General features: G+C 72.7%; 392 protein-coding genes, 1 tRNA gene, 6 pseudogenes and 3 riboswitches (2 of these 402 cut by a window edge). Of the genes and pseudogenes, 153 read left to right on the plus strand and 246 right to left on the minus strand.

The window, feature by feature from the left end:
- On the plus strand, window positions 1–589 hold the 3' portion of the coding sequence (locus ACWC97_RS00755) for an NmrA family NAD(P)-binding protein (protein WP_450646577.1). Its footprint begins 290 nt before the window's first position; only the last 589 of its 879 coding nucleotides appear in the window; the start codon falls outside the window, past its left edge; it ends in the stop codon at window positions 587–589.
- 23 nt (window positions 590–612) lie between these two features.
- On the opposite strand, the gene ACWC97_RS00760 is transcribed toward ACWC97_RS00755, so the two are convergent.
- The 6 genes from ACWC97_RS00760 to ACWC97_RS00785 form a co-directional block, all read right to left on the minus strand.
- On the minus strand, window positions 613–1767 hold the full coding sequence (locus ACWC97_RS00760; protein ID WP_352276796.1) for a cytochrome P450: 1155 nt from the start codon (window positions 1765–1767) through the stop codon (window positions 613–615).
- Between the two features lie 125 nt (window positions 1768–1892).
- Window positions 1893–2948 carry an MDR family NADP-dependent oxidoreductase gene (locus tag ACWC97_RS00765; protein WP_450646579.1) on the minus strand — a complete coding sequence of 352 codons (1056 nt, stop codon included), beginning with the start codon at window positions 2946–2948 and terminating at the stop codon, window positions 1893–1895.
- Window positions 2945–4693 carry a phytoene desaturase family protein gene (locus ACWC97_RS00770; protein ID WP_352276625.1) on the minus strand — a complete coding sequence of 583 codons (1749 nt, stop codon included), beginning with the start codon at window positions 4691–4693 and terminating at the stop codon, window positions 2945–2947. Before ACWC97_RS00770 ends, ACWC97_RS00765 begins: the two co-directional genes overlap by 4 nt.
- A complete protein-coding gene (locus ACWC97_RS00775; protein ID WP_385215680.1) occupies window positions 4690–6372 on the minus strand; it encodes a phytoene desaturase family protein in 1683 nt (560 codons plus the stop codon). The genes ACWC97_RS00770 and ACWC97_RS00775 overlap by 4 nt, the downstream gene beginning before the upstream one ends.
- Entirely contained in the window at window positions 6362–15739 is a 9378-nt protein-coding gene (locus ACWC97_RS00780) for a non-ribosomal peptide synthetase/type I polyketide synthase (protein WP_450646582.1), read from the minus strand. The genes ACWC97_RS00775 and ACWC97_RS00780 overlap by 11 nt, the downstream gene beginning before the upstream one ends.
- Window positions 15740–15790: 51 nt before the next feature.
- The gene (locus tag ACWC97_RS00785) at window positions 15791–16693 is read right to left on the minus strand and encodes a sterol desaturase family protein (protein ID WP_392278332.1); all 903 of its coding nucleotides are present in this window, start codon (window positions 16691–16693) and stop codon (window positions 15791–15793) included.
- Between the two features lie 947 nt (window positions 16694–17640).
- Here ACWC97_RS00785 and ACWC97_RS00790 point away from each other — a divergent pair.
- A complete protein-coding gene (locus ACWC97_RS00790; RefSeq protein WP_352276619.1) occupies window positions 17641–18231 on the plus strand; it encodes a lytic polysaccharide monooxygenase auxiliary activity family 9 protein in 591 nt (196 codons plus the stop codon).
- A gap of 69 nt (window positions 18232–18300) precedes the next feature.
- Here the strand turns inward: ACWC97_RS00790 and ACWC97_RS00795 are convergent, their stop codons facing one another.
- The 3 genes from ACWC97_RS00795 to ACWC97_RS00805 all read right to left on the minus strand — a co-directional run bounded on the left by ACWC97_RS00795 (window position 18301) and on the right by ACWC97_RS00805 (window position 21972).
- Window positions 18301–19182: a DMT family transporter gene (locus ACWC97_RS00795; protein WP_450646584.1), complete on the minus strand. Its 882-nt coding sequence runs from the start codon at window positions 19180–19182 to the stop codon at window positions 18301–18303.
- Between the two features lie 159 nt (window positions 19183–19341).
- Window positions 19342–20394: an NAD(+)/NADH kinase gene (locus ACWC97_RS00800; RefSeq protein WP_352276616.1), complete on the minus strand. Its 1053-nt coding sequence runs from the start codon at window positions 20392–20394 to the stop codon at window positions 19342–19344.
- A gap of 180 nt (window positions 20395–20574) precedes the next feature.
- A complete protein-coding gene (locus ACWC97_RS00805; RefSeq protein ID WP_352276615.1) occupies window positions 20575–21972 on the minus strand; it encodes an APC family permease in 1398 nt (465 codons plus the stop codon).
- 323 nt (window positions 21973–22295) lie between these two features.
- On the opposite strand from ACWC97_RS00805, the gene ACWC97_RS00810 reads away from it, so the two are divergent.
- The gene (locus tag ACWC97_RS00810; RefSeq protein WP_450646587.1) at window positions 22296–22613 is read left to right on the plus strand and encodes a hypothetical protein; all 318 of its coding nucleotides are present in this window, start codon (window positions 22296–22298) and stop codon (window positions 22611–22613) included.
- Window positions 22614–22617: 4 nt separating this feature from the next.
- Here the strand turns inward: ACWC97_RS00810 and ACWC97_RS00815 are convergent, their stop codons facing one another.
- The gene (locus tag ACWC97_RS00815) at window positions 22618–23100 is read right to left on the minus strand and encodes a transglycosylase SLT domain-containing protein (protein ID WP_352276612.1); all 483 of its coding nucleotides are present in this window, start codon (window positions 23098–23100) and stop codon (window positions 22618–22620) included.
- A gap of 1 nt (window position 23101) precedes the next feature.
- Window positions 23102–23291: riboswitch (cyclic di-AMP (ydaO/yuaA leader) on the minus strand.
- 529 nt (window positions 23292–23820) lie between these two features.
- Between ACWC97_RS00815 and ACWC97_RS00820 the strand changes: the two genes are divergently transcribed.
- Window positions 23821–25485 (plus strand): ABC-F family ATP-binding cassette domain-containing protein, encoded by a 1665-nt coding sequence (locus tag ACWC97_RS00820; RefSeq protein ID WP_352276610.1) that lies wholly within the window; start codon window positions 23821–23823, stop codon window positions 25483–25485.
- 60 nt (window positions 25486–25545) lie between these two features.
- Here ACWC97_RS00820 and ACWC97_RS00825 read toward each other — a convergent pair whose 3' ends face one another.
- Window positions 25546–26208 carry a DUF305 domain-containing protein gene (locus tag ACWC97_RS00825; protein ID WP_450646589.1) on the minus strand — a complete coding sequence of 221 codons (663 nt, stop codon included), beginning with the start codon at window positions 26206–26208 and terminating at the stop codon, window positions 25546–25548.
- Window positions 26209–26311: 103 nt separating this feature from the next.
- Window positions 26312–26728 (minus strand): hypothetical protein, encoded by a 417-nt coding sequence (locus tag ACWC97_RS00830; RefSeq protein ID WP_450646591.1) that lies wholly within the window; start codon window positions 26726–26728, stop codon window positions 26312–26314.
- A 191-nt stretch (window positions 26729–26919) separates the two neighbouring features.
- On the opposite strand from ACWC97_RS00830, the gene ACWC97_RS00835 reads away from it, so the two are divergent.
- Both ACWC97_RS00835 and glpK read left to right on the plus strand, forming a co-directional pair.
- Window positions 26920–27765: an MIP/aquaporin family protein gene (locus ACWC97_RS00835; protein ID WP_352276605.1), complete on the plus strand. Its 846-nt coding sequence runs from the start codon at window positions 26920–26922 to the stop codon at window positions 27763–27765.
- Between the two features lie 46 nt (window positions 27766–27811).
- Complete coding sequence (gene glpK, locus ACWC97_RS00840; RefSeq protein ID WP_450646593.1) at window positions 27812–29329, plus strand: glycerol kinase GlpK; 1518 nt, start codon at window positions 27812–27814, stop codon at window positions 29327–29329.
- Between the two features lie 58 nt (window positions 29330–29387).
- On the opposite strand, the gene ACWC97_RS00845 is transcribed toward glpK, so the two are convergent.
- From ACWC97_RS00845 to ACWC97_RS00875, 7 genes are all read right to left on the minus strand, one after another.
- Window positions 29388–31661 (minus strand): M20/M25/M40 family metallo-hydrolase, encoded by a 2274-nt coding sequence (locus ACWC97_RS00845; protein WP_352276601.1) that lies wholly within the window; start codon window positions 31659–31661, stop codon window positions 29388–29390.
- Window positions 31658–33415 (minus strand): non-ribosomal peptide synthetase, encoded by a 1758-nt coding sequence (locus ACWC97_RS00850; RefSeq protein WP_352276599.1) that lies wholly within the window; start codon window positions 33413–33415, stop codon window positions 31658–31660. Before ACWC97_RS00850 ends, ACWC97_RS00845 begins: the two co-directional genes overlap by 4 nt.
- Complete coding sequence (locus ACWC97_RS00855; protein ID WP_450646595.1) at window positions 33412–36714, minus strand: amino acid adenylation domain-containing protein; 3303 nt, start codon at window positions 36712–36714, stop codon at window positions 33412–33414. Before ACWC97_RS00855 ends, ACWC97_RS00850 begins: the two co-directional genes overlap by 4 nt.
- Window positions 36711–37526 (minus strand): class I SAM-dependent methyltransferase, encoded by an 816-nt coding sequence (locus tag ACWC97_RS00860; RefSeq protein ID WP_352276596.1) that lies wholly within the window; start codon window positions 37524–37526, stop codon window positions 36711–36713. Before ACWC97_RS00860 ends, ACWC97_RS00855 begins: the two co-directional genes overlap by 4 nt.
- Window positions 37527–37537: 11 nt before the next feature.
- Window positions 37538–38611 (minus strand): ornithine cyclodeaminase family protein, encoded by a 1074-nt coding sequence (locus ACWC97_RS00865; protein WP_352276594.1) that lies wholly within the window; start codon window positions 38609–38611, stop codon window positions 37538–37540.
- A gap of 96 nt (window positions 38612–38707) precedes the next feature.
- Window positions 38708–39934 (minus strand): MFS transporter, encoded by a 1227-nt coding sequence (locus ACWC97_RS00870; RefSeq protein ID WP_352276593.1) that lies wholly within the window; start codon window positions 39932–39934, stop codon window positions 38708–38710.
- Window positions 39935–39937: 3 nt separating this feature from the next.
- Entirely contained in the window at window positions 39938–40969 is a 1032-nt protein-coding gene (locus tag ACWC97_RS00875) for a pyridoxal-phosphate dependent enzyme (protein WP_450646598.1), read from the minus strand.
- A 546-nt stretch (window positions 40970–41515) separates the two neighbouring features.
- Between ACWC97_RS00875 and ACWC97_RS00880 the strand changes: the two genes are divergently transcribed.
- Together ACWC97_RS00880 and ACWC97_RS00885 are read left to right on the plus strand one after the other, a co-directional pair.
- The gene (locus tag ACWC97_RS00880; protein WP_352276589.1) at window positions 41516–43543 is read left to right on the plus strand and encodes a transglycosylase domain-containing protein; all 2028 of its coding nucleotides are present in this window, start codon (window positions 41516–41518) and stop codon (window positions 43541–43543) included.
- Window positions 43540–44838, plus strand: a complete 1299-nt coding sequence (locus tag ACWC97_RS00885; protein ID WP_450646600.1) for a hypothetical protein — start codon at window positions 43540–43542, stop codon at window positions 44836–44838. The genes ACWC97_RS00880 and ACWC97_RS00885 overlap by 4 nt, the downstream gene beginning before the upstream one ends.
- A gap of 60 nt (window positions 44839–44898) precedes the next feature.
- Here the strand turns inward: ACWC97_RS00885 and ACWC97_RS00890 are convergent, their stop codons facing one another.
- From ACWC97_RS00890 to ACWC97_RS00900, 3 genes are read right to left on the minus strand one after another with little or no spacing between them, the layout of a single operon-like run.
- Entirely contained in the window at window positions 44899–45933 is a 1035-nt protein-coding gene (locus tag ACWC97_RS00890; protein ID WP_352276585.1) for an ABC transporter substrate-binding protein, read from the minus strand.
- A gap of 58 nt (window positions 45934–45991) precedes the next feature.
- Window positions 45992–46864 carry an ABC transporter permease gene (locus ACWC97_RS00895; RefSeq protein WP_352276583.1) on the minus strand — a complete coding sequence of 291 codons (873 nt, stop codon included), beginning with the start codon at window positions 46862–46864 and terminating at the stop codon, window positions 45992–45994.
- Window positions 46854–47669: an ABC transporter ATP-binding protein gene (locus tag ACWC97_RS00900; protein WP_352276582.1), complete on the minus strand. Its 816-nt coding sequence runs from the start codon at window positions 47667–47669 to the stop codon at window positions 46854–46856. The genes ACWC97_RS00895 and ACWC97_RS00900 overlap by 11 nt, the downstream gene beginning before the upstream one ends.
- Before the next feature lie 219 nt (window positions 47670–47888).
- On the opposite strand from ACWC97_RS00900, the gene ACWC97_RS00905 reads away from it, so the two are divergent.
- Genes ACWC97_RS00905 through ACWC97_RS00915 form a run of 3 tightly spaced genes read left to right on the plus strand, consistent with a single transcriptional unit; the run spans window position 47889 to window position 50565 of the window.
- The gene (locus ACWC97_RS00905) at window positions 47889–49487 is read left to right on the plus strand and encodes an ATP-binding protein (protein WP_450646603.1); all 1599 of its coding nucleotides are present in this window, start codon (window positions 47889–47891) and stop codon (window positions 49485–49487) included.
- Window positions 49484–50197, plus strand: coding sequence for a response regulator (locus tag ACWC97_RS00910; protein WP_450646605.1), 714 nt, complete (start codon window positions 49484–49486; stop codon window positions 50195–50197). The genes ACWC97_RS00905 and ACWC97_RS00910 overlap by 4 nt, the downstream gene beginning before the upstream one ends.
- On the plus strand, window positions 50194–50565 hold the full coding sequence (locus ACWC97_RS00915) for a DUF779 domain-containing protein (RefSeq protein WP_352276579.1): 372 nt from the start codon (window positions 50194–50196) through the stop codon (window positions 50563–50565). Before ACWC97_RS00910 ends, ACWC97_RS00915 begins: the two co-directional genes overlap by 4 nt.
- Before the next feature lie 44 nt (window positions 50566–50609).
- Here ACWC97_RS00915 and ACWC97_RS00920 read toward each other — a convergent pair whose 3' ends face one another.
- The 6 genes from ACWC97_RS00920 to ACWC97_RS00945 all read right to left on the minus strand — a co-directional run bounded on the left by ACWC97_RS00920 (window position 50610) and on the right by ACWC97_RS00945 (window position 58083).
- Window positions 50610–50801, minus strand: a complete 192-nt coding sequence (locus tag ACWC97_RS00920) for a hypothetical protein (protein WP_352276578.1) — start codon at window positions 50799–50801, stop codon at window positions 50610–50612.
- Window positions 50802–50912: 111 nt separating this feature from the next.
- Window positions 50913–51806 carry a phosphatidylinositol-specific phospholipase C/glycerophosphodiester phosphodiesterase family protein gene (locus tag ACWC97_RS00925; RefSeq protein WP_450646607.1) on the minus strand — a complete coding sequence of 298 codons (894 nt, stop codon included), beginning with the start codon at window positions 51804–51806 and terminating at the stop codon, window positions 50913–50915.
- Window positions 51807–51946: 140 nt separating this feature from the next.
- Complete coding sequence (locus ACWC97_RS00930) at window positions 51947–53086, minus strand: acyl-CoA dehydrogenase family protein (RefSeq protein ID WP_450646609.1); 1140 nt, start codon at window positions 53084–53086, stop codon at window positions 51947–51949.
- On the minus strand, window positions 53083–54270 hold the full coding sequence (locus ACWC97_RS00935; protein ID WP_352276573.1) for an acyl-CoA dehydrogenase family protein: 1188 nt from the start codon (window positions 54268–54270) through the stop codon (window positions 53083–53085). The genes ACWC97_RS00930 and ACWC97_RS00935 overlap by 4 nt, the downstream gene beginning before the upstream one ends.
- Complete coding sequence (locus ACWC97_RS00940) at window positions 54267–55235, minus strand: NADPH:quinone oxidoreductase family protein (protein ID WP_352276571.1); 969 nt, start codon at window positions 55233–55235, stop codon at window positions 54267–54269. The genes ACWC97_RS00935 and ACWC97_RS00940 overlap by 4 nt, the downstream gene beginning before the upstream one ends.
- 169 nt (window positions 55236–55404) lie before the next feature.
- Window positions 55405–58083 (minus strand): beta-N-acetylglucosaminidase domain-containing protein, encoded by a 2679-nt coding sequence (locus ACWC97_RS00945; RefSeq protein ID WP_450646612.1) that lies wholly within the window; start codon window positions 58081–58083, stop codon window positions 55405–55407.
- Window positions 58084–58375: 292 nt separating this feature from the next.
- Between ACWC97_RS00945 and ACWC97_RS00950 the strand changes: the two genes are divergently transcribed.
- Window positions 58376–59131: a sulfite exporter TauE/SafE family protein gene (locus ACWC97_RS00950; protein ID WP_352276568.1), complete on the plus strand. Its 756-nt coding sequence runs from the start codon at window positions 58376–58378 to the stop codon at window positions 59129–59131.
- A 62-nt stretch (window positions 59132–59193) separates the two neighbouring features.
- Here ACWC97_RS00950 and ACWC97_RS00955 read toward each other — a convergent pair whose 3' ends face one another.
- On the minus strand, window positions 59194–59472 hold the full coding sequence (locus ACWC97_RS00955) for a metal-sensitive transcriptional regulator (RefSeq protein ID WP_352276566.1): 279 nt from the start codon (window positions 59470–59472) through the stop codon (window positions 59194–59196).
- A gap of 98 nt (window positions 59473–59570) precedes the next feature.
- On the opposite strand from ACWC97_RS00955, the gene ACWC97_RS00960 reads away from it, so the two are divergent.
- The gene (locus tag ACWC97_RS00960; protein ID WP_450646614.1) at window positions 59571–60152 is read left to right on the plus strand and encodes a rhodanese-like domain-containing protein; all 582 of its coding nucleotides are present in this window, start codon (window positions 59571–59573) and stop codon (window positions 60150–60152) included.
- A gap of 72 nt (window positions 60153–60224) precedes the next feature.
- On the opposite strand, the gene ACWC97_RS00965 is transcribed toward ACWC97_RS00960, so the two are convergent.
- Window positions 60225–61520, minus strand: a complete 1296-nt coding sequence (locus tag ACWC97_RS00965; RefSeq protein WP_385215770.1) for an alpha/beta fold hydrolase — start codon at window positions 61518–61520, stop codon at window positions 60225–60227.
- A gap of 106 nt (window positions 61521–61626) precedes the next feature.
- On the opposite strand from ACWC97_RS00965, the gene ACWC97_RS00970 reads away from it, so the two are divergent.
- Window positions 61627–62790 carry an ABC transporter ATP-binding protein gene (locus ACWC97_RS00970; protein WP_352276562.1) on the plus strand — a complete coding sequence of 388 codons (1164 nt, stop codon included), beginning with the start codon at window positions 61627–61629 and terminating at the stop codon, window positions 62788–62790.
- Between the two features lie 76 nt (window positions 62791–62866).
- Window positions 62867–63643: a nucleotidyltransferase domain-containing protein gene (locus tag ACWC97_RS00975; RefSeq protein ID WP_450646616.1), complete on the plus strand. Its 777-nt coding sequence runs from the start codon at window positions 62867–62869 to the stop codon at window positions 63641–63643.
- Between the two features lie 25 nt (window positions 63644–63668).
- On the opposite strand, the gene ACWC97_RS00980 is transcribed toward ACWC97_RS00975, so the two are convergent.
- The 4 genes from ACWC97_RS00980 to ACWC97_RS00995 form a co-directional block, all read right to left on the minus strand.
- The gene (locus ACWC97_RS00980) at window positions 63669–64619 is read right to left on the minus strand and encodes an ABC transporter substrate-binding protein (protein WP_450646618.1); all 951 of its coding nucleotides are present in this window, start codon (window positions 64617–64619) and stop codon (window positions 63669–63671) included.
- Window positions 64616–65293 carry an ABC transporter permease gene (locus ACWC97_RS00985; RefSeq protein ID WP_352276557.1) on the minus strand — a complete coding sequence of 226 codons (678 nt, stop codon included), beginning with the start codon at window positions 65291–65293 and terminating at the stop codon, window positions 64616–64618. Before ACWC97_RS00985 ends, ACWC97_RS00980 begins: the two co-directional genes overlap by 4 nt.
- A complete protein-coding gene (locus tag ACWC97_RS00990) occupies window positions 65290–65967 on the minus strand; it encodes an ABC transporter permease (protein WP_450646620.1) in 678 nt (225 codons plus the stop codon). The genes ACWC97_RS00985 and ACWC97_RS00990 overlap by 4 nt, the downstream gene beginning before the upstream one ends.
- 78 nt (window positions 65968–66045) lie before the next feature.
- Window positions 66046–66492: a nitroreductase family deazaflavin-dependent oxidoreductase gene (locus tag ACWC97_RS00995; RefSeq protein ID WP_352276554.1), complete on the minus strand. Its 447-nt coding sequence runs from the start codon at window positions 66490–66492 to the stop codon at window positions 66046–66048.
- A 165-nt stretch (window positions 66493–66657) separates the two neighbouring features.
- Between ACWC97_RS00995 and ACWC97_RS01000 the strand changes: the two genes are divergently transcribed.
- The gene (locus ACWC97_RS01000; protein ID WP_450646622.1) at window positions 66658–67224 is read left to right on the plus strand and encodes a DUF4291 domain-containing protein; all 567 of its coding nucleotides are present in this window, start codon (window positions 66658–66660) and stop codon (window positions 67222–67224) included.
- 9 nt (window positions 67225–67233) lie between these two features.
- Here ACWC97_RS01000 and ACWC97_RS01005 read toward each other — a convergent pair whose 3' ends face one another.
- On the minus strand, window positions 67234–68250 hold the full coding sequence (locus ACWC97_RS01005; protein WP_352276550.1) for a phosphotransferase: 1017 nt from the start codon (window positions 68248–68250) through the stop codon (window positions 67234–67236).
- Between the two features lie 66 nt (window positions 68251–68316).
- Complete coding sequence (locus ACWC97_RS01010) at window positions 68317–68826, minus strand: mycothiol transferase (protein WP_352276549.1); 510 nt, start codon at window positions 68824–68826, stop codon at window positions 68317–68319.
- Between the two features lie 81 nt (window positions 68827–68907).
- Here ACWC97_RS01010 and ACWC97_RS01015 point away from each other — a divergent pair, with 81 nt between their 5' ends.
- On the plus strand, window positions 68908–69819 hold the full coding sequence (locus tag ACWC97_RS01015) for an aminoglycoside phosphotransferase family protein (protein ID WP_450646625.1): 912 nt from the start codon (window positions 68908–68910) through the stop codon (window positions 69817–69819).
- Here ACWC97_RS01015 and ACWC97_RS01020 read toward each other — a convergent pair.
- The 3 genes from ACWC97_RS01020 to ACWC97_RS01030 all read right to left on the minus strand — a co-directional run bounded on the left by ACWC97_RS01020 (window position 69816) and on the right by ACWC97_RS01030 (window position 71557).
- Window positions 69816–70841 carry an LLM class flavin-dependent oxidoreductase gene (locus tag ACWC97_RS01020; protein ID WP_450646627.1) on the minus strand — a complete coding sequence of 342 codons (1026 nt, stop codon included), beginning with the start codon at window positions 70839–70841 and terminating at the stop codon, window positions 69816–69818. The two genes, ACWC97_RS01015 and ACWC97_RS01020, sit on opposite strands and share 4 nt — an antisense overlap.
- Window positions 70842–70919: 78 nt before the next feature.
- Window positions 70920–71111 carry a DUF6381 family protein gene (locus ACWC97_RS01025; RefSeq protein WP_352276547.1) on the minus strand — a complete coding sequence of 64 codons (192 nt, stop codon included), beginning with the start codon at window positions 71109–71111 and terminating at the stop codon, window positions 70920–70922.
- A complete protein-coding gene (locus ACWC97_RS01030; RefSeq protein WP_352276546.1) occupies window positions 71108–71557 on the minus strand; it encodes a hypothetical protein in 450 nt (149 codons plus the stop codon). The genes ACWC97_RS01025 and ACWC97_RS01030 overlap by 4 nt, the downstream gene beginning before the upstream one ends.
- Window positions 71558–71899: 342 nt before the next feature.
- On the opposite strand from ACWC97_RS01030, the gene ACWC97_RS01035 reads away from it, so the two are divergent.
- The 3 genes from ACWC97_RS01035 (at window position 71900) to ACWC97_RS01045 (ending at window position 75075) form a co-directional block, all read left to right on the plus strand.
- Window positions 71900–72946 carry a tetratricopeptide repeat protein gene (locus tag ACWC97_RS01035; RefSeq protein ID WP_385215797.1) on the plus strand — a complete coding sequence of 349 codons (1047 nt, stop codon included), beginning with the start codon at window positions 71900–71902 and terminating at the stop codon, window positions 72944–72946.
- A gap of 5 nt (window positions 72947–72951) precedes the next feature.
- Window positions 72952–74004 (plus strand): polyprenyl synthetase family protein, encoded by a 1053-nt coding sequence (locus ACWC97_RS01040; RefSeq protein ID WP_450646630.1) that lies wholly within the window; start codon window positions 72952–72954, stop codon window positions 74002–74004.
- Window positions 74005–74079: 75 nt separating this feature from the next.
- On the plus strand, window positions 74080–75075 hold the full coding sequence (locus tag ACWC97_RS01045; protein ID WP_450646632.1) for an Acg family FMN-binding oxidoreductase: 996 nt from the start codon (window positions 74080–74082) through the stop codon (window positions 75073–75075).
- A 31-nt stretch (window positions 75076–75106) separates the two neighbouring features.
- On the opposite strand, the gene ACWC97_RS01050 is transcribed toward ACWC97_RS01045, so the two are convergent.
- The gene (locus tag ACWC97_RS01050; protein ID WP_450646634.1) at window positions 75107–75892 is read right to left on the minus strand and encodes a hypothetical protein; all 786 of its coding nucleotides are present in this window, start codon (window positions 75890–75892) and stop codon (window positions 75107–75109) included.
- Between the two features lie 91 nt (window positions 75893–75983).
- Window positions 75984–77606: an amidohydrolase gene (locus ACWC97_RS01055; RefSeq protein WP_450646636.1), complete on the minus strand. Its 1623-nt coding sequence runs from the start codon at window positions 77604–77606 to the stop codon at window positions 75984–75986.
- Window positions 77607–77849: 243 nt separating this feature from the next.
- Here ACWC97_RS01055 and ACWC97_RS01060 point away from each other — a divergent pair, with 243 nt between their 5' ends.
- Window positions 77850–78011, plus strand: coding sequence for a hypothetical protein (locus ACWC97_RS01060; RefSeq protein WP_450646638.1), 162 nt, complete (start codon window positions 77850–77852; stop codon window positions 78009–78011).
- 70 nt (window positions 78012–78081) lie between these two features.
- On the opposite strand, the gene ACWC97_RS01065 is transcribed toward ACWC97_RS01060, so the two are convergent.
- The 8 genes from ACWC97_RS01065 to ACWC97_RS01100 form a co-directional block, all read right to left on the minus strand.
- The gene (locus ACWC97_RS01065) at window positions 78082–78714 is read right to left on the minus strand and encodes an SGNH/GDSL hydrolase family protein (RefSeq protein WP_450646640.1); all 633 of its coding nucleotides are present in this window, start codon (window positions 78712–78714) and stop codon (window positions 78082–78084) included.
- A 38-nt stretch (window positions 78715–78752) separates the two neighbouring features.
- Window positions 78753–79577 (minus strand): sugar phosphate isomerase/epimerase family protein, encoded by an 825-nt coding sequence (locus ACWC97_RS01070; protein WP_450646642.1) that lies wholly within the window; start codon window positions 79575–79577, stop codon window positions 78753–78755.
- Entirely contained in the window at window positions 79574–81001 is a 1428-nt protein-coding gene (locus ACWC97_RS01075) for a polysaccharide lyase 6 family protein (protein WP_450646644.1), read from the minus strand. Before ACWC97_RS01075 ends, ACWC97_RS01070 begins: the two co-directional genes overlap by 4 nt.
- A 93-nt stretch (window positions 81002–81094) precedes the next feature.
- Window positions 81095–82519, minus strand: a complete 1425-nt coding sequence (locus ACWC97_RS01080; RefSeq protein WP_352276530.1) for a polysaccharide lyase 6 family protein — start codon at window positions 82517–82519, stop codon at window positions 81095–81097.
- Window positions 82520–82562: 43 nt separating this feature from the next.
- Window positions 82563–83867 carry an alpha-L-fucosidase gene (locus ACWC97_RS01085; protein ID WP_352276528.1) on the minus strand — a complete coding sequence of 435 codons (1305 nt, stop codon included), beginning with the start codon at window positions 83865–83867 and terminating at the stop codon, window positions 82563–82565.
- A gap of 93 nt (window positions 83868–83960) precedes the next feature.
- On the minus strand, window positions 83961–84827 hold the full coding sequence (locus ACWC97_RS01090) for a carbohydrate ABC transporter permease (protein ID WP_352276527.1): 867 nt from the start codon (window positions 84825–84827) through the stop codon (window positions 83961–83963).
- Window positions 84824–85795: a carbohydrate ABC transporter permease gene (locus ACWC97_RS01095; RefSeq protein ID WP_450646647.1), complete on the minus strand. Its 972-nt coding sequence runs from the start codon at window positions 85793–85795 to the stop codon at window positions 84824–84826. The genes ACWC97_RS01090 and ACWC97_RS01095 overlap by 4 nt, the downstream gene beginning before the upstream one ends.
- Entirely contained in the window at window positions 85792–87120 is a 1329-nt protein-coding gene (locus tag ACWC97_RS01100) for a sugar ABC transporter substrate-binding protein (RefSeq protein ID WP_450646649.1), read from the minus strand. The genes ACWC97_RS01095 and ACWC97_RS01100 overlap by 4 nt, the downstream gene beginning before the upstream one ends.
- A 479-nt stretch (window positions 87121–87599) precedes the next feature.
- Between ACWC97_RS01100 and ACWC97_RS01105 the strand changes: the two genes are divergently transcribed.
- Complete coding sequence (locus ACWC97_RS01105; RefSeq protein WP_450646651.1) at window positions 87600–88610, plus strand: hydroxyacid dehydrogenase; 1011 nt, start codon at window positions 87600–87602, stop codon at window positions 88608–88610.
- A 155-nt stretch (window positions 88611–88765) separates the two neighbouring features.
- Here ACWC97_RS01105 and ACWC97_RS01110 read toward each other — a convergent pair whose 3' ends face one another.
- Both ACWC97_RS01110 and cobN read right to left on the minus strand, forming a co-directional pair.
- Window positions 88766–89002 (minus strand): hypothetical protein, encoded by a 237-nt coding sequence (locus tag ACWC97_RS01110; RefSeq protein ID WP_352276521.1) that lies wholly within the window; start codon window positions 89000–89002, stop codon window positions 88766–88768.
- Window positions 89003–89114: 112 nt separating this feature from the next.
- On the minus strand, window positions 89115–92711 hold the full coding sequence (gene cobN, locus ACWC97_RS01115) for a cobaltochelatase subunit CobN (RefSeq protein ID WP_352276519.1): 3597 nt from the start codon (window positions 92709–92711) through the stop codon (window positions 89115–89117).
- Window positions 92712–92802: 91 nt separating this feature from the next.
- A riboswitch (cobalamin riboswitch) is annotated at window positions 92803–92898 on the minus strand.
- 91 nt (window positions 92899–92989) lie between these two features.
- Between cobN and cobG the strand changes: the two genes are divergently transcribed.
- From cobG to ACWC97_RS01130, 3 genes are all read left to right on the plus strand, one after another.
- Entirely contained in the window at window positions 92990–94318 is a 1329-nt protein-coding gene (gene cobG / locus ACWC97_RS01120; protein WP_450646653.1) for a precorrin-3B synthase, read from the plus strand.
- Window positions 94319–94380: 62 nt separating this feature from the next.
- Window positions 94381–95007, plus strand: coding sequence for a precorrin-8X methylmutase (locus ACWC97_RS01125; RefSeq protein ID WP_450646655.1), 627 nt, complete (start codon window positions 94381–94383; stop codon window positions 95005–95007).
- Window positions 95008–95009: 2 nt separating this feature from the next.
- Window positions 95010–96515, plus strand: coding sequence for a precorrin-2 C(20)-methyltransferase (locus ACWC97_RS01130; RefSeq protein ID WP_450646657.1), 1506 nt, complete (start codon window positions 95010–95012; stop codon window positions 96513–96515).
- Here the strand turns inward: ACWC97_RS01130 and ACWC97_RS01135 are convergent.
- Window positions 96500–97273 carry a cobalt-precorrin-6A reductase gene (locus tag ACWC97_RS01135; protein ID WP_352276512.1) on the minus strand — a complete coding sequence of 258 codons (774 nt, stop codon included), beginning with the start codon at window positions 97271–97273 and terminating at the stop codon, window positions 96500–96502. The genes ACWC97_RS01130 and ACWC97_RS01135 overlap by 16 nt on opposite strands.
- Before the next feature lie 11 nt (window positions 97274–97284).
- On the opposite strand from ACWC97_RS01135, the gene ACWC97_RS01140 reads away from it, so the two are divergent.
- Window positions 97285–98418, plus strand: a complete 1134-nt coding sequence (locus tag ACWC97_RS01140; RefSeq protein ID WP_450646659.1) for a cobalt-precorrin-5B (C(1))-methyltransferase — start codon at window positions 97285–97287, stop codon at window positions 98416–98418.
- Window positions 98419–98427: 9 nt separating this feature from the next.
- Here the strand turns inward: ACWC97_RS01140 and ACWC97_RS01145 are convergent, their stop codons facing one another.
- From ACWC97_RS01145 to cynR, 9 genes are all read right to left on the minus strand, one after another.
- Complete coding sequence (locus tag ACWC97_RS01145) at window positions 98428–99432, minus strand: MerR family transcriptional regulator (protein WP_450646661.1); 1005 nt, start codon at window positions 99430–99432, stop codon at window positions 98428–98430.
- A 4-nt stretch (window positions 99433–99436) separates the two neighbouring features.
- Window positions 99437–100147 (minus strand): HEAT repeat domain-containing protein, encoded by a 711-nt coding sequence (locus ACWC97_RS01150; RefSeq protein ID WP_450647448.1) that lies wholly within the window; start codon window positions 100145–100147, stop codon window positions 99437–99439.
- 78 nt (window positions 100148–100225) lie between these two features.
- Window positions 100226–100975: a precorrin-4 C(11)-methyltransferase gene (gene cobM, locus ACWC97_RS01155; protein ID WP_352276507.1), complete on the minus strand. Its 750-nt coding sequence runs from the start codon at window positions 100973–100975 to the stop codon at window positions 100226–100228.
- Window positions 100972–102231 carry a precorrin-6y C5,15-methyltransferase (decarboxylating) subunit CbiE gene (cbiE, locus tag ACWC97_RS01160; RefSeq protein ID WP_392278111.1) on the minus strand — a complete coding sequence of 420 codons (1260 nt, stop codon included), beginning with the start codon at window positions 102229–102231 and terminating at the stop codon, window positions 100972–100974. Before cbiE ends, cobM begins: the two co-directional genes overlap by 4 nt.
- A complete protein-coding gene (locus ACWC97_RS01165) occupies window positions 102224–103246 on the minus strand; it encodes an ABC transporter substrate-binding protein (protein WP_352276504.1) in 1023 nt (340 codons plus the stop codon). The genes cbiE and ACWC97_RS01165 overlap by 8 nt, the downstream gene beginning before the upstream one ends.
- Before the next feature lie 15 nt (window positions 103247–103261).
- Entirely contained in the window at window positions 103262–104047 is a 786-nt protein-coding gene (locus tag ACWC97_RS01170; RefSeq protein WP_352276502.1) for an ABC transporter ATP-binding protein, read from the minus strand.
- Complete coding sequence (locus tag ACWC97_RS01175) at window positions 104047–105156, minus strand: FecCD family ABC transporter permease (protein WP_352276500.1); 1110 nt, start codon at window positions 105154–105156, stop codon at window positions 104047–104049. Before ACWC97_RS01175 ends, ACWC97_RS01170 begins: the two co-directional genes overlap by 1 nt.
- A 467-nt stretch (window positions 105157–105623) precedes the next feature.
- Window positions 105624–106268: a GntR family transcriptional regulator gene (locus ACWC97_RS01180; protein ID WP_352276498.1), complete on the minus strand. Its 645-nt coding sequence runs from the start codon at window positions 106266–106268 to the stop codon at window positions 105624–105626.
- 16 nt (window positions 106269–106284) lie between these two features.
- Window positions 106285–107232, minus strand: coding sequence for a transcriptional regulator CynR (cynR, locus tag ACWC97_RS01185; RefSeq protein WP_352276496.1), 948 nt, complete (start codon window positions 107230–107232; stop codon window positions 106285–106287).
- Between the two features lie 123 nt (window positions 107233–107355).
- On the opposite strand from cynR, the gene ACWC97_RS01190 reads away from it, so the two are divergent.
- Both ACWC97_RS01190 and cynS read left to right on the plus strand, forming a co-directional pair.
- Window positions 107356–107955 (plus strand): carbonic anhydrase, encoded by a 600-nt coding sequence (locus tag ACWC97_RS01190; RefSeq protein WP_352276494.1) that lies wholly within the window; start codon window positions 107356–107358, stop codon window positions 107953–107955.
- Window positions 107956–108017: 62 nt separating this feature from the next.
- Entirely contained in the window at window positions 108018–108488 is a 471-nt protein-coding gene (cynS, locus tag ACWC97_RS01195; protein WP_352276492.1) for a cyanase, read from the plus strand.
- Window positions 108489–108653: 165 nt separating this feature from the next.
- Here the strand turns inward: cynS and ACWC97_RS01200 are convergent, their stop codons facing one another.
- Entirely contained in the window at window positions 108654–109616 is a 963-nt protein-coding gene (locus ACWC97_RS01200) for a helix-turn-helix domain-containing protein (protein ID WP_450646665.1), read from the minus strand.
- Between the two features lie 91 nt (window positions 109617–109707).
- Here ACWC97_RS01200 and ACWC97_RS01205 point away from each other — a divergent pair, with 91 nt between their 5' ends.
- Window positions 109708–113940 (plus strand): S8 family serine peptidase, encoded by a 4233-nt coding sequence (locus ACWC97_RS01205; RefSeq protein WP_450646666.1) that lies wholly within the window; start codon window positions 109708–109710, stop codon window positions 113938–113940.
- Between the two features lie 195 nt (window positions 113941–114135).
- On the opposite strand, the gene lysA is transcribed toward ACWC97_RS01205, so the two are convergent.
- Both lysA and ACWC97_RS01215 read right to left on the minus strand, forming a co-directional pair.
- On the minus strand, window positions 114136–115482 hold the full coding sequence (gene lysA / locus ACWC97_RS01210; protein ID WP_450646668.1) for a diaminopimelate decarboxylase: 1347 nt from the start codon (window positions 115480–115482) through the stop codon (window positions 114136–114138).
- 19 nt (window positions 115483–115501) lie between these two features.
- The gene (locus ACWC97_RS01215; RefSeq protein WP_450646670.1) at window positions 115502–115879 is read right to left on the minus strand and encodes an SAV_915 family protein; all 378 of its coding nucleotides are present in this window, start codon (window positions 115877–115879) and stop codon (window positions 115502–115504) included.
- Between the two features lie 311 nt (window positions 115880–116190).
- On the opposite strand from ACWC97_RS01215, the gene ACWC97_RS01220 reads away from it, so the two are divergent.
- The 3 genes from ACWC97_RS01220 to ACWC97_RS01230 all read left to right on the plus strand — a co-directional run bounded on the left by ACWC97_RS01220 (window position 116191) and on the right by ACWC97_RS01230 (window position 119206).
- A complete protein-coding gene (locus ACWC97_RS01220; RefSeq protein ID WP_450646672.1) occupies window positions 116191–116619 on the plus strand; it encodes a hypothetical protein in 429 nt (142 codons plus the stop codon).
- A 185-nt stretch (window positions 116620–116804) separates the two neighbouring features.
- Window positions 116805–117920 (plus strand): PLP-dependent cysteine synthase family protein, encoded by a 1116-nt coding sequence (locus ACWC97_RS01225; protein ID WP_450646673.1) that lies wholly within the window; start codon window positions 116805–116807, stop codon window positions 117918–117920.
- Window positions 117917–119206 (plus strand): MFS transporter, encoded by a 1290-nt coding sequence (locus ACWC97_RS01230; protein ID WP_450646675.1) that lies wholly within the window; start codon window positions 117917–117919, stop codon window positions 119204–119206. The genes ACWC97_RS01225 and ACWC97_RS01230 overlap by 4 nt, the downstream gene beginning before the upstream one ends.
- Before the next feature lie 518 nt (window positions 119207–119724).
- Here ACWC97_RS01230 and ACWC97_RS01235 read toward each other — a convergent pair.
- On the minus strand, window positions 119725–120852 hold the full coding sequence (locus ACWC97_RS01235) for a helix-turn-helix domain-containing protein (RefSeq protein WP_450646677.1): 1128 nt from the start codon (window positions 120850–120852) through the stop codon (window positions 119725–119727).
- Between the two features lie 244 nt (window positions 120853–121096).
- On the opposite strand from ACWC97_RS01235, the gene ACWC97_RS01240 reads away from it, so the two are divergent.
- Entirely contained in the window at window positions 121097–121651 is a 555-nt protein-coding gene (locus tag ACWC97_RS01240; RefSeq protein ID WP_450646679.1) for a hypothetical protein, read from the plus strand.
- A gap of 94 nt (window positions 121652–121745) precedes the next feature.
- Here the strand turns inward: ACWC97_RS01240 and ACWC97_RS01245 are convergent, their stop codons facing one another.
- Window positions 121746–122297 carry a DinB family protein gene (locus ACWC97_RS01245; RefSeq protein ID WP_352280279.1) on the minus strand — a complete coding sequence of 184 codons (552 nt, stop codon included), beginning with the start codon at window positions 122295–122297 and terminating at the stop codon, window positions 121746–121748.
- Between the two features lie 315 nt (window positions 122298–122612).
- Between ACWC97_RS01245 and ACWC97_RS01250 the strand changes: the two genes are divergently transcribed.
- The 3 genes from ACWC97_RS01250 (at window position 122613) to ACWC97_RS01260 (ending at window position 126608) form a co-directional block, all read left to right on the plus strand.
- Entirely contained in the window at window positions 122613–123722 is a 1110-nt protein-coding gene (locus tag ACWC97_RS01250; RefSeq protein WP_450646681.1) for a hypothetical protein, read from the plus strand.
- Between the two features lie 77 nt (window positions 123723–123799).
- Window positions 123800–124666, plus strand: coding sequence for a DUF3592 domain-containing protein (locus tag ACWC97_RS01255; RefSeq protein ID WP_450646683.1), 867 nt, complete (start codon window positions 123800–123802; stop codon window positions 124664–124666).
- A gap of 760 nt (window positions 124667–125426) precedes the next feature.
- On the plus strand, window positions 125427–126608 hold the full coding sequence (locus ACWC97_RS01260; RefSeq protein WP_450646685.1) for a carboxylate-amine ligase: 1182 nt from the start codon (window positions 125427–125429) through the stop codon (window positions 126606–126608).
- A 103-nt stretch (window positions 126609–126711) separates the two neighbouring features.
- Here ACWC97_RS01260 and ACWC97_RS01265 read toward each other — a convergent pair whose 3' ends face one another.
- Window positions 126712–127422 carry an SGNH/GDSL hydrolase family protein gene (locus ACWC97_RS01265; RefSeq protein ID WP_352280275.1) on the minus strand — a complete coding sequence of 237 codons (711 nt, stop codon included), beginning with the start codon at window positions 127420–127422 and terminating at the stop codon, window positions 126712–126714.
- A 195-nt stretch (window positions 127423–127617) separates the two neighbouring features.
- Here ACWC97_RS01265 and ACWC97_RS01270 point away from each other — a divergent pair, with 195 nt between their 5' ends.
- Window positions 127618–128091, plus strand: coding sequence for a hypothetical protein (locus ACWC97_RS01270; protein WP_450646686.1), 474 nt, complete (start codon window positions 127618–127620; stop codon window positions 128089–128091).
- A gap of 395 nt (window positions 128092–128486) precedes the next feature.
- On the opposite strand, the gene ACWC97_RS01275 is transcribed toward ACWC97_RS01270, so the two are convergent.
- The gene (locus ACWC97_RS01275; protein ID WP_450646687.1) at window positions 128487–129452 is read right to left on the minus strand and encodes a pirin family protein; all 966 of its coding nucleotides are present in this window, start codon (window positions 129450–129452) and stop codon (window positions 128487–128489) included.
- 176 nt (window positions 129453–129628) lie between these two features.
- On the opposite strand from ACWC97_RS01275, the gene ACWC97_RS01280 reads away from it, so the two are divergent.
- A complete protein-coding gene (locus tag ACWC97_RS01280; RefSeq protein ID WP_352280272.1) occupies window positions 129629–129973 on the plus strand; it encodes a tetratricopeptide repeat protein in 345 nt (114 codons plus the stop codon).
- Between the two features lie 296 nt (window positions 129974–130269).
- Here ACWC97_RS01280 and ACWC97_RS01285 read toward each other — a convergent pair whose 3' ends face one another.
- Window positions 130270–131031, minus strand: coding sequence for a CbtA family protein (locus ACWC97_RS01285; protein WP_450646689.1), 762 nt, complete (start codon window positions 131029–131031; stop codon window positions 130270–130272).
- 28 nt (window positions 131032–131059) lie between these two features.
- Complete coding sequence (locus ACWC97_RS01290; protein WP_352280270.1) at window positions 131060–131275, minus strand: CbtB domain-containing protein; 216 nt, start codon at window positions 131273–131275, stop codon at window positions 131060–131062.
- Window positions 131276–131547: 272 nt separating this feature from the next.
- Here ACWC97_RS01290 and ACWC97_RS01295 point away from each other — a divergent pair, with 272 nt between their 5' ends.
- Window positions 131548–132147 carry a histidine phosphatase family protein gene (locus tag ACWC97_RS01295; protein ID WP_450646691.1) on the plus strand — a complete coding sequence of 200 codons (600 nt, stop codon included), beginning with the start codon at window positions 131548–131550 and terminating at the stop codon, window positions 132145–132147.
- Between the two features lie 188 nt (window positions 132148–132335).
- The gene (locus ACWC97_RS01300; RefSeq protein WP_450646693.1) at window positions 132336–133223 is read left to right on the plus strand and encodes a glycoside hydrolase family 16 protein; all 888 of its coding nucleotides are present in this window, start codon (window positions 132336–132338) and stop codon (window positions 133221–133223) included.
- A gap of 118 nt (window positions 133224–133341) precedes the next feature.
- Here ACWC97_RS01300 and ACWC97_RS01305 read toward each other — a convergent pair whose 3' ends face one another.
- Entirely contained in the window at window positions 133342–134781 is a 1440-nt protein-coding gene (locus ACWC97_RS01305) for a dihydrolipoyl dehydrogenase family protein (RefSeq protein ID WP_352280267.1), read from the minus strand.
- Window positions 134782–134897: 116 nt separating this feature from the next.
- Between ACWC97_RS01305 and trxA the strand changes: the two genes are divergently transcribed.
- The gene (trxA, locus tag ACWC97_RS01310; RefSeq protein ID WP_352280266.1) at window positions 134898–135275 is read left to right on the plus strand and encodes a thioredoxin; all 378 of its coding nucleotides are present in this window, start codon (window positions 134898–134900) and stop codon (window positions 135273–135275) included.
- Window positions 135276–135308: 33 nt separating this feature from the next.
- On the opposite strand, the gene ACWC97_RS01315 is transcribed toward trxA, so the two are convergent.
- Both ACWC97_RS01315 and ACWC97_RS01320 read right to left on the minus strand, forming a co-directional pair.
- Window positions 135309–135656: a hypothetical protein gene (locus tag ACWC97_RS01315; RefSeq protein ID WP_450646695.1), complete on the minus strand. Its 348-nt coding sequence runs from the start codon at window positions 135654–135656 to the stop codon at window positions 135309–135311.
- A 66-nt stretch (window positions 135657–135722) separates the two neighbouring features.
- Window positions 135723–136745, minus strand: coding sequence for a LacI family DNA-binding transcriptional regulator (locus ACWC97_RS01320; protein WP_352280264.1), 1023 nt, complete (start codon window positions 136743–136745; stop codon window positions 135723–135725).
- Between the two features lie 120 nt (window positions 136746–136865).
- On the opposite strand from ACWC97_RS01320, the gene ACWC97_RS01325 reads away from it, so the two are divergent.
- Entirely contained in the window at window positions 136866–137333 is a 468-nt protein-coding gene (locus ACWC97_RS01325; RefSeq protein ID WP_352280263.1) for a type II toxin-antitoxin system PemK/MazF family toxin, read from the plus strand.
- Window positions 137334–137411: 78 nt separating this feature from the next.
- Here ACWC97_RS01325 and ACWC97_RS01330 read toward each other — a convergent pair whose 3' ends face one another.
- Window positions 137412–138239 carry a TIGR02452 family protein gene (locus tag ACWC97_RS01330; protein WP_450646698.1) on the minus strand — a complete coding sequence of 276 codons (828 nt, stop codon included), beginning with the start codon at window positions 138237–138239 and terminating at the stop codon, window positions 137412–137414.
- Window positions 138240–138385: 146 nt separating this feature from the next.
- On the opposite strand from ACWC97_RS01330, the gene egtA reads away from it, so the two are divergent.
- The 4 genes from egtA to egtD are packed head-to-tail and all read left to right on the plus strand — an operon-like array spanning window position 138386 to window position 142747.
- Window positions 138386–139705, plus strand: a complete 1320-nt coding sequence (egtA, locus tag ACWC97_RS01335) for an ergothioneine biosynthesis glutamate--cysteine ligase EgtA (protein ID WP_450646700.1) — start codon at window positions 138386–138388, stop codon at window positions 139703–139705.
- The gene (gene egtB, locus ACWC97_RS01340) at window positions 139702–141033 is read left to right on the plus strand and encodes an ergothioneine biosynthesis protein EgtB (protein ID WP_450646702.1); all 1332 of its coding nucleotides are present in this window, start codon (window positions 139702–139704) and stop codon (window positions 141031–141033) included. The genes egtA and egtB overlap by 4 nt, the downstream gene beginning before the upstream one ends.
- Window positions 141033–141788 (plus strand): ergothioneine biosynthesis protein EgtC, encoded by a 756-nt coding sequence (egtC, locus tag ACWC97_RS01345; RefSeq protein WP_450646703.1) that lies wholly within the window; start codon window positions 141033–141035, stop codon window positions 141786–141788. The genes egtB and egtC overlap by 1 nt, the downstream gene beginning before the upstream one ends.
- On the plus strand, window positions 141785–142747 hold the full coding sequence (egtD, locus tag ACWC97_RS01350) for an L-histidine N(alpha)-methyltransferase (protein ID WP_450646705.1): 963 nt from the start codon (window positions 141785–141787) through the stop codon (window positions 142745–142747). The genes egtC and egtD overlap by 4 nt, the downstream gene beginning before the upstream one ends.
- On the opposite strand, the gene ACWC97_RS01355 is transcribed toward egtD, so the two are convergent.
- The 3 genes from ACWC97_RS01355 to ACWC97_RS01365 form a co-directional block, all read right to left on the minus strand.
- A complete protein-coding gene (locus tag ACWC97_RS01355; RefSeq protein ID WP_352280257.1) occupies window positions 142690–143550 on the minus strand; it encodes a lysophospholipid acyltransferase family protein in 861 nt (286 codons plus the stop codon). The two genes, egtD and ACWC97_RS01355, sit on opposite strands and share 58 nt — an antisense overlap.
- Window positions 143547–144341, minus strand: coding sequence for a GNAT family N-acetyltransferase (locus ACWC97_RS01360; RefSeq protein ID WP_450646708.1), 795 nt, complete (start codon window positions 144339–144341; stop codon window positions 143547–143549). The genes ACWC97_RS01355 and ACWC97_RS01360 overlap by 4 nt, the downstream gene beginning before the upstream one ends.
- 193 nt (window positions 144342–144534) lie before the next feature.
- Window positions 144535–145791, minus strand: coding sequence for an extracellular solute-binding protein (locus ACWC97_RS01365; protein WP_352280255.1), 1257 nt, complete (start codon window positions 145789–145791; stop codon window positions 144535–144537).
- Window positions 145792–145994: 203 nt separating this feature from the next.
- Between ACWC97_RS01365 and ACWC97_RS01370 the strand changes: the two genes are divergently transcribed.
- Complete coding sequence (locus tag ACWC97_RS01370) at window positions 145995–146210, plus strand: dodecin (RefSeq protein ID WP_352280254.1); 216 nt, start codon at window positions 145995–145997, stop codon at window positions 146208–146210.
- A gap of 30 nt (window positions 146211–146240) precedes the next feature.
- On the opposite strand, the gene ACWC97_RS01375 is transcribed toward ACWC97_RS01370, so the two are convergent.
- The gene (locus tag ACWC97_RS01375) at window positions 146241–146729 is read right to left on the minus strand and encodes a phosphatase domain-containing protein (protein WP_352280253.1); all 489 of its coding nucleotides are present in this window, start codon (window positions 146727–146729) and stop codon (window positions 146241–146243) included.
- A 226-nt stretch (window positions 146730–146955) separates the two neighbouring features.
- Here ACWC97_RS01375 and ACWC97_RS01380 point away from each other — a divergent pair, with 226 nt between their 5' ends.
- From ACWC97_RS01380 to ACWC97_RS01390, 3 genes are all read left to right on the plus strand, one after another.
- The gene (locus tag ACWC97_RS01380) at window positions 146956–148347 is read left to right on the plus strand and encodes a polysaccharide pyruvyl transferase family protein (protein ID WP_352280252.1); all 1392 of its coding nucleotides are present in this window, start codon (window positions 146956–146958) and stop codon (window positions 148345–148347) included.
- A gap of 138 nt (window positions 148348–148485) precedes the next feature.
- Window positions 148486–150912, plus strand: a complete 2427-nt coding sequence (locus ACWC97_RS01385) for an ABC transporter (RefSeq protein WP_450646711.1) — start codon at window positions 148486–148488, stop codon at window positions 150910–150912.
- A 234-nt stretch (window positions 150913–151146) separates the two neighbouring features.
- On the plus strand, window positions 151147–152913 hold the full coding sequence (locus ACWC97_RS01390) for a glycosyl hydrolase family 18 protein (protein WP_352280250.1): 1767 nt from the start codon (window positions 151147–151149) through the stop codon (window positions 152911–152913).
- Window positions 152914–152998: 85 nt separating this feature from the next.
- Here the strand turns inward: ACWC97_RS01390 and ACWC97_RS01395 are convergent, their stop codons facing one another.
- From ACWC97_RS01395 to ACWC97_RS01405, 3 genes are read right to left on the minus strand one after another with little or no spacing between them, the layout of a single operon-like run.
- Window positions 152999–153745: a succinate dehydrogenase/fumarate reductase iron-sulfur subunit gene (locus ACWC97_RS01395; protein WP_352280249.1), complete on the minus strand. Its 747-nt coding sequence runs from the start codon at window positions 153743–153745 to the stop codon at window positions 152999–153001.
- On the minus strand, window positions 153742–155691 hold the full coding sequence (locus ACWC97_RS01400) for a fumarate reductase/succinate dehydrogenase flavoprotein subunit (RefSeq protein ID WP_450646714.1): 1950 nt from the start codon (window positions 155689–155691) through the stop codon (window positions 153742–153744). Before ACWC97_RS01400 ends, ACWC97_RS01395 begins: the two co-directional genes overlap by 4 nt.
- Window position 155692: 1 nt before the next feature.
- Window positions 155693–156400 (minus strand): succinate dehydrogenase, encoded by a 708-nt coding sequence (locus ACWC97_RS01405; protein ID WP_352280247.1) that lies wholly within the window; start codon window positions 156398–156400, stop codon window positions 155693–155695.
- 95 nt (window positions 156401–156495) lie between these two features.
- On the opposite strand from ACWC97_RS01405, the gene ACWC97_RS01410 reads away from it, so the two are divergent.
- On the plus strand, window positions 156496–157380 hold the full coding sequence (locus ACWC97_RS01410; protein ID WP_352280246.1) for a LysR family transcriptional regulator: 885 nt from the start codon (window positions 156496–156498) through the stop codon (window positions 157378–157380).
- Between the two features lie 46 nt (window positions 157381–157426).
- On the opposite strand, the gene ACWC97_RS01415 is transcribed toward ACWC97_RS01410, so the two are convergent.
- A complete protein-coding gene (locus tag ACWC97_RS01415) occupies window positions 157427–159601 on the minus strand; it encodes a putative bifunctional diguanylate cyclase/phosphodiesterase (RefSeq protein WP_450646716.1) in 2175 nt (724 codons plus the stop codon).
- Entirely contained in the window at window positions 159598–160416 is an 819-nt protein-coding gene (locus ACWC97_RS01420; RefSeq protein ID WP_352280244.1) for an SAM-dependent methyltransferase, read from the minus strand. The genes ACWC97_RS01415 and ACWC97_RS01420 overlap by 4 nt, the downstream gene beginning before the upstream one ends.
- A 665-nt stretch (window positions 160417–161081) precedes the next feature.
- Between ACWC97_RS01420 and ACWC97_RS01425 the strand changes: the two genes are divergently transcribed.
- The 6 genes from ACWC97_RS01425 to ACWC97_RS01450 all read left to right on the plus strand — a co-directional run bounded on the left by ACWC97_RS01425 (window position 161082) and on the right by ACWC97_RS01450 (window position 165952).
- Window positions 161082–161591 (plus strand): hypothetical protein, encoded by a 510-nt coding sequence (locus ACWC97_RS01425; RefSeq protein ID WP_352280243.1) that lies wholly within the window; start codon window positions 161082–161084, stop codon window positions 161589–161591.
- Between the two features lie 16 nt (window positions 161592–161607).
- Complete coding sequence (locus tag ACWC97_RS01430; protein ID WP_352280242.1) at window positions 161608–162375, plus strand: bestrophin-like domain; 768 nt, start codon at window positions 161608–161610, stop codon at window positions 162373–162375.
- Between the two features lie 188 nt (window positions 162376–162563).
- Window positions 162564–162959, plus strand: coding sequence for a hypothetical protein (locus ACWC97_RS01435; RefSeq protein ID WP_352280241.1), 396 nt, complete (start codon window positions 162564–162566; stop codon window positions 162957–162959).
- 117 nt (window positions 162960–163076) lie between these two features.
- The gene (locus ACWC97_RS01440; protein ID WP_352280240.1) at window positions 163077–163538 is read left to right on the plus strand and encodes a universal stress protein; all 462 of its coding nucleotides are present in this window, start codon (window positions 163077–163079) and stop codon (window positions 163536–163538) included.
- A 199-nt stretch (window positions 163539–163737) separates the two neighbouring features.
- Window positions 163738–165180, plus strand: a complete 1443-nt coding sequence (locus tag ACWC97_RS01445) for an amino acid permease (protein WP_352280239.1) — start codon at window positions 163738–163740, stop codon at window positions 165178–165180.
- Window positions 165181–165382: 202 nt separating this feature from the next.
- The gene (locus tag ACWC97_RS01450; protein ID WP_352280238.1) at window positions 165383–165952 is read left to right on the plus strand and encodes a sigma-70 family RNA polymerase sigma factor; all 570 of its coding nucleotides are present in this window, start codon (window positions 165383–165385) and stop codon (window positions 165950–165952) included.
- On the opposite strand, the gene ACWC97_RS01455 is transcribed toward ACWC97_RS01450, so the two are convergent.
- Window positions 165886–166083 carry a zf-HC2 domain-containing protein gene (locus ACWC97_RS01455; protein WP_352280237.1) on the minus strand — a complete coding sequence of 66 codons (198 nt, stop codon included), beginning with the start codon at window positions 166081–166083 and terminating at the stop codon, window positions 165886–165888. The two genes, ACWC97_RS01450 and ACWC97_RS01455, sit on opposite strands and share 67 nt — an antisense overlap.
- Window positions 166084–166208: 125 nt before the next feature.
- Between ACWC97_RS01455 and ACWC97_RS01460 the strand changes: the two genes are divergently transcribed.
- Window positions 166209–166730: a hypothetical protein gene (locus tag ACWC97_RS01460; protein ID WP_352280236.1), complete on the plus strand. Its 522-nt coding sequence runs from the start codon at window positions 166209–166211 to the stop codon at window positions 166728–166730.
- A gap of 10 nt (window positions 166731–166740) precedes the next feature.
- Here the strand turns inward: ACWC97_RS01460 and ACWC97_RS01465 are convergent, their stop codons facing one another.
- From ACWC97_RS01465 to ACWC97_RS01510, 10 genes are all read right to left on the minus strand, one after another.
- A complete protein-coding gene (locus ACWC97_RS01465) occupies window positions 166741–167988 on the minus strand; it encodes a sensor histidine kinase (RefSeq protein ID WP_352280235.1) in 1248 nt (415 codons plus the stop codon).
- Window positions 167985–169466, minus strand: a complete 1482-nt coding sequence (locus ACWC97_RS01470) for a sodium/solute symporter (protein ID WP_352280234.1) — start codon at window positions 169464–169466, stop codon at window positions 167985–167987. The genes ACWC97_RS01465 and ACWC97_RS01470 overlap by 4 nt, the downstream gene beginning before the upstream one ends.
- Window positions 169463–169825, minus strand: coding sequence for a hypothetical protein (locus ACWC97_RS01475; protein ID WP_352280233.1), 363 nt, complete (start codon window positions 169823–169825; stop codon window positions 169463–169465). Before ACWC97_RS01475 ends, ACWC97_RS01470 begins: the two co-directional genes overlap by 4 nt.
- Before the next feature lie 61 nt (window positions 169826–169886).
- On the minus strand, window positions 169887–170639 hold the full coding sequence (locus ACWC97_RS01480; RefSeq protein WP_352280232.1) for a LytR/AlgR family response regulator transcription factor: 753 nt from the start codon (window positions 170637–170639) through the stop codon (window positions 169887–169889).
- A 68-nt stretch (window positions 170640–170707) separates the two neighbouring features.
- The gene (locus ACWC97_RS01485) at window positions 170708–171568 is read right to left on the minus strand and encodes an Fpg/Nei family DNA glycosylase (protein ID WP_450646721.1); all 861 of its coding nucleotides are present in this window, start codon (window positions 171566–171568) and stop codon (window positions 170708–170710) included.
- A 36-nt stretch (window positions 171569–171604) separates the two neighbouring features.
- A complete protein-coding gene (locus ACWC97_RS01490; RefSeq protein WP_450646723.1) occupies window positions 171605–172459 on the minus strand; it encodes an amidohydrolase family protein in 855 nt (284 codons plus the stop codon).
- Between the two features lies 1 nt (window position 172460).
- Entirely contained in the window at window positions 172461–172772 is a 312-nt protein-coding gene (locus ACWC97_RS01495) for an L-rhamnose mutarotase (RefSeq protein ID WP_450646725.1), read from the minus strand.
- Window position 172773: 1 nt separating this feature from the next.
- Entirely contained in the window at window positions 172774–173763 is a 990-nt protein-coding gene (locus tag ACWC97_RS01500; protein WP_450647450.1) for an aldo/keto reductase, read from the minus strand.
- 133 nt (window positions 173764–173896) lie between these two features.
- Window positions 173897–175285 carry a wax ester/triacylglycerol synthase family O-acyltransferase gene (locus ACWC97_RS01505; protein WP_352280228.1) on the minus strand — a complete coding sequence of 463 codons (1389 nt, stop codon included), beginning with the start codon at window positions 175283–175285 and terminating at the stop codon, window positions 173897–173899.
- A 174-nt stretch (window positions 175286–175459) separates the two neighbouring features.
- On the minus strand, window positions 175460–177526 hold the full coding sequence (locus ACWC97_RS01510) for a SpoIIE family protein phosphatase (protein ID WP_450646727.1): 2067 nt from the start codon (window positions 177524–177526) through the stop codon (window positions 175460–175462).
- Window positions 177527–177782: 256 nt separating this feature from the next.
- On the opposite strand from ACWC97_RS01510, the gene ACWC97_RS01515 reads away from it, so the two are divergent.
- Window positions 177783–179150, plus strand: coding sequence for an FAD-dependent oxidoreductase (locus ACWC97_RS01515; protein WP_392278064.1), 1368 nt, complete (start codon window positions 177783–177785; stop codon window positions 179148–179150).
- A 103-nt stretch (window positions 179151–179253) separates the two neighbouring features.
- Here ACWC97_RS01515 and ACWC97_RS01520 read toward each other — a convergent pair whose 3' ends face one another.
- Window positions 179254–180306 carry a chitinase gene (locus tag ACWC97_RS01520; RefSeq protein WP_352274555.1) on the minus strand — a complete coding sequence of 351 codons (1053 nt, stop codon included), beginning with the start codon at window positions 180304–180306 and terminating at the stop codon, window positions 179254–179256.
- Between the two features lie 359 nt (window positions 180307–180665).
- Here ACWC97_RS01520 and ACWC97_RS01525 point away from each other — a divergent pair, with 359 nt between their 5' ends.
- From ACWC97_RS01525 to ACWC97_RS01550, 6 genes are all read left to right on the plus strand, one after another.
- Entirely contained in the window at window positions 180666–181712 is a 1047-nt protein-coding gene (locus ACWC97_RS01525) for an iron-siderophore ABC transporter substrate-binding protein (protein WP_450646730.1), read from the plus strand.
- 10 nt (window positions 181713–181722) lie between these two features.
- Window positions 181723–182763 (plus strand): FecCD family ABC transporter permease, encoded by a 1041-nt coding sequence (locus ACWC97_RS01530; RefSeq protein WP_450646731.1) that lies wholly within the window; start codon window positions 181723–181725, stop codon window positions 182761–182763.
- An 11-nt stretch (window positions 182764–182774) separates the two neighbouring features.
- Entirely contained in the window at window positions 182775–183839 is a 1065-nt protein-coding gene (locus ACWC97_RS01535; RefSeq protein ID WP_450646733.1) for a FecCD family ABC transporter permease, read from the plus strand.
- A gap of 153 nt (window positions 183840–183992) precedes the next feature.
- Window positions 183993–184871: a YndJ family protein gene (locus ACWC97_RS01540; protein WP_450646735.1), complete on the plus strand. Its 879-nt coding sequence runs from the start codon at window positions 183993–183995 to the stop codon at window positions 184869–184871.
- Complete coding sequence (locus ACWC97_RS01545) at window positions 184868–185371, plus strand: DUF1990 family protein (protein WP_352274560.1); 504 nt, start codon at window positions 184868–184870, stop codon at window positions 185369–185371. The genes ACWC97_RS01540 and ACWC97_RS01545 overlap by 4 nt, the downstream gene beginning before the upstream one ends.
- A 37-nt stretch (window positions 185372–185408) precedes the next feature.
- On the plus strand, window positions 185409–186830 hold the full coding sequence (locus ACWC97_RS01550) for a lipase maturation factor family protein (RefSeq protein WP_352274561.1): 1422 nt from the start codon (window positions 185409–185411) through the stop codon (window positions 186828–186830).
- 15 nt (window positions 186831–186845) lie between these two features.
- On the opposite strand, the gene ACWC97_RS01555 is transcribed toward ACWC97_RS01550, so the two are convergent.
- The 9 genes from ACWC97_RS01555 to ACWC97_RS01595 are packed head-to-tail and all read right to left on the minus strand — an operon-like array spanning window position 186846 to window position 194962.
- Entirely contained in the window at window positions 186846–188195 is a 1350-nt protein-coding gene (locus ACWC97_RS01555; RefSeq protein WP_352274562.1) for an ammonium transporter, read from the minus strand.
- A gap of 27 nt (window positions 188196–188222) precedes the next feature.
- Window positions 188223–189182 carry an urease accessory protein UreD gene (locus tag ACWC97_RS01560; protein ID WP_352274563.1) on the minus strand — a complete coding sequence of 320 codons (960 nt, stop codon included), beginning with the start codon at window positions 189180–189182 and terminating at the stop codon, window positions 188223–188225.
- Window position 189183: 1 nt separating this feature from the next.
- Window positions 189184–189804: an urease accessory protein UreG gene (gene ureG / locus ACWC97_RS01565; RefSeq protein ID WP_352274564.1), complete on the minus strand. Its 621-nt coding sequence runs from the start codon at window positions 189802–189804 to the stop codon at window positions 189184–189186.
- A gap of 41 nt (window positions 189805–189845) precedes the next feature.
- Window positions 189846–190571, minus strand: a complete 726-nt coding sequence (locus ACWC97_RS01570; RefSeq protein WP_450647452.1) for an urease accessory protein UreF — start codon at window positions 190569–190571, stop codon at window positions 189846–189848.
- Between the two features lie 53 nt (window positions 190572–190624).
- Window positions 190625–192349 carry an urease subunit alpha gene (gene ureC, locus ACWC97_RS01575; RefSeq protein WP_352274565.1) on the minus strand — a complete coding sequence of 575 codons (1725 nt, stop codon included), beginning with the start codon at window positions 192347–192349 and terminating at the stop codon, window positions 190625–190627.
- Entirely contained in the window at window positions 192349–192810 is a 462-nt protein-coding gene (locus ACWC97_RS01580; protein ID WP_450646739.1) for an urease subunit beta, read from the minus strand. The genes ureC and ACWC97_RS01580 overlap by 1 nt, the downstream gene beginning before the upstream one ends.
- The gene (locus ACWC97_RS01585; protein WP_450646741.1) at window positions 192807–193652 is read right to left on the minus strand and encodes a sirohydrochlorin chelatase; all 846 of its coding nucleotides are present in this window, start codon (window positions 193650–193652) and stop codon (window positions 192807–192809) included. The genes ACWC97_RS01580 and ACWC97_RS01585 overlap by 4 nt, the downstream gene beginning before the upstream one ends.
- 5 nt (window positions 193653–193657) lie before the next feature.
- A complete protein-coding gene (locus tag ACWC97_RS01590; protein WP_352274568.1) occupies window positions 193658–193963 on the minus strand; it encodes an urease subunit gamma in 306 nt (101 codons plus the stop codon).
- A 36-nt stretch (window positions 193964–193999) separates the two neighbouring features.
- Window positions 194000–194962, minus strand: coding sequence for an urea transporter (locus tag ACWC97_RS01595; RefSeq protein ID WP_450646743.1), 963 nt, complete (start codon window positions 194960–194962; stop codon window positions 194000–194002).
- Between the two features lie 178 nt (window positions 194963–195140).
- Here ACWC97_RS01595 and ACWC97_RS01600 point away from each other — a divergent pair, with 178 nt between their 5' ends.
- Together ACWC97_RS01600 and ACWC97_RS01605 are read left to right on the plus strand one after the other, a co-directional pair.
- Entirely contained in the window at window positions 195141–195614 is a 474-nt protein-coding gene (locus tag ACWC97_RS01600; RefSeq protein ID WP_352274570.1) for a fluoride efflux transporter FluC, read from the plus strand.
- A complete protein-coding gene (locus ACWC97_RS01605; RefSeq protein WP_366293652.1) occupies window positions 195611–195985 on the plus strand; it encodes a fluoride efflux transporter FluC in 375 nt (124 codons plus the stop codon). The genes ACWC97_RS01600 and ACWC97_RS01605 overlap by 4 nt, the downstream gene beginning before the upstream one ends.
- Before the next feature lie 158 nt (window positions 195986–196143).
- Here the strand turns inward: ACWC97_RS01605 and ACWC97_RS01610 are convergent, their stop codons facing one another.
- Together ACWC97_RS01610 and ACWC97_RS01615 are read right to left on the minus strand one after the other, a co-directional pair.
- Window positions 196144–196320 (minus strand): hypothetical protein, encoded by a 177-nt coding sequence (locus ACWC97_RS01610; RefSeq protein ID WP_352274572.1) that lies wholly within the window; start codon window positions 196318–196320, stop codon window positions 196144–196146.
- Between the two features lie 465 nt (window positions 196321–196785).
- On the minus strand, window positions 196786–198270 hold the full coding sequence (locus tag ACWC97_RS01615) for an SDR family NAD(P)-dependent oxidoreductase (protein ID WP_385209408.1): 1485 nt from the start codon (window positions 198268–198270) through the stop codon (window positions 196786–196788).
- A 289-nt stretch (window positions 198271–198559) separates the two neighbouring features.
- On the opposite strand from ACWC97_RS01615, the gene ACWC97_RS01620 reads away from it, so the two are divergent.
- A complete protein-coding gene (locus ACWC97_RS01620) occupies window positions 198560–199015 on the plus strand; it encodes an ATP-binding protein (RefSeq protein WP_352274574.1) in 456 nt (151 codons plus the stop codon).
- 34 nt (window positions 199016–199049) lie between these two features.
- On the opposite strand, the gene ACWC97_RS01625 is transcribed toward ACWC97_RS01620, so the two are convergent.
- On the minus strand, window positions 199050–199730 hold the full coding sequence (locus ACWC97_RS01625) for a (2Fe-2S)-binding protein (protein ID WP_450646746.1): 681 nt from the start codon (window positions 199728–199730) through the stop codon (window positions 199050–199052).
- Window positions 199731–199940: 210 nt separating this feature from the next.
- Between ACWC97_RS01625 and ACWC97_RS01630 the strand changes: the two genes are divergently transcribed.
- Window positions 199941–200975 carry a DMT family transporter gene (locus tag ACWC97_RS01630; RefSeq protein ID WP_450646748.1) on the plus strand — a complete coding sequence of 345 codons (1035 nt, stop codon included), beginning with the start codon at window positions 199941–199943 and terminating at the stop codon, window positions 200973–200975.
- Here ACWC97_RS01630 and ACWC97_RS01635 read toward each other — a convergent pair.
- The 3 genes from ACWC97_RS01635 to eat all read right to left on the minus strand — a co-directional run bounded on the left by ACWC97_RS01635 (window position 200965) and on the right by eat (window position 204677).
- A complete protein-coding gene (locus ACWC97_RS01635; RefSeq protein ID WP_450646750.1) occupies window positions 200965–202317 on the minus strand; it encodes a transglycosylase family protein in 1353 nt (450 codons plus the stop codon). The two genes, ACWC97_RS01630 and ACWC97_RS01635, sit on opposite strands and share 11 nt — an antisense overlap.
- Window positions 202318–202452: 135 nt before the next feature.
- Complete coding sequence (locus ACWC97_RS01640; protein ID WP_450646752.1) at window positions 202453–203172, minus strand: gamma-glutamyl-gamma-aminobutyrate hydrolase family protein; 720 nt, start codon at window positions 203170–203172, stop codon at window positions 202453–202455.
- 47 nt (window positions 203173–203219) lie between these two features.
- Entirely contained in the window at window positions 203220–204677 is a 1458-nt protein-coding gene (eat, locus tag ACWC97_RS01645; protein WP_450646754.1) for an ethanolamine permease, read from the minus strand.
- Window positions 204678–204998: 321 nt separating this feature from the next.
- Between eat and ACWC97_RS01650 the strand changes: the two genes are divergently transcribed.
- From ACWC97_RS01650 to ACWC97_RS01665, 4 genes are all read left to right on the plus strand, one after another.
- The gene (locus ACWC97_RS01650; protein WP_352274580.1) at window positions 204999–206363 is read left to right on the plus strand and encodes a glutamine synthetase family protein; all 1365 of its coding nucleotides are present in this window, start codon (window positions 204999–205001) and stop codon (window positions 206361–206363) included.
- A gap of 44 nt (window positions 206364–206407) precedes the next feature.
- Entirely contained in the window at window positions 206408–207817 is a 1410-nt protein-coding gene (locus ACWC97_RS01655) for an aldehyde dehydrogenase family protein (protein ID WP_450646756.1), read from the plus strand.
- A 5-nt stretch (window positions 207818–207822) separates the two neighbouring features.
- Window positions 207823–208608, plus strand: coding sequence for a 3-oxoacyl-ACP reductase (locus ACWC97_RS01660; RefSeq protein ID WP_352274582.1), 786 nt, complete (start codon window positions 207823–207825; stop codon window positions 208606–208608).
- Between the two features lie 148 nt (window positions 208609–208756).
- Window positions 208757–209236: a hypothetical protein gene (locus ACWC97_RS01665; protein WP_450646758.1), complete on the plus strand. Its 480-nt coding sequence runs from the start codon at window positions 208757–208759 to the stop codon at window positions 209234–209236.
- 22 nt (window positions 209237–209258) lie between these two features.
- Here ACWC97_RS01665 and ACWC97_RS01670 read toward each other — a convergent pair whose 3' ends face one another.
- Window positions 209259–210269 (minus strand): hypothetical protein, encoded by a 1011-nt coding sequence (locus ACWC97_RS01670; RefSeq protein WP_450647454.1) that lies wholly within the window; start codon window positions 210267–210269, stop codon window positions 209259–209261.
- A gap of 116 nt (window positions 210270–210385) precedes the next feature.
- Here ACWC97_RS01670 and ACWC97_RS01675 point away from each other — a divergent pair, with 116 nt between their 5' ends.
- Window positions 210386–211024, plus strand: a complete 639-nt coding sequence (locus ACWC97_RS01675) for a TetR/AcrR family transcriptional regulator (RefSeq protein WP_450646760.1) — start codon at window positions 210386–210388, stop codon at window positions 211022–211024.
- A gap of 73 nt (window positions 211025–211097) precedes the next feature.
- Here ACWC97_RS01675 and ACWC97_RS01680 read toward each other — a convergent pair whose 3' ends face one another.
- The 5 genes from ACWC97_RS01680 to ACWC97_RS01700 all read right to left on the minus strand — a co-directional run bounded on the left by ACWC97_RS01680 (window position 211098) and on the right by ACWC97_RS01700 (window position 216641).
- Entirely contained in the window at window positions 211098–212243 is a 1146-nt protein-coding gene (locus ACWC97_RS01680; RefSeq protein ID WP_352274585.1) for a glycosyltransferase family 4 protein, read from the minus strand.
- Between the two features lie 203 nt (window positions 212244–212446).
- Entirely contained in the window at window positions 212447–213115 is a 669-nt protein-coding gene (locus tag ACWC97_RS01685) for a response regulator transcription factor (RefSeq protein WP_352274586.1), read from the minus strand.
- Window positions 213112–214494, minus strand: coding sequence for a sensor histidine kinase (locus ACWC97_RS01690; protein ID WP_450646763.1), 1383 nt, complete (start codon window positions 214492–214494; stop codon window positions 213112–213114). Before ACWC97_RS01690 ends, ACWC97_RS01685 begins: the two co-directional genes overlap by 4 nt.
- A 10-nt stretch (window positions 214495–214504) precedes the next feature.
- The gene (locus ACWC97_RS01695; protein ID WP_450646765.1) at window positions 214505–215671 is read right to left on the minus strand and encodes an acyltransferase family protein; all 1167 of its coding nucleotides are present in this window, start codon (window positions 215669–215671) and stop codon (window positions 214505–214507) included.
- The gene (locus tag ACWC97_RS01700) at window positions 215664–216641 is read right to left on the minus strand and encodes an alpha/beta hydrolase (RefSeq protein ID WP_450646767.1); all 978 of its coding nucleotides are present in this window, start codon (window positions 216639–216641) and stop codon (window positions 215664–215666) included. Before ACWC97_RS01700 ends, ACWC97_RS01695 begins: the two co-directional genes overlap by 8 nt.
- A gap of 258 nt (window positions 216642–216899) precedes the next feature.
- On the opposite strand from ACWC97_RS01700, the gene ACWC97_RS01705 reads away from it, so the two are divergent.
- The 4 genes from ACWC97_RS01705 to ACWC97_RS01720 all read left to right on the plus strand — a co-directional run bounded on the left by ACWC97_RS01705 (window position 216900) and on the right by ACWC97_RS01720 (window position 223289).
- Window positions 216900–217385, plus strand: a complete 486-nt coding sequence (locus ACWC97_RS01705) for an Lrp/AsnC family transcriptional regulator (protein ID WP_366293604.1) — start codon at window positions 216900–216902, stop codon at window positions 217383–217385.
- Window positions 217386–217609: 224 nt separating this feature from the next.
- The gene (locus ACWC97_RS01710; RefSeq protein WP_385209616.1) at window positions 217610–218839 is read left to right on the plus strand and encodes a serine/threonine-protein kinase; all 1230 of its coding nucleotides are present in this window, start codon (window positions 217610–217612) and stop codon (window positions 218837–218839) included.
- 177 nt (window positions 218840–219016) lie between these two features.
- Window positions 219017–219562 (plus strand): hypothetical protein, encoded by a 546-nt coding sequence (locus ACWC97_RS01715; RefSeq protein ID WP_450646770.1) that lies wholly within the window; start codon window positions 219017–219019, stop codon window positions 219560–219562.
- Between the two features lie 238 nt (window positions 219563–219800).
- Window positions 219801–223289 carry a M28 family peptidase gene (locus ACWC97_RS01720; RefSeq protein ID WP_450647456.1) on the plus strand — a complete coding sequence of 1163 codons (3489 nt, stop codon included), beginning with the start codon at window positions 219801–219803 and terminating at the stop codon, window positions 223287–223289.
- 65 nt (window positions 223290–223354) lie between these two features.
- Here ACWC97_RS01720 and ACWC97_RS01725 read toward each other — a convergent pair whose 3' ends face one another.
- Window positions 223355–224800 (minus strand): helix-turn-helix domain-containing protein, encoded by a 1446-nt coding sequence (locus ACWC97_RS01725; protein WP_450646772.1) that lies wholly within the window; start codon window positions 224798–224800, stop codon window positions 223355–223357.
- Between the two features lie 542 nt (window positions 224801–225342).
- Here ACWC97_RS01725 and ACWC97_RS01730 point away from each other — a divergent pair.
- Window positions 225343–226296 carry a DUF3048 domain-containing protein gene (locus ACWC97_RS01730; protein WP_450646774.1) on the plus strand — a complete coding sequence of 318 codons (954 nt, stop codon included), beginning with the start codon at window positions 225343–225345 and terminating at the stop codon, window positions 226294–226296.
- A 279-nt stretch (window positions 226297–226575) separates the two neighbouring features.
- Entirely contained in the window at window positions 226576–227907 is a 1332-nt protein-coding gene (locus ACWC97_RS01735) for a geranylgeranyl reductase family protein (RefSeq protein WP_385209354.1), read from the plus strand.
- Window positions 227908–227958: 51 nt separating this feature from the next.
- On the opposite strand, the gene ACWC97_RS01740 is transcribed toward ACWC97_RS01735, so the two are convergent.
- On the minus strand, window positions 227959–228747 hold the full coding sequence (locus tag ACWC97_RS01740; protein ID WP_450646776.1) for a LysR family substrate-binding domain-containing protein: 789 nt from the start codon (window positions 228745–228747) through the stop codon (window positions 227959–227961).
- A gap of 58 nt (window positions 228748–228805) precedes the next feature.
- On the opposite strand from ACWC97_RS01740, the gene ACWC97_RS01745 reads away from it, so the two are divergent.
- On the plus strand, window positions 228806–229210 hold the full coding sequence (locus ACWC97_RS01745; protein ID WP_352274597.1) for a DUF5997 family protein: 405 nt from the start codon (window positions 228806–228808) through the stop codon (window positions 229208–229210).
- A gap of 98 nt (window positions 229211–229308) precedes the next feature.
- Here ACWC97_RS01745 and ACWC97_RS01750 read toward each other — a convergent pair whose 3' ends face one another.
- Window positions 229309–229830 carry a nucleoside deaminase gene (locus ACWC97_RS01750; RefSeq protein ID WP_450646778.1) on the minus strand — a complete coding sequence of 174 codons (522 nt, stop codon included), beginning with the start codon at window positions 229828–229830 and terminating at the stop codon, window positions 229309–229311.
- 139 nt (window positions 229831–229969) lie between these two features.
- Here ACWC97_RS01750 and ACWC97_RS01755 point away from each other — a divergent pair, with 139 nt between their 5' ends.
- A complete protein-coding gene (locus ACWC97_RS01755; protein ID WP_352274599.1) occupies window positions 229970–231166 on the plus strand; it encodes an MFS transporter in 1197 nt (398 codons plus the stop codon).
- 512 nt (window positions 231167–231678) lie between these two features.
- On the plus strand, window positions 231679–232383 hold the full coding sequence (locus ACWC97_RS01760) for an amidohydrolase family protein (protein WP_450646780.1): 705 nt from the start codon (window positions 231679–231681) through the stop codon (window positions 232381–232383).
- Window positions 232384–232618: 235 nt separating this feature from the next.
- On the opposite strand, the gene ACWC97_RS01765 is transcribed toward ACWC97_RS01760, so the two are convergent.
- The 3 genes from ACWC97_RS01765 to ACWC97_RS01775 all read right to left on the minus strand — a co-directional run bounded on the left by ACWC97_RS01765 (window position 232619) and on the right by ACWC97_RS01775 (window position 235378).
- Window positions 232619–233884 carry an MFS transporter gene (locus ACWC97_RS01765; RefSeq protein ID WP_450646782.1) on the minus strand — a complete coding sequence of 422 codons (1266 nt, stop codon included), beginning with the start codon at window positions 233882–233884 and terminating at the stop codon, window positions 232619–232621.
- 189 nt (window positions 233885–234073) lie between these two features.
- Window positions 234074–234694 carry an L-threonylcarbamoyladenylate synthase gene (locus ACWC97_RS01770; RefSeq protein ID WP_450646784.1) on the minus strand — a complete coding sequence of 207 codons (621 nt, stop codon included), beginning with the start codon at window positions 234692–234694 and terminating at the stop codon, window positions 234074–234076.
- Between the two features lie 51 nt (window positions 234695–234745).
- Window positions 234746–235378: a TetR/AcrR family transcriptional regulator gene (locus tag ACWC97_RS01775; protein WP_392278033.1), complete on the minus strand. Its 633-nt coding sequence runs from the start codon at window positions 235376–235378 to the stop codon at window positions 234746–234748.
- An 89-nt stretch (window positions 235379–235467) separates the two neighbouring features.
- On the opposite strand from ACWC97_RS01775, the gene ACWC97_RS01780 reads away from it, so the two are divergent.
- The 3 genes from ACWC97_RS01780 (at window position 235468) to ACWC97_RS01790 (ending at window position 239705) form a co-directional block, all read left to right on the plus strand.
- Window positions 235468–236901, plus strand: a complete 1434-nt coding sequence (locus tag ACWC97_RS01780) for a purine-cytosine permease family protein (protein ID WP_450646787.1) — start codon at window positions 235468–235470, stop codon at window positions 236899–236901.
- A gap of 75 nt (window positions 236902–236976) precedes the next feature.
- Entirely contained in the window at window positions 236977–238608 is a 1632-nt protein-coding gene (locus ACWC97_RS01785; protein ID WP_450646789.1) for an amidohydrolase, read from the plus strand.
- On the plus strand, window positions 238605–239705 hold the full coding sequence (locus ACWC97_RS01790) for a C45 family autoproteolytic acyltransferase/hydolase (RefSeq protein WP_450646791.1): 1101 nt from the start codon (window positions 238605–238607) through the stop codon (window positions 239703–239705). The genes ACWC97_RS01785 and ACWC97_RS01790 overlap by 4 nt, the downstream gene beginning before the upstream one ends.
- Window positions 239706–239765: 60 nt before the next feature.
- Here the strand turns inward: ACWC97_RS01790 and ACWC97_RS01795 are convergent, their stop codons facing one another.
- The 3 genes from ACWC97_RS01795 to ACWC97_RS01805 form a co-directional block, all read right to left on the minus strand.
- Complete coding sequence (locus ACWC97_RS01795) at window positions 239766–240131, minus strand: zf-HC2 domain-containing protein (RefSeq protein WP_352274607.1); 366 nt, start codon at window positions 240129–240131, stop codon at window positions 239766–239768.
- 127 nt (window positions 240132–240258) lie between these two features.
- On the minus strand, window positions 240259–240927 hold the full coding sequence (locus tag ACWC97_RS01800) for a response regulator transcription factor (protein ID WP_352274608.1): 669 nt from the start codon (window positions 240925–240927) through the stop codon (window positions 240259–240261).
- Window positions 240899–242140: a sensor histidine kinase gene (locus tag ACWC97_RS01805; RefSeq protein ID WP_450646794.1), complete on the minus strand. Its 1242-nt coding sequence runs from the start codon at window positions 242138–242140 to the stop codon at window positions 240899–240901. Before ACWC97_RS01805 ends, ACWC97_RS01800 begins: the two co-directional genes overlap by 29 nt.
- Window positions 242141–242538: 398 nt before the next feature.
- On the opposite strand from ACWC97_RS01805, the gene ACWC97_RS01810 reads away from it, so the two are divergent.
- The 5 genes from ACWC97_RS01810 (at window position 242539) to ACWC97_RS01830 (ending at window position 256283) form a co-directional block, all read left to right on the plus strand.
- The gene (locus ACWC97_RS01810) at window positions 242539–249378 is read left to right on the plus strand and encodes an SDR family NAD(P)-dependent oxidoreductase (RefSeq protein WP_450646796.1); all 6840 of its coding nucleotides are present in this window, start codon (window positions 242539–242541) and stop codon (window positions 249376–249378) included.
- On the plus strand, window positions 249375–253883 hold the full coding sequence (locus ACWC97_RS01815; protein ID WP_450646798.1) for a beta-ketoacyl synthase N-terminal-like domain-containing protein: 4509 nt from the start codon (window positions 249375–249377) through the stop codon (window positions 253881–253883). The genes ACWC97_RS01810 and ACWC97_RS01815 overlap by 4 nt, the downstream gene beginning before the upstream one ends.
- The gene (locus ACWC97_RS01820) at window positions 253873–254217 is read left to right on the plus strand and encodes an acyl carrier protein (protein ID WP_385209309.1); all 345 of its coding nucleotides are present in this window, start codon (window positions 253873–253875) and stop codon (window positions 254215–254217) included. The genes ACWC97_RS01815 and ACWC97_RS01820 overlap by 11 nt, the downstream gene beginning before the upstream one ends.
- A gap of 90 nt (window positions 254218–254307) precedes the next feature.
- Window positions 254308–255117, plus strand: coding sequence for an alpha/beta fold hydrolase (locus tag ACWC97_RS01825; RefSeq protein ID WP_352274612.1), 810 nt, complete (start codon window positions 254308–254310; stop codon window positions 255115–255117).
- Window positions 255114–256283: a glycosyltransferase gene (locus ACWC97_RS01830; RefSeq protein WP_450646800.1), complete on the plus strand. Its 1170-nt coding sequence runs from the start codon at window positions 255114–255116 to the stop codon at window positions 256281–256283. The genes ACWC97_RS01825 and ACWC97_RS01830 overlap by 4 nt, the downstream gene beginning before the upstream one ends.
- A 212-nt stretch (window positions 256284–256495) precedes the next feature.
- Here the strand turns inward: ACWC97_RS01830 and ACWC97_RS01835 are convergent, their stop codons facing one another.
- Entirely contained in the window at window positions 256496–257287 is a 792-nt protein-coding gene (locus ACWC97_RS01835) for an SGNH/GDSL hydrolase family protein (RefSeq protein WP_352274614.1), read from the minus strand.
- Between the two features lie 235 nt (window positions 257288–257522).
- On the opposite strand from ACWC97_RS01835, the gene ACWC97_RS01840 reads away from it, so the two are divergent.
- The 3 genes from ACWC97_RS01840 to ACWC97_RS01850 all read left to right on the plus strand — a co-directional run bounded on the left by ACWC97_RS01840 (window position 257523) and on the right by ACWC97_RS01850 (window position 262717).
- A complete protein-coding gene (locus tag ACWC97_RS01840) occupies window positions 257523–259487 on the plus strand; it encodes a DUF4139 domain-containing protein (RefSeq protein WP_450646802.1) in 1965 nt (654 codons plus the stop codon).
- A 7-nt stretch (window positions 259488–259494) separates the two neighbouring features.
- Complete coding sequence (locus ACWC97_RS01845) at window positions 259495–261057, plus strand: mucoidy inhibitor MuiA family protein (RefSeq protein ID WP_450646804.1); 1563 nt, start codon at window positions 259495–259497, stop codon at window positions 261055–261057.
- Window positions 261058–261121: 64 nt separating this feature from the next.
- Window positions 261122–262717 (plus strand): sensor histidine kinase, encoded by a 1596-nt coding sequence (locus ACWC97_RS01850; protein ID WP_450646806.1) that lies wholly within the window; start codon window positions 261122–261124, stop codon window positions 262715–262717.
- A gap of 16 nt (window positions 262718–262733) precedes the next feature.
- Here the strand turns inward: ACWC97_RS01850 and ACWC97_RS01855 are convergent, their stop codons facing one another.
- Both ACWC97_RS01855 and ACWC97_RS01860 read right to left on the minus strand, forming a co-directional pair.
- Entirely contained in the window at window positions 262734–263567 is an 834-nt protein-coding gene (locus tag ACWC97_RS01855; RefSeq protein WP_450646808.1) for an ABC transporter permease, read from the minus strand.
- Window positions 263564–264529 carry an ABC transporter ATP-binding protein gene (locus tag ACWC97_RS01860; protein WP_450646810.1) on the minus strand — a complete coding sequence of 322 codons (966 nt, stop codon included), beginning with the start codon at window positions 264527–264529 and terminating at the stop codon, window positions 263564–263566. Before ACWC97_RS01860 ends, ACWC97_RS01855 begins: the two co-directional genes overlap by 4 nt.
- Window positions 264530–264731: 202 nt before the next feature.
- Here ACWC97_RS01860 and ACWC97_RS01865 point away from each other — a divergent pair, with 202 nt between their 5' ends.
- Entirely contained in the window at window positions 264732–265466 is a 735-nt protein-coding gene (locus tag ACWC97_RS01865) for a response regulator (RefSeq protein WP_450647458.1), read from the plus strand.
- Window positions 265467–265542: 76 nt separating this feature from the next.
- Here the strand turns inward: ACWC97_RS01865 and ACWC97_RS01870 are convergent, their stop codons facing one another.
- Window positions 265543–266271 carry a GNAT family N-acetyltransferase gene (locus tag ACWC97_RS01870; RefSeq protein WP_450646812.1) on the minus strand — a complete coding sequence of 243 codons (729 nt, stop codon included), beginning with the start codon at window positions 266269–266271 and terminating at the stop codon, window positions 265543–265545.
- Window positions 266272–266441: 170 nt separating this feature from the next.
- The gene (locus tag ACWC97_RS01875) at window positions 266442–266789 is read right to left on the minus strand and encodes a DoxX family protein (RefSeq protein WP_450646814.1); all 348 of its coding nucleotides are present in this window, start codon (window positions 266787–266789) and stop codon (window positions 266442–266444) included.
- A gap of 94 nt (window positions 266790–266883) precedes the next feature.
- Between ACWC97_RS01875 and ACWC97_RS01880 the strand changes: the two genes are divergently transcribed.
- Window positions 266884–267327 carry a MarR family winged helix-turn-helix transcriptional regulator gene (locus tag ACWC97_RS01880; protein WP_450646816.1) on the plus strand — a complete coding sequence of 148 codons (444 nt, stop codon included), beginning with the start codon at window positions 266884–266886 and terminating at the stop codon, window positions 267325–267327.
- A gap of 112 nt (window positions 267328–267439) precedes the next feature.
- Here the strand turns inward: ACWC97_RS01880 and ACWC97_RS01885 are convergent, their stop codons facing one another.
- Entirely contained in the window at window positions 267440–269689 is a 2250-nt protein-coding gene (locus tag ACWC97_RS01885) for a protein kinase domain-containing protein (RefSeq protein WP_450646817.1), read from the minus strand.
- Between the two features lie 347 nt (window positions 269690–270036).
- On the opposite strand from ACWC97_RS01885, the gene ACWC97_RS01890 reads away from it, so the two are divergent.
- Window positions 270037–270972, plus strand: coding sequence for a bacteriocin fulvocin C-related protein (locus tag ACWC97_RS01890; RefSeq protein ID WP_450646819.1), 936 nt, complete (start codon window positions 270037–270039; stop codon window positions 270970–270972).
- Between the two features lie 239 nt (window positions 270973–271211).
- Window positions 271212–272147 (plus strand): NAD(P)-dependent oxidoreductase, encoded by a 936-nt coding sequence (locus tag ACWC97_RS01895; RefSeq protein WP_450646821.1) that lies wholly within the window; start codon window positions 271212–271214, stop codon window positions 272145–272147.
- Between the two features lie 64 nt (window positions 272148–272211).
- On the opposite strand, the gene ACWC97_RS01900 is transcribed toward ACWC97_RS01895, so the two are convergent.
- Window positions 272212–273495, minus strand: a complete 1284-nt coding sequence (locus tag ACWC97_RS01900; protein WP_450646823.1) for a glycosyltransferase — start codon at window positions 273493–273495, stop codon at window positions 272212–272214.
- 69 nt (window positions 273496–273564) lie between these two features.
- Between ACWC97_RS01900 and ACWC97_RS01905 the strand changes: the two genes are divergently transcribed.
- Entirely contained in the window at window positions 273565–274203 is a 639-nt protein-coding gene (locus ACWC97_RS01905; protein ID WP_450646825.1) for a TetR/AcrR family transcriptional regulator, read from the plus strand.
- A 142-nt stretch (window positions 274204–274345) separates the two neighbouring features.
- Here the strand turns inward: ACWC97_RS01905 and ACWC97_RS01910 are convergent, their stop codons facing one another.
- Both ACWC97_RS01910 and ACWC97_RS01915 read right to left on the minus strand, forming a co-directional pair.
- Window positions 274346–275782, minus strand: coding sequence for an alpha/beta fold hydrolase (locus ACWC97_RS01910; RefSeq protein WP_450646827.1), 1437 nt, complete (start codon window positions 275780–275782; stop codon window positions 274346–274348).
- A 406-nt stretch (window positions 275783–276188) separates the two neighbouring features.
- Entirely contained in the window at window positions 276189–278417 is a 2229-nt protein-coding gene (locus ACWC97_RS01915; protein ID WP_450647460.1) for a HelD family protein, read from the minus strand.
- Window positions 278418–278593: 176 nt separating this feature from the next.
- Here ACWC97_RS01915 and ACWC97_RS01920 point away from each other — a divergent pair, with 176 nt between their 5' ends.
- Window positions 278594–279145, plus strand: a complete 552-nt coding sequence (locus ACWC97_RS01920) for an HAD domain-containing protein (RefSeq protein WP_352274629.1) — start codon at window positions 278594–278596, stop codon at window positions 279143–279145.
- Window positions 279146–279187: 42 nt separating this feature from the next.
- Here the strand turns inward: ACWC97_RS01920 and ACWC97_RS01925 are convergent, their stop codons facing one another.
- Window positions 279188–280093 (minus strand): alpha/beta hydrolase family protein, encoded by a 906-nt coding sequence (locus ACWC97_RS01925; RefSeq protein WP_450646829.1) that lies wholly within the window; start codon window positions 280091–280093, stop codon window positions 279188–279190.
- Between the two features lie 98 nt (window positions 280094–280191).
- On the opposite strand from ACWC97_RS01925, the gene ACWC97_RS01930 reads away from it, so the two are divergent.
- Complete coding sequence (locus ACWC97_RS01930) at window positions 280192–280758, plus strand: TetR/AcrR family transcriptional regulator (RefSeq protein WP_352274631.1); 567 nt, start codon at window positions 280192–280194, stop codon at window positions 280756–280758.
- Window positions 280759–281085: 327 nt separating this feature from the next.
- Here ACWC97_RS01930 and ACWC97_RS01935 read toward each other — a convergent pair whose 3' ends face one another.
- From ACWC97_RS01935 to ACWC97_RS01945, 3 genes are all read right to left on the minus strand, one after another.
- Window positions 281086–281493: a hypothetical protein gene (locus ACWC97_RS01935; protein WP_450646831.1), complete on the minus strand. Its 408-nt coding sequence runs from the start codon at window positions 281491–281493 to the stop codon at window positions 281086–281088.
- Between the two features lie 146 nt (window positions 281494–281639).
- Window positions 281640–282686: an AraC-like ligand-binding domain-containing protein gene (locus ACWC97_RS01940; protein ID WP_450646833.1), complete on the minus strand. Its 1047-nt coding sequence runs from the start codon at window positions 282684–282686 to the stop codon at window positions 281640–281642.
- Between the two features lie 167 nt (window positions 282687–282853).
- The gene (locus ACWC97_RS01945; RefSeq protein WP_352274634.1) at window positions 282854–283477 is read right to left on the minus strand and encodes a type III effector protein; all 624 of its coding nucleotides are present in this window, start codon (window positions 283475–283477) and stop codon (window positions 282854–282856) included.
- Window positions 283478–283606: 129 nt separating this feature from the next.
- On the opposite strand from ACWC97_RS01945, the gene ACWC97_RS01950 reads away from it, so the two are divergent.
- The 3 genes from ACWC97_RS01950 (at window position 283607) to ACWC97_RS01960 (ending at window position 285040) form a co-directional block, all read left to right on the plus strand.
- The gene (locus ACWC97_RS01950; protein WP_352274635.1) at window positions 283607–284038 is read left to right on the plus strand and encodes an Hsp20/alpha crystallin family protein; all 432 of its coding nucleotides are present in this window, start codon (window positions 283607–283609) and stop codon (window positions 284036–284038) included.
- A 97-nt stretch (window positions 284039–284135) separates the two neighbouring features.
- Complete coding sequence (locus ACWC97_RS01955; protein WP_352274636.1) at window positions 284136–284531, plus strand: DUF2267 domain-containing protein; 396 nt, start codon at window positions 284136–284138, stop codon at window positions 284529–284531.
- Between the two features lie 65 nt (window positions 284532–284596).
- On the plus strand, window positions 284597–285040 hold the full coding sequence (locus tag ACWC97_RS01960; protein ID WP_352274637.1) for a DUF2267 domain-containing protein: 444 nt from the start codon (window positions 284597–284599) through the stop codon (window positions 285038–285040).
- A 178-nt stretch (window positions 285041–285218) separates the two neighbouring features.
- Here the strand turns inward: ACWC97_RS01960 and ACWC97_RS01965 are convergent, their stop codons facing one another.
- Both ACWC97_RS01965 and ACWC97_RS01970 read right to left on the minus strand, forming a co-directional pair.
- Complete coding sequence (locus ACWC97_RS01965; RefSeq protein WP_450646837.1) at window positions 285219–285878, minus strand: DUF2461 family protein; 660 nt, start codon at window positions 285876–285878, stop codon at window positions 285219–285221.
- 103 nt (window positions 285879–285981) lie between these two features.
- On the minus strand, window positions 285982–286410 hold the full coding sequence (locus ACWC97_RS01970; protein ID WP_352274639.1) for a CBS domain-containing protein: 429 nt from the start codon (window positions 286408–286410) through the stop codon (window positions 285982–285984).
- Between the two features lie 229 nt (window positions 286411–286639).
- Here ACWC97_RS01970 and ACWC97_RS01975 point away from each other — a divergent pair, with 229 nt between their 5' ends.
- From ACWC97_RS01975 to ACWC97_RS01990, 4 genes are all read left to right on the plus strand, one after another.
- On the plus strand, window positions 286640–288241 hold the full coding sequence (locus tag ACWC97_RS01975) for a molybdopterin-dependent oxidoreductase (protein ID WP_450646839.1): 1602 nt from the start codon (window positions 286640–286642) through the stop codon (window positions 288239–288241).
- Between the two features lie 69 nt (window positions 288242–288310).
- Window positions 288311–288970: a fasciclin domain-containing protein gene (locus tag ACWC97_RS01980; RefSeq protein ID WP_450646841.1), complete on the plus strand. Its 660-nt coding sequence runs from the start codon at window positions 288311–288313 to the stop codon at window positions 288968–288970.
- A 405-nt stretch (window positions 288971–289375) separates the two neighbouring features.
- Window positions 289376–290614 carry an NAD(P)/FAD-dependent oxidoreductase gene (locus tag ACWC97_RS01985; protein ID WP_450646842.1) on the plus strand — a complete coding sequence of 413 codons (1239 nt, stop codon included), beginning with the start codon at window positions 289376–289378 and terminating at the stop codon, window positions 290612–290614.
- Window positions 290615–290944: 330 nt separating this feature from the next.
- A complete protein-coding gene (locus ACWC97_RS01990; protein WP_450646844.1) occupies window positions 290945–291922 on the plus strand; it encodes an alpha/beta hydrolase in 978 nt (325 codons plus the stop codon).
- 234 nt (window positions 291923–292156) lie between these two features.
- On the opposite strand, the gene ACWC97_RS01995 is transcribed toward ACWC97_RS01990, so the two are convergent.
- From ACWC97_RS01995 to ACWC97_RS02035, 9 genes and pseudogenes are all read right to left on the minus strand, one after another.
- The gene (locus tag ACWC97_RS01995) at window positions 292157–292531 is read right to left on the minus strand and encodes a hypothetical protein (RefSeq protein ID WP_352274644.1); all 375 of its coding nucleotides are present in this window, start codon (window positions 292529–292531) and stop codon (window positions 292157–292159) included.
- Window positions 292532–292625: 94 nt separating this feature from the next.
- Window positions 292626–293090: a roadblock/LC7 domain-containing protein gene (locus tag ACWC97_RS02000; RefSeq protein WP_352274645.1), complete on the minus strand. Its 465-nt coding sequence runs from the start codon at window positions 293088–293090 to the stop codon at window positions 292626–292628.
- Window positions 293091–293128: 38 nt separating this feature from the next.
- Entirely contained in the window at window positions 293129–293872 is a 744-nt protein-coding gene (locus ACWC97_RS02005) for a transcriptional regulator (RefSeq protein ID WP_450646846.1), read from the minus strand.
- 38 nt (window positions 293873–293910) lie between these two features.
- Entirely contained in the window at window positions 293911–294333 is a 423-nt protein-coding gene (locus tag ACWC97_RS02010) for a hypothetical protein (protein ID WP_450646848.1), read from the minus strand.
- Between the two features lie 270 nt (window positions 294334–294603).
- Entirely contained in the window at window positions 294604–295284 is a 681-nt protein-coding gene (locus tag ACWC97_RS02015; RefSeq protein WP_450646850.1) for a response regulator, read from the minus strand.
- Window positions 295281–296606 (minus strand): sensor histidine kinase, encoded by a 1326-nt coding sequence (locus tag ACWC97_RS02020; protein ID WP_450646852.1) that lies wholly within the window; start codon window positions 296604–296606, stop codon window positions 295281–295283. The genes ACWC97_RS02015 and ACWC97_RS02020 overlap by 4 nt, the downstream gene beginning before the upstream one ends.
- The gene (locus ACWC97_RS02025; RefSeq protein ID WP_450646854.1) at window positions 296603–297445 is read right to left on the minus strand and encodes a CPBP family intramembrane glutamic endopeptidase; all 843 of its coding nucleotides are present in this window, start codon (window positions 297443–297445) and stop codon (window positions 296603–296605) included. The genes ACWC97_RS02020 and ACWC97_RS02025 overlap by 4 nt, the downstream gene beginning before the upstream one ends.
- Window positions 297446–297623: 178 nt before the next feature.
- A pseudogene (locus tag ACWC97_RS02030) lies at window positions 297624–297713 on the minus strand (haloacid dehalogenase); the annotation flags it as partial.
- A 2-nt stretch (window positions 297714–297715) separates the two neighbouring features.
- Window positions 297716–297835, minus strand: a pseudogene (locus tag ACWC97_RS02035) (IS701 family transposase); the annotation flags it as partial.
- On the opposite strand from ACWC97_RS02035, the pseudogene ACWC97_RS02040 reads away from it, so the two are divergent.
- Window positions 297829–298106, plus strand: a pseudogene (locus tag ACWC97_RS02040) (IS5/IS1182 family transposase); the annotation flags it as partial. The pseudogenes ACWC97_RS02035 and ACWC97_RS02040 overlap by 7 nt on opposite strands.
- 121 nt (window positions 298107–298227) lie before the next feature.
- On the opposite strand, the gene ACWC97_RS02045 reads toward ACWC97_RS02040, so the two are convergent.
- From ACWC97_RS02045 to ACWC97_RS02075, 7 genes are all read right to left on the minus strand, one after another.
- Complete coding sequence (locus tag ACWC97_RS02045; protein ID WP_450646856.1) at window positions 298228–299610, minus strand: MFS transporter; 1383 nt, start codon at window positions 299608–299610, stop codon at window positions 298228–298230.
- A complete protein-coding gene (locus ACWC97_RS02050; RefSeq protein WP_450646858.1) occupies window positions 299607–300560 on the minus strand; it encodes an ABC transporter ATP-binding protein in 954 nt (317 codons plus the stop codon). The genes ACWC97_RS02045 and ACWC97_RS02050 overlap by 4 nt, the downstream gene beginning before the upstream one ends.
- Window positions 300547–301680, minus strand: coding sequence for a FecCD family ABC transporter permease (locus ACWC97_RS02055; RefSeq protein ID WP_450646860.1), 1134 nt, complete (start codon window positions 301678–301680; stop codon window positions 300547–300549). Before ACWC97_RS02055 ends, ACWC97_RS02050 begins: the two co-directional genes overlap by 14 nt.
- Window positions 301681–301709: 29 nt before the next feature.
- Window positions 301710–302759, minus strand: coding sequence for an ABC transporter substrate-binding protein (locus ACWC97_RS02060; protein WP_450646862.1), 1050 nt, complete (start codon window positions 302757–302759; stop codon window positions 301710–301712).
- Window positions 302760–302968: 209 nt separating this feature from the next.
- The gene (locus ACWC97_RS02065; RefSeq protein WP_450646864.1) at window positions 302969–304012 is read right to left on the minus strand and encodes a helix-turn-helix transcriptional regulator; all 1044 of its coding nucleotides are present in this window, start codon (window positions 304010–304012) and stop codon (window positions 302969–302971) included.
- A gap of 51 nt (window positions 304013–304063) precedes the next feature.
- The gene (locus ACWC97_RS02070; protein ID WP_450646866.1) at window positions 304064–304828 is read right to left on the minus strand and encodes a GntR family transcriptional regulator; all 765 of its coding nucleotides are present in this window, start codon (window positions 304826–304828) and stop codon (window positions 304064–304066) included.
- 89 nt (window positions 304829–304917) lie between these two features.
- Window positions 304918–305388, minus strand: coding sequence for a hypothetical protein (locus ACWC97_RS02075; protein WP_450646867.1), 471 nt, complete (start codon window positions 305386–305388; stop codon window positions 304918–304920).
- Window positions 305389–305542: 154 nt separating this feature from the next.
- Between ACWC97_RS02075 and ACWC97_RS02080 the strand changes: the two are divergent.
- Both ACWC97_RS02080 and ACWC97_RS02085 read left to right on the plus strand, forming a co-directional pair.
- Window positions 305543–306393 (plus strand): annotated as a pseudogene (locus tag ACWC97_RS02080) (IS5 family transposase).
- 778 nt (window positions 306394–307171) lie between these two features.
- Window positions 307172–307618 (plus strand): Lrp/AsnC family transcriptional regulator, encoded by a 447-nt coding sequence (locus ACWC97_RS02085; protein ID WP_381476929.1) that lies wholly within the window; start codon window positions 307172–307174, stop codon window positions 307616–307618.
- 132 nt (window positions 307619–307750) lie between these two features.
- Here ACWC97_RS02085 and ACWC97_RS02090 read toward each other — a convergent pair whose 3' ends face one another.
- The gene (locus ACWC97_RS02090; protein WP_450646869.1) at window positions 307751–308188 is read right to left on the minus strand and encodes a hypothetical protein; all 438 of its coding nucleotides are present in this window, start codon (window positions 308186–308188) and stop codon (window positions 307751–307753) included.
- 368 nt (window positions 308189–308556) lie between these two features.
- Here ACWC97_RS02090 and ACWC97_RS02095 point away from each other — a divergent pair, with 368 nt between their 5' ends.
- Together ACWC97_RS02095 and ACWC97_RS02100 are read left to right on the plus strand one after the other, a co-directional pair.
- Window positions 308557–310713 (plus strand): M4 family metallopeptidase, encoded by a 2157-nt coding sequence (locus ACWC97_RS02095; RefSeq protein ID WP_450646871.1) that lies wholly within the window; start codon window positions 308557–308559, stop codon window positions 310711–310713.
- A gap of 416 nt (window positions 310714–311129) precedes the next feature.
- A complete protein-coding gene (locus ACWC97_RS02100; RefSeq protein WP_450646873.1) occupies window positions 311130–314057 on the plus strand; it encodes a S8 family serine peptidase in 2928 nt (975 codons plus the stop codon).
- A 71-nt stretch (window positions 314058–314128) separates the two neighbouring features.
- Here ACWC97_RS02100 and ACWC97_RS02105 read toward each other — a convergent pair.
- Both ACWC97_RS02105 and ACWC97_RS02110 read right to left on the minus strand, forming a co-directional pair.
- Window positions 314129–314391, minus strand: a pseudogene (locus tag ACWC97_RS02105) (L-threonylcarbamoyladenylate synthase); the annotation flags it as partial.
- Window positions 314392–314708: 317 nt separating this feature from the next.
- Window positions 314709–314782 (minus strand) — tRNA-Pro (locus ACWC97_RS02110).
- 125 nt (window positions 314783–314907) lie between these two features.
- Between ACWC97_RS02110 and ACWC97_RS02115 the strand changes: the two genes are divergently transcribed.
- Both ACWC97_RS02115 and ACWC97_RS02120 read left to right on the plus strand, forming a co-directional pair.
- Window positions 314908–315609 (plus strand): transketolase, encoded by a 702-nt coding sequence (locus tag ACWC97_RS02115; protein ID WP_450646874.1) that lies wholly within the window; start codon window positions 314908–314910, stop codon window positions 315607–315609.
- Between the two features lie 29 nt (window positions 315610–315638).
- Window positions 315639–316550, plus strand: coding sequence for a transketolase family protein (locus ACWC97_RS02120; RefSeq protein WP_352274661.1), 912 nt, complete (start codon window positions 315639–315641; stop codon window positions 316548–316550).
- Between the two features lie 117 nt (window positions 316551–316667).
- On the opposite strand, the gene ACWC97_RS02125 is transcribed toward ACWC97_RS02120, so the two are convergent.
- From ACWC97_RS02125 to ACWC97_RS02150, 6 genes are all read right to left on the minus strand, one after another.
- Window positions 316668–317255, minus strand: a complete 588-nt coding sequence (locus ACWC97_RS02125) for a GAF domain-containing protein (protein ID WP_352274662.1) — start codon at window positions 317253–317255, stop codon at window positions 316668–316670.
- Complete coding sequence (locus ACWC97_RS02130) at window positions 317252–317812, minus strand: GTP-binding protein (RefSeq protein WP_352274826.1); 561 nt, start codon at window positions 317810–317812, stop codon at window positions 317252–317254. Before ACWC97_RS02130 ends, ACWC97_RS02125 begins: the two co-directional genes overlap by 4 nt.
- 424 nt (window positions 317813–318236) lie before the next feature.
- Entirely contained in the window at window positions 318237–318608 is a 372-nt protein-coding gene (locus ACWC97_RS02135; RefSeq protein ID WP_352274663.1) for a DUF742 domain-containing protein, read from the minus strand.
- 2 nt (window positions 318609–318610) lie between these two features.
- The gene (locus ACWC97_RS02140) at window positions 318611–319045 is read right to left on the minus strand and encodes a roadblock/LC7 domain-containing protein (protein ID WP_352274664.1); all 435 of its coding nucleotides are present in this window, start codon (window positions 319043–319045) and stop codon (window positions 318611–318613) included.
- A gap of 7 nt (window positions 319046–319052) precedes the next feature.
- On the minus strand, window positions 319053–321002 hold the full coding sequence (locus tag ACWC97_RS02145) for an ATP-binding protein (RefSeq protein WP_450646878.1): 1950 nt from the start codon (window positions 321000–321002) through the stop codon (window positions 319053–319055).
- Window positions 321003–321749: 747 nt separating this feature from the next.
- Complete coding sequence (locus ACWC97_RS02150) at window positions 321750–322952, minus strand: MBL fold metallo-hydrolase (RefSeq protein ID WP_352274666.1); 1203 nt, start codon at window positions 322950–322952, stop codon at window positions 321750–321752.
- 316 nt (window positions 322953–323268) lie between these two features.
- On the opposite strand from ACWC97_RS02150, the gene ACWC97_RS02155 reads away from it, so the two are divergent.
- Entirely contained in the window at window positions 323269–323832 is a 564-nt protein-coding gene (locus ACWC97_RS02155) for a carboxymuconolactone decarboxylase family protein (protein ID WP_385209136.1), read from the plus strand.
- A gap of 104 nt (window positions 323833–323936) precedes the next feature.
- On the plus strand, window positions 323937–324527 hold the full coding sequence (locus ACWC97_RS02160; protein WP_352274827.1) for a TetR/AcrR family transcriptional regulator: 591 nt from the start codon (window positions 323937–323939) through the stop codon (window positions 324525–324527).
- Window positions 324528–324576: 49 nt separating this feature from the next.
- Here ACWC97_RS02160 and ACWC97_RS02165 read toward each other — a convergent pair whose 3' ends face one another.
- Window positions 324577–325578 carry a DUF6745 domain-containing protein gene (locus tag ACWC97_RS02165; protein ID WP_450646880.1) on the minus strand — a complete coding sequence of 334 codons (1002 nt, stop codon included), beginning with the start codon at window positions 325576–325578 and terminating at the stop codon, window positions 324577–324579.
- Window positions 325579–325672: 94 nt separating this feature from the next.
- Window positions 325673–325999 (minus strand): hypothetical protein, encoded by a 327-nt coding sequence (locus tag ACWC97_RS02170; RefSeq protein WP_352274669.1) that lies wholly within the window; start codon window positions 325997–325999, stop codon window positions 325673–325675.
- A gap of 191 nt (window positions 326000–326190) precedes the next feature.
- On the opposite strand from ACWC97_RS02170, the gene ACWC97_RS02175 reads away from it, so the two are divergent.
- The 6 genes from ACWC97_RS02175 to ACWC97_RS02200 are packed head-to-tail and all read left to right on the plus strand — an operon-like array spanning window position 326191 to window position 332365.
- Window positions 326191–327144, plus strand: coding sequence for an STM4015 family protein (locus ACWC97_RS02175; protein ID WP_450646882.1), 954 nt, complete (start codon window positions 326191–326193; stop codon window positions 327142–327144).
- A gap of 7 nt (window positions 327145–327151) precedes the next feature.
- The gene (locus tag ACWC97_RS02180; RefSeq protein ID WP_392277991.1) at window positions 327152–328120 is read left to right on the plus strand and encodes an STM4015 family protein; all 969 of its coding nucleotides are present in this window, start codon (window positions 327152–327154) and stop codon (window positions 328118–328120) included.
- Complete coding sequence (locus tag ACWC97_RS02185; RefSeq protein WP_450646884.1) at window positions 328101–329255, plus strand: STM4014 family protein; 1155 nt, start codon at window positions 328101–328103, stop codon at window positions 329253–329255. Before ACWC97_RS02180 ends, ACWC97_RS02185 begins: the two co-directional genes overlap by 20 nt.
- Before the next feature lie 37 nt (window positions 329256–329292).
- Complete coding sequence (locus ACWC97_RS02190) at window positions 329293–330108, plus strand: STM4013/SEN3800 family hydrolase (RefSeq protein WP_352274673.1); 816 nt, start codon at window positions 329293–329295, stop codon at window positions 330106–330108.
- The gene (locus ACWC97_RS02195) at window positions 330105–331481 is read left to right on the plus strand and encodes an STM4012 family radical SAM protein (protein WP_450646886.1); all 1377 of its coding nucleotides are present in this window, start codon (window positions 330105–330107) and stop codon (window positions 331479–331481) included. Before ACWC97_RS02190 ends, ACWC97_RS02195 begins: the two co-directional genes overlap by 4 nt.
- Window positions 331482–331489: 8 nt before the next feature.
- Window positions 331490–332365: an STM4011 family radical SAM protein gene (locus tag ACWC97_RS02200; protein WP_352274675.1), complete on the plus strand. Its 876-nt coding sequence runs from the start codon at window positions 331490–331492 to the stop codon at window positions 332363–332365.
- A 54-nt stretch (window positions 332366–332419) separates the two neighbouring features.
- Here the strand turns inward: ACWC97_RS02200 and ACWC97_RS02205 are convergent, their stop codons facing one another.
- The 3 genes from ACWC97_RS02205 to ACWC97_RS02215 form a co-directional block, all read right to left on the minus strand.
- Complete coding sequence (locus ACWC97_RS02205; RefSeq protein ID WP_352274676.1) at window positions 332420–333265, minus strand: SGNH/GDSL hydrolase family protein; 846 nt, start codon at window positions 333263–333265, stop codon at window positions 332420–332422.
- Between the two features lie 164 nt (window positions 333266–333429).
- Window positions 333430–334338 carry a M23 family metallopeptidase gene (locus tag ACWC97_RS02210; RefSeq protein ID WP_450646889.1) on the minus strand — a complete coding sequence of 303 codons (909 nt, stop codon included), beginning with the start codon at window positions 334336–334338 and terminating at the stop codon, window positions 333430–333432.
- Window positions 334339–334341: 3 nt separating this feature from the next.
- Window positions 334342–334498, minus strand: a riboswitch (cyclic di-AMP (ydaO/yuaA leader).
- A 295-nt stretch (window positions 334499–334793) separates the two neighbouring features.
- A complete protein-coding gene (locus ACWC97_RS02215; RefSeq protein ID WP_450646891.1) occupies window positions 334794–336890 on the minus strand; it encodes an alpha-galactosidase in 2097 nt (698 codons plus the stop codon).
- A 225-nt stretch (window positions 336891–337115) separates the two neighbouring features.
- Here ACWC97_RS02215 and ACWC97_RS02220 point away from each other — a divergent pair, with 225 nt between their 5' ends.
- Window positions 337116–337928 carry a tyrosine-protein phosphatase gene (locus ACWC97_RS02220; protein WP_450646893.1) on the plus strand — a complete coding sequence of 271 codons (813 nt, stop codon included), beginning with the start codon at window positions 337116–337118 and terminating at the stop codon, window positions 337926–337928.
- Window positions 337929–337938: 10 nt separating this feature from the next.
- On the opposite strand, the gene ACWC97_RS02225 is transcribed toward ACWC97_RS02220, so the two are convergent.
- The 17 genes from ACWC97_RS02225 to ACWC97_RS02305 all read right to left on the minus strand — a co-directional run bounded on the left by ACWC97_RS02225 (window position 337939) and on the right by ACWC97_RS02305 (window position 356030).
- Window positions 337939–338106 carry a DUF6126 family protein gene (locus ACWC97_RS02225; RefSeq protein WP_352274680.1) on the minus strand — a complete coding sequence of 56 codons (168 nt, stop codon included), beginning with the start codon at window positions 338104–338106 and terminating at the stop codon, window positions 337939–337941.
- Between the two features lie 31 nt (window positions 338107–338137).
- Entirely contained in the window at window positions 338138–338743 is a 606-nt protein-coding gene (locus ACWC97_RS02230) for a helix-turn-helix domain-containing protein (RefSeq protein ID WP_352274681.1), read from the minus strand.
- Between the two features lie 62 nt (window positions 338744–338805).
- Entirely contained in the window at window positions 338806–340203 is a 1398-nt protein-coding gene (locus ACWC97_RS02235) for an aspartate aminotransferase family protein (RefSeq protein WP_450646895.1), read from the minus strand.
- Window positions 340204–340327: 124 nt separating this feature from the next.
- The gene (gene hpnH / locus ACWC97_RS02240) at window positions 340328–341347 is read right to left on the minus strand and encodes an adenosyl-hopene transferase HpnH (protein WP_352274683.1); all 1020 of its coding nucleotides are present in this window, start codon (window positions 341345–341347) and stop codon (window positions 340328–340330) included.
- 5 nt (window positions 341348–341352) lie between these two features.
- Window positions 341353–342012 carry a phosphorylase family protein gene (locus ACWC97_RS02245; protein ID WP_352274684.1) on the minus strand — a complete coding sequence of 220 codons (660 nt, stop codon included), beginning with the start codon at window positions 342010–342012 and terminating at the stop codon, window positions 341353–341355.
- On the minus strand, window positions 342012–344009 hold the full coding sequence (gene shc / locus ACWC97_RS02250; RefSeq protein ID WP_352274685.1) for a squalene--hopene cyclase: 1998 nt from the start codon (window positions 344007–344009) through the stop codon (window positions 342012–342014). Before shc ends, ACWC97_RS02245 begins: the two co-directional genes overlap by 1 nt.
- A gap of 106 nt (window positions 344010–344115) precedes the next feature.
- Window positions 344116–345219, minus strand: a complete 1104-nt coding sequence (locus ACWC97_RS02255) for a polyprenyl synthetase family protein (RefSeq protein WP_352274686.1) — start codon at window positions 345217–345219, stop codon at window positions 344116–344118.
- Window positions 345216–346604, minus strand: coding sequence for a hydroxysqualene dehydroxylase HpnE (gene hpnE, locus ACWC97_RS02260; RefSeq protein ID WP_352274687.1), 1389 nt, complete (start codon window positions 346602–346604; stop codon window positions 345216–345218). The genes ACWC97_RS02255 and hpnE overlap by 4 nt, the downstream gene beginning before the upstream one ends.
- 118 nt (window positions 346605–346722) lie before the next feature.
- Window positions 346723–347643: a presqualene diphosphate synthase HpnD gene (gene hpnD, locus ACWC97_RS02265; protein WP_450646899.1), complete on the minus strand. Its 921-nt coding sequence runs from the start codon at window positions 347641–347643 to the stop codon at window positions 346723–346725.
- 29 nt (window positions 347644–347672) lie between these two features.
- The gene (gene hpnC, locus ACWC97_RS02270) at window positions 347673–348584 is read right to left on the minus strand and encodes a squalene synthase HpnC (RefSeq protein ID WP_450646901.1); all 912 of its coding nucleotides are present in this window, start codon (window positions 348582–348584) and stop codon (window positions 347673–347675) included.
- 459 nt (window positions 348585–349043) lie between these two features.
- Window positions 349044–349829 carry an ABC transporter ATP-binding protein gene (locus tag ACWC97_RS02275; RefSeq protein WP_352274690.1) on the minus strand — a complete coding sequence of 262 codons (786 nt, stop codon included), beginning with the start codon at window positions 349827–349829 and terminating at the stop codon, window positions 349044–349046.
- Window positions 349822–350751: an ABC transporter permease gene (locus ACWC97_RS02280; RefSeq protein ID WP_352274691.1), complete on the minus strand. Its 930-nt coding sequence runs from the start codon at window positions 350749–350751 to the stop codon at window positions 349822–349824. Before ACWC97_RS02280 ends, ACWC97_RS02275 begins: the two co-directional genes overlap by 8 nt.
- 109 nt (window positions 350752–350860) lie before the next feature.
- Window positions 350861–351733 carry a glycosyltransferase family 2 protein gene (locus tag ACWC97_RS02285; RefSeq protein ID WP_450646904.1) on the minus strand — a complete coding sequence of 291 codons (873 nt, stop codon included), beginning with the start codon at window positions 351731–351733 and terminating at the stop codon, window positions 350861–350863.
- An 8-nt stretch (window positions 351734–351741) separates the two neighbouring features.
- Window positions 351742–352521 carry a CDP-alcohol phosphatidyltransferase family protein gene (locus ACWC97_RS02290; protein ID WP_366299378.1) on the minus strand — a complete coding sequence of 260 codons (780 nt, stop codon included), beginning with the start codon at window positions 352519–352521 and terminating at the stop codon, window positions 351742–351744.
- Window positions 352499–353560 carry an iron-containing alcohol dehydrogenase family protein gene (locus ACWC97_RS02295; RefSeq protein WP_352274694.1) on the minus strand — a complete coding sequence of 354 codons (1062 nt, stop codon included), beginning with the start codon at window positions 353558–353560 and terminating at the stop codon, window positions 352499–352501. The genes ACWC97_RS02290 and ACWC97_RS02295 overlap by 23 nt, the downstream gene beginning before the upstream one ends.
- Window positions 353548–354285 (minus strand): phosphocholine cytidylyltransferase family protein, encoded by a 738-nt coding sequence (locus ACWC97_RS02300; RefSeq protein WP_352274695.1) that lies wholly within the window; start codon window positions 354283–354285, stop codon window positions 353548–353550. Before ACWC97_RS02300 ends, ACWC97_RS02295 begins: the two co-directional genes overlap by 13 nt.
- A complete protein-coding gene (locus tag ACWC97_RS02305) occupies window positions 354282–356030 on the minus strand; it encodes a DUF5941 domain-containing protein (RefSeq protein WP_450646907.1) in 1749 nt (582 codons plus the stop codon). The genes ACWC97_RS02300 and ACWC97_RS02305 overlap by 4 nt, the downstream gene beginning before the upstream one ends.
- Window positions 356031–356486: 456 nt before the next feature.
- Here ACWC97_RS02305 and ACWC97_RS02310 point away from each other — a divergent pair, with 456 nt between their 5' ends.
- From ACWC97_RS02310 to idi, 3 genes and pseudogenes are all read left to right on the plus strand, one after another.
- Entirely contained in the window at window positions 356487–357428 is a 942-nt protein-coding gene (locus tag ACWC97_RS02310) for a cation diffusion facilitator family transporter (RefSeq protein WP_352274697.1), read from the plus strand.
- Window positions 357429–357708: 280 nt separating this feature from the next.
- Window positions 357709–358227 (plus strand): annotated as a pseudogene (locus ACWC97_RS02315) (GNAT family N-acetyltransferase); the annotation flags it as partial.
- Window positions 358228–358361: 134 nt separating this feature from the next.
- Window positions 358362–358955, plus strand: coding sequence for an isopentenyl-diphosphate Delta-isomerase (gene idi / locus ACWC97_RS02320; protein ID WP_352274698.1), 594 nt, complete (start codon window positions 358362–358364; stop codon window positions 358953–358955).
- A gap of 49 nt (window positions 358956–359004) precedes the next feature.
- Here idi and ACWC97_RS02325 read toward each other — a convergent pair whose 3' ends face one another.
- Window positions 359005–359460: an ATP-binding protein gene (locus ACWC97_RS02325; protein ID WP_352274699.1), complete on the minus strand. Its 456-nt coding sequence runs from the start codon at window positions 359458–359460 to the stop codon at window positions 359005–359007.
- A gap of 135 nt (window positions 359461–359595) precedes the next feature.
- Window positions 359596–360222: an HdeD family acid-resistance protein gene (locus tag ACWC97_RS02330; RefSeq protein WP_450646910.1), complete on the minus strand. Its 627-nt coding sequence runs from the start codon at window positions 360220–360222 to the stop codon at window positions 359596–359598.
- Between the two features lie 80 nt (window positions 360223–360302).
- On the opposite strand from ACWC97_RS02330, the gene ACWC97_RS02335 reads away from it, so the two are divergent.
- Window positions 360303–361061, plus strand: coding sequence for an enoyl-CoA hydratase/isomerase family protein (locus ACWC97_RS02335; RefSeq protein WP_450646912.1), 759 nt, complete (start codon window positions 360303–360305; stop codon window positions 361059–361061).
- Between the two features lie 32 nt (window positions 361062–361093).
- On the opposite strand, the gene ACWC97_RS02340 is transcribed toward ACWC97_RS02335, so the two are convergent.
- Window positions 361094–361729 (minus strand): DJ-1/PfpI family protein, encoded by a 636-nt coding sequence (locus ACWC97_RS02340; RefSeq protein WP_352274702.1) that lies wholly within the window; start codon window positions 361727–361729, stop codon window positions 361094–361096.
- A gap of 17 nt (window positions 361730–361746) precedes the next feature.
- The gene (locus ACWC97_RS02345; RefSeq protein WP_450646914.1) at window positions 361747–362709 is read right to left on the minus strand and encodes a GlxA family transcriptional regulator; all 963 of its coding nucleotides are present in this window, start codon (window positions 362707–362709) and stop codon (window positions 361747–361749) included.
- A gap of 146 nt (window positions 362710–362855) precedes the next feature.
- On the opposite strand from ACWC97_RS02345, the gene ACWC97_RS02350 reads away from it, so the two are divergent.
- Window positions 362856–363719: an SCO6745 family protein gene (locus ACWC97_RS02350; protein WP_352274704.1), complete on the plus strand. Its 864-nt coding sequence runs from the start codon at window positions 362856–362858 to the stop codon at window positions 363717–363719.
- 224 nt (window positions 363720–363943) lie between these two features.
- Window positions 363944–366367: a Tex family protein gene (locus tag ACWC97_RS02355; protein ID WP_450646916.1), complete on the plus strand. Its 2424-nt coding sequence runs from the start codon at window positions 363944–363946 to the stop codon at window positions 366365–366367.
- A 40-nt stretch (window positions 366368–366407) separates the two neighbouring features.
- Here ACWC97_RS02355 and ACWC97_RS02360 read toward each other — a convergent pair whose 3' ends face one another.
- Window positions 366408–368045 carry an ABC-F family ATP-binding cassette domain-containing protein gene (locus ACWC97_RS02360; protein ID WP_385209053.1) on the minus strand — a complete coding sequence of 546 codons (1638 nt, stop codon included), beginning with the start codon at window positions 368043–368045 and terminating at the stop codon, window positions 366408–366410.
- 51 nt (window positions 368046–368096) lie between these two features.
- Complete coding sequence (locus tag ACWC97_RS02365; RefSeq protein ID WP_450646919.1) at window positions 368097–370091, minus strand: Xaa-Pro dipeptidyl-peptidase; 1995 nt, start codon at window positions 370089–370091, stop codon at window positions 368097–368099.
- A gap of 213 nt (window positions 370092–370304) precedes the next feature.
- Here ACWC97_RS02365 and ACWC97_RS02370 point away from each other — a divergent pair, with 213 nt between their 5' ends.
- The gene (locus ACWC97_RS02370; RefSeq protein WP_450646921.1) at window positions 370305–371798 is read left to right on the plus strand and encodes a M1 family metallopeptidase; all 1494 of its coding nucleotides are present in this window, start codon (window positions 370305–370307) and stop codon (window positions 371796–371798) included.
- Window positions 371799–371932: 134 nt separating this feature from the next.
- Window positions 371933–372982, plus strand: coding sequence for a LacI family DNA-binding transcriptional regulator (locus ACWC97_RS02375; protein ID WP_352274708.1), 1050 nt, complete (start codon window positions 371933–371935; stop codon window positions 372980–372982).
- Between the two features lie 78 nt (window positions 372983–373060).
- Here the strand turns inward: ACWC97_RS02375 and ACWC97_RS02380 are convergent, their stop codons facing one another.
- The 3 genes from ACWC97_RS02380 to ACWC97_RS02390 all read right to left on the minus strand — a co-directional run bounded on the left by ACWC97_RS02380 (window position 373061) and on the right by ACWC97_RS02390 (window position 377593).
- Window positions 373061–375751 (minus strand): M4 family metallopeptidase, encoded by a 2691-nt coding sequence (locus tag ACWC97_RS02380; protein ID WP_450646923.1) that lies wholly within the window; start codon window positions 375749–375751, stop codon window positions 373061–373063.
- Window positions 375752–375884: 133 nt separating this feature from the next.
- On the minus strand, window positions 375885–376895 hold the full coding sequence (locus tag ACWC97_RS02385) for a helix-turn-helix transcriptional regulator (RefSeq protein WP_450646925.1): 1011 nt from the start codon (window positions 376893–376895) through the stop codon (window positions 375885–375887).
- A 221-nt stretch (window positions 376896–377116) separates the two neighbouring features.
- Window positions 377117–377593, minus strand: coding sequence for a macro domain-containing protein (locus ACWC97_RS02390; protein ID WP_352274711.1), 477 nt, complete (start codon window positions 377591–377593; stop codon window positions 377117–377119).
- Between the two features lie 131 nt (window positions 377594–377724).
- Between ACWC97_RS02390 and ACWC97_RS02395 the strand changes: the two genes are divergently transcribed.
- Window positions 377725–378456: a MerR family transcriptional regulator gene (locus ACWC97_RS02395; RefSeq protein WP_352274712.1), complete on the plus strand. Its 732-nt coding sequence runs from the start codon at window positions 377725–377727 to the stop codon at window positions 378454–378456.
- Between the two features lie 28 nt (window positions 378457–378484).
- Here ACWC97_RS02395 and ACWC97_RS02400 read toward each other — a convergent pair whose 3' ends face one another.
- Genes ACWC97_RS02400 through ACWC97_RS02415 form a run of 4 tightly spaced genes read right to left on the minus strand, consistent with a single transcriptional unit; the run spans window position 378485 to window position 384258 of the window.
- Complete coding sequence (locus tag ACWC97_RS02400) at window positions 378485–380656, minus strand: 3-hydroxyacyl-CoA dehydrogenase NAD-binding domain-containing protein (RefSeq protein WP_450646927.1); 2172 nt, start codon at window positions 380654–380656, stop codon at window positions 378485–378487.
- Between the two features lie 30 nt (window positions 380657–380686).
- Window positions 380687–381901 carry an acetyl-CoA C-acetyltransferase gene (locus ACWC97_RS02405; RefSeq protein ID WP_385209030.1) on the minus strand — a complete coding sequence of 405 codons (1215 nt, stop codon included), beginning with the start codon at window positions 381899–381901 and terminating at the stop codon, window positions 380687–380689.
- Window positions 381902–381933: 32 nt separating this feature from the next.
- A complete protein-coding gene (locus ACWC97_RS02410; RefSeq protein WP_352274715.1) occupies window positions 381934–383076 on the minus strand; it encodes an acyl-CoA dehydrogenase family protein in 1143 nt (380 codons plus the stop codon).
- Window positions 383077–383127: 51 nt separating this feature from the next.
- Entirely contained in the window at window positions 383128–384258 is a 1131-nt protein-coding gene (locus ACWC97_RS02415) for a CaiB/BaiF CoA transferase family protein (RefSeq protein ID WP_450646929.1), read from the minus strand.
- 217 nt (window positions 384259–384475) lie between these two features.
- On the opposite strand from ACWC97_RS02415, the gene ACWC97_RS02420 reads away from it, so the two are divergent.
- Entirely contained in the window at window positions 384476–385666 is a 1191-nt protein-coding gene (locus ACWC97_RS02420; protein ID WP_450646931.1) for a saccharopine dehydrogenase family protein, read from the plus strand.
- A 28-nt stretch (window positions 385667–385694) separates the two neighbouring features.
- On the opposite strand, the gene mmpA is transcribed toward ACWC97_RS02420, so the two are convergent.
- Together mmpA and ACWC97_RS02430 are read right to left on the minus strand one after the other, a co-directional pair.
- Complete coding sequence (gene mmpA / locus ACWC97_RS02425) at window positions 385695–385838, minus strand: morphogenic membrane protein MmpA (protein ID WP_352274718.1); 144 nt, start codon at window positions 385836–385838, stop codon at window positions 385695–385697.
- 49 nt (window positions 385839–385887) lie between these two features.
- Window positions 385888–386565 carry an endonuclease V gene (locus tag ACWC97_RS02430; RefSeq protein ID WP_450646933.1) on the minus strand — a complete coding sequence of 226 codons (678 nt, stop codon included), beginning with the start codon at window positions 386563–386565 and terminating at the stop codon, window positions 385888–385890.
- A 146-nt stretch (window positions 386566–386711) separates the two neighbouring features.
- On the opposite strand from ACWC97_RS02430, the gene ACWC97_RS02435 reads away from it, so the two are divergent.
- Window positions 386712–387011 (plus strand): YciI family protein, encoded by a 300-nt coding sequence (locus ACWC97_RS02435; protein ID WP_385209013.1) that lies wholly within the window; start codon window positions 386712–386714, stop codon window positions 387009–387011.
- 57 nt (window positions 387012–387068) lie between these two features.
- Here the strand turns inward: ACWC97_RS02435 and ACWC97_RS02440 are convergent, their stop codons facing one another.
- The gene (locus ACWC97_RS02440; protein ID WP_450646935.1) at window positions 387069–388169 is read right to left on the minus strand and encodes a WD40/YVTN/BNR-like repeat-containing protein; all 1101 of its coding nucleotides are present in this window, start codon (window positions 388167–388169) and stop codon (window positions 387069–387071) included.
- 174 nt (window positions 388170–388343) lie between these two features.
- Between ACWC97_RS02440 and ACWC97_RS02445 the strand changes: the two genes are divergently transcribed.
- Complete coding sequence (locus ACWC97_RS02445) at window positions 388344–388760, plus strand: SsgA family sporulation/cell division regulator (RefSeq protein WP_450646937.1); 417 nt, start codon at window positions 388344–388346, stop codon at window positions 388758–388760.
- 169 nt (window positions 388761–388929) lie between these two features.
- Complete coding sequence (locus ACWC97_RS02450) at window positions 388930–389904, plus strand: acyl-ACP desaturase (protein WP_450646938.1); 975 nt, start codon at window positions 388930–388932, stop codon at window positions 389902–389904.
- Between the two features lie 57 nt (window positions 389905–389961).
- Here the strand turns inward: ACWC97_RS02450 and ACWC97_RS02455 are convergent, their stop codons facing one another.
- From ACWC97_RS02455 to ACWC97_RS02495, 9 genes are all read right to left on the minus strand, one after another.
- Complete coding sequence (locus tag ACWC97_RS02455) at window positions 389962–390462, minus strand: tetratricopeptide repeat protein (protein WP_450646940.1); 501 nt, start codon at window positions 390460–390462, stop codon at window positions 389962–389964.
- Window positions 390463–390524: 62 nt separating this feature from the next.
- Complete coding sequence (locus tag ACWC97_RS02460; protein WP_352274724.1) at window positions 390525–390773, minus strand: WhiB family transcriptional regulator; 249 nt, start codon at window positions 390771–390773, stop codon at window positions 390525–390527.
- 189 nt (window positions 390774–390962) lie between these two features.
- A complete protein-coding gene (locus ACWC97_RS02465) occupies window positions 390963–392036 on the minus strand; it encodes an LLM class flavin-dependent oxidoreductase (protein ID WP_352274725.1) in 1074 nt (357 codons plus the stop codon).
- 4 nt (window positions 392037–392040) lie between these two features.
- A complete protein-coding gene (locus ACWC97_RS02470; protein WP_352274726.1) occupies window positions 392041–392928 on the minus strand; it encodes an ABC transporter substrate-binding protein in 888 nt (295 codons plus the stop codon).
- Window positions 392929–393693, minus strand: coding sequence for an ABC transporter ATP-binding protein (locus ACWC97_RS02475; RefSeq protein ID WP_450646943.1), 765 nt, complete (start codon window positions 393691–393693; stop codon window positions 392929–392931).
- A complete protein-coding gene (locus tag ACWC97_RS02480; RefSeq protein ID WP_392277960.1) occupies window positions 393690–394520 on the minus strand; it encodes an ABC transporter permease in 831 nt (276 codons plus the stop codon). The genes ACWC97_RS02475 and ACWC97_RS02480 overlap by 4 nt, the downstream gene beginning before the upstream one ends.
- On the minus strand, window positions 394517–395530 hold the full coding sequence (locus ACWC97_RS02485; RefSeq protein ID WP_450647462.1) for an NrtA/SsuA/CpmA family ABC transporter substrate-binding protein: 1014 nt from the start codon (window positions 395528–395530) through the stop codon (window positions 394517–394519). Before ACWC97_RS02485 ends, ACWC97_RS02480 begins: the two co-directional genes overlap by 4 nt.
- Window positions 395531–395532: 2 nt before the next feature.
- Window positions 395533–396555 carry an ABC transporter substrate-binding protein gene (locus ACWC97_RS02490; protein WP_352274730.1) on the minus strand — a complete coding sequence of 341 codons (1023 nt, stop codon included), beginning with the start codon at window positions 396553–396555 and terminating at the stop codon, window positions 395533–395535.
- Between the two features lie 167 nt (window positions 396556–396722).
- The gene (locus ACWC97_RS02495) at window positions 396723–396833 is read right to left on the minus strand and encodes a putative leader peptide (protein ID WP_366298210.1); all 111 of its coding nucleotides are present in this window, start codon (window positions 396831–396833) and stop codon (window positions 396723–396725) included.
- Window positions 396834–397049: 216 nt separating this feature from the next.
- Between ACWC97_RS02495 and ACWC97_RS02500 the strand changes: the two genes are divergently transcribed.
- The gene (locus ACWC97_RS02500; protein ID WP_352274732.1) at window positions 397050–397832 is read left to right on the plus strand and encodes an IclR family transcriptional regulator; all 783 of its coding nucleotides are present in this window, start codon (window positions 397050–397052) and stop codon (window positions 397830–397832) included.
- Between the two features lie 102 nt (window positions 397833–397934).
- A complete protein-coding gene (locus tag ACWC97_RS02505; RefSeq protein ID WP_450646946.1) occupies window positions 397935–400223 on the plus strand; it encodes a DEAD/DEAH box helicase in 2289 nt (762 codons plus the stop codon).
- On the opposite strand, the gene ACWC97_RS02510 is transcribed toward ACWC97_RS02505, so the two are convergent.
- Both ACWC97_RS02510 and ligD read right to left on the minus strand, forming a co-directional pair.
- Window positions 400224–401303, minus strand: coding sequence for an ABC transporter permease (locus ACWC97_RS02510; protein WP_450646948.1), 1080 nt, complete (start codon window positions 401301–401303; stop codon window positions 400224–400226).
- Window positions 401300–402310, minus strand: coding sequence for a non-homologous end-joining DNA ligase (ligD, locus tag ACWC97_RS02515; protein ID WP_352274830.1), 1011 nt, complete (start codon window positions 402308–402310; stop codon window positions 401300–401302). Before ligD ends, ACWC97_RS02510 begins: the two co-directional genes overlap by 4 nt.
- A gap of 97 nt (window positions 402311–402407) precedes the next feature.
- Between ligD and ACWC97_RS02520 the strand changes: the two genes are divergently transcribed.
- Window positions 402408–403475, plus strand: a complete 1068-nt coding sequence (locus tag ACWC97_RS02520; protein WP_352274735.1) for an ATP-dependent DNA ligase — start codon at window positions 402408–402410, stop codon at window positions 403473–403475.
- Here the strand turns inward: ACWC97_RS02520 and ACWC97_RS02525 are convergent.
- The 18 genes from ACWC97_RS02525 to ACWC97_RS02610 all read right to left on the minus strand — a co-directional run bounded on the left by ACWC97_RS02525 (window position 403458) and on the right by ACWC97_RS02610 (window position 421415).
- Complete coding sequence (locus ACWC97_RS02525) at window positions 403458–404675, minus strand: lytic transglycosylase domain-containing protein (protein ID WP_352274736.1); 1218 nt, start codon at window positions 404673–404675, stop codon at window positions 403458–403460. The genes ACWC97_RS02520 and ACWC97_RS02525 overlap by 18 nt on opposite strands.
- Before the next feature lie 31 nt (window positions 404676–404706).
- Window positions 404707–405480 (minus strand): hypothetical protein, encoded by a 774-nt coding sequence (locus ACWC97_RS02530; RefSeq protein ID WP_352274737.1) that lies wholly within the window; start codon window positions 405478–405480, stop codon window positions 404707–404709.
- A gap of 40 nt (window positions 405481–405520) precedes the next feature.
- Entirely contained in the window at window positions 405521–406018 is a 498-nt protein-coding gene (locus ACWC97_RS02535) for a hypothetical protein (protein ID WP_366298244.1), read from the minus strand.
- An 88-nt stretch (window positions 406019–406106) separates the two neighbouring features.
- The gene (locus tag ACWC97_RS02540; protein ID WP_450646951.1) at window positions 406107–406784 is read right to left on the minus strand and encodes a hypothetical protein; all 678 of its coding nucleotides are present in this window, start codon (window positions 406782–406784) and stop codon (window positions 406107–406109) included.
- Complete coding sequence (locus tag ACWC97_RS02545) at window positions 406781–407302, minus strand: hypothetical protein (RefSeq protein ID WP_352274739.1); 522 nt, start codon at window positions 407300–407302, stop codon at window positions 406781–406783. The genes ACWC97_RS02540 and ACWC97_RS02545 overlap by 4 nt, the downstream gene beginning before the upstream one ends.
- Entirely contained in the window at window positions 407299–408561 is a 1263-nt protein-coding gene (locus ACWC97_RS02550) for an MlaD family protein (RefSeq protein WP_352274740.1), read from the minus strand. Before ACWC97_RS02550 ends, ACWC97_RS02545 begins: the two co-directional genes overlap by 4 nt.
- Complete coding sequence (locus ACWC97_RS02555) at window positions 408558–409700, minus strand: MCE family protein (RefSeq protein WP_352274741.1); 1143 nt, start codon at window positions 409698–409700, stop codon at window positions 408558–408560. Before ACWC97_RS02555 ends, ACWC97_RS02550 begins: the two co-directional genes overlap by 4 nt.
- Window positions 409697–410806, minus strand: coding sequence for an MCE family protein (locus tag ACWC97_RS02560; protein ID WP_450646954.1), 1110 nt, complete (start codon window positions 410804–410806; stop codon window positions 409697–409699). Before ACWC97_RS02560 ends, ACWC97_RS02555 begins: the two co-directional genes overlap by 4 nt.
- Window position 410807: 1 nt before the next feature.
- The gene (locus tag ACWC97_RS02565; protein WP_385208956.1) at window positions 410808–411827 is read right to left on the minus strand and encodes an MCE family protein; all 1020 of its coding nucleotides are present in this window, start codon (window positions 411825–411827) and stop codon (window positions 410808–410810) included.
- Window positions 411824–412855: an MCE family protein gene (locus ACWC97_RS02570; protein WP_385208953.1), complete on the minus strand. Its 1032-nt coding sequence runs from the start codon at window positions 412853–412855 to the stop codon at window positions 411824–411826. Before ACWC97_RS02570 ends, ACWC97_RS02565 begins: the two co-directional genes overlap by 4 nt.
- A complete protein-coding gene (locus ACWC97_RS02575; RefSeq protein ID WP_450646956.1) occupies window positions 412852–414165 on the minus strand; it encodes an MCE family protein in 1314 nt (437 codons plus the stop codon). The genes ACWC97_RS02570 and ACWC97_RS02575 overlap by 4 nt, the downstream gene beginning before the upstream one ends.
- The gene (locus ACWC97_RS02580) at window positions 414165–414968 is read right to left on the minus strand and encodes an MlaE family ABC transporter permease (RefSeq protein ID WP_352274746.1); all 804 of its coding nucleotides are present in this window, start codon (window positions 414966–414968) and stop codon (window positions 414165–414167) included. Before ACWC97_RS02580 ends, ACWC97_RS02575 begins: the two co-directional genes overlap by 1 nt.
- Window positions 414969–414971: 3 nt before the next feature.
- A complete protein-coding gene (locus ACWC97_RS02585) occupies window positions 414972–415835 on the minus strand; it encodes an MlaE family ABC transporter permease (RefSeq protein ID WP_352274747.1) in 864 nt (287 codons plus the stop codon).
- A complete protein-coding gene (locus tag ACWC97_RS02590) occupies window positions 415832–416827 on the minus strand; it encodes an ABC transporter ATP-binding protein (protein ID WP_352274748.1) in 996 nt (331 codons plus the stop codon). The genes ACWC97_RS02585 and ACWC97_RS02590 overlap by 4 nt, the downstream gene beginning before the upstream one ends.
- 557 nt (window positions 416828–417384) lie before the next feature.
- Entirely contained in the window at window positions 417385–417933 is a 549-nt protein-coding gene (locus ACWC97_RS02595) for a hypothetical protein (RefSeq protein ID WP_450646959.1), read from the minus strand.
- Between the two features lie 21 nt (window positions 417934–417954).
- A complete protein-coding gene (locus ACWC97_RS02600) occupies window positions 417955–418914 on the minus strand; it encodes a hypothetical protein (RefSeq protein WP_450646961.1) in 960 nt (319 codons plus the stop codon).
- A 47-nt stretch (window positions 418915–418961) separates the two neighbouring features.
- The gene (locus tag ACWC97_RS02605) at window positions 418962–420434 is read right to left on the minus strand and encodes a DUF6801 domain-containing protein (RefSeq protein WP_450646963.1); all 1473 of its coding nucleotides are present in this window, start codon (window positions 420432–420434) and stop codon (window positions 418962–418964) included.
- A gap of 330 nt (window positions 420435–420764) precedes the next feature.
- On the minus strand, window positions 420765–421415 hold the full coding sequence (locus ACWC97_RS02610) for a hypothetical protein (RefSeq protein WP_450646965.1): 651 nt from the start codon (window positions 421413–421415) through the stop codon (window positions 420765–420767).
- A gap of 967 nt (window positions 421416–422382) precedes the next feature.
- On the opposite strand from ACWC97_RS02610, the gene ACWC97_RS02615 reads away from it, so the two are divergent.
- From ACWC97_RS02615 to ACWC97_RS02630, 4 genes are all read left to right on the plus strand, one after another.
- Window positions 422383–423597, plus strand: a complete 1215-nt coding sequence (locus ACWC97_RS02615) for a helix-turn-helix domain-containing protein (RefSeq protein ID WP_352274753.1) — start codon at window positions 422383–422385, stop codon at window positions 423595–423597.
- A 213-nt stretch (window positions 423598–423810) separates the two neighbouring features.
- The gene (locus ACWC97_RS02620) at window positions 423811–424074 is read left to right on the plus strand and encodes a hypothetical protein (RefSeq protein ID WP_352274754.1); all 264 of its coding nucleotides are present in this window, start codon (window positions 423811–423813) and stop codon (window positions 424072–424074) included.
- A 67-nt stretch (window positions 424075–424141) separates the two neighbouring features.
- The gene (locus tag ACWC97_RS02625; RefSeq protein ID WP_450646968.1) at window positions 424142–424969 is read left to right on the plus strand and encodes a hypothetical protein; all 828 of its coding nucleotides are present in this window, start codon (window positions 424142–424144) and stop codon (window positions 424967–424969) included.
- Between the two features lie 57 nt (window positions 424970–425026).
- Window positions 425027–427114: an MDR family MFS transporter gene (locus ACWC97_RS02630; RefSeq protein WP_450646969.1), complete on the plus strand. Its 2088-nt coding sequence runs from the start codon at window positions 425027–425029 to the stop codon at window positions 427112–427114.
- 51 nt (window positions 427115–427165) lie between these two features.
- Here ACWC97_RS02630 and ACWC97_RS02635 read toward each other — a convergent pair whose 3' ends face one another.
- The 4 genes from ACWC97_RS02635 to ACWC97_RS02650 form a co-directional block, all read right to left on the minus strand.
- Complete coding sequence (locus ACWC97_RS02635) at window positions 427166–427600, minus strand: YchJ family protein (protein ID WP_352274757.1); 435 nt, start codon at window positions 427598–427600, stop codon at window positions 427166–427168.
- 84 nt (window positions 427601–427684) lie between these two features.
- The gene (locus ACWC97_RS02640) at window positions 427685–428494 is read right to left on the minus strand and encodes an SAM-dependent methyltransferase (RefSeq protein WP_352274758.1); all 810 of its coding nucleotides are present in this window, start codon (window positions 428492–428494) and stop codon (window positions 427685–427687) included.
- A 125-nt stretch (window positions 428495–428619) separates the two neighbouring features.
- Window positions 428620–428856: a DUF397 domain-containing protein gene (locus tag ACWC97_RS02645; protein ID WP_352274759.1), complete on the minus strand. Its 237-nt coding sequence runs from the start codon at window positions 428854–428856 to the stop codon at window positions 428620–428622.
- Entirely contained in the window at window positions 428856–429716 is an 861-nt protein-coding gene (locus tag ACWC97_RS02650) for a helix-turn-helix domain-containing protein (protein ID WP_352274760.1), read from the minus strand. Before ACWC97_RS02650 ends, ACWC97_RS02645 begins: the two co-directional genes overlap by 1 nt.
- Window positions 429717–429922: 206 nt before the next feature.
- Here ACWC97_RS02650 and ACWC97_RS02655 point away from each other — a divergent pair, with 206 nt between their 5' ends.
- The 3 genes from ACWC97_RS02655 (at window position 429923) to ACWC97_RS02665 (ending at window position 434615) form a co-directional block, all read left to right on the plus strand.
- Window positions 429923–430381, plus strand: a complete 459-nt coding sequence (locus ACWC97_RS02655; protein WP_352274761.1) for an ATP-binding protein — start codon at window positions 429923–429925, stop codon at window positions 430379–430381.
- Window positions 430375–430806 (plus strand): hypothetical protein, encoded by a 432-nt coding sequence (locus ACWC97_RS02660; RefSeq protein WP_450646972.1) that lies wholly within the window; start codon window positions 430375–430377, stop codon window positions 430804–430806. Before ACWC97_RS02655 ends, ACWC97_RS02660 begins: the two co-directional genes overlap by 7 nt.
- 224 nt (window positions 430807–431030) lie before the next feature.
- Window positions 431031–434615 (plus strand): WGR and DUF4132 domain-containing protein, encoded by a 3585-nt coding sequence (locus tag ACWC97_RS02665; protein ID WP_450646974.1) that lies wholly within the window; start codon window positions 431031–431033, stop codon window positions 434613–434615.
- Window positions 434616–434688: 73 nt separating this feature from the next.
- On the opposite strand, the gene ACWC97_RS02670 is transcribed toward ACWC97_RS02665, so the two are convergent.
- The 6 genes from ACWC97_RS02670 to ACWC97_RS02695 form a co-directional block, all read right to left on the minus strand.
- Complete coding sequence (locus tag ACWC97_RS02670; RefSeq protein WP_450646976.1) at window positions 434689–436035, minus strand: 6-phospho-beta-glucosidase; 1347 nt, start codon at window positions 436033–436035, stop codon at window positions 434689–434691.
- A 143-nt stretch (window positions 436036–436178) separates the two neighbouring features.
- Window positions 436179–437753, minus strand: coding sequence for a cytochrome P450 (locus tag ACWC97_RS02675; RefSeq protein ID WP_352274765.1), 1575 nt, complete (start codon window positions 437751–437753; stop codon window positions 436179–436181).
- A 63-nt stretch (window positions 437754–437816) separates the two neighbouring features.
- Entirely contained in the window at window positions 437817–438431 is a 615-nt protein-coding gene (locus ACWC97_RS02680) for a GTP-binding protein (RefSeq protein ID WP_352274766.1), read from the minus strand.
- Window positions 438412–438783: a DUF742 domain-containing protein gene (locus tag ACWC97_RS02685; protein WP_385208902.1), complete on the minus strand. Its 372-nt coding sequence runs from the start codon at window positions 438781–438783 to the stop codon at window positions 438412–438414. Before ACWC97_RS02685 ends, ACWC97_RS02680 begins: the two co-directional genes overlap by 20 nt.
- On the minus strand, window positions 438780–439187 hold the full coding sequence (locus ACWC97_RS02690) for a roadblock/LC7 domain-containing protein (RefSeq protein ID WP_352274768.1): 408 nt from the start codon (window positions 439185–439187) through the stop codon (window positions 438780–438782). The genes ACWC97_RS02685 and ACWC97_RS02690 overlap by 4 nt, the downstream gene beginning before the upstream one ends.
- Window positions 439184–440812, minus strand: a complete 1629-nt coding sequence (locus ACWC97_RS02695) for an ATP-binding protein (RefSeq protein ID WP_450646979.1) — start codon at window positions 440810–440812, stop codon at window positions 439184–439186. Before ACWC97_RS02695 ends, ACWC97_RS02690 begins: the two co-directional genes overlap by 4 nt.
- 419 nt (window positions 440813–441231) lie before the next feature.
- Between ACWC97_RS02695 and ACWC97_RS02700 the strand changes: the two genes are divergently transcribed.
- Window positions 441232–442098, plus strand: coding sequence for an IclR family transcriptional regulator (locus ACWC97_RS02700; protein WP_352274770.1), 867 nt, complete (start codon window positions 441232–441234; stop codon window positions 442096–442098).
- Window positions 442099–442283: 185 nt separating this feature from the next.
- Here the strand turns inward: ACWC97_RS02700 and ACWC97_RS02705 are convergent, their stop codons facing one another.
- Both ACWC97_RS02705 and ACWC97_RS02710 read right to left on the minus strand, forming a co-directional pair.
- Window positions 442284–442790 carry a MarR family winged helix-turn-helix transcriptional regulator gene (locus ACWC97_RS02705; RefSeq protein ID WP_450646981.1) on the minus strand — a complete coding sequence of 169 codons (507 nt, stop codon included), beginning with the start codon at window positions 442788–442790 and terminating at the stop codon, window positions 442284–442286.
- Window positions 442787–444478 carry an FUSC family protein gene (locus ACWC97_RS02710; protein ID WP_450646983.1) on the minus strand — a complete coding sequence of 564 codons (1692 nt, stop codon included), beginning with the start codon at window positions 444476–444478 and terminating at the stop codon, window positions 442787–442789. Before ACWC97_RS02710 ends, ACWC97_RS02705 begins: the two co-directional genes overlap by 4 nt.
- Window positions 444479–444616: 138 nt before the next feature.
- On the opposite strand from ACWC97_RS02710, the gene pcaB reads away from it, so the two are divergent.
- Complete coding sequence (gene pcaB / locus ACWC97_RS02715) at window positions 444617–445993, plus strand: 3-carboxy-cis,cis-muconate cycloisomerase (RefSeq protein WP_450646985.1); 1377 nt, start codon at window positions 444617–444619, stop codon at window positions 445991–445993.
- A gap of 134 nt (window positions 445994–446127) precedes the next feature.
- Here pcaB and ACWC97_RS02720 read toward each other — a convergent pair whose 3' ends face one another.
- Both ACWC97_RS02720 and ACWC97_RS02725 read right to left on the minus strand, forming a co-directional pair.
- Window positions 446128–447336: an amidohydrolase gene (locus ACWC97_RS02720; RefSeq protein ID WP_450646987.1), complete on the minus strand. Its 1209-nt coding sequence runs from the start codon at window positions 447334–447336 to the stop codon at window positions 446128–446130.
- A 33-nt stretch (window positions 447337–447369) separates the two neighbouring features.
- On the minus strand, window positions 447370–448092 hold the full coding sequence (locus ACWC97_RS02725; RefSeq protein ID WP_450646989.1) for a GntR family transcriptional regulator: 723 nt from the start codon (window positions 448090–448092) through the stop codon (window positions 447370–447372).
- Between the two features lie 233 nt (window positions 448093–448325).
- Here ACWC97_RS02725 and ACWC97_RS02730 point away from each other — a divergent pair, with 233 nt between their 5' ends.
- The 4 genes from ACWC97_RS02730 to ACWC97_RS02745 all read left to right on the plus strand — a co-directional run.
- A complete protein-coding gene (locus ACWC97_RS02730) occupies window positions 448326–449843 on the plus strand; it encodes an APC family permease (protein ID WP_450646991.1) in 1518 nt (505 codons plus the stop codon).
- A gap of 97 nt (window positions 449844–449940) precedes the next feature.
- Window positions 449941–450363 (plus strand): hypothetical protein, encoded by a 423-nt coding sequence (locus tag ACWC97_RS02735; RefSeq protein ID WP_450646993.1) that lies wholly within the window; start codon window positions 449941–449943, stop codon window positions 450361–450363.
- Between the two features lie 92 nt (window positions 450364–450455).
- Window positions 450456–451100, plus strand: a complete 645-nt coding sequence (locus ACWC97_RS02740) for a DUF3105 domain-containing protein (protein ID WP_450646995.1) — start codon at window positions 450456–450458, stop codon at window positions 451098–451100.
- A 50-nt stretch (window positions 451101–451150) separates the two neighbouring features.
- Window positions 451151–451576, plus strand: partial view of a DUF305 domain-containing protein gene (locus ACWC97_RS02745; RefSeq protein WP_352274832.1) — the 5' portion only. Its footprint extends 189 nt past the window's final position; 426 of the gene's 615 nt are visible here — the first part of the coding sequence; the start codon lies at window positions 451151–451153; the stop codon falls past the right edge of the window.

Here is a 451576-nt window from a genome sequence, read left to right on the forward strand (position 1 = left end):
GGCGATCGTGCGGGCCGCGGCGGAAGCCGCTCTCCCGCACCTGGTGATGGCGTCCGTCGCCAGCGCGGACCGCGACACGGGCGTACCGCACTTCGAGACCAAGGCGAAGACCGAGAAGCTGCTCGCCGCCTCGGGGCTGCCCGCGACGGTGGTCGCGCCCGCCTACTTCTACGACAACGCCCTGGGCGGCAGGGACCAGGTGGCCGCCGGCCTGCTCACCATGCCGCTCCCCGGTGACACCCCGCTCCAGCAGGTGGCCCGGCAGGACCTGGGCCGGGTCGTGGCCACGGTTGTCGCCGATCCGGAGCGCTGGATCGGGGAGCGGATCGAGGTGGCGGGCGACGATCCGACCCCGGTCCGGATGGCCGAGGAGATCGGGCGGGCGGCGGGCGGCACGGTCACCTTCCTCCAGTCGGCGCTGGAGGACCTCCGGGACGTCAACCCCGACATGTTCGCCATGTACCGCTTCTTCGAGAGCGGCGGCTACCGGATCGACATCCCGGCGCTGCGGGAACGTTTCCCGGACGTGCCCTGGACCTCCTACGCCGCGTGGGCGGGCGCCCAGGAGTGGCCGAAGCCCCGTGCCTGACGCCCGCCCCGCGGTCCGTGTCCCTACCAGGTCGCCTTGAGCTGCCGCGGGCTGCGGGAGGTGGAGCCGAGGTGCCATTCGACGGTGTCGGCCGGCTCCGCCAACCGCAGCCCCGGCAACCGGGCGGCGAGCCGGTGCAGGGCGAGCTGGAGCTCCAGCCGGGCCAGCCAGGCCCCCATGCAGTAGTGCACTCCGGCCCCGAACGACAGGGTGGGTGCCGGGAGCGGGGCGAAGAGGTCGTCCAGTTGCCGGGGGGCGAACACCTCGGGGTCGCGGTTGGCCGCCTGGCAGTCGGCGAGCACCACCGACCCGGCCGGAATCACCACCCCGCCCACCTCCGTGTCGACGACGGCATGGCGCGGCGACCCCTGGTCGTCACCGAGCGGGATCAGATGGAGCAGCCGCTCCGCCACGGCCCCGGTGGCCTCCTCGTCCGCTCCCAGCTTGGGCCAGACGTCCTGTCGCTCACCGAGCAGGTAGAGCAGTGAGTTGCTGAGCATCGTCATGGTGCTGTCATGACCGCCCACCACCAACCCGCAGACCAGATCGATGAGTTGTCCTTCCGGAACTCCGCCCTCCTCCTCGTCGGCGGCCATGACCAGCACACTGGTCAGGTCCTCGCCCGGCTCCTTCCGCCGCCGGGCCAGCAGTTCCGCGCCGAAGGCGGAGAACTCGGCGAGCACGGCGGCCGTTTCCTCCTCGGGGTGGGACCCGTCGGAGAAGGCGTACCGGCTCCAGTGGCGCAGCCGGTCCCGGACCTCGTCGTCGAGCCCCATCAGCCTGCTGATCACCGCGACGGGGAGCGGCAGGGTGAAGCCGGACACCAGGTCGGCAGGGCGCTCACCGGCCTCCAGATCGTCCAGGCACTGCTCGACGATCGTCTCGATCCAGGGCCGCCAGCGGGCGACGGCGCGCGGTGTGAAGGCACGGCGCATGGTGCGGCGGAGCCGGAGGTGGTCCTCCCCGTCCTGGTTGAAGATCAGGTCGAGACTGCTCACCAGGCCGGATTCGCCGGAGCGGGACGGGGCGTCCGCCGCGTGCAGCGCGGCGCGGCCGAACCTGCTGTCGGTCAGCACCTTGCGGACGTCGGCGTAGCGGGTCACCAGCCACGCCTCGCCGCCGTCCGGCAGTGCGACGGTCCGGGGCGGTCCGACCGGTGCGAACGTCAGCCGGTGCATCGGCGGGGCGGACGGGCCGGGGCTGACGCGGGCGTCGGCGGGGCAGGACACGGGACCTCCTGGTCTGCACGGATACGGCGGACTGCGGTAGGGGGCGGTTCGGGCGTGGTGGTTCGGTGGCGGGTTCAGAGCTCGACCAGGACTTTGCCCCGGCCGGTGCCCGTGCCCTGGTAGAGGCTCCGGTAGGCGTCCGGGATGTTCTCGAAGCCCTGGTGGAGCGTGTGCTCGCAGCGCACCTCGCCCCGCCTGATCAGGCCGCCCAGCTCGTCGTGGAGCGAGCGCCAGTTCTCCTCGGTGAACCATTCCAGCGAGAAGATTCCCCGCACATGGGCGCGCGGGAACATGATGTACGGCAGCAGCCGTGGGCCGGTGGCCTCGCGGCCCACCTGGGTGGACCACTGCCAGCAGACGGCCACCCGGCTGTCCACGTTGAGCATGGAGAAGACGGTGTCGGTGACGGTGCCGCCCAGATTGTCGAAGTACCTGTCGACGCCGTCCGGTGCGGCCCACTGCAGGGCGTCCCGGACCGCGTCGGGGTGGTCGCCGTGGCGGTAGAGGACGACCGCGTCGAAGCCCAGTTCGTCGAGGTAGTCCGCCTTCGCCGTCGAGGAGGTGGTGCCGACCACCCGGGCGCCGGCCCGCTTGGCCAGTTGGCCGACGAGCGAGCCGACCGGGCCGGAGGCGCCGCTGACCACGACGGTGTTCCCGGGGCTGACGGACAGGAACTTGGTCAGGGTGCCCCACGCGGTCATCCCCGGCCCGCCCATGGAGCTGAGCGCGGTCGGCAGCGGCAGCGCGTCGTCGTACCAGTCCGGGTCCAGACGGCGGAAGGCGGGGAAGACCATCGGGAACGTCCCGGTCTGCCAGGGCGTGGCCGCCCCGTTGCTGACGAGATGGGTGCGCCAGCCGCCGAATCCCTGGACCAGGTCCCCGGGCCGGTGGAGCGCTTCCGGGCCGGCGTCCAGCACTTCCATGATCGAGTCGGCTCCCATGTGCCCACCGAGCGGAGTGTCCAGCGCGATGCCCTGGAGGTAGGGGTCCACGGAAACGTAGCGTGTCCGCAGGAGCATCTCGTCCGGGGCCAGTCCGGTGTCCAGTTCCTCCTCGACCTGTCCGTAGATCCTCGCTACGTCGGGCACGCCCTCGACGTGTTCGCGAACCACCCACTTCTTGGCCTTCATCCCGTTCCCCTTCGCTCGACGAGAGCCGGTCGGCCCTCCGTGACGGGCCGTGGCACCGGCCGGGGACCCACCTCGATGATCCGGTGGGTCGGCGGTGGACCGTTGTCGTCGACGGACGCGGTGAAAGCACGTCCGTCGTCGCGGCAGATGAACTGCATGACGTGCCGGCCGGCCGCCGCCGCGCGGATCAGACCGCCGGTGGTCGCCCAAACGCCGGACTGGTAGAAGTTGCGCAGACCCGGCAGGCCGGGGCCGTGTTTCTTGATGAGGGTCTCCAGCGTTTCCCCGCTCTCGACGAAGGGCTGCCAGCCGAGCACCGTGCCGTCGTAGTTGCCGGTGTAGCGGACCTGGGTGAGCGGGCTGGACACGTCGCGTACGGCGATCGCGTCCGAGATGCCCGGGTGCTGTCGTTCCAGGAAGGCCACGAGCGTCTCGCGGGCCCGGCGCTTGGCCGCGTAGTAGCCCTTGCCGTGGCGAACCGGAAGGGTGTGCAGTTCCTGGCCGCCCCGCTTGCGGGTCACCTGCTCGGGGCCCTCGTCCAGGGCACGCCAGGGGGCGATGTCGCAGAAGTAGGTGACGTAGGCGACGCTCGTCCCGGCCGGGGAGAGTTCCGGATAGTGCCGGTTGCGGAACTGGACGTTGATGCTGGGATGCCGTATGCCGGTGAGTCCCGCCGCCTCCTTCTCGTCGAGGAGGTAGGTGGTGCAGGGGTCGGCGTCGGGGAACTCGCGGCGCAGGCCGAGGAAGAGCGTGAAGTAACCGGGGAACACCATGCCGGGCTGTTCGATGGTGCGGGTGTAGAGGCGGTGGTAGTCCTCGTTGAGGTAACGGCCCTTCAGCAGGTCCATCATCGTGGTGCGCCCGTCGCAGGCCGACACGATGATGTCGGCACGCAGTTCGCGTCCGTCGCTGAGCCGCACCCCGACCGCCCGGTCGTCCTCGACCAGGATCTCCTCGACCTTGACGTTGTACGTCACCTCGCCGCCGAGCCGCCGGTAGCGCTGCTCGATCGACTCGGCCAGTCCCAGCGAGCCCCCTTCGGGGACGCCGGCGGAGAGGTTGGCGTGCGAGGCGAGCTGGAAGTGGAACGGCAGGACGGGAAAGGCCGGGTGCTTCTCGTACAGGATGAAGTTGAACGCCTCACGCAGCAGGGGGTCCTTGAACCGCGCCGAGTAGTCGGTCATCAGGACGCTGATGGATTTGCGTACGACGTTGAAGTACGGGATGAAGGAGGCCAGCATGCGCCAGCGCTCCATCGGGGGCATCAGCCCGACCGGCCTGAGGAACGGATAGACGGCGAGACAGCGCCTGAAGGCCCGCAGCTGCTTGCAGAAGTTCTTGATCAGCGCGGAGTCCGCGGGTGAGAGCTCGGTGAGATGGGCCTGGAGCCGGTCCGGGTCGGAGTAGAAGTACACCGCCCGCCCGCACGTGCCGCGGACGACGTTGAACACGTCGAAGTGCCGGATCTCCTTGCCCTGGAGCGCTCCGAGCTCCAGCCAGATCTGGTGCATCTCGTTGCCGGGGCCGCTGCCCAGCAGCCAGCTGACGCAGGGATCCAGCCGGAAGTCGCCGCGGTCCCAGGCCGTGCAGCAGCCGCCGGGCAGCTCGTGCATCTCCAGCACATGGGTCCGGTACCCGTTCATCCGGGCGTAACAGCCGGTGGAAAGACCGCCCAGACCTGCGCCGATGATGATCATCGACTGTCGTTCGGAACGCGGCACGTTCGTGCTCTCCTCGGTTTTCATGTCCGGGTGTCACCACGCATGGACCATTTGTCGAGCTGGGGCAGTCGGCCCAGCTTTCCGGGGTGCCAGGGCTCGGTGCCCCGGCTCTCGGACGCGGTGAACCCGACCCCGAGTTCGTCGCAGAGGTACTGGACGACGAAGCGTCCGGTGGATGCGGCGCGGATCAGGCCGCCCATGCCGACCCACTGTCCGGCCATCGAGAATCCGCTCAGCCCGGGCAGCCGCATACGGTCCTTGCCGACCAGCTTGGCCGAGATGTCGTCGGCCTCGGAGAACGCCTTCCAGGCCAGGATGGAGCCGTCGTGGTTTCCGGTGTAGCGGCGGGTCGTGGCCGGAGAGGCGACGTCGACCAGGTCGATGCGCTCGCCCATTCCCGGCATCGTGCGTTCGAGGAACTCCTCGACGAACCGCGCGACCTGCTGCTTCTTCGCGCGGTACGCCTTGCGGTCCGCGGCGCGCAGCGCCTTCCAGTAGCCGAAGTCGCTGAAGTAGGTGCAGTGGATCACTGACTTTCCCGGTGGGGCGAAGCCGTCGGAGTAGTGGGAGCGCAGCTGGACGACGATGCTGTTCTGCAGGGCGCCGGGCAGCCGCTCGGCGTCCTCGGGCTGGAGCAGGTAGGTGGTGCTGTGGGCCCGGTCGCCGTCCAGTTCGCCCCGGATGCCGACGAACGCGGAGACCACCGCGGGGAACAGGGTTCCGGGGCGGTCGAGCAGTTCGTCGTAGAGCTTGTCGATCCGGGGACCGGTGAACCGGCCCTCCAGCAGCCCGTGGATCGTGGTGTGGCCGTCGCAGGCGGAGACGACGTGGTCGGCGAAGTAGCGCCGGCCGTTGCGCAGCTCGATCCCGATGGCGCGGCCGTCCTCGACGAGGATGCGCTCGACGCGCGCCCGGTAGTCGATCCGGCCGCCGAGCGAGGTGTAGCGCTCCTCGATGGACCGGGACAGGCCCAGTGAACCCCCTTGGGGGAAACCGGCGTTCCGGTGGTGGGCGCCCGCCATGTTGAACAGGTACGGCAGGAGCGGGAAGCCCTCCGGGTCCTGGAAGAAGATGTTGCGGAACGCCCGGCGGAGCAGCGGATCCTGGAACCGGTCGGCGAAGGTGTGCATCGGGGTCGCCGCCGTGCGCCAGAAGAGCCGGAACGCGGGCAGGACGGTCCGCATCAGCGCCGCCCGCTCCCGTACGGTCCGCAGCGCGGGGGCCGTGAGGAAGGGGTAGAGCTCGATACGGGTGAACCGGCGCAGGTCCCGGCAGAAGGTCCGGATCAGCCGGGCGTCGGCGGGCGAGAGCTCCATCAGATGACGTTCGAGGCGGTCCGGGTCGTTGTAGAACGTCACGGAGCGCCCGGTCTCGTCGACGACCCGGTTGAACATCTCGAAGTTGGTGATGGTCTTGCCGTCGAGGGCCCCCAGTTCGCGCCACACCTGGTTGGCCTCGTTGCCCTCGGCGGTGCCGATCAGCCATTCGATGCAGTAGTCGAAGATGTAGCCCTCGCGCGACCAGGCGGTGCAGCAGCCGCCGGGCAGTACGTGCTTCTCGAAGATGCGGGAGTTCATCCCGTTCATCTGGGCGTAGCACCCGGTGGACATGCCCGCGACGCCGGCGCCGATCACGATGACCCGGGGCCTTCCGTCCGCCGCCCGGTCCCGGGTGCTCCACTCGTCCTCCACCTCAGCGGGCATCCGCGCCGCCCTCCCGGAGGATGTCGCGCACCAGGTCGGCGTTGCGCGCCACGTGCTTGGCGTCGAGCATGTCGGCGTGGACGCCGGAGCCGCGCAGCACGGCCGTGCCCGTGGTGGAGCTGCCGTGCCAGGTGCCGGTCTCGTCCGCCGCGTAGAGCGCCGTCTTCTCCTGGTCGGTGATCACGCTGACCGTCGCGGACACCGTTCCCAGGTTCGGGGTGCGTCCGCAGAAGGCCAGGTACTCGGTGGCGTGGTCCATGGTTTCGCGGGCCACGGCGTCCGATCCGGTGTGCTTGCGCAGGTGCTCGGAGAGTTCCGCCTCGAAGAATTCGAGGTGCTCCGGTCCGGGTTCGTACGCTTCGACGATGCGGTGCGAGTCCAGGACGACCACATGGGCGACCTCGCGGCCCCGGCCTTCCAGCTCCTTGGCCACCTCGAAGGCGAGGTTGCCGCCGAGCGAGTAGCCGAGGAGCAGGCACCTGCCGGTGGGCTGGTCCGCCTCGACCAGGTCGGCGTAGCGGGCGACCTTGTCCGTGCCGGGGACGTAGTTGAACGCGATCATCCGGTACTCCGGCATTCTCGTGGAGAACTCCCGGTAGACGAGGCCGTGGCCGCCGGCCGGCGGGAAGCAGAACACGGTCCGTTCCTGGTCGCTGTTGAAGGCGAGGTAGGGCAGGTCCTCGAAGACCGATCCGGTGGCGAGGCGCTCCACGGAAGCGGCCATGCCGTGCAGGGTCGTCACGCGGTAGAGCAGGCTGACGGGGATGCCGACGCCGTACTCCTTGCGGAGCCGGTGGATCAGTTCGATCAGCTTGATGGAGCTGCCGCCGGCCTCGAAGAACTCATGGGTGAGGCCGACCTGTTCGAGGCCGAGGAGTTCCTTCCAGTGCCGGGCCATGCTCACCTCGAAGGGTGTGCGGGGCTTCTCCTCGGGCTGGTCCTCCAGGTCGAACCGGGGCATCGGCAGGGCGGTGGGGTCGACCTTGCCGTTGGCGGTGAGCGGCAGCCGCGGCACGGTGACGAAGTGTGCCGGGACCATGTAGCCGGGGAGCTGGTCCGCGAGGTGGCGCCGGAGCGCGCGCCGGTCCGGGTTCGCACCCTCGACCGGTACGCAGTAGGCGCAGAGCACGTCCTCGCCCCGGGCGTCCTGGCGTACGGTGACGACCGCGCGGGCCAGCTCGGGCCGCTGCGCGAGGTGCGCCTCGATCTCGCCGAGCTCGATCCGGTGTCCGCGCAGCTTGATCTGGTCGTCGGCCCGGCCGAGCAGGTGGATCCGCCCGTCCGCGTCCCAGCGCGCCGCGTCACCGCTGCGGTAGAGGCGTACGGGGCTCGCGCCCGGTTCCCGGCTGAGGGTGCGGGTGACGAAGCGGCTGTCGGTCAGTTCGGGGTCGCCCGCGTAGCCGAGGGCCACGCCTTCGCCGCCGATCCACAGCTCGCCGGGGACGCCGGGCGGGACCGGTTCGCCGTGCGCGTCGAGCACATGGAGCGTGCTGTTGCTCAGCGGCCGTCCGATCGGCACCATCCGGCCGGGCTCCAGGTCGTCGAGCGGCCCTTCGAAGCAGGCGCTGTCGATGGTCGCCTCGGTGACACCGTAGGAGTTGATCAGGCGGGTGCCGGGACCGCACAGTTCGTGGAGCCTGCGGTACTCCGCCACCTTCCACACGTCGGAGCCGACGATCAGCAGGCGCATGAAGTCCAGCCGCAGCGAACGGCGTTCGCAGTGCTCCATGACGCCGCGCACGACCGCGGGCACGAACTCCGCGCAGTCGACACGCTCCTCGCGCATCGTGGCGTACAGGCGCTCGGTGTCGAAGAGCAGGTCGCGGTCGACGAGGACCAGGTTTCCGCCGGAGCAGAGCGCGCGGACCACGTCCCCGGTGAAGACGTCGAACGACGGGGCGGCCATCTGGAGGTGGACGCGGACGTCGCGGTCCAGCCGGTACTCCTGGAGCCAGGCCCCGTACGCCGAGGCGAGGTTGCGGTGGCTGACCCGCACGGCCTTGGGGAGGCCGGTCGAGCCGGAGGTGTGGATGACGTACGCGGGCGCGTCGGGGTCCACCGGGCCTCCGGGGCCGTCCGCCGGGGCCGCTTCGTGCAGCTCCCGCAGGGTCAGCGTCCGGGCCGGGAGTTCCGCCAGCCGGTCGCGGCCGGCGTCGTCGGCGGTGAGCACCAGGACCGCTTCCGCGGTACGTACCGCGTGGGCGACCCGGTCGGCCGGGTGGTCGGCCGGGATCGGGAGGTAGGCGCCGCCGGCCCTGAGGACCGCGAGGAGCTCGACGAGGAGTTCGGGCGACTTGTCGAGGCAGAGCGCCACCACCGATCCGGCACCGACCCCGAGCCCGCGCAGCCGCCGGGCGGACGCCTCGGACCTGCGGTCCAGTTCCGCGTAGGTCATCCGGCGGGCCGCGCCCCGGGGTGCCGGGGAGGTGATCGCCACGGCGTCGGGGCGGCGGGCGGCGGTCTCGGCGATCAGCTGGTGCACGGGGCGGAATCCGGCCGCACCGTCCTTCCCGGCCGGCGGCAGGGCGAGGTGCCCGGCACCGCTCCATTCGCCGATCAGCCGCTCGCGTTCCTCGCCGCCCAGCATCGACAGCCGGGAGACCGGCAGCCCGGCCGGGGATCCGGTCATGCTGTCGAGCAGCGCGGTGTAGTGGCGCGCCATCCGTCGCATGGTCTCGGGGAGGAACAGGTCGGTGTTGTACTTCAGGACGCAGTGGAAGCGGTGGTCGGCCTCGTCCTCGTACACGGACAGGGTCACATCGAACTGGCCTTCTTCTTCGGGGAGTTCGATGTACTCCAGGCGGTAGCCGTACTTCTCGGTGGCGACCTTGTGGGTGAGCAGGATGAACATGGCCTGGAAGACCGCGGAGCGGCTGGGGTCGTGCTGGAGTCCCAGCTTGTCGACCAGCAGGACGAACGGGTACTCCTGGTTGTCCAGGCCGCCCAGCACGGTCGCCCGGACCTCTTGCAGCAGCCGGCCGACGGAGGGGTCGTCGGACAGGTCGGCGTGGAGCGGCAGGGGGTTGACGAAGTAGCCGTAGACGGAGGCGAACTCCTGCTCGGTGCGGCCCGTCACCGGGCTCCCGACGATCACCTGGTCCTGGCCCGAGTAGCGCTGGAGCAGCACGTAGTAGGCGCTGAGGAGGACCATGAACGGGGTCACGTCGTGCTCACGGGCCAGGGTGTGCACCCGGGCGGTGAGCCCGGTGTCCAGGACGAAGAACTCCGAGGCTCCGTTGTGCGTCTGCACGGCGGGTCGGGGCTTGTCGACGGGGAGTTCCAAGGTGGGGACCTCGGCCGGCAGGTGGGTGCGCCAGTAGTCGAACATGCGCGGTGCGGCGGGTCCGGCCAGGAAGCGGTTCTGCGCGTTGAGGAAGTCCAGGTAGCGGGCGGTGACCGGCGGCAGCGAAGGAGCCTGCCCCTGGCGCAGCCCTTCGTAGACCGCGAGGAGTTCCTCGATGAAGGTGAAGGTGGAGATCGCGTCGGAGACGATGTGGTGCACCGCCTTCATGATCACCCAGCGGTCCTCGCCGCGCTTGAAGAGCCGGAAGCGGAAGAGCGGGTCGCTTTCCAGGTCGTACGGCTTGCGGTACTCGGCGACGATGGTGCGGTGGATCTCCTCCCACTCCTGGCCCTGTACGTCGAAGAAGGCCACGTCGGCGTCGGCCTCCGGCGAGATCTGCTGGAGCGGGACGCCGTCGACCGTGAGGAAGTTGGTCCGCAGCGCGGGGTGCCGTGCCACCATGCAGCGCACGGCCTCGAACATGAGGTCGGGGTCGAGGGCTACCCGGACCTCGACGGCGCCGCCGATGTTGTAGGCGTAGCCCTCCGGGTTGAGCTGCCGGAGGAACCACAGGGCCTTCTGGTTCTGCGTCAGCGGGTGACGGAGCTCGTCCTCGAACACCTCGACGGCGTCCTGGTCGGCGCCTCCGGCCTGGTGGGCGACCAACTCGGCCAGAGCGTCGTGGAGCTGGGTGATCAGTTCGGCCACGGGGGTACCGCTCAGCAGGGCCACCACGGGCGGGGCGACCCCGAGCTCGGAGCTGAGCCGGGCGCGCAGCTCCATGGCCAGGAGCGAGTCCAGTCCGAGTGCGTTCAGCCCGGCCAGCGGGTCGATCCGTTCGGGGCTGGTCCGCAGGACGGCCGCGGTCAGCTCGATGAACCGTCCGGTGACCAGGGTCACCCGTGCGGCGGGGTCGGCGTGGCGGAAGGCGTCGAGGACGCCCTCGCCGGGTCCGCCGGCCGCCCCGGCGGGGGCCGCCTCGGCCAGCTCGGAGACCAGCGCGGGCGGGGTCGCGTACCAGGCGAGGAAGACCGGCCAGTCGACGACCGTGGCGACGAGCAGCTGGGCGCGGTCCTGGCCGATGACGCGTTCCAGTACGGCCATGCCGACGTCGGGTGCGAGCGAGCTCATCCCGCGGTTGTGGAGGTAGTGGTCGACGAGCCCCAGCTCCTCGATCATGCCGGTGGCCCACGGCCCCCAGTCCACGCTCAGCCCCGGCAGTCCGAGGGTCCGGCGGTGCTGTGCCAGCGCGTCCAGGAACGCGTTGCCGGCGGCGTAGTTGGTCTGGCCGGCCGTGGTCAGCAGGGAGGCGATGGAGGCGAACAGGACGAAGTGGTCCAGCGGTTCGTCCCGCAGGTGGCGGTGGAGCAGATAGGCGCCGACGACCTTGGGGTCGTGGGCGGCCGCGAAGGTCCGGTGGTCCATGTCCTCGACGAGGGTGTCGCGGACCTGTCCGGCGAGGTGGAACACCCCGCGTACCGGGAGCGGGTCGGTGCGGCGGTGGGCGTCGAGCCAGGCGGTGAGCGCCGCTTCGTCGGTGATGTCGAGCGGTGCCAGGACGACCCGGGCCCCGAGTGCCTCCAGTTCCTTGACGAAGGCGGTGGCGCGGCCCACGGCGGTGTCCGGTTCCAGGGTCCGCCAGGCGGAGCGCTCGGGCAGCGTGGTGCGCCCGATCAGGATCAGGCTGCGCGCCCCGCGCCGTACGAGGGTGCGGCAGAGCAGTCGGCCGAGAGCGCCGAAGGCGCCGGTGACCAGGTAGTTGGCGTCGGTGCGCAGGCTCAGGGGCAGCGGGCGGGTGAGCTCCTGCGCCTGGCGGATCCGGCTGGTGAGGCGAGCCCCGCCGCGCAGCGCGACTTCCTCCTCGTCGTCGGTGAGGAACTCGCGCAGCAGCGTTCCGGCCTCGGCCAGTCGGCCCTCCTCGCTCCGCGGGGCCGGGCCCAGGTCGATCAGCTTGCCGGGGTGGGAGAGCAGTTCCTGGTGGCGGAGGACCCGTCCCACGCCCCAGGCGGGCGCTCCCAGCGGCTCCACGATGTCGCCCGGCCCGGTGTGCTGGGCGCCCCGGGTGACGATGTGCAGCCGGCCGGTCGCCTCGCGGCGCAGCAGGGCGCGGGCGAGCGCGATCAGCGAGTAGGAGCCGTTGTCGCCGTGGCGAACCAGGTCCTGCGGGGCTGCCTCGGCGAGCGGCGGCAGGTCGAGGCTCCACAGGTGGACGACGGTGCCGACGGGGCCGTCCGCGCCGAGTTCGGTGAAGAGGCGGTCCAGGTCGGCGTCGGCCCCGGGGTCGATGGTGAACGCGCGGCCGTCGTCGCTTCTTCTGTAGCTCTCCCCCGGGTGTACCAGGTGGAAGCGCCGGCCGTGCTCGGTGAGCAGGGTGCCCAGGGCGTCGGCGACACCCTGACGGTCCGCGAACAGCAGCCAGGAGCCGGTGGTGGGCAGGGGGGTGGTGGTGTCGTCGGTGGAGGGGCTGTCGGTCCATACGGTCTCGGCCAGCCAGGCATCGATGGTGCCGAGGCCGACCGCGGTGGACGCCTTCTCCACGTCGGCGGCGCGGAAGCCGTGGATGCCGCCGAGCGGCTCGCCGTCCTCGGTGTAGAGCTCCATGTCCCCGACGAGCTCGTCGCCGTCGTCGCGGGTCACGCGCGCGTGCACCCAGATCGGGCGGTCGCCGACCGGGGCGAGGCACAGCTCCTCGATCGACAGGGGGAGGCGGATTCCGGTGCCCTGGTCCGGACCGGCGGAGGCTCCCGCTTCGGGCAGTTGGGTGGCCAGCAGGGACTGGAAGCAGGCGTCGAGGAGCACCGGGTGGATGTGGTGTCCGGCGGCGTCGTCACCGATCGCGGCGGGCGGCCGGAGCCGGGCGAGGACTTCCCCGTGGCCGATCCACACTTCGTCGATGGCCCGGAACGCCGGGCCGTAGTGGTAGCCCTGCTCGGCGAGGGCCGTGTAGCAGTCCGCGCCGTCGAGCCGGCGCCGGGTGCGTGCCCGGAGCTCCTCGGTGTCGGCGCGGGGGCCGGCCGGGCGGGGCTGTCCGGAGCGGACCACGCCGGTGGCGTGCACCGCGCGGCCGCTCCCCTCCCCGGTGGCCGACGCGATGGTGAAGGCGGCGTTCTGCGAGGAGAGGGTCAGCGTCACGCCCCGGTCCTCGCCCTCGGGCAGGAACAGCGCCTTGCGGAACTCGATGTCCGTCAGGACGGCGTGGGTGCCGCCGGTGAGGGAGCGGACCGCCTGTGTGGCCATCTCCAGGTATCCCGCGGCCGGGAAGACCACGGTGGACTGGATGCGGTGGTCGTCGAGGTACGGCAGCCGTTCGGTGTCCAGCGTGGCGTGCCAGGTCGGTTCGGTGTCCGTGGTGCGACGGCCCAGCAGGGGGTGGTCGACGTGACCGAGGCGGATCTGGGCGACGGGGGCGGGCTCCGTCCAGTAGCGGTCACGCCGCCAGGGGTACCGGGGCAGGACGACCGGGCTGCCCGTGGAGTGCAGGGCGTTCCAGTCGACGGGGACGCCGAGGGTGTGCAGTTCCGCGAGCGAGGTGGCGAAGCGCTCGGCCTCGTTCTCCTGGCGTCGGATCGACGGAAGGGTCCGTGCGGCCGTGGCCCGGTCCTCCAGGCATTCGCGGATGGAGTGGCCGAGCACCGGGTGCGGGCCGATCTCCAGGAAGAGGCCGAACCCGTCGTCGGCGAGCCGGTCGACGGCCGAGCGGAAGCGGACGCGGTCGCGGACGTTCTTCCACCAGTAGTGTCCGTCGAGTTCGGTGCCGTGGGCCGTGCCCTCCTGCCCGGTCAGGTACAGCGGGACCGTGGCCGGGCGGGGGTCGATGCCCTCCAGCGAGGCCAGCAGTTCGTCCTTGATCGCCTCCATCCCGGCGCTGTGGTACGGGACCTGCACCGTGAGGAACTTGGCGAAGACCTGCTCGGCCCGGAGCTGATCGGCCAGTTCGGCCAGCGCGTCCCGGTCTCCGGCCAGGGTGACCGCGGAGGGGCTGTTGACGGCGGCGACCGAGACACGGTCGCCGAAGGGGGCGACCCTGGACTGTGCCTCCGCCTCGGGCAGGCTGACGGCGAGCATGGTGCCGGTGCCGGTCAGCTTCTGCTGGAGCCGGCTGCGGTGGATCACCACCTTGACCGCGTCCTCCAGGGTGTAGACGCCCGCTTCGTAGAAGGCGGCCACTTCCCCGGTGCTGTGGCCGACGACGGCGTCGGGCCGTACGCCGTAGTGGCGCCACATGGCGGCGAGGCCCACCTGGACGGCGAAGTTGGCGGTCTGCGCGAGCCAGGTCTCGGCCATCCGCGATTCCGCCTCGCCGGCCCGCATCTCCTCGATCAGGGACCAGCCCGCGAGCGCCCGGATGGCTTCGTCGCAACGGGTGACGGCCTCGCGGAACACGGCGTCGCCGTCGAGCAGCTGACGGCCCATGCCCCACCACTGCGGCCCCATGCCGGTGAAGACCCAGACCAGGCCGCGCTGGTCGGCCTCCATCTGCCTGCCCTCGACGACGGCGGGGTGCGGCTCGCCCCGGACGTGGGCGGCGAGCGCCTCGTCGAGTCCGGCCCGCGAGGAGTACACGACCGAGAGCCGTGACTCCAGGTGCTGGCGGCGGTGGGCCAGGGTGTGGCCGAGGTCGGACAGTTCGACCGCGGGGCCGTCGGTGCCCGCAAGCTCACGGCGGATGCCGGCCGCCAGCTCGGGCAGGGCCTCCGGGACCCGGGCCGTCAGCGGCAGGATGTTCCAGGCGCGCTCCTCGGGCGCGGGCCCGGCCGTGGTGCGGTCCGGCGCCTGCTCCAGCACGACGTGGGCGTTGGTGCCGCCGAAGCCGAACGAGTTCACCCCGGCCCGGGCCGGTCCCTCGTGCGCGGGCCAGGGGGTCGGCTCGGTCGGGATGCGGAACGGGGAGGCGGCCTGGTCGATGGCGGAGTTGAGCTGTTCCAGGTTGATGTGCGGCGGGATCATGCGGTGCTCGAGGCACAGCACGGCCTTGATCAGTCCGGCGATGCCCGCCGCCGACTCGGTGTGCCCGATGTTCGTCTTGACGGAGCCCACGTAGCAGGGCGCGTCGGGGCGACGGCCGACGGACAGGGCCCGGCTCAGCGCGTTCGCCTCGATCGGGTCGCCGACGGGAGTGGAGGTGCCGTGCGCCTCGACGTACTGGAGGTCGCCGGGGGCGATCCCGGCCTCGCCGCAGACGCGCCGGATGAGGGAGACCTGGGCGTCCGCGTTGGGCACGGTGATGCCGTTGGTCCGGCCGTCCTGGTTGACGCCCGCGCCGAGGACCACGGCGTGGATCGGGTCGCCGTCGCGCAGGGCGTCGTCGAGCCGCTTGAGTGCGACCAGGCCGACCCCCTCGGCCCGGACGTAGCCGTTGGCCCCGGCGTCGAAGGCGCGCGAGCGCCCGTCGGGCGAGAGGAAGCCGCCCTTGGTCTCGGCGATGGTGTACTGCGGGGCCATGTGCAGCAGCACCCCGCCGGCCAGCGCGAGGTCGGTCTCCCGGTTGTTGAGGCTCTGGCACGCGAGGTGCACCGCCACCAGCGAGGAGCTGCACGCGGTGTCGATCGAGAGACTGGGCCCGCGGAAGTCGAAGCAGTACGAGAGGCGGTTCGAGACCATCGTCATCATCGTGCCGGTGGCGGTGTGCGCGGCGAGCGACGAGAAGCCCAGGTCGGAGAATTGCAGGATCTTGTAGTCCAGCGTGAACGCTCCGACGAAGACCGCGGTGTTGCTGCCGGCGAGCTCCGCGGGCCGCTGGCCGCCGTCCTCCAGTGCCTCCCAGGCGACTTCGAGGAGCTTGCGCTGCTGCGGGTCCATGTGGTCGGCCTCGCGCGGGCTGATCCCGAAGAAGGCGGGGTCGAACTCGTCGAAGCCGTCGATGTATCCACCGCGGCCGCCCACCAGTCGGCCCGGCTTGTCCTTTCGTCTGCTGCCGAGGCTGCCGACGTCGTAGCGGTCGGCGGGCGTCGGTGTGATGCAGTCCTTGCCCGCCATGAGGTTCTGCCAGTAAGAGCGATGGTCCGACGCACCGCCGGGCAGTCGGCACCCAATGCCGATGATCGCTACCTTGTCGCTCACAGAGGCGCTGTTCACGTCGGGCAAGGTCGTACTCCTAGGTCGTGACGCCGCGCGGCACGGCGTGGACATGCAAGTTCAGGCGGGGCCGGTTCCGGGCGTCTTCGCACGGCGCAGGGGGTGGAGAAGGCTGGACACGATCTCCCCGGTGGGCGGGAAGGACGCGGGATCACCGAGGCCGACCGCGACCGGCTCACGGCCGGGCCGCCAGGTGTAGCTTCCGAAGAAGTGGTCCCAGATCGACAGGTCCGAGCCGTAGTGGCCGGCTTCGGACAGGTCGGTGCTGTGGTGCAGCCGGTGCTGCTCCGGGCTGGCGAGCACATGGTTCAGCGGGCCGATGCGCACATCGATGTTGGCGTGGACGAAATATCCCTGGGCGGCCACGAACAGGCCCACGACCAACACGGATGCGCGGGAGAACCCGATGAGCGAGAGCGCGAGCTGCACGACGCCCTGGGCGAGGACGATGTCGAGGACGTGGTTGACACCGTTGTTCGCGACGTTCACCTTCTCCGGCACGTGGTGCACACCGTGCAGCCGCCAGAGCGTGGCATTGGTGTGCCCCAGCCGGTGCACCAGGTAGCTGGCCAGCGAGCCGGTCAGCAGCGCCGCCGGGATCTCCGCCCACAGATTGAGTGCGGGCTCGCTGGGCGAGAGCATCGCGACCACCGCGGTGACCAGATACTGCGCGACCGCGCTGGACACCATGGTCAGCAGGAAGTAGGCCCCGTACCAACGCCATTCGCGGGCGTCCGGATGCCAGGACCGCTGGTACGGGATCAGGCGTTCGAGTGCGGTCAGGTAGACGATGACGCCGACCAGGAAGAGTGGGCTCACCAGGCCGGGGTCCCAGTCGAGCTGGAGCGCAGCGGCACCCACCGCGACCGTACTCACCAGGAGGAGCGGATACGCCGACACGCGCAGTACCGCGCGTACGGAGAACTCCGGAGTATCGTGCCCCCGGGCCCGACCGGAAGTCACCTCCGGGCCACCGCCGGGCAGCGGTTCGCGACTTTCCACTCTCAGCACCTTTTCGGAAGGAAGCAGCACGGCGCGGTGCACGGAACAGTGCGCGGGCCATGAATGAAAATCTGATCGGATACCTGCGAATGCACGCGACCGGACGAATGTTCGCCACTTGTCACGCGCAGGAAATGGGTTCGAAATGCGTGAGGAGCGCCTTCATGGGCTCCGCGAGCCTGGGCGTCGTCACCGGGGTTCGCCCTAGTAATTTTTCCCTGATGAGCTGACTCAACCGTCGAATTCAAGCCGCATGGTGCCACTTTGCGACGGGCGCGACAAAATCAAGAGCGCCCCCCAAGCCACCTCAAATTGCCACTCATATTAATTGCTTTTCATATCGGAAATTGCCGCCCCCGCCCCACCGGCCCTTCGCCGGAAGTGGGTTCGCGACCAACCCCGCGGCAGCAAAGGCCGCCTGACGCAGCCTCAGCAGTTCCGGCGGAAGCCGGCACCTGCCTCCCCCGCCTCCACCGCCCACGTCCCCGGCGACCGTGATCACGGATGTCCGGTAGTCGCCCCCACCGACCCGAATGACCAGGGTCGATTAGTCCATTGCCTGGGTAATTCCCCGGAGTTGTCGGCAGGGATTCGCCAACTCCCGGATGCGGAAAGGCCGGACGAGGACGAGAACCGCGATGGGGCACCGCTCGACCCGCCGGCAGCCGGTGGCGCCACTCGTCCGCGTGTCCAGATCCGATCGACGATGACCTGTTCGAGGTCCTTGACATCCGCCGGGCGGGAGAACTCCAGCACCACACGGACCCCCTCGCGCGATCGGGCGCCAATGGTATGGACATGACCAACGCCTCTGACTAGTCTCGGAGTTGGTCTAGACCTAGTGAGGGTGGGATGCCACTCCCCTCACTCGTCTCGCAGCGCCCCCACACCTCCCTCAGGAGCGAAGCATGCGCAGAAAGATCACTTCATTCGTCCTGGGTCTCGGAATCGCCGGAGCTTCCTTGCTCGCCACGACCGGCAGCGCCCAGGCGCACGGCTACACCGACGCCCCCATCAGCCGTCAGCAGCTCTGCGGCCTCGGCACCGTACGCAACTGCGGCCAGGTCCAGTGGGAGCCGCCGAGCGTCGAAGGGCCCAAGGGCTTCCCCGCCCGCGGGCCGGTCGACGGCACCATCTGCGCCGGCGGCATCGGCCGGTTCTCCGAGCTCGACGACCCGCGCGGCGGCAACTGGCCCGCCACGAAGGTCACCGCGGGGCAGAGCTACACGTTCCGCTGGCAGATCGAGGCGCGGCACGCCACGACCGACTTCCGGTACTACATCACCAAGGACGGCTACGACCCCACCAAGCCGCTGACCAGGGCCGACCTGGATCCCCAGCCGTTCCTGACCGTGCCCTTCGGCGGACGTCTGCCCGGATCCACCGTGACCCACTCCGGAGTGCTGCCGCAGAAGTCGGGCAAGCACCTGATCCTCGGCGTCTGGACGATCGCCGACACCGGCAACGCGTTCTACGCCTGCTCGGACGTCACCTTCTGAGTCGGGGCGTACCCGGCCCGCCGCCGGACGGAGGGTCGTCCGGCGACGGGCCGGCTCCTCGGCCCGCCGTCATTCCGCCTCCGCGCCGGCGAGCCGCCGCCGACCGGGTTCCACGGTGACGAGCGCGACGCCGCCGCAGCAGACCGCGAGCAGCAGCAGTTCCGCGGCGGAGGGCGCGGTCCCGGTGCCCAGGGCCCAGTCACCGAGCCGCACCGTGAACGGGACGGCCAGTTGCACGGCCGCCGTGAAGACCGGCCCGCGCAGCAGGATGAGCCGGTGCTGCACGAGGTAGGCGGGGGCGTACACGGCCCCGCCCAGGAGCACGATGCCGCCGATCGCGGCGGGTGTGGGCGGGTGCGAGACCAGCGCGGGCAGGGCCATCGGCAGCAGCAGGCAGGTGGCGGCCGCGAGCAGGACGGGCAGCACGGTGAGCGGCGCCATCCCCGGCATCCGCCTCCGGTAGAGGAAGCCGTACACCGCGAAGGCCACGGTCGCCGCGGTGACCAGGAGCAGTCCGAGCGCGTCCGCGTCGCCCGTCCCGGCGCCGAGCGCCGCGTACCCGACGGCGGCCGCGCAGGCGAGCACCGCTCCGGTCGCCCGACGTGCCCCGGAGCGTTCGCCGAAGAACAGCGCGCCGACCGCCACCGTGGCGCACGGCAGCAGTGCGACGACGACGTTGGCCAGCGAGGTACCGATCCGGGAGATGGCCAGAAGGGTGCCCGCCGCGTATCCGGCGAAGCCGAGCAGGCCCAGCAGCCATACGGTGCCCGGCCGGGCGGCGGCCCTGCGCAGATCGGCCCGGCCGTCCGCGCGCGAGGCGGCGACGGCGGTGAGCACCGCGCAGCACACCGCCGTGCGGCCCACGGCGACGATCAGCGGATCGGTCCCGGTCACCAGGGCCCCGGACAGCAGCCAGGTACCGGAGAGCAGCAGGACGAGGACGGCCGGCATCGCGTGGCCCCTTCCGTGGGTGGCGAGCGGACGGGGCAGTGGGCATCGACGAGGGTCCGGAGCGCGACGCGCCGTTCCTGCCCCGGGGCCGCCCTCCCGCGGCGGCCGACTATATCGGCGTCGGCCGGCCCGGTGGCAGGGGTCGTCGGGCCAGGTGGCTCACGGGGCGAGGTGGAGGTGGGCGAGGTCGTGCGGGACCGGGCCGCCGTGGCGGAAGAGCGGCGCGCTCTCGCCGTCCGCGGCCGTGGCGGGCGCGTCCGTGAGGCGCATCCGGGTGCGCAGCCGCCCGTAGAAGTCGTGCGGGCCGAGCCGGACGATCCGCAGGCGGCGCGGTGCCGCGTAGACGCCGACCCAGTCCCCGGCGTCCAGTACGCCGCGCAGCTGGCCGTCGATGGTCACCGCGGCCTGTCCGGAGTGCGGCAGGACCCGTACGGCGATCGGTTCGTCGGGGGCGGCGACCACGGTGCGGTCGAAGGTCATGTGCGCCGCCACGGGGGTGAAGAGGACCGCGTCCATCCGGGGCGAGACCACCGGCCCGCCGGCGGCGAAACTGTATGCGGTCGAGCCGGTGGGTGTGGCCATGACGACGGCGTCGGCCGAGTACGAGGCGAGGAGCCGGCCGCCGATGTAGACGCCGAGGCTCACCTGGCGGTCGCGGGCGAGCTTCTCCACGACGACGTCGTTGAGGGCGGTGACGTCCAGCGCCACGCCCCAGTCCTCCGCCGCGACCTCCGCGTCCGGGGCGGGCTGGGGCGGCGGCAGCATCGGGCGCCGCCCGTAGCCCATCAGGGCATCGATGTCCGGGGGCACTTCGAGCACCCGGGAGGCCCGCATGGTCAGGGTCATCCGCTCCTCGAACTCCGCCCGGCCCCGGTGGACGGCGTCGAGCGCGCGCACCACGTCATGGGCCGGTACTTCGGTGAGGAAGCCGACGCGGCCCAGGTCGATCCCGAGCACGGCACCGTCGTGCTTGGCGGCGATCCTGGCGCCGCGCAGGAACGTGCCGTCGCCGCCGAGCGTCACGATCAGATCGGGGTGCCCCGCGACGTCGGCCTCCTCGCGCCCGCCGCGTCGGTGCCCGTCGCCCCGCCACACGTCGATGTCCGTGCAGGGGACCCCTTCGCGGGCGCACCAGTCGCGTACGACGCCCGCGGCGGCGACGGCCTCGGGGCGGCCCTGGTGCACGACGACTCCGACCCGTTCGACACCCATCGCGCCACCGCTCCCCGTGCTCCGACGACCTTCCTCGTCCCACTGTGGGCAAGGGGTGGTGGGTCCGCCCGTCGCCGGGACGGCGCTGCGCCCGGTCGGGCGACGGGCGCGGACGGGGCCGGCCCGCCGGTGGAGGATCTCCACCGGCGGGCCGGACACCGCACGGGACGCGCCCCCGGGTCAGGACCGGGCGTCCTCCGGGATGCTGACCAGCCAGCGGGTCTCGCGGCGGGGCCGCAGGTAGAGCGCCCAGTAGAGCGTGGCGACCGCGGTGATGCCGCCGGTCCACAGAAGGTACTCGACCTCCTGCTGGGTCAGGATGTACGCCAGCACGGCGATCAGCAGTACGGGGACGGCGGGCCAGAGCGGCATCCGCCAGGCCTGCGCCTCGCGGTGCGCGCCGCGGCGGCAGAGCAGGGCCGCGACGGCGACCAACAGGTACATGGCGGTGACGGAGACGCCGGTGACGCCGTACAGGGTGTCGAGGTTGACGAAGCAGAGCGCCGCGCCGGGGACGCCGACGAGGAGGGTCGCGACCCACGGCGAGCCGAACCGGCCGAGCCGGGACAGGGCGTTGTTGACCGGTGCCGGCCACGCCTTGTCACGGGCCGAGGCGAAGAGCACCCGGGAGTTCTGGATGACCATGACGATGCCCGCGTTGATGATCGCGAGGGCGACGCAGAGGCTGACGAAGGTGCCGACCGCCGAGTTGGACCAGGCGGTGACCATGGTGCCGAGGTCGCCGGAGGTCAGGGCCGCCAGGTCCGGGGCGCCCATGGTGATGGCGATGACCGGGATCAGGATGACGGCGGTGGAGATGGCGAGGGTGGCGAGCACGGTGCGGGCCACGTTGCGGCGCGGGTTCTCCAGCTCCTCGGAGAGGTAGACCGCGGTGGAGAAGCCCTGCGTGATGAAGAGCGCGATGGCGAGTCCGGAGACGACCATCATCGCGGTGACCGTGGAGTGGGAACCGCCGGCCGAGGCGACCGTGCCGTGCACCAGCGAGGACGCGCCGCGCTCGGTGTGGGCGAAGCCGAGCACGGCGACGACACCCGCCGCGATCACTTCGAGGACCAGGAAGATTCCGGTGATCCATGCGTTGGCGCGCAGGTCCAGCAGGCCGGCGAGGGTGGCCAGCAGCATGACCCCGGCGCCCGCGAGGGGGGCCGGGATGTGCACGATGGGCGCCAGGTAGTCGGCCGTCCCCATGGAGATCACCGGGGGCACGATCATCACGACGAGCAGCGACAGCACGAAGACGAGCCATCCGGCGAGCCGTCCGGCCATGGTCGACACCATGGCGTACTCGCCGCCGGCGCTGGGGATGAGGGTGCCCAGTTCCGAATAGCAGAAGGCGACCGCGATGCAGAGCAGCGAGCCGATGGCGATGGTCAGGGCGGTGTACGTACCGAGGCTGGAGAAGAGGTCCGGCACGACCACGAAGAGGGTCGAGGCGGGGGTCACGCAGGACAGCGTGAGCAGTGTGCCGCCCACGACGCCGATGGAGCGCTTGAGCTTCTGGGGAGTGGGGCCGGTCGCCGGGGCGAGCGCCTGAGGTGCGCTGAGCGTGTCGGTCATCGTGCGGTTCCGATCAAAAAGTGCGGTGTTTGAGCGCGGGAGCGGTATCGCCTCCAGACGAGGACGTGATGAGTGGTTTCGTCGCTCCCAGCGCGTTATGCAATCCCGACGTGTTCCGCAGGTCAAGAGGTGTTCACCTTCGGAATTCGTTGTTCCTGTGATCAGTTTCGACGATTTGGCGCTAACTGAGCAGAGGACGCCGAAGGATCGGGGGGTGCGGGAACCGAAGGCCGGACCCCGGGAATTTTTCCCCCGGTCGGCATCGGGCGCGGGCACGGGGCCCATGGGTCGCGCATTCGGCGCCCCGGTGCCAGCCTGGATGCATGACTTGGGCGTCATGGACTACGTGTGGTGTGTACTCCGGGCACGGCGGCGTGCTGACGGAGGAGGTCGGTCTCCTGTCCGGGGAACTGACGGTGCACACGACCTGGGCCGAGGACACGGCCCAGATCACGGTGCAGTATTCGGGGGCGATCGACTGGTTCACCATGGTGGGCAGCCCCGTGGCGTGCTGTTCGGAGGAGGACAGCCGCCGCCTGCACGACGCGGCCGTGCAGGCGGTACGGAACGGGGCGGCGGCCACGGTGCCCGTTCCGCCCCGCGCGGCTCCGGAACGGGCGGCCGGGTCCGCCCCGGAGTGACGGTTCAGTAGGCCCCGTTGACGTTGTCGATGGAGCCGTACCGGTCGGCGGCGTAGTTGCACGCGGCGGTGATGTTGGCGACGGGGTCGAAGCTGTCCGTAGACGTGCCGGGCACGTGGTAGGCGAGGAACGTCGGATCGATGATCTGGAGCAGGCCCTTGGAAGGGGTCCCCTTGGCGGCGTTGGAGTCCCAGTTGTTGACGGCGAGCGGGTTGCCGGAGGACTCGCGCAGGACGTTGCGGTGGATCCCCTCGTAGCTGCCGGGGATGCCGTGCTCGGCCATGACGGCCAGCGACTCCTTGATCCAGCCGTCCAGGTCGTCGGAGTACGCCGCGGTCCGCGCGGCGGGCGCGGCGGCCGGCGCCGCCGAAGCGGCCTGGGCACCGAGCAGCGGCAGGAGCAGGGCGGCCGCTCCCGTACCCACGGCTATGAATCCCCTGGTCAGCGAGGTGGCGGCGCGACGGTGGCGCGTACCGGTGAAGGACATGGTGGTTCCTCTCCGTCGCCTGCGAGGTGAGCTGTCGGGTTCGGGCTGGAGCTGCCCGGCCGCGCGTCGACGCGGCTTCACCCCGAGCCGTCCGGATGTCCGGACCGGCGATGTACCTGGGTTCCCCGCTCCTGCCGTACACGAGTGGTCGGAATGCTCCGGACAGCGGCAGGATTCGGCGTTCCGTCCGGATTGACGGAGACCGTAGACGAGAGAATCCGAAGGGGACAAGACCCTTTTTCCGCATGTAATCGCCCAACAAGATCAAGTCATTTCATTTCCGGTAATCCACCTCACACCGACCCGGTGACGACCCTTGCGGGCAAAGGGATCCGCGGCATGCGGCACGGCGGTCGGGGGCGGAATGTGACTCGCACCACGGGGAGAGGGAAGCGGCGTTCCGGGCTCCGCCCCGCCGGACCGGCGAGCATTGCCAACCACTCCCCTCTGCCGCTATGGTTTCCGTGTCCTGTTGTCTCCGATAGAGGTGGACGTTGCGCATCTGAGGTCCGCGAACACCACGCCGTACGGCTCTCGCCGTATGACTGTCACGTCGTCGCAGTGTTTCCGCACTGCCCGTGGCCGCCGCGTGGATGCGACCTCGATGCATGAGCCGTCCCTCGTTTCCAGGACAGCCGCATCCTTCTCCGCTGCTCGGTCGCCGCGTGGTGCTCGCATACGAATCCCCCCTTCATTGCGATCACGACTGCGAGGAAATCCATGGCGACACCCACCGCCCCCAGCGCCTCCCTCACCTGCTCGGCACTGACCTTCCGGTGGCCGGACGGCACCACGGTCTTCGACGGGCTCTCGCTGAGCGTCGGCCGCGGCCGGATCGGGCTCGTCGGCAACAACGGCGCGGGCAAGTCCACCCTGATGCGGCTGCTCACCGGCGAACTGCGCCCGTCCGCGGGCACGGTGACCATCGGCGGCAGCCTCGCCCACCTGCCGCAGAACATCACCCTCGACACCACCCTGCGGGTGGACCACGCGCTCGGCATCGCCGAACGGCGCGAGGCGCTGCGCGCCATCGAGTCCGGGGACGTCGACGAGAAGCACTTCGAGACGATCGGCGACGACTGGGACGTGGAGGAACGGGCCCTGGCGACCCTGGGCTCGCTCGGCCTCGGCGACATCGGACTCGACCGCACCGTGGGCGAGTTGTCCGGCGGGGAGACCGTGCTGCTGCGCCTCGCGGCGCTGCTGCTGGAACGCCCCGACGTCCTCCTCCTGGACGAACCCACCAACAACCTGGACCTGTTCGCCCGCCGGCGGCTGTACGAAGCCGTCGACTCCTGGCACTCGGGCGTGCTGATCGTGGTCAGCCACGACCGTGAACTGCTGGAGCGCGTGGACCGCATCGCCGAGCTGCGCGCCGGTTCGGTGAACTGGTACGGCGGCGGCTGGTCCGCGTACCAGGAGGCCGTGGCCACCGAGCAGGAGGCGGCCGGGCGGACACTGCGCGCCGCCGAGGCGGACGTGCGCCGCCAGAAGCGCGAACTGGAGGAGACCCGGACGAAGCTGGCGCGACGTCAACGCACAGGAAAGAAGGCCGAGTTGGATGGTGGCCTGCCGAAGATCCTGGCGGGCCGCCGCAAGCGGTCCGCCCAGGAGTCGGCGGGCAAGCTCCGCGGCCTCCACGAGGACCGGCTCAACGAGGCGCGCGAGCGGCGCGAGGAGGCCGCGGACGCGATCCGCGACGACGCCGAGATCCGGGTGAGGCTGCCGCACACGGCGGTGCCCGCCGGACGGACCGTGCTGACCCTGGACGAACTGCGCCCGCGGTTCGGCCGGTTGCGCGAGGGCACGCTCCAGGTCAACGGCCCGGAGCGGATCGCGCTCGTCGGCCGCAACGGCGCGGGGAAGACGACACTGCTGCGCACGCTCACCGGTGAGCTGGCCCCGTTGTCCGGCGAGGCCAGGACCTTCGTCCCGACGCGGTTCCTCCCGCAGCGGCTCGATGTGCTGGACCCGGAGCTGAGCGTCGCGGCGAACACGGCCCGGCTGGCTCCCGGGGTCACCGACAACCAGATCCGCTCCCAGCTCGCCCGCTTCCTCTTCCAGGGGAAGCGGGCCGAGCAGCCGGCGGGCACCCTCTCGGGCGGTGAGCGGTTCCGCGCCGCGCTCGCGGCCACGATGCTCGCCGCGCCGGCCCCGCAGCTCCTGATGATGGACGAGCCGACCAACAATCTCGACATCGCCAGTGTGCGGCAGCTGACCAGCGCCCTGGAGTCCTACGAGGGAGCGCTGCTCATCGCCAGCCACGATCTGCCGTTCCTCGAAGCGGTCTCCATCACCCGGTGGCTGCTGGTCGACGAGGAGCTGCGGGAGACCACCCCCGAGGAGGTGGCCGAGCTGCTCGCCGCGCCGGCGGACTCCGCCTGAGCGGCAGTGGGCGCGGGTTCCCGTACGAAGGACGTACGGGAACCCGCGCCCCCTGCGGGGTCAGAGCCGGTCGAGGATCTTGTTCATCTGCTCGATCTCGGCGGTCTGGGCCGTGACGACGGCCTCGGCGAGCTTCTTCGCGTCGGCGTTCCCGCCGTCCTTCTGCTCCTTCTCGGCCATGGTGACGGCGCCCTCGTGGTGGCCGATCATGAGCTGGGCGAACTTCCTGTCGAAGTCCTTGCCCCTGGCCGCCTCGAGGCCGTCCATCTCCTTGTCGGACATCATTCCGGGCATGCCCGCGCCGTCCGAGCCGTGGTCCATCCCGGGCATGTCACCCATCGAGGCGTCGGGCAGCGGCTTGCCCCAGGACGTCAGCCATTCCTTCATCGTGTTGATCTCGGGGTCCTGCGCGTCCTCGATCGCGGAGGCCAGCTTCTTGATCTCGGCGTCGGCGGCCCGGCGGTCGGCCAGCCGTGCCATCTCGATGGCCTGCTGGTGGTGCGGGATCATCTGCTGCGCGAACTCCACGTCCGCGTCGTTGAACGTACCGGCGGCGGCCGGGGCGGAGGCGCTGGGCGAGCCGTGGTCCATGCCCGGCATGGACGAACCGTCCGAGGAGTCGTCGGAGGAGCCGCAGGCCGTCAGGGCCAGGGCGAGCACGGCGGCGGTGCCGACCGCCGCGAGCGTACGGCGGCGGGCGGCGAAGGGCGCGAAAGCAGACATCGCGGTTCTCTTTCCAGGTGTGTGGGCGCGCCACGTCCGTGGCGCGGAAGGGCAGGGAGGTCCGGCCGGTCCGGCCCGAAGGCCATGGACCGGCGGATCCCTGTCACGTCCGCGCGACGCACACCTGGAGCAGCAGCCCCCGGCCGGCGAACGGCGGTCCTCGCCGCGCCGGTCCCCGTACGGCGGTGCGGGCAGCGGAGGCCACGCCCGTGACCGGCACCAGCAGCCCCAGCGCCATCAGCAGGGGCAGCACCCGGTCCCGGGACTGGGTGAAGACGCAGGACTCGCCGTCCGCCGCGGGCGCCGCGACGGCCACCCGCTCGGATCCGTGGCCCTCGGCCATGGCGGCGTGGCCACCGGCCGTCGCCGTACCCGGCGCGGCGGCGATCGCCGCCCCGGCGTCGTGGCAGCCCGCCGCCGCGCCGGCCGGTGCTCCGTGCATGAGGAACAGCCCGAACAGGGCGGCGCAGAGCACGAGCAACCGGAACGCTCCCGGTGCGCGGGTCCGTCCGCGATCCACGGCTGCCTCGAATCCTGGGTCGTACGAGTCCTGCGGTACGGGCCCGACGATACCCCCACCGGGTGTCCCGTCCGGTGGCACCCCCGGTCCGGGAGAGCCGTGAACCGCATGCGGAATCACATACCTCCCTTTACGCTCAAATCCGTATCCACGACCCCTATCCCCGCGGACCGACAGGAAGCGAGTTCCCCATGGGGCGACTCAGGAACTCGGGACTCGCCGGGGAGCTCTCCGCGGAGTTCCTCGGCACCCTGATCCTCATCCTCTTCGGCTGCGGGGTCGTGGCCCAGGTCGCGGCGGGCGGCGCGCTCACCGATCCGCCGGGAGGTCTGGGCAACCACGACAGCATCGCCTGGGCCTGGGGGCTCGGGGTCACCCTCGGTGTCTATGTGGCGGGCCGCCTCAGCGGCGCCCACCTCAATCCGGCGGTGACGGTCTCGCTGGCCGCGTTCAAGGGCTTCCCCTGGAGGAAGGTCGCGCCCTACTCGCTCGCCCAACTGGCGGGCGCGTTCGTGGCGGCGCTGCTGGTTCGGTGGAACTACTCGGAGGCGCTGGCCAAGGTCGACCCGGGGCACACGATCAAGACACAGGCGGTGTTCTCCACACTGCCCGCCAACGGGAACCACGCGCTGCCGATCCATGAGTGGGGGGCCTTTCGCGACCAGGTCATCGGCACCGCGATCCTCGTCCTGCTGATCTTCGCGGTGACCGACCTCCTCAACACCCCGCCGGGCGCCAACCTCGGCCCGTTCGTCGTGGGGCTCATCGTGGTGGCCATCGGCATGGCGTTCGGCACCAACGCCGGGTACGCCATCAACCCCGCCCGTGACCTCGGCCCCCGGCTCGCGAGCTTCCTCACCGGATACGGCGGAGCCTGGCGCGACCAGTACGGGGAGCTCTACTTCTGGGTGCCCATCATCGGCCCGCTGGTCGGCGGCCCGATGGGGGCGTTCGTCTACAAGGTCCTCATCAGCACCTTCCTGCCCTCGCCCGAGGAGGAGCCGGAGGGCAGCATCCCCGTACTGCCCGAGAAATGAGCGCCGGTCCGCGCGGCGGACCGGGACCCAGGAGAGGCGGCATGCCATGGCGGACTTCATCGGCGCGGTGGACCAGGGCACCACCAGCAGCCGCTTCATGATCTTCGATCACGGCGGCAACGAGGTGGCCCGGCACCAGCTGGAGCACGAGCAGATCATGCCCCGCCCCGGCTGGGTGGAGCACGATCCGGTGGAGATCTGGGAGCGCACCAACTCGGTGATGCAGACCGCGCTGCGCACCGGCGGGCTGAGCGGCACGGACCTGCACGCCCTCGGGATCACCAACCAGCGCGAGACGACCGTGGTGTGGGATCCGCGCACCGGGCGGCCGTACTGCAACGCCATCGTGTGGCAGGACACCCGCACCGACTCGATCGCCAAGTCGTTGGAGGACGCCGGGCACGGGGAGGTGATCCGGCACAAGACGGGGCTGCCCCCGGCGACGTACTTCTCCGGCGGGAAGATCAAGTGGATCCTTGACCACGTCGACGGCGTCCGGGCGGCCGCGGAGCGGGGGCACGCGGTGTTCGGGAACACCGACTCGTGGGTGCTGTGGAACCTCACCGGCGGCCCCGAGGGCGGTGTCCACGCCACCGATGTGACCAACGCCAGCCGGACGATGCTGATGGACCTGGAGACGCTGGACTGGGACGAAGAACTGCTGGAGATCTTCGGAGTCCCCCGGGCGATGCTCCCGGCCATCCGGCCGTCCTCCGACGCGGAGGCGTACGGACGGACCCGCACGTCCCGCCCGTTGCGGGCCGCGGTCCCGATCGCCGGGGTCCTCGGCGACCAGCAGGCGGCGACGGTGGGGCAGGTGTGCTTCGCGCCCGGCGAGGCGAAGAACACCTACGGCACCGGCAACTTCCTGCTGCTCAACACCGGTACGACGCCGGTCCGCTCGCGGCACGGCCTGCTGACCACGGTCGCCTACCGCTTCGGTACGGCCCCGGCGGTCTACGCCCTGGAGGGCTCCATCGCGGTCACCGGTTCGGCGGTGCAGTGGCTGCGGGACCAGATGAAGGTGATCAGCGAGGCGAGCGAGAGCGAGCGGCTCGCCCGGACGGTGGACGACAACGGCGGGATGTACTTCGTCCCGGCCTTCTCCGGGCTCTTCGCCCCGTACTGGCGCTCGGACGCCCGGGGCGCCATCGTCGGTCTGGCCCGCTACCACACCAACGCCCATCTGGCGCGGGCCACCCTGGAGTCGATCTGCTACCAGAGCCGGGACGTGGTGGAGGCGATGGAGCAGGACTCCGGCGTCCATCTCGATGTGCTCAAGGTCGACGGCGGGGTGACGGCCAACGATCTCTGCATGCAGATCCAGGCGGATGTGCTGGGCGTCCCGGTCAGCCGTCCGATGGTCGCCGAGACGACGGCGCTGGGCGCCGCGTACGCCGCCGGTCTGGCCACCGGGTTCTGGCGGGACCAGGACGAACTGCGGGAGCACTGGCAGGAGTCCAGGCGCTGGGAACCGCAGTGGGACGAGGAGCGTCGGGCGCGGGGGTACGCGGACTGGAAGCGTGCCGTGCGGCGCACCCTGGACTGGGTGAGTGTGGAGTGATCCGGTGGCGCGCCGTACGGGAGAGGCCCGGCCCCGTCCCGTACGGCGCGCCGGTGGCTCAGGTGTCGGTGCGCAGTCCGGCCAGGAGCTGGTAGACGGTCTCGGTGCCCCGGCGCAGGGCCTCGACCCCGATGTGCTCGTCGGTGCCGTGCATACGCTTGAGCATGTCCCGGTTCACGGTGAACGGGTACATGCCGTACACGGGGATGTTCTCCTCCCGGAACGGCACCGCGCTGGTGACCGCCTCGAACTGGCAGGCGGTGGCCCGTACGCCGGGGTGGGTGTGGCGTACGGCGTTCTGCCAGGCGCGGAAGACGTCCGTGTCGTAGCTGGAGTCGGGGGTGGCGAGGTAGCCGCGCAGCCGGTCCAGGGCCTGCTGTTCGGTCTCGCCGGGGTTGCCGACGACGCTCAGTGTCGCCTGGTTGCCGATCAGCGAGCGCAGTTCGGCGACGACGCGTCCGGGGTCCTCCGCCCCGGGCAGGAAGGCGGCCCGGAACTCCGCGGTCGCCGTGCCGGGCACGATGCTCGGGTAGTAGCCGGACCGGGCGGCGGTGAAGGCCAGGGTGGTCCGGAGCATCGCGTTGTGCAGCTCCGGGGTCTCGCTGAGCCGTACCACCTCCTCCCCGGCCCTGTCCCGCTGCCGGTCGGTGCGGGCGTCGAGCAGTTCGCGCAGGGCCCGGGCGAAGGAGCGGTCGGTGGTGGCCTCGGCCAGTTCGGCGAAGTACCGCCGGGACAGGGCGTTGGGGCGGATGTGGGCGCGCCACTGCCCGAGCTGGTCGAGTACCTCACCGAGCCGGATCACCGCCTGCCCGCTGAACGGCTTGGAGGTGTGGGTGGCGTACGACGCGGTCTCCAGGCGCAGCAGCAGGGACCGTTTGTCGTTGCAGGTGAGCGAGGCGATCATGGGTGTGGTGCCGTCGCGCTGGTTGAGCACCCAGCCGCCCTCGGTGATGACCGCTCCGGCCGTGACCCTGCCGGGGTGTTCGGTGAGGAACCAGCGCACGCCGTAGGGGCCCTGTTCCTCGTCGCAGTCGGACCAGAAGACGATGTCGCGGTCGAAGGCGGCTCCTTCGCGGACGTGGCGCAGCAGGGCGGCGACGAAGGCCGCGTTGACGCCCTTCATGTCCAGTGCGCCGCGGCCGTAGAGCTTGCCGTCCTTGATCTCCGCGGCGAAGGGGTCCGTCTCCCAGCGGTCGCCGATGGCGGGCACCACGTCGGAGTGGCCGAGCAGGACCAGGGGCTTGCGGGTGGCCGGTCCGCTGCCCGGGACGCGGGCGAGGAAGTGGACGTTGCCGTCCTTCGGGGTGGGCACGATCTCGGTGGTGACCCCGGCGGAGCGGAAGACGCCCTGGAGCATCCGGGCGAGCGGGAGCGTTTCGGCGCCGTCGCCCGGGTTGCTGGTGTTCTGGCGGATCATGGCGACGGCGAGGGCCACCGGGTCGGTGGGGTCGCCGTCGAAGGAGGCGTCGCCCTTCTCCGTCGCCGCGGGGGCGTCGGCCCGTGCCTCGGGGGCCGCCGAGGCCACCGCGCCGAGGCCGAGCACCGTGGAGGCGACGGCCGTCGCCCCGGCGCCGAGCACGGAGCGCCGCGACGGCCGGGTGCCGGGGAGTCCGTCGAGGCAGGCGGCGATGACGGCGGCGGGGTTCTCCTGGTGGGCGTAGTGCCCGCCCTCGACGGAGGTGAGGGTGCAGGCCCCGCGGGTCCATCCGGTCCAGCGGCGTACGGCGGCCTCGGGTACGTGCGGGTCGTCGGTGGCCCACACGGCGCGCAGTTCGACCTCGGGGACGGTTCCCGGGCGGCCGTCGTACCCGGCGGCCAGCCGGAGATCGGCCAGGACGGGTGGGAGCAGCACCTCCTCGAACTCGGGGTCCGCCAGGAGTTCGGGATCGGTGAGTCCGGTCCCGGTGACGAAGGCGCGGGCGTCCTCGACGGTCACCTCCTCGCCGTGTCCGTGGAAGTCGCCGGGGCACTGTGCGGCCACCGCGCACAGCCGTGCGACGGGCACCCCGGAGTCGAGCAGGCGGCGGCAGGTCTCGTAGGCGAGCAGGGCGCCGAGGCTGACGCCGATCAGCACCAGGCGCCGCCCGTCCCGCAGTTCGCGGATCCCGTCCGCCACCGCGTCGGCGAAGGCGGCCATGTCGGTGACGGGTTCCTCGTCGACACGGGTGCCGCGGCCCGGGGGTACGACGGTGGCGAGGGCGGTGTCCTCGGGGAGCCGGCCGCGCCAGTGTGCGAACGTGGAGCCGTGGGCGCCGGTGGGTGCGAAGCAGACGACGAGGGTGCTGGTGGCGGCCGTGCGGTCGCCGGGCAGGGTGAGCCAGGGGCTGGTCATATCCGCTCCTCCCGCTGGATCTCGCGGCACGTGGCGGCGATCGCGGTGACGGTGGGGGCGCCGAGGATGCGGCGCAGCGGGACCCGGCGGCCCGCCACCGCGGCCAGCCGGTTGGCGAGCCGTACCGCGAGCAGGGAGTGGCCCCCGGCATCGAAGAAGTTCTGGTCGGCCGATGCGGGCGGGGTGCCGAGCAGTTCGCCCCAGAGTGCGGCGACGGCGGCCTCGGTGTCGTCGGACGGGGTGAACGCGGTCTCGCCGGGCCGGCCGATGTCCGCGACGAGGGTGCGCAGGGCGGCGCGGTCCAGTTTGCCGTTGGTGCCGAGGGGGAGGTGCGGGACGCGCTGGACGCGGGCGGGGAGCATGTAGTCGGGCAGCCGGTCGCGGAGGTACGCGCGCAGGGCGGCCTCGGCGGGTTCGTCGCCGGTGGCGGTGACGCAGGCGACGATGCGCGTCTCGCCGTCCTCGGTCTCCGCGTAGGCCCCGGCCTCGGCGATGTCGGGGGCCTTCCGCAGGACGGCCTCGATCTCCTCCAGTTCGACGCGGTAGCCGCGCACCTTGATCTGGTTGTCGGCGCGGCCGGTGATCTCCAGGCCCGAGTCCGGGAGCAGGCGGCCCCGGTCGCCGGTGCGGTAGTGCCGGGTTCCGGTGTCGTCGGTGGTGAAGCGGTCCTCGCCGTCGCCGCCGACGTAGCCGAGGGCGAGGGGCGGGCCGGAGACCCAGACCTCGCCGGTCGTGCCGGGCGGCAGCCGGCGGCCGTGCCGGTCGCGGACGGTGAGCGAGGCGCCCGCCACCGGGGCGCCGACCGGGACGCGTTCGGCGTCGGCGGGCAGCAGGGCGGTGTCGTACGCGGCGACGTTCGAGGCGGTCTCCGTCATGCCGTACAGGTTGAGCAGGGTGGCGTCGGGCCAGACCTCGTGGAAGCGCCGGACGGTCGCCACCGGCAGGGTGTCGGCGCCGCTGGTGACCAGGACCGGCTGGTGGCCGCCGGGGCGGGCGGCGCTCTCCTCCAGCAGTCCGGCGACGAGCTGCGGGGTGAGGAAGAGGTGGGTGACGCGTTCCCGCTCGACGACGGCGGCGAAGAGCGCGGGGTCGAGGAGTTCGTCGGTGGCGAGCACGACGGACGGGACGCCCTGGAGCAGTCCGCCCAGCAGTTCCCAGGGCGAGGCGACCAGGGCCAGGGACTTCTGTATGGCGAGCACCGCGTCGGCGGGGAACGGGTGGTCCCGCCACATCCACTCCAGCCGGCCCCGGACCGAGCGGTGGCCGACGCGTACGCCCTTGGGGTTTCCGGTCGTTCCGGAGGTGTAGACGATGTGGAAGAGCGCGTCCTCGTCCGGCTCCCGCTCGGGCGCCTGGTGGAGCGGGCCCTCGGTGAGCGGCGCCAGGGTGACGCGCGGCGCGTCCAGGGTGGGGAACTGGTCGAGTCCGGGTTCGGCCAGGACGCAGTGCGGTCCGGTCTCCTCCACCATCCGGCGCTGCCGGCGTACGGGGATCGCGGGGTCCAGCCCCAGGTAGGCGGCACCGGTCTTCAGGACGGCGAGGACTCCGGCGACGGCGGCGGGGCCGCGCTGGGCGGCCAGGGCCACCAGGGAGCCGGGGCCGGTGCCCTTGGCGGTGAGCCGGGCGGCCAGCCGGCCGCTCCACTCGTCGAGTTCGCGGTAGCTGACGCTGGTGCCGGTGTGGCGCAGGGCGACGGCCCGGGGGTGGGCCGCCACCTGCTCGGCGAATCGTTCCAGCAGGGTCGGCGTGGTCATCGTTGATCGTCTCCGGGCAGCAGGTCGAGGGAGCGAACGGTGGTGTGCTCGGCGCGCCGCGGGTCGGTGAGGGCCCGCAGCGCGATCAGGGTGGATTCCAGTACGTTCCGGGCGGCCGGGGCGTCGAGCAGTTCTTGCTGGTAGGCGTATTGGAGGAGGAGTCGGCCGGGGCCGTGCGGCTGGACGTAGAGGGCGCAGTCGTACTTGGTGTAGCCGGTGTCCAGTTCGACGAAGCGGAACCGGACGTCGGAGGCGGTGGTGGCCCGTGCCGGGTAGGGCAGCATGTTGAGCATGGTCTGGAAGACCGGGGTGGCGGACGAGCTCCGGGAGGCGGCGGGCAGCCGTCGCAGCGTCCAGCCGAAGGGGTGCTCGGCGGCGGCGTACGCGTCGTACACCGTCTCCCTGACCTGCGCGGTGAACTCGGCGAGGGTGGCGTCCGGTTCGAGGTGCAGGCGCAGCGGCAGCATGGCGAGGGTGAAGGCGGGTACGTCGGCGGTCTCCGGCCGTTCCCGTCCGGCCATCGGGGCGCCGACGACCACCTCGTCGGCGTCACCGTAGTAGCCCAGCGCCAGCGCGTAGGCGGCCAGCAGGGGGACGAAGGCGGTGGCGGACGCGGCCACCGCGGCGTCGCGCAGCCGCCGGGAGAGTTCCTCGTCCAGGACCGTCTCGGTGACGCCGCCCCGGTAGGTGGGGGCGGCGGGGCGTGGTTTCTGGGCGATCTGGAGGGCCGGGAGTTCGCCGGCGAGGCGGCGCTGCCAGTACTCCCCCGCCGCCGCGACCTCGTCGGTGGCCAGCCGTTCGGCCAGGTGGTCGAGGTAGCGGTCGTAGCGGGTGGCCCGTTCGGGGTCGGGGGCGGCGGGCCGGTGTTCGTAGAGTTCGGCCAGCCGTTGGAAGAGCACGGTCGCTCCCCAGCCGTCGAGGAGGAGTTCGTGCATGGTGACCAGGAGCCGGTGCTGTCCGCCCGGCAGGACGAACAGTTCGGTGCGCAGGGCCGGTTCGGCCAGGAGGTCGAAGGGCCTGGCGGCCTCTTCGGCGGCCACCGCGCGGAACTGCTCGGCGGTGGCGTCCCGGACGGCGGTGGGCAGCGGCACCTTCCAGTGCGGGTAGCTGTGGACGACCTCGTCCCCCGATTCCCCGCCGTCGGTCTCCTCGAACCGGGCGAGGAGCAGCGGGTTCTCGGCGAGCAGCAGGTCCCAGGCCCGGGCCAGGCGCTCCACGTCGAGGGGGCCGTCGAGCTCCAGGGAGCCCTGGTAGCTGTAGTAGGGGCTGAGCGGGTCGAGCCGCCAGTGGAAGTAGACGCCGGCCTGCTGCGGGGTGAGCGGCCGGGTGCGCGGTGCGCCGTCCGGCCGTGCGGGCGGGCGGGCGCCGGTGACGGGGAGCCGGTCGCGGCCGAGTGCGGCGAGGGCGGCGGGGCTGCCGTCGCGCAGTACATCGCGCAGTCCGGCCGCCGATCCGGTGCCGCGCAGGGCGGCGACCAGCCGCATGGCGAGCAGCGAGTCGCCGCCCAGTTCCAGGAACCTGTCGTTCCGGCCGACCCGGCCGGTGCCGAGGAGCCCGGCGACGAGTCCGGCGATCGCGGTCTCCGCCTCGCCCTGCGGCGGGGTGTACGCGCGGGTGTCGGGGCGGCTGCGGCGCGGCGGTGCGGGCAGGGCCTTGTAGTCGGTCTTGCCGTTGCGGGTGAGCGGGAGCCGGGGCAGGACGACGAAGGTGCGCGGCACCATGGGGGCGGGCAGCCGGTCGGCCAGGTGGGTACGGAGCTCCGCTTCGGCCGGTTCGTCGCCGGAGGCGGTGAGATAGGCGACGAGGCGGGGCGGTTCCGCGGCCGCCGGGGTGTGGGCGCTCTCCCGGGCGACCAGGGCCCCGGTGTCGTCGGGGGTGTGGACGGTGACGGCGCAGGCGGCGACCGCGGGGTGGCTGCCCAGGACAGCCTCGATCTCGGCGAGTTCCATGCGTACGCCGCCGAGCTTCACCTGCCGGTCCACCCGGCCCAGGTACTCCAGTTGGCCGTCCCGCCCCGCGCGGACGGCGTCCCCGGTGCGGTAGAGGCGTCCGCCGTCGTCGCCGAAGGGGTCGGTGAAGAAGGCGCGCGCGGTGCGCTCCGGGTCACCGAGGTAGCCGCGCCCGACGACGAGTCCGCCGACGAACAGCTCCCCCGCCTCCCCGCGCGCGCAGGCGTGCCAGAGCCCGTCCTCCTCGCGCAGGACGTACAGTTCGGCGTTGCCGACGGGTGAGCCGATCGGGAGGTGGCGCACGCCGGGGGCGGGCGGGCCGAGTTCGGCGTGGGTGACGTCGTCGGAGCACTCGGTGGGTCCGTAGGCGTTGAGCAGCCGGATCCCGGGCAGGGTGTCGTGCCAGCGCCGGGCCAGGGCCGGGGGCAGCTCCTCGCCGGTGGCGATCATCCAGCGCAGCGCGCCGGGGCCGGTCCCCGCACCCTCCTGGGCGTCGAGGAGGAAGCGCATCAGGGTGGGCACGGTCTCCAGCACCGTGGTTCCCCGTTCGCGCAGTTCGGCCAGGAGCAGGGCGCCGTCCTGCGCCTGTTCGTCGGCGAAGACCTGTACCCGGCCGCCGACGAGCAGCGGGGCGAGCATCTGCCAGACGGAGATGTCGAAGCTCAGCGGCGCGGTCTGGGCCAGCCGGTCGTCGGCGGTGAGGCCGAGGTCGTCGACCTTGGCCCAGAGGTGGTTGAGCATCCCCCGGTGCTCGACGACCGCGGCCTTGGGACGGCCGGTCGAGCCCGAGGTGTAGAGGACGTAGCGCACCTCGTCGGGGGCGGGCGGCCGGGTGCCGGGGTACGGGGTGCCGGCCGGTCGCGGGGACGCGGTGGGGACGCCGGCCGCGCGGGCGCCCTTGACCAGTTCGCCGTGGTCCTCCGGTGCGCCGGTGGTCAGCAGCAGGGCGGCGCCGCTGTCGGTGAGCAGGGACTCGACGCGGGCGGCGGGCCAGGCCGCGTCCACCGGCAGATAGACGGCGCCGAGCAGTTCCAGGGCGAGGAAGGCCACGACGACGTCGGCACCGCGCCGGCCGCCGACCGCGACGATCCGCCCCTCCCCGATCCCGGCGGCGGCCAGCTCGGCGGCGGTGCACCGGGTCAGCTCGGCCAGCCGGCCGTATCCGAGTACGGTGCCGCCGTCCTCGATCGCGGTCCGGCCGGGGTCCTGGGCCGCGAACCGCTCGACGTAGGTGTGGACCTTGTCGCCCAGCTCGTACGGTTCGTGCCGGGTGAGGGCCGCGGCGAGGGCCTCTTCCCGCGCCCCCTCGGCCAGCGGGAGCCGCGGGTAGTGCTCGGGTATGCCGGTCACCGCGCCGCCCGCTTCTCCGCGACGACCAGCAGGTACTCGACGGGGACGCCGGTGCCGCGCTCGTCGGTGGTGTGGAACCCCTCGGTCATCTCGACCATCTCGGCGCGCAGTTCCTTCCACCGCGAGGCCGGCGAGATGGTGTTCCTCGCCGCGATGCAGGGGCCGAAGCAGTTCTCGAAGAAGGCCACCAGTTCTTCGGCAGCGTCGAACGGGTAGAAGAGTTCACGGCGTTCGGCGGTGACGGTGAAACCGGGGCCGAGGAGTTCGGCGAGGTAGTCCGGCGATCCCCACAGCATGGGCTGCCCCTGGTGGCCGTTGGGCGAGGGGAAGTAGGAGGAGAGGATCGCCTGGAAGTGCGCGGTCCAGCTCCGGGCCGTCCAGTTGCACATGCCGATCCGGCCGCCCGGCCGGAGTACCCGGTCGATCTCCCCGCCCGCGGCGGCGTGGTCGGGGGCGAACTGGATTCCGTAGGTGGAGGTCACCAGGTCGAACGAGGCGTCCTCGAAGGGGAGTTCCTGGGCGTCGCCCCGGTGCAGTTCGACCTCGACACCGGCCTCGGTGAACCGTTCGCGGGCGTCGGGGAAGAACTCGTCGGTCAGGTCGAGACCGGTGACGCGGCAGCCGCGCAGGGCGGACAGCAGCGCCACGTTGCCGTTGCCGGTGGCCACGTCCAGATGGGCGGTGCCCGGGGCGGGGGCGAGCCGGTCGACCAGGTCGACGGCGCCCGGCCGCAGCAGGTCGGCGACGTGCCGGTACTCGCCGTACGACCACATGGTGCGGTTGATCTCCTGGATGTTCTGATCGATCGACATGCGGATTCCCCTCAGAGCGTGAGCCGGGCGCCGAGACCGGCGGCTTCGGCACGGGCGTGGATGCGGTCGGCCACGGCGACGTCGAGGATCGACATGCCGAACGGGTTGCTGATCACGGTCTCGTCCTGGTCACGGCGGCCGGGGTGCCGCCCTGCGAGGACGTCGCCGAGCGTGCCGTCCACGGGACGCGCCCCGGGCCGGGCGGCCACCCCCTCGCGCGGGGTGCCGTCGGGGCCGAGCAGGGTGCCCGCCCGGTGCATCCGCCCGAGCAGCCGCCGGGGGTCGTCCCGGACCAGGCTCCAGTCGTCGACGATCACCGTGCCCGCCGCGAGCACGGCCGCCTCGGTGAGGTCGTCCAGCGAGACATGGCAGACGAGCGCGCCGGGCCGCAGCCAGTCCGGCTCGATGTACCCCTCCGTCACCGTGGTGACCGGGACGACGAGTTCGGCGCCTTGCACCGCTTCGCGCGGCCCTTCGGCGACGACGATCTCGATGGATTCCGCACCGGGCAGCGAGGCGATGTGCTCGGCGAGGGACTTCGCCCGGTCGGGTGCCACGTCGTACAGGGCGATCCGGCGCAGGGTGGGGACGGTGGGCAGCAGCAGCGCGATGTGTGCCCGGGCGAGGGGGCCGCAGCCGAGGAGGGCCAGTCCGCGCGGTTCCGCCACCGCCAGGTGGCGTACCCCGAGCGCGGTCACCGCGGCGGTGCGCATGGCGCTGATGTAGGCGGCCTCCATCAGGGCGAGGGGCCGGGCGGTCTCCGGGTCGAGGAGCAGGGTGAAGCCCTGGGAGCGGGGTATGCCGCGCCCCGGGTTGCCGATGGAGGCGTTGATGGTCTTCATGCCGACGACCGGGGGCCGCCCCGGCCGGGTCAGGGCGCCGGGCATGGCCAGCAGCCTGGCCGCGTCGCCCTGCGGGGTGGTCCAGCCGAGGTACGCCTCCTCGGGGAGGACGGACTGTCCGGCGGAGTGCAGCGTGAGCGCCTCGGCGACCGTCGCCACGATGTCCAGGCCGCGCGCGGCCTCGACGACGTCCGCGCGGGACAGGTAGCGGAAGTCGCTGTCGGGGTAGTGCTCGAAGTCCATGACGGGAGGGGCTCCTTGACGAGTGGGGCGAGTGGGGCGGGTGAGCGAGTACGGCGGGTGGGGCGGTCGGGACGGGAACGGTACGAAGGGGCGGGTTCAGCCGCCGGTGGCACGCGCCGCACGGAGCATCGCGAAGGGGACGAGCGAGCCGAGCAGCAGGACACCGGCGAGCGCGATCCAGCCGGCCGTGCCGAGGGCGAGGACGACGCCGGTCATCAGCACCGGGCCCGCGACCCGGTTGGCCACCGTGCGGCTGGTGTTGAACAGCACCAGGTAGGCGCTGCGCGCGCCCTCCGGTGCCAGGTCGAAGGAGAGGGTCCACGAGGCGCCGACCTGGAGCAGTTCGGCGAAGGTCAGCAGGACGACGGCCCCGCCGAGCACCAGCAGCGCCTGCCGCGGGCCGAAGCCGGGTGCGGCGGCGAAGGCCAGGGCGCCCCCGGCCAGCAGCAGCGCCGCGGCGGCGTAGGAGAGCCAGGCCCGGCGCGTGGTGCGGTAGCAGGGGTTGAGCGGGTACTGGAGGGCGATGCACAGCACGGTGTTGACCGCGTACAGGATGCCGACGTAGCGCTCGGGGACGTCGGTCCCGGTGACGAGCCAGAGCGGGAAGGCCACGTTGAGCACCGGCATCCAGAGCGACACCAGCGCGTTGTACGCGGTGAAGCCCAGCAGTCGGCGGTCCTTGAGCAGGTCGAGGACGCGGGCGCTTTCGACCGTCGTCGCGGCCTCCTCCTTCCGCGCCGTCGCGTACACCGCGGCGACCACCACGTAGGCGAGCGCGCCGCCGATCAGCAGCGGCCGGAAGGCCTCCGGCGAGCCGGTGCCCAGGGCGACCCCGGCGATCAGCCCGCCGAGGCTGATGCCGAGGTTGACCACGGTGCGCTGGACGGCCATGACCTTCGCGCGCAGGCTGTCCGGGGCGCGGGCACCGACGTACGACTGGACCAGCGGGGGCGAGGACTGTTCGGTGACGGCGATGACGGCGACCACCAGGAGGAAGCTCCACCAGCCGTCCACCCCGAGATAGCCGACGGTGGCCAGGGCACGCAGCAGCATCACACCGATCAGCACGGGCTTCGGTCCGAACCGGGCGGCCAGCCGCGCGATGGGCACGGCGGCGGCGACGGCGACGGCGCCGCCGATGGTCAGACCGGTGCCGACGACCGAGGTGCTGAGGTGCGCGACCTTGACGAAGTAGATCGTCGAGACGGCGAGGAAGAGGCCCGTTCCGGTCCACTCGATCAGCGTGGCGCCCTGCACCAGGGGGAGGAACTCCCGCGGGCCGGGACGCGTCCGCGGCTGGTCGAGGGTGGTGCTGGTGCCCATGGGTCAGTGCTCCTGGTGCTTCCGGTCGAAGAAGAGACCCTCGCCGCGCAGTCGTCGCACGGCCGAGGCTATCTCCCTGACCACGCCCTGCTCGGCTGCCCAGTCGTCGGAGTAGAGGGTGTCGCGGTACTTGGTCCCGCCGTCGGCGGCCAGGCAGACGGCGAGCCGACCGTCCCCGCCCGCCTCCTGGTCGCTGAGCATCGCCCGCACGGCGCAGCCGCTGGAGCCGCCGAGCACGAGGCCGGTGTCCTCGGCGATGATCCGGCAGACGGCGATGGCCTCGATGTCGTCGACGTGGACGGCGCGGTCGTAGCTGTGCGGCGCACCGAGGAAGACGGAGGGCCGGCTGGCCCCGATGCCCGGGACCAGACGCCGTCCGCCGCTGCCCGAGACGGCCAGCGAGCCGCGTACGTCCACGGCGACCGCGGCCACGTCGGGCCGGTGTTCGCGCAGGTGGGCGGCGATGCCCGCGAGGGTGCCGCCGGTGGAGACGGGGACGTACACCGCGCCGAGCGCGGGTCCGGCCTGCTCGGTGAGTTCGGGTCCGGTGGTGCGCCGGTGGATGTCGGGCGCGGCCCAGTTCTCGTACTGGTCGGGCCAGCGGTATCCGGGGTTGTCCGCGCACAGTTCGCGCACCCGGCGCAGCCGGCTCAGCAGGTAGCCGCCCAGGCCGTCGGGCTCGTCGACGACGATGACCCGGGCGCCGCCGTCGGCGAGCCTGCGGCGGGTGGCGTGCGGGGTCTTGGGGTCGACCACGGCGAGGAACGCGCAGTCGATCGCGGGCAGCAGGCGGGCCAGGGCGAGGCCCAGGTTGCCGGAGGTGGACTCCACCACCACCGTCCCCGGGGCGAGCGGCTTCTCGTCGTGCAGCGCCCGCAGCAGGCCGAGGGCGCTGCGGTCCTTCACCGATCCGGTGGGGCCGTGGGATTCGAGCTTGAGGCCCAGCCGCCGCACCTGGCCGTGGTGGACGACGTCCAGGCGATATAAGGGAGTTGTGCCGATCTTTCGGGCCAGAACACTGTTGACACGTGACACTGATTCCCCCTGTGCGGTACGTGTGTGGCCACGGTGGATCGATGGACCGGCCTGGCTGCGCACTTCCAGACCTTAGGCAGGCGGGCCCCGGCGCCACCACGTCACCGCAGCGCGGCGATCAACCACCGTGGCCAAAACGGAACTTGACTCACCGGCGGCTTCATCCGCCCATCCGCTCCAGGGCGGCCCAGGGTGCGAAAACGTTCCTGCACCCGAGCGGACCCGGTTGGGTGCGGGTTGAGGAATTGGCCGGTTCGACGCCCGGCCGCGCACCCCTCACTCCGCCCGCACGCCGCCCCGCGCCGGGAGTCCACCACGGGCGGCGCACCCCCTCCCGGGGCCTGTTATCTTTACGTGACTTCGCACCGCAACTCTCGGTCAAGCTTTGGCCTTTGCTGTGCCGGAGTTGCCCGCGCACGGGCCGCTCTCCGGGCGCCACGGGGGGACCGGTGTGACCACCGGCTGTGGGGCGACGGACGCGCAACGACCACCGCACGGACGCGGCCGCCCTTCGCGGCCGCGTCCGGCCTGGCACGGCTGGACGGGATGACACAACTCGACGTATTCAGCAGATTCCTGCGCTCCGCACGGGCCTTCGCGGGCCGGGGAACCGGACGCCGCAAGCAGCCCAGACGCCCCTTCGCCCGGCCGCGCAGACCGGACTACCCCCGGGCGGGCCGCGACGGCTGGCGGCGGTGGGTGCCCTCGTGGCGACTGGTCCTGGGCTCGGCGCTGATGTTCGCCGCCACCCTGGCGACCGTGGTGGGGATCGCCTACGCGCGCACCGAGATACCCGAGGACCTCAACGCCTTCGCCACGCAGCAGGACACCGTCTACTACTGGGCCGACGGCACACCGATGGCCCGGACCGGCTGGGTGAGCCGCCAGGAGATGCCCCTGTCGAAGATCCCCGAGCACGTCCGGTGGGCCGTGCTCGCGGCGGAGAACGCAGACTTCTACTCCGACCACGGGATCTCGACGCAGGGCATCACCCGGGCCCTGTGGCGCACGGTCGGCGACGGGGACACCCAGGGCGGGTCCACCATCACCCAGCAGTACGTCAAGAACGTGTACCTCTCGCAGGACCAGTCGTTCTCCCGGAAGTTCACCGAGATGCTGCTCGCGGTCAAGCTGGACCAGAAGCTGCCCAAGGACAAGATCCTCCAGGAATACCTCAACACCAGCTGGTTCGGCCGGGGCACCTACGGCCTCCAGCGCGCCTCGCAGGCGTACTACGGCAAGGAGGTCACCCAACTCAACGCCAGCGAGGGCGCGTTCCTCGCCTCGCTGCTCAAGGGCGCCTCGCTGTACGACCCCGCCGTGAACCCCCGCAACCGCGCGCGGGCCGTCGCCCGGTGGTCGTGGACGCTGGACCGCATGGTGGAGATCGGCAGGCTGAGCAAGGCCGAGCGGGCCACGTACACCACCTTCCCCGAGCCGAAGCCGCCGCACCGGCCGAACGACGCGGGCGGCCAGGACGGCTATCTCGTCCAGCTCGCGGAGTCGTACGCCAAACGGGCCGGGCACATCTCGGACGCCCGCTTCGACCTCGGCGGCTACCAGATCTACACGACCTTCGAGAAGTCCCGGATGACCGCCCTCACCAAGTCCGTCCGCGACGCCCGGAAGCTGCTCGACCCGGACCGGCGCAAGGCCGACCGGTCCGTCCGCTTCGGCGCCTCCTCCGTCGCCCCGGACGGCCGCATCCTCGCGGTCTACGGCGGCCCCGACTTCGAACGGCAGGCGTTCAACGAGTCCAACGCCGCCACGGTGCCCGCGGGTTCGGCGTTCACCCCGTTCGTCTACGCCGCCGGCCTCCAGCACGGCGTGGCCAGGAAGCGCGACGCCCCGCGCACCGCCATAGCGCCCTCCACCGTCTACGACGGCGACGACGGGACGCCGGTGATGACGCCCGAGGGGCCCTACTGGGACCGGGGCGGGAAGATGGTCAGGGGCGAGAACGACGGGAACGCCTCCTACGGCTCCATCAGCCTCCACGACGCCATGACGAAGTCCGCGAACGCGCCCTTCCTCCAGCTCGGCATGGACACCGGCCTGAGGAAGGTCCGCGACACGGCGGAGGCGTCCGGACTCCTGCCGTCGAGCTTCGGTCCGCCCGTCCCGGCGTTCGCCCTGGGCAACTCCACCCCCAGCGCGATCCGGATGGCCGGCGCGTACGGGACGTTCGCCGCCCACGGGATGCACACGGACCCGTACTCGGTCCGCAGGATCACCCGCAACGGCGAGCCGGTCCGCCTGGACCTGCCGCGCCCCCGGCGCGCCATGCGGTCCGACGTCGCCGACGAGATCACCTCGGCGCTCGGCCGGCCCTTCGTCCGCGACGGCTCCGCGTCCGCGACCCGGTTCGCCGGGAAGACGGGGACCACCGAGGACGACACCGCGCGCTGGTACGTCGGCTACGGGCCGGCCGTGTCCACCGCCGTCGTGGTCTACCGGATGGACCTGGCGAAGAGCCTCGCACCGCTGCCGCTCAAGGGCCTGGCCGGCGGCGAGGACGACGGGAAGCTCCCGGCCCTGATCTGGAACACCTACACGGAAGCCACGACCACGTGACCGAGACCCGCACCACGTCCGCCGTCCGCCGCCTCCGGAAGCGCCTCACGCCCCGGGTCGCCCTGGGCATCGCCGGGTGCCTCGCGGCGTCGGGCACGGTGGCGCTCGTACCGCTGCTGTCCGCAAGCTCCTCCGACGACCGCACCCCGGCCGGTACCCGTACCGTCGCCGCGCCGACCCCGACCGCCCGGGAGCGTCCCGAGGGCGGCGGCAGCGCGGAGAAGGGCTGGGACGGAAAGACCAGCGTCCTCGGGGACGGCTCCACCTCGTACACCGGTCCGCAGCCGCACCAGCTGAAGGCAAAGCGGCTGAAGCCCGGCGAACGGCCGCCGCAGTTCGTGGTGTTCTCCTGGGACGGTGCGCTGGAGGGCGACGACCGGATGTTCTCCCGCTTCCGCCGCGCCGCGAAGGAGAGCAACGCCCACATGACGTTCTTCCTCACCGGGATCTACCTGCTGCCGCAGGACAAACGGAGCCTGTACCGGCCGCCCCAGCACAAGCCCGGCTCCGCCGCGATCTCGTACCCGACGCGCGAGCACATACGGATGACGCTGGACCAGCTCGGCGGTGCCTGGAAGGAGGGCAACGAGATCGGCTCCCACTTCAACGGCCACTTCTGCGAGAAGAAGGGCGGCGGGGACTGGAGCACGGCCGAGTGGACCAGCGAGATCGACCAGTTCTACTCCTTCGTGCAGAACTGGAAGACCAACACCGGGTACAAGGACCTCGATCCGCTGCCCTTCGACCCCACCCGCGAGGTCGTCGGCGGCCGCGCGCCCTGTCTGGAGGGCCAGAAGACACTGCTGCCGGCCACCAAGCCGTTCCACTGGCGCTACGACGCCAGCTCCCCCGGCGACTTCCAGCTCTGGCCGGCCAAGAAGAACGGCGTCTGGGACTTCCCGTTGCAGATGCTGCCGTTCCCGGGCAAGGAGTTCCAGGTCCTGTCCATGGACTTCAACTTCCTCTACAACCAGTCCGAGGGCAGCACCGAGGGCGACCCCGCCAAGTACCCGGCCTGGCGCAAGGAGACCCGCGCGGCCTACCTCGCGGGCTTCGAGCGGGTCTTCCACGGCAGCCGCGCCCCGCTCTTCATCGGGAACCACTTCGAGGACTGGAACGGCGGGATCTACATGGACGCCGTTGAGGACACCATGCGCGAGGTCTGCCCCCGCGAGGGGGTGCGCTGCGTGTCCTTCCGTGAACTGGCCGACTGGCTCGACGCCCAGGACCCCGAGGTGCTCGCCGAGTGGCGGAACCTCGACCCCGCCCAGCCGCCGAGCTGGAAGCACCAGTAGCCGGACGGCCGGGAAGCCGGTCCGGTCGTCCACGGGGACGGACCGGACCGGCCGGGCGGATCACTTCGCCCGGTCGACGAACTCCGTGGTGTACGTCTTGGCCAGGTCCACCTTGGCGTCCTTCAGGTTCGGGTTGAACGCCTTCAGGACCCGCTCGACGGTCGCGGGCCCGTCCGCCGGCATGACGCCGTCCGTGGTGAACATGGGCAGCGTGCTCTTGATGGCCCGGGCGTACAGGGCCTTGCCGCCGCCCTGGGCGTAGTCCGCGGGCATCTTCTCGGCGATCTCGTCCGCGCTGTGCGTGGACATCCACTTCAGCGTCCGGACGAAGGCGTTGGCGAGCTTCTGGACGGTCTCCTTGTGGCTGTTCACCCAGTCGGTCCGCATGTACAGGCTGGACGAGGGGTAGAGCCCGCCGAGCGCCTCCTTGGAGCCCTCCGGGGTCCGCATGTCGATGAGGACCTTGCCGAGCTTCTTGTCCAGGATGGTGGCGACCGTCGGGTCGGTCGTCATCCCGCCCTGGATGGAGCCCTGCTGGAGGGCGGAGATGAACGTCTGCCCGGCACCGACCGCGACCGGGGAGAACTCGCTGGTCTCCACCCCGTTGCTGACGGCGAGGTACTTGGTGAGGAAGTCGGTGGAGGAGCCGATTCCGGTCACACCGAGCTTCTTGCCCTTGAAGTCCCTCGCCGACTTCAGGCTGTCGGCCGCCTGGTTGGAGACGATCTCGACCTCGCCGGGGGCCTGCGAGAACTGGACGACGGATTCGACCTGCTTGCCCTTCACCTGGAGGTCGAGGGTGTGGTCGTAGAAGCCCACGGTGCCCTGGACGTCGCCGGAGACCAGGGCCGTCTCCGCCTGCACACCGGCGGGTTCGGTGAGGAGCTGTACGGAGACGCCCTCGTCCTCGAAGTAGCCGAGCCGCTCGGTGAGCATCGCGGGGAGGTAGATGACCTTGTCGAGGCCGCCGACCATGATCTTGACCTGGTCGCCCTTGCCCGCGGAGCCGGAGTCCTCGCCGCCGCAGGCGGTGAGGCCGGTCAGGGCGAGCGCACCGGCGACGGCCAGGGCGGGAACGCGGAGGGAGGTACGCATCTGATGCACGTCCTTGTGGAGAGGGGGTCCGGAGTGGTGGGAGAGGTGGCGCGGGGCGTCAGCGGGGGCTGTCGGCATCGGCGGGCTTCCAGCGGAAGAGGCGTTTCTCCAGGAAGGTGAGCAGCCCCTCGGCCAGCAGCGCGACGATCGCGAGGATGACCATCGCGGCGTAGACACCGGCGGCGTTGAACGTGCCCTGGGAGGCGGCGACCAGCAGCCCGAGCCCCTTGGTCGCGCCGATGTACTCGCCGACGATGGCCCCGATGAGCGCGAAGCCGAAGCTGACGTGCAGGCTGGTGAAGATCCACGACGTGGCGGAGGGAATCACCACCTGGAGGGTGACCTGCCGGTTGCCGGCGCCCAGGATGCGGGAGTTGGCGACGAGGTTGCGGTCGACCTCCCGGGCCCCCTGGAAGGCGTTGAAGAAGACGGGGAAGAAGACCAGGACCACCGCGGAGGCCACCTTCGAGGCCGGTCCGAGGCCGAACCAGATGAGGAAGATCGGCGCGAGCACGATCCGGGGCAGCGCGTTGAGCACCTTGATGTACGGGCCGAGGACGTCGGCGGCGAACCGCACCCGGCCCAGCGCGATCCCGAGCAGCACACCGGCGACGACACCGATGACCCAGCCGAGCAGGGCCTCGTAGAGCGTGTACCAGATCTGCTCCCAGAGCGAGCCCTGGGCGGTGCCGTCCACGACCCAGGTACGGATCTGCTCCCAGATCTTCGAGGGCATGGAGAAGTTGAACGGGTCGATGACGGCGGTGCGGGCCAGCCACTCCCACAGCCCGACGACCGCGAGGAGCACCGCGACCCGGCTCCCCGTCACCAGGTACGCGCGGTTCCGGGCGGCCCGCGCCCTGGCCCGCGCCCGGTCGGTCCCGCCGGCGGGGACGGCCCCGGCCTTGGCCGTGATGGTGTCAGGCGACATCGTGGGCACCCCTCTCGCGGGTGATACGGACTTCTTCGCCGAGCGAGGACCAGATCTCCCGGTAGATCTCGATGAACCGGGGCTCCAGCCGCACCTGCTCGACCTTGCGGGGCCGGGGCAGGTCGATCTCGAAGACCTCCTTGACCGTGGCCGGTCCGGCGGTCATGACCACGACCTTGTCGGCCAGCGCGATGGACTCCTCCAGGTCGTGGGTGACGAAGACGACGGAGGCGCCGGTCCCGGCCCACAGCTCCAGCAGCTCGTCCGACATCAGCGCCCTGGTCTGCACGTCCAGCGCCGAGAACGGCTCGTCCATGAGCAGGATCTCGGGGTCGTTGACGAAGGTGGCCGCGAGGGCGACGCGCTTGCGCTGACCGCCGGAGAGCTGGTGCGGGTAGCGGTCCTCGAAGGAGGCGAGGCCGACCCGGGCGAGCCACTCCCGGGCCCGCTCCTTCGCCTCGGCCTTGGGCACCCCCCGGAACCGGGGCCCCGCCATCACATTGGACAGCACGGTCCGCCAGGGGAAGACCGCGTCCTGCTGGAAGACGAAGCCGACCTTGTCGCCGATGCCTCGCACCGGCTCCCCGGCCACCAGCACCTCGCCCTCGGTGGGCTCCTCCAGGCCGCTGACCAGGGTCAGCGTCGTCGACTTGCCGCATCCGGTGGGTCCGACGACGGCAACGAACTCGCCGCGCCCCACGGTCAGGTCCAGATCACGTACGGCGGTGTGGAGCGCCCCCGACGGAGTCCGGAACGCTTTGCTCGCCCCCCGCAGCTCGATGGCGGGGCTCGTTTCGCTGTTCATGGGCCGGGACGCTAGAGGCGGCCCCGGGGGGCCGGGGAGCCTTGCGCCCACAACTCCCGGTTCTGCCCATATCCCGGGGTTCTGCTCGTTCTGCTCGCGGCAGGACAACGAATGCGCCACGAGGACTGGTCATCGGCGACCCCGGCGTTTACGTTGCGTTCACACGAGGGCGAAACGGAGCAACATGTTCCACACGAGCGGAAGGCAGAGGGCGAGCACATGCGCATCCACTGGCCCCGCCGTGTCTTCGCCCAGGTGCTCCTGACCCAGGTGGCCATCACCACCGGGGTGATCATGCTCGTCACGGGCCTCTTCCTCGCCCCGCTCAGCCGCCAGCTCGACAACCAGGCGATGCACCAGGCCCTGTCCATCGCCCAGACCACGGCGGCCGAACCGGGCCTGGTCGACGAACTGCTCACCACCGACCCCACCCCCGGCGGACCGGTGCAGACCGAGGCCGAGCGCATCCGGCGGGCCACCGGGGCGCTGTACATCGTCGTCATGGACACCCGTGGGGTGCGCTGGTCGCACACCGAGACCGGGCAGATCGGCAGGCACGTCTCCACCGACCCCAGCACGGCACTGGGCGGCCGGGAGATCATGCAGATCGACGACGGCACCCTGGGCAGGTCGGCGCGGGCGAAGGTCCCGCTGCGCGACCGGCGGGGAGCCGTCGTGGGCGCCGTCTCGGTGGGCATCGCCTACGACAGCGTCCACGACCGGCTCCTGGGGACCATTCCGGGGCTGCTCCTCTACTCCGGTACGGCCCTCGCCGTGGGCGTCCTGGCCGCGCTGGCCGTCTCACGGCGCCTCCAGCGCAGTACGCACGGGATCGCCTTCGCCGACATCTCGGCGCTGCTGGACGAGCGCGAGGCGATGCTGCACAGCATCCGCGAGGCCGTGCTCGCCCTCGACGCGCGGGGCCGGATCCGGCTGCTCAACGACGAGGCCCAGCGGCTGCTGGAGCTGGACCGGGACGCCGTCGGCCGTCCGCTGGGCGAGGTGCTGCCGCCGGGCCGGATGACCGAGGTGCTGGCGGGCCGGGTGGGCGGCGCCGACCTGATCACGGTGTGCCGGGGCCGGGTGCTGATCGCCAACCGGATGCCCACGGGGGACGGCGGAGCGGTGGTGACCCTGCGCGACCGTACGGAGCTGGAGCTGCTGGGGCGCGAGCTGGACTCCACGCACGGTCTGCTGGACGCGCTGCGGGCCCAGGACCACGAGCACGCCAACCGGCTGCACACCCTGCTGGGGCTGCTGGAGCTGGGCCGGCCCGATGCCGCGCGGGAGTTCGTGGAGGAGGTGACCAGCGGCCACCGGGCGTCGGCGGAGCAGGTCGCCGAGCGGGTCAACGACCCGCTGCTGTCGGCGCTGCTGGTGGGCAAGTCGGCCATCGCGGCGGAGCGGGGCGCGGAGCTGCGCGTCTCGCCGAACACCCTGCTCCCGGACGCGGTGGTGGACCCGCGGGACCTGGTGACGGTGCTCGGCAACCTCATCGACAACGCGCTGGACGTCGCCACGCTCGTCGAGGTGGAGCTGCTGGCCGAGGGCTCCACGGCGGTCCTGCGGGTCAGCGACAACGGCCCCGGGGTGCCGCCCGCGATGCGCGAGCACATCTTCACCGAGGGCTGGTCCACCAAGGAGTCACCCGCGCACCGCGGCCGCGGCCTGGGACTGGCGCTGGTGCGCCGGCTGGCCGAGCGTTACGGTGGCGCGGCCCGTGTCACGGCACGTGCGGGCGGCGGATCGGTCTTCACCGTCGTCCTGCCCGAGGCACTCACCGTCCGGCCCCTGACAGAAGTGGGAGAGTCGCGATGATCGATGTCCTGGTGGTGGACGACGACTTCCGGGTCGCCGAGATCAACGCCGCGTACGTGGCGAAGGTCCCCGGCTTCCGGGTGGTCTCCCGTGCGCACACCGCCGCACAGGCCCTGGCCTTCCTGGAACGCGACCGGGTCGATCTGGTCCTGCTCGACCACTATCTGCCGGACGAGACGGGGCTGACGCTGGTGCGGCGGCTGCGCCAGCTCGGCCATCCGGCCGATGTGATCATGGTGACCGCGGCCCGTGACGTGGCGACCGTACGGACCGCCATGCGGTACGGGGCCCTCCAGTACCTGGTGAAGCCGTTCAGCTTCACCGGTCTGCGGGCCAAGCTGGAGAGTTACGCGGCGCTGCGCCGGACCCTCGACGGGGTGGGCGGCGGCCGGGGCGAGGCCGGGCAGGAGCAGGTCGACCAGATCTTCGGGGCCCTGCGCACCGCCGGGTCCGGTCCGTCGTCCGGGCTGCCCAAGGGGCATTCGGCGCCCACCGCCGAGGCGATCCGCCATGTGCTGTCGGCCGCCGAGGGGCCGCTCTCCGCGCACGAGGTCGCCGCCCGTGCCGGCCTCAGCCGCTCCACGGCGCAGCGCTATCTCAAACACCTGGAGGGGGCGGGCCGGCTGCGGCTCAGTCTCAAGTACGGCGACACCGGCCGTCCCGAGCACCGCTACACCTGGGCGGCCCTCGGCGCGGAGCCGCTGCGATGAGCCCGGCGGGAGAGGCCGCGGTGGAGCTCACCCCGGCCGCCGAGGAGCTGCTGCGGAAACTGCGGGAGCTGCACGGGCCGCTGATGTTCCATCAGTCGGGCGGCTGCTGCGACGGCAGTGCGCCGATGTGCTACCAGGACGGCGAGTTCCGCACCGGCGGCTCCGATGTGCTGGTGGCCTCGCTCGACGTGGCGGGGGTGGCGGAGCCGGTCCCGTTCTGGATGTCGCGGAGCCAGTACGAGCTGTGGTCGCACACGCGGCTGATCGTCGACGTGGTGCCGGGGCGGGGCAGCGGTTTCTCGCTGGAGGCCCCGGAGGGGGTGCGCTTCCTCATCCGCTCCCGGCTGGCGGGCGGGGACGGGGACTGATACGGCGGTGCGGGTCGCGGTGTGCGCCGCGCCCCGCACCGGGGTCAGGGCCGCAGGCTGCCGACGACGTCGGCCGTGGCGGCCAGGCTGTCCTGGATGGTCGGTCCCATGCTCGAACCCGCGAGGAAGAAACCGAGCAGCGCGCAGACCACCGCGTGCGAGAGTTTCAGCCCGTTGCGGAGGAAGACCACCGCCAGGATCAGCAGGAGCACCACCAGTGAGATCGAAATAGCCATGGCCAACCTCCTCCGCCGCGCCGGGTAGGCGGCATACGGCCGCCAGTCTGGCGCAGCGGAGGGGCCGTTCGGTGCCCCGGCGTGTCCGCCGATCGGGTGGGTGACCGTCCGTCACGCCCGGGGGCGGGCATCCTCGCCACGGGTGTTCCGGTCGTGGGTCCGCAGGAAGCGTTCCAGGCCCGCGAGGTCGTCGGTGTTGAGGTGGTCGACCCCGGCGGCCAGCAGCTCGGTCCAGACCGCCTCCCGTTCCGGCCCGGAGGCGTCGGGGGTGGCCCAGAAGCGGATGCGGCGGCCCTCCCGGTGGGCCCGGGCGACCAGGGTGCGCAGCCGTGCCCGCTCGGCGGCGGGGAAGGGGCCGGTGCCCTGCCAGTCGAACACCTCGCTCCAGCTGGTGCTGATGAGCGGGGCGAAGGACGCGGGGGCGGTGGTGCCGAGGTCCTCGGGACGGCCGTCGTAGAAGGCGTGGCGGGTGCGCTGGGCCTCCATCGGGACGCGGGCGGCGCGGTCGCCGGAGACGACGGGCGTGACGGCGCCGGGCCGTACCCGGCCGTCGTGGTACGAGGTCAGCATGGACCGGTAGCGGTGGAGCTGCCGGTCGAGCGCGAGATAGGCCGCGGCGCCGTCCGTCTTGATGTCGATCAGCAGCTGTACGGGGTCGTGGTAGCCCGGGTGGACCCTGCCGTGGTGGGCCCGGACCCTGGCCAGCAGCGGGTCGAGGTAGAGCGAGGCGAGGGTGCGGGCGGGGTCGAGGCCGGTGGCCTCGTGGGCGACGAGCAGTTCGCCGTCCACCAGGAAGACGTCCGCCTCGACGCTGGTGAAGCCGTGGTCGAGCGCGTCGTGCAGCGGGCGCGGGTGCAGGTAGTCGTTGTGGGCGTGGGCCCGGCGCAGCGCCGGGGGACGGGGCGCCGGGCGGGACGCGGCGGCCGTTCTCGGGGGCAGCAGGATGCCTGCGGCCGCGGTGGCGAGCGCGGCGGTGACGACGCTTCGGCGGGTCGGGGGCGCCATGGGTTCTCCCGGGAGCGAGGGCTGGACGGGCGGACGGGACCGAGTATGCGCCGGTCCGCCGCCCAACCGGCATACCGCGCAGAAGAGTTGACTCGTTCGCCGCCCGCCCGCCGGCCGTCGTTCGCCCGGTGGGGGCCGGGTCAGGGCGCGGGCAGCTCCATGAGTTCGGCGACGGTGGCACGGTGCCGTCCGGCGGTGCCGTACGCGATCGCGTCGGCCTTGGCCCGCTTGAGGTACAGGTGCGCCGGGTGCTCCCAGGTCATCCCGATCCCGCCGTGCAGCTGGACGCACTCCTCCGCGGCGTGCACGGCGGCCCCGGAGCAGTACGCCTGTGCCACGGCCACCGCGAGCGGCGCCTCGGGGCTGCCGGTGGCGAGGGCGTCGGCGGCGTTGCGCGCGGCGGCGCGGGCCGACACGACGTCGAGCCAGAGTTGCGCCATGCGGTGCTTGAGCGCCTGGAAGGAGCCGACCGGCCGGTTGAACTGGTGGCGTTGGCGGGTGTGTCGGACCGCCTCGGCCAGGCACCATTCGGCGATGCCGAGCTGTTCGGAGGCGAGCAGTCCGGCGCCCGCCAGCAGGCCCCGGCGTACGGCGTCGACCGCCGCCGCGCCGTCGGCGAGGCGGGTTCCCGGGGCCCCGGTGAGGGTGATGTCGGCGAGCGGGCGGGTCAGGTCGAGCGACACCAGCGGGGTCACGGCGACCCCTTCGGCGTCCGTGTCGACCGCGTACAGGCCGTCCGTCGTCGGCACCAGCAGCACATCGGCGGCCGTGGCGTCGGCGACACCGGTCACGCCGCCCTCCACCCGGCCCGCCACCACCGCAGCGGGCCGGACCGCCTCGGGCGCGTGGACGGCGAACGGTACGGCGAGCACCGCGACCCGGTGCCCGTCGGCGATCCGGCCGAGGAGTGCGGCGACGGCCCCGGCGGGCTCGCCCAGCGCGAGCAGTGTCTGGACGGCGACGACCGCACCGGTCAGATACGGCGCCGGGGTCACCGCCCGGCCCAGCTCCTCCAGGACCACGGCGGCCTCGCGGTGGCCGGCGCCCTGGCCGCCGAACCGCTCCGGCACCAGCAGCCCCGCCGCGCCGATGCCGCCGGACAGGGCCCGCCAGAGCTCCTGGTCGTACGGGGCGCCGGCCTCGGCGCGGGCGAGCAGCGCGGGCACGTCGCCCCGGTCGGCGAGGAGGGAGCGCACCGCGGCCCGCAGGTCCTCCTCGGCCTCCGAGTAGAGCAGGTCGGGCGTGCCGGTCGCGTCGGCGGATACGGTCGGTGCTGTCATCGGGAGAGGTCCTTCCAGGCGACGTCCTTGTCGGTGCGCGGCTCGGCGGGCAGGCCGAGTACGCGCTCGGCGACGATGTTGAGCAGCACCTCGCTGGTGCCGCCCTCGATGGAGTTGCCCTTGGAGCGGAGGTAGCGGTAGCCGGCGTCCCGGCCGGTGAAGTCGACGAGTTCGGGCCTGCGCATGGTCCAGTCGTCGTACAGCAGCCCTTCCTGGCCGAGCAGTTCGACCTCCAGGCCGCTGATCTCCTGGTTGAGCCGGGCGAAGGCCAGCTTCATCCCGGAGCCCTCCGGGCCGGGCTGTCCGGCGACGAGCTGCTGGCGCAGCCGGGCGCCGGTGAGCCGGGCCACCTCGGCTTCGACCCAGAGGGTCAGCAGCCGCTGGTGGAGGTCGTGGGTGCGCAGTTCGGGGCGTTCGCGCCAGGTGCGGGAGACGGGGCCGATCATGCCGCCCTCGCGCGGGACGCGGGCCCCGCCGATGGAGACGCGTTCGTTCATCAGGGTGGTCTGCGCGACCTTCCAGCCCTCGCCGACCGGGCCGAGCCGGTGGTGGTCGGGGATGCGGACGCCGGTGAGGAAGACCTCGTTGAACTCGGCCTCGCCGGTGATCTGGCGCAGTGGCCGGACCTCGACGCCGGGGGCGGTCATGTCGCAGACGAAGTAGCTGATCCCGCGGTGCTTGGGCACGTCCGGGTCGGTGCGCGCGATCAGGATCGCCCAGCGGGCCAGATGGGCGCTGGACGTCCAGACCTTCTGTCCGTCGACCACCCAGTCCTCGCCGTCGCGCACGGCGCGGGTGGCGAGCGCGGCGAGGTCGGAGCCCGCGCCGGGTTCGCTGAAGAGCTGGCACCAGACCTCCTCGCCGACCCAGAGCGGGCGCAGGAAGCGTTCCTTCTGCTCGTCGGTGCCGAAGCCGAGGATGGTGGGGGCGGCCATGCCGAGGCCGATGCCGATCCTGCGCGGGTCGTTGTCGGGGGCGCCCGCGGCGGCGAGTTCGGCGTCGACGACGCCTTGGAGGGAGCGGGGCGCGTCGAGGCCGCCCAGCCCGGCCGGGTAGTGGACCCAGGCCAGCCCGGCGTCGAAGCGGGCCCGGAGGAAGGCGGTGCGGTCGGTGGTGGCCGGGGGGTGCGCGGCCAGCAGTTCCTGGGTCCGGCGGCGGAGTTCCGCCGCGTCGGGTGCGGTCATCGGGCGGCTCCTCGGGGAAGTACGGCGATCCGGCCGGTGCTGGCTCCGTCGGCGACGCGCTGGACGGCGGCGGCCGCCCCGTCGAGTCCGACGCGTTCGCTGACCAGGGGGCGGACGGAGCCCTCGGCGGCGAGCCGGGTGAGTTCGCCGTGGCAGGCGCGGACGGCGGCCGGGTCCTTGGTGTTGTAGAGGCCCCAGTGGAGCCCGAGGATCGAGTAGTTCTTGACCAGCGCGTGGTTCAGCGCCGGGGCGGGGACGGTCCCGCTCGCGAAGCCGACGACGACCACCCGGCCCTCGAAGGCGACGCACTTGACGGACTTGGCGTACGCCTCGCCGCCGACCGGGTCGTACACCACGTCGGCGCCGCGTCCGCCGGTGGCCTCCTTGACGGCGGCGACGATGTCCTCGGTACGGCGGTCGACGACCAGGTCGCAGCCGAGCTCCGCGGCGGTCCTCGCCTTCTCCGGGCCGCCGACGACCCCGATGACGGTGGCACCCGCGGCCTTGCCGAGCTGGACGGCGGCGCTGCCGACGCCCCCGGCCGCCGCGTGCACCAGCAGGGTCTCGCCGGCCTGCAGGCGCGCCCGGCGGTGCAGGCCGAACCAGCCGGTCTGGTAGCCGATGTGCAGGGCGGCCGCCTCGGCGTCGTCGAGGGTGTCGGGGGCGGGCAGCAGGGCGGCCTCGTCGACGAGGGCGTACTCGGCGAACCCGCCGTGCGGCAGGGCCGGGGTGGCGAGCACGCGGCGCCCGTCCGCCGTGCGCCCGCAGATCTCCACGCCGGGGGTGAAGGGCAGCGGCGGCCGCACCTGGTACTGGCCCCGGCAGAGCAGCGCGTCGGGGAAGTTGATGTTCGCGGCGAGCACGTCGACGAGCACCTGCCCCTCGCCGGGCTCGGGCACGCCGGTCTCCTCCAGCCGCATCACCTCGCTCGGTTCGCCGTTCCGGTGCACTCGCCATGCCTGCATCAGGGGCCTCCACAACGCTGTCGGCATTACCACTGCTCCGGCGCATACTAAGCGGTTGCTTGCCTCTCTGGGAACAACTCGCCCGGTCCCGTGGCCGCCCATGCGTCCGGCCCGGGCCGAAGAGGGCTTCGGTCCGGGCCGGACGTGTGGGCCGTGCGGCGCGCGGGGGTCAGCCGGCTTCGGCCGCCACCACTTCGGCGACCTGCGGGGCGGACGTCCCGGAGCGCCAGAGGAGCCGCACCGCGTCGGCCTCCGCCCCGGCCGTGTCCACCCGGGTGTAGGGGCCGTCGACCGCGCCGGCCGTGCGCCAGGTGCCGTCGGCGGAGCGGAGCTGGAGGTCGGCGCGGCCCGTGGCCCCGGCCGCCTGCAGCACGGTGACGAAGGGCACCGCGCGGGCCGGGCCCAGCGCCAGCTCCAGCGCCTCCCCCGCCTCCGGCGCACGGGCCGCCCGGTAGACGGTGCCCGGGTCCCCGTCGGCCGCCGCGCGCAGCGACGACCCCTCGGCGGCGGGCGGTCCGCCGGTCACCGCCGCCTCGTCGGCCGGGACGCCGAACTCCCGTACCACCAGCCAGTTCTCCTGGCCCGCGGTGGCCCGGGCCCGTACGTAGCGCGCCGTCGTCCCGGCGGGTGCGGCGGCGGTGACGTCCGGGGTTCCGGAGAAGGCGGTCAGCTGCCGCCAGTCCCGCCCGTCGGACGAATACTCCAGCACCCCCTGGTGGAGGTAGTCCTCGGTGCTGCCCGGCTTGCCCATCGCCAGGGTGACGGTGCCCAGCTCCCGCACCCGGCCGAGGTCGACGGTGACGCTGTCGCCCGCGGCGGGCGCCCCGTCGCTCCAGAAGTACGTGGTGTCGTCGCCGTCCAGCATCCGGGCGGCGGTGTTGCTCTGGTACGTGCCCAGGCTGGTCGAGGCCGTGGGCCGGCCGCTCACACCGAGGATCCGGTCGTGCTCGGCGGTGGCCGCGTCGACGAACCGGTCGAGGACACCGTCACCGACCAGCACCGGCACCCGGCGCCCGTCGAGTCCGGTGTACGTGAAGGACTTCGCCGCGGCGAGCTGCGCGGGCAGCCGCTGCCGCAGCTCCCAGGCCCGTGCGCCCTCTCCGGCGCGGGCCGCCTCCACCATCCCCAGCGCGGTGCGGGCGGCGGTGGCCCAGGCGGCGGTGGCGTCCAGCCAGGGCGCGGCGTCGGCGACGAAGCCCCGGTCCGGCAGGGCGACGCGCAGCCGGGCGGGCGCCGCGCCGAGCGTGTCGAGCGCCGCACCGAGCCGGGCGGCGTCGCCGTCCGTCCAGTAGCGGGCGAACTCGGCCGCCAGCTCGGGGGCCTGTGCCTTGTCGAGGGCCGAGCTGTAGTTGACGTCGGCGAAGGCCCGCAGCGCCTTCCCGGTGCGCGGGTCGCCGCCCGCGTACTCCTTCAGGCCCGCGCCCCAGGAGGTGCGCGGATCGTACGCCGCGTCGTTCCACGCGTAGTCGGCGACGGTGTACAGCGCGAGTTTGGAGGCGTACGGCTGGATCATCGGGTTCGCCGTGATCCCCGCCAGCCTGCCGGGCAGCCCCTTCTCCCGCCCGGTGAACGGGCCGAGCAGCAGCCGGCTGGTCGTGTAGTCGTTGACCGGGTAGTTGTCCCAGGTGAGGACGGGGTGGCCGAAGACCGTACGGGCGGCCTCCGCCTGTGCCACGGTCATGGTCGGCGCGACGACGCCGATGCCGGTCCACTCGACGAGGACGTCCGGGTCGAGCTGTTCGGACAGTGCCTTCTTGTACGGCGAGCCGGAGACGTCGTAGTACTCGGTCGGGACCATCTGGAGCGGCTGCGCGCCGGGGTGGGTGGCGATGAACTCCCGGTTGACCCGGTTGAGCAGATACGCCTGCGCCGCCCCGGCCGCACCGCCGCCGGTGCCCCACTTCGCCTTGTCCTCGGCGCAGTTCCAGTCGGTGTAGCTGATGTCGTCGAGCGGGACCGCGAAGGTGCGTACGCCGACGTCCCAGATGGTCTGGAACTTGTCGGCCAGCGCCTCGGCGTCGGCGTCCGAGCTGTAGCAGACCGAGAGGCCGGGCGAGAGGGCGTAGGTGAACTCCACGTGCCGCCGTGCCGCCCGGTCGGCGAGTTCCCGGATCTGCGCCAGCCGGTCGGCCGGGTAGGGGTCGCGCCACTTGGCGCGGAGGTAGGGGTCGTCCTTCGGCGAGTAGGCGTAGATGTTCATCTTGTGCTCGCCGTAGTAGTCGAGCTGGTCGAGCCGGGCCTCGTGCGACCAGGGGGTGCCGTAGAAGCCCTCGATGGTGCCGCGCAGCGCGGTGCCGGGCCAGTCGCGTACGGCGAGTCCGGCGACGGTGGTTCCCGGACGGCTCGCACGCGGCAGGACCTGGCGGAGCGTCTGGGCGGCGTAGTAGGTGCCCGTGACGTCCTTGCCCGCCAGCACGATGCGGTCGGCGCCGATGCCGAGCACGTATCCCTCGGCCGGCAGCGCGGACGGGTCGTCGATCCGTTGCGCGGCGAGCGCGGCCGGGTCGCCGACGTGGACGGTGAGTCCGCCGCGCGCGGGGCGGTCGGCGCGTACGACGCGCTGGGCGCCGGCCCGGCGCAGCGCGCTCTCCACGACCTGGAGGGCGGACTCGTCGTAGACCCCGCCCGCCACCACGGTGACGGTCGGGCTGATGGTGATCCGGTCGGTGCGGGCCCGCGCCGACCGCGGGGTCGGGGTGATGGCGGGGACCGGCGCGCTCTCCGCCGCCGGGCCGGCGGGGCGGGGATGGTCGTCCGCCCGGGCGGACGGCGTCGCGGTCAGCAGGCCGCCGACGAGGAGGGCCGCCGCCGCGGAGAGCGCGGTGAGGCGGGAAGGGCGAGGTGTCACTGATTCTCCCTTGATCACTCAAGTCATCAGAGTCGCGCAACACAACTTCACCGAATTCAACATCATGGCAGTTGCATGTCAATGACACGGAACAAGCCGACCTCCGGTGGCGCGCCCCACCCCAGGAAAAATACCCCTAGGGGTATAGGTGTTAGCCTTGTTCCGTAATACCCCCAGGGGTAAAGCATCGCAGAAGGAGCCGCGTCGTGTTCTTCACCCGCACCCCCGGGGGCCCGTGCCCGCTCGGCCGCACACCGGGCCCCACCGGCCCCGTCCCGAGCGGAGGCGCGATATGACCGCGCTGGTCGTGGCGCTCATCGCCGGCGCCGTGGTCGGACTGGCGCTCGGCGGGCTGGGCGGCGGGGGCAGCGTGCTCGCCGTTCCCGCGCTGATCTACCTGCTCGGGTTCACCCCGGCCGCGGCCACCACCGCCGCACTGCTCATCGTCATCGCGACCTCGCTCACCGGGCTGGTCGCCCACGCCCGGGAGGGCCACGTCCGCTGGCGCACCGGAGGGCTCTTCGCGGCGGCGGGACTCGTTCCGGCCGCGGTCGCTGGGGCGCTGTCGGCGCACATCCCGTCCTGGGCGCTGACGGTCGCCTTCGCGGCGCTCGCGGTGGTCGCCGGCGTACGGATGATCCGGCCGCGCGCCGGAGCGGACGCCCCGGACGGCGCGCGCCCCTCGTCCACCGGGCGGGTGGCCGGGACCGGGGCCGGGCTCGGCGCGGTGACCGGCTTCCTCGGGGTGGGCGGCGGTTTCCTGGTGGTGCCCGCGCTGGTCGCCGTCGTCGCCGTGCCGATGACCTCGGCGGTCGGCACCAGCCTGCTCGTCATCATCGTGAACTCCACGGCCGCGCTGGCCACCCGGCTCACCACGCCCACCGTGCTGGACTGGGCGGTGATCGCCCCGTTCACGGCGGCGGCGATCCTCGGCGCCTGGGACGGGAAGCGGCTGGCCGCGAAGGTGTCCACGGCCGCCCTGCAACGGATCTTCGGCGTCGTACTGCTGGCCGTGGCCGTCTTCATGCTCGTCGACGCCGTGGCGTAGGACACGACGAAGGGGAGGCGCGGAACGAACCCGCGCCTCCCCTCGCTCCGCCCCCGGCCGGCTCAGGCCAGCGAGAGGAAGAGCTTCTCCAGCCGGGCCCGCATCTGGTCCCGGTCCGCGGGCTCCTGCCCGCCGTCGGCCATGCAGTGCTGCAGCCCCGTCGCGATGATCGCGAACCCGGCCCGGTCCAGTGCCCGGGAGACGGCCGCCATCTGCGTGATCACGTCCTCGCAGTCGCGCCCCTCCTCGACCATCCTGATGATCCCGGTGAGCTGGCCCTGCGCCCGGCGAAGGCGGTTGAGGACCGACTTCAGTTCGTCGGCCGCCATGTCGAGTTCCACAATTCCTCCTCCTCAATACCCCAAGGGGTATTCTAACCTGACCGGGGAGGGAGGGACCGCATCCCTCCTCTCCCGGTGAACGAAAGGAATCACTGCTCGTGACCAGCCCCGCATCCCTCTCCCCCGCCCAGGCCGCGGCCCGTCTCGCGGAGTTCACCGTGATCGACGTGCGCGCCCCCGGCGAGTACGCCTCCGGCCACGTCCCCGGTGCGCTGAACATCCCGCTGGACCGCCTCTCCGAGGCCGTGCCCGCGCTGAAGTCCGCCGCCGCCCGGGGCCCGCTGCTCCTGGTGTGCGCCTCGGGCGTCCGCTCCACCCGCGCCTGCGACATCCTCGCCGCCGCCGACATCGAGGCCGTGACGCTCACCGGCGGCACCTCCGCCTGGGAGGCCGAGGGCCGTGCCGTCGCGCAGCCCGCCGGGGCGCGCACCACCTGGCCGATGGAACGCCAGGTCCGGCTCGCCGCCGGTTCGCTCGTGGTGGCCGGACTGCTCGCCGGGGTGCGGTTCCCCGCCGCGCGCTGGATCTCCGCCGGGGTCGGCTCCGGCCTGGTGTTCTCGGCCGTCTCCAACACCTGCGGCATGGCGGCCGTCCTGTCGAAGCTCCCGTACAACCGGGCGCCGCGCTCGGCCACCGGGCTCGCCGACACGCTGCACGCCCTGCAGAACCGTCACGCCTGACCCGTTCCGCGGCGTGGGAGCCGGTCGCACCGGACCGTACGGTGCGACCGGCTCCGCGCGTCGTGGGCGCGCTCAGATCTCGTCGCGGACCAGGGCCAGCAGCCGGTCCAGGACCTTCGGGCCGCCCGCGCGGACCCCGTCGTGCTCGTACTCGTCGGTGACCCAGGTGCGCAGGCCCCGGATCGCGGCGGCGGTACTCAGCGCGTGCGCGGTGTCGACGTACATGTCGTCGTGGTATACGGCCGCCGCGACCGGCACCTCGTTGGCCGCCAGGCGCTCGCCGTCGTACAGCGGGGCCCAGTCGGTGCGGGCGGCGAGCAGCTCGGCGGTCTCGCGCAGCGGACGCAGCGCGGGGTCCACCTCGAAGTGCCAGGGGTGGATGCTCTCGCCGGTGAACAGCACCGGGCCGTCGCCCTTCAGCGCCTCGGCGGCGTCGAACCGCGGGAACTCGGCGCGGACCCGCTCGGCGGACCAGGCGGTGGGCCGGGCGTCCTGCCCGTAGATCGCCTCGTGCATCAGCGCGTAGAGCGGGTGCCCGGCGAAGGAGGTGGCGGTCCGCAGCGCCTCCTGGAAGGTGTCGGAGAGTTCGGTGCCGTGCGGGGTGCGGACGAAGGCGTTCTCCAGCAGGTAGTGCAGCTGGTGGCTGCCGCTGCCGCCGCCCAGCATGATGCCGAGCGACTGGAACGACTCGACGGTCAGCCGGTGCCCGGCGCTCTCGACGGGGCGTTCCAGCAGATGGGCGGCGATCTCCCGGGCGCGCTCGACGTCCTGCGGGTAGCGGGCGTAGTGGGCGGCTACCTTGCGTTCGATCCGGGGGTACGCGGCACGGTAGACGTCGTCGGCGTGGGCGTCGAGGGAGGGCAGCCCGCCGGTGATGAGGACGGCCTTGAGCCCCTCGGGCGCGGCCGAAAGATAGCGGACGGCGCAGAAGCCGCCGAAGGACTGGCCCAGGACCGTCCACGGCTCACCGCCGGTGAGCTGCGGGCGGATCAGCTCGCAGTCGCGCACGATGCTGTCGGACCGGAAGTGCGTGAGGTAGTCGGCCTGCTCGCGCGGGCCGCCGCGCAGCGGCAGGGTCTGCCGGTTGGCGGGGGTGGAAAGGCCGGTGCCGCGCTGGTCGAGCAGGAGCACCCGGAATTCCCGGACGGCCCGGCCGAGCCAGGCCTCCGCGCCGACGAAGCGCCGGGCGCCGAAGCCGGGGCCGCCCTCCAGGTAGACCAGCCACGGCAGCTCCTCGCCGGTCCGGCCGCTCGCCACGGCCTCCCTGCCGAAGACCTCGATCTGCTCGCCGCCGGGGTCGCCGTGGTCGAGCGGGACCGTGAAGTAGCGGTCGGTGAAGACGATGCCGGGTTGCCGGTAGCTGCTCACAAGGTGCTCCTGAATCAGTTGTGCCACGGACAGTTCAGCACACGGCCGTGACCCGGACGGCCGCGGCCCGGGTGCCGGGTCCCGCGGTGCCCCCTACCGTGCAGGCATGATCCGGTTCGAGCAGGTCGGGAAGGTGTATCCGGACGGCACCAGCGCGGTCGACGACCTGTCCTTCGAGGTCGCGGAGGGGGAGCTGGTCACCCTGGTGGGTCCGTCCGGCTGTGGCAAGACCACCACGATGATGATGGTGAACCGACTGATCGAGCCGACGTCGGGCCGGATCCTCCTCGACGGCGAGGACATCTCCGGGATCGATCCGGTGCGGCTGCGCCGACGGATCGGCTACGTCATCCAGCAGGTGGGGCTCTTCCCGCACCGCACCGTCCTCGACAACACGGCGACCGTCCCTTCGCTGGTGGGCTGGAAACGGGCGCGGGCCCGGGCGCGGGCGGCCGAACTGCTGGACCTGGTGGGGCTGGACCCCAAGACGTACGGCTCTCGCTATCCCGCGCAGCTCTCCGGCGGGCAGCGCCAGCGGGTGGGGGTGGCGCGGGCGCTGGCCGCGGATCCGCCGGTGCTGCTGATGGACGAGCCGTTCGGCGCGGTCGACCCGGTGGTGCGCGAGCGGCTGCAGAACGAGTTCCTGAGCCTTCAGTCGCGGGTCCGCAAGACGGTCCTGATGGTCACCCACGACATCGAGGAGGCGGTCCGGATGGGCGACCGGATCGCGGTGTACGGGGCCGGGCGCATCGAGCAGTTCGACACTCCGGGCGCCGTGCTCGGGGCCCCCGCGACCCCTTACGTGGCCCGGTTCGTGGGCGCCGACCGGGGGCTGAAGCGGCTCTCGGTCACCGCGATCGAGCCGGCCGACCTGGAGGAGCCGCCGGTCGCCCGGCTGGACGAGCCGGCCGGCGTCGCGGCGGCCCGGCTGGGGGCCGCGGGCGCCCGCTGGGCGGTGGTGCTGAGCGGGGCGGGCGAGCTGCACGGCTGGGTGGCGGCGGACGCGCTGCGGATCGCCGGGGACCACGGCACGGTCGGCGAACTGGCCCGCCGGATGGATGCCTGGGTGCCGGTCGGGGCGCCGCTGAAGCAGGCGTTCAGCGAGATGCTCCAGCACGACGCGGGCTGGGTCGCGGTCCTGGACGGGGCCCGCTTCCTGGGCGTGCTGACCCCGGCCCGGCTGCACGAGGCGCTGCGCCGCTCGGTCGACGCGGACGCCCGGGGCGTGGCCCGGGACGAGGTGCGGTTCGACTCGGTCGCGGACGCCTGAGGGCCCCGGCGCCGGGCCCGGACCCGACCCGGTGCCGGACCCTTGCCGTGTCCCGCCGGACGGCCAGACTGTCCCCATGACCGAAACGGCCGATCGGCCCACCGAACAGCTCCTCGACCGCTTCATCGATGACCTGCGCCCCGTCGTACCGCTGGTCGCGGTGTGGGCCCACGGGTCGCTCGCCGGGGGCGACTACCAGCCGGGCCGCAGCGATCTCGACCTGATCGCGGTCCTGGAGCGGCCCTGCACGGCGACGGAGGAACAGCGCCTGGGCACAATGCACGAGCGCCTGGACGGTGCCGTCCCGCTCGCGTCCGGGCTGCACTGCGCCTATCCGGTCGCCGCCGAACTGGACGACCCCGCTCGTCCGCACCTGGCCTGGGCCCATCAGGAGCTGCTCCACCGTCCGGTCACCCCCGTGACCCGACGCGAGCTGCACGCCTTCGGACGTGTCCTGTACGGCCCGCCGCCCGCCGAAGTCCTGCCGCCGGTGACCGACCGGCAGCTCGCCGACTTCGTCGTCGAGGACCTGCGCACCTTCTGGCGGCCGGCCCTGGACCACCCGGAGCGGTGGACGCGCGACATCTGGGTGGACCTCGGCCTGCTGACCCTGGCCCGGGCGACGGTGACCCTGCGGGACGGCAGGCTGATCACCAAGGGCGAGGCGCTCGACGTGCTCGCCGGACTGGGCGCCCCCGCCGAGGTCGTGGACGACATCCGCCGACGCCGCTACGGCACTCCCCCGCCCGCCGACCACCGGTGGGCCGAGCGGCGGGCCGGGCTGACGATGTCCTTCCTCGGAACCGCGATCGGTGATGTCGTCGGTCCTCCCCGCCCGGACCGCGGAAGGTGACCGGCCCCGACGGCGAGCGGGGGAGTCAGCCGCCCCGGACGAGCCCCTTGGAGCGCAGATACGTACGCGCGACGTCCTTGGGCAGTCGCCGCCAGCTGTCGACCTGTTCGTTGAGCCGGGCCAGGTCGGCGGTGGTCAGAACGGTGTTGAGGCGGTCCAGCGCGGTGCGTACGCCCTCGCTGCCGGCCCGGGAGCGGTTGACGACGGGGACGATGTAGTCGGCGTTCTGGAGGTGCCGGTCGTCGGCGAGCAGGACGAGGCCGAAGCCGCCGAGCGTGGCGTCGGTCGTGGTGGTCAGCACCATCTGGTCCTCGCCGTTGCGGACGGCCTGCTTGGCCTGGGTGGTGCCGACGCCCTTGGGGTCCACGGCGGTGATCCGGATCCCGTACGTCTTCTTCAGCCCGGGTGCGCAGTAGGGCCGCTGCACGCATTCGTCACCGGCCGCCAGACGCACCGGCAGCCCGGAGCGGCCCAGGTCGGTGAGGGTCCGCAGATGGTGGCGGGCCGCGTGGTCGGCGGTGACGGCGAAGGCGTTCTGGTCGACGGCGCGTCCCGGGTCGAGGACGGTGAGGCCGCGGGGGACGGCCAGCGCGCGCAGGGCCTTCATGGTGGCGGCCAGGTCGGGCGAACCGGCCGGGGCGGCGTCCGGGCCGTTGCTCCGGGCGTTCAGCCAGTCGGCGAAGGTGGCGGCGTACTCGGGTACGACGTCGATCCGGCCGCTCTCCAGGGCCGGTTCGTAGATCTCCCGGTTGGTGACGGAGATGATCTTCGTGGTGTACCCGGCGTGGTCCAGCAGGAGCGCGTACAGCTGGGCGAGGAGATCGCTCTCGGTGAATCCCGCGGTGCCGATGGTGAGGTGTCTGCTGTCGCCGGGCGGTGCGGTGACCTCGCCCCGGTCCTCCAGGGCCGGGCCGGTGGCGCAGGCGGCCGCCCAGAGCAGCACCAGCACCACGGAGGCCTTGGTGCGGGCCCTCATCGCGGTCCTTCGCCGCGGAGCCGGGCGGGGGCCAGCAGCCGGCCCGCCTCGAAGAGTCCTTCGACGATCAGCGCGAAGGCCGCGACGAGCACCGCCCCGGCGACCACCTGCGGGGTGGAGGCGAGGTTGAAGCCGGCCGTGATGATCCGGCCGAGCCCGCCGCCGCCCGCCAGGGCCGCGAGGGTGGCGGTCGCGACGAGTTGGACGGCGGCGATCCGTACGCCGGTGAGGATCAGCGGCAGGGCGAGCGGCAGTTCGACGCCCAGCATGAGCTGTCTGCCGGTCATGCCCATGCCCCGGGCGGCCCGGACCACGTCGCGGTCGACCTCCCGCATGCCGACGTAGGCGTTGGTGAGCAGCGGGGGTACGGCGAAGAGCACCAGGGCGACGACGGTCGGCCAGTCGCCGTGGCCGCCGATCGGGGTGAGGAGCAGCAGCACCAGCACGGCGAAGGTGGGCACGGCCCGGCCGATGTTGGAGATGTTCACGGCGAGGGCGCCGCCCCGGCCGAGATGGCCGAGGAGTACGGCGACGGGCAGCGCGATCAGGCTGCTGATCAGCAGGCAGACGACGGTGAGGAAGAGGTGCTGGCCCAGTCGGTGGGTGATGCCGTTCTCGCCGGACCAGTGCGCCGCGGTGGTGAGCCAGGACCAGGCGTCGGCGAGGGTCTTCACGACCGGCCCCGGGTCCAGGGGGTCAGCTGCCGCTGGACGAGCAGGAGCAGCAGGTCGGCGGTGACGGCGATGAGGACGCAGAGGACGGAGGCGGTGAGCACCTGGGCCCTGAAGTAGGTGTTCATCCCGGAGTAGATGAGGTTGCCGAGTCCGCCGTAGCCGACGATCGCGCCGACGGTGACCAGGGAGACGGCGGAGACGGTCGCGATCCGCAGCCCGGCCATGGCGGCGGGCAGGGCGAGGGGCAGTTCCACGGTGAGCAGCAGGCGCAGCGGCCCGTAGCCCATGCCGCGGGCGGCCTGCCGGGTCTCCTCGGGCACGGCGCGCAGCCCGGCGAGGATGTTGCGGACGAGCAGGGTGAGCGAGTACAGCACGAGCCCGGTGACGACGAGCGAGGCGGAGAGCCCGTAGACCGGCAGCAGCAGCGAGAACATGGCGAGCGACGGCACGGTGTACAGGACGGTCGTCAGGCCGAGCACGGGGCCCGTGGCCCAGCGCCACCGCCGGGCCGCGAGGGCGAGCGGCACGGCGACGGCGAGTCCGATGAGGACCGAGACCGCGGTGAGCTGGACGTGCTGCACCACGGCGTCCCGGAGGATCCCGCGGCGGCTGGTGAGATAGGCCCCGCAGATCCACTCGTTGCGCGCGAGGCAGTCGTCCGGGGGTGCGGTCACCCGTTCATTGGAGCGCGCCCGGCCGTGCGGGCGCGCGTCCTGATCGGCCGTCCGGCGGAGGGGCCGGGGCGGGCCGGTTCAGTGGGGCCGGTCGGCCGGTTCGAGGACGAAGACCGGGATCTGCCGGTCCGTCTTGCGCTGGTAGTCGGCGTAGTCCGGGAACGCCTCGACCGCGCGCCGCCACCAGCGGTCCTTCTCCTCGCCGGTGACCTCGCGGGCGTTCATGTCCTGGCGCACCGGGCCGTCCTGGAGCTCGACGCGGGGGTCGGCCACGAGGTTGTGGTACCAGAACGGGTGGGTGGGGGCACCGCCCTGCGAGGCGACCACGGCGTACGTCCCGTCGTGCTCGACCCGCATCAGCGGGGTCTTGCGGATCTTCCCGCTGCGGGCCCCCCGGGTGGTGAGGATGATCACGGGCATGTCCCGCATCGTGGTGCCCTCGGTTCCGCCGGAGCCCTCGTACAGCTCGACCTGGTCGCGGACCCACTGCTGGGGGCTCGGCTCGTACTCTCCCTGGAGAGGCATGAAGGTGTCCCGTCGTCGTTTCGTCGTCGCGCCACGCGGACCGGTGGGGGCGCGTCCTGCCACGTGGACAACTCTCGCACCTCCGCACGGAATCGGCCTCCACGCCCGCTTCCGGCGGTGGAAAAACCGGTCGCCGGGCGGTCAATGGGGTGAAAGCCTCCGGACATGACCTCCCCGTACGTGATACGCGCCGACTACGACCCCCGCACCATCGTGGTGTACCAGGCGTACTCCCCGGCGATCGCCGGTCCGGCCCTGCGGGCGCAGCGGTTCGTGCCGCCGTTCTCGTTCGGCCGGATGACGTGGATCAAGCCGTCGTTCCTCTGGCTGATGCACCGCAGCAACTGGGCGCGCAAGCCCGGTCAGGAACGTGTCCTCGCGGTGCGGATCACCCGGGAGGGCTGGGAGGAGGCGCTGTCGCGGGCGGTGCCGACGACGGCCGGTGCGGCGGCGATCGCCGGGGCCGAGGTGCACGTCCAGTGGGACCCGGAGCGTTCGCTGCGCGGGGCGGCGCTCAATCACTACAGCATCCAGGTCGGGGTGGGGCGCGGGCTGGTCCGCACGTTCGCCGAGGAGTGGGTCACCGGGATCACCGACGTGACACCGACGGTCCGTAGGATCGCCGAGCTGCGGCAGAACGGCCGGGCCGCCCAGGCGCAGCGGCTGCTGCCGCCCGAGCGGGTCTATCCGCTGGCCGGGGCCGTGGCGCGGCGGCTGGGGGCCGGCGTCTGAAGGCGCGGACTACAGCGGCGGTTCGGCGGCGAGTTCGCGCAGCCAGTAGGCGCCCTCCGGGTCACCGGCCCCGCCGAGGTCGTCGGCCGTGCCCGGGAAGAGCCGGCCCCAGGCGCCCGCCCGGCCGATCGCCCCGAGCCGCCAGGCCAGGCTCAGCGCCCGCCGCAGCTCGGCCCGGGTGTGCCCGTCGCCCGTCCACGCCTCCAGGTACGCGTCCCGCAGCCGGGGCAGGGCTTCGGGGCCGAACCGTTCGCGGGCGTCGCGGGCGGGGATGAGGAAGCTGTGGAAGGGGTGGCCGATCAGCGCGTCGCCCCAGTCGAAGAAGGTGTAGCGGCCCTGTTCGGGTGCGAAGAGCTGGCCGTCGTGGAGATCGCTGTGGTCGAGGGTGTCGGCGATGCCCGTCGCGGCGAGCTCCTCGCACCAGCCGACGAGCCGGGGCCGCAGCTCCTCCAGCGTCCGCCGCTCCTCGGGCTCCAGCGCGGTGTTGTGCCGTACGGCGAGGTCGAAGAGGTCCGGGAGCACGGTGGCGGGGGCACGGGGCACTCCGAGCGCCGCGATCTCGCCGGTGTGCGGGACGAGTGCGCGCTGCACCGCCGCGTACTGGCGCAGCGGCTCCTCCCAGGCGCGGGGATCGGCGGCGGCACCGGTGGCCGCGTCGAGCGCGTCCCGGAAGAGCGTGCCGCCCTCCGGGAGGAGCACCCAGCCCCGGTCCGCGTCCACGGCGAGCGGGGTGAGCACCCGCCCCGGCACCCAGCGGGCCAGGGCCTCGGTGAGCCCCGCCTCGAAGGCGCTGCCGGGCGGGTTGGCCTTGAACCAGACGGCGCGGCCGCTCCCGACGGTCATCCGGACCAGTACGGACCACGGCCGCAGCCGTACCGCCCGGGGCCCGGTCTCCCGCAACCCGTGGGCGGCGAGGGCGTGCTCCGCCCAGCCCAGGACGTCCGCCCGCCACTCGTCCCGTTCCCACGGTGTTCTCGCCGCGGGGTAGTCGCCCCGGTCCACGGCTGTCGGCACATCGATTCGCATCGCGCCATCCCATCACCGCCCGGGCCCGGTTCTCATCCGGTTTTCCGGGCCCCGGGGCGGCCGGCGCTATCCGTGTCCCAGCACGCCCCGGACGAAGGCCGCCTGGCCGGCGTGCTGGAGGTCGTCCGAGATGACGCTGATCAGCCGTACGCCGAGGGTCACCGGCGGCGACCAGGATTCGTCGACGACGTCGTTCAGGGTGCGGCCGTCCAGTTCGCTCACGAAGTCGAGGGTCTGTTCGTGGACGGCGTCGTAGTAGCCGAGGAGCAGTTCGCCCGACTCGACCCGGAGCGCGGAGACGTCCGCGCTGGTGTGTCCGTAGCCGGTGGCCTCGCCCGCGAAGGGCAGGCGGAACCGGCCGACCCAGTCGTCCCGGAACCACACCTGTTCGATGCCCGCGGCGTCCGCGACGTGGTCGTCCTGGACCCGGGTGAGATGCCACACCAGCCAGGCGATCGAGTTCGCCCTGCTGCCGATCCGGGCATGGAGGTCGGTGAGGGACAGTCCCTCGACCGCCGAATGCACGGTCTCCTGGACGCGGTTGAACGCGTCGGTCAAAAGGTCAGCGCTCTTCATGCCCTCACCTTGGCGGCCGACGGGCCGCTCCCGGGCCACCGACACGCCTCGGCCACGATGCCAGGCCCTAAGGTGGACCGCATGCCCCTCGACGTGCCCGCCGCCTTCATCGCCTCGTACGGTGCGAGCGGCGGTGAGTCCGGCCGTGCCTGGCTGGCCGCGCTGCCCGCGCTGGGGGCGGAGTTCCTGGACCGCTGGGCCCTGCGGCCGGACGGTGCCCCGGCGCACGGCATGGCCTCGTTGGTGCTGCCGGTGACCCGCGCGGACGGGATGCCCGCCGTGCTGAAGCTCCAGCAGGTCACGGAGGACAACGCCGGGGCCGCCACGGGGCTGCGGGTGTGGAACGGTGACGGAGTGGTGCGGCTGCTCGACCACGACGAGGACAGCGGCACGATGCTGCTGGAACGGCTTGACGCGGAGCGGCCGTTGTCGGTCGTGGCCGACGACGTGGCCGCCGTCCAGATCCTCGCCGAGCTGCTGGCCCGGCTGGTCGCGGTGGCCGCGCCGCCGGGGATCCGCACCCTTGCCGAGGTGGGCGCGGCGCTGGTGGACGGGGCACCGCGCGCCGTACCGATGCTGCACGACCGCGCCGGACAACAGTTGCTGCGCACCTGCGCCTCGGCGGTCTCCGACCTCCTCTCGGAGCCCGGGGACCGGCTGCTGCACTGGGACCTGCACTACGACAACGTCCTTGCGGGCGAACGCGAGCCCTGGCTCGCCATCGACCCCGAACCCCTCTCGGGCGACCCCGGGTTCGATCTGCTCCCGGCCCTGCACAACCGCTGGGCCGAGGCGGAGGCGACCGGCGACGTGACCGGCACCGTGCTCCGCCGCTTCGACCAGCTGACCGAGGTGCTGGGCCTGGACCGGCAGCGGGCGACCGGCTGGACGCTGGGCCGGGTCCTGCAGAACGCGCTGTGGGACGTCGAGGACGGCGAGAGGGCCCTGGACCCGGCCCAGATCACCATCGCCGAGGCGCTGTTGAGCCGTTAGGGGGTGTCCGGGCGGGGGGTGAGCCGCGCGATCCGGGCCAGCCGGCGCAGGGAGTCGATCAGGGCGGCGCGGTCGTACGTGCTGGTCGTGACGAGCACTTCGTCGGCGCCGGTCCGTTCGATGACGGTCTCCAGCTGCTCGGCGACCTCCTCCTCGGTGCCATGGAGGTGGCCGCGCAGGCCCCTTTCGTAAAGGTGGCGCTCCTTGTCCGTCATGGTCCGTGCCTCGATCCGCTCGGCGGGTTCGAGCGGCGGGAAGACGCCGTGGGTCCGTGAGTACGCCATGGACCACGCCTCCGGGATCAGGATGCGCCGGGCCTCCTCGGTGGTCCCGGCGAGCGCCACGGTGCCCGCCACGATCACGTAGGGTTCCGCCGCCCGGGCCGAGGGGCGGAATTCCCGCCGGTAGCGTTCGACGGCGGCGAGCAGCTTCTCCCGGCCCCGGAGGTCGCCGATCACCAGGGGCAGACCCGCCCGGGCCGCGATGCCCGCGCCCTCGCCGGTGGCGAGCACGAACGGGGGGATGCGCAGTCCTTCGGCGGGCAGGGCGTGGACCTGCGGATGGGCCCGCTGGGTACCGTCCAGCCAGCCGAGGAGTTCGTCGAGCTGTCCGGCGAAGCCGTCGGCGGCCGACCGGTCCTGGCCGAGCGCCCGCCGGATGCCGTCGGTGAAGCCCACCGAGCGGCCGACGCCCAGGTCGATCCGGCCGGGGAAGAGCGACTCCAGTACGCCGAACTGCTCGGCCACCACCAGGGGCCGGTGGTTGGGCAGCATCACGCCGCCGGTTCCGACCCGGATGGTGCCGGTGGCGGCCGCCACCGCCGCGGCGAGCACGGTCGGCGCCGATCCCGCGACGCCCGGTACACCGTGGTGCTCGGAGACCCAGAACCGGTGGTAGCCGAGCCTTTCGGCCTCCCGGGCCAGGCGCACCGTGTCGCGCAGCGCCTGGCCGGGGGCGTGGCCCTCGCGGACGCGGGAGCGGTCGAGCACGGAGAACCGGGTGGATGCGATCAGGGAGCTCACACCATGGTCCAACGCGCGCGGGGCGCGGGCATTCCCCGCCCGCGCCCCGGCCACTGTCCCGGCCGCTGCGGGACGGGCCTACTCCATGGGGCGGATGTCCCCGCTCGCCATGCCGCTGACCTGCTCGCTCTCCGACGCGATCCGGTCGGCCTTCTCCTTCAGGCGGCGGCGCTTCTCGGGGTCGGTGGCGCGCTCGGCCTCGGCGTTCAGGTCCTTCGCCTTGGCTCTCAACTGCTGCACTCGGCTGCGGAGTTCGTCGGACTCGTTCATGATCGCTCCTTGGGTGTGCGAACCCCCCTGCGGCGGCAGGACCCGGCGCCCAGGAAACCCAGGCCGATGCCGAGCATCCAGGAGTCCTTGGCCAGCGGGATGCCGTCCTGGGTGGGCCGGAGGCTTCCGGGCTCCCGCATGCCGGGAACCCGTAGATACAGCCCGACCAGGCCACCGGAGAGTCCGGTCAGCGCCAGCCCGGCCAGTCGGGTGGGTACGCACGGGGCGAGCAGCGCCGCGCCGACCGTGATCTCCGACCAGGCGAGCAGCCGGGTGAACCGCTCGGGCCCGATCCGCTCCAGGAACGGGTAGGCGACGCAGGCCATGCCGTGCAGCCCCTGGGCCGTCTCGGCGTCGGCCTTCAGCTTGCCCACGCCCGAGTTCAGGATGAACGCGCCGGTGGCGAGGCGCGGGGGCACGTCACGCGGTTCGTAGAACGTCCTCATCGGAGTCTCCGTCCAGTACCGGGCCCCCCGTCGAGCTTAGCCAGAAGGGGCCGGTGGCGCGCCACCGGACGCTCCTCACCCCCATCGGCACACCGAAGTCGACTTCTGTCGGGCACGGAGCAACCTTCGGGGCGCGGGTGTCGTCTTGATCAACAACAGGGCGGCGCACCACCAGCAATACCAGCAGCATCCGCTCCGCCCGCACCACATGCAGCACAAGCACCACAGTGCGCCCGATCCCCACGAGTCACCAGGCCAGACCACGGGGCAACTATGCGCTTCATGTATACATAGAGTGCATAGTTGCCTTCCGTCATGATCCGGCCGTGCAGGAAGGCCCCCATGCAGAGCAAGGCACTGGCGCCCGAGTACCAGGGCGCCCTCACCAAGATGTCCGTGAACTCCTCCCTCACCGACGTACTCGCCGAAGGCATACGCCACTTGGAGGAGGCCGAGCGCTCCGGATCGCGGCAGGAGGTGGCCCGGTGCGGGCTCGCGGTCGCCGAGGCGCACCGCAGGCTCGGCAACGTGGCCGAGGCCGACCGGGCCTGGAAGGCCAGTTACCGCTCCGCACGTTCGGCCGACGACCTCGGGGCGATGGCCTGGGCGCTGTGGAGCGGCGGCACCCTGGCCCGGCAGCGCGGTGAACTCCGTCTGGCCTTCCGGCTGTTGGGGCTCGCGGCCGACATGGGCAAGCGCGGCGGCGACATCGTCGCCCGGGGCTACTCCCTGGCGGGCCTCGCCGAGACCGGACGCATCCAGGGCGACTACCGGAAGGTCGCGGAGCTGCACGAACAGCTGCTGGCCGAGGCGCGGGCACGCGGCGAGGCGCGCCACACCGTGTGGGCGCTGGAGGGCATAGCCCAGATCCACCGCAACACCGGCTCGCTCGACACCGCCCTGGCCATGTTCGAGGAGGCGGCCGAGCTCGCCGGGAACGCGGACGACCGGCGGGGCCGGGCCTGGGCGCTGCGCGGGATGGCCGACATCGTCTCGCTGCGGGACGACCCGGAGCGGGCCCTGGCCCTCCTCGCGGAGGCGGAGACAACCTGCCGTGAGATGAAGCTGTCCAGCGCGCTCGCCTACAACCACAAGATGCGCGCCAACGTCCTGTTCCGGGCCGGGCGTTACGAGGAGGCGCGGGACGGCTACGCGGGGGCGCTGGAGGAGTTCCGCGCGATGACCGAGCCCAGGGGCGAGGCGCTGGCCCGGCTCGGCCTGGTCAAGGCGCTGGCCCGGCTCGGCCGGGACCGGGCCGAGACCGCGGCGGACCTGGACGGGCTGCGCCGCACCCTCGACCGGATCGGGCTGCTCAACGCCCGCGAGATGGTCGACAAGGCGTACGCCGAACTCGGCGTGGCACCGGCCGGCACCACCCAGGAGGGCTGACGACGATGACCGCATCGCCCACGACCCAGCAGCTCCCCGTGGTGGAGGTCCTCTCCCGCTGCCGCGAGCAGGTCCGCCCGGCGCTGGTGCGGGCCGTGAACCGGCTGCATCCGTGGCACGCGGAGATGGCCGCCTTCTCGCTCGGCTGGGAGCGGGTGGACGGCACCCCGGCCCCGGGTTCGCAGGGCAAGGGCATCCGCCAGGCCCTCACCCTGCTCGGCGCCGGGGCGGCCGGGGCACCGGCGCGGGACGCGGTGCCCGGCGCGGTCGCGGTGGAGCTGGTCCATGTCTTCTCGCTCCTCCACGACGACATCATGGACGGCGACGAGACCCGCAGGCAGCGCGCCACCGTGTGGAAGGAGTACGGCACCGGCCCGGCGATCCTCGCGGGCGACGCGCTCTTCGCCCTGGCCGTGCAGACCCTCGCCGAGGCACCGGCGGAGCACAGCGCACCCGCGGTACGGCTGCTCGCCTCGACCCTGGCCGACCTGGTCCGCGGCCAGGCCGACGACCTGCTCTTCGAGTCCCGGCCGTGGCTCGGCCCCGAGGCGGTCCAGCCGCACGAGTACCGGTGGATGGCGGAGCACAAGACCGGGGCGCTGCTCGGCTGCGCGGCGGGCCTGGGCGCGGTGCTCGCCGGGGCCCCGGCGGCGACGGCGGACGCGCTGTGCCGGGCGGGCCGGCACCTCGGGGTGGCCTTCCAGGTGGTGGACGACCTGCTCGGCGCCTGGGGCGACTCCGAGGTCACGGGCAAGCCGGTGCACAGCGATCTGCGCCGGCTGAAGAAGACGTACCCGGTCCTCGCCGCGCTGGCCTCGGACCACCCCGCCGCCGGCCGGCTGGCCGCGCTGCTCGGCGCCGGGGAGCCGCTCGGCGCCGCCGACGCCCGCCGGGCGGCCGGACTGGCCGAGGAGGCGGGGGGCCGCGCCGCCGCCCTGGCCGAGGCGCACCGGCAGCTGGACGGGGCGCGCCGCGAGCTGGAGAGCGTTCCGCTCGCCCCGGTCGCGCTCGGCGAGATCCTGGCGCTGTTCCCGTACCTCGTCGAGCGCGCGGAGTGAGGGACGCCCGGCCGGGGCGGGCCGGACGTGGGAGGGTGGAGGGACACCCCTGTGCCGTGTCGTGGGAGGTCTCGGATGCCGGTGCGGCCGGTCGACGACGCCATGCTGCGGGAGCTGGTCGGCGATGCCGTCGCGGCCCCGTCGATGCACAACGCCCAGCCCTGGCGGTTCCGGTTCCGGCGCTCCAGCCGGACGCTCGCGCTGCGGGCGGAGTTCGGCCGTGAGATGCCGGAGGCCGATCCGTCCACGCGCGGTCTGCACGTGGGGTGCGGGGCGGCGCTGCTGAACCTCCGGGTCTCGGCGGCCCACCGGGGCCTCACGGCGGTGACCACGCCGTTCCCGCGCCCGGTCGATCCGGAGCTGCTGGCGACGGTCCGCCTGGACCCGGGCCGGGCCGGGGATCCGGGGGACGCGGCGCTCGCCGCGCTGCACCCGGCGATCCGGCTCCGCCGCACCAGCCGCTATCCGTTCGACGACCGGGTGGTCCCCGACGACGTCCGGGACCTCCTCGCCGGGGCGGCCCGCCGGGAGGACGTCTCGTTCGCCTTCCTGCCGCCGGAAGCGCTGGAGGGCGTGCTCGTCCTGATCCGGGACGCCGAGGCGCTCGACCTGTCGGACCCGGCGCGGGAGGCGGAGCAGCGCTACTGGACCCGGAACACCGACGCCCGGGTCCCGGTGGACGGCGTCCCGGACTACGCCTTCGGCCCCACCGACGCGTCGGGCCGGGCGCTGAACCGGGACTTCGCGGGCACCGAGCCCGTCCCGGGCCGGGCCCACGCCCTATTCGAGGACCGGCCGCAGCTCGCCCTGCTGCGCACCTCGCGCGACCGCCCGGCGGACTGGCTGCGGGCCGGTCAGGCACTGGAGCGCGTCCTGCTGACCGCGGTGACGCACGGACTCGTCGCCTCGTTCGCGACCCAGCCCCTCGAATGGCCGGAGCTGCGCCGTCTGCTGCGCGACCCGGTCCTCGGCACGGGGCATCCGCAGATGCTCCTGCGCCTCGGCTACGGCCCCACGGGCCCGCCCACGCCGCGCCGGAGCGTGGACGAGGTGCTGACGATCGAGCCCTGACGGCGGGCCGGTCGCCCGGCCCGCCGCGCGGTCACTTCACCGTGACGGCGTCACCCGTCGAGACGACCTTCATGGTCGTGGCGGTGCCGAGGAAGGCCCAGCGCCAGCTGCCCGGGGCCGTGGCCCGCACCGTCGCGCGGAGGTGGCCCCTGCTGTCGGTGGTCGCGGTCTTCACCGTGCTGTACCTGCCGCCGGGCTTCTTGTACTGGAGCTTGACCACCTGCTTGGTGTACGCGTGGTACTTCAGGTCCGCCCAGTTGGCCCGGGACAGCTTCCCCGTGACGGTGAGCGTGCCTCCCTTGCGCACCGGTTCGGGCGTGGCGTCGGTGGTGAGGGTCGCGGCGCGCTTCATCTTGAACAGGGCGATGCGGTCCGAGATCCAGTAGTCGCGGTCGTTGGCGTGGACCGTCGCGTTCACCTGCCACTCCCCCGCGACGTCGTTGGCGTTCCAGCCCCGGTTGCCGCTGCCGTAGGGGTCGATCCAGGCCGGGTCGATCTCCATCGTCGCCGTGCACACCGAGACCGTCGCACTGGTCTTCCGGCAGGTCGTCCCGAGGTACGACACCGGTCCGTGGGTGTTCTTCGCGTTGAACGCGGACACATCACTGACGTACTTCACCCCCGAGTCGTCCTTGATCGTCATGGTGATCGGGAACCGCTTGATGTTCTTGATCCCGACGATCACGTTGTCGCCGTTGTTGACGACGGTCCGGGTGATCCGGATGTCCCCGCGCCCTTCCGCGTGCGCGGCCGGTGTCACCGCGACGGTGACGCCGACCGCTCCCGCCGCGGCGAGCACGGCGATGCGTCTGTGCATGTCCCACCCCTTTTCCACCCCGCCCCGTGGCGGGGCAGCACAGCGTACCGAGCACCGCGCCGCGCCCCTCGGGCGGTGGCGGCCGTCGTGCTCAGAGGCCGGTGTCGCGGTGGGTGGGGCGTCCGTCGACCACGGTGAGCGGGACGGGCAGGGCCGCCAGGTCCGTCGCGGGGGTGGTGAGGGGGTTCTCGGCGAAGACGGTGAGGTCGGCGCGGTAGCCGGGGGCCAGCCGTCCGGACTCGTGCTCCTCGCCCGCGGCGCGGGCCGGGTTGAGGGTCATGCCCTGGAGTGCCTGGAGGGCGGTGAGGGCCTGCTCCGGGCCGTGCGGGGGGCGGGTGAGGTCGCGGGAGGGGCGGCGGTGGCGGGCCCCGGCCATCACCGTGAGCGGGGGGTAGGGCGCCACGGGCCAGTCGGAGCCGAGGACGACGGTGGCGCCCGACTCCCAGAGGTCGCGGCAGCGCCAGGCGCGGGAGGCGCGCTCCTCGCCGAGCCGCCGGGACCAGTTGTCGGTGTGGTCGGCGCGGGTGAAGTCGCAGCAGTGCGTGGGCTGCATGGACGCGATGACGCCGAGCTCGGCGAAGCGGCGCAGGGTGTCGTCGGGGACCGTCTCGATGTGCTCGATCCGGTGCCGTACGGTACGCGCGTCCGTACCGGCCGCCGCCGCGACCGCGTCCAGGACGTGGCGGACGGCGGCGTCGCCGATGGCGTGGGTGGCGGTGGGCACCCCGGCCCGGTGGAACTGGCCGATGACGGCGGTGAAGGCCTCCGGGTCGGGCCAGAAGGCATGGGTGGACTCGCCGTGGCAGTCGGGCCGCTCCAGCCAGGCGGTGCCGTTGTCGATGGTGCCGTCCATGAAGAGCTTGACGCCCGCCACCCGCCACAGCCGCCCGCCGGCGCCCTGCCGGCCGACGATCCCGGCCACCGCCTCGTGGTCGGCCCCGGGCTGGCACCAGGGGGCGACCCGGAGGCGCAGCGGCAGCTCTCCGGCCTCGTCGAGCGCCGCGTAGAGCGACAGGCTGTCGCCGTTGGCGTCCATGGCGTGGCCGCCGGTGAGCCCGGAGGCGGCCACCTCGCGCAGGGCCTCGGCGACGCGGGCGCGCCGCTCGGCCGGGGAGGGCTGCGGAGCCACCCGTTCGACCGGTTCGAAGGCGGCGTCCTCCAGGAGCAGGCCCGTGGGGCGGCCCGCCTCGTCGCAGACGATCTCGGCGGACTGCTCGAATCGGCGCGGGCCGTCGATGCCCGCCAGTTCCAGCGCACGGGGGCTGGCCAGCATGGAGTGCGCGTCGAAGAGCATCAGGAGGGCCGGGACGCCGTCCAGGACCGGCCCGATGGAGGCGGAGGCCATGGGCAGGTCGCCGAAGACGTTCGGGTCCAGGCCGTGGGCGCGCAGCCACGCACCGGGGGCCAGCGAGCCCACCTCCCGGGCCAGGGCCGCGCGCGCCTCGTCGAGGGTGGTGCAGCCGGAGAGATCCAGGCCCTGGGCGAGTTCGGCGCCCATGACGGGGTGGATGTGCCCGTCGACCAGCCCGGGGGTCACGACGGCGCGCCTCAGGTCGATCACCGTGGTCGCCGGCCCGGCGAGGGCGTGGACGCTCCGGTCGTCGCCGAGTGCGGAGATCCGTCCGCCGGTCGCGGCGAGGGCGGTCTGCGGGAGCGGTTCCCCGGTGACGACATCCAGCAGGCGGGCGTTGAGCAGAACGAGGCCGGGGTACACGTACGGACTCCTAGGGGGTCGGTGGGCGGCGCGGAGGGGCCGGTCCCCCGTCACCGCCGTCCGCCGCCCTGTGGTGGTGCTCGGCGTTCTGGGACATGGTGACCGATCCGGGTGCGGATCCCCGGTCGCCCGGCCCGTCGGCGCGGCACGGACCCGATGCTATTGATCGTGCAACCAATAGACAAGTGCGGGAGAGCCCTTAGGCTGGACGTGTAGGCACGCAGCCCGATCACGGAGGCGGCCATGGACAAGAACATCGAGTACTCGACCCCGTCCCAGGCCGAGGGCGAGCGACTGGACGAGGACCGCGACCCGACCGAGGAGCGGCACCCCGCCACCCGGCGCACCCAGCCGTCGCAGGCCGAGGGCGAGCGCACGGCGGAGGACGAGGAGCCCCGGCACTGATCCCTCCGGACGCGTCCCGGGGCGGCCGGTCGAGGAGTGCGAGACGCTCCCGTCGACCGGCCGCCCCTCGTCAGGAGGCGGCATCGACCTCCGCGAGCCAGGCGTCGGCGATCAGCCGGTGGCCGAGCGGGCTCGGGTGGACGCCGTCCCGGGCGAGTTCCGTCGCCTCCTTGTCCTCGGCGGCGCGGGCCAGCACCAGATCGGCGCGGACCAGCAGGGCGTCATGGGCGCGCGCCGCCCGCAGCACCGCTTCGGTACGGGGCGTCAGGTCCTCGAACCACTCCGCCTGCTCCGGGGTGACCGGCAGCAGGAACGGGGTGACCACGACCAGCCGCGCGGAGGTCTCCTGCCCGGCCCGGGCGAGCAGGCCGTCGAGGCAGCCCTCGAACTCATCGATGGGGCTGGGGAGTTGCTGGTCGTAGCGGCGCCAGGTGTCGTTGATGCCGATCTTGACCGTGACCACGTCGGGCCGGTGCTCGACGACGTCGGTGGTCCAGCGGGGTTCGAGGTCGTAGACCCGGTGGCCGCTGATGCCCCGGTTGATGACGGTGGGGCCCGGCCCGGCGTCCGGGCGCTCGCCCAGGGTGCGGGCGATCTCCTGGACGTATCCGTTGCCGAGCGACGCCGGGTCGGTGCGGTCGCGTCCGGCGTCGGTGATGGAGTCACCGATGAAGAGCAGGGTGTCCGTGTCCTTGATGTGCATGTTCTCGCCGTCCAGGTCGGGGTCGAAGGGGGCGTGGCTCAGCGCCGGTCCGCCGCGCGTCGCAGCGTATCCGCCTCGCGCGCCAGTACGGCGGGGTCGTCGCCGGGCACGAATTCCAGCAGCGCCTCCAGCGGGACGCCCCGCCGGCCGAGCAGGTCGAAGACGCTGGTCCACAGGTTCTGGCGGTCCGCCAGCGGCAGCCGGTGGTTGCCGGGCCACCACGAGAACACATGGATGGCGCCGACCCGGTCGCCCAGGGCGGCGAGCCCGTCCAGCGCCTCCTCGTCGGAGGCGTTCTGCGGCGGCTGCCAGTAGGTGCGGAGGTTGTCGGCGCCCACCTCCTCCAGGAGCCGGAGGGTGGAGGCGGCCGTGTCGGTGAGGGTGTTGCCGTGGAACTCCAGTCCGAGTTCGAGCCCGTGGTCGGCGCCGGTGCGGGCGGCCTCCCGCAGGGCCGCCACCGTCGCGGCCCGCTGCCCCGCGGTGGCCTCCCGCGACCCGGTGGTGCCCGCCCAGACCCGCACCCGGGGTGCGCCGAGCAGCACCGCCGCGCGGGCGACCGGGGCGAAGCCGTCGTCCGGTCCGGCCGGGCCCCCCGGCTCGGCCCGGAAGTAGGAGCCGTAGGAACAGCACCGCAGCCCGTGCCGTTCGGCCGCCTCGCGGGCGGCGCGGACGGCGTCGGGGTCGCCGGGCGGGGCGTGCACGTCGGCCCCCCACTCGACCGCCGCCAGCCCGGCGTCCGCGGCCAGGCGGGCCACGTCGTCGACGGGCAGATGTCGGAAGGTGACCGAGCAGATCCCCGGGGTGATCAGGGGCGCGGGCGGCCCGCCCGGGGTGGGCGGGCCGCTGCGGGCATCACGGTTCACGTCGCGTTCGGCCCGACGTCCGCGCTGGTGAGGGGGTGCCGGAGGGCGACCGCGGTGGAGTACTGGTCCGCGCCGATGTCGCGCTTGCTGCCGCGCGGGTCGCCGTCGAGGTCGTCGGGCACCGACGTCCCGGTCAGGGTGGCCGCGCCGATAGCCGGGCTGCCCGCCGACAGCCGGGCGACCCCGTCCGCGCCCACAACCAGCTTCGGGTCGGCGCGGGTGAAACCGCCGGCCGGGATGTTGCCGTCGGCGGCGGAGCCCCACAGCAGGTTGGTCTGCCAGGTGAAGCCGGTGGTCGCCCCCATCTCGACCAGGCTTCCGGTGTTGCCGACGAGCAGGTTGTCCGCGAGGACGACGTTGCGGGGCTCGTACGTCCGGTTCTCCCCCGAGAGCGAACCCGCGTTGTTGTAGAGGGTGTTGTGGACGATGATCGCGCGGTCGACGGCGTCGTTGCCGCGGCGCTCCTCCTCGGTCTCGCCCGTGTTGTGGTCGCGGGTGCTGCCGCTGCCGACCACCAGGGCCCGCTTGGACAGTCCGGCGAGGTAGTTGTTGACGATCAGGTGGTCGTTGCCGTAGAGCCGGATGCCCTCCAGGCCGCCGATCACGTGGTTGCCCTCGACCCGGGAGCCGTTGCCGTGGCGGAGCACGATCCCGCCGCGGCTGTCGCGGATGGTGTTGTAGCGGATGGTGTTGCCGGAGGACTTCACCGAGATGGCCTCGGGGTCACCGTTGGCGCGCTCGAACAGGTTGTACTCCACGACCGCGTTGGCGGCGGACAGGGCCCGTCCGCTGACGCCGATGCGGATGCACTCGCCGCCGTTGTCCCCGGCGAAGCTGTGGTCGGAGAAGTAGTTGCGGAAGATGTGGGTCCGCTGGGCCATGTCGGTCGAGCCGGGGCCGTCGACGATCAGGAAGATGCCCGTGGTCGTCTTGTTGTGGAAGTGGTTCCGGTCGATCTTCGTGTCGTCGGCCCGTACGACGACCCAGTACTTGTCGCCCGCGTCCGCGTGCTGGAAGTCGTTGCGGGTCAGCCGGATCCCGGAGCAGGTCACCGGGATCTCCAGCGTGGTGCTCTGCCGGAAGGCGAAGCCGCTGATGGTGATGTTGGTCGAGTTGGCGAGGACGAAGCCGCGTTCGCCCTTGAGGACCGCGCCGCCGCGGCTCCTGGAGACGATGGTGATGGGCGCGGCACTGGTGCCGTTCTTCCCGGAGATGTTGATCGCCCCGCCGGCCGGGACGGTGTAGGTGCCGTCGGCGAGGATGATCCGGTCACCGGGGGCGGCGGCGTTGATGGCGCTCTGGAGCTCGGCCAGTGTGCTGACGGGCTTGTCGGCCGCCGAGGCTTCGAGGGACATCGAGGTACCGAGTGGGACGGCGGCGAGCGCCGCCACCGCGGATCCCCTGAGGAACGTGCGTCGTTGCATGGTGTCTCCTGTCGCGACGAGTGGGACGGGGTGCTCCGGGGCGGTCCGCCCGGCCCGGGACGGGCGGACCGGAGGTGCGGTGCCGGGAGGGGGTCAGCGGGCCAGCGGGCCCACGTCGGCCGGGGTGAGCGGCGGAGTGCGGGGCGCGCGCCGGGCGTACTGGTCGGCGCCGACGTCCCGGGAGCGGCCGCGCGGGTCGCCGTCGATGTCGTGGGTGACGGGCGGCTTGCGCAGGGTGGCCGCGCCGATGGCCGGGCTGTCCGGGGCGAGCCGGGCGACCCCGTCCGCTCCCGTCACCAGCTTCGGGTCGACACGGGTGAAGCCGTCGGCCGGGATGTTCCCGTCGCCGGCCGCGCCCCACAGGATGTTGCCGGTCCAGGTGAACCGTACGGTGTTCGCCATCTCGACCAGTGCGCCCGAGTCCGCGACGAACAGGTTGTCCGCGACGGTCACGTCGCGCGGCTCGTGCGGGCGGTGGCTCTCGCCGGAGAGGGTGCCCCCGTTGCCCACCAGGGTGTTGTGCGCGATGAGGATCCGGTCGGGCGCGTCGTTGCCGCGCCGCGCCTCAGGGGTCTCGCCGGGCAGGTGGTCGCGCTCCGAACCGCTGCCGATCACCATCGCCCGCCCGGCCAGGCCGGAGAGGTGGTTGTTGACGATCACGTGGTCGTTGCCGTAGATCCGCACGCCCTCCGTGCCGGAGAGGAAGTGGTTGGCCTCCACCCGGTTGCGGTTGCCGTGGCGCAGCACGATGCCGCCGAAGCTGTCGCGGATGGTGTTGTGCCGGATGATGTTGTCCGAGCTCTTCACCGAGATGGCCTCGGGGTCGCCGTTGGCGCGCTCGAACAGGTTGTACTCCACGACCGCGTGGGCGCTGGACAGGGCGCGGGGGCTGACGCCGAGCCGGATCGGCTCGCCGCCGTTGTCCCCGGGGAAGGTGTGGTCGGAGAAGTGGTTGCGGAAGATGTGGACGCGCTGCGCCATCTCCTCCGTACCGGCTCCCTCGACGCCGAGGTAGATGCCGAGGGTGGACTTTCCGTGGAAGTGGTTGTGGTCGACGGTGCTGTCGTCCGCGCGCACCATCAGCCAGTGGAGGCCCTCGATGTCGGCGAGCTGGAAGTCGTTGCGGCTGAGCCTGATGTGCGAGCAGTTCGGCGGGAGGTCGAAGGTGGTGCTCTGACGGAAGGAGAAGCCGCTGATCGTGATGTGGCTGGAGGCGTCGAGGACGAAGCCCTGTTCGCCGTCGAGGACGGCGCCGCCGGGGGTCCGGGCGGTGATGGTGAGGGGGGCGTGTGCGGTGCCCCGCTTGTTCCGGACGGTGATCGGCCGGTCGGACGGGACGGTGTACCGGCCGTCGGCCAGGACGATGCGGTCGCCCGGCCCCGCCCGGTCGATCGCGGCCTGGAGTTCGTCCAGCGAGGCGACGGTGGCCGGGGCCGGGGACGCGTTCGCGGCGGACAGGCCGGTGGCGGTGACGGCGAGGGCCGCCCCGGTACCCATGAGGAACGTGCGGCGTTGCATGGTGCCTCCGTGAGCGTGGTGGTGTGCGCGGGCCGGTCCGGTGTCAGCCGGCGGCCGGTTCGGCCGGGGCGTTCAGGAACAGCTCGATGACGGGTACGGGGGTGTCGGGACGCTGTACGGGGATTTCGAGCGTGAGCGTGCCGGCGGGCTGGCCGCCCATCTCGGTGTTCTGCGCGGGCCGGTCGGGGTCGATGTGGACCCGGACGATCTCCGAGGCGTCGTTGAGCAGTTGGGCGTAGCGGACCCGGCCGGCCAGTCCGGGCAGGTGCAGATGGCGCAGCGGCCAGGCGAACAGATGGACGTAGAGCCGGTCGCCGCGCTGGGTGTAACGGCACTCCGGGGGCGCGGTGTACGAGGAGGGGCCGCAGCCGCGCACCGCGCGTTCGTGCAGGTCCATCCAGCGGCCGATCGATTCGAGTACGGCGACGGCCCGGGGTTCGAGGTCGCCGCGCCCGGTGGGGCCGACGTTGAGGAGCAGGTTTCCGTCCTTGGAGACGCCGTCGACGAGCATCCGGATCAGCAGGTCGGCGCTCTTGTGGTCGAGGTTGTCGCGGTCGTAGCCCCAGCTGCCGTTGAGGGTCTGGCAGGCCTCCCAGAGGACGGGGCGGCCGTCCTTGGTCATGGGGCCGGAGGGCTGGTACTGCTCGGGGGTGATGAAGTCGCCGGGCAGGCCGGTGCGGTCGTTGACCAGGATGTGCGGCTGGAGTTCGCGGACGGTCCCCAGCAGCCCGGCGGAGTCCCAGTCGGCCGGTCCCTTGCCGCCCCACCAGGTGCGGCCTTCGTAGGAGAAGTCGAAGAAGAGGTAGTCGATCCGTCCGAAGGAGGTCAGCAGTTCGCGGACCTGGCCGTGCAGATAGCGCTGGTAGTCGCGGATGTCGCGGTCGGCGTGGGCCGCCTTGAACTCCTCGTCGTCACGCTGCGGGTGGGTGCCGTCCACGGGGAAGGACGGGTGGTGCCAGTCGATGAGGGAGTAGTAGAAGCCGACCTTGAGCCCCTCGGCGCGGCAGGCCTCGACGAAGGGGCCGACGAGGTCGCGGCCGTGGGGGGTGTTGGTGACCTTGTACTCGGTGAGGGCGCTGTCCCAGAGGCAGAAGCCGTCGTGGTGCTTGGTGGTCAGTACGACGTACCGCATGCCGGCCGCCCTGGCGGTCCTGGCCCACCGGACGGGGTCGTAGCGGTCGGGGTCGAAGTGGTCGAAGTAGACCTGGTACTGCTCGTCGGTCAGCTTCTCCCGGTTCTTGACCCATTCGTGCCGTGCGGGCAGCGCGTACAGGCCCCAGTGGACGAACATGCCGAACCGGTCGGTGGTGAACCAGGTGGTGTCGGGGGTCGCGGCGCTCGGGGTCATGGACATCGTTCCTTCTCGTCGGCGATCGGCGGGGGCCGGTGCGCCGGCAGCGGGGCGGGGGTACGGGGCGGTCGGGGCGGATGGTCCGCCGGGTCAGCCCTTCAGTGCGCCGGAGGCCAGTCCGTGCACGAAGGAGCGCTGGAAGAAGAGGAAGACGATCACGGAGGGCAGCAGGGCCAGCAGGGAGGCGGCCATCACCACGCCGGGGGTGACGGCCGGGTCGATCCGCAGGGTGCGCAGCGCCAGCGGGAGGGTGTACGAGGAGGAGTCGGTGGAGACCAGGAGGGGCAGCAGGTACTGGTCCCAGATCATGGTGAAGCCGAAGACTCCGATGACACCGAGCGCGGGCTTGCACATCGGGAGGATGATCTGCGCGAAGATGCGCAGGTCACCGGCGCCGTCGATCCGGGCGGCCTCTTCCAGCTCCCGGGGTACGTCCTTCATGAACTCGGTCATCACCAGGATGGAGAATCCCCAGGCACCGAGCGGGACAATCATTCCGGCGAGGGTGCCGATGAGGTTGAAGTGGACGACCGGCAGGTCGGCGAGGATCACGGAGAGCGGCAGGGCCAGGATCTCCTCGGGCAGCATCAGCGTGGCCAGGATGCCGACCAGCACCAGGGTCATCCCGGGGAAGACCTTGCGGGCCAGGGCGTATCCGGCGAGGACGGAGACGGCGACCTGGAGCAGCAGCCCGAAGCCGACCACGAAGAAGGAGTTCAGCAGATACCCGAGCACACCCTGGTCGAAGGCGACCTCGAAGTTGTCCAGGGTGGCGCCGGAGGGGACGACGCTCAGCTGGGTCGGGTCCTTGACCTGGCTGAAGGCGCTGACGAGCAGGGCGAGCAGCGGCCCGGCGAAGACGATCAGGACGAGCAGGTAGGTGACGGCCTTCAGGATCCGCCCGCCGGGGCTGCGGCTCTCGGTCAGGCCCAGCGCGGTCTCGGTCGGCCCGTTCATTTGCTCTCTCTCCGTCGCAGCAGGTGGACGACGACTGTGAGGACCAGCGTCGCGAGGAACAGCAGGACGGCTCCCGCCGCGCCGACGCCGAGCCGGTTCTGCTCCAGCCCGAGCTTGTAGATCAGGGTCATCACGACTTCGGTGGATCCGTCGGGTCCGCCGTTGGTGAGCAGGAACACCTCGGTGAAGACCCGCAGTCCGCGGATCGCGGCGAGGATGAACAGGATCGAGAAGACCGAGCGCAGTCCGGGCACCGTGACGTGCCAGACCCGCTGGAGCCGGGAGGCGCCGTCCACCTTCGCGGCCTCGTACAGGCCGCGGTCCACCCCGGTCAGACCGGCGAGGAAGATCATCATGTCGTAGGGGGCGCCCCGCCAGATGCCGGTGACCATGATGGAGGCCATCGACGAGTCCGGGTCGTTGATGAATCCGGAGGGGCCGAGACCCACCAGGCCGAGGACGGAGTTGAGCATCCCGTCCGAGCTGGGGTGGTACATGATCCGCCAGAGTTCGGCGACGACCGCGATGGGCACCACCACCGGGAGGAACGCCGCGGAGCGGATGAATCCGAGCCGCCGTCCCTGGCCCTCCATCAGCAGGGCGAGCACCAGGCCGAGCGCCATCGATCCGGCGGTCTGTCCGGCGGCCAGGACCACGGTGTGCCAGGCGGCCTCGCGGAAGCCATCGGACTGGAGCACGGTGGCGTAGTTGTCGGTGCCGACCCACTTGTTGCCGAGGTAGGGCTGGACGTCCTGGAAGGACATGGTCAGGGCGCTGACCATGGGGATGAACTTGAAGTACAGGAAGAGCAGCAGGGCCGGGGCCAGGAACAGCCACGGGGTCCACCAGCGGCCGGCCCGGCGGCTGGGCCCGCTGCGGCCGTCGGGCCCGCCGGCCGTGCGGCCCGGCTTCCGGGAGGCGGGCCCGGCCTCCGGGAGGGTGGCCGGGCCCGCCTGGTCGAGACTCATGACGCGGCGATTCCCTGTTCCTCGAGGATGTCGGCGAGCTGCTTGTCCAGCGCCTTGAGCTTGGTGGCGGTGTCCAGGCCGCAGTCGGCCATCAGGGCGTTGACGGCGTCGGCCGTGGTCTGCCGCACCGGGGTCCAGTTCGGGATGGACGGCGCGTAGCGGCCGGAGCTCTGGTAGATGTCCGCGTAGGTCTTCCAGCGCGGGTCGGGGCGGACCTGGGCGATGTCGACCGTCTTGTTGACGGGCAGTTGGACGGTGAAGCCGGTCTCGCCCTGCATCCCGGTCTTCTGGCCCTCGGCGGAGAGCGCGAAGTCGGCGAAGGCGTCCTGGCCCGCCGTGTTCCCGGAGCCGGCCATCAGGTAGACGGAGCCGCCCTCGGCGAGCACGGTGGCGTCCTTCGGCCCCTTGGGCATCGGGACGACCTCGTACTTGTCCTTGCCGAGGGTCTCGTCGAAGCGGGGCAGCAGGTACGGGCCGACGACGAACATGCCGGTCCGGCCGGCCTCGAAGGTCTCGTTGGTGGGCGGGGTCTCCATGGTGACGGCGCCGGGCTGGATGGCCTTCTTCCGGCAGCCGAGGTCGCGGAACCACTGCACGGCCCGGACCGATTCCTTCGTGGTCATCGCGGGCTTGTACTTCCCGTCACCGGCGTCGGCGATGAAGTCCCCGCCCGCCGCCCAGAGGAAGTTGGAGAAGTACCAGGAGGCGTATCCGCGCTTGGTGGAGAGCGGGGCGGCGAGGCCGTACGTGTTGTTCTTGCCGTCGCCGTCGGGGTCCTTGGTGGTGAACGCCTCGGCCATGGCGGCGAAGTCGTCCCAGCTCTTCGGGACGTCCAGCTTCAGCTTCTCGCGCCAGTCCTTGCGGATGAGGAGGGCGGACGCCTGGGCCGAGTACGGCAGGCCGAACTGCTTGCCGTCCACGCTCTTGCCGGAGTCCAGCCCCTGGGCGACGACGTCCTTGCCGCTCTTGAGCTTGGCCAGGTCGATCTCCCTGAGCAGGCCCTGGCTGTGCATGGCGCCGAGCTGGGTCACGTCGTTCAGGACGATGTCGGGGAGGTTCTTCTGCGCGGCGCGCTGCTGGAGCTTGGTCTCGAAGTCGTCGAAGATCGCCGTGACCTCGACCTTGAAGCCGGTGGACTTCTCGAAGGCGGCGGCGAGCCGGAGCGCGCCCTGCTCCCCCGGTCCGCCCGGTGTCGTCCGGGTCCACAGTTCGAGCGGTGCCTTCGGGTCCTGCTTGGCGTTCACTCCCGCAGGCCCGGAACTACAGCCGGTGAGGACGAGTGCCGAAGCGAGGACACCCGCACCTATCCACCGCGATCTCTGCATGACAACTCCTGTTTTCGCCGCATCACATCTGGCCTGGAAAGCGCTTGCTCGGACGCTAACGGGGTCCGAATCCCGGGGTCAATAGTCCGATGAATACAAAGTCTCGCGGAGATGAACCCTCGCCCGCCCGGGCGGCCCCACGACCGCCCGGCAGTGACACGAGGTACGCACGGTGGACTGAGCCTTCCGTGAAAGTACCTCATGACGTGGGAATTTAACTGCCCCAGGCAACGATCCCTCGCCGGGATCCGACCGTTCACCGCCGCGAGCAGTGCGACGATCACAGGGATCGGATGTCCCGGCTTCCCCCGAGGACTTTTCAGTCATCCGATGTATCGTGCTGCACACCCATCAGCCATGGCAATAAACAAGCCACGCCAATCTTCCCCATCCGGTCAGACATTTCCCCACGCACCCGATCAGGGTCGCGGACCGGCCGACCGACGGCCCGGCCGCGCAGAGCCGAGGAGCACATCGCCATGAACGAGCCGGTCCACCGACCGACCGCCCTGCTGGTCATGGAGGAGGGACGCAGGGCGGACGTCTATCCGCCCGAGGTCCTGACCGCGATCGGAGCTCTCACCCGGCTGCAGGGCCCACCCCTGACGCGGCAGCAGCTCGACGCCGCGCCGGACGCGTTGCGCGAGGTCGAGATCCTGCTCACCGGCTGGGGCGCGCCCGTGCTCGACGCAGCCCTCCTGTCGCGCGCGCCCCGGCTGCGGGCGGTCCTGGTCGCCGCCGGTTCGGTGAAGCACCTGACCACGCCCGAGTTCTGGGCGCGCGGGATCCCGATCGTCTCCGCCGCCGCGGCCAACGCCGTACCGGTGGCGGAGTTCACCCTCGCCCAGATCCTGCTCGGGCTGAAGCACGCCCACCGCCTCACCCGGGAGATGGCGAGCAGCCGCCGCTTCCCGCCCGATCCCCGGGTCCCGGGCGCCTACCGCTCACGCGTGGGCCTGCTCGGACTCGGGCACATCGGCCGGCTGGTCGCCGCCCATCTGGGCCGGTTCGACGTCGAGGTCCTGGCCACCGACCCGATCGCCTCCCCGGGGGCCGCCCGGGAGGCCGGTGTCCGGCTGGTCGGCGTCGAGGAGCTGTTCGCCACCAGCCATGTCGTCAGCCTGCACGCCCCGTTGCTGCCCGGGACCCGCGGCATGGTCGGGGACCGGCTGCTGGCCTCCATGGCCCCGGGGGCGACCCTGGTCAACACCGCGCGCGGCGCGCTCGTCGACGAGGCCGCCGCGGCGGAGGTCCTGCGCGCCAGGCCCGATCTCACCGCCGTACTCGATGTCACGCACCCGGAGCCTCCCGCCCATGACTCGCCACTGTTCACCCTTCCCAACGTGGTCCTGACACCCCACATCGGCGGTGCCCTGGGGGCCGAACGTCATCGTCTCGGAGAGCTTGTGCTCGACGAACTCCGACGCTTTATACATGACGTGCCTTTCGCGCACGCCATCGATCCGGAGCACGCGGCGTCCCTGGCCTGAGGCCGCCCGGCCGTCGGCCCAGGTACGGCCCCGGTACGGCCGGTACGGCGGCGCCGCACCGGGGCGTCAGCGAAACGTCAGTGAAACGTCAGTACGAGGAAGAAGAGTTCGAAGCGGCAGAGGACCGTCTCCGGCACCGTCCGCCGCGCCGGTGCTCAGTGCGCCCGCCAGGTGAGCTTGTCGCCACCCACCCAGCGCACCACACCGGGATCGTCGAGGTCGTGGACATGGATCCCGTAGGCCGAGGCGAGGGTGAGCACATCCAGCATCGAGGTCGCCTCGCCGGCGACCTCGCCGTCGATCTCCACCAGGCGGAACGGCGGGTCGGTGCGCTGCACCCCCAGGACGACGATCCGGGGCACGGAGATGTGAGGACTGTTGCTTTCGGTCATACCAAGATCGCTTCCACGCGGCGGGCGACACTATGCCCCGGATCGGAAGGGGTGATTCCGTACCGTCCGGGGCAGGTCCGGCCGGGCCGCCGCAGGGCGGCCCGGCGCCCGCTCAGTCCTCGCCCTCCAGGCTGCCCTCCGTCTCCAGGTACGCCTGACGCAGCGCTTCGAGGACCGCCGGGTCGGGCTCGGCCCACATCCCGCGCGACTCCGCCTCCAGCAGGCGTTCCGCGATGCCGTGCAGGGCCCAGGGGTTGGCCTGCTGGAGGAACTCGCGGTTGACCGGGTCCAGGACGTACGTCTCGGTGAGCTTGTCGTACATCCAGTCGGCGACCACGCCGGTCGTGGCGTCGTAGCCGAAGAGGTAGTCGACGGTGGCGGCCAGTTCGAAGGCGCCCTTGTAGCCGTGGCGCCGCATCGCCTCGATCCACTTGGGGTTCACCACCCGGGCCCGGAAGACCCGGGAGGTCTCCTCGACCAGGGTGCGGGTGCGGACCGTCTCGGGGCGGGTGGAGTCGCCGATGTACGCCTCCGGGGCGGTGCCCCGGAGCGCCCGGACGGTGGCCACCATGCCGCCGTGGTACTGGAAGTAGTCGTCGGAGTCGGCGATGTCGTGCTCGCGGGTGTCGGTGTTCTTGGCCGCGACCGCGATCCGCTTGTACGCCGTCTCCATCTCCTCCCGGGCCGGCCGGCCGTCCAGCTCGCGCCCGTAGGCGTAGCCGCCCCACACCGTGTAGACCTCGGCGAGGTCCGCGTCGGTGCGCCAGTCGCGGGAGTCGATGAGCTGGAGCAGACCGGCCCCGTACGTACCGGGGCGGGAGCCGAAGATACGGGTGGTGGCGCGGCGTTCGTCGCCGTGCGCGGCCAGGTCGGCCTGGGTGTGGGCGCGTACGTGGTTCTGCTCGGCGGGCTCGTCGAGCGAGGCCACGAGCCGGACCGCGTCGTCCAGGAGGCCGATGGTGTGCGGGAAGGCGTCGCGGAAGAAGCCGCTGATACGGAGCGTCACGTCGATGCGGGGGCGGCCCAGTTCGGCGGGCGGGATGGCTTCCAGCCCGGTGACCCGGCGCGAGGCGTCGTCCCACACGGGCCGCACGCCGAGCAGGGCGAACGCCTCCGCCACGTCGTCGCCGGCGGTCCGCATGGCGCTGGTGCCCCACAGGGAGAGGCCGACCGAGGTGGGCCAGTCGCCGTTGTCGGTGCGGTAGCGCTCCAGCAGCGAGTCGGCCAGGGCCTGGCCGGTCTCCCAGGCGAGGCGCGAGGGTACGGCCTTGGGGTCGACGGAGTAGAAGTTGCGGCCGGTCGGAAGGACGTTGACCAGGCCGCGGAGCGGGGAGCCGGAGGGGCCGGCCGGCACGAACCCGCCGTTCAGCGCGTGCAGGGCGTGGTCGAGTTCGGCGGTGGTGGCGGCCAGCCTCGGTACGACCTCGCGGGCCGCGAAGGCGAGGATGTCGGCGACGGCCGCCGGGTGCCCGGCCGCCACCGCCTCGACCGCCTCGGGCGACCAGTCGGCGTCCTCCATCGCCTGGACCAGCGCGCGGGCCCGCTCCTCGGCCTCGTCGGCGGTGATCCGGGTCGCGGCCGACTCGTCGAGACCGAGCGCCTCGCGCAGCCCCGGCAGCGAGGCCGTACCGCCCCAGATCTGACGGGCCCGCAGGATCGCGAGGACGAGGTTGACCCGGTCGGGGCCCTGCGGGGCGCCGCCGAGGACGTGGAGGCCGTCGCGGATCTGGACGTCCTTGATCTCGCAGAGCCAGCCGTCCAGATGCATGATGAAGTCGTCGAAGCCCTCGTCCTCCGGCCGGTCCGCCACGCCGAGGTCGTGGTCGAGCTTGGCGGCCTGGATCAGGGTCCAGATCTGGGCGCGGATCGCCGGGAGCTTCGCCGGGTCCATCGCGGCGATCTGGGCGTGCTCGTCCAGGAGCTGTTCGAGCCGGGCGATGTCCCCGTAGCTGTCGGCCCGCGCCATCGGCGGCACCAGGTGGTCGACGAGGGTGGCGTGCACCCGGCGCTTGGCCTGGGTGCCCTCGCCCGGGTCGTTGACCAGGAACGGGTAGACCAGCGGAAGGTCGCCGAGCGCGGCGTCGGGGCCGCAGGCGGCGGAGAGTCCGGCGTTCTTGCCGGGCAGCCACTCCAGGTTGCCGTGCTTGCCGAGGTGGATCATCGCGTCGGCGCCGAAGCCGTTGTCGTCGGCGCGGGCGGCGATCCACCGGTAGGCGGCCAGGTAGTGGTGCGAGGGCGGCAGGTCCGGGTCGTGGTAGATCGCGATCGGGTTCTCGCCGAAGCCGCGCGGCGGCTGGATCAGGATCAGGAGATGGCCGAACCGCAGGGCGGCGAGCACGATGTCGCCCTCCGGGTTGCTCGACCGGTCCACGAACATCTCGCCCGGGGCGGGGCCCCAGTGCTCCTCGACGGCCTCGCGCAGCTCGGCCGGGAGCGTCGCGTACCAGCGCCGGTAGTCGGCGGCCGGGATGCGGACGGGGTTGCGGGCCAGCTGTTCCTCGGTGAGCCACTCCTGGTCGTGGCCGCCCGCCTCGATCAGCGCGCGGATCAGCTCGTCGCCGTCGCCCGAGACCAGGCCGGGGATCTCCTCCGTACCGAAGTCGTAGCCCGCCTCGCGGAGCCGTCGCAGCAGGGCGACGGCGCTGGCCGGGGTGTCGAGCCCGACGGCGTTGCCGATGCGGGAGTGCTTGGTCGGGTACGCGGACAGCACCAGCGCGATCCGCTTCTCGGCGGCCGGGATGTGGCGCAGCCGGGCGTGGCGCACGGCGATCCCGGCGACGCGGGCGGCGCGTTCGGTGTCGGCGACGTACGCGGGCAGTCCGTCCTCGTCGATCTCCTTGAAGGAGAAGGGGACGGTGATCAGGCGGCCGTCGAACTCGGGCACCGCGATCTGGCTGGCGGCGTCGAGCGGGGAGACTCCCTCGTCGTTGTCCTCCCAGTCGGTGCGCGAGCCGGTGAGGCAGAGCGCCTGGAGGATGGGGACGTCGAGGCCGCCGAGGACGCCCGCGTCCCAGGACTCGTCGTCGCCTCCCGCCGATGCCTCGGCCGGGCGGGTGCCGCCCGCGGCGAGGACGGTCGTCACGATCGCGTCGGCGGCGCCGAGCGCCTCGATGAGTTCGGACTCGGGGCTGCGCAGCGAGGCGACGTACAGCGGCAGCGGGCGGCCGCCCGCCTCCTCGACGGCCCGGCAGAGCGCCTCGACGAAGGCGGTGTTGCCGCTCATGTGGTGGGCGCGGTAGTAGAGCACGGCGACGACGGGGCCGTCGGTGCGGTGGGCGGTGCGCTCCAGCGGGCCCCAGGAGGGGGCGGGGGCGGGCGGTTCGAATCCGTGGCCGGTGAGCAGCACGGTGTCGGAGAGGAAGCGGGCGAGCTGGTCCAGGTTGGCGGGGCCTCCGTGGGCCAGGTAGGCGTGGGCCTCGGCGGCGATGCCGACGGGGACGGTGGAGGCGGCCATCAGCTGGGCGTCGGGGGCCTGTTCGCCGGTGAGCACGACGACCGGGCGGCCGGTGGCGAGCACCTGGTCGAGCCCCTCCTGCCAGGCCCGTACGCCGCCGAGGAGGCGGACGACCACCAGGTCGGCGCCGTCCAGGAGCTCCGGGAGGTCCTGGAGGGGGAGGCGGGCGGGGTTGGCGTAGCGGTACGGAACCGGGCCGTCGGAAGCGCGGGCGCTGAGCAGGTCGGTGTCGGACGTCGACAGGAGCAGGATCATGCGGCGTCGGGCCTTCCTCGGGGTGTCCACGCCCCGGGCGGTGTCGGATGGAACGCCCCTGCCCGGAGAGGACCGGGGGTTCCGGTGAGGGGAGTTCCTGACTCACCCGGCCGTGGCCGGGCTCACAGTGGCGGGACCGCGCCGGAATCGCACCGGGCTTCCTCCCCTTGTCGCCGTCTGTGGCGACGACGTGCCGGTTGGCCCGTCGCTAGGCATAGTAAGGGCCGGGCGCCCGGCGGTGGCAGGCGCATCCGTTCGGTTCCGTCCGGATCGTCGGTATGCTCGCCGCCATGCCCCCACCTGCCGTTTCCCCCGCCGATCCGTCGGGAGCTCCGCCGTCCCGGGGCCGTGGTGACGCCTGCCCCGGCGCGCTGCGGCTGCACCGGGCGGACGACGGTGCGCTGGCCCGGGTCCGGGTGCCCGGCGGTCTGCTGACGGCGGACCGGGCGGACACCCTGGGAGCCGCGGCGCAGGCCCTGGGCGACGGTGAGGTGCATCTCACTTCGCGCGGCAACGTCCAGTTGCGCGGGCTGCGTCCGGACTGCGGGGGCGAGCTGGCCGGACGGCTGGGCGCGGCGGGGCTGTTGCCCTCCGTGCGCCACGAACGGGTGCGCAATGTCGTGGCGTCCCCGCTCAGCGGGCTCGACGGCCGCGGCGTACGGGACGTGGGGCCCTGGCTCCTCGAACTGGACGCGCTGCTGTGCGCGGACGAGCGGGCGGCCGGGCTGTCCGGCAGGTTCCTGTTCGTCCTCGACGACGGGCGCGGCGATGTGGACGCGCTGGGCGGCGATGTGTCGCTGCTGGCCCTGGACGGCGCGTGGGCGCTGCTGCGGATCGGTACGGCCGGGTCCGTGCTGCGGGTCCCGGCCGCGCAGGCGCCACGGGCCGCGCTGGTGGCGGCCGGTGCCTTCCTGGAGCGGGCCCCGGACACCGGGGTGTGGCGGGTCTCCGACCTGCCCGGTGGGGGTGACGGGCTCCTCGGCCCGGTCGCGGAACGGCTGCGGGAGGCGGGGGTCGACGTCGCGGCCGCCGGGCACCGGGAGTGTCCGGGCCGCTCGGACGGGCCGGTGCCGGGCATCGTGACCGGTGCGCCGTCCGGGACGGCCGCGCTGTCGGCCGGGCTGCCGCTGGGGCGCGCCACGGCCGCGCAGTGGCGGACGCTGGTGGAGACGGCCCGTCACCACGGCCGTGGCGAGCTGCGTCTGACGCCGTGGCGCGGCGTCGTCGTCCCGGGCGTGGAGGAGCGGGAGGTGGCCGGGGCGCTGGACGCGCTGGCGGCGGCCGGTCTCGTCGTCGCGCCCGACTCCCCCTGGGCCGGGGTGGGTTCCTGCATCGGCCGGCCCGGCTGCGCCAGATCGCTGGCCGACGTGCGGGCCGAGGCGGCGGCCTCGGTGCGGGCCGTGGGACCGCTGCCGGTGTACTGGTCCGGGTGCGAACGCCGGTGCGGTCACCCGCGCGGCACCTGGGTCGATGTCGTGGCCGCTCCCGGCGGGCGGCACCATGTCTCCGTCGTACGGGACGGGGAGCGGGGCACGCACGTGCCGGTCGCCGACGGACCGGACGGGCTCGCCGCCGCGGTGGCCGCGGCCCGCCGCGCCCACGGCTGACCCCCGCCCCACTCCCCCGAACCCGAACCGTTGTCACCTCCGACGAAGAGAGCGAAAGCACTGTGCACCAGTACGAGAAGGACGGACCGGCGATCTACCGCCAGTCGTTCGCCACGATCCGGGCGGAGGCCGATCTGGCCGGTCTGCCCGCCGATGTGAGCCAGGTCGCGGTCCGGATGATCCACGCCTGCGGGATGGTCGATCTCGTCCGGGACCTCGCCTTCTCCCCGGAGGTGGTGGCCCGTGCGCGCGCCGCGCTGCGGGCCGGTGCGCCCATTCTGTGCGATGTGGCGATGGTCGCCAGCGGTGTCACCCGCAAGCGGCTGCCCGCCGACAACGACGTGGTGTGCACCCTGTCCGACCCCTCGGTCCCCGACCTCGCGAAGGAGCTGGGCACCACCCGCAGCGCCGCCGCGCTGGAGCTGTGGCGCGACCGGCTGGAGGGGGCGGTGGTCGCCGTCGGGAACGCGCCGACCGCCCTGTTCCGGCTGCTGGAGATGGTCGAGGAGGGCGCACCGCGTCCGGCCGCCGTCATCGGTGTGCCGGTCGGATTCGTGGGCGCCACCGAGTCGAAGGACGCGCTGGCCGCGCATCCGTCCGGGCTGGAGCACCTCATCGTGCGGGGCCGCCGCGGCGGCAGCGCCATCGCGGCCGCCGCCCTCAACGCCATCGCCAGCGAGGAAGAGTAGACGTGAGCGAGCAGAGCACGGGCCGGCTGTACGGGGTCGGGCTGGGGCCCGGTGATCCGGCCCTGATGACCGTACGCGCGGTGGAGGTCATCGCCGAGGCCGATGTCGTCGCGTACCACAGCGCCCGGCACGGGCGGTCCATAGCCCGCTCCATCGCGGCGAAGCACATCCGCGCCGACCACGTCGAGGAGCAGCTGGTCTACCCCGTCACGACGGAGACCACCGACCATCCGGGCGGCTACCGGGGCGCCATGGAGGAGTTCTACGCCGAGGCGGCGGCCCGCCTGGCGGCACATCTCGACGCCGGGCGCACGGTCGCCGTCCTCGCCGAGGGCGATCCGCTCTTCTACGGCTCGTACATGCACATGCACAAGCGGCTCGCGGACCGCTATCCGACCGAGGTGATCCCCGGGGTCACCTCGGTCAGCGCGGCCGCCGCCCGGCTCGGGACCCCGCTCGTGGAGGGCGAGGAGGTGCTGACGATCCTGCCCGGCACCCTGCCGGAGGAGGAACTGACGGCCCGTCTCGCGGCCACCGACGCCGCCGTGGTGATGAAGCTCGGCCGTACGTTCCCGGCGGTGCGCGGCGCGTTCGAGGCGTCCGGCCGGCTGCCGGAGGCGCGGTACGTCGAGCGCGCCACGATGGCCGGGGAACGGGTGGGCGAACTGGCGGACGTGGAGCCCGGTTCGGTGCCGTACTTCGCGGTCGCCGTCCTGCCCAGCCGGGTCGGGGCCGTGCGCCCGGAGCCTGTCCCGGAGGGCGGCGGGGTGACGGTGGTGGGCACCGGCCCGGCCGGGCCGCTCTGGCTGACCCCGGAGACGCGCGGGGCGCTGGCCGCCGCGGACGACCTGGTCGGCTACACCACCTACCTGGACCGGGTGCCGGTCCGGCCGGGGCAGGTGCGGCACGGCTCGGACAACAAGGTGGAGTCGGAGCGCGCCGAGTTCGCCCTGGACCTGGCCCGGCGCGGGCGGCGGGTGGCCGTGGTCTCCGGCGGTGACCCGGGCGTCTTCGCCATGGCGACGGCCGTCCTGGAGGTCGCCTCGCAGGAGGAGTACGCGGGGGTGCCGGTCCGGGTGCTGCCGGGGGTGACGGCGGCCAACGCGGCCGCGGCCCGCGCGGGCGCCCCGCTGGGCCACGACTACGCGACGATCTCGCTCTCCGACCGGCTCAAGCCGTGGGAGGTCATCGCGGAGCGGCTGCGCGCGGCGGCCGGGGCGGACCTGGTGCTGGCGCTGTACAACCCCGGCTCACGGAGCCGGACGTGGCAGGTCGGCAAGGCCCGTGACCTGCTGCTGGAGCACCGCTCGCCGGACACCCCGGTGGTCCTGGGCCGGGACGTGGGCGGCCCGGCCGAGAGCGTACGGACGGTGCGGCTGGCCGATCTCGACCCGGCCGAGGTGGACATGCGGACGATCCTGATCGTGGGGTCCTCGCAGACCCGCTGGGTGGAACGCGAGGGCGGGCGGCAGATCGTGTGGACGCCGCGCCGCTACCCGGAGGGCTGAGAGGTCGTCCTCCGCAGGGCGTGCCCGCGCAGCCAGGCGACGGCCGACTCCGGCGTCTCCACGACCGGTACGCCCTCGGGGACGGGGGGCCGCCGCACCACCACGACCGGGATCCCCGCCTCGCGGGCCGCGGTCAGCTTGGGGGCGGTGGCGGCGCCCCCGCTGTCCTTGGTGACGAGGACGTCGACGCGGTGGCGGCGGATCAGCTCGCGCTCCCCGTCCAGGGTGAACGGCCCCCGGTCCAGCAGGACCTCCATCCGGGCCGGGTACGGCTGCTCGGGCGCGTCCACCGAGCGCATCAGGAACCACAGCTCGTCCAGCCCGGCGAAGGCGGCCAGGCCCATCCGCCCCGTGGTGAGGAAGACCCGCCGCCCCAGTGCGGGCAGGGCCGCCGCCGCCCCGGCGAGCGAGCCGACCGGGTGCCAGTCGTCGCCGTCCCCGGGCACCCACCCGGGGCGGCGCAGCGCGAGCAGGGGAACATGGGTGGCAGCGGCGGCGGCCGCCGCGTGGAAACTGATCGTCCCGGCGAAAGGGTGGGTGGCGTCGATGAGCACGTCCACCCGGTGCGTCCGCAGCCACCCGGTCAGCCCGTCCACTCCCCCGAACCCGCCGATCCTGACCTCACCGGGCGGCAGCCTCGGGCCCGCCACCCGTCCGGCCAGCGAGCTCGTCAGCCGGTCACCGGCGGGGAGCTCTTCCACCAGTGCCTCGGCGAGGCGGCGGGCCTCCGTCGTGCCGCCGAGTACGAGTACATGCATCGGAACCATCCATGGGTGAGATCGAGGGCGGGCGCGACGCCCAGCTGAAACACACCGGCCTGCGGCCGGGCTGGACCACCGGCGCCTGCGCGACGGCGGCGGCCACCGCCGCGTACACGGCCCTGCTGACGGGCGACTTCCCCGACCCGGTGACGATCACCCTACCCAAGGGGCAGACGCCCGCCTTCGCGCTCGCGGTGGAGGGACTCACCGGGGAGCGGGCGACGGCCGGAGTGGTGAAGGACGCGGGCGACGACCCCGATGTGACGCACGGCGCCCTGGTCCGGGCCTCGGTGCGGCGGCTGCCGCCGGGCTCCGGGGTGGTGTTCCGGGCCGGGCCGGGGGTCGGCACGGTCACCCTGCCCGGGTTGCCGCTCGACGTCGGGGAGCCCGCGATCAACCCGGTGCCGCGCCGGCTGATCCAGGAGCACCTGGCCCGGGTCGCCGCCGGGCACGGGGGGTCGGGGGACGTCGAGGTCACGGTGTCGGTGGACGACGGCGAGGAGATCGCCCGGTCCACCTGGAACCCGCGCCTAGGCATCCTGGGCGGTCTGTCGATCCTCGGCACGACCGGGGTCGTGGTGCCGTACTCCTGCTCCGCGTGGATCGACTCGATCCGCCGCGGGGTGGACGTGGCACTGGCCGCCGGGCTGACCCATGTGGCGGGGTGCACGGGATCCACCTCGGAGCGGACCGTGGTCGCCGAGTACGGGCTGCCGGAGATCGCGCTGCTCGACATGGGGGACTTCGCGGGCGCGGTGCTGAAGTACATCCGCCGCCACCCGGTGGACCGGCTCACGGTCTGCGGGGGGTTCGCGAAGCTGTCGAAGCTCGCCGCCGGCCACCTCGACCTGCACTCCGGCCGGTCCCAGGTCGACAAGCCGTTCCTGGCCCGGCTGGCCCGGCGGGGCGGGGCGGACGAGGCGCTGGCGGCCGAGGTAGCGGTGGCGAACACGGGGCTCGAAGCGCTCCGGTTGTGCCTCGCGCGGGGGGTGCCGCTCGGGGACCTGGTGGCGGTGACGGCACGGGACGAGGCGCTGTCGGTGCTGCGCGGCGCGCCGGTCTCGGTGGACGTCGTCTGCGTCGACCGGGCGGGCACGGTCGTGGGGCGCAGCGGGGTGCGCGGGCCGGTCCGCGGCGGCTGAGCGGTGCCTTCAGGCTCCGTCCCGCAGGCGCAGTACGTGGGCGGCGGTCAGCGCGACGGCCCGGTCCCGGTCCTGCGCCAGGGCGGCGAGGGCTTGCTCGGCCTTCGCGCCCGGGATGTCGGCGAGCGCCTGGGCGAGCCGCAGCCGCTCGGGCGGTGCGGTGCCGTTCCGGGCGAGCCGGCCGACCAGTCCGGTGGCGATCCGGTCGGCCGCGGCCGGGTCCTGCGCGAGGGCGGCGAGCGCGTCGGCGGCATCGGTGTCGCCCCGGCCTTCGACGACCATGGCGAGGAGTTCGGGGACCGCGTCGGCGGCGCCCCGGGCGGCGAGCGCCAGGGCCGCGGGGGCCCGGACCTCGGGGGCCGGGTCGGCGAGAGCGGCGCGCAGCGGTGCGGCCGCGGTGGTGTGCGGCAGGGCGGCCAGGGCCCGCGCGGCGCGTTCCCGTACCGGGGCGGAGGGGGCGCGCAGGGCCTCGGCGAGCAGGGCCTGGCCGTCCTCGCCCGAGCGGGCCAGGGCCCAGCGCAGGGCCCCGGCCACGTGCGGGTCGGATTCGGCCAGGACCGCCTCGACCAGGGCCTCCACCGGTACGGGGCGGTCGTCGGCCGCGCTCAGGGCGGCGCGCTGCCGGTCCGCGGGGCTGGCGGAGCCCAGTTCGCGCAGGAGCGCCACGGTCCGCAGGACACCGGTCCAGTCGGCGGGTCCGGCGGCGTCGATCCGCCGGAGCCGTTCGAGCAGTTCGGTCTCGGCGGCGATGCGTTCCCGTGTGCGGCGGACCAGGTCGTCGACGAGTGCGGCGGGCGCGAATCCTGGGTCGTCGAGCGCCCGTGCCACCTCGCGCAGCGAGAGCCCCAGGGACCGCAGGCTCTCGATGTGGAAGATCCGCCGGATGTTCTCGTCGGAGTACTCGCGGTAGCCGGAATCGTTGCGGCCGTCGGGCCGGACCAGCCCGAGCGACTCGTAGTGCCGGAGCATGCGGGTGCTCACCCCGGACCGCCGCGCCACCTCGCCGATCAGCACCGTTTCACCGCTCCTCACCGGCGTCGGTGCCGAGGGCCACGACGCGTTTCGCCGCCTCGATCGCGGACGCGGACCCGGCGTCCGGGTCGCGCCGGAGCCGTTCCGTGGCGAGCGCGTGCGCGCGCGCCCGGGGGTCGGGGCCGGATCCGGCGGCGGCCAGGGCCGGCAGGGCCGCGTCCCCGAGCGCGATCAGCGCGCGGCTGAGGCTCAGCCGGGTCTCGTGCGGGCCGCGCCCGAGCTGTCCGGCCAACCCTACGGCCAGCCCGGGCTCCGCACCCTCGGGCACCAGCACGACCGCCGCCCGCCAGGCGCTGCGGGCCACCTCGTCGTCGGGATCGGCCAGCAGCTCCGGCGTGATCACCGGCCAGGCCGCCCGGTCCCCGATCTTGGACAGGGTGTGCAGGGCCTGGGCCCGTGCCCGGGCCCCTCCTGAGCGGACCTCGCCGACCAGCAGCGGGACCGTCGCCGCCGGGGCGTGCCGGGTGAGCGCCCAGGTCAGCATCTCGCGCACCTGGAACTCGGGCTCGACCGCGCACCGTTCGACGAGCGCGCCGACGGAGCCGGGGCCCGGGGCGGAGCCGACCGTCAGGGCCGCCCGGAGCCGGACCGACGGGTCGGTGTGCGCGAGCGCCCGCAGCGCGCGTACGGCGTGCGGGTGCCCGGTGTGCTCGGCGGGTGCGTTCCGGGCGTGCGTGTCCTCGGTGGGCAGGTTCATCGGGACCACCTCCTCGCCCCGCAGTGAACCGCTTGTCACCGTGTCAAGGTCAAGCCGGTGCGGGGCGGGCCGGGCGGGTCAGCACGTGTGACGGTCGCGGTGGGGCGAGTAGAGGTGGCTGTCGCGGAACTGCTCGGCGCCCAGGGTCCGGCCGACCATGATGACGGCGGTACGGATCACGCCCGCCGCCTTCACCTGTCCGGCGATGTCGTCGAGGGTGCCGCGCAGGACGATCTCGTCCGGGCGGGAGGCGAGCGCGACGACGGCGGCCGGGCAGTCGGCGCCGTAGTGCGGCAGGAGTTCCGCGACGACGCGGTCCACGTACCGGGCGGCGAGGTGCAGCACGATCAGGGCGCCGCTGCGGCCCAGGGTGTCCAGGTCCTCGCCCGGCGGCATGGCGGTCGCCCGGTGGGCGATCCGGGTGAGGATGACGGTCTGGCCGACGGTCGGCACGGTCAGTTCCCGCTTGAGCGACGCGGCGGCGGCGGCGAACGCGGGTACGCCGGGCACCACGTCGTAGGGCACCCCGGCCTCGTCGAGCCTGCGCATCTGCTCGTTGACCGCGCTGAACACGGCGGGGTCGCCGGAGTGCAGCCGGGCCACGTCGTGACCGGCCTCGTGGGCGGCGAGCAGTTCGGCGGTGATCTGGTCGATGTCGAGCTGCGCCGTGTCCACCAGCCGGGCGTCCGGCGGGCAGGTGTCGAGCAGTTCCCGGGGCACCAGGCTGCCCGCGTACAGGCAGACGGCGCAGGAGGCGAGGAGGCGGGCGCCGCGCACGGTGATCAGGTCGGCCGCGCCGGGGCCGGCGCCGATGAAGTGGACGGTCATCTGTGGGTGTCTCCTGAGTGCGGTGCGGGTTCGGTCGGGGGTTTGCGCACGGACCACTGGGTGACCGGCATGGCCTGGCGCCAGCCGGTGAAGCCGCCGACCGGTACGGCGTGGGCGACGGCGAGCCGGACCAGTTCGCCGCCGTGGCGGCGGTGCGCCTCGGCGAGCAGGGCCTCGGACTCCAGGGTGACGGTGTTGGCGACGAGCCGCCCGCCGGGCCGCAGCGCCTCCCAGCAGGTGTCGAGCAGACCGGGCCCGGTGAGCCCGCCGCCGATGAACACGGCGTCGGGCACGGGCAGTTCGGCCAATGCGCCGGGGGCGCGGCCGGTGACCACGCGGAGGGCGGGCACGCCGAGGCGGTCGGCGTTGCGGGTGATGCGCGCGGCGCGTTCCGGGTCGCGTTCGACGGTGATCGCGCGGCAGGACGGGTGGCTGCGCATCCATTCGACCGCGATCGATCCGGAACCGCCGCCGATGTCCCAGAGGAGTTCGCCGGGGGCGGGGGCGAGGACGCCGAGGGTCGCGGCCCGGACGTGCCGTTTGGTGAGCTGTCCGTCGTGCTCGTACGCGTCGTCGGGCAGGCCCGGTACGGCGCCCAGGCGCAGGGCGCCGGGGGCGCGGCGGCAGTCGACGGCCACGATGTTCAGCGGGTCGGACGGGGGGTGCGGCCAGTCGTCGGCGGTGCCCTCCAGGCAGTTCTCGGCGGGCCCGCCGAGCTGTTCGAGCACCCGGAGCCGACTGGGGCCGAAGCCCTGTTCGCGCAGGAGCCGGGCCACGGCGGCGGGGGCGTCGGCGTCCGCGCCGAGGACCAGGACGCGGCGGCCCTCGTGCAGGTGGGCGGCGAGCCGGGCGGTGGGGCGGCCGACCAGGGTGACGGTCTCGGTGTCCTCGACCGGCCAGCCGATCCGGGCGCAGGCGTAGGAGACGGACGAGGGGTGGGGCAGGACGCGCAGCCGGTCGGCGCCGAGCACCTCGGTGAGGGCCCGGCCGATCCCGTAGAACATGGGGTCGCCGCTGGCCAGGACGGCGATCCGGCTCCCGGCGTGCTCGGCGAGGAGTCCGGGGACGGCGGGGCGCAGCGGCGAGGGCCAGGCGATCCGCCGGCCGGGGCAGGACGGTGGGAGGAGGTCCAGCTGGCGTCCGGCGCCGATGAGGACCTCGGCGCCGGTCAGTGCGGTGCGCGCCGCGTCGGTCAGTCCCGCCCAGCCGTCGGCGCCGATGCCGACGACGGTCACCGGATCCGGCCGGTCAGCCATGGGACACCTCCTTCAGGTAGGTGGCGAGGGAGGCGACGGCGGCGGGGTTGCGGGGGCTCTCCACGAGGTCGACGTAGTCGAGGACGTGGATGCGGTCGTTCTTGATCGCGGAGACGTTGGCCAGCGGCGGGTAGGACTTCAGGAACGCCTTCTTCTGCTCGGCGCTCCGGTCCCCGTAGTTGTTGATCACGATGACCTCGGGGTCGCGGGCGACGACGGTCTCCCAGCCGACCGTCACCCAGGTGTCCTTCAGGTCCTTCATGACGTGGTCGCCGCCGGCCTTGGTGATGATGTCGTGCGGGCCGGCGAAGACCCCGGCGGTCAGCGGTTTGTCCCGGCCGTCGTCGTAGAGGAAGACCCGGGGGCGGTCGGAGCCCTTGGGCGCCGTGTCGCGTGCCCGGGCCACCTGCTCGCGGAAGCCGGTGACGAGGGCTTCGGCGCGGTCCTCGACGTCGAAGATCCTGCCCAGGTTGCGCAGGTCGGTGTAGAGCGCGTCGAGCGGGGCCATCACCCCGCGCGCGTCGCCCCGGCCGTTGCGGCAGGACTCGCTGAGCAGGTACGAGTCGACGCCCACGCGCCGGAGTTCGGCGGGGGTGAAGCCGCCCTCCTCGCTGAATCCGTAGTTCCATCCCGCGAAGACGAGATCGGCGCGGGCGTCGAGGACGAGCTCCTTGTTGATGGTCTTCTTCGAGAGCCATGTGGTCTTCCCGTACCCGTCCTTCCAGGGTACGGAGGTGAGGTCGCCCTTGTCGTCGGGCATCACGTAGCCGGCCATGTGGTCCGCCAGGCCGAGCGCGAACATGATCTCGGTGATGCCGACGTCGTTGGTGACGACGCGTCGGGGGGCCTTGTCGTAGGTCTTCTTCTCGCCGCAGTTCTCGACGGTCACCGGGTAGTGGCCCGACGCGTCGCTGCCGCTCTTCTCCTCCTGGGAGGTGGGCAGTTGGGCGCCGCACCCGGTGAGGACCAGGGCGACGGCGAGGGCGTACGCGGCGGGGCGTGCGGGGCGGGGCATGGCGGTGAGGCGTCCTCAGGAGTCGGTTCGGGCGGGAAGGAGCCGGTCGAAGATCAGCTGCACGGCGCCGGTCTCCGGATGGGCGACGCGGTGGGCGCGTACGCCGAAGACGTCGGCCAGCAGCTCGGGGGTGAGCACGTCGTGGGGGGCTCCGGTCGCGACGATCCGGCCCCCGGAGATGACGTGGAGCAGGTCGCAGTGGAGGGCCGCGAGGTTGAGGTCGTGCAGGGAGGTGAGGACGGTGGGGCCGCTGTCGCGGACCAGGGCCAGGACGTCCAGTTGCTGGGCGATGTCGAGGTGGTTGGTCGGTTCGTCGAGCACCAGGAGCCGGGGCCGCTGGGCCAGGGCGCGGGCGATCAGGACCCGTTGCTTCTCGCCTCCGGAGAGGGTGAGGAAACCCCGGTCGGCGAGGTGGGCGGCACCGACCCCGGCCAGCGCCTCGGCGCAGGCCGTGCGGTCCGCCTCGGTGGCCCGGCCCATCGACGACTGGTGCGGGGTGCGCCCCATGGCCACCACCTCGGCCACCGTGAAGTCGAACTCGGAGACGGCCTCCTGGGGAAGCGCGGCCAGCCGGCGGGCGCTCTCGCGCGGGCTCAGCGCGTACAGGTCCTCGCCGTCGAGCCGTACGGTGCCCGCGGAGGGGCGCAGCGCCCGGTAGACGCAGCGCAGCAGGGTCGACTTGCCGCTGCCGTTGGGGCCGACCAGGCCGACGAGCTGTCCCGAGCCCGCGCCGAGCGTGGCATCGGCCACCAGCCGCGCGCCAGCGATCTCGACGGTCAGGGATTCGATGTCGATCCGCATCAGGCGCCTCCGAAGGTGTAGGTGCGGCGGCGCATCAACAGCACGAAGCACGGCACGCCGATGGCCGCGGTCAGTACGCCCACCGGCAGTTCGGCGGGGGCGAGGACCACCCGGGAGAGGATGTCCACCCAGATCATCAGGACGGCGCCGACCAGTGGGGCGACGGCGAGCAGCCGCCGGTGGTCCGCGCCGACGAGCATCCGTACGCCGTGCGGCACCATCAGTCCGACGAAGCCGATCGCGCCGCTCACCGCGACCACCGCTCCGGTGACGGCCGCGCAGACCACGAAGAGTTCCTTGCGCAGCCGCCCGGCGTCGACGCCCAGGGCGGCCGCCGTCTCGTCGCCCATGGCGAGGGCGTTCAGCCGGCGGGCGGACCAGGCGAGATGGGCGATGCCGCAGAGCACGGCTCCGGCGGCGATCGGCACCGAGGCCCAGTTGGCGCCGCCGAGGCTGCCGAGCATCCACATCATGGCGGAGCGGGCGGCCTCGCCGTGTTCGGCCGCGAAGACCATGAAGGTGGTGACGGCGGAGAAGCCGTAGTACATCGCGGTACCGGTGAGGACGAGCCGCAGCGGGGTGAGACCGCGCGCGGTGCGGGCGATGGCGTACACCAGCACCATGGCGAGGAGCGCGGCGAGGAACGACGCCGTGGACAGCGCCCAGACGCCCAGGGCGCCGAAGGCCCCGAAGATGAGGACGGCGTTGGCGCCGACGGCCGCGCCCGAGGAGATGCCGAGGACGAACGGGTCGGCGAGCGCGTTGCGGACCATGGCCTGCACGGCGATGCCGATGGCCGAGAGCCCGGCGCCGACGACGGCGGCCAGTACGGCGCGCGGGAAGCGCAGCTCCCAGACGATGGTGTACGCCGCGACCTCGTCGGGCGCTATTCGGCCGCCGGTCAGCCCGGCCCACAGGTGGCGCAGCACCTCGCCCCAGGAGAGCCCGGACGCCCCGATGCCCGCCCCGCAGACCAGCGAGAGCAGCAGCGCCACGACGAGGACGGGCACGAGGAGCGCGGGTGACATCCGGCGTGGTGGAGCGGGGCCGGAGGCGGCACGGGCCGCGCGGGACGGCACGGCGGGCCGGCGGTCGAGGGGAGTGGCCACGGGCGGTTCGCTTTCGCCTCGGGCCGTGCATCTACGTCATCAACGGAGCGGCCCGGACGCGGCGCGCCCGTTGCAGCACCCATCGCAGTCCACGGCGAATTGACAGGAGCCTTCACCGCCACGGGTGATCGGGCTCACGGGGCCCATTCGGGCACCGTCTACCGTTGCGGGTCAGCGCCGGACTTCGACCGGACTTCCCCCGTGGGGCAGATGCAGCTTAACGCGAACGGTTTGGCGGGTTTCCACCCCGTCCTGGTCCGGGCGGGGCCGGCCTGTTCCTCCGGTGCGGCCGGCGGAGCCGTGGGCGCATCCCCCGAACGGCCGACACGGAGGTCGTCCCGACGGCCTCGCATCACCGACCGGTCCGGCTACCGCCGGGCCCGAACGCGCGCCGAGCATGGGGGGCGGGCCCGTACCTCCGGGCGCCGTCCACGGATTCGCCCGGCTGCTGGGCGGCCGATTTGCCCTCAGGAGCGGCCGCGACGGGCGGCGGCGGCCCGGCGGCCCGAGATCAGGTGCCGGCCGGCCAGCTCCACCACGGTCTCGGCGTCCCGGTCGGCGATCGCCGCGTAGAGGTCCTCGTGCTCCCGCGCGACGCCCTCCAGGTCGTCGTGCTGCCCCAGCAGCCAGCGCATCCTGCTGCGCAGGGTGGCCTGGAGCTCGTTCAGCAGCTCGTTGTCGGCCAGGGCGGTGACCGTCTCGTGGAAGTCGGCGGCGGCCCGGCGGGCGGCCACGGCGTCGCCCCTGGCCGCCGCGCCCAGCTCGGCGTCCAGGTCCGCGCGGAGCTTTTCGAGCCCCGCGCGGGTGCGCCGCTGGGCGGCCAGCCGGAAGGTCAGGGCCTCCAGCGCCGCGCGCACCTCGTCGAGGTCGTCCACGTCCGCCGGGGTGAATTCCCGTACGACGGCCCAGGTCCGGGGCCTGGGGGTGACCAGGCCCTCGGTGACCAGCGCCTTCAGGGCCTCGCGGACGGGCAGTCTGCTCACCCCGAGCTCCGCGGCGAGTTCGCGCTCGACGAGCTTGCTGCCCGGCTCGCGCACACCGTCGATGATCTCGTCACGCAGCTGGCGCGTGACCCGTTCCGACTCGGGCTCGAAGTCCCCAGACCCTGTCATGTGCCCGATTCTCTCATCACCCGGTGCCCGCTCCGGGCAGGCAGTTCCCCGGTGCGGGCCCACCGGGCGGGGCGTAGCCGCGGGTGCGGACCAGATCGTGGACGAGCCGGGTGAAGGCGCGGGCGGCGGCGCTCTCGTAGCCGCTCTCCCGGCGCAGCAGGGTCGCGACCCGGGTGGGCAGCGGGGGGTCGACGGGGACGTGGCCGAGGTGCGGGTCGTCGTCCGTGACCGCCAGGGGCAGCACGGTGGCGAGGGGGCCGATGCGCCGGACGATCTCGGTGAGGGCCTGGATGGTGTTGGCCTCCACGGCGATCGGGGGGTCGATCCGGTGCCGGGCGAAGTAGTCGTCGACATGGACGCGTGTGACGAAGTCGCCTCTGAGCAGAGCGAGTTGCTGACCGGCGAGCTCCCGTACCGGCAGTGGGCGCTCGCCCCCGGCCCGGTGCGCACCGGTGACCAGGCCGAGGGGTTCGGTGAACAGCGCGGTCGATGCGATGCCCTGGAGGTGGGTTCCCTCGAAGGCGATGCCGAGGTCGAGTTCGTCGGCCAGCAGGCCCGCCTCCATGCGGTCCTGGGGCATCTCCCGGAGGTCCAGGGTGATGCCGGGATGGTGCGCGTGCAGCGCCGCCACGAGCGGGCCGACGAGATAGGCGGTGAAGGTCGGGGTGAGCGCCAGCCGCAGGTGCCCCCGGGCGAGATCGGCGACGTCGAGGACGGCGCGCTCGGCGGCGGCCAGCTCCCGCAGCGCGCGCCGCGCGTAGTGCACGTAGGCGGCGCCCGCGTCGGTGGTGCGGACTCCCCGGCCGCTCCGGTCGAGCAGCCGGGCGCCGACGACCCGTTCCAACTGCTTGATCTGCTGCGACAGCGTGGGCTGCGAGATCCGCAGCTCCTCGGCGGCGCGCGTGAAGTTGCCGTGCTCGGCGACCGCGATCAGATAGCGGAGGTGACGTAGTTCCGGACCCATGAGCGCATTATAGAACCGACCTATAAGGATCATGGATATCAAGTCTTGGACTCTATAGGCCCAGGTCATGCATGGTGGTTTTCGTCAGCCCCTCGGGGGCGGCCCCATCGAAAGGAGTGACCGATGCAGGACCTCACGGACGGCGTCGCACGATTCCGCCGCGACGTCTTCCCCGAGAAGGCGGGGCTCTTCGCCCATCTGGCCACGACCCACCGCCCGAAGACGCTGTTCATCGGCTGCTCCGACGCCCGGGTGGTCCCGGAGCTGATCACCCAGAGCGATCCGGGTGAGCTGTTCGTGATCCGTACGGCGGGCAATCTCGTCCCGGCGTACGGGTCGGGCCGCGACGGCATCGCGGCGAGCGTCGAGTACGCCGTCGCCGTGCTCGGCGTGACCGACATCGTCGTCTGCGGCCACTCCGCCTGCGGGGCGATGACCGCCCTGGCGGAGGGGCACGACCTCGGTTCCGCCCCGGTCGTGGCCGACTGGCTGCACCACGCGGACGCCGCCCTGGCCCGTACCGCCGCCGGTCCGGCCGTGACCGGCCCGGAGCGGGTCGACGCCCTGGTGCGGGCCAACGTGGCCGCGCAGCTGCAGAACCTGAGCACCCACCCCTCCGTGGCCCGCGCCCTGGCCGAGGGCTCGGTCACCCTGCACGGCTGGGTGTTCGACATCGCCACGGGCACCGTCGAGCCTGCCGGGACCGCCCTGGCCGCCGCCTGACCACCCCCACCCCCACCGAACCACCGGCCCCGCCCGGGACCGGCCCCCCGAAAGGAACCCTCGTGCCGCACGCGCAGTTCGACCCCACCGCCCGCCAGACCCTCGCCATCGCCGCCGTCGAGGCCAAGACCCGCAAGGACCTCACCTGGGAGCAGATCGCCGACGCCGCCGGGCTGTCGGTCGCCTTCGTCACCGCCGCGGTCCTCGGCCAGCACGCCCTGCCGGAGGACGCCGCCCGCGCCGTCGCCGAGCTGCTCGGCCTCGACGAGGACGCGGTGCTGCTGCTCCAGACCATCCCGACCCGCGGATCGATCCCCGGCGGCATTCCCACCGACCCGACCATCTACCGCTTCTACGAGATGCTCCAGGTCTACGGGACCACCCTGAAGGCCCTGGTCCACGAGCAGTTCGGCGACGGCATCATCAGCGCCATCAACTTCAAGCTCGACGTGAAGAAGGTCGCCGACCCCGAGGGCGGCGAGCGCGCCGTCATCACCCTGGACGGCAAGTACCTCCCCACCAAGCCCTTCTGACCCACCCCTCCCCCACCGCCGTACGCAACACGACACGGCGGGCCGGAAGACGCCCCCACGGCGGACTCCGGCCCGCCGTGTTCTCGCATTCCGCTCAAGGGCCTGCATCGCCGCGTAAACGGGATACGGAACACTCCGTCGCTTCACGCACCGCTGGCCCCGGTCTCAGAGCAGACCCCGGCGGGCGGCGATCACCCCGGCCTGGAAGCGGTTGGCGGCACCGAGCAGTTCGTGCAGCCGGCTGATCCGGCGGCGCATGGTCCGTACCGACCAGCCGAGCTGGCGGGCTATCGCCTCGTCCTTGAGCCCGCTGACCAGCAGGGTGAGAACGAGCCGGTCCTCCTCGCCGAGCGGGTCCTCGGCGGGGGCCTCCAGCGGCAGCGCCTGCTTCCAGCACAGCTCCCAGTAGTGGGTGAGCGCGTCGAGCAGGGTGGACGGACGGATCACCGCGGCGCGTACGTCGTGGAGGTCGAGGGAGAGCGGCATCAGGGCGAGCTTCCGGTCGGCGACGGCGAGCTTGATACCGAGGCCGGGCAGGACCCTGGCCTGCTCCCCGTGGCGGACCAGCTCGCGGATGTCGTCGAGGACGCCGGGCCACTCCAGCGCCTCGGGGGCGTAGACCGCGCGGTAGCGGACGCCCCGGCCCAGCGCCGTCGCCTCCACCGGATTGGAGGTGGTCAGGGCGTACGGCGGCCGGTCCAGGGTCATCACGTCCTCGCGGGCCTCCTGCTGGAGGCGGACGAACCAGCGGCCGAGGGCCTCGCTCCCGGTGGTGATCTCCACCTCGTCCTCGCCGCCCGCCCCGGCGCACGCCGCGGCGAACAGCCGGGACAGCTCCCCCGCCGCCGACCGGACCTTCTCCAGCTCCTTGCTCCTGGCCCGCACCAGCGCCTCGACGGCGGCCTCCGGCTCGATCGCCGCGTACCGGCGGCGGGCACCGGCGAGCCGGCCGACGAGCCCGTGGTCGCGGAGCCGGTCCAGCGCTCGGGCGACGCGCTCGGCCGAACATCCGAGGTCTGCGGCGAGTTCGGCAGGCGCCGCGGTCCGCCGGGCGAGCACATGACGGTAGACGCTCTCGTCGAACGGATCGATGCCCGCGGCGGTGAGCTGTGAAGTCTCGGGATTCATGGGGGGATCGTGGCCCAGTTGTGCCACCTGCAGCAATGGACCACGGGGATCCGTTGTGCGACAAGTGCCGCGACCAGTAGGACCTTTACGCATGGCAATCAAGTCACGAAGACCACGTCACGCGGCACTCGCCGTCGTCGTGCTCGCCGGTGTCCTGGCGGCGACGCCGGGCGCCGCCGACGCGTCCACCACCCCCGACCCGCCGCGCCGGGTGCTCGTCGAACTCTCCGGCAGCCCCGCCGTGACCGCCGCGCCCGGCGGTTCGCTGCTCGCCGCCGGGGCCGCCCGCGACGTCGGCGCCGCGCGCCGCGCCCTCGCCGCACGGCAGGAGACGTTCCTCGGCTCGGCCCGGGGTGCCGGGCTGCACCCCTCGGCCACCCGTAAACTCGGCCTGCTCGTCGACGCCGTGGCGATGACGGTGCCCGCCTCCGAGGTGGGCCGGCTCTCCTCTCTGCCGGGGGTCGCCGCCGTCCACCCCGACACCCGGATGCTGACGAAGACCGACGCGAGCGTGCCGCTCACCGGCGCCCCCGACGTCTGGCGGCGCGAGGACCGCGCCGGGGCCCGGGTCACCGGCACCGGGACCACCGTGGCGATCCTGGACAGTGGCGTGGACTACACCCACCCCGACCTGGGCGGCGGTATCGGCAAGGGGCACAAGGTCGTCGGCGGGTACGACTTCGCCAACGGCGACGACGACCCGATGGACGACAACGGCCACGGCACCCATGTCGCGGGCATCGTCGCGGGCCGGGCCGCCGGGAAGGAAGGCGTCACCGGCATGGCGCCCGGCGCGAACCTGCTGGCGTACAAGGTGATGGACGCCGACGGCTCCGGCTACACCTCGGACATCATCGCCGGGATCGAGGCGGCCGCCGACCCGGCCAATCCGCACCGCGCCGACGTGATCAACATGAGTCTCGGCGGCCCCGGCGACGGCACCGACCCGCTGGGCCGCGCGGCGACCGCCGCCGTGGCGGCCGGTGTGGTCGTGGTGGCCGCGGCGGGCAACGAGGGACCGGGCACCGGCACGGTCAGCACCCCCGGCATCGCCGAGGGGGTGATCTCGGTGGGCGCCTCGACCAGCGGTCTGCGGCTGCCGAGCGCCTATCTGGCGGGCAGGGAGCCCGAGTTGATCCAGACCTACCGGGGCATCCTGTCCGCGAACCCGCCCGAACGGCCGGTCACGGCACCGCTCGTCGACGTCGGCAGGGGCACCGCGGAGGACTGGGAGCGGGCCGGTGACGTCCGCGGGAAGATCGTCCGCGCCGAGATGCTCATCGCCTCCGAGACCCGGGACGTGAGGGCCGACGCCCTGGAGTGGGCCCAGGAGGCGGAGAGGCGCGGCGCGCTCGCCGTGCTCGGCGGGCTGCCCACCTCCGACGGCCCCGTGTTCCTGGCCGGGGAGCCGGGAGCGGCCCGGCCACCGGTGGCGGCCCCCGGACCGGGCATCGTCCAGGTGCCTTCGTCGTCCGCGCGGATCGACGCCTCCGGCGACTCGCTGCGCATGGACCACCTGGTGGTCATGGGCATCGACCCGACCCAGTACACCGAACTGAGCACCCGGCTCGCCGCCGGGAAGGTGTCGGTGACCCTGCGCGGCACCGACACCACCGACAGGATCGCCTCGTTCTCCTCACGCGGCCCCACCCCGTCCTTCGGCCTCAAGCCCGACCTGGTCGCACCGGGCGTGGAGATCCGCTCCACCATCCCCTCCTCCCTGTACGGGCCCGGCCGGTACCGCATGTCCGGTACGTCGATGGCGGCCCCGCACGTCGCCGGGGCCGCCGCCCTGCTGCGCCAGCTGCACCCCGGCCGGACGCCCGCCGGGATCAAGGCCGAACTCATGGGCACCGCGCAGCCGTTGACTGACACCGGGCCCACCACGCACGGCGCGGGCCGGCTCGACGTGGCCGCGGCCGCCGCCACCGCCCTCGCCGCCTCTCCCCCGTCGGTGTCGTTCGGCCTCGCCGACCTGTCGGGCAACCGGGTCGGCGGCACCACGAAGGTGACGCTGCGCAACACCGGCGACCGCGCCCTGTCGGCCGCGCTGAGCACCGACGGCCCGGCCACCGTCTCGCCGAAGCGGATCACGGTACCGGCCGGACGCACGGCGACCGTCACGCTCTCGCTGCGCACCGCCCGGCCCGGGACCGACACCGAGATCGCCGGCCGGCTCACGGCGACCCCCGACCGCGGCCCCTCGATCGGGGTGCCGTACCTGCTGGTGGTGCGGCACCTCGCCGTCCAGGCGGCCCCCGACCCCAGCGACGGCCGCACCACCGTGCACATCGCCCCGCCGACCCCGCTCGTCGCCCCGCCGACCGTCACCGTCACCCCGCCCCGAGGCCGGTCCGTCGAGGTGCCCGCCACCCTCGACACCCGGACCGGCTACTACCGGGCCCCGGCCGCCGGCGCCGACCCCGGCGTCTACCGGGTCTCGGTCCGCGGCACCGCCCACGGCGGCCGGCTGCTCACCGGAACCGGCTTCTTCGAGGTGACCCCGGTCGACAGCCGCGCGGACCGCTGGCAGCCCACCGGGCCCAACAGCGAGGCGGGCTGGGTCGCGCTCTCGCCGGACCGGCCGCGGCAGGCCGTCCTCACCCAGTACCAGCAGGCGGCCCCCTGGCTCACCACCGACCGCGGCGCCTCCTGGCGCCGCCTGGGCCGCCTCCCCGTCCCCGAGGGCACCGGACCGCTCGTGGTCGACGCGAAGAACGCCGACCGCTGGTGGTACGCGGTGAACAGCGTCCACGACGGCAGCAGGCAGGGCACCGTCCTGCGCACCGACGACAACGGACGCACCTGGCGCACGCTCGACGTCCCCGACACCCGGTTCGTGGCGCTCACCGCCGACGAGCGGACCCGCACCCTGGTCGCGGTCACCTCGGACGCGCTGCTGGTCAGCACGGACGCGGGCGACCACTGGACGACGTACCCGACCGGTGTACCCGGCCAGGTCAGGACCGCCGTCCTCACCGGGGACACCCTCTACCTGTCGACGTTGCACGGCATCTGGTCCCGGTCGGGCATCGGCGCGGGCGAGCCCGGCGAGGCGCGCCGGATCCTCGACCCGGACGGCGCGACCGTCGGCTCGACGGCCGCCGACGCCTCGGTCGTGGCGGCGTACGTCCCGGGCCGGGGCGTGGTCGGCTCCCACGATGCCGGGAAGACGTGGGCCACCCTGTTGCCCCTGGTAGAGCGCGGCGTCACTCTGCTGGCCTCGGGCGGTGACCTGTACCTGACCACGACGCTCGGCACCGGCCGGCTCAGCCGCGACGGCGGGAGGACCTGGACCGAGGTGCCCCAGCCGACCCCGGCGGCGCTGCCGCTGGACTACGACCGGTGGGCCGACGGGTCCGTGACCGTCGCCAGCGAGCAGGACGGCCTCTACCAGGGCTCCGCCCACGGCACCGGGCTCCGGCGGATCGGCGTCCAGGGACTGACCGTCAACGACCTCGCGGTCAGCGACGGCCATCTGCTCGCCGCCACCGACAGCTCGGTCTACCGCACCGCGCTTCCCGTCCAGGGCCCGGAGTGGGGCCGGTCGGGCGGCGAGGGAAGGAGAGGGGTCGCCGTCCCGCAGCTCGCCGTGTCGGCGAAGGACCCGAAGGTGGTCTGGCGGGTCCGGCGCACCGCGTCGGGGACGTTCGACGTCGAACGCAGCGGTGACGCCGGTGCCACCTGGCACCGGCGGGGCACCTCCTCCGAGGTCCCGACGTCCCTGCTGGTCCACCCCGCCGACCCGGACCGGGTGCTGGTCGGCTTCCAGAGCCTGCTCGGCAAGGGGTTGTTCGCCACCGGTGACGCCGGGGCCACGTGGAAGAACCTGTACCACGGCCGTTCCTTCACCACCCTCGTGGGCGACCCGGCCGACCCGCGGCGCCTGTGGCTCGGCAGCCGCGACGGTCTGTTCCGGTCGGACGACGGCGGGGTGACCGTCACCAGGGTGGCGGACGGCCCGGTGACGGCGATCGGACTGGACGGGCGGCGCCTGGTCGTCGGCGGCGAGGACGTCCGGGTCAGCACGGACGGCGGCCGCACCTTCCGCACCTCGGAGACGGGCCCGCTCGCGGTCCACGTCTCCGACCTGCTCCGGGTGAAGGGCACCTGGTACGCGGCCACCACCGCCTCCCGGGCCAGCGGCCTCCCGCAGGGCGGGCGCGGCGTGCTGCGCAGCACCGACGGCGGCCGCAGCTGGCAGAACATCTCGTCCGGTCTGCAGAACACCGACACCACGAAGCTGGCCGCCGCCCCCGACGGCTCCACGCTCTTCGTCGGCACCGTCGACGGCGGCGTCCACCGCCTCGCGCTGCGTCGCTGATCCACCGGCCCCGCGGGGGCGCCGGGACGGGACCGCACCGTCCGGGCACCCCCGCGGGCGCTGACGCCGGAGCCCGGCACCGAGCCCGCCACTCCAGGCCCGTCCGGTGGCGGTGCCCCTGGCCGACCGGGCGGGGGCGGCGATGGCCGGACGACCGGCACGGAGACGCACGGCTGACGGGGCGGGGCGGGCGGCTCACGGCCCGACGTCGCGGCCGACGAGGTCGGCGAGGGACTCCCGGCGGACCAGCAGCCGGGCGCGGCCGTCCGCCACGGCGGCCACCGGCGGGCGGCCCACCAGGTTGTAACCGGACGCCATGGAGAGGTGGTAGGCACCCGCGACCGGTACGGCGATCAGGTCCCCGGGGCGGACGTCACCGGGCAGGTCCACGTCGGCGGCGAGTACGTCGCCCGCCTCGCAGTGGCGTCCGACGACGGTCGCCGTGCGGGGCTCCGCCGTGCTCCGCCGTCCGACGAGCCGGGGTGCGTACCGCGCCCCGTAGAGCGCGGGCCGGGGGTTGTCGCTCATCCCGCCGTCCACTGCCACGAAGACCCGGGTCCCGGTCCGCTTCACCGCGAGGACCCGGTAGAGCGCCACGCCCGCGGGCCCGACCAGCGCCCGGCCCGGCTCGACGGCGAGGCGGGGCACGGGGAGGCCGGCCCCGGCGCAGCTCTCGGCCAGTTCCCCGCGGAGGAGGGCGCCGAGGGCGGGGAGGTCGAGCGCGGTCTCCCCCGGCCGGTGGGCGACCCCGTGGCCGCCGCCGAGGTCCAGCTCCGGCAGGGCGGTGCCGTGCCGGTCGCGGATCCGGGCGAGCAGCGCGACGACCGTGCGCAGGGCGGCGGTGTAGGGCTCGGGCGTGGTGATCTGCGAGCCGATGTGGCAGTGCAGCCCGACGAGTTCGAGTCCGGGCTGGTCGAGGATCCGGGCGACGGCGCGCTCCGCGCCGCCGTCGGTGACCGACAGCCCGAACTTCTGGTCGTCCGTGCCGGTGCGGATCGCCGCGTGACCGCCCGCGCTGACGCCGGGGACCACCCGGACCAGTACCTTCTGGCGGGTGCCCGCCGGTACGAGCGCGGCGATCCGGGCGATCTCCCAGGTGCTGTCGATGACGATCCGGCCGACGCCCAGGCGCAGCGCGGCCTCCAGGTCCTGCGGGCTCTTGGCGTTGCCGTGCAGCACGATCCGTCCGGGCGGGAAGCCCGCGGTGACGGCGTACTCCAGCTCGCCCGCGGAACAGACGTCGAGGCCGAGCCCCTCCTCGCGCACCCAGTGCAGCAGGGCGCGGCAGAGGAACGCCTTGGCCGCGTAGAGGACGTCGGTGTCCGGGAAGGAGCGCAGGTAGGTGCGGCAGCGCTCGCGCACCTCGTGCTCGTCGAGGAGGTAGAGCGGGGTGCCGAACCGTTCGGCCACCTCGGTGAGCGGGACGCCGCCCAGCGCGACGTCCCCGCCGGGAAGGTGACGCGCCGAGGCGGGCCAGACGGACAGACCGGCGGGGGCGGCGGGCGCGACCGTGTCCGGGCCCTCGGGAGCTGCGGTGGTCATGGTGGTCTCCCTCGGCCGGTCAGGAGGCGGATGTGGCGGACAGCGACGGTGTCCTGGCGGTGCACGGTTCCCGCACCGTCCGGCACGCGGGCCGCCGGGGCACGGCGGCGGGGCCCGGTACGACGAGCAGCGGGTCGACGACGAGTCCGGGGACGCCGAGCGGCGCGACCAGGGCGCGGACCGCCGGTTCGGACAGCCGGATCCAGTGCTGCCGGACGCCGAGGGCCCGGACCAGTTGCCGTTCACCGGTGAAGGCGACGGCGGTCCGCTCCCCGAGCGGCGTGCGGAAGAGGCGGGCGCAGCAGCCCGCCGGTCCCGGCCGGACCGGGACGAACAGCGTTCCGGTCCGGCCGGCCCGAAGGGGGTCGGGGTCCTCTGCGCACGGGTGGTCGTTCATGGCACTCCTTGTGGGAACGGGCGGTTCGCCCCGGACCGCCGATGGCCGGGGCACGGTACGACGCCGGGGTGCGTCGCCGGACCGCCGTCGCCGCCCGACGGGGCGGCCGGGCATCCGACGACACACCCTAGGCCCGCTCCCGCCCGCCCGGACCCACCCGTTAGCGCCCCCTTGACCTCGTACGCGCCCCTCTTGACGTCCGTTTGACGACCGGTCACCGGCCGGGCCCGTGCGGGCGGCGGCCGAGTTGGGTGACCACGTACAGAAGCACTGAATGTGACTTCACGCATGCGATTGAGTACGTTGAGTGAGTGATCGCTGCCGCGCCCCTCCCTCCGGCGCATCGCCGGGTGCGCGGCAGCGGTGTGCTCCTCGCGCTGGTCTGGATCGCCTTCCATCTGCTCGGCTGTGTGCACAGCCATGCCTCGGAACTCGGCGCCCACCACATTCCGATGGAGGTGAGCGTCACCGCTCCGGCTTCCCCCGCCCCGCCCGGGACCGGCCCGGTGACGGCGTCGTCCTCCGATTCCGGCTCGTGCTGCCCGGAGTCGGATCACGCGGCGGACTGGCTCCGCACCGACACCCCGTCCGCGCCGGTGCCGGGCGGGGCGTTGACGGCGCAGGTCCGGCCCTGTCCGGCCACCGCCGCGCTCATGGGGTGCGGAGCGGACCGGGCTCCGGTGCGTCGGCCGACCGGTGGGCGGTGCGTTCTCACGGCACTCTGCGTGGCGCGGACCTGACAGGGGTGCGGTGTGTCCGGCGGACCGGATCGCCCCGGTCCGGATCCGCCGGGCATACCCCGGCGCCGCCGCCCGACCGCCCCCGGCGCCTGCCGGGCCGGTCGCGGGCCGCGGTGCCCCGGTCCCCCATTCCCCGATGCCCCGACGGCCGCTTCCGGCCCGGGGCGAGGAGCCGTGACACCCGCATGAACATGTCCTCGTACGCACCTGCCCCGACCTCCGCCCGGGGGCCCTCCGAGCTGGTGGGCCGCACCCCGGTGCTGTGGATCGGCGAACCCTTCGCCGATGCCGGCCGCGGTTTCTGGGCCAAGCTCGAAGGCGCCAACCCCGGCGGCATCAAGGACCGGCCCGGCCTCCACATGGTGGCCCGGGCCCGCGAGCGCGGCGAACTGGCACCCGGCGCCCCGGTCGTGGAGTCCTCCAGCGGCACCCTGGGACTGGGGCTGGCGCTGGCCGGGATCGTCCTGGACCATCCGGTCACCGTCGTCACCGATCCCGGTCTGGAACCGGGCATCCGGCGGGCCCTGACCGCCCACGGCGCCCGGATCGAGACCGTCGACACCCCGCATCCGTCCGGCGGCTGGCAGCAGGCCCGGCGGGAACGGGTGGCGGAACTGCTGGCCGCCCTGCCCGGGGCGTGGTGCCCCGACCAGTACAACAACCCGGACAACGTGGCGGCGTACGCGCCACTGGCCGCCGAACTCGTCGCGCAGCTGGGCCGGATCGACGTGCTGGTCGCCTCCGTCGGGACCGGTGGGCACTCCGCGGGGATCTCGGCCGCGCTGCGGCCCACGTTCCCCGGCCTGGAGCTGATCGGCGTGGACTCCGTGAGCTCGACGATCTTCGGGCAGCCGGCCGGGCCGCGTCTGATGCGGGGGCTGGGCTCCAGCATCCACCCGGGCAATGTCGCCCACTCCGCCTTCTCCGAGGTGCACTGGGTGGCCCCGGCCGAGGCGGTCCGCGCCTGCCGGTCGCTGGCCCGCCACCACTACGCCTCGGGCGGCTGGAGCGTCGGCGCGGTCGCGCTGGTCGCGGGCTGGGCCGCCCGCACCCGTCCGGCCGGTACGCGGATCGCGGCGGTCTTCCCCGACAGCCCGCACCGCTATCTCGACACCGTCTACAACGACGCCTGGTGCCAGGGGCAGGGCCTCGCGCACATCTCCGCGCCGCCGCCGGAGGAACCGGACGAGATCACCGATCCGGGTGAGCGTACGGTGACGTCCTGGACCCGCTGCCGCACGGTCACCGGCCCGGCGGCCGGCACCGCAGCCACCCCCGTCGTCGCGGCGGGTGCGCGGTGAGGGGGCTGCACGCGCGGGTGCGCTCCTTCGATCCGGGCATCCAGCTTCTGATGGTCAATCAGTTCGGCATCAACCTCGGCTTCTACATGCTGATGCCCTATCTCGCCGACCATCTGGCGCACGGCCTGGGGCTGGCGGCCTGGGCGGTCGGCCTCGTCCTGGGCGTACGGAACCTCTCCCAGCAGGGGATGTTCTGGCTCGGCGGGACCCTGGCCGACCGGATCGGCTACAAACCCATGATCCTTGCGGGCTGTGCCCTGCGGACCGGGGCGTTCGCCCTGCTGGCCCTCGCCGGGAGCCTGCCCTCGCTGGTCGTCGCCTCCGCCGCGACGGGGCTGGCCGGCGCCCTGTTCAACCCGGCGGTCCGCGCCTGCATCGCCGAGGGTGCCGGGGAGCGCCGGGTGGAGGCGTTCGCCACCTTCAACGTCTTCTACCAGGCGGGCATCCTCCTCGGCCCGCTCGCCGGACTCGCCCTGCTCACGCTCGACTTCCGGGTGGTGTGCGCCGCCTCCGCGACGGTGTTCGGGGTGCTGGCCGTCGTCCAGGCGCGCCGTCTGCCCGCACGGCGTCCGGTGCCGGACCCGGAACGCGCGGGCGGCTGGCGGGGCGTCGCCACCGACTGGCGGGCGATCCTGGGCAACCGGCCGTTCCTCCTGTTCTCCGCCGCGATGGCCGGTTCGTATCTGCTGGCCTTCCAGACCTATCTCGCCCTGCCACTCCGGGCCCGGGCCGTGCTGGGTGACGGGAACGGTGCCGCGATGGGAGTCGTCTTCGCCGTCTCCGCCCTGGTCGCGGTCGCCGGCCAGCTCCGGCTGACCGACTGGGCCAGGAAGCGCCTGGACCCGGCGCGGGCCATCGCGCTCGGCCTGGTCGTCATGGGCGCGGCCTTCCTCCCGCTGCTGCCCGGCCCGGACCGGGGCGCGGGCCGCGTGGGCGCCGGGCTGGGGCTCGTGGGTCTGGTGGTGTGCGCCGCGCTGCTGGCCACGGGGTCCTCACTCCTGTACCCGTTCGAGATGGACACCCTGGTACGGCTCTCCGGGGAGCGTCTGGTGGCCACCTACTACGGCGCGTACAGCACGGCGGCCGGGATCTCCGTCGCCGTCGGGAACCTGGGGGTGGGAGCTATCTTCGACCTGGCCGCCCGGGTCCAGGCGCCCTGGCTGCCCTGGGCCGCGCTCTCCGCGCTCGGCGCGGCATGCGCGGGCGCCCTGACGGGCCTGCACCGCACCGGCCATTTGCGCCTCCCCTCCGCCGTCCCCCCGGCCGGAGCACCGACCGCGGCCTGAAGCGGGCGCGGCGGCCCGGGTCGGACATGCGGGCGGTGGCCGGTCCCGTTGCAGAGGGCAGGAGCGGGCATCGGGCATCGGGCCTCGACGGATGCGCTGCCATCGGGGCAGCCCTCTACGGCCTGGCCACCAGGGCCGCGCGCGACGTCCGCCCCGCGACATGAGCCTGACGTCCGCCGCTGCCCTGGTTTGCCACCCTGGACCGGGCCGCGGCACCGATCGGCATCAGCACCATGGCGAAGTTCAGGTCCGGCGTGCTGACGAGGAGCCTGCCAGGAGGCGGCGGGCAGGCTCCTCGTCGGCATGGGCGCGCACAGCCCACACCACACGGCACAACCGGGGCCCGGCCCGGACCCGGGGAGCGATGAGCGCCCTTGCTGCCCGACTGAGAGACTTGTCGCTCGGGCCGCGTGTCGGCGTACAGGCGCGGAAGCTCCAACTAACGAGCGCAGCCCCGACCCGTGCCTGGTGTGGCCGAGCCGACCGCCCCGCTGAACGACGTCGAGCACGACAGCCTCCTACGAGGCAGGCGCGATCGTCCCGACGCGCAGATACTGCGCGAACTTGATGTGCGTGAGGGACGCGTAGCCGTCGCCGTTGGTGCCTGGCGGCTTCGATCCGTACTCGGACGTGAAGCTGAACCTCCCGGCGTTCTTGACGTTGAACGCGCCGTACTCCTGCAGCGACTTCGCCACCATCCGCTCGTACGGCCTGAGCGAGGTGTCGGCGTCGATGTTGTACGCGCGGTCCAGCCAGATGAACTGCCCCTCGCGCCAGCGGCCTTGCTCCTGGCCGTCGCTGCCGACCGCCGGAAAGACATACCGACCGTTGTTGTCCGGGGTGCCGAAGCTCAGGGCGTGATCGATGCGGCCGGCCTTCCAGTCCGCGCGGGTGATCACTCCGGCGAGGCGGGACAGGCCGCTGCCGGTGGCCTGGCCCTTGAGGGAGACCGATGAGCCGCGGGTGTCGGACACGGCTCCCCATTCGCAGCTCGGCCTGCCGTCCCGCACCTCGGTCCGCCAGCACTCCACCGACCGGCCGTCCGGTGTGAGCACCACCGTCCATTGGCGATCCGGTGACGGCGCCTTCCACGATGCGTCCCAGGGAACGCCGACGCCTTCGAAGGGGTTGGGCCCCCATGGCCCGATGTGCTTGCGCGGGGTGACTTCGTAGGTCGGGGTGCTCGCGGTGGCTCGGTGGATCGGAGGCGCGGCCTTGCCGGTGTACAACTCCACCCGGCCCAGAGCGAGCAGGTCAGCGGCCATCTGCGCGGAGTCGGACGACAGGTGGGGACGCGGGTGCCGCTGATTGAAGGCGTCATCGTCGGCGAAGAAGCGGGGAGAGTGGTCGGGGCCGCCCGACGGTGGCGGCTCGTGCGCCAGCCGACTCGCGAGAACCGCCGCTGCGGCCACCAGTGCGAGCGTCGTACCCACGCCGACGACGATCGGCCACCGTCGTCCCGGTGCCGGTGCCGGTACTGGCGCCGTGCCTTGCTCGGCCTTCGCCGCCCGCCACCGTCGTTCCCATTCCGTGCGGTCGCCGTGGCAGGCTTCGGCATAGGCCAAGGCGACGTCCAGGGGCGGCAGTTGTCTGCCCTTCGCGGCGTTGGACAGGGCACTGGGCGACTGGCCCGTACGCGCGGCCATCTGCCGGTACGTCGGGCCGCCCGCCGAGTTGCGGAGGGCCCGTAACTCCAAGGCGAACCGCTCTGCCGGATCCTCCGCCGGATCTCCCGATGGGGGCTGTGTTGCTGCGGCCACCCGTCCGCCCTCCAAGCCATCGCCTGTGATCGTCTGTGTGTGACGCCTGGTCAGCTTCCCCGAGTCTAAGAGGCACGCGGATCTGGGGAAAAGGTCTCGCTCGGCGGCGTACCGCAGAAGGATGGACTGCATGGATGAAGGATGGGCTGCCCTGGCAGGAGCCGGAGTAGGTGTCGCCGGCGCTCTGTTCACCTCGTGGCTGACGTACAGGGCCGCGCGGCGGCAGGCGCCCGACCAGGGGGTGGTCGAGCATGGCCGGGCGCTACGGAGTGAACGCCTTCAGGCGTACCTCGCCTTCATGGAGGCGGCGGAGCCGGTCGACAGCGTGCTGCACCGGATCGCGCACCAGGACGGCGCTCTGGCATCCGTCCGGGACGCCCCGCCTCCGACCGATGTGTTGCGTACAGCCGTCGAGGAGCTCGGTACCGCGGTGGACGCGCTCTACAAGGCACAGGCGCGGCTCGATCTGATGGGGCCGGAAGCCGTGGCCGCGGAAGCCGTGAACGTATGGTCGGACGTGCGGTCCCTGCGGACGTACCTCGAAGGTGTGCTCCACGGGACACACGAAGGGGAGTTGTCGGACGGCGGGTACCGCACCGGCCTCGAAGACGCCGTCGACGCGGTGGAAGTGAGCCGGGAGAAGTTCGCCCGGCGTGCTCGCGGGGTGATAGAGACTCCACCGTGAGGCCGCAGGATGATGTCGGGGGCTGGGAGCGGCCGGTGGCCGGCCCAGAGGTCTCCAGGGCAGATGCCATGCCACCAACCGGGCTCCTGTGCCTTCACCTCGGTGGGTCCTCGCCCGTGAGCCCGTCGACGGATTCACGGATGAGGTCGGCGTGACCGGCGTGGCGGGCGTACTCCTCGATGAGGTCGAGGAGGATACGGCGGAGGTTGGGGCGTTCGCCGCTACGGGTGGTGTAGGCGCCGAGTTGGTCCAGTCCGCCCGTGCTGAGCGCCTGGTCGACGACGGCACGTGAGCGGGCGACCGATTCCCGCCAGAGAAAGCGCAGTTGCTCGGGGGTGTCCTCGGCGGCGGAGCGGTAGTCCCAGTCGGGAGTGCTGTCCCAGTCGACGGTGTCCCAGGGAGCACCCACGGGGGACCCGAGCCACAACCGGGCGAAGTGACTGTCTTCTGTGTGCGCCAGATGCTTGAGGAGGCCGCCCAAAGTGATGGCGGACGTGCCGAGCGTGGCGCGAAGACCGGCGGCGTCCAGGCCGGAGCACTTCCAGGCAAGGGTGGCCCGCTGACGTTCGAGGGCGCCGAGGATCGCTGCGGCCTCGTTGCCGGCGAGGGGAGGTTCCGGCCAGGCTTCGACCTTGCTCTCGATCATGGCTGCAGACCTTAGCGAACGGAGCTGACAGCGCGGCTGACGGGTGGACCGCAACGAATCGCTCACTCAAGGTCCGCCGGACAGGCCGTGGTCCGGGACGCTCGATCTCGTTTCGCCGACCCGCTTCATGAACGGGCTCGGCGCGCGAGTGCGGGTGCGGGGCCGCGTACAGAGCCTCTGGCGGAATGGTCGACGTATCGTCGGCTGCCAGGGTTGCCCGGCAGGTGACAACGCCCTTCCCACTAAACGACGTTGAGGGAGAGAAGGGCGCCCGGACGCCTACCGGACCGCGGCCCGGGCCGCCACAATCTCGGTATGACGATCACGCCGGGCCCTCCGAGCGCACCGCCGACGCGCCGCACCCCTCTCGACCTCGCGCGCGGGATCGTCACGGGCGCGGTGATCGGGAGCTCGCTCGCCGCACTCGTCGTCGGCACCGTCCTCGAACATGTTCCCCTGCTGGTCGGCGGCCTGGCCGTCCCCATCGCCTACGGACTCCTGGTCCTCGCCGCCGGGGCGCCCGCGCGCGCACGCGAGGCGGCCGTCGTCCCCCGTACCGCGCTCGCCATGATCGAGAGCCTGCGCGCCACCGGCGGGGAGAGCAGCGACGTGCCCGTCCGCTTCGACCTCACCGTCGCCCCGGACGGCGGACCGGCGTACCGCGTCGAGTCCACCCAGTCCGTCAATCTCGTCGACCTCCCCGACTACAAACCAGGCGGCATCGTCGTCGTCCAGTACCCACCGCACCGGCCGTGGGCGGTGAAGCTGGTGAAGCGCCCGACACCGGAGTGGGAGGACCGCGCGGCCGCGGCCCGCATCGATTCGGCGCCCGGCCCGGTCCTGGCCGACGAGCCGCCCCCGGGCGGCACCGTCGGCGGCTACCTCACGCTCCTCGCCCTGTTGCTCGGCGCGGCCGGCGTGGTCTTCGGCTTCCGGGCCGAACTCTTCGGCCCGGAAGACCCCACCGACCGGCCCCCCTCGGCCGCTGGGCCCGCCGACCCAGGCACCTCGTCCACCACGATCGTCTCGGCCGCGTCCGGCACCGTCGCCCTCGGCCCCGGGCAGTCCCTGTTCGACGAGGGCCGACTGCGTCCGGCGGTCGACTCGCTCACCAAGGGCGACGACAAAAAGCGTCAGGCCCTCACTGTCGTCGTGCAGGACCGCCTCCTCACCGTCGTCTTCACCCCCGCGGGCTCGCAGGCACCCGGCTTCGACCTGGACGCCCTGCCCTACCCACGCATCCCCGCCCTCGTCCGGGAGGCCAGGACCACTCTCGGCGTCCGCTCCCCGCGGACCTGGCAGCTCACCGCCGAGAGCCTGTCCGGCGCCCTCGTCCTCAGGGTCGGGGTGACCGGCACCGACGGCACCGCCTCGTTGGAGGCGAACGGCCACGGCGAGATCGTGCGGCGCGTCCCGGCGCGCTGACGGGACGGACGGGACGGGCACCCGGACGGAACGGGTGAGCCGGGTGGGGCAGGCGGTTCCGACCAGGAGGAGCACGGATGGATCGGCACGGATATCTGGCGTTGTGGTGCGTCGCCCTCGGCGCCGTCGCGCTCGTCGGATACGGACGGTCGCTGGCCGGGGTGACCCGCGGCCAGCGGGCGGTCCGCGTCATCGGCCGGATCGAACGGGTCGCGGAGCCCCGGCACGGGAGCTCGGGACGCGAGGGGATCGCCGTGGTCGTCACCTTCCGCGATCCCGCCACGGGTCAGGAGTTCACCGTCACCAACGACGGCGAGTGCGGCGACCGAATCAGCACGGCCTGGACGGGCCGGGAGATCGGCATCCGCTACCCTCCCGGCCGCCCGCACGCCTACCGCTTCACCACCGACCCGGACGCCGGACGGAGCGGGCTCGGCTGGCCCAACTTCGCGGTCTTCCTCGTCTACGTCGGGCTGGTCGTCGCCGCCTCGATCGACTGGGGCTGGCCGTGGGCCCTCATCGGCTTCGGCGTGCCCTGGACGCTGCTGGGCGCGGCCTACCTGCCCGGGGCCGTACGCGACACACGCCTGCGCATCGAGGGCCTCGCCTCCGGCGGCCCGGTCCCGGGCCGCGTCATCGCCGTACTGAAGGACGTCACGGTCGACGAGGACGGCGACACCGCCACCAGCCACACCCCGGTCGTCACCTTCACCACCCACGACGGCACCGCCGTCACCGCCTACCGCACCGAAGGGCTGCGCGATCCCGCCGGCTCGCGCGGCCGGGACCTCACGATCCACTACCGCCCCGAAAACCCGGCCGTCTTCACCACGGACCTCGCCGCCGAACACCGCTCCCGCGTCGGCGAGATCGCGTTCAGCGTCGTGGCCCTTCTGGTGGGGGTGGCGGCGGCCGTTGCGGGCGGCATCCTGACCGCGGGCTGACGCCCACCGCCCCCCGACGTGTCGGCCCTGCGGTCGGCACGACGTCAGGCGACAGCCGGCGCGGCCCGGGCGCCCGTCGCACGAGGCATGGCGCGGTTGAGGTCCTGGCGGATCTTCCGTAGATCCCGCATCGACCCCCGCCGCATGAGCGTCGCAATCCACACCGAACCGGAAGGCCCTCACCCGTTCAAGATCCCTCAGCCGAGACCTCGCCCCTCACGCGAACCGCCCCCTGCTGGGGTACGTCGAACCGCATCAACGCGTCCGCACGCCCGGGGATGCTCGGCAACCTGCGCCCTCCATCTATCGGCGACAACCTCACGACCGGGCTGACGTCGCCGTTGACGGCCTGCCCATGACAGCTCTCCGCGCACGCTGGTCCACCGCTGCGCAGAAGGTTCGTGATGACGGGCCGGGCGGGCCATCGTCCACGCCGTCTCCGCGTCCATCTCTTTGCCGAATTGGGTAACTGCCGTCGAGCACCCACCCGCGCACCACCGCCCACCTCCGCGGTCCGGCGCCGGAAAGCGGTCACCGCGGCACCTTCGGACACGGTCGTCCATGGCGGGAGGTGGCCTGGTCACCCCGGCCCGAACATGCAACCCTGGCCCGGCCCCCTCGTTCTCCGACGCACCGTCAGGCACATGCGCCCCCATCAATGTGGCCCGGACCCATGGCAGTTCCTCACCCGGACCGGCCCCCACGACAGCAGCCTTCGACGCGGGGAAGCGTCTCCCGCCCCGCAGGAACGGAGTCGCACATGCCACACGGTCGCACCAATCCCCCGCACCACCTCACTTCGCTCGGTCCGCCGACCCCGCCCCCGGGCGGCGACGGTGGACCGCTCACCTTCGGTGTCGAGGAGGAGTTCCTCCTGCTGAACCCGGAGACGGGCCGTCCCGCCGCCCTGGCCCCCCTCGTCATCAGCGATGCCGCTCCCGCTGCCGATGGCACGCTGACCGAGGAGATCACCCGGTTCCAACTGGAGGCGGCCACCCCGGTCTGCCGCTCCGCCGACCAGGCCCACCGCCATCTGGCGGGCGCCCGGCACGCCCTGGCCGACGCGGCGGAACGGCTCGGCCTCGGCCTGGTCGCCGTCGGCTGCGCACCCCACGGTGCCCCTGCGGCCCTCCCGCTGACCGACAGGCCCCGCTACCAGCGCATCGGCAACCGGTTCGGCGCTCTGGTGGAGTCCTACACCGTGTGCGGCTGCCACGTCCATGTCGGGATGCCGGACCTGTCCACCGCCCTCGCCGTCTCCAACCACCTGCGCCCCCACTTACCCACGCTGCTCGCGCTGAGCGCCAACTCCCCGTTCTACCAGGGGCGGGACACCGGTCACGCCAGCTGGCGCAACGTCCTCTGGTCGCGTCTGCCCTCCGCCGGCCCGCCGCCCATGTACCGCACCATCGACGACTACCACCACGCCGTCGACGCACTGCTGAGCGGCGGCGCCGCCCTCGACCAGGGGATGGTCTACTGGTTCATACGCCCTGCCCCACGCCTGCCCACCCTTGAGATCCGCGTCGCCGATGTGGCCGCGACCGCCGAGGAAGCGCTGTTGCTGGCCCTCCTCGTCCGCGGGCTGGCCGCCACCGCCCTGCAGGCCGTCGCAGACGACCGCCCCGCCGCCGAGGTGCCCGACCAGGTGCTCCGCCTCGCCCTGTGGCGCGCCGCCCACGACGGGCTGGAGGGGAACGGTCTGGAGACCGCCACCGGCGCCCTGACCCCCGCCCGCGCCCTGCTCGACAGCACTTTCAAGGCCGCGCAGCCCGGACTGGACGCCACCGGTGACACCGTCGTCGTCGCCGGTCTGATCGACCGCCTGCTCCGCTGCGGCAGCGGGGCCCACCGCCAGCGCGCAGCTCACGCCCGCGACGGCCGGCTCAGCGATGTCACCGCCCTGCTCGTCGAGCAGACCCGCACCCCGCTGCCCGCATAGCCCGGCGCCCCGCTCTGTCACGGGCGCACCGGCCCCCTGGCCATTGGGCATCCGGCCGTGTTCGGCGGGCGCCCGGCACGAGGGGCCCGGTTGTATCGAAGGGTCAGGCGGTCACGAGGTCTTTGACCGCCTTGGCGACCAGGTCGGCCTGGAGGTCACGGCCGGTGCGGTTCGGGTGCACGAACCAGGGCAGCCGGACCAGCCCGAGCCTGGCCTCGGACGTCTCCAGCATCGCGCCGATGCCCCGTTGCTCGCCGTCGCACGCGGTGTGGGTGCCGGACCGGTCGTAGATGTTGACGAAGGTGGCGCGCGCTGCCTGTGCTTCGCGGCTCATCAGGTCGTTGAGGGGCTTTTGGACTTCCTTGTCGAGGAACTTCAGAGCGTCCTGGTTGATGTCGGCGAGCGGCTTCCTGAACCCGCCGGGGATGGCGGTGAGGCACGTGGCGGTGTCCTCGGGAATGATCCTCGGGTAGCCCACCAGCACGGTCTTCGAGCCGGGGGACTGTTCGCGGATCTCGGCGAACATCCGGCGCAGGTCCCGCTTCACTGTCGTGAACCGGCCCTTGAGCCAGGCAGCCCCGTCACCGTTCTCGAAGAAGTCGGCGCAGTCGGCGGCCGGTGAGGTCCGGTCCACCGGGTCGACGGGCAACAGTGCGCCGGCCAGGCCCCGCAGCTGCCTGGAGCACTGCTTCATCATGGGGGCGAAGCCGACCGTGTTTCCGCCGAGGCTGCCCACGACCAGCTGGGTGTCCGGCCGCAGAGCGTCCTCCTGCGGCGCGACAACGGCGTCGCCATCGACGCCGCAGCCAGCCATCTCCGATCCGGCGACGCGGACGCGGCCTTCGACATGGCTGCACGCGCCCTCGCGGAGGGCCTCCGGCTCCGCTCAGGAAAGATCGTCGAACGGGCTCGCCGTCTTCGCTCCACCTACACCGACTCCGGGCGCACCGCTACGGTGCGCGAGTTCGACGCCCAACTCCATGCGACCTATCTCTAGAGAGGCAATCACATGCGTATCGGAATCACCGGGCACCGTGGCCTGCCCGCGGACGTAGCCAAACAGGTTCGCTCCAGCCTTGTCGCCCACATTGAGGCTCTGGACGCCGCCGACCTCGTCGCCATCAGTTGCATTGCCGATGGCCCTGACGCATGGTGGGCACAGATCGCGCTCGACGCAGGTGCCAAGCTCGAAGTGGTCATCCCAGCAGTTCAGTATCGGGACGGCCAGCCCGACTGGTACCACTCCGAGTACGACCAGCTCCTCGGGAGTGCCTCGGACGTTCACCGCACCGGTCTTGTCGAGTCGACTCCAGAAGCCCACCAGGCTGGTAGCGAAATTCTCGTGGGTCTCTCCGACCAGCTTCTCGCCGTTTGGGACGGGAAGCCGGCCCGAGGCTTCGGAGGAACTGCCGACGTCGTCGGCTACGCCCGCGAAACAGGTGTGCCCGTGACCATCATCTGGCCGGACGGGGCCTCGCGGTAGCCCTCGCGACCGCTTGCTCCAGGTCGGGTGACCGCGCGGTGGAGCTTTCACGGCCGACTCGACTCCACTGCGCGTGATCCGGTCGTGGCCCGAATGCTCTGCGGCACCGAGGGTGGGAGCGCGATCCGCGCGCCCACGCCTCCGCGTTGCCCATCGCCGCACAGCGCTCCCCGCCCACCTGACATCTCGACCAGCAGGCTAATGACAGCCCGTCAGCAAAGTCAGCATTGGGTCAGCATCAGGACTGGCACAGGTGGTCACACATGAGCAGACCCGGGAGCGACCAGAGGCCCAAAACTCCGATACGAAACCCAGGCCGGTCCTGGGCGCAAACCCGGGTGCCACTCTCGCCGTCCCTCCGCCGCCTACTGCGCCCCGGATTGTAAACACCCAGGTCAGCGCACTCGCCCCCGCGGCTTCAGCGGAGTCGCGGGCAGCTCGGGGGCAGGGAGCGGCGGGCCGTCGTACCCGTGGACGGTGCCGAACCGGTCCCCCGTCGCCCAATCCGCGCGGGCCTGTGCGATCTCCTCCTGGGACCGTCCGATGAAGTTCCACCACATGATCAGTTCCTCCTCGAACGGCTCGCCGCCCAGGAGCATGAGGCCCGCGTCGCTGTCCGCGCGCAGCGGGAGTTCGGTGCGGCCGCAGCCGAGGTAGAGCATCGAGCCGGGCAGGACGGGCACCCCGTCGACCTCGGCCCGGCCCGACATGGAGAGCACGGCGTACTCGAAGTCCGGTTCGAGCGGCAGCCGGGCCTCCGCTCCGGCGGCCAGGGCGAGGTCGGCGCCGATGAGCGGGGTGTACGTGGTGCCGGGTGAGGCGGTGCCGTCGAGTTCGCCGAGGATCAGGGTGGCGGTGAGGCCGGGGGCCGAGACGGTCGGCAGGTCGGTGTGGTGCTGGAAGTGGGGCTCGACCTGCCGGTGGGCGTCGGGAAGCGCCACCCAGAGCTGGGCGCCGTGCAGGAACCTCGCGTGGGCGCGGGGGCTCTCCTCGGAGTGGCTGATGGCCCGGCCGGAGGTCATCAGCCCGAGTTCGCGCGGGCGGATCGTACGGAGGCTGCCGAGGCTGTCCCGGTGCAGGACCTCGCCCTCGTGCAGCCAGCTGACCGTCTGGAGCCCCATGTGCGGGTGGGGCGGCACCTGCATCCCCGGCTCGTCCGCGATGTCGTCGGGGCCGTAGTGGTCGACGAAGGCCCAGGCACCGACCATCCGGCGGCCGAGGTTGGGCAGCAGCCTGCGGACCTCGGTGGACTCGCCCAGCCGCACATGGCGCGGGGCGAGGAGTTCGCGTACGGGCTCGGCGACGACGAAGCCGCGCCCGCCGCAGACGGCGGGAACGGCCTGGCGATCGAGATTGCTCATGGCGCTCAACCTATTCCCGCGCGGCACCGGGGTGCCGGTACCCACGCCGGAGATTTGGTGGAATATTCAACAACTGCACGGGGTTGGAGCGTGCGGAAGGACCGGGCGGCAGCCGGGTCGGCGGCAGGACCGGGCCGGGGACGTTCCCGATGACGGTCCACGACGGAGGAGACCAAGTGAGCGACACCTACTTCGAGTTCGGCACGGCCGCCGACCGCTGGGACCGGGCCGGGATGTTCTTCGAGGCGAAGGAGTACCTGACGGCGGCGCGGATCCTGGAGGGGCTGGTCGAGGAGGCTCCGGAGCTGGTGGCGCCGCGGCTGCTGCTGGCCCGGTCGTACTACCACTCGGCGCGGCTCGGCAAGGCCGAGACCGAGCTGCGGGCGGTGCTGGACCGCGACCCGGTGGAGCACTACGCGCGGCTGATGCTCGGGCGCACCCTGGAGCGCCAGGGCAGGGGCGCGGAGGCGGCGGGCCACCTGCGGATGGCGGCGGCGCTCGCCGGGGACTTCGACGACTGAACGAGGAAGAGGGAGCGGGCGGAGAGGACGGGGACGAACCGGAGGAAGGGGCGAGGCCCTGCGGGGAGAACCGGCGCTTCGGCGGCCGCTCCGGTGCGGGGCTCGCCCGGGGCGGGCAACCGGGCCGGGCCAGGCCGGACCAACCGCCTCTTCGGCGGACGCCCAGCCCGCTTCGGCGCCCCGGGCGGCCACGACATGGGGATCACGACGCGGCCGTACGCGCTGCCGTAGCGGTCCGCGCCCGTACCGGACCGGCCCGCACCGGCTCCCCGGCCGTGCCGGGGAGCCGGTTCCGGTCAGCCCGCGGTGGCCACGGTGCGGTCCCTCCCGGGGGCGACGGCCGCTCCCGGCACCAGCAGCCGTTCGGTGAGGTGGCCGAAGACCAGGCCGAAGGCCGCCCAGAGCGTGGCCTGCACGGCGAGGGTGCTCAGCCGGAACTCCCACAGCAGGGCGGCCGGGAAGTCCTTGCCGACCTCGTTGTACGAGGGCAGGAAGACGTACGAGACCCCGATGACCACGACGTAGGCGAGGGACGCCACGACCGTGGCGTTCCAGTTGCCCAGGCGCGGGGCGAGCCGCTTGCCGAGGATCACCGCGGCGACGGCCAGCAGCACGCTGAGCGCGACCATCAGGAAGAAGAGCGCGGTGCGCTTCCCGATGGTGTCGGGGTTGCCGACGGCCGGCGGGTTGGCCGGGTACTTCAGGAACGGTACGACGTACACGGCCAGCAGTGCCGCGCCCGCGATCAGAGCGGCCGTGGCACGTGGCCCGAACCGGCCGATCCGGCCGAGGGCGTAGCAGAAGACGAGCGCGGCGATACCGCCGATCGCCACGCCGAAGACGAGCACGCCGGTGGCGAGCCCGGCCGTGGACTGCACGGTGCGGCTGACGAGTTCCTCGCCGCCGTCGTGGGAGTGGCTGTGCGCCTCTTCGAGGGCGATGGCCGCGTCGACGCGCGACTCACCGAGGAAGTAGGCGACGAGCAGGGCGAGCACGCCCGCGACGAGGCCGGCCAGCATGCCGCGGACGAGCAGGGCTCTGACGGATATGGAGTTCATGGGAGTTCCCCTGGATCTGCGCGGTGGGTCAGTGGCAGGGGAAACCGAGAAGGTGGCGGCCGTCGTGGACCCACTCGTGGACGCCTTCGCCGGAGATGACCGCGGTGGCGCCCTGCTCTGCGCCGACGAAGTAGAGCAGGACGAGCATGAGGATGCCGAAGAAGACCGCCCAGGGGGCGATGGCCTTCAGCGAGATGGGGGTGATCGCCGGTGCGGCGGTGGCGGGGGCAGCAGTCTGTGCCATGGCAGAACCTCCTGGGGAACACGCGTCCCGATCGTGGTGCCTGAGACGTGGGTACTGGGTCTGACTTCCCGCACACGTACGGGTTCACAGTGGCGCGACCGTGCCGGATTCCCACCGGACTTCCAGATGCACCCACGTCATGTCCGCCGCGACCATACCGCTCGGGAGGACGCGCCGCCATGGCCCCGACAACAGCTCGGACGCGCTGGTGCGAGGGTGGACCCCTCGGGCGGGCACGGAGCCCGGACACCCCTAGGAGTTGACCGGAGATCATGGCGGTACGCGTGATGTTGATCTCGCCGGCGCTGAACGCCGCGCTGCGCGAGGCCCGTTTCGACGGGGACGCTCCTCTGGACGCCGCCGGGGCCCGCCGGGCCCGGGCCGCCGCTCCGGGTGTGCCGGACGCCGGACGGCGGCTGCGCGGACCGTCCGTGCGGTGTGCCGGGACCGCCGAGGCGCTGGGGTTGCGCGCGGTGCCGGAACCGGCCGTACGCGGCTGGGACCTGGGCCGGTGGAGCGGGCTGCGGCTGGACGAGGTGGGCGCGGCCGAGCCGGCGGCGGTCTCGGCCTGGCTGGCCGATCCCTCGGCGGCTCCGCACGGCGGCGAATCCCTGCTGGAACTGTGCTCCCGGACCGGGCGCTGGCTGGATTCGCTCGGCTCCGGCTCCGACGAGCGCGCCGGGGAGGACCGGGTGCTGGCCGTCGTCGAGCCCTCGGTGGTGCGGGCGGCGGTCGTCGCGGCACTGTCCCTGCCGCCGGAGTCCTTCTGGCGGCTCGACGTCGCCCCGCTCACCCTGACCGCGCTCTCCGGACGGTCCGGCCGGTGGAACCTGCGGTGCGGGCAGCCCCTTTCCCCGGCACCGGCCGACTAATCCCGTCCGGCCCGTTCCGTCCCTCATCCGTGTGCAAGAACTACGGTCCGCACCGCTTCTTGACACGGTATTGCTTCACTTCTTAAATCACGTACAGCACCACGACCTCTCCCTGCTCCCCCACACATGCGGCCCGTCATACGTATGACCGAGCTCCGGCCGCTCCCTTTCGCACGGGAAGGACCCCCATGACTCTTCCGTACCGTCCGCGGCGTCTGCTGACGTCCGCGCTCTGCGCGCTCTCCGCCCTCGCCCTCGTACCGACCCTGTCGGGACCGGCGGCCGGAACCCAGCCCTCCGGGCCGCGCGCGGCCGCTGCGGCGGCGGGCTTCGTCGACGACTTCGACGGTCCCGCGGGCTCCGCCGTGGACGGCGCCAAGTGGCAGACCGAGACCGGCGACAACGTCAACAATCACGAGCGGCAGTACTACACGGCCGGGAACAGCAACGCGGCGCTCGACGGCCAGGGCCACCTGGTCATCACCGCCCGCCGCGAGAACCCGGGCAACTACCAGTGCTGGTACGGCACATGCGAGTACACGTCGGCCCGGCTGAACACCTCGGGCAGGTTCAGCCAGACGTACGGGCACTTCGAGACCCGGATGAAGATCCCGCGCGGCCAGGGCATGTGGCCGGCCTTCTGGATGCTCGGCGACGACATCGGCCAGGTCGGCTGGCCGAACTCGGGCGAGATCGACGTGATGGAGAACGTGGGCTTCGAGCCCTCCACCGTCCACGGCACCCTGCACGGTCCGGGGTACTCGGGCGCGAACGGCATCGGCGCCCCGTACAGCCTCCCCGGCGGCCAGGCGTTCGCGGACGACTTCCACACCTTCGCCGTCGACTGGGCACCGGACTCGGTGAGCTGGTCGGTGGACGGGAACGTCTACCAGCGCCGCACCCCGGCCGATCTGAACGGGAACAACTGGGTGTTCGGCAAGCCCTTCTTCCTGATCCTGAACCTCGCGGTCGGCGGCGACTGGCCCGGCGCCCCCGACGGCAACACCGCCTTCCCGCAGCAGCTCGTCGTCGACTACGTGCACGTCACCACCAGCGGCGTCCGGCCGCCCGCCTGAGCCGCCACGGCCGCCACGGCCGCCACGGGGAGGCGGCGGAGCCGGATCGGCGGCCGGGTGCCGGTGATGAAGGGCGCTCCCCGGTCCCGGCCGCCCGCGCTGCCGGGCCGCCGGTGCTTCAGCCCCGGTACGCCTCCAGCAGACGCAGCCAGACCTCGCTGATCGTGGGGTACGCGGGGACGGCGTGCCACAGCCGGTGGACGGGCACCTCGCCCGCGACGGCGACGGTCGCCGAGTGCAGCAGTTCGCCGATGCCGGGGCCGACGAAGGTGACGCCGAGCAGGATCTCCCGGTCGAGGTCGACGACCATGCGGGCGCGGCCCCGGTAGCCGTCCGCGTAGAGGCCGGAGCCGGCGACGGCGGCGAGGTCGTGGTCGACGGCGCGGACCCGGTGGCCCGCCCGTTCCGCCTCGGCGAGGGTGAGGCCGACCGAGGCGGCCTCCGGGTCGGTGAAGACGACCTGGGGTACGGCGGCGTGGTCGGCGGTGGCGGCGTGGGCGCCCCAGGGACCGGTCTCCAGGGGCGGGGCGCCGGTGGCGCGGGCGGTGATGGCGGCTCCCGCGATGCGTGCCTGGTACTTGCCCTGGTGAGTGAGGAGCGCCCGGTGGTTGACGTCGCCCACCGCGTAGAGCCAGTCGCTGCCCTCGACCCGGCAGCTGTCGTCGACGGTGAGCCAGGAGCCCGGCTCCAGGCCCACCGTCTCCAGCCCGAGGTCGTCGGTGCGCGGGGCCCGGCCGGTGGCGAAGAGGATCTCGTCGGCCTCGATCCGTTCGCCGTCGTCCAGCTCGACGGTGACGGGCCCGTCCGGGGCGGTGCGGTGCACGGCGGTGGCCGAGGTCCCCATACGAATGTCCGCGCCGGCCTCGGTGAGGGCCCGGGCGACCAGCTCACCCGCGAAGGGCTCCATCTTCGGCAGCAGCCCGGTGCCGCGGACCAGCAGTGTCACCCGGGCGCCGAGGGCCTGCCAGACGGTGGCCATCTCAACGCCGACCACACCACCGCCGACGATCACCAGACGGCCGGGCACCTCCTTCGCGCTGGTCGCCTCCCGGCTGGTCCAGGGGCGGGCCGTGTCGACGCCGGGAAGTTCGGGGACGACGGCGCGGCTTCCGGTGCACAGGGCGACGGCATGGCGGGCGGTGAGCCGGTGCTCCGTGCCGTCGGGGGCGGTGACGGAGACCTCCTTCTCGCCGGTCAGCCGGCCGGTGCCCCGGTGGACGTCGGCGCCGATCCCCTCCAGCCAGGCGGCCTGGCCGTCGTCCTTCCAGTACGAGGCGTAGGAGTCGCGGTGGGCGAGGACCGCCCCGGTGTCCAGCGGCCCTTGGACGGCGGCGGCGAGCCCCGGGACGCGGCGGGCGTCGGCGCGGGCGACCACCGGGCGCAGCAGGGCCTTGCTGGGCATGCAGGCCCAGTAGGAGCATTCGCCGCCGATCAGTTCCGACTCGACGACCGCGGCGGTCAGCCCGGCGGCCCGGACCCGGTCGGCGACGTTCTCGCCCACCGGGCCGGCTCCGACGACCACGACGTCGTATTCCGTGTTCAGAGAGGGATCTGTCATGGGGACAGTCTGGTGGCGGGTGTGGACGGCGGCCACATGGGCAGGCGGAATAGCACGGGGTCGGGCACCGTTGTCCGGACAGATTCCGAGCGGGCAGAGAAAGAGGTATCGAGGACATGAGCACCATCGAGCTCACCAAGGAAAACTTCGACGAGGTCGTCAGCGGGAACGACTTCGTCCTGATCGACTTCTGGGCTTCCTGGTGCGGTCCGTGCCGCCAGTTCTCGCCGGTCTACGAGGCCGCCTCCGAGCGCCACGACGACGTGGTCTTCGCGAAGGTCAACACGGAGGAGCAGCAGGAGCTGGCGGCGGCCTTCGAGATCCGCTCCATTCCCACGCTGATGATCGTCCGGGAGAACGTGGCGGTGTTCGCGCAGCCCGGGGCGTTGCCGGAGGCCGCGCTGGAGGACGTCATCGGGCAGGCCCGGAAGCTGGACATGGACGAGGTCCGCAAGTCCATCGAAGAGCAGAAGAACCAGGCGCCGGGGCAGTAGGCCCGGTTCTCGCCGGGACCGGGCCGGGGCGCCTCAGCGCCCGGCGGCGGTCCCGGCGTCCCGCGCCCTGACCCTGACGGTGAGGCCGTAGGTCAGTTCGGCCCCGTCGACCAGCAGGGCCTCGACCGTGCGGGTCGCGGGGTCGATGTCGGCCACGACGCCGTCCCCGGCGTACCGGGGGTATCCGGACGCGCCCGTCTCGCCGGTCGCCGAGACGACCGCCGAGCGGACGGCATCACCGGCGCCGCCGTCCGGTTCGGCGGGGTCGTCGGCCCCGGCGGGCTCGGCCGTTGCGGTGGTGCCGTCGCTCTCCCCGGTCCCGGGGGTCTCCTCCACGAATCCGGGGACGAGGAGGATCTCGTAGCTCTGCGGATGGCTCATGGCCCTCACGTTAAGGGCTCTCCCCCGGTCCGGAACGGATCCGTGCGTGCCGGACCGTCCGGTGTCTCAGGCAGACTCGCGCCGTACCACCGCGACCCGGAGCAGGTCGTGGCGCTCGGGGTCGGCCCCGGGCTCCTTGACCAGCCGGTCCACCAGCTCGGCGAGCGGCTGCGGGGTGGCCAGTTCCATCCGTACGGTGGTGAGCCGGGGCCGCAGGAGCCTGCCCAGCATCAGGTCGTCGGCGCCGATCACCGCGGTCTCGCCGGGTACGTCGATGCCCGCGTCCTGGAGGGCCCGCATCAGGAGCATCGCGTACGCGTCGTCGAAGGCGAAGACGGCGTCGAGGTCCAGGGAGCGCCACCGGGCGGCGAGCCGGGCGGCCGACTCCTCGTCGTACCGCAGGGGCAGCGGTTCCACCCGGGCGGTGTGGCGCCGGGCGGCCCGCCGGGCGCCGGTCAGCCGGGGGCCGGCGAGGCGGTCCGGTCCGCTCTCCTCGGGCATGACCACGCCGATCCGGCGCCGGCCGCCCGCCAGCAGGTGCCCCACCGCACAGTCGCCGACCGCCTGCTGGTCCATGACCAGGGCGTGGGCGCCGGGCACCGGGCGCGGGCCGAGGGTGATGACGGCCCTGGCCCCGGACCGCCGGAGCATCGCTATCCCGGGCGGGGTGAGGTCGACGGCGCCGGGGGCGATCACGGCGACCGGGCGGAGTTCGGCCCAGGCGCGCGGCGCGTCCTGCGGGTCGAGGCCGGTGCTGCCGTACTGGACGACCGTGTAGTCGAGTCGGCGCAACCCCGCCTCCAGTTCGCGGAAGAAGCGGTGGTGGAGCGGGCCGGCCGGGGGATCCACGGTGGGCAGCAGGACCATGCGGGTGTGTCCGGCGCGCAGACTGCGGGCCGCGGCATGGGGCACGTAGCCGAGTTCGGCGGCGGCTTCCCGGACCCGGCGGCGGGTGGTCTCGCTGATCCGCACGGAGGCGCTGTTGTTCAGTACGTACGAGACGGTGGCCCTGGAGACCCCGGCGAGCCGTGCGACGTCGGCGCTGGTGGGGACGGGGCGTTCGGTGGGCTGGTTCGGTAACTGGCTCATGGCTTGCGGCAGTCTTCCAGAGCGCGCCGCCCGAATGCGCCCCGGGGCACGTACCGGTCCGGCGGATGTCCCGTCCGCCCCCGCGCCCCGGCTCCGCTGAGCGGGCCCTACGGTGTGGGGATGATCATCGAACACCGTGACGACAGCTTCGATCCCTCGGCCGACCTCCCGGGCCGCTCCGGCCCGGCCGCCACGACGGAGGTCGACCCGTTCGGGGTGGGGCCGGTCCGCACCTCCTACGCACCGGACCGGGACGGCGACCCGGATCCCGGGGAGATCGTCTGGACGTTCGTCCCCTACGAGGAGAACGACGGGCGGGGCAAGGACCGCCCGGTCCTGGTGGTGGCCCGGGAGGCGGCGGGCACACTGCTCGCGGTGCGGCTCTCCAGCAAGCAGCACGACCGGGACCGCGAGTGGGTGGCGCTCGGCTCCGGCCCCTGGGACGGCTCGGGCCGCCCGTCCTGGGTGGACCTGGACCGGGTGCTGCGGGTGCACGAGGACGGGATGCGGCGGGAGGCGTGCGCCCTGGACCGGGCGCGGTTCGACCAGGTCGTGGGACGGCTGCGGGAGCGTTACGGCTGGGCGTAGGCGCCGGGGCGTGTCCGGCGGATCGGGGACGGGCACCGCGACCCCGGTTCCGGTCCGTCGGACACGCCCCGTACGGCGCTACGCGGCACCGAAGGCGCGGTCGAAGGCGGCCCGGGTGGCGGAGTCCGGGGCCCGGTCGAGGATGCCGAAGACGATCTGTTCGAAGTGCCCGGCGAACCGGCCGCCGTCCAGCAGCAGCGCCCCGAACGCCCCGGCCACCTGCGCCGGATCGTTGCGGAACACCCCGCAGCCCCAGGCCCCCAGCACCAGCCGCCGGTACCCGCGCACCGCCGCCACCTCCAGCACCCGCTCCGCCCGGGTGGCGAGGGCGGCGGGGATGCGGTGGGCCTCTTCGGGGGTGCGGGCGCGGACGACGCCGGCGTTGGGCGCCGGGGAGGTCAGGAAGCCGACGGTGAACGGGGTGTCGAGGAACCGTCCCCGGTCGTCCCGGAAGACCGGTACGCCCGGGGAGTGGATCACCCGGTCGGTGTAGAGGGGGCTGCGTCCGGCGCGGTGGTGGGCGTAGAAGTCGGGGGCGCGCAGCAGGGTGGTGTACAGGCCGGAGGACCGGCACAGCGCCTCCTCCTGGGCCTGGGCGCCGTTGAGGTAGCCGCCGCCGGGGTTGCGGGCGGAGGCGTAGTTGAGCACGGCGACCTTGCCGGGGCCCTCTCGGGTCATCCGGTGGGCGGCGGCCAGGCTGCTCTCGCCGGTGACCTCGACGGACGGGGTGCGGTCGCCGTCCAGGACGACGAGCGGCAGCGGCTCGGGCCCGTACAGCGTGGTCCCGGAGATCGCGCTGCTCAGGGCCCGTTCGATGGACACCTCCCGGCCGTCCGGGGTGCGGTAGTGGCCTGCTGCGACGACGGCCTCGGTCTCGCGCGCGATCCCGCGCAGCCTGGCGCTCATCGGTACTCCCCCGTGTGGTGCATACGGGGCATGCTCGGCGCCCCGACGGCGGCGGCGCAACCCGATTTCTCCCGTCCAGGGGCACTCTTGTGCGATCCACTCGCAGGGGTTTGGGTGGTGGGAGAGACCTGTGGAAGGAGGCCCGCATGTCGTACGACACCTCCGGGGGCCATGGCCCGCCCGGCGGTTCCCCGCCCCTGGACGAGGGCGAGGCCGAGGACTTACTGCGCTGCATCTGTTTCAAGACGGGACCGCCCCGCAAGGTCGGTGTGGAACTCGAATGGCTCATCCACGACCGGGACCGTCCGCGTGTCCCCGTCGAGCACGACCGCCTCGAAGCGGCCACCGCCGTCCTGCGGGCCCTGCCCCTGAGCGCGGCGGTCACCTTCGAACCCGGCGGCCAGCTGGAGCTCAGCTCGCGCCCCGCCGACTCCCTGACGGAGTGCGTCGAGACCACCGCCGCCGACCTGGCCGCGGTGCGCGCGGCCCTGGACCCGCTGGGGCTGGTGCCGGTGGGGCTCGGCGTCGACCCCTGGCACGCCCCCCGCCGGCTGCTGCGCGAACCCCGGTACGACGCCATGGAGATCGCCCTGGACCGGTCGGGTCCGGCCGGTCGGGTGATGATGTGCAACACCGCGTCCGTCCAGGTCTGCCTGGACGCCGGGGAGGAGGAGCCGGGGCCCCTGGGATACGGGCGGCGCTGGCAGTTGTGCCATCTGCTGGGCGCGGTCCTGGTGGCCGTCTTCGCCAATTCGCCCCTCCGGCTGGGCCGCCCCACCTCCTGGCGCTCCACCCGTCAGTCGCTGTGGGCCGCGCTCGACCCGTGGCGGCCGGTGGCTCCGCCGCACGGTCCGCTGCCGCGCGACGCCTGGGCCGGGCATGTGCTGGACACGCCGGTGATGTGCATCCGGGAGGAGAGCGGTCCGTGGTCCGTGCCGAACGGACTGACGTTCCGGGACTGGATCCGCACCGGCGCCCCGAGACCTCCGGTGCGCGCCGATCTCGACTACCACATCAGTACGCTCTTCCCGCCGGTGCGCCCGCGCGGCCATCTGGAGCTGCGCATGATCGACGCCCAGTACGGGGCGGACGGCTGGCTGGTGCCGCTCGCCGTGACCACCGCCCTGTTCGACGATCCGGAGGCCGCCGAGAGGGTGTTCCGTGCCGTGGCGCCCCTGGCCGGGGCGGCCGGGCCGGAGCCCGCGCCGCTCAATGCGCTCTGGACGCGCGCCGCCCGCGACGGGCTGGCCGATCCCGAGCTGCGGGCGGCGGCCACCGCCTGCTTCGGGGCCGCGCTGGAGGCACTGCCACGGCTCGGGGCGTCCGGGCGGGTCCAGGAGGCCGCGGCCGGTTTCCACGACCGGTACGTGGCTCGGGGCCGCTGCCCGGCCGACGACCTCCCCGCACTGCTCGCACCCATCGGGCCCGGCGGTCCGGGCCACCACTTCGAGGGACTCCGCCCATGAACGACTCCCCCGCACCCCACGGGATGGACCCCGAGCCGCTGCGCAGCCGCGCCCTCGCCGCGCTGAGCACCGCCCGGGACCGCACCACCCGGCTCACCGACAGCGTCGACGACCGCGAACTGACCGCCCAGCACTCGCCGTTGATGTCCCCGCTGGTCTGGGACCTCGCGCACATCGGCAACCAGGAGGAGCTGTGGCTGCTGCGCGGGGTGGCCGGGCGCGAGGCGATGCGCCCGGAGATCGACGGCCTGTACGACGCCTTCGAGCACCCCCGGGCGACCCGCCCCTCGCTGCCGCTGCTGCCGCCCGCCGAGGCGCGGGCGTACGCGGCGGAGGTCCGCGGCCGGGCCCTGGACGTCCTCGACACCACCGCCCTGGACGACGACCGGCCGCTGGTGCGGTCCGGATTCGCCTTCGGAATGATCGCCCAACACGAACAGCAGCACGACGAAACGATGCTGATCACCCATCAGCTCCGGTCCGGACCGCCCGTGCTGGCCGCGCCCGTGCCGCCGCGCGCCGAGGACACGGCGGATCTCCCTGCCGAAGTCCTGGTCGGGGGCGGCCCGTTCACCATGGGTACGTCCGCCGACCCCTGGGCCCTGGACAACGAACGCCCGGCGCATGTGCGGGACGTACCGGACTTCTACCTCGACACCGCACCGGTCACCTGCGGCGCGTACCAGGAGTTCGTCGAGGACGGCGGCTACACCGAGCGGCGCTGGTGGGCATCCGAGGGGTGGGAGATGGTCCGCGCGCACGACCTGGCCGCCCCGCTGTTCTGGCACCGGGACGGCGGCCAGTGGCTGCGCCGCCGCTTCGGGGTCACCGAACCCGTCCCCGGGGACGAACCGGTGCTCCACGTCAGCTGGTACGAGGCGGACGCCTACGCCCGCTGGGCCGGGCGCCGGCTGCCCACGGAGGCGGAGTGGGAGAAGGCGGCCCGCCACGACCCGGTGTCCGGGCGGTCGCGCCGCTACCCCTGGGGCGACGAGGACCCGGCGCCCGAGCGGGCCAATCTCGGCCAGCGCCATCTGCGGCCCGCGCCCGCCGGGGCGTACCGGCAGGGCCGGTCCCCGTACGGGGCCGGGCAGTTGATCGGTGACGTGTGGGAGTGGACGGCCAGTGACTTCCTGCCGTACCCGGGATTCCGCGCGTTTCCCTACCGGGAGTACTCGGAGGTGTTCTTCGGGTCCGCCCACAAGGTGCTGCGCGGTGGTTCGTTCGCCGTGGACCAGGTGGCCTGCCGGGGCACCTTCCGCAACTGGGACCTGCCGGTGCGTCGGCAGATCTTCGCCGGTTTCCGTACCGCGCGGGACGTCGGCTGATGTGTCGTCATCTCGCCTATCTGGGGCCGCCGGTGGCGCTCGGCGAACTGCTGTCCCGGCCGCCCCACTCGCTGGTCCGCCAGTCCTGGGCACCGCGCCACCAGCGGTACGGGACGGTCAACGCCGACGGCTTCGGCGTCGGCTGGTACGCGGACGGCGACCCGGTGCCCGGACGGTACCGGCGCCGGGGCCCGGTCTGGGGCGACGAGACCTTCGCCGACCTGGCCCGGGTGGTGCGCAGCCCGGCCCTGCTGGCCGCCGTCCGGGACGCCACGGAGGCGGGCGCCGACGGCGAGGCGGCCGCCGCGCCCTTCACCGCCGGGACGCTGCTCTTCAGCCACAACGGCGCGGTGCGGGGCTGGCCGCACACGGTGGCCCCGCTCGCCGCGGCGCTGCCGCCCGCCGAGCTGCTGTCCCTCACCGCCCGCAGCGACTCGGCGCTGCTCTGGGCCCTGGTGCGACGCCGGCTGGCGGACGGCGACGCGCTGCCCGAGGCCGTCTCCGCCACCGTGCTGGACGTGGCCGCCGCCGCACCGGAATCCCGGCTGAACCTGCTGCTCACCGATGGCGCGTCGATCGTCGCGACGGCCTGGGGCGACACCCTGTGGTGCCTGACCGGGCCGGGCCCGCGCACGGTCGTGGCCTCGGAACCCTACGACGACGATCCGCTCTGGCGCCCGGTCCCCGACCGCACCCTGCTGGTGGCGACCCGCGCCGATGTCTCACTGACCCCGCTCAAGGAGCCCCTTGCGTGAGTCCTTTCCTGCTGACCCGCACCCTGCCGGCCGACGCGACGGACGCGGCGCTGCGCGCCGATGTCCTGCACGGTCTGACCCGGCACCCCAAGTCACTGCCGCCCAAGTGGTTCTACGACGCCCGGGGCAGCGAGCTGTTCGAGGAGATCACCCGGCTGCCCGAGTACTACCCGACCCGCGCCGAGCGGGAGATCCTGATCGAACGGGCCGACGAGATCGCCCGCGCCTCGGGGGCCCGGACCCTGATCGAGCTGGGGTCCGGTTCGTCGGAGAAGACCGGCCATCTGCTGGACTCCCTGCCGGAGCTGCACAGTTACGTACCGGTCGACGTGAGCGAGAGCGCGTTGCGCGGTGCCGGCGAGGCGCTGCTCGCCCGGCGCCCCGGGCTCTCGGTGCACGCCCTGGTCGCCGACTTCACCGGAGGTCTGGCGCTGCCGGGGACGCCAGGGCCCCGGCTGCTGGCCTTCCTGGGCGGCACGATCGGCAACCTGCTGCCCGAGGAGCGGGCGGCGTTCCTGCGGTCGGTGCGGTCGCTGCTCTCCCCGGGCGACGCGCTGCTGCTCGGCACCGACCTGGTGAAGGACGAGAAGGTGCTGGTCGCCGCCTACGACGACGCCACCGGGGTGACCGCGGAGTTCAACCGGAACGTGCTGCGGGTGGTCAACCGGGAGCTGGGCGCGGACTTCGACCCGGAGGGCTTCGACCATGTGGCGCTCTGGGACCCGGGTAACGAATGGATCGAGATGCGGCTGCGGGCCCGGCGGGCGCAGACGGTGAAGGTCCCGGCCCTGGATCTGCTGGTGGGTTTCGAGGCCGGTGAGGAGCTGCGTACGGAGGTGTCGGCCAAGTTCCGCCGGAAACGGGTCCGGGCGGAACTGGAGGCGGCCGGTCTGCGGCTGGATCAGTGGTGGACGGATTCCGGGGAGCGGTTCGCGCTCTCGCTGGCGACGGCCCTCTGAGCGCGGCGGGCCAGGGCCCGCCGGTCCGGCAGGGCGGCCGCCGGGACTGGTGGCAGGACGTGGAGCTCGGCGGTCAGTCCGGCCGCCCGCACCACCCGCCACAGGGAGGCGGGGAGCGGATCGTCGCCGACGAAGGCGGCGGCACCGGCCGGGGCGTGGCGCTCCGCCGGTGCCGCCAGGTGGCCGGTGACGCGGTAGCCGATGCGTACCGGCAGGACGGTGGCGCCGGCGTCGATCGCGGCCTGGAAGGCGGCCGGGCCGAACCGGCCGCCGGGGCCGCGCCCGCACCAGGTGGTGCCCTCGGGGAAGACCACCACCCGTGATCCGCCGCGCATCGCCGTGGCGAGGGCGCGGACGGTCGCCGGCAGCGCGCGCAGCCGGTCGCGGTCGACGAAGAGGGTACCGCCGTGGGCGGCGAGCGGGCCGAGCACCGGCCACCGGCGGATCTCGCGCTTGGCGAGCATCCGGCCGGGGACCACGGCGGCGACGAGCGGGATGTCCAGCCAGGAGATGTGGTTGGCGACGACGAGCGTCCCGGGTGTCCCGGCGGGCGGTACGGGAGCACCGGTGACCCGCACCCGTACGCCGAAGGCGCGTACGGCCCCGTACGACCAGCGGCGGATCAGCCGCTCCCGGCGGGCCGGGCCGAACAGGGGCAGGAACGGCGCCCCCAGCACACCGGCCAGGGCCCAGACGCACCCGGCGAGCAGCAGGGCCGCCGCGACGGGAGGGAGCCGGGTCCGGCCGGTGTGGGCGGCGCAGGTCCCCGGGGCGCAGGGCGCGGTGGGCAGCCAGGGGTTCATCGCAGCGGGGCGAGGGCGAGGAAGTGGCGGAGGTAGCGGGGGTCGGTGCGGCGCAGCGACAGCAGGACGTACAGGTCGGCGACGTCGAAGTCCGGGTCGTGGGCGGGTGCCCCGCACACCTGGGCGCCCAGCCGGAGGTAGCCGCGGAGCAGCGGGGGCAGGGTGGCGAGTCCGGTGCGTACCGGTCCGGCCGTGCCGGAGGGCTGCCAGAGGTGGTGCGGGGTGACCCAGTGGTCCTCGGGGGCGAGGTACTTGGTCCGTACGGTCTCCCAGGCTCCGGCCGCCGCCGTGCCGCCGTCGGAGAGCGGGATGGAGCAGCAGCCGGCCAGCCAGTTGTGTCGGGTGCGTTCCATGTAGCGGGCGAGTCCGGCCCAGATCAGGGCTATGACGGCGCCGTCGCGGTGGGCGGGGTGGACGCAGGACCGTCCGACCTCCACCAGGTCGTCCCGGATCGGGGCGAGCCGGCCGAGGTCGAACTCGCTCTCCGCGTAGAGGCCCCCGGCCGCCTCCGCCCGTTCGGGAGGCAGGACCCGGTAGGTGGCGACGACCTCGCCGGTGGCTTCCTCCCGGACGAGCAGGTGGTCGCAGTACGCGTCGAACGCGTCGCTGTCCAGGCCGGGTTCGGGGCTGTGCAGACGGGCGCCGAGTTCCCCGGCGAAGACGAGGTGGCGCAGGCGCTGGGCGGCGCGGACCTCGTCCGGGCCGGTGGCCAGGGTGACCCGGTAGCGCGGCCGTTCGGGGGCGGTCGGCGGTGAGGTGGCGGGAAGGGAGGCAACGGGCATCGCGTTCATGACAATCTCCCGGACGGATCGGCAAGGACGGCCGCCGGGCCGTCGCACGGGGTGCGAAGGCCCGGCCCCTTACTTCTTCCGCGACCGGCTGGATTCGACATGACGGTCCGGGAGCGCCGACATGTGCGACGGCTGAATCCCGGGGGTGGCCGGTTCGGGCCCCTCCGGACGCCCCCGGCGGAGCCCTGCGGGGTCAGCCCCCGAAGAGCTTCGCGGTGATCTTCCCCGAGGCGGTGCGCGCCTCCCGCAGGGGGTCACCGCCCTCCAGGACCGCTGTCATGTACGGCTTGATCGGGTTGTCGGCCTCGACGTCGGCCCACTGCGGCGAGTTCGGGGTCGCCCGGCCCTGCGTGGCCCCTTCGGCCATCGCGGCCGTACCCGCCTGTCCCACGACGGCCTTCGCGAGGCCCGGCTTGTTGGGCACGTAGCTCATGGTCCGGGCGAGTTCCTCCTGCCACTTCCGGCTCGCCAGCGCCTTGACCACCTCGACGCCCTCGGCGCGCCGGTCCGCCTTCTCCGGGACGATGAGGTCGGAACCGCCGGTGAAGACGGCGCCGGGCTTCTTGGCGGTCTTGCCCGGGATCGGGAAGTAGCCCAGCTTCCCCTTGAGTTCGGGGTTCCGCTTCACGATCTGGGCCACGCTGCCGGGCACCGAAATGATCTGTGCGACATTCCCCCGGGCGAACACGTCGGACTGCGGGGGCTTTTCCTCGTCGGCATCCTTGGGGCCCTCGCCGAGCGCCTGGAGCTCCTTGTAGAAGTTCATGCCGCGGAGGGCCGCGGGGCTGTCCAGGGCGCCTTTCCACGAACCGCCCTCGTCCTCGGCCAGTTCACCGCCCTCGTCCCAGATGAATCCGGCGAGCACGTACCAGTTCTGGCCCGCGAGATAGATCCCCTGATTGCCGTTCTCGTTCAGCAGCCGGGTATCGGCGATCCACTCCTGCCGGGTTTTCGGCGGATTCTTGATTCCGGCGCGCTCGAAGATCTCCTTGTTGTAGATCACCACCCGGTTGGCCGCGTACCAGGGAATGCCGTACTGCATGCCGTCGATGCTGCCCGGGTCGGCGAGGCCCGGAAGCCAGTCCTCGCTGCCCATGTCCCGTACGGCCTCCAGCGTCAGATCGCGCAGGCCGCCGCTGGCCGCGTACTGAGCGACCTGGGTGTTGCCGACCTCGATGACGTCAGGGGTGTCCTTGCCCTTCAGGGCGCTGATGACCTTCGGGCCGATGCCGCCCCAGCCCTGGAACTTGAACTCCAGCTCGATGGAGGGGTGCTCGTCCTCGAAGTCCTTGGTGAACCGCTTGAGGAAATCGGCGGAGACGCTGTCCTTCATCAGCCAGACAGTGACCTTCTTGCTGTCCGAGCCCCCCATGCCGAATACCGTTCCACATCCTGTGAGCGCACAGGCGGAAACGAGCGCGACAGCTCCGACGAGTATGCGGTTCTTCACCAGGTTCACCTTCTGCTGAACAAAAACGGCTTGATTCAGGAACCCGGTGTGGGGGACTGCGGGCGGCGCCCGCACGGGCGTGGCTGGATTTTGGTATGGACCATTGATTTGGTCAAGGGCCGTTCACCGGGCGTTTTCCGCGCCGATCCCTCGCGGAGCGGGGCCGGATGGGGCACCGTGATAGGGACGAGAGGAGACATATCATGTCAAACCACACCTATCGGGTCACCGAAATCGTGGGAACCTCCCATGAAGGGGTCGACGACGCCATCCGGCGGGGCGTCGCAAGAGCTTCGGAAACGTTGCACAATCTCGACTGGTTCGAGATCACCGAGGTGCGCGGGGAGATCAAGGACGGCCGGATCGAGCACTACCAGGTGGGCCTGAAGGTCGGCTTCCGGCTCGACGGGACGAGCTGACCCGGAGGCACTCCGGCGGGGTACGGCCGGTCAGGTACGCCCCTCGCGCTCCTGGGCGTCCTTCAGTGCCGAGGACTCCTCGGCCCAGCGGGCCCGCACCACGGTGAAGCCCGCCCGCTCCGCCGCGTCGCAGACGAGCTCGTCGTCGTCGACCAGCATGCGGACCTCGCGCCCCCGGCCCAGCCGGCGCAGGATCTCCAGCTTGGCGTGCCGGGCCGGCCGGCGGTCGTCGTCACGCCGCATGTGGAGCCGCCCCTCCGGCAGCCCGTGCGCCGCGAGCCAGGCGAGGGTGTCCGCACGGCACCGCTCGGGCCGACCCGTGAGGTATCCGACCTCGCACTCCTCGGCGCTCTCCAGCGCCAGCCGCACCCCTTCGGGCAGGGGCGGGTCGTCGACGGCCGCGGCGAAGAAGCCGTCCCAGTCGCGCCGCGGACCTTCCAGGTAGTGCTGACGGTGGCCGCTGTCCGCGAGCGTGCCGTCCAGGTCGAACACGGCCAGGGGCCGGGGGTCGCTCTTCATGTCCCCATCCCACCAGACCGCCCCGCGGTCGACAGCGCCGAGCGGCCGCTCCGGGCGTCACCGACGCCGGCACTCTTCCCACCGAATCGGCACAAGTGAGCACAGAATCCTCGCGCGCCGACCCTCCACGGAGGTGACATCACCCGCTCACGTTCCGCCAAGATCGCAAAAGGTTGTACAGGATGCACGTGGAACCAAAAACGATCGTAAAGCTATATTCATCTTTGTGGCATCGAACGTGAACGACGTGAAGCGAATACTCCTGCGCTCGGGGAAGAGCCCCTTCGACGTGGTCCCGGTCGAACGCGCCCTCCATGAGGACGTGTTCGCCACCAACTCGGGGAACCTGATCTTCAGCGACGCCGCCCACAAGATCCTCCAGACGCCACACACGGAGGTGGTCTCCAACGGGATCGCCACCCGGATCGCCGACGTGGACCGCATCAACAGCGAGTACGACGTCTTCGTCGTTCCGCTCGCCAACGCCTTCCGGCCCTCCTTCGAGCCGCAGCTGAAGCGGCTGACCAAGCTCATCTCGAAGCTGAAGATCCCGGTGGTCGTTCCGGGCGTCGGCGCCCAGACCGGGGTCAACTACTCCGCGGACCGGCTGAAGCCGATGCAGTCCTCGGTCTACGCCTTCGTCTCCGCCGTGCTCGACCGCAGCGCCTCCATCGGGGTGCGCGGCGAGTTCACCGAGCGCTACCTGCGGGACATGGGCTTCCGGGACGTGGACGTCATCGGCTGCCCGTCGATGTTCCTGCACGGCGACACGCTCACCATCCGGGAGGGCGGCGGGGCGCTCGGCCCCGGGTCGCGGATCGCCGTCAACGGATCGCACGACGCGGTGCGCAAGACCAAGCTCGGGCAGATCATCGACCGCACCCACGCCCGCTACCCGCACCTCCGGTTCATCGGCCAGAACCTCTCCGACGCCCGCCAGCTGCACTGGCGCGACCTCTCGCACCCGAACGCCGCCGTCACCGGCATCCCCACCCACCCCGACCACCCGATGTACGCGGAGGACAAGGTCCGCGTCTACATCGACCCGGTCACCTGGATGGAGGACCTACGGGGCTTCGACTTCTCCTTCGGCTCACGGATCCACGGCAACATCGCCGCGCTGCTGGCCGGGACACCGGCCACCGTGCTCTGCGGCGACTCCCGGACCCTGGAGCTGTGCCGCTACTTCGAGATCCCGCACCGGACGCTCGCCCAGGTCCCGGCCGACCTCGACCCCGCCGAACTCCACGAGTCGGCGGACTTCGGACCGCTGACCCGCGGCCACCGGGAGCGGTTCGACCGGTTCACCAACTTCCTCGACAAGAACGGGCTGCAGAACACCTTCACCCACGGCGACGGCGGCGCGGCCTTCGAGCAGCGGATGAGCAAGCTCTCCTTCCCGCCCGGCGTCCGCCCCTGGACCGGCCCCGAGGCCGCGGAGCTGGCCCCCCGGCTGAACTGGCTGCAGACCCGGCTCACCGAGGTCGAGGCCGAGAACACCCGACTGAAGCGCACGGTCGCGAAGAGCGCGGCGCTGCCCGCCCAGCGCTCCACGTACCAGCGCGCCCGCAGCGTCGTGGGACGGCCGATCAAGCGCGCCCTGCGCCCCTCCCGCTGATCCGTCCGCCCCGTACCGGTCCGGCCGGTACGGGGCGTCCCGGAACCGTACGGCCCCGCCGGGCCTACTATCGGAGTGTTTGCCCCGGTCCGCCCCCGGACCACCGGCCCGCCCCGATCCGTACGGAGTCCCGCGCCCATGCCCACCCCCCACGATCCGTACGTACGGGTGCGCGGCGCCCGTGAGCACAACCTCAGGGACGTCTCCGTCGACATCCCGCGCGACACCCTCACCGTCTTCACCGGGGTCTCCGGCTCCGGGAAGTCCTCGCTGGCCTTCGGGACGATCTACGCGGAGGCCCAGCGCCGCTACTTCGAGTCCGTCGCCCCGTACGCCCGGCGGCTGATCCACCAGGTCGGGGCGCCCGCGGTCGGCGAGGTCACCGGTCTGCCGCCGGCCGTCTCGCTGGAGCAGCGCCGCTCGGCGCCCGGGGCCCGCTCCTCCGTCGGCACGGTCACCACGCTCTCCAACTCGCTGCGGATGCTGTTCTCCCGGGCCGGGGACTACCCGGCCGGGGCCGAGCGGCTGGACTCCGACGCCTTCTCGCCGAACACCGCCGCCGGGGCGTGCCCGGCCTGCCACGGACTCGGCCTCGTCCACCGCACCACCGAGGAACTGCTGGTCCCCGACCCCTCGCTGTCGATCCGCGAGGGCGCCATCGCCGCCTGGCCGGGCGCCTGGCAGGGCAAGAACCTGCGCGACGTGCTGGACGCGCTGGGCCACGACGTCGACCGGCCCTGGCGCGAGCTGCCCGCGAAGGAGCGGGAGTGGATCCTCTTCACCGACGAGCAGCCGGTGGTGACGGTCCACCCGGTCCGGGAGGCGGGCCGCATCCAGCGCCCCTACCAGGGCACCTACACCAGCGCCCGCCGCCACGTGCTGCACACCTTCGCGGATTCCAAGAGCCGCACGCTGCGGGCCAAGGCCGAGCGGTTCCTGACCTCCGAGCCGTGCCCGGAGTGCCACGGCAGCCGGCTGCGCCCGCAGGCGCTGGCCGTCACCTTCGCCGGGCGGACGATCGCGGAGCTGGCGGCGCTGCCGCTGAGTTCGCTCGCGGAGCTGCTGGGCGGGGCGGGCGGCGACGCCACGGCCCGGATGCTGACGGCGGACCTGCTCGCCCGGATCGCCACCGTCACGGAGCTGGGCCTCGGCTATCTCAGCCTGGACCGGACGGCCCCGACGCTCTCATCCGGCGAGTTGCAGCGACTGCGGCTGGCCACCCAGCTCCGTTCGGGCCTCTTCGGTGTCGTCTACGTCCTGGACGAACCGTCGGCCGGGCTCCATCCGGCGGACACCGCGTCGCTGCTCGGGGTGCTGGGGCGGCTCAAGGAGGCCGGGAACACGGTCTTCGTGGTGGAGCACCAGATGGACGTGGTGCGCCGGGCGGACTGGCTGGTGGACGTGGGGCCGCTGGCCGGTGAGCACGGGGGCCGGGTGCTGCACAGCGGTCCCCCGGCCGGTCTCGCGCAGGTGCCGGAGTCGGCCACCCGGCGGTTCCTCTTCGACCAGGGCCCGCCGCCGGAGCGCACGGTGCGCACACCGACCGGGTGGCTGCGGCTGACCGGGGTGGACCGGCACAACGTGCGCGGGGTGGACGCGGCCTTCCCGCTCGGGGTGTTCACCGCCGTGACGGGGGTGTCGGGGTCGGGGAAGTCGACGCTGACCGGTCAGGTGCTGGCCGGGCTGCTCGCCGACCTGCGGCCGTCCGCCGATTCCGGGGAGCCGGGCACGGAACCCGCGCGCCGCTGGTGCGCCTCGGCCGAGGGGCTGGAGGCGGTGGACCGGCTCGTCCAGGTCGACCAGCGGCCGATCGGCCGTACGCCCCGGTCCAACCTGGCCACGTACACCGGGCTCTTCGACGTCGTACGGAAGCTGTTCGCCGCCACGGACACCGCCAAGGAGCGCGGCTACAAGGCCGGGCGGTTCTCCTTCAACGTGGCGGGCGGCCGGTGCGAGACCTGCCAGGGCGAGGGCTTCGTCTCCGTGGAGCTGCTCTTCCTCCCCAGTACGTACGCGCCCTGCCCGGACTGCCACGGGGCCCGGTACAACGCGGAGACCCTGGAGGTGACCCTGCGCGGGCTCGACATCGCCCAGGTGCTGGATCTGACGGTGGAGTCGGCGGCCGGGTTCTTCGCCGGGACCGCGGCCGCGGAGCGCAGTCTGCGGACCCTGCTCGACGTCGGGCTCGGGTATCTGCGGCTGGGGCAGCCCGCCACGGAACTCTCGGGCGGCGAGGCCCAGCGGATCAAGCTGGCGGCCGAGCTCCAGCGCACCCGCCGGGGCCACACGCTGTACCTGCTGGACGAGCCGACGACCGGGCTGCACCCCGCCGATGTCGAGGTGCTGATGCGGCAGTTGCACGGCCTCGTCGACGCGGGCGACACCGTCGTGGTGGTCGAGCACGACATGGCGGTGGTGGCGGGGTCCGACTGGGTGATCGACCTCGGTCCCGGCGGTGGCGACCGGGGCGGGCGGATCGTGGCGGCGGGCACTCCGGCCGAGGTGGCGGCGGCCCCCGGCAGTCGCACGGCTCCGTACCTGGCCGCGGCACTGCACCACCCCTGACGTCAACTCGCCGAGGAACATGGCGAGTTGATGGACGGCAAGCAATGGGGAATGAAACGGCAAAGACTCTTGACCGCGTTCTGGTCCAGACCAATTATGGGCATGCCTCACGGCCGCTCCACACCGTGCGGCGTGTGACCCCCGGCCGGGATTCACAGGAACGGGCCGCGCCCTTCGACGGGCGCGGCCGAGCCGTGCGATCCGCCCGTCGTCTCACCCCCGGGAGCATCCCCCATGCGATGTCCAAGAGCACTCGGCGCAGTCCTGAGCGCCCTGGCCACCACCGTCGCCTCCGCCGGACTGGTCCTCGGTGCCGGTGCCGGTGCCGAGGCCGCCCCCACCGCCGCGACCCCCATGCCGGCCCATGTCTTCGCCCCCTACTTCGAGGCGTGGAACGGCGACAGCCCGGCCGCGCTGTCGCAGGCCTCCGGTGCCAAGTACCTGACCATGGCCTTCATCCAGACCGAGGCCCGCGGTTCCTGCACCCCGTACTGGAACGGCGACACCGGCACCCCCATCGCCCAGTCCGTCTTCGGCTCCGACTTCACCACCATGCGGTCCCGGGGCGGCGACGTGATCCCGTCGTTCGGCGGCTACACCGCCGACAACGAGAGCACCGAGATCGCCGACAGCTGCACCAACGTCGACTCGATCGCCGCCGCGTACGAGAAGGTCATCACGACCTACGACGTGTCCCGCCTCGACATGGACATCGAGGACAACTCGCTGGACAACAACGCCGGGATCGACCGCCGCAACAAGGCGATCAAGAAGGTCCAGGACTGGGCCGCCGCCAACGGGCGCCCGCTGCAGATCTCGTACACCCTGCCCACCACCACGAGCGGTCTCGCCGACAGCGGGCTCGCGGTGCTGGAGAACGCGGTCTCCAACGGCGCCAAGGTCGACGTCGTGAACCTCATGACGTTCGACTACTACGACGGCGCCACGCACAACATGGCGCAGGACACCAAGACGGCGATCACCGGTCTCAAGAACCAGCTCGCCCAGCTCTACCCGTCGAAGACCGAGGCGCAGCTCTGGGGCATGGCGGGCATCATCGAGATGCCCGGCATCGACGACTACGGCCCGGCCGAGACGTTCACCACCGCGGACGCCCCGGTGGTCTACGACTGGGCGGTCTCCAAGGGGCTGAGCACCCTGTCGTTCTGGGCGCTCCAGCGCGACAACGGCGGCTGCCCCGGCACCGGCGGCAGCGACACCTGTTCCGGGATCGCGCAGGACACCTGGTACTTCAGCCACACCTTCGCGCCGTTCACCGGTGGCGGCAGCGGCCCGGTGACGGACGACTACTCGGTCGCCCTCTCCCCCGGTTCGGCCACGGTGGCCCCCGGCGGCTCGGTCTCGACGGCGGTGAAGACCGCGGTCGTCTCGGGCAGCGCCAAGACCGTCGCGCTGACGGCGAGCGGGGCGCCCGCCGGGGTGACGACGACGCTCAGCCCGGCGTCGGTGACCGCGGGCGAGAGCGCGAAGCTGGCGATCGCCGTCCCGGCCGCCACGGCGCCGGGCACGTACCGGATCGACGTGACCGGGGCCTCCGGCACCCTGAGCCACACCGCCACCTTCACGCTGACGGTCCCGGGGCCGGGCGGCGGCACCGGGGTCCTGGTCAACGGCGACTTCGAGTCCGGCTCGCTCAGCCCCTGGACCTGTGGCGCGGGCGGCGCGGTCGTCTCCACCCCGGTGCACGGCGGCACGCACGCGCTCGCCGCGGCGGCCACCGCCTCGCAGACCGGCGAGTGCGCGCAGACCGTCACCCTGTCCCCCAACACCACGTACACGCTGAGCGGTTGGGTGCAGGGGAACTACGGGTACCTCGGGGTGCGCGGTGACGCGACCGCCAGTGTCTGGGGTTCGTCGAGCGGCTACGCGAAGCAGTCGGTGAAGTTCACCACCGGTTCGACCGGCGCGGTCACCGTCTACCTGCACGGCTGGTACGGGCAGGGCACGGTCTACGGCGACGACATCTCCGTGACGTCCTGATCCGCCGCGTCCGGTGAGTCTTCCCGGTCCCGGGGGTGGGCGGCCCCCGGGACCGGGAATCCGTGCGTACCGGCCCCGCGGCCGGTCAGCGGCGCACCTTGCGGGTGGCGCGCAGCCACTCCTTGTTCATGGCCGAGATCGACGGGAGCGGGATGCCCTTGGGGCAGGCGGTGGCGCACTCCCCGGTGAGGGTGCAGCCGCCGAACCCCTCGGTGTCCATCTGGCCGACCATGTCCAGGACCCGGGTCTCGCGCTCCGGGGCACCCTGCGGCAGGACGTTCAGGTGGTTGATCTTCGCCGAGGTGAAGAGCATCGCCGAGCCGTTGGGGCAGGCCGCGACGCAGGCCCCGCAGCCGATGCACTCGGCGTGCTCGAAGGCGGAGTCGGCGTCCGGCTTGGGCACCGGGGTGGCGTGCGCCTCGGGGGCGGTGCCGGTCGGGGCGGAGATGTAGCCGCCGGCCTGGATGATCCGGTCGAAGGCCGAGCGGTCCACGACCAGGTCCTTGACGACCGGGAAGGCCGCGGCGCGCCACGGCTCGATGTCGATGGTGTCGCCGTCCTCGAAGGACCGCATGTGGAGCTGGCAGGTGGTGGTCCGCTCGGGGCCGTGGGCGTCGCCGTTGATGACGAGGCTGCAGGCGCCGCAGATCCCCTCGCGGCAGTCGTGGTCGAAGGCGACCGGGTCGTCGCCGTCCAGGATGAGCCGTTCGTTGAGGGTGTCGAGCATCTCCAGGAACGACATGTCCCGCGAGATGCCGTCCACCTCGTAGGTGGACATCGCTCCGGGGGCGTCGGCGTTCTTCTGGCGCCAGACGCGCAGGGTGAGCTTCATGCGTAGCTCCGCTGGGTGGGGTGGACGTACTCGAAGACGAGTTCTTCCTTGTGCAGGACGGGGGGTTCGCCGGTGCCGGAGAACTCCCAGGCGGCGGCGTAGGAGAACTCCTCGTCGCGGCGGGCGGCCTCGCCGTCGGGGGTCTGCGACTCCTCGCGGAAGTGGCCGCCGCAGGACTCGGCGCGGTGCAGTGCGTCGAGGCACATCAGCTCGGCGAGTTCCAGGTAGTCGACGACGCGGTTGGCCTTCTCCAGCGACTGGTTGAACTCGGTTCCGGTGCCGGGGACCTTGATGCGGCGCCAGAACTCCTCGCGGATCCGGGGGATGCGGGCGAGCGCGGTGCGCAGTCCGGCCTCCGTGCGGGCCATTCCGCAGTGCTCCCACATGAGTTCGCCGATCTCCCGGTGGAAGGAGTCCGGGGTGCGGTCGCCGTTCACCGAGAGCAGCAGGTTGAGCCGGTCCTCGGTGTCGGCGACGGCCTCCTCCACGGCGGGGTGCGAGGCGTCGATCTCGTCGTGGTGCGGGTGGCGCGCCAGGTAGTCGTTGATCGTCGAGGGGAGCACGAAGTACCCGTCGGCGAGGCCCTGCATCAGCGCGGAGGCGCCGAGCCGGTTGGCGCCGTGGTCGGAGAAGTTGGCCTCGCCGATGGCGAAGAGGCCGGGGATCGTGGTCTGGAGGTCGTAGTCGACCCAGAGCCCGCCCATGGTGTAGTGGACGGCCGGGTAGATCCGCATCGGGGTCTCGTACGGGTCCTCGGCGGTGATCCGGGCGTACATGTCGAAGAGGTTGCCGTACTTCTCCTCGACCTTGTCGCGGCCCATCCGGGCGATGGCGTCGGCGAAGTCCAGGTAGACGCCCTGGCCGCCGGGGCCGACGCCGCGTCCCTCGTCGCAGACGTTCTTCGCGGCGCGGGAGGCGATGTCCCGGGGGACGAGGTTGCCGAAGGAGGGGTAGATGCGCTCCAGGTAGTAGTCGCGCTCCTCCTCGGGGATCTCGGCCGCGGGGCGGTCGTCGCCCTTGGCCTTCGGGACCCAGATCCGGCCGTCGTTGCGGAGCGACTCGCTCATCAGCGTCAGCTTGGACTGGTGGTCGCCGGTGCGCGGGATACAGGTGGGGTGGATCTGGGTGAAGCAGGGGTTGGCGAAGTACGCGCCGCGGCGGTGGGCCCGCCAGACCGCGGTGGCGTTGGAGTTCATGGCGTTCGTCGACAGGTAGAAGACGTTGCCGTAGCCGCCGCTGGCCAGGACGACCGCGTCGGCGAAGTAGGTGTCGATCCGCCCGGTGATCAGGTCGCGGGCGACGATGCCGCGGGCCCGGCCGTCGACGACGATCAGGTCGAGCATCTCGGTACGGGCGTGCAGTTCCACGTTGCCCGCGGCGATCTGCCGGGACAGCGCCTGGTACGCGCCGAGCAGCAGTTGCTGTCCGGTCTGGCCGCGGGCGTAGAAGGTGCGGGATACCTGGACGCCGCCGAAGGAGCGGTTGTCGAGGAGGCCGCCGTACTCGCGGGCGAAGGGGACGCCCTGGGCGACGCACTGGTCGATGATCTCCACGGAGATCTGGGCGAGCCGGTGGACGTTGGACTCCCGGGCGCGGAAGTCGCCGCCCTTGACCGTGTCGTAGAAGAGGCGGTGGACGGAGTCGCCGTCGTTGCGGTAGTTCTTCGCGGCGTTGATGCCGCCCTGGGCGGCGACCGAGTGGGCCCGGCGGGGCGAGTCCTGGAAGCAGAACTGGACGACGTGGTAGCCCTGTTCGGCGAGGGTGGCGCCGGCCGAGCCGCCGGCCAGGCCGGTGCCGACGACGATCACGGTGTGCTTGCGGCGGTTGGCGGGGTTGACCAGCTTGGCCCGGAAGCGGCGGGTGTCCCAGCGTTCGGCGACGGGCCCCTCGGGGGCCTTGGTGTCGGCGACGGGGTCGCCGGTCGCGTAGTGCGCGTAGTCGGTCATGTCAGCTCACGACTCCGGTCATGACGGCAACGGGTACGGAGATGAAGCCCAGGGTCAGCACCGCGGCCAGGGCGTTGGCGAGGGCCCGCAGGAGCCGGTCGCGGCTCGCCCGGCCCGCGCCGAGGGTCTGCGCGGCGCTCCACAGCCCGTGCCGGACGTGGAGCCCGAGGGCGAGCACGGCGGCGATGTAGACCGTGTTGCCGTACCAGGTGGAAAAGGTGTCGACGACGTTCTGGTACGGGTGGCCGGGCTGGAAGCCGCCGGGGTGCGCGGTGCCCGTCGTCAGGTCGAGGATGTGCCAGACGATGAACAGGGCGAGGATGATCCCGCCCCAGCGCATGGTGCGGGTGGCGTAGGCGGCGCGCGGTCTGCGGTGCACGTAGCCGGTGGGCCGTGCCCGGATGTCGCGGCGGCTGAGCTGGTACGCGGAGACCGCGTGCAGGACCACGGCGGCCACCAGCACCACCCGGATGATCCACAGGGCCCACTCGTAGTGCAGGAAGGGCTCGCCGAGGGTGCGCAGCCAGTGGGCGTAGTGGTCGAACTCGCCGGGACCGAAGAAGATCTTCAGGTTTCCGATCATGTGGACGACCAGGTAGGCCAGCATGATCAGGCCGCTGACCGCCATGACCGTCTTCTTGCCGACGGACGAGTCCCAGAGCGTACGCGTCATGGACGGCCGTCGGTCCGTCCGGGTTGCCAATGCCATGCGCACGACGCTAGGGCCGAACGACCTCATCAGTCCAAGACATGGAACGGCTGATCTCCATAGGGAATGGCTATCGTGCGGGCTAGAGTGGGTATATGCAGTTCCAGCAGCTGACGTATTTCGTGGCCGTGGCCGAGACCCTGCACTTCACCCGCGCCGCCGAGTCGGTGCACGTCTCGCAGCCCTCGCTCTCCCAGCAGATCCGGGCGCTGGAGAGCGAGCTGGGGGCGGAGCTGTTCAGCCGGGCGCGCGGCCACATCGCGCTGACCGACGCGGGCGAGGCCCTGCTGCCGCTGGCCCGGCGCATCCTCGCGGACGCGGACACCGCGCGCCACGAGGTGCAGGAGCTGGCGCAGCTGCGCCGGGGCCGGGTCCGGCTCGGTGCGACGCCCAGCCTCTGCACCGGCCTGCTCCCCGACGTGCTGCGCGCCTTCCACGACCGGCATCCGGGGATCCGGCTGCTGCTGGAGGAGGGCGGCTCGCTCGATCTGGTGCGGGAGCTGGCGCGCGGCGCGCTGGATCTCGCGCTGGTGGTGCTGCCGCTGCCCGCCGCGTCGCCCGCGCTGACGACGGTCGAGCTGCTCCAGGAGGACCTGGTCGTGGTGTCGTCGGCCGAGGCGCCCCGGCCGGGGCGGGGCGGCCGGGTGCGGATCGCCGATCTGGCGGGCGAGCCGCTGGTGATGTTCCGGCACGGCTACGACCTGCGGGAGCTGACGGTGGCCGCCTGCCGGGCGGAGGGGTTCGAGCCGTCCTTCACGGTGGAGGGCGGCGAGATGGACGCGGTGCTGGGCTTCGTCCGGGCGGGGCTCGGGATCGCGGTGGTGCCGAGCATGGTCGCCGGACGCTCCGGCCACGGGCTGCGGACGACGCCGCTGGCCCGGCCCGGTCTGCGGCGCACCATCGCGCTCGCGCACCGCAGCGACGTGGCCCCGCCGCGTGCGGCGCGCGAGCTCCAGAAGATGCTGCTGGCGGTCGGCTGAGCCGGCCGGACGGGGGTACGGGCGGCTCTCCCGTACCCCCGTCCGGTCACACCGCGTCGGCCAGCAGCAGCGAGTGGATCCGGTCCGGGGCGCCGGGGCGGGCGTAGTACCAGCCCTGGGCCGTGTCACAGCCGAGCTTGCGCAGCTGTTCGGCCTGGGCGCCGGTCTCGACGCCCTCCACCGTGACGGCGAGGTCCAGGCTGTGCGCCAGCGAGACGATGCCCTCGACGATCTTCAGATCGACCGGGTCCGCCGGGTGCTGCTGCATGCCCATGGTGAACGAGCGGTCCAGTTTGAGCACGCTCACCGGCAGCCGGCGCAGGTTGGCCAGGTTCGAGTAGCCGGTGCCGAAGTCGTCGAGCGCGATGTCGACGCCCATCTCGGCGAGTTGCCGAAGCGGCTTGAGCAGGTCGTCGTCGGCGCCGATGAGCGCGGACTCGGTGACCTCCAGGCAGAGCGCCTCGGGTTCGAGCCCGGACCGCTCCAGCACGTCGACCGTCTCGGCGACCAGCCGGGGGTGGTGGAGCTGGGTCGGCGAGAGGTTGACGTTGATCCGGACCCGGCCGTTGTCGCTGTGCCGGTTCTGCCAGAAGTTGGCCTGGCGCACCGACTCCTCCAGCACCCAGCGGCCCAGGGGCACGATCAGTCCGGTGTGCTCGGCGAGCGCGATGAACCGGTCCGGGCCCAGCACCCCGTGCTGCGGGTGGCACCACCGCACCAGCGCCTCCGCGCCGTGCACGGTGCCGTCGCCGAGATGGACCAGCGGCTGGTACTCGATGAAGAACTCGCCGCGCTCCAGGGCGGCGGGCAGCGCGGTGGTCAGCCCGTGCCGGGTGATGGCCCGGGCGTCCGCCTCGGCGTCGGCGAACTCGAAGCGGTTGCCGCCGGCCGACTTGGCCCGGTACATGGTGATGTCGGCGCTGCGCAGCACCTCGGCGGCGTTGCGTTCGCCCGCCGGGCCCTCGACGACCCCGATGGAGCCGCGCACGGTCAGCTCCCGGCCGTCCAGGCGGATCGGGGAGCCCAGCGCGCCGAGGATGCGGCAGGCGAGTTCGTCGACCTCGGTCTCGGTGTCGGGTCCAGTGGTCAGGGCCACGAACTCGTCGCCGCCGAGCCGCGCGACCATCTCGCCGGGCGCGGTGGCACAGCTCTGCAACCGGTCGGCGACCTCGACGAGCAGCCGGTCGCCCGAGGCGTGGCCGAGGCTGTCGTTGATCGCCTTGAAGCCGTCCAGGTCGAGGTAGCACAGGCCGAAGCGGTTGCCGTCGTCGGCGGAGAGCGCTTTCTCCAACCGCTCGAAGAACAGCGTCCGGTTGGGCAGCCCGGTGAGGGCGTCGTGCGTGGCCTCGTACCGCAGCCGCAGGTTGAGCAGGCGGCGCTCGGTGGTGTCCTCCATCAGGGCGAGCTGGTACTGCGGCCGGCCCTCGGTGTCGCGCAGCAGGGAGACCGTCAGGTTGGTCCACAGCACGGTGCCGTCGTTGCGGTAGAACGCCTTCTCGACCCGGTAGTGCTCGCGTTCGCCGCGCACCAGCTCGTCGTAGTACTTCCACACGTACGGCGGGTCCTCGGGGTGGACCCACTCGTTCACCTTGTGGCTGCGCACATGGTGGTCGAGTCCGCCGAACATCCGGGTGAGGGTGTCGTTGATCTCCAGCACGTTGCCGTCCAGGTCGGCGATGCCGATGCCGATGGCCGCGTCCTTGAACACGGCGCGGAACCGCGTCTCGGTGGCGTGCAGGGCGAGTTCGGCCTCCGTCCGGGCGGTGAGGGCGGAGCGGGCGATGGCCTCCTGCTCGGACCGGGTGCGTTCGCGCAGCGCCCGGGTGAAGCCGGCCGCGAGGGCGTGCTGGATGCGGGCGCAGCGGGCCCGGCCGTCCTCGGCGGGCAGGGTGGTGGTGCCGTCGCTGCCGCAGTAGAGCACCAGATACGCGTCGACGACGCCGAGCGTGCTGCTGAGCGCCTCCGGGTCGGTGCAGTGCGCGGCGACGAGCGCTCCGCCGACCTCGGCGGCGGGGGCCGCGTCGAAGGGGTGCGCGTGCAGGACGGAACTGAGCGCGCGGGCCAGCGGCAGCAGATGCTGCTCGAACTCGGCGCGGGTCAGGGAGGTGGCCGTCGAGGGGAAGATGGCCCGGCTCCAGATGGTGGCGAATCTTCGGAGCCGGCCCTCGGGACCGTCGGGCTCCGTGTCCGGTGTGCCCGACGACTGGGCGGGGATGCTCACGCCTTGCGTCCCACTCCCGCGAAGCCCGAGAACGCGTAGGGGTCCTCCTGCTCCGCGACGACCGGGGTGTCCGGGCGCCAGTGCGGCATCTGCACCAGTCCGGGCTCGACCATTTCGTATCCCTCGAAGAAGCGCGCGATCTCGTCATGGGACCGCATGACCAGGGGCTTTCGGATGCTGTTGTAGACCTCGACCGTGCCGCCGGCTTCCTCCCGGCTGAGCGGTATGCCCTCGTACGAGGCGTGGGTGAGGACGACGAGGCTGCCGGGGGCGAGGGCCTCGCGCAGTTCGGCGAGGGAGCCCAGCGGGTCGTCGGCGTCCTCGATGAAGTGGAGCACGGCGACGAGCAGCAGGGCCACCGGGCGGTCCAGATCGAGAAGTCCGGTTATCTCGGGGTTCTTCACGATCTCCTGGGGGCGGCGGAGGTCCTCGGCGGCGATCACCGCGCGGTCGTTGCCCTCCAGCACGGCCCGGCTGTGCGCGACGGCGACCGGGTCGTGGTCCACGTACGCCACCCGGGCCTCCGGGTCGGCCGCCTGGGCCACTTCGTGCACATTGCCGAAGGTCGGTATTCCGGATCCGATGTCCAGGAACTGGGTGATGCCCTCACTCACCGCGTATCGCACGGCTCGGCGCATAAAGGCGCGATTCGCCTGCATGATCTTGGGCAGCCCCGGCATGAACTCCATGGCCCTGCGGGCGGCTTCCCGGTCCACCTCGAAATTGTGCGAGCCGCCCAGATAGAAGTCGTACATGCGGGACACGCTCGGCACCGAAATGTCTATGCCTCGCGGTGCCCAAGCGGGACGCTCCATCAAAGTCTCCAACAAGTCGCTACGGCGATCCGGCCATGTTCATGGTCAGTGTTGACCAGAGGCTACTGATCGTCCGCCAAGAGAGCGAGCGGAAACGGAAATTAGCCGTCCGTTATTGGTCACACACCACTGGCATGTGCAACCGACCCGTCGCTACGTGTGACATTCGGTACCGATCGGGCGGGCGTCGGGCCATCGACCCATCCGCCCCTCCTGGCCCGGCCGTTGTTATATCCGGGCACGGCACCGGTTTTATCGCGCGGGAAATGGGACGGACCGGACGACACGCCTTGTCCGGTCGCACGGGAGTGGCGCTTCGATTGCGTTCGGTAAAACCACGGTCACCGACTTTATTGGCAGCATTCTTTACCAATACGGCATTGGCGGGCGCCACACCCCTCCGCGCCCCGCCCTTCCACGGCCGCTCCCCCGCCCGTTGCCACACCCCGACCGGCCACGGCAGCAACTCCCTTACCAGACAACCGGGTTGGCCACCACTCCGGCCAGGACCCCGGCCAGGGCATGGAAAGCCGCCGCCACCTGCGCCGATACCCTTCCACCCGGCGCGCGGCCACCGAGGAACCGGCTTCTCCAGATCCCCACCATCAGGCGAATCACGCCCCCGCACCGCGTGTCGCGCGACGCGCCGGTCCATGCTCCGGCTCGTGTACGGATCATTCATAGGACGGTTCGGGGCGGCCCTCGCGCTGCTCTGGCTGCTGGGCACCCCGACGCCCGCACGGGCGGACAGTTGCGCGTACGCCTCCGTCGGCGAGGCCGGTGACGGCTCGTCGTGGATCGCCACGGCGGGAATCGGCCCGTGCTTCCCGAGCCCGACGCCCACACCGGCGCCGCCCGCCCCGCCGCCCTCCTCGTCCCCCCCGCCCGCGCCCGTCCCTCCGCCGCCGTCCCGGCCCGCACCACCCCGGCCGACGCCAGGCCCCGTGGTGCCGCCACCCCCCGCGCCACCGTCCCCGCCGGCTCCCTCGCCCGACCCGACCCCCTCGTCCTCGGCGCGCCCCGCGCCACCCTCGCCGCGCCCGGTGGCGCTGCCCCACTACCGCAGGCCGGAGCGGAAGACCGTACGGCACAGCGGCTCCGTGGTCACCACCACGCTGCTGATCACGGCGCCCGCGGTGTTCGCCGTCGCCGTACTGCGCCCCCGCTCCCGCTGACCTCCGGAGAAAACACATGTCGGAATGGCTTGTTCTCACCCTGGCCATGACCGCGGCCTGTGCCGTCGTCCTGACCATCGCCGTCCTCACCAACCGCCGGGTCCGGGCCGATGACGACCCGTCCGAGACCCCCGACGTCATCGAGTACATGACGATGATGATCGGGGTGGTCTACGCGATCGTGCTGGGGCTCGCCATCGCGGGCGTCTGGGAGGGCCGGGGCGAGGCCCAGGAGTACGTACGCCAGGAGGCCCAGGCCCTGCACGAGGTGCAGGCCCGGTCCTCGGCGTACCCGCCGGAGGTGCGCTCGCGCATCCGCGCCGATGTCGACGCCTATGTGCGCCATGTCGTCGACGACGAGTGGCGGGCGATGAGCGAGCACGGTTCCCTCACCGCCGAGGGGACCCGCCTGCTGGACCGGGTACGGGCCGACGTCACCGATTACCACCCGCGCAACGACTACGAGGGGCAGTCGTATCAGCCACTCGTCGACCAGGTCGCCGCGGCCGACGACGCGCGCAGCGCCCGTGGCCAGAGCGCCGGTGCGACCATGCCCGGCGTGGTCTGGTTCGGCCTGATCGCCGGTGCCCTGGTGACGGTCGGTCTGCTGTTCACGCTCCAGATCCGCAGAACCTTCCGCGAACTCCTCCTGGCCGGTCTCTTCAGTGTTCTGATCGCCTTTCTGCTCTTCCTGATCTGGGACTTCGACACCCCGTTCGGCCGGGACATCTCGGCCACCGCCGAGCCGTTCTTCGATCTGTTCCCGCATGCCACCGGCGGCTGAGGCCGATCCGCCGGGACGGTCCCGGCCGCGTCCGATGCTCCGCCCGGGGGACGCCGGTGCCCCGGGCGGAGCACCCGGTTCGCGGCGCCCCCGGGCGACTCCTAGCGTGTGGCCCGTCGAGGTGCATTTCTGACACTCTGTGGAAACTCGTTCCGCAAGTGCTCCTCGGGGACCCGGAGGACTCACCCATGCGCTCGATACGAGTAGCACCCGTCGCCCTGCTCGGCGCCGCCGCTCTCGTCCCGACGAATCCGGCCGCGTACGCGTACGCGGCGGCGTCGGGAGGCGCGTCGCCCGCGACCGGGGTCACCGTCGCTCCGTCGGTGACCCCGCCGGGACGCCAGGCCACCCTGGCCGCCCGGGGGTGCCCCACCACCGCAACCGCCGGTTCCGGCGCCCTCGGCACGGTCACCGTCACACGTGACGGGTCCGTCGCCGCGAGGGTCGACCGGGACGCGAGGCCCGGCGGCGCCGTCGACCGGATGAGCACCGCCACGACGGCGGTCGGCGCGGCGCCGGCAGTGACCGCCGTCGCCGGAGCCGCCGTGATGGCGCGTCACCGCGAGGAGCGCCGCGCGCACTGACAGCAGGGCAGTGCCGGACGGACGGCACGTCGCCCCGGGTCCTTCCCCAGGACCCGGGGCGACGTACGTCGTGACCCCTCTCCGCAGGTGGCGCAGCCTACGGATAGCCTCACTGCCGTGACAGAACGGCAGCCCCATCAGTTCGAACGTGGCACGGACGGCCCGAAAGTGATCGTCGCGGGCCTGGACGGTTCCGATTCCTCCATGCGGGCGGCGGCGTACGCGGCCGGCCTGGCCCGGCGCCAGGGTGCCGTGCTCGCGTTGGTCTACGTACAGCCCGTGCTCTCCGCCGGGGCCGCGCTCGGCGCGCCGATCGCCGACGCCACCGGCGAGGTCGCCCAGGGGCTGGTGGACGAGATCCGCGAGGCGACGCACCGGATCAAGGACACCTGGAACGTGCGCTGGGAGTTCCACACCTTCCGCGGCGATCCGTACAACGGACTGGTGGCCGCGGCGGACGAGCTGAAGGCCGATGCCGTGGTGGTGGGCGCCTCGGAATCGGCCGGTCACCGCTTCATCGGCTCGGTCGCGGTACGGCTGGTCAAGGCGGGTCGTTGGCCCGTCACGGTGGTTCCCTGACGATTCCGGTCCGAACCGGGACCGAGGAACAGACCGGGGAACGGACCGGGGCGCGTACCCGCTCGGACCGGTCCGGACGAACCCGCGGAAAAGATACGGAATCATCCATTCCGTCCGACGGCACGCCTTCTTTCGCACCAGCCCCACCTGAGCCATCATGAGCGCCCGTCAGGGACAGCCGTCGGTGGAGAGGTGACTCATGGCAAGGCTCCGAGTGGGCGAGGGCGTACTGCGCCGCAAGCCGATCGAGCAGATCGACGAGAAGGGCCCCGAGGGCGGGGCAGTCTCCCAGCTCACCAGAACCCTCGGGCTGTGGCAGCTCACCGCCATCGGCGTCGGCGGCATCATCGGCGCCGGCATCTTCACCCTCGCCGGCACGGTGGCCAACGGCACCGCCGGCCCCGCCGTGCTGGTCTCCTTCCTCATCGCGGGTCTGGCGAGCGCGGCGGCCGCCTTCAGCTACGCCGAGTTCGCGGGCCTGATCCCGAAGGCCGGCTCCGCGTACACCTACGGGTACGCGGTCCTCGGCGAGCTGGTGGGCTGGTTCATCGGCTGGGACCTCCTGCTGGAGTACACGGCGATCGTGGCGGTGGTCGCGATCGGCATCTCCGGCTACTTCAGCTTCCTGCTCGGCGAGGTGGGGCTCGACGTGCCGAAGTGGATGCTCGGCGCGCCCGGCACCGGCGACGGCCACAAGGTGGACCTGTTCGCCGCGCTGCTCTGTCTGCTCGTCGCGTACCTGCTGACCCTCGGCATCAAGAACGCCGCCCGGTTCGAGACGGTCGTGGTGGTGCTGAAGGTGCTGGTCGTGCTGCTGGTCATCGGGGTCGGGGTGTTCCACATCAACACCGCCAACTACAACCCGTTCTTCCCGTTCGGGGTGAGCGGGGCCTTCACCGGCGCGGCCACGGTGTTCTTCGCGGTGTTCGGCTACGACGCCATGTCGACGGCCGCCGAGGAGTCCAAGGACGCCCAGCGCCACATGCCGAAGGCGATCGTGTACTCGCTGGCCATCTCGATGGTGCTCTACGTGGCGGCGTGCCTGGTGCTGACGGGGATGCAGAACTACAAGGACATCGACCCGGAGTCCGGTTTCTCCACGGCGTTCAAGTCGGTGGGGCTCAGCAGCCTCGCCGATGTGATCGCGGTCGGCGCGATCATCGGCATCCTCACCGTGATGTTCACCTTCATGCTCGGGGTGACCAGGGTGTGGTTCTCGATGAGCCGCGACGGGCTGCTGCCGAAGTGGTTCGCCAAGACCCACCCGACCCGGCACGTGCCGACCCGGGTGACCTGGATCGTCGGCGCGGCCTCGGCACTGATCGCCGGGTTCCTGCCGATCGGCGAGGCGGCCGAGCTGACGAACATCGGCATCCTGCTGGCCTTCGTGGTGGTGTGCATCGCGGTGATCGTGCTGCGCTACAAGCGGCCGGAGCTGCCGCGCACCTTCCGTACCCCCGGCATGCCGTTCGTCCCGGCCCTCGGGGTGGTGTTCTCCCTCTGGCTGATCACCTTCCTGCAGTGGCAGACCTGGGTGCGGTTCGTGGTGTGGTTCCTGGTCGGCCTGGTCATCTACTTCGGCTACTCGTACCGGAAGTCGGAGATGGCGAAGGCACCGGAAGCCACCCCGGAGCAGCGCTGACCGGGTCACCGGGCGGCCGGTCGGGGGCCGTCGGGCGGCGGCCGCCCGCGCCGCCGCCCGACCGTTCACCGCACCACTCGCCGCACTGTGCGACCGCTCGTCGCAGAGAACCGCCCGTCGCCTGTTCCTCGGCGCCCCGATGCGTTCGGATACGCGAATCGGCAGTGCGGCGGCAGGGGCCTCGGCGGAAAGGGCGTTCACGATGACCACCACGACGACCGACGAGCGGGCCATCGCCGCGCTCCAGCGGGACCACGGGCCCGCCCTGCTCCACTTCCTGCTGGGGCTGACCTTCGGCGACCGGCAGCGGGCCGAGGACCTGCTCCAGGAGACGCTGGTGCGGGCCTGGCAGCACCCGGAGGCGTTCGACGCCCCGTACGAGTCGATGCGGCCCTGGCTCTTCACGGTGGCCCGGCGGCTGGCGATCGACGCGCGCCGGTCCCGGCAGGCCCGGCCGGCCGAGGTCGGCGACGCGGTGCTGGAGACCACCGCGACCGGTACCGACACCGCGGAGGCCACGGTCTGCGCGCTCGACGTGCGCGAGGCGGTGCGCACCCTCAGCCCGGAACACCGCGCGGTCCTCGTCCAGATGTACTTCCGCGGTCTCACCGTCGACGAGACGGCCGAGGTGCTCGGCATCCCGGCCGGCACGGTCAAGTCCCGGTCGTACTACGCGCTGCGCCGGCTCTCCCGCAGCCTGCCCGGCTACTCCAGCAGGTCCTCCTCACGCACCAGGGCGAGCAGCGAGACCGCTTCCGCGGCCGCCACGTAGTCGGCGGCACAGCGGTCGCAGGACTGAAGGTGCCGGGAGACCTCGCGGGTCTCGCCGTCCGTGAGCGCGTCGAGTACATAGGCGCCGAGCACATGCCGCACGTGCGTGCCCTCCCCGGGGTCGGCGGTCATCGCATCCTCGCATCGTGAGCGGATCCGGTCCCGACGGATCCGGTACTTCTGGCCACGCGGGGCGCACTCCCCCGGTTCAATGCTCCCTGAAGCGCGGTATCGAACAGAGAAAGAGGCACGACAGGATGGGCCCGGAGCGTCAGGACGGAACCGGTGGTGGCGGGCTGCTGGTCCCGATGGACTGGATGTACGCGGAGTACGTCGCCGACACCATGCTGCGGACCGGCGATCTGATGGAGCCGGCCACCTTGGAGTACCGGGCCGGGCGGGACGCCCTGGCGCTCACGGTCTTCCTCTCCGGCGGTGCGGTGCCCGAGGCGCTGTCCGCCGCCCGGCTGGACGAGCTGATCCTGCTGACGGCGTACGGGGCGGCCTGGTCCGGCTGGGTCCGGGAGCGGCTGGACGCGCTCGGCGCGCACCCGGCGGCCGGCGGGGACCCGGACCTGCGCCTGGCGCGGGCCGCCTGGCGGTGGCTGGAGGAGACGGAACTGCTGGCGGCCGACCTGGACGCGATCGGCTCGCCGCCCCCGGCCCCGCCGGAGGAGCGGCCGGACCTCTCCGACCCGGCGCAGGACGCGGCCCAGGTCTGGACTCCGGCCTGGCAACTGGGGCTGCCCCTGGGTCATCTGGCGATCCATCTCCACTGAGCGCCGCCGGTCATGAGCCGTGCACCCCGGCGCGGTACTTCGGCAGCCGTACGGTGATCTTCATCCCGGCGCCGATGCCGGTCTCCATGACGAGCCCGTAGTCGTCCCCGTACACCTGGCGGAGCCGTTCGTCGACGTTGAGCAGGCCGATGCCGGTGGAGCGGCCGCCCTCGCCGCGCAGGATCTGGCGGAGCCGTTCCGGGTCCATGCCGGTGCCGTCGTCCTCGATGACGACCTCGGCCTCGGAGCCCGCGTCGAAGGCGCTGATGGTGATCCGGGTCGCGCTCCTGGTCCCCTCGGCGCCGGAGGTGCCGCCGGTGCCGGCCTCGCTCCGGGCCGCGGGGACCGCCCCTTCGAGGCCGTGCTTGACGGCGTTCTCGACCAGGGGCTGGAGGCAGAGGAACGGCAGGGCGACGGGCAGCACCTCGGGGGCGATCTGGAGGGTGACCGCGAGGCGGTCGCCGAACCGGGCCCGGACCAGCGCCAGGTACTGGTCGATGGAGTGGAGTTCGTCGGCGAGCGTGGTGAAGTCGCCGTGGCGGCGGAACGAGTAGCGGGTGAAGTCGGCGAATTCCAGGAGGAGTTCGCGGGCCCGCTCGGGGTCGGTGCGGACGAAGGAGGCGATGGCGGCCAGTGAGTTGAAGATGAAGTGTGGGGAGATCTGCGCCCGCAGGGCCCGGATCTCGGCCTCGATGAGCTGTGTGCGGGAGCGGTCGAGCTCGGCGAGTTCCAGTTGTACGCAGGCCCAGCGGGCGACCTCCCCGGCGGCCCTGGCCAGGACCGCGGATTCGCGGGGCGCGTAGGCGACCAGGCTGCCCAGCACCCGGTTGTCGACGGTGAGCGGTACGGCGACGGCCCAGCGCAGCGGGCAGTCGAGGTCGTCGCAGTCGCTGCGGAAGGCGGTGTCCCGGCCGGTGGCGAGCAGGTCGCGGACCTGGTCCATGACGGGGCGGCCGTGGTGCTCGCCCTCCCCGTCCCAGACGAGGACCCGGTCGCGGTCGGTGAGGCAGAGGGCGTCGGTGCCGAGCAGGGAGCGCAGTCGTCGGGCGGCCTTGCGGGCGCTCTCCTCGGTGAGCCCGGCGCGCAGCGGGGGTGCGGCGAGCGAGGCGGTGTGCAGGGTCTCGAAGGTGGCGTGCTCGACGGGGGTCCCCACGTCGCTGGTGCGCAGCGGGCGGGCGGTGCGGCGGCCGAGCAGAAACCCGGCGCCGAGCAGCAGGAGGGCGAGCAGGACGAGTGCCGCCCAGCCGGCTCCGGTCATCGGTGTCTCCCGGAGGTGAGCGCTTCGGGCAGGTGGAAGCGGGTCATGGCGGCGTTGGTGCCGGGAGGGATCCGGCTCGGGGTGGCGAGGGAGACCAGGACCATCGCGAGGAAGCCGACCGGTACGGACCAGACGGCGGGCCAGGCGAGCAGTGCGTGCGGCCAGCCGGGCGGCTCCACCGCGCCGCTGACGGTGATGGTGACGGCCAGGAACGCGGAGCCGCCGCCGAGGAGCAGTCCGGCGACGGCTCCGGGCGGGGTGAGCCGCCGCCACCAGATCCCGAGGACGAGCAGCGGGCAGAAGGAGGACGCGGAGACCGCGAACGCCATGGCCACCGAGTCGGCCACCGGCACCCGGCTGACCAGCAGCGAACCGGCCAGCGGCACGCACATCGCGAGGAGCGTGGCCAGCCGGAAGTGCCGGACCCCGCGGGAGGGGAGCACGTCCTGGGTGATGACCCCGGCGACGGCCATGGTGAGCCCGGAGGCGGTGGAGAGGAAGGCGGCGAAGGCGCCCCCGGCGATGAGCGCGCCGAGCAGGTCGCCGCCGAGCCCGCCGATGACGCGTGCGGGCAGCAGCAGGACGGCGGCGTCCGCGTCCCCGCCGTGGACCAGCTCGGGGGCGTAGAGGCGGCCGAGTGCCCCGTAGACCGGGGGCAGCAGGTAGAAGACGCCGATGAGGGCGAGGACGGCGACCGTGGTGCGGCGGGCGTCGCGGCCGTTGGGGCTGGTGTAGAAGCGGACGACGACGTGCGGCAGGCCCATGGTGCCGAGGAAGGTGGCGACGATCAGCCCGTAGGTGGCGTACATCGGGTGCTCGGCGCGGAAGACGGGGAGCTGCTCGGTGAAGGTGACCCGGGGGCTGCCGTCGCCCCGCCAGGCGAGGACCAGGAAGATCGCGGGGACCAGGAGCGCGGTCAGCTTGAGCCAGTACTGGAAGACCTGGACGAAGGTGATGGAGCGCATGCCGCCCGCGGCGACGGCCACGACGACGACGGAGGCGACGAGCACGTCGCCGAGCCAGCCGGGCGCCCCGGTGAGGATCTTGAGGGTGAGGCCGGCGCCCTGGAGCTGCGGGACGAGGTAGAGCCAGCCCGCGGCGACGACGAAGACGCTGACCAGTCTGCGCACCGTCCGCGACTCCAGCCGCCCCTCGGCGAAGTCGGGCAGGGTGTACGCCCCCGAGCGGCGCAGCGGAGCGGCCACGAAGACCAGCAGGACGAGGTACCCGGCGGTGTAGCCGACCGGGTACCAGAGCATGTCCGGGCCGTGCACGAGGACCAGTCCGGCGATGCCGAGGAAGGAGGCGGCGGAGAGGTATTCGCCGCTGATGGCAGCGGCGTTGAGCCGGGGGCGCACGGTGCGCGAGGCGACGTAGAAGTCGGAGGTGGTGCGGGAGATGCGCAGTCCGAAACCGCCGACGAGCACGGTCGCGAGGACGACGACGGCGACCGCCGCCACCGCGTACGTACGGCTCACGGGGTGGGGCGGCCTTCCACGAGCCGGGCGAAGTCGCGTTCGTTGCGCTCGGCGCGCCGCACGTACCACCAGGCGATGAGGGTGAGCGGCGGGTAGGCGGCGAAGCCGAGGACCGCCCAGACCAGCGCCGAGCTGTGCAGGGCCTCGAAGACCAGCGGCAGGGTGGCGACGACCACCGCGACGACGGTGAACGCGGTCAGTCCGGCCCGCAGTTGTCCGCGCATCAGCGAGCGGACGTACGCGCCGCCGAGCGCGGTCTGCTCGTCGATCTCCGACTGGGTGCGGTAGCGCGGCAGCGGGCGCACCCGCCGGGGCTCCCCCGTCACCACTTCGCGCCGGGGTGTTGGCTCTGCGGACATGGGGCCGGAGTGTACGCAGCCCCGGACCGCCGTGGGAAGGCCGGATTCCGGCGGGAGGTGGTCAGCGGCCGGTCTGGCGCATCAGCAGGTCGCGCAGGGCGCGGGTGTGGCGGCGGCTGACGGCGAGTTCGGCGGTGCCGATGCGGACGCTCATGCTGCCCGCGTCGAGGCGGAGTTCGTCGATCCGGCCGAGGGCGACCAGGTGGCGGCGGTGGATCCGGACGAAACCCCTCGACCGCCAGCGCTCCTCCAGGGTGGTCAGCGGGACGCGGACGAGGTGGCTGCCGGTGGCGGTGTGCAGCCGGGCGTAGTCCCCCTGGGCCTCGGCGTAGGCGATGTCGTCGACGGGGATGAACCGGATGACTCCGCCGAGTTCGACGGGGATCTGGTCGCCGGGGGTGTCGAGCACGGGGGCGGTGCGGTCGCCGACCTGTTCGGCGACCCGGCGCACGGCTTCGGCCAGCCGCTCGCGGCGTACGGGTTTGAGCACGTAGTCGACGGCCTTGAGGTCGAACGCCTGGACGGCGAAGCCCTCGTGGGCGGTGACGAAGACGATGAGCGGGGGTGCGGCGAATCCGGCCAGCAGTTGGGCGACGTCGAGGCCGGTGAGGCCCGCCATGTGGATGTCGAGGAAGACGACGTCGATGGCGGCCGGGTCGTCCGGGCCCGCCTCGACGGCGCCGCCGATGCGGCGCAGTGCCTCGGTGGCGCCGGTGGCCCCCTCGGCGCTGCGGATGCGGGGGTCGGCGCGCAGGAGGTAGAGGAGTTCCTCCAGGGCGGGTTCTTCGTCGTCGACGGCGAGTACGCGGAGCATGGCCGGAGTGTAGAGCGCACATCGGGCCGCGGGGACCGGTCGAGGCACGGATCCGCTCTCCGTCGCGGTCATTTGAGCAGCCGGGACATCCGGCGGTCGGCCAGCGGCCGGCCGCCGGTCTGGCAGGTCGGGCAGTACTGGAGCGAGGAGTCGCTGAACGACACCTCGCGGATGGTGTCGCCGCAGACCGGGCACGGCTCGCCGGTGCGCCCGTGGACCCGCATCCCGCTCCGCTTCTCCGACTTGAGGTCCTTGGCCGCGAGCCCGGCGGAGCGGGCCACCGCGTCGTCGAGCGTGGTGCGCAGGGCCGTGTGCAGCCGGGTGATCCGGTCCTCGGTGAGGTCGGTGGTGAGGAGGTACGGCGACATCTTCGCGGCGTGCAGGATCTCGTCGCTGTAGGCGTTGCCGATGCCGGCGATGAGCGACTGGTCGCGCAGGGCACCCTTGAGGCGGCGGCGCTCGCGGCCGAGCAGGGCGGCGAACGTGTCGCGGTCGAAGGCGTCGTCGAGCGGGTCGGGGCCCAGCCGGGCGATGCCGGGCACCTCGGCGGGGTCGCGCACCAGGTACACGGCGAGGCGTTTGGTGGTGCCGGCCTCGGTGAGGTCGAAGCCGTCGCCGCCGGTGAGGACGGTGCGCAGGGCCAGGGGGCTCTTGCCGGGGCGCGGCGGGACGGCGGGGAAGGAGTCCCTCCAGCGCAGCCAGCCGGCCCGGGCGAGGTGGGTGATCAGGTGGAGCGGCCCGGCCTCGACGTCCAGGAACTTTCCGTGCCGGGCGAGGCCGGTGACCGTGGCGCCGTGCAGGGCGGTGAGCGGCGGGTCGTAGGTCTTGAGCACGCTGATGTTGAGCGGCAGGACGCGGTCGATCTCCCGGCCGGCCAGATGGTCGTCGAGGAAGATCCGCAGGGCTTCGACCTCCGGCAGTTCGGGCATGGTTCCAGACTGCCAAAGAGCCCGGCGGGGCGCCTGTCAGAGCCGGTAGATCCGTTCGGCGGTGGTGGCGAGGACCTGGGCGCGCTCGTTCTCGCCGAGGGTGTCGGTGAGGCGGTACGCCGTGTCGACGACCTCTCCGTACGTCGCGGCGAGCCGGCAGACGGGCCAGTCGGAGCCGAACATCAGCCGGTCGGGCCCGAAGGCGTCGAGGACGGTGTCGGCGTACGGGCGCAGGTCGTGCACGGTCCAGCCGCGCGGATCGGCCTCGGTGACCAGCCCGGAGAGCTTGCAGACTGTGTTGGGGCGGGCGGCGAGGGCCCGTACGTCGTCGGCCCAGGGCCGCGGTTCGCCGGTGGCTATGGGGGGTTTGCCCGCGTGGTCGAGGACGAAGGTCAGTCCGGGCACCAGTTCGGCGGCCCGGACGGCGGCGGGCAGCTGGTGGGCCCGGACGACGAGGTCGTAGACGAGACCGGCGTCGGCGACGGCGCGCAGTCCGCGCAGTACGTCGGGGCGGAGCAGCCAGCCGGGGTCGGGTTCGCCCTGGACCTGGTGGCGGATGCCGACGAGCCGGTCGCCGCCGGGGAGCGCGCGCAGGGCGGCCAGGGTGTCGGCGACGTCGGGTGCGGTCAGGTCGCACCAGCCGACGACCCCGGCGACCAGGTCGCTGCCGTGGGCGAGGGCCAGGAACTCGGGGGTCTCCTCGGCGACGGTGACGGTCTGGACGAGGACGGTGGCGCGCACCCCGGCGGCACGGGCCTCGGGTTCCAGGTCGGCGAGGGTGAAGTCGCGGCGGAGCGGGGCGAGTTCCTCGCCGGTGATCCAGTCCTGGTCCCGTACCGCGAGCTCCCACACATGGTGGTGGGCGTCGACGATGCCCGGTCCGGTGGTCATGTCACAGCTCCCAGGCGACCGGGAGGCCGGCCCCGGCGCCCTCGGCGGAGTAGTCGTGGGCGACGTCGAGCAGTTCGTCCATCCGGGCCTGCCAGGCCACGTTGACCGGGAGCTGTTCGAGTTCGGCGAGGAGGGCCGCGTAGTCCGCGCACTCGATCACGTGGAAGAGGTCGGTGCCGCTGCGCCAGATCGTCCAGGAGGTGGCGCCCGCGGCGCGGATCGCGGTGGTGAGTTCGGCGGGGACCTCGCGGTGGGCGGCCTCGTACTCCGCTATGCGGTCGGCCCGGACCTTGGTGTGCAGGGCGATTCTCATGTCAGTTTCCGTTCTCGGTGAGCAGGCCCTCGGCGCGCAGCTCCTCCCAGAGCTGGTCCGGGACGGCGCGGCGGAGCAGGTCGGCGGCGTCGCGCACCTCGCCCGGGGAGCGGGTGCCGACGAGGACTCCGGCGACGGCGGGGTGGGCGAGCGGGTAGTGGAGGGCGGCGGCCCGCAGCGGGACGCCGTGGCGTTCGGTGACGGCCTTGATGCGCAGCGCCCGGTCCACGAGGGCGCGCGGGGCGGTGGTGTAGTCGTACGTGGCGCCGGGGCGGGGGTCGGCGAGCAGTCCGGAGTTGAAGACCCCGCCGACGACCACGGAGCGGCCCCGGGCGGCGGCCTCGGGCAGCAGCTCGTCGAGGGCGGACTGGTCGAGGAGGGTGTAGCGCCCGGCGCAGAGGACCACGTCGGCGTCGGTGTCGCGCAGCAGGCGGGTCAGCATCGCGGTCTGGTTCATCCCGGCGCCGATGGCTCCGACGACGCCCTGGGCGCGCAGCCTCTCCAGCTCCGGGTACGCCTCGTCGAAGGCGGCCCCGGCGTGGTCGTCCGGGTCGTGGAGATAGGCGATGTCGATGCGGTCGAGACCGAGCCGTTCCAGGCTCTCCCCGATGCTGCGGCGGACGCCCTCGGCGCTGAAGTCCCAGCGCCGGACGTGGGTGGCGGGGACGGCGAAGCCCTCGCTGAGCCCGTCGGGGCCGGGTCCGGCAGCGGCCCCGGCGGGGAGCGGGTCGAGCACCCGCCCCACCTTCGTGGACAGGACGTACGAGTCGCGGGGGCGGTGGCGCAGGGCCTCGCCGAGCCGCCGTTCGGAGAGGCCGAGCCCGTAGTGCGGCGCGGTGTCGAAGTAGCGGACGCCCTCGTCCCAGGCGGCGTCGACGGCGGCGGTGGCCCTCTCCGGGTCGACGGCGGTGTAGAGGTTGCCGATGGCGGCGGCCCCGAAGGACAGCTCGGTGATCTCCACCGCGCTCTTTCCCAGCGTGTTGCGCCGCATGCTTCCGCCGCCCTCCCCGATGATCGCTTCCTGCACAGAGCGAATATTCATCGGATCACTCGGGCACGTCAACACCCGGGCTGCCATCAGATCCGGCAGTTCTCGGGAAATCTGTCCGATCTCTGGACGGCTCCTATGGTTGTTCGACGGGTCCGGGGCGGGGGGCCGCGACGGACGGCAGCAGCGCGAGCAGCTCCGCCACCTCCTCGTCGGCGCAGCGCGCCAGCCGCTCCAGGTCGGGCAGCGCCTCGCCGTCGGCGACCAGCCCGACCCGCACCCGGCCGCCGTACGTGGCGAGCGCGACGGCGAGCGCCTGGCCCCGGGCGAGGGGCGCCATCGGGTAGACGGCGCGCAGCGGGCAGCCACCCAGCGAGAGCGCCGAGCGCGGCAGGGGAACGCTGGTGACCAGGACGTCGAAGAGCATCCTGGCCGCTCCCTGGGCGAACGGGGCGCCGAAGCGGTGGGCCAGCGAGGGGAGCTGGTCGGCGAGGACGGCGACCGCCCCGGCGCCGCGCAGCGGGCCCGCTGCCTTGTTGCGGTCCATGGCGGAGCGCACGGCGTCCAGCCGCCGCCAGGGGTCGGGGTCGCGGACCGGGAGGTCGAGCAGATAGCCGGAGAGCAGGTTCCCGCTCGTCGCGGACCGGCCGGGCCTGCGCCGGGAGACCGGGACCAGGGCGCGCGGGTCCTGGCCGGGCAGGGGTTCACCGCGCTCGCCCAGCCAGCGGCGCAGCGCCCCGGCGACGACCGCGAGCAGGACGTCGTTGACGGTGCCGCACGCGGCGCGGCGGATGCGGCGGAGGGCGTCGAGGTCCAGGTCGGCGGTGGCCAGCCGCCGAGTGCCGCTGGAGGGCGCGGTGAGCGCGGGGGTGCCGCGCGGGTCCAGCCGGCTGGCCCGCACCATGGAGGCGCCGACGCCGAAGGCGCGCCCGAGGTCCTCGATCCGGCGCAGCGCGAGCGGGCCGGGCGGCCGGGAGCGGGACGGAGCGGGGCGGGACCGGCCGACCGGGGCGTGCCCGGCGGCGATCTCGTCGAAGATCCCGGACCCGATGGTGACCGCGCGCATGCCGTCGGCCAGCGCGTGGTGCAGTTTGACGAGCACCGCGAAGGGGCCGCCGGGGGCGCCGTCGATCAGGTACATCTGCCAGGGCGGCAGCCCTCGTTCGAGGGGCCGTTCCATCAGTTCCCCGGCGAGCCGGGTGGCACCGGCCATGAAAGCGTCGCCGTCCTCCTCCCCCGGGGCGGCCCCGGTCAGCCGTAACCGGTGGACGTGCCGGCGGACGTCGAAGTCCTGGTCCGTGAACCAGGCGGCCCCGCCGACCGGCAGCAGCACGTCCCTGACCCGCATCCGCAGCCGTGGGATGGCCGCGGCCCGGCTGCCCAGCAGGGCCAGCACCGCCTCCGCGTCCGCGGCGGGCGGCGTGGCCGGGTCGAAGACCGCCAGCGCGCCCAGGTGCATCGGATGGGCGGCGGATTCGAGGTGCCAGAAGGCCAGGTCGAGCGGGGCCAGCAGCTCAGTGTCCAACGGGTCCTCATGGGGGCGCGGCGTCGCCGGAAGGCGGCGGAAGACAGAACCGACGGAACCGCAGTCAATCGCTATGGTCGATTACGGTCAAGTACAGACATGTAGCGATCTGTTGCGGTCGGACAGTGCGGCCCTGGCTTCACTCGGGTGCCGGGGCGTCCGCCGCGTACGCGGTCACCCGGGTACCGGGATGACGAACTCGCACCAGACGCACTTGCCGCCGCCCCGGGACTCCACGCCCCACAGGTCGGCCAGCCGGTCCACCAGCATCAGCCCCCGCCCGGAGACCCCGGTGTCCCCCGCGTCACGCCGTCTGGGCAGCGCGCTGGAGCGGTCCTCGACGTCGACCCGCAGGCGCCGTTCGGGGCCGGCGAGCACCCGGACCGTGACGATGGCCCCGCCGTCGGTGTGCATCAGCGCGTTGGTGATCAGTTCGTCGGCGGCCAGCTCGATCTCGTCCGCCCGCTCCTTGGCGCCCCAGGCGCGCACCGCCGCCCGGACCATGTGGCGGGCGGAGCTGAGCGCCTCCGGGTCGTTCTGGGCGACGTGCTGCTGGAGACGGCCACCGGGCTGCGGGGCGTGCGCGGCCTTGCGGCGCAGCAGCAGGACCGCGACGTCGTCCTCGCCCCCGCGTTCGTCGACCGCCGCGCAGAGCCGGTCGGCGAGCCGCTGGAGGTCCTGGGGGCCGTTGCGCACCATGGCGGTCAGCAGGTGCACGCCCTCGTCGAGGTCGGCGCCCGGCAGTTCCACGAGTCCGTCGGTGAAGAGCACCAGGGTCTGGCCGGGGTCCAGCTCCACGGTGCTGACCGGGTACTCCAGCCGCCCGAACTCGGCCGAGAGCCCCAGCGGCAGCCCGCCCTCGACGGAAAGCCTGCGGCAGTCGCCGTCGCTCTCGCGCACCAGCGGGTCGACATGCCCGGCCCGGACGAGCTGCACCACTCCGGTCGTCAGGTCGGCCTCGGCGTAGGTGCAGGTCGCGAAACGGTCCGTGTCCAGCTCGTGCAGGAAGACCGAGGCCCGCGCCATCACCGTGGCGGGGCTGTGCCCCTCCGCCGCGTAGGCCCGCAGCACGATGCGCAGCTGCCCCATGACGGCCGCGGCGTGGGTGTCGTGTCCCTGGACGTCCCCGATGACGGTGCCGACCCGGCCGCCGGGCAGCGGGATCACGTCGTACCAGTCGCCCCCGATGTCCCGGCCGAGCCGGGCCGAGCGGTAGCGGACGGCGATCTGCGCGCCGGGGACGTCCGGGATCCGGCGGGGCAGCATGGCTTGCTGGAGCCCCTCGGCGAGATCGTGCTCCTGCTCGTAGAACATGGCCCGCTGGATACTCTGCGCGATCGAGCTGCCGAGCGCGATCAGCAGGTTCCGTTCGTCCGGGGTGAAGCCGCTCTTGTCGCGGTAGAGCAGGCCGAGCGCGCCGATCGGACGGGCCTGGGCGACCAGCGGCAGATAGGCGGCCGCGGTGATGCCGAGGTGGCTGATGTGCGGCCACAGGATCGGGTACGAGGCGGCGAAGTCGGCGGCGGAGTCGATGAAGCGCGGCACGAGCGTGCGCACCACCTCGCTCATCGGGTACTGCTCGTCCGTCCGGGTGTACCTGGTGCCCGGCACGAACGATCCCTCCGGGCCGTCCGCCACCAGATGGATGCGCCCGGACTCCATCAGCCCCATCACCAGGCTGGTCGCGCCGAGGAGCGCCAGGCCACGGGAGTTCTTCAGCACCTCGATGACGTCGGCGACGGTCCGGGCGTGCGCCAGGGCGGCCGTGGTGGCGTCGACCAGGCTGGTGCGGCGGCGGCGCTCCAGGTCCAGTTCGTGGCGGGCGGTGGAGTCGGCCAGCTCCTGGGTCGCGTCGCGGACGATTCCGATGATCCGGCGGGCGCGGCCCTCGCCGTCGCGCCGGATGAAGCCCTGGGTGTGCGTCCAGCGCAGACCGCCGTCGCGCCGCCTGATCCGGAAGTACGCGCCGTAGTTGGCCTGCCCGCCCCTCAGCGCCCGCGCGACCATGCCGTCGAGCCGTTCGCCCTCCTCCGGCGGCACCCGGACGGCGAGCGATTCCGGCCGGTCGTCGTACTCCTCCGGCCGCAGGTCGAACACGTCGAGCGCGGGCCGGTCCATGTGCATGAGGCCGCTGTCGAGATCCCAGTCGAAGCTGCCCATACGGTTCAGGGCGAGGCTGAGATCCGGGTGGGCGGGCCAGTCGTCCGGGAGTGACAGGGCACCCGCTACCCGATCATCCATGTGGGTCACTCTGCCATCATTTGTCCGTTTCTTCGAGCGAACCCCGCGCGGTCGGGCGAATCACCCGAGCACCACCCGGCCGCCACCGCGGACCGCCCCGCGACGCCGACCGGCGGGACGGGGCGTCTCGCAGGGCGAACCGGACGTGGCACCCGGACGGGCAGCGGATACCGTATCCACGGGCACGGTAAGTCCAGCCTTACCTTTACCCTGAGCTGCACAGACCGCACCAGTTCGTTCTAAGGACCAGCACCTGATGACCCGCCCCGTCCGTGTTGCCATAGTCGGAGCCGGCCCCGCCGGCATCTACGCGGCGGACGCGCTGCTGAAATCCGATGCCGCCCAGGACCCGGGGGTTTCGATCGACCTGTTCGAACGGATGCCCGCCCCCTTCGGTCTGATCCGCTACGGGGTCGCCCCGGACCACCCGCGGATCAAGGGCATCGTCCAGGCGCTCCACCAGGTGCTCGACAAGCCCCAGCTGCGCCTGTTCGGCAACGTCGACTACCCCAACGACATCGGCCTGGACGATCTGCGCTCCTTCTACGACGCGGTGATCTTCTCCACCGGCGCCGACGCCGACCGCGCGCTCGACATCCCGGGCCACGACCTGGACGGTTCGTACGGCGCCGCCGACTTCGTCTCCTGGTACGACGGCCACCCCGACGTCCCGCGCACCTGGCCCCTGGAGGCCGAGAAGGTGGCCGTGCTCGGCGTCGGCAACGTGGCGCTGGACGTGGCCCGCATCCTCGCCAAGACGGCCGACGAGCTGCTGCCGACCGAAATCCCGGCCAACGTCTACGACGGCCTCAAGGCCAACAAGGCGCTGGAGGTGCACGTCTTCGGCCGCCGCGGCCCCGCGCAGGCCAAGTTCAGCCCGATGGAGCTGCGGGAGCTGGACCACTCGCCGAACATCGAGGTCATCGTCAACCCCGAGGACATCGACTACGACGCGGGCTCCATCGAGACCCGGCGGGGCAACAAGCAGGCCAACATGGTCGCCTCCACGCTGGAGAACTGGGCCATCCGGGACGTCGGCGACCGCCCGCACAAGCTGTTCCTGCACTTCTTCGAGTCGCCGGTGGAGGTGCTCGGCGAGGACGGCCGGGTCGTCGGCCTGCGCACCGAGCGGACCGAGCTCGACGGCACCGGCAATGTCAGGGGCACCGGCACCTTCACCGACTGGGACGTGCGGAGCGTCTACCGCGCGGTCGGCTACTACTCCCAGGAGCTGCCGAAGCTCCCGTTCGACGTGGTCTCCGGCACGGTCCCGCACGCCGCGGGCCGGGTCCTGGACGGCGGGGAGCACCTGCCCTCGGTCTACGTCACGGGATGGATCAAGCGCGGCCCGGTCGGGCTGATCGGCCACACCAAGGGCGACGCCAACGAGACGGTGGCCTGCCTGCTGGAGGACCGCGCCGAGGGCCGGCTGGCCGCGCCCGTCCGCCCCGAGCCGGAGGCCGTCACCGCCTTCCTGGAGGACCGCGGCATCCGCTACACCACCAAGGACGGCTGGCACCGCCTGGACGCCCACGAGCAGGCGCTGGGCGCGGAGCAGGGCCGCGAGCGGATCAAGGTCGTGGACCGCGAGGCGATGCTGGACGCCTCCGAGCCGCAGGACTGACCCGTACGGAACCGACCGGCCGGCCGCGTGACGCGGCCGGCCGGTCGGCGTGGGGCGGCCCCGTCCACCTCGGCAGGGCCGCCGGTCCGGTGACTCCGGGGCGTCAGCGCCCCTGGAGCGCCTTGACGTTGTCCCCGAAGGTCCAGCCCTTCGAGCCGTCCCAGTTGAGCGACCAGGTCATCAGGCCCTTGAGCCCGTTGTTGTAGCGGTTCCACGCCTGGGCGACCTGACCGGTCGACATGTACCCGCCACCGGCACCCGGCTGGGCCGGGAGCCCCGGCACCTGCTTGTCGTACGGCACCCTGATCGTGGTGCCCTGGATGACGAGCCCCTTGTCCAGGCAGTCCGTCTGGGCGGTGAACCCCTGGACGGTGCCCGCGGAGTACGAGTCGCCGGAGCAGCCGTACATGCTGCCGTTGTAGTACTGCATGTTCAGCCACCACAGGCGGCCGTTGTCCGCGTACTTCTTGATGATGGGCAGGTACGCGCCCCAGATCGAGCCGTAGGTGATGCTGCCGCCGGTGACGTAGGCCGTCTCCGGCGCCATCGTCAGGCCGAAGTTCGAGGGCATCCGGGCGAGCACGCCGTCGATGATCCGGATCAGGTTGGCCTGCGAGGCCGAGAGCTGGTTGATGTTCCCGCTGCCGGAGAGTCCGGTCTCGATGTCGATGTCGATGCCGTCGAAGTTGTACTTCTTCAGGATCGGCACCACGGTCTCGACGAAGCGGTCGGCGACCGTGCTGGAGCTGAGGTCGATCCCGGCCGTCGCGCCGCCGATCGACATCAGCGTGGTGAGGCCCGCGGCCTTCGCCTGGCACATCTCGGCCGGGGTGGGGACCTTCACCGTCGAGTCCATCCCGTCCTCCCACTTGACGGTGCCGTCGGAGAGGATGACGGGGAAGGCCGCGTTGAGCACGTTGTAGCCGTGCTGGGCGATGCGGCTGTCGGTGACCGGGATCCAGCCGAGCGGCGGGTGCACCCCGTTGGAGGCGCCGTCCCAGTTCTCCCAGTAGCCCTGGAGCACCTTCCCGGCCGGCTTCGACTTGACCGCGCAGGTCTCGTCGGCGGCGGAGCTGGGCGTCGCCGCCACCAGCATCTGTACGGCACAGGCCGCCGCGAGGCCGACCCCCAGCAGGCGCGTTGTCCGACCGAACATGGTTGCTTCCCTTCCTGTCACGGCCGGGCACCACCGGGGTGGCGCACAGGCCCGAATCGGCCCGGTGCGGGGCGAGTTGAGCCGTGGAATGACATGCGCCTGACAACACAGAGACGGAACGCGGTCCCGCATTTCACGGCCCGTCACACGCTAGGGAGGCCCGAACGGCCCGTCAATAGGTCTGGACCAAAGAAGCCTCGCCCCCCGAGGGCATTTGTCGCCGTGAAATGCATTAGCTTAGGCTTACCTAACTCCCTGCGACGCGCATCGGGGCCGTCGTCGTACGCCTTCGGCCACCGCTTCGGCACGCCCTCGTGCGGTCGCCGGGTCCGCTCCGTCCCCCAGCACGAGGAACACCCATGTCCCGCTTCACCCGCGTACGTCGCCGCACCCTCCTCGCGACCGCCGCCGCCACCGCTCTCGCCCTCGCCGTGGGCGGCTGCTCGTCGGGCGGCGACGAGGAGAAGTCCGGCGCGGCCGGAAAGGGCTCCGGGGCGTTCCCGGTCTCCATCAGGAGCGCGCTCGGCACCGCCGAGATCGAGCGGCGGCCCGAACGGGTCGTCACCCTCGGCCAGGGCTCGGCGGAGACCGCCATCGCGCTCGGCCACACCCCGGTCGGCATCGAGAAGTACGAGTGGGGCAGCGACAAGTCGGGCTATCTGCCCTGGGTGCACGAGGCGGTGAAGAAGTCCGGCGACAAGCTGCCGGTCCAGTTCGCCGGGGGCGAGGACATCGACTTCGAGGCGATCACCGAGCTCGAACCGGACGTCATCCTCGCGCCGTGGTCCGGGATCACGCAGAAGGACTACGACATCCTCAAGGACATCGCCCCCACCGTCGCCTACCCGGGCCAGGCGTGGAGCACCGGCTGGGAGGAGCAGATCGACATCATCGCCAAGGCGCTCGGCCGGCCCGAGCAGGCCGAGGTCCTCACCTCGAGGATCGAGAAGCAGTTGGCCGACGCGGCGGCGAGCCGGCCGGAGTACAAGAAGCACACGTTCTCGTACATCTACAACACCGGCCCCGGCACCCTCGGCGTGTTCAAGCCGGAGGAGCAGCGCGTCTCCATGGTCTCCGCGCTCGGGCTGAAGGTCGACCCGGTGGTGGACACCTTCAAGGAGACCAAGGGCACCGCCTCCGCGCTCATCGGCCTGGAGAACGCCGAGAAACTGAAGAACAGCGACCTCGTCTTCACCTTCTACATGAACGACAAGGCCCGCGAGGAGATCGAGGCGCAGCCGCTGTACGCCGCGATCCCGGCGGTGCGGAACGGGGCCGTGGTGGCGGGGACGGACAACTCGTTCGTCACCGCTTCCTCGATCATCAACCCGCTCACCGTGCCGTGGGTCATCGACCGTTATCTGCCGCTGATCGACCGGGCCGTCAAGGCCGCCGACAACGGCTGACACCGGCCCCATGGTCACCACCACGCACGCGCCGCCGGGCGCCGCCGGAACCTCGCGGTCCGGCGCCGTCCGGCGGCTGTCCCTGCTCGTCCTCGCCGTCGCCGTGCTGGCGCTCGCGGTCTGTGCGAGCGTCATGTACGGCAGCCGGACCACCTCCTTCACCGATGTGCTCCACGTCCTGGACGGCACCGCCGACGCGGGCGTCACCACCGTCGTCGAGAGCCGCTACCCGCGCACCGCGCTCGGTCTGCTCGCCGGGCTCTGCCTGGCCGTCGCGGGCACCCTGATGCAGGGGGTGACCCGCAATCCGCTGGCCGACCCGGGGCTGCTCGGGATCAACGCGGGCGCCTCCGCGAGCATCGTCGCCGCCACCGCGTTCCTGGGCGCCTCGGGCGGTACGGCCACGATGTGGTGGGCGCTGCCCGGCGCCCTGGGGGCCGGACTGCTGGTCCATGCCCTCGGCTCGGCGGGATCGGGCGGCGGTCTCGTCCGGCTGGTGCTCGCCGGGGCGGTGCTCTCGGCGGTGCTGACGGCGTTCGTCCAGGCGGTGACCCTGAGCCGGCCGAAGGTGTTCGACAGCTACCGGTACTGGGTCGTCGGCGCGCTCGGCGGGCGGGACTTCGACGTGTTCTGGTCGGTGCTGCCGTTCGCGGGGGCCGGTCTGGTGGTGGCCGCCCTGCTCGGTCCGGGACTCAACGCGCTGGCCCTGGGCGACTCCACCGCGGCCTCCCTGGGCGCCTCCCCCGCGCTGGTGCGCGCGGGCGGGCTGCTGGCGGCCACGCTGCTGAGCGCGGCGGCCACCGCGGCGGTCGGGCCGGTCGCCTTCGTCGGGCTGGCGGTTCCGCATGTGGTGCGGGCGCTGGCCGGGGTCGACTTCCGGGCGCAGCTCCTCTTCTCGGCGCTGGTCGGTCCGGCGCTGCTGCTCCTGGCGGATGTCGTGGGGCGGGTGGTGATGCGCCCGCAGGAGCTGATGGTCGGTGTGGTGACCGCGTTCCTCGGGGCGCCCGCGCTGCTCGTCGCCGTACGCAGGATGAGAGGCGAGGCGGGATGAGGGACACGGCCATGACGGCGCGTCGGGGTGCGGTCCGCACCGCGTCGCCGCGGAAGGTGCTGACGGTCGGCCGGCGGGTGGCGCTGCCGGTCCGGCGGGTGTCGGTGCTGACGGCGGTATCGCTGCTGGTGCTGCTGGCGGCGGGGGCGGTGGCGACGTTGTCGCTGGGGCGGCTCGGCATCGGCCTCGCCGATCTGCCCGGGGCGCTGACCGGCGGGGCGGAGGGCAAGGACGCGTTCGTCCTGGAGCGGCTGCGCGGGCCCCGGCTGACGGTCGCCGCCGGGACCGGCGCGGCGCTCGGGCTCTCCGGGGCGCTGTTCCAGTCCGTGACCCGCAATCCGCTGGGCAGCCCGGATGTGATCGGCCTGGCCTCCGGTGCCGGTGCGGGCGCCGCGATCAGCGCGCTGTTCCTCCCGGACAGCGTGCCGGTGGCGCTCGGCGCGCTGCTCGGTGCCGTCCTCGCCATGACCCTGGTGTACGTGTCGACCGGCACCGGCTTCCGCGACCCGGCCCGGCTGGTGATCGCGGGCATCGGGGTGGCCGCGATCGGTACCGCGATCACCCAGTACGTCGTGTACGCGATGGAGCGGGACCGGGCGGCCGTCCTCACCGCCTATGTCAACGGCAGCCTGTCCGCGCGCTCCTGGACCGACGCCGCGACGATCGGTCTGGTGCTGCTGGCCGTCGCCCCGTGCGCCGCGCTGGTCTCGCGGCGGCTGGACATCGGGGAGATGGGCGACGACATCGCACACGCGCTGGGGGCGCGGCCGCGTACCACGAAGACCGTGGCCGTGGTCCTGGCGATCGTGCTCTCGGCCGGAGCGGTGAGCGTCGCCGGGCCGATCGCGTTCGTCGCGCTGACGGCTCCGCAGATCGCCCGGCGGATCACCCGGCTCCCGGGCCCGCATCTGACGCTGTCGGCGCTGACCGGTGCGGTGCTGCTCGTACTGGCCGACCTGTGCGCCCAGCAGTCGCCGCTCTTCGACAACCTGCCGGTCGGCATCTACACGATGGCCGTCGGCGGGGCGTACCTGGGATGGCTGCTGGTCCGGGAGTGGCGCCGAGGGGTTCTCTGACCCCGCCCGGAACAGCCGGAAGGGGGCGGTCCGGCACGGGACCGCCCCCTTCCGGCTGTTCACCCACCCCCTTCTTGAACGCGTTCAAAAGAAGCCGTAGAGTCACCGCCAGACGGACTTGAACACGTTCAAGTCGAAGGGGGCGGTGCGGCGATGTCGTCGTTGGTCAACGCGATCGTGATGCTGGGCATGCTGGTGGTGGTCCCGATGGGGCTGCGGCTGGTGGGGGCGCCCGAGCTGGACCGGATACGGCGGCTGTGGCCGCTGTTCGCGGTGCCCGGCGCCGTCGCCCTGTGGCTGCCGCGCGGACCCGCGGCCACCGCGCTCGCCGCCTGCTACGCCCTCGGGACCGCACTGCTCGCGCTGCACGCGCCGCAGCGCCTGCTGCGCGAGCCCCGGGCCCACCGGGCACCGGCCGAGATCGCCCTGCTCACCGCCCTGGTCATGCCGTCGATCGCGGCCACCGCGCTGGTCGCCGAGCGCTCGGGCCACCGGCTCTTCGGCTTCGGACTCGGCATCCTCGCGCTGACCGTGCCGCACTTCCACTTCGCGGGCTTCGCCGCGGCGCTGGTCTCCGGGCTCGTCTGCCGGGTCGCCGACACCCCGGCGGGCCGGTTCGCCGCGCTGAGCGTGCCGCTGGGCACCCTGCTCGTCCTGGGCGGCTACTTCGTCGGCGACCGGGCCGAGCTGGCCGGTGCCCTCGTGCTGACCGCGGGGATGTGGGCCGTCGCCCTGCTCACCTGGCGTTCGGTCCGGGGGCCCGACCGGGACCGGACCACCCGGCTGCTGCTCGCGGTCTCCTCCGGCGTGCTCGCCGTCACCATGCTCCTCGCGCTGAGCTGGGCGCTCGGCGAGGCCACCGGAATCCCCCATCCCACCCTGGGCTGGATGGCCGCCACCCACGGCCTCGGCAACGCGCTGGGCTTCGCGCTCTGCTCGCTGCTCGCCTGGCGAAGGCTCCGGGAGGCACCGTCCGGCCACGGCCGGACGGCTCCCCGGCACGACACCCACCACGAAGGACGGACCGCGTGAACGCATTCTCCTACCCGGAGGTCGGGACCACCCGGCTCGGCCCGCTGCCCGACGGGTACCACCACCTCCACCACCGGACCCGGGTCGGCCGCGGCCGGGCCGACCTCGAAACGGTCGGCGCCGCCATCACCGGCTGGGGCATGCACCGCGGCTCCGGGGCCCGGGTCGAGTCCTCGGCGGACCGGGCCGAGGCCGGGACCACCCTGACCGTCTCGCTCGGGATCGGCCCCCTCCGCTTCCACGCCCCCTGCCGGGTCGTCTGGACCGCGTACGAGCCCGACCGGATCGGGTTCGCGTACGGGACGGCCCCCGGCCACCCCGAGTCCGGCGAGGAGTCCTTCGTGGCGGAGCTGGCGGACGACGGGACGGTGTGGTTCACCGTCACGGCGTTCAGCCGGCCGGTCGCCTGGTACGCCCGGCTCGCGGGGCCGGTCGTACCGGTGCTCCAGCGCTGGTACGCCCGCCGTCTCGGAGCCACGCTGCGCCGGATCGCCGCCTGAGAGCCTGTCGGGCGTCCGCTGACCGATACTGGAGGCGATGCAGTGGTTCACCGCGGACGGGTACTGGCTCAGCCGGCTGGTCTTCCAGCGGGCGCTGGCCGCCGTGTACCTCGTCGCCTTCCTCGCCGCCGCGCTCCAGTTCAGGGCGCTGATCGGCGAGCGCGGCATGCTGCCGGTGCCGGCGTTCCTGCGGCGCACCGACTGGCGCGACGGCCCCGGCCTCTTCCGGCTGCACTACAGCGACCGCTTCTTCGCCTCGGTCGCCTGGACCGGCTGCGCGGTCGCCGTGGCGCTGCTCGCCGGGGCCGACGCGTACCTGCCGCTCTGGGCGGGGATGGCGCTCTGGGCGGTGCCCTGGGCGCTGTACCTGTCGATCGTCCAGGTGGGTCAGACCTGGTACGGCTTCGGCTGGGAGTCGCTGCTGCTGGAGACCGGCTTCCTCGCGGTCTTCCTCGGCAACGGGCACACCGCCCCGCCGGTGCTGGTGCTGTGGCTGCTGCGCTGGGTGCTGTTCCGGGTCGAGTTCGGCGCCGGTCTGATCAAGATCCGCGGTGACGACTGCTGGCGGAAGCTGACCTGTCTCTACTTCCACCACGAGACCCAGCCGATGCCGGGGCCGCTGAGCTGGTTCTTCCACCGGCTGCCCCGGCCCCTGCACCGGGCCGAGGTCGCGGTCAACCACGTCACCCAGCTCCTGGTGCCGGTGCTGCTCTTCACACCGCAGCCGGTGGCGAGCGTGGCGGCCGGGCTGATGGTGGTCACCCAGCTCTGGCTGGTCCTCTCGGGCAACTTCGCCTGGCTGAACTGGCTGACGATCACGCTGGCCCTGTCCGTCGTCGACTGGTCGCCCCTGGCCGAGCCGCCCGCCCAGACCGCGCCGCCGCTCTGGTACGAGGTGGTGGTGGCGGCGGTGACCGCGCTGGTGCTGTTCCTCAGCTACCGCCCGGCCCGCAACCTGGTCTCCCGCCGCCAGGTGATGAACCGCTCGTTCGACCCGTTGCACCTGGTCAACACGTACGGCGCGTTCGGCAGCGTCAGCCGGGTCCGGCTGGAGGTGGTGGTGGAGGGCACGGACGAACGGGTCCTCCACGAGGGCACGCGCTGGCAGGAGTACGGCTTCCGCGGCAAACCGGGCGACCCGCGCCGGCTGCCCCGCCAGTTCGCCCCGTACCATCTGCGGCTGGACTGGCTGATGTGGTTCGCGGCGCTCTCCCCCGCGTACGCCCGGCCGTGGTTCGGCCCGTTCATGGAGCGGCTGCTGGAGAACGACCGGGACACCCTGCGGCTGCTGCGGCACAATCCGTTCCCCGACGCCCCGCCCGCGCACGTCCGCGCCCGGGTGTACCACTACCGGTACACCACCTGGCGCGAGCTGCGGGCCACCGGACGCTGGTGGCACCGCACCTACGTGCGCGAGTTCATGCCGCCGGTCTCGCTCGGCCCGGACCGCCGGTCCTGAACCGCCGGGCGCGGGTCACTTGGACTCCTCCCGGGCCCGCAGCAGCCGGGTGATCTGCTTGACGAGCTCGTCGTCGCTGGTGATCCGCTTGCCGGAGACCAGGGCGCCGAGGCGTTCGGCCGTCTGGAAGTCGTAGGCGCGCTCCCGCTCCGTGCCGGGGACCTTCTCGTACTCGTCCTTCGCCCGGAAGCCGACGGCCACATCGACCAGTTTCGCGATGATCCAGGTGAGCAGGAAGGAGAACGCGATCACGCAGACGATGGCGAGGAGCTGTCTGCCCAGCAGTCCCCAGCCGCCGCCGTAGAACAGCCCCTTCTTGCCGCTGATCCGCGCGGTGGCGAACAGGCCGACCATGATCAGCCCGACCAGTCCGCCGACCCCGTGCACCCCCACCACGTCGAGGGTGTCGTCCACGGAGAACCGGTACTTGAGCGTGATGGCGAAGGCGCAGACCGCCCCGACCACCAGTCCGGTGATGACCGCGCCCAGCGCGTTGACCTCGCCACAGGCGGGGGTGATGGCGACCATGCCCGCGACGGCCGAGGAGACCACGCCCATGGTGGTGACGGTGCCGGTGCGCCACTTCTCCACCAGCGGCCAGGTGACCATGGCGCCCGCGGCGCCCAGCTGGGTGTTGAGGAACGCGGCACTGGCGGCGCCCTGGGTGGTGAGCGCCGAGCCGGAGTTGAAGCCGAACCAGCCGAACCACAGCAGCCCGACGCCGATCACCACCAGCGGGATGTTGTTGGGGCGCTCCTCCCGGCGGGCGAAGTCGCGCGGGGCCCGCAGCACCAGTGCGACGGCCAGTCCGGAGACCCCGGAGTTGAGCTCCACCGGCAGCCCGCCCGCGAAGTCCAGCGCCCCCAGGTGCTTGACGATCCACCCGTTCTGGTCGAACACCCAGTGCGCGAGCGGGGCGTAGACGACGAGCAGCCACAGCGGGACGAAGACGAGCCAGCCCCGCATGGTGGCGCGGTCCGCGATCGAGCCGCTGATCAGGGCCACCGTGATGATCGCGAAACCCATCTGGAAGGTGCTGTAGACATAGGTGGGGATGTGCCCGGTGAGGGTGGTCAGCCCGATGTCGTGCATGAACACGTGGTCGAGGTTGCCGATGAGTCCGGCGCCGCCGACGTCCGGCCCGAAGGCCAGCGAGTAGCCGATGATCCACCAGACGAGCGTGCCGAAGGCGAGTGCGGCGAAGCTCATCTTGATCATCATCAGGATGTGCTGGGTGCGCACCATACCGCCGTAGAAGAACGCCAGTCCCGGCGTCATCAGCAGCACCATGGCGGTGGAGGCGAGCAGCCAGGCGGTGTCACCGGAGTCGTACGCCGGCGGCATCGGTGGGGGTGCGAAGTTCATCGGCGGGTCCCTCGTCGTGGTGGGGTGTCAGGGCTTGCGCAGGGCGGGGGCGGGGTGGCCGGTGAGCAGTCGGCGTACGGCGTCCCAGGCGGCGGTGTGCGCGGCGGCGACCCGTACCGGGCTGTCGTCCAGCAGCCGCAGCCAGGCGCCGCAGTCCCGGGGCAGCACGCTGACCCCGTACAGGACACCGAGCCCGGCGAGCGCGGTGTGGAGGGTGTCGGCCAGCTCACCGGCCGGGGCCCGGTCGGTGACGACGAAGAGCGAGGCGACGTGGTCGTGCCCGGCGAACACCCCGGGGCCGAGGACGCCGCCGTCCGCGGCGCCCGGCGTCAGGCGCAGGGTGTCGAGGGCGAGGAGGGTGCCGTCGGGGCGGGTGACGCGCAGATCGGTGGCGAGGGTCCGGTAGGCGTGGCGCTCGCCGCGCGCGAGCCGCCCGGCGGTCACGGTGTCGCCGAGGAGCACGGTGGCGCCGGGGGCGACGGTGGCCTCGGTGCGCTGGTAGAAGCGGGAGTCCGCGAACGGGATCAGCGGGTCGGGCAGGTACTCGACGTAGGCGCCGTCCTCCGCCGTGATGTGAACGCGCTGGCTGGCGTAGTCGTGCTCCATCCGGAAGATCTTGGTCGCCGCCTGGGTGGTCAGATGGACCTGGGTGCCGGGCCCGCAGCGGAAGTCCATGCGGTAGCGGTCGGCCTGGGCGACCCCGCCGCCGGTGGCCATCAGGTAGACGTAGCTCATCCCGGGCATCGCCGGGTCGATCCAGAGCGGCCGCATGATCTGGAGCGGGGTCTTCTGGTAGCGCTCCACGAGTTCGGTGCGCCCACCCCGTACGGCGAAGGCCAGGTCGAGGATGCCGACCTTGGCCGGTGCGCCGGGCCCGAGCGTGTCGGGCACGGACGCCAGGGCCGCCACCTCCGGGGGGAGGCGGTCCACGGTGTAGTGGCCGGGGGCGAGCCGGTCCGGCCGGGGCGGTGACGGGGTGGGCCGCATCTCAGATCAGCGCCTTGCGACGGGATTCCAGGTAACCGGCGACGTCCTCGACCCCGATGCCGGTGAGGCAGTCGGTGAGGACGACCGGTCCTTCCCCGCGCACCCGGTGGGCGTCGGACTCCATGACGCCGATGTCGGTGCGCACGTACTTCGCGATGTCGATCTTGTTGATGACGAGCAGGTCGGAGTCGGTGATGCCGGGGCCCCGTTTGCGCGGCATCTTCTCGCCCTCGGCGGTGTCCAGGACGAAGACGAAGAGGTCGACGAGGGCCGGGCTGAACGTGAGGGTGAGGTTGTCGCCGCCGGACTCGTAGAGCAGGGTGTCGGTGTCCGGGAAGCGTTCCAGCATCTCGGCCCCGGCGGCCAGGTTCATCGTGGGGTCGTCGCGGACGGCGGTGTGCGGGCAGGCCCCCGTCTCCACGCCGACGACGCGCTCCGGTTCGAGGACCCCGGCGAGGGTGCGGCGGATGTGCTGGGCGTCCTCCTGGGTGTAGATGTCGTTGGTGATGACGCTCGGGCGGTGGCCGCGCTCGATGAGCACCGGCACCAGCGCCTCGATGAGCGCGGTCTTGCCGGAACCGACCGGTCCGCCGATGCCGACCCGCAGTACGTTGTCGTCCATGGTGTTCCCTTTTCCTCGCGTCGTTGGGGGTGGGGTGGGGATCAGCTGGCGAACAGCCGGGCCTCGGCGCGTTCGTGACGGCCCGACATGATGTCCGAGGCGAAGACGGTGGCGCCGACGTCGGCCAGTTCGCGCCGGAGCGCCGCCTCGGTGGTCTCCTCGACGACGGGTGCGGCGTTCCGCAGCAGGACCTGGGCCCCGCGGTGGTCGGTGAGCCGCAGCCGCAGCGCGGCGCCGGCGAAGCTCGCGCAGAACGCGAACAGGTCGCAGGCCACCGCCTGGCGGACGGGGACCCCGGCCGCCGCGTGGACCACCCCGGCCGCCACCGCCTGGGTGCCGGGCGACTCGCCGCGTACGACACGGTCGAAGTGCTCGGTGATCTCCGGCCGGTCGAACACCTCGGCGGCGAGGTCGAGGAGCTGCCGCCCGGTCCGGGTGGCGGCCTGGCGCATCTCGCGCCCCAGTTTGGTGGCGAACAGGTGCTCGTCGATCCGGACGACGGCCGCCGCGTCGCCCGCCCGGGTGGCCCGGTGGGCGAGCGCGAGCGCGGTGGCGTCGGCCGGACCGACCCCGTGCCGCAGCAGGTCCGCCAGCAGCGCCGGGAGGCTCTGCCGGTCGACCGCCCCGGCCTGCGCGAACCCCTCCAAGCTGTGGGAGAGCGTGTAGAAGCCGCTGGGGAACGCCGAGTCGGTCAGCTGGAGGCCGACCAGCAACGGCCCGAGCGCCGGCCCGGCCTTCGCCTCCGCGTTCGCCGGAGCGGGCGCCACCCCGCCCCGGATCTCTTCCTCGTCCTGGTACACGGCCGCGTCTTCCTCGCGCCCTAGACCAGGAAGTACAGATGGTTGAGCGGGAGCTCCTCGGCCGGGTCGATGGTGGCGACCTTGCCGTTGAGGGTGACCTTGAACGTCTCGGGGTCGACCTTGATGTCGGGCAGGGCGTCGTTGCGCACCATGTTGTGCTTCCCGATGGTCCGGGTGCGCCGGACCGGCAGCACCTTGCGGTCCAGGCCCAGTTCGGCCGGGACCCCGGCGGCGATCCCGGCCTGGGACATGAAGGTGACATGGGTACTGGCCTGGGCCTTGCCGTACTGCCCGAACATCGGCCGGTAGATCACCGGCTGCGGGGTCGGCAGCGAGGCGTTGGGATCGCCCATCTGCGCCCAGGCGATGATGCCGCCCTTGATGATCATCTTCGGCTTGGCGCCGAAGGAGTGCATGGGCCAGAGCACGATGTCGGCGAGCTTGCCCTTCTCGATGGAGCCCACGTGGTCGGAGATCCCGGTCGCGATGGCCGGGTTGATGGTGACCTTCGCGAGGTAGCGCAGCACCCGCTGGTTGTCGTTGCGGGCGGAGTCGCCCTCCAGGGTGCCGAGCTTGTCCTTGCAGTGGTGGGCGATCTGGAAGCAGCGGGTGACGGACTCGCCGACCCGGCCCATCGCCTGCGAGTCGGACGAGATCATGCTGATCACGCCGAGGTCGTGCAGGACCGACTCGGCGGCGATGGTCTCGGCCCGCACCCGGCTGTCGGCGAAGGACACGTCCTCGGGGATGTCGTGGCTCAGGTGGTGGCAGACCATGACCATGTCGAGGAGCTCGTCCACCGAGTTCCTGGTGTACGGGAGCGTCGGGTTGGTGGAGGACGGCAGGATGTTGGGCTCCCCGGCGACCCGCAGGATGTCCGGGGCATGTCCGCCGCCCGCGCCCTCGCTGTGGAAGGTGTGGATGGTGCGGCCGTCGATCGCGGAGCGGGTGTCCTCGAAGAATCCGCTCTCGTTGAGGCTGTCGGTGTGGATGGCCACCTGGATGTCGTGCCGGTCGGCGACCTTGAGCGCGTTGTCGATGACGGCGGGCGTCGCGCCCCAGTCCTCGTGCACCTTCAGCGCGCAGACCCCGGCCCGGACCTGTTCCTCCAGCGCCTCGGGGAGGCTGCCGTTGCCCTTGCCCATGATGCCGAGGTTGATGGGGACGCCCTCGGCCGCCTGGAGGAAGCGGGCGATGTTGAAGGGGCCGGGTGTGCAGGTGGTGCCATTGGTGCCGTCGGAGGGGCCGGTGCCGCCGCCGATGAGGGTGGTGATGCCGTTGGTGAGCGCCTGTTCGGCCTGTTGGGGTGCGATCAGGTGGACGTGGGTGTCGATGGCGCCAGCGGTGGCGATGAGGTGCTCACCGGCGATGGCCTCGGTGCCGGGGCCGACGACCAGGTCCGGGTGGACGTTGTTCTGGGTCTGCGGGTTGCCGGATTTGCCGATGCCCGCGATGAAACCGTCCTTGATGCCGATGTCGCACTTGACGATGCCGACGACGGGGTCCATGACCACCACGTTGGTGATGACGGTGTCGAGCGCTCCCTGGGCGGCGGTGGCCTGCGGGTCGGCGGCCATGCCGTCGCGCATGGTCTTGCCGCCGCCGTAGACGACCTCGTCGCCGTAGAGGCCCTCGCTGTAGTCCTTCTCGACCTCGACGACGAGGTTGGTGTCGGCGAGGTGGAAGCGGTCGCCGACCGTCGGGCCGAACATGTCGGTGTACTGCTTGCGCGGCAGGATGGGCATCAGCGCGAACCCTTCTTCTTTTCCTTGGCGTCCTTCGCGGCCTTGGCGCTCTTGGCGTCCTTGGTGTTCTTGCCGCCCCCGGCCTTCTTCTGGGCCCCGGCGAAGCCCAGCTCGATCGCCCGGCGGACCGCCTCGATCCGCACCGGCTGCGAGGCGAGGCTGCCGTTGAACAGCCCGCTGAAGCCGACGAGCCGGCCCGTGCCGGCGTACGCGCACAGCTCCACCTCACGCGTGCCGCCGGGCTCGATGCGCACCGAGGTGCCCGCGGGGATGTCGAGGTGCATGCCGAGCGCCTGCTGCCGGTCGAACGAGAGCGCCGAGTTGACCTCGAAGAAGTGGTAGTGCGAACCGACCTGGACGGCCCGGTCCCCGGTGTTGCGCACGGTGAGCTTCACCCGGCGGCGCCCGGCGTTGATCTCGATCGGTTCCTTGCCGTAGATGTACCTCTGGCGGGGTGTCATGCGGTGCTCCTGATGACTCGGCCCGCACCGTGGACATGCGGGTGCGGATGCGGGTGCGTGTGGACGGCCCCGTAGGGGTGGCCGTGCCCGTGGCCGTGGAGGTGGCCCTCGCCCGGGGGGTGGGTGTGGGCGTGGCCGTGGTGGTCGGCGGCGGTCAGCCCGGCCGCGATGCCGTCGTCGCCGTGCTCGGCCCGATGGCGCCGGGCGTCGGCCACCCGCTCGGCGAGCACCCGGGCCAGCGCCGCCGGGGAGAGCAGCGGGCCGCCGTCCGTGATCCGCGCGCCGGGTACGTCCGGCAGCGGCGGCCGGGCGAACGCGGCCGGGAGCAGCACCACCTCGCGGGCGCCGAGCAGTTGACAGCGCCGGACGCCCTCGGCGGGGCTGGGGTCTCCCCCGGTGAACGCGACCTCGACCAGTTCGTGGCCGCCGTAGCGGCGCACCAGGCTGGCGACGCGGTACAGCTCGGCGTCCTCGAAGGGGTCCCCGGCCGGGGCGGTGACCAGCAGGGCGGCGGTTCCGGGGGCCCGGCCGGCCGCCGCGCGCAGCCAGGCGGTCAGGTGCTGCGCGGTGCCGAACGGCTCGGTCAGCAGGGTGCGGGCGCGGGCGGCGGGCGGCAGTGCCCGCAGGGTGCGGGCGGTGTCGGCGACGAGTTCCGGGTCGCGGCCGAGGGTCATCGGTACGACACAGCTCTCCTCGCCGCGGCGGGCGAGGGCGGTGACCGTCCGGAAGAGGGCGCGCCCGTCCCGTACGACGGTGGTCCCGGTCCCCGCGAGATCGTGCAGGGCGGCGCCGTACCCGGCTTCGTGGCCGCAGACGGCGATCACCCGGCGGTTCGCGTCCACCGGGTTCAGCCGCCGATGGGATCGTGGCAGGAGACCAGCTTGGTCCCGTCCACGAAGGACGCCTCGATCTGGAGCAGGCCGAGCATCTCCCGTACGCCGGGCATGGTGTCGTCCTCGCCGACGACATGGCGGCCCAGCTCCATGCAGTCGGCGACGCTCTTGCCGTCGCGGGCCGCTTCCAGGATCGCCTCGCTGATCAGTGCCACGGCCTCGCTGTAGTTGAGCTTGAGGCCGCGGCCCTGGCGCTTGCGGGCCAGGTCGGCCACGACGTAGACCAGCAGTTTGTCGATCTCGCGGGGGGCGAGGTTCATCGTCAGTACCTCTCTGGGGTGAGGGGGAACGGGCGGTCAGCCGCTTTTCCGGAACCGGGGCAGCAGCGGCACCGCCGCCATGAACGCCCAGGTCACGAGGATGAACGGCCAGGTGAAGGTGTGGCCGCCGAAGGGTTTGAAGAACGAGGTCAGGGAGGCCGTGAGGCCCGTGGAGGCGGCGGCGCCGAAGAGCGCGTACGCCCCGTTCCACACCGTCGGGGTCAGGAAGACCGCACCGATGGCGATGGCGACGAGCACGGCGTTGTATCCGTAGATCCCGTTCGCGATCAGCGAGCTGGGGGCGCCCAGCAGCCAGGCGGCGAGGATCCCGACGACGCTGCCCCCGGCCGCGAAGAGCACCACCCGCACCCCGGCGCAGGCCAGGCCGACGAGCATGATGAGCCCGACGTACCAGGCGTCGACCAGGAAGATCTGCGCGACGTTGGTGAAGAAGCCGTGCCACAGATCGCTCCAGGAGAGCCCGGTGGCGCCGCTGGTGGTGCTGGACACCTGCTTCGGGGCGCCGTGCCAGATCCGTGCGAAGGACGGCGCGCCGAGCACCATGACGCCGGAGACCAGGCAGAACGGTGCGGTGAGCGCGGTCAGTCCGTACGGTTTCAGCAGGTTCGTCAGGGCCATCGTCAGCACGGTGCACATGATCGAACCGATCACCGCGAGGACGTACGTGGCGGGGTGGTTGCCCAGCGAGGTGACCAGGGCGATGCCGGTGAGACAGCCGGAGTACCCGTGCAGGCCGAGGGCGATGGAGGGGCGGTCGACGCCGAACGCGTAGGCGGTCAGCGTCGAGAGGGCGGTGCCCAGGGTCGCGAAGAGACCGATCTGCCAGCCGGCCACCCAGAGTCCGGCGAGGATGAACGCCCCGGTCCACAGGCACGGCTGGAGGTCCACCTGCCCGACCCCTCGGATCGTGGCCAGCAGGAACGCGGTCGGCTGCCGCTGCTCCAGCCTGCGGACGGCAGTCGGCTCGGCGAGGGACAAGGGGACTCCAGCGCATAGCGGATCAGGGATGGAACGCTCTTCGCGGTCTGCCACCATCAACGCACAGGTCGGCCCGGTCTTCTCGCGGAGCGCCGTCCGGCTGCGCCGTTGGGGTCGTGAACCGCGCCGTCGAGCGTGGGAGACGGGGATGTCCGGACCGGCTCGTTAGCTTCGGTGGATGTCCCCGCAGATGCGCCTGCACCGTCGCACCCACCCCGATCACCACCCCGGGGCGCAGCCCGCCGTCGTGGCGGCGGTCGCCGTCGGCGGCGCCGTGGGCGCGCTGGCCCGCTACGCCGCCGAGCGGCTGTGGCCCGACGGCCCCGAGGCGTTCCCCTGGACGGTGCTGCTGGTCAACGCCGTGGGCTGTTTCCTCATGGGCATCCTGATGGTGACCCTGAAACTGCGGTTCCCCGGCGCGCCCCGGCTGATCAGCCCGCTGCTCGGCACCGGGGTGCTCGGCGGGTTCACCACGTTCTCGCACTACACGGACGGGGTGCGGCAGCTCTTCACGGAGGGCCGGACCGGTGACGCGGTCGGCTGTCTGCTGCTGACCGTCGTGGCGGCGCTGGCCGCGGTGACGGCGGGTGCCTTCGCCGCGCACCTGGTGCTCGGGCGGGGTTACGCGGAAGAACCGGAGAGTGCCCGATGACCGACTGGCTGCTGGTGCTCGTCGGCGGGATGGTCGGTGCGCCGCTCCGCTACCTGCTCGGGGTGGACGCGAAGTTCCGCCTGCACACCGCCTTCCCGTGGGGCACGTTCGCGGCCAACGCGGGGGCGGCGTTCTTCCTCGGCTACGTCTCCGAGGCGGTGACCGACGGGGAGTTCGGGCCCCGCCTCCAGTTGCTGCTGGCCACCGGATTCTGCGGGGCGCTGTCGACCTGGTCGACGTTCTCGTACGAGCTGCTGACCTTCGCCTCGGCCCGGCGGACGGCGCTGGCCGCCGGATATCTGACGCTCACCGTCGCGGCGGGCATGGGACTGTCCTTCGCCGGGGCGGCTCTGGCGGACGCGGTCCGATGAGCGCGGGGCCCGGGCGGCGACGGTGCGGGCGGCGGGGACGGGTCCGCGCGCGGGGGTGGCGCACGGCCGGGCAACGGGTTTCGGCCCCGGCCCGCGCGGAGCGGACCGAGGCCAAGGCCGAAAAAAGGTGGTTCCCGGGAGCTCGGGGTGGAGCGGGATCAGTCGATGCCGGGCAGGATGTGCGGCTCGGCGAGGTCGTCCTCGTAGCCGGCCAGCCGGATCGGGGCGGACCGGGCCCACACCTCGATGTTGCGGAGCTTCTCGGGCCTGCGGGCCGGGCCCGTGTGCCGATCGGCGGGGCGCTTCTCGTGCTTCGTCAGTTCCGGTGTCGTCACCGCGCACTCCTTTGTGTCGCATAGCCCCGGACGTTGCCGAAGCTCCGGCCTGACTGCCGGAATCGGCCGCCCGTGCGGGGCAGGGGCAGAGAACAGCTCGGTCGCGGTGGCGCCGGGTACAGGGCGGGACGGCGACCTGGTTGACAAGTCTGTCCCGGGACGGTCGAGGAGGGTTTGTGGACTTCTCGATGGCGTCCGTTCACATCAGAGTAACCAAATGAGCGCTTCCGCGCTCGATAGAACGTGTGCAGTAGGTCACTTTCAGCCACTCCGCAGGGAAAAGACCCGTCCGCGATCACGGCCCGGAGAGCGGCCGTGACGGACAGCATGGCACCGCACCCCGCGTGTCCGGGACGGCATGTCGGCAAGCTGCCGGTACCCCGCCGGGCGGAGCGGCATCACACGGTCCGCCCCATGACGACATCCGCCCCGGGGCGACGGGCCCCGGGGCGGTGGTTGGGACGGCTACCAGTTGGCCGGGGCGTAGTCCTTGAGGAAGCAGCCGTAGAGGTCCTCGCCGGCCTCGCCGCGCACGATCGGGTCGTAGACCCGGGCGGCACCGTCGACCAGGTCGAGCGGGGCGTGGAAGCCCTCTTCCGCCAGGCGGATCTTGTCGGGGTGCGGACGCTCGTCGGTGATCCAGCCGGTGTCGACGGCGGTCATCAGGATGCCGTCGTTCTGGAACATCTCCTGCGCGCTGGTGCGGGTGAGCATGTTCAGGGCGGCCTTGGCCATGTTGGTGTGCGGGTGACCGGCGCCCTTGTAGCCGCGGCTGAACACACCCTCCATCGCGGAGACGTTGACGACGTAGGCCCGCTTGGCCGCGGTGGCCGCCATGGCCGGGCGGAGCCGGCTGATGAGGATGAACGGGGCGGTCGAGTTGCAGAGCTGGACCTCCAGCAGCTCGATCGGCCCGACCTCGTCGACGGTCTGCACCCAGCTGTTCGTGTCGTGCAGGTCGGGGACGAGCCCGCCCGCGTCGATCGCGGTCCCGGCGGCGATCCGCTCCAGTGAGGCGGAGCCGGTGACCAGGGCGAGCTCGGTGACGTCCTGGGCGCTCAGCCCCTCCTTGCGGGCGGACGGCAGGGCGGCCACCCGGTCGACGGTGCCGCTGCCGAAGGTGCCGATGACCTCGGCGGCGGGCAGCTCGCCCGCCGGGAGCGGCGCGGACTCGGCGTTGACCAGTTCGCTGTAGGCGTTGGGTGAGCGGCGCACCGTCTGGGCCGCGTTGTTGATCAGGATGTCCAGCGGGCCCTCGGCGGCCACCGAGTCGGCGAGGGCGACGACCTGGGCGGGGTCGCGCAGGTCGATGCCGACGATCTTCAGCCGGTGGATCCACTCACCGCTGTCCGGCATCGCCTTGAAGCGGCGGATCGCGTCGTTGGGGAAGCGGGTGGTGATGGTGGTGTGGGCGCCGTCGCGCAGCAGCCGCAGCGCGATGTACATGCCGATCTTGGCCCGGCCGCCGGTCAGCAGGGCGCGCTTGCCCGTGAGATCCGTCCTGGCGTCGCGGCGGGCGCGGTTCTCCTGCGCGCACGACTGGCAGAGCTGGTGGTAGAACGCGTCCACCTCGACGTACCGGGTCTTGCAGATGTAGCAGGACCGGGGGCGCTGGAGCACGCCCGCGATCTCGCCGCGGGTGGACGACGACGGCAGGACGCCCTGGGTCTCGTCGTCGATCCGGTCGGCCGAGCCGGTCGCGGTGGCCTCGGTGACCGCCTTGTCGTGGGCGGTCTTGGCGGCGCGGCGCTCCTGACGGCGGCGCTGCTTCACCGTCCGGTAGATCCCGGCGGTGGCACGGCGCACGGCGACGGCGTCGGGGTGGTCGACCTCGATACGGTCGAGCTCGTCGAGCACACTGAGGCAGACGGCGAGCCGTTCCGGGTCGATCCCGGGGCCGAACTCCTCCGTACCGGGAGCGAGCTCCTGGCTGTCCTCTGTCACCGTCATCGCCGTTCCTCTGCCGTCCGTCTCTCGTGGCGGCCGACCGCCGTACCTGCTTCTGCCGGGCCGAAACGCCCCGGTCAAGTCTGCCATGCACCTGATGCTGCTCCGTTCGCGTGACGGGGTGGGACCGGCCGTACCCGGGGGCGGTACTCTTCGCTGCGGCGTCGTGGCCGACCGGTGCGGCGGTGGCCGGGAACTGCCGGGTTTCCGCCGGAGTGGGACCGTGCTTCGCGGGTAGGCGGACACCGAGAAGCCGTCACAGAACACCCCTGCGTCGCCCTGGCTGGAGCACATGAACGAACAGGTCACCTCACGACCGGCGGACGGGCCGTGCCCGGACCGGCCCCTGGAGGTTCTGCACAGCGCCGAGGTGTTCGACGGCGAGCCGGGCTGCATCGCACAGGCCCGCGCGCTGGCCGACCGCTTCCTCGTCCGGCTGGCCGCCGAGTGGCTCGCGGTCCTGGGCGAGCGCACCCGCGGCGATCTGCTGCTGGCGGTGAGCGAGCTGGTCACCAACGCCGACCGCTACAGCCAGGGCCCCTACCTGCTGGAGCTTGAGGGCACCGCGGAGCGCGTCAGTGTGACGGTGTACGACTCCAGCACCGCGCTTCCGGTCTTCTACTCCCCCGACCCGGCACGCCCCGGTGGCCACGGCATGGAGATCGTGGTGGCGTTGTGCGACCGGCTGACCGCCGAGCGGGTGCCGGTGGGCAAACGCATCCGGGCCGAGTTCGAGCTGAGCAGCTGAGCCGCCGGACACCCGGACCGCGGGGCGGGCGGGGTCAGCGGCGTTCGAAGACGCAGTCGCCGCACAGTCCGCCCGCCGGGACGCGGTAGTAGAGGCAGCAGCTGCGCCGGCGGAACGCCGTGTCGTGCGGGGCGCCGGTGGTCCGCAGGTCCGGGTGGTCGAGGAGTTCGGCGGTCAGGGCACGGGCCCGGGCCGCCGCGTCGGGGCGGCGGTGCTTCGCCGCCCAGGAGACCAGCTGGCGCAGGGCCCCGGCGAGCGCGGAGCCGGCGTTGCCCCACAGCAGCCGGTCGGAGAGCGGCCCGTCCCGGTGGACCGCCTCGGCGAGCGGTACGAGGTGCCCGTACTGGACGGTCTCGCGGATACGGTCGGCGGTTCCGGGCAGCGATTCGGTGCCGTCCAGCCACAGGTCGTCGGGGGACGACTGCCCCGGGTCCCAGTGGAGGGAACCGGCCGACAGGTCGGGGAAGCGGCCGGTCACCGCCGCCGGTCCGAGCGCGGTCGACCAGAGGCGGGCGGCCAGCCCCAGGTGCGCGATCGAGGCGGCCACCCTGCGCTCGGCGGTGCCCAGCCGGGCGGCGACCGTGTCGATGCGGGCCGTCAGCGGGGCCTGCTCCCCCGCGTACAGCCGTGCCAGGGGGCGGTGTTCGCCACCGGTCGGTGCGACGGTCCGCAGTGCGAAGAACCCCTCCGCCGGACCCTGGGCGGACTCGTCCATGGGCTGTTGCTCCTTCCCGGCGCCCGTCTTCCGTGGACGAAGCGGCCCCGCCCACCGTAGCCCCGTGGGCGGAGCGGGAACGGCCCCCGGGTGGAAGGGCCACCGTCCGGGGGCGGAGAAGCGGGCCACGCCCGTACTACTGGAGCAGTACGTCCGATTGCCCTCTCAGGGACGACGACGTGGCGCCGCCGGAGCGACATGGTGGGGTACATGAGCTCCCTCGCGCTTTCCGTGCTGCTTTCCCTGGTCTCGGCGGTCGCCTACGCGGCCGGGGCGATCGTCCAGGAGCGCGTGGCGGCCACCGGTGGCGGTGGTGCGTTCGCCCCGCTGCGCGACCGGGTCTGGTGGGCCGCCGTGGCCCTGAACGGGGTGGGGGCGCTCCTCCATGTCGTGGCGCTGGCCTGTGGTCCGCTCAGCCTCGTCCAGCCGCTCGGCGCGCTGACCATCGTCTTCGCCCTGCCGATGGCGGCGCTCCTCGTCCGCCGCCGGGCCGGGGCCACCGCGTGGCGGGGCGCGGTGATGGCGGCCGCGGGGCTGTCGGGGCTGCTCGCGCTGACGGGGCATGCCACGTCCCATGCGCTGCGCGGTCCCGAGCAGTTGGTGCTCGCCGGGGTGGCGCTGGGCGCGGTCGCGCTGCTCGCCCTGGTCGCCACTGCGGGGGTGCGCCGACCGGCGGTGCGGAGCGTGGTGCTGGCCGGGGCGGCGGGCATCGCGTTCGGGGTCGCCTCGGTGTTCATAAAGACGGTGGCGGTGGCGTGGACCTCGGGGGCGGTGCTGGTCGGGCTGGTGGCGATCGCCGTGTTCGCGGCCGCCGGAACGCTGCTCTCCCAGGCCGCGTACCGGGGCGCCGGGCTGACCGCGCCGCTGGCGACGGTGACGGTGGCGAATCCGGTGGTGGCGGCGGTCGTCGGCATCACGCTGTTCGGGGAGCGGTTCCGGTACGGCACGGCCGGGACGGTGCTCGCCCTGGGCTGCGCGGTAATCGCCGCGGGCGGTCTGGTCCTGCTCGTGACGGAGCGGCTGGGCGCCGAGCGGAACGGGGCGGCGGACGACGGGCGCCACGGAGCGGACGGCGGTCCGGGAACGGCCGGGGCCCCGGTGCCCGTGACGCGTCCGCTGCCTCCCGTCCTGCCGTTGGAGCGCCTGGACCGGGTGACGTTCGCCACGGGGAACCCCGTCGGGCCCCGGGCGGCCGGGCGGGGTCCGTCGGTCCGCCCGGTCCGTACGCCGCCGTTCAGACCTTGACGCCGCCCGCCCTCAGGTAGGCCAGCGGGTCGATGTCCGATCCGTAGCCGGGGCCGGTACGGATCTCGAAGTGCAGGTGCGGTCCCGTGACGTTGCCCGTCGCTCCGGAACGGGCGATGCGCTGGCCCGCCGTGACATGCCGGCCCTCGCGCACATGGAGCGCGGACAGATGGGCGTACTGGCTGTACTTGCCGTCGCTGTGCCGGATCACGACCTGGTAGCCGTACGCCCCGCCCCAGCCCGCCGAGACGACCGTGCCGGAGGCGATCGCCCGGATCGACGTACCGGTGGGGACCGGGAAGTCGACCCCGGTGTGGTAGCCGCTCGCCCAGGACCCGGGCTTGTGGTACGGCGTCCCCAGGCCGGCCGCCACGGGGGCGACGAGGGCGGGGCGGTGTGCCGTCTCCTTCGGGTGCGGCTTGGCCTGCTCGTGGTGGGGCTTCGGCCGGGTCGTCGGCCTGGTTTTGGCGGGCTCGTGGCGCGTCCCGGGCTTCGCGGACTCCTGGTGGGGCTTGGCGGCCTGCTGCTTGGGGGCGGTGGCCCGGTCGTGCCGGTCGGTGTTCGCGGCCTCGGTCCGGTGCGGCGTCGCGGCCTTCGCGGTCCCGGTCCCGGTTCTCTTCGGTGCGGTGGTCTGCTGGCGCTTCGGTGTGGTCGCGGGGGCGGAGCGCTTCTGCGGACGGGGGGCGCGGGTGGCGTCCAGGCTGAGCCGCTGCCCGGGAAGGATGAGGTCGGGGTCGTCGCCCACCACGTCCCGGTTGCGCTCGTAGAGGTGCTGCCAGCCGCCCTTGAGGCGCTTGTTCGCCGCGATCGCGGAGAGCGAGTCCCCGCGCGCCACGGTGTACGACTCCCGCTTGCCGGGCACGGTGGTCGGGGTGGCGGGAGCGGCGGCGGGGCGCGAAGCCGGCTGCCCGGTCCCCGCCTTCCGGGTGGTCTGCGACTGGGGGGCGACGTCGGGTTCCTGCCCGTCGCGGGTCAGCCCCGCTCGCGTGGAACAGGTCGGCCAGGCACCGGGCCCCTGTGCGTCGAGCACCTTCTCCGCGACGGCGATCTGCTGCTGCTTGGTGGCCAGGTCGGCGCGCGGGGCGTAGGCCGTACCGCCGTAGGCCGACCAGGTGGAGCGGGTGAACTGGAGCCCGCCGAAGTGGCCGTTGCCGTTGTTGATCTGCCAGTTGCCGGTGGACTCGCAGGCGGCGACCTTCTCCCAGACGTCCGTCGGGGCGGCCTCGGCCGGTACCGCGGCGATGAGCGGGAGCGCGATGCCCGCACCGCCGATGGTGACCGTGAGCGAGGCGCGGTTGATCCGGCTGGGCTGGTACTTGCGGTGCCGTCCGTTCGCGGCCATGACTTGGCTCCCCCACTGGCATAGGACACGTCGCAATCGCCCAACTTATGTGCAGGTGAAGGGAGATGACAAGGGAGCGAGGGGGCGCACGGGGCATGGGGGGCGCACCCGCGCCGCCCCGCCGCGGCCCGTGCGTCAGGGTGTCGGCACGCCCGCCCGGGTGACGGAGCGGTCCCGGGCCGCTGCCACGAGCGCGGCCATGACCCGGGTGTCCTCGCCCGCCTCGGGGTGCCACTGGACCCCGAGCACCAGGGTGGTGCGGCCGGTCAGCTCGATCGCCTCCACGGTGCCGTCGGCCGCGTGGGCACTCGCCGCGAGCCCGGCCCCCAGCCGGTCCACGGCCTGGTGGTGGTAGGTCGGCACCGCGACCGGCCCTGCGACGGCCTCGGCGTACCGGGTGCCGGGTACGGGGGTGACGGTGTGTTCGCCGAAGACGCCGGTGCCTCCGGTGTGCCCGTCCAGGTGCTGGTGCAGGGTGCCGCCGAGGGCGACGTTGAGCAGCTGCATGCCCCGGCAGATGCCGAGCAGGGGAACGCCCCGGTCGATCGCCGCCTCGATCAGCGCCAGCTCCCAGGTGTCCCGGGCGCGGCTGGGCGGGCCGGTGCGGGGGTCGGGGCGGGCGCCGTAGCGGGCCGGTTCGACGTCGGCGCCGCCCGCGACGACCAGGCCGTCCAGCGCGTCGACGGCCTCCCGGGCCGCGTCGGTGGTGTCGTCGGGCGGCAGCAGCACCGCCAGCCCGCCCGCCGCCCGCACCAGGCGGGGGTAGCCGGCGGGCAACAGGGCGGCGGGCATCTCCCACACGCCCCACCGGGCCGGTTCCTGGTAGGTGCTGATGCCGATGACGGGCCGGGCCATGGGGCTTCCTCCGGTTTCTCCCCGACTCCCTTGTCGTTCGGGGGTGTTCAGTCGCGTGACAGTTCGGCCTCGGCCACCGCCAGGGCGGCGAACTCCTCCTCCGGGGCGCCCGCGACCAGGCGGTGGCGGCTGTAGAACGCGAAGTAGGCCAGCGCCACCGCGTACACGCCGAGGGCGATGAACGCCGCGTCCCGGTCCACCAGGAAGGTCGCCACCAGCGCCGAGCATGCCAGGACGAACGCCACGGAGGAGGTCAGCGCGCCGCCCGGGGTGCGGTAGGGGCGTTCGAGCGCTGGTTCGCGGCGGCGCAGCACGATGTGGGAGAGCGCCATCAGGGCGTAGCTGATGGTGGCGCCGAAGACGGCGACGTTCAGGATCCGGCCGCCGTTGCCGATCCAGGCGGCCAGGGTGAAGCCGATCGCGCCGGGGATCAACAGGCCGAGGTACGGGGACTTGCGGCGATTGGTCAGCGAGAGGAAGCGCGGCAGGTAGCCGGCCCGGGAGAGCGCGAAGAGCTGACGGGAGCCGGCGTAGATCAGTGAGAAGAAGGACGCCACCAGTCCGGCGAGGCCGGCGTAGTTCACGAAGCGGCTCAGGCCGGTGGGTCCGCCCCCGCCCTCCAGCGCGACCACCAGGGGATTGCCCGCCTCCTGGATGGCGCGGGCGCCCTGGGCCCCGGTGGCGGCGAGGAAGGTGAGCACCGCCAGCCCCACCAGGACGGTCAGCGAGATGGCCAGCGCCCTCGGCATCGACCTGACCGGGTCCCTGGCCTCCTCGGCGGCGAGCGGCACGCCCTCGACGCCGAGGAAGAACCACATGCCGAAGGGGAAGGCGGCCCAGATGCCGAGCAGCCCGAAGGGCAGCCAGCTCGACGCCCCGAAGGCGCCGTGGTCCACCGGTATGTCGTCGAGCCGGTGGACGTCGAAGTCGGTGAGCGCGCCGACGGCGAAGACGAGCAGCGCGGCCACCGCGACGGCGGTCACGACCAGGCTGAACCGCAGCGCCTCGCCGACGCCCCAGAGGTGGATGCCGATGAACAGGGCGAAGCAGACGAGGTAGACGGGCCAGCCCGAGGTGAGCCCGAACAGACCGAGGGATTCGACGTAGTCGCCGATGAACAGCGAGATGGCGGCGGGGGCGAGGATGTACTCGATGAGGATGGCCGTTCCGGTCAGGAAGCCGCCCCAGGTGCCGAGCGCCCGGCGGGCGAAGCCGTAACCGCCGCCCGCGGTGGGCAGGATGGCGGAGAGTTCGGCGAGCGCGAAGACCAGGCAGGCGTACATCAGGCCCATCAGCACCATGGCCGCCGCGAGTCCGCCGAAGCCGCCCTTGGACAGGCCGATGTTCCAGCCCGAGTAGTCGCCGGAGACGACGTACGCGACGCCGAGACCGGTGAGCAGCAGCCATCCCGCGCTGCCCCGGCGCAGGGTGCGGCGGTGCAGGTAGGCGTCGGTGCCGGACGGTTCGCCGGGTGGGCTGGTGGGGGTGTCGGTTCCCTGGGCCATGGGCGCTCCAGACGTGTGGCGACGGCTCCGTGTCGGCACGGAGTCGCTGGGATACGGGGAGACGGGGAGAGCAGACGGACCGGTCGTCGATCAAAGGTTCAACCGCACACCTTTGTGGAACGCCCGGTGAAACACAAGAGGCAGGCATCGAACGGCGACACGGATGACGTGATCTCCCGTCAGCAGCCACCGTCAAGACCTCCGCACCCGCCCGCCACGAGCGGCCGGAACACCGGTCCGGCACCCTCGGCCGGGCCCTCTTCCCAATCAATGGTCTCCTGTCATACCTTACGGATCCCGGTGCACCCAAGGAGGAATCCCGTGGCAGACCGCACACCCCCGCTGACCGTCGAGAAGCTGCGCGCGCTCGTCGCGGACGGGTCCGTCGACACCGTCGTGCTGGCCTTCCCGGACATGCAGGGGCGGCTCCAGGGCAAGCGGTTCGCCGCGGACTTTTTCCTCGCCGAGGTGCTGGAGCACGGCACCGAGGGCTGCAACTACCTGCTCGCGGTGGACACCGAGATGAACACCGTCGACGGGTACGCGATGTCCTCCTGGGAGCGCGGTTACGGCGACTTCGCGATGCTCCCGGACCTGGCGACGCTGCGGCCGGTGCCCTGGCACCAGGGCACCGTGATGCTGCTGGCGGACCTCGCCTGGGACGACGGCAGCCCGGTCGCCGCCGCACCGCGCCAGGTGCTGCGCCGCCAGCTGGACCGGCTGGCCGCCCTCGGGCTCCGTGCCCAGGTGGGGACGGAGCTGGAGTTCATCGTCTTCAAGGACAGCTACGAGCAGGCCTGGGACCGCGGCTACCAGGGGCTGACCCCGGCCAACCAGTACAACATCGACTACTCCATCCTCGGCACCGGCCGCGTCGAACCGCTGCTGCGCCGCATCCGCAACGAGATGCGGGGCGCCGGACTGACCGTCGAGTCCGCCAAGGGCGAGTGCAACCTCGGACAGCACGAGATCGTCTTCCGCTACGACGAGGCGCTGGTCACCTGCGACCAGCACGCCGTCTACAAGACGGGCGCCAAGGAGATCGCCGCGCAGGAGGGCGTCGCGCTCACCTTCATGGCCAAGTACGACGAGCGCGAGGGCAACTCCTGCCACATCCATCTCTCGCTCACCGACGCCGACGGCGTGAACGCCATGGCCGGTGACGGCCCGGACGGCATGTCGGAGCTGATGCGCCACTTCCTCGCCGGGCAGCTCGCCGCGCTGCGCGACTTCTCCCTGCTGTACGCGCCGAACATCAACTCCTACAAGCGGTTCCAGCCCGGCTCCTTCGCGCCGACCGCCGTCGCCTGGGGCCACGACAACCGCACCTGCGCGCTGCGCGTGGTCGGGCACGGCTCCTCCCGCCGCTTCGAGAACCGGCTGCCCGGTGGCGACGTCAACCCGTACCTCGCCACCGCCGGGCTGGTCGCCGCCGGGCTGTACGGCGTCGAGAAGGGGCTGGCGCTCCCGGAGCCCTGCGCGGGCAACGCCTACACCGCCGGGTACGAGCAGGTGCCCACCACCCTGCGCGAGGCCGCCGACCTGTGGGAGGCCAGCCCCATCGCCAAGGAGGTGTTCGGCGAGGAGGTCGTCGCGCACTACCTGAACATGGCCCGTGTCGAACTGGCCGCCTACGACGCCGCCGTCACCGACTGGGAACTCCGGCGCTCCTTCGAACGCCTGTGATCTCCTCCCCCGCCCCGTCCGCCACTCCCGATCGAGGCCCGTACGTGTCCCACCCGAACGCAGCACCCACCACGGACGCACGACCGACCCTGGACGTCCTGAACCCGGCCACCGCCGAGGTGGTCGCCACCGTCCCGGCCGCCACCGCCGCCGATGTCGACGCGGCCGTCGTCCGCGCCGCGGCGGCCCAGCGCGTCTGGGCCGCCGCGGCACCCGCCGACCGCGCCCGGCTGCTCCGCCGGTTCGCCTCCGCGGTCGACGCGCACGTCGAGGAGCTGGCCCTGACCGAGGTCCGCGAAGCCGGTCACACCCTCGGCAACGCCCGCTGGGAGGCGGGCAACGTACGCGACCTCCTCGACTACTGCGCGGGCGGTGTCGAGCGGCTGCTGGGCCGTCAGATCCCGGTCTCCGGGGGCATCGACTTCACCCTGCTGGAGCCGCTGGGCGTCGTCGGCGTCATCGCGCCCTGGAACTTCCCGATGCCGATCGCCGCCTGGGGTGCGGCGCCGGCGCTCGCCGCCGGCAACGCCGTCCTGCTCAAACCCGCCGAGACCACCCCGCTGACCGCACTGCGCCTGGCCGAACTGGCCCTGGAGGCCGGTCTGCCCGACGGACTCCTCCAGGTGCTGCCGGGCGAGGGGCCGGTGGCCGGTGCCGCCCTGGTGGAGCACCCCGGCGTCGCCAAGATCGTCTTCACCGGTTCCACCCGGACCGGAAAGCACATCATGGCCCGCTGCGCCGACCGCGTGAAGCGGCTCACCCTGGAGCTCGGCGGCAAGAGCCCGAACGTGGTCTTCGCCGACGCCGATCTGCCGGCCGCGGCGGCCGCCGCCCCCATGTCCTTCCTGGACAACGCGGGACAGGACTGCTGCGCCCGCACCCGCATCCTGGTCGAACGGTCGGTCCACGACCGCTTCCTGGAGCTGCTGGAACCGGCGGTCGCGGGCGTGGTGGTCGGTGACCCGTCCGACGAGAAGACCGCGATGGGGCCGCTGATCTCGGCCGCCCAGCGGGACCGGGTGCGCTCCTTCGTGGCCGGCGCGCCGTCGGCCGGGACGGGCACGATCCTCGGATCGGCGCCCGACGGCCCGGGGTTCTGGTACCCGCCGACCGTCCTCTTCGGGGTGGATCCCGACGCCCCGGTCGCCGTCGAGGAGGTCTTCGGCCCGGTCGCCGTGGTGCTGCCGTTCGACGACGAGGCGGACGCCGTGCGGCTGGCGAACACGACGGAGTACGGACTGTCCGGGTCCGTGTGGACCCGGGACGTGGGCCGTGCGCTGCGGGTCGGCCAGGGGCTGCGGGCCGGGAACCTCTCGGTCAACTCGCACTCCAGCGTCCGGTACGCCACCCCCTTCGGCGGCTACCGGCAGTCCGGGCTGGGCCGCGAGCTCGGCCCCGACGCCCTCACCGCGTTCACCGAGACCAAGAACATCTTCATCAGCACGGAGGACTGAGCACCATGACCGACACCACCAGTGTCTGCCGCCGCCTGACCGGTCGTACCGCCGTCGTCACCGGGGCCGGAAGCGGCATCGGGCTGGCCACCGCGCGACGGCTGGCCGCCGAGGGCGCGCACGTCGTCTGCGCCGATGTGGACGAGGAGCACGGCAAGGCCGCCGCGGAGGAGGTCGGCGGCCTCTTCGTCCGTACCGACGTGACCGACGCCGAGCAGGTGGAGGCCCTGTTCAGGGCGGCGTTCGACACCTACGGCTCGGTCGACATCGCCTTCAACAACGCGGGGATCTCGCCGCCCGAGGACGACTCCATCCTGGAGACCGGGCTCGACGCCTGGCGCCGGGTGCAGGAGGTCAACCTCACCTCCGTCTACCTGTGCTGCAAGGCGGCCATCCCGTACATGCGCCGCCAGGGCAAGGGCTCCATCATCAACACGGCGTCCTTCGTGGCCAGGATGGGCGCGGCCACCTCGCAGATCTCGTACACCGCGTCCAAGGGCGGGGTGCTGGCGATGTCGCGGGAGCTGGGCGTGCAGTTCGCGCGGGAGGGCATCCGGGTCAACGCGCTCTGCCCCGGGCCGGTCAACACCCCGCTGCTCCAGGAGCTGTTCGCGAAGGACCCGGAGCGGGCCGCCCGCCGGCTGGTGCACATCCCGGTCGGCCGTTTCGCCGAGGCCACCGAGATCGCCGCCGCCGTGGCCTTCCTCGCCAGCGACGACTCCTCCTTCGTCAACGCCACCGACTTCCTGGTGGACGGCGGGATCTCCGGCGCGTACGTCACGCCGCTCTAGAGCATTGCCCCATACCCCTGTTGAACGTGTTCAACAGGGGTATGGGAGTCTGCTTCCCGACGGTCCGGCCGGTACGGACCGCGTACGGGAGGTCCTGATGGCGGGTGGGTACGGGCCGCGCACACGGCGGACCCTCCTCGGAACCCTGATGATCGTCGCGACGGCCGTTCCGGCGACGGCGTGCGCCGGGCCCTATCAGTACTACGACGGAACCGGGCTCCACGACGCCACGTCGGCGGAGCTCGCCGGGAACTGGAAGTGCGTCGAGGGTACCCGCGTCGCCCTCCGCCAGGACGGCACGGCCGTTCTGGAGAAACTCGACGGACAGGACTTCGACTTCGACGACGGCTGGCGCCTCTCCGGCCGGGGGACCTGGCGGCTGGCCGACAGCAGTGGCGGGCAGACCGTCCGGCTCAGGCTGACGGACCGGACACGGGTGGACCGGCGTTCGCCCGGGACGTCCACCGACACCCCGGACCCCGGCACTTCGGACACCGACGCCCCGTCGACGTACTCGTGGAGCTTCCACGTGGACCGCGACAAGCGCGACGCTCCGGTGCTGTTCTTCTTCTACGGCGACCCCGACATCGGGAACACCTACGTGATGGAGCGCGAGCCGGCATCGTAGCCGAAGGCCGCGCGCGGGGGCGTCACCGCCGGTACCGCCGCGCCACCGCCGCGAAGGCCTCCTTGGGCTCCCATTCCATGTCGGGGTAGGTGTGCCCGCGACGGCCTTCGAGGAGTTTGACGATGCCGAGCCCGGCCCGGTCCAGGTCGTCCCGGGGGTCGCCGTCCGGGCGGTGCGGGTAGCCGGACAGGGCGAACAGGAACACGAACGCGCTGTCCACGCCCTCGGTCTCGAAGACCTCCAGCAGTTCGTCCAGGTAGGCGGCCTGACCGGCCTCGTCGCGCTCGTACACGCCGTCGAGCCGCACCGGCGCGCCGGTCTCCGGATCGTGCTCGACCACGTCCAGCACGCGCCCGCCGCGGTCCCCCGCGCCGAGGTAGGCCGCGGTGCCGAACCCGGTCATGGCGAGCGGCTTCGACCCCCGGACCAGGGTGCGCACCGCGTCCCGGAACAGATGGGCGATCTCGGCGGAGCGGATCAGCTCGAACGTGGTGATGTCGAAGGGGTCCCAGTCGATCTGCTCGAACTGGATGGCCGCGTAGGTGAGCCGCCCCCCGAACCGCTCGCGGACGGTGGCCGCGGCGTCGCGGAGGAACGCGTTTATACGGACGCCGAGTTCGCCCATCGCCTCGCCCCGCCGCTCGGGCCGCCCCATCAGCCCCTGGACCCGCTCCTCGGGAGTCCCGCCGGGCAGGAAGCCCCGGTTCATCACGCTCAGCTCGACCCCCGCGACGAAGACGACGTCGGCTCCCCGCCGCCGGATCCGTTCGGCCCGCTCGGCGCAGTCGGCGAAGAGCGCGAGGATCCGCTCCGGCTCCAGCTCCAGGGGGTAGGGCGAGAACCAGACCTCCAGACCGAGCTCCGCGGCGATCCCTGAGGCCAGCTCCAGCCGGTCCGGGTCGCCACCGATGACCTGGACGGCATTGCAGTGCAGGTCGTCGCGGATGACGGCGAGTTCGCGCCGGACCACCTCGGGGTCGAGCCGCTCCCGGGCCGTCCGGCCGTTCCGGACGAATCCGGTGTCGTAGGTCATTCCTCTTGCTCGCACGGTGGCGTCCTTCCTCTCACTCCCGGAGGCACCGAGGCTGACGTAAAAAATGCGTGCACGCAAGTTTGCGTGCACGCATTTTCACGTGGGAGGCTGTCGCCATGACGACACCACCACCGGGTCTGCGGGAACGGAAGAAGCAGGCGACTCGTGCGGCGTTGCGCGAGGCGGCGCTGCGCCTGGCCATGGAGCACGGACCGGACCAGGTACGGGTCGAGGACATCGCCGAGGCGGCCGGGGTCTCGCCGCGCACCTACAACAACTACTTCGCCAGCCGCGAGCAGGCGATCGTCTCCGCCGTCACCGACGACCGGGAGACCCGGATCGCGGCGGCGGTCGCGGCCCGTCCGGCCGGAGTGCGGCTGGCCGACGCCGTCACCGAGGCGGTGGTCGGGCAGTACACCGACACCGGCGAGCAGGCGCCCCGGGCGCTGCTGCTGATCACCACGCGGACCGCGCTGCGCGAGGCGTTCCTCGGGACCACCGCCGCCATCGAACCGCCGCTCGCCGCGGTGATCTCCGAACGGCTGGGCGGCACCGGAGCGCAGACGGCCCGTGTCCTCGCGGCGAGTGTGGCGGCGGCGGTCCGCATCGCGCTGGAGGAGTGGCTGCGGCCCGCCGGGAGCCCCGGGGCCGGAGGGCTGGTCGTGCCCTCGGGCCCCCTGGCCGACCGGCTCCGCGCGGCACTGGCCCCGCTCGCGCCCGCGCTGGACGCCGCCGAACGGGCCGCCCGGCCGTGAACCCGCGCCCGCCGGAGCCGTCCGGCGGGCGCGGCCCCGGGCGCAGCGGTATCGGACTCCCGGGCGGTCCCGCTCACACGGTGCCCGGCGGCTCCTCGTCGACGGGGGTCAGAAGCCGGGTCAGATGGCGGGCCGACGCGTCCCAGGACCAGGACTCCTCGACCCAGGCACGGCCGGCGGCGCCCATCGCGGCACGGTCCGGGTCGAGGAGGACGCCGGTCAGCGCCTCGGCCACGGCCCCGGTGTCGGTGCCGTCCACCACCCGGCCGGTCCGGCCGTCGAGGACGGTGTCCGGGGCGCCGCCCGAGTCGCCGACGACCACAGGCAGTCCGCTCGCCGCCGCCTCCAGGAAGACGATGCCGAGCCCCTCCGCCTCCAGACCGGCCCGCCGGGTGCGGCAGGGCATCGCGAAGACGTCCGCCGCGGCGTAGTAGGACGGTGTGCCGCTGTGCGGGACCCCGCCCACGAAGTGGACGGCCCCCTCGCCGTGCCGGGCCGCCAGCTTGCGCAGCCGCGCCTCGTCGGGCCCCTTCCCCACCACCAGCAGCACCGCGTCGGGCACCCGCCGCCGGATCAACGGCAGCGCCCGGATGAGAGTGTCCTGACCCTTCCGGGGCACCAGTCTGGCCACGCAGAGGATGATGCGCGCGTCTCCCAGCCCGAGCGCGGTGCGCGGGTCCGGTCCGGCGTCGGCGCGGGGGCGGTACGCCTCGGGGTCGACCCCGGGGACCAGCCGGCTCATGCTCGCCCGGGGACCGAGCGCGGGCTCGATCCGGGCGCGGGTGTACTGCCCGAGGTAGGTGACCACGTCGACACCGGTGCCTATTCGGCGCATGAGTTGGCGCGCGCCGGGCGTCCTGGCCCACCAGATCTCGTGGCCGTGGGTGGTGGCCACGATGCGCCGCACCCCGGCGCGTCGCAGGGCCGGCGCCATCAGGGCCAGCGGGGCGGCGGCGCCGAACCAGACCCGGTCGCAGCCGTGCGCCTCGGCGATCTCGACGGCCCTGCGGGTCACCCGCCCGGTCGGCAGCAGCGTCCGGGCCGGGTCGCGCACCACGGGGAACGGCAGGCCGGCGTCGTAGGCGGCGTCACCGGGCTCGTGCGAGGTGTAGACGACCACGTCGTCGTCGGGGACGCGGGTGGCCATCGCGTGCACGAACGTCTCGATACCGCCCTGACGTGGCGGAAAGTCGTTGGTGATGACGAGGGTGGAGCCCATGTGGTTCTCGGTTTCCTTCGGCAGGCGGGGAACGGTCGGATTCGTACGGAAGCGGGCAGCCCGGAGCCCGGTCACGGCATGACGGCTCACCGGGGCGGCCCAGGGGGCGTCCGGTCACCGGTGTGATGAGGGTGCGGGCGGGACGGTACCCGGCAGTACGCTACCTGCAAGAGGCAGCCAACTGCCGTGTGAAAGGTGGTTGTTCAGTATCCGGTGGGGCGCACCAGGCCGGTTTCGAAGGCGTGGACCGCGGCCTGGGTCCGGTCGCGCAGCCCGAGCTTGGCCAGGATCCGGCCCACATGGGTCTTCACGGTCTGCTCCGCCACCACGAGCCGTCCGGCGATCTCGGTGTTGGACAGCCCCTGGGCGATCAGCGCCAGGACCTCGGTCTCGCGCTCCGTCAGCTCCCCCGCCCGCCCGGCCGGGGGGCGCGGGGCGGCGCTCACCCGGGCGAACTCGGCGATCAGCCGCTTGGTGATGTTGGGGGCGAGCAGCGCGTCGCCCTCGGCCACCACCCGTACCGCGTGGGCGAGTTCATCGGCCGAGGCGTCCTTCAGGAGGAATCCGGAGGCCCCGGCGCGCAGCGCCTCGTAGACGTACTCGTCGAGATCGAAGGTGGTCAGGACCAGGACCTTGGTGGTGGCGCCGTCGGCCCCGGTGACGGCGCGGGTCGCCTCGATGCCGCCGAGCCGGGGCATCCGGATGTCCATCAGGACGACGTCCGGGGCGAGTTCGGCCACCTTCTCCACCGCGTCGGCGCCGTCCACCGCCTGGCCGACCACCTCGATTCCGGGTTCGGCGTTCAGCAGCACCGTGAAGCCCTGGCGGACCATCATCTGGTCGTCGGCGATCAGGACGCGGATGTCCGTCATCGGGGATCCTCTGCGGGGTCGGCGGGGCGGACGGGTCGGCGGACGGGCTCCGCCGGGGGCAGTGCGGGAAGTATCGCAGTGACGTCGAATCCCCCGTCGGGGGTGGCTCCGGTGGCGAGTTCGCCGCCCAGCATCGCGGTGCGTTCACGCATGCCGAGCAGGCCGTGGCCCCCGTCGCGGGCGGGTGGGGCGGCCCGGTCCGGTCTGGTGTTGGTGACCCGGACCACGACCGCGTCCGGTTGGTGGCCGATCTCCACCCGGACCCGGGCGCCGGGGGCGTGCCGGATCGCGTTGCTGAGCGCCTCCTGCACGATGCGGAAGGCCGACAGTTCGACGCCGGGCGACAGCGGGCGCCGTTCCCCGGTGACCGTGGCGGTGACGTCGAGTCCGGCCGCGCGCGCGTTGCCGACGAGGTCGTCGAGCCGGTCGAGGGTGGGCTGCGGGGCGTGCCGGTCCGCCTGCGGGAGGGGGTCCTCGGAGCGCAGTACGCCGAGGACGCGGCGGAGTTCGGTGAGGGCGTCGACCGCGTTGCGGCGGATGCCCTCGACGTTCTCCCGGAGTTCGTCGGAGGGGTTGTCGACCAGGTGCGGGACGACCTGGGCCTGGATGGAGATGACGGACATGTGGTGGGCGACCACGTCGTGGAGTTCGCGGGCGATGCGGTTGCGTTCCTCCAGCAGGGTGCGTCGGGCGCGCTCCTCGGCGGTCAGCCCCTCCTGCACGACCAGTCGGGTACGGGCCACGGACAGGCCGCGCAGGGCGGCGCCCAGCATCGTGACGACGACGAGGACGACGAGGGCGAGTCGGGGGCCGGGGCCCCCGCCCCGGGAGACCGCCGCGTCGCAGGCGAGTCCCACCAGTACGGTGATCGCCAGGGCTTCGACGGCGACCCTGGGCCGCACCCTCAGGGCGAGCAGGAAGAGCACCCCGGCCTGCACCGCGACACAGGTCGCGTTCCAGGGGTACACGGAGGGCTCGGGCCCCGCGAAAGGGTTGGCTCCGAAGAGGATTTCCTCCGGCGCGGAGGCGGCGTTGGCGGCGAACGGGGTGACCACCACCGTCACGAGCAGCGATGCCCACCAGGCCGGGACCGGGCGGTACAGGACGGCGAGGAGCGCCACCGTCTGGACCACGGCGAAGGGGAGGCCGAGTTGGATGCCCGCACCGAACTGGAAGGCGTACAGGTTGGTGTTGGCGACGAGCAGGCCCGCCGCGACCATCACCAGCGGCACCATGATGACCGGTCGCCACTCCAGCCAACGCGGCTTCCCGTAGCTCCTGTTCGGGTCCTCCCGCGTCGTCAGAAGGTCCTCGCGCAGCGTACGGGGCAGGGCCCGCAGCCACCGTACCGAACGTTTCACCGTGTATTCCCCGTTCACGGTTGGCACCTTAGACACCTCCGGCCGCCGTCCGTCGGGGGCGTTCCGCTCCGACGACCGGGCTCTCTCCGCGCGGACGCCGCCGCTCGTACCCATGGAAGGCCGCCCGGCAGAGCGCCAGCGCGACGGCGAACACCGGCAGCCAGGCCAGCCGGGCGAGCACCCAGCCGGGGTGGTCGGGCGGGGTGTGCAGGCCCGGCAGGGGGGTTGGGGCCGTCAGGCCGAGCGCGGTGACCGCGATCATCGCGGTCTGGTGCCAGAGGAACACCGTCATGGCGGAGAGGTTGAGTACGGCGACCCCGGCCCGGAGAGCGGGGCGCCGCAGCATCCGGCGCAGCGGGCCGAGCAGGAGCAGCGCCGCGCCGCACTGCGCGAGGCCGAAGGTGACCACCGCGAGGGTCGGCGGGTCGAGGTTGGAGATCTCCGTGCCGGGCACACCGACCATGGACGCGGGGGAGCCGCCCCAGCGGACGAGCGCGGCGGTGGCCGCGGCGCCGCCGAGCAGCAGGGTCCAGCCGGTCCGGCGGCCGCACAGCTCGCCGCGCGCCCAGGCCGCGCCGAGGCAGTACGGCACCAGCCAGCCGGCCGCCACGTTGACCGAGGCGAGCGCGGTGGGGGCGTCCAGTCCGAAGCGGTACAGGTCGACGACGAGCACGACGGCGAACGGCCAGAGCGGATGGAGCCGTGCCACCAGGGGGGTGGCTGCCGTGAGGCCCATGAGGACCACGACGAACCACAGCGGCGACCAGACCAGCTTGCCCAGGGCCCGCACGGTGTCCTGGTCGGTGCCGGAGGCCAGCAGGGCGACCGCCACGGCGGCCCACACGGCCAGGAGCACGGCGGTCGGGCGCAGCAGCCGGACGGTCCGGGCCCGCAGCCAGCGGCCGTAGCTCTCGCCCCGGGCGCGGGCCGTGGCATGGCTGCGCGCCCCGACCACCCCGCCGACCAGGAAGAAGACCGCCAGGGTCTGGAACAGCCAGGTGGCCGGAACGAGTTCGGGGAGTTCGCGCAGCGGGCTGGCGCCGTGCACGGTGCCGCTGTCAGCGACCAGGGCGGTCACCAGCCAGTGGCCGAGGACGACGCCGAGGATGGCGAGGGCGCGCAGGGCGTCGAGGGCGCGGTCGCGGTCGGTGGTGGTGGTTGCGGCGGATTCGATCCGCCGGGTGACGTCATGCATGGCGTTCTCCCCGGGTCGGTTCGGATCCGGCCCGGCCGACCACGATCCGGGCGATGTTCCGCAGTGGTTCGGAGCCGCTCTTCAGGTAGTCGCCGTGGCCCCCGTCGCCCGCCGCGAAGATCCGGGCGCCGAACCGCGGCGAGACGGGGTCGGTGCCGAAACCCAGCTCCAGGAAGGGCAGTCGCAGCCGGACGTGCGGCACGTCGGCGATCCAGTCGCCGCCGGCGCGGCCCGCCCAAACGGTCGCCCCGGTGCGCAGGGCGGCGGCGTCCGGGTAGCCGGTTCCCGGGCTGCCGTACAGGACGATGTCGGCGGCCCGTACTCCGTGCGCGGCCCGCGCGCAGACGACGGTGCCGTAGGAGTGGCAGAGCAGTGCGGTCCGGGCATCGGGCTTGAGCCGTTCCAGCTCATGGGTGAAGTCGACGAGTCCGGGGGCCGCCGCGATGGCTCGGTCCGGGGTGACGGCGCCGGCGCTCACCGTGTCCGGGGTCGGGTATCCGAGCCAGGCGATCACCGCGGAGCGGCCGCCCAGTTCGCGGAGCAGGGCGCGCGATCCGTCGCGCAGCCGCCAGTAGTGGTCGAGGCCGATGCCCGCGCCGGGGACGAGTACGGCGATCCGTTCCGCCCGCGCCAGGTCGCCGAAGACCTCGGCGGAGCGGCCGCCGTCGCGCCCGTCGAAGGTGAGGAAGGTGCGGGCGGGGCCGGCCATCTCGTGGAGTGCGGCGGCCCGGACGCGGTCCCCGTGGCCGGCCGCCGCGCGTTCGGCCGCGACGATGTCGGTCCGGGTGGCCGCGTACCGCTCGGCGAGGGCCGCCGGGGCGGCGGTGCCCAGCGGGTTCCGGGCGGCCGGTGCGGGCGCCGGGACGGCCTCGGGGCGCGCCATGCCGGAGACCGGCACGGCGACCGAGGCGGCCACGAGCCCGGCGAGCAGACCCCGGCGCAGTCGACCGGTGCGGGGTGAGGACGGCATGACGAGGCGGTTCCTTCCGTGCCTGGCGGCTTCGGGGAGGGGCGGGCGGGGAGCGGAGTGGTACAGAAGCTAGGGACCGGGCCGGGTAGTCGGCGTCCCACCGGGGTGTGAACCTGTCCCGTAGCTCCCTGGGACTACGGGTATGACCGGCGGTCAGGGGCGGGAACGGGTGGAACCGGACGGTCGGCAGCACGTCCGAACTGTGCCGTTGGTACAGTCACAGCCCGAATTGCCGGACCAGGAAGAGGCCAGCGGACCATGGCGGTGGACGATCTCGACACCCGAATCCTCCGGTTGTTGATCGAGCAGCCGCGTACCAGCGTCCGCGAGTACGCGCGCATCCTTTCCGTCGCCCGGGGCACCCTCCAGGCGCGGATCGACCGGCTGGAGCGGGACGGTGTGATCACCGGCACGGGTCCGGTGCTGTCCCCGGCGGCGCTGGGCCATCCGGTGCTGGCCTTCGTCCATCTCGAGGTGACCCAGGGGCATCTGGACGAGGTCGGCGAGGCGCTCGCCGAGGTGCCGGAGATCGTGGAGGCGTTCTCGACGACGGGCGGCGGCGATTTGCTGGCCCGGGTGGTGGCCCGTGACAACGGACATCTGGAGGATGTGATCCAGCGGTTGATCCAGCTGCCCGGGGTGGTGCGGACGCGTACGGAGGTGGCGTTGCGCGAGCGGGTCGCGCACCGGCTGCTGCCGCTGGTCGAATCGGTGGGCCGGACAGCGGCGGCCGACCGGAGGTGATCAGGGTCGGGCATGCCGGGCATGCCGGACGGCGATGCCGCTCGGCGGTCTTCGGAGCTCGGCGGACCGATATCCTGATCTTGCCGCGCGCCCCCCACCCTCCCGGTTGCGATCGGGTCGCCGCCGTGGCATCAGATGCAGAAGCGGCCCACGATCCGAGAAATGGTGTACAGGTGCTGGTAGCAGGTCGGTACCGGTTGATATCCCCCATCGGCCGCGGCGGCATGGGCGAGGTGTGGCGTGCCGCCGACGAAGTGCTCGGCAGGGCCGTCGCGGTGAAGCTGCTGCTGGGCGACCACGCGGACGAGTCGGCGACCGCCCGGTTCCGGCTGGAGGCGCAGACCGCGGCCCGGCTGAGCCACCCCCACCTGGTGGCGGTGTTCGACTTCGGCGCCTGGGAGGACCGCTTCTACCTGGTGATGGAGCTCATCGAGGGCCGGAGCCTGGGTGCCGTCCTCGCGGCGGAGGAGCGGCTCGGCGCGGAGTGGGTCGCCCGGATCGCCGGGCAGGCGGCCGCCGGGCTCGCCGCCGCCCACCGCCAGGGCATCGTGCACCGCGACATCAAGCCCGGGAACCTGATGCTGGACGCCGAGGGCGCGGTCAAGATCGGCGACTTCGGGATCGCCCAGTTCGTCGACGACCCGTCCGCGGCACTGACCACCACGGGGCAGATCGTCGGCACCAGCCTCTATCTCGCCCCGGAGCGGGCTCTCGGGCGCACGGCCGGTTCGGCGTCCGACATGTACTCCCTCGGCTGTGTCATCTACCAACTCCTGCTGGGCGAGCCGCCGTTCCGCTCCGACACGGCGACCGCGACGCTCTATCAACATGTCGACACCCCGCCCGTGCCGCTGCGGCAGCGGGGTGTGGACCTGCCCCCGGCCTTCGACTCCTACCTCCTCGGTCTGCTCGCCAAGCAGCCCGAGGACCGGCCGAGCGCCCAGGACGTCGCCGAGTGGTTCCAGAGCGACGCGTGGCGGGGGCAGCCGGAGCCGCTGCCGATGTACGCGCCCGCCCCGCACCCGGCCGCCGGGCCCGCCCCGGCGATGCCGGGGCTCCCGCACGCACCTGCCGGCGTTCCTCCGTACGGCGCGGCCCCGCAGCCCGGCGCGGCCGAGCAGGGCGCGGGCCAGGCGACGTACCGGCTGCCGCAGTCGAGCGGGCACCGACGCCGTCAGCCGGACCGGTCCGCGCCCACCCGGATCACCGGCACCAGCGCCCGGGAAGCGATCCGGCGCCGCCCCCGGGTCGCGAGCGCCATCGCCGGCACGGTCGCCTTCATCGCGGCCGTGTACGTGGGGATGACCCTGTTCTCCCCGGACTCCGACGACTCCGGCACCCCTGACCCCGCCCCGTCCGCGACGGGTGACATGCGGCAGCAGGACGCGTCCACCGCCCCACTGCCCCCCGCGCAGGGTTCGGAGGACGGCGACCAGGGCGATCAGGACGACTAGTACCTGGCTCTGTTGTGGGGCAGGAGGCGGTTTCGGGCGGTACGGGCGCCGGTCCCGCCTCGACAAGGACCTCCGCGCCCCGCCCGGCGTCAAACAACCGTCAGGACCGTGCGCCGCGACGTCAGCGGTCCGTCAACGGCGGCCGGGGGCGCGGCCGGCCCGCCTAGCGTCGCCGTCATGCGACACCATCTCCCCCGTACCGGGCCGCGTCCGGTGCGTTCCGGCACGCTCGCCCATGACCTCGGCTGGGCCGCCGAGCTGCGGTTCGCGGTGCACTGCTCGGTGGTCCTGCTCGTACTGCTGCTGGGGGTCGACGGGGCGGCCGGGCGCCTCACCGGGCCGCGCGCGCTGTTGTGGACCGGGCTGGCGGCCCTGTTGTGCGCGGTGCTGGTGCCGCCCCGGGTCCGGGCGGGTGCCGGGTGGCTGTCCTGCCGGGGGCTGCTGTGCGAGCGGACCGTGCGCACCGACCGGCTCGTCGCGGTGTGCCGGCCGGAGGGTGTCGCCCGGCGGGTGGTGTTCCGGGACGCCGGGGGCGCGCGGGTCGAGGTCGATCCGGAGGTTTTCCTGGCCAATCCGGCGTTGTGGCACCGGGTGGACACGGACGCCCGGGGCAGTGCGGAGCGCGGGACCCTGCGGTGCGGGGTGACGACGCTGCGCCGCCTGTCCGAGCAGGTCGACAGCAGGCACGCGCTGCGGGTGTTCACCCTCTCCGGGCTGGAGTGAACGGCCTCGTAAGCCGGTTGTGCGATCCCACCAGCGCGGCTTGACCAAACTTGCCAACTACCGCCACCAGCACCGCAGTTCATTGACGCGACCATGACCACGTGTGAGTGTTCGGTCGCTCGATCACGGACACCGGGGCGCGGGCGGTCGGCGACGGCCGGGCATGTGCGCCGTGGTACGCGGCTGCCCGTGGTCGAGGCCCCCACCGATTCAAGGAGCCTCGATGAATCTCAGACCGATGACGGCCGGGACGACCCTGGCCGTCCTCGCCGCAATGCTGGTGGCGACGGGTGCCCCCTCGGCGTCCGCCGAACCGTCCCCGCCGGCGCCCGCCCCGAGCGCGCTCACGGCCGCCGTCACGGCCGCCGACCGGGCCGCCGCCAGTGGTCTCGACACCCTGGCGAAGGGCCCCGAGGAGCGGTACGAGCGGCAGATGGTGACCCCGTGGATCAAGGGTCTGTACTCCGTCGCGTACCAGCGCACCTACCGCGGCCTGCCGGTCGTCGGCGGGGACGCCGTCGTGGTGGCCGACTCGAAGGGCCGGGTGCGCGGCACCCAGTCCGCGGTCTCCCGGCGGATCAACGTGCCGACCACACCGACCGTCTCCGCCAAGGCGGCCGAGAAGACCTCCCGCGAGAAGCTGCGTACCGTGCGGCGGGTGGAGTCCCACCGGCTCGTCGTCCGCGCCACCGGGAAGAACTCCCGGCTGGCCTGGGAGACGGTCCTGGCCGGGCGCACCGCGAAGGCGCCCAGCCGGCTCCATGTCTTCGTCGACGCGGGCACCGGCAAGGTGCTCGACAGCTACGACGACGTCAAGGCGGGCACCGGCAACAGCCAGTGGAACGGCCCGTCCCCGCTGGCCATCGACACCACCTCGTCGGGCGGCAGCTTCTCGCTGCGCGACCCGAACCGGCCCGGCCTGAGCTGCGCCGACTACAGCACCGGCGGGGTCTTCACCAAGTCGACGGACTCCTGGGGCACCGGCAACGCCTCCAGCAAGGAGACCGGCTGCGTCGACGTGATGTGGGCGGCGCAGCACGAGTGGAACATGCTCAAGGACTGGCTGGGCCGCAACGGGCACAACGGCAACGGCGGCAGCTGGCCGGTGAAGGTCGGGCTGAACGACGTCAACGCCTACTGGGACGGTTCCTCGGTCTCCATCGGCCACAACAACGCCAACCAGTGGATCGGCGCGATGGACGTCGTCGGCCACGAGTTCGGCCACGGCATCGACCAGTACACCCCGGGCGGCGCCAACAACGAGTCCGGGCTCGGCGAGGCCACCGGCGACATCATGGGTGCCCTGACCGAGGCGTACACCAATGAGCCGGCCCCGTACGACGACCCCGACTACACCGTCGGCGAGAAGATCAACCTGGTCGGCAACGGGCCGATCCGGATCATGTACAACCCGGGCCAGATCGGCGACCCGAACTGCTACAGCTCCTCCATACCCAACACCGAGGAGCACGCCGCGGCCGGGCCGCTCAACCACTGGTTCTACCTGCTGGCCGAGGGCTCGAACCCCGGCGGGGGCAAGCCGACCAGCCCGACCTGCAACAGCTCCTCCGTCACGGGCATCGGCATCCAGAACGCCGGCAAGGTCTTCTACGGCGGCATGCTGCTGAAGACGAGCGGGATGACGTACAAGCGGTACCGCACGGCCACGCTGACCGCCGCGAAGAACCTCGACCCGAGCTGTGTCTTCTTCGACCGGGCCAGGGCCGCCTGGGACGCCATCAGCGTCCCCGCCCAGACCGGCGACCCGACCTGTACGCCGAGCGGCAACAACGACTTCTCGCTGTCCCTGGACCCGTCGTCCGGCACCGTGAAGGCGGGCGCCTCGGTGACGTCCACGGTGCGGACCACGGTCAGCTCCGGGAGCGCGCAGACGGTCACCCTGTCGGCGAGCGGTCTGCCGAGCGGCGTCACCGCGACCTTCAGCCCCGCCTCGGTGCAGGCCGGTGCCACCTCGACGATGACCGTGTCGGCGTCCTCCGCCGCCACGCCCGGCCCGTACACCTTCACGGTGAAGGGTGACGGCACCCAGAGCCACACCGCGCAGTACACCCTGACCGTCACCAGCGGGGGCGGCAACCCGGGCGGCGGCGCGCCCGACATCGACGTCGCCAAGATCCAGGCCCACCTCGCGCAGCTGAACACCCTCGCGACCCAGAACGGCGGCCACCGCCGCGCCGGGAGCGCCGGTTACACGGCGTCCGTCGCCTATGTGAAGGGCAAGCTCCAGGCCGCCGGATACACCGTCAGCGAGCAGCCCTGCACCAGCTGCACCTACGGCGGCAACAACCTGATCGCCGACTGGCCGGGCGGCCCGTCCGACCAGACCGTCATGTTCGGTGCCCACCTGGACGGGGTCTCGGCCGGTCCCGGCATCAACGACAACGGCTCCGGTTCCGCGACGCTGCTGGAGAACGCGCTCGTCCTGGCCCAGCAGAACCCGACCATGACCAAGCACGTGCGCTTCGCCTGGTGGACCGGCGAGGAGCAGGGCATGCAGGGATCCGCCTACTACGTCGGCCAGTTGAGCTCCGCCCAGCGCAGTGCCGTCAAGGCGTACTACAACTTCGACATGGTCGCCTCGACCAACGCCGGTTACTTCATCAACAACGTCAACTCGGCCGCCTCGGCCCCGATGAAGGAGTACTGGGACTCGCTGAACCTGGCGCCGGAGGAGGACGTCGAGGGCCGGGGCCGGTCCGACGACTACTCGTTCCAGCAGGTCGGCATCGCCACCTCCGGATACGCGACCGGCGCCAGCGCCACCAAGACGTCGGCGCAGGCCGCGAAGTGGGGCGGGACCGCGGGCCGTTCCTACGACCCCTGCTACCACTCGTCCTGCGACACCACGTCCAACATCAACGCGACCGCGCTCGACCGCAGCGCGGACGGTGTGGCGTACACCCTGTGGAAGACGGCGGTCGGCACCACCGCGCCCGCCGACGACTTCTCCGTCTCGGTCAGCCCGGTCTCGGGCAGCGTCCAGCCGGGCGCCTCGGTGACCGCCACGGTCTCCACCGCCACGACCGCGGGCTCGGCGCAGTCCGTGCAGCTGACGGCCTCCGGCGCGCCGAGCGGGGTCACCGTCTCCTTCGCCCCGGCGTCCGTGCAGTCGGGCTCCTCCTCGACGATGACCGTCGCCGCCGGGGCCCAGGCCACGGCCGGTACGTACACCCTGACGGTGACCGGGACCGGCAAGGCCACCCACACCACCACGTACTCGCTGGTGGTGGGCGGTGGCGGCAGCTGCCAGCCGAAGCAGGTCGTCGGCAACGGCGGCTTCGAGAGCGGCACCGCCCCGTGGTCCCAGTCGGACGGTGTGATCAACAACCGGACGTCGGAGAAGCCGGCCCACACGGGCGCGTACCAGGCCTGGCTCGGCGGCTGGGGATCGACGCACTCCGACACGCTCTCGCAGTCGGTGACGATCCCCTCGGGCTGCTCGGCGTACAAGCTGTCGTTCTACCTGCGCATCGACACCGGCGAGTCGGCGGGCGACCCGACGGCGTACGACACGCTGACCGTGAAGCTGGGCACCAGGACGCTCGCGACGTACTCCAACGCGGACGCGACGAACTCCTACGTCCAGAAGACCTTCGACGTCGGTGACCTCGCCGGCCAGACGGTCACCCTCGGATTCGCCAGCAAGGAGGACGCCTACCTCCAGACGAGCTTCGTCCTGGACGACGTGGCGCTCGACGCGAGCTGATCCGGGGTCTTTCCGGGCTCCAGCCGGGGCGGGGCGTGTGCGGACACGTCCCGCCTCCGGCGTTCTCAGCGGACGACGGCGGCCAGCCGCCTGATGAAGTCCTCGGTCTCCGGCCGGTCGTCGTGACCGGCCGCCAGCCGGACGTGCAGGCCGCGCAGTTCCTGGCCGAGCAGGGTCGACGCGTTGATCTCGGTGGTGTCGAGCACCGGCCCGGCGATGTCGATCGCCGCCTGCGGGTCGCGGGCGCAGGCGTGGGCGTCCGCCATCCGGGCGAGGAAGAGCATCCGCGCCGAGTGCATCCCGGGCGGGAGCAGCCCCAGCGCGGAGCGGGCCGTCCCGACCGCGCGCAGCGCCAGCCGGCGGTCCCCCGTCGCCGCGGCGAGGTCCCGCAGCGCCCCGGCGGCACCGGACTCCACGCGCAGTCGGACGGAGGCGACGGAGAGCCAGGGCGCCTCCGTCTCGTCCCGCTCGCCGACTCGGTCCAGTTGGGACCAGGCGCGGTCGATGTGGGCGAGGGTCTGGCGGGCGTCGCCCCGGACGGCGTGGCCGCGCGCCAGGTACAGATCGCTCATCGCGCCCGCCCAGTACCGGCCCGCGGCGGCCTGCCGGATCGCTCCCCCGTAGGCAACGGCGGACGGGCCGTCGCCCTCCAGCCGGGCCAGGGTGCTCATGTCGCCGAGCGCGGCCACCTCCGTCCCGATGTGCCCGGCCAGTCCGGCCCAGCCCAGGGAGCGGTCGAGCCAGGCCATCGCGGTGGCGTTGCGGCCCCACAGCAGCCGCAGACAGCCCGCCGACTGGGCGTACTCCGCGGCCAGGGGCGCGAGTTGGCGCTGGTAGGGCGCCGCGGGCAGGGCCATCCAGCGGAGCATCGCGTGCAGGGTGCGCTCGACCACGGCGGTCGCCCCGGGCCAGGCGCGTTCCTCGTCGGCGCGCAGGCAGGCGGCGAGCAGCGCCGTCAGGGCGTGCACCGTGTCGAGGTCCAGCGGCGGGGCGTCGACGGTGGCCGGGCCGAGGGCGCAGAAGGCGGCGTGCAGGGCGACGACGTCGGCGAGGACCGGGACGGTGCAGCCGCCCCGCCCGTGCACCGGGCACATCAGGCCGTAGCTGGGCAGGCGGGTGGGCAGGACGGTGTCCGGCGGCAGCATGGCGAGCAGGCCGGCGCCCGCGGGCTCACCGGGCAGTGGGCCCCGGCGGGCGGGCCCGGGTGGCGGGAGCACGGCCGGAGACTCCTCGCCCGTGCCGCCCGCCCCGGCCGCCTCCGCCTCCTCGCAGGCGGCGAGGAGCGCCCCGTCCGCCGACATCAGCCCGTCCAGTCGGCGGGCCAGCGGCAGCGGGGTGCGGCGGGTGCCGTGCTCCAGCTTGCTGATGGCCGTGTGGTCGTATCCGACGCGGGCCCCCACCTGCACCTGGGTGAGTCCGGCGCGTCTGCGCCACTGGCGCAGCCGGGTGCCGAAGACCCGCCACGCCTCGGCGGTACGGGCGTCCGGCGCGGGGCCGACGCCCTCGGTCACCCGGCGCTCCGCGGAGCCTCGCCGGACCCTCCACCCTTGCCGTGCTCATGACTCATGGCCGGGAGGATAGCGAGCGCGCGGCCACACTGTCCTCCGTGCGCCGGGAAGATGGCGCCTTCCCCTTCCCTGCCGTTCGGCGGCGGTCCGGCCGACCGGACACTCCGTCATATTCCTTCCCTCATATGACTGGTGGGACGATTCGGCCGATCACGGCCGGTGGCCAGGACAATCGGCGGGTGGCCGCATGAACGGTCCGCCCGCCGGGCATATGACGGGTTACCGTCAGGAGGTGATGGCCGTGGGCCGCATCAGGATCGTCCGACGACCACAGACCCCGCACCGACCGCCGCCGCCGCTCGATCTGCGCACCCCGTCCGGCCGTCCCCTGCCCTACTGATCCCGGCACCCGCGCGGCGCGCCGCGCCGTGGCCGGTGGAGCGTCCGGGGCCCCGGTCCGCGTGATGATGAGGGCGGCGAGCCGTCGTGGCGCGCGGTGTCCGGCCCGGGGCGCCCGGCCGGCCGGCTCGGAAGGGACGGCCCCCATGCACGCAATCCGGCCGAGGAGACCGGTCGCCGCGGTGCCGGTCGCGCTGGCACTGCTCGTTGCCGCCCTGGCCGGCTGCCAGGGCGGCAAGGGCGCCCCGTCCAGCAGCACCGCACCGCCCGCATCCACCGGCGGGCGCGGTCATGTCCTCGCCGTGAAGGTCGACAACGTCGCCCCCGCGCGCCCGCAGTCCGGACTGGACGCGGCGGACCTCGTCTACGTGGAGCAGGTCGAGGCCGGTCTCAGCCGCATCATGGCGGTCTACTCCTCCCGGCTGCCGTCCACGGTGGGCCCGGTGCGCAGCGCCCGGGAGACCGATCTGGAGCTGCTCCGCCAGTTCGACCGGCCGACGCTCGCCTTCTCCGGCGCGCAGTCGAAGCTCCTCCCCGTCATCGCGGCGGCGCCGCTGAACCGGCTGACCCCCGATCAGGACCCGGGCGCGTTCTACCGGGCCCAGGGACGGGCGGCTCCGCACGACCTCTACCTGCGCCCCGGGAAGGCCCCGCGGGTCACCTCGGGAGTGAACGCGGCCGAGGACCTCGGACTGCGGTTCGCCGCCGCCGTGCCCGGTGGCCGGGCCGTGACCGGCCGTACGGTCCGCTATCCGGAGGCGAGTCTCGCCTTCACCTGGTCCGCCGGGGAGCGCCGTTGGCTGGTGTCGATGGACGGCGCCCCGGCCCGTACGGCCGACGGGGCCCGGCTGCGCGCGGCCGATGTGGTGGTGCAGTACGTGACGGTGCGCCCGTCCGCGTACCGGGACAAGTGGGGCAGCACCTCCCCGTACACCGAGACCGTGGGTTCCGGGTCCGCGCTGGTGCTGCGGGACGGCAAGGAGTACGAGGCGCGCTGGTCGCGCCCCTCGGCCGGGGACACCACGGAGTTCACCACCCCGGACGGCGAGCGGATGACCTTCGCGGCGGGGCAGGTCTGGTTCGTCCTCGCGCCGAAGTGACCGGGTGCCGGTTCCGGTGGGCGTCGGCGTTCCGCGGCCCGGGAAGCCGTGGCGCCGGGTGGTTCCGCGCCTGCGGTGGGGACCCGTCCGTGGTGCTCGTGCGGCGCTCCTCGCGCGGACGGAAACGTGGACCGTCACCGCTCCGGCCGCTTCGCGTCGTGGCCCGCGCACAGGAGGGTGGAGGTTTCCCGGATCACCCACGGACCGGCCGTCCATGATCGATGATGTGCGGACGACTGCCGTCCCCGGTACGGCACCGGCTCCAGGAAGGGAACCCCGATGCGGGACACGACGCCAGAGCGGTCCACGTCACACGCGCCGTCCGAGCACGGCCCGGCCGAGGAGGCCCAGGTGATCGTGGTGGGGGCGGGGCCCGCGGGCTCGTCCGCCGCCTTCCACCTGGCCAGAGCCGGTGTCGACGTCCTGCTGCTGGAGAAGTCCCGGTTCCCCCGGGAGAAGGTGTGCGGGGACGGCCTGACCCCGCGCGCGGTGCACCAGCTCATCAGGATGGGCGTCGACATCAAGGCGCCGGGCTGGATGCGCTCCCGCGGCATGCGCTGGATCGCCGGGAAGCACCAGGTGCACATCGACTGGCCGGCGCTGGGCCAGTACCCGGACTTCGGCCTCTCCCGCAGCAGGCACGACTTCGACGACATCCTGGCCCGGCACGCGGCCGACGCCGGGGCCCGGCTGCGCACCGGCGTGAAGGTGACCGAGCCGCTGACCGACCGGGTCGGCCGGATCACGGGCGTCGCCGCCGTCACCGAGGAGAAGGAGCCGCTGGCCTTCCACGCACCGGTCGTGATCGCCGCCGACGGCGCCTCGGCCCGGCTCGCCCTCGCCATGGGGGTCGAGCGCGACCCGGCCCGGCAGATCGCGACGGCCGCCCGCCGCTACTACCACAGCCCCGAGCGTTCGACGGAGGAGTACCTGGAGCTCTGGGCCGATCTCACGTTCCCGAACAGCGACCGCTTCCTGCCCGGGTACGGCTGGATCTTCCCGATGGGCGACGGGCGCGTCAACGTCGGCCTCGGCGCGCTGCCGCACCGGCGGCACGGCAAGGCGGACCTGCGTGCCGTACTGGACGGCTGGCTGGCCCGTACGCCGGAGTCCTGGGGACTGCGCGAGGAGAACGCGCAGGGGCCGGTCCGCAGCGCGGCCCTGCCGCTGGGCTTCAACCGCCACCCGCTCTACACCCGCGGGCTGCTGCTCGTCGGCGACTCGGGCGGCATGGTCTCCCCCTGGAACGGGGAGGGCATCGCCCAGGCCATGGAGGCGGGCGAGGTCGCCGCGGACTCCGTCACGCTGGCCCTCGCACTGCCCCGGGGCGCCCGCCGCGAGCGGGTGCTGCGCGGCTACCCGGTCGAGATGAACCGCCGCTGGGGACGCTACTACCGCCTCGGCAACACGGCCGCCGACCTCGTCTTCAGCCGCTCCGGCTTCCAGCCGGTCCTCAACCGGTACGTGATGGGGTCGCCGTTCCTGCTCAACACCATGGCCCGCCTGCTGACCAACCTCACGGACAAGCCCTCGCACGACCTGATCGACCATCTCCTCAACGGCGCCGTGCGGCTCGTACCGGAGCCGAAGGCGCGGCTCCGGCGGCGCTGAGGTCGTGCCCGGCGGACGGGGGCCGGGCGGACCGGGGGCGGGGCCTGCCGGTCAGGACCGGCGGCGGGGCCTGCCCCGCTTGGCGGCCTTGGCCTGCTTGGCCCCGCCGGTGCCGGTCCGCGGCTTCCGGGCGCCGGACGAGCCGCCGCCCTGCTTCCCGGCCGCCCGGCCGGGGGCGGGCTTGCGCCGGGCGTCCTCCTGCTTCTTCTCCGGTTCCACGCGGGAGCGCGGCCGGCCCCGGGTGGAGTTGACGGTCCGCCCCCGGACGATGCCGATGAACTCCTCCACCAGGTCGGTGGTCTCCTCCTCCGGCCAGGACAGCACCACGCTCGACCCGGGGGCGTCCGACACCGGCCGGTAGGTGAGGTCCTTGCGGTGGTGGAGGCGGGCGAGCGACTGCGGGACGACGAGCACCCCGATGCCCGCCGCCACCAGCTCGACGGCGTCCGCCGTGGTGGCCGGGCGCTCGATCGCGGGCCGCCCCGGAAGCCGCTCCCAGCCGAGGATGTCGTCGAGCGGGTGCAGCACGATCTCGTCGGCCAGGTCGGCCACCGTGATCTCCTCGGCCGAGGCGACGGCGTGGTCCTTCGGGACGATCACCACGGTCGTCTCGGTGTAGAGCGGGATGGCGCTCAGGACCGTCCGGTCGACCGGCAGCCGTACCAGCCCGGCGTCGGCGGCACGCCCCCGCAGCGCGTCGGACGCCTCGGCGGCCTCCACGGCCACGAGGGTCAGCGGGACGTCCGGCAGCCGCTCGTTCCAGATGCCCACCCACTTGCCGGGGGTCACCCCGGGAACGTACGCGAGCCGGAACGACGGGGTTTCTTCCGAGCTTGTCACTCCGCCAGGTTACCGGCCCTGGTCAGGGGTGGTGCACATGCTCGATACCCTGGTACGCATGACGTCGCACAAGACCGCCCAGACGATGAAGCCCGCGACCGCGGCGAAGAAGCTGGGTGTGTACCTAGAGGCCACCCCCGCCGAGTTCCAGGAGGGTGTCGTCTCGCGCACCGAGTTCAACGCGCTCCAGGCCGATCCGCCCGAGTGGCTGCGCGAGCTGCGACGCAACGGCCCGCACCCCCGGCCGGTCGTCGCCGCCAAGCTCGGCGTCTCCATCTCGGGCCTCGCCCGCGGCGGGGTCACCGAGGCGCTCACCACCGAGCAGATCGACGCGCTCAAGCAGGAGGACCCCGAGTGGCTCCGCCAGGAGCGCACCACCCAGGCCGAGGTCCGCAAGGAAGCCGTGCGCATCAAGGAGAAGCACGCGGCCCGAGCGGCCCGGGCCGAGGACGCCCGGTCCTGATCCCTTCCGTTTCCGTCGCCGCCCCCAGGACCTTCACGGCTCCCGGGGGCGGCGACGGCGTTTCGGCGGGCCGGGCGGGGATGCTCCGGCGGCGGCCCTCAGGCCACGCCCAGCATCCGGGCGTGCAGGGCGCGGACCTCCTCGGCGAGCACCGGGTCGGGGCCCGAGACCGGTACGCCGGGGGCGACGACGTTCACCGGCAGCGCCGCGACCGGTCCCGCGTCGAAGCCCCAGCCCTGCCGCCAGGCGACCAGCTGCCCGCCGCTCGACGCGTACACGATGCGGCCCAGGCCGACCCAGGCGTGGGCCGCGCTGCACATCGGGCAGTGCTCCCCCGAGGTGTAGACGACGCTCGCCCGCCGCTCCTCGGGCGAGAGGTTCTCGGCCGCCCAGCGGGCGATCTCGAACTCCGGGTGCCGGGTGGCGTCGCCGTCCTTGACCCGGTTGCGGTCCTCGAACCGGACCGTGCCGTGCTCGTCCAGGAGCAGCGAGCCGAACGGCTCGTCACCGGCGTCGAGCGCCTCGCGGGCGAGCTCGACGCAGCGGCGGAGGAAGGTCCGGTCCGTCTCCGTGACCGGCTCCGCGACCCCTTGCGCGCCCGTCCCGTTCTCCGTGCTCATAGCCACTCTCCGTAGTTGTTCTTCCAGGCTCACAGTCCTGCGACATTCGGTATACCATTCGGGGCTCCATAACCGTTCACGCCGCGGCCCCACTTCACCGCATGCCGGTCCGGCGACGGCGACACGGAGGCCCCGGCCAGTGAACAACGCCCCGACGCACAGCATCACGCACACCTCGGTATCGGTGTGGAGGGCGCCGGGCATGCCCGCCCTGCTGCTCCTGACGGCCGCCGGGTTCTCGGGGTTCGCGGCACTGCTGCCCACCGCGCCGCTCTGGGCGGTGCGCGGCGGCGCGGACACCGCCGGGGCCGGTTCGGTCAACGCGGTCCTGATGCTGTGCACCGTGTGCGCGCAGACCCTGGTCCCGGCCACGATCCGGCGCCTGGGCTGGCGGGCCACCCTGGTCGCCGGGGCGGTCCTGCTCGGCGCCCCCTCGCTCGCGCACCCGTGGGCCACCGGACTGGGCTCGGTGCTGGCCCTGGCCGCGGTGCGGGGGCTCGGCTTCGGGGTGCTCACGGTCTGCGGCGCCGGTGCCGTCGCCGAACTCGTCGGGCCGGAGCGGCGCGGGAAGGCGGTCGGGGCGTACGGACTGGCCATCGCGGGGCCGCAGTTCATCCTGGTCTCGACCGCCCCGTGGGCCGCGGAGAACATCGGGTTCACGGCCGTGTTCGTGGTCGGGGCGCTGCCCCTGCTCGGGGTGGTGCCCGCGGTGCGGCTGGCCCGTCGGCTGGACGGGCGCCCGGCCGGGACCGGCGACGCGCAGGACCGGGCCGTCGTCGCGCGCACCGCGTATCTGCCGCTGCTGCGGCCGATGGTGCTCCTGCTCGGGGCCACGACGGCCGGGGGCGCCCTGATCACCTTCGCCCCGCAGATGAGCGACGACCCCGCCGCGACGCTGGCCGCGCTGTTGCTGCTGACCGGGACGGCGGCCGTCGCGCGCTGGCGGTTCGGGGCGGCGGCCGACCGGTACGGCACCCGGCCGTTCCTCTGGCCGCTGGTGGCCGCCACCGCCGCCGGGCTCGCGCTGACCGCCTGGGCGGTGGCCACGCCGGGAGAGACGCGGGTGGTGCCCCTGCTGGCCGGGACGACCCTCGTCGGCGTCTGCTACGGCGGACTCCAGAACCTGACCCTGGTGGACTCCTTCGCCGCCGTCGACCCCCGGTCCAGCGGGGTGGCGAGCGCGGTGTGGAACATCGGCTTCGACGGCGGGACGGGGCTGGGCGCCCTCCTCGTCGGATTCCTGGCGACGGGCACCTCCTTCTCCGTCGCCCTCCTGGTCACCGCCGCGCTCTCACTCGCCACCCTGCCGCTCGCGCTGACCCGCCGGAACGGCTGACAGACGGGGCTTTTGGCATACCATCTGGTCATGGTTGATGTGATTCTGACGAACGTCCGTCCCTGGGGCGGGGCGCCCGCGGACATCGTGGTGTCCGGCGGCGAGATCCGCTCCGTACAGCCCGCGGGCCCGGCCCCGGGCGACGGCGTCCACCTCGACGGCGGCGGTCTCCTGGCCCTGCCCGGCTTCATCAACGCGCACGCCCATGTCGACAAGAGCTGGTGGGGGCAGCCCTGGGTGTCCTACGGCGGCGAGGCCACGACCCAGGGGCGCATCTCCCACGAGCGCGCCGAACGCGACGCCCTCGGTATCCCAAGTGCGGACTCGACCGCGGCGGTCCTGCGCGAGTTCCTCCGGCACGGCACGACGGCGGTGCGCAGCCATGTGGACGTGGACCTGGGCGTCGGGCTGCGCGGGATCGAGGTGGTCCGCGAGGCGGTGGTGGCGCTCGAGGGCGCGGTCGACGTGGAGATCGTGGCCTTCCCGCAGGACGGTGTGGTCGCCGCCCCGGCGTGCTGGATCTTCTGGACCGGGCCGCGGCGGCGGGGGCGACCTCGATCGGCGGGCTCGACCCGGCCTCGATCGACCGCGACCCGGTGGCGCAGCTCGACGGCCTCTTCTCCGTCGCCGAACGGCGCGGGGTGGGGCTCGACATCCATCTGCACGACCGGGGCGAGCTCGGCGCCTTCCAGTTCGAGCTCATCATCGACCGCACGCTGCGCACCGGGCTGCGCGGCAGGGTGACGGTCTCGCACGGTTTCGCGCTGGGCGAGCTCCCGGCCGACCGGCAGCTGCGCCTGGTCGAGGCCTGCGCGGAGGCCGGTGTCTCCTGGGCGACCGTGGCCCCGGTCCGTACCGCGCCGCTGCCCTGGCGGGGGATGCGGGAGCACGGTGTCCCGATCGGCCTCGGCACCGACGGGATCCGGGACCTGTGGTCGCCGTACGGTGACGGCGACATCCTCCGCGTCGCGCTCGGCTTCGCCCGGCTGCACGGCCTGCGCACGGACGGGGAGCTGGCCCACGCGGTGGAGCTGGCCACCACCCGCGCGGCGGGCTTCGTCCACCGCGCGGCCCACGACCTCGTGGTGGGGGCTCGGGCGGACATCGTGCTGCTGGACGCCGAGAACGTCCAGGACGCCCTGGTCCGCGCACCGCGCCGACAACTGGTGCTCGCCGGCGGCCGCGTGGTGGTCCAGGACGGCGAACTGCGGGTCTGACCCTGCCGAGCGACCGCCGGTCCCGCGCTTCGCGGCGCGGAGCACGGGACCGGCGGCCCGGCAAAGGCGCCGGCCCTGCGGCACGTCAGCAGTGGCGCGCCGGTCCGCGTCGTGGGAGCTGTCCGCGAGATGGACCCGCGTGCGACCGGACCGTAACGTCGCCGCTCGCCGCCCGACCCGGTCACGTGGGCGAGCAGGCGGACCGGGCCCGAGGCACAGGCCGCTCAACGACGCGTCAGGGGACGTCCACCCCGCTGTACCGGACCAGTTGCGGGACCCTGGCCGCGAGGGTCAGCAGAACGACGACCAGCAGGAGTCCGCTGAGGAACGCGGTGGCCTGGACCCCGACCAGCTCAGCTGCCGCGCCGAGTCCCAGCGAGGCGACCGGCATGACGCCGATGGCGAGTTCCTGGAGGCCGAGGGCGCGGCCGCGCACCTCGGGCGCGGTCGTCATCAGCAGCAGGGTGGTCTGGAGCACCCCGAACGAGGCGCTCATCAGGCCGATGCAGGCCATCAGGGCGAACGAGAGCGGCACGCTCCGGGACAGCGCGAACAGGGACCACAGGGCGCCCCAGGCCGCGGTGCCGAGCACGAACAGGCCGCCCTTGAAGGTGAAGTCGCCGAGCATGGCGATGACCAGCGAGCCCACCAGGCCGCCCAGGCCGCTACAGGTCAGGAGCCAGCCCAGCCCGGCCGCGTCCAGCCCCAGGGCGTCCTTCGCGAAGACCGGCATGAACCCCTGGTAGACGGGCCACAGCAGAACGTTGGCCGCCAGGGTGACGAACAGGACGGCCGCGGTGAGCCGGCTGGTCAGGACGGTGCGGAACCCGCTGACGAGCATCCCGAGCACCGGCTCCGGACGGCCCCGTCCGGCCTGGCCGGTGCCGCGCAGCGGCCAGAGAGCCAGCAGGGAGACCGCGTACCAGGTCGTGGAGATCCACAGGGCGGCGGGCGCGCCGAAGGCGCTGATCATCGCCCCGCCGATCGCCGGGCCGACGACCTGCGTCATGTTCATCGCCAGTGCGTTGAGGGCGTTGGCGTTGCTGAGGTTCTCCCGTCCGACGAGGTCGAGGACGAGCGAGCCGCGCGCGGGCTGGGACGGGGACTGGGCCAGGCCGATCGCCAGCCCCCCGGCGACCAGCGCCCCGTACGACACCTGGCCCGCGGACGCCATGACCGCCACCACGACGACGGCGCACAGCGCCCACAGGCAGGCGATCATGAGCAGCCGGACCCGGTCGTACCGGTCGGAGAGCACTCCGGCGAAGGGGCCGAGGAGCATGGGGGCGAGGCGTACTGCGGTGAACACGGCGAGCAGGAACTCGGAGTCGGTGGTGTCGAAGACCAGCCAGCCCAGCACCATGGTCTGGGTCCAGGCCCCGCCGTAGAAGAACAGGTTCGAGACCCACAGCAGCCGGAACCCCGGGCTGCCGCGGAGCGAGGCGATCGCCTGGCCGGACCGCGCCGCCTGCGGTTTTCCCGCTTTCGGTGGTGTCTCCACCGGTTCCTCCCGCGACAACGCGCCCCTCCTCATCCGACGACACAGAAATGGTATACCGAATGTGTCGGACGATGGCCGCGCCCCCGGGCGAGGGTTCTCCTCGATGCGTTCCCCGTGGACGGCGGGGAGCGAGCCGGCCGTGCGGGCGGCCGGCACCCCTCGGGGCGACGGCACCCAGGAGCCGCGCCGTTACTCGAAGCGGGTCACGTCACCCGCGCCCCGGCGGACGATCTCCGGCCCGCCGCCGGAGAAGTCGACGACCGTGGTGGGCTCGGTGCCGCAGTCGCCGGAGTCGACCACGGCGTCCACCACATGGTCGAGCCGCTCCTTGATCTCCCAGCCCTGGGTCATCGGCTCGTCCTCGTCGGGCAGGAGCAGCGTGCTGGAGAGCAGCGGCTCGCCGAGCTCGGCGAGGAGGGCCTGGGCCACGACGTGGTCCGGGATCCGCACGCCGACGGTCTTCTTCTTCGGGTGCAGCAACTGGCGCGGCACCTCCTTCGTCGCGGGGAGGATGAAGGTGTAACCGCCCGGGGTCGCCGCCTTGATGGCCCGGAACACGTCGTTGTCGATCTGCACGAACTGGCCGAGCTGCGCGAAGTTCTGACAGACGAGCGTGAAGTGGTGGCGGTCGTCGAGGTGCCGGATCGACCGGATGCGGCCGATGCCGTCCCGGCTGCCGATCCCGCACCCGAGGGCGTAGCAGGAATCCGTCGGGTACGCGACGAGCGCGCCGGAACGGATGCTGTCGGCCACCGTGCTGATGGTGCGCCGCTGGGGGTTCTCGGGGTGCACGTCGAAGTATTTCGCCATTCGCGGAGTCTACGGGCTGCCCCGTCGCCCCCGACGGATCGGCGGGCGGCGTCAGGCGCGGGCGCGGAGGGTGGCGGGGGCGAGGCCGAGGAGGCGTTCGGCCGTCGCGATGGCCATGTCCTCCAGCACCGGGTGATCCAGTTGCGCGTCGTCGTTCGCGTACACGCCGAGGCCGTCGACGGTGACCAGGATGTGCAGGGCCGCGCCGAGCGCGTCGTCGGTGGCGAAGATCCCGGCGCTCCGGCCGTCCTCGATGAGCCCGGCGAGGGCGTCGCGGGTCGCGGACTCCTCGGCGCGTACCGCCTCGCGCAGGCCGGGGCGGAACCTGCTGGCGTGCCGGGCGTTGAGCCAGAGCCGGCTGAGGTCGCGGTAGGCGCCGTCGGCGAGGCGGACGAGGAAGCGCGCGAGCCGTACGTCGGCGGGCAGCCCGCGCTCGGCGAGCGGCAGCAGCCCCTCGCGCTCCTCCGTCGCGGCGTGCGAGAACGCCTCGCTCACCAGCCGGTCCGCGGCCGGGAAGTAGTGGCCGATGAGCCCGGGGCGGACACCCAGGTCGTCCGCGACGCGGCGGAGCGTCACGCGCTCCAGCCCCTCCTCCAGGGCGATGGCCGCCGCGGTCCGCAGAATCTCCGCGCGGCGCTCGCCGGGCTGTTTGCGGACTCTTGCCGACCGGGGTCTTGACGTCATGGGGGACACGCTATTGGATGTGTGACCAACATGCAGTTGGCCAGTTGCCCAATAGCGGACCACGGCCGGCGGAACGCGAGAGGTCCTCGATGACGACGACGCACACCGGCTCCTCCGCGAGCCCCCTGGACGAGCCCGGCTCCGAGCGCGCGGGACACGTCGAGACCAGGGGGATCGACCTGGTCCCGGAGGACGAGCGCGGTGGTCGGCCGCGTCAGCTGTTCGCCGTCTGGGCGGCTCCCAACGTCAGCTATCTGAGCTTCGTCGTCGGCGCGGCGCTGATCCTCATGGGCCTCACCCTCCCCCAGGCCCTCGGTGTGATCGCGGCCGGGAACCTGCTGTGGATCTGTACCGGCGTCCTCGCGGCGAGCGGACCGGTCGCCGGGACGAGCGGATCGGTGATCAGCCGGGCGTTCTACGGGATCGTCGGGAACAAGGTGGTGCTGGTGGTGACCGGCTGGCTGATCGCCGCCGCCTACCTCGCGCTGAACTGGTCGGCCGCCTCGGTCGCCGGGATCGGCCTCGCGGGCCGGTTCGGCCTGCCGGTCAACACCGCCGTCGACGCCACGGTCATCTGCCTGATCGCCGGTGGCACGCTGCTGATCGCGATCTTCGGACACGCCACGATCGTCCGCCTCTACACCGCCCTGAGCGTGCTGCTGACCGTGGTGTTCCTCGTGGTCACGGGGTACGTGCTCGCCCACACCGACTGGTCCTACGCCCCGGCCGAACCGCTGAAGGGCGGTGCGCTCGCCGTGGCGCTGGCCACCGGCTTCACCCTCATCGCCTCCACGCCCCTCTCGTACAGCAACAGCCCGGACCTCGCCCGTTACCTGCCGCGCGACAGCAGCCCGTTCGCCGTCGCCGGGTGGACGGCGCTGGGCGCGTACCTGCCGAGCACCGTCTTCACGATGGTCGGCGCGCTGGCGGCGACCACCCTCGACATGAACGAGCCGGAAGCCGCGCTGGAGAGCATCCTGCCGGGCTGGTTCATCCCGGTCTTCGTCATCGCGGTCGTCGTCAACACCATGACGAACAACGGCATGACGGCCTACAGCGCCAGCCTCTCGATCCAGTCGGTCGGCGTGCGCCTCGCGCGCGTCCCCGCGGTCCTGATCATCGGAATCCTCGGCACCGTCATGACGCTGTACGCCATCCTCGTCTTCGACTTCCTGACCAGCGTCCAGACCATGCTCCAGCTGGTGGTCGTGGTGACCGGCCCGGCCATGGCGGTGGCGGTGTGCGACCTGCTGCTGCGGCGCAACCGCTACAGCGGGACGGACCTCATGGAGCAGCGGCACGGCGGCCCGTTCTGGTACCGCGGCGGCTTCCACCGGGCCGGGTTCCTCGCCCTCGTGACCGGGGGCGTCGTCTCCGCGCTGTGGGTGAACACCAGCTTCTGGACCGGCCCGATCGCCGGGGCGCTGGGCGAGGTCGACCTGGCGATCCCGGCCGGGATGGTCACCGCCGCCGCCGTCTACTGGGCGGCCGCCCGCGCCCTCGGCAGCATCCCGCGCGGCTGACCCGCGCCCGGTCCGCGCGCCGGACCGGGCAGGACGGCCCGCCCCGCACCCTCCGCAAGACCCGAAGGAAAGCCTGTGTACGCCGACGTCATCGTGTACGCCCAGCACATCGAACACCTCGCCGGGGAGGCCGTGGACGCCTCCGCCGACGCCGTCGCCATCACCGACGGCCGGATCGTCGCGGTCGGCACCGCGACGGAGATCGACGGGCTCCGGGGCCCCGGGACGGTCGTCCACGACTTCCCCGGCGCCACCGTCCTGCCGGGCCTCACCGACATCCACGCCCACCCCGTGTGGGGATCGATCTCCATCGGCAGCGGCGTGGACCTCTCCGGCGCCGCCACCCTGGAGGCGGTGTTCGACCGCCTGGCCGGGGCGGTGGGCACCGCACCGGAGGACGAGTGGATCAGCGGGTACGACCTCGATCTGAACGTCTTCGACGGCGACCCGGAGGGCTCCGTGTTCGAGGAGCGCTTCCCCGGCCGGCCGATCTCGCTGATGACCAGCGACGCGCACGCGCTGGTGGTGAGCCCCCGGGCGGTGGAGCTGGCCGGGCTGACCGGCGGGGAGACCTTCACCGACGCCTCCTGTGTCGAGGTCGGCCCGGACGGCCGCCCCAACGGCTACGTGGTCGAGCTCCAGGCGATGGACCTGGTCTTCGCGCACTACCCCGAGGTGCCGGTGGAGACGGCCGCCGGCTACGTCCGCGAGCAGCTCGAACGGCTCGCGCGCGGCGGGCTGACCGGGCTGCACGCGCTCGACTTCTCCGACCCCTCCGAGGAGGTGTACCGGTACCTGGAGGACCACGGCGAGCTGCCGCTGCGCATCCGCTGCTCGCCGCTGGTCCCGGCCGACTCGCCGCCCGAGGTCTGGCAGGAGGTCGCCGGCCTCCAGGGCCTGCGCGGACGGCGCTGGCACGTCGAGGGCGCCAAGTTCATGCTCGACGGCACCGCCGACAACGGAACGGCCTGGTTCGAGGAGCCCGACATCCACGGCGAGAACCGCGAGCCGCTGTGGCGGGACACCGAGGCGTACCGGGCGGCGATGCGCTTCTTCACCGAGCGCGGCATCCCGACCGCCACCCATGCGATCGGTGACCGGGCCGTCCGCTTCGCCCTCGACGTCATCGAGAAGGTCGGCCCGGCGGGTCGCGCCCCGCACCGCATCGAGCACCTGGAGTCCGTTCCGGACGACCTGCTGGACCGGTTCGCCGCACTTGACGTCGTCGCGAGCCTCCAGCCCGTGCACGGCACCCGGCACACCCGCGCGGACGGCAGCGACAACTGGTCGCGGCGGATCGGCCCCGAGCGCGCCGCCCACGGCTGGCGCACCCGCGACCTGCTGGACCACGGCGCCGTCGTCGCGCTCGGCTCCGACTGGCCCATCGGCCCCGGCGATCCGCGCGTCGGCCTGGCCGACTGCCAGCTGCGCCGCCCGGTCGAGGAGTCCGGGGCCGCGCCCGTCCAGCCCGGCCAGGCCGTCACCGCACGCGAGGCGTACACGGCGATGACCGCCGCCGCCGCGTACGCCGCCGGGGCCGGGGACGAGCTGGGGCGGATCGCGCCCGGCTGCCTCGCCGACCTCACCGTCTTCGCGGCCGACCCGCTCCGTCTGGCCCCCGAGGCACAGCCCGGCAACCCCGTCCTCGCGACGGTCGTCGGCGGTGCCGTACAGCTCCACCCGCACCCCGTGAAAGGACAGTCGTGACCACGACGCCGATCCCCCGCCCCGCACACCGCCGCCATGTCGAGGCCGCCGGCGCCGACCCGCGCGCCCGGGGCGTCGTCAGGGGCGAGCAGCTGCGCGACGCCCTGCCCGCCGCGATCGAGACGTACGACCGGCTCTTCGCGCTCGGTGGGATCTCCGCCGCCACGGTGCGCGGGGACGCCGAGCGAGCCCTCGACGACATCGGCCGGTTCCGTCCCGGGGCCCGTGCCGAGATCGAGGGCATCGCCCACGGCTCCGGCACCGACCTCTGGCGCGTCGCCGCCCTCAACGCGCGCACCGAGATCCTGGCGCGCAGCGCGACCGTTCCGCCCGGCGAGTGCACCACGCTCGTCCGCCGGACCACCGGGGCCGACGGCCCGGCGCGCACCTTCGGCGTCCAGACCTGGGACTGGCACGTGGAGCTGAGCGGTGCCTGGCACACCCAGGAGATACGCGGCGGGCGCCACGGCTTCGTGGGCCTCACCGAGGACGGCATCCTCGGCAAGATCGGGGTCAACGGCGCCGGGCTGGCCCTGCACTTCAACATCCTCGGGCATGTCCGCGACGGTGTGGGCGGCGTCCCCGTGCACGTCCTCGCGGCGATCGTGCTGGAGGAGGCGGGCAGCGTCGCCGAGGCGGTCGAGCTGGTGCGCTCCGCCCCGCTGGCGTCCTCGGGGTCGTTCGCCCTGTTCGACGGGGCGGACGCGGTGCTGCTCGATCTCAGCCCGGCCGGAGTGTTCCCGGTGGAGGCCCGGGGCGGCACGCTCGTGCGGACCAACCACTTCCTGACCCCGGCCCCCGCCATGGACGAGAAGACCTGGCTCTACCAGCCGGACTCGGGCGAACGGTACGACTTCGTCCGCGCCCGCCTCGACCGGGCACCGGCCGCGACGCCCGAGGAGCTCGCCGCCGTGCTGGTGACGGGGGAGGGCGAGCCGGCGGTGACCTGCCTGCCGGACCTGGACAAGCCGCTCGGGCAGCGCTGGGCCAGCCTGGCGACGGTCGCCCTCGACCCGGCGACGCGTACCGCCCGGGTCCTCGACGGCACGCCGGCCGACATCGGTTCGCGCGACTGGCGCGTGCTCACCGCCGGCTGACCGCGCCGCGCCCGCCCGACCGGGCCCCCACGGGTCCGCCGGGCGGGCGCGCGGGTCCGCTCAGCCGGCGGACGCGTACGAGGTCTTGCTGACCCACTGGGAGAGCGTGATCTGCCGTGTCGCGGCGCGCTCCGCGCCACGCCGCCCCGAGGGGGCGTCTCCCCGGCCCGGTCCCTGGCCGTGGGCGAGGGCCTCGCGCAGCAGGGCCAGATGGGCCGGGACCTGCGTGGGGCGGCCGTAGGCCCTCCGGCAGGCGGGGCAGGCCGCCAGGTGGGCGGCCACGGCGCGGGCCTCGTCGGGGGTGAGGGTCTCGGGTGCGTTGGCGGCCAGCTGTTCACGGATCGTGCGGCACTTCTCGGCAACGGGCTTCTTGCCGGACGTCTCGGTCAGGCAGCGGGCTCCGGTCATGGCGAAACCTCCGTTCATGGCCCCACCATCCCCCGGCGAGGGGTCCGGGCACATCGTCCGCACACAGTGATTCGCGCCTACCACGGCCGTGGTATCCGGTCCGCCGGTGTACTGCCGGGCCCGCGGCCCGGCGCCCGCCGGGGTCTCAGGCCGCGGGGCTGACCAGCCCGCACTGGTAGGCGACGACCACGAGCTGGGCGCGGTCCCGGGCCGCCAGCTTGGTCATCGCCCGGTTGACGTGCGTCTTCGCGGTCAGCGGGCTGACGAACAGGCGGTCGGCGATCTCCTCGTTGGACAGGCCGAGCGCGGCCAGCGCCGTGACATCGCGTTCCCTCGGCGTCAGGGAGGCCAGTCGCTCGTGCACCCCGGCCGGGCAGGGGTCCGGCTGGGCCAGGAACCGAGTGATCAGGGCCCGGGTCGCGGTCGGCGACAGCAGGGCCTCGCCGCTCGCGACCGTACGGACGGCGTCCAGCAGCTCCTCCGGCCGGGCGCCCTTGCCGAGGAAGCCGCTGGCGCCCGCGCGCAGTGCCTCGGCGACGTGCTCGTCGTCCTCGAAGGTGGTCAGGACGAGCACCTTGACCCCGGCCGTGCCGTCCGCCTCGGTGATCAGCCGGGTGGCCTCCAGACCGTCCATCTCGGGCATGCGGATGTCCATGAGGACGACGTCCGGGCGCTCGGCGGCGGCCAGGTCGACCGCCTCGCGGCCGTCGGACGCCTCGCCCACGGTCTCCATGTCCTCCGTGGCGTCGAACAGCATCCTGAAGGTGCCCCGCAACAGGGCCTGGTCATCGGCAAGCAGTACGCGGATCGTCATGCCCGTCCCTCTGGTCCCGTGCCGGTCCGGGGCGGGAGCGGCCGGGGCGCAGCGGCAGTTCGGCCGTCACCGTGAATCCGCCCTCGGGGCGTGGTCCCGCGCGCAGTCGGCCGCCGATGGCGGCGGCCCGTTCGCGCATGCCGATCAGTCCGTGACCGGCGCCCGGATGCGGACGGCGCGGCCCGTCGGACCCGTCGTCCTCGACGGTGATCGTAAGCCGTTCGCGGTGGTAGTGCAGGCAGAGCCGGGCGCGGTCGGCGCCGGCGTGCTTGCGCACATTGGTCAGGGACTCCTGGACGATGCGGAACGCGGCGAGGTCGACGGCCGGGTCCAGGGGGCCGGCGTCGCCGTGCCGGGTGTGGCTGACGGACAGCCCGGCGCGTTCGAACGAGGCGAGCAGGGCGGGCACCTGGGCCAGGCCCGGCATGGGGGCGCGGGGGGCGACCGGGTCGTCGGACTGCCGCAGCAGCCCCACGGTCACCCGTAGTTCGTCCAGGGCGGAGCGGCTGGTGTCGCGGATGTGCTCCAGTGCGGTGAGGATCTGTTCCGGCCGTTGGTCCACCAGGTGCACGGCGACGCCCGCCTGGGCGTTGATCAGGGCGATGTGGTGCGCGACGATGTCGTGCAGTTCGCGGGCGATGCGGACCCGTTCGGCGGCCACCCGCTGCCGTGCCTCCTGCTCACGGGTGCGTTCCGCGTGTTCCGCCCGTTCCTCGACGGCCAGTACGTAGGCACGGCGCGAACGCACCCCCTCCCCCACGGCGGCCGGCAGCGCGGTCCAGGCCACCGTCGCGAGGGTGTCGGGTTCCAGCCATGATCCCGCGGTGCCCACCGTGGCGCCCACCAGGACGGCGGCCGAGACGGCGGCCGCCGTCCACGCGGTACGCCGGTCGGTGCGCACCGCCACGGTGTAGACGGAGACCAGGACCGGACCGGCCACCAGCGGGCTGTCGCGGACCCCGAGCAACTGGAAGAGCACGCCGCAGCCGGTGGTGACGGCCAGTACGCCGAGCGGGTGACGGCGCCGCCAGACGAGCGCGGCGCAGCCGATCGCCGCCACGACCACCGTGGACCAGCGCATCTCGAAGGTGCGCTGGTGCGGGTTGACCGAAGCCGCCACGACGGACAGCACGAACAGCGCCGCCGCGCGCATCGCGTCCGCCGCGAGGCCCCGGGCCGGTCCGCCCGGCCGCCACACCTGGGTCATGGCCATCCCCCCACCGTAGGGGCGGGGGACGAATCGGGCATCGGCTGCGCCGGGGGGCCCGCGCGGGACGTGCGGGTCCGGCCTCCGCGCCGCGCGTCGGGGGCACCTGGAGACGGAAAGCCCTTTCGGGTTGCTGTGACCTTCGACACACCGCATGTTTCATGCCGGGGACACGCGTGTCCGACACGTGTCATGACCATGACTTGCAGGTGACGGCCGGTGCACACCCGCGCGAGGAAGTCCGCATTGCCGCACCTCGGGGTCTTTGCGGTTCACACCCGCTTAACGCGCGTAGACACCTTGGCCGGGAGAGGACATCACGACCTGTTGACCCCGCTGATCCCTCACCAGTTAACTACCGCAGATCACGCCAACAGACCCTTGAATCGGGGGACTTCATGCCGATGCCGTTACCCGGCGCGCCCGCCCTGCCCTCGGCGCCGGACCTGGTCATCGCGGTCAATCCGCTCCACCGTCCCTCCCCCCGGCTGACCGCCGCGGCGGCCCGGGCGGGCGCTCTCGGTGTACTGGAGCTGCCCACGGGGGACGCGCGCGGGGCCGAGGAGTTACTGGCCCGTACGGACCGGTGGACCCGGGCCCCGTTCGGCGTGAGGATCCGCCCCGGCTGCGTACTGCCGGACGACGACGGCCCCGGGGCGCTCCCCGGGCGCGCCGCGACCGTCCTGCTGGCCGATTCCGCCCGCCGCCCCGCCGACTTCCCCGGCCGCCGGGTCCTGGTGGAGGTCACCTCCCTCACCGAGGCCCGCGCGGCGGCCCGGGACGGGGCGCACGGCCTGGTGGCGCGCGGTCACGAGAGCGGCGGCCGGGTCGGCGAACTGAGCACGTTCATCCTCCTCCAGCAGATCCTGGCCGACGAGGCGCTGACCCTGCCCGTGTGGGCCGCGGGCGGCATCGGCCCGTACAGCGCGGCGGCGGCCGTCGCGGGCGGCGCCGCCGGAGTGGTCCTCGACACCCAGCTGGCCCTGTTCGACGAGGCCCAGCTGCCCGCCGGAACCGCCGAGGCCCTGCGCGGGCTCGACGGCTCCGAGACCGTCGTCCACCACGGCCACCGGGTGCTGCGCCGCCGGGGCCCGGCCGCACCCGCGCTCCCCGGGGACGCCGAGGAGTTCACCGCCCGGATCGGCGGGGACGACCCGGGCACCCAGTTCCTGCCAGCCGGGCAGGACGTCTACCTGGCCGGTTCGTTCGCCCGGCGGTACCCGGACGCCTCCCGGGCGCTGCGCGCGGTACGGGGCGCCGTGGCCGGGGCGCTGACCGACGGCACGGCCGGCGAGGCGCTGGCGGCGGGCTCCCCCGGGGCCCGGACGCTCGGCACCGCCCTGCCCGTGGCCCAGGGACCGATGACCCGGGTCAGCGACCGGCCCGCGTTCGCCGCCGCCGTCGCCGCCGAGGGCGGGCTGCCGTTCCTGGCTCTGGCGCTGGCGGGGCCCGAACGCACCCGCGCGATGCTGGAGGAGACCCGGGCGCTGCTCGGGGAGAGCGCCTGGGGCGTCGGCATCCTGGGCTTCGCGGACGACGCCGTGAAGGAAGCCCAGCTCGAGGTGGTCCGCGAGCTGCGGCCCTCCCACGCGATCATCGCGGGCGGCAGGCCCGCGCAGGCCGCCGCCCTGGAGGCCGAGGGCATCACCACCTTCCTGCACGTGCCGTCACCCGGTCTGCTGCGGCAGTTCCTGGCCGCCGGGGCGCGCCGGTTCGTCTTCGAGGGTTCGGAGTGCGGCGGCCACGTGGGACCGCGCGGCAGCTTCCCGCTCTGGCAGGCGCAGACCGAGGTGCTGCTCGACTTCCTGGCCGAGTCGGGCGGCCGGGGCGCCGACGAGCTGACCGTGCTCCTCGCGGGCGGCGTCCACGACGAGCGGTCGGCCGCGATGGCGGCGGCGCTGGCCGCCCCGCTGACCCGGGCCGGGGTGGGCTTCGGCGTCCTGATGGGCACGGCGTACCTGTTCACCGAGGAGGCCGTGGCCGCCGGGGCGATCCAGCCGCTGTACCAGCGCCAGGTGATCGCGGCGGACCGCACCGATCTGCTGGAGACCGCCCCCGGGCACGCCACCCGGTGCGCGCACTCCGCGATCACCCGCGACTTCGCGGCCCTCCGGGACGAGCTGCGCGAGCGCGGGGTGCCCGACCGGGAGGCGTGGGAGCGACTGGAGCGGTTCAACGTGGGCCGGCTCCGGCTGGCGTCCAAGGGCATCGAGCGGGTCGGCGACGAGCTGCTGGCGGTGGGCGAGGAACGCCAGGCGCACGAGGGCATGTTCATGGCCGGCGAGGTGGTGGTGCTGCGGCACGGCCCGACCGGGGTGGCGGCGCTGCACTCCTCGGTGACCGAGGGCGCCGCCCGGCTGCTGCGGGAGCGCGCCACCGCTCCGGAGACGCCCGCCGAGGAGTCCGCGCCGCTGCGGATCGCGGTGGTCGGGATGGCCGGAATGTTCCCGGGCGCGGCCGACCTCTCCGAGTTCTGGGCCAACGTGCTGTCCGGGAAGGACTGCGTGACGGAGGTTCCGGCGGACCGCTGGGACCCCGGGCTGTACTACGCGCCGGACGGCGACGGTGAGCGCACCCCGTCCCGCTGGGGCGGCTTCCTGCCCGAGATCCCCTTCGACCCGCTGGTGTACGGCATCCCGCCGGCCTCGCTCGCCAGCATCGAGCCGGTGCAGCTCCTGGCACTGGAGGCGGCCCGCCGCACACTGGCGGACGCCGGGTACGACGCGCCGGGCACCGACCACCGGCGCACCTCGGTGATCTTCGGGGCGGAGGCGGGCAGCGACCTGTCCAACGCGACGGCGCTGCGCACGGTGCTGCCCTCGTACATCGGGAGCATCCCGGCCGGTCTCGACGAGCAGCTGCCCCGGCTGACCGAGGACTCCTTCCCGGGGATGCTGGCCAACGTCATCGCGGGCCGGATCGCCAACCGGCTCGACCTGGGCGGCGCCAACTACACGGTGGACGCGGCCTGCGCCTCCTCGCTGACCGCGGTGGACGCGGCCTGCAAGGAGCTGGTCACCGGCACCAGCGACCTGGTGCTGTGCGGCGGCGCCGATCTGCACAACGGCATCAACGACTACCTGCTGTTCTCCTCGGTGCACGCGCTCTCCCCCTCCGGCCGCTCGGCCACCTTCGACAGCGGCGCGGACGGGATCGCGCTCGGCGAGGGCGTGGCGTGCGTGGCGCTGAAGCGGCTCGCCGACGCGGAGCGCGACGGGGACCGGATCTACGCCGTCATCGACGGGGTGGGCGGCGCGAGCGACGGTCGGGCTTTGGGGCTGACCGCGCCCCGGCCCGAGGGCCAGCGCGCCGCGCTGGAGCGGGCGTACGCGGGCGCGGGCGTCTCCCCCGCCGAGGTCGGCCTCGTCGAGGCGCACGGCACCGGGACCGTCGTCGGCGACCGTACCGAACTCGCCACCCTCACCGAGGTGTTCACCGAATCGGGTGCCGAGCCCGGGAGTTGTGCGATCGGGTCGGTAAAATCCCAGATCGGGCACACCAAGTGCGCGGCGGGCATGGCCGGTCTGATCAAGACGGCGCTCGCCCTGCACCACGGGATCAGGCCGCCGACGCTGCACGTCCGCGAACCGAACGCGGCCTGGTCCGAGGAGACCAGCCCGTTCGTCTTCCACACCGAGGCGAGTCCGTGGCCGGTGGAGCCGGACCGGCGGGTCGCCGGAGTCAGCGCCTTCGGCTTCGGCGGCACCAACTTCCATGTGGTGATGCGCGCCCACGAGCAGGCTCCGGCACCGCACGCCCTGGAGCACTGGCCCGCCGAGCTGTTCGTCTTCCGCGGCGCGGACGCGGAGGCGGCCGGCCGCTCCGTACGGCGGCTGCTCGATCTGCTGGGCCGGGGCGGGCCCTGGCGGCTGCGGGACTACGCCCGGCACGCCGCGCACCGCGCCGACCGGGCCGCGCTGAACGGGGAGCCCGTCCACTACGCGGTGGTGGCCGAGTCGCTCGGGGCGCTGCCCGGCCTGCTGGAGCGGGCGGCCGCCGGTGAACACGCCCCCGGTGAGGGCGTGTTCGGCGCCGGACAGGAGCGGGAGGGCCTGTACGGGGAGACCGGGGAGGTTCCCGCCGAGGCGCTGGCCTTCCTCTTCCCGGGGCAGGGCAGCCAGAAGCCGGGCATGCTGGCCGACCTCTTCGTCGCCTTCCCCGAACTCCACCGCCATCTGCATCTCGGCGCACGGTGGGCCGGGGTGCTGCACCCGCCCGCCGCCTTCGACGCGGAGACGAGGGCCGGGCAGCTGGCCCGGCTCACCGACACGGCGGTCGCGCAGCCCGCGCTGGGCATCGTGGAACTGGCCGCGGCCGAGCTGCTCGGCGGGCTGGGAGTGCGGCCCGCGATGGCGGCAGGGCACAGCTACGGCGAGCTGGCCGCACTGGGCGCCGCCGGGGTGTTCGCACCGGAGGACCTGCCGGCGGTCAGCGCCGCCCGCGCCTCGGCGATCCTCGGCGCGGTCGACGGCGGTGACCCGGGGGCGATGGCCGCCGTGAAGGCGTCCGCCGAGCGGGTCGAGGAGGTGCTGCGGCTGACCGGCCACGACGGCGACGTCGTCACCGCCAACCACAACGCGCCGGAACAGACCGTCGTCTCGGGGCCGACCGCGTCGGTGGAGGCGGCCTGCACCGCGTTGCGGGACGCCGGTCTTCCGGTCGTGCGGCTCCAAGTGGCCTGCGCCTTCCACAGTCCGCTGCTGTCCGGCGCGGGCGAGACCTTCGCCGGACGGCTGGCCGGGGTCGAGGTGCGTCCGCCCGCCTTCGACGTGTGGGCGAACCGGACCGCCGACCGCTACCCGGACACGCCCGGGGAGATCCGCGCGTCGCTGGCGGCCCAGATCGAATCGCCGGTCCGGTTCACCGCACAGATCGAGGCCATGTACGCGGCGGGCGCCCGGGTCTTCGCCGAGATCGGCCCCGGCCGCACCATGTCGCGGCTGGTGGGCGCGATCCTCAAGGGCCGCCCGCACCGCACCGTCCCGCTGGCCGCCGACCACCGGGGCGGGCTGCGCGGACTGCTCGACGCCTTGGCCCGGCTCGCCGTCCTCGGCGTCGACGTCCGCCTCGCCCGGCTCGTCCAGGGCCGCGCCACCGTCGACCCGGAGACCGCCACCGCGCCGCGCGCGCCGGGGTGGACGGTCGACGGCCATCTGCTGCGCCGCGCCGACGGCACCATCCCGTCGGGCGCCCTCCATCCCCCCACCCAGATATCGGAGTCGGTCGTGCCGGAGCATCTCCACCCCAGCGGTTCCCCGTCCGGGCCCGACGCCCTGATCGCGGAGTTCCTCCGCAGCAGCCGGGAGATGGTCGCCGCCCAGCGCGACGTACTGCTGCGCTACCTGGGCGGCCCGGAGGGCGGACATCCGGCGCCTCTGTCGGTGCCGGGCACGCCGGTGCACGCCCCGGCGGCGTACGAGCCGCCCGCGCTGCCGGCCGTCCCCGTCCCCGTCACCGTTCCCGGCGTGTCCGAGGGTCCCGGGGCGCCCGCCACCGACCGGGCGGGGGTGCTCGCCGCCGTCCTCGGCGTCGTCGCCGACCGCACCGGCTACCCGGTCGACATGATCGAGCCCGGACTCGACCTGGAGGCCGACCTCAGCGTCGACTCCATCAAGCGCGCCGAGATCGCCGGCGAACTGGCCGGCCGGCTCGGCCTGCCCACCGACACCCCGGAGGGGCTGGACCGGCTCAGTGCGGCCCGCACCGCCGCCGCCCTCACCGACCTCCTCGTCGAGGCGCTCGGCGGCTCCCCGGAGCCCGGGGCCGCCGCACCGGAGGCGCCGGAGGCGGAGCCCGGGGCCGTCGAACCGGAGATCGTCGCCCCCGTCCGGCTGGAGTTCACCGAGGAGGAGCTGCCCGGGGTGGCCGCCGCGCTCCCGGCCGGGACCCGGGTGCTGCTGCTCGGCGGTGGTACGGCCGCCGGGGCGCTGGCGGACCGGTTGCGGGCCGCGGGCGCCGACCCGGTCACCGCCGACGACGTACCGGACGAGCTCCCCGGCACCGTGTTCTACCTGGGCGCCCTGGACGCCGACGCACCGCCGCTGCCCGAGGCGCTGCCGCTGTTCCAGAAGCTGCTGGCGGCGGCCCCGGCCCGGCTGGTCGCGGTGGAGCGGCGGGAGACCGGCGCGGTGACCGGGCTGCGCGGCTTCTTCCGGACGGTCGCCCGCGAGTACCCGGAGTGCGCCGCGACCCTGCTGGAGGTGGCGGCGGACGCCGGTGCCGGGGACGTCGCCGGGGCCCTGCTCACCGAGGCGGCGGCCACCGACCGGGAGCCGGTCGTGCTCACCGACGGCACCGTCCGGCGGGCGCTGCGGCTGACCCCGACCGGGCTGGGCGCGCTCGCCGAGACCGGCGCGGGCCCGGCCGGGGACGGGGTGGCGGAGGCGGAGGCCGTCGGTCTCGACCGGGACGCCGTGGTGCTGCTGGTCGGCGGCGCGCGCGGCATCACCGCCCGGTTCGCCCGGACGCTGGCCACCGCGAGCCGCTGCCGGCTGGTCCTGATGGGCCGCACCCCGGTCCCGGCGGAGACCGAGGACCCCGCGACGGCAGGGGCGCAGGGACGTGACGCGCTGCGCCGGGCGCTGCTGGCGACGGGGTTGACCCGGCCCGCCGAGATCGAGCGCAGGCTCAACGCCCTGCTGGCGGCCCGCGAGGTGCGCGCCACCCTGCGGGAGCTGGCGGAGCTGGGCAGCGAGGCCCGCTACCACTGCGTGGACGTGCTGGACGGCGAGGCCGTGCACACGGCGGTGAAGGAGGTGCACCGGGAGTACGGCCGTCTGGACGGGGTGGTGTACGCGGCCGGGGTCATCGAGGACCGGCTCATCGCGGAGAAGACCGCCGACTCCTTCGCCCGGGTCCTCGCCACCAAGGTCCAGGGGGCACGGGCGGTGCTGGACGCGGTGGACGCGATGCCCTCCGGGCCGCGTTTCGCGGTGCTCTTCGGCAGCATCGCGGCGGCGCTGGGCAACCGCGGCCAGAGCGACTACGCCACCGCCAACGACGCCCTGGAGGAGCTGGGCCGCCGCTGGACCCGGCCCGGACGGCGCGGGCTCACCGTGCACTGGGGGCCCTGGGCGGCGGCGGAGACCGGCGGCGGCATGGTGACCCCCGAGCTGATGCGCTCGTACGCGGCCCGGGGGATCAAGCTGATCGACCCGGAGGAGGGCCCGCTGAGCCTGCTGCGGGAACTGGCCTGGGGACCGGCCGGGACGTACGCCGCGGTCTACACCGCGTCGGGCTGGTGACCGGCGTGACCGCACAGACTCCGGTCGCCGTCGTCGGCATGGGCGTCTTCCTGCCGGGCGCCGGGGACCTGGACACGTACTGGCACAACATCGTCGGCGGGGTGGATGCCATCACCGAGGTGCCGGACGACGGCTGGGACGCCGGGTTCTACGCGCCGGGCGCCACCGGCGGCGACCGGCGCAGCGACCGGATCTACTGCCGACGCGGCGGGTTCGTGGACCGGACGGCCGAGTTCGACGTGGCCCGGTTCGGGATCATGCCGTCGTCGGTGGCGGGGACCGAGCCGGACCAGCTGATCGCGCTGGAGGTGGCGTACCGCTCGCTCCAGGACGCGGGGGGCGACGGTGTGCTGCCGTCCGCGCGGGAGCGGGCCGGGATCGTGCTGGGCCGGGGCGGCTATCTGACGCCCGGCCTGGTCCGGCTGGACCAGCGGGTGCGTACCGCGCACCAGTTGGTGCGGACACTGGGCGAGCTGGCTCCACAGCTCGGCGAGGAGGAGCTGGAGCGGGTCCGGGCGGCGTTCACCGAGCGGCTCGGGCCCGAGCAGCCGGAGTCCGCCATCGGACTGGTGCCCAATCTGGTGGCCTCCCGGGTCGCCAACCGGCTCGACCTGCGCGGACCCGCGTACACGGTCGACGCGGCGTGCGCGTCCTCGCTGATCGCGGTCGACCACGCGGTGCGCGAACTGGCCTCGGGGCGCTGCGACCTGATGCTGGCGGGCGGGGTGCACCACTGTCACGACATCACCCTGTGGAGCGTCTTCAACCAGCTCGGGGCGCTCTCCCCCTCCGAGCGCATCCGCCCCTTCCACCGGGGCGCGGACGGGGTGCTGATCGGCGAGGGCACCGGGGTGGTCGTCCTGAAGCGGCTCGCCGACGCCGAACGGGACGGGGACCGGATCTACGCCGTGGTCACCGGCACCGGAGTGGCCGCGGACGGCCGTTCGGCGAGCCTGCTCGCCCCGGATCCGGGCGGGCAGGTCCGTGCGGTGCGCCAGGCGTGGCAGGCCGCCGGGCTCGACCCCAGGGCCGCCGGGTCGATCGGTCTGCTGGAGGCGCACGGCACCGCCACCCCGGCGGGCGACGGGGCCGAACTCGCCACGCTTGCCGAGGTGTTCGGCCCGGCCGGGGAGGACAACCGGGCGGCGATCGGCTCGGTGAAGTCGATGATCGGGCACACCATGCCGGCCGCCGGGATCGCCGGACTGATCAAGGCGGCGCTGGCGGTGCACCACGGGGTGCTGCCGCCGACGCTGCACTGCGAGGACCCGCATCCGGCGCTCGCGGACACCCGGTTCGCCCCGCTGGCCCGGGCGCGGCCCTGGCCGGATCCGGTGGGCGGTGCGCCGCGCCGGGCGGGGGTGAACGCCTTCGGGTTCGGCGGGATCAACGCCCATGTGGTGCTGGAGCAGCCGCCCACGGCCGCGCCCCGGGCGGTGCCCCGGGTGACGGTGAGCGAGCCGGAGCGGGTGCTGCGGCTGGCCGCCGGCTCAATCGACGCACTGGCCGCGCTGCTGGCCGGTGACGACGCCTCGGTCCTGGCCGCGGGCCGGGACGAGCGGGCGCCGGGTGGCGGTCCGGTGCGCCTCGGCATCGTCGACCCGACCGAACGCCGGCTGAAGCTGGCCCGCAGGGCCGTAACCAAGGGGATGCCGTGGCGGGGCCGCAGCGACGTGTGGTTCACACCTCGCCCGGTCCTGGGGCCGGGCGGCGGGCGGACCGCGTTCGTCTTCCCCGGCCTGGAGGCCGAATTCACGCCGCGTGTCGAGGAGTTGGCCACCCGCTTCGCCCTGCCGTGGTCCCTGGGCTCCGACGCCCGGGTCGGCGACGTGGGCCGGCACGGCGCTGCCGTCTTCCAGCTCGGCCGGCTGCTGGACACCGCGCTGCGCCGGGTGGGCGTGGTGCCGGACGCCGTCGCCGGGCACAGCGTGGGCGAGTGGACGGCGATGGCCTGCGGCGGCATCCACGCGGCCGACGAGGTCGACGCGTTCCTCTCCGCCTTCGACCCGGACGCACTGCGGGTGCCCGGGGTCGCCTTCGGGGTGCTGGGCCTGCCCGCCGAGCGGGTGCTGGCGGAGCTCGGGGACCGTGAGGACGTCGTGCTCTCGCACGACAACGCGCCGCGCCAGTCGATGATCTGTGGCCCCGAGGAGGAGGTGGCCGCGCTGGTGCACCACTTCCGCGCCCAGGGGGTGGTCTGCCAGGTGCTGCCGTTCCGTTCCGGGTTCCACACCCCGCTGCTCGCGCCGTACCTGGGGCCGATCCGGGAGGCCGCCGAGCGCTACTCGCTGCACCCGCAGACCACCCCGGTCTGGTCCGCGACCACCGCCGCGCCCTTCCCGGCCGGGGCGGACGCGGTGCGTGAGCTGTTCGTCCGCCATCTGCTGGAGCCCGTCCGCTTCCGGGAGACGGTCCTCGCGCTCCACGCGGCCGGGTTCCGGGCCTTCGTGCAGCTCGGGGCGGGCCAGCTCGGTTCGTTGATCGACGACACGCTCGCCGGGCAGGACCGGCTGGTGGTCTCCGCGCACTCGTCGGCCCACGACAGCCTGGCGCAACTGCGCCGGGTGGTGACCGCGCTGTGGGTGGAGGGCGCCGCCCCCGACGTGACCCCGCTGCTCACCCCGGGCACGGCCGAACCGGCCGGATCCGCGGCCCGGGAGGCGGAACGCACCGCCCGCCCGGGGGTGCGGCTGGACCTCGGCGGGGCGCTGGTGTCCCTGCCCGCGCGGGAGCACGGGCTGCTGGCCCGGACGGCCGCGCCGGCGGCCCCGGCGCCGGCCCCCGGTGCGGCGCGCGATCCGCTGAGCGCCGAGTTGTCCGCTCTGCTCGACGCCACCGCTTCGGCGGCCAGGGAACTCGTCGGCGCCCGCGCCCTCGCCCGCCGCTCCCCCGCCGCCCGGCCGGTCCGTCCGGTGGGTCCGGCCCGTCCGGTGGGTCCGGTCGCGACGGTCCGGCCGCCCGGGGCGGAGCGGGAGCTGCGGGTGGACGTGGCCACGATGCCCTATTTGCTGGACCACTGCTTCTTCCGGCAGCGCCCCGGCTGGCCCGACGAGGGGGACCGCTGGCCCGTGGTGCCCGCCACCACGGTCGTCACCCACCTCATGGAGTTCGCCGAGCGGGCCCGCCCCGGGACGCGCGCCGTCGCCGTGCACGACGTACGGCTGCTGAAGTGGATCGCCGCGATCCCCTCGGTGCGGGTGCCGGTGGAGGTGCGGGACGTGGCCCCGGACCGGGTGGAGGTCGCCCTGACCGGCTACTCCCGGGCCGTCGTCGAACTGGCGCCGCGCTACCCCGACGCCCCGCCGACGTGGCCCGTCGACCCGGCCTCGGAACGGTGCCCCGAGCTGCGCGCGGAGCAGCTGTACACGGAGCGGTGGATGTTCCACGGCCCCCGCTTCCAGGGGGTGAGCGAGCTGACGGCCGAGGCGGACCACTACGTACGGGGCGTGCTGACCACCCCCGAGGCGCCCGGCGCGCTGCTGGACAACGTCGGCCAGCTGCTCGGCTACTGGATCATGTCGAAGCTCGACGAACGCACCACGGTCTTCCCCGTGGCCATGGAGCGCATCCGCTTCTTCGGCCCGCACCCCGCCCCCGGCACCCGGCTCACCTGCGCGATCCGGATCACCGGAGTGACCGCTTCGACGCTCACCGCCGACATGCGGCTCAGCCACGAGGGGCGGCTGTGGGCCGAGTTCACCGGCTGGCAGGACCGGCGCTTCGACAACGACGCGACGATGCGCGCGGTGGACCGCTTCCCCGGCCGCAACACCCTCTCCGAGCAGTATCCCGGCGGCTGGCTCGCGGTGCGGGAGCGCTGGCCCGATCTGGCCACCCGCGAACTGGTGATGCGCAACATGCTGGGCGGCGCGGAGCGCGAGGTGTACGACGGGCTGAAGCCGATGGTCCGCCGCCGCTGGCTGCTCGGCCGGATCGCCGCCAAGGACGCGGTGCGCACCCTGCTGTGGCGGGAGGGCGCGGGCGACGTGTACCCGGCGGAGGTGGCCGTGCACAACGCCGCGTCCGGCCGGCCGCTGGTGCGCGGGGTGCACGGCCGCGAACTGGGCGAGGACCTGGTCGTCTCGCTCGCGCACTGCGGGGAGACCGGGGTGGCCATCGCCCGCCGGGGCCCCTGCGGGATCGACGTCGAGGAGGTCGCCGACCGCTCGCGGGAGACCATGACGGCCTCCTGCGACCCGGCCGAACTGGCCCTGCTCGACGGGCTCGTGGCGGCGGACGACGAGGGTGCGGCGGTCTGGTTCACCCGGTTCTGGACGGCCAAGGAGGCGGTCTCCAAACGGCTCGGGACCGGACTGCGGGGCCGCCCCGCCGACTTCCGGGTGGTGTCCGCCGCCCCCGACCGGCTGAGCGTCCTGGCCGGGGGCGTGGCGTACGAGGTGAACAGCGCCGAGCTGACCGGCGGCGCACGGGAGCCGGACGGGCGGCGGTACGTCGTCGCCTGGACGGCGGACGACGGAACGACAGGAGCCCAGGATGACCACTGAAGCGACCGAGGCGATCGGGGCCGCCGTGACGGCCACCGTCCCGGCGGACGAACTGCGCGCGAGGACCCTCGACGACATCGCGGGCATGCTCCGCGAGCTGCTGGCCGAGGAGGGGCTGGACGACATCGGGATCGACCGGGACACCCGGTTCCACGACGACCTCGAACTGGAGAGCATCGACCTGGTCACCCTGGCCGGTTCGCTCCGCGAGCACTACGGCGAGAGGGTCAACGTGGCCCTGTTCATCGCCGATCTGGAGCTCGACGAGATCATTGCCCTGACGGTCGGTCAGCTCGTCGACTTCGTGACGGACTCGCTGCGGTCCGCCCCCTGAACCGGGGCGCCCGTCCCGCCGGACGGGGCCCCCGCTCCCGGGCCCGTCCGGCACTCCCGCGCCACCTTCCCACGAAAGGCCCCACCCCCCATGGCCAAGATCCGTACCGGCGAGATCACCACCCACGTACAGCGGCTACCGGCCACCGCCGTGCCCGCCCACGGCGGTGAGCCCCAGGTCGTCGTCCTCGTCCACGGGCTGCTCACCGACAGCCTCGCCAGCTACTACTTCACGCTCGGCCCCGCCTTCGCCGCCGCCGGGCACGACGTCGTCATGTACGACCTGCGCGGGCACGGGCGCAGCGACCGGCCGCCCACCGGCTACCGGCTGGAGGCGTTCGTCGACGATCTGGCGGCGCTGCTGGACGGGCTGGACGTCACCGGCCGGGTGCACCTGGTCGGCAACTCCTTCGGCGGGACGATCGCCGCCGGTTTCGCCGCCTGGTACCCGGACCGGGTCGCCACCATCACCATGATCGAGTCCGAACCGCCGGTCGCCCTGTGGAACGAGCACATGCGGGCGGGGCTCGCGGACGCCAAGGAGCACCTGGTCCTGGAGGAGTCGATCAGCTGGATCGCCGCCCACCACGGCGCGCACACCGCCCGGCTCTCCCGCAACGCGGGCCGCATCCTGCGGGCGACGACGCTCGCCGAGGACGTGCCGCTGAGCCGGACCATCGACGACGACCTGTCCGCGCTGGCCTGTCCCCTGCTCGCCGTCTTCGGCGACGAGTCGGGGCTCAGCGCCCAGGTCCCGGACCTGGAGGAGCGGGTGGCCGGCTGCCGCACGGTGGTCCTGCCGGAGCAGGGCCACTCGGTCCTGGTCGAACAGCCCGCCGTCACCCGTGACCTGATCCTGGGGTGGATCGCCGAGCACACCCCGGCGGGGGTCGCGCGGTGACACGGTTCCTGCTGGTCGTACCGCCGCTCGTCGGCCACACCAACCCGCTGGTCGGGGTGGCCGAGGAGCTGGCCGGGCGCGGCCACACCGTCGCCTGGTGCGGGAACGCCGAGCAGCTCGGGCGGCTCGTGGGCGGGGACGCGCGGATCTACGACTGCCCGATGCCGGTCGACGGGCGGATGGTCCGGCCGCCGGGGCTGACCGGTCCGGCGGCGTTCCGGTTCCTGTGGGAGAACTTCTTCGTCCCGCTGGCCGAGGGCATGGCCCCGGGCGTGGAGGCCGCCGTCGACGACTTCGCGCCCGATGCCGTCCTCACCGACCAGCACACGCTGGCCGGTGCGCTTGTCGCGGAGCGGCACGGCATCGTGTACGTCAGCACGGCCAGCACCTCGGCCGAACTGGTCGATCCGCTCGCCGCGTTCCCCAAGATCGGTGCGTGGCTGGAGGAGCTGCTGGCCGGGTTGCGGAGCCGCATCGGGGACCCCGCCGCCGAGGGCGACCCGCGGTTCTCCCCGTACGGAGTGGTGGCCTTCACCGGGCGCGAGCTGATCGGTGACGCGCCGCTGCCGCACGACCGGGTGCGGTTGGTCGGCCCGGTCATCGCGGAGCGCCCCGGTGACGGCGACTTCCCGTGGGAGGAGCTGGACGGGGACCGCGCGCTGGTGCTGGTCTCACTGGGCACCGCCAACACCGACGCGGGGGGCCGTTTCCTGCGGGAGGCGGTCACCGCCCTGGACGGGCTGCGCGACCGGGTCCAGGGCGTGGTCACCGACCCGGGCGGCCTGCTGGAGGAGGTTCCCGACGGCATTCTGGTCCGCGGCCACGTGCCCCAACTCGACCTGCTGGCACGGGCGTCGGCGGTGGTGTCGCACGGTGGGCACAACACTGTCTGCGAGTCGCTGTGGCACGGGCTGCCGCTGGTCCTGGCGCCGATCCGGGACGACCAGCCGATCGTCACCGGACAGGTCGTCGCGGCGGGCGCCGGGATCCGGGTCCGGTTCGGGCGGGTCGACGCGACCCGGTTGCGGACGGCGCTGGAGACCGTGCTCGACGACACCGGCGGCCACCGCACCGCCGCCCGGGCCATCGGCCGCTCGCTGCGGGCGGCGGGCGGCCGGCGGGCCGCCGCGGATCTGGTGGAGAGCGCCGTGGCCGGCCGGTCCTGAGGCGCGTCCGTTCCACAGGGGCGGGGGCGCCCGGCCGCCCGGCCGGACACCCCCGCCCCGCTCCTCATCCGTTCTCCCGAATTCCCGCCACGGCAGGCGTTTCGAATTCCACCCGCCAGGAGGGCCGGTATTTCAATTCCCGTTCCCGCGGCCACTGAATTTCGCATGCCTTTTTCATGGTCTCACCGCGCCGGAAATCAAGGGAGTCCGGTTCAGCCGGTAATACCGTTGAGCAGCGCGAGATATCCGTCGCGGTGCCCGGCGGTGTTCGGGTGGTAGGACTCGTCCAGCTTGCTCCACTCCAGGCTCGTGACCCATTCGGGACCCTTGGAGCAGATGGTGTGCGGGTCGAACGAGGACCGCGGGTCGAGATAGGTGAACCCGGCGGCGGAGGCGGCCGCCGACTCCACGCCGGCCAGCGTGTCGGCGGCCGAGTTGAGCGCCGTGCGCTCCTTGTCGCTCAGCCCGAGGATGCCGCAGCTGCCACCGATGGTGTACAGGCGCGGGTAGCCCACGACGACGACCCGGGCCTGGGGGGCGCGGGCCCGGATCGCGGCGTACACCTGCTGGAGCCGGCCCGGAAGATAGCCGGTCGCGGCGGCCTTCGCGGCCTCGACGCCCGCGACGCAGTCCTTGTCGTCGATGGTGAGGATGCAGTTCTTCAGCACGTCGACGAAGCCCACGTCGTTGCCGCCGACCTGGACCGTCACCAGGGTGGTGTCCGCCGTCACCTGGGGCACCTGGTTGGCCAGCAGCTCCGTGGTGGTGTCGCCGGAGCAGGATGCCTCGACGAAGGCGTAGCCGGTGTGCTGGGCCGCCCACAGCCTGCTGTACGCCAGCGGTCCCCGGCGGCAGGCGTCGCCGGAGTTGTCGTACGTACGGGTGCCGACGCCCACCGCGTAGGAGTCGCCGAGCGCCACGTACTTTCCGCCCGCCGCATGTGCCGGGGCAGCTGATATCGCACCGACCAATAAGGCGGAAACCATACCGAGAACGATCTTCATGGATCGCATGGGACCCTCTCCGATTGAGGAAATTACCGACCCCCATGAAATACCATCGGTGAATGCGCCGGGAACACCCATTCATCGGAAAAATCAAAAACTCCCGATGACGTCCGTCCGAACGGACGCCTTCTGTTCCCGGCACCGCACGGCGTGTCCGGGGGGTGTCCGGCCGACCGGTGGCCGCGGCGCCTATGCTGCGCTCAACACGGACACGTCAAGGGGGGCTGGACGGATGACGGCTGGTTCGCTCGATTCGCTGCCGGAGTGGGGCTCGGCCCTCGATTCGGTCGTGGTGTACGCGCGGGGCGCCCTCTGCCGCCGCCTGGCCCGGGGCAGTGTGCCGCCGGACGGCCGGATACGGGTGACGGGCCTGCCCCGCTCGCTGGACCCCGGCTCGCTGCGGGTCCGGGTCCTGGGGGACTCCGGGGCGCGGGTCACCGGGGCCCGGGTGGAGGTCGGGGCCGAGCCGTCCGGCACCGAGGTGCCCGAGGGACCCCGGCGCGAGGTCGAGCGGCTGACCGAGGAGTACGCCGCGGCGCGCGGGCGCCGGGACCGGCAACTGGGCCTGATCGAGGAGGTGTCCGCGCTCCGGCCCGTCCCGCCCGCCCGCAGGCGCGAGGACCCGCACCGTCGTACCGCCGCCGATGCCTGGCTGGCCCTCGCCGACTTCGTCGACGGGCGGCTGACGGGACTGCACGCCCGTCTGGTCGAGCTGGAGGAGGCGGTGCGCGAGGCGGAGCACCGGCTCACCGTCGCCGCGGACCGCCTCGAACGTGCCTCCACCGACGCGCCGTCGACCGGTGTGGACACCACGGTGCGCGCGGTCCTGACGCTCGACGGTGCCGGGGACGGCCCCACCGAGGTGGAGGTGGAGTACGGGGTGCCGGGCGCCGTCTGGGTGCCGACGTACCGGCTGGGCCTCCGTCAGGACGACGACGCCGGACGCCTGGTGCTCCGCGCCTCGGTCGCCCAGCGGACCGGCGAGGACTGGACGGGCGTGCGCATCGCCCTGGCCACCGCCGACCTCCGCCGCCGTACCGATCTGCCGAGACTCCGTTCGCTCCGGATCGGGCGCGGGCGGCCCGCCCCCGCGCCCTCCGGCTGGCGCGAACCCCCGGCCGGGCTGGCCGACCTGTTCTCCGGTTACGACGCGGCGGGGCCGGCCCCGGAACCGGCGGGCTTCCTCGCGGTGGCCGTCGGAGCCGGATCCGTACGGCCGTCCTCGCCGCCCCCGCCGCCTCCGCCGCCGACCGGGGCCCCGATGGCCGGCGGGTACGGCGCCGCCCCGGCCGCCGCCCGCTCCGCCGCCCCGGCCGCGCCCGGCGGGGCCGTACCGCCGCCCCCTCCCCCGGTGACGGGGCCACCGTGCCCCGGCGACGCCGAACTCGACTACGCCGGGCTCGTCCTGTGCGGCCCCGACGAACAGGGCGGACGCCGGGGCAGGCTCTTCCCCGGCGCCGCCTTCGACCCGGTGACGGCCGAACACCGCCGCCGCGCCGAGGCCGTGGCCGGGCTGCCGCTGCCCGGTCACGCGGTCAGGCCCCGTGAGTCGGCGGGCTCGTTCGACCACCGCTTCGACGCCGCCGCCCGCGCCGACATCCCGTCCGACGGCACCTGGCACACCGTCACCGTCGGGGAGATCCCGGTCGGTCTGCGGACCGAGTACCTCTGCGTGCCGTCCGTGGAGCGGACCGTGTACGCGACCCTGGTCCTGTCCAACGCCACCGACCAGGCGCTGCTGGCCGGCCCGGTGGAGGTCACCGCCGACGACGAGTTCCTGCTGACGGCCGCACTGCCCACGCTCGCCCCGGGCGGGGTGCGCCGGATGGGTCTCGGACCGGCGGAGGCCGTCCGCGTCACCCGCCGCACGCGGCTGGACGAGTCGACCTCCGGCCTGCGCGGCACGACCACGGTGCTCGACCACCACGTCCACGTGGAACTGGCCAACCGGCTGGCCCGGCCGGTCACGGTGGAGGTGCGCGAGCGGGTGCCGGTCACCTCCGACCCGAACGTCCGGATCGAGGAACGGGGCGACTGGACGGCCCCGGAGGACGGTGCCGGACCCGATCCGCACCCGCCGGGCACCCGCGTCTGGCGGCTGGACCTGCCCCCGGGCACCACCGCCGCCCTCGACGGCGGCTACGAGATCCGCATCCCGGCCGGCAAGTCCCTGGCCGGCGGCAACCGCAGGAGCTGAACACACCATGTCCACGCCCCCGAAGCCGATCGCCCTGCCCGTCACCGCCGTCACCTGCCTGGAGGACCGGGCCCAGGTGGAGCGGACCGCCGTACTGGACCTGGCGGCCGGGGTCCAGCGGCTGCGCCTCGGTCCGGTCGGCGCGGCGGCCGTCGACCGGACCCTCCACGCCGAGCTGGTCTCCGGTCCCCCGGCGACCGTGCTCGACGCCCGGATCGTCCGCACCTGGACCCCGCGCGGGCCCCGGCCGCCCGCCGACGGCGACTCCGCCCTGCGCCACCGCCTCCACGCTCTGAAGACGGAGCAGCGCGAGCTGGAACAGCGGCGCGACCGGCTCCGTACCCGGCTCGACGTCCTCGGCCGTCTCGCCGCCGACCTGCTGCGGGAGATCGGCGAGGGTGCCGGTTCCGGGGAGAGCGAGCTCGCGCGCTGGACGCGTGAGCTCGACCGCGCCGACGAGGAGCGTGACACGTACGCCGAACAACTCCGCTCCTGCGAGGCCCGGTTGACGGCACTCTCCGCCGAACGCGCCGAGACCCGGCACGCGCTGGACCTCGCCGAGGAGGAACCGGCCGAGCTGGTCGGCCACATCGAGCTGACCGTGGCGGCGGAGGCGGCCGGTCCGGTCACCCTGCGGCTGAGCCACCTCACCCCGTGCGCCCTGTGGCGGCCCGCCTACCGCGCGGTGCTCGACGGGGACACGTTGACGCTGGAGACCGAAGCGGTGGTCTGGCAGCACACCGGCGAGGACTGGTCCGACGTACGGCTGACCCTGTCGACGGCCCGTTCGTCCCTGGCCGCCGAGCCGCCCCGGCTGGTCGAGGACCGGCTGGTCCTGACGGACCGACCCCCGCACGAGCGCCGCACGGTCGAGGTGGAGCTGCGCGAGGAGGAGATCGCGGACCTGGGCCCCGCCCCGGTGCTCGGCCTGCCCGGGGTCGACGACGGCGGCGAGACCCGCGTGCTGCGGGCCCCCGCACCGGTCTCGGTGCCGGGCGACGGCCGGGCCCACCGGGTGCCGGTCTCCGTGTTCAGCACGGACGCGCCCACCGAGTATGCCTGCGTCCCCGAGCTCTCACCGTTGGTGACCCGGGTGGTGCGGTTCGACAACCGGTCCGGCCACGCCCTGCTCGCCGGGCCCGTGGACCTGGTCCGGGACAGCGGCTTCGCCGGGCGCGGCACCCTGGAGTTCACCGCCCCCGGCGCCCCGGTGGAACTGGCCTTCGGCAGCTGCGACGACCACCGGGTGGTCCGCCGTACCGAGGAGTCCCGCGACACCACCGGTCTCACCCAGCGCACCGTGGTCACCCGCACCGTCCGACTCGACCTGTCCCGGTTCTCGGCCCCCGGCGAGCGGGACGAACGCACCGTCGCCGTCCGCGAACGGATCCCGGTCGCGGAGGTCTCGGCGGTGGAGGTCCGGCTGCGCGAGAGCTCCTGCTCCCCCGCCCCGGACGAGGTCGACGCCGACGGCATCGTCCACTGGACCGTCCCCCTGCCACCCGGCGGCCGACGCACCGTCACCCTGGTCTACGAACTGGTGGCGAGTGCCAAGGTCACCGGTCTGTGAGCCCGTCGGCGGGCCCGGCCGCCGGGCGGGTGCGGCGGCACCGGCCGGGCGACGGGGCAGGGCGGTGACCGGCGGCACACCCCCCGGGCCACCTCCGAGGACGGGGCGGGCCCGGCTCTTCGACGCGGCTCTGTGGACGGCGCTGGCATGTGCGGTGGTGTGGGACTTCCGGTCCGCGCTCGCCCCCTCGGCGGTACGGGACCTGGTGGCGCCCCTTCTCGTCCTGGCGGTGGTCGTTCCGGCGAGCCGCCGATGGCCGGCCACCGCCGTGGTCGCCGTGAACGGGCTGTGCGCGCTGGGCCTGGCCGACGCCTCGGACCCGGCCAACGCCGCCGCCCTGGGGCTCGGCGCGATGACGTGCCTGCTGGGCGCCCGGGTGCGGGAGGTGCGCGTCCCCCTGGTGGTACTCGCCTCGTGCCTGGCCGTCGACCTCGCGGTGTGCGCGGTGCTCGGACAGGGCGCGATCTGGTGGTTCTACGCGGTCACCGTGCTGCCGGTCGCCCTGCTGGTGCCGTGGCTCGTCGGCCGCTACCAGCAGGCACGGCGCGCCCTGGTGTCGGACGGGTGGCGGCTCGCACGGAACCTGGAGGAGCGGCAGCGGTTCGTCGCCGAGCAGGCCCGACTGCGGGAGCGGACGCGTATCGCGGCCGACATGCACGACTCCCTCGGGCACGTACTGAGCCTGATCGCCCTGCGGGCGGGCGCCCTGGAACTGTCCCCGGACCTGACCGACCGGGACCGTGCCGACGCGGCGGAGCTGCGCGGGACGGTGTCGGAGGCCGTCGACCATCTGCGGGAGACGGTGACGGTGCTGCGCGACGGACCGGACGCGGGCCCCGAGGACTCCTCCGTGGAGTCGGTCGAGGAGCTCCTGGACCGGGCGCGGGCCTCCGGGGTCGCGGTGGAGCTGGTCCGGGAGGGTGACAGCCCGTCCCTCTCCCCGCTGGTCGGACACGCCGTGTACCGGGTGGTGCAGGAGTCCCTGACGAACGCGGCGAAGCACGCCCCCGGCAGTGCGGTACGTGTCCGGATCGCCCATGCGGACGGCCGTACCGAGGTCGCCGTGGTCAACACGGCTCCTCCGGCGGGCCCGCTGCCCGGACAGGTGCCGGGCAACCGGGGTCTGACCGGGCTGCGGGAACGGGTGGGCGCGCTCGGCGGGGTGCTGCGCGCCGGGCCGTTCGAGGACGGGTTCCGGGTCACCGCCGTGATGCCGGACCGGGTGGGCGGTACGCCTCCGGACCGTGCCGTACCGGACGGCCACTACGACGGGGCGGAGTCGGCGCGCCGGATGCGGGACGCGCGGCGCGAGGTCAGGCTGCGGTTCGCGGTGGCGTTCGTCGCCCCGGCGGCCCTCGCCGCGACGGTCCTGCCGGCCGCCGGATACCTCGCCTACCAGTTGTCGACGTGCATACTGCGCCCGGTGGACTACGCCGCCGTCCGGATCGGCCAGGACCGGGCAGAGCTCGTCCGTCTGCTGCCGCCGCGCGGATACCGCTACCCCTCGGACGCGGCACGCACGGTCCCCCGCCCGTACGGCAGCACCTGCGTGTTCTACCGGTCGAACGGCAGCCTTCTCGACCAGGCCGACCTGTACCGGTTGTGCTTCTCCGATGGCCGGCTGGTCGCCAAGGACGTCATACCGGGCGGCCCGCTATGACGTCCCGGGGACCGGGTCAGGCGTCCCGGTGCCGGAGCACGCAGGCACCGGCCAGCTGGGCGGCGGCCGTCCACCCCAGCAGGACCAGGAGGCCCACCGGGGCCGGGTAGGGGGCGCTGCCGTCACCGAGCATGAAGTACCCGCCCGCGGTCTGCGGCAGATAGTCGTTGACGGCCAGCAGCGTCGGGCCGCCCAGCCCGACCAGCATCGCGGGGAGCGCGGTGATCAGGACGAAGAGGGCGGCGACGGCACCCGCCGCGGCCCGCGCGGCGAACGAGACCCCCACCGCCAGCACCCCGATCAGGGCGCAGTAGACGCCCATGGCGAGGATCCGGGAGGCCACTTCGGACACCTCGAACTCGGCGTGCCCCCGGAACGGGCCCCAGGCCACGGCAGTGCCCAGCGCGCCGAACACGGTGCCCGCCACGAAGCCCACCACGGCGCTCAGCAGCGCCTTGGCCCCCTGCACCCGGTGTCTGACCGGCACCCACAGCAGCGAGTTCCGCACACTGCCGGTCGTGTATTCGCTGGTCACCACGGTCACCGCGAGGACCACCAGGACGAACTGGGTGAGGGCCACCGAGGAGACCGGGGCGTTGCCCACCGGCTGGACCGGCTTGTCGTTGATCCGGGCGATCGACCCGTAGTAGAAGGTGAAGACCGCCGTGACGGCCAGACCGGCGACCAGGCAGACGTAGGGCGTGTGGAGGGACCACAGCTTGGTCCACTCCGCGGCGAACGCACCGGTGAACCCGCCGCCACGGCCCTGTTCGGGACGGCCGCGGTCCGAGCGGTCCCGGTCCGGGTGCTCCCGCCGTTCGCGGTCCGCGACGGTCGGTTCCACGCTCATGCGTTTACTCCCCGCTTCTCGCCGCGTCCGGCTTCGCCGGTCCCCGTGCTCCCCGTCCCGTACTCCACGCTCCGCGCGGTCAGTTCCATGTAGACCTGTTCCAACGAGGCCGAATCGGTGCGCAATTCGTGCAGCCGGACGCCGAGCCGGTGGGCCAGGTCGCCGATCTCCCCGGCGGCGCGGCCCTTCACGACGAGCCCGCCGTCGGCCGTGGTCTCCACCTCCGCCCCGCCGTCCTCGCGCAGCCGGCCGGTCAGCAGGCGCAGGCCGTCCGGGTCGGGGACGCGGATCCGCACCGACGCCGGGGAGCCGCCGGCCAGCAGCTCGGCCATCGGGGTGTCGGCCAGGAGCCTGCCCCGGCCGATGATCACCAACTGGTCGGCGGTGAGCTGCATCTCGCTCATCAGGTGGCTGGAGAGGAAGACCGTCCGGCCCTCCGCCGCCAGGGACCGCACCAGCTCGCGCACCCAGCGGACGCCGTCCGGGTCGAGTCCGTTGACCGGCTCGTCGAGGACGAGCACCCCCGGGTCGCCGAGCAGGGCGCCCGCCATCCCCAACCGCTGGTACATGCCGAGGGAGAACGCCCCGGCCCGGCGGTGCGCCACCCCGGCCAGACCGACGGTCTCCAGCACCTCGTCGACCCGGCGCGGCGGGATGCCGTTGCTGCGGGCCTGCGCCACCAGGTGGGCACGGGCGGAGCGGCCCGGGTGCAGCGCCTTGGCGTCCAGCAGCGCGCCGACCTCGCGGACCGGGTGCGGGAAGGAAGAATACGGCTTCCCGCCGATGAGCGCCTCGCCCCCGGACGGGCGGTCCAGGCCGAGGATCATGCGCATGGTGGTCGACTTCCCGGCGCCGTTGGGCCCCAGGAATCCGGTCACCCGGCCCCCTTCGAGGTCCAGGGTCAGACCGTCCACGGCGACGGTTCCGCCGTAACGTTTGGTCAGGCCTCGCAGGCTTATCACTGGTTGTCCCTTCGACTCGCTCGTACTCCCGTCACGCTAGGGAGCGACCGGGTCCGGCACATCGGTCGTTCGCCGGGAGCACCCCCTGCTTTCGTCGGGGGTGGCGTCGGGTACCGGCCCGGAGGGCGCGTCCACCCCGTAGGGTCGTCCTGTGCGGGAGACACGGGCGAGCGGGGAGACCGGGGAGGCGCGACCGCTGCGGATCCTGCTCGCCGACGACGAGGCGATGATCCGTTCCGGAGTGCGCGCGATCCTGGCCCGGCATCCGGGCATGGAGGTGGTCGCGGAGGCCGCCGACGGCCGGGCGGCCGTGGAGCTGGCCCGCCTGCACCGGCCCGACGTGACCCTGCTGGACATCCAGATGCCCCGGCTGGACGGCCTGGACGCGGCGGCGCGGATGTACCGCGACCGCCCCGGCGCGGCGGTGATCATGCTGACCACGTTCGGCGAGGAGGCGTTCATCGTCCGCGCGCTCCACGACGGGGCCAGCGGGTTCCTGCTGAAGGCCGACGACCCCCGCGAGCTGCTCAACGGGGTACGGGCGGTGGCCGCCGGGGGCGCCTACCTCTCACCGAGAGTGGCGGCGCGGGTGATCAACGCGCTGCGTACCGGCCGGGCTGCGCACGGGACGCCGTCGTGGCAGGCCGTGGAGCACCTCACCAAGCGGGAGCGGGACGTACTGGCCCTCCTCGGGGCCGGACTGTCCAACGCCGAGATCGGGGCGGAGCTGTTCCTGGTGGAGAGCACGGTCAAGGCGCACGTGAGCGCGATCCTCGCCAAGCTCGGGGTACGCAACCGGGTCGAGGCCGCCATCACCGCCCACGAGGCGGGCGTGGTCCGCCGCGTCCGGGCTCCGCTCTCCTGCCCGACGCCCCGGACCGGCGGCCAGGGCCCCGCGGCAGTCGCACGACCAGCCGGACGGGGCTCCCCCGCGTGACCGGGTCCGGGCGCCCGGACCCGGTCCGCAGGCGCTCGGCGTGCAACTCGGCGTCCCCGAACGGGGTGGACGCGCGTCAGTGCCCCGGTTCCCCGTCGGCGGCGCAGACGTCGGACAGGGACCGCTTCTGGCGGCCCTCCGCGTCGAAGTTGTCGGGCGAGAGCCACTGCCGCAGCGCCGTGCCGACTCGCGGCCACTCGGCGTCGACGACGGAGTACCAGGCGGTGTCGCGGCTGCGGCCCTTGTAGACCACGGCCTGACGGAAGATCCCTTCGAAGGTGAAGCCCAGCCGCAGGGCCGCCCTGCGCGAGGGCGCGTTGAGGCTGTCGCACTTCCACTCGTAGCGGCGGTGGCCGAGGTCCTCGAAGACGTAGGACATCAGCAGGAACTGGGCCTCGGTGGACACCGGGGTCCGCTTCAGAAGGGGAGAGAAAGTGACGCTGCCGACCTCGACGACGCCGTTGGACGGATCCTGGCGCATCAGGGCCAGGGTGCCCACGGCCCTGCCGGTGCCCAGGTCCACGACCACGTAGGTCAGGGGGTCGTCCGCCCGCGCCGCCTCCTCCAGGTGGGCGCGGTGGTCGGCCGGTCCGTCGAAGGGGCCGACCGTCATGTACGTCCAGTCGCTGCCGTCCTCCGCGAGGGCGAAAGCCGCGTACAGGTCGTCGGCATGGCGGCCCACGTCCAGGGGCTCCACCCGGCAGAAGCGGCCCTCAAGGGTGACCCGGCCGGGCGCGGGAACGCCCGTCCAGCCGGGCAGAGGGGGCCCGACGGGCTGGCCGTATTCGTTCAGACGTGCGGACATGCTGATCTCCTCGCGTGGTCCGGCTCTTCCGGGCCAGGCATCGCGCGGCCCCCGACGGGGACCACAGTAAGGTCATTCCGGGGGGCCAGGACGGGGGGTACGCACCGCGAGGGCGCGAGGACATCGCGCCGTCACGCCGTCGCGTCGCCGTCCGCCGGAACGAGGGCGGATCAGGCTGAGGCCATGCGCAGCACCAGCGCGGCGACCGCGAGCAGGGTGAGCACGACCACCGGCGCCACGGCGTAGTCCTTCACGCGCAGGTGGGCTATGACGGCTCCGGCGAAGTAGAGCACCAGCCCCACGGCCGCGGCGATGCCGAGCGGTGCGACCACCAGGCCCGCGAGCAGGCCGAGCGCGCCCGCCGCCTTCGCCATGGCGAGCCGGGGAAGCCAGGAATCCGGCACGCCCACCTTCGCCATGCTGCCCACGACCTGGGGGTTGCGGGTGAACGTGAGGAAGGCGGAACCGGCGGAGGCGAGCGCGAGCAGCGCGGCGACGACGACATAACCGATGAACACGATGGAACAACTCCAATGATCAATTACGAGCAATCGTTGAACAGTATCAACGATTTGCCGCGATCCACAATGGAGTCACTGTTACGGTGGCGCCATGGCAGCTGCGCGACCGGACGACCGACTCGGCTTTCTCCTCTCCTTCCGCGGAGAGCTCACCGGCGTACGCATCCGCGCCGCCCTGGGCGTCGTCGGGCTTCCCCCACGCCAGGCGATGACCCTGATGCGGCTGGCCCCCGGCGCCACCAGTCAGCGCGAACTGGCGGCCGCGATGGAGATCGACCCGAGTCAACTGGTCGCCATACTCAACGAGTTGGAGTCGTCGGGACTGTGCGAGCGCCGACGGGACCCCGCCGATCGGCGGCGGCACATCGTCGAGATCACCCCGGCGGGCCAGGGGGTCCTGGAGCGCATGGACGAGGCGGTGCGCGAGGCCGAGCGCGAGATCTTCGGTGATCTCACCGAAGCCGAGCAGTCCCTGCTGCGGGAACTGCTCGACCGTGTCGTGGTGGACCCCGCCACCCACGAGTGCGGCGAGTGAAAAGCCGCACCGGCCCGGCCGAGAGTCTCGGCCGGGCCGGTGCTGGTGCCCGCGGTCGGGTATCGGTGCCGGTATCGGCGAAGTACGCGGCGGGCCTACCGCGCCGCCCGGGTCAGCCCGCCTTCGGCGGGTTCTCCGTGTCGAAGGCGAAGATCGTGTTCTGGGCCGCGGTGACGACCACGACCCGCCCCACGACGGTCACGCGCGGGGTCGCGCCCAGCTCGCCCGTCAGACCGTCCGCCTGCGGGTCCGTCGTCCACAAGGTGGTGCCGTCCTTCGGCGACAGTGCGACCACCCGGCCGGTGGCCGAGCTGAAGTACAGCGCGCCGGTGCCCCCGGCGGGGCCGGAAGCGCCCTCCACGCCGGTCTGCCGTACCCACTTCGTCCGGCCGGTCATGGGGTCGAGCGCCGTGATGCGACCGGTCCGGCCGCTGACGTAGAGGGTGCCGTCCACCATGCCCGGCGTCCCCGCGTACGGCTCGGCCAGCCGGGAGTACGCGACCTTCCCCGAGTCCGGGTCGACCCGCACCACCCCGTCGTACCCGGACATGTCCGCCCCCTCCCGGTGTTCCTGGAGGAGTACCAGCCTGTCGTCCGCGACGCCCATCGGCACGGCGGGGCCGTCCACCGCGATGGCCCCGCCCAGCTTCCCCGAGGCGCGGTCGACCGGGTACAGCGTGGCGTGGCGGACCTCCACGGCGTTCGCCTCCTCCGCCGGGGCGCACATCGCGAGCAGCCGCGAGCCCACCGGGACGGGGGCGCACCACGAGTCCGCGGGGAACGGTGCGGTCCAGGCGATCTTGCCGCTGCGCGCGTCCCGGTACTCGAGGCGGGAGTTGGAGACGTCGACCGTCACGACGGAGGAACCGAGCACCAGGGCGTCCGTGGACCGGCCCATGACGGCCTGCGGCTGGGCGCCGGACGGCGTGGACCACAGCTCCCGTCCGCTCCGCGCGTCGACCGCCACCACCTCGATGGGAGAGCCCACCGCTTCGCCCTGGGCGGCGATGCGGTAGCCGAGCACGGTGTCGTCCGTGGCGCCCACCAGGTGTATGCCCTGGACGGGGACGCCGGGGCTCTTCACCGTCCACGCCCGTGAGCCGTCCACGGCGCTGACGCGGGTCGCGACCACGCCGCCGCCCCCGCAGAACACCGCGTCGCCGTGCGCGACGCAGCGCAGCTCGTCGGGGATGTCCTCGCGGGCGCCCAGCGCGACCGTGTGCCACGGCTTGAAACCGTCCGGGAGGGGGGCGACCGGGGCCTCGACCCTGTCGCCCTTGCCGCCGTCCTTCGTGCCGAGACCGGCCACCGTCAGCGCGGCGGCTCCCCCGCCGATCGCCGCCACCGCGACCGCGGCCGCCAGCACGGGGCGCCATCGGCGGTGCGGACGGCGACCGGTGGCGGTCCCCGCCTCGCCGGATCCGGCCGGGGCGGGGGCGGGGGCCGGTTCGGTCGGCGCCGGGGTGTCCCGCGTCGCGAGGTGGTGCTGGGTGCTCACGTCGCGGGTGTGGCCCGCGCCGGGCCCGTTCGCGCCGGTGTCGCCGGCGCCGCCGAGGTCGGCCGGCAGGTCCCGCAGCAGCACGAGGAGTTCGTCCGCCGAGGGACGCTTCTCGGGCTCCTTGTCCAGGCACAGCTCGACGACCGTGCGCAGGGCCGTCGGCACGGCGTCCAGCGACGGCTCCTCGTGCAGCACCTGGTACGCCGTCATGTAGGGGCTGTCCGCGTCGAAGGGGCCGTGGCCCGTCGCCGAGTACACCAGCAGAGTGCCCAGCGAGAAGACGTCGGAGCGCGGTCCCACACCGCGCGGCGCCTGGAGCTGCTCCGGCGACATGAACGGCGGCGTGCCGATGATCCGCCCGGTCATCGTCAGCGTCTGCTGGTCGATGGCGCGCGAGATGCCGAAGTCGATGACCCTCGGGCCCTCGGGCGAGAGCACGACGTTCGAGGGTTTCAGGTCGCGGTGGACCACCCCCACCCGGTGGATGTCGCGCAGCGCCTCCGCCAGCCCGATGGCCAGCCGCCTGAGCTCCGCCCCGTCCAGCGGGCCGTCCGCCGCGATGCGCTGGGTGAGCGTCTGCCCCTCGATGAAGGCCGTAGCCATCCACGGCTGGTCGGCCTCGGGGTCGGCGTCGACCACGGCGGCGGTGAACGCGCCGCTCACCCGCCGTGCCGCCGCCACCTCCTGGCGGAAGCGGATCCGGAACTCGTCGTCCGCCGCGAACTGCTGGTGGATCACCTTGATGGCGACGGGCCGCCCCGAACTCGTACGGGCGAGAAAGACCGTACCCATACCGCCCGAGCCGAGCCGGGCCTCCAGCGGATAACCGCCGACCTCGACCGGATCACCTCCGCGCAGCGACACTCTTCCCGACCTCCCCGTTCCCCGTGCATCTCCGCCGCCACGGGCCCGCTCCATTTGTGCTGCCTACAAAGTAGCCGCAGGCAGGTGGCCCGGAGCAAAGCGGGTGGCGGACGGCCTACCGGCTCCGGGCCGGACGAGGCGGGAACGGACGCCGGGAAGAACGTCTCCCCGCGCCCCGTCCCGTCGCCACGCCCGATTGACGCTCCCGGAGGCCCGGAGAATACTCTCTGCCCGGTCGGACCCGGGCGCGCGCGGAGCACCGGACGGGCGCGCCGCGGACCGGCGTGACAACGCACACCGGACGAGCACCATGAGACGGACCGTCGGACAGACATGGGGTGACGCTTGTGACCGAGTGGATTCTGGCATTCGACGCCGACTGCCCGTTCTGCGAAGAAGTGGTGAAACGGGTGCGTGCGTCCGTCGGCGACACGTTGACCCCTGCGGGCCTCACCGAACCCCGGGTCCGCGAGCTGCGCGCACGGGCCATGGGCGCGAGGGCCGCGTGGGCCCCGACCCTGCTGGCGGTCGACGGTGACCGGGTCCGGGCCTGGACCGGAACCGCGCTCTCCGTCCGCCTGGCCCGGCTGCTGGGACCGGCGGACTCGCTGCGGGTGGTGCGCGCGCTCCGGGGTCTGGACGTGCTGCGGTCGCCGAGCCGTCGGGGGATCCTCAGGGCCGCACCGGGGCTCGCCCTGGGCGCGTTCCTGGTCACCGGCGGGCTGGCGGCCTCCCCCGCACAGGCCATGAACCGGGTGAAGGGCAGCCGGGCATCGCGGTGGGTGAAGGCCAACGCCGGCCGGCTGCCTTCCGATTACGCCGAGTTCGTCTCGTACCCGGCGGACTACCGGCGCGCCGTCTACGGCTCGCTGCCCGCTCCGGCCCGGAGCGATCTGTGGGTGGCGCACTTCGCGGAGTACCGCAGGACGCACCCCGACCTGTCGGCCGGGCAGTCCGCCGTCCTGGACGACGCGGCACGGCTGGCACCGCGGATCATCGCGGGACACCGGCAGGAGGCCGCTCTCGAAGAGCTGGAGAGAGCGACCAGGGAGGCGTTCGGCGACGACGGGGCACGGGCGGTCCTCATGACACTGGGACCTGCCGAAACACGGGCCGCGGCGCCCGGGAACGGCCGGGACACCGTCCAGGTCCTCGACTGCAATTCCCAGTGCGCGGGAAGCGGAAGCTGCGACACGGTCTGCTACGACCAGCCGTACTGCAACTGGACCGACCACGGCTGCGGCCCGCTGTGGCTGGGCCCGTGCAGCGGCTTCTGCATCTGAGAGCGCACCCTCCGGCGCTCCGTGGCCACGGGCCGGGACGGCCGGTGGCCATCGGGCGGGAGCCGTCCGCGTAAGAAGGTGTCCCCCATCCGGGGTGCCCGCGGCCGTGTCCGGGACGGTGCGGGCGGGCGGGGCGGCAGACTCGTGGGTGCGCGTACGCGGCCACGGCCCCGCCCGGCGTCCGCCGCGTTCCCCCGGACCGCGCGCACCCAGCCATCTCCCAGGAACGAGGTACGGCCATGACGGACGCGGCCCGGCAGCGCCCGCGCGTCGGCTGGATCGGCACCGGCCGCATGGGCTTCCAGCTCGCCGCCCGGCTGCTGGACGCGGGATACGACGTGGCGGTGCAGAACCGTACGCGGGCCAAGGCCGAACCGCTGGCCGACCGCGGGGCGGAGGTCGTCGACGTCCCGGCCGACCTGGCCGACCGGGACGTCGTCTTCACCACGGTCTCCGCCTCGCCCGATCTCCAGGCCGTCACCACGGGACCGAACGGCGTGCTGACCTCGTCGGCCGCCGCGCCGGGGGTACTGGTCGACAGTTCCACGGTCTCCACGCGGATGTCGGCACTGGTCCGGGACGAGGCCGCGCGGCGCGGGACGGAGTTCCTCGCCGCCCCGCTGAGCGGGAACCCGAAGGTGATCGCCGCGGGAGGGCTGACCATCGCGGTCTCCGGCCCGCGGGAGGTGTTCACCCGGGTCGAACCGCTGCTCTCCGCGCTGGGCCGCGGGGTGACCCATGTCGGCGAGGGCGAAGCCGCCCGCCTCGTCAAACTCGCGCACAACGTCTTTCTCGGTGTCGTCACCCAGTCGCTCGCCGAGATCACCGTTCTCGCGGAGAAGGGCGGCGTCAGCCGTGCCGCCTTCCTGGAGTTCCTCAACGACTCCGTGATGGGCTCGGCCTTCACGCGCTACAAATCGCCCGCACTGGTGCATCTGGACTTCACTCCGACGTTCACCATGCCGCTGCTGCGCAAGGACCTCGACCTGGGACTCTCCGCGGCCCGCGAGCTGGAGGTCCCGATGCCGCTGGCCGCCGCCACCGCCCAACTGGTCGCCGCCGCCATCGGAGCGGGGCACGCCGAGGAGGACTTCGCGGCCCTGATCGTGGAGCAGGCCAGAAGCTCGGGCCTCACGCTGGAACCCCAGGACGTTCCCGTGGACGACGGGCTGTGACCGGTCGCCGCGTGCTGCCGACGACCGCTCGACGAAGGCGCGCGGGCGGGCCCCGGACGGTGTGTCAGGCCGGATCCCCGGACCCGATCAGGGCGGCGAGGGCGGCCACCCCGCCCGCCGCCGCGATCTGTTCGGCCAGGGCTCCGGCCCGGCGCCGGTAGGCGGGCTCGGCCAGCACCCGGCGGGCCGCCGCGCCCAGGGCCCCGGCCGACGGACTGTTGGTACGCATCCCGATGCCCGCTCCCGACCAGGAGACCCGCGCCGCCACCTCGGCCTTGTCCTCGGTGGCCCCGGCGACCACCAGCGGGACCCCGTGGCGGAGCGCGAAGTGCACGCCGCCGTACCCGCCGTTGGTGATCATCAGGGCGGTGCGCGGCAGCAGTTCGTCGTACGGGAGGAAGGAGGCCGTTCGCACGTTGCCCGGCAGCCCGGCCCGCCAGGCGGGGGTCCCACGGCCGCCGGTGGCGACGACGACGGTCACGTCCTCGCCCGCCAGTGCCGCCACCGCAGGATTGATCAGCTCGTCGAAATCGGTGTTGGCCGCCGTGCCCTGGGTGACCAGGACGACCGGGCGCTCGTGGTCGAGCGCGCTCCACCAGTCGGGCAGCGGATGGTCGCCGCTGGAACTGCGGGCCAATGGGCCGATGAAGTGCACGGGCGTGGCCGTGCCGGGGCGCGGGTACTCGAAGGCCGGAACGGTCAGCTGCACCAGGTCGTCCGCCAGCGCGGGCCAGTCGAGGAACAGTCCGGGCAGGGGTCGGCCGGTGATCCGCCGGCACAGCTCCGACAGGTTCCGTTGCTGCTCCGGGAAGACCACCCGCCGCACCAGCGTGGTCAGCACCCGGTTGCGCAGCCGGCCGAGCGGGCCGCCGCGCGGCGGCAGACCGAGCCCGAACGGAGCGACCTCGGGGCCCGTCAGCGGCAGCGGGACGATGCCCGCCAGCATCAGGCGCGGGCGCCGGTCACGGGGAAGCAGGGCCAGTGGAGCGGCGCCGAGGAACAACGGCTCGGCGAGTACGACGTCGATGTCGTGCGCGTCGATCAGCGCGGTGACGGTCTCGTACTGCGGTTCCGCCGCCCGGAAGAACATGTGGTCCAGGTCGAAGCGCATCGCCGCGAGGCCGCGCTTCCCCGCCCGCTCCGGATGGGTGTCGACCCAGGTGTCGTCGAAATCCACCGCCTGCGGCAGTGGCGCGAAATCGGCCCCGGTGGCCCGGACCCGGTCGGCGAAGCGACGGCCCGTCAGCAGGATCACGCGGTGCCCGGCCCCGACCAGGCCGCGGGCGACCGCGAGCAGCGGGGTGACGTGCCCCTCGGCGGGCGACGAGCAGATGAGAACTCCGGACATGTGTGCCTTCCCCCTCCGTTAGTATTCACTAACGTCAGTGAGTATTGACTACACCCTGAGGAAGGTCAAATGAGTGGGGCGGAACGCCGTGGCTACCGGTCGGCACTGCGCGCGGAGCAGGCCGAGGCGACCCGGCGGCGGGTCCTCGCCGCGGCCGCGGACCGCTTCGCGGAGCACGGGTACGGGCGGACGAAGCTGACCGGGATCGCCGAGGACGCCGGCGTCTCGGTCGAGACCGTCAAGGGGTACGGGCCCAAGCGCGCCCTCCTGCTGGCCGCCTTCGAGCAGACCTTCGCCGGGGCCGAGGGGTCGGTGCCCCTGCTGGAGCGCGAGCCGTTCACCGCCATCGAGCACCTGGAGGGCGAGGCGTACCTCGCCGCCGGGATCGAGCTGATCGCCGCCGCCAACGCCCGCTCGGCACGGCTGTGGCGCGCCTTCCTCGCCGCCGCGGACACGGAGGCCGACGTGCGGGCCGTCCTGGACGAGTTGCTCGACCGCCGCCGCACCGACATCGGTGAGGCCGTCGCCCGGCTGCGCGCCCGTGGCCTGGTGGACGAGTCCGTGGGCGAGGAGGCCGCGGCGGCCCTGCCGTTCGTCCTCTCCCCCGAGGGGTACGAACAACTCGTCCTCCACGCCGGGTTGACCGAGCAGCAGTACCGCGACTGCCTGGTCCGGCTCGTCGCGGCCGTGCTGCGCCCCGGCCCCTGACCGCGCCGCACGTCCCGTACGACGTCGCGGTCGGAGGTGCTCGCGGACAGGCTGCGAAGGCGTGGCGGAGCGGCCCCCTCGCGGTCGGTGCGGGCGGGGGCCCGCCCGCACCGACCGGCGGGAACCGGGCGGTCTCTCCCGGTCAGCCGTTCGGGCTGGTGAGATAGGAGTCGATCACGCGCATCGCTTCCTCCGTCCCGCCCCTGCGGTACAGCCAGTGGCCCACGACGTCCATGGTGTACAGGGACGCCCGCGGGAAGGAGCGGGCCATCCGCCGCGCACCCGGCAGGGGGGTGGCGAGGTCGTGGGTGGCGTTGACCACGAGGACGGGCGGGAGGGAGCCCGGTACGCGGACGGGCCGCGGCTTCGGCGGCAGGGTCCAGCCCTGGCAGCCGAGGACGGTGTCCAGGGACTGGGCGTTGTACCGGACGTGCGGGGCCGCCTTCGCGACCCGCTCCCGGATGGCCCGGTAGTGGGCGTAGTCACGGATCCGGAAGTCGTGGTCCCGGCAGAGCACGAGCCGCGGGAACGACTGGGCACCTGTGGGGATCCATCGGACCTCGCCCTTCCCCGTTTCCAGGGCGGCCAGTTGGCGTGCCGTCTCTTCCCGGCTCCCCTTGCCGAGCGCGAAGGTCAGGAAGTCCGAGAGCCTGTCGGCGTCGACCCTGGTCCGGGTCGGACCGTTCGGACCGGGCTCGCGGAGGGTGCCGGCGTCGGCCCGCGCGAACAGTGTGTCGGTGACGGCTGTGAGGTCCCTGCCGTGCAGCGCGCACGCCGTCTCCGTGGCGCACCAGGCGGCGAGCCGTTTCAGGGTGTTGTCGATGGTGACGCTGCCGTCGGTGAGGTAGCGCTCGGCGTCCGGCCGGTCCGGGTCCATCGCGCTGTCGAGGGCGAGGGCGCGCACCCGGTCCGGGAAGAGCCGGACGTAGCGCTCACCGAGGAAGGTGCCGTAGGAGTGGCCGATGAAGCTGATGCTGCGTTCGCCGAGGGCGGCGCGGATCGCGTCCATGTCGCGGGCGACGCTCTCGCCGTCCACATGGGCGGCGAGCGGGCCCGTCCGCTCCAGGCAGCTCTCCGCGAGCCGGCCGTTGAGGGTGCGCAGCCGTTCGAACTCGGCGGCGTCCCGGGGGCGGGCCGGGATCGCGGCGCTGATCGTCTCGTCGCATTCGGCGTTCCGGCTGCGGCCGATGCCGCGCGGGTCGAAGCCGACGATGTCGAAACGCCGGAGCATCTGCGGGGTGTAGCCCTCGGTCGGGTCGTCCGCGTACAGCGCGTCGTCGGCCCCGGCGGCCCCGGGACCGCCCGGGTTCGACATCAGGACGCCGATCCGCCGCGCCGGGTCGGTGGCCCGGTACCGGGCGACGAAGATGCCGGTCTTCGGGCCGTCCGGCTCCGCCCAGTCCACCGGAACATCGACCGTCGCGCACTGCGCCCTCGGGCTGGGGTCGGGGTAGGGCGGCTCGGCCGACGGGCAGGCGCCCCAGCGGATCGGCGGTACGGAGGCGGTGCCCGTCGGCCGTCCCGGGGCGGCGGCCGCCGCGGGGACGAACAGCGTGCCGACGACGGAGAGCGCCAGCATGACGGAGACGGCGCGCCGCCGCCCGGGGCCCGGGCGGGAAAGCCGCTCCGAGGGGGTGCGGAGCGTGGTCCTCGAGGGGGATTTTGGGCTCCGGTTCCGGCGTGCGGGCGGTCCCGGGGGCGGTGCCCCGTTCATGGTCGTGTTCATGCATGGCACTGTGGAGACGCCGTATGACGGTGGCTCCATGGCCACGTGGTGGGAACGTAACAAGGGTTCCTTCCAGCCCCGCACGGCGCGACCGCCGGAACGTCTCCGGCGGGTCCTTCGGCGGTCCCTCGGTGACTCCCTGGGCGAACGGACTCGGATCGCCTTCCGGTGACCGTGCTCGCCGGTCCGGACGGGGTGGCCGGGGAATGGGCCGGCCCGGGCCTCCGGCCGTGTCGGGGGCACGGGCCGGCAGACGGCCTCAGCGGCGCGCCTCCTCCAGCAGTCCCCCGAGCGCCCCGGGCAGATCGCCGGTGTGCACCACCCCGAGGTGCTGGGTGGCACGGGTCAGCGCGACGTACAGATCACTCACCCCGTACGCGCACGGCTCCACCACCAGCACGGTGTCGAACTCCAGGCCCTTGACCTGTCGCGCGTCCAACAGCACCACGTCCCGGGTGAGGTCGGGCGCCGCCCCGTGCCCCGCGTCCGGCAGCTTCGCCAGCAGCGACGCGTGCAGCGCGGCCGGAGCGACGACGGCGACCCGTCCCCCGCCCTCGGCCGCCGCCGCGGCCTCCCGGGCCACGGCTACGGCGAGCCCGTCCACGGCGACCCGCAGCGCCCAGGGCCGCACCCCGGTCGACCGCACCGAACCGGGCGCCACGAACGACGGGTCGTGCGCCCGCAGGAACCCGGCCGCCACCTCCATGATCTCGGCGGGCGTACGGTAGTTGACCCCCAGCCGTACGTGCTCCCAGCGGTCGCCCACGTACGGTTCCAGAATGCGCTGCCAGGAGCCGAGGCCGGCCGGCTCCGCGGTCTGGGCGGGGTCCCCGACGAGGGTCATGGAGCGGGTCGGGACGCGCCGCATCAGCAGCCGCCAGGCCATCGCCGAGAGCTCCTGCGCCTCGTCGACGACGATGTGGCCGAACGCCCAGGTCCGGTCGGCCGCCGCCCGTTCGGCGGCGGTGCGGTGGTCGGCCTCCTCATGGCGTTCGGCCATCCGCTCGGCGTCGATGATGTCGTGCGCGGCGAGGACTTCGGACTCCTCGTCCTCGAACTCGTACGTCTCCGAACCCGCCGAGAGGTCCAGCACCCCCTGCGCGTAGGCGATCCGCTCCTGCCGCTCGGCCTCGGCGGCGGCACGGGCGGCGCTGTCGTCCTCACCGAGCAGCTCCGCCGCCTCGTCGAGGAGCGGCACATCGGCCGGGGTCCACTCCCCCGCCTGCCGGCGGATCAGTCCGGCCGACTCGTCGTCGAGATGGACCGGCTCCGCGAGGAAGTCCGCGACGAACTCCTCCGGGGTGAGCTGCGGCCACAGTTCGTCGACGGCGGCATGGACCTCCCGGCTCGTCGCGATCTCCTTGCCCATCTGGGCGAGGTCGTCGGGCCCCAGCAGATTGGGGCCGCCGAACGGGTCGGCGCCGATGCGCTCGGCCAGTTGCGCGGTGAGCGCGTCGATGACGTGGAACGCGAAGACGGGGCGGGCCAGGTTGTGGGGCAGCCCGCTCTCGCGCGCCCGGTGGCGCGCGTCCTCAGCCATGGCCCGGTCCAGCAGGAGCGTCCCGTACCCCTCGTGGTCGATCTCGGTCGCCCGCTCGGGCACGGTCTGCCGGTCCCGCAGCGCCTCGGCCAGCACCTCGGCCATCCCGGCCCGGCCCTTGGCCTCGGCGGCCGCCGGGCTGTCGGTGCCGGTGGCGTGCACTCCGGGGAAGAGTTCACCGACGGTGGCCAGGAGCACCCCGGTCTCGCCCAGGGACGGCAGTACGTCGCCGATGTAGCTCAGGAAGGCGGGGTTCGGGCCGACGATCAGCACGGCGCGGCGGGCCAGCAGTTCCCGGTGCTCGTACAGCAGGTACGCCGCGCGGTGCAGCGCGACGACGGTCTTCCCGGTGCCGGGACCGCCCTCGACGACCAGCACACCCTGGTGCGGAGCCCGGATGATGGCGTCCTGTTCGGCCTGGATGGTCCGGACGATGTCGTGCATCCGGCCCGTGCGGGACGCGTCGAGCGCGGCCAGCAGGACCTCGTCGGCGTCGGCGCCCTCGTGTCCGGTGCGGGTCGGGTCGGCGAGATCCATCAACTCGTCGTGGAGCGCGGTGACGGTGCGCCCCTGCGTGGTGATGTGCCGCCGCCGCCGCAGCCCCATCGGGGTGTGGCCGGTCGCCAGATAGAAGGGACGCGCCACATCCGCCCGCCAGTCGACGACCAGCGGTGTGCGGGATTCATCGTCCTGGCGAATTCCGATGCGTCCGATGTGATGGCTGCGGCCGTCCCGGAAATCGATGCGTCCGAAGCACAGCCCGTTCTCCCCCGTCTGGATCGCACTGAGCAGTCCGGACTGTTCCGCCACCAGGACGTCCCGCTCGATCCTCGCCTGGAAACCGTTCCCCACCTGCGCGAGCGCGGCGCGCACCGACTCCTCGGCCTGCTTCCTGAGGAGATCGAGCCGTGCGTAGAGGCCGGTGATGAATTGCTGCTCCTGCCGCATTTCCTCGCTTGACAATTCCGCTCCTGACGCGATATGGTTCTCGTAGAGAGTTTCTCTTCACGACCTTTTCGCCAAAGTCATGAAGAATCAAATATACGCAGGATCGGGCTCCGAGTGTCAATTCACTCGGAGCCCGATCCTTTTGTACAGGAGGCTTGCGTACGGAAAGCTTTGGTATGAGCGGGCGCGAGGATCACCCCTTGCTGTTCCTGGACATTGACGGACCTCTCCTGCCGTTCGGCGACGGCCCGCAGCGCGAGCCGTCGGGCGCCACGACAGACTTGCACCTGACGCGGCTCGACCCGCGCATGGGGCCCCGCCTCGCGGCCCTGCCGTGCGAGCTGGTCTGGGCCACCACATGGGAGGACGAAGCGAACGCCCACATCGCACCGCGGCTCGGACTGTCACCCCTCCCGGTCGTGCACTGGCCCGACCCCTCCGACGCCCATGAACGCGAGGACCAGTGGTACAGGCTCCACTGGAAGACCCGAACCCTGGCGACATGGGCGGACGGACGCCCGTTCGCCTGGGTCGACGACGGGATCACCGGCGCCGATCAGGACTGGGTGAACGCCCGCCACCCCGCCCCGACGCTCCTCCACCCCGTCGCGCCGTCCCTCGGCCTCACTGACGAAGACTTCGCAGCCCTCGACCAGTGGCTACGGGCCCTGCGAGCATTCCCGCGAGACCCGCAGGAACCGGAAACAACTCGGCCGACAACGCGATAGGGCGGACGGTCCGGTGACCCGGAAGGACGAGACTCACGGAAGTCAGTCCTTGCGCTCCAGGGAGGCCCACCGCCCGGCCTCCGCCGCAACGCGGAACTCGGACCAGGCGTCGCCGCGGCCGTCGAGAACATCGAGCAGGTAGGCGCCGACCGCGTCGGCCACGAGGGCAACGCGGGCGGGGTCGGGGTCGGTGGTCTCGGCCACGGCTTCCCCGGCGATCCCGCCCAGGGTGTGCTCGCCGTTCGGTACGGCCATCAACCGCTTCGGCGCGGGGCTCAGGTGATAGGCGTCGAGGAACCAGTCCGGGCCCCGGGTGGACATCTTCGACTGGTCCTTCTCACCGGCGATGACGAGCGCGGGAGCCCTCATGGTGCTGTAGTCCGGCCTCATGAAGGACAGATGCTCGGCGGCGAACGGACTCAGGGAGTCCCCCGTTCCGGTCGCGGCGATCAGGACGCCGGCCCCGATGCCCTCGCGGGAGAAATCCTCCCCGGGGCTGCCCGCACCGTCAACGACGCGGGCGCCGAGGAGCGCACCCACGGTCTGGGCACCCCAGGAGTGCCCCACCAGCGCGACACGTGACGGGTCGACCCGGCCTGCGAGCCCGGCCTGCTCCATGACATGGCCGAAGTGGTCGAGCACACCATGGAGGTCGGCGATCCGAACCCGCCAGATGGCGCCGAAGCGCGGGTCGTCGAACCCGATGCCGAACCGGCGGGAGTCGAGATGCGTGGGCTGGACGACGACGAAGCCCGCAGCGCTCCAGCGGTCGACCAACGGCTCGTAGCCGTCCATCGACCACGCGTTGCCGTGGGAGAACACGATGACAGGCAGGTCGGCGCCCTGGACCGGGGCGGTCACCTTCACCTGCAGCTCGAATTCTCGGCCATCGGTGGGGACGGTGATCGGCTTGACGGCGATCGTCCGGTGCTGTGCGAGAACAGGCATGTGCGCTGGCTTCCTCTTGGAGGGCATGTCCCGCATACTTGGCGGAACAATGTTCCGTCACACTAGCGGAACGATGTTCCGCGAATCAAGGAGAAGTCGTGCCGCAAGAAGGAGGCGTCCGGGAGGCCGGAGCCAAGCGCACCCGTCAAGCGCTCTTGACGGCAGCGGCCCAAGTGTTCGTGGAGCAGGGCGTGAACGCCCCCATCCGCACCATCGCCAGCCGCGCCCAGGTGGGCCTGGGCACCGTCTACCGGCACTTTCCCCAGCGGGCCGAGCTGGTCGTCGCCGTCTACCGGCATCAGATCGACGAGTGCGCCGCCCTCGCGACCGAACTGGCCGACTCGCCCGACCCAGGGGACGCCCTGTCCCGCTGGACCGACGCGTTCGTCGAGTTCCTGGTCACCAAACACGGCCTCGGAGCGGCCCTGCAGTCGGAGGACACCAGCCTCCACACCCTGCACTCCCTGATGCTCGACAAGCTCGTACCGGCGTGCGGGCTGCTCATCGAGGCCGCCGCGGCTCGCGGACAACTGGACCCGGACGTGAGCGCGTACGTGCTGATGCGGGCGATCGGCAACCTCTGCATCCTGGGCCCCGGCTATGAGCGGGAAGACGCGCGCGCCATGGTGGCCCGACTCCTGGCCGGCTGCCGGCCGGATGCGTGACCACCGCCTGGACGACCGTGAGCAAGTACCCCCGCCCGTGCCTGAATCCCATGGGCGCCACGGCGGCGCAGCATCCATGGGATTCAGGCACGGGCCGTCGCGGACGCCGTCGTCACAGTCACCGATCGAGCGGATGGCAGTGGCGACGCGGACCGGTACAGCCTCAGTGGGCGGGCACAACGACTTCACCTGCCCGGCCACGTTCCTCCGGCGCAGCGATGCCCAACGGGTACGCCGAGGACGACGACAGCGGGGTTCGTCGCACCGGCCGATACGCACCGGCCCGGAAACCACGTGCAGGAGACCGGGGGCCCGGCGGTCACAGGTCTAAAGACGTTCCTGCACCCACGAGGAACAGCGGACACGGGTGACGCAGACCTTCCACTCCAGGGTCGCATCGGGCCAGTTGTAAGGGAGGTATTTGTCCTTCCACGTGCCGTTGCCCGTGTCGTTCTCAAACTCGTCCCAGTAGGTGTCCACGTGCCAGCTGATGAATACGGTGTGACCGTCGGGTTCGGTGTCGCCCAGCCCGAACATGAGTCTTCCCGGGTCGAAGTAGCCGTAGGCGCCCGTGATGACCCTGCTCTCGGCAGAGGCCGGCGATGTCACCCCCACGGCCGTCGCCAAGGCGATCACCGGCACGACGAAGAGGCGGGCGAGTCGCCTCGCCGTTAACGCCCGGCGGTTGACGGGCGACGGCTGGACGCCGTCGGTGGTCCGTTCGGTGCGTCGCATGATTCCTCCTGGTGTCCCGTCGGCCGATCCGGCGTACGGCCCGGCTGCGGCCGTCGGTGAGTGTGGGGACGGGTGGGTGTGTCACCCGAAGTGGGCTTCACATCCTCGTGGCAGTGCGAGGAGCGCACTTGGCCCCGTGCGCCGTGCTACTTGGCGGGAGATGCCACGCGAGGAGCTTCGTTGGACGCGGTTCGGTTTCGGAAGGCACGGGGACTCAGCCCGTACGCCGTTCGGAAGGCACGGCTGAACTCGGCGGGTGCCGGGAAGCCCCAGCGGGACGCGAGGACGGCAATCGGGTACGCGGCCAGGCGGGGGTCCGCGAGGTCGGCACGGCAGCGTTCCAGGCGGCGTCGGCGGATCGAGGCCGCCACGGTCTCCTGCTGGTCGTCGTAGAGCCGGTGGAGCGAGCGGACGGATATGTGATGGTGCGCGGCGAGGTGAGTGACGGTCAGGTCCGCACTCCCGAGATTGCTTTCTATGTAGCAGTCGATTCTGGTGCGCAGCGCCTGGCGGCGGGTCTCCGGTGGTTGGAGGTACCGGGTGTCGGAGTGCTCGGCGAGGAATGCGGCGGCGAGATCCACCGCGATCGTTCCGAGTCGGTGGCGCTCGCCCGTACCGAGGTCGGCCGCCCGGTCCCGGATCGTGGTCAAGTACTGGCAGAGCACATGCCCGGTCACCCCGTCCGGGGCGAGTCGCCGGGCCAGGACGCGGTCGACCCGGCCGGCGGGCAGCGGAAGGGCGCTCCTGGGTATCCGTAGCAAGGTGACGCGGCCCTGTCCGCGTTCGTCCGTGACGAGGGTGTCCAGCGGGTGGGAGGTGTCGAAGAACACCAGGCTGCCGGTGGGGATCTCGGCTTCGTTGTCGTGCTGGCGGGTGACCATGGGACTGCCACCGATCAGGGCGAGCTGATACGTCTCCGGGTCACCGCGCCTGATGTGCCGAGGGGTCCGGACGGCGTGAAGCGGCTCGAAGACGAGGTGTGTCAGCTGCGCGGAGCCGAGATCCACTCCGGTCATTCGGGCTTCGAAGTCGTGGGCATGGGCGCTTCCGAGGGAGAAGGCGGCGACGTTCTCCCGCACCAGTTCCGTGAACCAGTCGAACCTGTCGCCGCGCGGCAACGCACCACTCGACAGCGATACCAGAGCGCTGGCACCAGCGCCCCGCCCGTCCGCCGACACCGACTCCTCCGTCATGACCACCATCATGGGCGTGGGACTCACGGCTCGGCAATCACTTCCCGGCGACCGTCCCCGGGCGCTGGTTCCCGCCCCGCCCAGGCACGACCTGCCGTCCCGCCGTCCCGCCGTACGAACGTGCGGGTCGCTCCTGGTCGGCGAACTGCGGGGTCCGGCATCCGGATTCAGGGGAGCGCGAGGGTGTCGAGTTGTGCAGCGAGGTCGGGGTGGTCGGCAGTCAGGTGGGGGCGGCTGGCGTGGAGGGGGCTGATGAGCTCTGCCGGGTCGTCGTGGGCCAGGGCCGCGTGGAGCTGACTGATCGGTAGGCGGGCCACGGTGGGAAGGTCGGTGAGTGCGGTGATCTGGCCGGCGAGGCGGCGCAGGGCGGCCGCGTTGCTACGGGCCCAGGCGGCGGTGCTGCGGTCGGCGGCCCGGGCCTGGCGAGTGGCCAGGACGCGCTGCTCGCCCGTGGTCCCGGCCGGGCCGGGACGGCCGCGCAGGTAGCGGCGTTCGGCAGCCTGGCGGCTGGCGACTCCGAGGGGATGCGCGAGGTCGGCCCAGCTGGCGCCCGCGTCGCGGGCCGTTTCGATCAGGCCGGTCTCCCATCCGGCGAGCTGCTCGCGCACCTGCCGGAGCAGCGACAAGGAGGCCAGGGCCTGCTCCGGCCCCGGGGCGGGGGCCTCCGGGGACTCGCGCCGGGCTTCGCGCAGGGCGGCGTCTATGGCGTGGAGGGCCGCTGCGGCGGCGAGGAACGAGACCGGGCTGTGGGCGTCGGTGTGGGGCAGTGACGGCTGGTCGGCCGGGGGCACGGGCACCCTCCCTCGGTTTGTCATCGCACTGACGACATCGTGTTTGTCATCCATTGGATGACATGTTACAACGGAGTCAGTGAAGCGCATTGGCAGCAACTGCCTGAACCTGCTGGAGGTGTTTTCACGATGTTGATGCGCACTGATCCGTTCCGTGAGCTGGACCGGCTGGCACAGACGCTGATGGGCCCGGGAACCTGGTCGAAGCCGTCGGCGATGCCGATGGACGCCTACCGCGAGGGCGACGCGTACGTGGTCGCCTTCGACCTCCCCGGCGTCGCCGCGGACGCGATCGACATCGACGTCGAGCGCAACATGCTCACCGTCAAGGCCGAGCGGCGCCCGATGGCGAAGTCCGACGACGTGCAGATGGAGCTGTCCGAGCGACCGCTGGGCGTCTTCTCCCGCCAGATCATGCTCGCCGACACCCTCGACACCGAGCACATCCAGGCCGACTACGACGCGGGCGTGCTCACCCTGCGCATCCCGATCGCCGAGCGCGCCAAGCCCCGCAAGATCTCCATCGGCGTCGGCTCCGGCCAGCGGGAGATCTCCGGCTGAGGCCGGCCGGACGGGTGCGGAGGGCATGTGACCTCCCCCTCGGTCCACCCTCCGCACCCGTGGGCAGTCCGAAGGACAGGAAGGGGCGGCAGCCGAGATGACTCTGCGACGCGAGGCGTTCCTCGACCGCGTGAAGGAACGCGGCAAGTACACGACCGAGCAGGAAGCCGAGCGCGCGGCCCGCGTGGTACTGGCCCTGCTCGGCGCGCACCTGGTCGGCGACGTCCGCGCCCAGCTCGCGGCACGCCTGCCGGAGGGCTTCGCCCTGATCCTCCTCAACCCGCTCCAGAGCGCTGAACCGCTCTCGCCGGAGCGGTTCGTGCGGGCGACCGCGGCCTGGATCGAGGGCGCCACCGAGCAGACCGCGACCTGGGACGTCAGCGCAGTACTGTCCACGGTCGCCGATACGGCCGACGACGACCTGCTGGGGCAGATCCTGCTCCAGCTCCCCGCCGGCTACGACCTCCTCTTCGGCCGCCCCCAGCCCATCTGACCACCACATCGGTGCCGCACACCGGGCACCGTTCCACCCTGGCTCCACGAAAGGCATGCACTGCAGTGATCACCGAGGTGCGCGCACCGCTTGAGCACCAGCAGTCCTACGGGACGGCGTACGAGCAGATGCTGGAGAAGGTCCGCTACGAAGGCGCCTATCCCACCCGCGAGAGAGCCGACGAAGCCGTCCGCCTGGTCCTGGCGGGGCTGGGGCGCCAACTGACCGGCGACGAACGCGTCGACCTGGCCGCCCGGCTGCCGCTGGAGGCCGCACGCGTCCTGACGGCGCAGATCCCTGACACGCGGCCGCTGACCGGCTGGGCCTTCGTCAAGGACATCGCCGGCCGCGCCAACGCGTCCCTGGCCACCACCCGTTGGGACACGGGCTCCGTCTTCTCCGTCGTCGGGGCCTGCGCGGGCCCGGACCTCCTGACCCGCATCCTGCAGCAGCTCCCCTCCGGCTACGCGCTCCTGTTCGGCCGCGCCGAACTCGCCCCGGCCTCCTGAACAAGCACCCGGCACCGGGGAGGGCGGCGGGGCTCCCCCAGCTCCTCTCCCGACGGAAAGGCGGAAGTCCCCGATCCGCCGCCGCGATCGGGGACTTCCGTCCTGCGACTCACCACGCCTGGTCGACGCCGCCGACGAAGACGTAACCGCCGTGAATCTGCGATGGCCCTGTGCGGCTTCAGGTGGTCGGTACGTCGGCCGGGGCGGTGGCGGCGTGGTTCACGTAGCGCGCCAGCCACGTCAGCAGAGCGTCCAGATCGGCGGCCGCCGAGAGTACTCGGTCGGCCGCTTCGGGAGTGTGCAGCCACTCCTCGCAGCCCAGGGAACGGGCGGCGATCAGCGAGCGGTGGCGCAGCAGGTCCGCGCGAGGGTGGCTCGCCGGATAACCTCGCGGAGGGCGTTTCATCATGTCACCGGAGATGTCGTAGCCCTTGTGCCGTACGTCGTCGACGATGGCCGCCAGTTCACGACCGCCGCTCTCGGAGGCCACAGCGCTACGGAACGTGTCCACCTGGCCGGGGTCCGGATACCACCAGGCGCCCTGGATCCGCAGGCCGTCGAGGGAGAGCCGGAGCCCGATCTCGACCTTGCGGCCGAGTCGGATCACCGCGCTCTGGTGCTGCCACCACCAAGCCCCGGTACGAAAGTGCCAGACCGAGAAGTCCTCGTACCGGGGATCGGTGTCGGCGATGTCGTTGAGCAGAGCGATCATGGGCCGACGGACCAGGCGCTCGCGGTCCGCCCGGTAGCGCTCCTTGGTCGTTCTGGTCGGTTCACCCTGGAGTTGCCACAACACGTCCATGGCCTGCGGCGGCCAGCCGGTGAACTGTCTGCGCATGCGGGGAGAATAGCCCGGCCCGGGACCCGCCCGCGCACGTGCGCTGCGGACCGGGACGGTGCACCTCGGGCCGTGCGACGCGGAGTTGGAGACGGCCGACCGCCTATGTCTGGGGCGGCGCCGCGTAGACCTGCGCGGCGAACGCGTGTACCTGGTCCTCGGGCAGGCTCCGCGCGACGTCCGCCTCGCTGATCATTCCGACCAGCTTCTTGTCCTCGATCACCGGAAGCCGGCGGATGTGATGGGTGCCCATCTCGGTGATCACGTCTTCCACGCTGGCGTTGCCGTCGATCCAGCGGGGCGTCCCTTCGACGAGGTCCGCAGCGGTGCACTGGCTCGGATCGTGGCCCTCGGCAACGCACTTGACCACAATGTCACGGTCGGTGATGATCCCGCACAACCGCTCGTCCTCGTCGCTGACCGGCAACGCCCCGACATGCAGTTGGCGCATCCGCTGCGCGGCGTGGAGCAGCGTCTCCGTCTCCGGGACCCACTGCGCGCCCTCGTGCATGATGTCCTTGGCCGTGGTCATGAAAATCTCTCCTCACCGGGTGCGGTGACTGCTCTTTTGCCAGGCATCCCCGTCTCTTTGCCAGGCATCCCTGTGCACGTCTCCTTCAATGGTTGCGCCACGGATGGGGTCCGGCGAGCGGGCGCCGCCGCTTACCGCAGTGGATCCGAACCGCTCCCCGCCACCGCGGGAAATTCCCCCGATCGTGGGAGCGACCAATCCGGCGGGGCTTCGGGACCGTATTCCCCACGTGAGCGAGAACGAGAAGAATCCCTGCCGCCGGCCCGGTCCGGTCCGGTTGCTGCTGGGCGCGCTCAGCGGGGCGCTGGCCGGGTGTGCCGCGCTCGCGTTCGCCGAAGCCGTGGCTGCTGCGATCCGTCCGCAGACCGGTCCCGTCGTCGCCGTCGGCGGCGCCGCGATCGACCGCACGCCCACCGCGGTCAAGGACTGGGCGATCCGAAATTTCGGCACCGACGACAAACTGGTTCTCCAATCGGGGATTCTCGCGATCCTCGCGCTGTCCGCGGTGTCCCTGGGAATTCTCGGGCTGCGGTTCCGCCGCCGCGCTGCGGTCGCTGTGTTGCTGTTCGGGGCCGTGGGAGCGCTCACGGCTATCGGGAGGCCCGACTCGACCGGCGTCACGGACGCGCTGCCCTCGGTGGTGGGAGCCGTCGCCGGATCGGTACTCCTGTACGTGCTCACAGGCCGCCTCGAACCCCGGACGGAACCCCACGCGTCCCCGATGGCCCCTTCCGCAAGGGACTGGGACCGGCGCGGCTTCGTGATCGCCGCGAGTACGGCGGCCGTGGCCTCGGCGGGAGCCGGTCTGTTGGGCCGGTCCTTGACCGGGGCGGGCGGCCGGGACGCGATTGCCTCCCGGCGCGACGTGGTGCTGCCCGCGCCCACGTCCCCCGCCCCCGCCGTGCCGAAGGGCGCCGGACCGCGGATCCCGGGCCTCAGCCCGTTCCTCACGCCCAACCCGGACTTCTACCGCGTCGATACCGCGCTGGTGGTCCCCAGGGTGGACGCGACGACCTGGAAGCTGCGGATCCACGGCACGGGCGTCACCCGTCCCCTCACGCTCTCCTACAACGATCTGCTGCGCCACGACCTGGTCGAGCGGGACATCACGCTGGCCTGTGTCTCCAACGAGGTCGGCGGCCCGTATGTCGGCAACGCCCGCTGGATCGGCGTACGCCTGGCCGACCTGCTGGCCGAGTGCGGGGTGAAACCGCCCTCGAAGGGCGGCCCCGCCGACCAACTGGTGGCGCGCTCCGTGGACGGCATGACGATCGGCAGCCCGGTCGAGGACGTGATGGACGGCCGTGACGCTCTCCTCGCCCTGGGCATGAACGGCGAACCGCTGCCCTTCGCGCACGGCTTCCCGGTCCGCATGGTGGTGCCCGGCCTGTACGGCTTCGTCTCCGCCTGCAAGTGGATCGAGGACATCGAACTCACCACGTTCGCCGCGTACGACCCCTACTGGGTCAAGCGCGGCTGGGCACGCAGGGCGCCGATCAAGACGCAGTCGCGCATCGACACGCCCAAGCCGTTCGCACGGCCCAAGGCGGGAACGGTGACGATCGCCGGCGTCGCCTGGGCCCAGCACCGCGGCATCGACAGGGTCGAGGTCCGCGTGGACGACGGCCCCTGGCAGGAAGCCCGGCTCGCCACCGAGGACACGGCCGACACCTGGCGCCAGTGGACCTTCCCCTGGAAGGCCACCAAGGGCGGCCACACCCTCACCGTCCGGGCCACCGACCGCACCGCCGCGGTGCAGACCGAGAAACGCACCCGCACCATCCCCGACGGCGCCGACGGACGGCACTCCGTGGTCGTGACCGTCGACTGACCCCCGAGCCACCTTCCCCATTCCCTGTCAAGGCAGCTCAGGCTGCGCCAACCAAGTAGGAGAACCATCATGAACGCCCGTATCCGCCGCACCGCCGTGATCCTGGCAGCCGCGGCCGTCCTGCCCCTCGCGCTGACCGCCTGCTCCGACAGCGGCTCCGACTCCACCAAGTCGGACTCCGCGGCGGAGTCGTCGGCGTCGGCCCCCGCCCGGGACGACAGCGGGACCGGATCCAACAGCGCCGCCTCGACGGACCAGCCCTTCGGTACGGCCTGTTCGGCGGTGCCCAGGAGCGGTGCCGGTTCCTTCGACGGCATGGCCCAGGACCCGGTCGCCACCGCCGCCTCCAACAACCCCGCCCTGTCCACGCTGGTGACGGCGGTGAAGAAGGCCGGCCTGGTCGACACCCTCAACAACGCGCAGAACATCACCGTGTTCGCGCCGACCAACGACGCCTTCGCGAAGATCCCCAAGGCCACCCTGGACAAGGTACTGGGCGACAAGGCCCAGCTCACCAAGATCCTCACCTACCACGTCGTCGGCCAGAAGCTCGACCCGAAGGACCTGGAGAACGGCTCCTTCGACACCCTGGAGAAGACGAAGCTCACCACCACCGGTTCCGGCACGTCCTACACCGTCAACGACTCCGCCAAGGTGGTCTGCGGCAACGTCCGGACCTCCAACGCCACCGTCTACATCGTCGACAGCGTTCTGATGCCTGCCAACTGATGCCTCGTCGCCTGCGGGGTGCCACACCGGTGGCCCCCGCAGGCGACTTGGAGCCTGACGAAACCGGCCGACCTCCTGGTCGCGGAGGTGCGTGGTCGACGCCATCGGCCACGCACCTCTCTGGGCGAGAGCTTCCGGCGACGCCACAGCGAGAAGGGCGAACCGGCGCTGCTCGACGACATGGACCCCCAGCGCTTGGTCGTGGCGCCTGCGCGACGGGCGGGGAACGTGGTCCGCTTGACCAGTGGTCGCGGCCGGGTCGCTCGCCCATGGGCGAGCATGCCTTCCGCGCCACGTTCCGGCATGGCTCCGTGCGCGTTGGTTCAAAAGGACCGGCCGAGGAAGGAGCCGCGCGGACGGCCCTGATGTGCGGGTGCCGAGAGCAGGCGTCGACCGAGGAGAAGCATGAGCAGGGAACACCGCCGGGCACCGGACGTGATCGTCGTCGGAGCGGGCCTGTCCGGCCTGGTGTGCGCGCTGGACCTTTGCCGTGCCGGGAGGCGGGTGATTCTCCTGGAGGCGTCCGAGGGAGTAGGCGGACGCATGCGCACGGACCGGCGGGACGGGTTCCTGCTGGATCGTGGTTTCCAGGTGTTCAACACTTCGTATCCGCAGGTGAAGCAGCGTATCGATCTGAAGAGTCTGCGGCTGCGGCCGTTCACCGCGGGCCTCGTCGCGCACACGTCGAAGGGGCCTGTCCGCCTCACCGACCCGACGAGAGAACCCAGAGCGGCGGGGCCTCTGCTGATGGGACGGGTCCTCTCGCCGCGCGACCTCGCAGCGCTGGCGGCCCTCACCGTGCGGGACGCCGTTCTGCCCGCTGCCGTCGCCAGGAGACGCGAAGACGGCTCCACCTCGGCGGCCCTGGCCCGAGCGGGAGTGTCGGACGCCGCGGTCGCCGACATTCTGCGGCCGTTCCTGTCCGGCGTCTTCCTGGAGGACCGACTGGAGACCTCCGCACGCTTCTTCCACCTCGTCTGGCGGAGCATGGTCCGAGGGTCTCTGTGCCTGCCTGCGCAGGGCATCGGCGCCGTCCCGGCCCAACTCGCCGACGAGCTGCCCAGCGGCGTACTGCGGACCGGCGCCCCCGTCGCCGCGGTCACCGACACGGGCGTGCTGCTGGAGGACGGGAACGAGGTGCCGGCCCGGACGGTCGTGGTGGCGACGGACCCGGCGACCGCCGCCCGCCTGCTGCCGGGGCTGGCCGTACCGGACACCCGCACCGTCACCACCTACTACCACGCCACCGGCAGGACACCGATGGCCGAACCGATCCTGATGGTGGACAGCACCGGAGCAATCCTGAACACCTGTGTACTCAGCGAGATCGCACCCACCTACGCACCCCGCGGTACCGCGCTGGTCTCCACCTCCGTACTGGGAACCGACCTACCCGGCAGGGCACAGGCGGTGCTGTCCCGTCTGGCCGACCTGTACGGCACCGACACGGGCGACTGGCAGCAGGTCGCCGCCCGCACGGTCGAGGGCGCGCTGCCCGCGATGCTTCCGCCCTGGCCGCTGAGTCGCACCACCCGCCTGCGCCCAGGCAGGTACGTGTGCGGGGACCACCGGGCGACCGGATCGGTGCAGGGTGCCATGGCATCGGGCGCGCGCGCCGCGCGCGAGGTGCTCGTCGACCGGTGACACCGAGGTGGAGCCGGTGGCCGAGCCGTCTCCGGCCGCATCCCCGCTCACTGTGACGGTGACCGGAAAGGTGGGCGGCTCAGCTGCTCCTTCTCGGGCCCGCCCGACCTCCCCGGGTGTGTGCCTTCCCCCTCACCCCCATGCTCACCGTCGGCACCGCACGTAGCCGGGCGGACGGAGCGCGCGAAAGCCGGCAGCCCCCGCGCAGGCCGGTGAAGAGAATGAGAGACACGCCGGTTTGCGCCGTCGCCCCTGTCAGGGAGCATGGTTCACAGAGAGATCCTCAGGGGGGCGCGCCTCGTTCCGAGGCGCCCACACACTGGAGCACACATGACGCAGCTTCCGCCGCCCGTCACGCCCTACCTGGAACCGGCCGCGAAGGAACTCGCCGAGGCCACCGACGCCCACCCACGCATCTACGAGGTCCCGCCGGAACAGGGCCGCGACATCCTCGCAGGGCTGCAGAGCGGCGAGGGAGTGGCGCGGCCGGAGGTCGACGAGGAGTGGGTGGAGGTGGACGCGGGCGAGTGGGGCACGGTCCGCACCCGCATCATCCGGCCGAAGGGCGTCACCGGCCCCCTGCCCGTGATCGTCTACATCCACGGGGCGGGGTGGGTCTTCGGCGACGACAAGACCCACGACCGCCTCTTCCGTGAGCTCGTCGTCGGCGCGGGCGCGGTGGGTGTGTTCCCCGTGTACGACCGTGCGCCGGAGGCGAAGTACCCGACACAGGTCGAGCAGAACTACGCGGTGGGTCAGTGGGTACGCAAGAACGGCTCCGACCACGGCATGGACACCTCCCGCGTGGCGGTCACCGGCGAGTCCGTCGGCGGATGCATGTCCGCCGTCTTCGCACTGATGAACAAGGAGCGTGAGGACGGCCTCGACCTGAAGGCCCAGGTCCTGCTCTACCCGGTGACCGACGCCGACTTCGACACGCCGTCGTACCAGCAGTTCGCCGAGGGCTACTACCTCACCCGCGACGGCATGAAGTGGTTCTGGGACGCCTACACCACCGATCCCGCCGACCGGAAGGATCACTACGCCTCCCCTCTGCAGTCGACCCTCGATCAGCTCCGGGGTCTGCCCACCACCCTGGTCATCACGGACGAGGCCGACGTCCTTCGCGACGAAGGCGAGAAGTACGCCAACAAGCTGCGCGAGGCAGGTGTCGATGTGACCGCCGTCCGTGTCGCCGGCATGGTCCACGACTTCCTGCTCCTCGACAGCCTCCGTGACACCCGCGCCGCGAACGTGGCACGCAAGCTCGCCATCGACGCCCTGCGGACGGCCCTGCACGACAGTTGATCGCGGACACCGGTACCCCACCGGTCCCCAGGAACGACCGAGGGGCGGTTTCGGATGACTCCGAAACCGGCCCTCGGCCGGCGGAGCACGGGCGGCCTGCGGCAAGCAGGTAAAGGGGTACCGGACGACCGGGCCGGCAGCGGGCGACGCCGCGCCCGGTGGGGCACGGCGTCATCGCTGAGGCGTCGTGTCACCGTGGGGGTGCGGCGTCACCGCTGTGGCCCGGCCGTCGGATCAGACCTCCAGGTCGGCCTCGATCCGCTTCAGCTGGTGCCGGGCCATCGCCAGATTGGCGCGGCCGGAGTCCAGTACCAGGTACAGGAACAGGCCGCTGATGCCCCGGGCCTTGAGCAGCCGGATCAGGTGGTACTGGCCGCCGAGCGTGATCAGGATGTCTTCGATCTCGTCCTGGAGGCCGAGGTGCTCCATGGTGCGGAGCTTGGCGCGCACCACGTCGGTGTTGCCCGCTGCCGCGACCTCCAGGTTGAAGTCCTTCCCGCCGCCGAGGGTGCCCAGCGCCATGCCGCTGGTGTAGTCGACGAGGGCGACACCGAGGGTGCCCTCGATGGACGACATCGCTTCCTTCAGTGACGCTTCCGTGTTCGCCATGTGCTCGTTCCCTTTCCTTGGCCGGCCGAGGCGACCGGATCCGTTGATGAGGTGTCTGGGGTCGTTGCTGCCCGGGGCATTTCAGGGGGCGGCGTTACGTGCGGTGCGGCAGTGGGCCGGGATGCGGGGCGCGCGGCCCGGGAGGGCGGGCCGGAGGCGCGGGCTGTGCCGCGCGGTCCAGCGCGGCGTCGACCAGTTCGCCGATGCGGGTACCGGCCCGGCGGCCCTCCAGATGGAGCCTGCCGACATTGATCCGGTCCTCGGCCAGCAGCGTGAGGACGGCACTGGAGCCTGCGGCGTACGTGGCGATGTAGCCGTCTTCGCCGCGTACGAGTTGTTCACGGAATCCGCCCCTGCCGGTGGCCTGCGTCATCCGGATCGCTACCCCGAGGGCGGCGGCGGTCAGTGCGGCGACGCCCTCCGCCTCCACTCCCGGGGTGTCGTGGGCCAGGACGAGACCGTCGGCACTGGCCGCCAGGGCTCCGGAGAGAAGCGGAACCCGGGCCCTCAACCGCTGCAGCTCGGCCAGGACATCCTGCGCTTCGGCCTCGGGCACCATCAGCTGTCTCCTCCCGGCACGCTGTCTGAGTGCACGTATCACAGAGCCTCCAATGCGTCTCGGAGCCGACGCAGTAGGGCGACGTCGGGGTCGGCCGTGACCTCCGGAATCGTGATCCGGCCGGAGGTGGAAGCGGTGGCGCCGGGTGTTTCCCGTAACACGTCCACCAGCCCGGCCGCTGCCAGCCGCCGGAGATCGACCAGGATGTGGAACGCCGACCGGCCCAGCTCCTGGGCGATGTCCGATGCGGTACGTGCCCCGTCCACGAGATCGAGTACGCGGCGTTGGCGGGGCGGAACGGGGGCGTCGACCGGATGCGCGGCCCGTACGAGCGGGGCGCTGTCGGTCACCGCTTTGGGCCAGATCCGGTCCAGTAGTTCCCGGCGCCGGAGCGTTTCGCGGTGCACGGCTTCGACGGGGACGGGGCGGACGGGGCCGATCCAGTGGGAGACCCCGTAGCGGAAGCGGGCCGGAGTACGGGCGGGCGCCAGGGCGAAGAACGCGGCGTCGTACAACGCACCCAGATGGCACAGTTCCAGGGCCCCGCCCGGTATCCATCCGCTGTCCACGAGATATCGGCCGACGCGCTGCCCGGCGCCCGCCCGGGCGACCGCGTCCCACCAGCCGTCGCGGTGCAGAGCGCCGCCCGTGGTGAGCAGGACGTCGATACCGGGTGTCGCCGGGCTCTCGGCGTGCACCACTTGGCCGTCGGCGAGATAGAGGGTGCCGCGGTCGCGTATCAGGGCGCCGGTGGCGCGTTCGGCGGCGAGACGCTGCAGCATCGGGGAGAGAGCCGTGGCTGGTGCGGGGGCGGTAGCTCTCACGCCAGGACCAGCCGCTCCGCCATCTCGCCCAGCCGTATTCGGGCGAGAGCCAGATTGCCTTCCGCACGGTCGAGCCACAGATGCAGGAAGACACTGCTGTCGAAGGCCGTCTCGACGAAACGGAGGATGTGGTACCCGGCGCGGGTGGTGACGATGACATCCTCGACCGGAGGTGCTGTGCCCTTAACATCCCCTTGTTTCGAAGAAGTTGAGGGATCAGAAGCGGGCAGCGCGAAGGCGGGCTGTTCGGCCGCCATTCTCGCCACCTCGGCCGTCTCCGCTGCGGCGGCCTCGTGATCGCCGTTGGGCGAGTCGCCGATGGTGCCGAGGGCGAGACCGCTCGTCCAGTCGACCACCGCGGCGCCGCGGGCACCGGGCAGCCTCATGACTTCGAGTAAGCACTCGTCGATTCCGGGCACGCGGACTCCTCTCCCGACGCGGTGTACGGCTGTGCCCCGAGGCTACGCAAAGTGCTCGCCTCCGGCGGGAGTTCTGGCATTTTCCATAGGTACATGCTCCGAGGCATGTAAAGGGCTTCCCGGCGCGGGGCCGGCGTCCTCCGAGCGCGAGAGGTCTCCGGCACCGGTCGGGCCAAGTGGGGGCGCGTACCCGTTGACTACGGGTATGCGCTGCTTCGTGCTGCGCTTCCCGGCCACGACAACATGATCAAGTTCAAGGCCCCTGGGGGCTCAGCTCGCCAGGCCGTGACGGAACGCGTAGACGACCGCTTGGACGCGGTCGCGCAGGTTCAGCTTGGCGAGTATGCGGGAGACGAACGTCTTCACCGTCTCCTGGCTGATGACGAGGGCGGCGGCTATCTCGCTGTTGGACAGGCCGTTCGCGATCAGCCTCAGCACCTCCAGCTCGCGGGGGGTGAGCGGAATGTCCTCGGGGGCGCCGTTGGTGGGGCGGATGCGGGTCGCGTACCGGCCGACGAGCTGGCGGGTGACCTCGGGGTCGAGGAGCGCCGCGCCCATGGCGACCGTGCGGATGCCGTGCAGCAGGTGGTCGGGCGGGGCGTCCTTGAGGAGGAAGCCGCTTGCTCCGGCGCGCAGCGCCTCGTAGACGTACTCGTCGAGGTTGAACGTGGTGACCACGAGGACCTTGACGGGGTGGGCGACCCCGGCTCCCGCCAGCAGGCGGGTGGCTTCGAGGCCGTCAAGGACCGGCATGCGGATGTCCATGACCACGACGTCCGGGTCGAGCTCGCGGGCGAGGTCGACTCCTTTCCGGCCGTCACCGCACTCGCCCACCACCTCCATGTCGGGCTGGGCGTCGATGATGGTGACCAGGCCCGTGCGGATCAGCGCCTGGTCGTCGCAGACGAGCACCCGGGTCGGCGCGGACCCGGACGGCGGAGGTGTGTTCACGAGCGGCCCCCGGCCGGTATCCGCGCCCGGACGACGAAGTCGCCGCCCGTGACGGCGCCCGCGCTGAAGTCCCCGCCGAGCACGTCGACCCGCTCGCGCAGACCGGCCAGCCCCCGTCCGCTGCCACCGACGGCGGCGGCCCGTGATCCGGTGCCGTCCGTGCTGACCTCCACGGTGATCTCCCTCTCGCCGTGTCGCACGGTGACCGAAGTGCGGCTGCCGTGAGCATACTTGAGGGCGTTGGTGAGTGCTTCCTGCACCACCCGGTAGGCCACGAGGTCGGAACTCCCGGTGGACTCCGGCGGGGTGCCCTCCTCGGTGAACTCCACCGGCTGGCCCGCCCGGCGTGTCTGCTCCACGAGGGTCAGGACGCGGCCGACGGCCGGTGTCCTCGGCTCGGCCGCGGCATCGCCGCCGTTCCCGGTGCCGTGATCCGGGTTGAGCAGGTCCAGCAGGTGCCGCAGATCGGTGATCGCCCGGCGCCCGACGTCGGAGACGGCGCTGAGGGACTGCTCCAGCCGCTCGGGCGCGGCGGTCAGATAGCGGGCGGCCTCCGCCTGCACCACCATCGCCGTCACATGGTGGGTCACAACGTCGTGCAACTCCCTCGCTATCCGGGTGCGTTCGGCGTTCCGTGCCTCCACCGCGACCCGCTTTCGACGTTCGGCCTCCGCCTGCCGGGTGGTGCGCAGCCAGCTTCCGGCGCCCCAGGCCAGGCCCAGCGCCATGTAGAAGGTGGTGAACTCCGTGGCGGTCTCGCCCGTGCCGAGGTGGGACAGGCCCACCGACAGCGCCACGTACGCCACGGTGAGGCCGGCCACAAAGCTCCGGCGGTGCCGTTCCAGGTGCGAGCCGGTGCTCACCAGCACGACGCTCATCGCGGTGGCCGCGAAGGTGTGGTAGCCGAGGAGCTGGTCGACGGCGAACCCGCAGGACACCAGGGCCAGGGAGAGGGCCGGCCACCGCCGGCGCACCGCCAGGGGCAGGGTCTCGAGGATGATCACCACAACGGCCAGCGCGTCATGCGGGCGGTCGGGGACACCCCCGATGACCGTTCCGTTGCTGCGGAGCGCCGGGAGGAAGGAACCGATCAGGAGGAAGAGCCCGAAGGGAAGGTCCCGGACGACAACGTCCAGCCGGTACCAGACTCCACCGAGCCGCTTCCGGGTGCTGTCCAGACGGTGTCGGATGCCGTCCAGGCGGGCCCGGTTCACCAGCGGCCGGAGCCGGAGCCCGGTCGGCCGGTGCCCCGCACCGCTCTCGCGGTGTCCGGCTCCGTCCGTCCAGTGCTCCGGCGAACCGGCGGATCGCTGTTCCGTCATCGGGCGAGCGCCGCGAGGGCGTCGACGCGCTCGACGCGGCGCCGGGGGACGATGTTGCCGCGGCGGTGGGCCACGACCAGGAAGCAGACCGTCAGCAGCGCACCGAAGACCACCGAGTAGATGCTCGCCTCGGGACCGAACTCGCCGCCCGTGATCAGGTGGTTGCCCGACAGGGTGGCGTCCAGCAGACCGTGGGTGTCGCCGTTGCCCGAGACCTGGGTGCTGAACACGCCGGACTCCATGTAGTTCCAGGCGAAGTGCACGCCCATCGGCAGCCACAGGTTGCGGGTGGCGGCGTAACCGGCGGCGAGCATGGCGCCGGCCTCGATGGCGATGGCCAGGGCGCCGGCGACGGTGGCATCGTCGTTGAGGAGGTGCATGGCGCCGAACACGAGGCCGGACAGTACCAGGGCGATGTATGTGCCCGTGCCGCGTTCCAGCAGCCGGAACAGCAGTCCGCGGAAGATGATCTCCTCCGTCGATGCGGCGGCCGCCATGAAGCCGATCAGCCCGATGGCCCCGCTCACCGAGTCGATGCCGTGGACCTCGTAGTCACCGAGGAGGTAGATGTTGCCGATGACGCAGAGGAACATCAGCGTGCCGAAGACCAGGCCCCAGAAGGTCGCGCTCGTCGCTTCCTTCCCCCGCAGTTCGGACACCTCGCGGTTCTCGGTGCGCCGCACGGCCCACCGGTAGACGAAGGTCATCACGGCCACGGTGAGGGCGCCCACCAGGAGCGAGAGCCAGGGGTTGTCCTTCACCCCGTTGGTGAGACCGCCGCACACCGCGTAGACCGCAAAGACGACGACTACCTGCAGGACTATCTTCCAGGCTCTCATCACGTGGACTCCCTTTGCCGGTTCCGACTCCGGTTCCTTCTCCGGTCCGCGGCCCGGCGTTCCGCGGTGATTCGAACACTACGAATTCGATGGTGGGGAATCGTCACCGTGCAGTGGACACTCGCTTGTAGCTCGCACGGGGGACAGAGGGGCGGGACGTCACCCAGAAGAGGCACCCGATCTCGCCGGGCTCGTACGGGACAACTTCGGCGCCTCGGACGGAGAACGCTGGGTCGGGCCTGCTGGCGCCCCAGTCGTCCGACATGCCGGGCATTCCTCGATCGCCCGGCGGCTGCCGGCGACGCGGATCAGCTCGTCCAGGCTGGCGCCGACGAGGCAGTAGGCGATGTAGTAGGAGAGCTCTTCGGGGTGGGCGACGCTTTCTGCGGCGCCAGGGTGCGGATGCCGTTCGCAAGGGCCGGCCGCGGAGTCTTCCGCTGGAGGACCGGGCACTGCCGGTCGCGGCGCGCACGACCCTGACCGCGCGGCAGCTCGGGCCGCTGTGGGGGGCTCGAAGTCGGCGGCGGACCTCATCATCGACCACCTCGGGCCGATGCTCGCTCTCCAGCCCCGCAAGCGGTTCGCCAAGGACACCGTGCTCATCGTGGACGGCATCCTGGTCCCCACCCGGGACCACGCCGTCGCCGAGCGGTCGAAGAACGGCCACTGTCCCGGTTCGAGGCGCACGGCCGGAGGACGTCGCGGTCGAGGCGGTATGGCATACAGCGGTTGCACGCACCGGGGGCGGACGCTGGAAGCCGGGTGAAGGCGCCGTGCCGGCCTCATGCGTCCCCGCCGTCAGCCGTGCGCGCCCGGCCCCGCCGCAGCAGCACGACCGCGAGCGCCGCGCTGGTCAGGCCCACCGACGTCGCGACCGCGGCGACCTCGCCGAACATCCGGGTGTACACGGCCCTGTCCGGGTCCGGCAGCCCGACGAACAGCCCCCCGCACACCGCGACCCCCACGGCCAGACCCACCTGCCGGGCGGTGTTGGACACGGCGGACGCCACCCCCGCCCGGGCCGGGTCGGCGTCCCGCATGGCGGCCGGCGCCAGCACCGGGGAGACCATGCCCGCGCCCACGCCGGTCAGCACCAGCGACGGCACCAGCGCCACCGGCCCGTACACGAGACCGAGCAGCAGGAAACTCAGGCAGCCGACGGCGCAGAGCGCGGTGCCGACGCCGAGCGGCAGCCACAGCGGGGCGCGTTGGAGCGCGGCGCCGCACAGCGCCGAGACAACAAAGAAGACGACGGGCTGCACGGACAGCAGCAGGGACGTCCGCACGGCGTCGAGCCCGGCGGCGTCCTGGAACCAGGACGACAGCACGGTCAGCGGCCCGAACGCGGCGAAGTAGTAGCCGAACGCCACCGCGACCACGGCGAGGAACCGCGGGTGGCGGAAGAGCGCCAGGTCGACGAGCGGGTCGGGGACACGGCGTTCGCACCCGACGAAGGCGACGCCGCACACGCAGGCGACCAGCGCCGCCGCCGTCGGCCCGGGGCCCGCGCCGTGTTCGCCGTACAGCAGCGCGGCAACCACCAGGGCCGCGAGCCCGGCGCCGAGCAGCACGGCGCCCGCGAGATCGACGCGGCGGGCGCCGCGCTCCGGGTCGCGGGGGAGGAAACGCACGGCCAGAACCACGCCCAGCGCGCCCGGCACGACGGCCAGGAGGAAGATCGACCGCCACCCCAGCGCCTCGGCCAGCAGCCCGCCCGACACATTGCCGACGGCCGCCGCGAGCCCGGCCACTGCTCCCCAGACCGCGAAGGCCCGTTGCTGCTCCCGACCGCTGTAGGAGGCCCGGATGAGCGGGAGCGTGGTAGCGAACATCGCCGCCCCGCCGACGCCCTGGACGCCGCGGAACGCGGTCAGGGCGACGACGTCCGGAGCGAGCCCACAGGCCAGCGAGGCGAGCGTGAAAAGGACGAACCCGGTGACGAAGACCCGGCGCCGCCCCAGGACGTCCCCGACCGCGCCGGCCACGACGAGGAGCGCGGCGAGCGCGAGGGTGTACGCGTCGACGACCCATTGCAGGGCGGCGAAGCCGGTGTGCAGCCCGTCGGCGACGGCGGGGATGGCCACCGTCACGATCGTGGCGTACGCCAGCAGCAGGAAGGTGGCGAGACAGGAGACGACGAGGGGCATCCGGTGACGCGTCTTCACGGCCGCCTCCCTTTCCGCGGAATCGCCGTGCCGGTCGGCCCTTCCGACGGGCGCGACGGGCGCGACGGGGACGAGGAGGACGAGGGCGACGACGGAGACGGCGGGTACGACACCCGCGACGGGCGCGGCCGTCGTCGCCGGGGGCCGTCGAGGAAGGCGAGGGCGAGTTCCCCCGTCACCGGGTTCCGGTACGTCTCGCACTCGACCTCGTAGACCGCGCGGACGAGTTCGGGCGTGAGGATCTCCTCGGGCGGCCCGTGGGTCACCACGGAGCCGTCCTTGAGGACGTACAGCTCGTCGCAGTAGCGGGCCGCCATCGTCAGGTCGTGCAGGGCCGCGAGCACCCCGATGCCGAGCTGCCCGACCAGGGAGAGGATCTGCAACTGGTACTTGATGTCGAGGTGGTTGGTCGGCTCGTCGAGGATGAGGAAGCCGGGCTCCTGGGCCAGGGCCCGCGCGAGGACGACGCGCTGCTTCTCGCCGCCGGAGAGCGACTGGTAGGCGCGGTCGGCGTACCCGTCCATCCGGACCCGGCGCAACGCCTCCGCCACGATCGCCCGGTCGTGCGGGCCGGTGGTCTCCAGCAGGCGTTTGTGCGGTGTGCGGCCCATCGCGACAATCTCCGCGACGGTGAAGTCGAAGCTCAGCTCGTTGAACTGGCCGACGACGGCGAGCTCGGTGAAGACGGCGCCCGGCCGACTCGCCAGGACGTCCAGCTCCCCCAGCGTCACCGTTCCGGAGTGCGGCCGGACGGCCTTGTAGACGCTTCTGAGGAACGTGGACTTGCCGCAGCCGTTCGGGCCGACGACCCCCACGAAGGCGCCGGCGGCGACCCGCAGGGTCAGATCGTGGACGACCGGGGTCCCGCCGAGCCGCACCGACACGCGCTCCGCGCGCAGTCCCACGCCCTGCCCCGGGGCCGCGGTCGCCCCCGCGTCACGCGCTGCCAAAGCCGTACTCCTTCCGGATAAGCATGTACATGAACAGGGGGGCGCCGAGGACCGAGGTGACGATGCCGATCGGCAGTTCGGCGTTCGGGACGGCGACCCGGGCGACGACGTCCGCCCAGACGAGGAACAGGGCTCCGCACAGCACGCTGACCGGCAGCAGCCTGCGGTGATCGGGGCCCACGGCGCTGCGCGCGATGTGCGGCACGATCAGGCCCACGAAGCCGATGATTCCGCAGCAGGCGACGAGCACCCCCGTGGCCAGGGCGGCGACGACCAGGTATGCGCGCCGGAACAGCCTGGGGCTGATCCCCAGCGTGACGGCGGCCTCGTCCCCGACCAGCATCGAGTTCATCACCCGGCCCTGGAGGAGGAAGAAGACCGTGGCGACGAGGACGACCCCGGAGACGACCAGCAGGGAGTCCCACGCGGCGGAGGCGAGGCTGCCCATGGTCCAGAAGGTGACCGAGCGGATGCCCTCGGCGCTGTTGGCGAAGTAGACGAGCGCACTGGAGGCGGCGCCGCACAGGGCGTTGACCGCGGTCCCGGCGAGGATGAGCTTGACCGGCGACGTGCGCGAACCGACGCTCCCGGCGCCGAGCACGAGCGCCGCCGCCCCGAGCGCCCCGAGAAATGCCCAGAACGGCACGCCGAACCCGCCGGCCCCGCCGAGCGCCCCGGCCGCCCCGAACCCCACGGGGAGGGAGAAGGTCGCGCCGAATGAGGCGCCGGAGGAGATGCCGAGGACGAACGGGTCCGCGAGCGGGTTCTGCAACGCCGCCTGCATGACTGTCCCGCAGAGCGCGAGCCCGGTCCCGACCACGGCAGCCAGCAGCACCCGCGGGAGACGGATGTTCCAGACCACGTCCACGGCCATCGGATCGCCGCCCGCGCCGTTCCCGGTCAGCCTGCCGGACAGGATCCGGAACGACTCCCCCAGCGGGATGCCGACCTGTCCGATCGAGACCGAGGCCACGACCGAGACCCCCAGCGCGAGCCCCAGGACGACCAGCAGAACGGGAAGCGGCACGCTCCGCAGCCCGCCGCGCCGGAGCTGCCCGCTCCGGAGCCCGCCGCTCCGGGGTTCCCCTGCCGCGTCGGCCCCGGTCGCCGCATCGGACACGCGGCCGGACACCTGCGTACCGGAGGCGCTCATGCGGCGGGGAAGAGGTCGGGACGCACGAACGCCGCGATCTTCTCGCAGAGGTCCGCGAGCGCCAGCGAACCGCGGATCGAGGTCGTGTAGTCGGCGGTCATCACGTCGCCGTTCCTGATCGCGGTGACGTTCCTCAGCCGGGAGTCGCGCAGCAGCCGGTTGCGGGACTTCTCCGCGTCGGACTTCTGGAACTCCGTCACGACGATCTTGTCCGGGTCGGCCGCGATGATCGATTCGAGCGAGAGCTGCGCGTAGGTGTCCCGGGTCAGCTCCAGGTACGTGCCGCCCGCCCCGTTCACCATCTCGTCCACGAGTCCGAGCGAGGGCGAGTAGTAGTCGTACGTGTCCCGCCCGCCGCTGGCGACCAGCAGCACCCTCGGCGAGCCCCCGGACCTCCGCGAGCCCCGGGCCTTTCCCTCCTTCCCCGCCGCCTCCACCGTCTTCGCGATGGCGGCGATCCTGCCCTTCTGCTCGGCGATGCGGGCCCCGGTCCGCTTCGTCACCCCGAAGGCCTCGCCGACGTGGCGCACGTCCTCGAAGTAGCTGTCCAGGTCCCGGCCCACGGTGTAGTTGACGGCGGGCAGCACCGCCACGCCCCGGGCGTTCCAGAACGGGACCTCGCCGATCTTGTCGGGCTTCAGCGCGAACGACATGGTCAGCACGAGGTCGGGCCGGCGTTCGAGGACCGCCTCCTTGGAGGGCATCTGGTCGGAGATCTTCGGCAGCTTCCCGATCCGGTCCGCGTGGGCCGAGTAGGAGTTGTCGAGATAGCCGACGCCCACGATCCGGTCCTCCAGACCGAACTCGATCATCAGCTCGGCGAGCGCCTGCCCGATGACCACCACCCGCTCCGGGCTCTTCTCCACGGTCTGGGTGATCTTCCCGCCCGAGTCGTCGACGACGTCGAGGGCGACGGGGTAGTGACCGGACGGCGCCGCGGCGCCGGTGCGCCCGGCGGCGGGTTCCGCCGGGGCCGCACAGCCGCTGAGCAGCAGGGCCGCACCGGCGGCGAGCGCGGCGCAGACGCGTATCGGGGAGATGTTCACGATGTCCTTTCGAGCCGGGCGTGGCAACGGCCACGGGCCCATGCTGAAACGGACGAAAGCGGAATTCGTACGGAGCGCGGTCCCCCGAAATATGGAGCGAACGCCCCGACGCCCGCACCACCGAAGCCACTCACGACACTCAGGGCACCCGCAGCACCAACGGCGCACTCCCTCCCGCCGCGCCACCGCGTCACCGCACGGCCATGGCGCTACGCCGCGTCCGCGCCCCGGCCACCCGCGCCGCTCCTCCGCCCGACCCGGTACTGCCGCGGGGTCCGCCCGAACCTCTTCTTGAACGCGTAACAGAAGTTGCTGGGGCTGGAGTAGCCGACCCGCAGCGCGATCGCGGCCACGCTGAGATCGGTCTCCACCAGCAGCAGCGAGGCCCGGCGCAGGCACTCGTTGCGGTGATGGCTGAAGATCGTGTCGCCGTAGAGCTGCTTGAACCCGTGGCTGAGCCGCTTGGGGTTCATCCGCAGGGCACGGGCGAGGGATTCGCCGGTGTGCTGTTCATGCAGGTTCTCCATCAGCAGCGCCGGCACCGTCCGGATGCGCTCGATCTCATACTCCGCGAGCGGCGGTTGAGCCGGTCCGCGCGGGACGTCGTCGCGGGAGACGATCCGGGCGAGGACCTCCATGACCTTCGCCTCGTAGTAGAGCGCCCGGAAGCGGACGGGCAGCGTGCACAGGAACAGGTCCCCGAAGGCGGCGGCCAGTTCGGGCGGGGCCTGACGGCCGAGATAGTGCGCGTCCCGCTCGGCGGCCGGCATCCCCTCCACGCTCTCCTCCCAGGCCCCGGCCCCGACGCTCCCGAAGAACGCGGTGGTCGCCGCCCGCTCGGCCGCAACCGACACCCCCCGATAGCGCTGCCCGGCCGGCCGCGTCAGCCGCCCGGCCGACGCCCGGGAGTGCGAGATGGACAGCTGCCCCGCCCCGAAGACCGACGCCCCCGTGCCCGCCTCCTGCAGCAGCATCAGGCCGTCGACGCAGTACTCCAGCTCGAAGTACTCCCCGCCCAGGTCGAAGTCGAGGACGAGTTCGTCGTGGAACTCCACGTCGTACAGGGTGAGCGTGACCCCTTCGAGCAACTCGTACACCGTGATGCGCCCCTCCCCCACCTCGGGCCGCAGCTCGTGCACCACCGCCCCGCCCCCGAGCTCCCGCCGCTCCGCGACGGCCGCGTAGAACGCGCGGTACTGCCGCTCCAGATCCGCGAACCCCCGCGCGGAAGTAACCGAAAACCGGCCTGCCATGCCTCACCCCGGGTCACGAGGAAACGATCACCTACTGAAGTAAGGGTACCCTTACCGGCCTGGGTGGCAGATGGAAGGGACCAGCCCGTTCGAGCCGAGCCGGGTGGGGGCGACACCCGCGTCGGGGGTCGATCGGGCGACCGCCGGCAGGGATGGGCATTGGTACGGGCGCAAGCGACGGGAACCCGGTCGCGCCCGTCTTTGCAGCACCGGGATTGCAGCCGACCCGGACGATACCCGCAGCACCCCGCTGGGCTCACAGCGTGAGGCCAGGCGTGTGGCACTGGACCGGGGGCGGTCACGTCGGCTGGGCGTCGCCTCCGACGGGGAGTTCCTGCTCGATCTCTCCCACGCCGTCCGCATCAGTTCGAGGGCCTCGCGGCGCAGCCGGCCGGCGCGCTCGCGCAGCTGTTTCACCTGCCGCGCTGCTGCTGGGGGCTCAAGGCGTCGACGTACTGCCCCGCGCGGCGCGGTGAGCAGCCCCTCGGCGATTAGCTGGTGTACGGCGGCCGCGGCTTCCTTGCCGCCGATGTCGAGGCGCTGGCCGATGTCGTAACGGGTCATGAACCGTTCGCCGGGCTCGTAGCTGCGGTGGATCGCGGTGCGCAGGAGCCGGTAGGCGCGTTCTGTCGGTGTCGTGGTGCCGACGCTGTAGAGGCGGTAGCCCTCGCAGAGGGTCACCATCCCCTCGGCGGCGAGCCGCTCCAGCGCGGCCCGGACCGTGTCCCTGGACAGCCGGAGGTCGGCGGCGATCTCGGCCAGCACGGGCAGGTGGGTGCCCGGCTCGGTGCGCGAGAGCCGTACCCGCTGGCGCACTGCGCGAATGTCGTCGTCGGCTGTCCAGGCGCGTCGGATCACGCAGCGGACCGTGATGACGGTGCAGGGATCCGGCCAATGGCTTCGGGTCAGGTCCGCTTGCGGCTCGCGATCTCGTCGGAGAGCCGCTGCACGTGGGCGGGGTCCGCGTCTCGGGCAAGGGCGACGTAGTGGTCCCTGACGGCCGGCCGGTAGCGCACGGGCAACGTCTGTCCTGGGGCGAGTCGGGTGAGCTCGGTGATCGTGAGGTCTTCGTCTGCGATACCGCGGAACGAGCGGCCGCCGGCGGTCTCCACGTCGAACATCAAGACCACGCGCGGGTTGCTGTTGACCTCCCGCCAGTCGACGAGAACGCCGAGCGCAAGCGCCCCCGTACGCAGTTCCGCATTGCGCTGCCGTGCATCACCGCTCAGGAGCGGGTTCGGGGCGACGCCCGGGAAATCGGGCCCGACACCGAGCGATTCCCGACTCAGGTCGGGCCTGAGCTGCGCCATCACATCGTTGAGCTTCTTCTGCGAACTGAACATGTTGATGGTGAGCTTCTTCTTCGAACCGAACATCCTGCCCCCTCCCTCACGCCGGTGCCGGAATCTCGGCCGGGTGCTTCGCACTCCGCGCGATTGTACGAGCGTCCGGCAGCAGGTGTTGGCAGCAAGGCAGGCACGGTTCACCCGATCATGGAGTTTTCTACGCTTCATGATCACCGAGGGATCCGTGCCTGCCGTCCCATCATGCGTTCTCGACCCGATCCGCGACCAGTTTCTCGCGCTCCTGCCCGTGCGCGAGAACCGGCACCCGCTGGGCTGTCACAACCCCCGGATCAGCGACGCCGTCGTCTTCGACCGGCTGGTGCAGGTCTTGGTCTTCGGCTGCGGATACGAACGCGCCGCCGACGAACACTGTTCGGCCACCACCTTGCGCCGACGCCGCGACGAGTGGATCTCCGAAGGCGTGATGGAGAGCCTGCGGCTGCTCGCGCTCGCCGCCTACGACCGCATGATCGGCCTCGAACTCGACCGCGTGAGCGCCGACGGCTGCATCACCAAGGCGCTCTCCGGCGGTGAATGCGCCGGGAAGAGCCCGGTCGACCGTGCCAAACTCGGTCTGAAACGCTCGCAGTTGACCAACGGCACCGGCATACCCCTGGTCACCGAGCCGGCACCGGCCAACGTCCGCGACCACACCCTGCTGCCCGCCACCCTCGACCGCTTCACGCCCTCGAACAGGCCCTCGGACCGCTGCCGGAGCATCCACATCTCGCCCTGGACGCCGGCTACGACTACCGGATCGTCCACGACGACCTGGCCGGCCGCGGGATCGATGCCCGTATCGCCCCGCGCGGCGCGAAGACCCCGATCCAGACCGGCGGCCGGTGGGTCGTCGAGCGCACGAACTCCTGGATGAACAACTTCGGCAAGCTCCGACGCTGCACCGAACGCCGGAGAAAGGCCGTTGAATTCTTCCTCGCCCTGGCCGCCACCGTCATCACGGTCCGCTGCCTGATCCGACGCGCCTGGACCCTCTACCGCTGGAACACCCGCCCGCGAAACCCACGCATCCGATGACCTACTGGCGGACGCCCTTACATCATCTGGCGGACGGGCGAGATCCTGCGGGAGAACGGCGAGTCGGTGGAACTGCCGTCGCAGGCAACGCTCTACCGGCTGCTGGGCCTGTGACCACCGCCCTGGTGCAGGCCAAGACCGCCGGCCACAATCCCCGACGTCTCCTGTTACCGAGGTGAGCACCCAGCAGGATCTCGACAGCGCGAGGACCCCGCCGAGGTTCTCAACGGGCGCAGCTCCGCTCAACCGAACCGGCGGAAGCAAATGGCTCACAACCGAAGTGCCCTTGGCAGTAGCTCGGCCCGATCCGCCACGTCGCACCACCCGGCCGCGCCAGTGGTCACGAGGCCCGAAGCGCAGCCGATACCGCTGACACCCCGATCCCATGCTCACCACGCGTCGTGGCGGCGCAACGGATCAGCTACAGCACAGGTTCGTGATCGTGTCGTAGAAGTCAGCTCTTGTGCCCCGCGCGGTGATCGCTGCCGACGGGCCTGGTTCGGTACCCGGCCGGCCCCAGGATGTGGGGCCGGCCGCGGGGTGCTGGGGATGCCCGCGCACCTGTCACCTGGTCGGAGTCCGCACCGTAGGGGTTGGCCGGTGCGGGCCTCCTGCCGGGGATCACCCGGACACCACGACGATGACAGGACGACGGTCTCCAGGTGACAGGCCGCGCATCATCACGCATATGTCGAGCGTGGTTCACTCGACCTGCAAGGAACAGGGGAGCTTTCGGCGCGCGACTCGTGCGTGGCGCGCATGATTCGGGGAGTTGGCCGTGGACGCGATCGACCGTCACATACTGAACATCCTCCGCAAGGACGGGCGAGCGCCCGTGTCGGAGATCGCGCGTGCTGTGGGACTCTCAGCGGCTCCGTGCGCGCGCCGCATCGAGCGCATGGAGAGGGCGGGCGTGATCCGCGGCTACACCGCGGTCATCGAGGACAGTCGGGCGGGCATGCTTCAGGCGTTCATCGAGATCCGCCTGCTCGGCGCGACCGACAGCGACGAGATCCAGGGCATCGCCGAGAGCATCCCGGAGATCGAGGAGAGCCACAGCATCGCCGGCACCTCCGACGCCCTGCTCAAGCTCCGGGTCAGGGACGTGAAGCATCTTCAGCAGGTGATCAACGCCGTACGCCGGACCGGCACAGTGGAGGGCACCAAGACCTTCATCATCATGAACACCTGGACCCGCGCGACCGCGCGTGCCGGCACCCCGTAACCCCGAAACGACCTCGTGCTGCGGCCCGGAGGCCGTCCGTCTGCCGACGGCGGCCTCGATCGGTGGTGCGGGCCCGACGTCGTCGCCCGGTACACGACTGAACCCGGCGGCTTCCGGGGCCGTCGGGGCGGATCACTCACGTGCTGGTGTGACGGTGTGCGCGAGTTGGAAGCGTGAGCGCAGGCCCAGTTTCCGGGTGAGGGTCGCTTCGCCCGTCTTGACGCTGAGGGCGGTTGTGGTGTCGCCGGCGCTCTCGGCAAAGGCGGTGGCCCGACCGGCCAGGGCACACGCCCGGTGAGGGTCCCCCTCGTTGACGTTGGCCCAGACGGACTGGCGGATGAGGATCCGCGCGGTGAGGTCGCATCGTCCGGCCGCCGCGCGGAGTGCGGCGGCGAACAGTTCGTCCGCGCTGTACAGGTGCTGGCCGCTCGCGTCGATCAGGGCGACGAGGGCATCGACGCGCTGGGCGGGGGTGGTGTCCTGGCCCAGGACAAAGCGGGCGGCGGGCCGACCGCGGGTCGTCGGCGTCGGCCGCCGGCACGGTGTGCCGGTCGCGGCGGACGCTGTCACGGCCGGCCTCGGCCCGGCGAGCGTGCAGGAGCCTGCGCGCGTCGCCCGGCAGCCGGGCCACGACTTCCGTGCCGATCGCGGTTCGAGCAGCCCGGTATACGGGATCCCGGTGTCCTGTGGGCCCGGGGCCTGTCGCAGGACGGGACCGGCCTCGTGGGCCGTGCTGATCCACATCTCGGAGTCCGGCATCGGGCCATGGTGCGCCCGCCGGGCCTCCCCGTCCAGGTCAAGGGTTTACCCCGATGTCGGCCGCTCTCTGCATCTCTAGCCTCATGGCCACAACCGAGCCAACTGCCGCCGAACACCCCCCGCACTCCAGGTGACGTCCTGCGGCAACTCCCCGACGAGGCCCGGTGGAAGGATTTGTCATGTACCGCAAAAACGCCTTGGCTGCCGGTGTCGCGGCAGCCCTCGCATTGGGTTCCGTGACCATGGTGGTCACCCAGTCCGCCGCAGCCCCCCGGTCCCACGGGGCAGCCGCCGACTCCGCCGCCGACCCCGGCGCCGGGTTCCGGGCGATGACGCCCGACACGCGCAGCGGGGCGATACGCGCCGCCGAGCGCGGTACGGCCGCCACCGCCCGCGCGCTCGGCCTGGGCCCGGCCGAACGCCTGGTGGTCAAGGACGTGCTGATCGACGCCGACGGCGCCCGGCACGTGCGCTACGACCGCACCTACAGCGGCCTGCCCGTCATCGGCGGCGACCTGGTGGTCCACCTCGCCAAGGACGGAAAGATCACCGGCTCGGACCTCGCGCACCAGGGCGCGGTCAAGGTCGCCGGCACCACGCCGAAGCTGTCGGCGGCCGATGCCTCGGCCAAGGCCGTGAAGCACGCCAGGCACGTGAGGAAGGCGAAGGCCGCCGGCAAGGACAGCACCCTGGTGGTGTACGCGGTCGGCAAGGTCCCCGTACTCGCCTACCGCTCGACCGTCACCGGCGCGGGCGAGGCCGGCCCGGCCTCGCGGGAAGCGGTGATCGTCGACGCGACCAGCGGCACGCTGCTGGACCAGTACGAGCTGCACCAGAGCATCACGGGCACCGGCAACGGCGTCACCTCCGGCCAGGTCTCCATCGAGACCACCCAGACCGGCAGCGGCTACACCTTGACCGACGCGGCGCACGGCGGCACGGTCGTCTACGACTCGTACAACAGCCCGCAGTCGAACCCGAAGCAGAACGCCCGGGCCTTCTCGAAGACCACCAACTCCTGGGGCAACGGCACCACGTCCAGTCGCGAGAGCGCCGCCGTGGACGCCTCCTACGGTCTGGCGAAGACCTGGGACTACTACAAGGAGTCCTTCAACCGTTCCGGCATCCGCAACGACGGCCGCGGCGCCCCCGCCTACGTACACGTCGACAGCGGCCTGCTGAACGCCTTCTACGACGACACCTGCTTCTGCATGTTCTTCGGCGACGGATCCTCGCAGAACGGCAACACCCCGGTCACCGCGCTCGACGTGGCCGGTCACGAGATGAGCCACGGCGTCACCTCCGCGACCGCCAACCTCAACTACTCCGGTGAGTCCGGTGGTCTCAACGAGGCCACCAGCGACATCTTCGGCACCATGGTCGAGTTCTACGCCAACAACGCCGGCGACCCGGGCGACTACTTCATCGGCGAGAAGCTCAACATGTCGGGCGGCTACATGCGCCGGATGGACAACCCCTCCGCCGACGGGAACTCGCTGTCCTGCTGGAGATCCGGCGCCGGCTCCGTGGACGTCCACTACTCCTCCGGCATCGGCAACCACTTCTTCTACCTGGCCGCCGAAGGCACCGGCGCGAAGACCATCGGCGGACGCTCGCACAACGGCACCACCTGCAACAGCGACACGTTCGCGGGCATCGGCAAGGACAAGGCCGCCGCCGTCTGGTACCGGGCGCTCAGCGCCTACATGACCTCCACCACCAACTACGCGGGCGCCCGCACCGCCACACTCCAGGCCGCCGCCGACCTGTACGGCACCAACTCCCAGGAGCGGTACCTCGTCTCCAAAGCGTGGGCGGCCGTCAGCGTCGGCACCGCCCTGCCCGACCCCGGCAACGGCACCCCCACCCCCACCCCCGACCCGACCGATCCCCCCACCGGTAACGCACTGACCAACGGCAGCTTCGAACAGGGCACCAGCGGCTGGACGCAGAGCGACGACATCATCACCAACTCGCCCCTGCAGCCCGCGCACGGCGGGTCCTGGTACGCCTGGATGATGGGCTACGGAACCTCCGCCATCGAGTCCGTGTCCCAGTCGAACATCGCAGTGCCCTCCACCGGCACCCCGAAGCTGACCTTCTGGCTGAAGGTCAGCACCCAGGAGTCCGGCTCCACCGCCTACGACACCCTGAAGGTCAAGGTCAACGGCACCGCACTGGCCACCTACTCCAACGCCAACGCCAGTGCCGGCTACGTCCAGAAGACCATCGACCTGTCCGCCTACAAGGGGCAGACGGTGAAGCTGGAGTTCGCCGGCACCGAGGACGCCTACCTGTCGACCATCTTCCTGCTCGACGACATCGCGATCGGCTGACCGCTCCGGCCCACCACCCGTGCTCCCGCGGCCGAAGCCCCCGCTCAGGTGCTCCGGCCGCGGGAGCCACCGCATACCCGTGGCGGCCCGGTTCCCACTCCGAGGGATTTCCGGTGTATTCAACCGCCCAACCTACCTACCTGTCGCATACATAACAGGCACGATCGCGGGTTTGATCGTGAATGTCTTCCCTGCCAGTCAAATCACTTCATACAGGGAAGAAAGAGCGTCCACTCGTCCCGGACCACCCCTCAGTCACCCCTGGTGTCACGCGGTTCGGAAATACCCGCCCCCAGCGCACACCGCAGGCGAGCAGTCACGCTCGTCCCTCCGGCGTGCGTGGAAATCCATGAGGAGAGTTCGTGTCACGCCTGCCGCGTAGAACATCGCGCAACCGGCGAGCCGCCCTCGCCGGGTTGCTCACCACCGCCCTTGCCTCGCTCAGCCTTCCCCTTGCCACGGCCGCGACCGCCGCCACTCCGATCGCCGAATCCGCCACGGGCACCTACCTGGTCACCCTCGCCGACGAGCCCCTGGTCACCTACGACGGCGGGGTGGGCGACCTCTCCGCGACGAAGCCCGTCGAGGGCGGCAAGCTCGATGTCGCATCGGCCGCCGCCAAGCGGTACCGCACCCACCTGACGGACCAGCAGACCCGCGTCGCCAAGAAGGTCGGCGCCACCGTCCGGCAGCACTACGCGGTCACCACCAACACCTTCAGCGCCCGGCTCGACGCCCGCCAACTGGTGCGCCTCGCCCACACCGGGAGCGTCGTGCACATCGCCCCCGACCGCTTCCACCACGCCACCGACGACCGGAACTCCACCGACTTCCTCGGACTCTCCGGCCGCAAGGGGCTGTGGAAGGCCCTCGGCGGGACCGCCGAAGCCGGCAAGGGCATCGTCGTCGGCGACATCGACACGGGCATCTGGCCCGAGAACCCCTCCTTCGACGCCCCGGCCCTGAGCTCCCGCAAACCCGGCGAGAAGGACCGCCACCGCCCCTACCGCGTGGGTACGACCACCGTGATGCACAAGGCGGACGGCGGCACCTTCAAGAGCACCTGCCAGACCGGCGACAGCTTCACCACTGCGGCCTGCAACGAGAAGGTCGTCAGCGCCCGCTACTTCGGCAAGGCCTGGTTCGACGCCGTTCCGGAATCCAACCGGGCCGGATACGTCTCCCCGCGCGACAGCCAGGGCCACGGCACCCACACGGCATCCACCGCGGCCGGCAACGCCGACGTCCGCGCCACGGTCGGCGGTGAGGACCTCGGCACCGTTTCCGGCGTGGCCCCCGCAGCCACCATCGCCGTCTACAAGGCCCTCTGGCAGAGCAAGGACGGCCAGGCGGACGGCGGTCTGACCAGCGACATCGTCGCCGCCATCGACCAGGCCGTCGCAGACGGCGTGGATGTCATCAACTACTCGCTCGGCGGCGCGATCGAAAGCGTGTACAACGACCCGGCGCAGGTCGCGCTCCGCAACGCCGCCGCGGCCGGAGTGTTCGTCGCCACCGCCGCGGGCAACTCCGGCCCGGGCGCGTCCAGCCTCTCCAACACCGCGCCCTGGACCACCACGGTCGCCGCCGGCACCATCAAGTCGCACACCGGCACGGTGACCCTCGGCAACGGCTCCGGCCACACCGGCATCAGCACCACCGTGCACCGGCAGATCGGCCCCGCCCCGCTCGTCCTGGGCTCAGCGGTCCGGGTCTCGGACACCGTGGACGTCTACGCGGACTACTGCATGCCGGGCTCCCTCGACCCCGCCCGCACGGCCGGGAAGATCGTCGTCTGCGAACGGGGCTTCAACGGCCGCGCCGACAAGTCCGCCGAGGTCAAACGGGCCGGCGGCATCGGCCTCGTCCTGGTGAATCCCGGCGACGAGAGCACGGACGGCGACCTGCACAGCGTGCCGGCCGTCCACCTCGACAACGCGGACGCGGCCCCCGTGCGCACCTACGCCGCCACGGACGGAGCCACCGCCACCCTCACCGAGGGAGGCGCCTCGGACGTCTACCCGCAGGTGGCCGGCTTCTCCTCGCGCGGCCCCTCTCTCGTCGGCAACGGCGACCTGCTCAAGCCCGACATCACCGCGCCCGGCGCCACGATCCTCGCGGCCGTGTCGCCCGACGGCAACCACGGCCACGACTTCGACTACTACTCCGGTACCTCCATGGCCACCCCGCACATCAGCGGCCTGGCGGCGCTCTACCTCACGGAGCACCCCACCTGGTCCCCGATGAGCGTCAAGTCGGCCATGATGACCACCGCCACGCAGACGAAGACCGCGGACGGCAAGAACGGCGGCGACGTGTTCGCCCAGGGCGCCGGCGAGGTGGACGCACGGGCCATGCTGCGGCCCGGACTCGTCTACGACTCGGGTGAGCGGGACTGGCTCGCGTACCTCGAGGGCTCCGGTGTGGACACCGGAACCGGAACGAGGGCCATCGACCCGAGCGACCTCAACTACCCGTCCATAGCCATCGGCGACCTCTTCGGCAAGCAGACCGTCACCCGCACCGTCACCGCGACCACGGCCGGCACCTACCGCGCCCGGGTGGACCTCCCCGGCATCAAGGCCACGGTGAGCCCGTCCGTGCTGCACTTCAGCCACCCCGGCCAGAAGCGCACCTTCACCGTCACCCTGGACGTGGCCACCGCGCCCGCGGGACGCACCGCCACCGGGGCCCTCACCTGGCTCTCCGGCCGCACCACCGTCCGCAGCCCGATCGTCGTCACCCCGCAGACCGTCCGCGCCCCCGCCGAGATCAAGGGCTCCGGGTCCAGCGGCTCGACCGAATTCTCGGTCACCCCGGCCACCAGCACCCTGACGGCCACCCCCTACGGACCGGTCACCTCGCCCGTCACCAAGGGCACCCTGACCCAGATGCAGGAGATCTCCTACGACGCCGAGATCCCCTCCGGCACCAAGGCGTCACAGATCACGGTCCGCTTCGACGCGGCGGAGGACACGATCACGGGCGTCCTCTGGGGCAACAAGGTCGGCGGGGTCCTCCAGGACGTCCACATCGCCGTCCCTGACAGCGGCGGAACGGTCACCATCACCGTGCCGCATCCCACGGCCGACGCCCTCTTCGTGTCCCTGGTCGCGATGGGGGCCGACGGGGAGACCGTCACCCCGTACACCTACCAGGCGAACCACATCACCGCGGACAGCCCCGTCACCGGCAAGGTCACGGTCACGCCCGACCGGGCCCGCGTCACCCCCGGCGTGCCGACCGACCTGACCGCCGCCTGGTCCGGCGTCCCAGCGAACGCCCGGTCCGGCGCCTGGATCGAGTACGGCAACGAGGCGGGCTCCTTCCTGACCCTCAACTGAATCCCGATACCCACCGGCGGGGCGGCACGCACACACGTGCCGCCCCCACACACGCCCTCCGCACATGCCGGCTACTCGAACCGCGAGGTGTCGCCCGCGCCCCTGCGGACGATCTGCAGCTCGCCGGTGGGGAAGTCAATGACGGTCGTCGGCTCGGTGCCGCAGTCACCGGAGCCGATGACGACGTCCCCCCGTAGTCCAGGCGCTGCTTGATCTCCCAACCCCGGGTCAGCGGCTCATCCTCGTCGGGCAGCAGCGTGCTGGAGAGCAGCGGCTCGCCCAGTTCGACGAGGAGCGCCTGGACGACGGGATGGTCCGGGACACGGACGCCGACGGCGAGTGATTGCGCCGCACACCGGACCGACCTGGTTCGCCGGCGCAGGAGTCCACGTACACGTCCTCCGCAGGATCGCCAGCCACGCCGCAACCCAGCGCCACCTGCACCCAGACGTTCAAAAGATCACGGCTGCCGGAGCGGCGCTCTCCCCACACCTCAGCGGCGGGCTGCGCCCACCGCGCTCGCTGCCGAGCCCGATCGTCATGACCCGCTGACCCCGGTCAAGGACGCCGGTCCCCAACTGGTCCCCGAGAATGATCAAGGGCCGGTTTCGGATTACTCCGAAACCGGCCCTGACCTGCGACTGTCTCCAGTCGGGACGACAGGATTTGAACCTGCGACCCCTTGACCCCCAGTCAAGTGCGCTACCAAGCTGCGCCACGTCCCGATACCCGCTGACCTGGGGTTTCCCCCGGGCCGAACGCGCATGAGAACAATACCGCACTCGGGTGGGTGGTCACGAACGGCTTTGGCGCTTGACCTCAACCGAACTTGATGTTCAACGCTTGTTCCATGACGCACACGACCACCGCGGCGCGGCGCGACCACCGCGAGATGAACCGCCTGATGGGCATGATGACCGGGGACGAGAAGCACGGCCCCGCGGCCACCTCCACCCTGGACGTGCTGTGGGTGCTGTACGACCGGGTGCTGCGGGTGACGCCGGACACCGTGGACGCACCGGACCGCGACCGGTTCCTGCTCTCCAAGGGCCACGGGCCGATGGCGTACTACGCGGTCCTCGCCGCTCACGGGTTCTTCGGCGAGGAGCTGCTGCCGGGCTTCGGGACGTACGACTCGCCGCTCGGGCACCACCCGGACCGGACACTGCTGCCCGGGGTCGAGATCGGCAGCGGCTCACTGGGGCACGGGCTGCCGCTGGCCGTCGGAAGCGTGCTCGGCCTCCGGGCCCAGGGGCTCACCGACCCCCGGGTGTGGGTGCTGGTCGGGGATGCCGAACTGGACGAGGGCAGCAACCACGAGGCGCTCGCCTACGCGGGCCCGGCCGGGCTCGAGCAGCTGCACACCGTGGTGATCGACAACTTTTCGGCGTCCTATGCCCGGCCGGGCGGGATCGCGGCCCGGTTCGAGGCCGCGGGCTGGTCGGTCGACACGGTCGACGGGCGCGACCACGAGGCGCTGTACACGGCCTTCACCGCACCGCACCCCGGACGGCCACGCGCCGTCGTCGCCCGCGTCGAGCCCAAGAACTGAACGCCCCGCAGAACACGGAGGACCCGCACATGGACACGATGCGTGACCGCTTCATCGCCACCACGACCCGGTTGTTGGACGAGGACCCGGCCCTCGCGCTGGTTCTGGCCGAGATCAGCCGGGACGGCTTCGGCCCGGCTCTGGAGGCGCATCCGGACCGGGTGGTCAATGTCGGCATCAGGGAGCAGCTGCTGGTCGGCGCGGCGGCCGGAATGGCGCTCACCGGGATGCGGCCGATCGTCCACACCTTCGCCAGCTTCCTGGTGGAGCGGCCGTTCGAGCAGGTCAAGCTGGACTTCGGCCATCAGGGGGTGAGCGGAGTACTGGTGAGCGCGGGTGCTTCGTACGACTGGCCGGCCGGCGGGTTCACCCATATGGCGCCGGGTGATGTGGCGCTGCTGGACACCCTCGACGGCTGGACGGTGCATGTGCCGGGCCACCCGGACGAGGCGGAGGCGCTGCTGCGCCAGGCCGCGGCCGACGACGGCCGGGTGTACGTACGGCTGTCGCTGCAGTCCAACGAGCGGGCCCGGGCGGTCGGCGCGGGGACCGGGTTCGCGCCGGTGCGGGAGGGCGGGGGCGGCGTGGTGATCGCCGTCGGGCCGATGCTCGACAACGTACTCGCCGCGACCGAGGGGCTCGATGTGACGGTGCTGTACGCGACGACGGTGCGCCCGTTCGACGGCGCCGGGCTGCGACGGGCGGTCGGGGCCGGAGCCGGAGCCGATGTGGTGATCGTCGAGCCGTATCTGGCGGGCACCTCCACCGCGGCCGCCAATGACGCGCTGGTCGCGCTGCCGCACCGTGTGCTGGGCCTCGGTGTGGGACGGGCCGAGCTGCGCAAGTACGGGGAGATGGACGAGCACCTCGCCGCGCACGGGCTGGACGCGCGAGGGCTGCGGGAGCGGATCGGGGGCTTCCTCGGTCGGCCCCGGCCCTGACGGTCGCCGTCTGCCCGGACGGGCGGTGTCTGTCCGGGCGCGGCCGGACCGGTCGAGAGCGGTGCGGGGCTGCGCGACCGCGCTGCTCGACCGAGCCGGTCCCCGGAGCGGGCCGGGTCAGGTCCGGAAGCCGTGTCCCTCCCGTTGGTCGATGTGCACCACGAGCTCCAGGGCCAGTGACTTGATCGTGTCGAGCCCCGCCCTGCCCCACGAACGGGGCACGGTGTCGACCGCGCAGACGGCGCCCAGGGCGATGCCGGTGCGGTCGATGAGCGGAGCACCGAGGTAGGAGCGGATGCCTATCTCGTCGACGACCGGGTTGCCCGCGAACCTCGGGTAGTCGCAGACGTCCTCCAGCACCAGCGCCTTGCGCCGGACGACGACATGGGGGCAGTAGCCGCGGTCGATGGCGACATAGCGGCCGCTGCGGCTGCTGCACGCGGCCGCGATGCCCAGGTCGGTGCCCTTGCGCGTACCGGCCGGGGTGTGCAGACCGGCGAAGAACTGCCGGTTCCCGTCGATGAAGTTGACCATGGAGAAGGGGACCTCGGTCAGCTCCGCCACCCGGTCGGCGAAGGCGTCGAAGTTGTCGAACGACGCGTCGGCGCGCTCCCCGAGTCCGAGCGTCCGCAGCCGCCGGGTACGGGCGACGGCATCGCGGTCGACCGGTGTGAGCAGCAGCCGGCCGGACGCGTTCCGCGTCACGGACGGACCCCGAAGCCGGTCAGCGGCGCCGGGGCCGAGGTCGCGTTGATCAGGTGCTGGACGAGGGTGACCAGGGCGCCCGTGCCCGAACTGGCGATCCGGGCGTCGCAGAGCACCACCGGGACGTCCGGACCGAGATCGAGCGCGGCCCGGATCTCCTCCGGTGCGTAGCGGTAGGCACCGTCGAACTCGTTGACCGCGATGATGAATCCGATGCCACGCCGTTCGAAGAAGTCGACGGCGGCGAAGCACTCCGCGAGCCTCCGGGTGTCGGCGATGACGACCGCGCCGAGCGCCCCCTGGGAGAGCTCGTCCCACATGAACCAGAAGCGTTCCTGGCCCGGGGTGCCGAACAGGTAGAGCACATGCTGCTCGTCGAGCGTGATGCGGCCGAAGTCCATCGCCACGGTGGTGGCGGTCTTGGACTCGATGCCGTCGAGATGGTCGGTCCCGACGCTCACCTGGGTCAGCAGTTCCTCCGTGCTCAGCGGCGCGATCTCGCTGACGGCGCCGACGAACGTCGTCTTGCCGACGCCGAATCCGCCCGCCACCAGCACCTTGAGCGCGACGGGGAAGCCCTCCGTCCCGCCCGGTCCCTCGGCCCCGGAGACGTCCGGGTCGGCCGACGGGTGCGAGGTGTGCGGGGCGTCGTCCGGTACGTGCGGGGCGGGGCCGGGGTCGGCGTAGCCCTGCGGTGCCTGCCCGTAGCCCTGCGGCTCCCCGTAACCCTGCGCGTAGCCGTAGTCCGGTGTCCCCCCGTAGTTCCGCGTCTCCTCGTACCCCTCGTACCCCTGGGCCTCCCCATGGGTGGGCGGGTGCCCGTAGTCCTGCGTGCCCGGGTGGTTCGGGGTGCCCCCGTGGCTCTCCGGACGTCCGTAGCTCTCCGGACTCCCGTGGTCGCCGGAACGGGCATGGCTTCCCCGGCCTGCGAAACCTTCGGGGTCCGAGCCGTTCCGGTACGCGGCGGAGCTGCCGAATCCGTCAGAGCTGTCGTCGTAAGCCATCGAGCACTGCCTCCAGCAGAGATCGGTCGGTGGGCATGTCGTGGAAGGCGGGCGGGTGCGCGGTCACCGCCCCGCAGTCGACCAGGTCGGAGACGAGCACCTTGGTGACGACCGCGGGCAACCGCAGATGGGCGGCGATCTCGGCCACGGAGGTGGGACCGTCGCACAGCCCCAGCGCGACGGAGTGCTCGGGACCGAGATGGGTCTGCGGCTCGCTCCCCGTGGCCATGATCAGCGAGAGCAGGTCGAGCACGGCCGAAGGACGGGTCCGGCCGTTGCTCACGGTGTAGGGACGGATGAGCCGCCCGGCCGCGTCGTCGAGCAGCGGCCCGTCCTGCGGCACCGACACCCTCACAGTCCCGTGCTGCCGGGGGCGCCGGCCGCTTGTCTCACGGGCGTCATCAGGTACGGGCGGACGCTCTTGACCAGCATCGTCATCTCGTAGCCGAGCACCGCCGCGTCCGCCTCCCGACCGGCGAGGACGGCGAGACAGGTGCCCGATCCGGCCGTGGAGACGAACAGCAGGGTCGAGTCGAGCTCGACCACCACCTGCCGGACCTCGCCGCTGTCGCCGAAGCGCGCGCCGGCGCTGCGCCCCAGCGAGTACAGACCGGCGGCCAGCGCCGCCATGTGGTCGGCGCTGTCGGCATCCATGCCGTGCAGGGATTTCACCAGCCCGTCGGCAGAGAGCAGCACCGCGCTGCGCGTGTACGGGACACGCTGGACCAGGCCGCTCAGCAGCCAGTCGAGGTCCGAGACCTGACCGGACGGCATGTCGGTCGCCATGAAGCATCTACTCCTTCGGGGGGTGCGTTTCGAGGGGATCGACCGCCGGGGTCCCCTCCGGGCCCGGTGCCGGGCTCGCGGGGTAGGGGGCAGCGGTCGGGGTGCGGCCGCGTACGGGCAGCGGTTCGAGCGGGGCCGGCGGCTGCCAGGGCTGCCGGGCCGCCGCTTCGGGGCCGTGGGCCGGCTCCGGGGAGCCTGTGGTGTCGGACTCGGTGCGGGCCTCGGCGAGTTCGATGCCCCGGCGGAAGGCCGCCATGAGCCCCGGGTCGTGGAGGGCCTGCTCGTCCTGGGTGCGCGGGACCGGGGCCTGCCTCAGCTGCGGGACGAGGTGCTCCTGGTTGCTGCGCCGGGGCAGTTGGGGGCGGCCCGCGGCTCCGCCCGTACCGCCGGGCTCGGGGCGGGGTGCGTCGCCGGTCCGCTCCGGGGGCCGGGGGCCGGGGACGTTCTCGGCCGGTTCGGGGTGGGCGGGGTGTTCGGTCCGCTGCGGGAGCGGCGGGGCGTCGCCCGGTCCGGGTGCCTGCTGCGGTGCCGGGTGCGGCCCCGGGGACTGGCTGGGGACATACGGCTGAGGGCCGGTCTCCGACTGCGGGGCGGCACCGGGGCCGGGAGTGAGGCTCGGCAGGGAGCGGCCGTGGTGCCCGGCCCTCTCGTCCTCGGCCGGCGGACGGTGCACGGGGCCCGGGGGCGGGACCGGCGCGGCGCCGCGCTCGGCCGCGGCGTCCCCGTCCACTCCCAACAGGCCCTGGGGCAGGACGAGTACGGCCTGGGTGCCCCCGTAGATGTTGCTCTGCAGCCGGACGGCGATGCCGTGCCGCCGGGCCAGTGACGCGACGACGAACAGGCCGATCCGGCCGTCCTGCAGCAGGTGGGCCACGTTGACCTGGTCGGGCGCGGCGAGCAGGGCGTTCATCCGCTTCTGCTCGTTGACCGGCATGCCGAGCCCCCGGTCCTCGACCTCCAGGGCCAGTCCGGCGGTGACCTGCTGGGCGCGCATCAGCACCTGGGTGTGCGGTGCGGAGAACACCGTGGCGTTCTCCACCAGTTCGGCGAGCAGGTGGATCACGTCCGCCACCGCGTGGCCGCGCAGCGTGCCGTCGATCGGCGGCACGAGCTTGACCCGCGGGTACTGCTCGACCTCGGCGATCGCGGAACGCAGGACCTCGGTCATGGTGACGGGGTTGCTCCACTGGCGCCGGGAGACGGCGCCGCCGAGCACCGCGAGGTTCTCGGCGTGCCTGCGGATCCGGGTGGCGAGATGGTCGACGTGGAAGAGGCCCTTGAGCAGATCGGGGTCCTCGACCTCGTGCTCCAGCTCGTCGAGGATCTGGATCTCGCGGTGCACGAGCGACTGCAGGCGCCGGGCGAGGTTGACGAAGACCTCGACCTTCTGGTCCTCGCCGGAGCGGTCGGCGAGCCGGGCCGCCTGGACGACCGCGGCCACGGCGGCGGTCTGGTGGCGGCCGAGCTCCTGCGCGAGCAGTTCGAAGGCGTCGCTGCCCGGGGTGCCGGGGCCGGCGGGCCGGCGGACGGCCACCGGCTCACCGTTGCGGAGCTGCTCCATCACCCGCTGCAGCTCTGCCTGGCCCTGGGCACTGGCACGGCGCAGGGCCAGGCAGCGGCCGAACACGGTGGTGGCGAGCCGGTTGGCGGCCAGGAAGGCGGCCAGCACCGCGGCGAGCGCCAGCGCACCGGCCGCGCCGAGCGCGATCCAGAGCTCGGTGGAGAGCCGGGCTCCGGTGGAGCGGATGGTGAAGACGACCGCCGCGGCACCGCTCAGTACCGCCGCCGTGGTCGGCAGCACCGCGGCGCGCAGGATCTGGGGGCGTATGCGCGTCTCGGCGGTCGGCTGGGCGGCGCGCGGTCTGGCCGCGGCCGAGTGGGAACGGGCGCCCGGTCGGCCGTGCCGCCCGCCCTCACGGCGCTCCGGTCGCGCTTCGGGTGCGCGAAGTTGAGACATCGGTGTCCTTGGTACGTGGGGCACCCGGAAACGGTGTTCCTGCGGTGGCACCTACGGTGGTCGGTCAGGCCCGGTGCATCGGTCGGGCAGGCTCGAAACTTATGAGCCCACCGTTGATCACCGGCCACACACGGTAGTCGTCCCGCACCGGGGTGCGGCGGCGAGTTGTCGAACTTGCCCGCCATCCGTCCCGCTCTGGTATGAGCTCTCGCACAACCGACCGATCACGTTGTTTTGACACCCGGTCGGCCGACGCCCGAACGATCTACCGGTACGAACCCGTGAACGCGCGGCACCCGCGTCCCGCCCACTCCGCGCGGACCGCACGAGCACTCCGTACCGACCTACCGGTTTGCTACGCGGCGTAACCATCATGGCCATGGGGCCGATCGGGTGAATGGCTCGATCCGAGGGGGATCGACGGACGGGGAATCCGGACGCGTGCGACGGGACTGCCCCTCGTGCGTCTCATCCGTCACAGGGGTCTCAGCGTCAGTGATCCGGCCATCGTCGGCCACGGATCATGGGGCTGCTGCGGGGGCTCGCGTTGGTCGGTTCCAGGCGGCGGTTGGAGGCGGGCGCCGTGCGGAATCGGGCGTTGCGGGCCCTACGGCCTCGGCAACGGCTCAGGGGACGGGGGCAGGGGCTCGGTTCGGGGCCCGACCGGCCGGGGCAGCCGGGCGGCGGCGCGGGCCACCGCCACGCCCCGGCCACCGCCCGCGCGGCCCCGGCCGTCGCCCGCCGGGCTCAGCGACCGCTGGTGAGATCGAGATTCTGCTCGTCGGTCTCCGGGGCGGCGAGCGGGGTCCCCCGATCGCTGCGCCAGGGGTGCGCGATCGGGTGGGAGACGGGCCGCCACCACGGCTCGGTGGGCAGCGCCCCGGCGGGCTCGAACGGCAGCCCCGGGGTCGGGAACGCGACGTCCTGCCCGGCTTCCTCCGCCACGTCCATGGTCCACTCGGCGGGCTCGGCCCACGGGTGCGGTGCGAGATTGAAGGTGCCCCAGTGGATCGGCAGCATCACGCCGTACGGTCTGCCGCCCTGGAGATCGAGGTGGGCCCGCATCCCCTCGGCCGGAGTCATGTGGATGTCGGGCCAGTACTCCGCATAGGCGCCGATCTGGATCATCGTCGCGTCGAACGGGCCGTGTGCGGCGCCGATGTCCCGGAAACCGGAGAAGTAGCCGGTGTCGCCGCTGTGGTAGATCCGGTGCTCGGGACCGGTGACGGCCCAGGACGCCCACAGGGTGTGCTGCTGATTGCGCAGGCCACGGCCGCAGAAGTGCCGTGCGGGAGTGGCGGTCAGGTCGATCCCGGCGATGCGTGTCGTCTCGTTCCAGTCCAGCTCGCGCAGCCGGTCGGCCGGGACCCCCCAGTGCTCCAGATGGGCGCCGACACCGAGCGGGACGGCGAACACCGTTCCGGTGCCCGCGAGGGCGCGGATGGTCGGCAGGTCGAGGTGGTCGTAGTGGTCGTGCGAGATCACCACCGCGTCCACCGGGCCGAGCGCGGCGAGCGGCAGCGGCACGGGGTGCAGACGCCTGGGGCCGGCGAAGGCGAAGGGCGAGCAGCGCTCCCCCCAGACCGGATCGAAGAGCACCCGCCGCCCGTCGATCTCGGCGAGCACCCCGGAATGGCCCATCCAGGTGAGCCGCAGCCCCGTGGCCGGCGGCTCGGCCAGGTCCGCGTACGTGGTGGGGTGGACGGGCAGGGTGCCCGACGGGGCCCGGCGGACCCGCTCCTCCCTGCGGAAGTAGACCTTCGCGAACTCCAGCGTGGATCCCGAGGGTCTGGTCCGTGCTCCCACCGGGTTCTGGAAAACGCCGTCGGCGAAGTTGGGCGAGCGCCGGATGCGCTCCATGCGGGCGCCCTCCGGATCCGCGCCGAAGGCGGCGGGGCGCAGCGCACGCAGCCGGGTGCGGAGCGGGGGCAGGACATCGGCGCCGGTCACAGCATCTCCTGGGGGAGTCGGTGTCGTTTCATTATGGGCAGGCGGCACGACGGTGCGAGCGCGAAGGACCCGGTCCGGACAGCGCCCGCACACGTCTCCGCCGCCCGGCGGGCGCGCTCCCGGGCGGCGCGTTCCACCCCGTGCCGCGTCCCCTCACGCCGACTCCAACGTGCGGGCCGGTGCCAGGATTCCGGGTCCGGCGGTCCGGCATGTCACATCCGCGGGTGTCCCGTCCGTCGCATCGGTGCAAACAGCCGTCGGCACGGTCCCCGCGACCTCACCGGCGGTGTCCGAGCCGTACCGAAGGAGACCGGTCATGACCGCCCGTATCCCGCTCGACCCGCCCCGTACGCTCCTCTTCCGCGCCGTGTCGTGGTACTCGAGGCGCGCGTACGGCAAGGTTCTCGACCCGCTGCGGGCCGCCGCCCACCACACCGGGGTGCTGTGGGCCCAGTCGCGTCTCGAACTGTCGGCCGGCCGCTGGAAGAAGCTGGATCCGCAGCTCAAGGCGCTCGCGGTGATGGCGTCCGCGGCCACCATCGGCTGTGGCTGGTGCATGGACTTCGGGTACTGGGAGAACCACCGCCACGGCATGGACCCGGCCAAGCTGCGCGATGTCCCGGCGTGGCGGGAGAGCGAGGTGTTCGCCCCGCTGGAGCGCGACGTCATGGCGTACGCGGAGGCGATGAGCCTCACCCCGCCGGAGGTCGCGGACGATCTCGCCGAGCGGCTGCGGGGCGCGCTCGGCGAGGCGGCGTTCATCGAACTCACGACCATGGTCGCGGTGGAGAACATGCGCTCCCGGACGAACTCCGCCCTGGGCCTGACCAGCCAGGGCTTCAAGGACAGCTGCGAGGTGGGCCGGCCCGCGAACCGGTGAGCCGGCCGGGCGGACCGGTGACGGGGCGTGCGCCGCTCCGCCCCCGGTCTTCCCGCTCCTGGCATATTCGTTAGGGTGACGGCGTGGCAAGAGTGCGCTTGAGTGTGGCGGAACGGCGTGAGGAACTTCTGCGCGCCGCCGTCGAGCAGATCGAGGTGCGGGGGGTCGCCGCCGTCCGGATCGCCGACGTGGCCTCCGTCCTCGGTGTGAGCAACGCGCTTGTGCTCTACCACTTCTCGACCAAGGAGAAGCTCGTGGCGGCGGCCTTCGCGCATGCCGCCGAGGCCGACCTCGCCCAGTTGCGCAAGCTGCTCGGCCGGCGCACCAGCGCGGTCCGGCGGCTGCGCGCCGCCGTCCGCTGGTACGCGCCGACCGGTCGTGCCAAGGGCTGGCGGCTGTGGATCGAGGGCTGGGCCGCCTCGCTGCGTGATCCGGCGCTGCGCAATGTGGCCGGCGATCTCGACCAGCAGTGGAAGGCCGAACTCGCCGAGGTCATCGAGGAGGGCGCCGCCGCCGGGGAGTTCCACTGCGACGACCCGATGTCCGCGGCCTGGCGGCTGACCGCCCTGCTGGACGGCCTGGCCGTGCAGACGACCGCGTACGCCGGCCCCCTCTCCCGGGCCACGATGCTGGCCTGGACCGACGAGGCACTCGCCCGCGAACTCGGCATCGACCGCGCGGCCCTGACGGCCTGACCCTCCCGGGCCCGCGCCGGACAGCTGTGCCGCTCCCGGACCGTTCCGGTCAGGTCTGGCGCACCGGGGCGTAGGCCTCGCCCGCCAGCCCGAAGGTCCACGCCACACCGTCCTTCGCCGTCCTGGTGCCGGGCGGCACCCGCAGCCAGTAGACCCGGTGCGTACCGTCCGGCTCCGGGGTGGAGTTGACCACCTCGACCATCACCACGTCCTCGTCGCCGTTCATCGCGATCCGCCACAGGACGCCCGTCTCGTCGCGGTGGACCGGCTCCGCGCCGGACTCGGTGAGGTAGCGGTCGTAGCCGTAGAACTCCAGCATCACGCGGCGCAGTTCCGCGTTCTCCTCCTCGCGTATCCGCTTCGGGGTGAGGGAGTTCAGCTCCTCCAGGAACTCGGCGGGCACCGGCATGCCGCGCCAGGCGTACAGGGCGAAGCCGTCCCGGTAGGCGAGCGCCGGGCCGTCTCCCCGGTCGAGCCGGCCCGCCTCGTCCCGGTGCAGCTCCTGCGGCCGCTCGCTGATCACCACGGCGCGCTCGTACGGCCACCACCAGCCCGCGTGCCGAGCCACCGCCGCCAGGCCGTCGAGCCGGCCGCCCCTCCCGTCGAAGGCGGCGAGCCAGGCCGCGTCGTGCTGGCCCAGGACCGCGTCGAGCAGGACCAGCCGGACACCGGTCTCGTCCTCGGGGCGCCGGGCCAGGTCCGCGACGATCCCCGACCTGATCCGGTCGGCGAGGGCGGCGGTGGTCTCCCAGAGCTGGGCGCCGGTGGCGGACCACAGCGCGGACCAGCCCGCCGGGCCCAGTTCGTCGTACATCCGGCGGCGCTCCCGCGCCCAGGGGTGGGTGCGCACCTCGTCGCGGACCGAACGTCCGGCGTCGACGAGCTTTCCGACGGCCTCCACGGCGGCCCTGGGCGAGTCGGCCCAGACGATCCGCTCCGGTTCGGCCAGCCCCGCGCTCCGGTAGGCGAGCCGGATCCCGTCCTCCGCGGCGGCCCGGTCCGCCGCGCCGGTCGCCGCTGCCACGGTCCGCCATGAGTCCACGTACTGCATCGGTCTTTCCCGTCCCCTGTGTTCGGTGTGGTGTCTTCGGTGTTCGGTGTGGTGACTTCGGCCCGGCCGGTGGTGCCGCGGGCCGTGCGCGCGGTCAGTCCGCGACGATGCGGACCGCCCCGGGCGCGTACTCCCGCTGGCGCACCACGCGGTACCAGCCCTTGGAGAGGGGGATCGTCGCGTGCTCCTCGTGGACCACCCGGCCGCCCTCGGGGAGGTGGAGCAGCATGGGGCCGAACGGGCCCGCCTCCCGCATCAGGCGGCCCGGTCCCTGCACCGCGTGGGCGTGGCCGGTGACCTCGCCGAGCGCGAGGACCATGCGGCCGCGGCCGTCCCTCGGCTCGCCCGGCGCCTCCACCAGGTGCGCGGGCACCGCCGACTCCTCCACCGACACGATCAGTACGTCGCCCTGCCTGTACACAGACCTCTCCCCTCGACGGGCCGCACCCGCTGTGCCGGCCACGCAGAAGACGCTACGGCGGGGGTCTGACAATCGTCGGCGGCCGGTCCGCCCCGGACGGGCGCTCGTGCCGTCCCGGTCGCGGCGTTGTCAGTGGGGCTTGATAAACCTTGTGCACATCAGTCGTCCTCCAGTACCAGGAGTTCAGCGTCATGTCCGGTGTGGACCATCTGCAGGAATTGCTCGGCCTTCCCGTTGTCGATTTCCCGCACACGTCGGGGGCGGCGCCCGAGCAGGCCGCCGGGGCGGCCGCCTGGCGGATCTCCGTCGATCCGTACGAGGACGACGAGGTGACCTGGGACGACGCCTTCAAGGCGTTCCTGGAGAAGGTCGATCCGGCCGGGGTGCGGGCGCTGGTCGTCGGTCAGTGGGGCGAGGCGTACGACAACAGTTCGTCGTACGTGGTCGAGCGGCTCGTCGCCGCCGCCGACCGGTTCACGTCGCTGGAGGCGATCTTCCTCGGTGACATGACGATGGAGGAGAGCGAGATCTCCTGGATCGAGCACGACGACGTCACGCCGCTGCTGACCGCCTTCCCCGCCCTGGTCGAGCTGGGGGTGCGCGGCGGGACGGGGCTGCTGTTCCCGGCCGTGAAGCACGAGCGGCTGCGGTCGCTGACCATCGAGAGCGGTGGTCTGCCGGTCGGTGTGGTCCGGGGCGTGCTGGACAGTGAACTGCCCGCGCTGGAGCGGCTGGACCTCTGGCTGGGGGTCTCCGCCTACGGGGGCGACGCCGACGTGGCCGACCTGGCGCCGCTCCTCTCCGGCACCCGTTTCCCCCTCCTCACCCATCTCGGGCTGCGCAACAGCGAGTTGCAGAACGAGATCGCCTCGGCGGTGGCGAGCGCCCCGGTGGTCGCCCGGCTGCGCGTGCTCGGCCTGTCGGACGGCACCCTGGGCGACGAGGGCGCGGCGGCGCTGCTGGAGGGCCAGCCGCTGACCCACCTCGAACAGCTCGATCTGCACCATCACTTCATGACCGAGCCGGTGGAGCGCCGGATCGTGGCGGCGCTGGAGCCGCACGGGGTGCGGGTCGACGTGTCGGAGCGCGAGACACCCTGGGGTGACGGGGGCGTCGAGGGCCGCTACACCTCGGTCGCGGAGTGAGGCGGCGATGACCGGTATCGATCACCCCGAGACGTTCCACGGCCTGCCCGTCCACACCTTTCCCCGCCCCGGTGAGTCCTCCGGCGGCGTGCTCCCGGAGGCCGCTGCGGTCGCCTGGCGGCTGGAGAGCGCCTGGCAGGGCGACCTGACCTTCGAAGCGCTGTGGCGGCACTTCACCGGCACGGTCGACACGACGCGGGTGCGGGCCCTGGTCATCGGCGCCTGGTGGCAGGAGGAGTACGCGTCCTTCACACCGGTCGTCGAGCTGCTGGCCGCCGACGCCGACCGCTTCCCGGCCCTGCGGGCGCTCTTCCTCGCCGACGTCGTCAGCGAGGAGTGCGAGCTGTCGTGGCTGGAGATGTGCGACATCACGCCGGTGGTCGAGGCGTTCGGGCAGTTGGAGGAGCTCGTGGTGCGCGGCTGCGGGCAGCAGTACGGCGAGCGGACGTCCCTGGCGCTGCGGCCGGTGCGGCACAAGGCGCTCAAGACGCTCCGGTTCGAGTCGGGCGGGCTTCCCGCCCCGGTCGTACGGGCGGTCGGCGCCTCCGAGCTCCCGGCGCTGGAGCGGCTCGAACTCTGGCTCGGCGTCGAGGAGTACGGCGGGGACGCCGGGGTGGCGGACCTGGCCCCGTTCCTGTCCGGCGCCGGTTTTCCCGCCCTGCGCCACCTGGGGCTGCAGAACAGCGAGATCCAGGACGAGATCGCGGCGGCCGTGGCCTCCGCGCCGGTGGTCGCCCAGCTGGAGTCGCTCGCCCTCTCGATGGGCACGCTGGGCGACGAGGGCGCCGAGGCGCTGCTGCGGGGACAGCCGCTCACCCATCTGGCCTCGCTGGACCTGCACCACCACTACATGAGCGAGCCGCTGGTGGAGCGGCTGAGGGAGCTGCTCGGTCCCGACCGGCTGAACGACGACATCGACGACGCCGACTGGGACGACGACGAGGACGGCCACCGCTATGTCGCCATCGACGAGTAGCACGGCCGGTCCGTCACCCCGTTTCGCCGTCGTGGGGGTGCCCGGCAACCGCCGGGTCACGCTCTTCCAGGACGCCGTGCGCGCCGCCGGGCTGCCGGCGGCGCGGGTGGTGCCCTGGTCCTCGGTGCTGCGGGGCGAGGCGGTCTTCCTGCCCGGGGAGACCGTGCGGCTGGACTCCCCCGGTGAGGACGCCGAGGTGGAGCGGCTGCTCCGGAAGGTCGACGACCCGACCAGGGTCGAGGGCGGCGCCGCCTGGTACGCCGGTTTCACCCGGGCGGTACGGGAGGTGGCGCGGGCCGCGGCGGATGCCGGGGCCACCCTTCTCGACGGCCCCGGCGAGGTGGCGGTGCTGTTCGACAAGCGGCTCTGCCACGCGGTGCTGGCCGGGGCCGGGGTGCCGGTCCCGGCCTCGCCGACCTCGGGGGCCGCGGCCCCCGTGGTGCGGGGCTGGGCGGACATCCGCGGCCGGATGGCGGAGCACGGCATGCCCAGGGTCTTCGTGAAGCCGGCGCACGGCTCGTCCGCCTCCGGGGTACTGGCCGTGGAAACGGCCGGGCCCGGCCGGATCAGGGCGACCACCTCGGTGGAGCGCGACGCCTCCGGCCGGCTCTTCAACTCGCTCCGGCTCCGCCGTCTGACGACGGAGCCGGAGGTCGCGGCGGTCGTCGACGCCCTCGCGCCGGAGGGGCTGCACGTCGAGCGCTGGCTGCCCAAGGCCACCCTCGGCGGCCGGGCCACGGACCTGCGGGTCGTGGTGGTGGCGGGCCGGGCCACGCATGCCGTCGCGCGTACCAGCCGCTCCCCCCTGACCAACCTCCACCTCGGCGGTGAGCGCGGCGACCTCGGCCGGGTCCGCGCCGCCGTAGAAGCGGCGGGAAGCAGGTGGAGCGAGGCCCTGGCCGTGTGCGAGCGGGCCGCCGCCTGCTTCCCGGACACCCTGTGCGTGGGCGTCGATCTGCTGCCCTCGGCCGGCTGGCGGCGCTTCGCCGTCGGTGAGGTCAACGCCTTCGGTGATCTGCTGCCCCGGCTGACCGGCCTCGACGGCAGCGGTGCCGAGGGCCTGGACACCTACGCGGCGCAGGTCGCCGCCGTCATGAACAGAGCAAGGAACCACCGTGCAACCGCCACCGTCTGACACCGCGCGCTCCCCCGAATCCGCCGGAAATCCCGACATGAGCCGGATCGTGGGCAGCCACGACCTGCTGTTCGTCACCCTCGACACCCTGCGCCACGACGTGGCGGCGGAGCTCGCCGCCGCCGGCCGCATCCCGAATCTGGCCCGCCATCTGCCGGGCGGTGCCTGGGAGGAGCGGCATGCGCCGGGAAGCTTCACGTACGCCTCCCACCAGGCGATGTTCGCCGGTTTCCTGCCGACGCCGACGGGTCAGGGGCCGCATCCCCGGCTCTTCGCGGCGCGGTTCGCGGGCAGCGAGTCGACGGCCTCGGACACCTTCGTGTTCGACACGCCGGACCTGGTCTCCGGACTGGCGGGCGTCGGCTACCGCACGGTGTGCATCGGCGGGGTCGGTTTCTTCAACAAGCAGGCGGCGCTCGGTTCCGTGCTGCCCGGGATGTTCCAGGAGAGCCACTGGGAGCCGGAGTTCGGTGTGGCCTCGCCCACCTCGTTCGAGGCGCAGGTGGCCCGCGCCGAGCAGGTCGTCGCCCGGCTCCCCGCGGAGCAGCGGCTGTTCCTCTTCGTCAATGTGTCCGCGCTGCACCAGCCCAACTGGTTCCACCGGCCGGGGGCCACCCGCGAGGCGGGCGACTCCCGCGCCACGCACGCCGCCGCCCTGGAGTACGTCGACGCCCACATCGGCCGGCTCTTCGCGGCCGCGAGCAGCCGCCGCCGCTGCTTCGCCATCGTCTGCTCGGACCACGGCACGGCCTACGGGGACGACGGCTACACCGGTCACCGCCTCGGCCACCCGTCCGTGTGGACCGTTCCGTACGCGCACTTCTTCCTGGAACCGGGGGCCTCCGCACGATGAGCCGCACCACATCGGCATCGACCACGGCTGCCGCGTCCGCCGTCCGGCCGTACCAGAGCTATGTCTACGCCTACCCGCACAAGACCGCCTACCGGCCGCTGGCCGGGCGGCCCGGGCTGCGCGAGCTGTGGGCCGGTGAGCGCAAGGACGCGCTCTCGCTCTATCTCCACATACCGTTCTGCGAGGTCCGCTGCGGCTTCTGCAACCTCTTCACCCGGATCGGCGCGCCCGACGAGCTGACGACGCGCTATCTCGACGCGCTGGAGCGGCAGGCCCTCGCGGTCCGGGACGCGCTGGGCGACGAGGAGCCCGTGCGGTTCGCCGCCGCCGCTTTCGGCGGTGGTACGCCCACGTTCCTGACGGCGGCCGAGCTGGAGCGGCTCTGCGACATCGCGGAGAAGCGGATGGGCGCCGATCTGCGGTCCGTGCCGCTGTCGGTCGAGACCTCGCCGTCGACCGCGACGGCCGACCGGCTGGCCGTCCTCGCCGACCGCGGTACCACCCGGATCAGCATCGGGGTGCAGAGCTTCGTCGAGTCGGAGGCGCGGGCCGCGGTGCGCCCGCAGCGTCGGGCCGAGGTGGAGTCGGCACTGGGCCGGATACGCGAGACCGCCATCCCGGTCCTCAACATCGACCTGATCTACGGCATCGACGGCCAGACCGAGGAGAGCTGGCGCGCCTCCCTGGACGCGGCGCTGGCCTGGCGGCCGGAGGAGCTGTACCTCTACCCGCTGTACGTGCGCCCGCTGACCGGTCTGGGACGGCTCGGCACCGACGAGGGGGCGGCGGACGCGGCCTGGGACCAGCAGCGGCTGCGGCTCTACCGGGCGGGCCGCGACCACCTCCTGGCGCACGGCTACGAGCAGGTCTCGATGCGGATGTTCCGCCGCGCCGACGCCCCGCGTGCGGAGGGTCCGGACGACTACGCCTGCCAGACCGACGGCATGATCGGCCTGGGCTGCGGCGCCCGCTCGTACACCACGGCCCTGCACTACTCCTTCGACTACGCGGTGGAGATGCGGGAGGTGCGGGCGATCATCGACGGCTACACCGCCACCGAGGACTTCTCCCGCGCCGAGGTCGGGCGGTACGTGGACGGGGACGAGGCGCGCCGCCGCCATCTCCTGCAGTCGGTGCTCCAGGCCGAGGGGCTGGCCCTGGCCGAGTACGAGGAGCGGTTCGGCACCTCGCCCGGCGCGGACTTCCCCGAGGAGCTCGCCGTGTTCGAGGCGCGCGGCTGGCTGGACGCCTCGGCCGGGGCGTCGGGGCTGCTGCGTCTGTCCCCCGAGGGCCTGGCCCACTCCGACGCCCTGGGCCCGGAGCTCTTCTCACCCGCCGTGCGCGCCGCGATGGCCGCGTACGAGCTGAAGTGAGCGCGTCGATGGAGCTGACGATCCTGTACCGGGGCCCGCTGGCCTCGTGCGACTACGACTGCCCGTACTGCCCGTTCGCCAAGCGGCGCGACAGCCGGGAGCAGTTGCGGGCCGACCGGGCGGCGCTGGAGCGGTTCACGGCGTGGGTGGCGGAGCAGACCGGCGACCGGATCTCGGTGCTGTTCACGCCGTGGGGCGAGGGCCTGGTCCGCTCCTGGTACCGCCGGGCACTGGTGGAGCTGGCGGGGCTGCCGCACGTGGCCCGGGTGGCGATCCAGACCAATCTGAGCAGCCGTACGGGCTGGCTGGCCGAGGCCGGAGCGGCGGGGCGGGAGAAGATCGCCCTGTGGTGCACGTACCACCCGGGGCAGACGCCGTACGAGCGGTTCCTCGCCAAGTGCGGGGAGCTCGACGCGCTCGGGATCCGGCACAGCGTCGGGATCGTCGGGCTGGACGCCCACCTGGAGGAGGCGCGGCGGCTGCGGGCCGCGCTGCCCGAGGAGGTCTATCTCTGGGTGAACGCGGCGGAGGGCCACCGCTACACCGACGCGGAGGCGGACCGCTGGACGGCGATCGATCCGCTCTTCCCGTACAGCCGTGATCCGCACCGCTCGGCCGGGCTGCCGTGCCGGACCGGTGAGTCGGTGATCTCGGTGGACGGGGAGGGCACCGTGCGGCGCTGCCATTTCGTCCCGGCGCCGCTCGGCAATCTCTACGACGGGAGCTACCGGCGGGCGCTGCGGCCGCGCGCCTGCCCGCTGGCGGTCTGCGACTGCCACATCGGCTATGTGCACCTGGAGACGCTGCCGCTGTACGACGTCTTCGCGGGCGGTGTGCTGGAGCGGATACCCGCCTCTCCGCGGCTGCCCGGCGGGCGTGGCTGAGCTTCGGCCACGTCCGCCGGGCGGCGGCGGTGCGTCGGGAGCAAGTCCGCGGGGCTACAGCGGCAGCAGGTCGGGGCGCTTGGCCTCGACGTGGTCGCCCGACGACTCGCCGCGCAGCCGCCGCCCGATCCACGGCACCAGGTGCTCGCGCGCCCAGTGGATGTCGTCGCGCCGGACCTCCAGGGTGCCGCGCTGGGCCTGCGGGGGCCATTCCTGGTCGGGGTCGGCCGGTACCTCGATGCCGAGGACCTGGGCGGCGCGCAGCGCGACCCTGGTGTGCCCCTCCGGCGACAGGTGGAGCCGGTCGTCGTCCCAGGCGCGCCGGTCCTGGACGGACCGCAGCGACCACAGGTCCAGCACCGGGCAGTCGTAGCGGTCGGCGATGGCCCGCACATGGGCGGTGTACGTCGCGACCTTGCCACGGAGATGGCGCAGGACCGGGATGCCCCGGGTGTCGAAGCCGGTGGTGACCATGACCGTGCCGACCGCGCCGGTGAGTTCGGCGACGGCGCGCTCGAAGCGTTCGGCCACGTCGTCGGGGTCGGTGCCCGGCCGGATGATGTCGTTGCCTCCCGCGCAGAAGCTCACCAGGTCGGGGGCGAGCTCCTTGGCACGCGGCACCTGCTCCTCGACGATCTGGTCGAGGAGACGTCCGCGTACGGCGAGATTGGCGTATCGGAATTCCGGGTGTGCGGGTCCTTCGGCGTCGTGTGCCGTATCGGGGTCCGGGAGTTGGTCCGCGAGAAGTACCGCGAACCGGTCCGCCCAGCCGACGAATGTTCCGTCCGGGCCGGGGTCACCGACTCCCTCGGTGAAGCTGTCGCCGATCGCCGCGTACGACCCGATGACGCCCTGTCGGTTGTTGACGCCACGCTGCATTTTTCTCGAATCGTCTGCCACAAGCGCTTATCCTGCACCGTCGAATGTGACCTACGCGACCGTAATAAGGGGTTGACGGGTGGTGACATAGGCCACCCGGTCAGTTTTTGGCAAAGGGGGAATAGGCGGAAGGGGCGGTGCGCCACCGCGCACCGCCCCTTCCTTCGTCCTGCTCCGGGTCACGCTCAGACGTAGATGCCGTGCGAGGCCAGGTAGGCGATCGGGTCGATGTCCGAACCGTACTCGGGACCGGTGCGGACCTCGAAGTGGAGGTGCGGGCCGGTGACGTTGCCGGTGGCGCCCGAGAGGCCGACCTGCTGGCCGGCGCTCACGGACTGGCCCGCCGAGACGGAGAGGGAGGACAGGTGGCCGTACTGCGAGTAGTGGCCGTCGACGTGCTTGACGACGACCTGGTTGCCGTAGGCACCGCCCCAGCCGGCGGTGACGACGGTGCCGGAGGTGATGGCCTTGACGCCGGTGCCGGTGGAGACGGGGAAGTCGATGCCGGTGTGGCTGCCGCTGGACCAGTTGGAGCCGGAGGCCCGGTAATTGGTGGTGTGGCTGCCGGGGACCGGGTGGACGTAGCCGGAGCCGGTGTTCTCGGTGGCCGGGGCCTCCTTGGTGGCCGGGGCGGGGGCCGGGGCCTCCTTGGCGGCCGGGGCCGCCGGGGCGGGCTGCTCGGCGGCCGGGGCGGCCTTCGACGGCGTGGCCGCACCGGTGGGAGCGGTCGTACCGACGGCGGCGGCGAGGGTCAGCTTCATCCCGGGGAGGATCAGGCTGGGGTTCTTGCCGACGACCTCGCGGTTGTCCTGGTACAGCTTCTGCCAGCCGCCCGCGACGTGGTGCTCGGCCGCGATCTTCGACAGGTAGTCGCCGGGGACGACGGAGTACGTGGTGGGCGCGGACTGCGGGGCGGCCTTCGGCGCGGTGTGCGCGACGGGGGCCTGCTCCGGCGCGGCGGCCTGGTCGGCGGCGTGGGCGCCGGTGGCACCGAGCAGCGGCAGTGCGATGACGGCGCCACCGGTGCTGACCGCGGCGAAACCGCGAGCGATGGGGCCGATCTTGGGACGGCGGTGCTTACCCGTGATGGGCATGGCGTCTTTCCTCTCCGGCGCCTGCGAGGTGAGCTGTCGGGTTCGGGCTGGAGATGCCCGGCCGCACGGTGTGCGACTTCACCCCGAGCCGTCCGGATCTCTCCGGCCGGCGGCCTACCTGGTTCCCCCGCTCCTGCCACGCGATAAGTGGATGTGAATTCCGGTCGGCGGCAGGATTGGGCGGGCCGTCCGGAATGCGGTGACCGTAAGCGAGTCGGGACGGCGAAAACAAGCACCGGGTTCCCCGCCGGTATTCCTTTTCGGGAATTCGGTAGGGAATTCCGGTCACCCTCCGTGGATTACGGATCTTGTTGTTCCGCGCGGCGAACGGAATTCCCGTCCCGCCCGCCGCCACACACCGTCACGAATATGATCCCGCTCACGGGGCGCCGACCATCCCCCTTATAAGCGGGAGATGTTCGTAAAAAGTGCGCATTACGGACACGGCGGGGCGGTCAGTCCCGTCGCAGGCGCAGCACCTGCGCGTCGAGATCGCCCCGGAGGCCGGTGTGCAGCCCCCGGTGGAGCAGGACCGATCCGTGGTGGACCGCCCCGGTGTCCCGGCAGGTGTACGTGGCCGCGGGGTCGAGCCCGCGCAGCCGCAGGGCCGGCGGGCGCTCCCCGTACCGCTGGGCCTCCAGCCACATCAGCACCACGGTCTCCTCGCCGTGTACGTACTGGACGGCGCTGAGTCCGCCGCGCGGTTCGCGCAGCCGGTACAGCGCGCCCTGCTGCACCACGGGGCGGATCTCCTTGTAGAGATCCACCCAGCCACGCGCCTCGGCCAGCTCCTCCTCGCTCCATTCGGCGAGGTTCCCACCGATGCCGAGCACTCCGGCCATGGCGCTCACGAACCGGAAACGCAGCGAACTGACCCTGCCGTTGAGCTGCCGGTTCGGGCTGTCGGTGACCCAGGCGGCCATCACCCGGGCCGGGTGGAGGTGGCTGAACCCCTCCTGGATGGCGAGCCGGTCGAGCGGATCGGTGTTGTCGGAGGTCCACACCTGGTCGGTGCGGGAGAGGATGCCCAGGTCGATCCGGCCGCCGCCGCCCGAGCAGGACTCGAAGGCGACGTGGGGGTGCGCGGCCCTGAGCCGGTCGATCAGCGCGTACAGAGCGTCCACATGAGCGGTCCAGATCCGCTGCGGGTACTCCTCGCCGGGCCAGCCGGGGTCGGTGAAACAGCGGTTGAAGTCCCATTTCACGTAGTCGACGGGGGTGCCGGAGAGCAGTGCGTCGAGCTGCTCCCAGAGGTGCTCCCGGACATCGGGCCGGGCCAGATTGAGCACCAGCTGGTTGCGGTACTCGGTGCGGGTCCGGCCGGGGACGTGCTGGACCCAGTCGGGGTGCGCCCGGTAGAGGTCGCTGTCGGGGTTGACCATCTCCGGTTCGACCCAGATACCGAACCGCATGCCGAGTGCGTGCACCTCGTCGGCGAGCGGCTTCAGCCCGCCGGGGAACCGGTCCGGGTTCGGGGTCCAGTCGCCGAGCCCGGCCCGGTCGCTGGTCCGCCGCCCGAACCAGGCGTCGTCCACCACGAACAGCTCGACCCCCATGTCCGCGGCGCGCCGGGCCAGGGTCCGCTGCTGGTCCAGCGAGATGTCGAAGCCGGTCGCCTCCCAGGAGTTGTAGAGCACCGGCCGAAGGGTTCCGGCGTCCGGGATCACGTGGGCGAGCTGCCAGGCGTGCCAGGCCCGGCTGGCCCCGCCGAAACCCTGATCGCTCCAGAGCCCGGCGAAGACGGGCGTGGTGTAGGACTCCCCCGGGGCGAGCCGGAGCAGTCCGGACTCGTCGTGCCCCGCGCCGCCGGTGATCTGTACGAGGCCGTCGGGCAGCCGCTGCACGCAGATCCGCCAGGAGCCGGACCAGCCGAGCGCACAGCCGTAGACCTCGCCGCTCTCCTCGGTCGCCGCGCCGTCGGCGTCCAGCGCGGCCCACGGCAGGTACTGGTGGCCGGTGTGGCCGCGTCTGCTGGAGATGACGCTCTCGCCGTGGAGCAGCTCCGCGCGTTCGATCCGGGTCTCGGCCGACCAGCGGCCGTGCAGCCGGCTGATCCGCCAGCCGTCCCGGGCGGGCAGCGACCAGGCGGCCGCGTCGGCGCGCAGCAGTTCCAGCGGCGGGCCGTCCGGGCCGGTGTGGGCGACGGTGGCCCAGCGCTCCACGACGTCGGAGTCGCCCCGCATCCGGTAGTGCAGGGTGAGGCCGAGCCGGTGCACGGCGTCGGTGAAGCCGATCCGCAGTTCGTCGCCGTCGGTCTCGGCACCCCGGAAGGTCCACTCGGTGCCGCGGACGAGCGGGGTGCGGACCGAGAGGGCGGGGCGGACGAACCGGGGGCCGCCCTCGACCGGGTACTCCTCGTGGCCGTCGAGGGGGGATTCGAAGCTCCGGTGGGGGAGGTCGGGTGCGGCCGCCAGGGCCTCGGCGGCGGCGAGGCCGATCCTCGGTCCCCAGTGCAGATGGAGCAGCTCGTCCCGTTCGGTCAGTGCCAGTGCGTAACCGCTGTTCTCGCCGGTGAGCAGCCAGGTGCGGCCGGTACGGCCCGTCTCGATCATCGCGCCCCCATTTTCCGACAGTTCCGCACATCATCGGCTGGCGGGAGGGTGCGGGCAACGGTGCCTCGGGGGACGCGTCGGCTGGGCGGGCCGCCGGGCGGACCCGGGTTCGCCCGGGTATCGACAGCCAGGGCCCGAGATGGTTGCCTGAGGAATCGATGCCGTAGGGTCGCGGCAGTCGTGCCGCCGACGACCACGACGGCGCCGGACATTCCTGGAGTAACCGTGACGCAGCAGCTGCCGCAGACACCGTCGACGGAGCCCGAACTGGCGGGTGTCCGGAACTTCCGCGACGTGGGCGGCCTGCCCACCGTGGACGGCCGGCGGGTGCGGTACGGGCGGCTCTTCCGCAGCGGTCACCTGGCGCACGCCACCGCCGAGGACGCCGCCTTCCTGGGCGGCCTGGGGCTGCACACGGTCTTCGACTTCCGCAACTCCGCCGACCGCCGCCTCGACGGCGCGGACGTGGAGCTGCCGGGCGTGCGGAACGTGAGCATCCCGCTCTCCGACCCGGCCGACGGCGCGGAGTTCTGGCGCATGGTCCGGGACGGCGACATGGACCAGCTGCGGTCCGTCCTCGGCGACGGCAAGGGGGTGGACCGGATGGTCGCCTCGTACCGTTCGATCATCCGGGAGCGCACCGCCGAGCACGGCCGGGTGCTGCACGCCCTGGCCGAGGACAGCGTGCCCGCGCTGATGCACTGCGCGGCGGGCAAGGACCGGGCGGGGCTGTCGATCGCGGTGTCGCTGCTGGCCGTCGGGGTCGAGCGCGAGGCCATCGAGGCCGACTACCTCAAGTCCAACGACGCGCACCGCCGCTACCGGATACGCCGCAGCGACACCTCGCCCGCCGGGATGTCGGCCGAGGTCATGGAGTTGCTGAACCCGCTCTTCGGCGCCCGCGCCGAGTATCTCGCCGCCGCCTTCGACACCATCGAGGAGACCTGGGGCTCCACGGAGCGGTACTTCTCCGAGGGTCTCGGCCTCGCCCCCGAGACCCGTGAGCGGCTGCGCGACCGGCTCCTCGACCGGGCGTGACCGGGGCCGTTCAGCCCTTGCCGGCCACCTCGAACAGCAGGTAGAGGAAGGCGGCGACGACGTGACCGGCGACGAGATAGGCGATGAGCCGGATCACGATGCCGCGCGGGAACCGGGACTCCTGGGCCTCGTAGTGCTTGCTGGAACCGAGCGGGTCGTAGTTCTCGGAATCGGACATGACGGTCCTCTCTGGCGACCGGGAACCGGTCTCAGTGGTGGATGCCGCCGCCGAGGCACAGCTCGGCGGCGGGGCTCTGCAGCAGGGTGTGGACGAAGAGGAGCTCGGCGCCCTCCCGGCCGGTGGCCGTGATCCGGTGCGGGGTGAGGGAGTCGAAGTGCGCGCTGTCGCCGGGGGCGAGGTCGTGCACGGTGTCCCCGAGCCAGACGCGGAGGTGCCCGGACAGCACGTAGAGCCACTCCTCGCCGGGGTGGACCCGGACGAGTTCGCCCTGGGCGCCGGGCGGGACCCGGACGCGGAGGGCCTGCATGGCCCGGCCGGAGCCACCGGCCCGCCGGTACATCCAGCCGTCGGCCTCGGCCCCCTCGTACGCACCGCCCCGGATGACCGCGTCGCGCTCCGGGGGCATCTCGCCGAGGAGCTCGGAGACGGTCGTGCCGTAGATCCGGGCAAGGCCCAGGAGCATCGGCAGCGAGGGCTGACGGCGGCCCGTTTCGAGCCGGGAGAGATGGGCGGGCGAGAGCCCGGCCCGCTGCGCCGCGCTCTCCAGGGTGAGGCCACGACTCCTGCGCAGGTCGCGCAGGCGGGGCGCGACACCGGGCAGCTCCTCGGCCGCCCCTCCTTCGGGAGGATTCATGTACCCATTGGGCCAGGCGACCTGTCTCAGAGGCAAATTTCTTACCTCTGAGGCAAAAACTCTCAGCGGTTGGCCACCGCCTGCTTCACCAGTGTCCTCCCGAAGTCCCACATGAGCCCACCCCCACCGTGTGCGTCGTCCATCACCTCGGTGAAGGCCGCCACGAACCGGTCGACGTCCGCCTCGTCGATCACCAGCGGCGGGATCAGCTTGATCACCTCCAGGTGGTCGCCCGAGACCTGGGTGAGGATGCGGTGCTTCTGGAGCAGCGGCACCACGACCATCTGCGCGAAGAGCCCCTTGCGGGCCGCCTGGAGCATCGTCCAGCGGCTGCGCAGCTTCAGCGAGGACGGCCGGCCGAACTCGATGCCGATCATCAGCCCGCGCCCGCGCACCTCGTGCAGCAGCTCGTACCGGTCGACCAGGGCGGTCAGCCGCTCGCGCAGCAGGTCACCGGTGCGGCGCGCGTGGGCGACGGTCTCCTCGCCCTCCATCACCGCGAGCACCGCGAGCCCGGCGGCCATCGCCTGGGCGTTGGAGCCGAAGCTCGCGGAGTGCACCAGCACCCGGTCCATCGAGGAGTAGACGCGGCGGAAGATCCAGTCCTTGCCCAGGGTCGCGCCGACCGGCACGTAACCGCCGGAGAGCGCCTTGGCCACGCAGACGAGATCGGGCTCGACGCCCTCCTCGTGCTGGTACGCGTAGAAGTCGCCGGTGCGGCCGAGGCCGGTCTGCACCTCGTCGGCGATGAGCAGCGCCTTGTGCCGGTGGAGGAGCTCCTGCGCCTCGCGCAGGAAGCCGGGGGGCGCGGCGTGGACGCCCTTGCCCTGGATCGGCTCCACGACCAGCGCCGCCACGTCGCCACGGGCCAGCTCGCGCCGGAGCGCGTCGAGGTCGCCGAGCGCGATGGCGGTGTCGGGCAGCAGCGGTGCGAAGCCGTCCCGGAAGCCCTTCTCGCCGTTGACCGAGAGGGAGCCCGTCGTGAGCCCGTGGAAGGCGTGGGCGCAGTACAGGACGCGGGGTCTGCCGGTGGCGTAGCGGGCGAACTTCAGCGCCGTCTCGACCGCCTCGGTGCCGCTGTTGCCGAAGAAGACCCGGTCCAGGTGCGGGCTGTGCGTGAGCAGCCGCTCGGCCAGCAGTCCGGGCAGCGGCTGGCAGTCGAAGCGGGTCAGGTCGGCCAGCGAGGCGTCCAGCACGTCGTGCAGTGCCTTGCGGACGACGGGGTGGTGGCGCCCGAGGCCCATCACGCCGAAGCCGGCGAGCATGTCGAGGTAGTCGTTGCCCTCCGCGTCCCAGAAGTGTGCGCCCTCGGCCCGTTCGTAGACCTTGTCGAAGCCGATGGTGTGCAGCATCCGGGGCAGTTGGTGGTTGAGGTGCCGGGTGTGCAGCTCGTAGCGTTCGGCGCCGCGCTCGGCCAGCAGCCGTGTCAGGTCGAAGCCCTGGGGCCGGTCGTCCGTCATCGCCCGTTCTCCTCGTTCCTGGGGTCCTCGGTGGCGTCGTGGGGCCGCGCGGCGGCGAGGGCGGCGCCGGACCGGCGGCCCGGGGTGGTGGTCCCGGGCCGTCGGTCCGTCCACGGCCCCGTCGTCAGCGGTTCCCGGAGACCGTCTCGCGCGCCGCGCGCAGGGACTCCTTCAGCGACCCCATGGTGGCGAGCACCGCGGTGGGCTCGTAGCCGCAGTGCGCCATGCAGTTGTCGCAGCGCGGGTCCTTGCCCCGGCCGTACTTGTCCCAGTCGGTCTCCTCGATGAGCTGACGGTACGTCGGCACGTACCCGTCGCTCATCAGGTAGCAGGGCCGCTGCCAGCCGAACAGCGAGTAGTTCGGAATGGCCCAGGCCGTGCACGGGAAGTCCGCCTTGCCCTCCAGGAAGTCCAGGAAGAGCGGCGAGTGGTTCAGCCGCCAGCGGGACCGGTTGCCGCCCGCGAACGCCTTCCTGAAGAGTTCACGGGTCTGCTCCACGCCCAGGAAGTGGTCCTGGACGGGCGCCTTCTCGTAGGCGTAGGCGGGCGAGATCATCATTTCGTCGACCTTGAGGTCGTCGTTGAGGTAATTGAGGACCTCGATGATGGTCTGCGGGGTGTCGGTGTTGAAGAAGGTGGAGTTCGTGGTGACCCGGAAGCCGCGCCGCTTGGCCTCCTTGATCGCCGCCACCGCCTCGTCGAAAACACCTTCCTTGGCCACGGATTCGTCGTGACGTTCGCGCAGCCCGTCGATGTGCACGGCAAAGGCGAAATACGGCGAGGGAGTGAATTTCTCCATCTTCTTCCGCATCAGCATCGCGTTGGTGCACAGGAAGACGTACTTCCTGCGCGCGACGAGCTGCCGGACGATCTCGTCGATCTGCGGGTGCATCAGCGGTTCGCCACCCGCGATGGAGACCATCGGGGCCCCCGACTCGAGCACCGCGCCCACGGCCTGCGCCACCGGCATGCGCTGTTTGAGCACGCCCGCGGGGTGCTGGATCTTCCCGCAGCCCTCGCAGGCGAGATTGCAGGCGAACAGGGGTTCCAGTTCCACAATGAGCGGGAACTTGTCCCGCTTACGAATCTTCTGTTCGATGAGATACGTAGCAACCTTGATGGACTGACGGAGCGGCATGGCCATCTGGCTCACCTCCTGGGGAGCAGCAAGGATCGGTGCCATTCGTAGAAAGCAGGCAGGACGGCACGGAGGACACGGAAAGCCGATATTCCACCGCGTATCGTCCCGATGCGCACGAGCTCATGCTCCGGAGCATCCACGACCACCCGTACGGCGGCAACCGGGCGTGGCCCGGAGCGCAGGGCGGTGCGCAGGGTGGCGGCGGACTCCATGTCCACCGCGATCGCCCCGGTGGCGCGCAGACCGGCCCGCTCATGTCCGCGTACGACATGGTCGGAGCCGGCCAGCGGACCGGTGTGGACGGTGCGACCGGGCACCGCCCTGGCCAGGGCCTCGACCAGCAGGCCCGTGCCGGTGCAGGCCGTCGGCTGCCCGGCCTCCCGGGTCTCGTCGGCGACCACCAGGTCCCCGGGCCGCATCCCGGGCCGCAGCCCGGCGCAGAACCCGGAGGCCAGGACCGCCGTCCCGGCCGCCCCGGCCCGGCCGAGCGCCCGTGCGACGGCCGCCTCGGCCGCCTCGGGGCCCATGCCGGTACGGAGCACGGTGACCGGGCCGGGGGCGTCGCCCGCCCCGGCCCGGCCGCGGCTCAGGGCGAACCGCTCGATGCCGAGCGCACAGGCGATCAGCAGCGGAGCGGCGGGGGCGAGCACCCTCGGCCCGTCGGCCATCAGGCCCCCTTCGGGACGGCCAGGCGGTCGGCGAAGGGTTCGCCGTGCACGTACCGTCCGAGCGCGGTGAGCGGGAAGACCTGGCGGTAGAGGTGGTAGTTGATGGAGAAGTCCCACGGGAAGCCGGTGCCGGTGAAGTACGGCTCGTCCCAGGACCCGTCCGCCCGCTGGGTCTCACAGAGCCAGCGGACGCCCCGCCGTACGGCCTCGCCGTCGCGCTCCCCCGCCGCCAGCAGCGCCAGCAGCGCCCAGGCCGTCTGGGAGGCGGTCGAGGCGCCGTGGCCGATCCACTTCTCCTCCTGGTAGGAGCGCAGGTCCTCGCCCCAGCCGCCGTCGTCGTTCTGCACGGACTCCAGCCAGCCGACCGCGCGCCGGATCGCCGGGTGCGTTCCCGGGAGTCCGGCGGCCACCAGCGCGGGGACCACCGACCCCGTGCCGTACACGTAGTTGACGCCCCAGCGGCCGAACCAGGCGCCGCTCTCCTCCTGTTCGGACAGGAGCCACCGGATGCCGCGCCGGGTGGCGGGGTGACCGGAGCGCCCCTCGACGGCGAGCATCTCCACCACGTGTCCGGTGACGTCGGCGGACGGCGGGTCGACGACCTCGCCGAAGTCGCAGAACGGCAGGCGGTTGGGGAACGGGCTGGTGTTGTCCGCGTCGAAGGCGCCCCAGGCGCCGTTGCGGGACTGCATGCCGACGCTCCAGCGCACGCCGCGCCGGATCGCGGCCTCGACCCTCGCCGGATCGGGGTGGCGGACCCGGCGCAGCGCGAGGACCACCTCGGCGGTGTCGTCGATGTCCGGGTAGTTGTCGTTGTGGAACTCGAAGGCCCAGCCGCCCGGTTCGAGCCGGGGGCGGCGCACGGTCCAGTCACCGGGCCGGACGATCTCCTCGTCGAGCATCCAGTCCGCGGCCCGCACCAGGGCCGGGTGGTCGGCGCGGACCCCGGCGTCGGCGAGCGCGATGGTGGCGAGGCAGGTGTCCCACACCGGCGACTGGCACGCCTCGATCATCCGGGAGCCGTCCTCGCGCCACACCGCGAACCGGTCGAGCGATTCGAGCCCGGCGCGCATCACCGGGTGGCCGAGGTCGTAGCCCATCAGGTGCAGGGCGATGACGGAGTAGACGGCCGGGGGCTGGATGCCGCCCCAGCAGCCGTCGTTCTCCTGGCGCTCGATGATCCAGCGGACCGCTGTGTTCATCGCGGCCCGGCGCAGTCCGCGCGGGGCGATCCGGCGGTAGAGGTGCAGCGCCTTGTCCAGGCGCTGGAAGACGCCGTCCCAGCTGGTGGCCGGCGCGGGGCGGCGGGGCGGGGCGGGGTTGCGGGCGTCGGTGTGCAGTTCGTCGAGCGGGAAGGGGGCCGGGCGGACCGGCCGCTTCGCCGAGACGATGGTGAGCGGCACGATGGTCTGGCGGGCCCAGCAGCCGAAGTCGTAGATGTTGAGCGGCGCCCACGTCGGGAAGAACATCAGCTCGGGCGGGAGTTCGGGGAGGTCGTCCCATTTCCACCAGCCGAAGAGGGCCAGCCAGATCCGGGTGAAGACCCTGGAGGCGGCGATCCCGCCCTGTTCCCGGATCCAGGCCGAGGCGCGGGACATGTGCGGTTCGTCCGGCCGGTCCCCGGCCAGCCGCAGGGCCACGTACGCCTCGATGGTGGCGGAGAGGTCGCCGGGCCCTTCGTGGAAGGTGGCCCAGGTGCCGTCCCCGAGCTGTTCGCCACGGATGAAGAGGGCGGCGGCCCGTACCGTGTCGGGGTCCTGGATGCCGAGGAACTGGCGGAGCAGCAGGTCCTCCGCGTCCATCGTGACGTTGGTGGCGAGGTCGCCCTTCCACCAGCCCTGCTCGTCCTGCCGGCCGAGGAGGTGCTCCACCGAGCGCTCCGCGGCCTGCCGCGCGGCGTCGAACACGCCGTCCGCGGTGGTTGTGTCGGTCGGTTCACTGGCCGAGGCCGCCCGGGAGTTCACGGCCCCGGTGCTTCCGTCGGTCGTCGCTGTCATGGCTTCCCCTTCGTGCAGTAGGTCCTCTGCTGTGCTGGGGTCTCCGTCGGCCGGTGCCTGTCAGGGCACCGGCCGGCGACTGCGAGTCATATGGACCAGATGGTCATCATCTCTTTCGTACGACGACGAAGTCCGCGAGCGCCGTGAGCTGCGCCCGCACGGTCTGCGGCATGTCGACGCGGTGCAGCGCCTCGATGGCGACCGCATGCTGCCGACGGGCCTCCTGGGCGGTCCAGTCGCGGCCGCCCGCCTCCTCGATGAGCGCCGCGCGGGCGGCGAACTCCTCTTCGGAGAAGCTGTCGAAATCGCTGCTCTTGGCGTCGGCGGCGAGCAGTTCGCCCAGCCGCTCCGACGCCGGACCGCCCGCGGCCAGCGCGGCGACGACCGGCAGCGACTTCTTGCGCTGGCGCAGGTCGCTCCAGGTCTGCTTGCCGGTCGACTCGGGGTCGCCCCAGATGCCGAGCAGGTCGTCGACGGCCTGGAAGGCGAGACCGAGGTGGTAGCCGTACGCCTCCAGGGTGTCGGCGGTGTGGTCGTCGGCGCCGCCGAGCACCGCGCCGATCGAGCAGGCGCAGGCGAGCAGGGCGCCGGTCTTGTTGCCCTCCATCTCCAGGCACTCCTCGACGGTGACCCGCTCGCGGTGCTCGTACGAGATGTCCTGGGCCTGGCCGTCGATGAGCTTGCGGCTGGCCGTGGTCAGCCGGCGGGTGGCGCGGCCCGCCTCCACGGTGCCGAGCTCCAGCAGGACCTCGCTCGCCAGGGCGAAGAGCGCGTCGCCGACCAGGATGGCCTGGGCGGGGCCGTGGACCTTCCAGACCGTGTCGCGGTGGCGGCGCTGTTCGTCGCCGTCCATCAGGTCGTCGTGCAGCAACGAGAAGTTGTGCACCAGTTCGACGGCGACGGCGCCGGGGACGCCCGCCTCGGGGGCGGCACCGGCGGCCTCCGCGGACAGCAGGGCGAGGGCCGGGCGGACGGCCTTTCCGCCGTCGCCGTCCGCGGGCCGCCCGTGGGCGTCGATCCAGCCGAAGTGATAGGCGGCGACGGTGTCCATGGGCGGTGCGAGCCGGTCGACGGCGGCCCGGAGCACCGGAGCGGAAAGGGCTCGTCCACGCTCCAGAAGCGCGGTGACATCCGTGGTGTCGGCCACGGTGTCGGAAGCCGTATTCGCCGGGGTCACTGACTCTCCTCTTGTTCCGGTGGTACTGCTCATGCCGCCTCCTGCAGCGGATGTTCATGGGTGCGGCCGAGCGCCCGGAGCGCGACGTCCGCCGCGCTGGATCCGCTGCGGACGGCGCCCTCCATCGTGGCGGGCCAGCCGGTGGCCGTCCACGCCCCGGCCAGGCCGAGGCCGGGCAGCCGGGTGCGGGCGCCCGGTCGCAGCCGGCCCACGCCCGGGGTGGGGGCGAAGGTCGCCGTACGCTCCCGGGTGACGAAGAAGTCCCGGATGCCGGCCCCGCGGGCGGCGGGCAGCAGCCGCTCCAGCTCGGGCAGGTAGCGGGCGCGCAGCTCGGCGACGGGCAGGTCGATCTCGTCGCCCGCGGCGGACTGGGAGACCGCGAGGTACTGACCGGGGCCGGTGAGCCCGGAGGCGTCCGTACGGTCGAAGACCCACTGGACCGGGGAGCCGAGCGCGGTGAAGAACGGGCGGCGCAGCACCTTGCGGTCGTAGACGACGTGCACGTTGAGGATCGGCGAGGTGCCGATGGCGAGCAGCCGGTCGGGGTCGTCGAGCGCGCCCTCGGGGAGCAGGCCGTGCGCCTCGCGCTGCGGGACGGCGAGGACGACGGTGTCCGCCTCGATGTGTTCGCCACCGATCAGCACCGTCCACCGGCCTTCCGCCGTGCGGGTGAGGCCGGTGGCCCTGGTCCGCAGTTCGGTGCGGACCCCGGCGGCGTCGAGGGCCTTTCGCGCCAGCGTGTCGTGCACCTCGCCCAGCGGTACGCGGGGCAGGCCGATGTCGGCGGCGCCGGGCTCGGAGAGGAGGCCGGTCTTGAAGACCTTCGCGGCGAGCGCCAGCGAGGATTCGGGGGCGGTGGCGTTGAGCGTGGCGACGCCGACCAGGTCCCACAGGGCCTCGACGGTGCGCGGCGACTGGCCGTGCCGGGCGAGCCAGCTGCCGAAGTCGACGGTGTCGAGGGCGGGGTCGTCCAGGTCGAGCCGGCCGAGCGCCAGCGCGGCGCGTCCGACGCTCGCCCGCTCGGCGAGCGAGAGGTGCGGGTAGCCGGCCAGCCCGGCGGCCAGGTGGAAGGGGACCGGCAGGCCGTTGCGGCGCAGCCGGCCGAGCCGGGGGCCCGAGGGGCGGCCGACGTCGAGCACGGGTACGTCCAGCCGGTCCTGGAGCGGCGCGAGGTGGGCGCCGCCGACCCGGTCGAGGAACCAGCGGTAGGCGGTGCAGCAGCGCAGATAGACGTGCTGCCCGTTGTCGATCGTCAGTTCGCCGCGCCGGAAGGAGAAGGCGAGGCCGCCGAGCCGGGGCCGCCCTTCGAGCAGGGTCACGTCAAGCCCGGCGTCAGCGAGGCGCAGGGCCGCGGTGATACCGGCGAGCCCGCCGCCGACCACGACCGCGCGGGCGGTCGCCGGTGCGTCGTGCGTCATGCCTTCTCCTTCCGCCGGGTCACTTCAGTCAGGGACGCGCCGTCGCGGCACGGGGTTGATCGTCGGCACGACCGGTTCTCCGTGATGCACATGGTGCGCGAGATGTCCTCACGGCGCATCAGACGCGCCCCCTGGCGGTGCGCCGGGAGACGTGCCGGGCGTCGAGGCCCGACAGTCCGCGGACGGCGACGTACGCCTTCTCGTGTCCCGGCAGCGAGACCCGACCGCGCAGCACGGCCGCGGGGTCGCGCTCGATCCGGTCCAGCAGCCGCCGGTAGATGCCCGCCATGGCCGCCACGCAGGCCCCGCTGCGCCGGTCCAGCATGGGCAGCAGCCGGTACCCCTCGGCGAACAGGGCGCGGGCCCGGCGCACCTCGAAGTGGACCAGCCCCGCGAAGTCGGAACCGGGCGGGGGCACGGAGCCGTGGAAGCCGGCCGAGCAGCCGAACTTGGCGAGGTCGTCGGCGGGCAGGTAGGTGCGCCCGTTGCCCGCGTCCTCGCGGACGTCGCGCAGGATGTTGGTGAGCTGGAGCGCGAGGCCGAGGGTGTCGGCGTACTCCGCGGCCCGTTCGGCGCCGGGCGCGCCGGGTTCGGTCCCGAAGACGCCCAGGCTGAGGCGGCCGATGGCGCCCGCGACGCAGCGGCAGTAGACCTTGAGGTCGTCCCAGGTCTCGTAGGTCGCTCCGCGCACGTCCATCAGCACGCCGTCGATGAGCTCGTCGAGCCCGCCGAGCGGCAGCGGGAAGCGGCGCGCGGCGTCGGCGAGCGCGACGGCCACCGGGTCGGTGTCGTCCTCGTCGACCGCTCCGTCGCGGATCCGGTCCAGGACCGTGCGGGTGTTCTCCAGCCGGACCCGCTTGGTCTCCGGGTCGAGCGCGCCGTCGCCGATGTCGTCGACCCGGCGGGAGAAGGCGTACAGCGCCGACATGGCCTGCCGCTTCTCGGTCGGCAGCAGCCTGATCCCGTAGGCGAAGTTACGCGCCTGCTGTCCGGTGACCGCCTCGCAGTAACTGTATGCGGCCTGTACCGGTGCCGACATGTACGTCGTCTGTCCCTCCACGGTCCGGCTCACCCCTCTCCACGCGCTTCTCGCAAGACAACTCCCACTTCGCGCAGCCGTCCGGGCTTGCTGGGCTTGGGCGGTCCGGGCAGTACGTCGAACCCGGCGGCCGTGATCGCGGCCAGGGCGGCGGTCCCGCCCGCCACGAATCCGGCGAGCAGGAGCTTGAGCCTGCCGTCGACGCTGGCCACGAGGGGGATGCCCTCGTCCAGCAGGGCGCGGGCGCGTTCGGCTTCGTACGCGATCAGCGAGCGGACCGCCGCCCCCGCCGAGGGGGCGGCGAGGTCGGCCTCGGTGACATGGAACCGCGCCATGTCGTCCGCGGGCAGGTAGATCCGGTCGCGGCCGAGGTCCTCGGCGACGTCCTGGAGGTGTTCGACGATCTGGAGTCCGGTGCAGACGGCGTCGGAGCGGCGGACGCGCTCGGGGCTGGCGGTGCCGGTGATCTGGAGGACGAGCCGGCCCACGGGGTTGGCGGACAGCTCGCAGTAGGCCAGGAGTTCCTCGTAGGTCCCGTAGCGGCGGACCTTCTGGTCCTGCCGGTTCGCCTCCAGGAGGCCGAGGAAGGGCTCCGGGGTGAGGGCGCGGCGCCGCACGGTGGGGAGCAGCCCGCGCAGCAGGGGGTGGCGGGGTGCGTCGCCGGAGGTGTCGAAGACCCTGCGCAGGTCGGTCTCCAGGGCGTCGAGCAGGGCGAGCCGGTCCACGGCCGCCTCCGGATCGAGGCCGAGATGACGGGCGTCCGCGCCGCCGGGCGCCAGGTCGCCGTCGCCGATGTCGTCGACGAGGCGGGCGTAGCCGTAGACGGCCATCAGGTCGTCCCGCCAGGCCCGGGGCAGGAAGAAGGGGGCTACGGGGAAGTTCTCGTGCGCGGCCTTGTCGAGCGTGCCGGCCACCGCTTCGTCGACGTGCGTCGGGGTCACCGGTCGCCGCCCGGTGCTGGGACGGCGTGAGCACCCCGGAGCTGGAGATCTTCCGTCATTGCCGCCACATCTCCCGTTCTACACCGCTGACCCAAAACATCCCATTCCGGACACGCCGCCCGGTCGGCCGAGTGCGGAGCGCTGGTTGCGGGCCGTGCACCAGGGACGATCGCCCCACTTGCCTCGAATCAGCACCGGTACAGCTTACGTTGTACAACGCTCATCCATACGGCGGGGTGCGGGCCGCCCCGCCTCTCCGCCCGACGCCCCGCCAACCCTCTAACGGATCAAGGTATTTGGCGTCATCCGACGGGACGAGATCGGGAACGGCGCATACCGCCGGGCGTGGACACGACCGCCGGGACGGCCTCCCGGGGCGGCGCGACCGCGGTCCGCACAGCGCGACGGTCCCCGCCGGGATGGCCGGCGGGGACCGTCGGGAGGCCGCGGAGCGGCGGGCTACTTGCCGGTCTCGCGCTCGTACGCCTTGAGCACCTCGTCGGTCGGGCCGTCCATCAGCAGCTCGCCCTTCTCCAGCCAGAGCACCCGGTCGCAGGTGTCCCGGATGGACTTGTTGCTGTGGCTGACCAGGAAGACCGTGCCCGCCTCCTTGCGGAGTTCCCGGATGCGCTTCTCGGAGCGGATCTGGAACTTGCGGTCACCGGTCGCCAGCGCCTCGTCGATCATGAGGACGTCGTGGTTCTTCGCGGCGGCGATGGAGAACCGCAGCCGCGCGGCCATGCCGGAGGAGTACGTGCGCATCGGCAGGGTGATGAAGTCGCCCTTCTCGTTGATCCCCGAGAAGTCGACGATGCCCTGGTAGCGCTCGCGGATCTCCTCGCGGGACATGCCCATGGCGAGGCCGCCGAGCACCACGTTGCGCTCACCGGTCAGATCGCTCATCAGTGCCGCGTTGACCCCGAGCAGCGAGGGCTGGCCGTCGGTGTAGACCTTGCCCTTCTCCGTCGGCAGCAGACCGGCGATGGCCCGCAGCAGCGTCGACTTGCCGGAGCCGTTGGTACCGATGAGGCCGATCGCCTCGCCCCGGTAGGCGGTGAAGGTGACGCCGCGCACCGCGTGGACCTTGCGCACCCCGCGGGGCTCGCCCTTGCCCCGGCGCAGTATCCGGCTCAGCGCCGCGGTGGCGCTTCCCTTGCCGCCGCCCGCGCCGTTGACCCGGTACACGATGTGCACATCGTCGGCGATGACGGTGGGGACGCGCCCCTGGGTCTTGTCGTCAGCCACGGCCGTACCGTTCCTCTGCCTTCCAGAAGTACACGAAGCCCACCAGCCCGATCAGGACCGCCCAGGCGAGCGCCACGATCCAGACGTGCGCGGGCAGGTTGCTCGAACCGTAGCCGTCGATCAGCGCGAAGCGGATCAGGTCCATGTAGATGGCCGCCGGGTTGTACTGGAGCAGGTCGGCGATCCAGGCCGGCTTGTCCTTGAGCATCACCGGGATGGAGAACATGACGCCCGAGGCGTACATCCAGGTCCGCATGACGAACGGCATGAGCTGGGCCAGGTCGGGGGTCTTGCTGCCGAGCCGGGCCATGATCAGCGCCAGACCGGTGTTGAAGACGAACTGCATGGCCAGCGCCGGGACGATCAGCAGCCAGGAGAGGCTCGGATAGCTGCCGAAGGCGACGGCCACGACCCCGAGGACGATCATCGAGAACAGCAGCTGCTGGAGCTGCTGGAGCGAGAACGAGACGGGCAGCGAGGCGCGCGGGAAGTGCAGCGCCCGGACCAGCCCCAGGTTGCCGGAGATGGCCCGCACCCCGGCCATCACGGAGCTCTGCGTGAAGGTGAAGACGAACACCCCGGTCACCAGGAACGGGATGAAGACCTCCTGGGTCATCCCCTTCCGGGTGCCCAGGATCAGCCCGAAGATCAAGTAGTAGACCAGGGCGTTGAGCAGCGGCGTGGCCACCTGCCACAGCTGGCCCAGCTTGGCCTGGCTGTACTGGGCGGTCAGCTTCGCCCGGGAGAACGCCATGATGAAGTGGCGCCGGCCCCAGAGCTGCCGGATGTACTCGAAGAGCCCCGGCCGGGCGCCGCTCACCGTCAGGCCGTACTTGGCGGCCAGCTCGGCCGGGCTCAGGCCGTCGTCGGCGGACGGCGGGGTGCCCAGGGCGACCGCACCGTCGTGGGTTGTGTCACTCACCAGATGAAACTCTCGTATTCAAGATGCGCAGCCAGTCGCGGGCGCGGCTCGGAGCGGACAGGTCCCAAAGGGAAAACGTACGTCCCATGCTCTCAGAGGGGGGTCTCTCTCAGATCACGGGCGGTCGGCCGAGGCGGGTCAGCCGCCAGACCGTGCGCCACTTCATCGGGCGCCGGGTTCCGCACGGGGTGGACCAGCCCTCCCGGAAGCCCCCGAACCACGCCTTCAGCGCGGCCCCGGAGGGCTTGCGGAGCAGGGTCAGCAGCATCCACACCCCGAGGTAGACCGGCACCAGGGGGGCGGGCAGGTTGCGGCGCGCCAGCCAGACCCGGTTGCGGGCCACCATCCGGTGGTAGACCGCGTGCCGCGAGGGGGCGGTCGTGGGGTGGCTGAGCACCATGTCCGCGCGGTAGTCGATCATCCAGCCGGCGTCCAGCGCCCGCCAGGCGAGGTCGGTCTCTTCGTGCGCGTAGAAGAACTGCCCGGGCAGCGGGCCGACCTCGGCGATGACCTTGGTGCGTACGGCGTTGGCGCCGCCGAGGAAGGTCGTCACGCGGGAGGAGCGCATCGGGTCGGACGCGCGCAGCCGCGGCACGTGGCGGCGCTGGGTGACGCCGGTGTCCGGGTCGGCGATCCGGAAGCTGACGATGCCCAGCCGGGGGTCTTCCTCGAAGGCCCGGCGGCACAGCTCGGCGGTGTCGGTGCGCGGCAGCAGCCCGTCGTCGTCGAGGAAGAGCAGGGCGTCCACGTCGGCGCCGGACGGGCCGAAGGCCTCGATCCCGACGTTGCGGCCGCCGGGGATGCCCAGGTTCTCCGGCAGTTCGACGGTCCGGACGCCCGCGGGGACGTCGGGCACGGGGGCGCCGTTGCCGACGACCACCACCTCGATCCGGTCGCCCTCCTGCGCGGCGACCGAATCGAGGAGGGCGCGGAGCTCCTCCGGGCGGTTGCCCATGGTGATCACGACCGCGCCGAGTTTCATGGGCGAACTCACTTCAGCCTGCTCGACACCAGGATCGACACCAGGTGCAGCAGGGTCTGCAGCAGCGCGATGCCGGCCAGCACGGCGACCATCAGACGGCTGAAGAAGAGGTCGTCGCGGACCGCGTCGAGGACCGCCGCGACCAGGATGACCAGGGACGCCTCGACGCCGAGGATCAGCCGGTGGAACTTGAGCGCGGCGGCGGCCCGGCGGGCGAGCGCCATGCCGGAGGAGCGCGGTTCCGAGGCGGCCTCCTTGACGGGCGGCAGCCCGCCCTGGTGCCGGGCGACGCCGACCAGGTCCGTCTCGGCCTTGATCAGGATGGCGCCCAGGGCCGCGAGCGTGCCCAGGAAGGCCCAGAGCCAGTCGATCCGGCCGGTGCCCCAGAGGTCGGCGGCGCGCAGGCCGAAACCGACCAGCACAGCCGCGTCGCACAGGTACGCGCCCACCCGGTCGAGGTAGACACCGCCCAGCGAGAACTGCTTCTTCCAGCGGGCCACCTCGCCGTCGACGCAGTCGAGCAGGAGGTAGAGCTGGACCATCAGCACGCCGAGCAGCGCGCCGGGGATGCCCGGCACGAGCAGGGCCGGCGCGGAGAGCACCCCGGCGATGGTCATCAGGTAGGTCAGCTGATTGGGGGTGACCCGGGTGTTCACCAGGTGCCGGTCGATGCGCAGCGAGATCTCGCGCATGTAGAGCCGACCAGCCCAGTGCTCACCGCTGCGCCGGTCCTTCACGCCCGGCGGGTGCACGACCGGACGGAGTTCAGCTATCGATGGCTTTTGCATAGTCGGCGTACGCGTCCCTGATCTGGTCGGTGGAGAGGTTGAGGTGTTCCAGGATGGTGAAGCGCCCCGGGCGGGTCTGCGGGGCGTACTCGACGGCCCGGACGAACTCGTCGGCGGTGAAGCCGATCTCTTCGGGCCGGACCGGCAGGCCGTGCCGGCGCAGGGTGGCCGCCATCAGCCGCGCCTCCTCGCGGGCGCCGCGCAGATGCATGGCGAAGCAGGCGCCGAGGCCGACCTGCTCGCCGTGGCTGGCCGCACGCCGGGGGTAGAGCAGGTCGAAGGCGTGGTTGATCTCGTGGCAGGCGCCCGAGGCCGGCCGGGAGTCCCCGGCGACGGACATCGATATGCCGGTCATCACCAGGCCCTCGGCGAGCACCTTGAGGAAGGCGTCGTCGCCGATCCCGCCGGGGTGGCGCAGCACGGCCTCGCCGGCCTGCCGGGCCATGGCGGCGGCCAGGCCGTCCATCTCCTCGCCGGTGATCTCGTGGGAGAGCTCCCAGTCGGCCACGCAGGAGATGTTCGAGACCGCGTCGCCGATGCCCGACCGTACGAAACGGGCGGGTGCCTGGCGGACTATGCCGAGGTCGATGACGACGGCGATCGGGGTGGGGACCCCGTAGGAGCCGCGCCCGTTGTCGTTGTCGAGCGTGGCGACGGGTGAGCACAGGCCGTCGTGGGCGAGGTTCGTCGCCACCGCGACCATGGGCAGCCCGACCCGCGCCGCCGCGTACTTCGCGACGTCGACGATCTTGCCGCCGCCGAGGCCGACCACGGCGTCGTAGCGGTTGCCCTTGATCTCGTCGGCCAGCTTGACCGCCGAGTCGAGGGTCCCGTCGGTCACCGGGTACCAGTCGGCGCCCGGCAGCGCGGGGGCCAGCCGCTCGCGCAGGGCGCGCCCCGAGCCGTCGCTGATCGCGACGGCGAGCTTGCCGGAGGCGGAGATCCGCTGGTCGGCGAGGAGGCCGGCCAGATCGTCCAGGGCGCCGCGACGGATGTCGACGACGACCGGGGACGGAATGAGCCGGGTCAGTACTGGCACGCGATGCCACGGCCCTTCGCGAGGTCGTCGTGGTTGTCGATCTCCACCCACGCGATGTCGCCGATGGGGGCGACGTCGAGGGTGAAGCCCCGGTTCACCAGCTCCTGGTACCCGTCCTCGTAGTAGAGGTCGGGGTCGCGCTCGAAGGTCGTCCTCAGGGCGTCGGCCAGCTCCGCGGCGGCCTCGGGCTCGATGAGGGTGACGCCGATGTACTCACCGGTCGCGGCGGCGGGGTCCATCAGCTTGGTGATGTGCCGCACGCCCTTGCCGTCCTCGGTGACGACCTTCATCTCCTCGTCGGCGAGCTGCTTGACCGTGTCGAGGGCGAGGATGATCCGGCGGCCCTCGCCGCGGGCGGCGAGCAGGGTCTTCTCGACGGAGACCGGGTGGACGGTGTCGCCGTTGGCCAGGATGACGCCGCGGGCCAGGACATCGCGGGCGCACCACAGGGAGTAGGCGTTGTTCCACTCCTCGGCCTTGTCGTTGTCGATCAGGGTGAGGCGGACGCCGTAGGTGGCCTCCAGCTCGGCCTTGCGGGCGTACACGGCCTCCTTGCGGTAGCCGACGACGACGGCGACCTCGGTGAGGCCGATCTCCGCGAAGTTGGCCAGCGTGAGGTCCAGGACGGTCTTCTCACCGTCGACAGGCACGAGGGCCTTCGGGAGCGTGTCGGTGTAGGGGCGCAGACGCCGTCCTGCACCGGCTGCCAGTACGAGGCCGATCATGCGGGTTCTCCTTCGTCGTGAACGGCGGGTGCTCCGGAGGACACCCAGAAGCGGATGGACTCCACGAGCACCACCAGGGCCACCGCCACGGCGAACACGGTGAGTGCCGTGGCGAACGCCGAATTCCGGGTGAACACGGCGGCGAGTACGGCCACCACCAGGACGCGGCCCTCGTGCCCACCGATCGTGCGGACCAGCCACTGGGGCGGTGCGCCGGTGCCACCGCGGATGCGGTAGACGGTGTCGTAGTGATGGTAGGCGACGGCCGAGACCAGGCCGAAGGCCGCCGGGAGCGCGCCCGGCACGTCACTGCGGGCCGCGAGGACCAGCACCGTGCCGTACTCGGCGGCCCGGAACGCCGGGGGAACCAGCCAGTCGAGGGCGCCCTTGAGGGGGCGGGAGACGGCCATTCCGGAGAAGAGCGCGTAGACCACCGCGGCCAGGATGGTGTGCCAGCTGCCGAAGGGCTGGGTGAGCGCGGAGGCGACCATCAGGACCCCGGCGAGCAGGGCCGTGACCGGGGCGCTCCAGCTGCCGCCGAGCTTGGGTCCGACCGCGGCGACGGCCTCGGCCAGCGGGCCGGAGTCCGCGAGGTCGGCGAGGGCCCGGGCGGCGCGGTCGGTGCGCCGCGCCTTGCGGGTCACCGAGCGCAGCAGCCGGCCGGCGGTGGTGTAGCAGGCGGCGAATCCGCAGCCGATCAGGAGGGCGTAGAAGACGATCCGGGGCGTGGTGACGGCGGTGAGGACCGCGATCATCGCCCAGCGCTCACCGATCGGGAGCACGATCATCCGGCGCAGCCAGACCGTCCAGCCGACGCTGTCGAGCCGGGTGGAGAGGGCGGCCGTGGGGCTCGAGTTGGCCACCGCGTCGTGGTTGGCCTCGTTGAACGAGAAGTCGATCACGTGCCGGCAGGCCTGGAGCACCATCGCACCGAGGGCGAGCGCCCAGACGTCGTCGCCGCCGCGGGCGGCGCCGAGCGCGAGGCCCGCGTAGTAGGCGTACTCCTTGGCGCGGTCGAAGGTCGCGTCCAGCCAGGCGCCCATCGTGGAGTACTGGAGCGAGTAGCGGGCGAGCTGTCCGTCGGTGCAGTCGAGCACGAAGGAGAGGAGCAGCAGCACGCCGGCGGCGACGTAGCCACCGCGGGTGCCGGTGGCGGCGCTGCCGGCCGCTATGAGCGCGGTCAGCAGGGACGCGGTGGTGACCTGGTTGGGTGTGAGGCCCCGGCGGGCGCACCAGCGGGCGATGTAGCGGGAGTACGGGCTGATGAAGAACGTGGTGAAGAAGCCGTCGTGGGCCTTCACCGCGCTGCGCAGCCGTACCGCCTCGTCGTCGACCGCGTCGCGGGCGGCCCGCGCCGTCTCGCGGGCGGGGCCGTCGGCCGGTACGGCGGCGACCAGCGAGCCGAGCTCGGGGCGCTGGACCGTGGTGCCCCCGGCGTCCATGGTCAGGGCGATCCGGCCGGGGACGGTGCGGTCGGTGACCGGTACGTCGGCGGGGCCGGTGGGCAGGCCCGCGCCGACGGCCTCGGCCGTGGTGTCCAGGGCGCGGGCGAGCGCGGGGCGCGCCTCGGGCTGCGCGGTGAGCGCGCCGGGCACGGTGGCGGCGGGGAAGCGGGGGTCGGTCAGCCCGAGCCGGAGGGCGTGGACATGGCCGACGAAGCGGGGGTCCACCAGTGCGACGCGGCGGTCGGCGGGGACGGCCGAGAGCAGCCGGGCGGCCTCGGTCACGTCGGCGGCGATCTGCACGTCGAAGCCGAGTGACCGCAGATCGTCCGTGAGCGACGACCCGGGTACCGGTGCACCGGTGAGGATGGCGGTCGACAGACGAACTCACTCCTTGGTGCTGACGGGGTCGGCGCGCGACAGTGCGGCCCGATGCGGGCCGGCGGCACGTCGGCAGAGGCTATCGGATCAACGGAAGCGCGAGTTCACCGACCGTTCGTGCCCCGTTCGGGGCGGACCGGCGTCCTGCGACACCGTCCGCGATCATCATCGTCGATCGTCCGCCCGGCTGACAAAACGCGGCCACCCCGCTCCGTTCGGCCGCACCGCCCCAAGTCTCTGACCTGCAAGCATTTCCGCAGGTCAGAGACGTTGACAACGGTGTTCAGTACCGTGTTGCCGCATACCCCCCACCCGTAGTTCACTGGCCCTGCCGGGCCGATCGCGTCCGGGGTTCCGAGACGACCGGGAGGCGTCCCCATGGGGGCAGGGCACGACCACGGACACACACACGGCGGGCCGCCGCCCACCGGCACGGCGGCGGCCGCCCACCGGGGGCGGCTGCGGATCGCGCTCGGCATCACACTCACCGTGATGACCGTGGAGATCGTCGGCGGCCTGGTCGCCAACTCCCTCGCGCTGATCGCCGACGCGGCCCACATGGCGACCGACGCCCTGGGGCTGGGCATGGCGCTGCTGGCGATCCACTTCGCCAACCGGCCGGCCGGGCCGAACCGCACCTTCGGCTACGCCCGTGCCGAGATCCTCGCGGCGCTGGCGAACTGCCTGCTGCTGCTCGGGGTGGGCGGCTTCCTGCTGGTCGAGGCCGTCGACCGGTTCATCACCCCGGCGGAGACCAGGGGCGGGGTGGCCATCGCCGTCGCCGCGGTCGGCATGGTCGCCAACATCGTCTCCCTGTCGCTGCTGATGCGCGGGCAGAAGGAGAGCCTCAATGTGCGCGGCGCCTATCTGGAGGTGCTGGCGGACACGCTGGGCTCGGTCGCGGTGCTGGTGTCGGCGGGGATCATCCTGCTCACCGGCTGGCAGGCCGCCGACCCGATCGCCTCGCTGCTCATCGGCCTGATGATCGTCCCGCGTACCGTGAAGCTGCTCCGGGAGACGCTCAACGTACTGCTGGAGTCGGCGCCCAAGGGCGTCGACATGGCGGAGGTCCGGGCCCACATCGTCGCCCTGCCCGGTGTGCTGGACGTCCACGACCTGCACGCCTGGACGATCACCTCGGGCATGCCGGTGCTCTCCGCCCATGTGGTGGTGCGCCAGGACGTGCTGGACTCCATCGGCCACGAGAAGCTCCTCCACGACCTCCAGGGCTGTCTCGGCACCCACTTCGACGTGGAGCACTGCACCTTCCAGCTGGAGCCGATCGGCCACGCCGAGCACGAGTCCCGGCTCTGTCACTGACCCCCGTGCGGCGGGCCGTGTAGTCTCGTCGCAGAGACGTTCGACCTCTGGTGCGCCGATTCCCGGCGCGCGGGGCGAACGGAACGGGAGAGGGGTCGAGGCGCATGACGGTTGCGAAGGCGCCCACCCGGCGCGGCCTCCGGTCCCTCCCCGTCTCCCGGGTTCTCGGCTGACGTTCCCGCCCCACGGCGGGCCACCCGTCGGCCGGACCCCTTCCCGTCCAAGGGTTTCCACGTTGACCGACAACGAGAACGACCACACCACGCCTTCCGCGCCTTCCCCGGCCGGCCCTCACTGGCCGACCCGTCCGGAGACGCCCGCCGACGCGGCGGCCGTACGCGCGGTGAACACCGCAGCGTTCCCGACACCCCACGAGGCGGCGCTCGTCGACGCGCTGCGCACCGACCCGGCGGCCTGGCTGCCCGGTCTCTCCATGGTCGCGACGGACGGCCCGGGCGGCGCCGTCGTGGCGTACGCCCTGCTGACCCGGTGCCGGGTCGGCGCGGCACCGGCGCTCGCGCTGGCCCCGGTGGCCACGGCCCCGGAGTACCAGCGGCGGGGCGCCGGGCAGGCCGTCGTACGGGCGGTGCTCGACGCGGCCCGGCTGCGGGGCGAACCGCTCGTCCTGGTGCTCGGCCACCCCGAGTACTACCCGATGTTCGGTTTCGTGCCGGCGTCGCGGTACGGGATCCGGCCGGGCTTCGAGGTCCCGGACGAGGCGATGATGGCGCTGGTGCTCGACGCGTCCGCGCCGGTCCCCGGGGGCACGATCGTCTACCCGGCCGCCTTCGGCGTCTGACCCGGTCCGCCGGACGCGCCCGAGGCGTGTCCGGCGGACGTGCCCCAGGTACGGACAAGCCCCTTTTGTACGGCAGACTTGGCCGGACTCGACGGGACCGGCGCACCGGGCCGGGACCATAGCGAAGGATGGGTATGCCGACCACACCAGCCACCGCGGCGCACAGCTCGTCGAACGGCGCAGCAGAAGAGATCATGCTCGAACTGGTCGACGAGAACGGCACCACCATCGGTACGGCGGAGAAGCTCGCCGCCCACCAGGCGCCGGGACAGCTGCACCGTGCCTTCTCCGTCTTCCTCTTCGACGAGCAGGGCAGACTGCTGCTCCAGCGCCGCGCGCTCGGCAAGTACCACTCCCCCGGTGTCTGGTCGAACACCTGCTGCGGCCACCCCTACCCGGGCGAGGCGCCGTTCACCGCCGCCGCCCGGCGCACCCATGAGGAGCTGGGGATCTCCCCCTCCCTGCTGGCCGAGGCGGGCACGGTCCGCTACAACCACCCCGACCCGGCCTCCGGCCTGGTGGAGCAGGAGTTCAACCACCTCTTCGTGGGAATGGCGCAGGACCGGCCGGAGCCCGATCCGGAGGAGGTCGGCGAGGTCGCCTTCGTGACGGCGGCGGAGCTCGTCGAGCGGCACGCCGAGGCGCCGTTCTCGGCGTGGTTCATGACGGTGCTGGACGCCGCGCGCCCGGCGATCAGGGAGCTGACCGGGCCGTCCGCCGGCTGGTGACGTCCCGCCCGGCCGCGCCCGGCCCGGTCGGGCGGGGCGCGGCCGGGGTTCAGGGCCGGGGGTTCAGCGGCAGGGCCGCCCAGATGATCTTCCCGCCGCCCGCGGTGTGCTCCACGTCGCAGGCGCCGCCCGCCTCCCGGGTGATCTCCCGGACCAGCAGCAGGCCGCGCCCGCCGGTCTGCCCGTGGTCCGTCTCCAGCGCCGTCGGCCGGTAGGGATGGTTGTCCTCGACGGACACCCGGATCCACGTCTCGTCGACGGCCACCTCGACGGCGAGCTCCGGCGAGAGCAGCGCGGCGTGCTTCACCGCGTTGGTGACGAGTTCGGAGACGATGACCAGCAGCCCTCCGGCCACGTCCTCGTCCAGCGGAACACCCTGGCGTGCGATCAGGTCGCGCACCGCGTGCCGGGCCTGCGGTACGGAGACGTCCACGGCCGGGGCGGTGAACCGCCAGACTCCCTCGTACGACACGGGCCGGGCGGGGACACTCCCGCGGCTCTCCATAGTCCGGTACCCGCTCTCCACTCGATGGTGACTGCACGTCGGGTACAGAGTGCTGGGCGTATCCGGTACGGACGGGGTCACTGAACTGAATTCGACTCCTATCGACGTGTTCTGACCGGACTGGGCGCCGACGGCTCAGCCTTCGGACCGGTTGTGCCCGTCCTTGCCGGGTGACTCGGGGAAGCCTCCGGTCACCCTCTGTTGCTCCGAGACCAGCGAGACGATCCGGCGGCCGCCGATCCCGGTCGCGATCAGGCCGAGCCCGTCGAAGAGCAGCGCCAGCGAGAAGAAGAGGCCGAGGACGTAGCGGCTGCTGTGCGGCCAGTCGAAGAGCACCAGCAGACCCAGCAGCAGGCCGAAGGCGCCCTGCAGCAGCGTCCAGCCGAACTGGGGGCCGCGCACCACGACGCTGCCCACCAGGCGGAACACCCCGCCGGTGAGGAAGAGCAGCGCGGCGAACATGGTCAGCGCCTCCGCGCTGCCCTGCGGGTGGCGGATGACGACGACTCCGGCGGCGATGTTCAGCGCGGCCACCACGACACCCAGCCAGAAGTAGTCGGTGCCTCGCGAGTCGATGGCGTGCAGCAGTCCGACGATCCCGCCGAGCAGCAGCAGCCAGCCGAACAGGAGCATCGACGTCAGCGTCGCGACGCCGGTGTAGACGAGGCCGACCAGTCCGGCCACGACGAGAAGGGTGCCGAGCAGGGCGAGCCAGCCGAAACTGCGGCTCAGCCTCCTGCCCTCGGCTGCGGGATCGGCCATGGGAAGCTCCTCACGGTACGTGCCGGATCGGCGACCCCTTCCTGATCGTAGGTTCGAACGCGCCGGATAGCATCCGGCCCATGGAGCGCACCGAACCCGGGCTGGAGCACGCCGTCGCGGACGGCGTCGCCACCGTCGTCATCCGCAACCCCGCCAAACGCAACGCGATGACCCTCGCGATGTGGTCCGCGCTGCCCGTTCTGCTGGAGCGGCTGGCGAAGGACGAGGCGGTCAGGGTGCTGGTGCTCACCGGTGCCGGGGACACTTTCTGCGCCGGTGCGGACATCGCCTCGCTGCGCGAGCCGGGGAGCGACCCGCAGGGGCTCGCGGTGGCGGCCGAGGAGGCGCTGGCCGCGTTCCCCCGGCCGACGCTCGCGGCGATCCGGGGCTACTGCGTGGGCGGCGGCAGTCAGCTCGCGGCCGCCTGCGATCTGCGGTTCGCCGAGGAGGGCGCGTCCTTCGGCGTCACCCCGGCCAAGCTCGGCGTCGTGTACGCCGCGTCGTCGACCCGTCGGCTGGTGGCGCTGACCGGTCCGGCCACCGCGAAGCACCTGCTCTTCTCCGGTGAGCTGATCGACAGCGCGCGGGCGCTGCGGACCGGCCTGGTCGACGAGGTGCTGCCGGCCGGCGGGCTGGACGGCCGGGTCGCCGCCTACGTACGGACCCTGGTGGCCCGCTCGGGGCTGACGCAGGCGGCGGCGAAGGAATTCGCCGACGGGCGGGAGGGGCGGGAGGCGTACTGGGCTGAGCAGGCCCGCCACAGCGGCGACACCGCCGAGGGGGCCGCCGCCTTCCTGGAGCGGCGCGCGCCGCGCTTCGCCTGGACGGGCGGGGCCTGACGCCGTCCGGGTGTCCGCGCCGCCGGAGCGCGTTACCGCAGGAGGCGGTGGCGTCCGGCGCGGAAGCGTTCGACCATGGCCGCCGGTGCCTTCTCCGGCGAGCCCGCGTCGTAGGGCGGTTGCGGGTCGTACTCGGTCAGCAGCTGGACGGCGCGGGCGTGGTCCTCGCCCGCGATCCGGCCCGCCAGGGTGAGCCCCATGTCGATGCCGGCCGAGACGCCCGCCGCCGTGACGTACTTGCCGTCGACGACGACGCGCTCCCCGGTCGGTTCGGCGCCGAGCTCCGCCAGCACGTCCAGCTGGAGCCAGTGCGAGGTGGCCCGCCGCCCGGTCAGCAGCCCGGCGGCGGCGAGCAGCAGCGAGCCGGTGCACACGGAGGTGGTCCAGGTGCTGGTGGCGTCGGCGGTGCGCAGCCAGCCGAGCAGCTCGGGGTCGGCCATCAGGTCGCGCTGCCCGGGGCCGCCGGGCACGACCAGCACATCGGGAGCGGTCACGTCGGCGAAGGTCCGCTCGGCGAGGAGGGAGAGGCCGCCGGTGTCGTTGCGTACGGGACCGGTTCGCCCGGCGACGAACACGGTCTCGGCGCCGGGGAGGCGGGCGAGCATCTCGTGGGGGCCGACGGCGTCGAGTGCGGTGAAGCGGTCGAAGAGGACGACGGCGATCTGCATGGGCTGGTCCTTCGGGGTCAGTGGGTGTCGGGTCGGGTCCGGAAGTTCCGGCGGTATGCGGTGGGGGTGGTGTCCAGCACCTTCACGAAGGCGCGGCGCATCGCCTCGGGGGTGCCGTATCCGCAGGCGCGCGCGATGCCTTCGACGCCGTCGGTGGTGTCCGTCAGCAGTCGGCGGGCCTGTTCGAGGCGCACCCGGTCCACGTAGCGGCCCGGGGTGAGGCCCGTCTCGTCCCGGAAGGCGCGGGCGAAGTGCCGGGGCGAGAGCCGGGCGCGGGCGGCGAGTGCCTCGACGCGGAGGTCGGCGGCCGGGTTCTCGGTGATCCAGTGCTGGACCTCGCGCAGCGGTTCGCGCCGGGCGGTCTGGACGGCGAGCTGGGCGCTGAACTGGGCCTGGTTGCCGGGTCGGCGCAGGAAGACCACCAGGTGACGGGCGATGTCGTGGGCGATCCGCCGGCCGTGGTCCTCCTCGACGAGCGCCAGGGCCAGGTCGATGCCGGCCGTGACGCCCGCGGAGGTGGCCAGTCTGCCGTCGCGGACGAAGATGGGGTCCGGGTCGACCTCGACGGCGGGGTGGTGGCGGGCGAGGTGGTCGCAGACCGTCCAGTGGGTGGTCACCCGGTGGCCGTCCAGCAGTCCGGCGGCGGCGAGCAGCAGGGCCCCGGTGCAGACGGAGACGAGCCGTTCGGCGCGCGGGGCGTGCTCCCGCAGCCAGCCGACGAGCGCCGGATCCGGGACGCGGGTGCCCTCGCCGCCGGGGACGAGCAGGGTGTGGGGCGTGCCGGTGGCGGTCAGGGCGGTGTCCGGGACGAGGAGGAGCCCGCTGCTGGTGCGGACGGGGGCGCCGTCGAGCGTGGCGGTGCTCAGGGCGTACCCGGCGCCCGGGAAGCGGGAGGCTCCGGCGAAGACCTCAACCGGCCCGGTGACGTCGAGGCTCTGGACCCCTTCGTAGAGCACGACGAGTACGGATCGCTGCGTCATGGCCGCAATCCTGGCGGGCCCCGGTGAGGGCGGCAACGACGAGGAACCCACCTTTCCTGCCATGGGCCACGGGCCGGTCCGGGGTCGGCGGAAGCGGGCCGCCGCACGGGGTATCGGGCGTACCGACCAGTCGGTAGTGTGCCGCCATGAGCACTCTGCCGCCGCGCGCCGGACGCCGCTGCCACAACGCCCTCAACACGCTGCACTCGACGGTCTACTTCTCACCGGATCTCGCCGAGCAGTACGCCGCGCTCGGCGTCGACGACTGGAGCGGCGCCTACTTCGCCTCGCGCGCGGCGGCGATGGGTGCCGTGGGTCCGGGCCCGGTCACCGCGGCCTTCTACAACTTCGACCACCGGCTCATCGCCCGTTACCTGCCCGCCGTGTGGTCCACCGTCTCACCCGGGGAGGCCCTGGCCGCCCGGCTGCGCGCCGCCGACGCCACCCTGCGCCGACTGCTGGGCGAGGCGGCGGTCGCCTCCCCGGAGATGGCCGAGGCGGCGAAGCTCGCGCTGCGCGCGACCGAGGCCTGCACCCGGCACTCCCGTCCGCTCTACGCCGCCCATGCCGACCTCCCGGTGCCCGAGGAGCCGCATCTGGCGTTCTGGCACGCCGCGACGCTGCTGCGCGAGCACCGCGGCGACGGCCACATGGCGGCGCTGCTGACCGCCGGCCTCGACCCCCTGGAGTCGGTGGTCAGCCACACCGCGACCGGCCGGGGGATGTCCCCGCGCTGGGTGATGACCACCCGGGGCTGGGTGGACGCCGACCTGGACGCGGCGCGGGAGCGGCTGCGCCTGCGCGGGGTGCTGGACGCGGACGGTGAGCTGACGGAGGCGGGCACGGCGCTCCGCGCGGAGCTGGAGGAGGCCACGGACCGGATGGACGCGGCGCCGTACGAGCATCTGGGCGCGGCGGGGGTGGAGCGGCTGACGGAGCTGGGGCGCGGTTTCCTGGCCGCGGCGGCCTCGGCGGGCGCCTTCCCCGATGATCTGATCGGCAGGGGCTGAGCCGCCGTCCGGCCGACAACCGGGGGTGGCCGGGCGACACGGCGCCCGGCCACCCGGCACAATGCAGGGCTGGAGCATGTCCGGCCCTGAGCCGCCGGACGCGCGCCCAGGGTGTCTGATCGATGAGTGCGCGACGCCGCAGGCATGCGTCGGACACCCCCTGGGGGCAGTGCCCCGGTATGCACAGCAGTGGAGCCCGTACGAGAAGGCGAGTCGGTAGAACCGTGACGACGTCCATCGAAGGCAGGATCGCCGAGGAGCTCGGCGTACGCGAACGGCAGGTGAAGGCGGCCGTCGAGCTGCTGGACGGCGGGTCGACCGTCCCGTTCATCGCCCGCTACCGCAAGGAAGCGACCGAGATGCTCGACGACGCGCAGCTGCGCACGGTCGAGGAGCGGCTGCGCTATCTGCGGGAGCTGGAGGACCGCCGGTCGGCGATCCTCGACTCGGTGCGTGAGCAGGGCAAGCTGGACGACGCGCTGGAGGCGCGGATCCGGGCCGCCGACACCAAGGCGCGGCTGGAGGACATCTACCTGCCGTTCAAGCCCAAGCGGCGCACGAAGGCGCAGATCGCCCGGGAGGCCGGGCTCGAACCGCTCGCCGACGGGCTGCTCGGCGACCCGTCCGTGGAGCCGCTCGTCGCCGCCGCCGCGTTCGTCGACGCCGACAAGGGCGTCGCGGACCCGGCGGCCGCTCTGGAGGGGGCCCGTGCCATCCTCACCGAGCGGTTCTCCGAGGACGCCGATCTGATCGGCGAGTTGCGCGAGCGGATGTGGACGCGGGGCCGGCTGGTGGCCCGGGTCCGGGAGGGCAAGGAGGAGGCCGGGTCGAAGTTCGCCGACTACTTCGACTTCGCCGAACCCTTCACCGAGCTGCCCTCGCACCGGGTGCTCGCGATGCTGCGCGGCGAGAAGGAGGACGTGCTCGACCTGGTCCTGGAGCCGGAGGAGCCCTCCGACTCCCCCGGCCCCTCGGCGTACGAGAACCTGGTGGCCCGGCGCTTCGGCGTGGCCGACCGGGGCCGGCCCGGCGACAAGTGGCTCGGCGACACGGTGCGCTGGGCCTGGCGGACCCGGATCCTGGTGCACCTCGGCATCGATCTGCGGCTGCGGCTGCGCACCGCGGCGGAGGACGAGGCGGTGCGCGTCTTCGCGTCGAACCTGCGCGATCTGCTGCTCGCCGCCCCGGCCGGGACGCGGGCCACGCTCGGGCTCGACCCCGGTTTCCGTACCGGGGTGAAGGTCGCCGTCGTCGACTCCACCGGGAAGGTCGTCGCGACGGACGTCATCCATCCGCACGTCCCGGCGAACAAGTGGGACCAGGCGCTGGCCTCGCTGGCCCGGCTGGCCAAGGCCCACCAGGTCGACCTGATCGCGATCGGCAACGGCACGGCGTCCCGCGAGACGGACAGGCTCGCCGGTGAACTCATCGACAGGCACCCGGAGTTGAAGCTCACCAAGGTGATGGTCTCGGAGGCGGGCGCCTCCGTGTACTCGGCCTCGGCCTTCGCCTCGCAGGAGCTCCCCGACATGGACGTGTCGTTGCGCGGGGCCGTCTCCATCGCCCGGCGGCTCCAGGACCCGCTCGCCGAGCTGGTGAAGATCGACCCGAAGTCGATCGGCGTCGGCCAGTACCAGCACGACCTGTCCGAGGTGAAGCTCTCCCGCTCCCTGGACGCGGTCGTCGAGGACTGTGTGAACGGGGTCGGGGTCGACGTCAACACCGCCTCCGCGCCGCTGCTCTCGCGGGTCTCCGGGATCGGCGCGGGGCTCGCCGAGAACATCGTGGCGCACCGCGACGCCAACGGCCCCTTCCTCTCCCGCCGGGCGCTGAAGGACGTGGCGCGGCTCGGGCCGAAGGCGTACGAGCAGTGCGCGGGCTTCCTGCGCATCCGGGGCGACGACCCGCTGGACGCCTCCAGCGTGCACCCGGAGGCGTATCCGGTGGTCCGGGCGATGGCGAAGAAGACGGGCGGCGACGTCGCCTCGCTGGTCGGCAACACGGATGTGCTGCGGTCGCTGCGGGCCGACGACTTCGTGGACGCGAAGTTCGGGCTGCCGACGGTCTCCGACATCCTGAAGGAGCTGGAGAAGCCGGGGCGCGACCCCCGGCCCGCCTTCCGGACCGCCACCTTCAAGGAGGGGGTCGAGAAGATCGGCGACCTGGAGTCCGGCATGGTGCTGGAGGGGGTCGTCACCAACGTCGCGGCGTTCGGCGCGTTCGTGGACGTCGGTGTCCACCAGGACGGCCTGGTCCATGTGTCGGCGATGTCGCGGACGTTCGTGAAGGACCCGAGGGACGTCGTGAAGCCGGGCGACATCGTGAAGGTCAAGGTGATGGACGTCGACGTGGCCCGGAAGCGGATCTCGCTGACGCTGCGGCTGGACGACGACGACGCGGCGGCGGGCGCGGGCGCCCAGGGCGGCGGTGCGCGGCGCGAGCGCGGTGAGCGCGGCGGTCAGGGCGGCCGGCCGCCCCGGCAGCGCCAGGGCCATGGACAGGGGCAGCAGGGCGGCGGCCAGAACCGTGAGCGGCGCGGTGGCGGCGCGACCCGGCAGGCCCCCGCACCGGTGAACAGCGCGATGGCGGACGCCCTGCGGCGGGCCGGTCTCACCGGCCCGGAGCGGGACGGCGGCCGGAAGCGGTAGCGCCGGGGGTGGAGGGCGGCACGCCGCCCTCCACCCCGTCTCAGACCTCCGTCACCTGCCCGCCCGCCACCTCGATCCGGCGGGTCGTACGGACCGCCTCCAGCATCCGCCGGTCGTGGGTGACCAACAGCAGCGTCCCGGTGTACGAGTCCAGCGCCGACTCCAGCTGCTCGATCGCGGGCAGGTCGAGGTGGTTGGTCGGCTCGTCGAGCACCAGGAGGTTGACGCCCCTGCCCTGGAGCAGGGCGAGCGCCGCCCGGGTCCGTTCGCCCGGGGAGAGCGTGGTGGCGGGGCGCATCACATGGTCGGCGCGCAGGCCGAACTTGGCGAGCAGGGTGCGCACGTCGGCCGGTTCGGTGTCGGGGACGGCCGCGCAGAACGCCTCCAGCAGCGTCTCCGTACCGTGGAAGAGCCTGCGGGCCTGGTCGACCTCGCCGACCACCACGCCCGAGCCGAGCGTCGCCTGTCCCGAGTCCAGCGGCAGGCGGCCGAGGAGTGCGGCGAGGAGAGTGGACTTGCCCGCGCCGTTGGCGCCGGTGATGGCGACCCGGTCGGCCCAGTCGATCTGGAGCGAGGCCGGGCCGAAGCCGAAGTCGCCGCGCACGGCCCGCGCCTCGCGCAGGGTGGCCACCACGGACCCGGAGCGGGGCGCGGAGGCGATCTCCATCCGCAGCTCCCACTCCTTGCGGGGCTCCTCGACGACGTCGAGCCGTTCGATCATGCGCTGGGTCTGCCGGGCCTTCGCCGCCTGCTTCTCGCTCGACTCGCTGCGGAACTTGCGGCCCTGCTTGTCGGAGTCGGTGGCCTTGCGGCGGGCGTTCTTGACGCCCTTGTCCATCCAGGAGCGCTGCATCTGGGCGCGGCCTTCGAGCGCGGAGCGCTTGTCGGCGTACTCCTCGTACTCCTCGCGGGCGTGCCGGCGGGCGCGGTCGCGTTCCTCCAGGTAGGCGGCGTAGCCGCCGCCGTAGAGGTTGATCTGCTGCTGGGCCAGGTCCAGTTCGAGGACCTTGGTGACCGTGCGCATCAGGAACTCGCGGTCGTGGCTGATGACGACCGTGCCCGCGCGGAGCCCGGAGACATAGCGCTCCAGCCGCTCCAGTCCGTCCAGGTCGAGGTCGTTGGTGGGCTCGTCGAGCAGGAAGACGTCGTACCGGGAGAGCAGCAGGGAGGCCAGTCCGGCGCGGGCGGCCTGGCCGCCGGAGAGCGCGGTCATGGGCAGGTCGAGGCCGACGGTCAGGCCGAGCTCGGCCGCGGTCTCCTCGGCGCGCTCGTCCAGGTCGGCGCCGCCCAGGGCCAGCCAGCGCTCCAGGGTCTCGGCGTAGGCGTCGTCCGCGCCGGGCGCCCCGTCGACGAGCCCCTGCGTCGCCGCGTCCATCGCGGCCTGGGCCTCGGCGACGCCGGTGCGGCGGGCCAGGAACTCCCGCACGGTCTCGCCCGCGCGCCGCTCCGGCTCCTGCGGGAGGTGGCCGACGGTGGCGGTGGGTGGGGAGAGCCGCAGCTCGCCCTCCTCCGGCCGGTCGAGTCCGGCGAGCAGCCGGAGGAGGGACGATTTTCCGGCCCCGTTGACTCCGACGAGACCGATCACGTCGCCGGGCGCGACCACGAGGTCGAGCCCGGCGAAGAGCGTGCGGTCGCCGTGTCCGGCGGCGAGGTCCTTGGCGACGAGAGTGGCAGTCATCAGGGGGCCGATTTTAGGGGACGCCCCCCGATGACCCACCGGCCGGCGGTGTCAGGAGCGGCCGCCTCCCGGAACGTGCCGGGTCCGGTGCGGCGGGGTCACGCCCCGGACCCCGGGCACCGGGTCCGCGGCCGTCGCGGTGGCGGAGCCGGCGGTGGCCCGTACGAAGGCGCCGGCGCCGCCGACCAGGGGCAGCTTCGCGGTGGTGCGGGAGAGGTCGAGGGTGAGGGTGGGGGTGGAGTCGGGCGGGTCGATGAGGTCGCGGTCGGTGCCCGCGACGATCAGGGCGAGGCGGTGGCCGGCCGGGACGACGTGGTCGGTGGCGGCCAGGTCGACGGTGAGGGTGACGGGGCGGCCCGGGGTGAGCGGGCGGCCCCTGCCGGGCGAGGCGTAGGTGCCGAGATCGGCCCAGCCCCGGCTGATCACCGTCCGGTCGACGGGGGTGGTGCGGGCCGCGGTGTTCCGGTAGCAGGAGCTGTCGCCGGGGGTGCTCCCACCCCAGCAGCCGCGGTCGGCGAGGGTGGTGATGCCCTCGCCGGAGGCCCCGTAGTCGCGGATGGTGTCGGGGCCGATGTCCACCAGGACCGCGGAGAGGTGGGCGGTCGAGGTGGTCGGGGTGGCGGTGACGGTGACCTTCGCGGAGCCGGCCAGGCGCAGGTCGGCGGTGAGCGGCGCGGTGCGGAACCCGGCCTTGGCCCCGGTGCTCCGGTCCAGGTCGGCGGCCCAGTCGCTCTCGCTCAGGGCCGGGTCGTCGGTGAACGTCTCGGTGGCGCCGGGGCGGGCGGGCCGCAGGCCCAGGGTGCCGACGCCGGGGGCGGTGCCCGGGGCGGGGCGCACGGTGGTGGGACGGGTGGCGCGGGGCGGCCAGACCCGGTCGGTGGACCACTGGTCGGGGTGGCGTTCGACGTCGGCCATCGGCTCGCGGTCGATGCCGTTGTCGTAGCCGAGGAGGTAGTGGTCGAACCAGCGGTGCAGGGCGTCGACCCACTCGGCGCGCCGGTAGTCGAACGGGTCGACGTGCCCGGTCTGGGAGAGCCAGATCTTGCGTTCCACGCCCTGGGCCGCGAGCGCGTCCCACCACTGGCCGAGGTGCTTGGTGCGGACGTTGAGGTCCTGCATGCCGTGGACGGCGAAGACGCTGGCCCGCACCTTGCGGGCGTCCTTCACGTAGTCCCGCTCGCTCCACAGCGGGGTCCAGTCGCCGCTGCGCGGCGCCCCGTCGGCGAGCCGCTGCCGCACGGCGGCGCAGCGTTCGCCCGCCTCGGGGCTCTCCACGTAGCCGGCGAGCATGTCGGGGCCGCCGTCGTAGAGGGGGGCGCCCTGGGCGAAGTAGTAGTCGTACCAGGAGGAGATGGCGCTGATCGGCACGATGGTGCGCAGTCCCCGGACGCCGGTCGCGGCTACGCCGTTGGCGATGGTGCCGTCCCAGCTCTTGCCGATCATTCCGGTGCGCCCGTTGGACCAGCCCGCCGTGGCGCGTCCGTCGCCGGTGCGGGTGGTGTAGGCGCGGGCGCGGCCGTTCAGCCAGTCGATCACGGCCTTGGCGGACTGCACCTCGGCGCGTCCGCCGACGTCGACACAGCCGTCCGAGCGATTGGTTCCGGCCAGATCGACGGCGACGAAGGCGTAGCCGCGCGGGACGAAGTAGTTGTCGTAGTAGAGCGGGAATCCGACCGGGCGGCCGTCGCTGTCGTAGGTCTTGAGCTGGCTCTCGTTACCGCGTCCGCAGCAGGAGTAGTACGGGCTGGCGTCCATGATGACGGGGATCCTCCGGCCCTGGCGGGCGGGTTCCCGCGGCCGGATGATGTCGGCGGCGACCCGGTCGGAGCGGCCGTCCCCGTCGCTGTCGAGGCCGGTGTCGACCCAGACGGATTCGCGGACCGCGTCCGGGTAGGAGTAGACGGGCCGGCTCTCCGGCGGCCGGGCCTCGCGGGGGCCCGCGCCCTGGGCGCCGGCCGGGGAGAGCAGGACGGCCATCAGGGCGGCCACGGCCGCCGCCACCAGGGATCTGTACCTCGAACGGAGTCCTTGCGCACGTGTCGGCATGGGCGGAAGGTACTCCTGGTCAACTCCCTTACGACAGGGGGCGGTCGGGGGCGAAGGGGGCGTGGTCGCGGTAGAGAGCGGGCGCCCCGCGATGGCGGCCGAATGGCGATCGTGTGACAGGTGTGGCCATGGACACGACCGGGGCGGTGGCCTCTGATTAGGGTCGACGTGACGGTTCAAGAGATCTTCCGCCCCGACCACTTGGAGCATTCCGTGCACCGCAGACTCATCGTCCCGAGCGCGCTCGCGGCCTCCCTGCTGCTGGCGATCCCGGCCTCGGCCGCCGGGGGCACCGCGGGCGCCCCGGGCATCGGCGACCCCTACTACCCGTACAGCGGCAACGGCGGCTACGACGTCTCCCACTACGACCTGCGGCTGAAGTACCAGCCGCGGACCGATCTGCTGGAGGGGACGGCGACGATCCTCGCCACGACCACCCAGGAACTCTCCCGTTTCAACCTGGACTTCGGGCTGGACGTCTCCGAGGTGCGGGTGAACGGCAAGATCGCCGGTCACCAGAAGACCGGCGAGCAGGAGCTGGAGATCACCCCGGCGGCCCCGCTGGCGAAGAACAAGGCCGTCTCGGTGGTCGTGCGGTACGCGGGCAAGCCGTCCGAGGTGAAGATCAACGGCTGGACGTCCTGGGTCCGCACCCCGGACGGCGCGGTGGCCGCGCAGGAGCCGGAGTCGGCCGCCTGGTGGTACCCGAGCAACGACCACCCGCTGGACAAGGCCACGTACGACATCTCCGTCTCGGTGCCGGACGGCCTCCAGGCGATCAGCAACGGCACGCTCCAGTCGCAGAGCTCCAAGCTCGGCTGGACCCGCTTCAACTGGCGCTCCAGCAAGCCGCAGGCGACGTATCTGACGACGCTGGCGGTCGGGAAGTTCGACATCACCACCGACACCACGGCCGACGGGCTGCCGGTGATCAACGCGTACAGCAAGGACCTCGGCGTCAACGCCGGGGCCGCGCGCGCCAGCATCGAGCGGTCCACCGAGGTCGCGGAGTGGCTGTCGGAGGTCTACGGCCCGTACCCCTTCGAGGCGCTCGGCGGCTTCGTCCCCAATGTGACCAGCAGCTTCGCCCTGGAGACGCAGACCCGGCCGTTCTACAGCCCGAAGCAGTTCGCCAGCGGCGCGAACCTCCAGGTCGTCGTCCATGAACTGGCACACCAATGGTACGGCGACAGCGTCTCGGTCAAGGGCTGGAAGGACATCTGGATCAACGAGGGCTTCGCCCGGTACAGCCAGTGGCTGTGGTCGGAGAAGGAGGGCGAGGGAACCGCCCAGGAGCTGGCGGACTACACCTACGCGCAGCACCCGGCCGACGACCCGTTCTGGCAGGTCAAGCCCGGCGACCCGGGCCCGGACAACCAGTTCGACGGGGCGGTCTACGACCGGGGCGCGCTCGCCCTCCAGGCGCTCCGCAACGAGGTGGGCGACGAGAGCTTCTTCGCGCTGCTGAAGGGCTGGCCCGCCGAGCACGCCTACGGCAACGCGAGCGTGAGCGACTTCGTCGCGTACGCGGAGCGGGTCTCGGGCAAGCCGCTGGCCTCGCTGCTGGACACCTGGCTGTTCCAGCCGGTACGGCCCGGGGCTCCGGCGGCCGCCGCTGCGCGGAGCCGGGGCGCCGACGCGAAGCCCGCGCGGCCCGCCTCCTGGAAGCGGATCGCGGCGACGAACTCCGTGCACGACCGCCACTGACCGGCACACCGGCGTCCGGCGCCGCCGCCCTCTTCCACCGGGAGGGGCGGCGGCATCGGTGACGGGACAGCCCTTAGGCTGGCGGCGCCGGTGCGGTAGGACCGGCCCGATGCCGTGTGTACGAGGAGCGCCCCTTGCCCGGTCCGTCCCGCGATTCCGCTTCCGAGGCCCGCCCCACCCTGGAGGCGGTGGCCGCCCGCGCGGGGGTCTCGCGGGCGACCGCGTCCCGGGTGGTGAACGGCGGGGCCGGGGTGCGCAAGCCGCTCGCGGAGCAGGTGCGCCGGGCGGTCGAGGAGCTGGGCTACGTCCCGAACCACGCCGCCCGGACCCTGGTCACCCGGCGCAACGGCGCGGTGGCCGTGATCGTCGACGAACCGGAGTCCCGGCTCTTCTCCGACCCGTTCTTCTCCCGGCAGATCCGCGGCATAAGCCGCGAACTCACCCTCCACGACTCGCAGTTGGTGCTTCTGTTGGTGGAGGGGCGCGGCGATTTCGACCGGGTCGCCCGCTACCTGGCCGGCGGTCATGTGGACGGCGTACTGGCCTTCTCGCTGCACACCGACGGCGGACTCCCCGCGGTCATCCACCGGTTCCGGGTGCCCACGGTCTACGGCGGCCGGCCCGGCCGCCCCGGCGAGGAGCCCGGACCGGGCGCGCCCTATGTCGACTGCGACAACCGGGGCGGCGCGGCGGCGGCCGTGCGCCATCTGGTCTCCCTGGGCCGCCACCGGATCGCGCACATCGCCGGGCCCCGGGACCAGACCTCGGCGCTCGACCGGATCGACGGCTACCGCGACGTGCTGCCGGGCGCGGACCCGGCCCTGGTCGCGGACGGGGACTTCACCGCGGAGGGGGGTGCGCGGGCGATGGCGGAGCTCCTCGACCGCGCCCCGGACCTGGACGCGGTCTTCGCCGCCAACGACCTGATGGCCTCCGGTGCGCTGCGGGTGCTGCGCGAGCGGGGACGGGTGGTGCCGGACGAGGTGGCGCTGGTCGGCTTCGACGACATGGGGTCGATAGCCGAGGCCACCGATCCCCCGCTGACGACGGTCCGTCAGGACGTCGAGGGGATGGGGCGGTTGATGGTGCGGATGCTGATGGAGCGGCTGTCCGGCGACGGCGGCGACGAGGGGTCCCGGTCGGTGGTCACCCCGACCGAGCTGGTGCGCCGGGCCTCCGCCTGAGCCCCCGTCGCACACGTGGCAGGGGCGCCCCCAGGTACCGGTGGACGCCCCTGCCTTCAATGCGGTGGTGCCGGACCGCTACTCGCAGGTTCCGGCGAAGGTCGCGCGGGTCACCACGTCGGTGGCGGCCGCGGTGGTGTCCAGCCAGGCGATGCGCTGGCCGTCACCGAGCGACGGGGCCAGCTGGGCGCCGGAGGAGCAGGAGACCCGGGTGTACGTGTCGAGACCGGCGACCACGTCGGCGGTCCTGGCGACCTTCGCCTTGCCCGGCCCGCTCCAGGAGCCGAGCGCGCCCCACAGGTCGAACGTGGAGTAGGCGAAGTACTCGTCGGTGACGGAGAACTGGGCGAGGTAGACGCTCGACGGGTAGCGCAGCTTGGCGGCCTTGGACAGGTCGTCGAGCGGGGCGGACACGAAGCCGGTGCTCGGGATCAGGAAGCCGCCGGTCTCGCGCCAGAAGACCCGGTCCGAGGTGAGCTGGATGTCCGAGACGTAGTTGAACAGGAAGCCGGCGATCCGCTTGGTCTGCGTGGTACCGGTCTTGATGTCGTGGACGTACACGTACGTGCCGTCGCCGCCGGCCCAGGCGATGCGGCCGTTCTTCATCGCCAGGTGGCTCGCGCGGGTGCCGGCCTCGGGGGTCACGTTGACCGTGGTGCCGTCGGCCTTGCGGAGCATGACGTCCTGCTCGCCGTCGGCGGTGGTGCTGATGTAGGCGAGCGCGCCGTCGTCGGTCACCGGCTCGGTCTCGTCGGCGTCGGGGCGGTCCACGACCTTCTTGATCGCGCCCTGGCCCTTGGGACCGGTCTGGTAGACGCCGATGGAGTCACCGGCGATCCGGGTGAAGACGATGCGGTCGTCGTCGAGCGAGGGGTCGAGCAGGTAGGCGTCCTTCTGGGCCAGCTCGTGCGTGGGCTTCTTGTCGAAGCGGCCCACGGTGATCCCGAAGGCGGCGCTGCCCTGGTCCCAGGCGATGGCGTCGCCGTGGCTGATCGCGTAGACGTCGCCGTTGATCTGGGCGGCCTGCTCGTCGACCCCGCTGTAGACCTCGTACGCGGGCAGGACGTCGGCGCCGATGGTGGTGCCGTCGTGCGTGCCGCCCTTCTGCTCCCAGCCGGTCTCGATGCCGTGCGCGTCGAACGCCTTGTCGATGGCGGCGAGGTCGGCCTGGGAGACGTTCAGCGACTTGGCGGCGAGGGTGACCGCGTTGCGCATGTCGGTGAAGCCGGACAGCGGGGTGAGGTAGTTCTGCGCGGACCGGTAGACGATCCGGTCGGCGAGCTTGCTGTCGATGTTCTTGCGCATGTCCCACAGCGCGCCGCCGACGATGGTGGAGTTGTAGTGCACCCCGCCGTTGTCGATGTCGAGCGGGATGGGCTGGTAGTCCTTCTGCGCGCTGCGGCCGTCGTTCAGGTCGCGCAGGGCGCACTCCTCCAGCGGCTTGGTGCCGTTGCAGAGGTACTCGCCGATGAGGCCGGACGTGGGGTCACTCATCGCGATGCCCTTGTCGGCGGTCTCCATGGCGTTGCCGAAGTAGTCGGATATCGCCTCGTTGAGCGCGCCGGACTGGTTGAGGTAGACGAGACCGGCGGAGTGCTCGGTGACGCCGTGCGTCATCTCGTGGCCGACGACGTCCAGGCCGACGGAGAGCGGAACCCCGTTCATGTGGCCGTAGACCATCTTGGAGCCGTCCCAGAAGGCGTTGGCGTAGTCCTTGCCGTTGGAGGCGACGTTGACGACGGAGTAGATCGTGCCGCCCTTGCCGTCGACGCCGTCGCGGCCGATCTGGTTCTCGTAGTACTCGTAGACCTTCGCCGCGTTCAGATGGGCGTCGACCGCGCCGGAGGTGGTGTGGGCGCCGTCGAAGCGGTCGCCCGCCGAGGTGACCAGCGGGACGTCGTCGCCGACCGGGCCGCCCGCGACGTCCGTGTACTGCTTGCGCTGCGCGTCGTAGGTGCGGATCTGGCCGCCGGTGACCGGGTACATGGTGCGCGTGGAGTCGACGAGGGTGTACGAGCCGTCCGTCTCCTTGTTGACGTCCAGCTTCGCCTCGGTGCCGTCGACGCGGACGCCGGTGCCCTGCGCGGGCGAGGCGTCGGCCGCGTCGATGTTGTTGTACGAGAGCGCGATGCCGCCGACCCGGGCGTCGATGTACACCTCCTGGCGGACCGGGGCGCCGTTCGCCCTGCCGCCGGTGACGGTGAAGTGCCAGGCCAACCGGCCGCCCTTGGCGTCGGGCAGGACGGACAGGCCGTGCGCCTCGGTCTTCGCGCCCCGCACGCCGGACAGGCCGCGGTCCAGGGAGAACATCCGCTGCTTCGCGGTGGCCTCGCTCACCGTCGGCGTGGTGGAGACCGTGAGGTCGGTGTAGAGGGTGCCGGTCGCGGAGGTGACCTGCTGGCCGCCGTCGGCCGCCCGGGTCTGCACCGCGTACTCGGCGCCGAAGACCGGGACCCCGTGGTGCTTCTGCTGGAAGCGCACCGAGGACTGCGCGCCGTCCTTGGTCGTCCTGACCGTGCTCAGCTCGGAGACGGGGACCTTGTACGTGTCCTGGTGCGCCTTGATGTGGGCACGGGCGGCCTGGGCCGGGGTGCCCGCGCGGGCGGCCTCGTCCAGCCCCTGCGTCATCACCGGGGCGACCCCGGCCCGGTCCGGCGCCGGCTCCGGTGCGGTGTCGCCCGCCCAGGCCGGCGCGGCCATCAGGGACGCGCCGGTCGCGGCAGCGACCACCCCGGTCGCCAGCAGGCGCAGCACGTTCGTTCGTCTCACAGGACCTCCCCATCGCACACCTGCGCCCGACCCGTACGGGGCATCGAGCGCTTGACGTGCTGATCGTTCGCCATGCGGGTGCGGGTGAACAAGGGATGACGCTGGCGCGAAAGCGCCGTGGCGTAATTACGCCTCAGCCGCCGCCGGGTGCGCCGGAGTTGCCCGGAACATCCGGCAGCCAGCCCGCCCGCGCCGCGTACCAGCCGAGCTGGAAGCGGGTCGCCGCGCCGACCTCGTCCATCAGCGCGTGCAGCCGCCGCTGGACGGTGCGGTGGCCCATGCCGAGCTGGCGGGCGATGGCGGCGTCGGTCAGGCCGACGTGGAGCAGGGCCACGATCTGCCGGTCGACGGCGGCGATCCGTTCGCCCCGCTCCTCCTCGGAGCCCGTGATGCTCAGCCGCCAGCCCTTCTCGAAGTGCTCCTCGAAGAGCGAGACGAGCGCGGTGAGCAGGCCGGTACGGTGCACCACGAGGGCGACCGGCTCGGACTCGCGCTCCGGGTCCAGCGGCAGCAGGGCGACCCGGCGGTCCACGATGGCGAGCTTGATCGGCAGCTTGTCCGTGACGGAGACGTGCTGGCCCTGGGCGACGCAGGAGGAGAGCAGCGCGGCGGTGTGCGGGTTCTCCAGCCATTCCCGCTCGACCACGCTGCGCACGCTCACGCCCCGGCGGGCCATCTCGGCGTCCACCTCGTGGTGGTTGTCCTCGAAGCTGAGCACGGCGGGCACCCGCCGGGTCGGCACCAGGGTGCACACCTCGCTCCTGGCCCGGCGCTGCATGCTCAGCAGCCGCTGCCGGATGGCGGCCGGGCCGGAGAGCACCTCCACCGGTGCCCCCGAGGCGTGCGTCTGGGCGGAGCGGTGGCGTTCGGCGAGATCACCGACGAGCGATTCGACCCGGAGCAGCGTGGAGCGGCGGGATTCCAGGAGCGGGCCGAGCGCGAGGAGCGGGGAGGCGGCCCGGTAGCGGACCACGCCCCCGTCGTCCGGCCGGGCGGCGCTGGCGAGCCCCCGGTCGACGAGGGAGTCGAGGACCCGGGTGACCGCCCGGACGTCCAGCGGACCGGTGAACATCTCGGGTTCGCTGTCGGGCCGGTCCACCAGACGGCGGTAGACCGCGTCCTCGTCCGGGGCGAGCCCCAGCATGGTGAGCAGGGACGTGTCGACCGGGCCGGGTGGTGGAGCGCCCCCGGGTCCTCCGGACCCCCCGCGCCCCGCGGACACTCCGTCACCCGCACCGGCCCCGGCCCCGTCACCAGCCCCGGCACCCGTCACCGGCCCCACCCCGCTTCCTGCCGCCACGCCAAACGGAAGCAGGCTATCCGGCCGGTTCTCGTCGGCCGGGGCGGGTCGGGGCGGCCGGGGCGTCAGTCGAAGTCGTACACCGTCACCGCTATGCCCCGGCCGGTCAGCCGCTCCTCGATCAGCGGCTCGATCCGGGACCACTTCCCGCCGGCGAGCCCGCAGCCGATCCGCGGCATGTGGACGGAGGCCCCCAGCTCCCGGGCCTTCCCGGCGACCGCGTCGAGCGCCGTGCCGATCGCCTCGTAGCGCACCGGGACGCCGTTGCTTCCCCGGCGCATGCCCCGCTGGCCCACCATGTTGGCCACCCACACGTCCGGGCGCACCTGGACGAACTGCGTCGCGCCGAGGCCGAAGTCGTTCTCCGCGCGCTCGCGGTGCCAGCGGCGGTAGGCCGCCTCGGGCTCGGGCCAGCGGCGGGAGACCGCGAGGACGAACCCCTTGCCCCAGCCGCCGAGGTCGTTGCAGACATGGGCGATCAGCTTGACGCCCTTGGCCTGGGGCGCGGTCGCGTCCCCCTGGATGTATGTGATGCCGGACATGCGGACAGACCCTACGCGGCGCCTCTGACAGTCGGGCACTTTCACATCATTGGTGAGACAGCAATACTGTTGCAGTGGACGGACGCCGCGCGCCGCGGCCCGTCCCCCACGGCCGGACACGAGGAGCAGATATGGCGACCGGGGCCGACGAGCCCGCGCTCACCGTCGACGAGCTGGCGGCACGCGCCGGGGTGACCGTGCGTACGGTGCGTTTCTACAGCACCCGCGGGCTGCTGCCGCCCCCGGTCATCGGCCCGCGCCGGGTGGGCCGTTACGGCCCCGACCACCTCTCCCGGCTGGCGCTCATCGAGGAGCTCCAGCACCAGGGCATGACCCTGGCCGCGATCGAGCGCTACCTGGAGCAGTTGCCGCCCGACCTCAGCGCCCAGGACCTGGCGATCCACCGGGCCCTGGTCGCCTCCTGGGCACCGGACTCACCGGAGGACGCGACCCGGGCGGAGCTGGAGCGGCGGGCGGGCCGGGCCCTGTCCGATCAGGACCTCGCCCGGCTGGCGGCGATGGGGGTGCTGGAGCGCGCGGAGTCGGTCGACGGGAACTACCGGCTGGATCCGGGGCTGCTGCGGCTGGGGGTCGAGCTGCTGGGCGTGCCGATCGCCCACGAGACGATCCTGGCCGCCCGCACGGTGCTGCTGGAGCACTCCCGGTCGGCGGCGCGGGACCTGACCCGGCTGTTCCGGGACGAGGTGTGGGGACCGTACCGGGAACGGGAGTCGGACCCGGAGCACGTGGCGGCGATGAAGTCGCTCTCGGCCCATATGCAGCCGATGGTGCTCCAGGCGCTGGTGACCGCGTTCCAGCGGTCGTTGAAGCAGGAGCTGCGGGCCGCGTTCACCGCGGAGTGAACGCGGCCCGCGGGGGCCGGGGCCGCCGTCAGTCGTGGAAGGTCTCGCCCTTCTCGGCCTTCTCCACCAGCAGCGCGGGCGGCAGGAAGCGGTCGCCGTACCGTTCGGCGAGCTCCCGGGCGCGGGCCACGAAGCCGGGCAGCCCGCCCTCGTAGCCGTTGATGTACTGGAGCACGCCGCCGGTCCACGGCGGGAAGCCGATGCCCATGATGGAGCCGATGTTGGCGTCCGCCACGGTGATCAGGACGTTCTCCTCCAGGCAGCGGACACTGTCCAGCGCCTCGGAGAAGAGCATCCGCTCCTTCATGTCGAGGAACGGGATGTCCGTGTCCGGCTTGGTGAAGTGCTCGCGCAGTCCGGGCCACAGGCGGGTGCGGGCGCCGTTCTCGTCGTACTCGTAGAAGCCCGCGCCGCCGCTGCGTCCCGGGCGGCCGAACTCGTCGACCATCCGGTCGACGACCTCGTCGCCGGGGTGGCCGGGCCAGGTGCCGCCGGCCTCCTCGACGGCCCGCTTCGTCTCGTTCCGGATCCTGCGCGGCAGGGTGAGGGTCAGCTCGTCCATCAGGGAGAGCACCTTGGCCGGGTAGCCGCACTGGGCGGCGGCCTGCTCGACGGAGGCGGGCTCGACGCCCTCGCCGACCATCGCCACGCCCTCGTTGATGAACTGGCCGATGACCCGGGAGGTGAAGAAGCCGCGCGAGTCGTTGACGACGATCGGGGTCTTCCTGATCCGGCGGACCAGGTCGAAGGCGCGGGCCAGGGCCTCGTCGCCGGTCCGCTCGCCCTTGATGATCTCGACCAGCGGCATCTTGTCCACGGGCGAGAAGAAGTGCAGCCCGATGAAGTCGGCCGGGCGCTCGACGCCCTCGGCGAGGACGGTGATGGGCAGGGTGGAGGTGTTGGAGCAGAGCAGCGCGTCCGGGGCGACGACGTGCTGGATCTCCTGGAACACCTTGTGCTTGAGCGCGGTGTCCTCGAAGACGGCCTCGATGACGGCGTCGCAGCCCGCCAGGTCGGCGGGGTCGGCGGTCGGGGTGATCCGGGCCAGCAGCTCGGCGCGCTTGGCCTCGGTGGTGCGGCCCCGGGCGAGCGCCTTGTCGAGCAGCTTCTCGCTGTACGCCTTGCCCTTGGCGGCGGCCTCGGCGGAGACGTCCTTGAGCACGACGTCGATCCCGGCACGGGCGCAGGAGTAGGCGATGCCCGCTCCCATCATCCCGGCGCCGAGCACGGCGACCTTGGTGACCTGACGCTCCTCGATGCCCTTGGGGCGGCTGGCGCCGGAGTTGACGGCCTGGAGGTCGAAGAAGAACGCCTGGATCATGTTCTTCGCGACCTGGCCGGTGACCAGCTCGGTGAAGTAGCGGGCCTCGATGGTCTGCGCGGTCTCGAAGTCGACCTGGGAGCCCTCGACGGCGGCGGCCAGGATGTTGCGGGGCGCGGGCATCGGGGCGCCGCCGAGCTGCTTCTTCAGGTTCGACGGGAAGGCCGGCAGGTTGGCCGCGAACTTCGGGTTCGACGGGGTGCCGCCGGGGATCCGGTAGCCCTTGACGTCCCAGGGCTGCTGGGACTCGGGGTGGGCGTCGATGAAGGCGCGGGCCTTGTCGAGCATCTCCTCGCGGGTCGCGGCGAGTTCGTGGACCAGGCCGTTGTCCAGGGCGCGGCGCGGGGTGTACTGGGTGCCCTGGAGGAGGACCTTCAGCAGGGCGTCGGCGATGCCCATGAGGCGGACGGTGCGGGTGACGCCGCCGCCGGCGGGGAGCAGGCCGAGGGTGACCTCCGGCAGGCCGATCCGGGAGCCGGGGGCATCGAGGGCGACGCGGTGGTGCGCGGCGAGGGCGATCTCGTAGCCGCCGCCGAGCGCCGCGCCGTTGATGGCCGCGACGACGGGCTTGCCGAGGGTCTCGATGCGGCGCAGCGCGCTCTTGATGGCGAGGCCGGTCTCGAAGACCTGCTGGGCGTTGTCGGGGCCGACCTGGATCATGTCCTTGAGGTCGCCGCCGGCGAAGAAGGTCTTCTTGGCGGAGGTGTAGATGATGCCCCGGATGGAGTCCTTCTCGGCCTCGGCGCGCTCGGCGACGGCGGCGATGGACTCCTTGAACGCCTGGTTCATCGTGTTGGCGGACTGGTCCGGGTCGTCGAGTACGAGGGTGACGACGCCTGTCTCGTCCTGTTCCCAGCGGATGGTCGTGCTCTCGGTCATGGTTCTTCTTCTCCGTAGGCGGGGGGACGGTCAGACGCGCTCGACGACGGTGGCGATGCCCATGCCTCCGCCGACGCAGAGGGTGGCGAGGCCGTACCGCTGGTCGCGGCGCTCCAGTTCGTCGATGAGGGTGCCGAGGATCATGGCTCCGGTGGCGCCGAGGGGGTGGCCGAGCGCGATGGCGCCGCCGTTGACGTTGATCTTGTCGAGCGAGAGCCCCATGTCGCGGGCGAAGCGGAGCACGACGCCGGCGAACGCCTCGTTGATCTCGACGAGGTCGATGTCGTCGATGGTCAGCCCGGCCTTGGCGAGGGCCTTGCGGGTGGCGGGCGCGGGGCCGGTCAGCATGATGGTCGGCTCGGAGCCGGAGACGGCTGCGGAGACGATCCGGGCGCGCGGGGTGAGCCCGTAGCGCTCGCCGGTCTCCTTGTTGCCGATCGCGACGAGGGCGGCGCCGTCGACGATGCCGGAGGAGTTGCCCGCGTGGTGGACGTGGTCGATCTTCTCGACCCAGTGATACTTCTGGAGCGCCACGGCGTCGAAGCCGCCCAGCTCGCCGACCGTGGCGAAGGAGGGCTTGAGGGCCGCGAGCGAGTCGGCGGTGGTGCCGGGGCGCATGTGCTCGTCGTGGTCGAGGACGACGAGTCCGTTGCGGTCCTTGACGGGGACGACGGAGCGGGCGAAGCGGCCCTCCTTCCACGCCTCGGCGGCGCGCTCCTGGGAGAGCGCGGCGAATTCGTCGACGTCGCGGCGGGAGAAGCCCTCGATGGTGGCGATGAGGTCGGCGCCGACGCCCTGCGGGGCGAAGCCGACCTGGTAGCTGGTCATCGGGTCCATCGCCCAGGCGCCGCCGTCCGAGCCCATCGGCACCCGGGACATCGACTCGACGCCACCCGCGAGGACCAGGTCCTCCCAGCCGGAGCGGACCTTGGCCGCGGCCAGGTTGACGGCCTCCAGACCGGAGGCGCAGAAGCGGTTCTCCTGGACGCCGGCCACGCTGTCCGGGAGCCCGGCGGCGATGGCGGCGATCCTGGCGATGTCGGAGCCCTGGTCGCCGAGCGGGCTGACCACGCCGAGGACGATGTCGTCGATGGCCGCCGGGTCGAGGCCGGGGAAGCGGTCGCGGATCTCGTGGATGAGGCCGACGACGAGGTCGATCGGCTTGGTGCCGTGCAGGGCCCCATTGGCCTTGCCGCGGCCGCGCGGGGTGCGGATCGCGTCGTAGACAAACGCTTCGGTACTCAAGACAGCAGCCTTTCGGGGTGGTTGTGCGAGGTTCAGGCGAGGAGGGAGCGGCCGATGATCTCCTTCATGATCTCGGTCGTACCTCCGTAGATGGTCTGGATACGGCCGTCTGTGAACGCCCTGGCGACCGGGAATTCCGCCATGTAGCCGTATCCGCCGTGCAGTTGGAGGCAGCGGTCGGCGACGCGCTTCTGCAGTTCGGTGGCCCACCACTTGGCCATCGAGGCGTGCACGGCGTCCAGCGTCCCCTCGGAGTGGTCGACGATGCAGCGGTCCAGGAAGGCGCGGGTGACGGCGCACTCGGTGGCCATCTCGGCGATCTCGAAGCGGATGTGCTGGAGCTTGGCGAGCGGCCGGCCGAACGCCTCGCGCTCCTTGACGTACTTCGTGGTGATCTCCAGCAGGTGCTCGGCGGCGGCGATCCCGGCCACGGCGATGCCCATCCGCTCCTGCGCGAGGTTGGTCATCAGGTGGATGAAGGCGCCGTCCCGCTCACCGAGCAGGTTCTCCTTGGGGACGCGTACGTCGTGGAAGAAGAGCTCGGCGGTGTCCTGGGACTTCTGGCCGATCTTGTCGAGGTTGCGGCCCCGCTCGAAGCCCTCGGCGCCGCGTTCGACGACGATCAGCGAGAGCCCCTTCGCGCCGCCCTCGGGCGTGGTCTTCGCGACGACCACGACCAGGTCGGCGAGGATGCCGTTGGAGATGAAGGTCTTGGAGCCGTTGATCAGCCAGTGGTCGCCCTTGTCCTCGGCGGTGGTGCGGATGCCCTGGAGGTCGGAGCCCGCGCCGGGTTCGGTCATCGCGATGGCGGTGATCGTCTCGCCGGTGCAGAAACCGGGCAGCCAGCGCCGCTTCTGCTCCTCGGTGGCCAGGCCGGTGAGGTAGGGGCCGATGATGTCGTTGTGGAGGCCGAGCGCGAGGCCGGGGGCGCCCGCCCGGGTGAACTCCTCGGCGAGGACGGCGCTGTAGCGGAAGTCGGTGTTCCCGCCGCCTCCGTACTCCTCGGGCACGGCGAGGCCCAGCAGCCCCTGGCGGCCGGCCGCGAGCCATGCCTCGCGCGAGACGATGCCGTCCTTCTCCCACTGCTCGTAGTGCGGGAGCACTTCCTTGGTGAGGAAGGTCCGCACGGTCTCGCGGAACGCGTCGTGCTCCTCGGTGAAGATCTGCCGCTGCACAGCGGTCCTCCTGGAGTCGTGGGTCGGTGGTGGGGGCGCCGCGCCGTCCGGTCAGCCGGTGAGGCCGGGGACGTCCCAGTCGGCGGCGACGGCCTCGGTGTCCGTGCCGGGCCGCGCGGGCCCCCGGCGTACGGAGACGGGGGTGGCGGAGAAGCGCGGCGCGGGGGCGGGCTGGGTGAGGCCCTCGTGCTCGACGAAGGTGGAACGGGCGGCGAGGTGCGGATGGCCGGGCGCCTCACGGAGCGAGAGGACGGGGGCGACACAGGCGTCCGTCCCCTCGAACACCTCGGTCCACTCGGCGCGCGTACGGGTAAGGAACCGTGCGGCGACCGCCGTGCGCAGCTCCTCCCACCGGGCGATGTCGCCCCGGTCCGGCGCGGCGTCGCCGAGACCGAGGAGCCGGACGAACTCCTCGTAGAACCGCTGTTCCAGTGCTCCGACCGCCATGTACTGCCCGTCGGCGGTCTCGTAGGTGCCGTAGAAGGGGCAGCCGCCGTCCAGGAGGTTGGAGCCGCGCCGGTCCTGCCAGCCGCCGGCCCCCAGCATGCCGTGGATCATCATGGCGAGGTGGGCGGAGCCGTCGACGATCGCCGCGTCCACCACCTGGCCCCGGCCGCCGGGGGTGCGGGCGTGCTGGAGGGCGGCGAGGACGCCGACGACGAGGTAGAGCGAGCCGCCCGCGTAGTCGCCGACGAGGTTGGCCGGGACGGTGGGCGGCTCGTCGGGCCGGCCGATCATCGAGAGGGTGCCGGTGAGCGCGATGTACGCGATGTCGTGCCCGGCGCGCTCGGCGAGCGGCCCTTCCTGGCCCCAGCCGGTCATCCGGCCGTACACCAGCCGGGGGTTGCGGGCCAGGGCGGCGTCCGGGCCGACCCCGAGGCGTTCGGCGACGCCCGGCCGGTAGCCCTCGATCAGGACGTCGGCGCGCTCGACCAGGTCGAGCACCGTGGCGGCCCCGCCCTCGGCCTTGAGGTCGACGACGACGGAGCGCTTGTTGCGGTTGGTGAGGTCGTACGCGGGATCGATGCCCAGCCCCGGGCCGCCGGGCCGGTCGACCCGGACGACGTCGGCGCCGAGGTCGGCCAGGAGCATCGCGGCGAACGGACCCGGTCCGATGCCGGCCAGCTCGACCACCCGCACCCCTGCCAGCGGGCCCCGCGGGTCGTGCTCTGTCGTGGTCATCAAGCCCCCAGCGGTATGACACAACTGATGTAACATCGATGATGCTAAGAATGTGCCGCGCTCCGCACAACCCCTGGGCCCGAGCGGGCGCCCCGGACGTCCCCGGTGCCGCGTTCCGGATCCTCCCGCACCCCGGCCGCCCTGCCGGGCAGCGCCACGGCCACCTCCGCTAGCCTCTGGCTGCCACATCGGCACCCGGCCCCCGCGGAGGCAGTCAATGAACAGACGGAACGGGGCACAACGCCCCTACGACGTGGTCCTTTTCGGCGCCACCGGCTTCGTGGGCGCCCTCACCGCCGAGTATCTGGCCGTCCACGGCCCCGCCGGTCTGCGCTGGGCCGTGGCCGGACGGAACCGGGCCGGGCTGGAGCGCCTGCGCGAGCGGCTCACCGCGCTCGCCCCGCACTGCGCGGACCTCCCGCTGCTGCACGCCGACGCGGACGACGAGCCCTCGCTGCGCGCCCTCGCCGAGTCGGCCCGGGTGGTGGCCACCACGGTGGGGCCCTACGTCTGGTACGGGGCGAAGCTCGTCGCGGCCTGCGCCGAGGCGGGGACGGACTACGCGGACCTCACCGGCGAGGCGGAGTTCGTGGACCGGATGTACCTGGAGCACGACGCGCGGGCCCGCGAGACCGGGGCCAGGCTCGTGCACGCCTGCGGCTTCGACTCAGTACCGCACGACCTCGGGGCGTACTTCACCGTGCGGCAACTGCCGCGGGACGTGCCGCTGACCGTCGACGCCTTCGTCAGCAGCGACGCCGTCTTCTCCGGCGGCACGTTCGCCTCGGCGCTCACCGCGATGGGCCGGGGCACCGGGATGCTGCGCGCCGCCCGGGAGCGCCGGCTGCACGAGCCCCGGCTGGTCGCCCGCCGGGCGCGCGCCCCGTTGGGCGTCCCGCACTTCAGCCCGGAGACCGGTGCCTGGGCGCTGCCGCTGCCGACCCTGGACCCCCGGGTCGTCGAGCGTTCGGCGCGGGCGCTGGACCGGTACGGCCCCGACTTCCGGTACCGCCATTTCGCCTCGGTGCGGCGCCTGCCGGTGGCGCTCGGCGGCGCGGCGGCGGCCGGCCTCCTGCTGGGGGCCGCGCAGATCCCGGCGGCCCGGTCCTGGCTGATGGCCCGGTACGAGCCGGGGCAGGGGCCGGACGCGGAGCGGCGGGGGCGCAGTTGGTTCCGGGTGCGGTTCATCGGCGAGGGCGGCGGACGGCGGGTCTTCACCGAGGTCTCGGGCGGTGATCCGGGCTACGACGAGACGGCGAAGATGCTCGCCGAGTCCGCGCTCTGCCTCGCTCTGGACGACCTCCCGCCGGTCTCGGGGCAGCTGACCACGGCCGCCGCGATGGGCGACGCGCTGCTGGAGCGGCTGCGCGCGGCCGGGCTGCGCTTCCGGGTCGCGGCCGTCCGCTGAGCGGCGGCCCGGGGCCGCCCGTACGGCGTCAGAGCGCCCAGGACACCAGCGTGCAGACGATCGACACGGCCCAGACCACGCCCGCCACCATCCCGAGTGTCACCCCCACCGCGAGTCGGCGCTGGGCCAGGTAGACGGTGCCGGGTCGTGTAGACGTTCGATGTTCGTTCATGAACACAAGCTTGCCGGTCATGATCGTCGAGCGGTATCCGCGGGGGTACTCAGGCGGTCGCTTCCTTCAGGACCCGGCGGCAGAGCGCGTCGGCCCTGCGGGTGGTCTCCGGCTGCCGGAAGCCGCGGGCCAGGAGCAGGGTGTGGGCGCAGGCGTTGTCGAGGCCGGTACGGTGGCCCACCGAGACGAAGACGGGCTTGACGCCGTCCTGGGTACGCAGGGCCGCGCCCACCTCCTCCTCGCCGTCGAGCAGCGGTGACCGGTCGCCCCGGCGCGGACCCGGCTGCTCGTAGGTGAAGGTGAACGGGTTCTTGGCGACGCCGATCACCGGGAGGCCGGTGACCACCCCGAGATGACTGGCGAGCCCGAAGCGGCGGGGATGCGCCCGGCCGTACCCGTCGCAGATCACGAGCCCGGGGTCGACCGGCAGCGCTTCGAGGGCGGCCAGCACGGTCGGGATCTCCCGGAAGGCCAGGAGGCCGGGGACGTACGGGAAGGTGACCCGGCCGGTGGCAGTGGCCTCGGCGACCACCTCGGCCGTCGCGGCGTCGAGGACGACCGCCGCGGCGACGACGACATCGTGCTCGTCGTCGTAGGCCACGTCGACGCCGGTGACCCGCCCGGTGCCGGGCGGCGGCCCCGGCTCGTCGAGCACCACCCGGGCGCGCAGCGTCTCCTGGACGGCACGGGCCTCGGTCTCGTCGGCGGGCATCGAGAACTTTGTCATGGTGCGATCGAGTCTAGGAGGTCGCCCCGTTCGATGGGTCCGCGGCAACAGGTGAGCGCGCCTAGGCCGATGGTGGTCGTCCGGGGCGGCGGGACGACCGGCCGGGCGGTGTCCGGGCGCCGCTTTCCGGCCCGTAGCCTGGCGGCATGTTCGTACTGGAATTGACCTACACCGCACCCGTCGAGCGCGTCGACGCGCTGCTCGCGGACCATGTCGCCTGGCTGGACGCGCAGTACGCGGCCGGGGTGTTCATCGCCTCGGGGCGCAAGAATCCGCGTGACGGCGGGATCATCCTGGCCGTCGGCGACGACCGGGCGGCGATCGAGGAGATCGTCGCGGCGGACCCGTTCACGGTGCACGGGGTGTGCGCGTACACGGTGACGGAGTTCATCGCGACGAAGACGGCCGCCGAACTGGCCCCGTACCGGCAGCAGTTGCCGGGGTAGCGGGATACCTCCCCGGGGCGGTCCGGAGCCCGCCGCGGGGAGGTGTGCCGTACGGGGTCAGCGTCCGGCGCGGGCCACACGGCCCTGTTCCCCGGCCGCCCAGCAGCCCCCGTCCCCCGTGCAGTCGACGGTGTCGTACGAGCCGGTGTCGACGGTGCGCCAGGTGCGGCCGCCGTCCGTGGTGAGGTCGGTGCCGGTCGGGCCGACCGCGAGCGCGCCGGACCTGTCGTGCGGCAGCCAGGCGACGCCGGAGCGGTAGGCGGTCGGCGGGGTGGCGGACTGCCGCCAGGTGCGGCCTCCGTCGCCGGTCACCGCGGCGGCCCGGGGCGAGGGCTCGCCGGCCCGGTAGTCGCCGCCGACCGCGATGCCGTGGTGGCGGTCGCGGAAGGCGAGGCCGAAGACGCCCCGGGCCGGGTCCCCGGCCGGGATCGTCGCCCCGGTCGCGGTCCAGGTCAGCCCCCGGTCGGCGGAGTGCAGCACCCGCGCGTTGGCGGCGCCGCCGGTCGCCAGCCAGACGTCCCGGGGGCCCGAGGAGACCAGGCACTGGCCACTGGCGGCGAACGCCGCCTCCCCGGGCTGCGCGGCCGGCATGCCCGCGGCGGGCAGCACCCGCCAGCTGCGGCCGCCGTCCCCGGTCGAGAGGATGCGGTACTTCCCGTCGACCGGATCGCTCATCGCCAGCCCGTTGCGGCTGTCGAAGAAGGTGAGGCAGTCGTAGAAGGCGCGGGCGTCGGTGTTGCGGAACGACTCCGTCCAGGTCGCGCCCCCGTCCTCGGTGCGCAGCACCCGGGACGCCTCCCCCTCGCCGATGGCCAGGGCCACCGCGCGGCGGGCGTCGAACGCCTCGATGTCACGGAACTCCAGTGCCTCCTGGGCGGCCCCGGCCGGTGACACGTCGCGCCAGTGCCGGCCGCCGTCGACGGTGCGCAGCACCGTGCCCTTGGAGCCGGCGACCCAGGCGGTGCGGCGGTCGACGGCGGCCAGGCCGCGGAACCGCGCGTCGGTGCCGGTGTCGGTGAGCGTCCACACCGGGCGCTCACCGGGCCGGCCCCGGTCGTGCGGGGTCGCCGCTCCCGCCGGTGCGGACGCGGCCGCGACCAGCGCCGCCGCGCAGAGCCCCCAGGACATCAGTCGTCTCGTCTTCCCCTTGACCCTCATGGCGGTGGAAGCTAGCCCACGCGTTCGCGCCGCGTCCAGAGGTCGCCGCGCGACGACGCACCGCCGCGACGTGCGGTGACACAGTTCACCTCGCCGCCGGATGCACGGACGGGCGGAAACCGACGTCTCCCTCAGTGGCGGGAACCGTTCGTCCCGCAGAGAGGGGAGCAGGTCGTGTCCACCGTCATCCAGCAGTCCGTGCAGGCCCGCATGGTCGCGTCCGCGCCGCGGATGGAGACCCTTCCCGCCAGGCTCCAGTACGACCCGGCCGACCCGTTCACCGTACGGATGGCGTTCCCCGCCTCCGCGACCCTGGAGGGCACCGAGGTCGTCTGGGAGTTCTCCCGCGAACTCCTGGCCGAGGGGCTGGAGGCGCCGGCCGGCGTCGGGGACGTACGCGTCGCACCGTTCGGCTACGAACGTACGGTCCTGGAGTTCCACGCCGTCGAGGGGGTCGCGATGGTGCACGTCCGCACGGCGGAGCTCCGGCGCTTCCTGACGCGCTCGCAGGAGCGGGTGCCGGCCGGCGACGAGCACCGCTTCCTCGACCTCGACCGGGGGCTGACCGCGCTGCTCGGCGGCGCCTGCTGAACCCCGGCCCCGGCGGGGGTCCGGCACATCCGGAGCATCACATCCCCACATAACGTCAGATAACAGGGCGCGGAACGGGGCAGCTTGGCGGTGGGCTTACCCCCGCCTTAACCTACGGTCTCGTAACCTACGTATCCGTAGGTACTTCTCCCGTCCCCAGGAGTCCCCCGTGACGATCACCGCTCCCCACCTCGGCAGTCCGAAGGCGTGGACCGACGCCCAGCTGCTGTACGCCTTGGAAGAGGTGGTGGAGAAGGAGCTCAACCGCCATCTGAAGGTCGCCCGGGACTGGATGCCCCACGAGTACGTGCCGTTCTCCGACGGGCGGAACTTCCCCGGCGTCTTCGAGGACGGCGAGCCGTGGCGGCCCGACCAGTCCAAGGTCACCGACATCGGCAAGATCGCGCTGGTGGTGAACCTGCTGACCGAGGACAACCTGCCCAGCTACCACCACGAGATCGCCTCGCTCTTCGGCCGCGACGGCGCCTGGGGCACCTGGGTGCACCGCTGGACGGCGGAGGAGGGCAGGCACGGCATCGTGATGCGCGACTACCTGCTCACCTCGCGCGCGGTCGACCCGGACAAGCTGGAGCAGTTCCGGATGGCGCACATGGCGGAGGGCTTCGAGTCGGACAACCGGCACTCGATGCTGCACTCGGTGGCGTACGTCGCATTCCAGGAGCTGGCCACCCGGGTATCGCACCGCAACACCGGCCACCAGTCGGGCGACCCGGTCTGCGACCGGATGCTGGCGCGGATCGCGACCGACGAGAACCTGCACATGGTCTTCTACCGCAACCTGCTCGGCGCGGCCTTCGAGCTGGCCCCGGACCTGACGATGCAGGCCGTGCGCGACGTCGTCGTGAACTTCCGGATGCCCGGCCACGGCATGCCCGGCTTCGAGCGGGCCGCCGCGCAGATGGCGATCGGCGAGATCTACAACATGCGCATCCACCACGACGACGTGATCCAGCCGGTGCTGCGCTACCTGAAGGTCCTCTCCATCGACGGCCTGGGCCCGGAGGGGCTCAAGGCGCAGGAGGAGCTGGGGCTGTTCATGGGCGGCCTGGACCACGAGGCGTCGAAGTTCGACGAGAAGCTGGCGGCCCGCAAGGCCCGGATGGCGGCGCGCGGCCGCGCCTGACGGCGGACGGCCCGGGGCGGCGGGGCGGGCGACCGGCCCCGCCCCGCCGCCCGGCGTTCACACCGTCGCGCACAGGTCCTGGGCGTAGTACGTGATCGCCTCGTGGTACTCGCGCACCGACGGGTCCGTGCTGCCGGACGCGAGCAGTTCCAGCAGCAGCCGCATCGCCTCGTGGTGCTCGCCGGTGTTGAAGAGCGCCATGGCGAGGAAGGTGCGCAGCGCCCCGTCCCCGGGGAACTCCTCCGCGCCCTCGCGCAGGGTCCCGACCGCTTTCCCGTACTGCCCGAGCACCCGGTAGGTGCTGCCCAGTCCGAGCAGCGCGCCCCGGCGGTCCTCCTCGGTCAGTCCGGGCACGGCCAGGGCACGTTCGTAGAAGGGCACGGCCTCGGCCTCCAGGCCGAGTACGTCGTGGGCCCAGGCGGTCTGGTAGGCGATCGTCGCGTCGTCGGGGAAGGCGGAGCAGAGGGCGAGCAGCCGCTGCCGGGCCTCCTCGCGGTGGCCCTCCGTGCGCAGGGCCACGGCCGCCGCGAGCAGAGTGTCCCGGTCGTTGTCGTTCATTCCGGTATCCTCCCAGGTCCCGTGCGTCCGGCCTGATCCGGGCGGGACCTTCGGGAGGGCACTCAGGCGCGGCGCGTTCTGCGCAGCCGCTCCCGCTCCTTCTCGGAGAGTCCGCCCCACACGCCGAAGCGCTCGTCGTTGGCGAGGGCGTACTCCAGACAGGCCACCCGCCCCTCGCAGGCGCCGCAGAGCTGCTTGGCCTCACGGGTGGAGCTGCCGGGGGCGGGGAAGAAGAACTCGGGGCCGGCCTGGGCGCACAGCGCGGTCTCCTGCCAGGCGAGCGCGGGGTCGGTCGCGGTGTTGATCAGCATGGGACCACCATGCCCGGCCGCGATAAACGACTGATCAACGCGCCATCAATGCGGCGCGCCGACGACTTCCGGCCAGCTCTTCGACTACCCGGGCGGCGGGGCCGGGAAACCCGGACGCCGGGAGGGCGCGGCGCTCCCCCGCGCCCTCCCGGCCGCGCCCTGCCCCCGCCGGCGCCCTCCCCGTCCGGGTCAGCGGCGGACGCCGAGTGCCGGGAGCACCGTCTCCGCCACCCGGTACGCCTCCTCCAGCAGCGGGTTCCCCGAGAGGATGAAGGTGTCGACGCCCAGTTCCCGGAACTCCGTCAGCCGTTCCACGACCTGGGCCGTGGAACCGACGACGGCGGTGCCGGGCCCTGGCCGGAACAGGCTCATGCCCGGCCACAGGTTGGGGTACGTCTCCAGCTCCCGGGCCCGGGCGGGAACCCTGCCGCCGTGCTGGCGGAACTGGCGCTGCCAGCCCACCCCGTCCTCCCCCGCCCCGGCCCCGAGCTGCCGGGCGTAGGTCGCCGCGCTCGTCACGTCCAGGAGCCGGTCGGCCGCCGCCCACGCCTCGGCCTCGGTGTCACGGACGATCAGGTGGAGGCGGAGCCCGATCCTGAGCGTGCGGCCGTGGGCGGCGGCCCGCGCCCTGACCCGGTCCAGCTTCTCCTTCAGCAGGTGCGGGGGCTCGCCCCAGGTGAGGAAGACGTCGACGTGCTGGGCGGCCATCTCGATGCCGGGGTCGGAGGAGCCGCCGAACCAGAGCGGTACGTGCGACTCCTGGACCGGTTTCAGCTCGCCGAAGGAGGCCCCGGCGTTCCTCAGGTCGTAGAAGCGGCCCTTGTGGTCGAAGACCTCGCCGGCGGTGAGCCGTTTGACGATCGACCAGTACTCGGCGCTCAGCTCGTACCGTTCGTCGTGCTCCACGTGGAGCCCGTACTCCTGGAGGGACTTCGTCGAGCCGTTGACGACGTTGAAGCGGAGCCGGCCGCCGAAGAGGTGGTCGAAGGTGAGGGCCATCTTGGCGAGCAGGGTGGGCGGGATCAGGCCGGGGTGGACGGCCAGCAGCGGTTTGAACCGGGTGCTGGTGGAGGCGGCCAGCGCGCTGCCCAGCGGCCAGACGTCGTACAGGTCGGTGGCGAGGAGCGCCCCGCTGTAGCCGAGGCGTTCGACGGCGCCGGCGAGGTGGGCGAGGTAGCCGTGGTCGATGGGGCGCCTGCCTTCGGGCTCCCAGGGGTAGGCGCCCTCGCGCGGGATGATGTACCAGAGGACTTCGGTCGTCATGGCGTCACGCCGCCCGGTCCGCGCGGGCCCCGGCCAGGGCGTGGGCGACGGTGACGGCGTTCTCGACGACGCCGGTGCGGTGGAAGATGTCGGCGGCCTCCTGCTGCTCGGCGAGGAAGGCGTCGGTGACCGGTTCGATCCGCCACGGCAGGGCGCGCAGCGCGCTCTCCCAGTCGTCGGCCGATCCACCGAGGTCGGCGGCGGCGATCCCGGCGGCCTGCCGGGGGTGGGCGGCGGCCCATTCGTCGGCCTTCCGCAGGGCCCGGACGAGCGCCTCGACCACCTCGGGGCGGCTCTCGGCGAGGTCCCGGCGGGTGAAGAAGACGGAGCGGTCGGTGATGACGTCGCCGGTGCGGATCAGGGTGCGCAGTCCGCCGGTGCGGCGGGCGGCGGCCAGTTGGGCGCCCTGGGCGACCCAGGCGGCGACGGCGCCGGTGCGCAGCAGTTCCTCGCTGTGGGCGCCGCCGCGGACCGGGGTGATGTCGGTGGCGTAGGAGAGTCCGGCGTCGTCGAGCGCCTTGGCGACGAGGTGGGTCTGCCAGGAGCCGACGGCGAGGTGGACGGTGGTGCCCTTGAGGTCGGCGACGGTGCGTACCGGGGAGTCCTCGGGGACCAGGAGGGCGCCGTGCTCGGGGCGGGGTGCGGAGACGGCGGCGTAGACGATGTCGTGGCCGGCGGCCTGGGCGGTGATGGGCGGGGTGGAGCCGGTGCCGCCGAAGTCGATGACGCCCCGGGCGAGGAGTTCGCCGGTGCGGACGCCGTCGGTGTACGGGTGGAAGACGACGCGTTCGCCGAGCGGGGCCAGTTCCTCCTGGGCGAGGCCGAGCCGGGTGAGGTGGTGGAGGTGGTAGAGCGACGGGTTGCTGCTGTGCACTCCGATGGTGATGGTCATTCAGATCACTCCGGCTTCGGTTCGGTCGGGGGTTTCGGGAGCATCGGGGGTCTTCGGGAGGGGCGGGTCGGTACGGACCCCGAGGTCGTCCAGGAGGCGTCGGCGCAGTGCGCCGAAGGCGGGGTCGCCCGGATCGCGCGGGCGGTCGACGGTGACGGGTTCGTCGGTGACGAGGCGGCCGTCGCGCAGTACGGCAACCCGGTCGGCGAGCCGTACGGCCTCGTCGACGTCGTGGGTGACGAGCAGGACGGCCGGCCGGTGCCGACGGCACAACTCCCCCACCAGGTCCTGCATACGGAGCCGGGTCAGGGCGTCGAGGGCGGCGAACGGCTCGTCGAGCAGGAGCAGTTCGGGTTCGCGCACCAGGGCCCGGGCGAGGGCGACGCGCTGCGCCTCGCCGCCGGAGAGGGTGGCGGGCCAGGCGTCGGCGTGCCGTTCGAGACCGACCTCGGCCAGCGCCCGCAGCCCGTCCCGGGAGCGTCCGCGCGGCAGGGCGACGGTCACATTGGCGAGGACCTTCTTGGAGGGGACGAGCCGGGGTTCCTGGAAGACGATGGTGCGGGCCTCGGGGACCAGGACCTCCCCCGCGTCGGCGGCGTCGAGGGCGCCGAGGATGCGGAGCAGGGTGGTCTTGCCGCTGCCGCTCGCGCCGAGCAGGGCGACGAACTCGCCGCGTGCGATGTCGAGCCGGAGCCCGTCGAGCACGGCGCGGCCGCCGAAGACGCGGCGCACCCCGCTGACGTGGACGGCGGTGGAGTCGGTCATCGGGTGGCCCCCTGCCGGGTGCGCCAGGGCATGAGCACGCGTTCCAGGAGCCGTACGGCGATGTCGGCGGCGAGCCCCAGCAGTCCGTAGACGAGGATGCAGACGGCGAGGACATCGGTGCGGGCGTAGCTCTGGGCCTGGGACATCAGATAGCCGATGCCGGCCGTGGCATTGATCTCCTCGGCGGCGATCAGGGCGATCACACTGAGGGTCATGGAGAGCCGCAGCCCGGCCAGGAGCGACGGCAGCGCTCCGGGCAGGACCACTTCGCGGACCAGGGCGAGCCGTCCCATGCCGAAGCTGCGCATGGCCTCGACGAGCTTGGGGTCGGTGTCGCGCACCCCGCCGGACGTCGAGACGTACATCGGGAAGGTGGTGGCCACGGCGATGAGGAGGATCTTGGCGGTCTCGTTGATCCCGAACCAGACCATGAAGAGCGGCACCAGGGAGAGGAAGGGGATGGTGCGCAGGGTCTGGAGGGAGGAGTCGAGGAGTTCGTCGCCGAGCCGGGTGAATCCGGTGGTGATGCCGAGGACCAGTCCGGCGGTGAGGCCGATGAGGAGGCCGATTCCGGAGCGGGTCAGGGAGGTGGTGAGGGCGTCGGGCAGTTGTCCGTCGGCCCACAGCTCCCCCACCGCGCGCACCACGTCGGCGGGCGAGGCGAGGACGTCGGGGGTGAGGGCGCCGGTGGCGGACGCCGTCCACCACAGGACGAGCAGGGCGACCGGGCCGAGGGCCCGGACGGTCGCCGCGTAGCCGCGGCTCCGGGCCCGGTGGCGGGGCGGGCGTGGGCGGACGAGCCCCGGGGGCGGGGCGGTGGCGCTCATGCCGGCTTCTCGATGTCGAGGAGGTGGGGGGTGACGTCGATCCGGCCCTTGGTGACCTTCTGTTCGGCGTAGAAGGCCGCGACGGCCCGGAAGCGCTCGATGTCCTCGGGCCCGATGGGGTCGACCGTGCCGCCCTGGCGGGTGAACCCGGTCTGGACCTCCTTCGCCTTCCCGGTGACGGCGGTCGGCCCGACGTCGGTGAAGACGTTGAGGTACGCGGCCGGGTTCCGCTTCTCCTCGGCGCTGGCCTCGTGCAGATAGCGGTAGAGCGCCTTGACGATCTCGGGATGCCGCTCGGCGAAGCCGGTGCGTACGGCGTTGAGGCTGTAGTTGTCGGAGCCGATCGCGGCGCCGTCGGCGACGAAGTGCGCCTTGCCGCTGCCGATCTCGGCCACGGCGTACGTCGCCCAGACCGCCCAGGCGTCGACCTGCCCGGCGTTGAAGACGGCGGCCGTCTGGTCGGGGCGGAGATAGACCCGCTCGACCCGGTCGGCGGGGATCTTCGCCTGGGCGAGGGCCTTCAGCAGCAGGTACTCGCCGGTGCCGCCCTGGTTGACGGCGACCCGCTTGCCCACCAGGTCCTTGACGGAGGTGATGCCGGAGCCGTTCCTGACCAGGATGCCCTCACCGGCCGCGTCCGGGGCGACGGCGGTGAAGAACTTGAAGCCGGGGCGCTGGGCGAGCGAGGTGATCCCGGAGGTGATGGAGCCGGTGGCGATGTCGAGTTGGCCGGCGTTCATCGCCTGGGCGGCGGGGGCGAAGGGGCCCGCGCTGCCGGTCCAGCGGACCTTGGCACCGACCTCGGCGAGCGCCCGGTCCAGGCTGCCGTCCTTCTTCCCGAGGGCGAGGACGCCGGAGTTGCCGGGGTCGGGGATGCGGACCTCGACCGTGGACCGGGCCGTGGAGCCGTTGCCGGAACCGGAACCGCCGGAGGTTCCGCAGGCGGTGAGGGAGAGCAGTGCGGTGGCGGCGAGAAGGGCGGCGGCGGCCCTTCGGCGGGTGCGGGGGATGTTCACGGGGAGGGGGTCCTCACGGGGTCGGGGCGGGCGGCGGTGGCCGACGCGGTGGCGCGGCGCAGCGGTTCGGGGTCGGCCCAGGCGGTGACGTCGACGGGTTCGGGCAGGAATCCGTGGGCGCGCAGGGCGGCCTCCTGTTCGGCGAGCAGGGCCAGCCGGTCCGGGGCGAGGCCGGGGCGCAGGGCGAGGTGGGTGCCAGGCCGGTAGGCCCCGGCGACTCCTTCGGCGCCCGCACCGGTCTCGGCGCCGAGGATGCGGGCGACCTCGGCGGGCTGTCCGGCGGCCCAGTCGGCGGCCCTGAGCAGGACGGCGAGGAAGCGGTCGACGAGTCCGGGGTGCGCGTCGAGGAGTTCCTGGTGGACGGTGATGGGGCGCGGGGTGCCGTTGTTGACGCGGAAGCGGCCGGGCAGGTCGTCGAGTTCGACGGCGACCTCCGCACCCGCGCGCCGGGCGGCCTCGACGGCCCGGGCGCCCTTCACGTACACGGCGTCGACCTCGCCCCGGCGCAGCGCCGCCAGTTCGGCGGCCCACTGGCCCCGGTGTCCGGCGGCGGGTACGTCGACGAACGCGGCGTCGTCCGGGGTGAGCCCGGCGGCGGCGAGCGCGCCGTCGAAGCCGCGCAGGGCCATGGCCCGCCAGAAGTCGATGGCGATGGCGTGGACGGGGGCGGCGAGCCGCAGCCCGCGCAGGGACTCGGCGCCCCGGATGCCGGAGCCGGGGCGGACGAGGACGGTCTGCCGTTCCTCGATCCAGGTCAGGCCGATGAGCCGGGTCCGTTCGCCGCGTGACCGGGCCCACAGCGCGGGGACGTTGCCGCCCTCGCGGAAGAGGCCGGGCAGGGCATGCGTGAAGTGGGCGGCCGGGTCGGTGCCGGGGGCGTTGTCCTGGAGGGAGCGGACGGTGATGCCGTCGGGGGCGAACTCCTCGGTGAGCCAGCCGCGGTCGGCGGCGATGCCGGTCGCGGTGGGGACGGGACAGCGGGTGAACCAGAGCGTCGAAGGCAGGACGGCAGGCGTCATGGGATCTTCCCGAGGGGTCGGTGCGGCGGAAGGAGGGTGCCGGGGTGCACCGGATCAACTCCGGGGCCCGGTCACCGGGTACGGCGGGCACCCCGTCGCACCGGAGCACGGCAGGGGCGACGAGGGCAGGAAGGGCGCGAGGCGCGGAGAGGAGGAGCCGCGGGGTGTCAGCGACAGGCGGCGCTGGCGACCCGTGCCAGGTCGATGTGGCGGCGCAGCGTCAGGGCGAGCGGGACCGGAGCGGCGTGGACACGGTCCGCGGTTCGGCGGTCGGCCATGGCACTGCTCCCTTCCGTTCGTCGGGCTGACGTGCCGAGACTGCCACGCGCCGGGACGGCCCCACAACTCGCTTCCCATGATGTGGGATTCGGTATGAACGCGGTGTTTCGGCACCCCGTTCCGCACGACTCCGGCTCCCGTAATGTGGCACCTTCGGCCCGGTCACGGCCCCCGGGACCCGGCCGCGGCACCCGACGAGCGGAGAGTGAACCGACATGGCCGAGGACGCGACGACGCGTGCCCCCGGCGGCGCGCAGGCCGTGCGGCGGGCCTTGGACGTCCTGCACTGCTTCCATGACAACGGCCCCGATCTCAGCGCCTCGGACCTCGCCCGCCGCCTCGGCCTCTCCGGCTCCACGGCGCACCGGCTGGCCCGTACGCTGCTCGGCGCGGGCTTCCTGGAGCAGGACGCCCGGACGTCCCGCTACCGGCTGGGCCCCGCGGTGACCGAGCTGGGCAGGCTCTCGTACCACCAGCGCGGTCTGCATCTGGCCGCTCCCGAGCTCGCCGATCTCGCCGGGCGGACCGGGGCCACCGCCGATCTGGCCCTGCGCAGCGGCCCGCACGCGGTGATCGTCGCGGGCGGTTCGGTCACCCCGAGGACGGGGCTGCGCAGGCCGCTGCACTCCACCGCGCTCGGCAAGGTCCTGCTGGCCTGGGCCCGGCCGGGCGAGGGCGGACCCGCCTCACTGCCCCCGCTGCCGGCCTTCACCGACCGTACGATCGTCGAACCAGCGGCGCTGGAGGCCGAGTTGGCGCGGGTGCGGGCCGAGGGGTACGCGGTCAACGACGGCGAGTCGGCGCACGGGGTGCGGACCCTGGCGGTCCCGGTGCTCGACGTCGCCGGGCACGCCCGGTTCGCGCTGGCGCTCCGGGCCACCCCGTCGGTGATCACCGACGAGCGCGCCGACTGGTTCCTGGAGCGGGCCCGGTCCTGCGCACGGGCTCTGGAGGTGCTGCTGCTCCCTCCGGCCGAGCGCCGTCCGCCCGCGCCCTGAGCAGGGGGGCTGTCGGTGCCGCGTGGCACGATAGGAGCCGTCCGGGGAGGGACCGGACCGGGCGGGGGACGGCAGCCGGGCTGCGCGGACAGAGGGACGTGGATGACACAGGCCGGGGTCGTGGAGGAGGCGGCGCCCACCGGGCGGGCCGCCCGGGAGCTGCTGGAGCGGGCCGATGTGCTGCTGGCGTCCGCCCGCACCGTCCTGGCCGACCACACCGGCGCCGTGGACGCCGTGCGCAAGGTGCTGGACCCGCTCCTCGACGGCCTGGTCGGCCGGGAGCTGGCCGTGATCCCGGTGTCCCGGCTGAAGGACGTCACCGAGGGCCGGCTGCGGATCGGCGCGTTCGACCAGGCCGGTTTCACGACCGTGGGCCAGGTACACGCCGCCGGGCGGTACGAGCTGCAGCAGATCCCCGGGGTCGGTTCGCAGACCGCCGCCCAGGCACTGGCCGCGGCCGGGCAGATCGCCCACGCGGTACGGGAGACGGTCGCGGTCCGGATCTCCGTGGAGGAACCGGACGAGACGACGACCGCGCTGGTCATGGCCCTGCACCGGCTGGTCGATGCCGGGCCGGACGTCCGCCGGGCGGTCGACGCGGCGGGCCGGCTGGCCGGGCGGCTCGAACCGCTGCTGGTCGCCGCGGGTCCGGCCCGGCGCCGGATGCGGATGCTGTTCACCGGCCGGGAGAACCGTTCCCGGGCGCTGGAGGCCGTCGCCGACGTCCGTGATGTCGTCGCCGAGGCGGAGCGGTGCGAGCTGTCGCTGCTGTTCGCGCAGGTCTCGGTCGACCTGCTGCGGGCCGGGGAGTCCGACGTCGCGGCCTGGGTCGACTTCGAGCTGCGGTCCGCCGAGTACTACAGCCTGCTCGCCGAGCTGTCCGGCCTCAGCCCCGACCGGGACGCGGCCGAGGGTTTCCTGCCGTCCGGAATAGCGGAGCGGGTCCGCGAACTCCAGCTGGACGACGCCCGGTTGCGGGTATCACTGCGCGGTTACCAGTCGTTCGGGGCCCGGTTCGCCCTCGCGCAGAAGCGGGTGATCCTCGGTGACGAGATGGGGCTCGGCAAGACGATCCAGGCCATCGCCGCGCTCGCCCACCTCTCGGCGCGCGGCGAGACGCACTTCCTGGTGGTCTGCCCGGCCAGTGTGCTGATCAACTGGGTGCGGGAGGTCCGCGCCCGCTCCACGCTGCGCACCCTGCCGGTGCACGGCCCCGAGCGGCGGGCCGCCTTCGACGCGTGGCGCGAGGGCGGCGGGGTCGCCCTCACCACGTTCGACGCGCTGCACACCCTGCCCGACGCGGCGGGGTGCGGTCTGCGCCCCGGCATGCTGGTGGTCGACGAGGCGCACTACGTCAAGAACCCCGCCACCCGCCGCGCCCAGGCCGTCTCCGGCTGGACGCAGCACACCGAACGGGTGCTGTTCCTGACCGGTACGCCCATGGAGAACCGGGTCGAGGAGTTCCGCAGCCTGGTCCGGCACCTCCAGCCGGAGCTGGCCCCCTCGATACGCGTCACGCACGGCGCCGCCGGTTCGCTCGCCTTCCGCCGGGCGGTGGCCCCGGCCTATCTGCGCCGCAACCAGGTGGACGTGCTGACCGAGCTGCCCGCGCTGGTACAGGTCGACGAGTGGGAGGAGTTCGGCCCGGAGGACCTGGAGGTCTACCGCGCGGCGGTGCGGGCCGGGCATTTCATGCGGATGCGCCGGGCCGCGTACGCCTGTCCGGAGACGTCGGCGAAGCTGCACCGGCTGCGGGAGCTGGTGGCCGAGGCCTCGGAGGGCGGGCTGAAGGTGGTGGTGTTCTCGTACTTCCGCGAGGTGCTCGACACGGTCGGACAGGCGCTGGACTCGCCGGTGTTCGGCCCGCTGTCGGGGCGGCTCGCGGCCGCCGGGCGGCAGCGGCTGATCGACGACTTCACCGCGACGGACGGCCACGCCGTGCTGCTCAGCCAGATCCAGGCGGGCGGGGTCGGGCTGAACATGCAGGCGGCCTCGGTGGTCATCCTCTGCGAGCCGCAGATCAAGCCGACGATGGAGCACCAGGCGGTGGCCCGAGCCCATCGGATGGGCCAGATACGGACGGTCCGGGTGCACCGGCTCCTCGCGACGGACAGCGTCGACCAGCGGATGCTCGACATCCTGGCCCGCAAGGAGCGCCTGTTCGACCTCTACGCGCGGCGCAGCGACGTCGCCGAGACGACGCCCGACGCGGTGGACGTGTCGGACGGGACGCTGGCCCGGCGGATCGTGGAGGAGGAGCAGCAGCGCCTGGTGACCGGTGCGGCGGGTACGGACGGGGAGTTCACGGCCGACACGGGCGAGGCGGAAGCGGACGGGGCGGACGCGGACGTGGCTGATACGGACGCGGCGGATCCGGTGGGCCCGGCCTGATCAGCCGGTTGTGGCCGCGTGCCGGGGCATCCGGTCGCGGCCGCCGGGGTGCCGGTGGCGCCACACCCAGAACACCGTGCAGGAGACCAGCGCCCAGGCCCCGAGCACCAGGAACGGGAAGAGCCGCTGGTGCCCCTGGTAGTAGACGGCGCTGTGCTGGGCGTTGACGGAGGCGCCGGGCGGCAGCCAGCGCCCGATGTACCCGAGCGGGGAGGGAAGCAGCGGCCAGGAGACCGCGCCGCCGGACGACGGGTTGCCCAGCAGGACCATGAGGCCCCAGGTCGGGATCATCGCCCAGCGTCCCATCAGGGTGTTGAACATGGTGAAGACCATGCCGCTGGTGAACATCGTGAAGGCCAGGATCAGCCAGGACTCGACGAACGGCAGGTCCACCGCGCCCAGCAGCCAGTCGACCACCGCGGCGATCACGAAACCGCCGAGCAGGGAGTAGGCGACGGTGAAGGCGATCCGTTCCAGCGGGATCAGGCTCCGGGCGTGCACGCTGAGCTGGATCGCTCCGACGAAGCCGACGATGACGGCGGCGAGCGAGATGTAGAAGAGGGCGAGGCCGCGCGGGTCGCCCGGCTGGAGCGGTTTGATGTCCTTCACCGCCACCGGTTCGCCGATCTCCTTGGCCACCTTCACCGCGGACTGGGTGAGCAGTTCGGCGACGGTGGCCCCGGAGGCGCTCGCGACGTCCAGCGACACGCCGCGGTCGGTGGCCCGCATGATCGCGAAGACCTCCTGCTCCTCCAGCGCGTGGCGGGCCCGGTCCCGGGTCGCGAAGACATGGACGTCGAGCGAGGTGTCGAGTGCCTCGTCCATCCCCGCGACGAACTCCTGCCCCCTGCCCTGACCGGTGTCGCTGACCACCGCGACCGGGATCGTGTGCGGGGTCGGGTTGGCCATCGCGTACGTGTAGGAGCCCGCGAAGAGACCGGCGGCCGCGGCGACGATGAACACCAGGACGGTGGCGGGGAAGTACGGCGACTTCTTGAACGCGGCCCACTTCTCCGCCCGGCCCGCCGGCCTGCCGTGCGCCCCGTGCGGGGAGGTGGGTCCCAGGTCGGGGGCGCTCATTGCGTGGCGTCCCCGTCGTGCCGGGCCCGGCTCGGCTGGACGCGTTTGGGCTCGCCCGGCATCTTCGGGTACTCCGGCGGATAGGGCAGGTCGCCCAGGCCCCGTTCGTGTCCGTCGCGGTCGGCCAGCTCCAGCAGCGCGTCCAGCCGGAAGGCGTGCTCGTCCATGTCGGCGTGGACGTCGCCCACGTCCGCGTAGCGCCCGGGCATGGTCCGGATGTCGAAGTCGCGCGGTTCGGCGTCGTCGATCTCCTCCCAGCGCAGCGGGGCGGAGACCGGGGCGTGGGGGCGGGGGCGTACCGAGTAGGCGGAGGCGATGGTGCGGTCGCGGGCCGTCTGGTTGTAGTCCACGAAGATCCGCTCGCCGCGTTCCTCCTTCCACCAGGCCGTGGTCACCCGGTCCGGCATCCGCCGTTCCAGTTCCCGCCCGGCGGCGATGGTGGCCCGTCTGACCTCGGTGAACGTCCATTTCGGGGCGATCGGCACGAAGACGTGCAGGCCCCGGCCGCCGGAGGTCTTGGGCCAGCCGCGCAGCCCGTGGTCGTCCAGGACGGACCGCAGTTCGTGGGCGGCGCGCACCGCGTCGGCGTAATCCGTGCCGGGCTGCGGGTCGAGGTCGATGCGGAGTTCGTCGGGGTGGTCGGTGTCGGCGGAGCGGACCGGCCAGGGGTGGAAGGTGAGGGTGCCGAGGTTGGCCGCCCAGAGGACGGCGGCCGGTTCGGTGGGGCAGATCTCGTCGGCGGTACGGCCGCTGGGGAAGGCGATGCGTGCGGTGGGAATCCAGTCGGGCAGGTTCTTCGGGGCGCGTTTCTGGTAGAAGAATTCGCCCTCGATCCCGTCCACAAAGCGCTGGAGCGTGGTGGGGCGGTCGCGCAGGGCGCGGGTGATGCCGGGGGCCACGGCCAGGAAGTACTCGGCCACGTCCCTCTTGGTGTAGCCCTTCTCCGGGAAGTAGACCTTGTCCGGGTTGGAGAGCCGCACGGCCCGCCCGTCGACGTCGAGTTCCACTGCCTTCACCGCTGCGCCCATGACGGTCACGGTAGGCCGGGCTCACCTATGCCGCATATCGGGCGACACGCGGCAGGTCGTACGGGAGGATCGGGCCATGGACCTGCCGGTGATGCCGCCCGTGAAGCCGATGCTCGCCAAGGCCGTGGCCACGATCCCGCCGGGTATGCAGTACGAGGCCAAGTGGGACGGGTTCCGGGCGATCGTGCACCGGGACGGCGACGAGGTCGTGATCGGCAGCCGCACCGGCAAGCCGCTGACCCGCTACTTCCCCGAGCTGGTCACCGCCGTACGGGACAACCTGCCGCCGCGCTGCGTGATCGACGGCGAGATCGTGGTCGCCCACGACGGGCGGCTGGACTTCGACCGGCTCAGCGAGCGCATCCACCCGGCGGCGTCCCGGGTACGGCTGCTCGCCGAACGGAACCCGGCCAGTCTGATCGCCTTCGACGTGCTGGCGGTGGGGGACGAGTCGCTGCTCGCCACCCCGCAGGCCGACCGGCGCGCCGTGCTGGTGGCGGCGCTGTCCGGGGCCGCTCCCCCGGTCCATCTGGCCCCGGCCACCACCGACCGGGACATCGCCCTCGAATGGTTCGAGCGGTACGAGGGCGCCGGGCTGGACGGCGTGGTGGCCAAGCCGCTCGGCCTGCCGTACCGCCCGGACGTCCGGGTGATGTACAAGATCAAGCACGAGCGCACCGCCGACTGCGTGGTGGCCGGGTACCGGCTCCACAAGAGCGGCCCGGTCGTCGGCTCGCTGCTGCTCGGGCTGTACGACTCCGAGGGCGTCCTCCAGCACGTGGGGGTCTGCTCGGCGTTCCCGATGAAGCGGCGCGCGGAACTGGTCGCCGAGCTGGAGCCGCTGCGCACCGGCTTCGACGGCCATCCGTGGGCGGCCTGGGAGGACTCCGGGGCGCACGAGCGGGCCCGGCTGCCGGGGGCGCCGAGCCGCTGGTCGGGGAAGAAGGACCAGTCCTGGGTGCCGCTGCGCCCGGAGCGGGTCTGCGAGGTGGCGTACGAGCACATGGAGGGCGACCGGTTCCGGCACACCGCCCGGTTCCGCCGGTGGCGGCCGGACCGCACCCCCGCCAGTTGCACCTACGCGCAGCTGGAGGAGGTGGTGCGGTACGACCTGGCCGAGGTGCTGTCAGCCGGTGGCGGCTGAACCGGTGGACGCCGGGTCGGTCGGGGTGGCACACGGATCGTCGCTCGCCGTCGGGTCCGGCTCGGGCGTGGTCGTGTCACCGGGATCCGGGGTCGCCGGGTCCGTCGGGCAGGTGGGGGTGGGCTCCGGGGTGCCGGGGTCGGGGCTCCCGCCGGGGTCCGGGCTCGCCGAGCCGCTGTCGGTGGGGTCGGGCGAGCCGCTGCCCGGGTCGGTGGGGTCCGGGGAGCCGGGGGCGGACGGGGAGGTGGTCGGCGAGCCGGAGGGCTTCGGGGTGGCCGAGCCGGAGGGGTGGGGCGAGCCGGAGGGCTGCGGGCCGACGATGATGCCGCCGTCCGGGGCGCCGGGGCCGCCGACCGGGTGCTTCGGCTTGTTCGGTCCGCCCGCGCCGGGGCTCTTGGGGACGACGCCCTTGCCGTCGGCCACCGGGTGGATGCCCTTGCGGTAGAAATCCAGCCAGGACAGCACGGTGCGCAGATAGGTGTCCGAGTGGTTGTAGCTGAGGACCGCCCGGTCCAGGTCCGCCTTGACCGACAGATCCCGCGAACCGGCGCAGAGGTAGGACCCGGCGGCGAGCGCGGCGTCGAAGACGTTGTTCGGGTCGCTGCGGCCGTCGCCGTTGCCGTCCTTGCCCCAGTGGGCCCAGGTGGAGGGGATGAACTGCATCGGGCCGACCGCCCGGTCGTAACCGCGGTCGCCGTCGTACCGTCCGTTGTCGGTGTCGGGGATGCGGGCGAAGCCGTCACCGTTGAGGACCGGGCCGAGGATCGGGGTGAGGGTGGTGCCCCGCGCGTCCACCCGTCCGCCGCCCGCGTGGCCGGACTCGACCTTGCCGATCGCCGCGAGCAGCTGCCACGGCAGTCGGCAGCCGGGGGCGGTCCGCGCGAGGTCGCTCTCCGCCTTGCGGTAGGCGGCGAGCACGGTGGCGGGGATGCCCGCCTCGGCCCAGGCGCGGACGGCGACCGGGCTCTGCTTCGCCCCGGGCCCGGGCGGCTTCGGCGAGGCCAGCGGCGGGAGTTCGGTGTGGTACGAGTCGTCGTTGGGCACCTGCGTCCACGTGACCTCGTCCGTCTCCCGGGTCTTGTCCGGCTTCGTCCGCTGGCTCGCGAGTCCCGGTGCCTGGGACGCGGTGAGCGCGGCCACCGCGGCGACCGCGACGGCCGTGCCGCCGAGTCCGCGGCGCATCGTGCCGTTGATCCTCATGCGTGCCCCTCTCTTCCCCCGGGTCGCCGGGTCAGCGGGTGAACGTGTCGATGGAGGAGATCCGCCAGGTGCCGCCCCGGCGGACCGCGTCCACGGCGAACATGGCGGCGGCGTAGGTGGTCTCGTCGGACGCGCCGGTACGGGTGTTGCTCTGGTCGGCGAAGATCAGCAGTCGGGCCCGGTCGCCGTCGAGCAGCTCCACCCCGCTGTCGGTGACGGTCGTGGTCAGCACCAGCTTCTGCTTCTGCCCCTGCGCCCGGACCTGGGCCAGCATGTCCTTGTGCTGCTGCACCGCCTTGCCGACCAGATGTCCGGCGGCGGCCTCCTCGGAGCGCTCCGGCGCGGCGTAGTTGTACGAGAACACCGCGCCGACGGCGTCGGCGATCTGACCCTTCACCTCGCTGGTGCGGGCGATGTCGGTGAGGGCGGTGTTCTGCCGGGACGGGTCGTCGCGCAGATCGGCGGCCGAGCCGAACGCCCAGGCGGCGAAGGCTCCGAGCAGCACGGTCAGGGCGCAGAGGACGACGGGCAGCCGCTCCCGCAGGCCGGTGGTCCGCGGTGCCTTCGTCGACCGTCCGTCGGCGGCCGCGGCGTCCTTCTCCTCGGAGTTCTCGGGTTCGTCGGAACTCTCGGGTACGTCGGAGCCCTCGGAGTCGGCGGATTCACCGGCGGGGGCGTCCTTCACCGCAGCCGCGGCGTCCGGCTCCCCGGGGGCGGCGGGCGCGCGTTCCGGGGCGGCGGTGCGCTCCGCCGCGACGGTGGCCAGCCGGCGCTGGCGGTTGACGAGGTGACGGGTCGTCGACATGTCCGGGATCCTCTCGGTGGCGGGGTGGGGTTCGGTGGCGTCAGCCGGCGGTGTTGCCGACGGGCGCCTGGCCGAGGGCGCTGAGCTTCCACCCCTCGGAGGTCCGGGTGAGCTTGCCGAGCATCCGGCTCTCCTTCACCGCGGGCTTGCCCTTCGGCGCCGTCACGGTGACCCGCAGGGCCACCATCACCCCGGCCTTGCCCGCCCGGTCGTCGAGTTCGGTCACCGCCCCGGAGAGGATCTGGGCCGTGCTGACCGTCTTCGCCTCCTGGATCTGCTTGATGAACGCGGACCGCCCGTCGACGAGTTGCTGGTGCAGGTCGCCGGTGGTGGAGTCCTCCCAGCTGTCGAGGCCCTTCTCCAGCTTCCGGTGGTCGAGGGTGTTCATGTTCTGCACGGCCTGCTCCCCCGCCGCCAGCGCCGCGTCGCGGGCCTGTGCGTAGGCGGCCGAGTCGTCGTGCGCGGCGCCGTACCAGGACACCCCGCCCCAGGCCGCCGCGCCGGTCGCCGCGACCGTCAGGACGACCGCCGCCACCATCAGCGGGTTCCTCGTCTTCCGTACCCGTGCCATGTGCTGTCTCTCTTCTGCTCTGCCGGCCGTTGCGTACCGAGTCGCGCGGACGCTGCTATCTGGCGGTGATCTCGACCACGGTCCAGCGCCCGTCGCGCAGTTGCGCGGTGACGGAGAGCTGGGCCGCCGCCGTGGTGGCGGGCTTTCCCGCGCGCTCGTAGACCTGGTCGAGGAAGACCAGCAGGTGCGCGCTGTCGTCCGTCAGCCGGGTGACCCCGGCGCGTACGACGTGGGTGGTGAGGGTCAGCTTCTGGTCGGCGGCCTGCTTCTCGACCTGGCCGAACAGGGCCGCGTACTGCTGGAGCGCCTTGCCCGCCAGCAGTTGCTTCGCCGACTCCTTGGTGACGCCGGTGGCCTGCGGGCTGTACGAGAAGACCTTGCCGAGCGCGTTGCTGACATCGCCCGCCACCCGGGTGGTCGCCTCACTGTCGGTCAGCGCGTGGTTCGCGGTGGCGGGGGTGTCACGCAGGGCACGGCCCTGGGCGAACAGCACCCCGCCGGCCACCAGCAGCACGACGGAGAGGACCGCCGCGACGACGCGCGGCCACCGCCGGGCGGGGGCCGCCCGCGCCGGCTCCGGCGCGGCCCCGGTCCCCTCGGTGCCGGGGTCCGCCCCGGTCCCCTCGGCGCTCCGGTCCGCTCCGGTCGTCCCCGCGCTCTCGTCCGTCCCGGTCTCCCGGGCCTCCGCGTCGGTGTCGGTGCTCACGACCGCCGTCCCTCCCCGTTCGTTCATGCGCCGCCCCCGACCGGGATCGCCGTGAGGGCCTTGATCTTCCAGCCGTCCGGGGTCCGGGCCAGCGTGGCCTCGAAGCGCTTGCGCTCGGTGCCCGGCTGCCCGGTGCGCGGGGTGACCTCGACGTCGACGGTCGCGATCATCTCGGCGGTTCCGGCCCGCTCGTCGAGCGCCGTGAGCGCGGCGTCGGTGACCTTCCCGCGGGCGGTGGCACCGGCCTTGGTCAGCTCCTTCGCGTCCTCGCCCCGGGTGCGTCCGAGCCGGTCGTGGAGCGGACCGGTCGCGGAGTCGAGCCAGGCGCCGAGGCCGGCGTCCACGCTCCGGGCGTCCTTGGCGTCGAGGCTGTTGAGCAGGGCGAGGCGGTGCTTGCCGTCGGCCAGCGCGGCGTCCCGGCTCTTCGCGTAGGCCAGGTTCTCGTCACCGCGCGCCCCCAGGTACGACCAGCCGCCGAGCGCGCAGACCGCCGCGGCGACCAGCAGCACCATCCAGCCGGTCAGGCTCTTCCCGCGGGGGGTCATCGGCCGCCCTCCTGACCGAGGCCCAGGAGTCCCGCCATGGCGTCGCCGCCGCGCGGGGCCCGGCCGGTGACGCCGAGCGCGCCGGGGAGCCGGCCCGCTTCCCGGTCGCCCAGCAGCATCGATCCGGGCTTGGCGGGCTCGGGGACGGCGCCGCCCTTCGGGGCGTTGGCGCTGCCGCGCACGTTGATGCCGGTGCCGGGTGAGGAGGTGCAGCGGGCCTTGGTGTTGACGGGCGGTCCGGCGGTGGTGTCCAGGCCGGCCCGGTAGGTCGTGCCGCCGTATCCGGCGGTGCACGGCAGGGGTTCGAAGAAGGTGACGGACATCCCGAACCGGGCGCCGTTCTCGTCGATCGCGCTGGACCCGGCCGCGGCGACCGCGGGCAGCTTGACCAGGAGCTCCTCCAGACCGCGCTGGCGGGTGACGGCCACCTCGGAGGTGGTGAGGAGGTTGGCGACGACGACACCGAAGGCCGGGTCGACGTCCCGCAGCAGTCCGCTGATCTGCCCGGTGGCGTCGGGGGCGGCCGCGATCAGCCTGCGCAGATCGGTGTCGGAGCTCTTGAGCTGGGCGGCGAGTTCCTCGGCACCGGAGGCGAAGCCCCTGAGCGCCTCGCCCTGTTCGGCCTGGGTGCGCAGCACGGTCCGGCCGTCGGCCATCAGCCTGGTGGTGGTGGGCAGTGCCTTGTCCGCCGCCTGGACGAAGTCGCTGCTGGTGTCGAGCAGTACCTGGAGGTCGTCGCCGCGCCCCTCGAACGCGGTGCCGAACTCGTCGACGACCGTGCGCAGGGATTCCAGGTTCACCGAGCCCGCCAGGTCGTTGACGCTGGTGAGGACGTTGGTGACGGGGGCGGGCACGGTGGTGTCGGCCTGGTCGATGACCGAGCCGTCCGCCAGGTACGGGCCGCCGACGCGGGTGGGCCGCAGGTCGACGTACTGCTCGCCGACGGCGGAGAGGCTGGCGACCACGGCCTTCAGCCCGTCCGGGATCCTCGGCGCGTCCTTCTCGATGCGCAGTTCGGCCTCGACGCCGTCGTCGGTCAGCTCGATGGGGCCGACCCGGCCCACCGAGACGCCCCGGTAGGTCACGTTGGAGTGGGTGTAGAGCCCGCCGGTGCGCGGGAGTTGGACCTTGACGGTGTAGTAGCTGCGCAGGCCGACGTAGTGGCCGAGGTCGGCGTACCGCACCCCGAGGAAGCCGAGCACGAGCACGGCGATGATCAGGAACGAGATGTTCTTGAGCCGGATGGCGAGAGTGATCATCGGCTGCTCCCGTCGGTGCCCGCGGTCGGGATCGCGGGGAGCGGCAGGGGCAGGGAACGCGTGGTGGCGGCCCCGCTCTTCGGTGCCTCTGCCGGGATCAGCGACGGGACGATCTGTGTGCCGGGCATGGCCGTCACATCCAGGTAGACGTTGAGGTAGTCGCCCTTCACTCCGCGCAGCACCTCGTCCGTGAACGGGTAGGTGAGCAGCACCTGGAGGGAGTCGGGCAGGTCGCGGCCGGAGTCGGCGAGCGCCTTGAGGCTTGGCGCGAGGGCCTTGAGGTCGGCGATCATGTCGGCCTTGCTCTTGTCGATCGTGTCGACGGCGACGTCGGAGAGGGTGTCGAGCGACCGGAGCATGGTGAGGAGCGAACCGCGCTGCTTCTCCAGCACCTTGAGGCCGGGGCTGAGTCCGGTGAGGACCGTGCCGACGTCCTGTTTGCGGGTGGCGAGGGTGGCGGAGAGCCGGTTCACCCCGTCGAGGGCGTCGGTGATGTCCTTCTTGTGGTCGTCCAGGTTGGTCACGAGGGTGTCGACCCGGCGGAGCATGGACCGGACCTCGGGTTCGCGGCCCGAGAGCGCCTTGTTGAGTTCGGTGGTGATGGTCTTGAGCTGGTTGACGCCGCCGCCGTTGAGGAGCATCGACAGGGCGCCGAAGACCTCTTCGACCTCGGGGTTGCGGTTGGTGCGGGCCAGCGGGATGCGGTCCCCGTCGGCGAGGTGGGCCGGCGCGGCGCCGTTGGCGGGGGCGGAGAGCTGGACGTACTTCTCGCCGAGGAGGCTGGACTGCTCCAGGTGGGCGTAGGCGTTCGCGGGCAGTTCGACCTTGCCGTTGACCCGCATGGTGACCTTGGCGTTCCAGCTGTCCGAGGAGAGCGAGATCCTGGTGACCCGGCCGACGGCGACGTCGTTGACCTTCACCGAGGCCTGCGGGGCGAGGCTGAGCACGTCCGCGAACTCGGCGGTGATCTCGTACGGGTGGTCGCCGAGGTCGGCGCCGCCGGGCAGCGGGAGCTGGTCGATGCCGGTGAACGTGGGCAGGCCGGAGTTGGCGACGACGAGGGCGAGGCCGACGCCCACCGCCAGCAGGGCGGCGACCCCGGTGGTACGGGCTCCGGGTCTGCGCAGCGCTGGGCTCATCGGTTCGCCCCCTTCTTCTGCGTTTCGGTCTTCGCCGGGGTGCCGTAGACGGTGCCGACGGCGGGCAGCGGCAGGCCGGGCAGCGCCTTCTGGCGTGCGGTGTCCACCGGTGCGAGGCCGGCGAGCCCGGGGCTCTCGGTGAGCGGTCCGCCCATGGACAGCTCGTTGAGGTTGGTGCGGCCGTTGAGGGTGCGGTTGGCCGGGTCGTAGGCGTTGAGGACGTTGCCCGCGGCGAGCGGCAGGGTGTCCATCGCCTCGGCGAGCGAGGCCCGCTGGTCGACCAGGCTCTGGGTGATCGGCACGAGGGCCTCGACGTTCTTCTTGAGCGCGCCGCGGTTCTTCTGAATGAATCCCTTGACCTGGGCGAGCGCGGTGCCCAGTTCCTTCAGTGCGGCGCCGAGGTTCTCCTTGTCGTCGGCGAGGAAGCCGGTGACGGAGTTGAGCTGCTGTTCGGCGTCGCGGACGTTGCCGTCGTTCTCCTTCAGCATGGTGGTGAAGGACTGGAGGTAGGACAGGGTGTCGAAGAGGTTGCCGCTGCTCTTGTCGAGGGTCTTGGTGGCCTTGCCGAACTGTTCGATGGAGTCGCCGATGGCCGCGCCGTTGCCGTCGAGGTTCTTGGCCCCGGTGTCGAGCAGGTCGGTGAGCGCCCCGTCGGCGTTGGCACCGTCCGGGCCGAGGGACTTGGAGAGCTCGGTGATGGAGTCGTACAGCTGGTCCACCTCGATGGGGGTGGCGTTGCCGGCGGCGGGCAGTACGGCGTCGTCCGCCAGCTCCGGGCCGCCGTCGTAGGCGGGGGCGAGCTGGACGTAGCGGTCGGCGACCAGGCTGGGCGCGACGACGACGGCGTGCGCGTCCTTGGGGACCTTGACGCCCTTGTCGAGGCGGAGGGTGACCCTGACCTCCTTGCCGCGGGGGGTGACCGACTCGACCGTGCCGACCCGCACGCCGAGGACGCGCAGGTCGGACCCGGCGTACACACCGGTGGCCTGGTCGAAGTAGGCGGTGATGGTCGTTCCCTCGTCATCCATGGCCAGGACCCCGGTGGTGGCGGCCACGGCCACCACGGCGAGTCCGGCGCCGATGCCGACGATGCGCTTCATTCTCATGTCAGCGGCCGCCTTGCTGCTTGGGTGGCTTGCACTCGGCCCCGGCGGGTGTGCCCGCGGGCACGTACTCCTTCGGGACGACTCCGCAGACGTAGTTGTCGAACCAGCGGCCGCTGCCGAGGGTGTTGCCGACGAGCCGGCTGTACGAGCCGGCCAGCGAGAGCACCTTGTCGAGGCTCTTGCGGTTCTTGACCAGTACGGCGGTGACCCGGCCGAGCGAGTCCAGGGTCGGCTTCAGCTGCTTGTCGTTGTCCCGGACCAGTCCGGTGAGCTGGGTGCCGAGGTTCCGGGTGCCGGTGAGCAGCTGGTGGATGGCGTCGCGGCGGGCCTGGATCTCGCCGAGGAGCAGGTTGCCGTCCTCCAGGAGGGTCTCGAAGCTGCTCTTCTTGCGGGCGAGCGTCTTGGTGAGCTGCTTGCTGCCCTTGAGGAGGGTGGCGAGCTGGGCGTCGCGCTCGGAGACCGTCTTCGAGAGGGCGGAGAGCCCTTCGGCGGCGCTCTTCACGTCCGGCGGGGAGTCCTTGAAGGTGGCGGAGATCGTCTCGAAGCTCTTGGCGAGCTGCGCGGTGTCGATCTCGCCGATGGTCTCGCCGAGCCCGTTGAACGCCTGGGTGACGTCGTACGGGGAGGTGGTGCGGCTGGCCCGGATGCGTTCGTCCGGGTCCTGCGCGGCGTCGCCCAGCGGGTCGACGGCGAGGTACTTCTCGCCGAGCAGGGTCTTGATGGCGATGCCGACGGTGGAGGAGTTGCCGATCCAGACGTCCTTGACCTTGAAGCTGACCTTCACCTTGGGGCCGTCCAGCGCGACACCGGTGACCTCGCCGACCTTCACCCCGGCGACCCGTACCTCGTCGCCCTCGGAGAGTCCGGCCGATTCGGTGAAGTCGGCGCTGTAGGTGGTGCCGCCGCCGATGAACGGCAGCGCGTCGACGCGGTAGGCGCCCAGGCCGACGAGGGCGAGGACGAGCAGTCCCACGACGGCGACGGCCACGGGGTTGCGTTCCCGTACGGGTTTGATCCTCATCCCTGGCACCTCGGCTTCCTGACCTCGATGCCGGTGGGCGGGGTGCTGCCGTCCTCGGTGGTCACTCCGCTCACCCGGGCCTCGCAGAGGTAGAGGTTGAGCCAGGAGCCGTAGGAGGTGAGCCGGGTGATCGCGTTCATCTTCGCCGGGGTCTTCGCCAGGAAGTTCTCGATCTGCGGCGTGCCCTTCTCCAGCTGGCCGGAGAGCCGTCCGAGCTGTCTGATGTCCTGCTTGAGGGGAGCGCGCCCGTCCTCGAGCAGGTCCGCGGTGACGGTGGTGAGCGCGCCCATCGCGGTGACGGCCCGGCCGAGCGGCTTGCGGTCGCCGGCGAAGCCGGTGACGAGCTGCTGGAGCGTGTCGACGAGGTCGTCGAAGCCCGCCTCACGGTCGTTGACGGTCTTCAGGACCGTGTTGAGGTTCTTGATCACCTCGCCGATCACCTTGTCCTTCGCGGCGACCGTTCCGGTCAGCGAACCGACGTGCTGGAGGATGCTGTCGACGGTTCCGCCCTCGCCCTGGAGCACCTGGACGATGGAGCCCGCCAGCTGGTTCACGTCGGGCGGGGAGAGACCTTCGAACAGGGGCTGGAAGCCGTTGAAGAGCTGGGTCAGGTCGAGCGCGGGGGTGGTGCGGGAGACCGGGATGGTCGCCCCGGCGGCGAAGCTCCGGCCGACCGGTCCGGCCCCCTGGTCGAGGTCGATGTACCGCTGGCCGACCATGTTGAGGTACTTGATCGAGGCGGTCACCGAGGCGGGGAGCTTGCGCCCCTTGCGTACGGCGAAGGCGACCTCGGCCAGTCGCTTGTCGGCGACCTCGATGGACTCGACCTGTCCCACCTTGACGCCGGCGATCCGGATGCTGTCGCCGACGACCAGTCCGGTGACGTCGGTGAACCGGGCCCGGTAGGTGGTGGTGTCGCCGACGCTGGTGTTGGCGATGGACAGGGCCAGCACGCTGGTGGCCACCACGGTCACCAGGACGAAGACGATCGACTTGGTGAGGGGGCCGGCGAGAGAGCGGCGCTTCACTTGAGCTTCACCTCCGCACCGCGGAAGGCCGGACCGATGAGCACGCTGCTCCAGTCGGGCAGGGTCTGCGGCTGGACTTTCAGTGAGGGAGCGACCAGCTCGTTGACGAGCCGGCTCTCCTGCGGGGAGTTGGGCATGCCGAGTCCGGACTTCGCGGCCGAGGGAGCGGTGCCGGCCGGGCGGTCGGCGTCCTCGGTGCCGGGCGCGGTGACCGGACTCGCGGTGCGGGCGTCGGCGGTCGGCGCGGCCTTGCCCATGTAGGGCACGGAGTAGCAGTGCGGTCCGCCGGTGGCGTTGTAGACCGGGGTGTCCCGGCCGGGCACGTACTTGCCCTTCGACGCGACCGGTTTGACGGTGACGTGGAGCCCGGGCCGGTCGGTGCCCTTGCCGAGCGCCTTGTCCATGGCCGGGACGAATCCGGCCAGGGTCCGCAGGGTGCAGGGGAACGAGGACGAGTACCGGGCGAGCGTCTCCAGCGTCGGCCTGCCGGTGGCGGAGAGCCGGATGAGGTTGTCCTTGTTCTCCTGGAGGAAGGAGGTCAGGTCGCGGGCGGAGGCGGTCGTGGAGCCGTAGAGACCGGCGAGCTGCGCCTCCTGTTCGGCGAGGGTGCCGCTGGTCGTGGTGAAGTCGGTGAGCGCGTCGAGGACGTCGGGGGCGGCGTCCCCGTACACCTTGGACACCTTGACGAGTTCCTTGATGTCGTCGTTGAGCGTGGGCAGTTGGGGGTTGAACCTGGCCAGGTGGGCGTCGAGGGTGGCGAGGGTGTCGCCGAGCTTCTCGCCGCGCCCCTGGAGCGCCTGGGAGACGGCGCCGAGGGTGGCGGCGAGCTTCTCCGGTTTGACGGCGGTCAGCAGCGGCAGCACGTTGTCGAGCACTTCCTCCAGCTCGATCGCGTTGCTGGACCGGTCCTGCGGGATGACCGCCCCGGCCCGCAGCGGCTCGGTGGACGGCGTGGCCGACGGGACGAGGGCGACGAACCGTTCCCCGAAGAGCGTGGTGGGCAGCATCTGGGCGGTCACGTCGGACGGGATCCGGCCGAGCTTGCCGGGGTCGATGGCGAGGGTGAGCCGGGCCCCGTCCCCGTCGGCGGCGATGTGGCGGACCTGCCCGACGACGACGCCGCGCAGCTTCACGTCGGCGTTGTCGTGCATCTCGTTGCCGACGCTGGAGGTGCGTACGGTCACGGTCGCGTCGTCGGTGAAGTCCTTCCGGTACACCGAGACCGAGACCCAGACGAGTACGGCGGGCACGAGGAGGAAGGCGACTCCGGCGAGTCTGCGGCGTACGGTCTGCGTGCTGTGGGAGATCATCAGCCGGCCACCTTCACCGTCGTGGTCGCGCCCCAGATCGCGAGCGAGAGGAAGAAGTCGGTGACGCTGATCAGCACGATGGCGTTGCGGACCGACCGCCCCACCGCGACGCCCACCCCGGCGGGTCCGCCGGTGGCGTGGAAGCCGTAGTAGCAGTGGGCGAGGATCACCATCACGCTGAAGATCAGCACCTTGAGCACCGACAGCAGCACGTCGTCCGGGGAGAGGAAGAGATTGAAGTAGTGGTCGTAGGTGCCCGCCGACTGCCCGTTGAACAGGACGGTGACCAGGCGGGAGGCGAGGTACGAGGAGAGCAGCCCGACCGCGTAGAGCGGGACGATCGCGACGACCCCGGCGATGATCCGGGTGGAGACGAGGTACGGCATGGACCGGATCCCCATCGCCTCCAGGGCGTCGACCTCCTCGTTGATCCGCATCGCGCCGAGCTGGGCGGTGAACCCGGCGCCCACGGTCGCGGAGAGCGCGAGCCCGGCGACGAGCGGGGCAATCTCGCGGGTGTTGAAGTAGGCGGAGATGAAGCCGGTGAAGGCGGAGGTGCCGATCTGGTCGAGGGCCGCGTACCCCTGGAGTCCGACGACGGTGCCGGTGAAGAGGGTCATCGCGACCATCACACCGATGGTGCCGCCGATGACACCGAGCCCGCCGCTGCCGAAGGCCACCTCGGCCAGCAGCCGCTGGACCTCGCGCAGATAGCGGCGCAGGGTCCGGGGGATCCAGATCAGCGCGCGGACGTAGAACGTGAGTTGTTCGCCGGATCGGTCGAGCCAGCTGAGCATCGACATCGGTCAGCTCCCCTTCGCGGGGACGATCTGGAGGTAGATCGCCGTGAGGACCGTGTTCACGAAGAACAGCAGCATGAAGGTGATGACGACGGACTGGTTGACCGCGTCGCCGACGCCCTTGGGGCCGCCGCGCGGGTTGAGTCCGCGGTAGGCGGCGACGATGCCCGCGATGAATCCGAAGATCAGCGCCTTGAGCTCGCTGATGTAGAGGTCGGGCAGTTGGGCGAGGGCGGAGAAGCTGGCCAGGTACGCGCCGGGGGTGCCGTGCTGGAGGATCACGTTGAAGAAGTAGCCGCCGAGTGTGCCGACCACCGAGACCAGGCCGTTGAGCAGGACGGCGACGAGCATGGTGGCCAGGACCCGGGGGACGACGAGCCGCTGGATCGGCGAGACGCCCATGACCTCCATCGCGTCGAGCTCCTCGCGGATCTTGCGCGAGCCGAGGTCGGCGCAGATGGCGGAGCCCGCGGCGCCGGAGATCAGCAGCGCCACGATGATCGGGCTGGCCTGCTGGATGACGGCCAGGACGCTGGCGCCGCCGGTGAACGACTGGGCGCCGAGCTGCTGGGTGAGCGAGCCGACCTGGAGGGCGATGACGGCGCCGAACGGGATCGAGACGAGTGCGGCGGGCAGGATGGTGACGCTGGCGACGAACCAGAACTGCTCGATGAACTCCCTCACCTGGAAGGGGCGTCGGAAGACCTCGCGGCTCACGGTGGCGGCCAGGGAGAACAGCTTCCCGGTCTCGCGGAGCGGGGCGAGCAGCCTGCTGGGCGGCTTCTGCCCGGCGCTCTTCGGGGCCTCGGGCTCCGGTGGCGGGCCGGAGTCCGGCGGTTCGGGGGGCAGCACCGGCATGGGGGCCGTCACGGGCGCTCACCGCCGCCGGCCGGGGTGTAGCTCTTCAGGATGGCGGTGCGGGCGGCCTCGGGGAGCTGCCCCATCATCGACATGACCCGCTCCCGGCGGCGCAGCGCGGCCTGCCGTACGGGCATGCCGGGCGAGGGCTCCAGCTGCGGGACGACGGTGCGCGGCGCGTTGGCGGAGCTGATGCCGACCCCGTAGCCGTTGATCTCCTCGGCGGCGAGGGTGGCCGCGTCCTTCTCCTCGGCCATCCCGATGGGGCCCTCCCGGCGGCCCGCGAGGAACTGGGAGACGACCGGCAGCTCGCTGGTGAGCAGGACCTCGCGGGGGCCGAAGGTGACCAGGTTGCGGCGGAAGAGCATCCCCATGTTGTCGGGGACGGTGGCCGCGATGTCGAGGTTGTGGGTGACGATGAGCATCGTCGCGTCGATCTGCGCGTTGAGGTCGATGAGCAGCTGGGAGATGTAGGCGGTGCGGACCGGGTCGAGGCCGGAGTCGGGTTCGTCGCAGAGGATGATCTGCGGGTCCAGCACCAGGGCGCGGGCCAGTCCGGCCCGCTTGCGCATACCGCCGGAGATCTCGCCGGGGAGTTTGTCCTCGGCCCCGAGGAGGCCGACGATCTCGATCCGCTCCATGACGACGCGGCGGATCTCCGACTCCTTCTTGCGGGTGTGCTCGCGCAGCGGGAACGCGATGTTGTCGAAGAGTGTCATCGACCCGAAGAGGGCGCCGTCCTGGAACATGAGACCGAAGAGTTTCCGGGTCTCCATGATGTCGCGCTCCGGACTGTTCACCATGTCGACGCCGTTGATGAGAACACGGCCCTGTTCGGGCTTGAGCAGGCCGATGATGGATTTCAGGAAAACGGTCTTTCCCGTGCCGGACGGGCCGAGCATCACGCTCACCTCTCCGGCGGGAAGCGTGAGGGTGACGTCCTGCCAGATGTTCTGCTTGCCGAAGGACTTCGTGAGGCCCTCGACGACTACTTCGATTCCCATCGGCCCTCCTTCGAAGTTGTGGTGAACGAAGTCATCTGTCAGCGCTCCGGCTCTGAGAAATCCAATGGCGGCTCGTCACACATGCACCAGGAGGCGCACACGCTATGTCCGTCGAAACCGCCAGGACAAGCCGTTGAGCAGCGGAAATCGACGAATCTGGGGCGGGGTCCGGAGCACTTGTCACCAAGTGACAAAGACCTATGGTCGCTTTGTCGAAAGGTGCGCAAGCCCTCCGGCCCGCGGATCGGGCGCCGACGGCCGGCGAAGCCGGTTCCGTCCGGGCCCCCGGGGTACCGGGCGAGCAGCCTCGGATACGTTTCCCCGCTGCTCAACCGGGACGCTACGACCCGGTAACCTGCTTAGCAATACTGGATCGTAAACTTTCTGTGGGCTGAAACACGTTCTCGGCGCTTTTTGTCGTCCGGTGAGTATTCGCCTCCATTCGCTTATGAAGAAGTGAGTGGAGGCGGCGCCCGGCCGAAGACCCCTTGCACACGTCCGCCCCACCCGGAAGCACCATCCGGGTGGGGCGGACGAGGTGTGCGGTACGCGTGCTGCTAGGTGAATGTGACCAGGTGGGTTCCCGAATAGGGGAACTGGTCCCCGGCGTATGCGAGACCCGCGCAGTTGTTGGCCTGCGAGACGGTGAGACCGCCACCGGAGCCGACCGAGAATTCACTGGTGGCCTGATCGAACGCGGCGTTCCGCGCGTTTCCGGTCGCCGTCACGGTGCAGGTGCCGAACAGGGTCTCCATCCGGACCGCGAGAACGACGCCCTGGACATTCCCGGAAACGACCGTTCCCGAGGACGACGACGGAGCGAACGTGGCTGCCCGGGTCAGCCGGGCCGAGCCGGTGGCGCCGAGCGGCCCCTGGCACTGCCACGTGGCGGACAGGATGGTGTGGTCCACGCCCGAGGCCGTGCCACTGTCGCAGGTGAACCCGCCCATTACGGCCGTGGTCCCGGGTACGAGCTTCGCCGTCCAGGCCCCGGCGAGCGGTGCCGTAGCCTCACCCGCCGAGGTGGCGTACGCGGACGGCACCGCGGCCGCGATCAGCGCGCCGACCGCCGCCGCGCACGCTAACCGTCCGGTCCTGTTCCTCATCGCCGCTCCTCCCCGTCCCGGCTACTTCGCGACGCCCGCGTGCCAGTTCTCCGCGAGGAGACGGCCCGCGTTGGGCGCCGACGCTCCGGGCAGGGCCAGGCCCGCCGTGTAGGTGGCGGCGTTGTTGAGCGTCAGGCTGTTCTTTCCGGCGGCCGAGGGGAGGCCGGTCTTCAGGTTGACCGCCCAGTTCAGCTCGCCGAGGGTCAGCGGGCCGCAGCCGCTCACGCCGGGCACCGCGAAGGACGAGTCACCCTGCGCGTTCCCGGTCAGCTCGATCCGGTTGAGGAAGCCCCCGGTGTTCGTGGTGCCGTCGGCGTCGAAGCGGCGGCTGCCGATGGCGGGCTGGCTGAGGTTGCGCGGGCTCAGCACGATCGGGTTGGAGGCGGTGCCGATGTAGCACTTCGAGCCGAGGAAGGGGTTCTCCAGGTGGATACGGATCGGGATGTTGACGATCGTCTTCCCGCTCTGCATCCCGGCCGTCAGGTCGAAGTTCGTGGGCGTGCCCACCGACTGCACGGTGGCGACGACACGGTTGAGGCTGTTGTCCGTGAGCTGCTTGCAGATGTCGGAGACGACCGGGATGTCGTTCGGGCACATCAGCCCGAGGAGTCCGCCGGGGATCTCCGTCGGGGCGCCGACGATCGATCCGCCCGCGGCCGGCACGACCCTGGACGCACCGGTCGACGTGTTGCGGACGATGCCGAACTGGAGGTCGTTGGCCCCCGTCGTCGCCTCGGTGTTGCCGAGCTTGATGGAGCCGCTCTCGGAGTGCGAGGACACGCACATCGCGATCTCGTTCGTACCGTCCGCGGCCAGCATCACCGGGTCGTCGACCGGACAGCGGCTGAACGGCGCCCAGTTGCCGTTCATCCCCTGCGCGGAGGCGGCGCCCGCCGGTGAGGTGCTCAGCGGAACTCCCACGGCGACGGCCAGCAACGCACCGACAAGAGCGGGTCTGACTCGCTTCGGGGCAGCGCTCATTGTTCGTCCAGCCTTTCTGAGGAAGGAATACGAGGGTGTGCGTGCGTTCAGCGTTGCGGCTTGGGCCTCGGCGGTTCCGGACAGTTCGCCGGCGCACCGTCCACGCAGAGCGGGCCCTGCATCATCTTGGTGTAGTTCCCGGGCCCGGAGACCGCGGCGGTGAACATGTTGTCCAGGTCCTCGGTCACTCCGCAGCCGGTGAACGGGGGAACGTCGGCGGAACCGAGGAGCGGCCCGCCGGACTTGACGGTGTACCCCTCGTCCGGACCCGCGCCGGTGGAGCCCTTGCCGGTGAGGGAGAGTTCCATCGACCGCGCCGTGCGGCAGTTCGGCCCCACGTCGAGAGGCGTGCCGTTCACGGACACGTCGGAGAGCCGGAGGCTCACCTGGGTCGTCGCCGTCGTGGTCTCCTTCCGGCGTCCGGTCTCCGGGTCCGGCGCCCCGTCGTTGAACGTGTCGATGTAGACCGGGCCGGTGAGCGACATCTCGACGGTGGCCGTCGTGGGCATGAAGCCGAAGGTCAGGAAGGTCGACCGGGCGGGCGGCATCTGCGGCTTGCCCCGGTAGTCCATCGTGCCTTCGCTGTGGACCCAGGTCAGCGAGCCGGTGGGGCAGCTGTAGACCGCGAGCATCGAGTTGAGCTGGAGCATCAGATGGGCCGGGTCCTCGAACTTCGTGGCGGCCTTCTGCTTGTTCACATTGGCGTAACCGGCCATGTATCCGTGCGCCGGCCTGGGCGGCGCGGCGATCGGGCCGAAGAGGATCGTGCAGCCCGGCAGATCCGGCGGTGTGACCTCTCCGGTGTCCGCCGCGGCACCGGCGTCCGCGCTCCGGGCGTCCGGCTTCGGCGAGGTGCCCGCGTCCGGACCCTGGCCGGGTGTGCCGGGCACAGTGCCGTCGGAGGACGCCGGTACCTGTACGGTCCCCAGTTCCGGCGACTGGTCGGCGTCGGCCGTACAGGTCACCGGGACGACGTCGGGCGCGGTCGTCTCTCCGTCGGCCGCCGCCCGGACCACCAGGTCCAGTTTCAGCTCGCCGGCCGCGAAGACCATCGCGCCGCTGGACCGGGGCGTCACGGTGGGCACCGCCCCGCTCGCCTCGACGCTCGTGTCCCCGTCCGTGTCGACGGCCGACTCCGGGATCTCCAGGGCCTGCCACATCACATTCGTCGAGACGCCGTTCTGCGTGACCGTCGTCCGCAGGCTCGCCGCGCCGGACAGGACCGGGGAGTCGCCCTCGGGCAGTTCGCCCAGCAACTCCGGTGCGAGTGCCACGCCGATCCGGACCTGTTCCGGCTGGACCTCGGCACCCACCGGGGAGCTCACCGGCAGCTCGACGGAGACGGTCACGTCCGCGCCGTGCTCACCGGACGCCGTCGTACAGGTGTACCCGAGCGGGGTCTCCACCACGTGGGTGGTGCTGGCCACGCCCGTTCCCGGCATGAGCCCTGCCAGCAAGGCCATGCCGCCGACGGCACCGGCCTGGCCCCATCGGCGGGAGCGGATCGACTTCATTCTCATGCGGCAACCTGCCGTTGTCTCGGAGCTGACTGGTCGTCCACGGAGGGAGCTCGGCCCCCGCGGTCAGGGATTCATGGGGACGTCACGGCGAGGGGTTCGTGCAGCGCCCCGGCCGGCTCTCGACGGCGAGGGCCGGGTCGCCCCCGTCAGCCGTCCCGTGCCGGTCCCGCCGATGTGGCCCTCGGCGCCGGACCGCACGCCGGCGGCCCGGCCAGGACGCTGAACGATGCTCATGTACACCCTTTGCGGACGGGATCGCCTGCGGACAGGTCCCCCCGCGCCGGCTCCGTGCGGAAGCGGCGCGGGGGGACCTCAGGACCGATCAGTGGGTCACGAGTAGACGATGGTCAGCGGGTTGGCGACCTTGTACGTCGCCTTGAAGGTGGCCGAGTCGCCCGCGTTGAGCAGACCGGCGCAGTTCGAGGCGCTCTCGACCTTGAGGCCGGTGCCGGTGTTGATGGCCAGCTCGCCGGTCGCGTTGTTGTACGTCACGTTGCTCACGGTGCCGCTGATCACGGCGTTGCAGGTGCCGAGGATGGTGTCACCCACGAGGTTGACCTTGACCCCGCTCAGGGATCCGGAGGAGATGCCCCCGCTGTAGCTGGCGGCGTTGATGCTGATGACGGCACCGGAGGCGAGCGATGCCTGGAAGCTGGAGCCGAGCGGTCCGGGGCACGGGGAGGCGGCGGAGCCCCAGGTCACCGCGGTGATCTTCGCGAGTCCGGTGCCGGTGCCGTACGTACCGCTGGGAGCGGTGCCGCTGGCGGGGGACACCGAGCAGTCGACCTGCTGGCCGGTGGTGGTGTCGACCAGGGTCGCCGACGTACCGGTCTTGAGCGACGCGGTGAAGGTGCCGGAAGAGTTGGGGTTGGTCACGGTCCACCCGGCGAGGGCGGTGGCCGAGGCGGACGTCGCGGCGAAACCGAGCGCGGCGGCGGCGACGGTGGTGGCGAACAGGGCGCGGCTGAGGGTCTTACTCACGGAACTTACCTCCGGGAAGTGGAGTTGGACGTACCCGATTACCTCGCTCCGGGGCCAGGGAATGGCTCGCGGCGGCGAGGGCGGCTCACATCGTGGAACGCAGCGGTCGATGGACTCGACTGCGTGATCGAACTCCGTGCGGCTCGAACGTTACGAGCCAGTAGACCGACGCGGCAATACCCGACGCAGAAATTCCGCGACCGGGTCGGTAAAAGCATTCCAGCTTAGCGACAACTCAGCAGATCGCCGCGATCTTCTATCGGAAAGTGAGTAGTTACGGCCGTGTCATATGCCCCTCGGGGGCCCCGACACTCACCCCGGACACACTCGCCGGTACCCGTCGCGGCCCCCGATCACCCGCCTACCCGCCGGTAAGATCGTCTCCCGCGCGGCTGAATGACGCCCCGGCCAGGCACGTACCGGCCGTCGGGCCCACGCGCCCGGCCGCCGCGGGGCAGCGGCCCCGCACGCCCGTAACCGGACGGCTCCCTTCCGTCAAAAGCTCCGACGAATTACCGTTCCGATCGATCGAACGCCTTCCGGACCGGGAATCCCGGAGTATTTCCCGGGCAATGAATACATGGCCTCGAATACCCGCACCGCCGGAAGTGCGACCGCCCGCACACCCTCCCCGATCGCACCACTCCGGACGGATACGCACCAGTCGCACTAATCCCTGCCAATCCCCCGGCCAAGAGTCCGTTACCCACGGTTACTTTCTTGTCGCCCCCGGAGCAGTTGTCCGAAAAACATTGTCTTGAAGTGAGCAGTCGCGTCCCACCTGCACCGAAGCACCACAACAAGGCCGGGATATGTGCCCCTTGCACTTCGATCTTGCCGAAGTGGTGGGCACGGTCGCCGAGTTGGTCTATCTTCATCGCGAACTTGGTACGCACCTGATCGGTTCGTGGGAGCGCTCTCCCCCGCCTGACCCCCCACCGGGCGCCGGATAAACGAGGGGACAGTCATGCCAGCACTCGTACAGCCGTCGGACACGGGGGATCCGCTCGGACCGCTCCCCCAGGAGTTCGCCGCCATCATGCGGCCCGAGCTTCCGAGCCTCATCAAGGAGATAGGCGTCGAGGTCACCCGCGCCTATCCGGAGTACGCCCGGCTGCTGAACGGCCCCAACGGACAGGCCATCCGGGTCGGCGTGGAGCAGAGCCTCTCCTCCTTCGTGGACCTGGTCGCCGAGCCGACCGCCTCCACCTCGCTCCGCGACGACATGTGCCGCCGGTTCGGCCGGTTCGAGGCGTACGAGGGGCGCACGATGGAGACGCTCCAGGGCGCGTACCGGCTCGGGGCGCGGATCGCGCTGCGGCGGGCCAAGAAGGTCGGCAAGAGCTACAACTTCTCCCCCGCCCTGATGCTCAGCTTCGCCGACGCGCTCTTCGCCTACATCGACGAGCTGGAGTCCCTGTCGCGGGAGGGATTCCTGGAGGTGCAGTCGCAGACCGGCGAGCAGAGCGAGGCCATGCGCCGCCGGCTGCTCCACCTCATCCTCGCCGGGCGTCCCGCGCCGCGCACCGCCATCGCCGAGCTCTGCGAACAGACCGGGTGGGCGCTCCCCGAAGAGGTCACCCTGGTCGCCGTACGCCCCCCGGCCACCCTGGACCGGTCCGTGGTGGACCGCGACATACTGGCCGATCTCAGCGACCCACAACCGCACTTACTGATCCCCGGCCCCTTCGACGAGGCCCGCGCACGCATGCTGGACGAGGCACTGCTCGGCGCCCACGCCGCGATCGGCCTGACCGTGCCCACCGCCCTGGCCTCGGACTCGATCCGCTGGGCCCGCCGGGTGCTCGAACTCGTCGACACCCAGGTCATCGACGACGCACCCGTCGTTCTGTGCGAGGACCACCTCACCACCCTGTGGCTGCTCTCCGACCCGGCGCTGGTCGACCAGCTGGCCCAGCGCGAACTGGCGCCGATCGCCGGGATCAGCACCACCCGCCGGGAGCGGCTGGTCGAGACCCTGCGGATCTGGCTCGACACCCGCGGCACCGCGGCCCACATGGGCGAGCTTCTGGACGTCCACCCCCAGACCGTCCGGTACCGGATGCGGAATCTGGAGTCCATCTTCGGCCGGCAACTGACCGACCCCCAGAGCAGATTCTCCACCGAGGCCGTCCTGCGGGCGCTCCAACTGCGCTCCCGCAGCGAGGAACCGACGCCCTGACCCGCGCTCCGCGCCGAATCACTTTCCTCGCACCACGTCAACTTACCTGTGAGTAATGGTAAATAGCCGGTCACTCTCAAACGGTTGCCACACGGAGACGTTCTCAACGAGAAACCCGGAACCGCGTCCCGTACACATGGAGGGGTCGGCCGCCGCACCCGGCGGCCGCGCCTCGCACCACCTCCTGGTCGACCATTTCCGAGAGGGCCCCACATGACCGCCTCCCACCTGCTCGTCCCCGTGCCGATCCCCGACCGGGTCGTCGCGCTGATCGGGTCCTGCATCCCGCAGCACATCCTCCAGGCGGAGTTCGAGGCCGCGTGCGCCGCGCGCGAGGTGCGGGCCTTCCGCGGGCCGCTCCTCTGCGACGAGGACCGGGCCGACCGTGAGCAGGCGCTCTCCGAACTGGCCCGCGCCAACAAGATCCTCGCCGCCCACCACCCCCGCCTCCCGGTACGCCCCGACAGTTCCTGGTGAACACCCCGGGGGAGAATGCCGGGCACGATCCACCGCCGCCCGCCGCCCCCTTCCCGAAGGAACCGCCATGCCCACCGGACCGCGCCCGTCCGTCCTGTACGTCACCGACCTCGACTACCCGGCCCGCGGCAGGCGCTACGGGGACGAGGACGTCTCGCTGACCGCGCGGCTGCGGGATGACTTCGCCCTCGCGCTCTGCCACCCCCGGGACGCCGCCGCGCTGCTCGACGGTTTCGACGCGGCCCTCATACGCAACAGCGGCCCGGTGCTGCACCACCGGGAGGCGTACGAGGCGTTCCGCTCCCGGGCCCGGGAGCTGGGCACCCGGGTCTACAACCCGCTGCACGGCCGCGGCGACATGGCGGGCAAGCAGTACCTGGTCGATCTGAGCCGGTCCGGACATCCGGTGATCCCGACGGTGGACCGGACGGCCGACCTGGGCTCGCTGCCCACGGCACCCGAGTACGTGGTCAAGCCGAAGCTGGGCGCGGACTCGGCCGGGCTCCGGTTCGTGCCGGAGCCCGTACTCCCGGACGGCGAGGACGGTGCCTGGCTCGTCCAGCCCCGGATCGACTTCCGCTACGAGGTGTCCTTCTACTTCGTCGACCACGACTTCCAGTACGCGCTCTACGCGCCGGACCCGGAACGCCGGTGGGAGCTCGTGCCCTACGCACCGGACGCGGCGGACCTGGCGTTCGCCCGCGACTTCGTGGAGTGGAACAGCCTGGACCACGGCATCCAGCGGGTCGACGCCTGCCGGACCGCCGTGGGCGAACTGCTCCTCGTCGAGCTGGAGGACCTGAATCCGTATCTCTCGCTGGACCGGGTGGACGCGTCGGTGCGGGAGGCGTTCGCCGTCCGGATGACGGCGTCGCTGCGGGACCTGCTGGGCTGACCCCCGTCCGGCCGTCCCCCACATGCGCGAGGCCGGGGGCGGTGTGAGGGTGCAGGCGTGACCACTGCCAGCGAGACCGCCCCCGCCACGCGGAGCGCCACCGCTCCGGCCGTACTCGATCCGCGCCGTCGGAACATCGTCTTCGCGACGATCGTGCTGGGCATCCTGCTGGCCGCCCTGGACCAGACGATCGTCGGCACCGCGCTGCCGACGATCGTCTCGGACCTGGGCGGCGCCGCCCACATGTCCTGGGTGGTCACCGCGTATCTGCTGGCGGAGACGGTGGCGACGGTCCTGGTCGGCAAGTTCGGCGACCTCTTCGGCCGGAAGATCATCTTTCAGCTGTCGGCGGTCATCTTCATCACCGGCTCGTTCCTCTGCGGGCTGGCGACCAACATGACCCTGCTGATCGTCTGGCGCGGCCTCCAGGGCATCGGGGCGGGCGGGCTGATGGTCACCTCGATGGCGCTGATCGCCGATGTGATCCCGCTGCGCGAGCGCGGGAAGTACCAGGGCGCGATCGGCGCGGTCTTCGGGGTGTCGACGGTGGTGGGGCCGCTGCTCGGCGGGCTCTTCACCGACCATCTGAGCTGGCGCTGGGCCTTCTACGTCAATGTGCCGATCGCGATCGCGGTGGTCGTCGCGGCGGCCCGGACGATCCCGGCGGTGAAATCGGCGGGCCGGCCCGTCATCGACTACCTGGGCATCGCGATGGTCACGGTCGGCGCGAGCGCGCTGATCCTGGCGACGAGCTGGGGCGGGAACGAGTACGCCTGGGGCTCGCCCGTGATCCTCGGGCTCTTCGCGGGCGGCCTGGTCGCCCTGGTGCTCTTCTGCCTGGTGGAGTTCCGGGCCGCCGAGCCGATGCTGCCGATGCGGCTCTTCCGGAACCCGGTGTTCACGGTCTGCTCCGTGCTGAGCTTCGTCGTGGGCTTCGCGATGCTCGGCGCGATGATCTTCCTGCCGACGTATCTCCAGTACGTGGACGGCGACTCGGCGACCCTGTCCGGGGTGCGGACGCTGCCGATGGTGATCGGGCTGCTCGTCGCCTCCGTCTTCAGCGGCAACGTGGTGTCGAAGACCGGCCGGTACCGGATCTTCCCGATCGTGGGCTCGGCCGTCATGGCGGTGGGGCTGTACCTGCTGTCCCGGATGGGGCCGGAGACCGGGGTGTGGCTGGAGTCGCTGTACATGCTGGTCCTCGGCGTGGGCATCGGGCTGGCCATGCAGGTGCTGACCATCGCCGTGCAGAACACCGTCGACTACGCGGACCTGGGGACGGCGACGTCGGGCGTGACGTTCTTCCGAACCCTCGGCAGCTCCTTCGGCACCGCGGTCTTCGGGACGATCTACGCCAACGCACTCGAGCCCCGCCTCACCGACGGCATCACCGCCGCGGCCCGGGCCGGTGGCGACCCGGCGACGCTGGCGAAGGCCGCGCAGAGCCCGGCCGGGCTGCACGCCCTGCCGCCCGCCCAGTCCGCCCCGCTGGCCCAGGCGTACGCGGACAGTCTGCACACCGTGTTCCTGTGGACGGTGCCGGTCGCGGTGCTGGGGCTGGCCGTGGCCTTCTTCCTGAAGGAGGTGGAGCTGCGGGACACCGCCCGGGTGAGCTCGACGGACATGGGCGAGGGCTTCGCGCAGCCCAGCGCCGGTGACTCGGCCCGGCTCCTCGAATTCGCCGTCGCCAAGATCCTGCACGGGGCCGGTCCGGAGACCGCCCGGCGGATCGTCGCCGGGTCGGACACCCGGCTGGACATGGCGGGCGCCTGGGCGGTGATGCAGGTCGAGTTGTTCACCCGGATGGTGGGCCATGCGGGGCTGCGGCTGATCGCGGCCCGGCACCGGCTGCCGCACGAGGTGCTGGTGCCGGTCTTCGACCGGATGATCGAGGAGGGCTATCTCACCGGGGACGGCCATCTCTTCGCGCACACCGCCGCCGGGCGGCGGGAGGCGGCGGTGATCACCGAGGCATGGGCGCGGTGGCTCGGCGAGCGGCTGGACGAGCACGGGGCGCGCCCGGACGACCGGCGGCTGCGGGCTGCGGTGGACGTGATCGCCAAGCGGCTGCTGGCCGAGGACCTGGAGCAGGCGCTCTCACCGGCACCGCCGCGGACGAGGGCGCTGGCGGGAACGGGGAGCTGACCGCGCGTCCGTGCCGGTCCGTGCCACGCCCCGTCCCGGGCCGGCAGGCTCTCAGTCGAGGAACTCCCCGTCCACGTAGACCCAGGCGCCCTCGTGGCGGGCGAAGCGGCTCTTCTCGTGGAGGGTGCCCGGCAGGCCCCGCTCGGTGAAGTGGGCGCGGAAGGTGACCGTGCCGGTGGCGTGGAACGGGCTGCCGTCCGTCGTGCCCAGCACCTCCAGGCGCACCCAGCGTGTTCGGGGGTCGAAGTCGACGGCGGGCGGGCGGGTGCCGGGGTGCCAGCTGCGCAGCAGATACGCCTCGTCCCGGACCACGAAGGCCGCGTACCGGGAGCGCATCAGCGCTTCGCAGGTCGGCGCGGCGAGCGCCCCGGTGTGCATCCGGCCGCAGCACTCCGCGTACGGGGCGGGCAGGCCGCACGGGCACGGGGACTGCGCGGTGACCTCGGGGGTGGTGCTCCGGGCGGGGCGTGTGGGGCGTCGTGACATGGGTCCATTGTGGCCCGCGCCCCGGCCCGTCCGGGGCGCCGGGGTACGGCGGCCGCGGACGGACGGCCCGGTGGGCGGGCGCGGTCAGGGCTTGCGGGCCACGCCCGCGTAGCCGGGGATGGGTTCGTCGCCGGGGACCTCGACGGCCTCGCCGAGCTCGGGGTGCCAGTCCGCCGACAGGGAGAGGCCGGGTTCTACGAGGTCGAGGCCGTGGAAGAACGCGGCGACCTCGGCGTGCGAGCGCAGCCGCAGCGTCATCCCCCGGGCCCGGTACATGGCGGACGCCTGCTCGGCGCGCTCCGGGTCGAAGTCCCCGGTGGTGTGCGAGAGCACCAGGTAGCTTCCGGCGGGGAGCCGCTCCACGAGGCTGTCGACGAGTTCGGCGGCGCCGTCCTCGTCGTCCACGAAGTGGAGCAGGGCGAGCAGCGACAGGGCGATCGGCCGGTCGAAGTCGAGGACCTTCCCGGCGGCTTCCAGGATGGTCTCCGGCCTGCGGGCGTCGGCCTGGATGTACTCGGTGGCGCCCTGCGGGGTGGAGCGCAGCAGCGCGGCCGCGTGGGCGAGGACGATGGGGTCGTTGTCGCAGTAGACGATGCGCGCGTCCGGGGCGGTGCGCTGGGCGATCTGGTGGAGGTTGGGCTCGGTCGGTATGCCGGTGCCGATGTCGAGGAACTGGCGGATGCCCCGGTCGGCGAGCCACCGGGTGGCCCGGTGCATGAAGGCGCGGTTCACCCGGGCCATGTCCCGTCCCCGCGCGTCGAGGGCGAGCAGTTGGCGGGCCATCTCCTCGTCGACGGGGTAGTTGTCCTTGCCGCCGAGGAACCAGTCGTACATCCGGGCCGGGTGGGGCTTGGTGGTGTCGATCTCGATACTTCGGGGGTCGTGCCCGGTCATGGCGCGCTCCGTGGGGGCGTAGGTCGGGGGGACAGCATCGGTGGACAACAGGATTCCGCGGGCGGGACGGCTGCGGCGCAACGGATTCGGGCGGCCCCGGGCCGGGGCCCGGGGCCGCCCGCGGTTCAGGTGAGCAGGAAGTCCGCCTGACCGGACTTGGCTCCCTGGATGAAGGCCGCGATCTCCCGGGGGGTGTATATGAGGGCGGGCCCGTCGGGGTCCGCGGACTGGCGTACGGCGACCCTGCCGTCGGACAGCTTCATCGCCTCGACGCAGTTTCCTCCGTTCCCCCCGCTCCACGGCTTGTGCCAGCCCTCGGTGCCGAGTGCGGCGGCCGGCATGCCGTTGTAAATGGGATCCATCACAGCTCCTTGCGGAAGTCCCGGAGGATTTCCTTCGTGCGTTGTGCAGTCGCGGCCTGGGCCGCCATGCGGTCCATGACTTCGAGGTAGGAGGCCACCTCGGGGCGCGCGTCGAAGTAGACGGCGCCGGTCAGGTACTCGCTGTAAACCATGTCGGGCAGTTCGGGGACGGCGAAGCGGAAGAGGACGAACGGGCCGTAGGTGCCCGGGTGGTGCCCCGTCGAGAACTCCGCGATCTGGAGCGTCACATGCGGCATCTCGGTCGCTTCGAGCAGCCGGTCGATCTGCGCGCGCATGGCGTCGACGCTGCCGACGGGGCGGCGCAGCACCGTCTCGTCCATGATCACCCAGAGCCTCGGGGCGTCGGGGCGGGTGAGCAGGGACTGACGCTCCATCCGCAGCGCCACATGGCGTTCGATGTCCTCGGGCCTGGTCTGTCCGACGGCTCCGGTGCGCATCACCGAGCGGGCGTAGTCCTCGGTCTGGAGGAGCCCGGGGACGAAGTGCGGCTCGTACATGCGCAGCAGGCTCGCGGCACCCTCCAGGCTGACGTACATGCTGAACCAGTCGGGCAGCACGTCGTGGAACCGCTGCCACCAGCCCGGCTTGTTGGCCTCCTCGGCGAGCTCCACGAAGGCGTCCGACTCGTCCTCGGGCACCCCGTACGCCTTGAGCAGCACCTGTACGTAGGGGATCTTGAGCGCGACCTCGGCGGTCTCCATCCTGCGGATGGTCGCGGGCGCGACTCTGAGCACCTTGGCGGCCTGGTCGCGGCTCAGGCCGACGCGCTGCCGCAGATCCTGCAGGCGCTTGCCGAGAACGACCTGACCCACGGTCGGGGCGGACCGCGGTTCGCTCACTTCAGACCTCCCCATGCGCTGTTCCGAGCAGTCTGCCATGCGTCGGCCGAGCAGAACACAGCCACTCTGAAAATTTCAGAGTGCCCCTTGCCAAGTGTTCACGACAGGGGGAGAGTTGGTGAGTGAACCAGTTCACGAAGTCTCGCCCGCCCTCATTCGCGTGGGAGCGCGGAGCGTGACGCAGCCCCCACTGTGAGGAATCGGTTGTGGCACCTGGCAGTGCGCTCATCCCCCGGCTCATGGATCTCAGTCCCGGGACGGAGGCGCTCCGGTACTGCTTCGCCCTGCCCGCGTGCCCCGAGTCGGTGGCCGGTGCGCGCAGACTGACCCGGGCCCGGCTCGACCAGTGGCGGCTGGACGCGGACGCCTGCGACTCGGCGATCCTGATCGTCTCGGAGCTGTTCACCAACGCCGTGGTGCACACCATGAGCGCCCGGGTCGTCTGCGAGCTGCGCCGCCTCGACCGAAAGCTGCGGATAACCGTGCAGGACCAGGGACACCAGCCGGGCGGGCCGCGGCTGCGCCGGGGCTCCGACGACGAGCACGGGCGCGGTCTGGTGCTCGTCGACGCGATGTGCAGCGCCTGGGGTTCGCGCGACGCGGGGAACGGCTCGGGCCGCATCGTCTGGGCCGAGCTGGCGCACGGCCCGGGACTCCCGTGCTGAGGGACGCGATGTCGCATCTGCTCACGGGATGGCGAGGGGCCGGTCCGGGCCCGTCCGGGACGGTACGGCTGCCGGTGCCACCCTCGCTCTCGGCCACCCTCGGCTGCGACGCGGTGGGGGTGCCGGCCCGGTTCGGCTTCCGGCTGCTGTCCCATCTGCCGCGCACCGGCTGTGTCTTCGCGGCGGACGACCACTGGTGGTGGATCGTGCCCACCGGTTCCGACCTGGATCTCGACTGGCCCGAGCAGACCGTCTACGCGACGGGGGCGTTCGTCCCCGCCGCACGGCCCCGGCTGATCCACCGGCCGGAGGGCCATACGCCGTACACCCCGCCCATCCCCCTGTTCCTGATGGTGTGCCAGGTGATGGGTGTGGCGCCGTCGTGGGCGCCGTCGGGGGACGAGCGCGCCGTCTCCGCCCCCTGACCCGGTGGCCCGGCGGGTCGGGGCCGACGGGCTTTGTGGTCGACTCCGGGCGGCCGCTCCGGGCGGTCCCTCCGCCCGGCCGGTCCTTGCCGACCGCTCCGGAGCACCGGGGTGACCGCCGGACGCTCTGGTCACGCTGCGTTGTCAGTGGGTCGTTCTACTGTGGCACGAGTGATCGAAAGGCCCGCGCGGGAGCGGGCGTCGGGCGGAAGGGGGGCGGAGCTGTGCGCCGCTGGGAGCTGGTCGAGGGCAGTACGTCGAAGTTCTGGGAGACCGGGGCCGAGGGCGCCGTGGTGACGGTCAGGTACGGCCGGTGCGGCAGCGACGGACGCACCCGGTCCAAGGAGTACGCCTCCCCCGAGGCCGCCGCGGCCCAGATCGCCAGAGCGATCGGCGAGAAGGAGAAGAAGGGCTACCGCGAGGTCGGTTCACCGGACGCGGCCGCCACTCCCCCGCCCCGGGCCTCCGATGCCCCGGTTCCGGCCCGGGGGCCCGTCGTCCTCCCCGACGAGGACACCTTCGTCCTGCCCGCCGAGTGGAAGCGGGTGGCCCACCCCCGGCGCGGCGGAGCGCACGGCGCCCCCGTCGGGCGTCAGCCGGAGACGCACGACCTGCTGGACGCGAGGATCGCGGACGAGGCCGCCTGGATCGAGGAGTTCGTGCGCTCGCCGCGTTCGGACCCCTCGCTGGCCGAGGCGCTGCGGGCCCATCTCGACGGCTCCCCCTCCCCGCTCGGCGCGGCCGCGCTGACCGCGATCCTCAACGGCTCCGGCTGGGCGGAGTACTGGACCGCCCGGTACGGACTGCCGTTCGCCGCACGGGCCGCCACCGAGGTGTTCTCGGTCGACGCCGACTGGCGGCAGGGCCGCCGCAACCGCACCGACCACCGGCTGCGGGCCCTTCCCGGCCCCCGCCAGGCCCACTGGGCCTGGCACCACCGCGCGCCGATCGACCGGGTCCGCGCCCTGCTCGCCGTGGCGGACGAGGACGTCTACCGGGCCACCGTCGAGGCGCTCGCCCCGTGCCGCACCGACACCCTGCGCACGATCGTCGTCTCCTACCTGGTGCCGGGCGAGACCGGCTGGGTGGACGAGCTCTGCACGGACCCCGGGGTCGGCGCGGAGCAGGACCGCACCCTGCGTTCCATGGTGTTCAGCTCGCTCTACTCGGCGGACCAGCTCGCGCTGCTCCCCTACGCCCCGGACTTCACCCTCGGCCTCGCGATGATCGCCACGGTCGCCGAGGGAGTGGGTACGGCCGTCGCCGGGCCGCTGGCCGCCTCGCTCGGCGGCAGCCACTACTACGCGGACAGCATGAAGCTCGCCGCCGAGGCCCTGGCCGAGATCCCCACCGACGAGGCGTTCCTCGGACTGCTGGCCCACGCGGACTCGAAGCACGTCCGCCCCTCGCTCCTCGACGCCATGCGCCGCTACCCGGTGCGCGCCGTACGGCTGCTGGCCTCCGCGGCGAGCGGCCGTTCGGCCACGGCCTCCTGGTCGTCGCAGCTGCTGCGGAGCCATGTCGGAGCCCGGCGCGAGGTGGTGTCGGCGGCACTCGAAAGCCTCGCTCCCGAGGTCGTGAGGATCGTCGAACCGCTGCTCAACCCGGTGGGCCTGATCCCGGACGCCCCGCTGGACGCCCTGCCGCCCCTGCTGACGGCGCCGCCGTGGTCACGCCCCCGCACCGCCGCGAAGCCCACGGTCGTGCCCGGCCTGACCCCGGTCTCCGAGCCGCGCGTGGCGTGGCTGCCCGGGGAGCGGGAGTCCTGGGCGTCCGCCTCCAGTTGGTACACCGGCAGGCGCGGCGACCTGGCGGGGACGCTCGACGCCGTGCGCCGCGATCCGTCCGGGGACGGACTGCGGCCCGCCTGGGCATTCGTCCACGGCCCCCGGGAAACGGTCGCCCCGCTGCTCGCCGTCTGGGACCCGACCGATCTGTGGGAGGGCGAGGACACCCTCAGGCCGATCGCCGCCCGGTTCGGCCCGGCCGCGCTGCCCCTCCTGGTGCGCGCCGTGCCCCGGCAGCCCGGCCCCCTCGCCCCGCTGCTCCTCCCCTTCGTCGACGTGCAGGTCGCCCGGCTCATGGCGGACTGGGCGGTGCGGCTCAAGTCCACCGCCACGACCGCCCGTTCCTGGTTCGCCCGGCACGGTGTCGCGGCCGCCCCGCTGCTGGTGCCGGACGCCGTGGGCCGGGCGGGGGCCGCGCGGCGGGCCGCCGAGCAGGCGCTGGCGCTGATCGCCTCGGTGCACGGCGACGACGTGGTGCGCGGGGCCGCCCGGACGTACGGCGCGCAGGCGGCGGCAGCGGTGGAGGAGCTGCTCTCGGTGGACCCGCTGGAGCGGGCGCTGCCCGCCAGAATGCCGGTGCTGCCCGACTGGGCCGATCCGGCGGTGCTGCCGCAGATCGTGGTCCGCTCCGGCGGGGCGCTGCCCGCCGCGGCGGTGCGGCACGCCCTGATGGCGCTGGCGCTGTCGAAGCCCGACGAGGTGTATCCCGGCGTCGCCGCGCTGACCGGTACGGCCACCGCCGCCTCGCTCGCCGAGTTCGCCTGGGCCCTGTTCGAGCAGTGGCGGCTGGCCAACATGCCCGCCAAGGAGTCGTGGGCGCTGCACGCACTGGGCCTGCTGGGCGACGACGGGACGGTCCGCCTGCTCACCCCGATCGTCCGGAGCTGGCCCGGCGAGGGGGCGCACCACCGGGCCGTGGAAGGGCTCGACGTGCTGGCGTCCATCGGCAGCGACGTCGCTCTGCTGCACCTGCACGGCATCTCGCAGCGGGTGAAGTTCAAGGCGCTCAAGGTGCGGGCCCAGGAGAAGATCGCGGAGGTCGCCGCGGGGCTCGGACTGACCGGGGAGCAGCTCGCCGACCGCCTGGTCCCGGACTTCGGTCTGGACGCCGACGGTTCGACCGTCGTCGACTACGGCACCCGCTCGTTCCGGGTCGGCTTCGACGAGCAGCTGCGGCCGTACGTGCTGGACGGTGACGGCAAGCGCCGCAAGGACCTCCCGAAGCCGGGCGCCCGGGACGACGCCGAGCTGGCCCCCGCCGAACGCAAGCGATTCATGGCGCTGAAGAAGGACGTCCGTACGGTCGCCCCGGACCAGGTGCGGCGGCTGGAGGCCGCGATGGTGGGCGGCCGTTCCTGGACCGCCCAGGAGTTCCGGGAGCTGTTCGTCGGTCATCCGCTGCTGGGGCACCTGGTGCGCCGGCTGGTGTGGCTGAGCGGGGCGGAGGACGCCGGCCCCGTCGCGTTCCGGGTCGCGGAGGACGGTACGTTCACGGATGTCGAGGACGCCGTCTTCGCGCTGCCGGACGGGGCGGCGGTGCGCCTCGCGCATCCGCTGCATCTCGGCGACGCGCTCACCGCCTGGTCGGAGGTGTTCGTCGGCCACGGGATCCTCCAGCCCTTCCCGCAGCTCGGGCGCGCCGTGTTCACCCTGGCCGAGGAGGAGTCCGGCGCGTACCGGCTTCCCCGGTTCGAGGGGGTGAAGGTGCCGGTCGGGAAGGTCCTCGGGCTGGAGCGGCGCGGCTGGCGGCGCGGGGTGCCGCAGGACGCCGGGGTGGAGCGCTGGATCTCCAAGCAACTGGCGAACGACTGCTACCTGGTGGTCGCGCTCAACCCCGGGATAGCGGCCGGAGTGGTCGACATGTTCCCCGAACAGACCCTGGAGACCGTCTGGCTCGACGACCGCCCCGACGACCACTGGCAGGACCGCGACCACACGCTCCGCTTCGCCGGACTGGACCCGGTCACCCTCTCCGAACTCCTCGGCGATCTGACCGGGCTCACCGCGGGCATGACGCCGTAGGGAGGAGTCCCCGGGGCCCTCACGAGCCGGGCCCCGGGAGGGCGCCCTGCGGGCGCGCCCCGCGAGCGGAGCCTCAGGGCCGGTCGAGGTAGCCGAGACCGGGGTGGACCTTGGTGTAGTTGTCGAGGAGCCGTTCGGCCACGGACACCGAGTCGACCAGCGGGTGGAGGGCGAACGCCTTCACGGCGGCGGCCCGCGAACAGCTCTCCGCGGCTTCCAGCACCGCGCGTTCGACCGCCTTGACGGCGGTCACGAGCCCGACGGCGTGGTACGGCAGCGGGTCGGCGGCGACCGGTCGGGCGCCGTTGGCGTCGACCAGGCAGGGCACTTCGATCACCGCGTCCTCGTCCAGCACCGGGAGCGTGGTGCGGTTGCGGACGTTGAGGATGAGCGAGGTCCGTTCGTTGCGGGCGACGGCCCGCATGAGGGCGAGCGCGACCTGCTCGTAGCCGCCGGACTCCAGGTCGCTCTCCTCCCGCTCGCCGGCCCCGGCGACCTCCCGGTTCTCCGCCATGTAGGTGGCCTCCCGCTCGGCCCGGGTACGGTCCCAGGCGTCCAGGGCGGGGGTGTCGGGGTTCTTCATCCGGGCGTAGAAGCCCTCCTGCTGCTCGCGGAGGAAGGCGCCCCGGGTCTGCTCCGCGTCCTGGTAGGCGCGGACGGCTTCCCGGTTGAAGTAGTAGTAGTGCAGGTACTCGTTGGGGACGGCGCCCAGCGACCGCAGCCAGTCGGCGCCGAAGAGCCGCCCCTCCTCGAAGGATTCGAGGAGTTCCGGATCGGCGAGCAGCCTCGGCAGCTCGTCCCGGCCGTCGACGTACAGGCCCCGCACCCAGCCCAGGTGGTTGAGCCCGACGTAGTCGATCCGGGCCCGGTCCGGGTCGGCGCCCAGCACCCGGGCGATACGGCGGCCGAGGCCCACCGGGGAGTCGCAGATGCCGATGACCCGGTCGCCCAGATGGCGGGACATGGCCTCGGTGACCAGGCCCGCCGGGTTGGTGAAGTTGATGACCCAGGCGGCCGGGGCGATCCGGGCGATGCGCCGCGCCAGGTCGACGGCGACGGGCACGGTGCGCAGCCCGTACGCGATGCCGCCCGCGCCGACCGTCTCCTGGCCGAGCACGCCCTCGTCGAGGGCGACCCGCTCGTCGGCGGCCCGGCCTTCGAGGCCGCCGACCCGGATCGCGGAGAAGACGAAGTCGGCGCCGCGCAGGGCTTCGTCGAGTTCGGTGGTGGCGGTGACGGCGGGGGCGTCCGGCACACCGGCGGCCTGCTCGGCGAGGACCCGTGCCACGGCGGCGAGCCGGTCCCGGTCGGTGTCGTGGAGGGTGACCGCGGATACGCGGCCTTCGCCCCGGTCGGCGAGCAGCGCCCCGTAGACGAGTGGAACCCGGAATCCGCCGCCGCCCAGAATTGTCAGCTTCACGCTTCCGCATGGTACGGGGCGGGCCGGTGCGGGGGCGGCTCCTGCCGGCGCGAGGCGGGAACGGCGTCCGGCCCGGCGCCGTGGACCACTCGGGTCCGCGGGTGCCGGGCCGGCTGCCGTCCGTCGCGGCGTGTCTTCGGTGGTCAGTCGCCGCTCCACCAGCGTGAGACGGCCCGCCACAGCCGCACCGGGGCGGAGCCCGTGCGCTGCTGCGGGATGTGCCCGACGGTGGAGGAACCGAAGGCCGTGCGCCGGTCCGGGTCGGCGGTGGTGGTGGCCGTCGCCGTGACCGCCTCCGTGGCGGCCGCGGGGGCGACCGGCGGAACGGGGGCGCGCCCCGGGGCGGTGGTGGTGTGCCGCGCCGTGGACTGCACCTCCCAGTCCGTGCGCTGCGGGTTGGGCCGGCCCATGGACGGCGGTTCCTTGTCGTCCTGCGGCGGGCGGGCCGCGAAGTCCGCCGGAAGATCGACGAGATGCCGGCCCATGAGGTTCCCGACCCAGCGCAGTTCGCTCTCCTCGACGGCGAGTTCGAGGTCGGGCAGGCGCATCAGCAGGGCGTCGACGCCGACGTCCGCGATGGCCCGGCCGATGTCCTGGCCGGGGCATTCGTGGGGGCCGCCGCTGAACGCGAGGTGGGCGCGGTTGCCCGCCATGTCGGCGTTCAGGTCGGGCCGGACCGCCGGGTCCATGTTGGCCGGTGCGATGCCGACGATCAGCGCGTCACCGGCCTTGATCCGCTGGCCGCCGAGCTCGGTGTCACCGACCGCCCAGCGGCCGAAGACCGAGGTGAACGGCGGCTCGTCCCACAGGGTCTGCTCGACCGCCTCGGGCACCGTCATGTGCCCGCCGCTCAGCCTGGCCCGGAAGCGCGGATCGGTGAGCACCATCCGGAGCACGTTGGCGATCAGGTTGGCGGTGGCCTCGTACGCGGCGATGAGGACGAGCCGGAGGTGCTCGCTGACCTCCTGGTCGTTCAGCCCGGAGTGGTGCTCGACGAGCCACGTGGTGAAGTCGTCCGAGGGTTCGCGCCGGCGGCGCTGGACCAGCCGGGACAGCGCGTCGATCACGTAGGCGTTGCTGGCGACGGCGGTCGCCGTGCCGCGGGTCATGTCGCGGGCGGCCTCGACCATCCGGTCGTTGTACTCCTCGGGCATGCCGAGGATCGCGCACATCACCATCATCGGCAGCCGCTCGGCGAACTGGGAGACCAGGTCGACGCGGCCCTGCTGGCAGAAGTCGTTGACGAGCCGGTTGCTGTAGCGGTTGACGTGGCGGCGGACGCCGCGGGTGTCGATCCGGGCCATGCTGTCGGTGACGGCGCCGCGCAGGCGCTCGTGCGCCGCGCCGTCGGCGAACACGCACACCGGCTGCCAGGTGAAGATCGGGGCCAGCGGGTGGTCGGGGGCGACGCTGCCGTCCTGCAGGGCCCGCCAGCGGCGGGAGTCGCGGGAGAACTGCGAGGGGGTGCGGGTCATGTGCAGGTTCTCGCTGTGCCCGAGGACCAGCCAGGCCGGCACGTCCCCGTGCAGCAGTACGGGGGCCACGCTGCCGTGCTCGGCGCGCAGCTTGTCGTAGAGCCCGTGCGGGTCCCGCTCGGCCTCCGGGCCGTAGAGCCGGCGCAGTCCGCCGGGGCCGATGCCCAGGCCGTGGGCCGGGCATTCGGGGGGCGGGACCGGCCCGGAGGCCGCTCCGGGCTCGTATGGGAAAGGGGTGGTCACGATCGCTCCAGGGATCAGGTTTCCGGGAACCGGACGGGTGGGATGCGCGCGGGAGGCCTGCGGTCAGGCGAGCGGAAGGGCCAGACTGTGCAGATAGCGCATCAGGGTCATCAGCACGTCGCGGCTGGAGCCGCGCAGCCGGGCGTCGCAGTCGATCATCGGGACCTCGTCGGGGAGGTCCAGGGCGCTGCGCAATGCCTCGACGGGGTGCTTCGGTGCGTCGGGGAAGGTGTTGATGGCGACGACGAACGGCACGCCACGCTCCTCCAGCCGCCCGATGACGTCGAAACTGACCTCCAGCCGCCGGGTGTCGATGAGGACCACCGCGCCGAGGGCACCCTCGAACAGGCCGTTCCACAGGAACCAGAACCGTTCCTGGCCCGGGGTGCCGAACAGATAGAGGATCAGTTCCTCACTGATCGAGATCCGGCCGAAGTCCATGGCCACGGTGGTGGCGGTCTTGTTCTCCACCCCGTAGTTGTCGTCCACGCCGACCCCGGCCTGGGTCATGGTTTCTTCGGTGGTCAGTGGCCGGATCTCGCTGACGGATCCGACCATGGTCGTCTTGCCGACCCCGAACCCTCCGACGATCACGACCTTCACCGCGGCTGTCGCCGTGGTCGGAAGGACGTCCTCGCTCCGGGGGCCGGTGATCGTGTCAGAGCTTCTGAAGTCCATGCATCACCGCTTCGAGAAGGGACCTGTCCGGGAGAGTGGCGCGGACGATGGGTGCGCGCGATTCGATGAGTTCGGCAGCGAGGAGCTCGGTGAGCAGCGAGGTCACCACGCTGAACGGCAGCTCCAGGTACGCCGAGAGTTCCGCGACGGATAAGGGGGCCTGGCAGAGTCGGAGGATCACGGCCTGTTCGGGTTGGACCGTCGGGGACGGCAGTGCCTTCGCCACGATCATCGTGACCAGGTCGAGATGGGCCCGCTCGCTGCCGTCCGGGTCGCCGGTGATCACGTACAGCCGTTCCGGATCGCTCAGCTCCGGATCGGCCGTGCGGCGTTCTCGTCGTGGGTGACTCATCCTGTCTGCCCGCCGTGGCGGGGCGGACTCGTCAGGTGGGCCCCGATCCTGACGACCAGATCACGCATCCGTGAACCGACGAGCCCCGCGTCGACCGTCTCACCGGCGAGGACCGCCAGGTAGGCGCCGGTGCCCGCGGCCATCAGGTAGAAGAAGCCGCCGGTGACCTCGATGACGACCAGTCGCATGATCCCGTCGCTGTACGGGATCTCGGAGGCGACGGCGGCGGCCAGGCTCTGCAGTCCGGCGCAGGCCGCCGCGAGGCGGTCGGCGACGTCGGGGTCACCGCCGTGCTGGGCGATGCGCAGGCCGTCGGCGGAGAGCACCACGATCTGGTGGATGTCCGGTACGTCCTCGGCCAGTTCCTTGAGCATCCAGTCCATGTTTCCCCGCTGCTGGATCACTTCAGGTCTCCCTTGTCCCACGCATCGTCAGAGTCTTCGTCGGTCCTGGGGTCCTGCGGCACGCCGTTGACCGCGTTGGTGAAGGCCTCCAGCCAGAGACCGGGCGGCTGTTCCTTGGGGCCGGAGCCCCCGGGGCCACCGGGACCACCCGGGCCGCCACCGGCTCCGTGGCCGTTGTGCCGACCGGCGGTGGGGTCGGTGGACTGGGCCGGGAGGTTGTGCGAGCCCAGCGGCGCCCGGCCGCGGCTGCGCCGCTGCGGGAGGCCGCCCGCGGTCCACTCGGTCACCACGGGGGCGTCGTCCTCCAGGGCCGCCGCGGGGGCGGCGTGCCGGGCGGCGGGAGCGACCGGCCCGGTGGCGGGGCGCTGGGCCACGGGGGTGCGGGGCTTGCGACGGGCCGGCACCACGTGCTTCATCGCCTCCTGGTCGATGTCGCTGGTGGGCCTCGACGTGGCGCCGATGCCGTGCGCGATGCCAGGGGCGGGCCCGGTGGTGATCATGGCCCGGGGCACGATGAGCACGGCGCGGACACCGCCGTACGCGGACTGTCGCAGCGAGACCTGGAGGTCGTACATCCGGGCGAGGCGGCCGACGACGGCCATGCCGAGCCGGGGGGACTCGCCGAGGTCGTTCATGTTGGAGCCGGCCTGGGCCCTGGCGAGCATGTTCTCGGCCCGGGAGCGGGCCTCCTCGCTGAGCGAGACGCCGCCGTCCTCGATCTCGATGGCGATGCCGGTCTGCACCTCGACGGCGGTGACATGGACCCGGGTCTGCGGGGGCGAGTAGCGGGTGGCGTTGTCGAGGAGTTCGGCACAGGCGTGGATGAGCGGCTCGACGGCGGTGCCGACGATGGCGACCTTGGCGATCGAGTGCAGGTCGACGCGGGGGTACTCCAGGATCCGCGACATCGCGCCGCGCAACACGCTGAACAGCGGTACGGGCTTGGGCCACTGGCGGCTGGGGCGGGCGCCGCCGAGCACCGCGATGGAGTCGGCGAGACGGCCGATCAGCGCGGTGCCGTGGTCGATGCGGAGCAGGTCGTCGAAGACGTCGGGGTTGCGCCCGTGGTGCTCCTCCATCTCGCGCAGCTCGCTGGCCTGGCGGTGGACGATCGCCTGGACGCGCCGGGCGACGTTGACGAAGGCGCGCTGCGCGGAGTCGCGCATCGCCTCCTCGTTGTCGATGATCGTCAGCACCGTGTAGACGAGGCTGCGCTGGGCGTCGGGGAGTTCGCGGTACGCCTCGTCCGCGTCGACGACGTCGCGGAGCACCTCTTCGGGTGAATTTCCCACGCGCAGCCGGTGGATGGCGGCGGGCAGGAGCTCCTTGCTGATGCGTACGGTCTCGTCGTCATGGGTGGCGATGCGCCGCTCCAGATCGGCGAAGCGCCGTTCGTACGTGGTGCGCTGGGCGCGCAGGTCGCGGCCGCGGCGGGCGAGTTGGACGCTCAGCGCGACCACCACGACGGTGGCGACGGCGCCGCACCAGACGACCGGTATGCGGGCGGCCCCGGAAATCAGTGCCGCCGCGGCGGCGGTGGCACCGCCCATCAGGAGCACGGGCAGGAGCACGGCACGGGCGACGGGGACATCCCGGCCGCTCGGCGGTGATTCAACACGAACCATCTAAGACCTCTGGCGGTTGATTCGGGAGGTAAGCGCGCTTGCAGGACAGTCGGGAACAAGCGCTCGAATTCATATCAACTCGACTTCACTCCGCGTGAGCTTAGTCAGATCGAATCAGTGCTTCGGCATATTCACCCAACCCGCTGCGCGAGCGCTCCGGCGGTAATACACTCACCAGTTTTTGCACGCATAGCTTCCACTCGCACACAGGGAGTTACTTTCAGCCCGATCTGGCGCGAAACCAGGGGGACCGCCCCGGAGAGCGGGACGGGACGAGGCAGTTGGGGCGGGGTTGCCCCTCGGGCCGGCACGGAGGATGCAGTGACGTTGCGTCAACGGCGCCGCATATGCCAGCGCCCATGTCCCACAGGGCAGGACATCAGCACATGCGAGCGAACGAACTCGAAAGGAGCAGATTCATGACGCGTACCCGGGTGGACGGCACGGGCGACGGAGTGACGGGCCGGGCGGCCGGCGCCGAAGGCGCGTACCCCGCGCGCGACGCAGGGAGCGGGCGGGATCCGGACGGCCCCGGGGCGAACCGGGGTTACACCATCGAGTCGCTGGACACCGGGCTGCGGCTGATGCGGCTCTTCCTCACCCATGACGCGCTCACCGTCTCGGAGGCGGCCGCGCTCCTGGCCGTGGGCCGGTCCACCGCGCACCGGGTGCTCAGCACCCTGGAGGGTCGCGGCTTCGCGGTCCGCGACCTCTCCGGCCGCGGCTACTCGGCCGGTCCGGAGCTGCTACGGATCGGCCGCCCGGCCGGCTTCGGCGCGACGGTCCGCGAGCGGGTGGCGGCGGTCCTCGCGGACGCGCTGCGGCGCACCGGCGAGACGGTGCAGTCCACGGCGCTGCTCGGCGACCGGGTCCTGGTCACCGACGGCCGCGAGTCCGCGCATCCGGTGCGGGTGGCCCCGCAGGTGGGCGGCACGTTCCCGGCCCACGCCACGGCGGGCGGCAGGATGCTGCTGGCCCGGATGACGCCGGAGCAGGTCCGCGCCCTCTACCCGGAGGAGACACTGCCCGCGGTGGGGCCGGCCGCCGCGGGCTCGCGCGCCGCGCTCCTCGCCGAGCTGGACGGGGTCCGCGCCCGGGGCTACGCGGTCGGCCGCGGGGAGGCGGTCCCGGGCCTGCACACCGTGGCGGTGCCGCTGGCCGGGGCGAGCCGGCGCGACCGGCTCGCCCTGATGGCCTCGGTGCCCGCCGACCGCGGCGACGACCCGGCGCTCACCCGGCTCGCCGGGGAACTCGCCCTGTCCGCGGCGCTGTTGGGTGGCCCCTGAGACGGTTCCGGGACGCCGGGCGCGGCGGTTCCCCTCGCGGTCGCCGGGCGGGTGACCGGGGAACAGCACGGAGCCCGGGGCGAGCGGCTGGTTCTACTGATCCCCGCACCATGTGTGGAGGGGGCAGCGGCGTCCCGACCTCCGCGCCGCCTCTTCCCCGCATCGACGACCGGGCCCGTCCCGGTTCACCGCCGGGCGCCGCCGATGCGTCCCTCCAGCTGCACCAGCAGCTCGCTGAGCTGGGCGCTGAGCCGGTCGCGGGACCGCTCGTCCAGGCCGGACAGCACGGTGCGTTCGTAGGCGAGCTGCCGGGGCAGCAGCATGTCCACCAGTTCGCGGCCCTGCTCGGTGAGGCGGACGTGGTTGACCCTGCGGTCCCGGTCGTCGCCGCGCCGGTCGAGCAGGCCGCGTTCCTGGAGGGCCCGCAGGCGTTTGGTGACCGCGGCTCCGGACGAGAAGGTCTCCCTGGCCAGTTCGCCGGGGGTGAGTTCGCGGTCGGTACGGCGTACGGCGCCGAGCAGGTCGAACTCGGCGCGGGTCAGGCCGGCGGCGCGCAGCGGGGCGTCCTCCGCCTGCTGGAGCAGGGCCGCGCAGCGGTTGATGCGGCCGATGAGTTCCATCGGTCCGGTGTCCAGTTCCGGGTTGACGGCCTGCCACTGCCGTACCACCGAGGCGACGATGTCGTCGGTCACACCGCTCCGTTCTCCGGGACGCGGGCGATCGAGGCCCGCCGGGTCGCTGTCTCGGCGAGCGTACGGTGTCCGGCCTGCTCGGCGGCGCGCACCTGGGCCCGGGGCAGGGCACGCTGCCACCACTCGCCCGCGGCGGTGTCGTCGGCCTCCCGCAGTTCGACGAGTGATCCGGCCAGTTCGCGGTGGGCGGCGTCGAGCGCCTCGGGGCCGGTCTGCGGGGCGGCCAGGGCCCGGACGGCTCCGAGTCGGGCCCGGTCGGTGGCGGCGAGGGCCAGCTCCAGCCGTCCGGCGGCCCGGCGGTTGGTGACCAGCATGGTGGCGAGCAGCCCCGCCGCGGCGCCGATGACGGTGTCCAGGACCCGGTCCCGGACGAGTTCGCCGGCCGGGTGGGTGGCGGCGAACTCCAGGACCAGCAGGGCCATCGGGGTCACGGCGACGGAGCCGAGCCAGTAGTTGCGGGTGATCAGTGCCTCGGCCATGAAGGCGAAGAACAGGCAGAGGCCGATGAGGGCGAGCGGGGTGAGGCGGCTGAGCGGGAGGACGGCGGCGAAGACGAGCACGCCCAGCAGGTTCCCGAGGGTGCGCTGGACCGCCCGGTGCCAGGAGAGCGTCACGTTGGCCTGGAAGAGGGCGGCGGCGGTGACGATCGCCCAGTAGGGCCGGCCGACACCGGCGGCCTGGGAGGCGTATCCGGCCAGGGCGCAGCCCAGCAGCGCGCGGGCGCCGATGGGGAGCAGCGGGGAGCCCGGGGCGAGCCGGCGGAGCAGGGCGCGGCGGGCCTCGCGGCGGCCGGGGCCGCGCCGGGCCGCCCGTTCGGCACCGGCACCGGCACCGGCACCGGCACCGGGGAACTCCTCGGGGGTGCCGGGGACGGGGCCGCGGGCACGGGTCGCCCGGGCCCGGGCTCGGAGCTGTTCGGCGGTGGCGGGGTCGGGGGCCGGGGCGGTGGCGAGGGCGGCCTCGGCGTCGGCGACCAGGCGTTCGAGGGCGCGGCGGGCGGGGGTGGGGCGGCCGGTGTCGAGGAGGGTCTGCCGGGCCGCGTGGACGGCGGCGGCCGCGGTGTGCCGGGTGCGGGGGCCGGGGTGGGCGAGGTGGGCCGCCGCGGCGTCGAGGGCGCGGGCGGTGGCGCGGCGCTCGGGGCCCTCCCGGCGCAGCAGCGCGGGGCCTGCCGTGACCAGCCAGGCGAAGGCGCCCCCGGCGAGGGTCAGCGCGAGATGGCCCGGCACCTGCCCGAGGTGCTGCGGGGCGAAGAGCGACGCGGAGGTGATGAAGGTGAAGATCACCGGTCCGGGCGGGCCGATCCGGGTGGCGTCGCAGAGCGTCTTCTGCACCGCCGCGAGCAGTGCCCCCACCGCGATCAGCACGGCTGCCGAGTCGGTGAGGGAGGCTGCCACCAGGGCGGCCGCCATGCCGAGGACCATGCCGAGGACGACCCCGGCGACGGCCCGGGCGCGGCGGGCGTAGGGCAGGTTGTGGCCGTACAGCGCGCAGAGCGATCCGGCCATCGTGTACATCACGAGGTCGAGCCGGCCGACGGCGTACAGCAGCAGGTCGGGTACGGCGGTGGCGACGACCACGCTCAGCGCCGGTTTGAACCACATGTCCGAGGGCCGGGCGAGGCGCAGCGGGGCGACCAGCGGGAGTCTGCGGACGGCGGGCTGCCGGGACCAGGTAGTTGTATCACTCACTCACATACCTTAGCAGGTATTACACCCGTAAAACATATCGTCCGGATGGCCGCCGGGCCCGCCAGGCTCTAGCGTGCGGAATGCGCACGCAGCGGCGCCCGGTACCGGCGCGCCCCCGCAGCCACGGAGGGACCCCGCATGCAGCCCACCGACCCGGCGGCCGAGAGCGACGCCGGGCTGCTCGCCCCCGGCCGGGCCGGCTCCCCCGCCGAGGCGGCCGCCGGCGACCGCGCCTTCCTCCAGGCAATGCTCGACGCCGAGGCGGCGCTCACCCGGGCCCAGGCCGACTGCGGGCTCGCCCCGGCCGAGGCGGGGCGGGCCGTCACCGAGGCGGCCGACGCGGACCGTTTCGACGTACGGGAGCTGGCGCTCGCCGCCGGGCCGGGCGGCGACCCGGTCCTCCCGCTGGCCCGGAGGCTCGCCGCCGCGGTGGCGCCGGAGGTCCGGCCGTACGTGCACCGGGGCGCGAGCAGCCAGGACATCCTGGACACGGCCGCCATGCTCGTCGCCGCCCGGACCCTCGCCCCGGTCCTGGACGACCTGGCGCGGGCCGGGGAGGCGGCGGCCCGGCTGGCCGCCGCGCACCGCGACACCCCGATGGCGGGCCGCGCCCTCACCCAGCAGGTGGCACCGACCACCTTCGGCCTCAAGGCCGCGGGGTGGCGTGCGATGATCCTCGACGCACGGGACCGGCTGATGGCCGTCCGCGAATCGCTGCCCGCGCAGCTCGGCGGCGCGGCGGGCACCCTGGCGGCCTTCGGGGCGTACACGACCACCGTGGACCTGGACGGCATCGACCCCGGACTGCCACTGCTCCAGGCGTACGCCACCGAGCTCGGCCTCGCCGAACCGCTGCTGCCGTGGCACGCCCTGCGCACCCCGGTCGCCGACCTGGCCGGGGCCCTCGCCTTCACCGCGGGCGCGCTCGGCAAACCGGCGGCCGACGTGCTCAGTCTCTCCCGCACCGAGATCGGCGAGGTCGCCGAGGAACACGGTGGCGGCAGGCCCGCCATGGCGCACCGGAGCCACCCGGTACGGGCCACTCTGATCGCGGCGGCCGCCCGCCGGGCCCCCGGGCTGGCGGCGACGCTGTACGGCTCGCTCGCGGCCCAGGACGAGCGGGCGGCCGGGGCCTGGCACGCCGAGTGGGAGCCGCTGCGCGAGCTGCTGAGGCTGGTCGGCGGGGCGGCGCGGCAGACCGCCGGGCTCCTCGACGGGCTGCGCGTCGCCCCCTACGCCATGCGGGAGAACCTCCAGCTCACCGGTGGGCAGATCGTCGCGGAGCGGCTGGCGGCGGTCTTCGCCGAGCGGCTCGGCCGCAGGCGGGCCGAGGAGGTCCTGGTGAACGCCGCCGAACGGGCCCGCGCGGAGACCACGGACCTGTCCGACATCCTCGCCGACGTGCTCGACGAGGAGCCCGGACTCGCCGGGCTCGATCTGCGCGACCTCACCGACCCCGCCCGCTACACCGGCTGCGCCGGCCCTCTCACCGACCGCGCGCTCGACCGGGGCTGAGCGCCCGGCACCGGGCGGGAGCGGTCCGGGCGTCCACGGCTGCGGGCGCGGCGTCCGGACGTCCCCGCGCCGTGCCGCCGGGTGTCCGTGCGGCCGTGTCCCCCGATGCCCTCGCTGTGCCGCACGGGCACGTTTCAGACCAGTCGGCCGTCACGGGCGACGATCCGGCCGCCCCGTACCACCAGGGACGGCACCGGGCGGTCCACCACGGCCTCGGCCACCGACCCGGCGGCCACCAGGACGAAGTCCGCCGGGTCCCCCGCCTCCAGCCGGGAGGCGGGCAGCCCCAGCAGGGCGGCACCCTCCTGGGCCACCGCCTCGTAGCAGGCGGCGAGTTCGGCGTCGGTTCGGGCGTCCGTGCGGTAGGCCAGCAGATGGGCGCGGGCGATCATGTCGCCGTCGCCGAACGGTGTCCAGGCGTCGCGCACCCCGTCCGAGCCGACGCCGAGCCGCACCCCGTGCGGGGCGAGCAGCGCCGGGTCCAGGACCGGGTCGGCACCGAGCGCGCAGGTGACCAGCGACACGCCCGCCCCGGCCAGCAGCCGGGCGACCGGCTCCAGTTCCGCACCGGCCAGCTCGGCCACGGCGAAGGCGTGCCCGATGGTGACCCGGCCCTCCATCCCGGCGGCGACGGTGCGCCGGGCGATCTCGGTGACCTGGCGGATGCCCTCGGGGCCGCCGTCGTGCAGATGGATGTCGAGCGGGGCGCCGGTGCGGGCGGCGAGGCCGAAGACGAAGTCCAGGTGGCCGTCCAGGTCCCCGTCGATGCCGATCGGGTCCAGGCCGCCGATCACGTCGGCGCCCGCGTCGAGCGCCCGTTCCATCAGTTCGGCGGTGCCGGGCTCGGCCAACAGGCCGAGCTGCGGGAAGGCGACGATCTGGACGTCCAGGAGGTCCTTGCGGGCGTCGGCCGCGGCCCGTACCCCGCGCACCCCGTCCAGGCCGTGGACGGGGGCGACGTCCACATGGGCCCGCATGGCGCGGGTGCCGTGGGCGACCGCCCGGTCCATGAGCGCGCCGACCCGCTCCTCCACCGGCGCGGTGATCGCGGCGCGGGCCCGTACGTCGCCGTCGATCAGGTCGCGGAGGGTCGCGGCGGGCTCCCGGCTGAGCCAGGGGCCGCCCCAGGTCGACTTGTCGGGGTGGATGTGCGCGTCGACCGGCGAGGGCAGGACGAGGGCCCCGGCGGCGTCCACCCGGGCGCAGCCCTCGGGGAGCTCCGCCGGGTCGTGGCCGGCGATCCGGCCGTCGGAGACCAGCAGGTCGCCGGTGCTCCCGTCGGGGCGGCGGACGGCGGTGAACAGGACGTGCGCGGGGGCGGGGGCGGGGACGGGTGAAGCCATGGGGGCGGGTCTCCTTCGGTGGTACGGGGACGGTCAGGGGCGGGGAGCTGCGGACCCGGCGGACTCGGCGGCGGCGAGCATCCGCAGGGCGGCCTCGCGCGTCCCGGCGACATGGAGGCGGGCGATCCGCTCCGCCGCCTCGGCGTCGCCGCCGCTGATCGCCTCGTAGAGCCGTTCGTGCTCGCCGCACATCACGGGCCCGTCGCCCGGCTCGGAGGTGAGGCCGAAGAGCCGGCGCAGCCGCCCGTCGAGCGGTGCCATCAGGCCCTGGAGCAGCGGGTTGCCGGACATGAGGACGATCTGCTGGTGGAAGTCGGCGTGGACCGAGCCCAGCTCGTGGGTGCGGCGGGGGGAGTCCGCGACGCGGCGGGCACGCTCCAGAAGCCGTTCCAGGGTGCGCAGTCCGTCCCGGTCGGCGCGGCGGGCGGCCAGCGAGGCCGCGAGCGCCTCCAGGCGTTCGCGGATGTCGAAGAAGTCCTCGGCCTCGGCCGGTCCGAGCGGGGCCACGACCGCGCCCCGGCGGGCCCGGACGGCGATGAACCCCTCGGTCTCCAGCCGCTGGATGGCCTCCCGCACGGGGATCCGGGAGACGCCCAGCTCGTCGGCGAGCTCCCGTTCGACGACTCGGTGCCCGGAGGGGTAGCGGCCGTCGATGATCCGCTCCCGCAGTTCCCCGTAGACCTGGTCGCCGAGCGACTGGTGGGCGGCACCGATCGTGCCGGTGGCGGCGGGGCCGGCGGTTCGGCTGCTGCTCATGGACTCGCTTCCTCATCCTGCCCGTCGGAGCCGGTCCCTTCCGGCTCCCGTGCCGCGATCATCGCAGATTCCGAAAAGCTTCCGCACCCCCTTGCCTGGTATTCGGTATACCAGATAGCTTGAGCGCCGCGCCCCGACAGGGCTGCTCTGAACTGGCTTTTTCTGCTGACCCACGCCTGAAGCAGGTACCACTTTCGGCATTTGGTCGCCCGTTTGCACCAGAGGAACCACCCATGAAGCAAGCCTCCGCGGCCACCCCGCCGCCCACCCCCGCCCCCTCTCCCGCCGCCCCTCCCCCGCCGGAGGCCCTCTCGGACGGCGCGGCGGCCGGGCGCCTCGCCGAGGGCCGGATCGGCACCTTCGACCTGGTCTTCTTCGTGGTCGCGGCGGCGGCCCCGCTGACAGTGCTCGCCGGTGTCGCCCCGTTCGCCATCGGCATCGGCGGGCCGGGCACCCCGCTCGGCTATCTGGTCTCCGGCGCGCTGCTGGTGCTGTTCGCCGCCGGTTTCACCGCGATGAGCCGCTACGTGCGCAACGCCGGCGCCTTCTACGCGTACGTGGCCCGGGGGCTCGGCCGCACGCTCGGCGTCGCCACCGCCTATCTGGCGACGCTCTCGTACAACCTGGTCGCCCCCGGGGTCGCGGCCGGCTTCGGCTACTTCGCCTCGACGACGCTGAGCGACCTCACCGGGACGGAGCTGCCGTGGTGGCCGCTGTCCCTCCTCTGTGTCCTGGGCACCGGGGTGCTGGGCTGGCTGCGGGTCACGCTCAGCGCGAAGGTGCTCGGGGTGGCGCTGGTGCTGGAGGTCCTGGTGCTGCTCATCATGGACATCGGGGTGCTGGCGGACCGGGGGACCGCCGCCCTGGACCTCACCTCCTTCGATCCGTCGGTGCTGACCTCCTCGGGCGGCATGGCGGGGATGTTCGTCCTGGTCATCGGCGCGTTCACCGGCTTCGAGGCGACCGCGATCTACGCCGAGGAGGCCCGCGACCCGGCCCGCACGGTGCCCCGCGCCACCTTCGTGGCCATCGGCTTCCTGGCACTCTTCTACGCGGCCGGCGTCTGGATCCTGATGGGCGGGCTCGGCACGGACCGGTCGGTGGCGATGGCCCGGTCCTCGGACGGTCCGCATCTGACGTTCCATGTGGCGGACCGGTTCGTCGGCCCCTGGCTGGCCGACTCGATGCATGTGCTGATCGTGGTCAGCGCCTTCGCGGCGACCCTGGCCTTCCACAACGCGGCGGCCCGCTACCTCTACGCCCTGGGCCGCGAGGGGCTCCTCCCGCGCCGGCTCGGCCGGGTGTCGGCCCGGCAGGGGTCGCCGGCGGCCGCGGTCGTCGTCCAGACCGCCATCGGCCTGGTGATCGTCGGGGGCGGGGCGCTGATCGGCGCCGACCCGTACGGCGAGATCTTCCTGTGGACCAACAGCACCGGCGTGCTCGGCATCATGATCATGCAGGCGCTGGCCGCGCTCGCCGTCTGCTTCTTCTTCCGCGGCGACCGTCGGGGGATGTCGCTCTGGCGGGTCGGGATCGCTCCGCTGATCGCCTTCGTGGGGCTCTCGGTGCTCTCGGTGCTCGCGATACTCCACTTCGACCTGCTCACCGGGCGCACCGGTGCGGTCAACGCGGCGCTGCTGGTGCCGCTGCCGGTGGTGGTGATCGCCGGTGTCGTGGTGGCGCTGCGCATCCGCCGCACCGACCCGGAACGGTACGGGCGGCTCACCGAGGTGGACGTCGAGCGGGGCTGACGGCCTCCGGCACGCACCCGGGCGGCCGGGCGGACCCCGTCCGGCCGCCGCCGCGACCACCCTTCATTGAAACTTCACACACCAGTAGGATGACGGAATGGACGAGCTGAGCGGGCATCCGCGCCGACGCACCCGGGGCATCTGCGCCCCGACCGTGCTCGGCTGGGTGTTCGTGCTGCTCGCCATGGTCTCGTGCTGCGCGATCGCGGCGCCTTCCGCGCACGACGGCGCCGAGCACGGGGCGACCGCCGACCGGGTCTTCACGCCCGTCGACCCGGGACCGGTCCGGATCGTGGTGGCCGACGCCCCGAACGACCGGGGCGCGGGCAGCTCCTGCCACGGCACCTCCGAGCACACGATCCCGGTCGTCCTGCCCGGCCAGAGCGCCCCGGCGGCCCTGCCCTGCGTGGTCGCCACCGCCCCGGCCGGCCCGCTCACCGGCGCGGCCGCGATCCGCGGCCCGTCCAACGACGCCGCACACGACGTCGACCGGCTCCGCCTCCAGGTTCAACGGATCTAGGAACAGGCCCCGTTCCCCGGGCAGCGTCCCGGGGACGCTTCACGCATGCCCTGTTCCCCTCTCCCCCTTCTCCGTCGAACCCGAGGACCCCCATGGCCAACACCAAGCAGCAGAACTCCGCCGCCCGCCGCGCGAAGCTGGAGGAGGCCCGCCGCAAGGAACAAACCCGCGAGCGGCGCAACCGCATCCTCACCATCACCGCGTCCGTCGTCGTGGTCGGTGCGCTCGTCGCGGGCGGCGCGTATCTGATGTCCGCCGCCGACGACAAGGACAAGGCCGAGGCCCAGGCCAAGACCTCGCCGGTGACGGGCGAGCGGACCTGGGACAAGCTCACCCAGAACCATGTCGAGAAGAAGGTCGACTACCCGATGAACCCGCCGGTCGGCGGCGATCACAACCCGGTCTGGATGAACTGCGACGCCGATGTCTACAGCAAGGCGATACCGAAGGAGAACGCGGTCCACTCCCTCGAACACGGCGCGGTCTGGGTCACGTACACCAGCAAGGCGAAGAAGGCCGACCTCGACAAGCTCCGTGAGCGCGTCGAGTCGACGCCCTACTCGCTGATGAGCCCGGTCGAGGACCAGGCCGATCCGCTGATGCTCAGCGCCTGGGGCAAGCAGGTGACGGTGAAGGACGCCGCCGACTCGCGGGTCGAGCAGTTCTTCACCAAGTACGTGCAGGGCCCGCAGACCCCCGAGCCCGGTGCCGCCTGCACGGGAGGGATCGCCCAGTGACGTCCGCGTCCCCCGCCACCGGTTCCCGGCCCGCCCGTTCCTCGCGTCCGATGATGCTGGCCGGCGGGGCGGTGCTGCTGCTGGCCCTCGGGCTGGTCGCGCTCATGCTCGTACGGCCGTCGTCGTCCGCGGGGCCCGACGAGGGCGCGGCCGTGCCCTCGGACAGTTCCGTGGACGTCGGATTCGCCCGGGACATGTCGATCCACCACCAGCAGGCGGTCGAGATGTCGTTCATCGTCCGGGACCGCACCTCGGACGTGGCGGTGCGCCGGCTCGCGTACGACATCATCAACACGCAGGCCAACCAGCGCGGCATGATGCTCGGCTGGCTGGAGCTGTGGGGCCGGCCGAAGTCGTCGAGCGCCCCGCCCATGAAGTGGATGGGGCACACCTTCGAGCCGCGGGGCGACGGTTCGCTGATGCCCGGCATGGCGACCGACACCGAACTCGACGCACTGCGCGCGGCGAAGGGCGAG

It is taken from the genome of Streptomyces sp. NPDC001108 (assembly GCF_053598535.1).

What these genes read in the sequence shown, in the direction of transcription:
- ACWC97_RS00760 (WP_352276796.1), bottom strand. Translation starts at nt 1,767, where the DNA reads ATGCACCGGCTGACGTTCGCACCGGTCGGACCGCCCCGGACCGTCGCA.
- ACWC97_RS00765 (WP_450646579.1), bottom strand. Translation starts at nt 2,948, where the DNA reads ATGAAGGCCAAGAAGTGGGTGGTTCGCGAACACGTCGAGGGCGTGCCC.
- ACWC97_RS00770 (WP_352276625.1), bottom strand. Translation starts at nt 4,693, where the DNA reads ATGAAAACCGAGGAGAGCACGAACGTGCCGCGTTCCGAACGACAGTCG.
- ACWC97_RS00775 (WP_385215680.1), bottom strand. Translation starts at nt 6,372, where the DNA reads ATGCCCGCTGAGGTGGAGGACGAGTGGAGCACCCGGGACCGGGCGGCG.
- ACWC97_RS00790 (WP_352276619.1), top strand. Translation starts at nt 17,641, where the DNA reads ATGCGCAGAAAGATCACTTCATTCGTCCTGGGTCTCGGAATCGCCGGA.
- ACWC97_RS00795 (WP_450646584.1), bottom strand. Translation starts at nt 19,182, where the DNA reads ATGCCGGCCGTCCTCGTCCTGCTGCTCTCCGGTACCTGGCTGCTGTCC.
- ACWC97_RS00800 (WP_352276616.1), bottom strand. Translation starts at nt 20,394, where the DNA reads ATGGGTGTCGAACGGGTCGGAGTCGTCGTGCACCAGGGCCGCCCCGAG.
- ACWC97_RS00805 (WP_352276615.1), bottom strand. Translation starts at nt 21,972, where the DNA reads ATGACCGACACGCTCAGCGCACCTCAGGCGCTCGCCCCGGCGACCGGC.
- ACWC97_RS00810 (WP_450646587.1), top strand. Translation starts at nt 22,296, where the DNA reads ATGACTTGGGCGTCATGGACTACGTGTGGTGTGTACTCCGGGCACGGC.
- ACWC97_RS00815 (WP_352276612.1), bottom strand. Translation starts at nt 23,100, where the DNA reads ATGTCCTTCACCGGTACGCGCCACCGTCGCGCCGCCACCTCGCTGACC.
- ACWC97_RS00820 (WP_352276610.1), top strand. Translation starts at nt 23,821, where the DNA reads ATGGCGACACCCACCGCCCCCAGCGCCTCCCTCACCTGCTCGGCACTG.
- ACWC97_RS00825 (WP_450646589.1), bottom strand. Translation starts at nt 26,208, where the DNA reads ATGTCTGCTTTCGCGCCCTTCGCCGCCCGCCGCCGTACGCTCGCGGCG.
- ACWC97_RS00835 (WP_352276605.1), top strand. Translation starts at nt 26,920, where the DNA reads ATGGGGCGACTCAGGAACTCGGGACTCGCCGGGGAGCTCTCCGCGGAG.
- glpK (WP_450646593.1), top strand. Translation starts at nt 27,812, where the DNA reads ATGGCGGACTTCATCGGCGCGGTGGACCAGGGCACCACCAGCAGCCGC.
- ACWC97_RS00845 (WP_352276601.1), bottom strand. Translation starts at nt 31,661, where the DNA reads ATGACCAGCCCCTGGCTCACCCTGCCCGGCGACCGCACGGCCGCCACC.
- ACWC97_RS00850 (WP_352276599.1), bottom strand. Translation starts at nt 33,415, where the DNA reads ATGACCACGCCGACCCTGCTGGAACGATTCGCCGAGCAGGTGGCGGCC.
- ACWC97_RS00860 (WP_352276596.1), bottom strand. Translation starts at nt 37,526, where the DNA reads ATGTCGATCGATCAGAACATCCAGGAGATCAACCGCACCATGTGGTCG.
- ACWC97_RS00865 (WP_352276594.1), bottom strand. Translation starts at nt 38,611, where the DNA reads ATGGACTTCGAGCACTACCCCGACAGCGACTTCCGCTACCTGTCCCGC.
- ACWC97_RS00870 (WP_352276593.1), bottom strand. Translation starts at nt 39,934, where the DNA reads ATGGGCACCAGCACCACCCTCGACCAGCCGCGGACGCGTCCCGGCCCG.
- ACWC97_RS00880 (WP_352276589.1), top strand. Translation starts at nt 41,516, where the DNA reads ATGACACAACTCGACGTATTCAGCAGATTCCTGCGCTCCGCACGGGCC.
- ACWC97_RS00890 (WP_352276585.1), bottom strand. Translation starts at nt 45,933, where the DNA reads ATGCGTACCTCCCTCCGCGTTCCCGCCCTGGCCGTCGCCGGTGCGCTC.
- ACWC97_RS00895 (WP_352276583.1), bottom strand. Translation starts at nt 46,864, where the DNA reads ATGTCGCCTGACACCATCACGGCCAAGGCCGGGGCCGTCCCCGCCGGC.
- ACWC97_RS00900 (WP_352276582.1), bottom strand. Translation starts at nt 47,669, where the DNA reads ATGAACAGCGAAACGAGCCCCGCCATCGAGCTGCGGGGGGCGAGCAAA.
- ACWC97_RS00905 (WP_450646603.1), top strand. Translation starts at nt 47,889, where the DNA reads ATGCGCATCCACTGGCCCCGCCGTGTCTTCGCCCAGGTGCTCCTGACC.
- ACWC97_RS00910 (WP_450646605.1), top strand. Translation starts at nt 49,484, where the DNA reads ATGATCGATGTCCTGGTGGTGGACGACGACTTCCGGGTCGCCGAGATC.
- ACWC97_RS00915 (WP_352276579.1), top strand. Translation starts at nt 50,194, where the DNA reads ATGAGCCCGGCGGGAGAGGCCGCGGTGGAGCTCACCCCGGCCGCCGAG.
- ACWC97_RS00920 (WP_352276578.1), bottom strand. Translation starts at nt 50,801, where the DNA reads ATGGCTATTTCGATCTCACTGGTGGTGCTCCTGCTGATCCTGGCGGTG.
- ACWC97_RS00925 (WP_450646607.1), bottom strand. Translation starts at nt 51,806, where the DNA reads ATGGCGCCCCCGACCCGCCGAAGCGTCGTCACCGCCGCGCTCGCCACC.
- ACWC97_RS00930 (WP_450646609.1), bottom strand. Translation starts at nt 53,086, where the DNA reads ATGACAGCACCGACCGTATCCGCCGACGCGACCGGCACGCCCGACCTG.
- ACWC97_RS00935 (WP_352276573.1), bottom strand. Translation starts at nt 54,270, where the DNA reads ATGACCGCACCCGACGCGGCGGAACTCCGCCGCCGGACCCAGGAACTG.
- ACWC97_RS00940 (WP_352276571.1), bottom strand. Translation starts at nt 55,235, where the DNA reads ATGCAGGCATGGCGAGTGCACCGGAACGGCGAACCGAGCGAGGTGATG.
- ACWC97_RS00950 (WP_352276568.1), top strand. Translation starts at nt 58,376, where the DNA reads ATGACCGCGCTGGTCGTGGCGCTCATCGCCGGCGCCGTGGTCGGACTG.
- ACWC97_RS00970 (WP_352276562.1), top strand. Translation starts at nt 61,627, where the DNA reads ATGATCCGGTTCGAGCAGGTCGGGAAGGTGTATCCGGACGGCACCAGC.
- ACWC97_RS00975 (WP_450646616.1), top strand. Translation starts at nt 62,867, where the DNA reads ATGACCGAAACGGCCGATCGGCCCACCGAACAGCTCCTCGACCGCTTC.
- ACWC97_RS00980 (WP_450646618.1), bottom strand. Translation starts at nt 64,619, where the DNA reads ATGAGGGCCCGCACCAAGGCCTCCGTGGTGCTGGTGCTGCTCTGGGCG.
- ACWC97_RS00995 (WP_352276554.1), bottom strand. Translation starts at nt 66,492, where the DNA reads ATGCCTCTCCAGGGAGAGTACGAGCCGAGCCCCCAGCAGTGGGTCCGC.
- ACWC97_RS01000 (WP_450646622.1), top strand. Translation starts at nt 66,658, where the DNA reads ATGACCTCCCCGTACGTGATACGCGCCGACTACGACCCCCGCACCATC.
- ACWC97_RS01005 (WP_352276550.1), bottom strand. Translation starts at nt 68,250, where the DNA reads ATGCGAATCGATGTGCCGACAGCCGTGGACCGGGGCGACTACCCCGCG.
- ACWC97_RS01010 (WP_352276549.1), bottom strand. Translation starts at nt 68,826, where the DNA reads ATGAAGAGCGCTGACCTTTTGACCGACGCGTTCAACCGCGTCCAGGAG.
- ACWC97_RS01015 (WP_450646625.1), top strand. Translation starts at nt 68,908, where the DNA reads ATGCCCCTCGACGTGCCCGCCGCCTTCATCGCCTCGTACGGTGCGAGC.
- ACWC97_RS01025 (WP_352276547.1), bottom strand. Translation starts at nt 71,111, where the DNA reads ATGAACGAGTCCGACGAACTCCGCAGCCGAGTGCAGCAGTTGAGAGCC.
- ACWC97_RS01030 (WP_352276546.1), bottom strand. Translation starts at nt 71,557, where the DNA reads ATGAGGACGTTCTACGAACCGCGTGACGTGCCCCCGCGCCTCGCCACC.
- ACWC97_RS01035 (WP_385215797.1), top strand. Translation starts at nt 71,900, where the DNA reads ATGCAGAGCAAGGCACTGGCGCCCGAGTACCAGGGCGCCCTCACCAAG.
- ACWC97_RS01040 (WP_450646630.1), top strand. Translation starts at nt 72,952, where the DNA reads ATGACCGCATCGCCCACGACCCAGCAGCTCCCCGTGGTGGAGGTCCTC.
- ACWC97_RS01045 (WP_450646632.1), top strand. Translation starts at nt 74,080, where the DNA reads ATGCCGGTGCGGCCGGTCGACGACGCCATGCTGCGGGAGCTGGTCGGC.
- ACWC97_RS01050 (WP_450646634.1), bottom strand. Translation starts at nt 75,892, where the DNA reads ATGCACAGACGCATCGCCGTGCTCGCCGCGGCGGGAGCGGTCGGCGTC.
- ACWC97_RS01060 (WP_450646638.1), top strand. Translation starts at nt 77,850, where the DNA reads ATGGACAAGAACATCGAGTACTCGACCCCGTCCCAGGCCGAGGGCGAG.
- ACWC97_RS01065 (WP_450646640.1), bottom strand. Translation starts at nt 78,714, where the DNA reads ATGCACATCAAGGACACGGACACCCTGCTCTTCATCGGTGACTCCATC.
- ACWC97_RS01075 (WP_450646644.1), bottom strand. Translation starts at nt 81,001, where the DNA reads ATGCAACGACGCACGTTCCTCAGGGGATCCGCGGTGGCGGCGCTCGCC.
- ACWC97_RS01080 (WP_352276530.1), bottom strand. Translation starts at nt 82,519, where the DNA reads ATGCAACGCCGCACGTTCCTCATGGGTACCGGGGCGGCCCTCGCCGTC.
- ACWC97_RS01085 (WP_352276528.1), bottom strand. Translation starts at nt 83,867, where the DNA reads ATGACCCCGAGCGCCGCGACCCCCGACACCACCTGGTTCACCACCGAC.
- ACWC97_RS01090 (WP_352276527.1), bottom strand. Translation starts at nt 84,827, where the DNA reads ATGAACGGGCCGACCGAGACCGCGCTGGGCCTGACCGAGAGCCGCAGC.
- ACWC97_RS01095 (WP_450646647.1), bottom strand. Translation starts at nt 85,795, where the DNA reads ATGAGTCTCGACCAGGCGGGCCCGGCCACCCTCCCGGAGGCCGGGCCC.
- ACWC97_RS01100 (WP_450646649.1), bottom strand. Translation starts at nt 87,120, where the DNA reads ATGCAGAGATCGCGGTGGATAGGTGCGGGTGTCCTCGCTTCGGCACTC.
- ACWC97_RS01105 (WP_450646651.1), top strand. Translation starts at nt 87,600, where the DNA reads ATGAACGAGCCGGTCCACCGACCGACCGCCCTGCTGGTCATGGAGGAG.
- ACWC97_RS01110 (WP_352276521.1), bottom strand. Translation starts at nt 89,002, where the DNA reads ATGACCGAAAGCAACAGTCCTCACATCTCCGTGCCCCGGATCGTCGTC.
- cobN (WP_352276519.1), bottom strand. Translation starts at nt 92,711, where the DNA reads ATGATCCTGCTCCTGTCGACGTCCGACACCGACCTGCTCAGCGCCCGC.
- cobG (WP_450646653.1), top strand. Translation starts at nt 92,990, where the DNA reads ATGCTCGCCGCCATGCCCCCACCTGCCGTTTCCCCCGCCGATCCGTCG.
- ACWC97_RS01135 (WP_352276512.1), bottom strand. Translation starts at nt 97,273, where the DNA reads ATGCATGTACTCGTACTCGGCGGCACGACGGAGGCCCGCCGCCTCGCC.
- ACWC97_RS01140 (WP_450646659.1), top strand. Translation starts at nt 97,285, where the DNA reads ATGGGTGAGATCGAGGGCGGGCGCGACGCCCAGCTGAAACACACCGGC.
- ACWC97_RS01150 (WP_450647448.1), bottom strand. Translation starts at nt 100,147, where the DNA reads ATGAACCTGCCCACCGAGGACACGCACGCCCGGAACGCACCCGCCGAG.
- cobM (WP_352276507.1), bottom strand. Translation starts at nt 100,975, where the DNA reads ATGACCGTCCACTTCATCGGCGCCGGCCCCGGCGCGGCCGACCTGATC.
- cbiE (WP_392278111.1), bottom strand. Translation starts at nt 102,231, where the DNA reads ATGGCTGACCGGCCGGATCCGGTGACCGTCGTCGGCATCGGCGCCGAC.
- ACWC97_RS01165 (WP_352276504.1), bottom strand. Translation starts at nt 103,246, where the DNA reads ATGCCCCGCCCCGCACGCCCCGCCGCGTACGCCCTCGCCGTCGCCCTG.
- ACWC97_RS01170 (WP_352276502.1), bottom strand. Translation starts at nt 104,047, where the DNA reads ATGCGGATCGACATCGAATCCCTGACCGTCGAGATCGCTGGCGCGCGG.
- ACWC97_RS01180 (WP_352276498.1), bottom strand. Translation starts at nt 106,268, where the DNA reads ATGACAGGGTCTGGGGACTTCGAGCCCGAGTCGGAACGGGTCACGCGC.
- cynR (WP_352276496.1), bottom strand. Translation starts at nt 107,232, where the DNA reads ATGGGTCCGGAACTACGTCACCTCCGCTATCTGATCGCGGTCGCCGAG.
- ACWC97_RS01190 (WP_352276494.1), top strand. Translation starts at nt 107,356, where the DNA reads ATGCAGGACCTCACGGACGGCGTCGCACGATTCCGCCGCGACGTCTTC.
- ACWC97_RS01200 (WP_450646665.1), bottom strand. Translation starts at nt 109,616, where the DNA reads ATGAATCCCGAGACTTCACAGCTCACCGCCGCGGGCATCGATCCGTTC.
- ACWC97_RS01205 (WP_450646666.1), top strand. Translation starts at nt 109,708, where the DNA reads ATGGCAATCAAGTCACGAAGACCACGTCACGCGGCACTCGCCGTCGTC.
- lysA (WP_450646668.1), bottom strand. Translation starts at nt 115,482, where the DNA reads ATGACCACCGCAGCTCCCGAGGGCCCGGACACGGTCGCGCCCGCCGCC.
- ACWC97_RS01215 (WP_450646670.1), bottom strand. Translation starts at nt 115,879, where the DNA reads ATGAACGACCACCCGTGCGCAGAGGACCCCGACCCCCTTCGGGCCGGC.
- ACWC97_RS01225 (WP_450646673.1), top strand. Translation starts at nt 116,805, where the DNA reads ATGAACATGTCCTCGTACGCACCTGCCCCGACCTCCGCCCGGGGGCCC.
- ACWC97_RS01235 (WP_450646677.1), bottom strand. Translation starts at nt 120,852, where the DNA reads ATGGCCGCGCGTACGGGCCAGTCGCCCAGTGCCCTGTCCAACGCCGCG.
- ACWC97_RS01240 (WP_450646679.1), top strand. Translation starts at nt 121,097, where the DNA reads ATGGATGAAGGATGGGCTGCCCTGGCAGGAGCCGGAGTAGGTGTCGCC.
- ACWC97_RS01245 (WP_352280279.1), bottom strand. Translation starts at nt 122,297, where the DNA reads ATGATCGAGAGCAAGGTCGAAGCCTGGCCGGAACCTCCCCTCGCCGGC.
- ACWC97_RS01250 (WP_450646681.1), top strand. Translation starts at nt 122,613, where the DNA reads ATGACGATCACGCCGGGCCCTCCGAGCGCACCGCCGACGCGCCGCACC.
- ACWC97_RS01255 (WP_450646683.1), top strand. Translation starts at nt 123,800, where the DNA reads ATGGATCGGCACGGATATCTGGCGTTGTGGTGCGTCGCCCTCGGCGCC.
- ACWC97_RS01260 (WP_450646685.1), top strand. Translation starts at nt 125,427, where the DNA reads ATGCCACACGGTCGCACCAATCCCCCGCACCACCTCACTTCGCTCGGT.
- ACWC97_RS01265 (WP_352280275.1), bottom strand. Translation starts at nt 127,422, where the DNA reads ATGGCTGGCTGCGGCGTCGATGGCGACGCCGTTGTCGCGCCGCAGGAG.
- ACWC97_RS01270 (WP_450646686.1), top strand. Translation starts at nt 127,618, where the DNA reads ATGCGTATCGGAATCACCGGGCACCGTGGCCTGCCCGCGGACGTAGCC.
- ACWC97_RS01275 (WP_450646687.1), bottom strand. Translation starts at nt 129,452, where the DNA reads ATGAGCAATCTCGATCGCCAGGCCGTTCCCGCCGTCTGCGGCGGGCGC.
- ACWC97_RS01285 (WP_450646689.1), bottom strand. Translation starts at nt 131,031, where the DNA reads ATGAACTCCATATCCGTCAGAGCCCTGCTCGTCCGCGGCATGCTGGCC.
- ACWC97_RS01290 (WP_352280270.1), bottom strand. Translation starts at nt 131,275, where the DNA reads ATGGCACAGACTGCTGCCCCCGCCACCGCCGCACCGGCGATCACCCCC.
- ACWC97_RS01295 (WP_450646691.1), top strand. Translation starts at nt 131,548, where the DNA reads ATGGCGGTACGCGTGATGTTGATCTCGCCGGCGCTGAACGCCGCGCTG.
- ACWC97_RS01300 (WP_450646693.1), top strand. Translation starts at nt 132,336, where the DNA reads ATGACTCTTCCGTACCGTCCGCGGCGTCTGCTGACGTCCGCGCTCTGC.
- ACWC97_RS01305 (WP_352280267.1), bottom strand. Translation starts at nt 134,781, where the DNA reads ATGACAGATCCCTCTCTGAACACGGAATACGACGTCGTGGTCGTCGGA.
- trxA (WP_352280266.1), top strand. Translation starts at nt 134,898, where the DNA reads ATGAGCACCATCGAGCTCACCAAGGAAAACTTCGACGAGGTCGTCAGC.
- ACWC97_RS01315 (WP_450646695.1), bottom strand. Translation starts at nt 135,656, where the DNA reads ATGAGCCATCCGCAGAGCTACGAGATCCTCCTCGTCCCCGGATTCGTG.
- ACWC97_RS01320 (WP_352280264.1), bottom strand. Translation starts at nt 136,745, where the DNA reads ATGAGCCAGTTACCGAACCAGCCCACCGAACGCCCCGTCCCCACCAGC.
- ACWC97_RS01325 (WP_352280263.1), top strand. Translation starts at nt 136,866, where the DNA reads ATGATCATCGAACACCGTGACGACAGCTTCGATCCCTCGGCCGACCTC.
- ACWC97_RS01330 (WP_450646698.1), bottom strand. Translation starts at nt 138,239, where the DNA reads ATGAGCGCCAGGCTGCGCGGGATCGCGCGCGAGACCGAGGCCGTCGTC.
- egtA (WP_450646700.1), top strand. Translation starts at nt 138,386, where the DNA reads ATGTCGTACGACACCTCCGGGGGCCATGGCCCGCCCGGCGGTTCCCCG.
- egtB (WP_450646702.1), top strand. Translation starts at nt 139,702, where the DNA reads ATGAACGACTCCCCCGCACCCCACGGGATGGACCCCGAGCCGCTGCGC.
- egtC (WP_450646703.1), top strand. Translation starts at nt 141,033, where the DNA reads ATGTGTCGTCATCTCGCCTATCTGGGGCCGCCGGTGGCGCTCGGCGAA.
- ACWC97_RS01355 (WP_352280257.1), bottom strand. Translation starts at nt 143,550, where the DNA reads ATGAACCCCTGGCTGCCCACCGCGCCCTGCGCCCCGGGGACCTGCGCC.
- ACWC97_RS01360 (WP_450646708.1), bottom strand. Translation starts at nt 144,341, where the DNA reads ATGAACGCGATGCCCGTTGCCTCCCTTCCCGCCACCTCACCGCCGACC.
- ACWC97_RS01370 (WP_352280254.1), top strand. Translation starts at nt 145,995, where the DNA reads ATGTCAAACCACACCTATCGGGTCACCGAAATCGTGGGAACCTCCCAT.
- ACWC97_RS01375 (WP_352280253.1), bottom strand. Translation starts at nt 146,729, where the DNA reads ATGAAGAGCGACCCCCGGCCCCTGGCCGTGTTCGACCTGGACGGCACG.
- ACWC97_RS01385 (WP_450646711.1), top strand. Translation starts at nt 148,486, where the DNA reads ATGCCCACCCCCCACGATCCGTACGTACGGGTGCGCGGCGCCCGTGAG.
- ACWC97_RS01390 (WP_352280250.1), top strand. Translation starts at nt 151,147, where the DNA reads ATGCGATGTCCAAGAGCACTCGGCGCAGTCCTGAGCGCCCTGGCCACC.
- ACWC97_RS01395 (WP_352280249.1), bottom strand. Translation starts at nt 153,745, where the DNA reads ATGAAGCTCACCCTGCGCGTCTGGCGCCAGAAGAACGCCGACGCCCCC.
- ACWC97_RS01400 (WP_450646714.1), bottom strand. Translation starts at nt 155,691, where the DNA reads ATGACCGACTACGCGCACTACGCGACCGGCGACCCCGTCGCCGACACC.
- ACWC97_RS01405 (WP_352280247.1), bottom strand. Translation starts at nt 156,400, where the DNA reads ATGGCATTGGCAACCCGGACGGACCGACGGCCGTCCATGACGCGTACG.
- ACWC97_RS01410 (WP_352280246.1), top strand. Translation starts at nt 156,496, where the DNA reads ATGCAGTTCCAGCAGCTGACGTATTTCGTGGCCGTGGCCGAGACCCTG.
- ACWC97_RS01420 (WP_352280244.1), bottom strand. Translation starts at nt 160,416, where the DNA reads ATGGAGCGTCCCGCTTGGGCACCGCGAGGCATAGACATTTCGGTGCCG.
- ACWC97_RS01430 (WP_352280242.1), top strand. Translation starts at nt 161,608, where the DNA reads ATGTCGGAATGGCTTGTTCTCACCCTGGCCATGACCGCGGCCTGTGCC.
- ACWC97_RS01435 (WP_352280241.1), top strand. Translation starts at nt 162,564, where the DNA reads ATGCGCTCGATACGAGTAGCACCCGTCGCCCTGCTCGGCGCCGCCGCT.
- ACWC97_RS01445 (WP_352280239.1), top strand. Translation starts at nt 163,738, where the DNA reads ATGGCAAGGCTCCGAGTGGGCGAGGGCGTACTGCGCCGCAAGCCGATC.
- ACWC97_RS01450 (WP_352280238.1), top strand. Translation starts at nt 165,383, where the DNA reads ATGACCACCACGACGACCGACGAGCGGGCCATCGCCGCGCTCCAGCGG.
- ACWC97_RS01455 (WP_352280237.1), bottom strand. Translation starts at nt 166,083, where the DNA reads ATGACCGCCGACCCCGGGGAGGGCACGCACGTGCGGCATGTGCTCGGC.
- ACWC97_RS01460 (WP_352280236.1), top strand. Translation starts at nt 166,209, where the DNA reads ATGGGCCCGGAGCGTCAGGACGGAACCGGTGGTGGCGGGCTGCTGGTC.
- ACWC97_RS01465 (WP_352280235.1), bottom strand. Translation starts at nt 167,988, where the DNA reads ATGACCGGAGCCGGCTGGGCGGCACTCGTCCTGCTCGCCCTCCTGCTG.
- ACWC97_RS01475 (WP_352280233.1), bottom strand. Translation starts at nt 169,825, where the DNA reads ATGTCCGCAGAGCCAACACCCCGGCGCGAAGTGGTGACGGGGGAGCCC.
- ACWC97_RS01480 (WP_352280232.1), bottom strand. Translation starts at nt 170,639, where the DNA reads ATGCTCCGCGTACTCGCCGTCGACGACGAAGAACCCGCCCTGGAGGAA.
- ACWC97_RS01485 (WP_450646721.1), bottom strand. Translation starts at nt 171,568, where the DNA reads ATGCCCGAACTGCCGGAGGTCGAAGCCCTGCGGATCTTCCTCGACGAC.
- ACWC97_RS01490 (WP_450646723.1), bottom strand. Translation starts at nt 172,459, where the DNA reads ATGACCACCGGACCGGGCATCGTCGACGCCCACCACCATGTGTGGGAG.
- ACWC97_RS01495 (WP_450646725.1), bottom strand. Translation starts at nt 172,772, where the DNA reads ATGAGAATCGCCCTGCACACCAAGGTCCGGGCCGACCGCATAGCGGAG.
- ACWC97_RS01500 (WP_450647450.1), bottom strand. Translation starts at nt 173,763, where the DNA reads ATGCGGCGCAACACGCTGGGAAAGAGCGCGGTGGAGATCACCGAGCTG.
- ACWC97_RS01510 (WP_450646727.1), bottom strand. Translation starts at nt 177,526, where the DNA reads ATGGATGATCGGGTAGCGGGTGCCCTGTCACTCCCGGACGACTGGCCC.
- ACWC97_RS01515 (WP_392278064.1), top strand. Translation starts at nt 177,783, where the DNA reads ATGACCCGCCCCGTCCGTGTTGCCATAGTCGGAGCCGGCCCCGCCGGC.
- ACWC97_RS01520 (WP_352274555.1), bottom strand. Translation starts at nt 180,306, where the DNA reads ATGTTCGGTCGGACAACGCGCCTGCTGGGGGTCGGCCTCGCGGCGGCC.
- ACWC97_RS01525 (WP_450646730.1), top strand. Translation starts at nt 180,666, where the DNA reads ATGTCCCGCTTCACCCGCGTACGTCGCCGCACCCTCCTCGCGACCGCC.
- ACWC97_RS01530 (WP_450646731.1), top strand. Translation starts at nt 181,723, where the DNA reads ATGGTCACCACCACGCACGCGCCGCCGGGCGCCGCCGGAACCTCGCGG.
- ACWC97_RS01535 (WP_450646733.1), top strand. Translation starts at nt 182,775, where the DNA reads ATGACGGCGCGTCGGGGTGCGGTCCGCACCGCGTCGCCGCGGAAGGTG.
- ACWC97_RS01540 (WP_450646735.1), top strand. Translation starts at nt 183,993, where the DNA reads ATGTCGTCGTTGGTCAACGCGATCGTGATGCTGGGCATGCTGGTGGTG.
- ACWC97_RS01550 (WP_352274561.1), top strand. Translation starts at nt 185,409, where the DNA reads ATGCAGTGGTTCACCGCGGACGGGTACTGGCTCAGCCGGCTGGTCTTC.
- ACWC97_RS01555 (WP_352274562.1), bottom strand. Translation starts at nt 188,195, where the DNA reads ATGAACTTCGCACCCCCACCGATGCCGCCGGCGTACGACTCCGGTGAC.
- ACWC97_RS01560 (WP_352274563.1), bottom strand. Translation starts at nt 189,182, where the DNA reads ATGCGGCCCACCCCGTCACCGCCCCGGCCGGACCGGCTCGCCCCCGGC.
- ureG (WP_352274564.1), bottom strand. Translation starts at nt 189,804, where the DNA reads ATGGACGACAACGTACTGCGGGTCGGCATCGGCGGACCGGTCGGTTCC.
- ureC (WP_352274565.1), bottom strand. Translation starts at nt 192,349, where the DNA reads ATGCCCATCCTGCCGCGCAAGCAGTACACCGACATGTTCGGCCCGACG.
- ACWC97_RS01580 (WP_450646739.1), bottom strand. Translation starts at nt 192,810, where the DNA reads ATGACACCCCGCCAGAGGTACATCTACGGCAAGGAACCGATCGAGATC.
- ACWC97_RS01590 (WP_352274568.1), bottom strand. Translation starts at nt 193,963, where the DNA reads ATGAACCTCGCCCCCCGCGAGATCGACAAACTGCTGGTCTACGTCGTG.
- ACWC97_RS01600 (WP_352274570.1), top strand. Translation starts at nt 195,141, where the DNA reads ATGTCCCCGCAGATGCGCCTGCACCGTCGCACCCACCCCGATCACCAC.
- ACWC97_RS01605 (WP_366293652.1), top strand. Translation starts at nt 195,611, where the DNA reads ATGACCGACTGGCTGCTGGTGCTCGTCGGCGGGATGGTCGGTGCGCCG.
- ACWC97_RS01615 (WP_385209408.1), bottom strand. Translation starts at nt 198,270, where the DNA reads ATGACGGTGACAGAGGACAGCCAGGAGCTCGCTCCCGGTACGGAGGAG.
- ACWC97_RS01620 (WP_352274574.1), top strand. Translation starts at nt 198,560, where the DNA reads ATGAACGAACAGGTCACCTCACGACCGGCGGACGGGCCGTGCCCGGAC.
- ACWC97_RS01625 (WP_450646746.1), bottom strand. Translation starts at nt 199,730, where the DNA reads ATGGACGAGTCCGCCCAGGGTCCGGCGGAGGGGTTCTTCGCACTGCGG.
- ACWC97_RS01630 (WP_450646748.1), top strand. Translation starts at nt 199,941, where the DNA reads ATGAGCTCCCTCGCGCTTTCCGTGCTGCTTTCCCTGGTCTCGGCGGTC.
- ACWC97_RS01635 (WP_450646750.1), bottom strand. Translation starts at nt 202,317, where the DNA reads ATGGCCGCGAACGGACGGCACCGCAAGTACCAGCCCAGCCGGATCAAC.
- ACWC97_RS01640 (WP_450646752.1), bottom strand. Translation starts at nt 203,172, where the DNA reads ATGGCCCGGCCCGTCATCGGCATCAGCACCTACCAGGAACCGGCCCGG.
- eat (WP_450646754.1), bottom strand. Translation starts at nt 204,677, where the DNA reads ATGGCCCAGGGAACCGACACCCCCACCAGCCCACCCGGCGAACCGTCC.
- ACWC97_RS01660 (WP_352274582.1), top strand. Translation starts at nt 207,823, where the DNA reads ATGACCGACACCACCAGTGTCTGCCGCCGCCTGACCGGTCGTACCGCC.
- ACWC97_RS01665 (WP_450646758.1), top strand. Translation starts at nt 208,757, where the DNA reads ATGATCGTCGCGACGGCCGTTCCGGCGACGGCGTGCGCCGGGCCCTAT.
- ACWC97_RS01670 (WP_450647454.1), bottom strand. Translation starts at nt 210,269, where the DNA reads ATGACCTACGACACCGGATTCGTCCGGAACGGCCGGACGGCCCGGGAG.
- ACWC97_RS01675 (WP_450646760.1), top strand. Translation starts at nt 210,386, where the DNA reads ATGACGACACCACCACCGGGTCTGCGGGAACGGAAGAAGCAGGCGACT.
- ACWC97_RS01680 (WP_352274585.1), bottom strand. Translation starts at nt 212,243, where the DNA reads ATGGGCTCCACCCTCGTCATCACCAACGACTTTCCGCCACGTCAGGGC.
- ACWC97_RS01685 (WP_352274586.1), bottom strand. Translation starts at nt 213,115, where the DNA reads ATGACGGACATCCGCGTCCTGATCGCCGACGACCAGATGATGGTCCGC.
- ACWC97_RS01695 (WP_450646765.1), bottom strand. Translation starts at nt 215,671, where the DNA reads ATGCATGACGTCACCCGGCGGATCGAATCCGCCGCAACCACCACCACC.
- ACWC97_RS01700 (WP_450646767.1), bottom strand. Translation starts at nt 216,641, where the DNA reads ATGCCGTCCTCACCCCGCACCGGTCGACTGCGCCGGGGTCTGCTCGCC.
- ACWC97_RS01705 (WP_366293604.1), top strand. Translation starts at nt 216,900, where the DNA reads ATGGCGGTGGACGATCTCGACACCCGAATCCTCCGGTTGTTGATCGAG.
- ACWC97_RS01710 (WP_385209616.1), top strand. Translation starts at nt 217,610, where the DNA reads ATGGGCGAGGTGTGGCGTGCCGCCGACGAAGTGCTCGGCAGGGCCGTC.
- ACWC97_RS01715 (WP_450646770.1), top strand. Translation starts at nt 219,017, where the DNA reads ATGCGACACCATCTCCCCCGTACCGGGCCGCGTCCGGTGCGTTCCGGC.
- ACWC97_RS01720 (WP_450647456.1), top strand. Translation starts at nt 219,801, where the DNA reads ATGACGGCCGGGACGACCCTGGCCGTCCTCGCCGCAATGCTGGTGGCG.
- ACWC97_RS01730 (WP_450646774.1), top strand. Translation starts at nt 225,343, where the DNA reads ATGCACGCAATCCGGCCGAGGAGACCGGTCGCCGCGGTGCCGGTCGCG.
- ACWC97_RS01735 (WP_385209354.1), top strand. Translation starts at nt 226,576, where the DNA reads ATGCGGGACACGACGCCAGAGCGGTCCACGTCACACGCGCCGTCCGAG.
- ACWC97_RS01745 (WP_352274597.1), top strand. Translation starts at nt 228,806, where the DNA reads ATGACGTCGCACAAGACCGCCCAGACGATGAAGCCCGCGACCGCGGCG.
- ACWC97_RS01750 (WP_450646778.1), bottom strand. Translation starts at nt 229,830, where the DNA reads ATGAGCACGGAGAACGGGACGGGCGCGCAAGGGGTCGCGGAGCCGGTC.
- ACWC97_RS01770 (WP_450646784.1), bottom strand. Translation starts at nt 234,694, where the DNA reads ATGGCGAAATACTTCGACGTGCACCCCGAGAACCCCCAGCGGCGCACC.
- ACWC97_RS01775 (WP_392278033.1), bottom strand. Translation starts at nt 235,378, where the DNA reads ATGACGTCAAGACCCCGGTCGGCAAGAGTCCGCAAACAGCCCGGCGAG.
- ACWC97_RS01780 (WP_450646787.1), top strand. Translation starts at nt 235,468, where the DNA reads ATGACGACGACGCACACCGGCTCCTCCGCGAGCCCCCTGGACGAGCCC.
- ACWC97_RS01795 (WP_352274607.1), bottom strand. Translation starts at nt 240,131, where the DNA reads ATGAACGGAGGTTTCGCCATGACCGGAGCCCGCTGCCTGACCGAGACG.
- ACWC97_RS01800 (WP_352274608.1), bottom strand. Translation starts at nt 240,927, where the DNA reads ATGACGATCCGCGTACTGCTTGCCGATGACCAGGCCCTGTTGCGGGGC.
- ACWC97_RS01805 (WP_450646794.1), bottom strand. Translation starts at nt 242,140, where the DNA reads ATGGCCATGACCCAGGTGTGGCGGCCGGGCGGACCGGCCCGGGGCCTC.
- ACWC97_RS01810 (WP_450646796.1), top strand. Translation starts at nt 242,539, where the DNA reads ATGCCGTTACCCGGCGCGCCCGCCCTGCCCTCGGCGCCGGACCTGGTC.
- ACWC97_RS01820 (WP_385209309.1), top strand. Translation starts at nt 253,873, where the DNA reads ATGACCACTGAAGCGACCGAGGCGATCGGGGCCGCCGTGACGGCCACC.
- ACWC97_RS01825 (WP_352274612.1), top strand. Translation starts at nt 254,308, where the DNA reads ATGGCCAAGATCCGTACCGGCGAGATCACCACCCACGTACAGCGGCTA.
- ACWC97_RS01835 (WP_352274614.1), bottom strand. Translation starts at nt 257,287, where the DNA reads ATGAAGATCGTTCTCGGTATGGTTTCCGCCTTATTGGTCGGTGCGATA.
- ACWC97_RS01840 (WP_450646802.1), top strand. Translation starts at nt 257,523, where the DNA reads ATGACGGCTGGTTCGCTCGATTCGCTGCCGGAGTGGGGCTCGGCCCTC.
- ACWC97_RS01845 (WP_450646804.1), top strand. Translation starts at nt 259,495, where the DNA reads ATGTCCACGCCCCCGAAGCCGATCGCCCTGCCCGTCACCGCCGTCACC.
- ACWC97_RS01855 (WP_450646808.1), bottom strand. Translation starts at nt 263,567, where the DNA reads ATGAGCGTGGAACCGACCGTCGCGGACCGCGAACGGCGGGAGCACCCG.
- ACWC97_RS01870 (WP_450646812.1), bottom strand. Translation starts at nt 266,271, where the DNA reads ATGTCCGCACGTCTGAACGAATACGGCCAGCCCGTCGGGCCCCCTCTG.
- ACWC97_RS01880 (WP_450646816.1), top strand. Translation starts at nt 266,884, where the DNA reads ATGGCAGCTGCGCGACCGGACGACCGACTCGGCTTTCTCCTCTCCTTC.
- ACWC97_RS01895 (WP_450646821.1), top strand. Translation starts at nt 271,212, where the DNA reads ATGACGGACGCGGCCCGGCAGCGCCCGCGCGTCGGCTGGATCGGCACC.
- ACWC97_RS01900 (WP_450646823.1), bottom strand. Translation starts at nt 273,495, where the DNA reads ATGTCCGGAGTTCTCATCTGCTCGTCGCCCGCCGAGGGGCACGTCACC.
- ACWC97_RS01905 (WP_450646825.1), top strand. Translation starts at nt 273,565, where the DNA reads ATGAGTGGGGCGGAACGCCGTGGCTACCGGTCGGCACTGCGCGCGGAG.
- ACWC97_RS01910 (WP_450646827.1), bottom strand. Translation starts at nt 275,782, where the DNA reads ATGCTGGCGCTCTCCGTCGTCGGCACGCTGTTCGTCCCCGCGGCGGCC.
- ACWC97_RS01915 (WP_450647460.1), bottom strand. Translation starts at nt 278,417, where the DNA reads ATGCGGCAGGAGCAGCAATTCATCACCGGCCTCTACGCACGGCTCGAT.
- ACWC97_RS01920 (WP_352274629.1), top strand. Translation starts at nt 278,594, where the DNA reads ATGAGCGGGCGCGAGGATCACCCCTTGCTGTTCCTGGACATTGACGGA.
- ACWC97_RS01925 (WP_450646829.1), bottom strand. Translation starts at nt 280,093, where the DNA reads ATGCCTGTTCTCGCACAGCACCGGACGATCGCCGTCAAGCCGATCACC.
- ACWC97_RS01935 (WP_450646831.1), bottom strand. Translation starts at nt 281,493, where the DNA reads ATGCGACGCACCGAACGGACCACCGACGGCGTCCAGCCGTCGCCCGTC.
- ACWC97_RS01940 (WP_450646833.1), bottom strand. Translation starts at nt 282,686, where the DNA reads ATGACGGAGGAGTCGGTGTCGGCGGACGGGCGGGGCGCTGGTGCCAGC.
- ACWC97_RS01950 (WP_352274635.1), top strand. Translation starts at nt 283,607, where the DNA reads ATGTTGATGCGCACTGATCCGTTCCGTGAGCTGGACCGGCTGGCACAG.
- ACWC97_RS01955 (WP_352274636.1), top strand. Translation starts at nt 284,136, where the DNA reads ATGACTCTGCGACGCGAGGCGTTCCTCGACCGCGTGAAGGAACGCGGC.
- ACWC97_RS01965 (WP_450646837.1), bottom strand. Translation starts at nt 285,878, where the DNA reads ATGCGCAGACAGTTCACCGGCTGGCCGCCGCAGGCCATGGACGTGTTG.
- ACWC97_RS01970 (WP_352274639.1), bottom strand. Translation starts at nt 286,410, where the DNA reads ATGACCACGGCCAAGGACATCATGCACGAGGGCGCGCAGTGGGTCCCG.
- ACWC97_RS01980 (WP_450646841.1), top strand. Translation starts at nt 288,311, where the DNA reads ATGAACGCCCGTATCCGCCGCACCGCCGTGATCCTGGCAGCCGCGGCC.
- ACWC97_RS01985 (WP_450646842.1), top strand. Translation starts at nt 289,376, where the DNA reads ATGAGCAGGGAACACCGCCGGGCACCGGACGTGATCGTCGTCGGAGCG.
- ACWC97_RS01990 (WP_450646844.1), top strand. Translation starts at nt 290,945, where the DNA reads ATGACGCAGCTTCCGCCGCCCGTCACGCCCTACCTGGAACCGGCCGCG.
- ACWC97_RS01995 (WP_352274644.1), bottom strand. Translation starts at nt 292,531, where the DNA reads ATGGCGAACACGGAAGCGTCACTGAAGGAAGCGATGTCGTCCATCGAG.
- ACWC97_RS02000 (WP_352274645.1), bottom strand. Translation starts at nt 293,090, where the DNA reads ATGGTGCCCGAGGCCGAAGCGCAGGATGTCCTGGCCGAGCTGCAGCGG.
- ACWC97_RS02005 (WP_450646846.1), bottom strand. Translation starts at nt 293,872, where the DNA reads ATGCTGCAGCGTCTCGCCGCCGAACGCGCCACCGGCGCCCTGATACGC.
- ACWC97_RS02020 (WP_450646852.1), bottom strand. Translation starts at nt 296,606, where the DNA reads ATGACGGAACAGCGATCCGCCGGTTCGCCGGAGCACTGGACGGACGGA.
- ACWC97_RS02025 (WP_450646854.1), bottom strand. Translation starts at nt 297,445, where the DNA reads ATGAGAGCCTGGAAGATAGTCCTGCAGGTAGTCGTCGTCTTTGCGGTC.
- ACWC97_RS02065 (WP_450646864.1), bottom strand. Translation starts at nt 304,012, where the DNA reads ATGGCAGGCCGGTTTTCGGTTACTTCCGCGCGGGGGTTCGCGGATCTG.
- ACWC97_RS02075 (WP_450646867.1), bottom strand. Translation starts at nt 305,388, where the DNA reads ATGTTCGGTTCGAAGAAGAAGCTCACCATCAACATGTTCAGTTCGCAG.
- ACWC97_RS02095 (WP_450646871.1), top strand. Translation starts at nt 308,557, where the DNA reads ATGTACCGCAAAAACGCCTTGGCTGCCGGTGTCGCGGCAGCCCTCGCA.
- ACWC97_RS02115 (WP_450646874.1), top strand. Translation starts at nt 314,908, where the DNA reads ATGACGCACACGACCACCGCGGCGCGGCGCGACCACCGCGAGATGAAC.
- ACWC97_RS02120 (WP_352274661.1), top strand. Translation starts at nt 315,639, where the DNA reads ATGGACACGATGCGTGACCGCTTCATCGCCACCACGACCCGGTTGTTG.
- ACWC97_RS02140 (WP_352274664.1), bottom strand. Translation starts at nt 319,045, where the DNA reads ATGGCGACCGACATGCCGTCCGGTCAGGTCTCGGACCTCGACTGGCTG.
- ACWC97_RS02145 (WP_450646878.1), bottom strand. Translation starts at nt 321,002, where the DNA reads ATGTCTCAACTTCGCGCACCCGAAGCGCGACCGGAGCGCCGTGAGGGC.
- ACWC97_RS02155 (WP_385209136.1), top strand. Translation starts at nt 323,269, where the DNA reads ATGACCGCCCGTATCCCGCTCGACCCGCCCCGTACGCTCCTCTTCCGC.
- ACWC97_RS02165 (WP_450646880.1), bottom strand. Translation starts at nt 325,578, where the DNA reads ATGCAGTACGTGGACTCATGGCGGACCGTGGCAGCGGCGACCGGCGCG.
- ACWC97_RS02175 (WP_450646882.1), top strand. Translation starts at nt 326,191, where the DNA reads ATGTCCGGTGTGGACCATCTGCAGGAATTGCTCGGCCTTCCCGTTGTC.
- ACWC97_RS02180 (WP_392277991.1), top strand. Translation starts at nt 327,152, where the DNA reads ATGACCGGTATCGATCACCCCGAGACGTTCCACGGCCTGCCCGTCCAC.
- ACWC97_RS02185 (WP_450646884.1), top strand. Translation starts at nt 328,101, where the DNA reads ATGTCGCCATCGACGAGTAGCACGGCCGGTCCGTCACCCCGTTTCGCC.
- ACWC97_RS02190 (WP_352274673.1), top strand. Translation starts at nt 329,293, where the DNA reads ATGAGCCGGATCGTGGGCAGCCACGACCTGCTGTTCGTCACCCTCGAC.
- ACWC97_RS02195 (WP_450646886.1), top strand. Translation starts at nt 330,105, where the DNA reads ATGAGCCGCACCACATCGGCATCGACCACGGCTGCCGCGTCCGCCGTC.
- ACWC97_RS02200 (WP_352274675.1), top strand. Translation starts at nt 331,490, where the DNA reads ATGGAGCTGACGATCCTGTACCGGGGCCCGCTGGCCTCGTGCGACTAC.
- ACWC97_RS02210 (WP_450646889.1), bottom strand. Translation starts at nt 334,338, where the DNA reads ATGCCCATCACGGGTAAGCACCGCCGTCCCAAGATCGGCCCCATCGCT.
- ACWC97_RS02215 (WP_450646891.1), bottom strand. Translation starts at nt 336,890, where the DNA reads ATGATCGAGACGGGCCGTACCGGCCGCACCTGGCTGCTCACCGGCGAG.
- ACWC97_RS02225 (WP_352274680.1), bottom strand. Translation starts at nt 338,106, where the DNA reads ATGTCCGATTCCGAGAACTACGACCCGCTCGGTTCCAGCAAGCACTAC.
- ACWC97_RS02230 (WP_352274681.1), bottom strand. Translation starts at nt 338,743, where the DNA reads ATGAATCCTCCCGAAGGAGGGGCGGCCGAGGAGCTGCCCGGTGTCGCG.
- ACWC97_RS02235 (WP_450646895.1), bottom strand. Translation starts at nt 340,203, where the DNA reads ATGACGGACGACCGGCCCCAGGGCTTCGACCTGACACGGCTGCTGGCC.
- hpnH (WP_352274683.1), bottom strand. Translation starts at nt 341,347, where the DNA reads ATGGCCATGCCGCTCCGTCAGTCCATCAAGGTTGCTACGTATCTCATC.
- ACWC97_RS02245 (WP_352274684.1), bottom strand. Translation starts at nt 342,012, where the DNA reads ATGGCCGACGGGCCGAGGGTGCTCGCCCCCGCCGCTCCGCTGCTGATC.
- shc (WP_352274685.1), bottom strand. Translation starts at nt 344,009, where the DNA reads ATGACAGCGACGACCGACGGAAGCACCGGGGCCGTGAACTCCCGGGCG.
- ACWC97_RS02255 (WP_352274686.1), bottom strand. Translation starts at nt 345,219, where the DNA reads ATGAGCAGTACCACCGGAACAAGAGGAGAGTCAGTGACCCCGGCGAAT.
- hpnE (WP_352274687.1), bottom strand. Translation starts at nt 346,604, where the DNA reads ATGACGCACGACGCACCGGCGACCGCCCGCGCGGTCGTGGTCGGCGGC.
- hpnD (WP_450646899.1), bottom strand. Translation starts at nt 347,643, where the DNA reads ATGTCGGCACCGGTACAGGCCGCATACAGTTACTGCGAGGCGGTCACC.
- ACWC97_RS02285 (WP_450646904.1), bottom strand. Translation starts at nt 351,733, where the DNA reads ATGAAACTCGGCGCGGTCGTGATCACCATGGGCAACCGCCCGGAGGAG.
- ACWC97_RS02290 (WP_366299378.1), bottom strand. Translation starts at nt 352,521, where the DNA reads ATGCAAAAGCCATCGATAGCTGAACTCCGTCCGGTCGTGCACCCGCCG.
- ACWC97_RS02300 (WP_352274695.1), bottom strand. Translation starts at nt 354,285, where the DNA reads ATGATCGGCCTCGTACTGGCAGCCGGTGCAGGACGGCGTCTGCGCCCC.
- ACWC97_RS02310 (WP_352274697.1), top strand. Translation starts at nt 356,487, where the DNA reads ATGGGGGCAGGGCACGACCACGGACACACACACGGCGGGCCGCCGCCC.
- idi (WP_352274698.1), top strand. Translation starts at nt 358,362, where the DNA reads ATGCCGACCACACCAGCCACCGCGGCGCACAGCTCGTCGAACGGCGCA.
- ACWC97_RS02325 (WP_352274699.1), bottom strand. Translation starts at nt 359,460, where the DNA reads ATGGAGAGCCGCGGGAGTGTCCCCGCCCGGCCCGTGTCGTACGAGGGA.
- ACWC97_RS02330 (WP_450646910.1), bottom strand. Translation starts at nt 360,222, where the DNA reads ATGGCCGATCCCGCAGCCGAGGGCAGGAGGCTGAGCCGCAGTTTCGGC.
- ACWC97_RS02335 (WP_450646912.1), top strand. Translation starts at nt 360,303, where the DNA reads ATGGAGCGCACCGAACCCGGGCTGGAGCACGCCGTCGCGGACGGCGTC.
- ACWC97_RS02340 (WP_352274702.1), bottom strand. Translation starts at nt 361,729, where the DNA reads ATGCAGATCGCCGTCGTCCTCTTCGACCGCTTCACCGCACTCGACGCC.
- ACWC97_RS02345 (WP_450646914.1), bottom strand. Translation starts at nt 362,709, where the DNA reads ATGACGCAGCGATCCGTACTCGTCGTGCTCTACGAAGGGGTCCAGAGC.
- ACWC97_RS02350 (WP_352274704.1), top strand. Translation starts at nt 362,856, where the DNA reads ATGAGCACTCTGCCGCCGCGCGCCGGACGCCGCTGCCACAACGCCCTC.
- ACWC97_RS02360 (WP_385209053.1), bottom strand. Translation starts at nt 368,045, where the DNA reads ATGACTGCCACTCTCGTCGCCAAGGACCTCGCCGCCGGACACGGCGAC.
- ACWC97_RS02365 (WP_450646919.1), bottom strand. Translation starts at nt 370,091, where the DNA reads ATGCCGACACGTGCGCAAGGACTCCGTTCGAGGTACAGATCCCTGGTG.
- ACWC97_RS02385 (WP_450646925.1), bottom strand. Translation starts at nt 376,895, where the DNA reads ATGCTGGGGCTCGCCCCGGACGAGGACGCGGTCTACCGCCGTCTGGTG.
- ACWC97_RS02390 (WP_352274711.1), bottom strand. Translation starts at nt 377,593, where the DNA reads ATGTCCGGCATCACATACATCCAGGGGGACGCGACCGCGCCCCAGGCC.
- ACWC97_RS02395 (WP_352274712.1), top strand. Translation starts at nt 377,725, where the DNA reads ATGGCGACCGGGGCCGACGAGCCCGCGCTCACCGTCGACGAGCTGGCG.
- ACWC97_RS02400 (WP_450646927.1), bottom strand. Translation starts at nt 380,656, where the DNA reads ATGACCGAGAGCACGACCATCCGCTGGGAACAGGACGAGACAGGCGTC.
- ACWC97_RS02415 (WP_450646929.1), bottom strand. Translation starts at nt 384,258, where the DNA reads ATGACCACGACAGAGCACGACCCGCGGGGCCCGCTGGCAGGGGTGCGG.
- ACWC97_RS02420 (WP_450646931.1), top strand. Translation starts at nt 384,476, where the DNA reads ATGAACAGACGGAACGGGGCACAACGCCCCTACGACGTGGTCCTTTTC.
- mmpA (WP_352274718.1), bottom strand. Translation starts at nt 385,838, where the DNA reads ATGAACGAACATCGAACGTCTACACGACCCGGCACCGTCTACCTGGCC.
- ACWC97_RS02430 (WP_450646933.1), bottom strand. Translation starts at nt 386,565, where the DNA reads ATGACAAAGTTCTCGATGCCCGCCGACGAGACCGAGGCCCGTGCCGTC.
- ACWC97_RS02435 (WP_385209013.1), top strand. Translation starts at nt 386,712, where the DNA reads ATGTTCGTACTGGAATTGACCTACACCGCACCCGTCGAGCGCGTCGAC.
- ACWC97_RS02440 (WP_450646935.1), bottom strand. Translation starts at nt 388,169, where the DNA reads ATGAGGGTCAAGGGGAAGACGAGACGACTGATGTCCTGGGGGCTCTGC.
- ACWC97_RS02455 (WP_450646940.1), bottom strand. Translation starts at nt 390,462, where the DNA reads ATGAACGACAACGACCGGGACACTCTGCTCGCGGCGGCCGTGGCCCTG.
- ACWC97_RS02460 (WP_352274724.1), bottom strand. Translation starts at nt 390,773, where the DNA reads ATGCTGATCAACACCGCGACCGACCCCGCGCTCGCCTGGCAGGAGACC.
- ACWC97_RS02465 (WP_352274725.1), bottom strand. Translation starts at nt 392,036, where the DNA reads ATGACGACCGAAGTCCTCTGGTACATCATCCCGCGCGAGGGCGCCTAC.
- ACWC97_RS02470 (WP_352274726.1), bottom strand. Translation starts at nt 392,928, where the DNA reads ATGACCATCACCATCGGAGTGCACAGCAGCAACCCGTCGCTCTACCAC.
- ACWC97_RS02475 (WP_450646943.1), bottom strand. Translation starts at nt 393,693, where the DNA reads ATGACCGACTCCACCGCCGTCCACGTCAGCGGGGTGCGCCGCGTCTTC.
- ACWC97_RS02480 (WP_392277960.1), bottom strand. Translation starts at nt 394,520, where the DNA reads ATGAGCGCCACCGCCCCGCCCCCGGGGCTCGTCCGCCCACGCCCGCCC.
- ACWC97_RS02490 (WP_352274730.1), bottom strand. Translation starts at nt 396,555, where the DNA reads ATGACGCCTGCCGTCCTGCCTTCGACGCTCTGGTTCACCCGCTGTCCC.
- ACWC97_RS02495 (WP_366298210.1), bottom strand. Translation starts at nt 396,833, where the DNA reads ATGGCCGACCGCCGAACCGCGGACCGTGTCCACGCCGCTCCGGTCCCG.
- ACWC97_RS02500 (WP_352274732.1), top strand. Translation starts at nt 397,050, where the DNA reads ATGGCCGAGGACGCGACGACGCGTGCCCCCGGCGGCGCGCAGGCCGTG.
- ACWC97_RS02505 (WP_450646946.1), top strand. Translation starts at nt 397,935, where the DNA reads ATGACACAGGCCGGGGTCGTGGAGGAGGCGGCGCCCACCGGGCGGGCC.
- ACWC97_RS02510 (WP_450646948.1), bottom strand. Translation starts at nt 401,303, where the DNA reads ATGAGCGCCCCCGACCTGGGACCCACCTCCCCGCACGGGGCGCACGGC.
- ACWC97_RS02520 (WP_352274735.1), top strand. Translation starts at nt 402,408, where the DNA reads ATGGACCTGCCGGTGATGCCGCCCGTGAAGCCGATGCTCGCCAAGGCC.
- ACWC97_RS02525 (WP_352274736.1), bottom strand. Translation starts at nt 404,675, where the DNA reads ATGAGGATCAACGGCACGATGCGCCGCGGACTCGGCGGCACGGCCGTC.
- ACWC97_RS02530 (WP_352274737.1), bottom strand. Translation starts at nt 405,480, where the DNA reads ATGTCGACGACCCGTCACCTCGTCAACCGCCAGCGCCGGCTGGCCACC.
- ACWC97_RS02535 (WP_366298244.1), bottom strand. Translation starts at nt 406,018, where the DNA reads ATGGTGGCGGCGGTCGTCCTGACGGTCGCGGCGACCGGCGCGGCGGCC.
- ACWC97_RS02540 (WP_450646951.1), bottom strand. Translation starts at nt 406,784, where the DNA reads ATGAACGAACGGGGAGGGACGGCGGTCGTGAGCACCGACACCGACGCG.
- ACWC97_RS02545 (WP_352274739.1), bottom strand. Translation starts at nt 407,302, where the DNA reads ATGACCCCCCGCGGGAAGAGCCTGACCGGCTGGATGGTGCTGCTGGTC.
- ACWC97_RS02550 (WP_352274740.1), bottom strand. Translation starts at nt 408,561, where the DNA reads ATGATCACTCTCGCCATCCGGCTCAAGAACATCTCGTTCCTGATCATC.
- ACWC97_RS02555 (WP_352274741.1), bottom strand. Translation starts at nt 409,700, where the DNA reads ATGAGCCCAGCGCTGCGCAGACCCGGAGCCCGTACCACCGGGGTCGCC.
- ACWC97_RS02560 (WP_450646954.1), bottom strand. Translation starts at nt 410,806, where the DNA reads ATGAGAATGAAGCGCATCGTCGGCATCGGCGCCGGACTCGCCGTGGTG.
- ACWC97_RS02565 (WP_385208956.1), bottom strand. Translation starts at nt 411,827, where the DNA reads ATGAGGATCAAACCCGTACGGGAACGCAACCCCGTGGCCGTCGCCGTC.
- ACWC97_RS02575 (WP_450646956.1), bottom strand. Translation starts at nt 414,165, where the DNA reads ATGATCTCCCACAGCACGCAGACCGTACGCCGCAGACTCGCCGGAGTC.
- ACWC97_RS02580 (WP_352274746.1), bottom strand. Translation starts at nt 414,968, where the DNA reads ATGTCGATGCTCAGCTGGCTCGACCGATCCGGCGAACAACTCACGTTC.
- ACWC97_RS02590 (WP_352274748.1), bottom strand. Translation starts at nt 416,827, where the DNA reads ATGGGAATCGAAGTAGTCGTCGAGGGCCTCACGAAGTCCTTCGGCAAG.
- ACWC97_RS02595 (WP_450646959.1), bottom strand. Translation starts at nt 417,933, where the DNA reads ATGAGGAACAGGACCGGACGGTTAGCGTGCGCGGCGGCGGTCGGCGCG.
- ACWC97_RS02600 (WP_450646961.1), bottom strand. Translation starts at nt 418,914, where the DNA reads ATGAGCGCTGCCCCGAAGCGAGTCAGACCCGCTCTTGTCGGTGCGTTG.
- ACWC97_RS02605 (WP_450646963.1), bottom strand. Translation starts at nt 420,434, where the DNA reads ATGAGAATGAAGTCGATCCGCTCCCGCCGATGGGGCCAGGCCGGTGCC.
- ACWC97_RS02615 (WP_352274753.1), top strand. Translation starts at nt 422,383, where the DNA reads ATGCCAGCACTCGTACAGCCGTCGGACACGGGGGATCCGCTCGGACCG.
- ACWC97_RS02620 (WP_352274754.1), top strand. Translation starts at nt 423,811, where the DNA reads ATGACCGCCTCCCACCTGCTCGTCCCCGTGCCGATCCCCGACCGGGTC.
- ACWC97_RS02625 (WP_450646968.1), top strand. Translation starts at nt 424,142, where the DNA reads ATGCCCACCGGACCGCGCCCGTCCGTCCTGTACGTCACCGACCTCGAC.
- ACWC97_RS02635 (WP_352274757.1), bottom strand. Translation starts at nt 427,600, where the DNA reads ATGTCACGACGCCCCACACGCCCCGCCCGGAGCACCACCCCCGAGGTC.
- ACWC97_RS02640 (WP_352274758.1), bottom strand. Translation starts at nt 428,494, where the DNA reads ATGACCGGGCACGACCCCCGAAGTATCGAGATCGACACCACCAAGCCC.
- ACWC97_RS02645 (WP_352274759.1), bottom strand. Translation starts at nt 428,856, where the DNA reads ATGGATCCCATTTACAACGGCATGCCGGCCGCCGCACTCGGCACCGAG.
- ACWC97_RS02680 (WP_352274766.1), bottom strand. Translation starts at nt 438,431, where the DNA reads ATGGACTTCAGAAGCTCTGACACGATCACCGGCCCCCGGAGCGAGGAC.
- ACWC97_RS02685 (WP_385208902.1), bottom strand. Translation starts at nt 438,783, where the DNA reads ATGAGTCACCCACGACGAGAACGCCGCACGGCCGATCCGGAGCTGAGC.
- ACWC97_RS02695 (WP_450646979.1), bottom strand. Translation starts at nt 440,812, where the DNA reads ATGGTTCGTGTTGAATCACCGCCGAGCGGCCGGGATGTCCCCGTCGCC.
- ACWC97_RS02700 (WP_352274770.1), top strand. Translation starts at nt 441,232, where the DNA reads ATGACGCGTACCCGGGTGGACGGCACGGGCGACGGAGTGACGGGCCGG.
- pcaB (WP_450646985.1), top strand. Translation starts at nt 444,617, where the DNA reads ATGCAGCCCACCGACCCGGCGGCCGAGAGCGACGCCGGGCTGCTCGCC.
- ACWC97_RS02720 (WP_450646987.1), bottom strand. Translation starts at nt 447,336, where the DNA reads ATGGCTTCACCCGTCCCCGCCCCCGCCCCCGCGCACGTCCTGTTCACC.
- ACWC97_RS02725 (WP_450646989.1), bottom strand. Translation starts at nt 448,092, where the DNA reads ATGAGCAGCAGCCGAACCGCCGGCCCCGCCGCCACCGGCACGATCGGT.
- ACWC97_RS02730 (WP_450646991.1), top strand. Translation starts at nt 448,326, where the DNA reads ATGAAGCAAGCCTCCGCGGCCACCCCGCCGCCCACCCCCGCCCCCTCT.
- ACWC97_RS02735 (WP_450646993.1), top strand. Translation starts at nt 449,941, where the DNA reads ATGGACGAGCTGAGCGGGCATCCGCGCCGACGCACCCGGGGCATCTGC.
- ACWC97_RS02740 (WP_450646995.1), top strand. Translation starts at nt 450,456, where the DNA reads ATGGCCAACACCAAGCAGCAGAACTCCGCCGCCCGCCGCGCGAAGCTG.